The sequence below is a fragment of the Pseudomonas sp. SCB32 genome (assembly GCF_009189165.1).
Classification (GTDB): domain Bacteria; phylum Pseudomonadota; class Gammaproteobacteria; order Pseudomonadales; family Pseudomonadaceae; genus Pseudomonas.
In genome coordinates, this window is the sequence record NZ_CP045118.1 from 560,223 (window position 1) to 1,004,582 (window position 444,360).

General features: G+C 64.7%; 429 protein-coding genes, 7 tRNA genes, 3 rRNA genes, 1 pseudogene and 5 riboswitches (2 of these 445 running past the window's edge). Of the genes and pseudogenes, 218 read left to right on the plus strand and 222 right to left on the minus strand.

Annotated features, from left to right (window positions below):
• From GA645_RS02605 to GA645_RS02735, 28 genes are all read right to left on the minus strand, one after another.
• Window positions 1-242: the start of a Bro-N domain-containing protein gene (locus tag GA645_RS02605; protein WP_152219705.1), read on the minus strand. Its footprint begins 244 nt before the window's first position; the window shows 242 of its 486 coding nt (coding positions 1-242); the start codon lies at window positions 240-242; its stop codon lies off the left edge, out of view.
• 873 nt (window positions 243-1,115) lie between these two features.
• Window positions 1,116-1,880, minus strand: coding sequence for a hypothetical protein (locus tag GA645_RS02610; RefSeq protein WP_152219706.1), 765 nt, complete (start codon window positions 1,878-1,880; stop codon window positions 1,116-1,118).
• 11 nt (window positions 1,881-1,891) lie between these two features.
• Window positions 1,892-4,225 (minus strand): hypothetical protein, encoded by a 2,334-nt coding sequence (locus GA645_RS02615; RefSeq protein ID WP_152219708.1) that lies wholly within the window; start codon window positions 4,223-4,225, stop codon window positions 1,892-1,894.
• 16 nt (window positions 4,226-4,241) lie between these two features.
• The gene (locus GA645_RS02620; protein ID WP_152219709.1) at window positions 4,242-5,195 is read right to left on the minus strand and encodes a hypothetical protein; all 954 of its coding nucleotides are present in this window, start codon (window positions 5,193-5,195) and stop codon (window positions 4,242-4,244) included.
• Window positions 5,183-5,872, minus strand: a complete 690-nt coding sequence (locus tag GA645_RS02625) for a hypothetical protein (RefSeq protein ID WP_152219711.1) — start codon at window positions 5,870-5,872, stop codon at window positions 5,183-5,185. Before GA645_RS02625 ends, GA645_RS02620 begins: the two co-directional genes overlap by 13 nt.
• The gene (locus tag GA645_RS02630; protein ID WP_152219713.1) at window positions 5,869-6,414 is read right to left on the minus strand and encodes a DNA-binding protein; all 546 of its coding nucleotides are present in this window, start codon (window positions 6,412-6,414) and stop codon (window positions 5,869-5,871) included. Before GA645_RS02630 ends, GA645_RS02625 begins: the two co-directional genes overlap by 4 nt.
• Window positions 6,411-7,331 carry a hypothetical protein gene (locus GA645_RS02635; protein WP_152219715.1) on the minus strand — a complete coding sequence of 307 codons (921 nt, stop codon included), beginning with the start codon at window positions 7,329-7,331 and terminating at the stop codon, window positions 6,411-6,413. The genes GA645_RS02630 and GA645_RS02635 overlap by 4 nt, the downstream gene beginning before the upstream one ends.
• Window positions 7,328-8,038, minus strand: coding sequence for a phage tail protein (locus GA645_RS02640; RefSeq protein WP_152219718.1), 711 nt, complete (start codon window positions 8,036-8,038; stop codon window positions 7,328-7,330). The genes GA645_RS02635 and GA645_RS02640 overlap by 4 nt, the downstream gene beginning before the upstream one ends.
• 9 nt (window positions 8,039-8,047) lie before the next feature.
• Entirely contained in the window at window positions 8,048-9,658 is a 1,611-nt protein-coding gene (locus GA645_RS02645; protein WP_152219720.1) for a phage tail protein, read from the minus strand.
• An 8-nt stretch (window positions 9,659-9,666) separates the two neighbouring features.
• Window positions 9,667-10,248: a phage tail protein gene (locus GA645_RS02650; RefSeq protein WP_152219722.1), complete on the minus strand. Its 582-nt coding sequence runs from the start codon at window positions 10,246-10,248 to the stop codon at window positions 9,667-9,669.
• The gene (locus tag GA645_RS02655; RefSeq protein ID WP_152219724.1) at window positions 10,241-11,413 is read right to left on the minus strand and encodes a baseplate J/gp47 family protein; all 1,173 of its coding nucleotides are present in this window, start codon (window positions 11,411-11,413) and stop codon (window positions 10,241-10,243) included. Before GA645_RS02655 ends, GA645_RS02650 begins: the two co-directional genes overlap by 8 nt.
• Window positions 11,410-11,727: a DUF2590 family protein gene (locus tag GA645_RS02660; protein ID WP_152219726.1), complete on the minus strand. Its 318-nt coding sequence runs from the start codon at window positions 11,725-11,727 to the stop codon at window positions 11,410-11,412. The genes GA645_RS02655 and GA645_RS02660 overlap by 4 nt, the downstream gene beginning before the upstream one ends.
• On the minus strand, window positions 11,724-13,628 hold the full coding sequence (locus GA645_RS02665) for a phage tail tape measure protein (RefSeq protein ID WP_152219728.1): 1,905 nt from the start codon (window positions 13,626-13,628) through the stop codon (window positions 11,724-11,726). Before GA645_RS02665 ends, GA645_RS02660 begins: the two co-directional genes overlap by 4 nt.
• A gap of 12 nt (window positions 13,629-13,640) precedes the next feature.
• Window positions 13,641-13,781, minus strand: a complete 141-nt coding sequence (locus GA645_RS28735) for a hypothetical protein (RefSeq protein WP_178119472.1) — start codon at window positions 13,779-13,781, stop codon at window positions 13,641-13,643.
• A gap of 23 nt (window positions 13,782-13,804) precedes the next feature.
• Window positions 13,805-14,092, minus strand: a complete 288-nt coding sequence (locus tag GA645_RS02670; protein ID WP_152219731.1) for a putative phage tail assembly chaperone — start codon at window positions 14,090-14,092, stop codon at window positions 13,805-13,807.
• Entirely contained in the window at window positions 14,089-14,349 is a 261-nt protein-coding gene (locus GA645_RS02675) for a hypothetical protein (protein WP_152219733.1), read from the minus strand. Before GA645_RS02675 ends, GA645_RS02670 begins: the two co-directional genes overlap by 4 nt.
• Window positions 14,349-14,711: a DUF1353 domain-containing protein gene (locus tag GA645_RS02680; RefSeq protein ID WP_152219734.1), complete on the minus strand. Its 363-nt coding sequence runs from the start codon at window positions 14,709-14,711 to the stop codon at window positions 14,349-14,351. The genes GA645_RS02675 and GA645_RS02680 overlap by 1 nt, the downstream gene beginning before the upstream one ends.
• On the minus strand, window positions 14,701-14,916 hold the full coding sequence (locus GA645_RS02685) for a hypothetical protein (protein ID WP_152219736.1): 216 nt from the start codon (window positions 14,914-14,916) through the stop codon (window positions 14,701-14,703). Before GA645_RS02685 ends, GA645_RS02680 begins: the two co-directional genes overlap by 11 nt.
• Complete coding sequence (locus GA645_RS02690) at window positions 14,917-15,309, minus strand: D-Ala-D-Ala carboxypeptidase family metallohydrolase (protein ID WP_152219738.1); 393 nt, start codon at window positions 15,307-15,309, stop codon at window positions 14,917-14,919.
• A complete protein-coding gene (locus GA645_RS02695) occupies window positions 15,306-15,518 on the minus strand; it encodes a TraR/DksA C4-type zinc finger protein (protein WP_152219740.1) in 213 nt (70 codons plus the stop codon). The genes GA645_RS02690 and GA645_RS02695 overlap by 4 nt, the downstream gene beginning before the upstream one ends.
• Window positions 15,518-15,967, minus strand: coding sequence for a phage protein (locus GA645_RS02700; protein ID WP_152219742.1), 450 nt, complete (start codon window positions 15,965-15,967; stop codon window positions 15,518-15,520). Before GA645_RS02700 ends, GA645_RS02695 begins: the two co-directional genes overlap by 1 nt.
• Window positions 15,968-15,971: 4 nt before the next feature.
• A complete protein-coding gene (locus GA645_RS02705; RefSeq protein WP_152219744.1) occupies window positions 15,972-17,087 on the minus strand; it encodes a DUF2586 domain-containing protein in 1,116 nt (371 codons plus the stop codon).
• A gap of 11 nt (window positions 17,088-17,098) precedes the next feature.
• Complete coding sequence (locus GA645_RS02710) at window positions 17,099-17,755, minus strand: phage virion morphogenesis protein (protein ID WP_152219746.1); 657 nt, start codon at window positions 17,753-17,755, stop codon at window positions 17,099-17,101.
• Entirely contained in the window at window positions 17,736-18,191 is a 456-nt protein-coding gene (locus GA645_RS02715; RefSeq protein WP_152219748.1) for a phage tail protein, read from the minus strand. Before GA645_RS02715 ends, GA645_RS02710 begins: the two co-directional genes overlap by 20 nt.
• Window positions 18,188-18,649 (minus strand): head completion/stabilization protein, encoded by a 462-nt coding sequence (locus tag GA645_RS02720; RefSeq protein ID WP_152219750.1) that lies wholly within the window; start codon window positions 18,647-18,649, stop codon window positions 18,188-18,190. The genes GA645_RS02715 and GA645_RS02720 overlap by 4 nt, the downstream gene beginning before the upstream one ends.
• 98 nt (window positions 18,650-18,747) lie before the next feature.
• Window positions 18,748-19,515, minus strand: coding sequence for a phage terminase small subunit (gpM, locus tag GA645_RS02725; protein WP_152219752.1), 768 nt, complete (start codon window positions 19,513-19,515; stop codon window positions 18,748-18,750).
• 2 nt (window positions 19,516-19,517) lie between these two features.
• Window positions 19,518-20,540, minus strand: coding sequence for a phage major capsid protein, P2 family (locus GA645_RS02730; protein ID WP_152219754.1), 1,023 nt, complete (start codon window positions 20,538-20,540; stop codon window positions 19,518-19,520).
• A 1-nt stretch (window position 20,541) separates the two neighbouring features.
• Window positions 20,542-21,474 (minus strand): GPO family capsid scaffolding protein, encoded by a 933-nt coding sequence (locus GA645_RS02735; RefSeq protein WP_152219756.1) that lies wholly within the window; start codon window positions 21,472-21,474, stop codon window positions 20,542-20,544.
• Between the two features lie 159 nt (window positions 21,475-21,633).
• On the opposite strand from GA645_RS02735, the gene GA645_RS02740 reads away from it, so the two are divergent.
• Genes GA645_RS02740 through GA645_RS02750 form a run of 3 tightly spaced genes read left to right on the plus strand, consistent with a single transcriptional unit; the run spans window position 21,634 to window position 24,772 of the window.
• The gene (locus GA645_RS02740) at window positions 21,634-23,706 is read left to right on the plus strand and encodes a terminase large subunit domain-containing protein (RefSeq protein WP_152219758.1); all 2,073 of its coding nucleotides are present in this window, start codon (window positions 21,634-21,636) and stop codon (window positions 23,704-23,706) included.
• Complete coding sequence (locus GA645_RS02745; protein WP_306092914.1) at window positions 23,603-24,463, plus strand: phage portal protein; 861 nt, start codon at window positions 23,603-23,605, stop codon at window positions 24,461-24,463. Before GA645_RS02740 ends, GA645_RS02745 begins: the two co-directional genes overlap by 104 nt.
• A 54-nt stretch (window positions 24,464-24,517) precedes the next feature.
• Window positions 24,518-24,772, plus strand: a complete 255-nt coding sequence (locus tag GA645_RS02750; protein ID WP_152219762.1) for an ogr/Delta-like zinc finger family protein — start codon at window positions 24,518-24,520, stop codon at window positions 24,770-24,772.
• Here the strand turns inward: GA645_RS02750 and GA645_RS02755 are convergent.
• The 11 genes from GA645_RS02755 to GA645_RS02800 all read right to left on the minus strand — a co-directional run bounded on the left by GA645_RS02755 (window position 24,751) and on the right by GA645_RS02800 (window position 30,660).
• Window positions 24,751-24,978 (minus strand): hypothetical protein, encoded by a 228-nt coding sequence (locus GA645_RS02755; RefSeq protein WP_152219764.1) that lies wholly within the window; start codon window positions 24,976-24,978, stop codon window positions 24,751-24,753. The genes GA645_RS02750 and GA645_RS02755 overlap by 22 nt on opposite strands.
• Window positions 24,979-25,469: 491 nt before the next feature.
• Window positions 25,470-25,730: a hypothetical protein gene (locus tag GA645_RS02760; RefSeq protein ID WP_152219766.1), complete on the minus strand. Its 261-nt coding sequence runs from the start codon at window positions 25,728-25,730 to the stop codon at window positions 25,470-25,472.
• Window positions 25,723-25,926: a hypothetical protein gene (locus tag GA645_RS02765; protein ID WP_152219768.1), complete on the minus strand. Its 204-nt coding sequence runs from the start codon at window positions 25,924-25,926 to the stop codon at window positions 25,723-25,725. Before GA645_RS02765 ends, GA645_RS02760 begins: the two co-directional genes overlap by 8 nt.
• The gene (locus GA645_RS28740) at window positions 25,923-26,072 is read right to left on the minus strand and encodes a hypothetical protein (RefSeq protein WP_178119474.1); all 150 of its coding nucleotides are present in this window, start codon (window positions 26,070-26,072) and stop codon (window positions 25,923-25,925) included. The genes GA645_RS02765 and GA645_RS28740 overlap by 4 nt, the downstream gene beginning before the upstream one ends.
• A gap of 14 nt (window positions 26,073-26,086) precedes the next feature.
• On the minus strand, window positions 26,087-26,335 hold the full coding sequence (locus tag GA645_RS02770; protein ID WP_152219771.1) for a hypothetical protein: 249 nt from the start codon (window positions 26,333-26,335) through the stop codon (window positions 26,087-26,089).
• Between the two features lie 75 nt (window positions 26,336-26,410).
• Window positions 26,411-26,605: a carbon storage regulator CsrA gene (csrA, locus tag GA645_RS02775; protein WP_152219773.1), complete on the minus strand. Its 195-nt coding sequence runs from the start codon at window positions 26,603-26,605 to the stop codon at window positions 26,411-26,413.
• Between the two features lie 13 nt (window positions 26,606-26,618).
• On the minus strand, window positions 26,619-26,882 hold the full coding sequence (locus tag GA645_RS02780; protein WP_152219774.1) for a hypothetical protein: 264 nt from the start codon (window positions 26,880-26,882) through the stop codon (window positions 26,619-26,621).
• A complete protein-coding gene (locus GA645_RS02785) occupies window positions 26,876-27,232 on the minus strand; it encodes a hypothetical protein (protein ID WP_152219776.1) in 357 nt (118 codons plus the stop codon). Before GA645_RS02785 ends, GA645_RS02780 begins: the two co-directional genes overlap by 7 nt.
• Before the next feature lie 15 nt (window positions 27,233-27,247).
• Complete coding sequence (locus GA645_RS02790; RefSeq protein WP_152219778.1) at window positions 27,248-27,778, minus strand: hypothetical protein; 531 nt, start codon at window positions 27,776-27,778, stop codon at window positions 27,248-27,250.
• Window positions 27,778-30,432 (minus strand): toprim domain-containing protein, encoded by a 2,655-nt coding sequence (locus GA645_RS02795; RefSeq protein ID WP_152219780.1) that lies wholly within the window; start codon window positions 30,430-30,432, stop codon window positions 27,778-27,780. The genes GA645_RS02790 and GA645_RS02795 overlap by 1 nt, the downstream gene beginning before the upstream one ends.
• Before the next feature lie 9 nt (window positions 30,433-30,441).
• Window positions 30,442-30,660 (minus strand): hypothetical protein, encoded by a 219-nt coding sequence (locus tag GA645_RS02800; protein WP_152219782.1) that lies wholly within the window; start codon window positions 30,658-30,660, stop codon window positions 30,442-30,444.
• 92 nt (window positions 30,661-30,752) lie between these two features.
• On the opposite strand from GA645_RS02800, the gene GA645_RS02805 reads away from it, so the two are divergent.
• From GA645_RS02805 to GA645_RS02820, 4 genes are read left to right on the plus strand one after another with little or no spacing between them, the layout of a single operon-like run.
• The gene (locus GA645_RS02805) at window positions 30,753-30,992 is read left to right on the plus strand and encodes a DNA-binding transcriptional regulator (RefSeq protein WP_152219784.1); all 240 of its coding nucleotides are present in this window, start codon (window positions 30,753-30,755) and stop codon (window positions 30,990-30,992) included.
• Window positions 30,992-31,231, plus strand: a complete 240-nt coding sequence (locus tag GA645_RS02810; protein WP_152227863.1) for a helix-turn-helix domain-containing protein — start codon at window positions 30,992-30,994, stop codon at window positions 31,229-31,231. The genes GA645_RS02805 and GA645_RS02810 overlap by 1 nt, the downstream gene beginning before the upstream one ends.
• A gap of 3 nt (window positions 31,232-31,234) precedes the next feature.
• The gene (locus GA645_RS02815; RefSeq protein WP_152219786.1) at window positions 31,235-32,284 is read left to right on the plus strand and encodes a tyrosine-type recombinase/integrase; all 1,050 of its coding nucleotides are present in this window, start codon (window positions 31,235-31,237) and stop codon (window positions 32,282-32,284) included.
• A complete protein-coding gene (locus GA645_RS02820; RefSeq protein WP_152219788.1) occupies window positions 32,285-32,812 on the plus strand; it encodes a hypothetical protein in 528 nt (175 codons plus the stop codon).
• 109 nt (window positions 32,813-32,921) lie between these two features.
• Here the strand turns inward: GA645_RS02820 and GA645_RS02825 are convergent.
• The 5 genes from GA645_RS02825 to rpsU all read right to left on the minus strand — a co-directional run bounded on the left by GA645_RS02825 (window position 32,922) and on the right by rpsU (window position 41,214).
• Window positions 32,922-32,998 (minus strand) — tRNA-Ile (locus tag GA645_RS02825).
• A gap of 16 nt (window positions 32,999-33,014) precedes the next feature.
• Window positions 33,015-36,749, minus strand: a complete 3,735-nt coding sequence (locus tag GA645_RS02830; protein ID WP_152219790.1) for a bifunctional diguanylate cyclase/phosphodiesterase — start codon at window positions 36,747-36,749, stop codon at window positions 33,015-33,017.
• A gap of 104 nt (window positions 36,750-36,853) precedes the next feature.
• Window positions 36,854-38,710 carry an RNA polymerase sigma factor RpoD gene (rpoD, locus tag GA645_RS02835; RefSeq protein ID WP_152219792.1) on the minus strand — a complete coding sequence of 619 codons (1,857 nt, stop codon included), beginning with the start codon at window positions 38,708-38,710 and terminating at the stop codon, window positions 36,854-36,856.
• Window positions 38,711-38,789: 79 nt separating this feature from the next.
• Window positions 38,790-40,796 carry a DNA primase gene (gene dnaG / locus GA645_RS02840; RefSeq protein WP_152219794.1) on the minus strand — a complete coding sequence of 669 codons (2,007 nt, stop codon included), beginning with the start codon at window positions 40,794-40,796 and terminating at the stop codon, window positions 38,790-38,792.
• A gap of 202 nt (window positions 40,797-40,998) precedes the next feature.
• Window positions 40,999-41,214, minus strand: a complete 216-nt coding sequence (gene rpsU / locus GA645_RS02845) for a 30S ribosomal protein S21 (protein ID WP_003085057.1) — start codon at window positions 41,212-41,214, stop codon at window positions 40,999-41,001.
• Between the two features lie 200 nt (window positions 41,215-41,414).
• Here rpsU and tsaD point away from each other — a divergent pair, with 200 nt between their 5' ends.
• Complete coding sequence (tsaD, locus tag GA645_RS02850) at window positions 41,415-42,440, plus strand: tRNA (adenosine(37)-N6)-threonylcarbamoyltransferase complex transferase subunit TsaD (protein WP_152219796.1); 1,026 nt, start codon at window positions 41,415-41,417, stop codon at window positions 42,438-42,440.
• A 93-nt stretch (window positions 42,441-42,533) separates the two neighbouring features.
• Here the strand turns inward: tsaD and plsY are convergent, their stop codons facing one another.
• Window positions 42,534-43,103 carry a glycerol-3-phosphate 1-O-acyltransferase PlsY gene (gene plsY / locus GA645_RS02855; RefSeq protein ID WP_152219798.1) on the minus strand — a complete coding sequence of 190 codons (570 nt, stop codon included), beginning with the start codon at window positions 43,101-43,103 and terminating at the stop codon, window positions 42,534-42,536.
• Between the two features lie 80 nt (window positions 43,104-43,183).
• On the opposite strand from plsY, the gene folB reads away from it, so the two are divergent.
• Window positions 43,184-43,537, plus strand: coding sequence for a dihydroneopterin aldolase (gene folB, locus GA645_RS02860; RefSeq protein ID WP_015475255.1), 354 nt, complete (start codon window positions 43,184-43,186; stop codon window positions 43,535-43,537).
• Window positions 43,528-44,064 carry a 2-amino-4-hydroxy-6-hydroxymethyldihydropteridine diphosphokinase gene (gene folK, locus GA645_RS02865; RefSeq protein WP_152219800.1) on the plus strand — a complete coding sequence of 179 codons (537 nt, stop codon included), beginning with the start codon at window positions 43,528-43,530 and terminating at the stop codon, window positions 44,062-44,064. The genes folB and folK overlap by 10 nt, the downstream gene beginning before the upstream one ends.
• A 239-nt stretch (window positions 44,065-44,303) precedes the next feature.
• Here the strand turns inward: folK and GA645_RS02870 are convergent, their stop codons facing one another.
• The 12 genes from GA645_RS02870 to GA645_RS02925 form a co-directional block, all read right to left on the minus strand.
• On the minus strand, window positions 44,304-45,533 hold the full coding sequence (locus tag GA645_RS02870) for a multifunctional CCA addition/repair protein (RefSeq protein ID WP_152219802.1): 1,230 nt from the start codon (window positions 45,531-45,533) through the stop codon (window positions 44,304-44,306).
• Window positions 45,534-45,737: 204 nt separating this feature from the next.
• Entirely contained in the window at window positions 45,738-46,247 is a 510-nt protein-coding gene (locus tag GA645_RS02875) for a DUF4136 domain-containing protein (protein ID WP_152227865.1), read from the minus strand.
• A 59-nt stretch (window positions 46,248-46,306) separates the two neighbouring features.
• Window positions 46,307-47,860 (minus strand): SpoVR family protein, encoded by a 1,554-nt coding sequence (locus GA645_RS02880; RefSeq protein ID WP_152219804.1) that lies wholly within the window; start codon window positions 47,858-47,860, stop codon window positions 46,307-46,309.
• Complete coding sequence (locus GA645_RS02885; protein WP_152219806.1) at window positions 47,857-49,128, minus strand: YeaH/YhbH family protein; 1,272 nt, start codon at window positions 49,126-49,128, stop codon at window positions 47,857-47,859. Before GA645_RS02885 ends, GA645_RS02880 begins: the two co-directional genes overlap by 4 nt.
• Window positions 49,129-49,220: 92 nt before the next feature.
• Window positions 49,221-51,143 carry a PrkA family serine protein kinase gene (locus GA645_RS02890; protein ID WP_152219808.1) on the minus strand — a complete coding sequence of 641 codons (1,923 nt, stop codon included), beginning with the start codon at window positions 51,141-51,143 and terminating at the stop codon, window positions 49,221-49,223.
• A 288-nt stretch (window positions 51,144-51,431) separates the two neighbouring features.
• Window positions 51,432-51,761: a thiosulfate sulfurtransferase GlpE gene (glpE, locus tag GA645_RS02895; RefSeq protein ID WP_152219810.1), complete on the minus strand. Its 330-nt coding sequence runs from the start codon at window positions 51,759-51,761 to the stop codon at window positions 51,432-51,434.
• A gap of 43 nt (window positions 51,762-51,804) precedes the next feature.
• Complete coding sequence (locus tag GA645_RS02900) at window positions 51,805-52,629, minus strand: symmetrical bis(5'-nucleosyl)-tetraphosphatase (protein ID WP_152219812.1); 825 nt, start codon at window positions 52,627-52,629, stop codon at window positions 51,805-51,807.
• Window positions 52,629-53,009, minus strand: coding sequence for a Co2+/Mg2+ efflux protein ApaG (gene apaG, locus GA645_RS02905; RefSeq protein ID WP_152219814.1), 381 nt, complete (start codon window positions 53,007-53,009; stop codon window positions 52,629-52,631). The genes GA645_RS02900 and apaG overlap by 1 nt, the downstream gene beginning before the upstream one ends.
• A complete protein-coding gene (gene rsmA, locus GA645_RS02910) occupies window positions 53,006-53,824 on the minus strand; it encodes a 16S rRNA (adenine(1518)-N(6)/adenine(1519)-N(6))-dimethyltransferase RsmA (RefSeq protein WP_152219816.1) in 819 nt (272 codons plus the stop codon). Before rsmA ends, apaG begins: the two co-directional genes overlap by 4 nt.
• Window positions 53,825-53,940: 116 nt before the next feature.
• A complete protein-coding gene (pdxA, locus tag GA645_RS02915) occupies window positions 53,941-54,942 on the minus strand; it encodes a 4-hydroxythreonine-4-phosphate dehydrogenase PdxA (protein ID WP_152219818.1) in 1,002 nt (333 codons plus the stop codon).
• 113 nt (window positions 54,943-55,055) lie between these two features.
• Complete coding sequence (locus GA645_RS02920) at window positions 55,056-56,348, minus strand: peptidylprolyl isomerase (RefSeq protein ID WP_152219820.1); 1,293 nt, start codon at window positions 56,346-56,348, stop codon at window positions 55,056-55,058.
• Window positions 56,329-59,142 (minus strand): LPS-assembly protein LptD, encoded by a 2,814-nt coding sequence (locus tag GA645_RS02925; RefSeq protein ID WP_152219822.1) that lies wholly within the window; start codon window positions 59,140-59,142, stop codon window positions 56,329-56,331. The genes GA645_RS02920 and GA645_RS02925 overlap by 20 nt, the downstream gene beginning before the upstream one ends.
• A gap of 129 nt (window positions 59,143-59,271) precedes the next feature.
• Between GA645_RS02925 and GA645_RS02930 the strand changes: the two genes are divergently transcribed.
• The 3 genes from GA645_RS02930 to GA645_RS02940 are packed head-to-tail and all read left to right on the plus strand — an operon-like array spanning window position 59,272 to window position 61,731.
• Entirely contained in the window at window positions 59,272-60,294 is a 1,023-nt protein-coding gene (locus tag GA645_RS02930; protein ID WP_152219824.1) for an aminoglycoside phosphotransferase family protein, read from the plus strand.
• On the plus strand, window positions 60,291-60,965 hold the full coding sequence (gene murU, locus GA645_RS02935; protein ID WP_152219826.1) for an N-acetylmuramate alpha-1-phosphate uridylyltransferase MurU: 675 nt from the start codon (window positions 60,291-60,293) through the stop codon (window positions 60,963-60,965). Before GA645_RS02930 ends, murU begins: the two co-directional genes overlap by 4 nt.
• A gap of 1 nt (window position 60,966) precedes the next feature.
• On the plus strand, window positions 60,967-61,731 hold the full coding sequence (locus GA645_RS02940; RefSeq protein ID WP_152219828.1) for a DnaJ domain-containing protein: 765 nt from the start codon (window positions 60,967-60,969) through the stop codon (window positions 61,729-61,731).
• Here GA645_RS02940 and GA645_RS02945 read toward each other — a convergent pair.
• Window positions 61,728-62,777, minus strand: a complete 1,050-nt coding sequence (locus GA645_RS02945) for an alpha/beta hydrolase family protein (RefSeq protein WP_152219830.1) — start codon at window positions 62,775-62,777, stop codon at window positions 61,728-61,730. The two genes, GA645_RS02940 and GA645_RS02945, sit on opposite strands and share 4 nt — an antisense overlap.
• A 153-nt stretch (window positions 62,778-62,930) precedes the next feature.
• Between GA645_RS02945 and GA645_RS02950 the strand changes: the two genes are divergently transcribed.
• The 13 genes from GA645_RS02950 to trpC all read left to right on the plus strand — a co-directional run bounded on the left by GA645_RS02950 (window position 62,931) and on the right by trpC (window position 78,118).
• Window positions 62,931-65,375, plus strand: a complete 2,445-nt coding sequence (locus GA645_RS02950; RefSeq protein ID WP_152219832.1) for a PAS domain S-box protein — start codon at window positions 62,931-62,933, stop codon at window positions 65,373-65,375.
• Window positions 65,372-66,001 (plus strand): response regulator transcription factor, encoded by a 630-nt coding sequence (locus GA645_RS02955; RefSeq protein ID WP_152219834.1) that lies wholly within the window; start codon window positions 65,372-65,374, stop codon window positions 65,999-66,001. The genes GA645_RS02950 and GA645_RS02955 overlap by 4 nt, the downstream gene beginning before the upstream one ends.
• 164 nt (window positions 66,002-66,165) lie before the next feature.
• The gene (locus GA645_RS02960) at window positions 66,166-67,203 is read left to right on the plus strand and encodes an ABC transporter substrate-binding protein (RefSeq protein WP_152219836.1); all 1,038 of its coding nucleotides are present in this window, start codon (window positions 66,166-66,168) and stop codon (window positions 67,201-67,203) included.
• Between the two features lie 180 nt (window positions 67,204-67,383).
• Window positions 67,384-68,493 (plus strand): ABC transporter ATP-binding protein, encoded by a 1,110-nt coding sequence (locus GA645_RS02965; protein WP_152219838.1) that lies wholly within the window; start codon window positions 67,384-67,386, stop codon window positions 68,491-68,493.
• Between the two features lie 73 nt (window positions 68,494-68,566).
• Complete coding sequence (locus GA645_RS02970; RefSeq protein WP_152219840.1) at window positions 68,567-69,613, plus strand: ABC transporter substrate-binding protein; 1,047 nt, start codon at window positions 68,567-68,569, stop codon at window positions 69,611-69,613.
• 135 nt (window positions 69,614-69,748) lie between these two features.
• Window positions 69,749-70,999, plus strand: coding sequence for an ABC transporter permease (locus tag GA645_RS02975; protein WP_152219842.1), 1,251 nt, complete (start codon window positions 69,749-69,751; stop codon window positions 70,997-70,999).
• Window positions 71,000-71,012: 13 nt separating this feature from the next.
• Window positions 71,013-71,840, plus strand: a complete 828-nt coding sequence (locus GA645_RS02980) for an ABC transporter permease (RefSeq protein WP_152219844.1) — start codon at window positions 71,013-71,015, stop codon at window positions 71,838-71,840.
• A 177-nt stretch (window positions 71,841-72,017) separates the two neighbouring features.
• Window positions 72,018-72,692 (plus strand): ribulose-phosphate 3-epimerase, encoded by a 675-nt coding sequence (gene rpe / locus GA645_RS02985; RefSeq protein WP_138212992.1) that lies wholly within the window; start codon window positions 72,018-72,020, stop codon window positions 72,690-72,692.
• Window positions 72,692-73,510 (plus strand): phosphoglycolate phosphatase, encoded by an 819-nt coding sequence (locus GA645_RS02990; protein ID WP_152219846.1) that lies wholly within the window; start codon window positions 72,692-72,694, stop codon window positions 73,508-73,510. Before rpe ends, GA645_RS02990 begins: the two co-directional genes overlap by 1 nt.
• A 213-nt stretch (window positions 73,511-73,723) precedes the next feature.
• Window positions 73,724-75,217 (plus strand): anthranilate synthase component I, encoded by a 1,494-nt coding sequence (gene trpE, locus GA645_RS02995; RefSeq protein ID WP_152219848.1) that lies wholly within the window; start codon window positions 73,724-73,726, stop codon window positions 75,215-75,217.
• Window positions 75,218-75,642: 425 nt separating this feature from the next.
• The gene (locus GA645_RS03000; protein ID WP_081520759.1) at window positions 75,643-76,239 is read left to right on the plus strand and encodes an aminodeoxychorismate/anthranilate synthase component II; all 597 of its coding nucleotides are present in this window, start codon (window positions 75,643-75,645) and stop codon (window positions 76,237-76,239) included.
• Window positions 76,236-77,285 (plus strand): anthranilate phosphoribosyltransferase, encoded by a 1,050-nt coding sequence (gene trpD, locus GA645_RS03005; protein ID WP_152219850.1) that lies wholly within the window; start codon window positions 76,236-76,238, stop codon window positions 77,283-77,285. Before GA645_RS03000 ends, trpD begins: the two co-directional genes overlap by 4 nt.
• Window positions 77,282-78,118 carry an indole-3-glycerol phosphate synthase TrpC gene (gene trpC / locus GA645_RS03010; protein WP_152219852.1) on the plus strand — a complete coding sequence of 279 codons (837 nt, stop codon included), beginning with the start codon at window positions 77,282-77,284 and terminating at the stop codon, window positions 78,116-78,118. Before trpD ends, trpC begins: the two co-directional genes overlap by 4 nt.
• Before the next feature lie 59 nt (window positions 78,119-78,177).
• Here trpC and crp read toward each other — a convergent pair whose 3' ends face one another.
• A complete protein-coding gene (gene crp / locus GA645_RS03015; RefSeq protein WP_152219854.1) occupies window positions 78,178-78,825 on the minus strand; it encodes a cAMP-activated global transcriptional regulator CRP in 648 nt (215 codons plus the stop codon).
• 378 nt (window positions 78,826-79,203) lie between these two features.
• Between crp and GA645_RS03020 the strand changes: the two genes are divergently transcribed.
• Together GA645_RS03020 and speD are read left to right on the plus strand one after the other, a co-directional pair.
• Window positions 79,204-79,626: an OsmC family protein gene (locus GA645_RS03020; protein ID WP_152219856.1), complete on the plus strand. Its 423-nt coding sequence runs from the start codon at window positions 79,204-79,206 to the stop codon at window positions 79,624-79,626.
• Window positions 79,627-79,847: 221 nt separating this feature from the next.
• A complete protein-coding gene (gene speD, locus GA645_RS03025; RefSeq protein ID WP_152219858.1) occupies window positions 79,848-80,642 on the plus strand; it encodes an adenosylmethionine decarboxylase in 795 nt (264 codons plus the stop codon).
• Window positions 80,643-80,699: 57 nt separating this feature from the next.
• Here speD and GA645_RS03030 read toward each other — a convergent pair whose 3' ends face one another.
• The 3 genes from GA645_RS03030 to GA645_RS03040 form a co-directional block, all read right to left on the minus strand.
• Window positions 80,700-81,455, minus strand: a complete 756-nt coding sequence (locus GA645_RS03030) for a carbonic anhydrase (RefSeq protein WP_152219860.1) — start codon at window positions 81,453-81,455, stop codon at window positions 80,700-80,702.
• A gap of 144 nt (window positions 81,456-81,599) precedes the next feature.
• The gene (gene coq7, locus GA645_RS03035) at window positions 81,600-82,247 is read right to left on the minus strand and encodes a 2-polyprenyl-3-methyl-6-methoxy-1,4-benzoquinone monooxygenase (protein ID WP_152219862.1); all 648 of its coding nucleotides are present in this window, start codon (window positions 82,245-82,247) and stop codon (window positions 81,600-81,602) included.
• 97 nt (window positions 82,248-82,344) lie between these two features.
• Entirely contained in the window at window positions 82,345-82,683 is a 339-nt protein-coding gene (locus GA645_RS03040) for a histidine triad nucleotide-binding protein (RefSeq protein ID WP_152219864.1), read from the minus strand.
• A gap of 92 nt (window positions 82,684-82,775) precedes the next feature.
• On the opposite strand from GA645_RS03040, the gene GA645_RS03045 reads away from it, so the two are divergent.
• Window positions 82,776-84,257, plus strand: coding sequence for an AAA family ATPase (locus tag GA645_RS03045; RefSeq protein WP_152219866.1), 1,482 nt, complete (start codon window positions 82,776-82,778; stop codon window positions 84,255-84,257).
• Between the two features lie 7 nt (window positions 84,258-84,264).
• Here the strand turns inward: GA645_RS03045 and GA645_RS03050 are convergent, their stop codons facing one another.
• The 4 genes from GA645_RS03050 to hemJ form a co-directional block, all read right to left on the minus strand.
• On the minus strand, window positions 84,265-85,053 hold the full coding sequence (locus GA645_RS03050; RefSeq protein ID WP_152219868.1) for an SDR family oxidoreductase: 789 nt from the start codon (window positions 85,051-85,053) through the stop codon (window positions 84,265-84,267).
• 55 nt (window positions 85,054-85,108) lie between these two features.
• On the minus strand, window positions 85,109-86,203 hold the full coding sequence (locus GA645_RS03055) for a DUF805 domain-containing protein (RefSeq protein WP_152219870.1): 1,095 nt from the start codon (window positions 86,201-86,203) through the stop codon (window positions 85,109-85,111).
• Window positions 86,204-86,309: 106 nt separating this feature from the next.
• Window positions 86,310-87,278 carry a nitronate monooxygenase family protein gene (locus tag GA645_RS03060; protein WP_152219872.1) on the minus strand — a complete coding sequence of 323 codons (969 nt, stop codon included), beginning with the start codon at window positions 87,276-87,278 and terminating at the stop codon, window positions 86,310-86,312.
• An 18-nt stretch (window positions 87,279-87,296) separates the two neighbouring features.
• Window positions 87,297-87,719, minus strand: coding sequence for a protoporphyrinogen oxidase HemJ (hemJ, locus tag GA645_RS03065; RefSeq protein ID WP_178119605.1), 423 nt, complete (start codon window positions 87,717-87,719; stop codon window positions 87,297-87,299).
• Between the two features lie 160 nt (window positions 87,720-87,879).
• On the opposite strand from hemJ, the gene GA645_RS03070 reads away from it, so the two are divergent.
• From GA645_RS03070 to erpA, 3 genes are all read left to right on the plus strand, one after another.
• Window positions 87,880-89,253, plus strand: a complete 1,374-nt coding sequence (locus GA645_RS03070) for a chloride channel protein (RefSeq protein ID WP_372239796.1) — start codon at window positions 87,880-87,882, stop codon at window positions 89,251-89,253.
• 83 nt (window positions 89,254-89,336) lie between these two features.
• Window positions 89,337-90,371 (plus strand): N-acetyl-gamma-glutamyl-phosphate reductase, encoded by a 1,035-nt coding sequence (argC, locus tag GA645_RS03075; protein WP_152219876.1) that lies wholly within the window; start codon window positions 89,337-89,339, stop codon window positions 90,369-90,371.
• A 135-nt stretch (window positions 90,372-90,506) separates the two neighbouring features.
• Window positions 90,507-90,857: an iron-sulfur cluster insertion protein ErpA gene (gene erpA, locus GA645_RS03080; protein ID WP_152219878.1), complete on the plus strand. Its 351-nt coding sequence runs from the start codon at window positions 90,507-90,509 to the stop codon at window positions 90,855-90,857.
• 57 nt (window positions 90,858-90,914) lie between these two features.
• On the opposite strand, the gene GA645_RS03085 is transcribed toward erpA, so the two are convergent.
• Together GA645_RS03085 and GA645_RS03090 are read right to left on the minus strand one after the other, a co-directional pair.
• Complete coding sequence (locus GA645_RS03085; protein ID WP_152219880.1) at window positions 90,915-92,006, minus strand: anhydro-N-acetylmuramic acid kinase; 1,092 nt, start codon at window positions 92,004-92,006, stop codon at window positions 90,915-90,917.
• A 3-nt stretch (window positions 92,007-92,009) separates the two neighbouring features.
• Entirely contained in the window at window positions 92,010-93,455 is a 1,446-nt protein-coding gene (locus tag GA645_RS03090; RefSeq protein ID WP_152219882.1) for a peptidoglycan DD-metalloendopeptidase family protein, read from the minus strand.
• 182 nt (window positions 93,456-93,637) lie between these two features.
• Here GA645_RS03090 and tyrS point away from each other — a divergent pair, with 182 nt between their 5' ends.
• The 56 genes from tyrS (at window position 93,638) to bfr (ending at window position 137,467) form a co-directional block, all read left to right on the plus strand.
• Complete coding sequence (tyrS, locus tag GA645_RS03095; protein ID WP_152219883.1) at window positions 93,638-94,837, plus strand: tyrosine--tRNA ligase; 1,200 nt, start codon at window positions 93,638-93,640, stop codon at window positions 94,835-94,837.
• Window positions 94,838-95,382: 545 nt separating this feature from the next.
• Window positions 95,383-96,919, plus strand: a 16S ribosomal RNA gene (locus GA645_RS03105).
• Window positions 96,920-97,070: 151 nt separating this feature from the next.
• Window positions 97,071-97,147, plus strand: a tRNA-Ile gene (locus GA645_RS03110).
• A 29-nt stretch (window positions 97,148-97,176) separates the two neighbouring features.
• Window positions 97,177-97,252: transfer RNA gene (locus GA645_RS03115), tRNA-Ala, on the plus strand.
• A gap of 232 nt (window positions 97,253-97,484) precedes the next feature.
• A 23S ribosomal RNA gene (locus GA645_RS03120) occupies window positions 97,485-100,376 on the plus strand.
• A 134-nt stretch (window positions 100,377-100,510) separates the two neighbouring features.
• Window positions 100,511-100,626, plus strand: a 5S ribosomal RNA gene (gene rrf / locus GA645_RS03125).
• The 16S, 23S and 5S rRNA genes sit together here with 2 tRNA genes alongside, the layout of an rRNA operon.
• A 134-nt stretch (window positions 100,627-100,760) precedes the next feature.
• Window positions 100,761-101,705, plus strand: a complete 945-nt coding sequence (gene birA / locus GA645_RS03130) for a bifunctional biotin--[acetyl-CoA-carboxylase] ligase/biotin operon repressor BirA (RefSeq protein ID WP_152219885.1) — start codon at window positions 100,761-100,763, stop codon at window positions 101,703-101,705.
• Window positions 101,695-102,444, plus strand: a complete 750-nt coding sequence (locus GA645_RS03135) for a pantothenate kinase (RefSeq protein WP_152219887.1) — start codon at window positions 101,695-101,697, stop codon at window positions 102,442-102,444. Before birA ends, GA645_RS03135 begins: the two co-directional genes overlap by 11 nt.
• Before the next feature lie 9 nt (window positions 102,445-102,453).
• The gene (locus GA645_RS03140) at window positions 102,454-103,131 is read left to right on the plus strand and encodes an SPOR domain-containing protein (RefSeq protein WP_152219889.1); all 678 of its coding nucleotides are present in this window, start codon (window positions 102,454-102,456) and stop codon (window positions 103,129-103,131) included.
• 140 nt (window positions 103,132-103,271) lie between these two features.
• Window positions 103,272-103,356, plus strand: a tRNA-Tyr gene (locus GA645_RS03145).
• A 25-nt stretch (window positions 103,357-103,381) separates the two neighbouring features.
• Window positions 103,382-103,455, plus strand: a tRNA-Gly gene (locus GA645_RS03150).
• Window positions 103,456-103,474: 19 nt separating this feature from the next.
• Window positions 103,475-103,550 (plus strand) — tRNA-Thr (locus GA645_RS03155).
• Between the two features lie 83 nt (window positions 103,551-103,633).
• A complete protein-coding gene (tuf, locus tag GA645_RS03160) occupies window positions 103,634-104,827 on the plus strand; it encodes an elongation factor Tu (protein ID WP_152219891.1) in 1,194 nt (397 codons plus the stop codon).
• A gap of 53 nt (window positions 104,828-104,880) precedes the next feature.
• A tRNA-Trp gene (locus tag GA645_RS03165) sits at window positions 104,881-104,956 on the plus strand.
• A 44-nt stretch (window positions 104,957-105,000) separates the two neighbouring features.
• The gene (gene secE / locus GA645_RS03170) at window positions 105,001-105,369 is read left to right on the plus strand and encodes a preprotein translocase subunit SecE (RefSeq protein ID WP_152219894.1); all 369 of its coding nucleotides are present in this window, start codon (window positions 105,001-105,003) and stop codon (window positions 105,367-105,369) included.
• A gap of 9 nt (window positions 105,370-105,378) precedes the next feature.
• Window positions 105,379-105,912 (plus strand): transcription termination/antitermination protein NusG, encoded by a 534-nt coding sequence (nusG, locus tag GA645_RS03175; protein WP_015475310.1) that lies wholly within the window; start codon window positions 105,379-105,381, stop codon window positions 105,910-105,912.
• A gap of 121 nt (window positions 105,913-106,033) precedes the next feature.
• Window positions 106,034-106,465: a 50S ribosomal protein L11 gene (rplK, locus tag GA645_RS03180; RefSeq protein WP_152219896.1), complete on the plus strand. Its 432-nt coding sequence runs from the start codon at window positions 106,034-106,036 to the stop codon at window positions 106,463-106,465.
• Entirely contained in the window at window positions 106,465-107,160 is a 696-nt protein-coding gene (rplA, locus tag GA645_RS03185; RefSeq protein WP_152219897.1) for a 50S ribosomal protein L1, read from the plus strand. The genes rplK and rplA overlap by 1 nt, the downstream gene beginning before the upstream one ends.
• 202 nt (window positions 107,161-107,362) lie before the next feature.
• The gene (rplJ, locus tag GA645_RS03190; RefSeq protein WP_015475313.1) at window positions 107,363-107,863 is read left to right on the plus strand and encodes a 50S ribosomal protein L10; all 501 of its coding nucleotides are present in this window, start codon (window positions 107,363-107,365) and stop codon (window positions 107,861-107,863) included.
• Window positions 107,864-107,939: 76 nt separating this feature from the next.
• Entirely contained in the window at window positions 107,940-108,308 is a 369-nt protein-coding gene (rplL, locus tag GA645_RS03195; RefSeq protein WP_015475314.1) for a 50S ribosomal protein L7/L12, read from the plus strand.
• Between the two features lie 223 nt (window positions 108,309-108,531).
• Complete coding sequence (rpoB, locus tag GA645_RS03200; RefSeq protein WP_152219899.1) at window positions 108,532-112,605, plus strand: DNA-directed RNA polymerase subunit beta; 4,074 nt, start codon at window positions 108,532-108,534, stop codon at window positions 112,603-112,605.
• A 66-nt stretch (window positions 112,606-112,671) separates the two neighbouring features.
• Complete coding sequence (gene rpoC / locus GA645_RS03205) at window positions 112,672-116,871, plus strand: DNA-directed RNA polymerase subunit beta' (protein WP_152219901.1); 4,200 nt, start codon at window positions 112,672-112,674, stop codon at window positions 116,869-116,871.
• Window positions 116,872-117,025: 154 nt separating this feature from the next.
• Entirely contained in the window at window positions 117,026-117,397 is a 372-nt protein-coding gene (gene rpsL / locus GA645_RS03210) for a 30S ribosomal protein S12 (protein WP_015475317.1), read from the plus strand.
• 84 nt (window positions 117,398-117,481) lie between these two features.
• Window positions 117,482-117,952, plus strand: a complete 471-nt coding sequence (rpsG, locus tag GA645_RS03215) for a 30S ribosomal protein S7 (protein WP_152219902.1) — start codon at window positions 117,482-117,484, stop codon at window positions 117,950-117,952.
• Between the two features lie 30 nt (window positions 117,953-117,982).
• A complete protein-coding gene (gene fusA / locus GA645_RS03220; protein WP_152219905.1) occupies window positions 117,983-120,118 on the plus strand; it encodes an elongation factor G in 2,136 nt (711 codons plus the stop codon).
• 30 nt (window positions 120,119-120,148) lie between these two features.
• Complete coding sequence (gene tuf, locus GA645_RS03225; RefSeq protein WP_152219891.1) at window positions 120,149-121,342, plus strand: elongation factor Tu; 1,194 nt, start codon at window positions 120,149-120,151, stop codon at window positions 121,340-121,342.
• 155 nt (window positions 121,343-121,497) lie between these two features.
• Window positions 121,498-121,809, plus strand: a complete 312-nt coding sequence (rpsJ, locus tag GA645_RS03230; protein WP_003243886.1) for a 30S ribosomal protein S10 — start codon at window positions 121,498-121,500, stop codon at window positions 121,807-121,809.
• Between the two features lie 82 nt (window positions 121,810-121,891).
• On the plus strand, window positions 121,892-122,527 hold the full coding sequence (gene rplC, locus GA645_RS03235) for a 50S ribosomal protein L3 (RefSeq protein ID WP_024767389.1): 636 nt from the start codon (window positions 121,892-121,894) through the stop codon (window positions 122,525-122,527).
• A gap of 14 nt (window positions 122,528-122,541) precedes the next feature.
• Complete coding sequence (gene rplD / locus GA645_RS03240) at window positions 122,542-123,144, plus strand: 50S ribosomal protein L4 (RefSeq protein ID WP_017521904.1); 603 nt, start codon at window positions 122,542-122,544, stop codon at window positions 123,142-123,144.
• The gene (rplW, locus tag GA645_RS03245) at window positions 123,141-123,440 is read left to right on the plus strand and encodes a 50S ribosomal protein L23 (RefSeq protein WP_015475322.1); all 300 of its coding nucleotides are present in this window, start codon (window positions 123,141-123,143) and stop codon (window positions 123,438-123,440) included. Before rplD ends, rplW begins: the two co-directional genes overlap by 4 nt.
• Before the next feature lie 11 nt (window positions 123,441-123,451).
• Entirely contained in the window at window positions 123,452-124,273 is an 822-nt protein-coding gene (rplB, locus tag GA645_RS03250) for a 50S ribosomal protein L2 (RefSeq protein ID WP_024767388.1), read from the plus strand.
• A gap of 16 nt (window positions 124,274-124,289) precedes the next feature.
• Complete coding sequence (gene rpsS / locus GA645_RS03255; RefSeq protein ID WP_015475324.1) at window positions 124,290-124,565, plus strand: 30S ribosomal protein S19; 276 nt, start codon at window positions 124,290-124,292, stop codon at window positions 124,563-124,565.
• Window positions 124,566-124,577: 12 nt separating this feature from the next.
• Window positions 124,578-124,910: a 50S ribosomal protein L22 gene (rplV, locus tag GA645_RS03260; protein ID WP_015475325.1), complete on the plus strand. Its 333-nt coding sequence runs from the start codon at window positions 124,578-124,580 to the stop codon at window positions 124,908-124,910.
• Between the two features lie 13 nt (window positions 124,911-124,923).
• The gene (gene rpsC / locus GA645_RS03265) at window positions 124,924-125,610 is read left to right on the plus strand and encodes a 30S ribosomal protein S3 (protein WP_015475326.1); all 687 of its coding nucleotides are present in this window, start codon (window positions 124,924-124,926) and stop codon (window positions 125,608-125,610) included.
• 11 nt (window positions 125,611-125,621) lie between these two features.
• Window positions 125,622-126,035, plus strand: coding sequence for a 50S ribosomal protein L16 (gene rplP / locus GA645_RS03270; RefSeq protein WP_009617163.1), 414 nt, complete (start codon window positions 125,622-125,624; stop codon window positions 126,033-126,035).
• Window positions 126,035-126,226 (plus strand): 50S ribosomal protein L29, encoded by a 192-nt coding sequence (gene rpmC / locus GA645_RS03275; RefSeq protein ID WP_003093720.1) that lies wholly within the window; start codon window positions 126,035-126,037, stop codon window positions 126,224-126,226. Before rplP ends, rpmC begins: the two co-directional genes overlap by 1 nt.
• Before the next feature lie 2 nt (window positions 126,227-126,228).
• A complete protein-coding gene (rpsQ, locus tag GA645_RS03280) occupies window positions 126,229-126,495 on the plus strand; it encodes a 30S ribosomal protein S17 (RefSeq protein WP_152219907.1) in 267 nt (88 codons plus the stop codon).
• Between the two features lie 16 nt (window positions 126,496-126,511).
• Window positions 126,512-126,880: a 50S ribosomal protein L14 gene (gene rplN, locus GA645_RS03285; protein ID WP_003093714.1), complete on the plus strand. Its 369-nt coding sequence runs from the start codon at window positions 126,512-126,514 to the stop codon at window positions 126,878-126,880.
• A 12-nt stretch (window positions 126,881-126,892) separates the two neighbouring features.
• Window positions 126,893-127,207, plus strand: coding sequence for a 50S ribosomal protein L24 (gene rplX / locus GA645_RS03290; RefSeq protein ID WP_152219909.1), 315 nt, complete (start codon window positions 126,893-126,895; stop codon window positions 127,205-127,207).
• Between the two features lie 19 nt (window positions 127,208-127,226).
• Complete coding sequence (gene rplE, locus GA645_RS03295; RefSeq protein ID WP_043248941.1) at window positions 127,227-127,766, plus strand: 50S ribosomal protein L5; 540 nt, start codon at window positions 127,227-127,229, stop codon at window positions 127,764-127,766.
• 13 nt (window positions 127,767-127,779) lie between these two features.
• Window positions 127,780-128,085: a 30S ribosomal protein S14 gene (gene rpsN / locus GA645_RS03300; RefSeq protein WP_152219911.1), complete on the plus strand. Its 306-nt coding sequence runs from the start codon at window positions 127,780-127,782 to the stop codon at window positions 128,083-128,085.
• A 189-nt stretch (window positions 128,086-128,274) separates the two neighbouring features.
• Complete coding sequence (gene rpsH, locus GA645_RS03305; protein WP_015475331.1) at window positions 128,275-128,667, plus strand: 30S ribosomal protein S8; 393 nt, start codon at window positions 128,275-128,277, stop codon at window positions 128,665-128,667.
• Between the two features lie 11 nt (window positions 128,668-128,678).
• Window positions 128,679-129,212 (plus strand): 50S ribosomal protein L6, encoded by a 534-nt coding sequence (gene rplF / locus GA645_RS03310; RefSeq protein ID WP_152219913.1) that lies wholly within the window; start codon window positions 128,679-128,681, stop codon window positions 129,210-129,212.
• A gap of 10 nt (window positions 129,213-129,222) precedes the next feature.
• Window positions 129,223-129,573, plus strand: coding sequence for a 50S ribosomal protein L18 (gene rplR, locus GA645_RS03315; protein WP_152219916.1), 351 nt, complete (start codon window positions 129,223-129,225; stop codon window positions 129,571-129,573).
• A 3-nt stretch (window positions 129,574-129,576) separates the two neighbouring features.
• Entirely contained in the window at window positions 129,577-130,077 is a 501-nt protein-coding gene (gene rpsE, locus GA645_RS03320; RefSeq protein WP_009617173.1) for a 30S ribosomal protein S5, read from the plus strand.
• A 2-nt stretch (window positions 130,078-130,079) separates the two neighbouring features.
• Window positions 130,080-130,256: a 50S ribosomal protein L30 gene (gene rpmD, locus GA645_RS03325; RefSeq protein ID WP_021219605.1), complete on the plus strand. Its 177-nt coding sequence runs from the start codon at window positions 130,080-130,082 to the stop codon at window positions 130,254-130,256.
• Window positions 130,257-130,259: 3 nt separating this feature from the next.
• Complete coding sequence (rplO, locus tag GA645_RS03330) at window positions 130,260-130,694, plus strand: 50S ribosomal protein L15 (protein ID WP_152219918.1); 435 nt, start codon at window positions 130,260-130,262, stop codon at window positions 130,692-130,694.
• On the plus strand, window positions 130,695-132,026 hold the full coding sequence (gene secY, locus GA645_RS03335; RefSeq protein WP_152219921.1) for a preprotein translocase subunit SecY: 1,332 nt from the start codon (window positions 130,695-130,697) through the stop codon (window positions 132,024-132,026).
• A gap of 24 nt (window positions 132,027-132,050) precedes the next feature.
• Window positions 132,051-132,167: a 50S ribosomal protein L36 gene (rpmJ, locus tag GA645_RS03340; RefSeq protein ID WP_014854209.1), complete on the plus strand. Its 117-nt coding sequence runs from the start codon at window positions 132,051-132,053 to the stop codon at window positions 132,165-132,167.
• A 130-nt stretch (window positions 132,168-132,297) separates the two neighbouring features.
• A complete protein-coding gene (gene rpsM / locus GA645_RS03345; RefSeq protein ID WP_152219922.1) occupies window positions 132,298-132,654 on the plus strand; it encodes a 30S ribosomal protein S13 in 357 nt (118 codons plus the stop codon).
• A gap of 18 nt (window positions 132,655-132,672) precedes the next feature.
• Complete coding sequence (gene rpsK, locus GA645_RS03350) at window positions 132,673-133,062, plus strand: 30S ribosomal protein S11 (protein WP_003093689.1); 390 nt, start codon at window positions 132,673-132,675, stop codon at window positions 133,060-133,062.
• A gap of 16 nt (window positions 133,063-133,078) precedes the next feature.
• Entirely contained in the window at window positions 133,079-133,699 is a 621-nt protein-coding gene (gene rpsD / locus GA645_RS03355; RefSeq protein ID WP_152219924.1) for a 30S ribosomal protein S4, read from the plus strand.
• A 22-nt stretch (window positions 133,700-133,721) separates the two neighbouring features.
• Window positions 133,722-134,723: a DNA-directed RNA polymerase subunit alpha gene (gene rpoA, locus GA645_RS03360; RefSeq protein ID WP_009617182.1), complete on the plus strand. Its 1,002-nt coding sequence runs from the start codon at window positions 133,722-133,724 to the stop codon at window positions 134,721-134,723.
• Between the two features lie 43 nt (window positions 134,724-134,766).
• Entirely contained in the window at window positions 134,767-135,156 is a 390-nt protein-coding gene (gene rplQ, locus GA645_RS03365) for a 50S ribosomal protein L17 (RefSeq protein ID WP_015475338.1), read from the plus strand.
• Window positions 135,157-135,420: 264 nt separating this feature from the next.
• Entirely contained in the window at window positions 135,421-136,869 is a 1,449-nt protein-coding gene (gene katA, locus GA645_RS03370) for a catalase KatA (RefSeq protein WP_152219926.1), read from the plus strand.
• Between the two features lie 133 nt (window positions 136,870-137,002).
• Window positions 137,003-137,467: a bacterioferritin gene (bfr, locus tag GA645_RS03375; RefSeq protein ID WP_152219928.1), complete on the plus strand. Its 465-nt coding sequence runs from the start codon at window positions 137,003-137,005 to the stop codon at window positions 137,465-137,467.
• Window positions 137,468-137,586: 119 nt separating this feature from the next.
• On the opposite strand, the gene uvrA is transcribed toward bfr, so the two are convergent.
• Window positions 137,587-140,421 (minus strand): excinuclease ABC subunit UvrA, encoded by a 2,835-nt coding sequence (uvrA, locus tag GA645_RS03380; RefSeq protein WP_152219930.1) that lies wholly within the window; start codon window positions 140,419-140,421, stop codon window positions 137,587-137,589.
• Window positions 140,422-140,635: 214 nt separating this feature from the next.
• Here uvrA and GA645_RS03385 point away from each other — a divergent pair, with 214 nt between their 5' ends.
• The 3 genes from GA645_RS03385 (at window position 140,636) to GA645_RS03395 (ending at window position 142,906) form a co-directional block, all read left to right on the plus strand.
• Window positions 140,636-142,024 carry an MFS transporter gene (locus GA645_RS03385; RefSeq protein ID WP_152219932.1) on the plus strand — a complete coding sequence of 463 codons (1,389 nt, stop codon included), beginning with the start codon at window positions 140,636-140,638 and terminating at the stop codon, window positions 142,022-142,024.
• 18 nt (window positions 142,025-142,042) lie between these two features.
• Window positions 142,043-142,540: a single-stranded DNA-binding protein gene (gene ssb / locus GA645_RS03390; RefSeq protein ID WP_152219934.1), complete on the plus strand. Its 498-nt coding sequence runs from the start codon at window positions 142,043-142,045 to the stop codon at window positions 142,538-142,540.
• 177 nt (window positions 142,541-142,717) lie between these two features.
• The gene (locus GA645_RS03395; RefSeq protein ID WP_152219936.1) at window positions 142,718-142,906 is read left to right on the plus strand and encodes a hypothetical protein; all 189 of its coding nucleotides are present in this window, start codon (window positions 142,718-142,720) and stop codon (window positions 142,904-142,906) included.
• Window positions 142,907-142,977: 71 nt separating this feature from the next.
• Here the strand turns inward: GA645_RS03395 and cobJ are convergent, their stop codons facing one another.
• Genes cobJ through cobG form a run of 4 tightly spaced genes read right to left on the minus strand, consistent with a single transcriptional unit; the run spans window position 142,978 to window position 147,332 of the window.
• On the minus strand, window positions 142,978-144,627 hold the full coding sequence (cobJ, locus tag GA645_RS03400; protein WP_152219938.1) for a precorrin-3B C(17)-methyltransferase: 1,650 nt from the start codon (window positions 144,625-144,627) through the stop codon (window positions 142,978-142,980).
• Window positions 144,627-145,367 carry a precorrin-2 C(20)-methyltransferase gene (locus GA645_RS03405; RefSeq protein ID WP_152219940.1) on the minus strand — a complete coding sequence of 247 codons (741 nt, stop codon included), beginning with the start codon at window positions 145,365-145,367 and terminating at the stop codon, window positions 144,627-144,629. Before GA645_RS03405 ends, cobJ begins: the two co-directional genes overlap by 1 nt.
• Window positions 145,367-145,993, minus strand: a complete 627-nt coding sequence (locus tag GA645_RS03410) for a precorrin-8X methylmutase (RefSeq protein ID WP_152219942.1) — start codon at window positions 145,991-145,993, stop codon at window positions 145,367-145,369. The genes GA645_RS03405 and GA645_RS03410 overlap by 1 nt, the downstream gene beginning before the upstream one ends.
• Window positions 145,986-147,332 carry a precorrin-3B synthase gene (gene cobG / locus GA645_RS03415; RefSeq protein WP_152219944.1) on the minus strand — a complete coding sequence of 449 codons (1,347 nt, stop codon included), beginning with the start codon at window positions 147,330-147,332 and terminating at the stop codon, window positions 145,986-145,988. The genes GA645_RS03410 and cobG overlap by 8 nt, the downstream gene beginning before the upstream one ends.
• A gap of 86 nt (window positions 147,333-147,418) precedes the next feature.
• A riboswitch (cobalamin riboswitch) is annotated at window positions 147,419-147,663 on the minus strand.
• Between the two features lie 70 nt (window positions 147,664-147,733).
• Between cobG and cbiE the strand changes: the two genes are divergently transcribed.
• The 4 genes from cbiE to GA645_RS03435 all read left to right on the plus strand — a co-directional run bounded on the left by cbiE (window position 147,734) and on the right by GA645_RS03435 (window position 151,463).
• Window positions 147,734-148,945 (plus strand): precorrin-6y C5,15-methyltransferase (decarboxylating) subunit CbiE, encoded by a 1,212-nt coding sequence (gene cbiE / locus GA645_RS03420; protein ID WP_152219946.1) that lies wholly within the window; start codon window positions 147,734-147,736, stop codon window positions 148,943-148,945.
• A 3-nt stretch (window positions 148,946-148,948) separates the two neighbouring features.
• Window positions 148,949-150,046, plus strand: coding sequence for a cobalt-precorrin-5B (C(1))-methyltransferase (locus GA645_RS03425; protein WP_152219948.1), 1,098 nt, complete (start codon window positions 148,949-148,951; stop codon window positions 150,044-150,046).
• A complete protein-coding gene (locus tag GA645_RS03430) occupies window positions 150,043-150,771 on the plus strand; it encodes a cobalt-precorrin-6A reductase (RefSeq protein WP_152219950.1) in 729 nt (242 codons plus the stop codon). The genes GA645_RS03425 and GA645_RS03430 overlap by 4 nt, the downstream gene beginning before the upstream one ends.
• 68 nt (window positions 150,772-150,839) lie before the next feature.
• A complete protein-coding gene (locus tag GA645_RS03435) occupies window positions 150,840-151,463 on the plus strand; it encodes a glutathione S-transferase family protein (protein WP_152219952.1) in 624 nt (207 codons plus the stop codon).
• A 2-nt stretch (window positions 151,464-151,465) separates the two neighbouring features.
• Here GA645_RS03435 and GA645_RS03440 read toward each other — a convergent pair whose 3' ends face one another.
• The 3 genes from GA645_RS03440 to GA645_RS03450 form a co-directional block, all read right to left on the minus strand.
• Window positions 151,466-152,038, minus strand: coding sequence for a hypothetical protein (locus GA645_RS03440; RefSeq protein ID WP_152219953.1), 573 nt, complete (start codon window positions 152,036-152,038; stop codon window positions 151,466-151,468).
• Window positions 152,039-152,117: 79 nt separating this feature from the next.
• Window positions 152,118-152,795, minus strand: coding sequence for a VWA domain-containing protein (locus GA645_RS03445; RefSeq protein WP_256676159.1), 678 nt, complete (start codon window positions 152,793-152,795; stop codon window positions 152,118-152,120).
• Window positions 152,777-153,790: an ATP-binding protein gene (locus GA645_RS03450; RefSeq protein ID WP_152219957.1), complete on the minus strand. Its 1,014-nt coding sequence runs from the start codon at window positions 153,788-153,790 to the stop codon at window positions 152,777-152,779. Before GA645_RS03450 ends, GA645_RS03445 begins: the two co-directional genes overlap by 19 nt.
• Before the next feature lie 155 nt (window positions 153,791-153,945).
• On the opposite strand from GA645_RS03450, the gene GA645_RS28940 reads away from it, so the two are divergent.
• From GA645_RS28940 to GA645_RS03460, 3 genes are all read left to right on the plus strand, one after another.
• Complete coding sequence (locus GA645_RS28940; RefSeq protein ID WP_256676055.1) at window positions 153,946-154,080, plus strand: hypothetical protein; 135 nt, start codon at window positions 153,946-153,948, stop codon at window positions 154,078-154,080.
• 317 nt (window positions 154,081-154,397) lie between these two features.
• The gene (locus tag GA645_RS03455) at window positions 154,398-155,495 is read left to right on the plus strand and encodes a 3-deoxy-7-phosphoheptulonate synthase (RefSeq protein ID WP_256676056.1); all 1,098 of its coding nucleotides are present in this window, start codon (window positions 154,398-154,400) and stop codon (window positions 155,493-155,495) included.
• Between the two features lie 198 nt (window positions 155,496-155,693).
• Entirely contained in the window at window positions 155,694-156,107 is a 414-nt protein-coding gene (locus GA645_RS03460; protein WP_152219959.1) for a hypothetical protein, read from the plus strand.
• Window positions 156,108-156,158: 51 nt separating this feature from the next.
• On the opposite strand, the gene cobN is transcribed toward GA645_RS03460, so the two are convergent.
• Window positions 156,159-159,890, minus strand: coding sequence for a cobaltochelatase subunit CobN (gene cobN / locus GA645_RS03465; protein ID WP_152219961.1), 3,732 nt, complete (start codon window positions 159,888-159,890; stop codon window positions 156,159-156,161).
• Window positions 159,891-159,951: 61 nt separating this feature from the next.
• Complete coding sequence (cobW, locus tag GA645_RS03470) at window positions 159,952-161,004, minus strand: cobalamin biosynthesis protein CobW (RefSeq protein ID WP_152219963.1); 1,053 nt, start codon at window positions 161,002-161,004, stop codon at window positions 159,952-159,954.
• A gap of 232 nt (window positions 161,005-161,236) precedes the next feature.
• Window positions 161,237-161,432: riboswitch (cobalamin riboswitch) on the minus strand.
• Window positions 161,433-161,503: 71 nt separating this feature from the next.
• A riboswitch (cobalamin riboswitch) is annotated at window positions 161,504-161,719 on the plus strand.
• 103 nt (window positions 161,720-161,822) lie between these two features.
• Between cobW and GA645_RS03475 the strand changes: the two genes are divergently transcribed.
• The 4 genes from GA645_RS03475 (at window position 161,823) to cobM (ending at window position 164,073) form a co-directional block, all read left to right on the plus strand.
• The gene (locus GA645_RS03475; protein ID WP_152219965.1) at window positions 161,823-162,011 is read left to right on the plus strand and encodes a CbtB-domain containing protein; all 189 of its coding nucleotides are present in this window, start codon (window positions 161,823-161,825) and stop codon (window positions 162,009-162,011) included.
• A gap of 115 nt (window positions 162,012-162,126) precedes the next feature.
• Entirely contained in the window at window positions 162,127-162,837 is a 711-nt protein-coding gene (locus GA645_RS03480) for a CbtA family protein (protein WP_152219967.1), read from the plus strand.
• Window positions 162,838-162,913: 76 nt separating this feature from the next.
• Window positions 162,914-163,330, plus strand: coding sequence for a cobalamin biosynthesis protein (locus GA645_RS03485; protein ID WP_152219969.1), 417 nt, complete (start codon window positions 162,914-162,916; stop codon window positions 163,328-163,330).
• Window positions 163,327-164,073 carry a precorrin-4 C(11)-methyltransferase gene (gene cobM, locus GA645_RS03490; protein ID WP_152219971.1) on the plus strand — a complete coding sequence of 249 codons (747 nt, stop codon included), beginning with the start codon at window positions 163,327-163,329 and terminating at the stop codon, window positions 164,071-164,073. The genes GA645_RS03485 and cobM overlap by 4 nt, the downstream gene beginning before the upstream one ends.
• A gap of 5 nt (window positions 164,074-164,078) precedes the next feature.
• Here the strand turns inward: cobM and GA645_RS03495 are convergent, their stop codons facing one another.
• The 3 genes from GA645_RS03495 to ccoG form a co-directional block, all read right to left on the minus strand.
• Window positions 164,079-164,510, minus strand: a complete 432-nt coding sequence (locus GA645_RS03495) for a VOC family protein (RefSeq protein ID WP_152219973.1) — start codon at window positions 164,508-164,510, stop codon at window positions 164,079-164,081.
• A 236-nt stretch (window positions 164,511-164,746) separates the two neighbouring features.
• A complete protein-coding gene (gene mapR / locus GA645_RS03500) occupies window positions 164,747-166,156 on the minus strand; it encodes a GntR family transcriptional regulator MpaR (protein ID WP_152227871.1) in 1,410 nt (469 codons plus the stop codon).
• Window positions 166,157-166,242: 86 nt separating this feature from the next.
• Complete coding sequence (gene ccoG / locus GA645_RS03505; RefSeq protein ID WP_152219975.1) at window positions 166,243-167,652, minus strand: cytochrome c oxidase accessory protein CcoG; 1,410 nt, start codon at window positions 167,650-167,652, stop codon at window positions 166,243-166,245.
• A gap of 344 nt (window positions 167,653-167,996) precedes the next feature.
• Here ccoG and GA645_RS03510 point away from each other — a divergent pair, with 344 nt between their 5' ends.
• The 4 genes from GA645_RS03510 (at window position 167,997) to GA645_RS03525 (ending at window position 172,185) form a co-directional block, all read left to right on the plus strand.
• The gene (locus tag GA645_RS03510; RefSeq protein ID WP_152219978.1) at window positions 167,997-169,661 is read left to right on the plus strand and encodes a nitrite/sulfite reductase; all 1,665 of its coding nucleotides are present in this window, start codon (window positions 167,997-167,999) and stop codon (window positions 169,659-169,661) included.
• Complete coding sequence (locus GA645_RS03515; RefSeq protein WP_152219980.1) at window positions 169,658-170,221, plus strand: DUF934 domain-containing protein; 564 nt, start codon at window positions 169,658-169,660, stop codon at window positions 170,219-170,221. The genes GA645_RS03510 and GA645_RS03515 overlap by 4 nt, the downstream gene beginning before the upstream one ends.
• Window positions 170,222-170,360: 139 nt before the next feature.
• Window positions 170,361-171,245 (plus strand): sugar nucleotide-binding protein, encoded by an 885-nt coding sequence (locus tag GA645_RS03520; RefSeq protein ID WP_152219982.1) that lies wholly within the window; start codon window positions 170,361-170,363, stop codon window positions 171,243-171,245.
• Entirely contained in the window at window positions 171,238-172,185 is a 948-nt protein-coding gene (locus tag GA645_RS03525; protein ID WP_152219985.1) for an NAD-dependent epimerase/dehydratase family protein, read from the plus strand. The genes GA645_RS03520 and GA645_RS03525 overlap by 8 nt, the downstream gene beginning before the upstream one ends.
• Here the strand turns inward: GA645_RS03525 and GA645_RS03530 are convergent.
• The 6 genes from GA645_RS03530 to GA645_RS03555 form a co-directional block, all read right to left on the minus strand.
• Complete coding sequence (locus GA645_RS03530; RefSeq protein ID WP_152219987.1) at window positions 172,166-172,522, minus strand: SirB2 family protein; 357 nt, start codon at window positions 172,520-172,522, stop codon at window positions 172,166-172,168. The genes GA645_RS03525 and GA645_RS03530 overlap by 20 nt on opposite strands.
• Window positions 172,523-172,579: 57 nt before the next feature.
• Window positions 172,580-173,299 (minus strand): OmpW family protein, encoded by a 720-nt coding sequence (locus tag GA645_RS03535; RefSeq protein WP_152219989.1) that lies wholly within the window; start codon window positions 173,297-173,299, stop codon window positions 172,580-172,582.
• Window positions 173,300-173,432: 133 nt separating this feature from the next.
• On the minus strand, window positions 173,433-173,951 hold the full coding sequence (locus GA645_RS03540) for a DUF3299 domain-containing protein (RefSeq protein WP_152219991.1): 519 nt from the start codon (window positions 173,949-173,951) through the stop codon (window positions 173,433-173,435).
• 151 nt (window positions 173,952-174,102) lie between these two features.
• Window positions 174,103-175,368: an ABC transporter permease gene (locus GA645_RS03545; RefSeq protein WP_152219993.1), complete on the minus strand. Its 1,266-nt coding sequence runs from the start codon at window positions 175,366-175,368 to the stop codon at window positions 174,103-174,105.
• Between the two features lie 2 nt (window positions 175,369-175,370).
• Window positions 175,371-176,078: an ABC transporter ATP-binding protein gene (locus GA645_RS03550; RefSeq protein WP_152219995.1), complete on the minus strand. Its 708-nt coding sequence runs from the start codon at window positions 176,076-176,078 to the stop codon at window positions 175,371-175,373.
• A gap of 14 nt (window positions 176,079-176,092) precedes the next feature.
• The gene (locus GA645_RS03555; protein ID WP_152219996.1) at window positions 176,093-176,644 is read right to left on the minus strand and encodes a DUF2796 domain-containing protein; all 552 of its coding nucleotides are present in this window, start codon (window positions 176,642-176,644) and stop codon (window positions 176,093-176,095) included.
• A gap of 128 nt (window positions 176,645-176,772) precedes the next feature.
• On the opposite strand from GA645_RS03555, the gene GA645_RS03560 reads away from it, so the two are divergent.
• Window positions 176,773-177,120, plus strand: a complete 348-nt coding sequence (locus GA645_RS03560) for a hypothetical protein (protein ID WP_152219998.1) — start codon at window positions 176,773-176,775, stop codon at window positions 177,118-177,120.
• 86 nt (window positions 177,121-177,206) lie between these two features.
• Here GA645_RS03560 and trxA read toward each other — a convergent pair whose 3' ends face one another.
• The 3 genes from trxA to GA645_RS03575 form a co-directional block, all read right to left on the minus strand.
• The gene (gene trxA / locus GA645_RS03565; protein WP_152220000.1) at window positions 177,207-178,076 is read right to left on the minus strand and encodes a thioredoxin; all 870 of its coding nucleotides are present in this window, start codon (window positions 178,074-178,076) and stop codon (window positions 177,207-177,209) included.
• A gap of 359 nt (window positions 178,077-178,435) precedes the next feature.
• A complete protein-coding gene (locus GA645_RS03570; RefSeq protein ID WP_152220002.1) occupies window positions 178,436-179,092 on the minus strand; it encodes a methyltransferase in 657 nt (218 codons plus the stop codon).
• Complete coding sequence (locus tag GA645_RS03575; protein ID WP_152220004.1) at window positions 179,089-179,544, minus strand: YbaY family lipoprotein; 456 nt, start codon at window positions 179,542-179,544, stop codon at window positions 179,089-179,091. The genes GA645_RS03570 and GA645_RS03575 overlap by 4 nt, the downstream gene beginning before the upstream one ends.
• A gap of 140 nt (window positions 179,545-179,684) precedes the next feature.
• On the opposite strand from GA645_RS03575, the gene nrdR reads away from it, so the two are divergent.
• The 13 genes from nrdR to GA645_RS03640 all read left to right on the plus strand — a co-directional run bounded on the left by nrdR (window position 179,685) and on the right by GA645_RS03640 (window position 189,543).
• Window positions 179,685-180,149, plus strand: a complete 465-nt coding sequence (gene nrdR / locus GA645_RS03580) for a transcriptional regulator NrdR (RefSeq protein WP_152220006.1) — start codon at window positions 179,685-179,687, stop codon at window positions 180,147-180,149.
• On the plus strand, window positions 180,146-181,264 hold the full coding sequence (ribD, locus tag GA645_RS03585) for a bifunctional diaminohydroxyphosphoribosylaminopyrimidine deaminase/5-amino-6-(5-phosphoribosylamino)uracil reductase RibD (protein ID WP_152220008.1): 1,119 nt from the start codon (window positions 180,146-180,148) through the stop codon (window positions 181,262-181,264). The genes nrdR and ribD overlap by 4 nt, the downstream gene beginning before the upstream one ends.
• Before the next feature lie 111 nt (window positions 181,265-181,375).
• Window positions 181,376-181,538: riboswitch (FMN riboswitch) on the plus strand.
• Window positions 181,539-181,695: 157 nt separating this feature from the next.
• The gene (locus GA645_RS03590) at window positions 181,696-182,364 is read left to right on the plus strand and encodes a riboflavin synthase (protein WP_152220010.1); all 669 of its coding nucleotides are present in this window, start codon (window positions 181,696-181,698) and stop codon (window positions 182,362-182,364) included.
• 16 nt (window positions 182,365-182,380) lie between these two features.
• Window positions 182,381-183,478: a bifunctional 3,4-dihydroxy-2-butanone-4-phosphate synthase/GTP cyclohydrolase II gene (gene ribBA / locus GA645_RS03595; protein ID WP_152220011.1), complete on the plus strand. Its 1,098-nt coding sequence runs from the start codon at window positions 182,381-182,383 to the stop codon at window positions 183,476-183,478.
• Between the two features lie 98 nt (window positions 183,479-183,576).
• Complete coding sequence (ribE, locus tag GA645_RS03600; protein ID WP_081517125.1) at window positions 183,577-184,053, plus strand: 6,7-dimethyl-8-ribityllumazine synthase; 477 nt, start codon at window positions 183,577-183,579, stop codon at window positions 184,051-184,053.
• Window positions 184,050-184,532 (plus strand): transcription antitermination factor NusB, encoded by a 483-nt coding sequence (gene nusB / locus GA645_RS03605; protein WP_152220013.1) that lies wholly within the window; start codon window positions 184,050-184,052, stop codon window positions 184,530-184,532. The genes ribE and nusB overlap by 4 nt, the downstream gene beginning before the upstream one ends.
• 147 nt (window positions 184,533-184,679) lie before the next feature.
• Complete coding sequence (gene thiL / locus GA645_RS03610) at window positions 184,680-185,639, plus strand: thiamine-phosphate kinase (protein WP_152220015.1); 960 nt, start codon at window positions 184,680-184,682, stop codon at window positions 185,637-185,639.
• Between the two features lie 2 nt (window positions 185,640-185,641).
• Entirely contained in the window at window positions 185,642-186,157 is a 516-nt protein-coding gene (locus tag GA645_RS03615; RefSeq protein WP_152220017.1) for a phosphatidylglycerophosphatase A, read from the plus strand.
• A 9-nt stretch (window positions 186,158-186,166) separates the two neighbouring features.
• Window positions 186,167-186,910 (plus strand): ABC transporter substrate-binding protein, encoded by a 744-nt coding sequence (locus GA645_RS03620; protein ID WP_152220019.1) that lies wholly within the window; start codon window positions 186,167-186,169, stop codon window positions 186,908-186,910.
• Between the two features lie 5 nt (window positions 186,911-186,915).
• A complete protein-coding gene (locus tag GA645_RS03625; protein ID WP_152220021.1) occupies window positions 186,916-187,563 on the plus strand; it encodes a TIGR02281 family clan AA aspartic protease in 648 nt (215 codons plus the stop codon).
• A 130-nt stretch (window positions 187,564-187,693) separates the two neighbouring features.
• Window positions 187,694-188,323: a GTP cyclohydrolase II gene (gene ribA / locus GA645_RS03630; protein ID WP_152220024.1), complete on the plus strand. Its 630-nt coding sequence runs from the start codon at window positions 187,694-187,696 to the stop codon at window positions 188,321-188,323.
• Complete coding sequence (locus GA645_RS03635) at window positions 188,320-188,736, plus strand: MFS transporter (RefSeq protein ID WP_152220026.1); 417 nt, start codon at window positions 188,320-188,322, stop codon at window positions 188,734-188,736. The genes ribA and GA645_RS03635 overlap by 4 nt, the downstream gene beginning before the upstream one ends.
• Window positions 188,737-189,543, plus strand: coding sequence for a cobalamin-binding protein (locus GA645_RS03640; RefSeq protein ID WP_152220028.1), 807 nt, complete (start codon window positions 188,737-188,739; stop codon window positions 189,541-189,543).
• 70 nt (window positions 189,544-189,613) lie between these two features.
• Here the strand turns inward: GA645_RS03640 and GA645_RS03645 are convergent, their stop codons facing one another.
• Window positions 189,614-190,627: a zinc-binding alcohol dehydrogenase family protein gene (locus GA645_RS03645; RefSeq protein WP_152220030.1), complete on the minus strand. Its 1,014-nt coding sequence runs from the start codon at window positions 190,625-190,627 to the stop codon at window positions 189,614-189,616.
• Window positions 190,628-190,640: 13 nt separating this feature from the next.
• Complete coding sequence (locus GA645_RS03650) at window positions 190,641-190,928, minus strand: putative quinol monooxygenase (protein ID WP_152220032.1); 288 nt, start codon at window positions 190,926-190,928, stop codon at window positions 190,641-190,643.
• Between the two features lie 109 nt (window positions 190,929-191,037).
• Here GA645_RS03650 and GA645_RS03655 point away from each other — a divergent pair, with 109 nt between their 5' ends.
• Window positions 191,038-191,952, plus strand: a complete 915-nt coding sequence (locus tag GA645_RS03655) for a LysR family transcriptional regulator (RefSeq protein WP_152220034.1) — start codon at window positions 191,038-191,040, stop codon at window positions 191,950-191,952.
• Window positions 191,953-191,964: 12 nt separating this feature from the next.
• On the opposite strand, the pseudogene GA645_RS03660 reads toward GA645_RS03655, so the two are convergent.
• Window positions 191,965-193,272: pseudogene (locus GA645_RS03660) on the minus strand (bifunctional DedA family/phosphatase PAP2 family protein); the annotation flags it as partial.
• Window positions 193,269-193,988 carry a DNA-3-methyladenine glycosylase gene (locus GA645_RS03665; RefSeq protein WP_152220038.1) on the minus strand — a complete coding sequence of 240 codons (720 nt, stop codon included), beginning with the start codon at window positions 193,986-193,988 and terminating at the stop codon, window positions 193,269-193,271. The pseudogene GA645_RS03660 and the gene GA645_RS03665, both read right to left, overlap by 4 nt.
• 63 nt (window positions 193,989-194,051) lie before the next feature.
• On the opposite strand from GA645_RS03665, the gene GA645_RS03670 reads away from it, so the two are divergent.
• Entirely contained in the window at window positions 194,052-194,906 is an 855-nt protein-coding gene (locus GA645_RS03670) for a class I SAM-dependent methyltransferase (protein WP_152220040.1), read from the plus strand.
• Window positions 194,907-195,019: 113 nt separating this feature from the next.
• Here the strand turns inward: GA645_RS03670 and GA645_RS03675 are convergent, their stop codons facing one another.
• A complete protein-coding gene (locus GA645_RS03675) occupies window positions 195,020-196,246 on the minus strand; it encodes an alpha/beta fold hydrolase (protein WP_152220042.1) in 1,227 nt (408 codons plus the stop codon).
• Between the two features lie 311 nt (window positions 196,247-196,557).
• Between GA645_RS03675 and GA645_RS03680 the strand changes: the two genes are divergently transcribed.
• The 17 genes from GA645_RS03680 (at window position 196,558) to GA645_RS03755 (ending at window position 214,637) form a co-directional block, all read left to right on the plus strand.
• The gene (locus GA645_RS03680; RefSeq protein WP_152220044.1) at window positions 196,558-197,823 is read left to right on the plus strand and encodes a glutamate-5-semialdehyde dehydrogenase; all 1,266 of its coding nucleotides are present in this window, start codon (window positions 196,558-196,560) and stop codon (window positions 197,821-197,823) included.
• A complete protein-coding gene (nadD, locus tag GA645_RS03685; protein ID WP_152220046.1) occupies window positions 197,823-198,479 on the plus strand; it encodes a nicotinate-nucleotide adenylyltransferase in 657 nt (218 codons plus the stop codon). The genes GA645_RS03680 and nadD overlap by 1 nt, the downstream gene beginning before the upstream one ends.
• Before the next feature lie 21 nt (window positions 198,480-198,500).
• Window positions 198,501-198,854 (plus strand): ribosome silencing factor, encoded by a 354-nt coding sequence (gene rsfS, locus GA645_RS03690; RefSeq protein WP_152220048.1) that lies wholly within the window; start codon window positions 198,501-198,503, stop codon window positions 198,852-198,854.
• Window positions 198,855-198,861: 7 nt separating this feature from the next.
• Window positions 198,862-199,329, plus strand: a complete 468-nt coding sequence (gene rlmH / locus GA645_RS03695; protein WP_152220050.1) for a 23S rRNA (pseudouridine(1915)-N(3))-methyltransferase RlmH — start codon at window positions 198,862-198,864, stop codon at window positions 199,327-199,329.
• A 15-nt stretch (window positions 199,330-199,344) separates the two neighbouring features.
• Window positions 199,345-201,234, plus strand: coding sequence for a penicillin-binding protein 2 (gene mrdA, locus GA645_RS03700; protein WP_152220052.1), 1,890 nt, complete (start codon window positions 199,345-199,347; stop codon window positions 201,232-201,234).
• A gap of 44 nt (window positions 201,235-201,278) precedes the next feature.
• Window positions 201,279-202,382 carry a rod shape-determining protein RodA gene (gene rodA, locus GA645_RS03705; protein WP_152227874.1) on the plus strand — a complete coding sequence of 368 codons (1,104 nt, stop codon included), beginning with the start codon at window positions 201,279-201,281 and terminating at the stop codon, window positions 202,380-202,382.
• Window positions 202,383-202,390: 8 nt separating this feature from the next.
• Entirely contained in the window at window positions 202,391-203,416 is a 1,026-nt protein-coding gene (gene mltB, locus GA645_RS03710) for a lytic murein transglycosylase B (protein WP_152227876.1), read from the plus strand.
• On the plus strand, window positions 203,413-204,438 hold the full coding sequence (locus GA645_RS03715) for a septal ring lytic transglycosylase RlpA family protein (RefSeq protein ID WP_152220054.1): 1,026 nt from the start codon (window positions 203,413-203,415) through the stop codon (window positions 204,436-204,438). Before mltB ends, GA645_RS03715 begins: the two co-directional genes overlap by 4 nt.
• 243 nt (window positions 204,439-204,681) lie before the next feature.
• Complete coding sequence (locus GA645_RS03720; protein ID WP_152220056.1) at window positions 204,682-205,839, plus strand: D-alanyl-D-alanine carboxypeptidase family protein; 1,158 nt, start codon at window positions 204,682-204,684, stop codon at window positions 205,837-205,839.
• A 190-nt stretch (window positions 205,840-206,029) separates the two neighbouring features.
• The gene (locus GA645_RS03725; RefSeq protein WP_152220058.1) at window positions 206,030-206,329 is read left to right on the plus strand and encodes a DUF493 domain-containing protein; all 300 of its coding nucleotides are present in this window, start codon (window positions 206,030-206,032) and stop codon (window positions 206,327-206,329) included.
• Window positions 206,329-206,982 carry a lipoyl(octanoyl) transferase LipB gene (lipB, locus tag GA645_RS03730; protein WP_152220060.1) on the plus strand — a complete coding sequence of 218 codons (654 nt, stop codon included), beginning with the start codon at window positions 206,329-206,331 and terminating at the stop codon, window positions 206,980-206,982. The genes GA645_RS03725 and lipB overlap by 1 nt, the downstream gene beginning before the upstream one ends.
• Window positions 206,979-207,974 (plus strand): lipoyl synthase, encoded by a 996-nt coding sequence (gene lipA, locus GA645_RS03735; protein ID WP_152220062.1) that lies wholly within the window; start codon window positions 206,979-206,981, stop codon window positions 207,972-207,974. Before lipB ends, lipA begins: the two co-directional genes overlap by 4 nt.
• Window positions 207,975-208,328: 354 nt before the next feature.
• On the plus strand, window positions 208,329-208,832 hold the full coding sequence (locus GA645_RS03740; protein ID WP_152220064.1) for a fimbrial protein: 504 nt from the start codon (window positions 208,329-208,331) through the stop codon (window positions 208,830-208,832).
• A 101-nt stretch (window positions 208,833-208,933) separates the two neighbouring features.
• Window positions 208,934-209,683, plus strand: a complete 750-nt coding sequence (locus GA645_RS03745; RefSeq protein ID WP_152220066.1) for a molecular chaperone — start codon at window positions 208,934-208,936, stop codon at window positions 209,681-209,683.
• 131 nt (window positions 209,684-209,814) lie between these two features.
• Entirely contained in the window at window positions 209,815-212,514 is a 2,700-nt protein-coding gene (locus GA645_RS03750) for a fimbria/pilus outer membrane usher protein (protein WP_178119475.1), read from the plus strand.
• Between the two features lie 244 nt (window positions 212,515-212,758).
• Window positions 212,759-213,151: a hypothetical protein gene (locus GA645_RS29235; RefSeq protein ID WP_372239797.1), complete on the plus strand. Its 393-nt coding sequence runs from the start codon at window positions 212,759-212,761 to the stop codon at window positions 213,149-213,151.
• 988 nt (window positions 213,152-214,139) lie between these two features.
• Window positions 214,140-214,637 (plus strand): fimbrial protein, encoded by a 498-nt coding sequence (locus GA645_RS03755; RefSeq protein ID WP_178119476.1) that lies wholly within the window; start codon window positions 214,140-214,142, stop codon window positions 214,635-214,637.
• Between the two features lie 87 nt (window positions 214,638-214,724).
• On the opposite strand, the gene GA645_RS03760 is transcribed toward GA645_RS03755, so the two are convergent.
• On the minus strand, window positions 214,725-215,987 hold the full coding sequence (locus tag GA645_RS03760) for a lytic murein transglycosylase (RefSeq protein ID WP_152220070.1): 1,263 nt from the start codon (window positions 215,985-215,987) through the stop codon (window positions 214,725-214,727).
• A 236-nt stretch (window positions 215,988-216,223) separates the two neighbouring features.
• On the opposite strand from GA645_RS03760, the gene GA645_RS28745 reads away from it, so the two are divergent.
• Window positions 216,224-216,493, plus strand: a complete 270-nt coding sequence (locus tag GA645_RS28745; protein ID WP_178119477.1) for a hypothetical protein — start codon at window positions 216,224-216,226, stop codon at window positions 216,491-216,493.
• 111 nt (window positions 216,494-216,604) lie between these two features.
• Here the strand turns inward: GA645_RS28745 and arfA are convergent, their stop codons facing one another.
• On the minus strand, window positions 216,605-216,757 hold the full coding sequence (gene arfA, locus GA645_RS03770; RefSeq protein WP_152227880.1) for an alternative ribosome rescue factor ArfA: 153 nt from the start codon (window positions 216,755-216,757) through the stop codon (window positions 216,605-216,607).
• Window positions 216,758-216,936: 179 nt separating this feature from the next.
• Between arfA and GA645_RS03775 the strand changes: the two genes are divergently transcribed.
• On the plus strand, window positions 216,937-217,287 hold the full coding sequence (locus tag GA645_RS03775; protein WP_152220072.1) for a YciI family protein: 351 nt from the start codon (window positions 216,937-216,939) through the stop codon (window positions 217,285-217,287).
• On the opposite strand, the gene holA is transcribed toward GA645_RS03775, so the two are convergent.
• The 3 genes from holA to leuS all read right to left on the minus strand — a co-directional run bounded on the left by holA (window position 217,288) and on the right by leuS (window position 221,675).
• Window positions 217,288-218,325 (minus strand): DNA polymerase III subunit delta, encoded by a 1,038-nt coding sequence (holA, locus tag GA645_RS03780; RefSeq protein ID WP_152220074.1) that lies wholly within the window; start codon window positions 218,323-218,325, stop codon window positions 217,288-217,290.
• 37 nt (window positions 218,326-218,362) lie between these two features.
• The gene (lptE, locus tag GA645_RS03785) at window positions 218,363-218,974 is read right to left on the minus strand and encodes an LPS assembly lipoprotein LptE (RefSeq protein WP_152220076.1); all 612 of its coding nucleotides are present in this window, start codon (window positions 218,972-218,974) and stop codon (window positions 218,363-218,365) included.
• A gap of 79 nt (window positions 218,975-219,053) precedes the next feature.
• Complete coding sequence (gene leuS / locus GA645_RS03790) at window positions 219,054-221,675, minus strand: leucine--tRNA ligase (RefSeq protein ID WP_152220078.1); 2,622 nt, start codon at window positions 221,673-221,675, stop codon at window positions 219,054-219,056.
• A gap of 236 nt (window positions 221,676-221,911) precedes the next feature.
• Here leuS and GA645_RS03795 point away from each other — a divergent pair, with 236 nt between their 5' ends.
• Window positions 221,912-222,349, plus strand: coding sequence for a hypothetical protein (locus tag GA645_RS03795; protein WP_152220080.1), 438 nt, complete (start codon window positions 221,912-221,914; stop codon window positions 222,347-222,349).
• 45 nt (window positions 222,350-222,394) lie between these two features.
• Window positions 222,395-223,156, plus strand: coding sequence for a YdcF family protein (locus GA645_RS03800; protein ID WP_152220082.1), 762 nt, complete (start codon window positions 222,395-222,397; stop codon window positions 223,154-223,156).
• A gap of 184 nt (window positions 223,157-223,340) precedes the next feature.
• On the opposite strand, the gene lnt is transcribed toward GA645_RS03800, so the two are convergent.
• The 5 genes from lnt to miaB all read right to left on the minus strand — a co-directional run bounded on the left by lnt (window position 223,341) and on the right by miaB (window position 229,001).
• Window positions 223,341-224,873, minus strand: a complete 1,533-nt coding sequence (lnt, locus tag GA645_RS03805) for an apolipoprotein N-acyltransferase (protein WP_152220083.1) — start codon at window positions 224,871-224,873, stop codon at window positions 223,341-223,343.
• A 369-nt stretch (window positions 224,874-225,242) separates the two neighbouring features.
• Window positions 225,243-226,082 (minus strand): HlyC/CorC family transporter, encoded by an 840-nt coding sequence (locus GA645_RS03810; protein ID WP_152220085.1) that lies wholly within the window; start codon window positions 226,080-226,082, stop codon window positions 225,243-225,245.
• A gap of 20 nt (window positions 226,083-226,102) precedes the next feature.
• Window positions 226,103-226,564 carry an rRNA maturation RNase YbeY gene (ybeY, locus tag GA645_RS03815; protein ID WP_152220088.1) on the minus strand — a complete coding sequence of 154 codons (462 nt, stop codon included), beginning with the start codon at window positions 226,562-226,564 and terminating at the stop codon, window positions 226,103-226,105.
• Complete coding sequence (locus tag GA645_RS03820; RefSeq protein WP_152220090.1) at window positions 226,557-227,558, minus strand: PhoH family protein; 1,002 nt, start codon at window positions 227,556-227,558, stop codon at window positions 226,557-226,559. Before GA645_RS03820 ends, ybeY begins: the two co-directional genes overlap by 8 nt.
• A 105-nt stretch (window positions 227,559-227,663) precedes the next feature.
• The gene (miaB, locus tag GA645_RS03825; protein WP_152220092.1) at window positions 227,664-229,001 is read right to left on the minus strand and encodes a tRNA (N6-isopentenyl adenosine(37)-C2)-methylthiotransferase MiaB; all 1,338 of its coding nucleotides are present in this window, start codon (window positions 228,999-229,001) and stop codon (window positions 227,664-227,666) included.
• Between the two features lie 138 nt (window positions 229,002-229,139).
• Here miaB and GA645_RS03830 point away from each other — a divergent pair, with 138 nt between their 5' ends.
• Window positions 229,140-229,472, plus strand: a complete 333-nt coding sequence (locus GA645_RS03830) for a DUF1820 family protein (RefSeq protein ID WP_024763971.1) — start codon at window positions 229,140-229,142, stop codon at window positions 229,470-229,472.
• A 121-nt stretch (window positions 229,473-229,593) separates the two neighbouring features.
• On the opposite strand, the gene GA645_RS03835 is transcribed toward GA645_RS03830, so the two are convergent.
• The 4 genes from GA645_RS03835 to GA645_RS03850 form a co-directional block, all read right to left on the minus strand.
• A complete protein-coding gene (locus GA645_RS03835; RefSeq protein WP_152220094.1) occupies window positions 229,594-230,139 on the minus strand; it encodes a tetratricopeptide repeat protein in 546 nt (181 codons plus the stop codon).
• 215 nt (window positions 230,140-230,354) lie between these two features.
• Window positions 230,355-231,641 carry a glutamate-1-semialdehyde 2,1-aminomutase gene (gene hemL, locus GA645_RS03840; protein ID WP_152220096.1) on the minus strand — a complete coding sequence of 429 codons (1,287 nt, stop codon included), beginning with the start codon at window positions 231,639-231,641 and terminating at the stop codon, window positions 230,355-230,357.
• A gap of 45 nt (window positions 231,642-231,686) precedes the next feature.
• Window positions 231,687-232,316, minus strand: a complete 630-nt coding sequence (thiE, locus tag GA645_RS03845) for a thiamine phosphate synthase (protein ID WP_152220098.1) — start codon at window positions 232,314-232,316, stop codon at window positions 231,687-231,689.
• A gap of 28 nt (window positions 232,317-232,344) precedes the next feature.
• Window positions 232,345-233,142, minus strand: coding sequence for a hydroxymethylpyrimidine/phosphomethylpyrimidine kinase (locus GA645_RS03850; RefSeq protein ID WP_152220100.1), 798 nt, complete (start codon window positions 233,140-233,142; stop codon window positions 232,345-232,347).
• Window positions 233,143-233,350: 208 nt separating this feature from the next.
• On the opposite strand from GA645_RS03850, the gene GA645_RS03855 reads away from it, so the two are divergent.
• Window positions 233,351-235,741: a hybrid sensor histidine kinase/response regulator gene (locus GA645_RS03855; protein WP_152220102.1), complete on the plus strand. Its 2,391-nt coding sequence runs from the start codon at window positions 233,351-233,353 to the stop codon at window positions 235,739-235,741.
• A 151-nt stretch (window positions 235,742-235,892) separates the two neighbouring features.
• Here GA645_RS03855 and GA645_RS03860 read toward each other — a convergent pair whose 3' ends face one another.
• Window positions 235,893-236,912, minus strand: coding sequence for a branched-chain amino acid aminotransferase (locus GA645_RS03860; protein ID WP_152220104.1), 1,020 nt, complete (start codon window positions 236,910-236,912; stop codon window positions 235,893-235,895).
• A 383-nt stretch (window positions 236,913-237,295) separates the two neighbouring features.
• Here GA645_RS03860 and GA645_RS03865 point away from each other — a divergent pair, with 383 nt between their 5' ends.
• From GA645_RS03865 to GA645_RS03880, 4 genes are all read left to right on the plus strand, one after another.
• Window positions 237,296-237,964, plus strand: a complete 669-nt coding sequence (locus tag GA645_RS03865; RefSeq protein ID WP_152220106.1) for a TetR/AcrR family transcriptional regulator — start codon at window positions 237,296-237,298, stop codon at window positions 237,962-237,964.
• On the plus strand, window positions 237,961-239,610 hold the full coding sequence (locus GA645_RS03870; protein WP_152220108.1) for an acyl-CoA dehydrogenase family protein: 1,650 nt from the start codon (window positions 237,961-237,963) through the stop codon (window positions 239,608-239,610). Before GA645_RS03865 ends, GA645_RS03870 begins: the two co-directional genes overlap by 4 nt.
• Window positions 239,611-239,710: 100 nt before the next feature.
• Window positions 239,711-239,989 carry a type II toxin-antitoxin system Phd/YefM family antitoxin gene (locus GA645_RS03875; protein WP_152220110.1) on the plus strand — a complete coding sequence of 93 codons (279 nt, stop codon included), beginning with the start codon at window positions 239,711-239,713 and terminating at the stop codon, window positions 239,987-239,989.
• Entirely contained in the window at window positions 239,982-240,266 is a 285-nt protein-coding gene (locus GA645_RS03880; RefSeq protein WP_152220112.1) for a type II toxin-antitoxin system RelE/ParE family toxin, read from the plus strand. Before GA645_RS03875 ends, GA645_RS03880 begins: the two co-directional genes overlap by 8 nt.
• A 168-nt stretch (window positions 240,267-240,434) precedes the next feature.
• Here the strand turns inward: GA645_RS03880 and GA645_RS03885 are convergent, their stop codons facing one another.
• Complete coding sequence (locus GA645_RS03885) at window positions 240,435-240,944, minus strand: Bro-N domain-containing protein (RefSeq protein WP_152220114.1); 510 nt, start codon at window positions 240,942-240,944, stop codon at window positions 240,435-240,437.
• A gap of 513 nt (window positions 240,945-241,457) precedes the next feature.
• Between GA645_RS03885 and amn the strand changes: the two genes are divergently transcribed.
• The 3 genes from amn (at window position 241,458) to GA645_RS03900 (ending at window position 244,534) form a co-directional block, all read left to right on the plus strand.
• Complete coding sequence (amn, locus tag GA645_RS03890; RefSeq protein WP_372239776.1) at window positions 241,458-242,942, plus strand: AMP nucleosidase; 1,485 nt, start codon at window positions 241,458-241,460, stop codon at window positions 242,940-242,942.
• Window positions 242,943-243,077: 135 nt separating this feature from the next.
• Window positions 243,078-243,854: a deoxyribose-phosphate aldolase gene (gene deoC, locus GA645_RS03895; protein WP_152220118.1), complete on the plus strand. Its 777-nt coding sequence runs from the start codon at window positions 243,078-243,080 to the stop codon at window positions 243,852-243,854.
• A 116-nt stretch (window positions 243,855-243,970) separates the two neighbouring features.
• A complete protein-coding gene (locus tag GA645_RS03900; protein WP_152220120.1) occupies window positions 243,971-244,534 on the plus strand; it encodes a hypothetical protein in 564 nt (187 codons plus the stop codon).
• 157 nt (window positions 244,535-244,691) lie between these two features.
• On the opposite strand, the gene GA645_RS03905 is transcribed toward GA645_RS03900, so the two are convergent.
• Window positions 244,692-245,738 (minus strand): MBL fold metallo-hydrolase, encoded by a 1,047-nt coding sequence (locus GA645_RS03905; RefSeq protein WP_152220122.1) that lies wholly within the window; start codon window positions 245,736-245,738, stop codon window positions 244,692-244,694.
• A gap of 156 nt (window positions 245,739-245,894) precedes the next feature.
• On the opposite strand from GA645_RS03905, the gene GA645_RS03910 reads away from it, so the two are divergent.
• On the plus strand, window positions 245,895-246,461 hold the full coding sequence (locus tag GA645_RS03910; protein ID WP_152227882.1) for a pseudouridine synthase: 567 nt from the start codon (window positions 245,895-245,897) through the stop codon (window positions 246,459-246,461).
• 27 nt (window positions 246,462-246,488) lie between these two features.
• Here GA645_RS03910 and GA645_RS03915 read toward each other — a convergent pair whose 3' ends face one another.
• The gene (locus tag GA645_RS03915; RefSeq protein WP_015475469.1) at window positions 246,489-246,692 is read right to left on the minus strand and encodes a DUF2788 domain-containing protein; all 204 of its coding nucleotides are present in this window, start codon (window positions 246,690-246,692) and stop codon (window positions 246,489-246,491) included.
• A 679-nt stretch (window positions 246,693-247,371) separates the two neighbouring features.
• Here GA645_RS03915 and GA645_RS03920 point away from each other — a divergent pair.
• A complete protein-coding gene (locus tag GA645_RS03920) occupies window positions 247,372-248,499 on the plus strand; it encodes an IS481 family transposase (protein ID WP_152220124.1) in 1,128 nt (375 codons plus the stop codon).
• Between the two features lie 395 nt (window positions 248,500-248,894).
• Here GA645_RS03920 and GA645_RS03925 read toward each other — a convergent pair whose 3' ends face one another.
• Complete coding sequence (locus GA645_RS03925) at window positions 248,895-249,374, minus strand: Lrp/AsnC family transcriptional regulator (protein WP_152220126.1); 480 nt, start codon at window positions 249,372-249,374, stop codon at window positions 248,895-248,897.
• 440 nt (window positions 249,375-249,814) lie between these two features.
• Here GA645_RS03925 and GA645_RS29240 point away from each other — a divergent pair, with 440 nt between their 5' ends.
• Window positions 249,815-251,041: a DUF6515 family protein gene (locus GA645_RS29240; RefSeq protein ID WP_256676057.1), complete on the plus strand. Its 1,227-nt coding sequence runs from the start codon at window positions 249,815-249,817 to the stop codon at window positions 251,039-251,041.
• Here GA645_RS29240 and GA645_RS03935 read toward each other — a convergent pair.
• From GA645_RS03935 to GA645_RS03945, 3 genes are read right to left on the minus strand one after another with little or no spacing between them, the layout of a single operon-like run.
• Window positions 251,034-251,930 (minus strand): cation diffusion facilitator family transporter, encoded by an 897-nt coding sequence (locus GA645_RS03935; RefSeq protein WP_152220128.1) that lies wholly within the window; start codon window positions 251,928-251,930, stop codon window positions 251,034-251,036. The genes GA645_RS29240 and GA645_RS03935 overlap by 8 nt on opposite strands.
• Window positions 251,927-252,439, minus strand: coding sequence for a DinB family protein (locus tag GA645_RS03940; protein WP_152220131.1), 513 nt, complete (start codon window positions 252,437-252,439; stop codon window positions 251,927-251,929). Before GA645_RS03940 ends, GA645_RS03935 begins: the two co-directional genes overlap by 4 nt.
• A gap of 1 nt (window position 252,440) precedes the next feature.
• Complete coding sequence (locus GA645_RS03945; protein WP_152220142.1) at window positions 252,441-252,857, minus strand: polyribonucleotide nucleotidyltransferase; 417 nt, start codon at window positions 252,855-252,857, stop codon at window positions 252,441-252,443.
• 194 nt (window positions 252,858-253,051) lie between these two features.
• Between GA645_RS03945 and hrpB the strand changes: the two genes are divergently transcribed.
• Window positions 253,052-255,583 carry an ATP-dependent helicase HrpB gene (gene hrpB / locus GA645_RS03950; protein WP_152220144.1) on the plus strand — a complete coding sequence of 844 codons (2,532 nt, stop codon included), beginning with the start codon at window positions 253,052-253,054 and terminating at the stop codon, window positions 255,581-255,583.
• 315 nt (window positions 255,584-255,898) lie between these two features.
• On the opposite strand, the gene GA645_RS03955 is transcribed toward hrpB, so the two are convergent.
• Together GA645_RS03955 and GA645_RS03960 are read right to left on the minus strand one after the other, a co-directional pair.
• A complete protein-coding gene (locus GA645_RS03955; protein ID WP_152220147.1) occupies window positions 255,899-256,663 on the minus strand; it encodes an ABC transporter substrate-binding protein in 765 nt (254 codons plus the stop codon).
• Window positions 256,664-256,767: 104 nt separating this feature from the next.
• Window positions 256,768-257,850: an endonuclease/exonuclease/phosphatase family protein gene (locus GA645_RS03960; protein ID WP_152220150.1), complete on the minus strand. Its 1,083-nt coding sequence runs from the start codon at window positions 257,848-257,850 to the stop codon at window positions 256,768-256,770.
• Between the two features lie 123 nt (window positions 257,851-257,973).
• Here GA645_RS03960 and GA645_RS03965 point away from each other — a divergent pair, with 123 nt between their 5' ends.
• Entirely contained in the window at window positions 257,974-258,213 is a 240-nt protein-coding gene (locus tag GA645_RS03965) for a CDGSH iron-sulfur domain-containing protein (protein WP_152220151.1), read from the plus strand.
• Window positions 258,214-258,422: 209 nt separating this feature from the next.
• The gene (locus GA645_RS03970) at window positions 258,423-259,259 is read left to right on the plus strand and encodes an SDR family oxidoreductase (protein WP_152220153.1); all 837 of its coding nucleotides are present in this window, start codon (window positions 258,423-258,425) and stop codon (window positions 259,257-259,259) included.
• A gap of 156 nt (window positions 259,260-259,415) precedes the next feature.
• Here the strand turns inward: GA645_RS03970 and GA645_RS03975 are convergent, their stop codons facing one another.
• The gene (locus GA645_RS03975; RefSeq protein ID WP_152220155.1) at window positions 259,416-259,856 is read right to left on the minus strand and encodes a VOC family protein; all 441 of its coding nucleotides are present in this window, start codon (window positions 259,854-259,856) and stop codon (window positions 259,416-259,418) included.
• Between the two features lie 88 nt (window positions 259,857-259,944).
• The gene (locus GA645_RS03980) at window positions 259,945-260,613 is read right to left on the minus strand and encodes a YciC family protein (protein ID WP_178119607.1); all 669 of its coding nucleotides are present in this window, start codon (window positions 260,611-260,613) and stop codon (window positions 259,945-259,947) included.
• A 143-nt stretch (window positions 260,614-260,756) separates the two neighbouring features.
• Between GA645_RS03980 and GA645_RS03985 the strand changes: the two genes are divergently transcribed.
• The 9 genes from GA645_RS03985 (at window position 260,757) to GA645_RS04025 (ending at window position 270,445) form a co-directional block, all read left to right on the plus strand.
• Window positions 260,757-261,470, plus strand: a complete 714-nt coding sequence (locus tag GA645_RS03985) for a DUF2076 family protein (RefSeq protein ID WP_152220159.1) — start codon at window positions 260,757-260,759, stop codon at window positions 261,468-261,470.
• Window positions 261,471-261,563: 93 nt separating this feature from the next.
• Window positions 261,564-262,040: an NYN domain-containing protein gene (locus GA645_RS03990; RefSeq protein WP_152220161.1), complete on the plus strand. Its 477-nt coding sequence runs from the start codon at window positions 261,564-261,566 to the stop codon at window positions 262,038-262,040.
• Between the two features lie 49 nt (window positions 262,041-262,089).
• Window positions 262,090-263,472, plus strand: coding sequence for a DEAD/DEAH box helicase (locus GA645_RS03995; protein WP_152220164.1), 1,383 nt, complete (start codon window positions 262,090-262,092; stop codon window positions 263,470-263,472).
• Between the two features lie 167 nt (window positions 263,473-263,639).
• The gene (locus GA645_RS04000; RefSeq protein WP_152220166.1) at window positions 263,640-264,458 is read left to right on the plus strand and encodes a LuxR C-terminal-related transcriptional regulator; all 819 of its coding nucleotides are present in this window, start codon (window positions 263,640-263,642) and stop codon (window positions 264,456-264,458) included.
• 301 nt (window positions 264,459-264,759) lie between these two features.
• Window positions 264,760-265,875 carry an ABC transporter ATP-binding protein gene (locus GA645_RS04005; RefSeq protein ID WP_152220168.1) on the plus strand — a complete coding sequence of 372 codons (1,116 nt, stop codon included), beginning with the start codon at window positions 264,760-264,762 and terminating at the stop codon, window positions 265,873-265,875.
• Between the two features lie 64 nt (window positions 265,876-265,939).
• Window positions 265,940-267,082, plus strand: coding sequence for a PotD/PotF family extracellular solute-binding protein (locus GA645_RS04010; RefSeq protein WP_152220170.1), 1,143 nt, complete (start codon window positions 265,940-265,942; stop codon window positions 267,080-267,082).
• A gap of 130 nt (window positions 267,083-267,212) precedes the next feature.
• Window positions 267,213-268,124 (plus strand): ABC transporter permease, encoded by a 912-nt coding sequence (locus tag GA645_RS04015; RefSeq protein ID WP_152220172.1) that lies wholly within the window; start codon window positions 267,213-267,215, stop codon window positions 268,122-268,124.
• 1 nt (window position 268,125) lies between these two features.
• On the plus strand, window positions 268,126-268,944 hold the full coding sequence (locus tag GA645_RS04020) for an ABC transporter permease (RefSeq protein WP_152220174.1): 819 nt from the start codon (window positions 268,126-268,128) through the stop codon (window positions 268,942-268,944).
• Between the two features lie 25 nt (window positions 268,945-268,969).
• Window positions 268,970-270,445 carry an aldehyde dehydrogenase family protein gene (locus tag GA645_RS04025; RefSeq protein ID WP_152220176.1) on the plus strand — a complete coding sequence of 492 codons (1,476 nt, stop codon included), beginning with the start codon at window positions 268,970-268,972 and terminating at the stop codon, window positions 270,443-270,445.
• Window positions 270,446-270,561: 116 nt separating this feature from the next.
• On the opposite strand, the gene GA645_RS04030 is transcribed toward GA645_RS04025, so the two are convergent.
• The gene (locus GA645_RS04030) at window positions 270,562-271,167 is read right to left on the minus strand and encodes a GNAT family N-acetyltransferase (RefSeq protein ID WP_152220178.1); all 606 of its coding nucleotides are present in this window, start codon (window positions 271,165-271,167) and stop codon (window positions 270,562-270,564) included.
• Between the two features lie 59 nt (window positions 271,168-271,226).
• Entirely contained in the window at window positions 271,227-272,402 is a 1,176-nt protein-coding gene (locus tag GA645_RS04035) for a TIGR03862 family flavoprotein (RefSeq protein WP_256676058.1), read from the minus strand.
• A 419-nt stretch (window positions 272,403-272,821) separates the two neighbouring features.
• Between GA645_RS04035 and GA645_RS04040 the strand changes: the two genes are divergently transcribed.
• Window positions 272,822-273,322, plus strand: a complete 501-nt coding sequence (locus GA645_RS04040; protein WP_152220182.1) for a hypothetical protein — start codon at window positions 272,822-272,824, stop codon at window positions 273,320-273,322.
• On the opposite strand, the gene GA645_RS04045 is transcribed toward GA645_RS04040, so the two are convergent.
• Together GA645_RS04045 and GA645_RS04050 are read right to left on the minus strand one after the other, a co-directional pair.
• Entirely contained in the window at window positions 273,307-274,230 is a 924-nt protein-coding gene (locus GA645_RS04045) for a histone deacetylase (RefSeq protein ID WP_152227886.1), read from the minus strand. The genes GA645_RS04040 and GA645_RS04045 overlap by 16 nt on opposite strands.
• Window positions 274,231-274,319: 89 nt before the next feature.
• Window positions 274,320-275,525 (minus strand): MFS transporter, encoded by a 1,206-nt coding sequence (locus tag GA645_RS04050; RefSeq protein ID WP_152220184.1) that lies wholly within the window; start codon window positions 275,523-275,525, stop codon window positions 274,320-274,322.
• 205 nt (window positions 275,526-275,730) lie between these two features.
• Between GA645_RS04050 and GA645_RS04055 the strand changes: the two genes are divergently transcribed.
• Genes GA645_RS04055 through GA645_RS04070 form a run of 4 tightly spaced genes read left to right on the plus strand, consistent with a single transcriptional unit; the run spans window position 275,731 to window position 279,539 of the window.
• Complete coding sequence (locus GA645_RS04055) at window positions 275,731-276,282, plus strand: GNAT family N-acetyltransferase (RefSeq protein ID WP_152227888.1); 552 nt, start codon at window positions 275,731-275,733, stop codon at window positions 276,280-276,282.
• Window positions 276,279-278,054 (plus strand): nitroreductase family protein, encoded by a 1,776-nt coding sequence (locus GA645_RS04060; RefSeq protein ID WP_152220186.1) that lies wholly within the window; start codon window positions 276,279-276,281, stop codon window positions 278,052-278,054. Before GA645_RS04055 ends, GA645_RS04060 begins: the two co-directional genes overlap by 4 nt.
• A 19-nt stretch (window positions 278,055-278,073) precedes the next feature.
• Window positions 278,074-278,943, plus strand: a complete 870-nt coding sequence (tesB, locus tag GA645_RS04065) for an acyl-CoA thioesterase II (protein ID WP_152220188.1) — start codon at window positions 278,074-278,076, stop codon at window positions 278,941-278,943.
• Entirely contained in the window at window positions 278,940-279,539 is a 600-nt protein-coding gene (locus GA645_RS04070; RefSeq protein WP_152220190.1) for an HAD family hydrolase, read from the plus strand. Before tesB ends, GA645_RS04070 begins: the two co-directional genes overlap by 4 nt.
• Before the next feature lie 282 nt (window positions 279,540-279,821).
• On the opposite strand, the gene GA645_RS04075 is transcribed toward GA645_RS04070, so the two are convergent.
• The 3 genes from GA645_RS04075 to GA645_RS04085 form a co-directional block, all read right to left on the minus strand.
• Window positions 279,822-281,693: a TonB-dependent receptor domain-containing protein gene (locus GA645_RS04075; RefSeq protein WP_152220192.1), complete on the minus strand. Its 1,872-nt coding sequence runs from the start codon at window positions 281,691-281,693 to the stop codon at window positions 279,822-279,824.
• 87 nt (window positions 281,694-281,780) lie between these two features.
• Window positions 281,781-281,980, minus strand: a riboswitch (cobalamin riboswitch).
• A gap of 29 nt (window positions 281,981-282,009) precedes the next feature.
• A complete protein-coding gene (gene dxs / locus GA645_RS04080) occupies window positions 282,010-283,914 on the minus strand; it encodes a 1-deoxy-D-xylulose-5-phosphate synthase (protein WP_152220194.1) in 1,905 nt (634 codons plus the stop codon).
• A 256-nt stretch (window positions 283,915-284,170) separates the two neighbouring features.
• Entirely contained in the window at window positions 284,171-285,520 is a 1,350-nt protein-coding gene (locus GA645_RS04085) for an Ig-like domain-containing protein (RefSeq protein ID WP_152220196.1), read from the minus strand.
• Between the two features lie 401 nt (window positions 285,521-285,921).
• On the opposite strand from GA645_RS04085, the gene GA645_RS04090 reads away from it, so the two are divergent.
• Window positions 285,922-286,926, plus strand: coding sequence for an Ldh family oxidoreductase (locus GA645_RS04090; protein ID WP_152220198.1), 1,005 nt, complete (start codon window positions 285,922-285,924; stop codon window positions 286,924-286,926).
• Between the two features lie 152 nt (window positions 286,927-287,078).
• Here the strand turns inward: GA645_RS04090 and GA645_RS04095 are convergent, their stop codons facing one another.
• From GA645_RS04095 to eat, 25 genes are all read right to left on the minus strand, one after another.
• Window positions 287,079-288,656, minus strand: coding sequence for an aldehyde dehydrogenase (NADP(+)) (locus tag GA645_RS04095; RefSeq protein ID WP_152220200.1), 1,578 nt, complete (start codon window positions 288,654-288,656; stop codon window positions 287,079-287,081).
• Window positions 288,657-288,747: 91 nt separating this feature from the next.
• Window positions 288,748-289,665, minus strand: coding sequence for a dihydrodipicolinate synthase family protein (locus tag GA645_RS04100; protein ID WP_152220202.1), 918 nt, complete (start codon window positions 289,663-289,665; stop codon window positions 288,748-288,750).
• Between the two features lie 115 nt (window positions 289,666-289,780).
• Window positions 289,781-290,812 carry a proline racemase family protein gene (locus GA645_RS04105; RefSeq protein WP_152220204.1) on the minus strand — a complete coding sequence of 344 codons (1,032 nt, stop codon included), beginning with the start codon at window positions 290,810-290,812 and terminating at the stop codon, window positions 289,781-289,783.
• A 25-nt stretch (window positions 290,813-290,837) separates the two neighbouring features.
• Window positions 290,838-291,560 carry an amino acid ABC transporter ATP-binding protein gene (locus GA645_RS04110; protein ID WP_152220206.1) on the minus strand — a complete coding sequence of 241 codons (723 nt, stop codon included), beginning with the start codon at window positions 291,558-291,560 and terminating at the stop codon, window positions 290,838-290,840.
• Complete coding sequence (locus tag GA645_RS04115) at window positions 291,553-292,203, minus strand: amino acid ABC transporter permease (protein WP_152220208.1); 651 nt, start codon at window positions 292,201-292,203, stop codon at window positions 291,553-291,555. The genes GA645_RS04110 and GA645_RS04115 overlap by 8 nt, the downstream gene beginning before the upstream one ends.
• Window positions 292,204-292,215: 12 nt before the next feature.
• Window positions 292,216-292,884, minus strand: a complete 669-nt coding sequence (locus GA645_RS04120) for an amino acid ABC transporter permease (protein WP_152220209.1) — start codon at window positions 292,882-292,884, stop codon at window positions 292,216-292,218.
• Window positions 292,884-294,650: an aconitase X gene (locus tag GA645_RS04125; protein ID WP_256676059.1), complete on the minus strand. Its 1,767-nt coding sequence runs from the start codon at window positions 294,648-294,650 to the stop codon at window positions 292,884-292,886. The genes GA645_RS04120 and GA645_RS04125 overlap by 1 nt, the downstream gene beginning before the upstream one ends.
• 22 nt (window positions 294,651-294,672) lie before the next feature.
• The gene (locus GA645_RS04130) at window positions 294,673-295,485 is read right to left on the minus strand and encodes a transporter substrate-binding domain-containing protein (protein ID WP_152220211.1); all 813 of its coding nucleotides are present in this window, start codon (window positions 295,483-295,485) and stop codon (window positions 294,673-294,675) included.
• 237 nt (window positions 295,486-295,722) lie between these two features.
• On the minus strand, window positions 295,723-296,475 hold the full coding sequence (locus tag GA645_RS04135) for an AraC family transcriptional regulator (protein ID WP_178119478.1): 753 nt from the start codon (window positions 296,473-296,475) through the stop codon (window positions 295,723-295,725).
• A 193-nt stretch (window positions 296,476-296,668) separates the two neighbouring features.
• Complete coding sequence (locus GA645_RS04140) at window positions 296,669-297,916, minus strand: FAD/NAD(P)-binding oxidoreductase (protein WP_152220213.1); 1,248 nt, start codon at window positions 297,914-297,916, stop codon at window positions 296,669-296,671.
• Window positions 297,913-298,149, minus strand: coding sequence for a (2Fe-2S)-binding protein (locus GA645_RS04145; RefSeq protein ID WP_152220215.1), 237 nt, complete (start codon window positions 298,147-298,149; stop codon window positions 297,913-297,915). Before GA645_RS04145 ends, GA645_RS04140 begins: the two co-directional genes overlap by 4 nt.
• Window positions 298,142-299,254 carry an FAD-binding oxidoreductase gene (locus GA645_RS04150; protein WP_152220217.1) on the minus strand — a complete coding sequence of 371 codons (1,113 nt, stop codon included), beginning with the start codon at window positions 299,252-299,254 and terminating at the stop codon, window positions 298,142-298,144. Before GA645_RS04150 ends, GA645_RS04145 begins: the two co-directional genes overlap by 8 nt.
• Entirely contained in the window at window positions 299,251-300,195 is a 945-nt protein-coding gene (locus GA645_RS04155; RefSeq protein WP_152220219.1) for a 4-hydroxyproline epimerase, read from the minus strand. Before GA645_RS04155 ends, GA645_RS04150 begins: the two co-directional genes overlap by 4 nt.
• A gap of 113 nt (window positions 300,196-300,308) precedes the next feature.
• Window positions 300,309-300,977, minus strand: coding sequence for a GntR family transcriptional regulator (locus GA645_RS04160; protein WP_152227894.1), 669 nt, complete (start codon window positions 300,975-300,977; stop codon window positions 300,309-300,311).
• Between the two features lie 136 nt (window positions 300,978-301,113).
• On the minus strand, window positions 301,114-302,001 hold the full coding sequence (ispA, locus tag GA645_RS04165; protein WP_152220221.1) for a (2E,6E)-farnesyl diphosphate synthase: 888 nt from the start codon (window positions 301,999-302,001) through the stop codon (window positions 301,114-301,116).
• On the minus strand, window positions 301,998-302,243 hold the full coding sequence (locus tag GA645_RS04170; protein ID WP_081517239.1) for an exodeoxyribonuclease VII small subunit: 246 nt from the start codon (window positions 302,241-302,243) through the stop codon (window positions 301,998-302,000). The genes ispA and GA645_RS04170 overlap by 4 nt, the downstream gene beginning before the upstream one ends.
• A 219-nt stretch (window positions 302,244-302,462) precedes the next feature.
• On the minus strand, window positions 302,463-303,089 hold the full coding sequence (locus tag GA645_RS04175; protein ID WP_152220223.1) for an START domain-containing protein: 627 nt from the start codon (window positions 303,087-303,089) through the stop codon (window positions 302,463-302,465).
• 297 nt (window positions 303,090-303,386) lie between these two features.
• Window positions 303,387-303,917: an inorganic diphosphatase gene (gene ppa / locus GA645_RS04180; protein ID WP_152220225.1), complete on the minus strand. Its 531-nt coding sequence runs from the start codon at window positions 303,915-303,917 to the stop codon at window positions 303,387-303,389.
• Between the two features lie 80 nt (window positions 303,918-303,997).
• Window positions 303,998-304,816 carry a zinc-dependent peptidase gene (locus tag GA645_RS04185; RefSeq protein ID WP_152220227.1) on the minus strand — a complete coding sequence of 273 codons (819 nt, stop codon included), beginning with the start codon at window positions 304,814-304,816 and terminating at the stop codon, window positions 303,998-304,000.
• A 6-nt stretch (window positions 304,817-304,822) separates the two neighbouring features.
• On the minus strand, window positions 304,823-305,482 hold the full coding sequence (locus tag GA645_RS04190; RefSeq protein ID WP_152220229.1) for a DedA family protein: 660 nt from the start codon (window positions 305,480-305,482) through the stop codon (window positions 304,823-304,825).
• Between the two features lie 198 nt (window positions 305,483-305,680).
• Window positions 305,681-306,559, minus strand: coding sequence for an ABC transporter substrate-binding protein (locus GA645_RS04195; protein WP_152220232.1), 879 nt, complete (start codon window positions 306,557-306,559; stop codon window positions 305,681-305,683).
• 93 nt (window positions 306,560-306,652) lie between these two features.
• Window positions 306,653-307,117, minus strand: coding sequence for an N-acetyltransferase (locus GA645_RS04200; RefSeq protein ID WP_152220234.1), 465 nt, complete (start codon window positions 307,115-307,117; stop codon window positions 306,653-306,655).
• Between the two features lie 300 nt (window positions 307,118-307,417).
• Complete coding sequence (gene eutC / locus GA645_RS04205) at window positions 307,418-308,215, minus strand: ethanolamine ammonia-lyase subunit EutC (RefSeq protein ID WP_152220236.1); 798 nt, start codon at window positions 308,213-308,215, stop codon at window positions 307,418-307,420.
• Window positions 308,216-308,225: 10 nt separating this feature from the next.
• Window positions 308,226-309,620: an ethanolamine ammonia-lyase subunit EutB gene (locus GA645_RS04210; RefSeq protein WP_152220237.1), complete on the minus strand. Its 1,395-nt coding sequence runs from the start codon at window positions 309,618-309,620 to the stop codon at window positions 308,226-308,228.
• Between the two features lie 11 nt (window positions 309,621-309,631).
• Window positions 309,632-310,999, minus strand: a complete 1,368-nt coding sequence (eat, locus tag GA645_RS04215) for an ethanolamine permease (protein ID WP_178119479.1) — start codon at window positions 310,997-310,999, stop codon at window positions 309,632-309,634.
• A gap of 326 nt (window positions 311,000-311,325) precedes the next feature.
• Between eat and GA645_RS04220 the strand changes: the two genes are divergently transcribed.
• Window positions 311,326-312,378, plus strand: coding sequence for an AraC family transcriptional regulator (locus GA645_RS04220; protein WP_152220242.1), 1,053 nt, complete (start codon window positions 311,326-311,328; stop codon window positions 312,376-312,378).
• Window positions 312,379-312,585: 207 nt separating this feature from the next.
• On the opposite strand, the gene GA645_RS04225 is transcribed toward GA645_RS04220, so the two are convergent.
• Window positions 312,586-314,106, minus strand: coding sequence for an aldehyde dehydrogenase family protein (locus GA645_RS04225; protein WP_152220244.1), 1,521 nt, complete (start codon window positions 314,104-314,106; stop codon window positions 312,586-312,588).
• A 320-nt stretch (window positions 314,107-314,426) separates the two neighbouring features.
• Between GA645_RS04225 and GA645_RS04230 the strand changes: the two genes are divergently transcribed.
• The 4 genes from GA645_RS04230 to GA645_RS04245 all read left to right on the plus strand — a co-directional run bounded on the left by GA645_RS04230 (window position 314,427) and on the right by GA645_RS04245 (window position 318,838).
• Window positions 314,427-316,346: a sigma-54-dependent Fis family transcriptional regulator gene (locus GA645_RS04230; protein WP_152220245.1), complete on the plus strand. Its 1,920-nt coding sequence runs from the start codon at window positions 314,427-314,429 to the stop codon at window positions 316,344-316,346.
• Window positions 316,347-316,575: 229 nt separating this feature from the next.
• Window positions 316,576-317,928 carry a UDP-N-acetylmuramate:L-alanyl-gamma-D-glutamyl-meso-diaminopimelate ligase gene (gene mpl, locus GA645_RS04235; RefSeq protein WP_152220248.1) on the plus strand — a complete coding sequence of 451 codons (1,353 nt, stop codon included), beginning with the start codon at window positions 316,576-316,578 and terminating at the stop codon, window positions 317,926-317,928.
• A gap of 3 nt (window positions 317,929-317,931) precedes the next feature.
• Window positions 317,932-318,561: a flavin prenyltransferase UbiX gene (ubiX, locus tag GA645_RS04240; protein ID WP_152220250.1), complete on the plus strand. Its 630-nt coding sequence runs from the start codon at window positions 317,932-317,934 to the stop codon at window positions 318,559-318,561.
• Window positions 318,551-318,838: a YceK/YidQ family lipoprotein gene (locus tag GA645_RS04245; protein WP_178119609.1), complete on the plus strand. Its 288-nt coding sequence runs from the start codon at window positions 318,551-318,553 to the stop codon at window positions 318,836-318,838. Before ubiX ends, GA645_RS04245 begins: the two co-directional genes overlap by 11 nt.
• A 117-nt stretch (window positions 318,839-318,955) precedes the next feature.
• Here the strand turns inward: GA645_RS04245 and GA645_RS04250 are convergent, their stop codons facing one another.
• The 4 genes from GA645_RS04250 to GA645_RS04265 all read right to left on the minus strand — a co-directional run bounded on the left by GA645_RS04250 (window position 318,956) and on the right by GA645_RS04265 (window position 322,190).
• Window positions 318,956-319,597: an oxidoreductase gene (locus tag GA645_RS04250; RefSeq protein WP_152220254.1), complete on the minus strand. Its 642-nt coding sequence runs from the start codon at window positions 319,595-319,597 to the stop codon at window positions 318,956-318,958.
• Between the two features lie 41 nt (window positions 319,598-319,638).
• Window positions 319,639-321,357, minus strand: a complete 1,719-nt coding sequence (locus GA645_RS04255) for a C13 family peptidase (protein ID WP_152220256.1) — start codon at window positions 321,355-321,357, stop codon at window positions 319,639-319,641.
• Between the two features lie 84 nt (window positions 321,358-321,441).
• Complete coding sequence (locus tag GA645_RS29245) at window positions 321,442-321,654, minus strand: TM2 domain-containing protein (RefSeq protein WP_152220258.1); 213 nt, start codon at window positions 321,652-321,654, stop codon at window positions 321,442-321,444.
• Window positions 321,655-321,734: 80 nt separating this feature from the next.
• Window positions 321,735-322,190 (minus strand): MaoC family dehydratase, encoded by a 456-nt coding sequence (locus tag GA645_RS04265; RefSeq protein WP_152220260.1) that lies wholly within the window; start codon window positions 322,188-322,190, stop codon window positions 321,735-321,737.
• A 182-nt stretch (window positions 322,191-322,372) separates the two neighbouring features.
• Between GA645_RS04265 and GA645_RS04270 the strand changes: the two genes are divergently transcribed.
• The 3 genes from GA645_RS04270 to GA645_RS04280 are packed head-to-tail and all read left to right on the plus strand — an operon-like array spanning window position 322,373 to window position 324,057.
• Window positions 322,373-322,735 carry a CidA/LrgA family protein gene (locus tag GA645_RS04270; RefSeq protein ID WP_152220262.1) on the plus strand — a complete coding sequence of 121 codons (363 nt, stop codon included), beginning with the start codon at window positions 322,373-322,375 and terminating at the stop codon, window positions 322,733-322,735.
• Entirely contained in the window at window positions 322,735-323,448 is a 714-nt protein-coding gene (locus GA645_RS04275) for an LrgB family protein (RefSeq protein WP_152220264.1), read from the plus strand. Before GA645_RS04270 ends, GA645_RS04275 begins: the two co-directional genes overlap by 1 nt.
• 18 nt (window positions 323,449-323,466) lie before the next feature.
• Window positions 323,467-324,057 carry an LON peptidase substrate-binding domain-containing protein gene (locus tag GA645_RS04280; RefSeq protein ID WP_152220265.1) on the plus strand — a complete coding sequence of 197 codons (591 nt, stop codon included), beginning with the start codon at window positions 323,467-323,469 and terminating at the stop codon, window positions 324,055-324,057.
• Window positions 324,058-324,111: 54 nt separating this feature from the next.
• On the opposite strand, the gene GA645_RS04285 is transcribed toward GA645_RS04280, so the two are convergent.
• The 21 genes from GA645_RS04285 to tssA form a co-directional block, all read right to left on the minus strand.
• Window positions 324,112-325,032, minus strand: a complete 921-nt coding sequence (locus GA645_RS04285; protein ID WP_178119480.1) for a serine/threonine-protein kinase — start codon at window positions 325,030-325,032, stop codon at window positions 324,112-324,114.
• The gene (gene tagF, locus GA645_RS04290) at window positions 325,022-325,645 is read right to left on the minus strand and encodes a type VI secretion system-associated protein TagF (protein ID WP_152220269.1); all 624 of its coding nucleotides are present in this window, start codon (window positions 325,643-325,645) and stop codon (window positions 325,022-325,024) included. The genes GA645_RS04285 and tagF overlap by 11 nt, the downstream gene beginning before the upstream one ends.
• A complete protein-coding gene (gene tssM / locus GA645_RS04295) occupies window positions 325,642-329,229 on the minus strand; it encodes a type VI secretion system membrane subunit TssM (RefSeq protein ID WP_152220271.1) in 3,588 nt (1,195 codons plus the stop codon). Before tssM ends, tagF begins: the two co-directional genes overlap by 4 nt.
• Window positions 329,226-330,488: a type VI secretion system protein TssL, long form gene (gene tssL / locus GA645_RS04300; protein ID WP_218572349.1), complete on the minus strand. Its 1,263-nt coding sequence runs from the start codon at window positions 330,486-330,488 to the stop codon at window positions 329,226-329,228. The genes tssM and tssL overlap by 4 nt, the downstream gene beginning before the upstream one ends.
• 52 nt (window positions 330,489-330,540) lie before the next feature.
• Window positions 330,541-331,905: a type VI secretion system baseplate subunit TssK gene (gene tssK / locus GA645_RS04305; RefSeq protein ID WP_152220273.1), complete on the minus strand. Its 1,365-nt coding sequence runs from the start codon at window positions 331,903-331,905 to the stop codon at window positions 330,541-330,543.
• Window positions 331,902-332,525 (minus strand): type VI secretion system lipoprotein TssJ, encoded by a 624-nt coding sequence (gene tssJ, locus GA645_RS04310; protein ID WP_152220275.1) that lies wholly within the window; start codon window positions 332,523-332,525, stop codon window positions 331,902-331,904. The genes tssK and tssJ overlap by 4 nt, the downstream gene beginning before the upstream one ends.
• On the minus strand, window positions 332,522-334,411 hold the full coding sequence (gene tagH / locus GA645_RS04315; RefSeq protein WP_152220277.1) for a type VI secretion system-associated FHA domain protein TagH: 1,890 nt from the start codon (window positions 334,409-334,411) through the stop codon (window positions 332,522-332,524). Before tagH ends, tssJ begins: the two co-directional genes overlap by 4 nt.
• Window positions 334,412-334,454: 43 nt before the next feature.
• A complete protein-coding gene (locus tag GA645_RS04320) occupies window positions 334,455-334,844 on the minus strand; it encodes a DUF4150 domain-containing protein (RefSeq protein WP_152220279.1) in 390 nt (129 codons plus the stop codon).
• A gap of 10 nt (window positions 334,845-334,854) precedes the next feature.
• Window positions 334,855-335,484 carry a DUF3540 domain-containing protein gene (locus tag GA645_RS04325; protein WP_178119481.1) on the minus strand — a complete coding sequence of 210 codons (630 nt, stop codon included), beginning with the start codon at window positions 335,482-335,484 and terminating at the stop codon, window positions 334,855-334,857.
• The gene (locus tag GA645_RS04330) at window positions 335,481-336,593 is read right to left on the minus strand and encodes a pentapeptide repeat-containing protein (RefSeq protein WP_152220283.1); all 1,113 of its coding nucleotides are present in this window, start codon (window positions 336,591-336,593) and stop codon (window positions 335,481-335,483) included. Before GA645_RS04330 ends, GA645_RS04325 begins: the two co-directional genes overlap by 4 nt.
• Window positions 336,590-339,202, minus strand: a complete 2,613-nt coding sequence (locus GA645_RS04335; RefSeq protein WP_152220285.1) for a DUF2169 domain-containing protein — start codon at window positions 339,200-339,202, stop codon at window positions 336,590-336,592. Before GA645_RS04335 ends, GA645_RS04330 begins: the two co-directional genes overlap by 4 nt.
• 12 nt (window positions 339,203-339,214) lie before the next feature.
• Window positions 339,215-341,101 (minus strand): type VI secretion system Vgr family protein, encoded by a 1,887-nt coding sequence (locus GA645_RS04340; protein ID WP_152220287.1) that lies wholly within the window; start codon window positions 341,099-341,101, stop codon window positions 339,215-339,217.
• Complete coding sequence (tssH, locus tag GA645_RS04345; RefSeq protein ID WP_152220289.1) at window positions 341,098-343,758, minus strand: type VI secretion system ATPase TssH; 2,661 nt, start codon at window positions 343,756-343,758, stop codon at window positions 341,098-341,100. Before tssH ends, GA645_RS04340 begins: the two co-directional genes overlap by 4 nt.
• On the minus strand, window positions 343,755-344,810 hold the full coding sequence (gene tssG / locus GA645_RS04350) for a type VI secretion system baseplate subunit TssG (RefSeq protein ID WP_152220291.1): 1,056 nt from the start codon (window positions 344,808-344,810) through the stop codon (window positions 343,755-343,757). Before tssG ends, tssH begins: the two co-directional genes overlap by 4 nt.
• The gene (tssF, locus tag GA645_RS04355) at window positions 344,807-346,678 is read right to left on the minus strand and encodes a type VI secretion system baseplate subunit TssF (protein WP_152220293.1); all 1,872 of its coding nucleotides are present in this window, start codon (window positions 346,676-346,678) and stop codon (window positions 344,807-344,809) included. Before tssF ends, tssG begins: the two co-directional genes overlap by 4 nt.
• 1 nt (window position 346,679) lies before the next feature.
• The gene (tssE, locus tag GA645_RS04360; protein WP_152220296.1) at window positions 346,680-347,207 is read right to left on the minus strand and encodes a type VI secretion system baseplate subunit TssE; all 528 of its coding nucleotides are present in this window, start codon (window positions 347,205-347,207) and stop codon (window positions 346,680-346,682) included.
• Entirely contained in the window at window positions 347,204-348,022 is an 819-nt protein-coding gene (locus GA645_RS04365) for a type VI secretion system accessory protein TagJ (RefSeq protein ID WP_178119482.1), read from the minus strand. The genes tssE and GA645_RS04365 overlap by 4 nt, the downstream gene beginning before the upstream one ends.
• Window positions 348,023-348,150: 128 nt before the next feature.
• A complete protein-coding gene (locus tag GA645_RS04370; protein ID WP_152220300.1) occupies window positions 348,151-348,633 on the minus strand; it encodes a type VI secretion system tube protein Hcp in 483 nt (160 codons plus the stop codon).
• A 225-nt stretch (window positions 348,634-348,858) separates the two neighbouring features.
• Window positions 348,859-350,301, minus strand: a complete 1,443-nt coding sequence (gene tssC, locus GA645_RS04375) for a type VI secretion system contractile sheath large subunit (RefSeq protein WP_256676161.1) — start codon at window positions 350,299-350,301, stop codon at window positions 348,859-348,861.
• 84 nt (window positions 350,302-350,385) lie between these two features.
• Complete coding sequence (gene tssB / locus GA645_RS04380; RefSeq protein ID WP_152220304.1) at window positions 350,386-350,907, minus strand: type VI secretion system contractile sheath small subunit; 522 nt, start codon at window positions 350,905-350,907, stop codon at window positions 350,386-350,388.
• A 67-nt stretch (window positions 350,908-350,974) separates the two neighbouring features.
• A complete protein-coding gene (tssA, locus tag GA645_RS04385) occupies window positions 350,975-351,982 on the minus strand; it encodes a type VI secretion system protein TssA (protein ID WP_152220306.1) in 1,008 nt (335 codons plus the stop codon).
• A gap of 590 nt (window positions 351,983-352,572) precedes the next feature.
• On the opposite strand from tssA, the gene GA645_RS04390 reads away from it, so the two are divergent.
• Window positions 352,573-353,559 carry a LysR family transcriptional regulator gene (locus tag GA645_RS04390; RefSeq protein ID WP_152220307.1) on the plus strand — a complete coding sequence of 329 codons (987 nt, stop codon included), beginning with the start codon at window positions 352,573-352,575 and terminating at the stop codon, window positions 353,557-353,559.
• Window positions 353,560-353,682: 123 nt separating this feature from the next.
• On the opposite strand, the gene prpF is transcribed toward GA645_RS04390, so the two are convergent.
• The 5 genes from prpF to GA645_RS04415 form a co-directional block, all read right to left on the minus strand.
• Window positions 353,683-354,870 carry a 2-methylaconitate cis-trans isomerase PrpF gene (gene prpF / locus GA645_RS04395; RefSeq protein ID WP_152220309.1) on the minus strand — a complete coding sequence of 396 codons (1,188 nt, stop codon included), beginning with the start codon at window positions 354,868-354,870 and terminating at the stop codon, window positions 353,683-353,685.
• Window positions 354,871-355,003: 133 nt separating this feature from the next.
• On the minus strand, window positions 355,004-357,613 hold the full coding sequence (gene acnD / locus GA645_RS04400) for a Fe/S-dependent 2-methylisocitrate dehydratase AcnD (RefSeq protein ID WP_152227897.1): 2,610 nt from the start codon (window positions 357,611-357,613) through the stop codon (window positions 355,004-355,006).
• Window positions 357,613-358,773, minus strand: a complete 1,161-nt coding sequence (gene prpC / locus GA645_RS04405) for a 2-methylcitrate synthase (RefSeq protein WP_152220311.1) — start codon at window positions 358,771-358,773, stop codon at window positions 357,613-357,615. Before prpC ends, acnD begins: the two co-directional genes overlap by 1 nt.
• A 193-nt stretch (window positions 358,774-358,966) precedes the next feature.
• Window positions 358,967-359,854 (minus strand): methylisocitrate lyase, encoded by an 888-nt coding sequence (gene prpB, locus GA645_RS04410; RefSeq protein ID WP_152220313.1) that lies wholly within the window; start codon window positions 359,852-359,854, stop codon window positions 358,967-358,969.
• Window positions 359,851-360,573: a GntR family transcriptional regulator gene (locus GA645_RS04415; RefSeq protein WP_152220315.1), complete on the minus strand. Its 723-nt coding sequence runs from the start codon at window positions 360,571-360,573 to the stop codon at window positions 359,851-359,853. Before GA645_RS04415 ends, prpB begins: the two co-directional genes overlap by 4 nt.
• Window positions 360,574-360,803: 230 nt before the next feature.
• Between GA645_RS04415 and GA645_RS04420 the strand changes: the two genes are divergently transcribed.
• On the plus strand, window positions 360,804-361,415 hold the full coding sequence (locus GA645_RS04420; protein WP_152220317.1) for a class I SAM-dependent methyltransferase: 612 nt from the start codon (window positions 360,804-360,806) through the stop codon (window positions 361,413-361,415).
• 4 nt (window positions 361,416-361,419) lie between these two features.
• Here GA645_RS04420 and GA645_RS04425 read toward each other — a convergent pair whose 3' ends face one another.
• A complete protein-coding gene (locus GA645_RS04425) occupies window positions 361,420-361,662 on the minus strand; it encodes a hypothetical protein (protein WP_152220319.1) in 243 nt (80 codons plus the stop codon).
• Window positions 361,663-361,778: 116 nt separating this feature from the next.
• Window positions 361,779-362,672, minus strand: a complete 894-nt coding sequence (locus GA645_RS04430; RefSeq protein WP_152220321.1) for an NAD(P)H-binding protein — start codon at window positions 362,670-362,672, stop codon at window positions 361,779-361,781.
• A 169-nt stretch (window positions 362,673-362,841) separates the two neighbouring features.
• On the opposite strand from GA645_RS04430, the gene GA645_RS04435 reads away from it, so the two are divergent.
• Window positions 362,842-363,810, plus strand: coding sequence for an AraC family transcriptional regulator (locus GA645_RS04435; RefSeq protein WP_152220323.1), 969 nt, complete (start codon window positions 362,842-362,844; stop codon window positions 363,808-363,810).
• 88 nt (window positions 363,811-363,898) lie between these two features.
• On the opposite strand, the gene GA645_RS04440 is transcribed toward GA645_RS04435, so the two are convergent.
• The 9 genes from GA645_RS04440 to ada form a co-directional block, all read right to left on the minus strand.
• The gene (locus GA645_RS04440) at window positions 363,899-364,348 is read right to left on the minus strand and encodes a hypothetical protein (protein WP_152220325.1); all 450 of its coding nucleotides are present in this window, start codon (window positions 364,346-364,348) and stop codon (window positions 363,899-363,901) included.
• 130 nt (window positions 364,349-364,478) lie between these two features.
• Window positions 364,479-365,762 (minus strand): sigma-54 dependent transcriptional regulator, encoded by a 1,284-nt coding sequence (locus GA645_RS04445; protein WP_256676162.1) that lies wholly within the window; start codon window positions 365,760-365,762, stop codon window positions 364,479-364,481.
• A gap of 47 nt (window positions 365,763-365,809) precedes the next feature.
• Window positions 365,810-367,702 (minus strand): ATP-binding protein, encoded by a 1,893-nt coding sequence (locus tag GA645_RS04450; RefSeq protein ID WP_372239798.1) that lies wholly within the window; start codon window positions 367,700-367,702, stop codon window positions 365,810-365,812.
• Window positions 367,703-367,785: 83 nt separating this feature from the next.
• Window positions 367,786-369,459, minus strand: coding sequence for a gamma-glutamyltransferase (gene ggt, locus GA645_RS04455; RefSeq protein WP_152220330.1), 1,674 nt, complete (start codon window positions 369,457-369,459; stop codon window positions 367,786-367,788).
• A gap of 72 nt (window positions 369,460-369,531) precedes the next feature.
• Complete coding sequence (locus tag GA645_RS04460; protein ID WP_152220331.1) at window positions 369,532-370,266, minus strand: amino acid ABC transporter ATP-binding protein; 735 nt, start codon at window positions 370,264-370,266, stop codon at window positions 369,532-369,534.
• The gene (locus tag GA645_RS04465; protein WP_178119483.1) at window positions 370,263-370,931 is read right to left on the minus strand and encodes an amino acid ABC transporter permease; all 669 of its coding nucleotides are present in this window, start codon (window positions 370,929-370,931) and stop codon (window positions 370,263-370,265) included. The genes GA645_RS04460 and GA645_RS04465 overlap by 4 nt, the downstream gene beginning before the upstream one ends.
• Window positions 370,928-371,674 (minus strand): amino acid ABC transporter permease, encoded by a 747-nt coding sequence (locus GA645_RS04470; protein ID WP_152220333.1) that lies wholly within the window; start codon window positions 371,672-371,674, stop codon window positions 370,928-370,930. The genes GA645_RS04465 and GA645_RS04470 overlap by 4 nt, the downstream gene beginning before the upstream one ends.
• Window positions 371,675-371,989: 315 nt before the next feature.
• Window positions 371,990-372,898: a glutamate/aspartate ABC transporter substrate-binding protein gene (locus GA645_RS04475; RefSeq protein WP_152220335.1), complete on the minus strand. Its 909-nt coding sequence runs from the start codon at window positions 372,896-372,898 to the stop codon at window positions 371,990-371,992.
• Between the two features lie 388 nt (window positions 372,899-373,286).
• Window positions 373,287-374,348, minus strand: a complete 1,062-nt coding sequence (ada, locus tag GA645_RS04480; protein ID WP_152220337.1) for a bifunctional DNA-binding transcriptional regulator/O6-methylguanine-DNA methyltransferase Ada — start codon at window positions 374,346-374,348, stop codon at window positions 373,287-373,289.
• A gap of 196 nt (window positions 374,349-374,544) precedes the next feature.
• Between ada and GA645_RS04485 the strand changes: the two genes are divergently transcribed.
• The 5 genes from GA645_RS04485 (at window position 374,545) to GA645_RS04505 (ending at window position 380,898) form a co-directional block, all read left to right on the plus strand.
• Entirely contained in the window at window positions 374,545-376,818 is a 2,274-nt protein-coding gene (locus tag GA645_RS04485) for an ATP-binding protein (RefSeq protein ID WP_256676062.1), read from the plus strand.
• A 65-nt stretch (window positions 376,819-376,883) separates the two neighbouring features.
• Window positions 376,884-378,065: a two-component system response regulator gene (locus GA645_RS04490; RefSeq protein WP_152220341.1), complete on the plus strand. Its 1,182-nt coding sequence runs from the start codon at window positions 376,884-376,886 to the stop codon at window positions 378,063-378,065.
• 73 nt (window positions 378,066-378,138) lie between these two features.
• Complete coding sequence (locus GA645_RS04495) at window positions 378,139-379,035, plus strand: PA4780 family RIO1-like protein kinase (RefSeq protein WP_152220343.1); 897 nt, start codon at window positions 378,139-378,141, stop codon at window positions 379,033-379,035.
• A 5-nt stretch (window positions 379,036-379,040) separates the two neighbouring features.
• On the plus strand, window positions 379,041-379,592 hold the full coding sequence (locus tag GA645_RS04500) for a nucleotidyltransferase family protein (RefSeq protein WP_152227902.1): 552 nt from the start codon (window positions 379,041-379,043) through the stop codon (window positions 379,590-379,592).
• A gap of 415 nt (window positions 379,593-380,007) precedes the next feature.
• Window positions 380,008-380,898 (plus strand): EamA family transporter, encoded by an 891-nt coding sequence (locus GA645_RS04505; protein WP_152220346.1) that lies wholly within the window; start codon window positions 380,008-380,010, stop codon window positions 380,896-380,898.
• A gap of 86 nt (window positions 380,899-380,984) precedes the next feature.
• Here GA645_RS04505 and cueR read toward each other — a convergent pair whose 3' ends face one another.
• The 3 genes from cueR to GA645_RS04520 all read right to left on the minus strand — a co-directional run bounded on the left by cueR (window position 380,985) and on the right by GA645_RS04520 (window position 384,394).
• Window positions 380,985-381,386: a Cu(I)-responsive transcriptional regulator gene (gene cueR / locus GA645_RS04510; protein ID WP_152220348.1), complete on the minus strand. Its 402-nt coding sequence runs from the start codon at window positions 381,384-381,386 to the stop codon at window positions 380,985-380,987.
• 46 nt (window positions 381,387-381,432) lie between these two features.
• Window positions 381,433-383,838 carry a heavy metal translocating P-type ATPase gene (locus GA645_RS04515; protein WP_152220350.1) on the minus strand — a complete coding sequence of 802 codons (2,406 nt, stop codon included), beginning with the start codon at window positions 383,836-383,838 and terminating at the stop codon, window positions 381,433-381,435.
• 97 nt (window positions 383,839-383,935) lie between these two features.
• Window positions 383,936-384,394: a hypothetical protein gene (locus GA645_RS04520; protein WP_152220352.1), complete on the minus strand. Its 459-nt coding sequence runs from the start codon at window positions 384,392-384,394 to the stop codon at window positions 383,936-383,938.
• 154 nt (window positions 384,395-384,548) lie between these two features.
• Between GA645_RS04520 and GA645_RS04525 the strand changes: the two genes are divergently transcribed.
• Window positions 384,549-384,746: a heavy-metal-associated domain-containing protein gene (locus tag GA645_RS04525; protein WP_152220353.1), complete on the plus strand. Its 198-nt coding sequence runs from the start codon at window positions 384,549-384,551 to the stop codon at window positions 384,744-384,746.
• Window positions 384,747-385,031: 285 nt separating this feature from the next.
• On the opposite strand, the gene GA645_RS04530 is transcribed toward GA645_RS04525, so the two are convergent.
• The gene (locus tag GA645_RS04530; RefSeq protein WP_152220355.1) at window positions 385,032-385,664 is read right to left on the minus strand and encodes a TetR family transcriptional regulator; all 633 of its coding nucleotides are present in this window, start codon (window positions 385,662-385,664) and stop codon (window positions 385,032-385,034) included.
• Window positions 385,665-385,819: 155 nt separating this feature from the next.
• Between GA645_RS04530 and GA645_RS04535 the strand changes: the two genes are divergently transcribed.
• The 3 genes from GA645_RS04535 (at window position 385,820) to GA645_RS04545 (ending at window position 391,535) form a co-directional block, all read left to right on the plus strand.
• Complete coding sequence (locus GA645_RS04535) at window positions 385,820-387,004, plus strand: efflux RND transporter periplasmic adaptor subunit (RefSeq protein WP_152220357.1); 1,185 nt, start codon at window positions 385,820-385,822, stop codon at window positions 387,002-387,004.
• A 12-nt stretch (window positions 387,005-387,016) separates the two neighbouring features.
• Window positions 387,017-390,169 carry an efflux RND transporter permease subunit gene (locus GA645_RS04540; protein WP_152220359.1) on the plus strand — a complete coding sequence of 1,051 codons (3,153 nt, stop codon included), beginning with the start codon at window positions 387,017-387,019 and terminating at the stop codon, window positions 390,167-390,169.
• A 190-nt stretch (window positions 390,170-390,359) separates the two neighbouring features.
• The gene (locus tag GA645_RS04545) at window positions 390,360-391,535 is read left to right on the plus strand and encodes a multidrug effflux MFS transporter (RefSeq protein WP_152220361.1); all 1,176 of its coding nucleotides are present in this window, start codon (window positions 390,360-390,362) and stop codon (window positions 391,533-391,535) included.
• Window positions 391,536-391,541: 6 nt separating this feature from the next.
• On the opposite strand, the gene GA645_RS04550 is transcribed toward GA645_RS04545, so the two are convergent.
• Together GA645_RS04550 and GA645_RS04555 are read right to left on the minus strand one after the other, a co-directional pair.
• On the minus strand, window positions 391,542-391,721 hold the full coding sequence (locus tag GA645_RS04550; RefSeq protein ID WP_152220363.1) for a hypothetical protein: 180 nt from the start codon (window positions 391,719-391,721) through the stop codon (window positions 391,542-391,544).
• A 107-nt stretch (window positions 391,722-391,828) separates the two neighbouring features.
• The gene (locus GA645_RS04555) at window positions 391,829-392,710 is read right to left on the minus strand and encodes an AraC family transcriptional regulator (protein ID WP_152220365.1); all 882 of its coding nucleotides are present in this window, start codon (window positions 392,708-392,710) and stop codon (window positions 391,829-391,831) included.
• Between the two features lie 234 nt (window positions 392,711-392,944).
• Here GA645_RS04555 and GA645_RS04560 point away from each other — a divergent pair, with 234 nt between their 5' ends.
• Window positions 392,945-394,840, plus strand: coding sequence for a propionyl-CoA synthetase (locus GA645_RS04560; RefSeq protein ID WP_152227904.1), 1,896 nt, complete (start codon window positions 392,945-392,947; stop codon window positions 394,838-394,840).
• Between the two features lie 127 nt (window positions 394,841-394,967).
• Window positions 394,968-395,417 (plus strand): response regulator, encoded by a 450-nt coding sequence (locus GA645_RS04565; RefSeq protein ID WP_152220367.1) that lies wholly within the window; start codon window positions 394,968-394,970, stop codon window positions 395,415-395,417.
• 138 nt (window positions 395,418-395,555) lie between these two features.
• Here GA645_RS04565 and GA645_RS04570 read toward each other — a convergent pair whose 3' ends face one another.
• Window positions 395,556-396,467 carry a neutral zinc metallopeptidase gene (locus GA645_RS04570; protein ID WP_152220369.1) on the minus strand — a complete coding sequence of 304 codons (912 nt, stop codon included), beginning with the start codon at window positions 396,465-396,467 and terminating at the stop codon, window positions 395,556-395,558.
• Window positions 396,468-396,534: 67 nt separating this feature from the next.
• Window positions 396,535-397,395, minus strand: coding sequence for a PhzF family phenazine biosynthesis protein (locus GA645_RS04575; protein ID WP_152220371.1), 861 nt, complete (start codon window positions 397,393-397,395; stop codon window positions 396,535-396,537).
• Window positions 397,396-397,567: 172 nt separating this feature from the next.
• Between GA645_RS04575 and alaC the strand changes: the two genes are divergently transcribed.
• Window positions 397,568-398,785 (plus strand): alanine transaminase, encoded by a 1,218-nt coding sequence (gene alaC, locus GA645_RS04580; RefSeq protein ID WP_026079334.1) that lies wholly within the window; start codon window positions 397,568-397,570, stop codon window positions 398,783-398,785.
• A 158-nt stretch (window positions 398,786-398,943) separates the two neighbouring features.
• Here the strand turns inward: alaC and GA645_RS04585 are convergent, their stop codons facing one another.
• A complete protein-coding gene (locus GA645_RS04585; protein ID WP_152220373.1) occupies window positions 398,944-399,378 on the minus strand; it encodes a DUF411 domain-containing protein in 435 nt (144 codons plus the stop codon).
• A gap of 201 nt (window positions 399,379-399,579) precedes the next feature.
• On the opposite strand from GA645_RS04585, the gene GA645_RS04590 reads away from it, so the two are divergent.
• Together GA645_RS04590 and GA645_RS04595 are read left to right on the plus strand one after the other, a co-directional pair.
• Window positions 399,580-400,053, plus strand: a complete 474-nt coding sequence (locus GA645_RS04590; protein WP_152220375.1) for a DUF4345 family protein — start codon at window positions 399,580-399,582, stop codon at window positions 400,051-400,053.
• Window positions 400,054-400,183: 130 nt separating this feature from the next.
• Window positions 400,184-400,486 (plus strand): DUF1883 domain-containing protein, encoded by a 303-nt coding sequence (locus GA645_RS04595; RefSeq protein ID WP_152220377.1) that lies wholly within the window; start codon window positions 400,184-400,186, stop codon window positions 400,484-400,486.
• Window positions 400,487-400,489: 3 nt separating this feature from the next.
• Here GA645_RS04595 and GA645_RS04600 read toward each other — a convergent pair whose 3' ends face one another.
• From GA645_RS04600 to GA645_RS04610, 3 genes are all read right to left on the minus strand, one after another.
• Window positions 400,490-400,984 carry a DUF4136 domain-containing protein gene (locus tag GA645_RS04600; RefSeq protein ID WP_152220379.1) on the minus strand — a complete coding sequence of 165 codons (495 nt, stop codon included), beginning with the start codon at window positions 400,982-400,984 and terminating at the stop codon, window positions 400,490-400,492.
• A gap of 82 nt (window positions 400,985-401,066) precedes the next feature.
• Window positions 401,067-402,152, minus strand: coding sequence for a tRNA (uridine(54)-C5)-methyltransferase TrmA (gene trmA / locus GA645_RS04605; protein ID WP_152220381.1), 1,086 nt, complete (start codon window positions 402,150-402,152; stop codon window positions 401,067-401,069).
• Between the two features lie 226 nt (window positions 402,153-402,378).
• Complete coding sequence (locus tag GA645_RS04610) at window positions 402,379-403,674, minus strand: NCS2 family permease (protein ID WP_152220383.1); 1,296 nt, start codon at window positions 403,672-403,674, stop codon at window positions 402,379-402,381.
• A gap of 278 nt (window positions 403,675-403,952) precedes the next feature.
• Between GA645_RS04610 and GA645_RS04615 the strand changes: the two genes are divergently transcribed.
• Entirely contained in the window at window positions 403,953-404,444 is a 492-nt protein-coding gene (locus tag GA645_RS04615; protein ID WP_152220385.1) for a hypothetical protein, read from the plus strand.
• A 293-nt stretch (window positions 404,445-404,737) separates the two neighbouring features.
• Here the strand turns inward: GA645_RS04615 and glyA are convergent, their stop codons facing one another.
• Together glyA and GA645_RS04625 are read right to left on the minus strand one after the other, a co-directional pair.
• Window positions 404,738-405,991 (minus strand): serine hydroxymethyltransferase, encoded by a 1,254-nt coding sequence (gene glyA / locus GA645_RS04620; RefSeq protein ID WP_152220387.1) that lies wholly within the window; start codon window positions 405,989-405,991, stop codon window positions 404,738-404,740.
• 368 nt (window positions 405,992-406,359) lie between these two features.
• Window positions 406,360-410,526: an EAL domain-containing protein gene (locus GA645_RS04625; protein ID WP_152227906.1), complete on the minus strand. Its 4,167-nt coding sequence runs from the start codon at window positions 410,524-410,526 to the stop codon at window positions 406,360-406,362.
• A gap of 393 nt (window positions 410,527-410,919) precedes the next feature.
• Between GA645_RS04625 and ettA the strand changes: the two genes are divergently transcribed.
• On the plus strand, window positions 410,920-412,584 hold the full coding sequence (ettA, locus tag GA645_RS04630; protein ID WP_152220389.1) for an energy-dependent translational throttle protein EttA: 1,665 nt from the start codon (window positions 410,920-410,922) through the stop codon (window positions 412,582-412,584).
• A gap of 67 nt (window positions 412,585-412,651) precedes the next feature.
• Here ettA and GA645_RS04635 read toward each other — a convergent pair whose 3' ends face one another.
• Window positions 412,652-412,948: a hypothetical protein gene (locus GA645_RS04635; RefSeq protein ID WP_256676066.1), complete on the minus strand. Its 297-nt coding sequence runs from the start codon at window positions 412,946-412,948 to the stop codon at window positions 412,652-412,654.
• 215 nt (window positions 412,949-413,163) lie between these two features.
• Between GA645_RS04635 and gdhA the strand changes: the two genes are divergently transcribed.
• Window positions 413,164-414,498, plus strand: a complete 1,335-nt coding sequence (gdhA, locus tag GA645_RS04640) for an NADP-specific glutamate dehydrogenase (RefSeq protein WP_152220391.1) — start codon at window positions 413,164-413,166, stop codon at window positions 414,496-414,498.
• A gap of 255 nt (window positions 414,499-414,753) precedes the next feature.
• Here the strand turns inward: gdhA and GA645_RS04645 are convergent, their stop codons facing one another.
• The 5 genes from GA645_RS04645 to GA645_RS04665 all read right to left on the minus strand — a co-directional run bounded on the left by GA645_RS04645 (window position 414,754) and on the right by GA645_RS04665 (window position 420,106).
• Window positions 414,754-415,779, minus strand: coding sequence for a cytochrome-c peroxidase (locus tag GA645_RS04645; RefSeq protein WP_152220393.1), 1,026 nt, complete (start codon window positions 415,777-415,779; stop codon window positions 414,754-414,756).
• Between the two features lie 298 nt (window positions 415,780-416,077).
• Window positions 416,078-416,263, minus strand: a complete 186-nt coding sequence (locus GA645_RS29250; RefSeq protein WP_372239778.1) for a hypothetical protein — start codon at window positions 416,261-416,263, stop codon at window positions 416,078-416,080.
• A gap of 155 nt (window positions 416,264-416,418) precedes the next feature.
• Complete coding sequence (locus GA645_RS04655; RefSeq protein WP_152220395.1) at window positions 416,419-417,639, minus strand: RtcB family protein; 1,221 nt, start codon at window positions 417,637-417,639, stop codon at window positions 416,419-416,421.
• A 51-nt stretch (window positions 417,640-417,690) separates the two neighbouring features.
• Window positions 417,691-419,556, minus strand: coding sequence for a DUF4105 domain-containing protein (locus tag GA645_RS04660; protein WP_152220396.1), 1,866 nt, complete (start codon window positions 419,554-419,556; stop codon window positions 417,691-417,693).
• A gap of 61 nt (window positions 419,557-419,617) precedes the next feature.
• Complete coding sequence (locus GA645_RS04665) at window positions 419,618-420,106, minus strand: DUF3015 domain-containing protein (protein ID WP_152220398.1); 489 nt, start codon at window positions 420,104-420,106, stop codon at window positions 419,618-419,620.
• 221 nt (window positions 420,107-420,327) lie between these two features.
• On the opposite strand from GA645_RS04665, the gene GA645_RS04670 reads away from it, so the two are divergent.
• The 6 genes from GA645_RS04670 (at window position 420,328) to GA645_RS04695 (ending at window position 425,492) form a co-directional block, all read left to right on the plus strand.
• The gene (locus tag GA645_RS04670; RefSeq protein ID WP_152220400.1) at window positions 420,328-420,651 is read left to right on the plus strand and encodes a TraR/DksA family transcriptional regulator; all 324 of its coding nucleotides are present in this window, start codon (window positions 420,328-420,330) and stop codon (window positions 420,649-420,651) included.
• A 95-nt stretch (window positions 420,652-420,746) separates the two neighbouring features.
• Window positions 420,747-423,224: a Lon protease family protein gene (locus GA645_RS04675; RefSeq protein ID WP_152220402.1), complete on the plus strand. Its 2,478-nt coding sequence runs from the start codon at window positions 420,747-420,749 to the stop codon at window positions 423,222-423,224.
• A 165-nt stretch (window positions 423,225-423,389) separates the two neighbouring features.
• The gene (locus tag GA645_RS04680; RefSeq protein ID WP_152220404.1) at window positions 423,390-423,731 is read left to right on the plus strand and encodes a hypothetical protein; all 342 of its coding nucleotides are present in this window, start codon (window positions 423,390-423,392) and stop codon (window positions 423,729-423,731) included.
• 152 nt (window positions 423,732-423,883) lie between these two features.
• On the plus strand, window positions 423,884-424,378 hold the full coding sequence (locus GA645_RS04685; RefSeq protein ID WP_152220406.1) for a TIGR00645 family protein: 495 nt from the start codon (window positions 423,884-423,886) through the stop codon (window positions 424,376-424,378).
• A gap of 123 nt (window positions 424,379-424,501) precedes the next feature.
• Entirely contained in the window at window positions 424,502-424,798 is a 297-nt protein-coding gene (locus GA645_RS04690) for a DUF6482 family protein (protein ID WP_152220408.1), read from the plus strand.
• Window positions 424,799-424,874: 76 nt separating this feature from the next.
• Window positions 424,875-425,492, plus strand: coding sequence for an FKBP-type peptidyl-prolyl cis-trans isomerase (locus GA645_RS04695; RefSeq protein ID WP_152220410.1), 618 nt, complete (start codon window positions 424,875-424,877; stop codon window positions 425,490-425,492).
• A gap of 130 nt (window positions 425,493-425,622) precedes the next feature.
• Here GA645_RS04695 and GA645_RS04700 read toward each other — a convergent pair whose 3' ends face one another.
• Both GA645_RS04700 and GA645_RS04705 read right to left on the minus strand, forming a co-directional pair.
• A complete protein-coding gene (locus tag GA645_RS04700) occupies window positions 425,623-425,847 on the minus strand; it encodes a hypothetical protein (RefSeq protein WP_152220412.1) in 225 nt (74 codons plus the stop codon).
• 171 nt (window positions 425,848-426,018) lie between these two features.
• Window positions 426,019-426,987 carry a polyprenyl synthetase family protein gene (locus GA645_RS04705; RefSeq protein ID WP_152220414.1) on the minus strand — a complete coding sequence of 323 codons (969 nt, stop codon included), beginning with the start codon at window positions 426,985-426,987 and terminating at the stop codon, window positions 426,019-426,021.
• Window positions 426,988-427,228: 241 nt separating this feature from the next.
• On the opposite strand from GA645_RS04705, the gene rplU reads away from it, so the two are divergent.
• The 5 genes from rplU (at window position 427,229) to GA645_RS04730 (ending at window position 430,993) form a co-directional block, all read left to right on the plus strand.
• A complete protein-coding gene (rplU, locus tag GA645_RS04710) occupies window positions 427,229-427,540 on the plus strand; it encodes a 50S ribosomal protein L21 (protein ID WP_017521623.1) in 312 nt (103 codons plus the stop codon).
• A gap of 24 nt (window positions 427,541-427,564) precedes the next feature.
• Window positions 427,565-427,822, plus strand: a complete 258-nt coding sequence (gene rpmA, locus GA645_RS04715) for a 50S ribosomal protein L27 (protein ID WP_017521622.1) — start codon at window positions 427,565-427,567, stop codon at window positions 427,820-427,822.
• A 159-nt stretch (window positions 427,823-427,981) separates the two neighbouring features.
• Window positions 427,982-429,202: an Obg family GTPase CgtA gene (gene cgtA / locus GA645_RS04720; RefSeq protein ID WP_152220416.1), complete on the plus strand. Its 1,221-nt coding sequence runs from the start codon at window positions 427,982-427,984 to the stop codon at window positions 429,200-429,202.
• Window positions 429,203-429,408: 206 nt separating this feature from the next.
• Window positions 429,409-430,527, plus strand: a complete 1,119-nt coding sequence (gene proB, locus GA645_RS04725; RefSeq protein WP_152220418.1) for a glutamate 5-kinase — start codon at window positions 429,409-429,411, stop codon at window positions 430,525-430,527.
• 10 nt (window positions 430,528-430,537) lie between these two features.
• The gene (locus GA645_RS04730) at window positions 430,538-430,993 is read left to right on the plus strand and encodes a CreA family protein (RefSeq protein ID WP_152220420.1); all 456 of its coding nucleotides are present in this window, start codon (window positions 430,538-430,540) and stop codon (window positions 430,991-430,993) included.
• Between the two features lie 140 nt (window positions 430,994-431,133).
• On the opposite strand, the gene rpsT is transcribed toward GA645_RS04730, so the two are convergent.
• Window positions 431,134-431,403: a 30S ribosomal protein S20 gene (gene rpsT, locus GA645_RS04735; RefSeq protein ID WP_009617555.1), complete on the minus strand. Its 270-nt coding sequence runs from the start codon at window positions 431,401-431,403 to the stop codon at window positions 431,134-431,136.
• Between the two features lie 253 nt (window positions 431,404-431,656).
• Here rpsT and murJ point away from each other — a divergent pair, with 253 nt between their 5' ends.
• The 6 genes from murJ to ispH all read left to right on the plus strand — a co-directional run bounded on the left by murJ (window position 431,657) and on the right by ispH (window position 439,079).
• A complete protein-coding gene (gene murJ / locus GA645_RS04740) occupies window positions 431,657-433,195 on the plus strand; it encodes a murein biosynthesis integral membrane protein MurJ (protein WP_152220422.1) in 1,539 nt (512 codons plus the stop codon).
• 106 nt (window positions 433,196-433,301) lie between these two features.
• Complete coding sequence (gene ribF / locus GA645_RS04745) at window positions 433,302-434,240, plus strand: bifunctional riboflavin kinase/FAD synthetase (RefSeq protein WP_152220424.1); 939 nt, start codon at window positions 433,302-433,304, stop codon at window positions 434,238-434,240.
• 21 nt (window positions 434,241-434,261) lie between these two features.
• The gene (gene ileS / locus GA645_RS04750; RefSeq protein WP_152220426.1) at window positions 434,262-437,096 is read left to right on the plus strand and encodes an isoleucine--tRNA ligase; all 2,835 of its coding nucleotides are present in this window, start codon (window positions 434,262-434,264) and stop codon (window positions 437,094-437,096) included.
• Window positions 437,089-437,592 carry a signal peptidase II gene (gene lspA, locus GA645_RS04755; RefSeq protein WP_152220428.1) on the plus strand — a complete coding sequence of 168 codons (504 nt, stop codon included), beginning with the start codon at window positions 437,089-437,091 and terminating at the stop codon, window positions 437,590-437,592. Before ileS ends, lspA begins: the two co-directional genes overlap by 8 nt.
• Complete coding sequence (gene fkpB, locus GA645_RS04760) at window positions 437,585-438,037, plus strand: FKBP-type peptidyl-prolyl cis-trans isomerase (RefSeq protein WP_152220430.1); 453 nt, start codon at window positions 437,585-437,587, stop codon at window positions 438,035-438,037. Before lspA ends, fkpB begins: the two co-directional genes overlap by 8 nt.
• 97 nt (window positions 438,038-438,134) lie before the next feature.
• Window positions 438,135-439,079, plus strand: coding sequence for a 4-hydroxy-3-methylbut-2-enyl diphosphate reductase (gene ispH, locus GA645_RS04765; protein WP_152220433.1), 945 nt, complete (start codon window positions 438,135-438,137; stop codon window positions 439,077-439,079).
• Window positions 439,080-439,154: 75 nt separating this feature from the next.
• On the opposite strand, the gene GA645_RS04770 is transcribed toward ispH, so the two are convergent.
• The 4 genes in view from GA645_RS04770 to GA645_RS04785 are tightly spaced (at most 35 nt apart) and all read right to left on the minus strand, a layout consistent with a single transcriptional unit that may run on beyond the window.
• The gene (locus GA645_RS04770) at window positions 439,155-439,607 is read right to left on the minus strand and encodes a type IV pilin protein (protein WP_152220434.1); all 453 of its coding nucleotides are present in this window, start codon (window positions 439,605-439,607) and stop codon (window positions 439,155-439,157) included.
• 14 nt (window positions 439,608-439,621) lie between these two features.
• On the minus strand, window positions 439,622-443,539 hold the full coding sequence (locus GA645_RS28955) for a pilus assembly protein (RefSeq protein WP_152220436.1): 3,918 nt from the start codon (window positions 443,537-443,539) through the stop codon (window positions 439,622-439,624).
• Window positions 443,540-443,561: 22 nt separating this feature from the next.
• Complete coding sequence (locus GA645_RS04780) at window positions 443,562-443,993, minus strand: PilX N-terminal domain-containing pilus assembly protein (RefSeq protein ID WP_256676067.1); 432 nt, start codon at window positions 443,991-443,993, stop codon at window positions 443,562-443,564.
• A 35-nt stretch (window positions 443,994-444,028) separates the two neighbouring features.
• Window positions 444,029-444,360 carry the final stretch of a PilW family protein gene (locus GA645_RS04785; protein WP_152220440.1) on the minus strand. 565 nt of this gene lie beyond the right edge of the window, so the window shows 332 of its 897 coding nt (coding positions 566-897); its start codon lies off the right edge, out of view — the gene reads right to left on this strand; the stop codon is at window positions 444,029-444,031.

Consider the following 444,360-nt stretch of genomic DNA (forward strand, 5'->3'; position numbering starts at 1 on the left):
CCGCTCTCGCTGACCAGGTATTCCTTCTCGGCCGCCCCTGCGATCTGTTCGAGGCGCACCTGATCCGGGTCCAGCTTCTGCGTGAAGCGCTTGCCCAGGTGGCTGTTGGTCAACTTCGTCAGGTCGCGCAGGACGAACCACGCCTGCCGCTCGATCAGCAGCCCGCGCAGCCGGCGGTTGTAACGGTGGAAAACGGTAGGAATCAGGCCTTCGTCGGCCGGGAGTGAATCGGAAGTCTTCATGCTGTCTCTCCATGTACATCCAGGAAGCCGCCGCCCGAACAACCGAAGAGGGAGGCGGACCGTGCAAGGGTGGAATGCCGGATGCGAGAACGAACCGGTAGGGCAATAGCCCACCTCACACGGTCCGCCATAGACCGCCAGACAGTGAATGCTACTTGGCAATCGCTCTCTGCATATGGCTTACGTGTCGTTCTCGCTTTCAGGATTCCACTCCTGGCCGCAGCAGGTGCCGCGACAGCCGAAACGCTACGCAGAGGCCTTGTAGGACAGCAACGCCGTTGCGGCGTAGGGCAATTCGCAAGTTGCTGAGATGCCTATTTGGCTCATTTAGTGAGCCGAATAGCGCAATCAATCGGCTCACTGCGCCAGAAACACAAAAGCCGCGCATTCGCGCGGCTTTTGCTGAAAGGGTGGTGGGCCCACACGGACTTGAACCGTGGACCAAAGGATTATGAGCCCGAGATAGATTCCAGTGTCATCTGAGAAAACCCGTCTATTCCAGGGTTTTCCGTGACCATGCCCAGCAATGAGCGTCAATTTCCCTCACGGGTGTGGACGCTGTGTGGACACTCCGAACTGTACCGGCTTTCACCCCCCTTCAATTCCTTTCACACCGTGAAAACCCTGCCCAGCCCCGGCGCCCCGCGTGCCTGCTGGCCCGGCGCCCTGGTTGCACCACCCTCCGGGATTGCACAAAAAAATCACGCAAGGCCCGTCGGCGGGAGGGGGATAAGTCCGTTTTGGCCTCCAGTTTTCTCGCGGCAGCGGATTTTGTGGCGAGCGGCACGGGGTTGTCCTGGTCCTGCTTGGTTGCCTATCTGCAGACGAAAAAAAGCCCGCTGGTAAGCGGGCTTTGTCCGTACAGGCCGTGGATTAGATGACGATTCCCCGGTGGGTGTAGTAGGCCTTGAGCGACTGATAAACCGCGTCCAGTTCTGCGTCACTCAGTTGGCGGCTGTAGAGCGCGGCGAAGTAGATCTCCGCCGTAGTAGATGGAGCATATGGACCAACGGTGGAGCCGATATTGAAGGTTTGACCAAGGTCGAAAGTCCTGTCTACCGGAAGGGTCCGCGAGTCACTGTAGCCGGCCGTCTTGTCGACAAACTTCGCCTGGCGAGTGGGGGTGTGGAAGGACGATGCCATCATCCTGATTGTGTTGGTAGGAACATCGATTTCCAAAGGCTCCACGGCGGGGTTCGTTGCTCCCTCCACGTAGCTAACAATCTGGCCAAGTTTCCCTTTGCCGTCGACGGGGCCCAGCCCCCGGAACCAGGTCGTTGTCCCAAGGGTAGTCGTGCCGGCTGGGGCTCCTTTGCGCTGCGACCCGAAGTTAGAGACGTACATGGCGTCATCCTCGGTGGCTGGCGTTTTGAGGACCAGGACGATCGACATCGAGGGCGTGTGGTCGACTGCGGTTTTCAGGTAGTTCACCAAGTTGGTGAATACGGCACTGTGCGCCTTGACCACGGGAGCACCGACCAGCAGTGCGTCTGGCTTCCCTTTCGCCAGGTTGCGGCGCAGGTTGTCTGCCGAGCCGCCGAAGAAGTTCAGGTACTCCAGCCCGTCCTCCACGGCGGGGATGTAACTCACGGCGCGCTCGGAGAAGTCGGCGCCCTTTACAACGATACGAATGCCCATGGTGTTGCTCCTTAGATCAGGTCGGCGGTGATGCTGAACGCGATGCACCAGTTGTGAAGCGGATAGGGTTTGTCGATCAGGGCGGGAATGTTCGCCCCTGCGTACTGACCGCTGCCGGCGGTGTACACGTAGTTTTCAGAAGCCACGGTGTCGTCGCTGTCGCGCAGGTTGCCGTTGCCGTCGGTGGCCGCTTTGGTGCCGTACTGGACGCGCACGGCGCCGGAGGTGTCCCGCCCGAGGCGAATGCGGACGATGGTTGACGCGGCGAGCTCGACTGCCGAGACCGGAACCACGCCCGAGTCGTCCAGGATGCGGAAACCCTTCTCGGCGTAGCTGGTGGCGGTCAGTTGCACGTAGGGTGTGTCGAAGACCAAAGGCGGGCAGGGCACATGGAAGTCCACCAGGATCTCGCGCCCGCTGACGGTGGCACGGCGCGGCGACAACGGTTTCCACTGCTGGCCCAGGGTGACCACCCGGTGCAGCACCTTGCCCAGCTGCATGCCGACCCAGCGGTAACCGTTGGCATCGAGGTGGCCACCCTTGTCGGTGTAGGGATAGATCGGCGTAGCCAGGAACCAGTTGCGTTCCTCTTTGGCCAGCTCCCACTGGGCCATGCCGATGGCCAGATCGTTGGTGTCCACGGTGTACGACGCGCCGGTCTGGTAGGTGACGACGGCCGGCGGATTGGACTGGCCGGCGACGCCCTGGGCGATATCGGCTTTCCAGATCGCGGCCTGGGCCTTCAGCTTCGCCTTGTAGCCGTCCTTGGTGGCGTCGGAGCCGCCGGCGCCGCCGTAATTGTTTTCGCCTTGCATCCACAGAATGGCCGGGACGCAGTAGGTGACACCCTCGGTGGTGGCGATCTGTTTGACGCCCTGGGCGGCCTGCAGGAGGCGTTTGAACAGCTCGGGGCTGGCCCCTTTGCTCAGCTGCTCGACGCTTCTGCCGGCCACTCCGCAGTTCGACACGACGAACTTCCGTGACGGGTCTGCGCCCAGGCCGTGATACTGCAGGAACTGTTTGCGAGCGAAGTTCATCGCACCGACCTCGGCGCTTTCGCCTTCGTTGGCGGCACCAGGTGCAAGCGCTGCGACGGCGGCGTCATTGAGGATTGAGCCGCCATTCGCCGCCTGGGTGACGGCGACCAGGGGGTTCAGCGCGGCGCCGCCGAGTGGCAGGAACTGGGCGGTGGCGGTTTCGCTCGGGCGTGGACTGCCGCCGAACATGAGGTTGCCGCCCTGGGCCGTCTTGGACAGCGCGGGCCAGCCCTCGAAGCCAGTCGACAGGCTCTGGCCGTACATTAGGAAGTGGTTGTAGGTGCAGACCGGCCGCTGCACCTCGGTGTTGAAGGTGCCGCGAATCGCTGCGGATGCGGCCAGGTTCTCGGCGTCACGGGCCGCCAGCTGCAGGGTGGCCGCCTCGCTTGCCTGCTCGCTGGCGGCGCCAGTGGCCTCCAGCCCGCCGTCGGGGTTCAGCTGCATCCCGACAAAGCCCCATTCATCGACGAACTGCACGTGACTGCCCTGGGCGTCCTGCAGCACGGCGTTGTCCAGCTCGAAGCGGTTCGAGCGGAAAGTAGCGCTCCGGGATTCCTGGGTTTCGGTGGACAGGGCCATCAGCGTGCCGTCGGCGCCGACCTCGAACAGCACATAGCCGTCGTCGTCGGTGACGTGGAAGCCGTCGCGGCTGGACTCGCCAGCCTCCAGGGCCTCAGTGACCAGGCCTTCCGGCCCCAGGTACGCCTCGCGGGTGCCGAAGCCCCCGGCGTTGTCGGCCTCGAAGCGCACATGTCCGGCTTCATCGACAACCGATAGATACGGCTGATTGAGCGAAGCGGCCCGGATCATGCCCAGGACATCCTGGACGGCGGTCGCGCTGGGGTATCGGCCTTTCTCCACCGCTTGGCCGCCCTTGTTCTGGTACAGCACCAGGTAGTCGTTCGCGCCGCCGGCCGGGACGCTGAAGTAATGGCCGTCGCCCGTCGACTCAAGCCCCTCGGCGATGCTGGCTTTCAGCCCCGCCGACAGCTGCGCCACATCGCGCGCCGACTCGGCCCGGCTCGCGGCGGCTTCCACCGAACTGATGGTGTCGGTGACGTCGTTGCACTGCACGGCAATTCGGTAGTCGCGGGCGGCGCTGGTTACGCGCAGGTCATACAGCCCATTGGCGGCGGCGAACTGGATCAAACCGGTGGCATCGGTGGTGAAGGGGTTTGCCAGGGTGACGCCGTTGGCCTTACGCAGGCCGCTGGCCAGGATCTCGGTACCGCGTTCGTACAGGTAGCAGGTGGCATTGCCCAGGGTGTTGCCGGCGGCGTCCTGGGCGAAATAGGTTTTCAGTTCCATGCGGTTTCCTTGGGGATTAAGCGGTGATCGGCTTGAGCTGGCCACCGAGCAGTGCGGCTTGCGCGGCTTTGGCGCTGAACTGCGCGGCGTCGCTCGGGGTCGGCGCCGGGCCGGGAACGTGGGCATGGCTGGCCAGTTGGGTGGCCAGCTGCTCCACCAGGTCGATCAGGCTGCAGAGGATCTGCAGCGCGTTGACGCCCTCGGAGCCCAGCCAGGTGGTGCTGGCCACGCTGCGGCGCACCCCCTGGATCTGCTCGCGCATGTCGCCGCCCACGTTGGCGTTGTGCGTCTGCCCCACCACCAGGTTCAGGTCGCGCCCGGTGGCCTGGTGCAGGTCGTCCATGGCGGCCAGGCTGAGCGAGCCGCCGGAAAGCAGCTTCATCGCGCCCAATGCCTCGACTTTCTTGGTGCCGCCCACCGTCTCGGTGGCGTGGTCATCCACCTCTATGGTGTGAGATTGGTAGTGCTCGGCGTTCGCCAGGGCCTCTACCGTGCGCTCCATGGCCTGATCGCGGATTGCCCCATCCGTCTGGCGCAGCCAGTTGCCGGACGCATCCACGCGCTGCTGGGCGGCCTCGCTGTGCTGCCAGATCTGGTCCCCTTTCGGGATGCGCGGCAGGCTCAAACCGTGCGGGAGGATCTGCTGAATGTAGGGCTTGTGGGGGAGACCGTAGGCAAAGCTGACCACCACGGTGGTGCCCTCTTCGGGGAAGGCGAAAAAGCCCATCTCGTTGCCGCCGACCGGTACCGGCAGCGGCACGCCGGCCAGGATCGGCAGGGCCGGATCTGGCTCGCCGTTCTCGGCCAGCACCTCGATGTCGACCGCCAGGCGCGGGCGGAAGTCATCGCACAGCGCGCCGTCGGCCGGGGCATCGGCGACGCCCACGACGCGGGCAAAGCGGGGCAGGTGGTATCCCCCTGCGATCTCCGGAAATTGCCGCTCTACGGCGCGGCGGATCACGTCTTCCATCGGATGGCCATCTGGTTGTCGGCGAGGGTCACACTGGTGACGCGCTCGCCCTGGTTGATCGTTGCACCAGGACGCAGGCCAGGCAGCGCAGCGATGCGCGCCCCGCGATTGCCCTGGTAGTCGTCGAACAGCTCGACCGGGAGCTGCAGCGGTGGGCGGGTGCCGAAAAAACTGTCTGCCCAGTTGCCCACGAACACCTCGCCGTCGCCCTGCTGCTGCCAGATGCAGTCGGGAATCCCGAAAACCCGGGACAGGCTGTCCATGGCCTGATACCCGGCAGCAAGGCTGTAGAAGAACGGGGCCTTGGCTCTGGCGTAGGGCTGATCCGGCACGCGGAAACGCAGGCCGGTGGCATCGCTGATTGCAGCGAGGACAGTGCGCAAGTCGACGTGACGCAGGTTGAGAGGCAGCGGCGCCGCCAGCACGGCGGACAGTTCGCGGCAGAACAGCACCTGTTCCACTGCGTTGGCGGCGGTGCAGCGCTCGACGTAGCCGAGGAAGTGCCTCTGCAGGGGCTTGTCGTTGTAGCCGACATCGAGCGTCACCAGGCCTTTCACTGGCTCGCTGGCCTGGATGGTGAAGGCGGCGCGGCCTGGGCTGCGCAGCTCCAGGCGGATCTCGTCCTTGACCAGCGGGTAGGCTTTGCCGTCGATGCTCAGCACTTTGTTCAGCTTCACGCGCTGTCCCCCAGCCAGGTGTCCAGGCGCTTCAAGGTCGCTTCGAAGCCAGTCAGTTCCTGAGATTGCGCGCCCGCGCCAGTCCCTCCAGCAGCGCCACCGACTGCTTGTCCTGGTCCGCTCAGCTGGGTGACGGCCGAGGCATTGCGGCGCTTCTCCACGCGCTCGGGGTTCGACAGCTTTTCCGTGAGCGTGAACTGTATGCGCCAGGCGGACAGCTGGTCGTCCTCGCGGGCGCTTACCCCATCCGAGAATTGCACCTGGCGCACGCCGAAGGATGCGGCGGTGTCATTGACCACCCGATACGTCTTGAGCTGGCCGCCCGACCCGGTGGCCTCGGCCAGGCTCATCAGGTTGCGGAGATCGTCCGCGTCGGCGAAGCGAATCAGGCAGGTGATGGTCAGTGTCTTGGCCTTGAAGCCCGTGTGCGCTGACTCGCTGTTGCTGGTCTGCCCCGACAGATCCTTACTTTCGATCCGCAGACTGGCCGCCACCTTCAGCGACTTCCCCCGTACTTGCTGGCCGTCCAGGAGCAGAGTCATAGGCCCACCAGCTCGCGCACGAACGACAGCCCATTCAGGGAACCCACCAACATGACGCCTGCGGACAGTGCCCATTCGTGGCCCGGGGCGGGGATCTGTAGCAACTGGCGGCGCAGCTCGCCGGCATCGCCTGGGCCGAGCAGGCGGGCGCGCATGGTGATGTCCTCGGTACCACCCGCAAGCAGAGCGCGCAGATCGGTCAGCTTCTGCTCGCGCTGCTGCGCCAAGCTCTGTTTGCGTTGAGCGAGTGCAGCCAGGTCGGCCAGGGGCGATGTGTCGGCGTAGCTCTCCAGGGCGGCCAGTTGCGAGGACAAGGCCTGTTTCGATGCCTTGGTGATGGTGCAGCGCTCCAGGGGCAGCGGAGCCCAGCGCAGCACGCTGCCTGCCGCCGGCAGTTCCCACTTTTCGGACTCCAGCTCGGCGAGCTGCTGGGCGCGGCGCTCGGCTCGCTGCAGATCGGAAAGCGGCAGCAGGGCGTTGAAGTTACCGAGCGTCGCTGCGAACTGGTCGTAACGGGTGCCCAGGAACAGCAGTACCAGGGCGAACTGCTCGCCCTGCGGCAGGCCCGCGTCGGTGTTGTCGCGCAGCTTGTCCGCCAGGCGTTGCACCAGGTTGGGGGCAGAAAGGTAGCGCTGCTGGCCGGTGCCACTGCCGATGCCGCTCTGGAACGGTGTCACCACCAGGCAGGCGGGAGCCTCGCCCAGCGAATTGTTCAGCGCGGCACGGCCCGCCGCGACGGCAGGCCCGGCAGCAGCGCCGACTGGGCCGGGGCTGGTGGTGGCCAGATCCTTCAAGGCTTCCAGGCGCGTGCCGGTGCTGCCCTGCTCGGCGGTGGCCAGATCCTTGGCCGCGTCTAGGGAGTTCAGCCACTGTGTGGACTGCTCCGGCCAGCGCATCGTGACAGGTGCCCAGGTCATGCCGGCAAGGCCTCCCAGGTCACCCGCTCGATGGCGGCGAGATCTGCCGCAGCTCGGGCCTCGGCCAAGCGCTCCTTGAGCACCAGGGCCTGCTGCAGGCATTTCAGCTTGAACACTGCGAATTCGTCACCCACCGTGCGCAGCTGGGCGGCAGTGTGCGGGTGAAAGGCCTTTATGCCGTCAACATCGCGGCATGCGTAGGTGCAGTCGACCCCGCGCAGAATCATGCCGGTGAGGTTTACCTGGTCGTCCAGCTGGGTGCTGTACTGATGGGGTTCGCCCAGGGCGCTGGACCAGAAGCCGGCAACGATGGCCGACGAGCAAGCCGTATCGACGGTGGCCACCTGTTCGCCGTAGCGCCGTTCGACCACGGCGGGGATGTCGTCGACCCAGTGGCCGTCCTTCCAGACCTGATGTGGTCCCGGCACCTCCAGGGTGTAGCCGGTCGGTAGGGCGCCCAGACGCTCGATCTTCATCGGCTCGCCGGTCTTTGTGTTGTAGGCGGTGAGGCCCTGGTAGCTATCGATCAGCTGCCAGCTATTGCCCTTCCACAGCGCGGCACGGTACTCGGGGATTTTCGGCGGTGGGGTCTCGACGCAACCGGCGGGAATCAGCCAGACGCCAGCCTCTAGCGGCGACGGATCAGCCACAGCGGTGCCCACGTAGATGCCCAGGCTGTCGGTTTGGTAAACGGTTTTCGGAGTCATGGGGTGGCCTCAGTACTTGATGCAGGCGAGCAGGGCGATGTTGCGCGGGCGTGTCTCGCCGCCGCCGGTGGGATCGACGGTGATGGTGTGCGAGTGGTGGGCTACGGCGTCGACGCCAACCTGGTGGTTGTGGGAACCGCCGGAGCTGGTCAGCTTGTCGTTGTAACCATCCTCCCCGTAGTTCACGAGGTTGCGGGGTTCCTCATAGCCGGACCAGTCGATGGAGTCTGGTGTTACCCGGCCGGTCCTGACGTAGTGCGCGTGCTCGCCCGCGACGGCGGTCCAGGCGTTGTGGGTGTGGGCGCCAGAGCCGTCAGACCTGGCCGTGTGACCGTGGCTCTGAATGGCGCCGTCCTGGAAGGTGCCAAGCCCACGGCCCGCGTCAATGCCGCGCCCGTCGTCCCAGAAACGGGGGAACAGGCCGCGATAGTCGGGCAGGTTGAAAGTGGTGGATCCGTCGCCGGGGCCGTAGGCGGTCCCGATCCGCGCAAACAGAGCAGCGAAGACGGTGCGCGAGACCGCCGCGCCGTTGGCTCTCAGCCAGCCCGCCGGCGGGGTGCCCATCGGGAACATGCCCACCAGGCCAACCTGGGCCGAATCCACCAGCGCCCTCATGGCTTTGAGTGCCTTGGTGGTGGCCAGAACGTCGCTGGAATCGCTGTCCGGGTCGTCGCTCTTGGCGTTGGGCAGGTTGCCCAGGCCGACATCCACTTTTGTGGTGGCCCTGGCGCGCAGCTGCGCGTAATCGCCTACACGGGCGGCGAAGTGCTGCACCAGGGCGCCAGTAATCGGCTGGGAGGCGCGCAGGTCGGCCATGGCCGTGCTGCTGGTGACGTCAGCGATGGGCACCAGGTAGTGGCGCACGCCGTTGGTGTCGGAGTAGTCGACGAGGTTGGCGCCGAACGCGGCCGCCCAGCTCACCACGACGTCACTGGCCTGGCGCACCAGGGCGACGTCGATCCAGACTTTCGACGGCAGTGACGGAATGGTGATCCCGATGGCCTCGGGCAGCACCACGCGCACGCCCTCGATGTAGGCGACCCCCGCTTTCAGCTGATAGGCGCCGAACATGCGTTCAAGCTGCAGGCTGTCAGCGAGGAAGCACGCACGCCCGAATATGTCGCGGTTGCTCAGGCGCTCGCGCTGGTCGATGCCGGCCAGGCGCACGGTGAAGTCGTGCTGCCAGGTGCTCGCGTCCACGCTGATGCCGGTCAGCTGCTGGGCGCCGTTGAACTCCACCAGGAAGTTCCGGGTGATGTTGTTGCCGATCTGCAGCGGCGGGATGTTCTTGCGCTTCTGCTGAACCGGGACGTAGGCCACGGCCAGCAGCACGTTCTCGGCGCTCTCCAGGCCGATCCAGTTGAAATCCCAGTCGCCGATGTCGGAGCCGATCATCAGGCTGTAGATCACCTGGCGCGGGTTCACGTAGCCGGCGCGCGTGACCGCTGCGGTGTGGACGATCTGCGCGGCAGGCGGCTTGCTCGCCGCCCGATCTACGGGGGCGTTCGGGTTCAGCCCGGGGACGTTGGCGAGGACGAAGCGGGCGACCTGCAGGGGTTGCTGGGCGGCCTGCTTCTGCGCGATCAGGCTTTCACCAGCAAGAGTAATGCTTGCAGACATGGGGGCTCCTAGAGACTGGCGACCACGGCTAGTTCGTTGATGGCCACCAGGCGCCCGGCGCGCTCGTCCAGGCTGGCCACCAGCGTCAGCTGGTCGTCGTTGAAGTCGGCCAGGGCGACGTTCATCCCCACTGGCGTGATGGTGGCGAAGTCGTAGCGGCGGCAGGTCCGCCCGTACTGCTGCGTCAGCACGCGCAGCAGTACCGGCGATTGCGTCAGCTGGGAGTCGGTCAGGTGCAGGCGCACCACGTCCCAGTCCACGCTGTCCATGCGCTCCTCGATCTCGACGTAACCGACGCCCAGGCGCTGGAAGATCCGCACCATGCCGGCGGTGCTGCCGGCGTCCACGGCGTTGCTGAAGGCGTGGCGAACGCGCAGGCGGAACAGGCTTTCGGATTCGCCCTGGAAGCGGGTGATGTCGCGCTGCCAAGCCAGCAGCTCCAGGACACTCAGGTGGCAGGTCTCCGCGTCCAGCTGCAGCAGGGGCCAGCGCAGCCAGTTCTCGGCTTTGTCCCACCAGCTCTGCGCCGCACGGCGCAGCTTGGCCAGCTCCGGGCCGGCGAGCCAGAAGGGCAGGCTCAGCTTAAGCAAGGACCACCCCCAGGACTCTCAGGCGCGGGATGGCCAGCTCTGAAATGATGTCGTCGTTGCTGAAGCGCAGCGACTCGATGCCGGGGAACTGCAGGTGCAGTTCTTCGCCCAGGCGGCTGAAGGAAAAGCGCGATTGCGGATAGGTCAGCGTCGGCTGGTAGTCGCTGGCGGTGCTCTCGCGGAATGCCGCGCGGATGAACAGCTCGATGTCGGCTTTCAGCGCGGGGCGTTGCTCGATGCCGACCGACGTGCGGGGCCACACCTGCAGGCTGACGTCGTGCAGCGTCTCCGGCATCTCCATCACCTGCAGGTCGTCGCCGTGGCCGTGGTTGCCCTGGTCGCGGATGTAGCTGTTGATCTGCTCCAGGTAGGTTGCGGCCGGCGCCGAGGCCTCGAACAAGACGAAGGCGTTCGCGGTGCCGGGGCCGCGTGGGGCGTCGTGCTCGAAATACACGCCATCGGGGCGCACGCCCGGAAACGACGTGATCATGGCCCGATACACCGCGTCCGTGTGCCACTGGTTGACGGCGGAATACTGGTTACGCACGCGCAGGCGCAGCTCGTCGTTGCCTTCCTGGTCCGCCCCGGGTTGGGCCAGCCAGTTCTCGGCGTTGACCACCTGGACAATGCCGGCGACCGGTTCCGGGAGAATGGCGTAGTAGCCTGGCGCGAGGTTGTAGCCGCTGCCTGCCTCGGAGGCTTCCACCTCGATCTCCAGCTGGGCGGCGCCATCGGCGAAGGTCGCCGGGGCGAGAGTCAGCACTTCGTAGGTGTTGCCGTTGATCGCTACCGAACGTACGCGGGTGCCGGCGGGCACCTCCAGGGTGCCTGCCGTGGTGCTGCGGGTGAACAGGATGCGCCCACGGGCCTTGGTAGCGGGCTTGCGCTCGACGTTGACCTGCCAGGCCAGCAGATCCAGCCAGGCGTCGCGGGCGGTCTTCACGAAGAAGTTCGGCAGCACGATGTCGGCCAGGAAGTTGATCAGCCACAGCACTGGCTTGGTGATCAGCGCGGTGACGATGCGCCAGAAGGGCGAGTAGGCGCCGGTATTGCTCAGGACGCTGCCCTGGGCCGTTGCCTCACTTTCCCACGCTTGGCGAAGCCCGGCCTCGGTGGTCGGAACCCCCGAGTCGCGCAGGGCCTGGCGAAAGTCGATGTCACTCATAGGACCACCTCAAACTCTCCAAAATCCACGGTCTTGGCGGTCACCAGGTACACGCCAGTGTCTTGCTCGATGATTCGCGCGGTACCCGGTACCAGGCGCTCGTCCGCCTCCAGCAGCAGCTCGATCTGCTGCAGGCAGTCGCGCTGGCGGAAGCGGTCGCGCTCGGCCACGAGGGTCACCAGCAAGCCGCTCTCGCGGATCATGTGGGCGATGTCCTGGGCGATGCTTGCGCGGTCATCCACCAACAGGGGCTGGCGGGACTGATCCAGGGCCAGGTCGTTGCCGACGATCAGCAGATCGATGTACAGGCTCATCCCGCCGCCATCTCCATCCAGTTTTCCAGCTCCAGCGGGCTTGCCGGCTTGCTGGTGTGGATCTCCATCTTCTCGATGTGGGTCTTCTTGCCCTGGTCGGTGTTCTGGATACGGGTCAGGAGGCCGCCCGGCGGCACCGCCGTGGCGGTGCTGGGCGACAGCCTGGGGATGGCGGCGTTGATGGTCTGCTGGGCCTTCTGCGCAGCGCTGGCCCGCTCGGCGGCGGTCATCGCGTCAGTCAGCCCGGGCGGCTCCGGCAGGTCGGCAAAGCTGGTATCGATCGACACCCCGGGAATCTGGTTGAGCAGGGCGATTACCCCTTTCAAGGCCTTGCCCAGCAGCGCGAACGGCGAGATGTTGGTGAACACCCACACCAACGCTTCCCAGGCGCTTGTCGCGCCTGTCGTGGCGCCCAGCAGCTCGCCCAGCCAGCCCACTACGGCCACGCCGACGTCCCACAGCTTCTGCAGCGCGGCCCAGCCCAGTTGCATCAGTGCCCACCAGATCTTGAAGGCCAGCACCACCGGAGTGATGACGGTGAGCAGCACCTGGAACCATGCGGAGTCGCTGAACTTCGCCTTCAACTGGTCCCACCAGATGATCGCGGCGCCCACGGCCACCACCAGGGCGCCGATGGCGAACACCAGGAGCGCGACAGGGCTGACCAGGACGGACAGCACCGACAACATGCCGCCCAAGATGGTCAGGCCGCCGGCGGCCGCCACCAGGGCGAGCACGCCGAGGGTGACGTAGCCCAGCCAGCGACTGATGTTGGGGAACATCACCACCCAGCGCTGGAAGGTCACGCCCACCTCGGTGATCTTGGCAATCAGCGGATTGAGCACCGGCAGCAGCACCTGGCCGAGCACGATGCGCACGTTGTGCAACATGGCGCTGAACTGCTCCCAGGGGTCGACCATGGCCTGAGCCATGGCGGCGGCCTGCTCCATGCCCTTGACCTTGCCCAGGCGGTCCAGGCCGTCCCGGAAGCGGTCGGTGTCCTTCATCAGGGTGACGATCAGGCGCGAGGCTTCGCCGCCGAAACCGGCGGTCAGGGCGTTGAGGTCCGATTGCTTGGACAGGTCGCCGAACTTCGCCTTGAGCTTGTCCAGGATCTGCAGCATCGGCAGCAGCTTCCCCTGGCTGTCGGTGAACTGCATGCCAAGGTTCTTCTCGGCGTTGGCGATGTTCTCGAAGAACGCCTTGTAGAGCCCGCCGGCCTCGCCGCCCTCGATGGTGGTCCCGAGCGTGCCCAGGACCGCCATCTGTTCGGCGAGACCCACGCCGGCAGCGGAGGCGCCGATGCCGGTGGCCTTGAAGGCGTCGTTCAGCTGCTGGCCACTGGTGCGGAAGATCTGCACGGCGAGGGCGCTTTGCCCCGCCAGCTGCTCCACCCACTCGCTCTTGCCCATGGCATCGGCCTGGGCCTTGTTCATGCCGTAGAGCGTGCCGATGTAGGCGGAAATGGTTTCGCTGTCGGTCTTGGTCGCCTTGGCCAGGACGTTGGAAGCGTTGGTGAACAGGGCCAGCTGGTCGCCGGTGAGATCCTTTATCGCGCCCTCGATGGTGTAAGCCGAGCGGACAAAGTCGGTGGCGTTGGCGCCATAGGCCACGCTGAACTCCAAGGACTTGCGCTGCAGGGCGTCCAGGGCGTCCTCAGCCACACCGAGCGAGCGCACCTCGCCCACCGCCGCCATCTGCTCGCGAGCGGGGGCCAGGCTCTCCTGCAGGGCCAGCACACTGCCGACCATGCCGGCGGCGCCGGCGCCGACCTGGGTGAACCCGGTCTTCCCCACCTCGGCGACATCCATCAGCTGTTTGCTGACCTTCGCGGCGGGGGCGGTAACCTGGTCGACCAGGCGCAAGATGAAGTCGAGTTTGCTGGTGGTGGTGTCTGCCATGCCGGTTCTCGGTCAGCCGCTGAAGGCCTTGGCTATGCCGTTGGCGACCGCGATTTCCATGCGGCGCCAGTGCTCGTCTTCCAGCCACTTCGCGGTGCCCAGGTTCTCCACCGTGGGCTCCGCTCCAGGTAGCCAGCGCGTGACCAGGGCCATCAGTTGGCCCAGGCCGTCCTCGGTCAGGCGTTCAGCGTGGCCGAGCGCTTTTTTACGGTGACTTCAACGTCCGGCGCGTACTCCTCGAGGAGCGTGCCGGCGATCTTCATGGTGATCACTGGATTGACCAGGTGCGCCTTGAGGCTGGCCAGTTGCTCCTGGGCGACGGTGTTCACCAGCAGGTTGTGGGACGGGGCCACCTTGTTGTTCGCGGTGACAGCGTTGAAGTACTTCGTCACGTCCTGCGGGGTCAGCTTGAAGGTGAACTCCTGGTCAGCGATTTCCAGGGTGATCTCGGCGCGTTCGCTCATGGGGTGTGGTTCCGTAGGGTGGGTTGGTTGAAAAGGTGTTGCAGGCGCTGCTCCAGCCGGTCCTCCAGCTTTTCCATAGCCTTGTCGATGTGCTCCGCGCGGACGTAGCGCTCGGCGACCTCGATGCGAAACTCCAGATGCTCACGGCGGGCGGCGCTGATCTGTTTGAACAGGTAGACCTGGAAGCCAACGACGCCGGTCAGTACCAGCTCGGTCAGCATCAGCAGGACACTGATAGCCACGGCGGACAGTTCCATCAGCGCCCCCAGTTACCGCGACCACCGACCCGCACGCAGCACCACATCAACCAGGCGAGCAGCTTCGGCGTGCCTTGCTCCAGGAGCGCGTCGTAGAAGATCCGGTCGGCTTCGGCCTTGGTGAATCGGTGGGTCAGGTTGGTGTAGATGTAGTCATGCACCACGGCCGGCGCGCGGGCCGGCGCGTAGTCGCGCGGCACGATGCGCCAGGCGATGCGCGGGACGCTGGCCAGGTCGGTGACGTAGCCGACCGGGACAACGATCAGTCGGCCATCGGCCAGGCGCAGCTGCAGCGGCCGCAGCACGCGCCAGGCGTCCTGCAGAGGCAGCGAACGCAGGTCCAGAGAGCTATCAAAGGGCATCGGCGGCACACTCCACGCGGACGGTGTTGGGCGCGGTGTCGGCGGCGATCTGGGCGCGCAGCAGCACGCGGGCCGGTTCCGGCGCACGGCAGTAGGTGGCCACCAGGGCAGACGCGGCGCGGGCGGCGGTGCTGTCAGTGCCGCAACCGCCAGCGACGGCGGCCACGGCGGCGAGGACCAGGACGGCGACGAGGATGTTGCGCATTCAGTAGCTCCAGAGTGCGGGGCTGGGCAGACGCCCGCCCTTGGGCGCCATGCCCAGGTGGATGAAGCGTCCTACGCCGTTCTGGCTAATGCCGTAGCGGGTGAACTTCAGCGACAAGGCCAGGCGCAGCAGCTCCAAGGCGTCGGCGCCGCGAATGGCGACATCCACGGCCAGGCCGGTGGTGTGCTCGCCCGGTTCGGCCTTGCGCGCCTCCACCGGGTGTTTCGGGCAGCGGTAGGCGCTGCTGATGGCCAGCGGCTTGCCGTACAGGTCGCGCAGCTTCTGCAGCTCGGCCATGAATGCCGGGTCCATCTCACGGCCGTCGCTGGAGCAGCGACCGCACTTGCAGCGCAGTTCGGCAAAGCTGAAGTTCGGCCAGGGGCTGGTGGTCATTGGCGGTACTCGCGTTCGTGCTTGGTCTGGCAGGGGACGCAGCGGGTCACCCCGCCGAGCGCCTGGCGCTCGGTAGGGATCTCGTCGTCGCAGCAAATGCAGTGGGTGTGGCTGGGGACGGCTGGGCGAATGGCAGCGAGGCGGGCCGACAGTGCGCGGTCCAGCTCCAGGGCCTCGCGCTGCTGCGCGCGGTCCATCCAGTCACCCATCAGCGCAGGCCCTCGATCTCGGTGGAATCGAGGTAGGGCACGCCGTTGATGCGGATAAAGTCCGGGCTGGTGACCTCGAACGGCACCTTGTGCACCGACTTCGAGCCGCCCTTCGGATCGATGTCCAGGAGGCTGGAGACGGTCAGCTTGCAGCCGAAGGCCTCCACGCGGAACTCGTCGGTGCCGGCCTTGGCAAAGAACACGATGTCGATGGGGTCCAGCTTGCGGAAGCTGCCGGCGCGGCCGGCGGCCTGGATCAGCACCGAGAATTGGGAGCTGTCCAGCTCCAGTTCGCCCTTGGCCGAGACGTCGCCGTCCACATGGCCATCGGGTACGCCACGGGTCTGAGCCACGGCAGAGTTGTCGGTGATATCCAGGGTGGCTTTCTCGACGTGCGCCTGGAGATCGCCCAGGTTGATGTCGAAGTTCATGCCGCCGATACGGGCCATGGGCTTACTCCTCGTTGTCGCTGGCCAGATCCAGCGCAATGTTTGCGGTCAGGTCTTTCGGGCAGTTGTAGGGGCGGACGACCAGGTAGGCCTCGACCTTGGTGGGGCTCGACCACACCAGGGTGATGTCCCCATCGCGGGGCGGCCGAATGTCGCCGGGGAACTGCTGGCCGGCGAACAGCACGGACCTGGACATATCGCGCAGGGGCTTCATCAGCGCGGACTTGTTCGCGGCCATGCTGTTGGCGCTGTTGTTCAGCCGGCGATCCGCCACACGCTGGATCAGCAGGATGCGGACGCGGCGGGCGGCCTTATCGGTGATGCGCAGGTACTCCAGCACCTGAAAGTCGGAGCCCGGGGCGTCCAGCAGGTTGGCGTCGCCCCAGTACACGCCGGGATAGTCCGGGTAGGTCTGCGGTACCGAGAAACGCGCCTTGTCCAGCTCGGCCAGGATCGAGGACGGCAGGGGGATGCCATCCTTGTCCCTGGGCTCGGCGCCGAGGCCCAGCAGGGGGCCGGTGGCGACCCGCATCGGGCTGTCCGCGATGCTGACGGCAGCGTTGGCCAGGCGCCCGGAGAGCACGCCCAGGTTGTTGCCGTGCAACTGGGGGACGACCAGGACACGTTGTGCGGAAAGGTCGGAGAGGATGGCGCGCTGCTCGGCCAGGTAGGCGGCCCAGTCCTGGGCGGCAACGATGCCGGCACTGGCAGCGATGAACACCACGCGACGCCCGTATTCGTTGTTGATGGCCACAGCTTTGTCGTGCATCGCCGACAGCTCGGCCTTGCTGGTGACAGGCTTGGTGATCACCACCATTTCCACCGACACGCCGTCGCGCTGAGCCTTGTCCAGGGCGGCGGCCCAGTCGTCGGTTGCGCCGATGGGCGCAGCCATGCAGGCCCAGCGGTCGCCACCGTTCTGGCGGGCGGCGGCGACCTGGGTTTTCAGGTCGCTCGCCGCTGAGCCCAGCTCGTTGTCCAGGTCAGACTGGGTATTCAGGGGGATCAGCTTGCCGACGTTCTTGGTCGCCGGGCCGATGAATAGGAAATAGCGCTCGATTTCCGTAACCGGGCCTTGCCCCAGGTTCAGGTTGTTGACGCTGACTTTGCCTTGAGCCATGCGAGGCCTCGCTATCGGGGTGCGTTGAGGGTTTGCTGAAGGACGGTTCGCACGATGTCGCGCACGTCCTGGTGGTCTGCGCCGAGGACGGCGCGGGCCGGCAGCTCGATCTGCCAGCGCTGTTTTTTGGCCACGCCGGTGAGCTTGGCGAGGATCAGCCCGGCCCGGCCGGCGCTGAGGTTGGCCTGAATCCAGGCGAGGGTCGGGCGCTTCCAGCGCTTGCCGTTGCGGACCCGGTAGCCCTCTTTCAGCAGGGCGCGAGCCTGCAGGCGGGTGGCCGGGGCGTCGTAGTCCGGTGCGTTGCCGAGCCGACGCATACGCGCCGCGCTCATCTGCTCGGGGCGGCCCTCCTGGTGGTCAGCGGCGATGCTGCCCATCAGGCGGTTTTTCCAGCCCAGCACGGCCTCATCGGCGGAAAGGCTGACCACCTGCAGGGCCTTGGCCAGGCCGCGCAGCATCTTCCGTTTGCTGCCGTCCTTACGGGCGGTGAAGGGCGTGCCGTCGACGTTGCGCTGTTCGCCCAGGCGCTTACGGTTGCGGGTGCGAATACGCTTGCTGGCGTTGTTCAGCAGGCGGCGCCGCTTCGGCGCCGGCAGCTCCAAGAGCGCGATACGCTCCTTGGCGTCGACCATGCCGCGGACGTCGAAACTAACGGTCGGTCTGGCCATCGGTGACCCTCCCGTCCTCGGCTACCCACAGGTCGAACGGCACGAAGTCCCAGCGCTTGCCGAAGGCCTCGATCTCGCCGTCGTCCGACTCGGCCAGGTGCTGCTGCTCGATGAACTCCAGCTGCAGCTCGACGTCGGCGGTATCCGGGTCCAACTGGTCGATGTCGAAAGTGGGATCTGCCAGGGCGTCGTCCTTGCGGCTGGGATCGTTCGATTCCAGCCAGGAGCCCACCAGGGCCATCAGGCGGGCCGGGTTGTCTGCCAGGCGCTCGATCTGGATCACCGCGCGATAGCGCATATCGCCCAGGTGCATCCCCTGTTCGGTGGGCTTCCAGTACAGAGGCAGCGTGACGTTTTCCGCCCAGCTGTCGATCTGCTCCGGCTGCACCAGGTTGCGGTCGATCAGGAACCGGGTGAGGGCGCGCAGCTTGATCACAGGAGCACCGCCGTAATGCGCCCGCGCCCCTGGATCAGGCGGACGGCCTGCTGGCTGAAAGAGAGGAACTGGGCTTCGGTGTCCGGGCTTTCCTTGGCGAGGTTCGCGGCCTCGGCGCGGCGGTTCACGGTGGCGAACTGCTGCAGCAACTGGGCTTTGGCGCGGCAGTACACGGCACGCTTGTAAACAGCGGCATAGAAACCTCGCTCCGGCAGCAGTTGCGGATCGGCGTTCTCCACGCTGGTGATTCCAGCGGCCTGCCAGGCGGTTTTGCGTTTGGCCAGGTCGCGGTTGACCTCGCCCATGGCGGTGGTGAGGCCTTCGACGAGCAGTTCCTCCAGGTACTCCGCCGGCAGGCGGTAGATAGTCTGAAAATCGGCCACGCCCAGGTCCGGCCAGAAGCCGTCGTTGGGGATAGCGCGATCCACCAGGGTGGTGGGTTTGCCGGAAAAGCTCATCGCTGGGCGCTCGAATAGGGCGGGGTGACTGCCTTTGGTGGTCCGGGCTGCACGCAGCCGTTACACCAGGGCAGGCCCCGCTGGGGGTGGGTAGACGGTTACTCGGTGGCGTTGCCCTGCTGCTCGGCCTGCTGCTTGCGCAGCGCCTTCTCGGCGGCCTCGCGGCGGGTTTTCACGCCGATCTCGGGGTAAAGGGTTTCCGCACGCTGGAAGTGCGCGATGGCCAGCGCCCACTGCTGCTGCTCCATGGCCTGGATGCCCAGGGCCTTGTGGAATCGAGCCGGGATGCGCTCGAACAGCTTCCAGGGCTTCGGCACTTGCCAATCGGGGACGAAGGTGGGGACGTACCAGTCTTGGTCGACATAGAGCAGCAGCTGCGACAGATACGGCTCCGGGCTGCGCCCGGCCTTCTGCTCGGCCTCGGCCCAGTCGATCACCTCATCCGCCACGAACGTGGGGATGTCGCGGGTGAAGCGCTCCGGCAGCGCCTGGCCCTGCTCGATGCAGATCAGCGCGAGGTTCAGCCCCGCCTCGAACTGCACGGTGTCGAACAGCCAGACCAGGACCTGGACCAGGACCGGGTTCTGGTACACCAAGCCGCTGTCGAGGTAGCGCTTCACATAGTCCAGGTACTTGGGCAGCAGCTCGTCGCGCTTCAGCTGCTGGCGGGCTTCGCGGCTGTTGATCGCGCTGATGCGCTCCAGATCCTGGTCCATGGCGGCAACCATCAGCTGCAGGTGCTTCTGGGCGTTGGCCGGGCTGGTCAGGGCGTTGGCGGCGGTGTACGCGGTCGGCGCCGGCGCGGCCGAGCTGGTGGGCGAGCCACCAGCCAGGACGCGGCGCTTGTGGGCAAGGGCCAGGCTCACGGTCAGGCCTCCAGCAGCTCGACGTTTTCGGTCAGCGCGAACTTCTCCAGCTGCTCGATCACGTAACCTTCGTTGCGGCTGTTGTAGTCCTCGACGCGGGAGCGCTTCGGGTTGTCGACGGTCTGCTTACGCCAGCTGGAGCCCTGGATGTAGATCGACAGGTTGTCCCAGCTGGTGACCAGCACGGCGTTCACCGGGAAGTTCGGCACGGAGAAGGACAGGAGACCACCGTAGGTGGCGATCACCTGCATCGACTCGATGCGCTCCTTCTCGGTCGGGGTGTCGCCCTGCTTGGCGTACAGCTTCGCCTTGTCGGCGGCCAGCAGGTCGCTACCGATGATGGCGATCAGGTCGCCGTCCTCGCGCAGGTTCTCGTCGACCATCTGCTTGGTGTCATGCACCAGGGCGTCGAGGTTGGCGTAGTCGCCGCCCACGCCGAGGGTGACCTTACCGGCGACCTTGCCTTCCTTCAGCACCTGCGCCGGGATCTGCTCGCGCGCCTGCTGCAGCCAGCCTTTGTTCACGTCCTGGAGCTTCGGATAGGCCACAGGATCGGAATCCGGAGCAACGTGGGTGCCGTGGAAGCCGATCATGATGCGGTCCTGGGCGATACGCTTTAGAACGGCCGCCGAATAGCGGTCAGCAAAGTCGGGGAACTTCGCCCAGGCGTCGATCTTGGCGTAGGGCAGACCCACGTCGGAGTGGGTGTCTTGCAGCTCGTACTGGGTGTTGTCCAGGCCGGAGGCGTCCTTCGCCTCGCGGTCCTTGTTCTTGGTGTTGGTGCGGCCGGTGACCGGGCCGTTCACGCCGATGAAGACCTTCTCGCCCTTCACTTCGTTGACGAGCACGATGTTGATGCGCTCCAGGAAGTCGGCGCGCGCGGTGATCGCGTCGTTCAGTTCCTGGGTGATGGTGGGCTCTACAGCAAACTGCCGGGTCGAGTCCTGGACGCCGTAGGTTTCGGCGATGTCGACCTGCAGTTGGGCGTAACGTTCGGCGGCGGCGGGGCTCAATGGCTGGGCCATATCAGAACACCTTCTTTTTCTGGGTGGCGGCCGGGCCGGTGGTGCGCGGCAGTTGACGTGCCTGCACGGTGCTCAGCAGTTGGCTGAACTGCTTTTCGATACCCGCCAGGCGGGCGTCGACGCTTTTGTCGGCCTGGCGACGGCGCGCGAACGCGCGATCTTGTTCGGCCTGGTCGACGATGTCCTGCACGGCGGTGTCAACGCTGTCGACCTGGTCCTGGTTCTCGGTGTCGTCGACTTCGGCGGTCGCCGGCTCAATCACGGCCTGGATACCGGCGGCGACGAGCAGTAATTGTTCCAGCAGGGCCTTCAACGCTTTCGCGGTGGCTTCATCCATTGGGGGTGTGCTCTCGGTTGGGGTTTGCGGGGTAGGGGCGGACGGCAGGGCTTCGGTGGCGAAGCGCTTGAAGAAGGCGGTCAGGGCATTGATCAGGCCCGATTCGCCGGGGGCGGCTTCCGGCTCGCGCAGGGCGCCCAGCTCGACAGAAGCAGCGAAGTAGGCGGTCTTGTGGGTCCGCCGGGAGAAGTACAGCTCCTGGGTGCCGAGGCTGGCCGGTTCGTCGGTGACGCCCAGGCCGGTCAGGTAGGCCTTGCCGGAGTTGGCAAAGTTGGGGGTGATCTCGATGCTGCCGAACAGTTTTTCGCCCCGGTCGTTGAGCCACAGCAGCTTGTCGTTGGGCTTGAGCTGGGCTTCCAGCGCAACCTGGTCGTCCTCCAGCTCTGGGTCGTCTGCAGGCTCGACCAGGCGCACGGCAAACACGGTGCCGTGGGAGCCCGGCCAGCGCTCGTGGTCGCACCAGATCACGGCGGTGTAGCGCGACGGCTTGTAGGTCTCGGCGATATCACGCAGTTCCTGGGGCGTGATCTCGCGGCCGTCGGCGGTGGTGCCGCTGGTGGCGACGCGCTTCCAGTAGGAGACGAGGGAGCGGGGCATGGATTGGTGGGCTCGGAGGGCTTCGGAGACCCCACCATAGGGAGCTGTCAGAACCTAAACAAACGCTTTGCTTTTGCTGCGTAACTATCTGATAAAAATAGGAATATTAAGGAATTTATCGGCACGTTCGATGCCGTTTCGCCGCATAGACTGCGGCCCATGCCCTACTCCATCGAAGTCAAAGAAACCGCCAAGCGCCTCTATCTGCGCCGCTGCAAACCGCGCGAGATCCAGGCGCAGCTCGGCCTGCCAAACGTCCGCATCGTCTATTACTGGATCGCCAAAGGCGGCTGGGACGAGATGCTGACGGACGAGGAGCCGCTGGCCGCTGTCAGCCGGCGGATCACCTTGCTCCTGGAGAAGCCCGAGACCCTGAGTAAGGGCGAGCTGGACGAGCTGGACCGCCTGACCACGCTGCGCGAGCGCCTGCAGAAGCAGGCGGCCAAGCCGGCGCCCTGGGCGGAGCCGGATGCAGCCGCGGTGCCGCGCGAGGGCGGCAGGGAAGGGGAGCGCCAAGGCCGCCGTGAGCGGGGTGAAAGAGGGGAACGCGGGGGCGGCAAGCGCAGGGAGAAGAAGCCGAAGAACGACGTCAGCGCGCTGACCGAGCTGGACTTCCTGGAGAAGTTCACCTCGACCATGTACGGCTACCAGCAGGAGCTGCACCAGGCCAAGCAAAATCCCCTGACGTGCCGGATCCGCAACGTCCTGAAATCGCGCCAGGTAGGCCTGACCTACTACTTCGCCGCCGAGGCGTTCATGGATGCGGTATTGACGGGGGATAACCAGATCTTCCTGTCCGCCAGTCGCGCCCAGTCCGAGATCTTCCGCAGCTACATCGTGGCGTTCGCCGCCAACTGGTTCGACCTGGAGCTGACCGGAAATCCCATCGTGCTCAGCAAGGACGGCAAACCGTGGGCCGAGCTGCGCTTCCTGTCGACCAACAGCAGCACCGCCCAGGGCCACCATGGGCACGTCTACATCGACGAATACTTCTGGATTCGGGACTTCGAGAAGCTGAACACCGTGGCCAGTGCGATGGCCACCCACAAAAAGTGGCGGAAGACCTACTTCTCGACACCCAGCGCCGTCACCCACCAGGCCTACCCGTTCTGGACGGGGGAGGAGTTCCGCAACAGCAAGCGCGGCAAGCGGGGCGGTGGCACCTGGCCGAGCGACGCGCAGATCCACGCCGGCGCGCTCTGCCCGGATGGCCAATGGCGCAAGGTGATCACCATCGAGGACGCCATTGCCGGTGGATGCGATCTGTTCGACATCGACCAGCTGCGCCTGGAAAACGATGACGATCGTTTCGACCAGCTCTACATGTGCAAATTCATCGACAGCACACAGAGCGCCTTCGGCCTGGCCGACCTGGAGCGGTGTTATTCCGACCTCGGGCTATGGACCGACTACGACCCGGACGATCCGCGCCCGTTCGGCAATTCGCCGGTGTGGCTCGGCTACGACCCCAGCCGCACGCGCGACGATGCTACCTGTGTGGTGGTGGCGCCGCCGCTGGAGCCCGGCGGGAAGTTCCGCATCCTGGAGAAACACAGCTGGCGGGGGCACTCCTTCACCTACCAGGCCAGCCAGGTAGAGAAGCTGTGCGAGCGCTTCAACGTGCAGCACATCGGGATCGACATCACTGGCGTGGGCTACGGCGTGTTCGACCTGGTGCGCGACTTCTACCCGCGCGCGACCCCGATCCACTACAGCCTGGAAGCCAAGAACACCCTGGTGCTCAAAGCCCAGGACACGATCCAGGGCAGTCGCATCGAGTGGGACGCCGGCTGGACGGAGATCGCCCAGGCCTTCCTGTCGATCAAGCGCGGCACCACCGCCAGCGGCCAGATCACCTACAGCGCATCCCGCACCGAAGCCACCGGCCACGCCGACGTGGCCTGGGCGGTCATGCACGCGCTGGCCCATGAACCCCTCAACACCAACAAGCGGCGCCGCAGCCGCTACGCACTGAGCACCCAGAGCAGCCATGGCCAAACGAAGAAACCAGCAGCAAAAACCGCCACGACAGCAGCCCACGCGGGCGTTCTCGTTCGGCGCCCCCGAGGCGGTGCTGACGCAGAATATCGGGCAATACCTCGGCGTCTTCGCCAGCGACAACGGGCGCATCTACACGCCGCCGGTGTCCCGCGTCGGCTTGGCCAGACTGCTGCGCGCGAACGCGCACCACGGCGCCATCCCCAAGTTCAAGCGCAACCTGCTGCTGCGTGACTTCCTGCCGTCTGCCGGCTGCAGCACGCAGATGATGGGGCGCGCAGGCCTGGACTACATGGTGTTCGGGGAGGCGTACTTCTACCGGCGAGAAAACGCCTTCGGCCAGGTCCTGGAGCTGGAGCACCTGCCGGCGATCAACATGCGGGTGAAGGTCGACGGCGGCTACGTGATGTTGTTGCCAGACGGGAAAGAGCTCGAATTCGAGGCCGGCGAGATCGAGCACGTCATGGACTACGACGTGGAGCAGAACATCTACGGAGTGCCCGACTACCTGGGCGGCCTGCAGGCGCTGCTGCTCAACGAGGCCGCCACGCTGTTCCGGCGCCGCTACTACGCCAACGGCGCCCACGCGGGCTACATCTTCTACACCAACGACCCGGACCTGACCGAGGAGGACGAGGAGGAGCTGCGCGCGCAGATCAGCGCGAGCAAGGGCGTGGGCAACTTCCGGTCGATGTTCGTGAATATCCCGGGCGGCAGCGAGAAGGCGATTCAGATCATCCCGGTCGGGGACTTCCAGGCCAAGGACGAGCTGGAAAAGGTGAAGAACATCACCCGCAACGACATCATCGCGGCGTGGCGAATGAACCCGGCGCTGGCCGGCATCATTCCGGAGAATGTCGGGGGCTTCGGTGACATCGAGAAGATCGACAGGGTGTACACGGACAACGAAATGCGCCCGATCTACCAGCTGTTCCTGCAGGTCAACGAAGCGCTACGCGAGGACCGGCGTATAGGATTCCGGGAGGCATAGAGCCACTACATGTTGTGGCACAATAGTTCCTATTGTGGAACTACGGGGGTGGGGATGCGGATCTACTGCAAGGAGTGTGGGGGCAAGGCCCGGATTGGCTCCAGGGACGAGGTGACGCTGGAGTTCGTCCGGCTGTATTGCGGTTGTCTCGATCCACGGTGTGGCCACACCTTCGTCATGAACCTGACTTACTCACATGCGCTTCGTCCTGCGGCGGGGGACGTCGATCAGTTGCTGTTCGACCGTCTCCGCCAGTTGCCCCTGGCGAAACAGCGGCAACTGTTCGATCAGCTTGGCGCGCTGCCCTGATCGATGGCGGTGTAGGCCTGGTTCGCCGCGTCGTCCAGGTCCGACAGTTTGCTGGAAATTCCGCTGAAAATACTCCAGGCACCCGCCCGCGCCTGCTCGCATAGAGCGGTATTCGAGGTCATTGCAGAACCCATGAATATCACCTGGCACTGTATGTCCTGCATACCGTCTCTAATCTCCGTGAGTTTCCTTTTGACGTTTTCCATCTCTCGCTCCTAGCGCTTAGAATTTTTGGCGGGGCGAACTTTACTCATCGGAAAATTGTTGCGTCAAGACCCGTTCGGAGGTTTCTAGGAAGTTTCTTAAACCCAAGGTTAGGGGTTGGGAAGTTCGGTTCCTAATCTCGGTTGTCAATACACGGTAAAATGTCTGTATACCGCGCACTTGCTGGCTTTGACAATTTGTCACATAAACTAATCCCGAATTCCAAGGCTCAATTTTCAGGAAATTGTAGTTTCATGTGCATGAATCTATAAAAACGTGCACACGTTTTTTGGGGTTCATGCAGTTAAATGGATAAAGGAACAATTGTGCTTATGTACTTATGTACGTAATAGGGTCGGAATTGCGGGGGTATAATTAAGCGTTAATTGACGCAATGACACTTTGACGCAGCAATTTGCACGGTATTGTTCTATTGCATCGTTGCTAGAAAAACACCGGCAAAGAAAAAGGGCGCCGTAGCGCCCTTGGTTTCCTATCCCCAGCCTTCCCGGTCATCGAGGCAGGAGAACCTCACTACACCGAACCGTCGACACCCTCCCGGGTCTTGCATCCCCACCAAGAACTCACCTGGTGGCAGCGGCACCTGGACCACTCCGAAGCTGGTGTACAGGTCCAGGATCTGGGTGGCCTCGATCAGCTCGAAGGCGGAGCCGACGCCAAGTCGCTGGCGGATCTGTTGCAGCCTTTCCGGGCTGGCCTTCATCTGCAGAGCGGACAGCACTGGGTCACTCATCAGACGTCTCCGGTAGAGAGAAGGTCTGGCCGCTGGTGTCGCTGTCCTCCAACTGCAGCAGGTCAGGGTTGCGACCGAGTTTCTCAGCCACGCGCTCGGCTGCACGGCGGGCGCTTTCCGCGCAGCTGGCGGTGACATTCAGCCCCTTGGCGCGTGCTACATAGGTTCCGGTGGTGAAGCGGGTGATGATGATCATGCTTGCACCTCATCGAGCTGTTTCAAACAGCCCCAGCAGATCGGATGCAGGCCGTCCGGCTCGCTCTTGTCTGCGCTGTAAAACCCTAGATCGGCTGGCAGCCACCAGTCGCATCGGGGGCATTTTTTCTCGGTTACGTCACTCATCTCGACGGGCTCCATCAGATCAAAGAGGGGGAACGGTGTTGGCTCGACTTGGCCAACTGCGCGGCGATCACCTGGGCATCCTGGTCGCTCAGCTCGCCCAGACGGCGCGCCATATCGGTGACCGTTTCCAGGCGTGCCCGGGCTTCCGGCGTCTTCATGACCAGGAAGCCGACCAAGGCCCCGCCAATCAGGGCTGTAACCAGCAGGTGGCGGGGTGGTGTGGTAGCCTTTGTGGTACCGCTGTTCAGGTGTTGAGCATTCATCGTGTGGCTCCTGTGTGGTGGCCGGTGCCGAGGAGCTGCAACTCCTCGGCACCTTTCATTTCCGGCTAGGCCGGGTCAGTCCTGCAGGGCAGGTGTGAGCGACGCCGTAGTGCTACGAATGCGCTCGTAGACTTCCTGGCGGTGAACATCGACAGAGCCCGGCGCGGTGACGCCAATGCGCACCTGGTTGCCCTTGATGCCCAGTACGGTGACCTCGATGTCGTCACCGATGCGGATGGTTTCGCCGATACGGCGGGTCAGAATCAGCATGTGGTTACTCCTTTCAGGGGTGGGGCTGTTCAGTGGAAAGAGGGGTGGCGGTGAACACAGGGCGCCAGTCGCGGCGCACCTCGAACACCCCCAAGTCGCGGCCGTCCACCACGGTCAGGTGGATCAGGGTCTTCTCGGTTGGGGTCTCGCTGGGGTGGTGGCGCCAGTAATCGCTGGCCACCAGCTCGGCCAAGCTCTCGGCGGGCAGGTTGTCGACATAGCTGGTCGGCAGTGGCATCTCGCCCGGGGCGCCGTTGGCGGTGTAGGCGATCAGCATTCCTGCATTACCTCCGGCGCCCACATCTCCATCAGTTGCTGCCAGATCGCGCTGCCGTTCTGGACACGCTCATGCACTTCCAGCTCCGGGCTGTAGTCCATCATCAGAACCTTCAGGCAGTCCTCGAACAGCACCAGGTCCAGGCCTCTCAGGTCGGTCAGGTCGAAGGGGAAGTCCTCTCCGTTGTACAGGCCGAGCAGGAAGCGACCGACAGCACGGCCTTGTCCGGAGGGACGCAGGGCGATCGGGACCAGTCGATTCAGGGCCTGTACGCCGGCGGTGACCAGCGCGGGGCGTTGTTTCTGGTGTTCCATGGCGTGGGTCATTGCTGCGCTCAGGGTGTTACTCATGGGGTTGCTCCTCTCTCAGTTGCTCAGGGCGTTGTCGTAGTTGGCCAGCAGGCCGACCAGCACCTGGAACACCTCGGTGTCCAGGTGCGAGGCGGCCAGGTGGTCGAGAGGCGCGGAAAGAGAAAACCCCGCGTATGCCCATCGGGAGTCCGGAACATCCGGAACTAGCGCCCCTGCGCATTGTTGGAGGCCTTGAATTACGGGGCCTCCAGCCGCTTGGAATTGTTCCTGTGCTACTGGTAACAAGCGGAACGGATTTTCCAGATGAGTCGCTGCGGCCCACGTGGCACTAGGGCTGCAGCGTTTTACGAATAGTCCTGAATTCCGGAACATCTCTGGAACCTGTGTTCCTGAAATTGTCCCGGCTTGTTTCTGTTTGTTCCCCAGTTGGTGGAACGGTTTTCTGTATGTAAGTTGTTGGTTTGTCTTGAGTTTTTCTTCCTTGTTCTTAATGTTCCGAATGTTCTGGATGGACTGAGGGGATACGCACAAAACACAGCTACTGCTGTCAGGCCTGCCCAGGCCCACTTTCATCCCGTTGCTCATCACTCCTTCCCCCGCTTGGCGAACACCCAGCAGTTGAGGGGGCGCTTCTCCAGCTTGGAGCGCACCTTGCGCACTTCGATAAAGCGGTGGGTGGTGCTCAGCGGCAGTACGCGGCGGAGGGTGACGGCGGGGAGTACCTCCATCCCTGCGTGGCGGCAGGCCTGCTGGAAGTGCTCCAGGTTGATGGCGATCAGGTCGCGATCATTGCTGTGGTTCAGGCGCTCGCGGATTTCTTCACGGGTTTCGCCCTTCTCGGTGATCGTCACCACGTCCTCGTTCAGGAAGTGGTAGATCTGCCAGAACTGCGCTGCGCTTTTGTTCTCCGCCCCAATGCACTGCTGCCGCTCCAGGGCGCAGCCTTCCAGGTGCTTGGCCAGGGATTCCAGGGCGTTGTCAGTCCAGGCCGGGAACAGCGCCTGGGTGGCCTTGGCTGCGGCCATCACCTGGGCGTGGCATTGCACGATCCGGCTGTGCTCAACGCCTTGGATGGCCTGGAAGCGCTGCTCGTAGTGGGCGAAAGCGGCGAAGTAGCGTTCCAGCCAACCTCGCTCGTCGCACAGCGCGGCGCGCAGGAAGCCGGCCACGTCCTCCACCTCCATCCCGCGTAGTCGTTGGGCCAGTGGCTTGAGTGCCGGGCTGTGGTGGGCGCGGGTCATGTGCAGGTAGACGATGCGGGTGATGATCGCCTCATGCCCTTCCACTTTGGAGTTCTGCGAGATGCAGATGGACCCGCGGAACAGCAGTGCCTCGGTGTCGGCATTGGTGCTCTTGACGCCGGTCACGCGCAGCTTGGCGTTGTAGTCGAACAACGCCTTGATTTCCTCCCAGTTGTACTGAACCACCACCTCGCGGCCCATGGCGTCAGTGGTGGTCTTGTCTGACTCCAGCAGCACCACCGGCAGGTTGCTGACGGCAGCCATGGCGCGCAGCAGACCGATGGCCGAGGCGCCGCTACCGCTGGGCTTGATGCCTTCCTCATTGCGCCGACCGACCAGCATCCAGAGGAAGCGCAGCAGGGTGGATTTGCCCGCGCCGGCATCGCCGGTTAACTCCAGGAATGGCCAAGATGCCTGTGCCGCCCGGATCTGCTGGGCGAACAGCGAGCCAGTCCACCAGGCCAGTGCCGCCAGGCCGTTGAGGCCGAACACCGCCATGAAGTCAGCGAACCACTCCGGATCGAAGTCACCACCCCGCACTACGGCCATGCTGCGTACAGAGGTTTTCAGACCATCGCCACTCACCTCCAGATAGCCATGCTCGTTGTTCATGATTTCTTGTCCTTTGTGATAGCCGAAGCTGGGGTAGCAGTAGGCGGCGGTGTCGTCGTCGAAGCCGATGTAAGGCAAGGTGCGCACGGTGCGGGCGTCGCGTTGCCACTCTTTGCGGAGCATGGCCAGCACCTTCTCGCCCCCTTCGAAGGTGCCGAAGGGGGTTTTCTCGATCAGGGCCTTGGCGAAGTTGCGCGGGTCGTTCACCGAACTGGGCGGCAACGCTTCGCGGCAGCTGCGGCGGGCGTTGGGAAAATCGAAGCTGAAGAAGAAGCGCTGTTCGCCAGTGACCGCATCGCGCTCGATGTACTCGAAGCGCGGCACGCAGTTGGCTACCTCGGTGATGGTGGTGTGCTTGGCGAACTCGGGCTGGTGGCCCTCGATGTCGTCGCCTTCGATGTCTTTCTGCAGCTCGGTGAGGTTCACCCGCGCCGAATACAGGCAGCTGCCGAACTCCACCAGGAAGAAGCCGGTGCGCTTCTTCAGGTACAGCAGGTAGGCCTTTTTCATCGGCGTAGTGGCGCAGAACAGGCGGCCCTGGTAGCAGGCTTCCTGCAAATAGGCATCATCCAACTGCCCGTCGCGGTACACGTCGTCCCAGTCACGGTCAGGGTCGCCGAGCGCTACCCAGCCGATTTCCTTCATCTTGCGGAGCTGCGCCAGGTACTTGGGCACTACGGAGCGCCCAGCCTTGTCGTTGTCCAGGGCGATGCACCAGGTGATCAGCTTTTCTTTGTGGGCCTCGATGATTTGCCAGGGGAAGTTGTTGCAGCTGATGGCGGCGATAGCCTTGTAGCCAGCCAGGGTCAGGGCAATGGCGTGGAAGATCCCTTCCACCACGTAGACCCGGCAGCCTTTGTCGAAGGTGAGGCCTGGCGGCACCCAGCCTTGCCCCTTGTAGCTCATGCCGTATTTGATGCCGGCCTTCGCGCCGTCGTTGCGTTCAACGGCTCGGGCGTCGATCAGGCGCTCCCAGTAGCCGTCGCAGAGTTGGAAACGGACGGTGTCACCCCAGCTCTCGTCGGCAAGCTTGCGACGCTCCTGGGTATACCAGCCCGGCATCTTGCTAGTGTCGAAGCCACGGTTACGCTGCAGGTAGGCGTCAGCAGTGGCGGTCGGGTTGGCCTCGGTCCGGGGGAAGCGCTCGCTAAGGTTTTCGAACAGGTAGCTGTAGCGCTCGCGGGTTTTCTCGGTATAGCGGCACTCGTTCTGCCGGTTACACGCCAGGACATACGGCTGTTTGCAGCCGATGTACAGGGTGCGGTGGCCGCAGTTGGGGCAGAGCCCCTTCTGTAGGTACTTCTCGCCGATGTCCTTGAAGTCCAGCTGGTGGTCGTTCTCCAGGGCCTGGATCACGTCTAGCCGGTAGATGTCCTCGAAGTTCATTCGGCCCCCTTAATCCTGGGCAGCCTGACGAACGCGCTCCGCCTGCTCGGCGGCCTCCATGGCGATATGCACCATGTTGATCAGCACACTGGTTTTCGTGCCTTCAGCTTTGGGGCGGATGATGTAGTGGCCTTGCTCGATCTCCCGGCGAATGGAGCGGTCGGAGAGTCCGGAGCGGCGCGAAAACTCCTGAACTGTTACGTAGGGCGTGTCGATGACAATCTGCATTCTGCTAACCTCTCTAGTGATATTGCCAAGCAAAGTGTCTATATAGACACCAAGGTTAGGTGTCTATATGAACCCCTGTCAAGAGAGGAAAGATGGATTTTGCGGACAAGCTGAAAGCCATTCGCAGCCGTGAAGGGCTTACCCAAAAGGAATTTGGTGATCTCGCTGGCATCAGTATCAACTCGATGAAGAAGTACGAGTCGTCTGCCTTCGAGATGGGATACGGCGCACTCACGAAAGTGCTTCAACACCCTCGATTCATGAAGTACGCACTCTGGTTGATGACGGACACCGTTGCGCCTGAATGCGGCCAGGTCAGCCCGGTGCAATGATGCTGCTTGCGGACCGATTGAAGGCCGTAAGGACCAGGGAAAAGGTCACCCAGGCGGTTCTGTGCGAGGAGGTGGGGCTTTCGATTAGCACCCTCAAAAAGTATGAGTCGAACCTGCGCATTGAGATCAGCCTGGTGTCGCTCCAGAAGATCGTCGCGCACCCTCGCTATCGGAAATACGCACTGTGGCTCCTGACTGGGGATGTCAGTGCTCTTTCTGAACAGGTCAGCCCTCTGTAACCCATGTCAATCAAGAAACTGGAGACTGGCGAGTGGCTGGTGGACTGTCGTCCTGAAGGGCGTGCAGGCCCGCGAATCCGGCGCCGAGTGAAGTCGAAGAACGAGGCGATGCACCTGGAACGCCGCATCATGGGCGACGGTTCCAATGGGACGTTCGAGAAGGCCCCTAAGCTGGATGAGCGGCGCCTGAGCGAGCTGGTCGACCTCTGGTACAAGCTCCATGGTCAGAACCTGAAAACTGGCGAGCAGCGCCTGGCGTTGCTCCAGGCGATGGCTGAGCGGATGGGCGACCCCAAGGCCCACAAATTCACCGCCAACCACTTTGCCACCTACCGGGCCGAGAGAGCCGAGGGCAAGCACACCAGGTCGAAGCCGGGGCGTGGATTCAGCAAGGCAGAGGGCAAGGCAAAGCCGATCAGCGCGAACATGCTGAACCATGAACTGGCCTACCTACGGGCGGTCTTCAACGAGCTGGAGCGGCTGGGCGAGTGGGTAGGTGATAACCCGTTGGCCAGGGTGCGGGCGTTGAAGTTTGATGAGGCTGAGATGGCCTACCTGGAGACGGACCAGATAACCCCGCTGCTTGATGGCTTGGCGGCAGAGGTGTCATCTGATGCGGCCCTGATTGCCGAAGTCTGTCTTTCAACGGGAGCCCGTTGGGGCGAGGCGGAGAAGCTGCTGCCACGTCAGGTGCGAAACCTGCTCATTCACTACAGCAAGACGAAGTCCAGTAAGAACCGTTCGGTCCCTATCACCGAGGATCTGCAAAAGCGATTGCAGGCGGCCCTGCCGTTCCGACCGAGCTACAACATCTTCCGCAAGGTGGTGGAGCTCCTTGGCCTGGAGCTTCCCGAAGGGCAATTGACGCATGTCCTGCGTCACACCTTCGCCGCCCACTACATGCGCAACGGCGGCGACATCCTGACGTTGCAGCGTGTCCTCGGTCACGCAACTCTGGCGATGACGCAGAAGTATGCCCACTTCAGCCCAGGCCACCTGGCCGATGTGGTGAGGCTGAATCCAATAGCTTGGCCTTCCGTGGGGGAGAGTTAAATGGTTGATGGGACGGATTGGACGACTGTTCTGGTTGCACTGGCATCCGGGGCAACCGGGGCGGCGGGTACCTTTGGAATGCACTGGTTGCAGGGTGGGAACGAGCGGAAGTCCGTGCGGGCGTCGATCCTGGCTGAAATCAGGGCACTGATTGAGCTGGTGGAAAAACGTCAGTACGTACCGGCGCTAATCGAGGAGTGCCAGAACCTTAGCCTGCGGGTTAGCACCTGCACTCCCTTTTCCCTTGGTGAAGTGCAACCGATGGTCTACCAGGTGACGGTGCCTGAGAACTACAACCTGATATTCCGCGAGAATTCGTCCAAGTTGGGCTGCTTAGAACCTCAAGATGCAGCTGATGTTGTCAGGTTCTATCAGTTGATACAGAGCGTAATCGTCGACATAGGTCCTGGGGGATTCCTCTATGAGGGTGCCCGAGATCCAAACCAGGTTTACGCGACGATCAGCATATTCGAGAACGCTTTGGCTATCGGATCTGCTCTGCTGGAAAGGTCAGATGCGCGGCGCTAGTGGACACTTTGTGGACGCTGGCGAAAAGTGAAAGACTGAAGTTGATCGGATTTCATCAGGGCAAAAACACGAAAGCCGCGCAGTGCGCGGCTTTCGTGTTTCTGAAGGGTGGTGGGCCCACACGGACTTGAACCGTGGACCAAAGGATTATGAGTCCTCTGCTCTAACCAACTGAGCTATAGGCCCCCAGAAGGCCGGCGGATTATACCGATGCGTTTTCCGTAGCGCCAACCGAGTTCAACGGAGTGAGGAATCGGTTGGCAAAGGCGTCGGCTGGCAGCGGGGGGCTCAGGGCGTAGCCCTGGATCTGGTCGCAGCCTTCGGCTTCGAGGAAGTGTTCCTGGGCCTGGTGTTCCACGCCTTCGGCGATCACGGTGAGGTTCATGCTGCGGCCCAGGGCGATGATGGCGCGGGCGATGGCAGCGTCGTGCGGGTCGTCGGGCAGGCCGTGGACGAAGGATTGGTCGATCTTGAGAATGTCCAGCGGTAGCTGCTTGAGGTAACTCAGGGACGAGTAGCCGGTGCCGAAGTCGTCGATGGCCAGTTGTACGCCGAGGTTCTTCAGGCTGTGCAGGATGGTCAGGGCTTCCTCGGTCTGGTGCATGAGGAAGCTTTCGGTGATTTCCAGCTGCAGGCGCGAGGGCTGCAGGTGGTAGCGGGCGAGCAGGTCGCGGATGCGTTCGACGAGGTGGGGCTGGCGCAGTTGCGCGCCGGCGAGGTTGACCGAGAGCGGGCCGAAGGCGGCGTGGCTGTCCTGCCAGCGACTCATCTGTCGGCAGGCTTCGCGCAGGACCCAGTCGCCCAGCGGCAGGATCAGGCCGTTCTCCTCGGCCAGCGGGATGAAGCGGTCCGGGGCGATCGCGCCAAATTGTGGATGCTTCCAGCGGATCAGGGCTTCGGCGCCGACCAGCAGGCCGCTGCCCAATGCGAGCTTGGGTTGGTAGTAGAGCTGCAGCTGGTCGGTTTCCAGTGCGCGGCGCAGTTCGTGCTCCAGGGCCATGCGTTCGGTGGCCTGGAAGGTGAGTTCGCGGGTGTAGAACTCGACGCGGTTGCGACCCTGGGCCTTGGCGCGGTACATGGCGGCGTCGGCGTTCTTGACCAGGGTGGCGACGTCGCTGCCGTCGCCGGGGTAGAGGCAGATGCCGATGCTGGCGCTGACGAAGAATTCCTGTTCGCCGGCGATGAACGCGGCTTCGAAGCAGTGCAGCAGCTTCTTCGCGACGTGTTCGGCGTCCACCGCCTGGTGCAGGCCGGGCAGCAGGATGATGAATTCGTCGCCGCCCTGGCGCGCCACGGTGTCGATGTCGCGCAACTGGTCGCGCAGGCGATGGGCAATGGATTGCAGCAGCAGGTCGCCGACCGGGTGACCGAGACTGTCGTTGATGTGCTTGAAGCGGTCGAGGTCGAGGAAGAGTACGGCGCCCTGGTGGTGGTCTTCCTGGGCTTCCCTGAGCGCGGTGGTCAAGCGGCTTTCGAAGAGCAGGCGGTTGGGCAGGCCGGTGAGCGGGTCGTGGTGGGCCTGGTAGTCGAGCTTGGCCTGGGCGTACTTGAGTGTGGAGATGTCGGCGAACACGCCGACGTAGTGCGAGATTTCGCCGTCGGTGTTGCGCACGGCGCTGATGGTCAGCCACTCCGGGTAGAGCTCATGGTTCTTGCGGCGGTTCCAGATTTCGCCTTGCCAGTGGCCGTCGGCGTTGAGCTGGTGCCAGAGGGCGATATAGAAACTGCTGTCGTGCTGCCCGGAGGCGAGCAGGCGCGGCGAGTGGCCGAGTGCTTCCGCTTCGCTGTAGCCGGTGATTTCGCTGAAGGCGCGGTTGACCGCGATGATGCGCTGGCTGGCGTCGGTGATCATCACGCCTTCGGCGGTGCTTTCGAACACGGTGGCGGCCAGTTGCAGCTTTTCCTGCATCTGCTGGCGCTCGGTGATGTCGCGGGCGATGGTCAGCAGGCAGTCATCGCTGCCGATGGTAATGCGGTGGGCGGACAGTTCGCACAGGCGCAGGCTGCCGTCGCGGGTGCGGATCTGCACGGCGAAGTCCTGAACGCCGGACTCCCGATCAACGAACATGAGCAGTTGCTCGCGGTCGGCGGGGTTGGCCCAGAGGCCGAGGCTCAGGGTGGAGCTCTGGGCCACTTCGGCGCGGTCGTAGCCGGTGATGCGGGTGAAGCCTTCGTTGACCTCCACCAGCCGTCCGTCGCCGACGCGGGTGATGAGCATGCCGTCGGGGGATGCGTGGAAGGCCTTGGCGAATTTTTCCTCGGAGACGCGCAGTTGCTCTTGGGTCTGCTTGACCTGGGTGATGTTGCGCACCACCACGACCAGCGCGGGGGTGTCGTCGAGAACGATGTGCTGGGCGGAGAGCAGGCCGGTGAAACGGCTGCCATCCCGGCGATTGAGGGGGATCTCGATGTTGTCGAGGTTCTGCCCCTGCAGGCGGGCGAGCATTGTCGGCCCCAGGTCGGGCGAGCCCCAGATGCCCAGTTCAGTGGCGGTCTTGCCCAGTACCTCGCTGGCCGCAAGGCCGATCTGCTGTTCGAAGGTGCTGTTCACGGCCAGCAGCGTTCCGTCGACGCGGCGGGCGAGGACGATGATGTCCGGGCAGTGGTGGAACACCGAGGCGAATTTCTGCTCGGACAGGCGCAGCGCCTGTTCGGTCTGCTTGGCTTCGGTGATGTCGATCATCAGGCCGCGCAGGATCATGTCGTCGCCGTGCTGGATCAGGGTCACGATGTCGCGAATCCACATCACGCGGCCATCGGCGGCGAGCATGCGGTAGTCGAAGCTGTGGTTGCGCCCCGCCTGGCTCTCGCTCATGCAGTAGCTGACGGCCTGCTCGGCGTCGTCCGGATACAGGGTGCGTTGCCAGAAGCCGGGCTCCAGCCAGTCCTTGATCGGGTAGCCGAGCAGGCGCTGGGCGTGGGGGGACACGTAGGTGAAGCGGTTCTCCGAGAGGCGCATTTCCCAGGCGATGGCCGTCAGGCTCTCGACCAGGCCGCGGTAGTGCTGCTCGCTGTCGCGCAGCGCCAGTTCGAGCTTTTCCCGCCTTTGCATCTCCCCGCGCAGGCGGCGGTTCATGGTGATCAGCACCAGGACGGTGAAGGTGACCAGCAGGAAGACGGGGAGGCCGATGGCGAGCATTTCGCGCCAGACCGGCCGCGTGTCGAACAGGCCGCCCACCCAGGGCTCCTGCAAGGCTTCGATGTCTTCGGGTGTGAGCTCGGCGATGGCCTTGTCGATTATACCGGCGAGGATCGCCTGGCTTTTCGGAACCGCCATCGCCAATTGGTAGCGGTAGGGGGTTTCGCCACTGATCTGTACGCCTTCGAGCTTGAGCTGCCGCAGATTCCAGACGCTGGAGGCGAGGTCGCCGACGAAGGCATCGACCTGCCCCGTGGCCAGTGCCTGCAGGCCTGCGGCGATGCTGGGCAGTGGTTGCAGGCTGAGGTCGGGGTGGTTGGAGGCCAGCAGTTCAAAGGGGGCGTAATGGGCGACCACGCCGACCTTGAGGCCGTAGAGGTCTTTCAGGTTGCGAGGTGCCGGCCCGTCCTTGCGCGCGAGGATGATGATCGGGAAGTCGAGGTAGGGGCGGGTGAAGGTGAGGTATTCCAGGCGCTCTGGCGTGGCCATGATGCCGGGGAGGACGTTGATCTTCTCCTCGCGGGTCAGTTGCAGGAGTTCGCCCCAGTTGGCCGGCTCCACCGGCTCCAGCTGCACGTTCAGGCGCTGGCTGAGGAGATTGGCGTAGCTGGCGGCCAGACCCTGGTAGTGGCCGTCGCTATCGCGGAACTCGAAGGGCGGCCAGGAGGTGTCGACGCCCAGGCGCAGACTCGGGTGTTCGTGCAGCCAGCGCTGTTCTTCGGGCGTGAGGCTCAGGGCGAGCGCCTGTCCTGCCCAGAATGCGAGGCACCACAGTAGAACTGCCTGCAGACGCGGCATGAAGGGCCTCACTCCTGGGGGACTACGCCGAAGTGTAGACGTGGCACTTTGCCCAGTGGAAGGCCCCAAAGAAAAACCCCCGGTTTTCGGCCGGGGGTTCTTCATCACTCGTCGAGGAAGGAGCGCAGGTGCTCGCTTCGCGACGGGTGGCGCAGCTTGCGCAGCGCCTTGGCTTCGATCTGGCGGATACGCTCACGGGTTACATCGAACTGCTTGCCGACCTCCTCGAGGGTGTGGTCGGTATTCATGTCGATGCCGAAGCGCATGCGCAGGACCTTGGCTTCGCGAGCGGTGAGGCCGGCGAGGACTTCGCGGGTGGCTTCCTTGAGGCTCTCGCTGGTCGCCACTTCGATCGGCGACTGCATGGTGGAGTCCTCGATGAAGTCGCCCAGGTGCGAATCTTCGTCGTCACCGATCGGCGTTTCCATGGAGATCGGCTCTTTGGCGATCTTCAGGACCTTGCGGATCTTGTCTTCCGGCATGTCCATGCGCTCGCCCAGCTCTTCCGGGGTCGGTTCACGGCCCATCTCCTGCAGCATCTGGCGGGAGATACGGTTGAGCTTGTTGATGGTCTCGATCATGTGCACCGGAATACGGATGGTGCGGGCCTGGTCGGCGATCGAGCGGGTGATCGCCTGGCGAATCCACCAGGTGGCGTAGGTCGAGAACTTGTAGCCGCGACGGTATTCGAACTTGTCCACCGCCTTCATCAGGCCGATGTTGCCTTCCTGGATCAGGTCGAGGAACTGCAGGCCGCGGTTGGTGTACTTCTTGGCGATGGAAATCACCAGACGCAGGTTCGCCTCGACCATCTCCTTCTTCGCGCGACGGGCTTTCGCCTCGCCGATGGACATGGCGCGGTTGACGTCCTTGATCTCGGCAACGGTCAGCTGCGAGCTGGTTTCCAGGTCGACCAGCTTCTGCTGGTTGCGCAGGATGTCATCCTTCAGGCGCTCGATGGCCTCGGCGTACTTGGGCTTGCCCTTGAGTACGGCGTCGACCCAGGCGGTGTCGGTTTCATGGCCGGGGAACTGGCGCAGGAAGTCGGCACGCGGCATGCGGGCATCACGCACGCACAGCTGCATGATGGCGCGTTCCTGACGGCGGACGCTGTCCAGCGAATCGCGAACCTTGGCAACCAGGACGTCGAACTGCTTGGGCACCAGCTTGATCGGCATGAACAGTTCGGCCAGGGCGAGCAGTTCCTCGCTGGCCTGCTTGCTGCCGCGGCCGTGCTTCTTCAGGGCCTTCTTGGCCTTGTCCAGCTGCTCGGAAACGGCGCCGAAACGACGGGCGGCTTCTTCCGGGTCCGGACCGCCATCGCCTTCGTCGTCGTCGGAGCTTTCGCCGTCGCTTTCTTCATCTTCTTCGTCGTCCTTGGCCTTGGCATCGGCGCTGTCGTCCTTCAGGTCGACCGGCACGACTTCCTCAGCCGGCAGGCTGCCGTCATCGGGGTCGATGTAGCCGCTCAGGACATCGGACAGGCGGCCGCCTTCGGCAACCACACGACTGTATTCTTCGAGGATGCCGTCCACCGCGCCCGGGAACTGGGCGATGGCGCTCATCACTTCGCGGATGCCTTCCTCGATGCGTTTGGCGATTTCGATCTCGCCTTCGCGGGTCAGCAGTTCCACGGTACCCATTTCACGCATGTACATGCGCACAGGGTCGGTGGTGCGGCCGACGTCGCTCTCCACCGCAGCCAGGGCGGCAGCGGCTTCTTCGGCGGCGGCTTCGTCGGTATCGGTCTCCGCCAGCAACAGGGCATCCGCATCCGGGGCTGTCTCGAATACGTTGATCCCCATGTCGTTGATCATGCGGATGATGTCTTCCACCTGTTCCGGATCGGAAATATCCTCCGGCAGGTGGTCGTTGACCTCTGCGTAAGTCAGGTAGCCCTGCTCACGACCACGGGTGATCAACTCTTTGAGACGAGATTGCTGTTGCGCTTTTCCGGACATAACACCCTATCCACTGAAGGTCTTGGCGGGCTGAAATTAAGCCGAGGATTATACCAGATTCGAGGCTTCAGGCGCCAGTTCAGCTCTGGGCGCCTGGTGACGAGGGGGAGCTGATGTGCTCTCGCAGCAAGGCTTTCTCATCGTCGGTCAGTTCACTGGGGCTCTTCTGCAACACGCTACGCAGACGTGCTTCGCGGCTGCTGTGCAGTTGATTGTGTGCAAGTGTAGTAATGGTGTCGAAGAACTGCTTTTCAAGATTGTCCTGGCCGATCAACCATTCCTTTTCCGCCAGGACCTGTAGCAGGCGTCCTTGCGGGGTTCCGTGCCAGCGCGCGATCAGGTGCATCGAGCGTTGGCTGGGGTTCTTCTGCAGCGCTTCGACCAGGGCCGCGAGCAGCTGCGAGTATGTCTGGCCTTCGTTGGCGAAGTGGCTGGCATCCTCGACCTTCTGTGCCAGCTGCGGGTGGTGCAGCAGGGTGCGCAGGGCGGTCAGGGTCGGCGATTCGACGCTGATCTCGGTGCGCGGCTGGCGCGGCGTGAAGTCGCCTTTGCGGCCCTTGCCGTCCCATTTGCGATCGCCCTTCCAGGGTTTCTTGCCCGGCTTGCCACCGCCATTGCCGGCGGAGAAGTCCTTTGGCGCTTCGAAATAGCTCGAGGCATCCTGATAGTGACTGTCGCCGTGCTCGGCGAACTGGCCCATGTCGTAGTCGGCGTATTCGTGTGCGTGCGACTCCGGGCCGTGCGAAGGCGCGGCAGCGGAGTGACCTGCATGACCGGAGCGTGGCGCGCTGATCTGGTTGAGCGCGTCGCCGGAAAGGCCGGTGATCTGGCCCAGCCGCTGGCGCATCAGCAGGCGCAGGGTGTTGCCGGGGATCTTCTCCAGCAGCGGTCCGGCCAGAGTCGCCAGGTGCGCCTTGCCTTCCAGTGTGCTGGGGTCGGCTTCCTCGGTCAGCTGCTGGAAGAAGTAGTCGGCCAGCGGCTGCGCCTGGTGGGCGAGGCGGGCGCGGAAGGCGTCCGGGCCTTCGGCGCGCACCAGGCTGTCCGGGTCTTCGCCTTCGGGCAGGAACAGGAAGCGCACCTTGCGCCCGTCCTGCAGGTTGCTCAGCGCGGATTCCAGTGCGCGCCACGCGGCGTTGCGCCCCGCCTGGTCGCCGTCGAAGCAGAACAGGATGTTCGGCACGATGCGGAACAGGCGCTTGATGTGTTCTTCGCTGGTGGCCGTACCCAGGGTTGCCACCGCGTTGCGGATGCCCTGTTGCGCGAGGGCGATGACGTCCATGTAGCCTTCGACCACCATGATCTCGTCGAGGTCCCGGTTGTTCTTCCGTGCTTCGAACAGGCCGTAGAGCTCCTGCCCCTTATGGAAGACCGGGGTTTCCGGCGAGTTCAGGTATTTCGGCTTGTCGTCGCCCAGTACCCGGCCGCCGAACGCGATCACCCGGCCGCGGCTGTCGCGGATGGGGAAGATCACTCGGTCGCGGAAGCGGTCGTAGCGTTTGCCGCTGTCGGGGTTTTCCACCAAGAGGCCTGCGTCGAGCATGGCCTTGAGCTGCAGGTTGTCGCCGCCCAGGTTCTTCAGCAGGTTGTCCCAGCCCGGCGGGGCGAAGCCCAGGCCGAAGTCACGGGCGATCTCGCCGGTCAGGCCGCGGCCCTTGAGGTATTCCACTGCGGCCTTGCGCGCCGGGTGGTTCTTGAGCGCCTGGCGGTAGAAATCGGCGGCGGCGGTGAGCAGCGGGTAGAGCGGCGAGTCGACCGGTTGTCGTGGCTTGTTGCCGCGCCGGCCTTCCTCGCGGGGTACGTCCATGCCGGCCCGCTTGGCCAGGTCCTCGACCGCCTGGACGAAGTCCAGCTGGTCGTGGTCCATGATGAAGCCAAGCGCGTTGCCGCCGGCGCCGCAGCCGAAGCAGTAGTAGAACTGCTTGTCGGGGCTGACGGTGAAGGAGGGTGTCTTCTCCTTGTGGAACGGGCAGCAGGCGCTGTAGTTCTTGCCGGTCTTCTTCAGCTGAATGCGCGAACTCACCACATCGAGAATGTCGGTGCGGTTGAGCAGGTCATCGATGAAGGATTGTGGAATCAGGCCGGCCATAGACTCATCGGGACGCAGGGTGGACCCAAGCATAACGCCCGGCGGCGAAACCGCGAGCGAAGCTTGAATCTAAGTATGGGGCTTGAAAAGCAAAAAACTCCGAAGTCCGCGAACGCGAATCGGAGTAGTTGTGCCCTGTTTCAGGCACACGCCCGGCGACTGGGCCGGGCGATGCGGAAAGCGTGCGACGTAGCGCTGTAACTCAGTACAGGCGCTCGCGGCGGCGCTGCTCGCGCTGCACTTTCTTGGCGTGACGCTTAACAGCGGCAGCGGCCTTGCGCTTGCGCTCGGCGGTCGGCTTTTCGTAGAACTCGCGGCTACGGACTTCGGCCAGTACGCCTGCTTTTTCGCAGGAGCGCTTGAAACGACGCAGAGCTACGTCGAAGGGTTCGTTCTCTTTAACTTTGACGGCGGGCATCCAGGTCGTACCTTCAATGATTACCGGAGGATTTATCGCGCTCCTGACGGTTGTTCGGAGTCGGCGGTTTTCAAGGGTTGCGGATATTAAACCTTCGAGCGGAGGAATGCAAAGCCTCCGATCGAAAAGCGCTGGTCCGAAGCCAGGCCGCCGATTATGATGCGCGGCTTCAAATTTGCCCAGAGTAAAGGCTCGAACCCATGCTAGTGCTGGGGTTGGAAACCTCCTGCGACGAAACCGGCGTCGCACTTTACGACAGCGAAAAGGGCCTTTTGGCCGACGCGCTGTTCAGCCAGATCGACCTGCACCGCGTGTACGGCGGCGTGGTCCCTGAGCTGGCCTCCCGTGACCACGTCAAGCGCATGCTGCCGCTGATCCGCCAGGTGCTGGACGAGTCCGGCTGCACGGCCGAGAACATTGACGCCATCGCCTACACCGCCGGCCCCGGCCTGGTGGGCGCGCTGCTGGTCGGCGCGTCCTGCGCCCAGGCCATGGCGTTCGCCTGGGGCATACCGGCCGTCGGCGTGCACCATATGGAAGGTCACTTGCTGGCGCCGATGCTGGAAGAGCAGCCGCCGAAGTTTCCGTTCGTCGCCTTGTTGGTCTCCGGTGGTCATACCCAGCTGGTGCGGGTGGATGGTATCGGCCGTTACCAGGTGCTCGGTGAGTCCGTGGACGACGCTGCTGGCGAAGCCTTCGACAAGACCGCCAAACTGCTCGGCCTGGCCTATCCCGGTGGCCCGGAGATCGCACGCCTGGCCGAGAGCGGCACCGCTGGTCGCTTTGTCTTCCCTCGGCCGATGACCGACCGGCCCGGCCTGGATTTCAGCTTCAGCGGCCTCAAGACCTTCGCCCTGAATACCTGGCAGCGTTGCGTCGCAGAAGGTGATGACAGCGAGCAGACTCGCTGCGATATCTCCCTGGCATTCCAGACCGCCGTGGTGGAAACCCTGACCATCAAGTGCCGCCGCGCGCTCAAGCAGACGCACCTGAAGAGCCTGGTGATCGCCGGTGGTGTGAGTGCCAACCAGGCGCTGCGCCAGCATCTGGAAAAGATGCTCGGTGAGATGAAGGGCCAGGTGTTCTACGCACGTCCGCGCTTCTGCACCGATAACGGCGCGATGATCGCCTATGCTGGCTGCCAGCGGTTGTTGGCCGGGCAGAAGGACGGGCCTTCGATTGGCGTGCAGGCACGTTGGCCAATGGAGTCGCTGCCGGCGGTCTGAATAATGACGCTGCAAACGACGCGGCCCATGCTCTGAGCGGCATGGGCCGTTTTTTCGCTTGCAGCGCGGTTTGCCGGACAGGAAGCTGGTGGATCAGAAGTGACGTTCGCGTCCTGCGATGAGATCGCGCAGGTTGCTGCGATGACGCCAGACGATCAGGCCGGTGAGCACGGTCATCGGCAGCAGCGCGGAAGGCTCCTGCCAGGCCAGCAGCGGCAGGGTCAGCGGCGTGGCGACCAGGGACGCGAGCGAGCTGGTGCGTGAGAGCTTGAAGGTGACCAGCCAGGCCACCGCGGCGAGCAGTGCGGCGGGCGGGTAAAGCGCCAGCAGCATGCCGGCGGCAGTGGCAACGCCTTTGCCGCCCCGGAAGTTGAAGTACAGCGGATAGAGGTGACCGATCACCGCCGCAAGGCCGACCCAGGCCTGCTCCATGTCGTTCAGGCCGATCAGGCGGGCGACGAGGACGGGAATCAACCCCTTGGCGAGATCGCCGAGCAGGGTGAGGATGGCGATCTTCTTGCCGGCGAGGCGCAGCATGTTGGTGGCGCCGGGATTGCCCGAGCCGCTGGCGCGCGGGTCGGCGGTGCCGAACAGGCGACTGAGAAGTACCGCGAAGGACAGTGATCCGAGCAGGTAGGCGAGGATCGCCAAGAACCAGAACATGGTTTCCACCGGAGACGAGGTCGTTTCCGATTCTAACGGGGCGCCGGCCGATTGTCGTGTCGCCTTGGAGCATGCAGTCAGTGGACAGAGTTTTCATCGAGGGGCTGGAAGTGGACACCGTGATCGGCGTCTACGACTGGGAACGGGGTATCCGGCAGTGCCTGCGCCTGGACCTGACGCTGGGTTGGGACAACCGCCCGGCAGCGGCCGACGACGATATCGCCAAGGCCCTGGACTACGCCGTGCTCTCCGAGCGTGTCATGGCGTTTGCCCGTGACGCGCATTTCCAACTGGTGGAAACCTTCGCCGAACGCCTGGCCGAGTTGCTGATGGCCGAGTTCGGCATCCAGTGGCTGCGCCTGAAAGTCACCAAGCCCGGTGCCGTCGCGGCGGCCATCGGCGTGGGTGTGGAGATCGAACGCGGATGCCGCTGACAACGGTCTACCTGGGACTGGGCAGCAATTTCGAGCGCGAGCGCCATCTGCTCGCTGGGCTCGAGGCGCTGGACGGCTTCCTCCAGGATATCCACTGCTCGCCGGTGTTCGAGAGCGAGCCGGTAGGCATTCGCAGCGGTCCCTTCTACAACTTCGTGATCGTCGCGCGCACCGATCTGCCGCTGGCGGAACTGAGCCTGCGGTTGAAGCACATCGAGGCGGACAACGGCCGCTATGCGCCGGAGCGCAAGGGGCTGCCGCTGGATATCGATGTCCTGCTGTATGGCGACCTGCACGGCGAGTTCGACGGCCTGACGCTGCCGCGCGCCGAAGTACTGAAGAACGCCTTCGTGCTCTGGCCGCTGTCGCTGTTGGCGCCGCAACTGAAACATCCGGGCGTGCAGCGCAGCTTTGCCGAGCTGTGGGCCGAGGCGCAGATCGACCAGCAGCTCTGGCCGGTGCCGTTCCAGTGGCGTGGTGTGGAGCTGACGCCGGTGACGCTGCTCGAGGCGCATCCGGCGGCTTGACGCCAGTTCGAGTCTCTCCCGGGCACCGAACCGTAGGGAGCGGACTTCGTCCGCGATGCTATTCGGCGCGATGCGAACCTATCGCGGACAGAGTCCGCTCCTACGCAAATCCTGACTTTGGCGCATCGGCGTATAACCGCGAACGGTTATACGCCCTAAGGGCTCGTCATCCCCTGTAGGAGCGCCCCATGGGCGCGATCGCGGGCATGGCCGGCTCCTACGATTGGGCGGAGGTGCTGTCAGGCGGCGTGGCTTTCCTTGTAGGCCTTGAGGGCTGTCAGGCGCTCGCGCTTGAGCGCTTCGCCCAGTTCGGCGCCCTTGTATCCCTTCTCCAGCAGTGGCTGCACCGCGACCGCGCGTGCCGCTTGCGCAGCCCCGCGCAGGTACTCCGCCTGCGGGTATTCGCGATTTTCCAGCCCATGGCGGCCACGGGCGTCCATCTCGCTGGCGGCGAGAAACTCCTCGAAGCGCTGCGGCCGGCGGTAGACGTCGAAGGACTGCAACAGCTCCAGGATGGTGCTTGGTCGTAGCTCCAGCGCGCGGTGGCTGTGGGTGTGGTACTCGCCCGCCAACCGCGCCAGCTCCTGGCATTCACGCGGAACCTTGAAGCGTGCATTGATCGTGTCGATCAGCGGCAGGCCGAGATGTTCGTGGGCGTGGTGCCTGGGCCACTCTTGCTCGGGGGTTTCGCCCTTGCCCACGTCATGCACCAGGCAGGCCCAGCGCACGCTCAGCGGCTGCTCGTACCTGGCGCATTCGCGCAGCACGGCCAGCACATGTTCGCCGGTATCCACTTCCGGGTGATGTTGTGGCGGTTGCGGCACGCCGAACAGCGCGTCGACTTCCGGCATCAGCACGGCCAGGGCGCCACACTCGCGTAGGACCTGGATGAATACGTCCGGGCGCGGCTCCATCAGGGCGCGGGAAATTTCCTTCCAGCTGCGTTCGGCGGTCAGCGCTTCCAGCTCGCCGGATTCGGACAGCTCGCGCATCAATTCCAGGGTTTCCGGTGCCACGGAAAAACCTAGCGGCGCATAGCGGGCGGCGAAACGGGCGACGCGCAGCACGCGCAGTGGGTCTTCGGCGAAGGCAGGGGAGACGTGGCGCAGCAGTCGCGCCTGGAGGTCCTGCTGGCCGCCGTAGGGGTCGAATACGGCGCCCTGTTCGTCCTCGGCCATGGCGTTGATGGTCAGGTCGCGGCGGATCAGGTCTTCTTCCAGGGTGACGTCGGGGCTGGCGTAGAAGGTGAAGCCGCCGTAGCCGCGTCCGCTCTTGCGTTCGGTGCGGGCCAGGGCGTACTCCTCGCCGGTTTTCGGGTGGAGGAATACCGGGAAGTCGGCGCCAACCGGGCGGTAGCCCTGGGTGAGCATTTCGTCGGCGCTGGCGCCGACCACGACCCAGTCGGTGTCGCTGAAGGGCTGGCCGAGCAGGCGGTCGCGCACGGCGCCGCCCACCTTGTAGATCTGCATGAAGCTGTCTCCTGTTCTGGGGGATAGCTTCGGGGTTTGGCGCGGGTGGGGCAAGCGGTGTGGTGGCGGTTCGCGAGCAAGCTCGCTCCTACCGCATTCTGGGTCCCCGCGTTCGCGGGGATGACGCAGAGGAGCGCGAATCCCTCTCCCGTCACTCCCGCGAACGCGGGAGCCCAAAAGACAGCTGCTCCTACGGGCGCAATATCACTGAGTGGCTGCGGGAACCTGTTTCAGCAGAGCGTCGATGGCGTCCTGCAGCAGCGTGGCGCTGGCATGGGCCGGGCTCAGGCCGGTGCTGACGGTGCCCTCCCAGAGTGTCTGCTCCTGCGCATCGGTCAGCCGCAGGCGCAAGGTGCCGGTCTCGTCGCGGAGGCGGTGGATGGCGAGGTAGGGGCCGAGCGGGTCGGGCGGCGGCACGTCGACCTTGAACTCCAGCGGCGCATCCTGCAGCGCCAGCCAGTAGTAGACGCGGATCTGCGGCGTGGCGCTTTCCCGGTAGCCGCGCTCGATCAGGCCCTGGCGCACCTGGGCGTTGATCAGTGGGTAGCGGTTACGGTACGGCAGGCTGTCGACGGCGTTCTCCGGTGGCATCAGCTGAAAGTCGTGCAGGCTGGACAGCCGCGTATCGGCCGGATGGGAAACCTGGGCGCGCGGCACCTGGTTGGTGCAGGTGGCGACGGCGAGGCAGAGCAGCAGGATGGCGAACAGGCGCATGGCGATCTCCACGGGGAGTCTCGCCATGCTGGAAGGGGCCGGATGCACCGGTCAACCGATCAAATGGGTGGGATGATCAGGTCAAGCCGCGGGTATCCCTCCTCGCCGTCGCGTTCACCCTTTGGGGGCATGTGGAAGGTGTTGACCAGATTGTCGCCCTGCAGGGTTTCCAGGTGGATGTCGAAGCCCCACAGGCGGTGCAGGTGCTTGAGTACGTCATCGGTGGAGTCGCCCAGCGGTTTGCGGTCGTGCTGCTGGTGGCGCAGGGTCAGCGAGCGGTCGCCCCGGCGGTCGACGTCCCAGATCTGGATATTCGGCTCGCGGTTGCCGAGGTTGTACTGCGCGGCCAGGGTTTCGCGGATCTTGCGGTAGCCGTCGTCGTCGTGGATGGCGTCGACCAGCAGGTCGTCCTTCTGGTCGTCGTCGAGGATGCTGAACAGCTTGAACTCGCGAATCACCTTGGGCGAGAGGAACTGCAGGACGAAGCTCTCGTCCTTGAAACTCTTCATGGCGAATTTCAGGGTGGCCAGCCAGTCGCTCCCGGCGTAGTCCGGGAACCAGCGCTTGTCTTCCTCGGTGGGGTTTTCGCAGATACGGCGGATGTCGCGGTACATGGCGAAGCCCAGGGCGTAGGGGTTGATGCCGCTGTAGTAGGGGCTGTCGAAGCCGGGCTGGTAGACCACGCTGGTGTGGTACTGCAGGAACTCCATCATGAAGCCGTCGCTGACCAGGCCTTCGTCGTACAGGTCGTTGATCAGGGTGTAGTGCCAGAAGGTCGCCCAGCCTTCGTTCATCACCTGGGTCTGGCGCTGCGGGTAGAAGTACTGCGCGACCTTGCGCACGATGCGCACTACTTCACGCTGCCAGGGTTCCAGCAGCGGGGCGTTCTTCTCGATGAAGTAGAGGATGTTCTCCTGCGGCTCGCTGGGATAGCGGGCCAGCCCCTGCTCCTTGTCCTTGCCGGTGGCCTTGGGAATGGTTCGCCAGAGATCATTCACCTGGCGCTGGATCTGTTCCTCGCGCTCCTTCTGGCGCTGCCGCTCTTCCTCGGCGGAGATCGGGTAGGGTCGCTTGTAGCGGTCCACGCCGTAGTTCATGAGGGCGTGGCAGGAGTCCAGCAGGTCTTCCACGGCGTCGATGCCGTAACGCTCCTCGCACTTGTTGATGTAGGACTTGGCGAACACCAGGTAGTCGATGATCGAGGTGGCGTCGGTCCAGGTGCGGAACAGGTAGTTGCCCTTGAAGAAGCTGTTGTGCCCGTAGCAGGCGTGAGCGATCACCAGCGCCTGCATGCACTGGGTGTTCTCTTCCATCAGGTAGGCGATGCACGGATCGGAGTTGATCACGATCTCATAGGCGAGGCCCATCTGGCCGCGCTTGTAGTTCTTTTCCGTGCTGAGGAAGTGCTTCCCATAGGACCAGTGGTTGTAACCGATGGGCATGCCGACGGAGGCGTAGGCGTCCATCATCTGCTCGGCGGTGATCACCTCGATCTGGTTGGGGTAGGTGTCCAGCGCGTAGCGCTCGGCGAGCCGACTGATCTCGCGGTCGTACTGCTGGATCAGCTCGAAGGTCCACTCCGAGCCGGTAGCGATCGGCTGGCGCTTGCTCATGCGACGAGCCTCCTCTGGAACAGCTCGCGGAACACCGGATAGATGTCCGAGGCGGAGACGATCTGCTGCTGGGCGAAGCTGTCTTCGAAGCTGTCGCGGATCTTCTCGTACTCGAACCACAGCGCCTGGTGCTCGCGCGGGGTGATCTCGACGTAGGTGTAGTACTGCACGAACGGCATGATCTGTTTCATCAGGATATCGCGGCAGACCGGAGAATCATCGTTCCAGTTGTCGCCATCCGAGGCTTGGGCGGCGTAGATGTTCCACTCGTTGGTGGGGTAACGCTCGGCCATCACCTCCTGCATCAGCTTCAGGGCGCTGGAGACGATGGTGCCGCCGGTTTCGCGGGAATAGAAGAACTCTTCCTCGTCCACTTCGCGGGCGCTGGTGTGGTGGCGGATGAACACCACTTCGATCTTCTCGTAGTTCCGCTTGAGGAACAGGTAGAGCAGGATGAAGAAGCGCTTGGCGATGTCCTTGGTGGCCTGGGTCATGGAGCCGGAGACGTCCATCAGGCAGAACATCACGGCCTTGGAGGTAGGGTTGGGCTGCTTGATCAGCAGGTTGTACTTGAGGTCGAAGGTGTCGAGGAACGGCACGCGGTCGATGCGCGCGCGCATCTTGGCGATTTCCAGTTCCAGCGCCTGGATGTCCCCCAGGTTGTCCGGCTCCTCGCGTTTCAGACGGTCCAGTTCGGCCAGCGCCGCGCGCAGTTTGCTGCGGGTCGAGCCGGACAGCGCGATGCGCCGCGCGTGGGCCGAGCGCAGGGTGCGGACGATGTTGATGCGGGACGGATTGCCTTCGTTGCTGATGCCGGCGCGCACGGTCTTGAAGGTGTCGCTGCCGGTAAGGTGGCGCTTGACCAGGTTGGGCAGCTCCAGGTCCTCGAACATGAAGTCGAGGAACTCCTCCTGGGTGATCTGGAAGACGAAATCGTCCATCCCGTCGCCCTGGTTGCTGGCCTTGCCGCCGCCGCGTCCACCGCCGCCGCCCTGAGGGCGTGGAATGTGCTCTCCGGAGGTGAACTCCTTGTTGCCGGGGTGGACGACCGTCTGCCGGCCGCCACGGCCATGGTGCAGCACCGGCTCGTCGATATCGCGGCCGGGAATACTGATCTGCTCGCCATGTTCCATATCGGTGATGGAACGACGGCTGACCGCCTCTTCCACCGCCTTCTTGATGTGCTCACGGTAACGCCGCAAGAAGCGCTGGCGATTCACCGTGCTCTTGTTCTTGCCGTTCAGACGCCGGTCGATGACGTAGCTCATGAATGCTCCTCAGGGTCTGATGCGCAGCGGCGCTACCGCCACGGACCCGACGGCAACCGGCGCGGCGGAATTACCGCCGCGCCGATGGCAGACTACTGCGACTTGCGAACGCGCAGATACCATTCCGACAGCAGGCGCACCTGCTTCTCGGTGTAACCGCGCTCGACCATGCGTTTGACGAAGTCGTTGTGCTTCTGCTGATCCTCCTTGCTCGCCTTGGCATTGAAACTGATGACGGGCAGCAGGTCCTCGGTGTTGGAGAACATCTTCTTCTCGATCACCACGCGCAGCTTCTCGTACGACAGCCAGCTGGGGTTCTTGCCGTTGTTGCCGGCACGGGCGCGCAGCACGAAGTTGACGATTTCGTTGCGGAAGTCCTTCGGGTTGCTGATGCCGGCGGGTTTCTCGATCTTCTCCAGTTCCTCGTTGAGGGCGGCGCGGTTGAGGATCTCCCCGGTTTCCGGGTCGCGGTATTCCTGGTCCTGGATCCAGAAGTCGGCGTACAGCACGTAGCGGTCGAAGATGTTCTGGCCGTACTCGCTGTAGGACTCCAGGTACGCGGTCTGGATTTCCTTGCCAATGAATTCGACGTAGCGCGGCGCCAGGTATTCCTTCAGGAAGCGCAGGTAGCGCTCGCGGGTTTCCGGCGGGAACTGTTCCTGTTCGATCTGCTGTTCCAGCACGTAGAGCAGGTGCACCGGGTTGGCCGCGATTTCATGCGGGTCGAAGTTGAAGACTTTCGACAGGATCTTGAAGGCGAAGCGGGTGGAAAGCCCGGCCATGCCCTCGTCGACCCCGGCGGTGTCGCGGTATTCCTGGATGGACTTGGCCTTGGGATCGGTGTCCTTCAGGTTCTCGCCGTCGTAGACGCGCATCTTCGAATAGATGTTGGAGTTTTCCGGCTCCTTCAGGCGCGACAGTACGGAGAACTGCGAGAGCATCTTCAGGGTGTCCGGCGCGCAGTGGGCGTGCGCCAGCGAGCTGTTGATCAGCAGCTTGTCGTAGATCTTGATCTCGTCGGAGACGCGCAGGCAGTACGGCACCTTGACGATGTAGATCCGGTCGATGAAGGCCTCGTTGTTCTTGTTGTTGCGGAAGCTGTGCCACTCGGATTCGTTTGAGTGGGCCAGGATGATGCCGCTATAGGGCAGGGAACCTAGGCCTTCGGTGCTGTTGTAGTTGCCTTCCTGGGTGGCGGTGAGCAAGGGGTGCAGGACCTTGATCGGTGCCTTGAACATCTCGACGAATTCCATCAGGCCCTGGTTGGCCCGGCACAGCGCTCCCGAGTAGCTGTAGGCGTCGGCGTCGTTCTGCGGGAACTCTTCCAGCTTGCGGATATCCACCTTGCCGACCAGCGCGGAGATGTCCTGGTTGTTCTCATCCCCGGGCTCGGTCTTGGCTATGGCGATCTGGTTGAGGATCGACGGGTGCAGCTTGACCACGCGGAACTGGCTGATGTCGCCGCCGAATTCATTCAGGCGCTTGGTCGCCCAGGGCGACATCACCGAGCGCAGGTAGCGCCGGGGAATGCCATAGTCCTCTTCGAGGATGGCGCCGTCTTCATCGGGGTTGAACAGCCCCAAGGGCGATTCGAACACCGGCGAGCCCTTGATGGCGTAGAAGGGCACGTGCTCCATCAGCTGCTTGAGCTTTTCGGCCAGGGACGACTTGCCACCGCCCACTGGGCCGAGGAGGTAAAGGATCTGCTTCTTCTCTTCCAGGCCCTGGGCCGCGTGACGGAAGAAGGCGACGATCTGGTCGATGCACTCTTCCATGCCATGGAAGTCGGCAAAGGCCGGGTAGCGGCGGATCACCTTGTTGGAGAAGATCCGCGACAGGCGCGAATCGACGGAGGTGTCCAGTAGCTCGGGCTCACCGATGGCCATCAGTATCCGTTCGGCAGCGGTGGCGTAGGCGGTCTTGTCCTGCTTGCAGAGATCCAGGTACTCCTGCAGGGAGTATTCCTCTTGGCGGGTCGCTTCGAAGCGTTCCTGGAAGTGACTGAAAATGCTCATGACGTCTCCTCGCTCGATGCATGGAGCCGGCGCGGGATCGGTCGTGTGCGGGTGCGGTCGGGCCGCCAGTGATGCCGGCGAGAATCCCCCAGAACTCCAACGGAACCTGGCCACTGCCCTGATCCGCCCCAAATGGTCACTGCCGATTACCCGGAAGCCGGTGTGCCGGCTCTCCCTGTTTTGGATGGCCTGAGGGAAAGGATAGTTCGTTCTCAGACCTGTAAAGGGCGAAAGCGCGAGAAGTTACAGATTTTTTGGGGGGTTATTCCGCCCCTTTCGTAAGGGCTTTCAGTCGGAGCCGCCCGCGCTGGTATCCGCGGGATAGACGCTGCGCCACAGTTCGAAGCCGCCGTCGAGGCTGTACACCTCGGAGAAGCCCTGCTGGACGAAATAGGCGGCCGCGCTCTGGCTGGAGTTGCCGTGGTAGCAGACCACGACCAACGGTGCGTCCATGTCCGCTTCGCGGATGAAATCGGCCACCGAGTAGTTGTCGATGTGCCGCGAGCCAGTGATATGGCCCATGGCGTAGCTCTGCGGGTCGCGGATATCGACGACCTGGGCGCCACCTTCGCGCAGTTGTTGGGCCAGGTCGGGGGCGATGCGCTTGAAGTCGCTCATGTGGGGTACCTCGCAAGACGCGGGGCGCTCGGCCCCGCTGGAATCAGGGGTGTTCCTTGGCGCAGTCGCAGTGGATGCGCTCGAAGGTATCGACGTTCAGCAGGGTCATGCTGCCGCCCCAGACGCATCCGGTGTCCAGGGCGAACAGGCCGGGCACATCGCACTGGCCTTCCAGTGCCGCCCAGTGGCCGAAGATGACCTTGCGTCCGGCGGCCTTGCGTTCGGCGTAGCTGAACCAGGGGGCGTAGCCGGGCGGGGCGGTGTCCAGGCCCTCCTTGGATTTCAGGTCGAGCTTGCCTTCCGGGGTGCAGAAACGCATGCGCGTGAAGTAGTTGGTGATCACCCGCAGGCGCTCGATGCCATGCAGCTTCTTGTCCCACTTGGCCGGTTCGTTGCCGTACATGCCGTCGAGGAACAGCGGCAGTTGCTCGTCGTCGCGCAGCACGGCTTCCACTTCGGCAGCGCGCTGCAGGGACTTCTCGATGGACCACTGCGGCGGAATGCCGGCGTGCACCAGGGTGATGTCACGCTCGGCATCGTGGTAGACCAGCTGCTGCTGGCGCAGCCATTCGATCAGCTCGGCGCTGTCCGGCGCTTCGATGATCTCGCGCAGGGTGTCGTTCTTCTTCAGGCGCTCGGTGTTGTAGGCCACGGCTACCAGGTGCAGGTCATGGTTGCCCAGCACGCAGACCAGCGACTGGCGGATGGCGTAGAGGTAGCGCAGGGTTTCCAGCGATGCCGGGCCACGGTTGACCAGGTCGCCGACCAGCCAGAGCTTGTCTTTCGCGGGGTCGAACCGTACCTGATCGAGCAGGCACTTGAGGGGTTCCAGGCAGCCTTGCAGGTCGCCAACGGCATACGTGGCCATCAGTGCAGGGCTCCCGGCACGGCAAGGCGGAACACCGGGATCTCGGCGTCGAAGTGATGGCCGTCGTCGGCGATCATCTGGTAACTGCCGTGCATGCTGCCCACTTGCGTGGCCAGTACGGTGCCGCTGGTGTAGGTGTGGCTGGCGCCCGGTTCGATCAGCGGCTTTTCGCCGACCACGCCGGCGCCGCGCACTTCCTGCACGTGACCGTTGCCGTCGGTGATGACCCAATGGCGGGTCAGCAGCTTGGCGGCCTGCTCGCCCTGGTTGTGGATGGTCACGGTGTAGGCGAATACGTAGCGCTGCTGCTCCGGCTGGGACTGCTCGGGCAGATGGCGGGTGGTGACGCTGACGGTGACGTTGTAGCGCGGGTCGCTCATGCGGAAGTGTCCTGCGCAGGCTGGTCGCTAAGACGATTGGCCAGGCGCACGAAGTCGGCCACGTCCAGCTGCTCGGGGCGCAGGGTCGGGTCGACGCCGGCGGCCTCGATCTCTTCCACGCTCATCAGCGCGCGCAGCGTGTTGCGCAAGGTCTTGCGGCGCTGGTTGAAGGCTTCGCGGACGATGCGTTCGAGCAGGCGATGGTCCTTGGCTGGGTGTGGCAGTTCGGTATAGGGAACCAGGCGCACGATCGCCGATTCGACTTTCGGCGGCGGGTTGAATGCGCCGGGGCCGACGGTGAAGAGATAATCCACGCGGCAGAAGTACTGCACCATGATCGACAGACGGCCCCAGTCGCCGTTGCCCGGCTCGGCGGCCAAGCGCTCCACCACTTCCTTCTGCAGCATGAAATGCATGTCCTGGATGAGCGAGGCATGATCCAGGAGGTGGAAGATCAGCGGGGTGGAAATGTTGTAGGGCAGGTTGCCGACCACGCGCAGCTTGTCCTCGGGGGAGGCGACCAGCGTGGAAAAGTCGAACTTCATGGCGTCGCCTTGGTGCAGGCTGAAGTTGGGTTTGAGGCCAAAGCGCCATTTCAGTTGCGGGATCAGGTCCAGGTCCAGCTCGATCACGTCGAGCTTGGCGCCGCTGTCCACCAGGCCTTCGGTCAGGGCGCCCTGGCCCGGGCCGATTTCCAGCAGGTGCTGGCCTTCCTTGGCGGCGATGGCACGCAGGATCTTGTGAATCACCCCGGCGTCATGCAGGAAGTTCTGGCCAAAGCGTTTGCGGGCGCGGTGTTGGAAAAGTTCGGACATCGAGGGCTCCGGAGGAGCAGCTGGGAGCGCAAGGCTGCGAGCTGGGGACGAAAAACCGTCAGTTTACCAGCCCCGCGCGGCCAGCACGAAACGCTGGCCGAACGGAGCAACGGGATTCAGCGGCGCGCGGCGCCGGCTTCGGCCATCTGGTAGGCGGTTTCCAGGGCAACCTGCAGGCTGCCGCTGTCGATCCGGCCGGTGCCGGCCAGGTCCAGGGCGGTGCCGTGGTCCACCGATGTGCGGATGATCGGCAGGCCCAGGGTGACGTTGACCGCCGCGCCGAAACCCTTGTACTTGAGCACCGGCAGGCCCTGGTCGTGGTACATGGCGAGCACCGCGTCGCAGTGGTCCAGGTGCTTGGGGGTGAACAGGGTGTCGGCCGGCAGCGGGCCGATCAGCTGCATACCCTCGGTGCGCAGGCGCTCAAGCGTTGGCTCGATGACGTCGATTTCCTCGTGGCCGAGGTGGCCGCCTTCACCAGCGTGGGGGTTAAGGCCGCAGACCAGGATGCGCGGGTTGGCCAGGCCGAACTTGTCGCGCAGGTCGGCGTGGAGGATGCGGGTGACGCGCTCCAGGCGCTCCGGGGTGATGGCGTCGGCGATCTGCCGCAGCGGCAGGTGGGTGGTCACCAGGGCAACGCGCAGGCCTCGGGTTGCCAGCATCATGACGACCTGGGCGGTGGAGGTCAGGTCGGCGAGGAATTCGGTGTGGCCGGAGAAGGCGATACCCGCCTCGTTGATCACGCCCTTGTGCACCGGCGCGGTGATCATCCCGGCGAAGTGTCCATCGAGGCAGCCCTGGCCGGCACGGGTCAGGGTTTCCAGTACATAGGCGGCGTTGGCCTTGTCCAGCTTGCCCGGCTCGACCGGCGCGGCCAGCGGGGTATCCCAGACATACAGGGTACCGGCGGCGGCAGGTGCGCTCGGCCACTGGCCGGGGCCGACTTCCTGCAGGGTGATGTCCAGCCCCAGCAGGGTGGCGCGCTCCGCCAGCAGCTCGCGGCTGGCGACGGCGACCAGCGGGTGCGGCTGCGCCTCGCGGGCCAGCAGCAGGCAGAGGTCAGGGCCGATACCGGCAGGCTCGCCGGGGGTCAGGGCAAACAGCGGGGAAGTGCTCATCAGGCGATCTCGAATCAGGACGTTGGCGCGGATGCGCCTACTCTACGACGAAGCTTCATGCAGGCAAAAAGAAACCCGGCCATGGCCGGGTTTCTTTTGAGCGACTCGCGCGCTTACTGCTTGATCTCGACGTAGGCTTCGTCGCGGATCTGCCGCAGCCAGGCCTGCAGTTCTTCGTCGTACTTGCGTGCGCGAAGGGTCTGGGCAGCCTGCTGTTCGCGGAACTTGTCGCTGCTGTCGGTGGCGCGACGGCCGAGGACTTCCAGCACGTGCCAGCCGAACGGCGAGCGGAACGGCTTGGTGACCTGATTCTGCTGCGCGTTGTTCATCACTTCGCGGAACTCCGGCACCAGCGATTCCGGGTCGACCCAGTTGAGGTCGCCGCCATTGAGCTTGGAACCCGGGTCTTCGGAGTATTTCTTCGCCAGCTCGCTGAAGCTCTCGCCAGCCTGGATGCGCTCGTAGAGCTTCTCGGCCAGACGATGGGTTTCTTCGTCGCTGCGGATTTCGCTGGGCTTGAGCAGGATGTGACGGACATGAACCTCGTCACGCAGCATCTTGCTGCCGCCACGCTTCTCTTCCAGCTTGAGGATGATGTAGCCGCCCGGAGTGCGAACCGGCTCGGTCACGTCGCCCACGGAGAGGCTGCCGATCATGCTGTCGAACGGGGAGGGCAGCTGGGCGGCCTTGCGCCAGCCGATCTCGCCGCCTTCGAGGGCGTTGTCGCCAGCCGAGCGGGACACCGCAAGCTGGTTGAAGTCCGCGCCCTGCTTGAGCTGCTGGTACATCTCCTGGGCCTGGCGGCCGGCGGCCTGCACGGTTTCCGGCGAGGCGCCATCGGGCACCGGGATCAGGATGTTGGCCAGTCGGTACTCTTCGGAGAGCTGGATCTTACCCATGTCGGAGGCGAGGAAGTTCTGTACTTCCTGCTCGCTGACCTGGATGCGCTCGGCGACGCGGCGCTGGCGCACGCGGCTGATGACCATCTCGCGGCGCACCTGCTCGCGGGCGTCGTCGTAGGACAGACCGTCGTGGGCGAGGGCGGCGCGGAACTGATCCAGGCTCATGTTGTTGCGCTGGGCAATGGTGCCCATGGCCTGGTTCAGCTCCTCATCGGTGATGCGGATGCCGGAGCGGTCGCCGATCTGCAGCTGGATGTTCTCGATGATCAGGCGCTCGAGCACCTGCTGGGTCAGAACATGTTCCGGCGGCAGCGGCGCGCCGCGCTTCTGGATGGTTGCACGAACTTCGCGCAGGCGCTGGTCAAGCTGGCTCTGCATCACCACGTCGTTGTCGACGATGGCGACTACACGGTCCAGCGGGACCACTTCGGCATGCACGATGGAACTTGCCAACAGCGCGCCCAGCATCAGCGGGCGCAGGGCCTTACATAGCATTGTCTTCACGTTGACGATAACCCTGGATACCTTGGTCGAGGAAGCCTTCCACCTGGTTGCCAACCACGCCGCCAAGGCCTTTCAAGATGATTTGCAGGAACACACCGCGGTCGGCTGTAGACGTCGAAGAAATAACGTTCTCGTCGTCGTAGTTGACCCAGTAGCGATTGACCAGACGCAGCTTCCAGCAGCAACTGTCGTACTCGAAGCCACTGAGGGCTTCCAGTGTGCGGCTCTGGCTGTAGTCGAACTGCCAGCGACCGATGGCGGCCCATTGCGGCAGTACCGGCCAGATGAACGAGAAGTCATGCTGGTTGATCTTGTACTGGTCGCTGTTGTACTGGAACTGCCCGGTGTTGGGGTTGTAGCTCTTGGTGTCCGCACGATAGCGGTAACCCGCGTTCAGCACCTTGCGTGGATCGGCTTCGGGCTGGTAGTGGAACATCAAGTTACCGTTGTCGGTATGGTGCGTGTTCGGGTTCCAGTTGTAGTCCGAGCTGGCGTACCAGTCATGGTTGAAGCGGTAGATGCCGGTCAGCGCGTACGGCGAGCGCCAGGTGTCGGCGTCGGCGTTATTGACCGGGGTATTCGGGTTGGCTGCGTTGTAATTAGTGATATAGGTATCGGTCAGGCCGGGCAGCTGTACGCGGCGATCGCTGAAGTAGTAGATCTGGCCGGCAGCGATATAGGCGCGCTCGAAACCGTTGTCCTCGATGAAGCGCGAGCCCAGGCCGAGGGACAACTGGTTGGCGTCGCCGATGCGGTCCTTGCCGGTGAAGCGGTTCTCACGCCACAGCGAGTCGTAGCTGAAGGTGAACTCGCCCGTGTCGAAGGTCGGCAGGTTGTCCTGGTTCTTGTACGGCACGTACAGGTACATCGCGCGCGGTTCCAGGGTCTGGCGGAACTTGGTGCCGCCGAAGCTGGTGTCGCGGTCGAAGTACAGGCCGCTGTCCAGCTTGGCCAGCGTCAGCGCGCGATCCGGGCTGCTCTCGTAGGTGACGTCGCCGTAGTTTATCTGGGGGTTGGCGAGCTGAGCCTTGCCGGTGCCATCAAGATCCAGGTCGTACTTGGTATACAAGCCCTTGACCGTCGGGGTCATGTAGCCCCAGCTGCGGTTCATCGGCAGGCTGATACCCGGCTCCGCATGGAAGCGATCACCGGTGGCACGGGCCAGGCCCTGGATGGAGTTGTCCTGACGTGGATACTGGACCGGGTTTTCCGGGTCCAGGATGTAATAGCCTTCATCCAGGCTGCGATCGAAACGAACCAGTTCAGTACCGTAGGTGAAGTTCGCTCCGCCCGGATTGAACGGCAGCTTGCCGTCCAGGGTGAGTTGCGGCAGGCGGTTGTACGGCGTTACGTCGGTCACGGTCGCCAGCTGGTAGGCCTGGGCATTCAGGCGCGCGGTGTAGCTGTCGCCGCGATAGGTCAGCGAGCCCTGCTGGTTCACGTAGGTCGGCGAACCAAGACCCAGGTTGGTGTCCAGGTCCTGGAAGTAGTACGGGTCGCTGATGCGGGTGTAGTCCACCTGCGCCAGCACGCGCGAATCCAAGCCGCTGACGTTCTTCCAGCCGTACAGCCAACGGGTGTCGGTGTAGTGCGGGAAGTCCTGCTTGTCGGTGTCCTTGTCGTTCAGGTAGGCCGCGTTGAACTGGCCTTCGCTGCTGTGGGTCAGGTAGCGGGCCTCGCCTTCCATCAGCAGGCCGCGCTTGGCCATGTACCGCGGGTACAACGTGGCGTCGTAGTTCGGCGCCAGGTTGAAGTAGTACGGCGTGGTCAGGGTGAAGCCGGTATTGGTGGTGGTGCCGAACGACGGTGCCAGGAAGCCGGATTGGCGGCGGTTGTCGATCGGGAAATAGATGTACGGGGTGTAGAACACTGGAATGTCCTTCACCCGCAGGGTCGCGTTGGTCGCGGTGCCGAAGCCGGTAGCCGGGTCCAGCTTGATGTTGTTGCCCTTGAGGACCCAGGCGTTGCTGCTGGGTTCGCAGCGGGTGTAGGTGCCATCCTTGAGGCGGATGATCGCGTCTTCCTGGCGCTTGGCGTACAGCGCGCTGCCGCGCACCTGGGCCTTGTGCATGACGTATTCGGCGTTGTCGATCTTCGCTGCGCCGTTGTCCAGCTGCAGGTCGGCATGGTCGCCGACGATCAGCGCGCCGTTGTCGCGCAGCTTGACGTTGCCGACCAGCTCGCCACGGTTCTCGGACTGGTGCAGGTTGGCTTCGTCAGCCTCCACCTGCATGCTGCCCTGGCGCAGGACCACGTTACCCGCGAGGGTGGCGATCTGCTTTTCCTGCTCGTAGCGCGACACCTTGGCCGAAACGTAGGTCGGCGCCTCGTCGTTCGGCGTCTTGTCGTTCATGCCCGGCCGCACTGGCTCGACGTATTCGCCGCCACAGTACGGACCCATCTCCGCCAGCTGGGCGGCGGTCAGCTTGTCGCGTGGAACCCAGTCGAGGTGGCTGTAGTCGCTGCTGCGCGACTTCAGGCCGCGGCCGCCGGACTGGGTGACCAGTTGCTTGGGTTCTTCGGCGCTGGTAACGGAGCTGCTGCCGGACGTCTCGCCCTTGGTGGCAGCGGCGGCGCTGCCGCCAGCGCTCACCGCAGTGGCGCTGTGCTGCGGACGCGGAACGCTGGTGGCGCTCTCCTGCGGTGCGCAGTTCCAGGAGCCGGAGGCCGAAGGTTGGCAGGCGAACTGCTCACCGGGTGCCGCGGTCACAGAGGCGAGCGGCTGAATAGCCAGCAGGCCACCGGTCACCAGTAAGGGGAATTTTCTACGGAACACGGGGAAATTCACTGCCATCTTGTTAATCCGGGCTTCCTGCGAGCCATCGGCCCGCTCAGGACCGCGAGCCACTCGATGGGCTCAAAAAGATGCTGGATAATAAAGCATGACCCGCGCAACGGCTAGGGCCGTGGAGAACCCCAGAAGATGTCACAGGATGCCCGTTACCAGCAGATGACCCGCTGGTTGGACTTGAGTTTGCCCGCTGTGTTCAATGCCGAAGGTTGGGGCCCAGTGCCCGAAGCGAGCCTGACGCCGGCCAGCAGCGATGCCAGTTTCCGCCGCTATTTCCGCTGGCAGGGCGATGGCCGCAGCCTGATCGTGATGGATGCGCCGCCGCCCCAGGAAGATTGCCGCCCCTTCGTCAAGGTGGCCGGTCTGCTGGCCGAGGCCGGCGTGCACGTGCCGAGGATCCTGGCCCAGGATGTCGAGCAAGGCTTCCTGCTGCTCAGCGATCTCGGTCGCCAGACCTACCTCGACGTGCTCAACCCGCAAAATGCCGAGGAGCTGTTCGAACCGGCGCTCGATGCCCTGGTGGCCTTCCAGCAGGTGGACGTTGCCGAACGCCTGCCGGCCTATGACGAAGCCCTGCTGCGCCGCGAGCTGCAGCTGTTCCCCGACTGGTACCTGCAACGCCACCTGGGCGTAACGCTGGAGGGTGAGCAACTGGCCGCCTGGCAGCGCACCTGCGACCTGCTGGTGCGTAGCGCGCTGGAGCAGCCACGCGTGCTGGTGCACCGTGACTACATGCCGCGCAACCTGATGCTCAGCGAGCCGAATCCGGGGGTACTGGATTTCCAGGACGCCGTCTTCGGCCCGGTCACCTATGACGTGACCTGCCTCTACAAGGACGCCTTCCTCAGCTGGCCGGAGCCACGCGTGCATGACGGCCTGTCGCGCTATTGGCGCAAGGCGCAGGCCGCCGGCATTCCGCTGCCGGAGCGCTTCGAGGACTTCCTGCGTGCCAGCGACCTGATGGGGGCGCAGCGCCACCTCAAGGTGATCGGCATCTTTGCCCGCATCTGCCACCGCGACGGCAAGCCGCGCTACCTGGGCGACGTGCCGCGCTTCTTCCGTTATCTGGAGAGCGTCATCGCCCGTCGTCCCGAGCTGGCCGACCTCGCCGCGCTACTGGCGAGCCTGCCCAAAGACGAGACGCATCCCGCATGAAGGCCATGATCCTCGCCGCGGGCAAGGGCGAACGCCTGCGCCCGTTGACACTGCACACCCCCAAGCCGCTGGTGCGCGCTGGCGGCGTGCCACTGATCGAGTATCAGCTGCAGGCGTTGCGCCGGGCCGGTTTCGATCAATTGGTGATCAATCACGCTTGGCTCGGCCAGCAGATCGAGGATTACCTGGGCGATGGCGCGCAGTTCGACGTGAACATCCGCTATTCGCCAGAAGGTGAGCCACTGGAAACCGGCGGCGGCATCTTCAAGGCGCTGCCGCTGCTGGGGGATGACGCCTTCGTCATCGCCAACGGCGACATCTGGACCGACTTCGATTACGCGGGCCTGCACGGCGCGCTGGCCGAAGGCGACCTGGCGCACCTGGTGTTGGTGGATAATCCCGACCATCACACGCGCGGCGATTTCTGCCTGCGCGAGGGCCGGGTGAGCGATTACCGCGTAGGCGAGCCGAGCCTGACCTACAGCGGCATCGCCGTCCTGCATCCCGCGCTGTTCGACGGCTGCGAACCCGGTGCCTTCAAGCTGGCGCCGCTGTTGCGCCAGGCGATGGAGGCCGGCCGCGTGAGTGGCGTGCGGCATGCTGGCCGCTGGGTCGATGTCGGCACCCATGAGCGTCTGGCCGACGTCGAACGCCAGTTGGCGGAGGGCTGAGGTGTTCTGGCCGGGCACATTGCTGGGCCTGATCGCTGGCTGGGCACTGGCGAGTATCCCCGGGGCCCTGCTCGGCGGGCTGCTCGGCCAGGTGCTCGATCGTCGCCTGAAGGTACGTTCCTGGCGCGGGTTGCTGGAGCAGTTGCGCGGAGGCCCACAGGTTGGCGACCGCGAGCTGCTGTTCCTCCTGCTCGGCCGCCTGGCCAAGAGCCGGGGCCGCGTGCATGACGCGCACATCCAACAGGCGCGGGCGGAAATGCTGCGCCTGCAACTGGATGACAGTGCGCGCCGCCAGGCCATCGAGGCCTTCGGGCGTGGCAAGAGCGGTGGCGAGTTGCTGGAAATCGGCCTGCGTCAGCGACGCGGCCATGAAGCGACCGCTGAAGGCTTGCTGCTGGCCTGCTGGCGCATGGCCTGGGCGGCGGGTGCGCCGGGGTCCGCGGAGAAGCATCTGATTCTGCAATGGGGCGACTGGCTCGGGCTCCCGCGTGCCCGCATCCAGGCCCTGGCCGCAGGCACGGAGCGACCGAAGCCGCCGGTGACGCCGCGCGAATCCTATACCCACGCATTGCGCGTGCTGGGGGTGACCATGGACAGCGAGCCGGAGGCGATCAAGCGCGCTTACCGCAAGCTGATCAGCCAGAACCACCCGGACAAGCTCGAGGGCCTGGGCGCCAGCCCCGAGCGCATCGTCGCCGCCACCGAGAAGACCCGCGAGATCCAGGCCGCCTACCTGCTGGTGCGGCAGCGGCGCGGCTTCCGTTAATCGGGTTGCCCGACCGGCTCCAGGTGCATCGACAACCAGCCGCGAATCCGGCGGTAGAGCTGTTCCTGCTCGGTGGTTAGGTCGGCGGGCAGGGCGTTCATCCCGATCTGGATGTAGTTCGGCGACTTCTGCCGCTTGCTGGCCTGCAGGCGCCGTTGCGCGGAGTCGCGGTCGACGGCTTTGCCCTTGTAGTAGAAGTCCCCGGTGGCGAGGCTGAGCAGGGGCACCGTGTCTTCCAGCGACGGCTGGAAGTCGCGGGGCATCTCGGGCGCCACCAGCAGCAGGTTCTTGATGTCGGCAGGCGTGCGTTCGCCCAGGTAACGGGTGGCCCAGTAGGCGCCGGTGCCGTGCCCCAGCAGGACGATGGTCCTGGGTTTGCGCTGCTCGGCCAGGTCGACCGCCGCCTGGATGCGCGCCAGCACCCGTTCGGCGTGCGCCTTGCGCAGCGCCGCCGGATCGGTGGGGGTCGGCGTGGCGTCTGTCGGGTTGGTCTGGGCCGGTTCGGCGCTGCCGGCTTCGCCGGTGCTTTCCGGAGTGGGCGTCGCATTGCCCGCGCTGCCGGTCACTGGCGGTTTGCTGGCGCTGTCGGCGGCGGAGGCATCGGTGTCGGCGCTGGCCTTGTCCGCCGACTCGGCAGGGCGGGTTACCGGGGCGGTGCTTTGCGGGTCGGGCAGGGTCACGCTGAGGCTCTGCCAGCCGGCGTCGGGCAGCTTGCGCCGCAGCGGGCCTATGGCGACGGGCCAGTCGGCGCTTTCGCCATCGCCGGGAATCAGGATCACCACGCCTTCGGCTTCTGCGGTATTGGCCGGCAGCCAGAGGGCGAGGAAGCTCTCGTCACCCGCTTGCAGCATCTGCCGTTCATGTTCCGGCAACTGCCGCTCCAGGCCGCTGGCATCGTCCTGGCTGCGTTCGCTGACCTGCGGCCGCACCACCGGCGCGGCCGCTGGCTTTTCCCGGGCGGCGGGTTTGGCCTCTCCGGCCCAGGCCGGCGACAGGCCGAGCGACAGGCAAAGGGCGAGCAGAGTAGGGCGAGGCAGGTGCGGCATCGGCGATATCCATGTCCAGGGCTGGCGCGAGTGCGGCCAGCCTAGCGGCTGTTATTGGGTTTGTCAGGCGCAGGCCATGCCGGGTTCCACCGGGGTTGCTGTAAGGTATGGCGGCTGTTTGGTGGCGCGATCGAATCCTGGGGTGTTGTCGGCATGAGTCGTCTGTTCTGGAAAGCCTGTCTGCTCTGGCTGTGCTGCCTGCCGTTGCTGGCCCTGGCGGAATCCCCGGCTGCGCCCCTGGCGCTGGACGAGGCGCAGCGCGCCTGGCTTGCCGGGCACCCGCAGCTGCGCGTCGGCGCGCTGCTGGAGGCGCCCTATGTGCAGCAGGACCGTCGCCTGCAGCAGCTATCCGGCGCCAACGTCGAGCTGCTGGAGTGGCTGGCCAAATCCATGGGCGTAACCCTGCAGTGGCGCACCTACCCGGATCAGGCCGCCCTGGAACGAGCGGTGCGCGCCGGGGAGATCGACCTGGCGCCCGGCATCAGTCAGACGCCGGCCTCGTTGCGCGACTGGCTGTTCTCCGATCCCTACCTGCGCGTGCCGCGTCTGGTGGTGGGCGATCGACTCAGCGGCACCTCGGTGGAGCTGGATTCGCTCGACCTGGGCGAGTCCGTTGCTGTGCGCGGTCCGGGGCCGGTGGTCGGTTACCTGCGCGGCACCTACTCGAGCCTGATGCTGCAGGTGGTCGACAGTGACCGCGAAGCGCTGCGCAAGGTGCTTGGTCGCGAAGCCAACTATGCGGTCATCGACGAGGCGCAGCTGGCACGCCTTACCCGCGAGACCGAGTTCACCGGCCTTTCCGTGGTGGCCGACATCGGCTATCCGCAACTGCTGCGCGTCGCGACCCGCCGCGACCTGCCGGAGCTGGCGTCGATCATCGATGCGGCCCTGCGCACGGTGCCGGCCAAGGACCTGGACCAGCTCCACGAACGCTGGTTGCAACCGACCTATCCGCGCCTGGGCTCCTCGCCCGGCTTCTGGCAGAACCTCTGCATCCTGCTCGGCCTGCTGCTGGCCTGCGCCGTCACGGCGCTGCTGTTGCAGCGCCGCCAGCAGCGGGTGCTGGAGGCGCGCCTGCTCGCTGCGCGGAGTGATATCGAGTTGCGTCAGGCGGCCGAGCAGGCGCTGCGTCTGACCCAGTTCGCCATCGACAGCAGCACCGTGGGCATTCTCTGGGTCAACTGGGACAGCCATGTGCGCTACGCCAACCGCGCCGCCGAGGAAATGCTCGGTTATCTGCCGGGCGCCGTGGTCGATCGCCCGTTGGCGGACCTGGAACCGACGCTGGACATGGACCGCTGGCTCAACCTCTGGCGCCGCGCACGCAATGCCGACGAGGCGCCGCTCAGCTTCGAGACCCAATGCCTGCGCGCCGACGGCCAGTGGCTGCCGGCGGATGTCTCGCTGAGCTTCCTGCGCTTCGGCGATTCCGAATACCTGCTGGTGTTCCTCAACGACGTCACTGAGCGCCGCCGCGCCCGCGCCGCGCTGGAGGAAAGCGAGGCGCGCCTGCAGGGCATCGCCGCCAACGTCCCGGGGCTGGTGTTCCGCCTGGAGCCCAACGCGCCGGACGATGACTCCGATTTCGCCTACATCAGCTTCATTACGGGTGGCAGCGAGACCTCGCTCGGTTACTCGCCCGGCTACCTGCGCGAGAGCGGCCTGGGGATCATGGGGCTGGTGGTGCCGTCCGAGCGCGAGAGTTATCTCGCCAGCCAGCTGCAGGCCGTGGCAAGCGGCAGCAACTGGCACTGGCAGGGGCGCATCCTCACCCGCAGCCATGAGCCGCGCTGGGTGGACATCAAGGCCACGGTGCGGCCCCTGGACGATGGCCGCCTGGCCTGGGACGGCGTGGTCTGGGACATCACCGAGAACAAGCAGATCGAGCTCGAACTGGGCGAGTCCCGCGCGCAGCTGCGCGAGTTGTCCGCGCACCTGGAAAGCGTGCGGGAGGAGGAGAAGGCACGGATCGCCCGCGAAGTGCACGATGAACTGGGCCAGGTACTCACCGTGCTCAAGCTGGAAACCTCGATGTGCGAGCTGGCCTATGGCGAGCTGGACGGCGGCCTGCGCGAGCGCCTGGATAACATGAAGCGCCTGATCGCCCAGCTGTTCCAGCTGGTGCGCGATGTGGCCACGGCGCTACGTCCGCCAATCCTCGACGCCGGCATCGGCTCGGCGGTGGAATGGCAGGCGCGACGCTTCGAGGCGCGCACGCATATCCCCTGTCTGGTGCAGGTGCCGGAGAATCCGCCGGAGCTGTCGGATGCCAAGGCCATCGGCCTGTTCCGCATCCTCCAGGAGGCGCTGACCAATGTCATGCGCCATGCCCAGGCGCATACTGTGGAGCTGCAATTGAGTGTCGAGGGCGAGGCGCTGTGCCTGCGTGTCGCTGACGATGGCGTGGGCTTCGATCCGGGCGCCACGCGCCAGGGCGTATCCTTCGGTCTGGTGGGAATGCGCGAGCGGGTGCTGATGTTCGGCGGCACGCTGCAGATCGACAGCCAGCCGGGCGAGGGCACCACGTTGTGGATCCGGGTGCCCCTGGACAGTGACAACCCTGATGACAATGACAACGAACGGGAGGAGTGGCGGTGATTCGAGTGCTGGTGGCGGAAGACCATACGATCGTGCGCGAGGGCATCAAGCAGTTGATCGGCATGGCCAAGGACCTGCAGGTGGTGGGTGAAGCCACCAACGGTGAACAGCTGCTCGAAACCCTGCGCCAGACCCCCTGTGAAGTGGTCCTGCTGGACATCTCCATGCCCGGCGTCAACGGCCTGGAAGCCATCCCGCGGATCCGCGCGCTGAACAATCCGCCGGCGATCCTGATGCTGTCGATGCACGACGAAGTGCAGATGGTCGCCCGCGCGCTGAAAGCCGGCGCCGCCGGTTATGCCACCAAGGACAGCGACCCGGCGCTGCTGCTCACGGCGATCCGCAAGATCGCCAGCGGTGGCCGCTACATCGATCCGGACCTGGCCGACCGCATGGTCTTCGAGGTCGGCCTGACCGATTCGCGGCCGCCCCACGCGCTGCTCTCCGAGCGTGAGTTCTCGGTGTTCGAGCGCCTGGTGCACGGTGAAGGCGTCAACGAGATCGCCCAGCAACTGGCGGTCAGCAGCAAGACCATCAGCACCCACAAGGCGCGGCTGATGCAGAAGCTCAACGCCAACTCGGTGGCGGACCTGGTGCGCTACGCCATGGAGCACAAGCTCCTCTGAACGGGCCTGTGCCGTCGTTTGATCTGTGACAGTTGGCTCGCTGAATTTTCCCCTCACTCTGTGCGACGTGTCCGATTTCTGTAAGAAGCCGTCTATCTAGCGGACGTGAGGCAGGGAATGATTGCCCGCTTCATGCGGTACGTCGTGAGAATAAGGAGAAGACGATGTTGCGAGCGGTAAGGGGAGGGCTGCTGTTCGGCCTGCTGGGAAGCGTCGCGCTGCCGGCGCTGGCGGACTATGTCACGGTGATTTCCTTTGGCGGCGCCAACAAGGAAGCCCAGGAGGCGGCCTTCTACAAACCCTTCAAGACGGCGACCGATACGGCGGTCGTGCACGGCTCCTACAACGGCGACCTGGCCAAGCTCAAGCGCATGGTGGAGATCAGCCATGTGTCCTGGGATGTGGTGGAAGTCGAGGCCCCCGAACTCGCCCGTGGCTGCGAGGAAGGGCTGTTCATGAAGCTCGACGCCAAGACGGTCGGCAATGCCGCCGACTTCGTCCCCGGCGCGGTGCAGCCCTGCGGCGTCGGCATCTTCGTCTGGACCACCCTGCTGGCCTACAACCAGAACAAGGTCCAGGGCACGCCCAGCAGCTGGGCGGACTTCTGGGACGTGAAGAAGTATCCCGGCAAGCGCGGCCTGCGCTGGGGCGCCAAGTACAGCCTGGAATTCGCCCTGATGGCCGACGGCGTCGCGCCCAAGGACGTCTACAAGGTGCTCGCCACTGGCGAGGGCGTCGACCGCGCCTTCCGCAAGCTCGATGAGCTCAAGCCGAACATCAACTGGTGGAAGTCCGGCCAGGACCCGGTGCGCGATCTCGCCGACGGCACCGTGGTGATGAGCTCCGCCTATAACGGCCGGATCGCCGCCGCGCAGAAGGATCAGAAAGGCTTCCGCATGGTCTGGGCCGGCGGCATCTACGACTTCGACTTCTGGGCGCTGCCCTCGGGCGTGTTCAAGAAGGAGCTGGCCGAGCAGTTCGTCCACTTCGCCAGCCAGCCGCCGCAGCAGAAGGCCTTCGCCGAGAACATTTCCTACGGCCCGACCAACCGCAAGGCGGTGGAACTGCTGGCGCCGGACGTCGCCGCCAACCTGCCCACCGCGCCGCAGAACATCGCCAATGCCGTGGGCATGAACGTGGCGTTCTGGGCCGAGCACGGCGATGCGCTGGAGAAGCGCTTCCAGGCCTGGGCCAAGCGCTGACGAAGCGGTTGCCGGCCCAGCTCTGGCCGGCAACGCATATCCCCATGCTTTGTAGGGATCGCCCTACAAAGCATCCTCTCTAAGCCTTATAGCAATCTCTCATACCGCCCGATTTGCGCGCAGGTCCAGCTTCTCTAGGCTTGAGATCAACGGCATTTACAAAAAAACAAAGGTGCGGTTATGGCCGAGAATCAGGCAAACGATGTACTGGTCAGCTTCCGTGGCGTTCAGAAGAGCTACGACGGCGAATCCCTCATCGTGAAGGACCTCAATCTGGACATTCGCAAAGGCGAATTCCTGACACTGCTGGGGCCTTCCGGTTCCGGCAAGACCACCAGCCTGATGATGCTGGCCGGTTTCGAAACTCCTACCGCCGGTGAAATCCAGCTCGCCGGCCGCGCCATCAACAACGTCCCCCCGCACAAGCGCGACATCGGCATGGTGTTCCAGAACTATGCCCTGTTCCCGCACATGACCGTGGCCGAGAACCTGGCGTTCCCGCTGTCCGTGCGCGGCATGAGCAAGACCGATGTCAGCGAGCGCGTGAAGCGCGCCCTGTCCATGGTCCAGCTCGACAGCTTCGCCGGTCGTTATCCCGCCCAGCTCTCCGGTGGCCAGCAGCAGCGTGTGGCCCTGGCCCGCGCGCTGGTCTTCGAGCCGCAACTGGTGCTGATGGACGAACCCCTGGGTGCGCTCGACAAGCAACTGCGCGAGCACATGCAGATGGAGATCAAGCACATCCACCAGCGCCTGGGCGTGACCGTGGTCTACGTGACCCACGACCAGGGCGAAGCCCTGACCATGTCCGACCGCGTGGCCGTGTTCCACCAGGGCGAGATCCAGCAGATCGCTCCGCCGGCTGAGCTCTATGAGCACCCGCGCAACTCCTTCGTCGCCAACTTCATCGGCGAGAACAACCGTATCGCCGGCCAGCTGCAGGCGCGCAACGGCGACCGCTGCACCGTGGGCCTGGCCCGTGGCGAGAAGGTCGAGGCGCTGGCGGTCAACGTCGGCAATGTCGGTGACACCGTCAGCCTGTCGATCCGCCCCGAGCGCGTGCGCCTGAACGGTCACAGCGAAAACTGCGTGAACCGTTTCTCCGGCCGCGTCGCCGAGTTCATCTACCTGGGCGACCACGTGCGCATCCGCCTGGAGGTTTGCGGCCGTACCGATTTCTTCGTCAAGCAGCCGATCGCCGAGCTCGATCCCGCGCTGGGTGTTGGCGACGTAGTACCGCTGGGTTGGGCCGTCGAGCACGTCCGCGCGCTCGATCCGCTGTCGGCGGCGTGACACCAAGGCCTGGCCACTCCCGGGCCTGATGCATCCAAGAAAAACAAACCTGCACACTGTGGAGAGAACAATAATGTCGAAGTCCCTGAAAGCAGCGGGCTTGAAGCTCGCAGCGCTGAGCATCGGCCTGGCCTGCGCGGCCCAGTCGATGGCAGCCGACCTGACGGTGGTGTCCTTCGGCGGTGCCAACAAGAACGCCCAGGTGAAAGCGTTCTACGGCCCCTACGAAAAGAGCACCGGCGACAAGATCGTCGCTGGCGAGTACAACGGCGAGATGGCCAAGGTGAAGGCCATGGTCGACACCAACAGCGTCTCCTGGGACCTGGTGGAAGTGGAATCGCCGGAACTGGCCCGTGGCTGTGACGAAGGCCTGTTCGAAACCATCGACCCGGCCATCCTCGGCAAGGCCGACGACTATGTACCGGGCGCCGTGAGCAACTGCGGCGTCGGCTTCTTCGTGTGGTCCACCGTCCTGGCTTATAACGCCGACAAACTGAAGACCGCCCCGACCAGCTGGGCCGATTTCTGGGACACCAAGAAATTCCCGGGCAAGCGCGGCCTGCGCAAGGGCGCCAAGTACACCCTGGAATTCGCCCTGATGGCCGACGGCGTCGCGCCCAAGGACGTCTACAAGGTCCTGGCCACCAAAGAAGGCCAGGACCGCGCCTTCAAGAAACTCGACGAGATCAAACCGAGCATCCAGTGGTGGGAAGCCGGCGCCCAGCCGCCGCAGTACCTCGCCTCCGGCGACGTGGTCATGAGCTCCGCCTACAACGGCCGCATCGCCGCCGTGCAGAAGGAGAGCAACCTGAAGATCGTCTGGAACGGTGGCATCTACGACTTCGACGCCTGGGCGATCCCGAAAGGCGCCAAGAAGGTCGACGAGAGCCTCAAGTTCATCGCCTTCTCGGTCAAACCCGAACAGCAGAAGATCTACGCCGAGAACATCGCCTATGGTCCGGTGAACAAGAACACCGTGCCGCTGTTGGGCAAGGAGCTGCTGCACAACATGCCGACCACCCCGGAAAACATGCAGGGCCAGGTGGGCATGGACGTGACCTTCTGGGCTGACTACGGCGAGCAGCTGGAGCAGCGCTTCAACGCCTGGGCTGCTAAGTAAGCTAAGCAAGTAGCAGTGCCAAACCGCCGCGGCCGCCCGAGCCGCGGCGGACCGGAACCGCCGCCCCCTCGCGGCGGCTCCTCCTGACACCACACCTTGGCCGCTCCCGGGCGGCCTGTTTTACCGGAGTTCGCTATGGCCACCGCAGTGTCCTTGAACGAGGTCGCCGGCACCACCACCCTCAAGCAGCGCCTGGCGCGTGCGGAGCGGATGAACCGTCTGAAGTCCCAGGCACTGATCCTGCCGCTGCTGGTCTTCCTCCTGCTGACCTTCCTGGTGCCCATCGCGGCGCTGCTCTACAAGAGCGTGAACAACCCCGAGGTCGTCGGCGCGATGCCGTTGACCGTCAACGCCATTTCCGAGTGGGACGGCAAGTCGCTGCCTTCGGATGCGGTGTACAAGGCGCTGAGCGAAGACCTGCTCGCCGCGCGCAAGAACCAGACTCTCGGTGACCTCTCCAAACGCCTGAACATGGAGCTGGCCGGCTACCGCAGCCTGCTGTCCAAGACCGCCCGCGCACTGCCGTTCAAGGAGCAGCCGGCGTCGTACAAGGACGCGATGGAAGGCCTCGACGAGCGCTGGGGCGATCCGGCCTACTGGCAGGCGATCCGCCGTAACGCCAGCCACGTCACCCCCTACTACCTGCTGGCGGCCCTCGATCACCGCATCGATGACCTGGGCGAAATCGCCCGTGCCACGCCCGACCAGTCGATCTATCTGGACATCTTCGCCCGTACCTTCTGGATGGGCGCGGTGATCACCGTGATCTGCCTGCTGCTGGCCTATCCGCTGGCCTACCTGCTGGCGATCCTGCCGACCCGCAAGTCCAACCTGCTGATGATCCTGGTGCTGCTGCCGTTCTGGACCTCGATCCTGGTGCGCGTCGCCGCGTGGATCGTGCTGCTCCAGTCGGGCGGCCTGATCAACGGCGCACTGCTGAAGATGGGCCTGATCGACCAGCCCCTGCAGCTGGTGTTCAACCGCACCGGCGTGTACATCTCCATGGTGCACATCATGCTGCCGTTCATGATCCTGCCGATCTACAGCGTGATGAAGGGCATTTCGCCGAGCTACATGCGTGCCGCCATCTCCCTGGGCTGCCACCCGTTCTCCAGCTTCTGGAAGGTCTACTTCCCGCAGACCGTGGCCGGTGTCGGCGCCGGTTGCCTGCTGGTGTTCATTCTGTCGATCGGCTACTACATCACCCCGGCCCTGCTGGGCAGCCCGAACGACCAGATGGTCAGCTACTTCGTCGCCTTCTACACCAACACCACCATCAACTGGGGCATGGCCACGGCCCTGGGCGGCCTGCTGCTGTTCGCCACCCTGGTGCTCTACGTGATCTACGGCTGGCTGGTGGGCGCAAGCCGCCTGCGTCTGGGCTGAGGAGAATAAGAAGATGCTGAGTCCTTACATGTCCCCGGTCGAGCGCGTGTGGTTCTACACCCTGCGCACTCTCTGCGGCCTGGTGCTGCTGTTCCTGGTGTTGCCGGTCCTGGTGATCGTGCCGCTGTCGTTCAACTCCGGCACTTTCCTGGTCTACCCGCTGCAGGGCTTCTCCCTGCGCTGGTACGCCGACTTCTTCGGCTCCGCCGAGTGGATGCGCTCGCTGACCAACAGCATGATCGTCGCTCCGGCGGCCACCGTGCTGGCCATGGTCTTCGGCACCCTGGCGTCCATCGGCCTGACCCGCGGTGACTTCCGCGGCAAGGCGCTGATCATGAGTCTGGTGATCTCGCCGATGGTGGTGCCGGTGGTGATCATCGGTGTGGCCAGCTACCTGTTCTTCGCGCCGCTGGGCCTGGGCAACAGCTACATTTCGCTGATCATCGTCCACTCGGTACTCGGCGTGCCCTTCGTCATCATCACCGTGTCGGCGACCCTGCAGGGCTTCAACTACAACCTGGTGCGAGCTGCCGCCAGTCTGGGTGCGCCGCCGGTGTTGACCTTCTTCAAGGTCACCCTGCCGCTGATCGCACCCGGGGTGATCTCCGGTGCGCTGTTCGCCTTCGCCACCTCCTTCGACGAAGTGGTGGTGACCCTGTTCCTCGCCGGTCCCGAGCAAGCGACCCTGCCGCGCCAGATGTTCAGCGGTATCCGTGAGAACCTCAGCCCGACCATCGCCGCCGCGGCGACCCTGCTGATCGGCTTCTCCGTCCTGCTCCTGCTGACCCTCGAGTGGCTGCGCGGCCGCAGCGAGAAGATGCGTACCGCACCGACTTCCTGATCCACAGTATTTCGCGGACGGTTCCGTCGCCATGCTCACCCACGGCGGCGGGATCGATCCGCGATTTTTTTTCCGCTCCTCCCGCACTTCCGGTATCGGCCATCGGTCCAATCCCCTTCGAGCCGCCCGAGCGGCTACAATGCGCGCCATCCGTGATTTTGCCCACAGAGGTGCGCCATGCAACCCTACGCCATCGCTCCGTCGATCCTCTCCGCCGACTTCGCCCGCCTGGGTGAGGATGTGGACAAGGTGCTCGCTGCCGGCGCCGACATCGTTCACTTCGACGTGATGGACAACCACTATGTGCCGAACCTCACGATCGGCCCGATGGTCTGCACGGCCCTGCGCAAGTACGGCGTCACCGCTCCCATCGACGTGCACCTGATGGTCTCCCCGGTGGACCGCATCATCGGCGACTTCATCGAGGCCGGCGCCACCTACATCACCTTCCACCCGGAAGCCTCGCAGCACATCGACCGCTCCCTGCAACTGATCAAGGACGGCGGTTGCAAGGCCGGCCTGGTGTTCAACCCGGCCACCTCGCTGGACGCGCTCAAGTATGTGATGGACAAGATCGACATGGTCCTGCTGATGAGCGTGAACCCCGGCTTTGGCGGGCAGAAATTCATCCCCGGAACCCTCGACAAGCTGCGCGAGGCCCGTGCATTGATCGACGCCTCCGGCCGCGACATCCGTCTGGAGATCGATGGCGGGGTGAACGTGAAGAACATCCGCGAGATCGCCGCTGCGGGCGCCGACACCTTCGTCGCCGGCTCGGCGATCTTCAACGCACCGGACTACGCCGAGGTCATCCGCGCCATGCACGCTGAGCTGGCGCAGGCGCGCAAGTGATGAGCGCTGCGCAACTGCCGTTCGCCGGGCTGCCGCGTCTGGTGATGTTCGACCTGGACGGCACCCTGGTGGATTCGGTTCCCGATCTCGCCGCCGCGGTGGACACGATGTTGCTGGCGCTCGGGCGTCAGCCGGCCGGCCTGGACGCGGTGCGCCACTGGGTCGGCAACGGTGCCCGCGTGCTGGTGCGCCGTGCCCTGGCCAATGATATCGAACACGATGGAGTCAGCGAGGAAGACACCGAGCGCGCTCTCGAACTGTTCATGGACGCCTACGCCGACAGCCACGCGCTGACCGTGGTCTATCCCGGCGTGATCGAGACCCTGAAGTGGCTGAAGAAGCGCGGCGTCGAGCTGGCGCTGATCACCAACAAGCCCGAGCGCTTCGTCGGCCCGCTGCTGGACGAGATGAAGCTAGGCAAGTTCTTCCGCTGGATCATCGGTGGCGACACCCTGCCACAGCAGAAGCCCGACCCGGCCGCGCTGCTGTTCGTGATGAAGATGGCCGGTGTGTCGGCAGAACAGGCACTGTTCGTCGGTGACTCGCGCAACGACATCCTCGCGGCCAAGGCCGCCGGCGTGCGCAGCGTGGGCCTGAGCTACGGCTACAACCACGGCCGCCCCATCGCCGAGGAAACCCCGACGCTGGTGCTCGACGACCTGCGCCATCTGCTGCCTTGCTTCGACTCGGGCAAAGCGATAGTGTTGCCCGACTCCGCTTCAACTCCCGCTCAGCGAGACAGCACCGTGGAAACGGCTCCCCACACACTCTGGATGAAAGTCATCAAGGCCCTGGCCCGCTGGCGCTGGCGCGCCTGACATCCTTTGGCCGGTACGCCCGGCGTGTGTGCACCCAAGTCCGTTACCCCCTCAGAGCCCGTTTACTATCTGCTGCGCGTCGGCGGCACTGCGTTGAAATCGCTTTCGAGATGCTCATTTACTGCGTGTAAACTCCGCTCTCTCAAGCGATTTCGCCTTGTTCCGCTCTAGCTCGCGAGATCCTAAACAGGCTCTTATTCCACGAGGCTGATCATGACCCGCGAAGAATTCCAGCGCCTGGCCGCCGAAGGCTACAACCGCATTCCGCTGACCTGCGAAACCCTTGCCGACTTCGACACCCCGCTGTCGATCTACCTGAAGCTGGCCGACGGCCCCAACACCTACCTGCTCGAATCCGTGCAGGGCGGCGAGAAGTGGGGGCGCTACTCCATCATCGGCCTGCCCAGCCGCACCGTGCTGCGGGTGTACGGCCACCAGGCGAGCATCAAGGTCGATGGCGTCGAGACCGAGAGCTTCGAATGTGCCGATCCGCTGGCCTTCGTCGAGGAGTTCAAGGAGCGCTACCGCGTGCCGACCATCGCTGGCCTGCCGCGCTTCAATGGCGGCCTGGTCGGTTACTTCGGCTATGACTGCGTGCGCTACGTCGAGCAGCGCCTGGCGCAGTGCCCGAACCCCGATCCGCTGAATAACCCGGACATCCTGCTGATGGTCTCCGACGCGGTGGTCGTGTTCGACAACCTCGCCGGCAAGATGCACGCCATCGTCCTCGCCGACCCGGCGCAGGCCGACGCCTACGACCAGGGCCTGGACCAGCTGGAAGAACTGCTGGAGCGCCTGCGCCAGCCGATCACCCCGCGCCGCGGCCTGGACTTCAGCGCTGTGAACGCGCCGGAGCCTCAGTTCCGCGCCAGCTTCACCCGCGAGGACTATGAGCGCGCCGTCGGCACCATCAAGGAATACATCCTCGCTGGCGACTGCATGCAGGTCGTACCGTCGCAGCGCATGTCCATCGACTTCGAAGCCGCACCGATCGACCTGTACCGCGCGCTGCGCTGCTTCAACCCGACGCCCTACATGTACTTCTTCAACTTCGGCGACTTCCACGTCGTCGGCAGTTCGCCGGAAGTGCTGGTACGCGTCGAGGACGGCGAAGTCACCGTGCGCCCCATCGCCGGCACCCGCCCGCGTGGTGCGACCGAGGAAGCCGACCGCGCGCTGGAAGAAGACCTGCTGTCCGACGCCAAGGAAATCGCCGAGCACCTGATGCTCATCGACCTGGGTCGCAATGACGTCGGCCGCGTATCGCAGACCGGCAGCGTGAAGGTCACCGAGCAGATGGTGATCGAGCGCTACTCCAACGTGATGCACATCGTCTCCAACGTGAACGGCCAGCTGAAGGACGGCATGAGCGCGATGGACGCGCTGCGCGCCATCCTGCCGGCCGGCACCCTGTCCGGCGCGCCGAAGATCCGTGCCATGGAAATCATCGACGAGCTGGAACCGGTCAAGCGTGGTGTCTACGGCGGCGCCGTGGGCTACCTGGCCTGGAACGGCAACATGGACACCGCCATCGCCATCCGCACTGCGGTGATCAAGAACGGCGAACTCCACGTGCAGGCTGGCGGCGGCATCGTCGCCGACTCGGTGCCGGCGGCGGAGTGGGAAGAAACCATCAACAAGCGCCGCGCGATGTTCCGCGCGGTGGCGCTGGCCGAACACACCGCCAAGGTGCATGGCCGCGACTGAGTTTCCGGCTCGATGAAAAGCCCCGCTTTGGCGGGGCTTTTTTATTGGCTCTTCGTAGGAGCGAGCTTGCTCGCTCCTACCAGTAAAGAGTCCGCACAGAGGCCGTCTGTACCACCGAATCGTCGGCAGGGGCGCCGTGCGTATTGCGTTGGCGCCCGGCCTTGGGCTACTGTTTCGGCCATCGCTAGGCGAGACCGCAACCGTGATCCACCGCAGCCGCATCATCACCTCCCTCCTCAAGGCATTCGCCCGTTGGCGCTGGCGCGCCTGATTCCTTCTTTCCCGGCATAGCGCCGGTCTCTTCTTACGCGTTCATTTCTTCCATCCGCTGGCATAATTGCCAGATTCGCGCAGCCTGCGAGGCCGCAACGGGTGTCGACGATGGCGCGATCCGAAAGCAGTGCAATCATGAGGTTCGAGCAGACATGCTGCTGATGATCGATAACTACGATTCCTTTACCTACAACCTGGTGCAGTACTTCGCCGAGTTGAAGGCCGACATCCACGTCATTCGCAATGACGAACTGAGCGTCGACGAGATCGCCGCGCTCAATCCCGAACGCATCGTCCTCTCCCCCGGCCCGTGCACGCCGAACGAGGCGGGTGTTTCCCTGGAAGTCATCGAGCGCTTCGCCGGCAAGCTGCCGCTGCTGGGAGTGTGCCTGGGCCACCAGTCCATCGGCCAGGCCTTCGGCGGTGACGTGGTACGCGCCCGCCAGGTCATGCACGGCAAGGTCAGCCCGGTGTTCCACAAGGACCAGGGCGTCTTCGCCGGCCTGAACAACCCGCTGACCCAGACCCGCTACCACTCCCTGGTGGTCAAGCGCGAGACGCTGCCCGACTGCCTGGAGATCACCGCCTGGACGGCGCTGGAAGACGGCTCGGTCGACGAGATCATGGGCCTGCGCCACAAGACGCTGAACGTCGAGGGCGTGCAGTTCCACCCCGAGTCGATCCTTTCCGAGCAGGGCCACGAGATGCTGGCCAACTTCCTCAAGCAGACCGGCGGAGTGCGCGCATGAACATCAAGGAAGCCCTCAGCCGCGTGGTCAACCAGCTGGACCTGACCACCGAGGAAATGCAGGACGTCATGCGCGAGATCATGACCGGGCAGTGCACCGACGCACAGATCGGCGCCTTCCTCATGGGCATGCGCATGAAGAGCGAGACCATCGACGAGATCGTCGGCGCCGTGGCGGTGATGCGCGAGCTGGCCGACCAGGTCGAGCTGGACAGCCTCAAGCACGTGGTCGACGTGGTCGGCACCGGTGGCGATGGCGCCAACATCTTCAACGTGTCCTCGGCGGCGGCCTTCGTGGTTGCCGCTGCTGGTGGCAAGGTCGCCAAACACGGTAACCGTGCGGTCTCCGGCAAGAGCGGCAGCGCCGACCTGCTGGAAGCCGCCGGCATCTACCTGGACCTCAAGCCGATCCAGGTGAAGCGCTGCATCGAGACCGTGGGCGTGGGCTTCATGTTCGCCCAGGTCCATCACAAGGCCATGAAGCACGCCGCCGCACCGCGCCGCGAGCTGGGCCTGCGTACCCTGTTCAACATGCTCGGCCCGCTGACCAACCCGGCTGGCGTGAAGCACCAGGTGGTCGGCGTGTTCAGCCAGGCGCTGTGCCGCCCGCTGGCCGAGGTGCTCAAGCGCCTGGGCAGCGAGCACATCCTGGTGGTGCATTCGCGCGATGGCCTGGACGAGTTCAGCCTGGCCGCGCCGACCCATGTTGCCGAACTGAAAGACGGTGTGGTAACCGAATACGAAGTGCAGCCGGAAGACTTCGGCATCAAGAGCCAGAGCCTGATCGGCCTGACCGTGGACAGCCCACAGCAGTCGCTGGAGCTGATCCGCGATGCCCTTGGCCGGCGCAAGACCGAAGCCGGGCAGAAGGCCGCCGAGTTGATCGTGCTCAACGCCGGCGCCGCGCTCTATGCGGCTGACCTCGCCACCAGCCTGCACGAAGGCATGCAATTGGCCCACGACGCCCTGCACACGGGGCTGGCGCGGGAGAAGATGGAAGAGTTGGCGGCCTTCACCGCCGTTTACCGAGAGGAGAACGCACAGTGAGTGTGCCGACGGTTCTGCAGAAGATCCTGGCCCGCAAGGCCGAAGAAGTCGCCGAACGCCGTACCCGCGTAAGCATCGCCGAGCTGGAGCAGCTGGCGCGTGCCGCCGATGCACCGCGTGGATTCGCCAAGGCCCTGCTCGATCGCGCCAAGCGTCGCGAGCCGGCGGTGATCGCCGAGGTGAAGAAGGCTTCGCCGAGCAAGGGCATCCTGCGTGAGAACTTCGACCCCGCCGACATCGCCCGCAGCTACGAAGAAGGCGGCGCCGCCTGCCTGTCCGTGCTCACCGACATCGACTTCTTCCTCGGTAGCGATGCCTACCTGAAGGCGGCCCGCTCCGCCTGCAAGCTGCCGGTGATCCGCAAGGATTTCCTGATCGACCCGTACCAGGTGGTGGAAGCCCGCGCCATCGGCGCCGACTGCATCCTGCTGATCGTCTCGGCGCTGGATGACGTGCGCATGGCCGAGCTCGCCTCGGTGGCCAAGGACGTTGGTCTGGACGTGCTGGTGGAAGTGCACGACGCCCCGGAACTGGAGCGTGCGCTGAAGACCCTCGACACTCCGCTGGTGGGCATCAACAACCGCAATCTGCACACCTTCGAGGTGAGCCTGGAAACCACCCTCGACCTGCTGCCGGAAATCCCGCGCGACCGCATGGTGATCACCGAGAGCGGCATCCTCAACCGCGCTGACGTCGAGCTGATGGAAGTCAGCGATGTATTCGGCTTCCTGGTGGGCGAGGCCTTCATGCGCGCCGAGGAGCCGGGCACCGAGCTCAAGCGCCTGTTTTTCCCCGAGCAGAGCAAGGTCAAGCTGGGCGTCGATCCGGACTGAGCCTTTCTGTGGACACAAAAAAGCCGGCGATTGCCGGCTTTTATGCATCCACGGGAATCTCAGCGCGTGCCGAAGACCACCATGGTCTTGCCCCTCACATGCACCAGACCCTGTTCTTCCAGGCTCTTGAGCACGCGACCGACCATCTCGCGGGAGCAGCCGACGATGCGACCGATTTCCTGGCGGGTGATCTTGATCTGCATGCCGTCCGGGTGGGTCATGGCGTCCGGCTGTTGGCACAGGTCCAGCAGGGTGCGGGCGACACGGCCGGTCACGTCAAGGAAGGCCAGGTCGCCGACCTTGCGGGTGGTCTTGCGCAAGCGATCGGCCATCTGGCTGCCGAGGGTGAAGAGGATCTCCGGGTCCTGCTGGCTCAACTCGCGGAACTTGGCGTAGCTGATTTCGGCAACTTCGCACTCGGTCTTGGCGCGGATCCAGGCGCTGCGCTCCTGGCCTGTGCTGCCTTCCTTCTCGAAGAGCCCCATCTCTCCGAAGAAATCGCCGGTGTTGAGATAACCGATGATCATCTCGCGGCCATCGTCGTCCTCGATCAGAACGGTTACCGAGCCCTTGATGATGAAGAACAGGCTCTCGCAGCGGTCGCCAGCGTAGATGATGGTGCTCTTGGCAGTGAAGCGGCGGCGGTGACAGTGCGCAAGCAACTTGTCGAGGTTCTTGATTTTGGGTGTGAGGGTAATAGCTACCATGCCCGAGTCCCGGAAAGTAAAAAGAGTGGCCTTTGCACAACAGGCGTCTAATGATTTTTTATTCAGTACGAATGGCGCCGCATATCCCTGGCTGGATCCCCCTCGATCCCCAGAGCGGCAAGATTGCCCCTTGGTGCAATAACTTGCCTGTACGTAATCGGGCAAGAGATTAACAGACGACGTGTTACCAACAATGGGAAAACCGGAACATTCGTCGGGACAATTTCCGAGAGTGTGCCAGTAAAATGGCGTCAGCTTAAGTAATAAATGACTGTGGTCCTTGCCGAATTGCGACACAGCTAACAGCCGGCGGCTCCCCTGGGCGGTGGAAAGGGCTGTGATAAGCTGACGCCCCTTTTTTCGGCGGAGTTCTTCTCAATGAAAGCGCGAATCCAGTGGGCTGGCGAAGCGATGTTTCTCGGTGAGTCCGGCAGCGGCCACGTCGTGGTGATGGACGGCCCGCCAGATGCCGGTGGCCGTAACCTGGGCGTGCGTCCGATGGAGATGCTCCTGCTCGGCCTGGGCGGCTGCACCAACTTCGACGTGGTCAGCATCCTGAAGAAGGGCCGCCAGCCGGTGGAAAGCTGTGAAGCCTTCCTCGAAGCCGAGCGCGCCAGCGAAGATCCGAAGGTGTTCACCAAGATCCACGTACACTTCGTGGTCAAGGGCCGCGGTCTGAAGGAAGCGCAGGTCAAGCGCGCGGTCGAGCTGTCCGCCGAGAAGTACTGCTCCGCCTCGATCATGCTGGGCCGCGCCGGCGTCGAGATCACCCACGACTACGAGATCGTCGAACTGGGCTGACAGCGAGCTTCATCCTTTCATCATCAAGGGTGCGTAAACTGTGGCAGAGGTCGCTTGACCTCTGCATAATGCGCCACCTTTTTTCCGGGCCCCCGCCCGAAACCAAGCAACCACAATCGCCATCGCGAAGAGGTGTAAACCGTCCTACGCAGGTGCCGCCGTACGCATCTGACGGGCATGCTCAACCACGCGGCAGAGCCGTATTGAAGAGAGTTCCCACGGTGAAAAGCAAACTCAAGCTCCACGGGTTCAACAACCTGACGAAGACCTTGAGCTTCAACATCTATGACATCTGCTATGCCGAGACGCCTGAAGACCAGCAGGCCTACGTGCAGTACATCGACGAAGAGTACGATGCCGAACGTCTCACGCAGATCCTCACCGATGTTGTCGACATCATTGGCGCAAACATCCTGAACATCGCCCGTCAGGACTACGACCCGCAAGGCGCCAGCGTAACCATCCTGATCTCCGAGCAGCCGGTCACCCCGACCGACAGCCAGATCGAGGAGTCCCCGGGGCCGCTACCGGAAACCATCCTGGCGCACCTCGACAAGAGCCATATCACCGTGCACACCTATCCGGAGATCCATCCGGTGGAAGGCATCGCGACCTTCCGTGTGGACATCGATGTGTCCACCTGTGGTGTGATCTCGCCGCTGAAGGCGCTCAACTACCTGATCCACCAGTTCGACTCGGACATCGTCACCGTGGATTACCGCGTGCGCGGCTTCACCCGTGACGTGGAAGGCAAGAAGCACTTCATCGACCACGAGATCAACTCGATCCAGAACTATCTCTCCGACGACACGTACCAGGCCTACCAGATGACCGACGTGAACGTGTACCAGGAGAACATGTTCCACACCAAGATGCTGCTCAAGGAGTTCGACCTGGACAATTACCTGTTCGGCGATGCGACCCGCAGCCTGTCGCCCGAGCAGCGCCAGCAGGTGGAAGAGCGTGTGCGTCACGAGATGCTGGAGATCTTCTACGGCCGCAACATGGCCCGCTGATTCCCGACGTACGATGAAAAAGGGCGCCTGTGGGCGCCCTTTTTCATGGCGCGGATATCAGTCCTTGTCCACCTCGCGGCCGGTGGCTGTTTGTGTCGGACGATGATTGTCCGGGAACAGATGCTTGAAGGCATCGATCTGAGCCCTGGACAGCTCTATCGGCTGCTCGACCAGCACCCACTGCACGCCCTCGGTGCACGGCGGAGTGGTCAGCGAGCCGTTATAGAAGAGGTGATGGCTGGCGCTGGGCACCAGCCTGGCCAAGTTGGGTGCGGACTTGGCGGGCAGTTCGGTTTCCTTGCCTTCTTCCTTCGGCAGCTTCTTCAACAGGCTCGCCAACTCCGGGTTCGCCCGGCCTTCCTTGATCATCAGGCCGAGCACCAGCACGTGCCCATCCTTGTCCTGGTTCACCAGGTGCATTTCCATCGGATACGCCTGGTGATTGAACTGATGCTCGCTGGGAGTATGGAAATGGAACTGGAGTAGCCGGTACTCATCGCCCTTGAACGTCAGCGAGTCACCGTCGGCTACTGCGGCCTGGACTGTATGGCCGTTGTTGATCAGCTTCAGCGGCTGCTTGCCATAGTGCAGCTTCAGGTCCGTGCCGCTGATCTTGTGCATCCGCGCTTGCGATGTCTCGATGTCGATCGGCGATTGCTGTGTGCCGCTGGCGCACAGCGCGCTGCCCAGTTCGCCCCAATGCGCCGGCCCCTGGTCACCGCTGTACGACCAGTGGGCGTCGGCGGCGTGGGCGGTGGCAAGCGTCAGGCAAAGCGGGGTGAGCAGGAAGGAAAGGCGAGTGATGAGGCGCATGGAAACTCCGGTTCGGGAAAAGGCCGGAGCAGCATCCATGGGGTACGAGCGGCGCGGAAGGTGGGGGAAACGGCTTAGGAAAACTTCCCGTGCGCAAAGGAAAAGGCCGTCCGAGTGGTGGCGGAGCGCCGCCCGGAGGAACACTCAGATCCGGTAGGTGGACTTGGTCATCACCTTCGACAGCAGGGTCATGCCGAACTTCACCGGTGCCGGGAAGCGCAGGCCGCCGGCTTCGATAGCGCTGGTGGCGTGGTGCTGCTCATCGGACCGCATCTGTTCGAGGATGGCGCGGGACTTCTGGTCCTCGGCGGGAATCTCGGTCAGGTGCTCGTCGAGGTGCTTGCACACCTGGTCCTCGGTGGCGGCGACGAAACCGAGGCTGACGCGGTCGCTGATCAGGCCGGCGGCGGCGCCGACGCTGAACGACAGGCCGTAGAACAGCGGATTGAGCAGGCTCGGCCGGCTGCCCAGCTCGCGAATGCGTTGCTCGCACCATGCCAGGTGGTCGACTTCCTCGTCGGCGGCGGCTTCCATAGCCTTGCGCACTTTCGGCAGCTTGGCGGTCAGCGCCTGGCCCTGGTACAGCGCCTGGGCGCAGACCTCGCCGGTATGGTTGATGCGCATCAGGCCGGCGACATGACGGGCGTCGGTTTCACTCAGCTCGGCGTCGGGCTGGACGATGGCGGGTGACGGGCGTCCCGGGTGGCCACTGAACGGCAGCAGGGTGCGCAAGGCCGCATCGGCCTGCAGCAGGAAGCGGTCGGCGGGGGAGTAGTGACGGTCGGCGGACATGGCGCACCTGTCGGAAAGAACATTCGTCCGCCAGTTTACCGGATGGCGGATGACAGGTCTTGCCGTGGTGCGCGCAAAGAGTCCTGGTGGCCGGCTGTCAGCCCGGCGGCCAGTGCATCTGGCGCTGGCCGAGCACGTGCATGTGGATGTGATGCACGGTCTGCCCTCCCAGGTCGTTGCAATTCATCACCACGCGGAAGCCTTCGTCGCAAGCCAGTTCCTTCGCCAGGCGCTGAGCGGTGAAGAGGATATGGCCGGCCAGCGGCTTGTCGGCTTCCTGCAGGTCGTTGAGGGTGGCGATGTGCCTCTTGGGGACCACCAGGAAGTGCACCGGCGCCTGCGGGCCGATGTCGTGGAAGGCGATCACCTGGTCATCTTCATAAAGCTTGCGCGCGGGAATCTCCCCGGCGACGATCTTGCAGAACAAACAGTCCACGGACGTTCCTCCGATCTGGTTGGGTGGAACAGGAGTTTAGCGGCCGTGATCCGCACCGCCCAGGCCTGGGGCGGCATTCGCAAGGAGACAGCGTGCAGAACGATATCCATGACCTGGGCCTGGTGCTCGATTCCAGGGTCAAGCTGATCGTGATCGAATCCTGGGACGAGCCCCGGGTACTGGAAACCCTGACCGGTCTTGCGGTGCGCCGCGGGCTCGACCTGCGGCTCTGGTCGGCGACCGAGGGTCTTCAGCGCCTGGGTTTTGGTGGCGAGCCTCAGGGCGAGGGCGACAGTCGCGAGGCGGAAACCGCGCTGAAGTTGATCAAGGCCGACCCGCAGCCGACGCTCTACGTGCTCTGCGACCTGCATCCCTACCTCACTGACAATCCTCGAGTGGTTCGCCTGCTCAAGGAAGTCGCGATGGCCGAGGGAACGTTCAAGCCCACGGTGATTCTGGTGTCCTACGCGCTGAAACTGCCGGCGGAAGTCCAGCGTTTTGCCGCGCGCTTCGCGCTGTCGCTGCCTTCCGAAGACGAGTTGGTCGGTATTGTCCGCGAGGAAGCCACGCGTTGGAGCGAACGCAACAGCGGAGCACGGGTGCGCACGGACAATCGCACGCTGCGCCAGGTGGTGAAGAACCTGCGTGGCCTGACCCATGGTGAGGCTCGCTCGCTGGCGCGTGGCGTGATCTGCAACGATGGTGCGATCACCCAGGAAGACCTGCCGGAGCTCAACCGCACCAAGTTCGAGCTGCTCAACCTGGACGGCGTGCTCAGCTTCGAGCATGACACCGCACGCTTCGCCGAGGTCGGCGGGCTGGCGAACCTCAAGCGTTGGCTCGGCGAACGACAGGGTGCCTTCTCCGACGGCAAGGACAAGGATCTGCCCAAGGGTGTGCTGCTGGTCGGTGTGCAGGGCGGCGGCAAGAGCCTGGCGGCCAAGGCGGTTGCCGGTCTCTGGGGACTGCCGTTGCTGCGCCTGGACTTCGGCAGCCTGTACAACAAGTATTTCGGCGAGACCGAACGCAATCTGCGTGAGGCGCTGCGCCTGGCCGACAGCATGGCGCCTTGCGTGCTCTGGGCGGACGAGATCGAGAAGGGCGTGGCCACTGGCGACCAGGATAATGGGGTCAGCCAGCGTGTGCTCGGCACCCTGCTGACCTGGATGGCCGAGCGCAAGGCTCCGGTGTTCATGGTCGCCACCGCCAATGCCATCGATCGCCTGCCGCCGGAGCTGGTGCGCAAGGGCCGCTTCGATGAGCTGTTCTTCGTCGATCTGCCGGATCGCGAGGTGCGCATGGACATCTTCCGCATCCATCTGGCGCGCCGCGAGCTGGACGTCACGCAGTTCGAGCTGGGCGCGCTGGCCGATACCGCCGGGGGCTTTTCCGGCGCGGAGATCGAGCAGGCCGTGGTCGGCGCCTTCTACGCCGCCCAGGCGCGCCACAAGTCGGTGGATCAGCCGTTGCTGCTGGAGGAGATCCGGCGGACGGCGCCGCTGTCGGTGGTGATGGCCGAGGAGCTGGCCGAGCTGCGCAAATGGGCCGACGGCCGCACGGTGCGGGCCGACTGACTGTGGCTCAGCTGGCCAATGCCATGCGGTTGAGGCGACCGGCCAGCTTGCGCATGATCCAGCGCGGCAGCAGCCGTACGCCATAGGCGTACAGGCGATTGCGCCAGCCGGGAATGATGATGGCGGGTGCACGCCGCAGGGCATTCACCGTGAGGAAGGCGACCTGCTCGGGCGACATGATCCGCTTGTCGTTGCCGACCTTGCCCAGGCGCATGTCGGCATTGCGGTAGAAGGCGGTGCGGGTGGGGCCCGGGCAGAGCACCGAGACCTTGATGCCGCGCTTTTTCAGCTCTTCACGCAGGCCTTCGGAGAAGTGCAGTACGAAGGCCTTGCTCGCGTAGTAGCTGCTCATCCAGGGGCCCGGCAGCAAGCCGGCCATGGAGGCAACGTTGAGAATCCGCCCGCCGCCGCTGCGCTCCATCATGGCGCCGATACCGTGGCACAGGCGCACCAGGGCGAGGACGTTGAGCTCCAGCAGTTCCTGCTCCGTGGACCAGTCGTGGTCCATGAAGGCGCCGGAGGTGCCGATGCCGGCGTTGTTCACCAGCAGCTCGATCTGTCGCCCGCTTTGTTCCAGCTCATGCAGCAGACCGGATATCTGCAGCGGCTCGGAGAGATCGCAGACACGGAACAGTACCTCGACGCCGAAGCGTTGCGACAGCTCGCAGGCAATGCTGTCCAGTGCATCGCGCTGGCGGGCGACCAGGATCAGCGCCTGGCCGCGCCGGGCGAGGGCTTCGGCCAACGCCAGGCCGATGCCGCTGGAGGCGCCGGTAATGAGGGCAAAACGAGGCATTCAAAGGTCTCTGTGACGGGGTGGCGTTCGACCACGCCCGCCACGGGTTGTTGCATTACTGATCGGTGCTGCCGCTGTCGTCGGAGTCGGCGCCTTCGGTGTCGCCGCTGTTGAACTCGTCCGATGGCGCGGCCGGGGCTGTGGCAGCCGGCGCAGCCTGCTGGTACTGGGCTGCGTTGGCGCGCTCGACGTACTGCTGGTAACTGGGAATCGCGATGGCGGCAAGGATACCGACTACCACTGGAACGATCACCATGCTCCAGGCCAGAGCCACCGCGCCGCGGCTGTTGGGCGGCGGCGGCGGGCCGTAACGGTTGGCGCCGTCGTTGCCAGGAATCAGCATCATCAGCAGGGGGAACACGCTGTTAACCACCGGGACGATGTTGAGCAGCATCAGCCATCCCGACCAGCCGAGATCGTGCAGGCGCTGGATGCCCATCATGACGCCGACGATTGCATAGGCGACGAACACGACAGCCGCCAGCAGCATGCCCAGCGTCTGGGAGATCGCGAAGGCACCGGCCACCAGCAGGAAGATCGGAATGGCGACCAGGAACAGCGCCATGCTCCAGGCCAGGTAGCGCACCCGGCCGATGCGGCCTTCGCTGGTGAAGGGCTTGAGCTCGCCGAATTCCGGCAGCTCGTCACCCACACGGGCCTGTGGCGGCGCATAGGGGGAAGCTGTCGATGCGCCGGCGCTGGGTGCAGCCACGCTGGCGGCCATGTCGGTCTGTCGGGCGAGGTATTTCTCGATGATGATGCCGCACGCGCTGCAGTCACTGGCCTTGGGTTGCACCTGCCCGCACTTGGGGCAGGTCATCTGCTCGTCGCGGAGCGCTTCGACCGGGGCGCGGCTGGCGAGCGTCGCTTCGCTGGGGTGGTCGTCGGTTTCGACCAGGCTCAGACCGACGGCCTGTTCTTCTGCTTCCTTGCGAGCGTTGGCGCCCGCGCCATGCAGGGCGCGGAGGTATTTATCGGCCTCGTCGTCCGAGAGGTCGCGCTTGAGCACCACCGGCTTGCCGCTGAACAGCGCGTCAATCTTCGACGTGTCGCTCTTGAACAGGCGGGCGAGGTTCTCCTTGGCGGTCTCCAGCGGCGTCTGCGGCATCAGCGCGCCGTCGAATACGATCTTGAAGCGGGCTTGGTCCATTGGGGCATCCTTGTCAGCTGGCTGTGGTGAGATCGATACAGCGTAATCGCGCCTCTTGAGGCCAACAAGCGGCCTCGGCGCACATATCGGCAAGTGGTGGCGCGGGTCAGACCAGCAGTTGGCCCGGCAGCGAGGTGCTGCGGGTCAGGGCCTGGCGGTACTCGTTGTCGAGCCGCGCGATGAGTTCCTCCACCGACGGCAGGTCATGGATGTTGCCGACCCCCTGGCCGGCGGACCAGACAGTCTTCCAGGCCTTGGCCTCGTCGCTCACCGGTTTGAGCTTCTCACCATAGTTGATGTCGGCCTTGTCGGTCAGGCGCTTCAGGTCGAAGCCGGCGGCCTCCAGGCTCTGGCGCATGAAGCTGGCCGGTACGCCAGACACCGCGGGCGTGTGGATGATGTCGGCGGCGCGCGCTTCGAGCAGCATCCGCTTGTACTCGGTGGAGGCGTTGCTCTCGCGCGTGGCGATGAAGCGAGTGCCGAGGTAGGCGAGGTCGGCGCCAAGCACCTGGGCGGCCAGAATCTCGTGGCCATGGTTGATACAGCCGGCCAGCAGCAGGGTCTTGTCGAAGAACTGGCGGATCTCGGCGATCAGTGCGAAGGGACTCCAGGTGCCGGCATGGCCGCCGGCGCCGGCAGCGACCGCGATCAGGCCGTCCACTCCCGCTTCTGCGGCCTTCTCGGCGTGGCGGCGGGTGGTGACGTCATGGAATACCAGCCCGCCATAGCTGTGCACTGCGTCCACGACTTCGCGCACGGCGCCCAGGCTGGTGATGACGATGGGGACGCGATGCTCCACGCAAAGTGCCAGGTCCGCCTGCAGACGCGGGTTGCTGTGGTGGACGATGAGGTTCACCGCATAGGGCGCTGCCTTGGGATCGCCGGCAAGGCCTGCCTCGATTTCCTCCAGCCAGGCCTTGAACCCACTGCTTTCGCGCTGGTTCAGCGCCGGGAAGCTGCCGACGATGCCGCCCTTGCAGCAGGCCAGTACCAGTTGCGGGGTGGACACCAGGAACATCGGTGCCGCCACCAGGGGAACGCGCAGGCGGCGGTCGAGCAGGGCGGGCAGGGACATGACAGTCTCCTTGTCGGGTCAGAAGGGCTTGATCACCACCAGAATGACGATGGCGAGCAGGAACAGTACCGGTACTTCGTTGAACCAACGGTAGAACACATGGCTGCGACCGTTCTCGCCACGGGCGAAGCGCTTGAGCATGGCGCCGCAGGCGTGGTGGTAGCCGATCAGCAACACCACCAGGGTGAGCTTGGCGTGCAACCAGCCCTGGCTCAGCCAGGCCGGGTTGAGGTAGAGCATCCAGGCGCCGAGGACGATGGTCAGGATCATCGATGGGCCCATGATGCCGCGATACAGCTTGCGCTCCATCACGCAGAAACGCTCGCGGCTGGCGGCGTCCTCGCTCATGGCGTGGTAAACGAACAGTCGCGGCAGGTAGAAGAGGCCGGCGAACCAGCAGACCACTGCAATGATGTGAAAGGCTTTGAGCCACAGGTACAGCATCGGAACGTCCTCGAATCAGCGATGAGGCGATAGTAGTGGCGCGGTTCAATGGCGTCATCCCTGGTTCTATTACACTGAGGGCGTCCTTGCCTTTCCCGTGCGTGGCGCATTGCCGCGCATGCCGCATGGCATCCGGAAGATGCCTGGCCTGCTGCTCATGTCCGAACCGACGCCGCCCGAGAGCTCCGTCACGCCCACCTCTGCCGCTCCGCCTCGCACGGCACGACGCCGACCGCTGGCTCGGCATCCCCTCCTGCGTCAGTGGCGCCGCAGCCTGGCCTTCTGGGTCGGCGCCCTGCTGATCGGTCTGGTGGCGCTGGCTTTCGCTCACCTGGCGGACCTGGCCAGCGCGACATTCCGCGCGGTGGTTGCGCACAGTCAGTGGTGGCCCTGGCTGATCTGTCCGGTCGGCTTCGCAGGACTGGTGTGGCTGACCCAGGGGGCGCTGAAGAACACCCGCGGCAGCGGTATTCCCCAGGTGATAGTTGCCCTGGAGCAGCGCAGCAGCCGCGCCCGCAATGCCTTGCTGTCGCTGCGGATCGCCGTGGGCAAGCTGCTCATGACCTTGCTGGCGCTGCTGGTGGGCGCCTCGGCAGGGCGCGAGGGGCCGACCGTGCACATTGGCGCGGCGCTGATGTATTCCTTCGGCCGCCGACTGGGGCTGTATGGCAAGCGTACGGTCACGGGGCTGATCATCGCCGGCGGTGCGGCGGGAATCGCGGCGGCCTTCAATACGCCACTGGGTGGCGTGGTATTCGCCATCGAAGAGATGAGCCGTACCTTCGAGCAGCGCTTCAGCGGGCTGGTGCTCACCGCGGTGCTGCTGGGCGGCATGGTGACCCTCGGCCTGATGGGCAGCTACAGCTACTTCGGGCGGCTTTCCGAAAGCATGCCACTGGGGCCGGCCTGGATCGCAGTGGCGGCCTGCGGTCTGCTCGGAGGACTGCTCGGCGGCCTCTACTGCCGGCTGGTCCTGCCGACCCGGCATGGCCCGTTGAGCTTCATCAGTCGCTGGCGCGGGCGCTGGCCGATTCGCTTCGCTGCTGTCTGCGGCCTGCTGCTGGCGCTGCTCGGCCTGCTCTCGGGGCAGCATGTGTTCGGCACCGGCTATGCGGAGACCCGCTCGATCCTGGAAGGCCAGCCGGTGGTGGGGCATGACTTCCTGCTGTGGAAGTTCATCGCCAACGTGATCTCCTTTATCGCCGGGATTCCCGGCGGCCTGTTCTCGCCATCGCTCACCGTCGGCGCCAGCCTGGCGCCCTGGCTGACGCCGCTGATCCCAGGCGCGAGCCTTTCTGCGGTGGGATTGCTGGGAATGTCCGCCTACCTCGCCGGTGTAACGCGTACCCCGCTGACTGCGACGGTGATCACCGTCGAGATGTCCCACAGCCCGGACATGATGATCCCCATCCTCGCCGCCACGCTGCTGGCGAGTGGCGTTTCGGCGCGCCTGAACCCGCTGCCCATCTACCACGCGCTGGCTCGGCAGATGCAGGAAACCCTGACGCCGACCAAAGGGTCCCAAACCTAGGCATATTCGCTCTGTTCAGTCCGGGCAGCGGCTCATATCATGGTCGCCCCTGAATTTGGCCCCATAGGTGGAGTGACAGGCAGATGATCAAGGTCGGTATCGTAGGCGGTACGGGTTATACGGGCGTGGAACTGCTGCGCCTGCTGGCACAGCATCCCCAGGCGCGCGTCGAGGTGATTACCTCGCGTTCCGAGGAGGGCGTGAAAGTCGCCGATATGTACCCGAACCTGCGAGGCCACTATGACGGCCTGGCCTTCAGCGTGCCGGACGTGAAGCGTCTGGGCGACTGCGACGTGGTGTTCTTCGCCACCCCGCACGGCGTAGCCCACGCCCTGGCAGGCGAACTGCTGGCGACCGGCACCCGGGTGATCGACCTGTCCGCCGACTTCCGCCTGCAGGATGCCGAGGAATGGGCCAAGTGGTACGGCCAGCCCCATGGCGCGCCGGAATTGCTGCCCGAAGCCGTCTACGGCCTGCCGGAAGTCAATCGCGAGGCCATCAAGTCCGCGCGCCTGATCGCCGTGCCCGGCTGCTACCCGACCGCCACTCAGCTCGGCTTCATCCCGCTGCTGGAAAACGGCCTGGCCGACACCAGCCAGCTGATTGCCGACTGCAAGTCCGGCGTCAGTGGTGCCGGTCGTGGCGCCAAGGTCGGCTCGCTGTTCTGCGAGGCTGGTGAGAGCATGATGGCCTACTCGGTCAAGGGACACCGTCACCTGCCGGAGATCAGCCAGGGCCTGCGCCGCGCCGCGAAAGGCGATGTCGGCCTGACCTTCGTGCCACACCTGACCCCGATGATCCGTGGCATTCACGCAACCCTGTATGCGCGCGTGGCCGACCGTGGCGTCGATCTGCAGAAGCTCTATGAAGAGCGCTATGCAAGCGAGCCGTTCGTCGACGTGATGCCGGCCGGTAGCCATCCGGAAACCCGCAGCGTGCGTGGCGCCAACGTTTGCCGCATCGCCGTGCACCGTCCGCAGGGTGGCGACCTGGTAGTCATCCTGTCGGTCATCGACAACCTGGTGAAGGGCGCATCCGGCCAGGCGATCCAGAACATGAACATCCTGTTCGGTCTGGACGAGCACATGGGTCTGTCCAACGTAGCGTTGCTGCCGTAAGGACAGACTGCCCCGGGATGCGGCCAATTGATCTGGACCAATGGATGAGTCGGATTAGTTGACCGTTTTTCTGGGGTAAGCGGATAATAGCCCGCAATGTTGTAACGTACGGCTCCGGCCGGGAGAGTTGTCACCATGACCATCGAAACCTTCACCCCCACTCCGCTGGTGTTTTCCCTCGGCGCTGCGACCAAGGTGAAGAACCTGATCGACGAAGAAGGCAATCCGCGTCTGAAATTGCGGGTGTTCGTCACGGGCGGTGGCTGCTCGGGCTTCCAGTACGGATTCACCTTCGATGAAGACACCGCGGACGACGACACCATCGTCGAGCGCGACGGGGTCAGTCTCGTGGTCGATCCGATGAGCTTCCAGTACCTTGCCGGTGCGGAAGTGGACTATCAGGAAGGCCTCGAAGGTTCGCGGTTCGTCATCAAGAACCCGAACGCAGCGACTACCTGTGGTTGCGGCCAGTCCTTCTCGATCTGACGCCGTAGTTATGAAAACGCCGCGCAATTGCGCGGCGTTTTTGTTTGTGCAACGTGCTCAGGCAGGGTAGAGCGCGCCGAGGATACGTAGTCCCTGGGCAGCGGTGACCTCCGGGCAATTGCCCGGCAGGCGCTCCAGGAATCGATGGGCCAGCCAGGCAAAGGCCATGGCTTCCATCCATTCCGGCGGCACGCCGCGATCGAGACTGCTGATGACGCTGGCGCCGGGCATATGTACGGCGAGGCGCTGCATCAACGTGGTATTGAAGGCTCCGCCACCACAGACCACGACTTCCTGGCAGCCGGGCTGCGCGTCCAGCACTGAAGCCGCGATGCTGTGGGTGGTGAGCTCCAGCAGGGTTGCCTGCACGTCTTCGGCCTTTACCGGGCCGTGCTTGGCCAGAATCGAGGTCAGCCAGTTCAGGTTGAAGCGCTCGCGGCCAGTGCTCTTCGGCCCCTTGGCGGCAAAGAAGTCGTTCGCCAGCATCTCCTGCAGAAAGGTCGAGTCGATACTGCCGCTGGCTGCCCATGCGCCGTCGCGGTCATAGGCTTCGCCGCGCTGCTCCTGAATCCAGGCATCCAGCAACACATTGCCAGGACCACAGTCGAATCCGCGAACAGGCTTGCCGGGGCTCAATAGCGACACATTGCTGAATCCGCCGATATTGAGGATCGCGCATTCGCGGCTATCCCGGCCGAACAGCGCCTGGTGGAAGGCCGGAACCAGCGGCGCGCCCTGGCCGCCAGCGGCGACGTCGCGGCGTCGGAAGTCGGCTATTACATCGATGCCGGTCAGTTCGGCGAGCAGCGCTGGATTACCGATCTGTACGGTGAAGCCCAGGTGTGGCTCATGGCGGATGGTCTGGCCGTGGCTGCCGATGGCGCGAATCTCACTGGCGTCCAGATTTTCGCGGGCCAGGAGTTCGTTGATGCCTTGGGCCGCCAGGCGCACCCAGCTGTTTTCCGCAAGGGCGGAGCGGGCGACTTCGTCAGGACCGGAGGAGCAGAGTGCCAGGAGGTCGGCGCGAAGCGTCGCTGGCATCGGAAGATAGTGGGAGGCGAGCAGGGTAGTCTGCTCGCCTTGCTCGATCAGGGCGATGTCCAGTCCGTCGAGACTGGTGCCGGACATCACCCCCAGATAGAGCGGCATGACTCAGCGCTTGTTCAGGGCCAGGAAGGTTGCCTTCTCCTGGTCCATGCGAGCCATCAGAGGCTGGGTCTGTGCCATGAAACGCTTGCGCTCGGGGCCATTGAGCGGGTCGGCCATCGGCAGCTTGGCGCTCAGCGGGTCGACATGCTGGCCGTTGACCTGGAACTCGTAATGCAGGTGCGGGCCGGTGGCCAGGCCGGTCATGCCGACGTAGCCGATGATCTGCCCCTGCTTCACGGCGACGCCGGAGCGGATGCCCTTGGCGAAGCGGCTCATGTGGCCGTAGACGGTGCGGTAGCTCTGGCCGTGCTGGATGACTACGGCATTGCCGTAGCCACCTTTGCGCCCGGCTTCGAGGATCTTGCCGTCACCGGTGGCCTTGATCGGTGTGCCGATGGGCGCCGCGTAGTCCACACCCTTGTGTGCACGAATCTTGTTCAGGATGGGATGGAAACGCCCCATCGAGAAGCGCGAACTGATGCGGGCGAAGTCCACCGGGGTGCGGATGAACGCTTTGCGCATGCTGGTGCCGTCAGCACGGAAGTAGCTGGTGTTGCCCTGCTTGGTGGTGTAGCGGACTGCCGTGTATTCCTTGCCGCGGTTGATGAAGCGGGCTGCCAGGATACCGCCGGTGCTGACCTGCTTGCCGTTCACCTGCTGGGATTCGTAGATCACATCGAACTGGTCGCCTTCGCGAAGATCGAGGGCGAAGTCGACGTCATAGCCGAAGATCTTCGACAGCGACATGATCAGGTCGTGGGACAGGCCCGCGCTCTTGCCGGCGGCGAACAGCGAGCTGTCGATCCGGCCGTGGGCGTAGTTGGCGTGGACCGACGGCTTGACCAGGTCGCGCTTGAAGTCATAGCCCTTGGCGGACTTGCTCAGGCTGATGGTCTCCATGTCATTGCGCTTGACCTTGAGGCCCTGCAGGCCGCCCTTGGCGTCAATGAGGAAATCCACGTCCTGGCCGACATCGAGACGAGTGAACTGCTTGGCGTCCTTGTTGGCGGCAAGCATGTCGTGCACGGCGTTCGCCGGCAGGCCGGCCTTCGCGAACACGTTGGAAAGAGTGTCGCCCTTGCCCACTGTCACGCTCTTCCACGCAGGTTCTGCGGATGCGGAGGGGGAGGGGTGTTTGCTCGAGTCGGCGAGATCGTTCTTCTTGTCCGCGTCTTTTCCGGCGCTGTTCTGGTTATCGGACGAATCTTCTATCTGTGCAAAGGGCGAAGAGCCGTCGTCTTCCGTGACCGGATTGGGTCGCAGATCGTCTTTTTCCTGAATGATGCGGTCGGTACCGCTCTCCAGCTCCAGATTGAGCGTGGTCTTCTTCGCCTCGACCTCGGCCGAGGGGAACACCAGCAGAGCCAGGCTGAGGAGCGCTGCTACACCGCTTGCGGCCAGCAGATGGCTCTTCGGGTAGTACGGCGCTTTCTGATCGGATTGCGTCATGGCGTGAGTGGTGTTTTTGGAATGTGAAATAACTGCCTAAAATATAACCAAATTCCTTCAGAGGCAACCCTGCTGACGGGCTTCTGACGTCCTGACCTCTGGCGCCGGGCAAAACTTGTTTTTAGTGTCTGTTCTTGTATCGTTGGTTCCCTTTCGAAAATCGCAACGTACAGGAAACTGCAATGAAGTCGGTCCAAGAGCAGCTGGCGCTGATCAAGCGCGGAGCGGACGAAATTCTCGTGGAGGCCGAGCTGGTCGCCAAGCTCGAGCGCGGCCAGCCCCTGCGTATCAAGGCCGGCTTCGACCCGACCGCCCCCGACCTGCATCTCGGTCACACCGTTCTTATTAATAAGCTGCGCCAGTTCCAGGATCTGGGGCATCAGGTGATCTTCCTGATCGGCGACTTCACTGGGATGATCGGTGACCCCAGCGGGAAAAGTGTTACCCGTCCTCCCCTTACTCGCGAGCAGGTTCTCGAGAACGCCGAGACCTACAAGACCCAGGTTTTCAAGATCCTTGATCCTGCGAAGACCGAAGTAGCCTTCAATTCCACCTGGATGGACCAGCTTTCTCCGGCTGACTTCATTCGTCTGGCTTCCCAGTACACCGTTGCCCGCATGCTGGAACGCGATGATTTCAGCAAGCGCTATGCCAGCAATCAGTCCATCGCGATTCACGAGTTCCTCTATCCGCTGGTTCAGGGTTACGACTCGGTCGCCCTGCGTGCAGACGTCGAGCTCGGCGGCACTGACCAGAAGTTCAACCTGCTGATGGGACGTGAGCTTCAGCGCGCCTATGACCAAGAGCCGCAGTGCATCCTGACCATGCCGCTGCTCGAAGGTCTGGACGGCGTGAAGAAAATGTCCAAGTCCCTGGGTAACTACATCGGTATCCAGGAGGCGCCGGGCGTCATGTTCAGCAAGCTGGTCTCCATCCCGGACACTCTGATGTGGCGTTACTTCGAGCTGCTCAGCTTCCGCTCCATGGAAGAGATCGAGGGCTTCAAGATGGACGTCGATGCTGGTGCCAACCCGCGCGACATCAAGATCAAGCTGGCCGAAGAGATCGTCGCCCGCTTCCATGGCGAAGAGGCGGCTGCCTCCGCGCACAAGTCCGCAGGCAATCGCCTGAAAGAGGGTGAGCTGCCGGAAGACCTGCCAGAGGTGGAAGTGGCGGCTGCGGAAGATCTGCCCATTGGTGCTGTCCTTAATAAAGCGGGCCTGGTGAAGAACTCTGCTGTTGCTCGCGATCTGCTGTCTTCCAGCGGTGTACGTGTGGATGGTGAGGTTGTGGATCGCAGCTTCGTCTTCAAGCTGGGGGCAACCCACGTCCTGCAGGCTGGCAAGAAGGCTTTCGCTCGCGTCTCCCTGGTCGCCGAGTAAAGAAAGTTAAAAGAAGCCGTTGACGGGGATTTTTAAGTCCCTATAATGCGCACCACTCCCAGCGACGAAGCGCTGAAAGAACTTGAAAATCAAGTACTTACAGAGATTTTGAGTTGAGGGTGGTGATCGGGCAGGTGATTCACTTGCCGCTTTCCATTGGCTGCTCCGGCAGCGAGCTGAAAGGAAGATCGCCGAGGTGCTTGACAGTGAGTTTGATCGCTGTAGAATGCGCCTCCCGCTGGCGAGAAGGCTTCCTTCTCCGAGGCGCAAGCGATTGAGTAGAAAAGAAATTTTCGAAAAATAAAGCTTGACGGAAGATGAGGTTAGCGTAGAATGCGCGCCTCGGTTGAGACGAAAGCCTTAACCAACTGCTCTTTAACAAGTCGAATCAAGCAATTCGTGTGGGTGCTTGTGATGTAAGACTGATGATCGACTGATTATCAGCAGCGCAAGTAACACTCGTGAATTCGAGAGTTTTAGCTCTTTAAATAGAGCATGCGATTGCTGAGCCAAGTTTAGGGTTTTCTCAAAACCCAAGCAGTATTGAACTGAAGAGTTTGATCATGGCTCAGATTGAACGCTGGCGGCAGGCCTAACACATGCAAGTCGAGCGGATGATGGGAGCTTGCTCCCGGATTCAGCGGCGGACGGGTGAGTAATGCCTAGGAATCTGCCTGGTAGTGGGGGACAACGTTTCGAAAGGAACGCTAATACCGCATACGTCCTACGGGAGAAAGCAGGGGACCTTCGGGCCTTGCGCTATCAGATGAGCCTAGGTCGGATTAGCTAGTTGGTGGGGTAAAGGCCTACCAAGGCGACGATCCGTAACTGGTCTGAGAGGATGATCAGTCACACTGGAACTGAGACACGGTCCAGACTCCTACGGGAGGCAGCAGTGGGGAATATTGGACAATGGGCGAAAGCCTGATCCAGCCATGCCGCGTGTGTGAAGAAGGTCTTCGGATTGTAAAGCACTTTAAGTTGGGAGGAAGGGCAGTAAGTTAATACCTTGCTGTTTTGACGTTACCAACAGAATAAGCACCGGCTAACTTCGTGCCAGCAGCCGCGGTAATACGAAGGGTGCAAGCGTTAATCGGAATTACTGGGCGTAAAGCGCGCGTAGGTGGTTTGGTAAGATGGATGTGAAATCCCCGGGCTCAACCTGGGAACTGCATCCATAACTGCCTGACTAGAGTACGGTAGAGGGTGGTGGAATTTCCTGTGTAGCGGTGAAATGCGTAGATATAGGAAGGAACACCAGTGGCGAAGGCGACCACCTGGACTGATACTGACACTGAGGTGCGAAAGCGTGGGGAGCAAACAGGATTAGATACCCTGGTAGTCCACGCCGTAAACGATGTCGACTAGCCGTTGGGATCCTTGAGATCTTAGTGGCGCAGCTAACGCGATAAGTCGACCGCCTGGGGAGTACGGCCGCAAGGTTAAAACTCAAATGAATTGACGGGGGCCCGCACAAGCGGTGGAGCATGTGGTTTAATTCGAAGCAACGCGAAGAACCTTACCTGGCCTTGACATGTCCGGAATCTTGCAGAGATGCGAGAGTGCCTTCGGGAATCGGAACACAGGTGCTGCATGGCTGTCGTCAGCTCGTGTCGTGAGATGTTGGGTTAAGTCCCGTAACGAGCGCAACCCTTGTCCTTAGTTACCAGCACGTTATGGTGGGCACTCTAAGGAGACTGCCGGTGACAAACCGGAGGAAGGTGGGGATGACGTCAAGTCATCATGGCCCTTACGGCCAGGGCTACACACGTGCTACAATGGTCGGTACAGAGGGTTGCCAAGCCGCGAGGTGGAGCTAATCCCATAAAACCGATCGTAGTCCGGATCGCAGTCTGCAACTCGACTGCGTGAAGTCGGAATCGCTAGTAATCGTGAATCAGAATGTCACGGTGAATACGTTCCCGGGCCTTGTACACACCGCCCGTCACACCATGGGAGTGGGTTGCTCCAGAAGTAGCTAGTCTAACCGCAAGGGGGACGGTTACCACGGAGTGATTCATGACTGGGGTGAAGTCGTAACAAGGTAGCCGTAGGGGAACCTGCGGCTGGATCACCTCCTTAATCGAAGATCGCAGCTTCTTCATAAGCTCCCACACGAATTGCTTGATTCACTGGTTAGACGATAGGTTTGCTGCTCGGTTGGTTTGAGCGCGCCCCCGGCTCTTGGATAGAGAGCGGGTGAGGTCGACAAGCTGGCAAAGCCCGAACGATTGGGTCTGTAGCTCAGTTGGTTAGAGCGCACCCCTGATAAGGGTGAGGTCGGCAGTTCGAATCTGCCCAGACCCACCAATTGTTGTGGTGTGCTGCTGATCCGATACGGGGCCATAGCTCAGCTGGGAGAGCGCCTGCTTTGCACGCAGGAGGTCAGGAGTTCGATCCTCCTTGGCTCCACCATTAAAAATCGTCGAAAGCTCAGACATGAATGTTCAGGATGAACGAACATTGATGTCTGGTCTTTGTGCCAGAACTGTTCTTTAAAAATTTGGGTATGTGATAGAAGTAGACTGAATAATCTCTTTCACTGGTGATTATTCAAGTCAAGGTAAAATTTGCGAGTTCAAGCGCGAATTTTCGGCGAATGTCGTCTTCACGTTCGAGACAATAACCAGATTGCTTGGGGTTATATGGTCAAGTGAAGAAGCGCATACGGTGGATGCCTTGGCAGTCAGAGGCGATGAAAGACGTGGTAGCCTGCGATAAGCTTCGGGGAGTCGGCAAACAGACTTTGATCCGGAGATCTCTGAATGGGGAAACCCACCCGAGATAACTCGGGTATCTTGTACTGAATACATAGGTGCAAGAGGCGAACCAGGGGAACTGAAACATCTAAGTACCCTGAGGAAAAGAAATCAACCGAGATTCCCTTAGTAGTGGCGAGCGAACGGGGACTAGCCCTTAAGCTTCTTTGAATCTAACAGAACGCTCTGGAAAGTGCGGCCATAGTGGGTGATAGCCCCGTATGTGAAAGGTTCTTTGAAGTGAAATCGAGTAGGACGGAGCACGAGAAACTTTGTCTGAATATGGGGGGACCATCCTCCAAGGCTAAATACTACTGACTGACCGATAGTGAACCAGTACCGTGAGGGAAAGGCGAAAAGAACCCCGGAGAGGGGAGTGAAATAGAACCTGAAACCGTATGCGTACAAGCAGTGGGAGCCTACTTTGTTAGGTGACTGCGTACCTTTTGTATAATGGGTCAGCGACTTATATTCAGTGGCGAGCTTAACCGTATAGGGAAGGCGTAGCGAAAGCGAGTCTTAATAGGGCGTTTTAGTCGCTGGGTATAGACCCGAAACCGGGCGATCTATCCATGAGCAGGTTGAAGGTTAGGTAACACTGACTGGAGGACCGAACCCACTCCCGTTGAAAAGGTAGGGGATGACTTGTGGATCGGAGTGAAAGGCTAATCAAGCTCGGAGATAGCTGGTTCTCCTCGAAAGCTATTTAGGTAGCGCCTCACGTATCACTCCAGGGGGTAGAGCACTGTTTCGGCTAGGGGGTCATCCCGACTTACCAAACCGATGCAAACTCCGAATACCTGGAAGTGTCAGCGTGGGAGACACACGGCGGGTGCTAACGTCCGTCGTGAAAAGGGAAACAACCCAGACCGTCAGCTAAGGTCCCAAAGTTATGGTTAAGTGGTAAACGATGTGGGAAGGCTTAGACAGCTAGGAGGTTGGCTTAGAAGCAGCCACCCTTTAAAGAAAGCGTAATAGCTCACTAGTCGAGTCGGCCTGCGCGGAAGATGTAACGGGGCTCAAACCATACACCGAAGCTACGGGTGCATCGCAAGATGCGCGGTAGAGGAGCGTTCTGTAAGCCTGTGAAGGTGAGTTGAGAAGCTTGCTGGAGGTATCAGAAGTGCGAATGCTGACATGAGTAACGACAATGGGAGTGAAAAACTCCCACGCCGAAAGACCAAGGGTTCCTGCGCAACGTTAATCGACGCAGGGTTAGTCGGTCCCTAAGGCGAGGCTGAAGAGCGTAGTCGATGGGAAACAGGTTAATATTCCTGTACTTCTAGTTACTGCGATGGAGGGACGGAGAAGGCTAGGCCAGCTTGGCGTTGGTTGTCCAAGTTTAAGGTGGTAGGCCGAACACTTAGGCAAATCCGGGTGTTCAAGGCCGAGAGCTGATGACGAGTCGTCTTTTAGACGATGAAGTGGTTGATGCCATGCTTCCAGGAAAAGCTTCTAAGCTTCAGGTAACTAGGAACCGTACCCCAAACCGACACAGGTGGTTGGGTAGAGAATACCAAGGCGCTTGAGAGAACTCGGGTGAAGGAACTAGGCAAAATGGCACCGTAACTTCGGGAGAAGGTGCGCCGATGAGGGTGAAGCATTTACTGCGTAAGCCCATGTCGGTCGAAGATACCAGGCCGCTGCGACTGTTTATTAAAAACACAGCACTCTGCAAACACGAAAGTGGACGTATAGGGTGTGACGCCTGCCCGGTGCCGGAAGGTTAATTGATGGGGTTAGCGAAAGCGAAGCTCTTGATCGAAGCCCCGGTAAACGGCGGCCGTAACTATAACGGTCCTAAGGTAGCGAAATTCCTTGTCGGGTAAGTTCCGACCTGCACGAATGGCGTAACGATGGCGGCGCTGTCTCCACCCGAGACTCAGTGAAATTGAAATCGCTGTGAAGATGCAGTGTATCCGCGGCTAGACGGAAAGACCCCGTGAACCTTTACTGTAGCTTTGCACTGGACTTTGAGCCTGCTTGTGTAGGATAGGTGGGAGGCTTTGAAGCGTGGACGCCAGTCTGCGTGGAGCCAACCTTGAAATACCACCCTGGCATGCTTGAGGTTCTAACTCTGGTCCGTTATCCGGATCGAGGACAGTGTATGGTGGGCAGTTTGACTGGGGCGGTCTCCTCCTAAAGAGTAACGGAGGAGTACGAAGGTGCGCTCAGACCGGTCGGAAATCGGTCGTAGAGTATAAAGGCAAAAGCGCGCTTGACTGCGAGACAGACACGTCGAGCAGGTACGAAAGTAGGTCTTAGTGATCCGGTGGTTCTGTATGGAAGGGCCATCGCTCAACGGATAAAAGGTACTCCGGGGATAACAGGCTGATACCGCCCAAGAGTTCATATCGACGGCGGTGTTTGGCACCTCGATGTCGGCTCATCACATCCTGGGGCTGAAGCCGGTCCCAAGGGTATGGCTGTTCGCCATTTAAAGTGGTACGCGAGCTGGGTTTAGAACGTCGTGAGACAGTTCGGTCCCTATCTGCCGTGGACGTTTGAGATTTGAGAGGGGCTGCTCCTAGTACGAGAGGACCGGAGTGGACGAACCTCTGGTGTTCCGGTTGTCACGCCAGTGGCATTGCCGGGTAGCTATGTTCGGAATAGATAACCGCTGAAAGCATCTAAGCGGGAAACTAGCCTCAAGATGAGATCTCACTGGGAACTTGATTCCCCTAAAGGGCCGTCGAAGACTACGACGTTGATAGGTCGGGTGTGTAAGCGCTGTGAGGCGTTGAGCTAACCGATACTAATTGCCCGTGAGGCTTGACCATATAACACCCAAACAATTTGTGTGTTGTACGGTGAAGACGTAACGAACCGAAAGTTCGTGTGAACCGCAAATTACCTGTCACATACCCGAATTCGGATGAGCGTGAGCGCAAGCCACGAGCGTCCTAAAGAATTGCTTGACGACCATAGAGCGTTGGAACCACCTGATCCCATCCCGAACTCAGCAGTGAAACGACGCATCGCCGATGGTAGTGTGGGGTTTCCCCATGTGAGAGTAGGTCATCGTCAAGCTCCTATCCCAAGACCCCTGGTCAGCATCGCTGGCCGGGGGTTTCGCTTTTGCGCGCGGGAAAGCCGGTGCTTTGCTGCATAGGCAAGGCCGGCATGCCTCTATATGATGCGTGCCTGAATATTGCGGGGGTGATATGCAGACCTTGCTTACATTGCTGAGCGATGGCCGCTTCCATTCGGGAGAGGAGCTCGGTGCTCTGCTTGGCGTGAGCCGGAGTGCCGTCTGGAAACGCCTCGAAGGTTTCGAGCGCGACTACGGGATGGTCGTGCAGAGAGTGCGCGGCCGTGGCTATCGCCTGGAAGAGCCGCTGAGCATCATTGCGCCCCGGCCGGATTCCGGCCCCTGGCCGTTGGATGTGCTCTTTTCCATCGACTCCACCAATGCGGAAGTGCTGCGGAGACTATCCGCCGGCGCAGTTGCGCCGTTCGCCATCCTGGCCGAGCGACAGACCGCTGGCCGCGGCCGGCGCGGGCGTCAGTGGGAAAGTCCGTTCGGCGCCAACCTTTATTACACCCTGGGTATTGCCGTCCGCGGCGGCGCGAAAGAGCTCGAAGGGCTGAGCCTTGTCGTGGGGCTCGCTGTTGCGCGGGCGATTCGTGCCTTGGGTGTGGTCGATGTTGGGCTCAAGTGGCCCAACGACATCCTGGTCGCTGGCAAGAAGATCGCTGGCATATTGCTGGAGCTCACCGGAGATCCGGCAGATATCTGCAGCGTGGCCATTGGTATCGGCATCAATGTGAACATGCGCAAGGCTGAGGCTATCGATCAGCCCTGGACGTCGCTGCGCGAAGCGCTGGGCGTGCTGGTTGATCGCAACGCGTTGCTCGCGGCGCTGGAGTCGGAGCTTGCCCAGGTGCTTTCCCGTCATCGCGAGCATGGCTTCACCGCCAGCCTCGCGGAGTGGGAGTCTCTTCATTTATGGCAGGGGAAGCAGGTCACGCTATCCACTGCCGCCAATAATATCGTTGGGCGCGCGTTGGGCATCGATGAGCGAGGCGCTTTGCGCCTTCTGGTCGATGGGCAGGAGCAGCGTTACAGCGGAGGCGAGCTGAGCCTGAGGTTGTCTGATGATTCTTGAGTTGGATTGCGGTAATAGCCTGATCAAGTGGCGTGTGGTCAGAAAACATGACCTGGTGACTGTCGCAGGGGGCGTTGCCGACTCCGATCCGGCGCTGCTCGCGCAACTGCAGACGAACGGCGCCCTTGATATTCGTTATTGCCGCATGGTGAGTGTGCGCAGTGAGCAGGAAACCGATGCGCTGCGCAGTGCTCTCGAAAGTGCGTTTCCCGTCTCCGTGCAGATTGCCGCACCGGCAATGGAGCTCAGTGGTGTGGTCAACGGCTACCGCGAGTACCAGCGTCTCGGCATGGATCGCTGGCTCGCGCTGGTGGCTGGGCACTGTCTGGCGGGGCGCGGTTGTCTGGTGATCGATCTGGGTACCGCGGTGACGTCCGATCTGGTGGACGCTTCCGGGCGTCATATGGGTGGTTACATTGCCCCTGGCATGCCCCTGATGCGCAGCCAGTTGCGGACCCATACGCGCCGTATTCGCTATGACGATGAGGCGGCTCACGAGGCTTTGCAGAATCTGCTGCCGGGCCAGGAAACCTCAGAGGCGGTCGAGCGGGGCTGTGTCCTGATGCTGCGCGGCTTCGTTCGCGAGCAGTGCACATTGGCCAATCGCCTGTTGGGTGAAGAGTGTGCGGTATACCTCACTGGGGGCGACGCGGAGTTGGTGAAGGATGAAATTCCGCGCGCTGTGGTTCTGCCGGATCTTGTGTTTCTTGGCCTGGCGCTCGCCTGTCCGATTGAGTGAGTCTGATCGATGCGTTGGTTCTTCCTGTTCCTGCTGGCCCTGAACGTCTTCTACTACGTCTGGCATCAGCAGCAGACGCCGCTCCGTCCAAAGGAAGTGGCGCCTCTCAGTCTATTCCATAGTGAGCAGAAGAATATCCGCCTGCTAAGTGAGTCGAGTGAGGCCCCTCAGCGCCGTCAGGCCGAAGAAAAACCGGCAGCCCCGACGGCGGTCTGCCTGTTCCTGGGAAGCTTTCCGGCCGAGGAGCGTGCCCGGCTGCTGACGCAGCGCTTGATCAGCCTGGATGTGCAGGCTTCGGTGCAGACGGTGGACGCGGCCGCCGGCATGGATTACTGGGTGTACCTGCCGCCCCTGGCTTCGCGGCAGGCATCGCTCTGGCAGCTGCGCGAGCTGCAGGCGCGCAAGATCGACAGCTACATCATTACCGAGGGCGATCTCACAGATGGCATCTCCCTGGGGATCTTCCAGCGCAAGGATTCCGCGGACAGCATCGTGGAGCGCCTGAAGGCGGCGGGCTATGAGGCGCTGATCCGTGAATTGGCTCGCTCGCAGCACGATTACTGGGTGCAGGTCACCCCGGAAAGCAGCCGTCTGGTGGACGATTCTCTGGTGCGCCAGCTTGCTTCGGATTTCCCCGAACTGCAAAAACAAACAATGCCGTGCAAAAGCGTTGCAAGCCCTCAATAGTTTGAATAGAATGGCGCCCGCTTCACAGGGGTGACCTGAAAAGGGAAATCACTGGAGCCGTTGTCGAAGAGCTAAGCTCAAGTTTTTTAAAGAAAAACAGTTGACAACGCGGTGGCAGGCTGTAGAATGCCGCCTCACTCGGAGGGGTTCCCGAGCGGCCAAAGGGATCAGACTGTAAATCTGACGTCTCAGACTTCGAAGGTTCGAATCCTTCCCCCTCCACCAGTTTCAAGCGTGAGCCTCAAGCTCCGCGGGTATAGTTCAGTGGTAGAACCTCAGCCTTCCAAGCTGATGATGCGGGTTCGATTCCCGCTACCCGCTCCAAGTTTGGTGCTTATGTCTTGCTCATGTAGCTCAGCTGGTAGAGCACACCCTTGGTAAGGGTGAGGTCAGCGGTTCAAATCCGCTCATGAGCTCCATCTCGCAAAGGCAGATATGAAAATATCTGCCTTTGTTTTAATGGTGACGTGACTTTCTCAATTCCTTACGGGAGGCGGTCAAGATGGCTAAAGAAAAGTTTGAGCGTAACAAGCCGCACGTAAACGTCGGCACCATCGGTCACGTTGACCACGGTAAAACCACTCTGACCGCTGCTCTGACCAAGGTCTGCTCCGAGACCTGGGGCGGCTCCGCTCGCGCTTTCGACCAGATCGACAACGCGCCGGAAGAGAAGGCTCGTGGTATCACCATCAACACCTCTCACGTTGAATACGACTCGCCCGTTCGCCACTACGCGCACGTAGACTGCCCGGGCCACGCCGACTACGTGAAGAACATGATCACCGGTGCTGCGCAGATGGACGGCGCGATCCTGGTTTGCTCCGCTGCTGACGGCCCCATGCCGCAGACTCGTGAGCACATCCTGCTGTCCCGTCAGGTAGGCGTTCCTTACATTGTCGTGTTCCTGAACAAGGCCGACATGGTTGACGACGCTGAGCTGCTGGAACTGGTCGAGATGGAAGTTCGCGACCTGCTGAACACCTACGACTTCCCGGGCGATGACACCCCGATCGTCGTTGGTTCCGCTCTGATGGCTCTGAACGGCCAGGACGACAACGAGATGGGCGTTTCCGCCGTGCGCAAGCTGGTAGAGACCCTGGACTCCTACATCCCCGAGCCGGTTCGTGCAATCGACCAGCCGTTCCTGATGCCGATCGAAGACGTATTCTCGATCTCCGGTCGTGGCACCGTGGTAACTGGCCGTGTTGAGCGTGGCATCGTCAAGGTTCAGGAAGAAGTGGAAATCGTCGGCATCAAGGCGACCACCAAGACTACCTGCACCGGCGTTGAAATGTTCCGCAAGCTGCTCGACGAAGGCCGTGCTGGTGAGAACGTCGGCGTTCTGCTGCGTGGCACCAAGCGTGAAGACGTAGAGCGTGGCCAGGTTCTGGCCAAGCCGGGCACCATCAAGCCGCACACCAAGTTCGAGTGCGAAGTGTACGTGCTGTCCAAGGAAGAAGGTGGTCGTCACACCCCGTTCTTCAAGGGCTACCGTCCGCAGTTCTACTTCCGTACCACCGACGTAACCGGCAACTGCGAACTGCCGGAAGGCGTTGAGATGGTAATGCCGGGCGACAACGTGAAAATGGTTGTTACCCTGATCGCTCCGATCGCCATGGAAGATGGCCTGCGCTTCGCGATCCGCGAAGGCGGCCGTACCGTTGGTGCCGGCGTGGTTGCCAAGATCATCGAATAATCGATTGATCTTTTCCCCTCGGGCCGGCATAATGGTCGGCCTGACTTTGTTCTAGGCCAGTAGCTCAATTGGCAGAGCGGCGGTCTCCAAAACCGCAGGTTGGGGGTTCGATTCCCTCCTGGCCTGCCAGATTCCTCAGGATCTGGCACTTCTTTAAACGGGATTCCTAGCAGATGAATGCGAAGGTAGAAGCCAAAGAGCCGCGTCTTGATCTCTTGAAGTGGCTTGTGGTTGCGGTGCTGGTTGTGGTGGCGGTGGTTGCCAACCAGTATTACTCGGCGCAACCGATCTTCTATCGCGTTCTCGGTATTCTCGTTATGGCGGCTGCTGCAGGCTTCCTCGCGCTGCAGACCGTCAAGGGGCGTGCATTCTTTACTCTGGCTAAAGAAGCTCGCGCCGAGATTCGCAAGGTTGTATGGCCGTCTCGTCAAGAGACAACTCAAACCACGCTGATCGTAGTGGCAGTAGTGCTGGTAATGGCGCTGGTGCTCTGGGGGCTCGACTCCCTGCTGGGTTGGCTAGTTTCCATGATCGTAGGTTAAGGGTGTTCCGTGGCTAAGCGTTGGTACGTTGTGCATGCCTACTCGGGTTACGAGAAGCATGTCATGCGCTCGCTGATCGAGCGGGTCAAACTGGCCGGCATGGAAGACGGGTTTGGTGAGATTCTCGTCCCCACCGAAGAAGTCGTGGAGATGCGGAACGGTCAGAAGCGCAAGAGTGAGCGCAAGTTCTTCCCTGGCTATGTCCTGGTGCAGATGGAAATGAACGAGGGTACTTGGCACCTGGTCAAGGACACTCCTCGTGTCATGGGTTTCATTGGTGGTACTGCCGATAAGCCGGCGCCGATCACCGACAAGGAAGCTGACGCCATTCTGCGTCGCGTCGCCGATAGCGGTGACAAGCCGAAGCCGAAGACCCTGTTCGAGCCGGGCGAGACCGTTCGTGTGATCGATGGTCCGTTCGCTGACTTCAACGGTGTCGTCGAAGAAGTTAACTACGAAAAGAGCCGCATCCAGGTCGCTGTGCTCATTTTCGGTCGCTCTACCCCGGTAGAGTTGGAGTTCAGCCAGGTAGAGAAAGTCTAACTGGCACAATGAATCCCACACCCCGCAGCCCTAGGCTGCGGGGTTTTGTCGTCATTCGGGATAAAACGCGAAAGCAACCGGGAAGCCCGACAGGGCGCTTGACCCGCATTTGGAGTAGCAAATGGCTAAGAAAATCACGGCTTACATCAAGCTGCAAGTTAAGGCCGGCCAGGCCAACCCGTCGCCGCCCGTCGGCCCGGCTCTGGGTCAGCACGGCGTGAACATCATGGAATTCTGCAAGGCGTTCAACGCCAAGACCCAGGGCCAAGAGCCGGGTCTGCCGACTCCTGTGATCATCACCGTTTACAGCGACCGTAGCTTCACCTTCGAAACCAAGAGCACCCCCGCTGCCGTCCTGCTGAAAAAAGCAGCCGGCATCTCCAGCGGCTCCGCTCGTCCGAACTCGCAGAAAGTGGGCACCGTTACCCGTGCTCAGCTGGAAGAGATCGCCAAGGCCAAGCAGGCTGACCTGACCGCTGCTGACCTGGACGCTGCCGTACGTACCATCGCTGGCTCCGCGCGCAGCATGGGCCTGAACGTGGAGGGTGTGTAATGGCTAAGCTGACCAAGCGTCAAAAGGCTATCGCCGAGAAGGTTGAAGCTGGCAAGCAATACGGCTTCGAAGATGCCGCCAAACTGCTGGCCGAACTGTCGACCATCAAGTTCAAGGAATCCGTAGACATCGCCATCAATCTGGGCGTTGATCCGCGTAAATCCGACCAGGTCGTACGTGGCGCCACCGTTCTGCCGAACGGCACCGGCAAATCCGTACGCGTTGCCGTCTTCACCCAGGGTCCTGGTGTTGAAGCTGCCCTGGCTGCTGGTGCAGACAAAGTCGGCATGGACGAACTGGCTGCCGAAATGAAAGCCGGCGACCTGAACTACGACGTCGTCATCGCCTCCCCGGACGCGATGCGTGTTGTTGGCCAGCTGGGCCAGGTTCTCGGCCCGCGCGGTCTGATGCCGAACCCGAAAGTCGGCACCGTGACCCCGGACGTCGCTACCGCTGTCAAGAACGCCAAGGCCGGTCAGGTACGTTTCCGTACCGACAAGAACGGCATCATCCACGCCTCCGTTGGCAAGATCGACTTCGAGCCGATCAAGCTGAAGCAGAACGTGGAAGCGCTGCTGAGCGATCTGAAGCGCCTGAAGCCGTCCTCCTCGAAGGGCGTGTACGTTCAGCGCGTTACCCTGAGCACCACCATGGGCCCGGGTCTGCAGATCGATCAGGCTTCGCTGGAAGGCTGATGAACTAAGTCGGACAGTGGGTTCGCCCACTGTTCGCAGGTATTGGGGTCCCTGCCTGGCGGGGGCTATCCAAGACCGTAGGCGGCGCAAGCCTTAAACCTCAAGCCTACGCAGATGGTGCTCCCGATTCGTTAACCGAATCAGACACCAAAACGCCGTCCGGCTCCGGCTGGACGAATCGGTAACATCCAGGAGTAAACCCGTGGCAATTAAACTCGAAGACAAGAAGGCCATCGTCGCTGAAGTCAACGAGGCTGCCAAAGCCGGTCTGTCCGCTGTCGTGGTTGATGCACGCGGCGTGACTGTCGGCGCAATGACCGGACTCCGTAAAGAGGCCCGCGCAGCTGGTGTGTACGTGAAAGTCGTACGTAACACCCTGCTCAAGCGCGCCGTTGAAGGCACTCAGTTTGAAGTGCTCAACGACGTGTTCAAGGGCCCGACCCTGATTGCTTTCTCCAACGAACATCCGGGCGCTGCCGCTCGTATCTTCAAGGAGTTTGCCAAGGGTCAGGACAAGTTCGAGATCAAGGCGGCCGCGTTCGAGGGTCAGTTCCTCGCAGCCAATCAGATCGACGTGCTGGCGACCCTGCCGACCTACAACGAAGCTGTTGCACAGCTGATGAGCGTGATCCAAGGCGCTACCAGCAAGCTGGCTCGTACTCTGGCGGCAATTCGCGATCAGAAAGAAGCTACCGCAGCCTAAGGCTCGGCATCTCCTTTCAACCTTTTTTGTTTAATTCGATGGCCTTAGGCCGTCACCCAATACAGGAATTAGAGTCATGGCTCTGACCAACGAAGACATCATCTCCGCCGTATCCGAAATGTCCGTCATGCAGATCGTTGAACTGATCAAGGCGATGGAAGAGAAGTTCGGCGTTACCGCTGCTGCCGCTGTTGCTGCTGGCCCGGCTGTTGCCGCTGCCGCTGCTGAAGAGCAGACCGAGTTCACCATCGTCCTGGCCGAAGCTGGCGACAAGAAAGTGAACGTGATCAAGGTCGTTCGTGAACTGACCGGCCTGGGCCTGAAAGAAGCCAAGGCTGTCGTTGACGGCGCCCCGGGCGTGGTCAAGGAAGGCGCTTCGAAAGAAGAAGCCGAAGCTGCCAAGAAAGCCCTGGAAGAAGCAGGCGCCAAGGTCGAGCTCAAGTAAGTTCGGACCTTGCGTCTACAGCCCGAGCGTTAAGCGACAGGCTGATGGCTGGTGGCAATTGCCACCGGCCTTTTTCCGTTATGGGTGGGGTGCCCTAGGTGCCCCTCCATAACGCGAAAATCCCGCCCGAGTGGCGGCGCAAACCAAGGGTTTGCACGATTTTTTGGGCTGCTCCCTGCGAGGGAGAGGCCAAACAAGCAGGTGACCAAGCTGGGGAACGCTGATGGCTTACTCATACACTGAGAAAAAACGTATCCGCAAGGACTTTAGCAAGTTGCCGGACGTCATGGATGTGCCGTATTTGCTGGCCATCCAGCTGGATTCCTATCGCGAATTCCTGCAGGCCGGCGCAAGCAAGGACCAGGTTCGAGACATCGGCCTGCACGCGGCCTTCAAGTCCGTTTTCCCGATTATCAGCTATTCCGGCAATGCTGCCCTGGAATACGTCGGCTACCGTCTGGGTGAGCCGGCATTTGACGTCAAGGAATGCGTGCTGCGCGGTGTGACGTTCGCCGTCCCGCTGCGTGTGAAAGTGCGCCTGATCATTTTCGACAAAGAATCGTCGAACAAAGCGATCAAGGACATCAAGGAACAGGAAGTCTACATGGGGGAAATCCCCCTGATGACCGAGAACGGTACCTTCATCATCAACGGTACCGAGCGTGTCATCGTTTCCCAGCTGCACCGTTCCCCGGGCGTGTTCTTCGACCACGACCGTGGCAAGACTCACAGCTCCGGCAAGCTGCTGTACTCCGCTCGTATCATTCCTTACCGCGGTTCCTGGCTGGACTTCGAGTTCGATCCGAAGGACTGCGTGTTCGTTCGTATCGACCGTCGCCGCAAGCTGCCGGCGTCCGTTCTGCTGCGCGCGCTGAACTACAGCACCGAGGAAATCCTCAACGCGTTCTATGACACCAACGTCTACCAGATCAAGGGCGAAACCCTGAACCTGGAACTGGTGCCGTCGCGTCTGCGTGGCGAGATCGCCAGCTTCGACATCAAGGATGCTGCCGGCAAGGTCATCGTTGAAGCGGGTCGTCGTATCACCGCACGCCACATCAACCAGCTCGAGAAGGCTGGCATCACCCAGCTGGAAGTGCCGTTCGACTACCTGATTGGCCGTACCGTGGCCAAGGCCGTCGTGCATCCGGCTACCGGTGAGATCATCGCCGAGTGCAACACCGAGCTGACCGTCGACGCCCTGGCCAAGATCGCCAAGGCCCAGGTCGTGCGTCTGGAAACCCTGTACACCAACGACATCGACTGCGGTCCGTTCATCTCCGACACGCTGAAGATCGACTCCACCAGCAACCAACTGGAAGCGCTGGTCGAGATCTATCGCATGATGCGTCCTGGCGAGCCGCCGACCAAGGAAGCTGCAGAGACCCTGTTCGGCAACCTGTTCTTCAGCGCCGAGCGTTACGACCTGTCCGCCGTTGGCCGCATGAAGTTCAACCGCCGCATCGGTCGTACCGAGATCGAAGGCGCTGGCGTCCTGAGCAAGGAAGACATCGTCGAGGTCCTCAAGACCCTGGTTGCCATCCGTAACGGTAAAGGCATCGTCGACGACATCGACCACCTGGGTAACCGTCGTGTCCGTTGCGTCGGCGAGATGGCCGAGAACCAGTTCCGTGTTGGCCTGGTGCGAGTAGAGCGCGCGGTCAAGGAACGTCTGTCGATGGCCGAAAGCGAAGGCCTGATGCCGCAGGACCTGATCAACGCCAAGCCGGTGGCTGCCGCGATCAAGGAGTTCTTCGGTTCCAGCCAGCTGTCGCAGTTCATGGACCAGAACAACCCGCTCTCCGAGATCACCCACAAGCGCCGCGTCTCCGCACTCGGCCCAGGTGGTCTGACCCGTGAGCGCGCGGGCTTCGAGGTTCGTGACGTACACCCGACCCACTACGGCCGCGTGTGCCCGATCGAAACCCCTGAAGGTCCGAACATCGGTCTGATCAACTCCCTGGCCACCTACGCCCGCACCAACAAGTACGGCTTCCTGGAAAGCCCGTATCGCGTGGTGAAGGAAGGTCTGGTCAGCGACGACATCGTCTTCCTGTCCGCGATCGAAGAGGCCGATCACGTGATCGCCCAGGCCTCGGCGACCCTGAACGAAAAGGGTCAGCTGATCGACGAGCTGGTAGCCGTACGTCACCTGAACGAATTCACCGTGAAGGCGCCGGAAGACGTCACCCTCATGGACGTATCGCCGAAGCAGGTCGTTTCCGTCGCTGCCTCGCTGATTCCGTTCCTCGAGCACGACGACGCCAACCGTGCACTCATGGGTTCGAACATGCAGCGTCAGGCTGTACCGACCCTGCGCGCCGACAAGCCGTTGGTAGGTACCGGCATGGAGCGCAACGTCGCCCGTGACTCCGGCGTTTGCGTGGTTGCTCGCCGTGGCGGCGTAATCGACTCCGTCGATGCCAGTCGTATCGTGGTGCGTGTGAACGATGACGAAGTCGAGACTGGCGAAGCCGGCGTCGACATCTACAACCTGACCAAGTACACCCGTTCCAACCAGAACACCTGCATCAACCAGCGTCCGCTGGTGCAGAAGGGTGACCAGGTATCGCGCAGCGACATCCTGGCCGACGGCCCGTCCACCGACATGGGTGAACTGGCTCTGGGTCAGAACATGCGCGTAGCGTTCATGCCCTGGAACGGCTTCAACTTCGAAGACTCCATCTGCCTGTCCGAGCGCGTGGTCCAGGAAGATCGTTTCACCACGATCCACATCCAGGAGCTGACCTGCGTTGCCCGTGACACCAAGCTCGGCCCAGAAGAAATCACCGCTGACATCCCGAACGTGGGTGAGGCTGCGCTGAACAAGCTGGATGAAGCTGGCATCGTCTACGTCGGCGCCGAAGTACAGGCCGGCGACATCCTGGTCGGTAAGGTCACCCCGAAAGGCGAGACCCAGCTGACTCCGGAAGAGAAGCTGCTGCGCGCGATCTTCGGTGAGAAGGCGTCCGACGTGAAGGACACCTCCCTGCGCGTGCCGACCGGCACCAAGGGCACCGTCATCGACGTACAGGTCTTCACCCGCGATGGCGTAGAGCGCGACAGCCGTGCCCTGTCCATCGAAAAGATGCAGCTGGACGAGATCCGCAAGGACCTGAACGAAGAGTTCCGCATCGTCGAAGGCGCGACCTTCGAGCGTCTGCGTTCCGCTCTGGTCGGTGCCAAGGCCGACGGCGGTCCTGCCCTGAAGAAAGGCGCAGAGATCACCGACGAGTACCTGGACGGCCTCGAGCGCGGCCAGTGGTTCAAGCTGCGCATGGCGGAAGATGCTCTGAACGAGCAGCTGGAGAAGGCCCAGGCCTACATCAGCGACCGCCGTCAGATGCTGGACGACAAGTTCGAAGACAAGAAGCGCAAGCTGCAGCAGGGCGACGACCTGGCTCCGGGCGTACTGAAGATCGTCAAGGTCTACCTCGCTATCAAGCGCCGCATCCAGCCGGGCGACAAGATGGCGGGCCGCCACGGTAACAAGGGTGTGGTCTCGGTGATCATGCCGGTCGAAGACATGCCGCATGACGTGCATGGCACTCCGGTCGACATCGTTCTGAACCCGCTGGGCGTACCGTCGCGTATGAACGTCGGTCAGATCCTCGAAACCCACCTGGGCCTCGCGGCCAAGGGCCTGGGCGAGAAGATCAATCGCATGCTCGAAGAGCAGCGCAAGATCGCCGAACTGCGTGCCTTCCTGAACGAGATCTACAACGAGATCGGCGGCCGCCAGGAGAGCCTGGACGAGCTGAACGATAACGAGATCATCGCTCTGGCCAACAACCTCAAGGGCGGCGTGCCCATGGCGACCCCGGTATTCGACGGTGCCAAGGAACGCGAGATCAAGGCCATGCTGAAGCTGGCCGATCTGCCGGAGAGCGGTCAGATGCGTCTGTATGACGGCCGCACCGGCAACCAGTTCGAGCGTACGACCACCGTTGGTTACATGTACATGCTCAAGCTGAACCACCTGGTCGATGACAAGATGCACGCACGTTCCACCGGCTCCTACAGCCTGGTTACCCAGCAGCCGCTGGGTGGTAAGGCGCAGTTCGGTGGCCAGCGTTTCGGGGAGATGGAGGTCTGGGCACTGGAAGCCTACGGCGCCGCCTACACCCTGCAGGAAATGCTGACCGTGAAGTCGGACGACGTGAACGGCCGTACCAAGATGTACAAGAACATCGTGGACGGGGATCACCGCATGGAGGCCGGCATGCCCGAGTCCTTCAACGTGCTGATCAAAGAGATCCGCTCGCTCGGCATCGATATCGAACTGGAAACCGAATAACACGTGACGTCAGAACGGTGCGGCTGGTCAAGGCCAGTCGCACCGGGTCCGTGAGGAGGAAAGGCCTTGAAAGACTTGCTCAATCTGTTGAAAAACCAGGGTCAAATCGAGGAGTTCGATGCCATCCGTATTGGTCTGGCCTCGCCCGAGATGATTCGTTCCTGGTCCTTCGGCGAAGTTAAGAAGCCGGAGACCATCAACTACCGTACCTTCAAGCCGGAGCGCGATGGCCTGTTCTGCGCCAAGATCTTCGGCCCGGTGAAGGACTACGAGTGCCTGTGCGGTAAGTACAAGCGCCTCAAACACCGTGGTGTGATCTGCGAGAAGTGCGGCGTCGAAGTCGCGCTGGCCAAGGTGCGCCGTGAGCGCATGGGCCACATTGAACTGGCCTCGCCGGTCGCCCACATCTGGTTCCTGAAGTCCCTGCCGTCCCGTATCGGCCTGCTGCTGGACATGACCCTGCGTGACATCGAACGCGTGCTCTATTTCGAGAGCTACGTGGTGATCGATCCGGGCATGACCACCCTGGAGAAGGGCCAGCTGCTGAACGACGAGCAGTACTTCGAAGCCCTCGAAGAGTTCGGTGACGACTTCGACGCCCGCATGGGTGCGGAAGCCGTTCGCGAACTGCTCAACGCTATCGATCTGGAGCACGAGATTGGCCGCCTGCGCGAAGAGATTCCGCAGACCAACTCGGAAACCAAGATCAAGAAGCTGTCCAAGCGCCTGAAGCTGATGGAAGCCTTCCAGGGCTCCGGCAACCATCCCGAGTGGATGGTGCTGACCGTCCTGCCGGTGCTGCCCCCGGACCTGCGTCCGCTGGTTCCGCTGGATGGCGGCCGCTTTGCGACCTCGGATCTGAACGATCTGTATCGCCGCGTGATCAACCGTAACAACCGTCTGAAGCGCCTGCTCGACCTGGCTGCTCCGGACATCATCGTGCGCAACGAAAAGCGCATGCTGCAGGAAGCCGTCGACGCCCTGCTGGACAACGGCCGTCGCGGCCGTGCCATCACCGGCTCGAACAAGCGCCCGCTGAAGTCCCTGGCCGACATGATCAAGGGCAAGCAGGGTCGCTTCCGTCAGAACCTGCTCGGCAAGCGCGTGGACTACTCCGGCCGTTCGGTAATTACCGTAGGTCCGACCCTGCGTCTGCACCAGTGCGGTCTGCCGAAGAAAATGGCCCTGGAGCTGTTCAAGCCGTTCATCTTCGGCAAGCTGGAAGGTCGTGGCATGGCCACTACCATCAAGGCCGCCAAGAAGATGGTCGAGCGCGAGCTGCCGGAAGTGTGGGACGTTCTCGCCGAGGTGATCCGCGAGCATCCCGTACTGCTGAACCGTGCGCCGACCCTGCACCGTCTGGGCATCCAGGCGTTCGAACCGGTACTGATCGAAGGTAAAGCCATCCAGCTGCACCCGCTGGTCTGCGCCGCGTACAACGCCGACTTCGACGGTGACCAGATGGCCGTGCACGTTCCGCTGACCCTCGAGGCTCAGCTGGAAGCACGCGCGCTGATGATGTCCACCAACAACATTCTGTCGCCCGCCAACGGCGAGCCGATCATCGTTCCGTCGCAGGACGTGGTAATGGGTCTGTATTACATGACCCGTGAAGCGATCAACGCGAAGGGCGAGGGCATGGCTTTCGCAGACCTGCAGGAAGTTGACCGCGCGTACCGCAGCGGCCAGGTGTCCCTGCACGCCCGCGTGAAAGTGCGCATCAACGAGAAGATCAAGAACGAAGACGGCAGCCTGACCGCCAACACCCGTATCGTCGACTCCACCGTCGGCCGTGCGCTGCTGTTCCAGGTTGTCCCGGCCGGCCTGCCCTTCGACGTGGTCAACCAGTCGATGAAGAAGAAGGCGATCTCCAAGCTGATCAACCACTGCTATCGCGTGGTCGGTCTGAAGGACACCGTCATCTTCGCTGACCAGCTGATGTACACCGGCTTCGCCTACTCGACCATCTCCGGTGTGTCGATCGGCGTGAACGACTTCGTCATCCCGGACGAAAAGGCCCGCATCATCGATGCCGCCACCGAGGAAGTGAAGGAGATCGAGAGCCAGTACGCCTCCGGCCTGGTAACCCAGGGCGAGAAGTACAACAAGGTGATCGACCTCTGGTCCAAGGCCAACGACGAAGTGTCCAAGGCGATGATGGCCAACCTCTCGAAAGAGAAGGTGACCGATCGCGAAGGCAAGCAGGTCGACCAGGAGTCCTTCAACTCCATGTACATGATGGCGGACTCCGGTGCGCGGGGTTCCGCGGCCCAGATCCGTCAGCTGGCCGGTATGCGTGGCCTGATGGCCAAGCCGGACGGCTCCATCATCGAGACCCCGATCACCGCGAACTTCCGTGAAGGCCTGAACGTACTCCAGTACTTCATCTCCACTCACGGTGCTCGTAAAGGTCTGGCGGATACCGCACTGAAGACCGCGAACTCCGGTTACCTGACCCGTCGTCTCGTCGACGTGGCCCAGGACCTGGTAGTGACCGAGATCGACTGCGGTACTGATCGTGGCCTGGTCATGTCCCCGCACATCGAAGGCGGCGACGTGGTTGAGCCGCTGGGTGAGCGTGTGCTCGGCCGTGTGATCGCTCGCGACGTGTTCAAGCCGGGCAGCGACGACGTGATCGTCGAAGCCGGCACCCTGATCGACGAGAAGTGGGTCGATTTCCTCGAGCAGATGAGCGTCGACGAAGTCGTTGTGCGTTCGCCGATCACCTGCGAAACCCGTCACGGCATCTGCGCCATGTGCTACGGCCGCGATCTGGCCCGTGGTCACCGCGTGAACATCGGTGAGGCCGTCGGCGTTATCGCTGCCCAGTCGATCGGTGAGCCGGGTACCCAGCTGACCATGCGTACCTTCCACATCGGTGGTGCGGCCAGCCGTACTTCCGCCGTGGACAACGTACAGGTCAAGAACGGCGGCACCATCCGCCTGCACAACCTGAAGCACGTAGAGCGTGCCGACGGCGCCCTGGTAGCGGTTTCCCGTTCCGGTGAGCTGGCGGTAGCCGACGACTTCGGTCGTGAGCGCGAGCGCTACAAGCTGCCATACGGTGCAGTGATTTCCGTGAAGGAAGGTGACAAGGTCGATCCGGGCGCCATCGTCGCCAAGTGGGACCCGCACACCCACCCGATCGTCACCGAGATGGACGGCACCGTGGCCTTCGTGGGCATGGAAGAGGGCATCACCATCAAGCGCCAGACCGACGAACTGACCGGTCTGACTAACATTGAAGTGATGGATCCGAAGGATCGTCCGGCTGCCGGCAAGGACATTCGTCCGGCCGTGAAGCTGATCGACGCCGCAGGCAAGGATCTGCTGCTGCCGGGTACCGACGTACCGGCCCAGTACTTCCTGCCGGCGAACGCCCTGGTCAACCTCAACGATGGCGCGAAAGTGCGCATCGGTGACGTTATCGCGCGTATCCCGCAGGAAACCTCGAAGACCCGCGACATTACCGGTGGTCTGCCGCGCGTTGCCGACCTGTTCGAAGCTCGTCGTCCGAAAGAGCCTTCGATCCTGGCGGAAATCAGCGGCACCATCTCCTTCGGCAAGGAAACCAAGGGCAAGCGCCGCCTGGTCATCACTCCCACCGACGGTAGCGATCCGTACGAGGAGCTGATTCCGAAGTGGCGTCACCTGAACGTGTTCGAAGGTGAACAAGTGAGCCGTGGTGAAGTGATCTCCGACGGTCCGAGCAACCCGCACGACATTCTGCGTCTGCTGGGTGTGAGCTCGCTGGCCAAGTACATCGTCAACGAGATCCAGGACGTTTACCGTCTGCAGGGCGTTAAGATCAACGACAAGCACATCGAGACCATCCTGCGCCAGATGCTGCGCAAGGTCGAAGTGGCCGAGTCGGGCGATTCGTCCTTCATCAAGGGCGACCAGGTCGAACTGGTCCACGTGCTGGAAGAGAACGAAGTACTGGGTACCCAGGACAAGTTCCCGGCCAAGTACGAGCGCGTGCTGCTGGGTATCACCAAGGCCTCGCTGTCCACCGAGTCGTTCATCTCGGCGGCATCCTTCCAGGAGACCACTCGCGTCCTCACCGAGGCGGCGGTCACCGGCAAGCGCGACTTCCTGCGCGGCCTGAAGGAAAACGTGGTCGTGGGTCGTCTGATTCCGGCAGGTACTGGCCTGGCTTACCACAGCGAGCGCAAGCGTCAGCGCGAGCTCGGCAAACCGCAGCGCGTGAGCGCGAGCGAGGCCGAAGCAGCACTGGCCGAAGCGCTCAATCTGAGCGGTAACTAAGCCTCAAACAAAGCCCCGGTTGTCTTGACAACCGGGGCTTTGTCTTGACTGTGTTCCGGAAGCTCTTTAGTATCTTGTACCCCGAAAATTGGCAGGGCGCATGCTCTGCCCATTTTCGTTTTTAAGTGTCGTAAGACAATCAGTGGAGCTATAGATGGCAACTATCAACCAGCTGGTGCGCAAGCCGCGCAAGCGCCTGGTAGACAAGAGCGGCGTTCCTGCCCTGCAGAACTGCCCTCAGCGTCGCGGCGTATGCACCCGCGTATACACCACCACCCCGAAGAAGCCGAACTCCGCACTGCGTAAAGTGTGTCGTGTTCGTCTGACCAACGGTTTCGAGGTTTCCTCGTACATCGGCGGTGAAGGTCACAACCTGCAAGAGCACAGCGTAGTGCTGATCCGTGGCGGTCGTGTAAAAGACCTTCCGGGTGTGCGTTACCACACCGTGCGCGGTTCGCTGGATACCTCCGGCGTTAAAGACCGTAAGCAGGGTCGTTCCAAGTACGGCGCCAAGCGTCCGAAGTAATTTTGTTTTCCTATTTGCTGAGTCGATAAGAGTAAGGTCGGGCCGAGTCCCGAGCTAACCTGAAGACCGTTTGAGGGCTTATCAATGCCAAGACGTCGTGTAGCGGCCAAACGTGAGATCCTGGCCGATCCTAAATACGGAAGCCAGATTCTGGCCAAGTTCATGAACCACGTGATGGAGAGCGGCAAGAAAGCCGTCGCCGAGCGTATCGTTTACGGTGCTCTGGACAAGGTCAAAGAGCGCGGTAAAGCCGACCCCCTGGAACTCTTCGAAAAAGCACTCGACGCCATCGCTCCGCTGGTCGAAGTGAAGTCCCGCCGTGTTGGCGGTGCTACCTACCAGGTTCCGGTCGAAGTGCGCCCGTCCCGTCGTAATGCGCTGGCCATGCGTTGGCTGGTGGACTACGCCCGCAAGCGTGGCGAGAAGTCCATGGCTCTGCGCCTCGCTGGCGAACTGATGGACGCCGCTGAAGGTAAAGGCGCCGCCGTCAAGAAGCGTGAAGACGTGCACCGTATGGCTGAAGCCAACAAAGCGTTCTCGCACTACCGCTTCTAATTACGGCAACAACACTTCTGCGAGGGCTTTATGGCTCGTAATACAGCAATCAACCGCTACCGGAACATTGGTATCTGTGCCCACGTTGACGCGGGCAAGACCACTACCACCGAGCGGATCCTGTTCTACACAGGCCTTAGCCACAAGATGGGTGAGGTGCATGACGGCGCTGCCACTACCGACTGGATGGTGCAGGAGCAGGAGCGTGGTATCACCATCACCTCCGCTGCGATCACCACCTTCTGGGAAGGTTCGCGCGGCCAGTACGACAAGTACCGCGTAAACGTCATCGACACCCCCGGCCACGTAGACTTCACCATTGAAGTTGAGCGCTCCCTGCGCGTACTGGACGGCGCCGTCGTTGTGTTCTGCGGCACCTCCGGCGTAGAGCCGCAGTCCGAAACCGTATGGCGTCAGGCCAACAAGTACGGCGTTCCGCGCATCGTTTACGTGAACAAGATGGACCGCGCCGGCGCCGACTTCCTGCGCGTCGTCGGTCAGATCAAGAACCGCCTGGGTCACACCCCGGTTCCGGTTCAGCTGGCCATCGGTGCAGAAGATGACTTCCAGGGTCAGGTTGACCTGCTGAAGATGAAGGCCATCTACTGGAACGAAGACGACAAGGGCACCTCCTACCGCGAGGAAGAAATTCCTGCGGATATGGTTGAGCTGGCCAGCGAGTGGCGCAGCAACATGGTTGAGGCGGCTGCCGAAGCCAACGAAGAGCTGATGAACAAGTACCTGGAAGAGGGCGAGCTGTCGATCGAAGAGATCAAGGCTGGCCTGCGTCTGCGTACCATCGCCTGCGAAATCGTACCGGCTGTCTGCGGCTCCTCGTTCAAGAACAAGGGCGTGCCCCTGGTTCTCGACGCTGTAATCGACTTCCTGCCTGCTCCGACCGAGATCCCTGCTATTCAGGGTATCCACCCGGATCACATTGACGACGGCGACGACGCTCCGAAAGACGATCGTCCGGCTGACGACAATGCTCCGTTCTCTGCTCTGGCATTCAAGATCGCCACTGACCCGTTCGTCGGTACTCTGACCTTCGTTCGCGTCTACTCGGGCGTTCTGGAGTCTGGTAACTCGGTTATCAACTCCGTGAAAGGCAAGAAAGAGCGCGTTGGTCGTATGGTGCAGATGCACGCTAACCAGCGTGACGAGATCAAAGAAGTACGCGCTGGCGACATCGCTGCTCTGATCGGCATGAAGGACGTCACCACTGGTGACACCCTGTGCGACATCGAGAAGCCGATCATCCTCGAGCGTATGGACTTCCCGGAGCCGGTAATCTCGGTAGCTGTTGAACCGAAGACCAAGGCTGACCAGGAGAAGATGGGCATTGCCCTCGGCAAGCTGGCTCAGGAAGACCCGTCGTTCCGCGTCAAGACCGACGAAGAAACCGGCCAGACCATCATCTCCGGTATGGGTGAGCTGCACTTGGACATCCTCGTCGACCGCATGAAGCGCGAGTTCGGCGTCGAGGCCAACATCGGCAAGCCGCAGGTTTCCTACCGCGAAACCATCTCCAAGGACAACGTAGAGATCGAAGGCAAGTTCGTTCGCCAGTCCGGCGGCCGCGGCCAGTTCGGTCACTGCTGGATCCGCTTCTCGACTCCGGATGTGGACGAGAAGGGCAACATCACCGAAGGTCTCGTCTTCGTCAACGAAGTCGTGGGCGGTGTGGTACCGAAGGAATACATCCCGGCGATCCAGAAGGGTATCGAAGAGCAGATGAAGAACGGCGTCGTTGCCGGCTATCCGCTCATCGGCCTGAAGGCTACCGTGTTCGATGGTTCCTACCACGACGTCGACTCCAACGAGATGGCGTTCAAGATCGCTGCTTCCATGGCGACCAAGCAACTGGCCCAGAAGGGCGGTGGTAAGGTGCTTGAGCCGATCATGAAGGTAGAGGTGGTGACTCCTGAGGACTACATGGGCGACGTGATGGGTGACCTGAACCGTCGTCGTGGTCTGATTCAGGGGATGGAGGACTCGGTTTCCGGTAAGGTGATTCGTGCCGAGGTTCCGCTGGGCGAAATGTTCGGTTACGCAACCGACGTGCGTTCCATGTCCCAGGGTCGCGCAAGCTACTCCATGGAATTCTCCAAGTACGCCGAAGCTCCGTCGAACATCGTCGAAGCTCTCGTTAAAAAACAAGCTTGATTCAGCCCTTTAAGTACGAGGTTTACTGTCGTGGCTAAGGAAAAATTCGAACGTAACAAACCGCACGTCAACGTTGGCACCATCGGTCACGTTGACCACGGTAAAACTACTCTGACCGCTGCTCTGACCAAGGTCTGCTCCGAGACCTGGGGCGGCTCCGCTCGCGCTTTCGACCAGATCGACAACGCGCCGGAAGAGAAGGCTCGTGGTATCACCATCAACACCTCTCACGTTGAATACGACTCGCCCGTTCGCCACTACGCGCACGTAGACTGCCCGGGCCACGCCGACTACGTGAAGAACATGATCACCGGTGCTGCGCAGATGGACGGCGCGATCCTGGTTTGCTCCGCTGCTGACGGCCCCATGCCGCAGACCCGTGAGCACATCCTGCTGTCCCGTCAGGTAGGCGTTCCTTACATTGTCGTGTTCCTGAACAAGGCCGACATGGTTGACGACGCTGAGCTGCTGGAACTGGTCGAGATGGAAGTTCGCGACCTGCTGAACACCTACGACTTCCCGGGCGATGACACCCCGATCGTCGTTGGTTCCGCTCTGATGGCTCTGAACGGCCAGGACGACAACGAGATGGGCGTTTCCGCCGTGCGCAAGCTGGTAGAGACCCTGGACTCCTACATCCCCGAGCCGGTTCGTGCAATCGACCAGCCGTTCCTGATGCCGATCGAAGACGTATTCTCGATCTCCGGTCGTGGCACCGTGGTAACTGGCCGTGTTGAGCGTGGCATCGTCAAGGTTCAGGAAGAAGTGGAAATCGTCGGCATCAAGGCGACCACCAAGACTACCTGCACCGGCGTTGAAATGTTCCGCAAGCTGCTCGACGAAGGCCGTGCTGGTGAGAACGTCGGCGTTCTGCTGCGTGGCACCAAGCGTGAAGACGTAGAGCGTGGCCAGGTTCTGGCCAAGCCGGGCACCATCAAGCCGCACACCAAGTTCGAGTGCGAAGTGTACGTGCTGTCCAAGGAAGAAGGTGGTCGTCACACCCCGTTCTTCAAGGGCTACCGTCCGCAGTTCTACTTCCGTACCACCGACGTAACCGGCAACTGCGAACTGCCGGAAGGCGTTGAGATGGTAATGCCGGGCGACAACGTGAAAATGGTTGTTACCCTGATCGCTCCGATCGCCATGGAAGATGGCCTGCGCTTCGCGATTCGCGAAGGCGGCCGTACCGTTGGTGCCGGCGTGGTTGCCAAGATCATCGAGTAATCGCTGATCCGCTCCAGGAAAAGGGACCCTTCGGGGTCCCTTTTTCGTTGAGTTGGTTAAATATTGACACCCCTCAGGCGCATCCGTACAATTGCGCCTCCTTTTAACGGGCGGAGTCCGTCCGTTGGGAATGGCAACTTGGAGTCTGAGGTCAAATGCAAAATCAACAAATCCGTATTCGGTTGAAGGCTTTTGATCACCGCCTGATCGACCAATCTACCCAGGAAATCGTGGAAACCGCGAAACGTACTGGGGCTCAGGTGCGTGGTCCGATTCCTCTGCCGACCCGCAAGGAACGTTACACCGTGCTGATTTCCCCGCACGTCAACAAGGACGCTCGTGACCAGTACGAAATTCGTACCCACAAGCGTGTTCTCGACATCGTTCAGCCGACCGACAAAACCGTCGACGCGCTGATGAAGCTCGACCTTGCTGCTGGCGTCGAAGTACAGATCAGCCTCGGCTAATGCCTTCGGCATTGGTCGTGTAACGCTCTGAAATGGGCGGCCATAGCGGGTGAAAGCCCCGTACACTAAAGAGGTTCTAAAGATGACAATTGGTGTTGTCGGTCGTAAGTGCGGCATGACCCGCATCTTCACCGAAGATGGTGTCTCTATTCCGGTCACGGTCATTGAGGTCGAGCCGAATCGCGTCACCCAGTTCAAAAACGAAGAAAGCGATGGCTATCGCGCTGTGCAGGTAACTGCTGGCGAGCGTCGTGCTTCTCGCGTGACCAAGGCGCAAGCCGGTCACTTTGCCAAGGCGAATGTCGCCGCCGGTCGCGGCGTGTGGGAATTCCGTCTGGGCGAAGAGGAGTTCAAGGCAGGCGATTCCATCTCTGTCGATCTGTTCCAGGCAGGCCAGCTGGTAGACGTTACCGGCGAGTCCAAGGGTAAAGGCTTTGCCGGTACCATCAAGCGCTGGAACTTCCGTGGTCAAGATAACACCCACGGTAACTCCGTTTCCCACCGCGTCCCGGGTTCCATCGGCCAGTGCCAGACTCCTGGTCGAGTGTTCAAGGGCAAGAAAATGTCGGGCCACATGGGTGCTGAGCGCGTAACCGTTCAATCCCTTGAGGTCGTGCGTGTCGATGCAGAGCGCAATCTGCTGCTGGTCAAAGGTGCCGTTCCCGGCGCTACCGGTGGTGATGTGCTGGTGCGTCCGGCAGCCAAGGCTCGCGGTTAAGAGAGGAAGCTGAGATGCAACTGAATGTAAATGGCGCTCAGGCGATCGAAGTTTCCGAGCGCACTTTTGGTAGCGAATTCAACGAGACCCTGGTTCACCAGGCAGTCGTAGCCTACATGGCTGGCGGCCGTCAGGGCACCAAGGCTCAGAAAACTCGTTCCGAAGTCTCCGGTGGTGGCAAGAAGCCGTGGCGTCAGAAGGGCACTGGTCGTGCTCGTGCTGGCACCATTCGTAGCCCCATCTGGCGTGGCGGCGGCGCGACCTTCGCGGCCAAGCCCCAGGATCACTCCCAGAAGCTCAACAAGAAGATGTACCGCGCCGCTCTGCGCTCCATCCTCTCTGAGCTGGTTCGTCTGGATCGTCTGGTTGTCGTTGCCGACTTCGCTGTCGACGCACCGAAGACCAAAGGTCTGGTCAGCAAGCTGGAAGGCCTGGGCCTGAAAGATGTACTGATCGTCACCGAAGGCGTCGATGAGAACCTGTACCTGGCAGCTCGTAACCTGGCCCACGTCGATGTGCGTGACGTCCAGGCTTCCGATCCGGTCAGCCTCATCGCCTACGACAAGGTGCTGGTCACCGTGTCCGCCGTGAAGAAGTTCGAGGAGCTGCTGGCATGAACCAGGAACGCGTATTCAAAGTGCTGCTGGGCCCGCATATCTCCGAGAAGGCCACTGGCCTGGCGGACGGCAACAGCCAATTCGTTTTCAAGGTTGCCACTGATGCAACCAAGCTGGAAATCAAGAAGGCCGTAGAAAGCCTGTTCGGCGTGAAAGTGCGTCGCGTCACCACCCTGAACGTTCAGGGCAAGACCAAGCGTACCGTTCGCGGCCTGGGCAAGCGTAACGACTGGAAAAAAGCGTACATCGCTCTCCAGCCGGGCCAGGATCTCGATTTCGCAGCTGGCGCTGAGTAAAGGGGTGCATCATGGCAATCGTTAAATGCAAACCGACTTCCGCTGGTCGTCGTTTCGTCGTCAAGGTAGTGAACCAGGACCTGCACAAGGGTGCTCCGTTCGCTCCCCTGCTCGAGAAGAAGTCCAAGTCGGGCGGCCGTAACAACAACGGTCGTATCACCACCCGTCATATCGGTGGTGGCCACAAGCAGCACTATCGTCTGGTCGACTTCCGCCGCAACAAGGATGGCATCCCTGCCATCGTTGAGCGTGTTGAATACGATCCGAACCGTACTGCTCACATCGCTCTGCTGAAATACGCGGACGGCGAGCGTCGTTACATCATCGCCCCCAAAGGCGTGGTGGCTGGCGATCAACTGATCTCCGGTATCGGCGCTCCGATCAAGGCCGGCAACAACATGCCGCTGCGCAACATCCCGGTTGGTAGCACCATCCACGGTATCGAACTGAAGCCTGGCAAAGGCGCTCAGATCGCTCGCTCCGCTGGCGCTTCGGCTCAGCTGGTTGCCCGTGAAGGTGCGTACGTAACCGTACGTCTGCGTTCCGGTGAAATGCGCAAAGTCCTGGCTGACTGCCGTGCGACCCTGGGCGAAGTCTCGAACTCCGAGCACAGCCTGCGTTCGCTGGGTAAAGCCGGTGCCAAGCGCTGGCGTGGCGTTCGCCCGACCGTTCGTGGTGTTGCCATGAACCCGGTCGACCACCCGCATGGTGGTGGTGAAGGTCGTACCTCTGCTGGTCGTCATCCGGTATCGCCGTGGGGTCTTCAGACCAAGGGTAAGAAGACTCGCGCGAACAAGCGTACCGACAACATGATCGTCCGTCGCCGCAAGTAAATAGAGGGATACGACAGTGCCACGTTCTCTGAAAAAAGGTCCTTTTATCGATCTTCACCTGCTGAAGAAGATCGAAGTGGCGGTGGAAAAGAACGACCGCAAGCCGATCAAGACCTGGTCGCGCCGTTCTATGATCCTGCCGCACATGGTTGGTCTGACCATCGCTGTCCACAACGGCCGTCAACACGTGCCGGTTCTGGTCAACGAAGACATGGTCGGTCACAAACTCGGCGAGTTCGCTGCTACCCGCACTTATCGTGGGCACGCTGCGGACAAGAAAGCCAAGCGTTAAGGGGTAAGGAAGATGGAAGTAGCCGCTAAGCTCTCGGGCGCTCGTATCTCCGCCCAGAAAGCCCGCTTGGTCGCCGACCAGATCCGCGGGAAGAAGGTGGGCGATGCGCTCAACCTCCTGGCTTTCAGCAACAAGAAAGCCGCCGAGATCATGAAGAAAGTGCTGGAGTCGGCCGTTGCCAACGCCGAGCACAACGAAGGTGCCGATGTAGACGATCTCAAAGTCTCCACCGTCTTCGTCAACGAAGGTCGTTCGCTCAAGCGCATCATGCCGCGTGCCAAAGGCCGTGCTGATCGCATCGTCAAGCGGTCTTGCCATATCACTGTCAAGGTTGCGGACAAGTAACGGAGTCGATCAGATGGGTCAGAAAGTACATCCCAATGGCATCCGCCTGGGTATCGTCAAGGAGCACACCTCCGTTTGGTACGCAGATAAGCGCACTTACGCCGATTATCTGTTCGCCGACCTGAAGGTACGTGAGTATCTCCAAGACAAACTAAAAAGCGCGTCCGTAAGCCGTATCGACATCCATCGTCCGGCTCAGACTGCACGTATCACCATCCACACCGCTCGTCCCGGCATCGTGATCGGCAAGAAAGGTGAAGATGTTGAGAAGCTGCGTCAGGACCTGACCAAGCAAATGGGTGTGCCGGTGCACATCAACATCGAAGAGATCCGCAAGCCGGAACTCGACGGTATGCTGGTTGCGCAAAGCGTAGCTCAGCAGCTGGAGCGTCGCGTTATGTTCCGTCGCGCCATGAAGCGCGCTGTACAGAACGCCATGCGCATTGGTGCCAAAGGCATCAAGATCCAGGTAAGCGGTCGTCTGGGCGGTGCTGAAATCGCTCGTACCGAGTGGTATCGCGAAGGTCGTGTGCCCCTGCACACCCTGCGTGCCGACATCGACTACGCAACCTACGAAGCGCACACCACCTACGGTGTGATCGGTGTGAAGGTTTGGATCTTCAAAGGCGAGGTCATTGGTGGCCGCCAGGAAGAGCTGAAGCCTGTAGCGCCCGCTCCTCGTAAAAAAGCTGCTAAGTAAGGAGTACGCAAATGCTGCAACCTAAGCGTACGAAGTTCCGCAAGCAAATGACCGGTCACAACCGTGGCCTGGCTCATCGCGGTTCCAAAGTCAGCTTCGGCGAGTTCGCCCTCAAGGCAACCAGCCGTGGCCGTCTCACCGCGCGCCAGATTGAGTCCGCACGTCGTGCGCTGACCCGTCACGTTAAACGTGGCGGCAAGATCTGGATTCGCGTATTCCCCGACAAGCCTGTTACCAAGAAGCCCCTGGAAGTACGTATGGGTAAAGGTAAGGGCGGCGTCGAGTACTGGGTAGCCCAGATTCAACCGGGCAAGGTCCTGTACGAGATCGAGGGTGTATCCGAAGAGCTGGCGCGTGAGGCATTCGCCCTGGCCGCTGCAAAGCTGCCGCTCGCCACCTCCTTTGTTAAGCGGACGGTGATGTGATGAAAGCGAATGAACTTCGTGAAAAATCCGTTGAGCAGCTGAACGAGCAACTGCTCGGCCTGCTGCGCGACCAGTTCAATCTGCGCATGCAGAAAGCAACTGGCCAGTTGGGGCAGTCTCACCTGCTCTCGCAAGTGAAGCGCGACATCGCTCGCGTTAAAACTGTGCTCAACCAGCAAGCAGGTAAGTAATCATGGCTGAAGCTCAGAACACCGTCCGTACGCTGACCGGCCGCGTCGTCAGCGACAAGATGGACAAGACCGTCACCGTACTGATCGAGCGCCGCGTTAAGCACCCGATCTACGGCAAATACGTGAAGCGTTCGACCAAACTGCACGCACACGACGAAACCAATCAGTGCCGCGTTGGTGACCTGGTCACCATCCGCGAGACCCGTCCGCTGGCCAAGACCAAGGCCTGGACCCTGGTTGATATCGTCGAGCGCGCGGTTGAAGTCTAAGGGTCGGAGATAGAAGATGATTCAGACTCAATCCATGCTCGATGTCGCTGATAACAGCGGCGCGCGTCGCGTAATGTGCATCAAGGTTCTCGGCGGTTCCCACCGCCGTTACGCCGGCATTGGCGACATCATCAAGGTCACCGTCAAGGAAGCGATTCCGCGTGGCAAGGTGAAGAAGGGCCAGGTAATGACTGCCGTGGTCGTTCGCACCAAGCACGGCGTACGTCGTACCGACGGTTCCATCATTCGCTTCGACGGCAACGCCGCCGTCCTGCTGAACAACAAGCAGGAGCCGATCGGCACCCGTATCTTCGGGCCGGTGACTCGTGAACTTCGTACTGAGAAGTTCATGAAGATCGTCTCCCTTGCCCCTGAAGTGCTGTAAGGAGTAGCCGTCATGCAAAAAATTCGTCGTGACGACGAAGTCATCGTCATTGCCGGCAAGGACAAGGGCAAGCGTGGCAAAGTGACCAAGGTTCTGGCTGACGACCGTCTGGTCGTTGGCGGTGTGAACCTGGTCAAGCGCCACACCAAGCCCAACCCCATGCTCAACCAGCAAGGCGGGATCGTCGAGAAGGAGGCGCCTCTGCACGTCTCCAACGTCGCCATCTTCAACGCTGAAACCAACAAGGCTGACCGCGTTGGCTTCAAGGTCGAAGACGGTAAGAAGATTCGTGTCTTCAAGTCGACCCAGAAACCGGTTCAGGCTTGAGGGAGCTAGGTAGATCACCATGGCACGATTGAAAGAAATTTATCGGAAGGAAATCGCTCCCAAGCTGAAGCAAGAGCTGCAGCTGGCGAACGTGATGGAAGTTCCGCGCGTTACCAAAATCACCCTGAACATGGGTCTTGGCGAAGCTGTTGGTGACAAGAAAGTCATCGAGAGCGCCGTTGCCGATCTGGAAAAGATCGCGGGTCAAAAGCCGGTCGTGACTTACGCTCGTAAGTCGATCGCTGGCTTCAAGATCCGTGAAGGCTGGCCGATTGGCGTGAAAGTCACCCTGCGTGGCGATCGCATGTACGAGTTCCTGGACCGTCTGCTGTCGATCTCCCTGCCTCGCGTACGTGACTTCCGCGGTCTGAATGCCAAGTCCTTCGACGGTCGCGGCAACTACAGCATGGGTGTCAAAGAGCAGATCATCTTCCCGGAAATCGATTACGACAAGATCGATGCCCTCCGTGGTATGGATATCACTCTGACCACCACCGCTCGTTCGGATGATGAAGGTCGTGCCCTGCTGCGCGCCTTCAACTTCCCGTTCCGCAACTGATTGGAGTAGGACCATGGCTAAAGAGAGCATGAAGAACCGTGAGCTGAAGCGTCAGCAAACGGTAGCCAAGTACGCCAAAAAGCGTGCCGAGCTGAAAGCGATCATCGCTAATCCGAACTCCTCCGCGGAAGAGCGTTGGAATGCCCAGGTCGCCCTGCAGAAGCAGCCTCGTGACGCGAGCGCCAGCCGCCTGCGTAACCGCTGCCGTCTGACCGGTCGTCCGCACGGCTTCTACCGCAAGTTCGGTCTGAGCCGTAACAAGCTGCGCGAAGCTGCAATGCGCGGTGACGTACCGGGTCTGGTGAAAGCCAGCTGGTAAGTCGTTAGCGGAGCCGGCAACGGCTCCGTTGATCGCTTAACGAATCAAGCCCCCTTGTGGGGCTTGATTCGTTTTTGAGCGATCTCTAGAATACCCGGCTCCCCCGAGCCCGGGTTTAAGTTCGTCCGGCGTTTTGAGGGCGAGTTATGAAGTTGAAGGCTTATCTTTTGTATCAGGAGCATTAAGCCCATGAGTATGCAGGACCCGTTAGCAGACATGCTAACTCGCATCCGTAATGCCCAGATGGCTGAGAAGACCGTCGTGAGCATGCCGTCTTCCAAGCTGAAAGCGGCAGTCGCCAAAGTCCTCAAGGACGAAGGTTACATTGCGGATTTCCAAGTCACCGCCGAGGCCAAGCCTCTGCTGTCGATCGAGCTGAAGTACTTCGAAGGCAAGCCTGTCATCGAAGAAGTGAAGCGAATCAGCCGTCCTGGCCTGCGCCAGTACAAATCCGTAGACCAGCTGCCGAAAGTTCGCGGCGGCCTGGGTGTTTCGATCGTCTCCACCAACAAAGGTGTGATGACTGATCGTGCTGCCCGTGCCGCTGGCGTCGGTGGCGAAGTGCTCTGCACTGTGTTCTAAGGGGAATCAGCATGTCTCGCGTTGCTAAGAACCCCGTCGTTCTGCCCGCCGGCGTTGAAATCAAGCTGGCTGGTCAGGAACTTTCGATCAAGGGTGCCAAAGGCGCTCTCGAGCTGAAAGTACATCCGTCCGTCGAAGTCATTCAGGACAACGGTGAGCTGCGTTTCGCCGCGCGTAACGGCGACCAGCAGACCCGTGCCATGGCCGGTACCACCCGCGCTCTGGTCAACAACATGGTAATCGGCGTCAGCCAGGGCTTCGAGCGCAAGCTCCAGCTGGTCGGCGTTGGTTACAAGGCGCAGGCCAAAGGCCAAGTGCTGTCCCTGGCTCTCGGCTTCTCCCACCCGGTTGATTACGAACTGCCTGCCGGCATCGTAGCGGAAACCCCCAGCCAGACCGACATCCTGATCAAGGGTATCGACAAGCAGCTGGTCGGCCAGGTCGCCGCGGAAATCCGCGACTTCCGTCCGCCGGAGCCGTACAAAGGCAAGGGCGTGCGTTACGCCGACGAAGTCGTCCTTCGTAAAGAAGCCAAGAAGAAGTAGGGCATAGCAAATGAGCGTCAAGAAAGAAACCCGTCTGCGCCGCGCTCGCAAGGCTCGCCTGAAGATGCGCGAACTGGAAGCCGTACGCCTCTGCGTGTACCGCTCCGCCCAGCACATCTACGCCCAGGTCATTGCGGCCGATGGCGGCAAGGTCCTGGCCAGCGCCTCGACCCTGGACAAGGAACTGCGCGAAGGTGCCACCGGCAACATCGACGCAGCCAAGAAAGTTGGTCAACTGGTCGCCGAACGCGCCAAGGCTGCCGGCGTCACTCAGGTGGCGTTCGACCGTTCTGGCTTCAAGTACCACGGCCGTATCAAGGCCCTGGCTGATGCCGCTCGCGAAGGCGGTCTGGAGTTCTAAGTTATGGCAAACAACGATCAAAAGCGCGACGAAGGCTACATCGAGAAGCTGGTTCAAGTGAACCGCGTCGCCAAAACCGTTAAAGGTGGCCGTATCTTCGCCTTCACCGCGCTGACCGTGGTTGGCGATGGCAAAGGCCGCGTGGGCTTCGGTCGTGGCAAGGCGCGTGAAGTGCCGGCTGCCATCCAGAAGGCCATGGAAGCTGCTCGCCGCAACATGATCCAGGTTGATCTGAACGGCACCACCCTGCAGTACCCGACCAAGTCCGCCCATGGCGCCTCCAAGGTGTACATGCAGCCGGCTTCCGAAGGTACCGGTATCATCGCCGGCGGCGCCATGCGCGCTGTCCTGGAAGTGGCCGGTGTGCAGAACGTTCTGGCGAAGTGCTACGGCTCCACCAACCCGGTGAACGTGGTCTACGCAACCTTCAAGGGCCTGAAGAACATGCAGTCCCCTGAGTCGGTAGCGGCCAAGCGTGGCAAGAGCGTCGAGGAGATTCTCTAACCATGGCAACTGTCAAAGTTACCCTGATCAAGAGCGTGAGCGGCCGTCTGGCCAATCACAAGGCTTGCGTCAAAGGCCTCGGCCTGCGTCGCATTGGTCACACCGTAGAAGTTCAGGACACTCCTGAAAACCGCGGCATGATCAACAAGGCCTACTACCTGCTGCGTGTGGAGGGTTAATCCATGCAACTGAACGATCTGCGTTCCGCGCCGGGTGCCCGTCGCGAAAAGCACCGTCCGGGCCGTGGCATCGGTAGCGGTCTGGGCAAGACCGGTGGCCGTGGTCACAAAGGTCAAACCTCCCGCTCCGGTGGCTCCATCGCTCCGGGCTTCGAGGGTGGTCAGCAACCGCTGCACCGTCGTCTGCCGAAGTTCGGCTTCAACTCGCTGAAGGCCCTGGATCGCGCAGAAGTGCGTACCTCCGAGCTGGCCAAGGTCGAGGGTGATGTCGTAACCGTGCAGGCCCTGAAGGATGCCAACGTGATTAACCAGAACGTACAGCGTGTGAAAGTCATGCTGTCGGGCGAAGTTACTCGCGCAGTCACCCTGAAAGGCATCGGCGCCACCAAGGGCGCTCGTGCGGCTATCGAAGCAGCTGGCGGCAAAATCGAGGACTAAATGGCTAAGCAAGGTGCTCTCTCTGCGCTGAGCAACGGTGGTGGTTTGTCCGAGCTCTGGGCACGTCTGCGTTTCCTGTTCCTGGCGATCATCGTCTATCGGATCGGCGCGCATATCCCAGTCCCGGGCATCAACCCCGATCGCTTGGCGGCACTGTTCCGGCAGAACGAGGGGACCATTCTTAGCCTCTTCAACATGTTTTCCGGCGGCGCGCTGGAGCGCATGAGTATCTTTGCACTGGGGATCATGCCGTACATCTCGGCATCGATCATCATGCAGCTCATGACCGCTATCAGCCCCCAGCTGGAGCAGTTGAAGAAAGAGGGTGAGTCTGGGCGTCGCAAGATCAGCCAGTACACCCGCTACGCAACTCTCGCTCTGGCACTCGTCCAGGCCATCGGCATGTCCGTTGGTCTGGGCAGCCAGGGTGTGGCTTTCTCCAACGACTTCGGCTTCTACTTCGTGTCGGTCACCACCTTCGTGGCGGGTGCACTGTTCATGATGTGGCTGGGTGAGCAGATCACCGAGCGGGGTGTCGGCAACGGCATCTCCATGTTGATCTTCTCCGGTATCGTCGCAGGCCTGCCCCGAGCAATCGGCCAGTCCTTCGAATCCGCGCGTCAAGGTGACATCAACATCTTCGCCCTGATCGCCATCGGCCTGCTGGCCGTGGCCATCATTGCGTTCGTTGTATTCATCGAGCGTGGTCAGCGTCGTATCGCCGTGCATTACGCCAAGCGCCAACAAGGCCGCAAGGTGTTTGCCGCCCAGACCAGCCATCTGCCGCTGAAAGTGAACATGGCGGGTGTAATCCCCGCGATTTTCGCCAGCAGCATTCTGCTGTTCCCGGCATCCCTGGGTGCCTGGTTCGGTCAGTCGGAGGGCCTGGGTTGGCTGCAGGACATCGCGCAAGCGATCGCTCCGGGACAGCCGCTGAACATTCTGCTGTTTAGTGCAGGGATCGTCTTCTTCTGCTTCTTCTACACAGCGCTGATGTTCAACCCGAAGGACGTGGCGGAAAACCTCAAGAAGTCCGGTGCATTTATTCCGGGTATTCGTCCGGGCGAACAGTCGGCTCGCTACATCGATGGCGTGTTGACCCGTTTGACCATGTTCGGTGCCCTGTACATGACGGCTGTGTGCCTGCTGCCCCAGTTCCTGGTCGTAGCTGCCCACGTACCGTTCTACCTTGGCGGGACCTCGTTGCTGATCGTGGTCGTGGTTGTGATGGACTTTATGGCTCAAGTACAATCGCACCTCGTTTCGCACCAGTACGAATCCCTCATGAAGAAAGCCAACCTGAAGGGCTATGGCAGCGGCCTGCTGCGCTGACCCGTAAGGTTCGAGGAGTCACTGATGAAAGTTCGTGCATCGGTTAAGAAGCTGTGCCGTAACTGCAAGATCGTCCGTCGCGAAGGCGTCGTTCGTGTGATCTGCAGCGCGGAGCCGCGTCACAAGCAGCGCCAAGGCTGAGTGTGAACCACGCGTTATAACCCGGCAGCTAGTGTGCTGCCGGGTTGATTATTTGTTTTTACAGCGCTAATATCCGCGCCCTTTCTTGGCTCCCTGGGCGCCGGGTAGCTGTCAATTGGAGTTTTTCTGAATGGCCCGTATTGCAGGCGTAAACATTCCGGATAACAAGCACACTGTTATCTCGCTGACCTACATCTATGGTGTCGGTCGCACTACCGCACAGAGCATCTGTGCAGCCACCGGCATCAGCCCGGCTGCAAAGATCAAGGAACTGAGCGAAGAGCAGATTGATTCGCTGCGTACCGAGGTGGCCAAGCTGACCACCGAAGGTGACCTGCGTCGCGAAATCAACATGAACATCAAGCGTCTGATGGACCTCGGTTGCTACCGAGGTCTGCGTCATCGTCGCGGTCTGCCGGTTCGCGGTCAGCGTACCAAGACCAACGCGCGTACCCGTAAGGGCCCGCGTAAGCCGATCCGCAAGTAATCGCTTAGGAATTTAGTCATGGCAAAACCTGCTGCTCGTCCTCGTAAGAAAGTCAAAAAGACGGTGGTCGACGGGATCGCGCATATCCACGCGTCCTTCAACAACACCATCGTTACCATCACCGACCGTCAGGGCAACGCTCTGTCCTGGGCCACTTCCGGTGGTTCGGGCTTCCGCGGCTCGCGTAAGAGCACCCCGTTCGCTGCCCAGGTAGCGGCCGAGCGTGCCGGCCAGGCTGCTCTGGAATACGGTCTGAAGAACCTCGACGTCAACGTCAAGGGCCCGGGCCCGGGCCGCGAGTCGGCTGTTCGTGCGCTGAATGCCTGCGGTTACAAGATCGCCAGCATCACCGACGTAACCCCGATCCCGCACAACGGCTGCCGTCCGCCGAAAAAGCGTCGCGTGTAATAGGAGACAGTGAGAAATGGCTCGTTACATTGGTCCCAAGTGCAAACTGTCCCGCCGCGAAGGCACTGATCTGTTCCTGAAGAGCGGCGTCCGCGCCCTCGACTCGAAGTGCAAAGCAGAAAACGTTCCTGGCCAGCACGGCCAGCGTCGTGGTCGCCTGTCCGACTACGGTCTGCAGCTGCGCGAGAAGCAGAAAGTGCGCCGCATCTACGGCGTTCTGGAACGTCAATTCCGTGGCTACTATCAGGAAGCGTCCCGCCGCAAGGGCTCCACGGGTGAAAACCTGCTGCAGCTGCTTGAGTGCCGTCTGGACAACGTCGTCTACCGTATGGGCTTCGGTTCCACTCGCTCCGAATCCCGTCAGCTGGTGTCCCACAAGACCATCAGCGTCAACGGTCAGACCGTAAACGTACCGTCCTACCAGGTCAAAGCTGGTGACGTGGTTGCTGTTCGCGAGAAATCGAAGAACCAGCTGCGTATCGCCCAAGCTCTGGACCTGTGCGCCCAGCGCGGTCGCGTTGAGTGGGTCGAAGTGGATAGCGACAAGAAGTCCGGCACCTTCAAAAGTGTTCCGGCTCGTGCCGACCTGTCCGCCGACATCAACGAAAACCTGATTGTCGAGCTCTACTCCAAGTAAGGGCTAGAAAATAGGTGCATCCATGCAGAGTTCGGTAAATGAGTTCCTGACCCCCCGCCACATCGATGTGCAGGTGGTCAGCCAAACCCGTGCCAAGATCACCCTCGAGCCCCTCGAGCGTGGTTTCGGCCATACCCTGGGCAACGCGCTGCGTCGCATCCTGTTGTCCTCCATGCCCGGCTGTGCAGTAGTCGAGGCCGAGATCGACGGCGTACTCCATGAGTACTCCGCCATCGAAGGTGTGCAGGAAGATGTCATCGAGATCCTGCTCAACCTGAAAGGCCTGGCCATCAAGCTGCACGGCCGTGACGAAGTGACGCTGACCCTGGCGAAAAAGGGCTCGGGTGTGGTGACCGCTGCCGATATTCAGCTGGATCATGATGTCGAGATCGTCAACGGTGACCATGTTATCGCCCACCTGGCCGATAACGGCGCGCTGAACATGAAGCTGAAAGTCGCTCGTGGCCGTGGCTACGAGCCGGCTGATGCCCGCTCGAGCGATGAAGACGAAAGCCGTAGCATTGGCCGTCTTCAGCTCGACGCCTCGTTCAGCCCCGTACGTCGTGTTGCCTACGTGGTCGAGAACGCCCGTGTCGAACAGCGTACCAACCTGGACAAGCTGGTCCTCGATCTGGAAACCAACGGCACCCTGGACCCTGAAGAGGCTATCCGTCGCGCCGCTACCATCCTGCAACAGCAGCTGGCAGCGTTCGTGGACCTCAAAGGCGACAGCGAACCCGTCGTTGAAGAGCAGGAAGACGAGATCGATCCGATCCTGCTGCGTCCGGTCGATGACCTGGAGCTGACCGTCCGTTCGGCCAACTGCCTGAAGGCAGAGAACATCTACTACATCGGTGATCTGATTCAGCGCACCGAAGTGGAGCTGCTCAAAACGCCGAACCTGGGCAAGAAGTCCCTGACCGAAATCAAGGACGTTCTGGCCTCTCGCGGTCTGTCCCTCGGTATGCGCCTCGACAACTGGCCGCCGGCAAGTCTCAAGAAAGACGACAAGGCTACTGCCTGATCGTCGTAGCTACCGAACGTAAAGTTTGGAAAGGAATTGAACCATGCGCCATCGTAAAAGTGGTCGTCACCTGAGCCGCACCAGCGCGCACCGCAAGGCTATGTTCCAGAACATGGCTGTGTCGCTCTTCGAACATGAACTGATCAAAACCACCCTGCCCAAGGCCAAGGAACTGCGTCGCGTTGCCGAGCCGCTGATCACCCTGGCTAAAGTGGATAGCGTTGCCAACCGTCGTCTCGCTTTCGACCGTACCCGTTCGAAAGAAGCCGTAGGCAAGCTGTTCAACGAACTGGGCAAGCGCTACGCCAACCGTCCGGGCGGCTACCTGCGCATCCTGAAGTGCGGCTTCCGCGCTGGCGACAATGCCCCCATGGCATACGTCGAGCTGATTGACCGCGCTGTTGGCGGCCAAGCAGTAGAAGCTGCAGAGTAAGGTTCACGCCTTATAAGAAACCGGGCCCTGTGCCCGGTTTTTTATTGCCTATTGAAAAGTTTTTCTCTATCGATCATCTCAAATCAATAAATTGGATGATCAACCCTCTCCTCGCCGATCCTTGACTACGCCGACTTCCGCGAGCCTGAGCTGGATCAACAGCCGGTAGTCGTGGAGGCGCTTAATTGTCCGATCGGGATGTCGGGCCGCGCTCACCCCATTGGTGAGCACCGGATGCCGAACCCGCCGTTTAGGAGAGTAACGATGAGCGACAAGACCCGCCTGACGACCGCTGCCGGAGCGCCGGTCGCCGATAACCAGAACGTCCAGACCGCCGGCCCGCGGGGCCCGATGCTGCTGCAGGATGTCTGGTTCCTGGAGAAACTGGCGCACTTCGACCGCGAAGTGATCCCTGAGCGCCGCATGCACGCCAAGGGCTCCGCCGCCTACGGCACCTTCACCGTCACCCACGACATCACGCGCTACAGCCGCGCGAAGCTGTTCTCCCAGGTCGGCAAGCAGACCCCGCTGTTTCTGCGCTTCTCCACTGTTGCCGGCGAGCGTGGTGCGGCAGACGCCGAGCGCGATATCCGTGGCTTCGCCCTGAAGTTCTACACTGAGGAAGGCAACTGGGACCTGGTGGGCAACAACACGCCAGTCTTCTACTTCCGCGACCCGATGAAATTCCCCGACCTGAACCATGTGGTGAAGCGCGATCCGCGCACCAACCTGCGCAACGCCACCCTGAAGTGGGATTTCTTCTCGCACCTGCCCGAAGCGCTGCACCAGCTGACCATCGACTTCAGCGACCGCGGCCTGCCGCGCAGCTACCGTCACGTCCATGGCTTCGGCAGCCACACCTTCAGCTTCATCAACTCCAGCAACGAGCGCTTCTGGGTCAAGTTCCACTTCAAGAGCCAACAGGGCATCGAGAACCTGAGCAACGAGGAGGCGGCGAAACTGGTCGGCACCGACCGCGAAAGCTCGCAGCGCGACCTGTACGACGCCATTGAACGCGGCGATTTCCCGCGCTGGACGATGTATGTGCAGGTGATGCCGGAGAAGGAAGCGTCGACCTACCGCTACAACCCGTTCGACCTTACCAAGGTCTGGCCTCACGGTGATTATCCGTTGATCGAGGTTGGTTATTTCGAGCTCAACCGGAACCCGGCGAACTACTTTGCCGAAGTCGAGCAGTCCGCGTTCTCCCCCGCGAACATCGTCCCCAGCATCGGTTTCTCGCCAGACAGGATGCTCCAGGGCCGCCTGTTCTCCTACGGCGACGCGCACCGCTACCGCCTGGGCGTGAACCACCACCAGATCCCGGTAAACGCCGCGCGCAACAATCCGCGCATCTACCACCGCGACGGCGCCATGCGGGTGGACGGCAACAATGGCGACATGCCGGTCACCTACGAGCCGAACAGCTTCAACCAGTGGCAGGAGCAGCCGGACTATTCCGAGCCTCCATTGACCCTGGAGGGCGCTGCCGACCACTGGAACCACCGGGTGGACGACGACTACTACAGTCAACCGGCCGCGCTGTTCCGTCTTTTCGACGCACCCCAACGGCAACGTTTGTACGAGAACATCGCCGCTGATATGGCGGGCGTGCCGGAAGCCATCCAGCGTCGTCAGCTCGCGCAGTTCTTCAAGATCGATCCGGCCTACGGAGAAGGTGTCACGAAGGCACTGGGCCTGAAGCTGGACTAAGCTCAAGCGTCAGAACACGCCGCCCTCTCCGGAGGGCGGCTTTGTTTCAGGCCAAATGCGGGCTTGACCCCGGTCATGCCCAGCCGGACCATAGCGCCGTTTAATTTGCTGTCACGTTCCAGGGAGAAGGCTGATGCAAGGCCACGCCGAGGTTATCGACTATCTGAACACGCTACTGACCGGTGAGCTGGCCGCTCGCGATCAGTACTTCATCCATTCGCGCATGTACGAGGACTGGGGCTTCACCAAGCTCTACGAGCGCCTCAACCACGAAATGGAAGAAGAGACCCAGCACGCCGATGCCCTGCTGCGCCGCATCCTGCTGCTCGAAGGCACCCCGCGCATGCGTCCGGATGACATCCACCCGGGCAAGACCGTGCCTTCGATGCTCGAAGCCGACCTCAAGCTGGAGCGCCAGGTGCGCGCCGCCCTGGCCAAGGGCATCGCGCTGTGCGAGAAGCACAAGGACTTCGTCACCCGCGACATCCTCCGCGTGCAGTTGACCGATACCGAGGAAGACCACGCCTACTGGCTGGAGCAGCAGCTGGGCCTGATCCAGAAGATGGGCCTGGAGAATTATCTGCAGTCGCAGATCTGATCTGCACCTTGTAGGTGCGCGCCATGCGCGCAAATCGTGGGCATGGCCCACTCCTACAAGAGCACAAAGAAAAGCCCCTGCGCCGATTGGCAGCAGGGGCTTTTTCATGCCGGTACAGATCAGGCCCGATCGCGCTCCAGCAGCGGCTTGAGGAAGTGCCCGGTGTGGGACACTTCCAACTCCGCGACCTGCTCCGGCGTTCCGGTGGCGATGATCTGGCCGCCCTTGGAGCCGCCCTCGGGGCCGAGGTCGACCAACCAGTCGGCCGTCTTGATCACGTCCAGGTTGTGCTCGATGACCACCACGGTGTTGCCGTGGTCGCGCAGGCGGTGCAGCACGTCGAGCAGTTGCTGGATGTCCGCGAAGTGCAGGCCGGTGGTCGGCTCATCGAGGATGTACAGGGTCTTGCCGGTATCGCGCTTGGACAGCTCGCGGGACAGCTTCACTCGCTGTGCCTCACCACCGGACAACGTGGTCGCGCTCTGGCCCAGCTTGATGTACGACAGGCCGACATCCATCAGCGTCTGCAGCTTGCGGGCGATGGCCGGCACGGCGTCGAAGAACGCGCGGGCGTCCTCGATGGTCATGTCCAGCACCTCGGTGATGCTCTTGCCCTTGTAGCGGACTTCCAGGGTTTCGCGGTTGTAGCGCTTGCCCTTGCAGACGTCGCAGGGGACGTAGATGTCCGGCAGGAAGTGCATCTCCACCTTGATCACGCCGTCGCCCTGGCAGGCCTCGCAGCGGCCACCCTTCACGTTGAACGAGAAGCGCCCAGGGCCATAGCCGCGCGAACGGGCTTCCGGCACGCCGGCGAACAGCTCGCGGATGGGCGTGAACAGCCCGGTGTAGGTCGCCGGGTTGGAACGCGGGGTGCGGCCGATCGGGCTCTGGTCGATGTCCACCACCTTGTCCAGGTGCTGCAAGCCGTCGAACGAGTCGTGGGGGGCGACTTCCAGCGTGGTTGCGCCGTTGAGCGCGGTGGCGGTGATTGGAAACAGGGTGTTGTTGATCAGCGTCGACTTGCCCGAGCCGGAGACGCCGGTGATGCAGGTGAACAGGCCGACCGGGATTTCCAGGTTGACGTTCTGCAGGTTGTTGCCGCGCGCGCCCTTGAGCTTGAGCAACTGCTTCTTGTTGCGCGGAGTGCGCTCGGCGGGCACGAGGATCTTGGTGCGGCCGGACAGGTAGGCGCCGGTGACCGAGCCCGGGTGGTCCATGACCTGCTGCGGCGTGCCCTCGGCGACGATCTGCCCGCCGTGCACGCCGGCACCGGGGCCGATGTCCACGACGTAGTCGGCGAGGCGGATGGCGTCCTCGTCGTGTTCGACCACGATCACCGTGTTGCCCAGGTTGCGCAGGTGGGTGAGGGTGCCCAGCAGGCGCTCGTTGTCGCGCTGGTGCAGGCCGATGGACGGCTCGTCGAGGATGTACATCACGCCTACGAGGCCCGCGCCGATCTGGCTGGCCAGTCGGATGCGCTGGGCCTCGCCGCCGGACAGGGTATCGGCGCTGCGGTCCAGGGTCAGGTAGTCGAGGCCGACGTTGACCAGGAACTGCAGGCGCTCGCGGATCTCCTTGAGGATTTTGGAGGCGATCTCGCCGCGACGGCCGGTCAGGGTCAGGCCCTCGGCGTACTCACAAGCGGTGCCCACCGGCATCGAGGTGATCGCCGGCAGGGTCTTGTCGCCCACCCATACATGGCGCGCCTCGCGGCGCAGGCGGGTGCCGTGGCAGTCCGGGCAGGGCTGGGTGCTGAGGAACTTGGCCAGCTCCTCGCGCACGGTGGCCGACTCGGTCTCGCGGTAGCGACGTTCCAGGTTCGGAAGGATGCCCTCGAACGGGTGCGCGCGCTTGACGATGTCGCCACGGTCGTTGAGGTACCGGAACTCGACGTTCTCGCGGCCCGAACCGTTGAGGATGAACTTCTGGTGCTCCGCATCGAGGTCCTGGAAGGGCTCCTCCAGGCTGAAGCCGAAGTGCCCGGCCAGCGAGCCGAGCATCTGGAAGTAATAGACGTTTCGCCGGTCCCAGCCGCGGATCGCGCCCTCGGCCAGGGTCAGCTCACCATTGACCACACGACGTGCGTCGAAGAACTGCTTTACGCCCAGGCCGTCGCAGGTCGGGCAGGCGCCGGCCGGGTTGTTGAAGGAAAACAGCTTGGGTTCCAGCTCGCTGATGGAGTGCCCGCAGATCGGGCAGGCGAAGCGGGCGGAGAAGATCATCTCTTCGCCTTCTTCATCGTCCATCGGAGCCACGAGCGCGATGCCATCGGCCAGGTTGATCGCCGTCTCGAAGGACTCGGCCAGGCGCTGCTGCAGGTCGCCACGGACCTTGAAGCGGTCAACCACCACGTCGATGGAGTGCTTGAGCTTCTTGTCCAGCTTGGGCAGCTCGTCCAGCTCGTAAAGCTTGCCGTCGACGCGGGCGCGGACGAAACCCTGGGCGCGCATCTCCTCGAACACCGCCAGGTGCTCGCCCTTGCGCTCGCGGATCACCGGGGCCAGCAGCATCAGCTTGCGGCCTTCGGGCAGCGCCAGCACCTGGTCGACCATCTGGCTGACGGTCTGCGCCTCCAGCGGGATGTCGTGGTCCGGGCAGCGGGGAATACCCACGCGCGCATAGAGAAGGCGCAGGTAATCGTAGATCTCGGTGATGGTGCCCACGGTGGAGCGCGGGTTGTGCGAGGTGGACTTCTGCTCGATGGAAATCGCCGGCGACAGACCCTCGATGGTGTCGACGTCAGGCTTTTCCATCATCGAGAGGAACTGCCGGGCGTAGGCCGACAGGGATTCCACATAGCGGCGCTGACCCTCGGCATAGAGCGTGTCGAAGGCCAGGGAAGACTTGCCGGAACCGGACAGGCCGGTAATCACGATCAGCTTGTCGCGCGGCAGGGTCAGGTCGATGTTCTTCAGGTTGTGGGTACGTGCCCCACGGATGAGGATCTTGTCCACAGCGGCCTCGCATGGCGGGCGAAAACCGCTGAGTATACGGCCGGCCATCCGTGCGCGGCAAAGTTGCGCGAGTGTGCTGGCGGGCCGCAGGACTGGTAGAATGCCCGGCTATTTTTCGGCGTTGGCGACAGCCGGCCCTTCGCGGAATGGAAGGGCACGCCGTCACGGGGGCCTTTCAGCGCGTTTCCCAAATCCGTCTTCCCACGAGGGGCTTATGCACGATTCCCACACTGAGCGCATGAGTGGCACCGAAACCCGCGCGGCCGCAGGCCTGTCCCTGGTCTTCGCGTTCCGCATGCTCGGCATGTTCATGGTCCTGCCGGTCCTGGCGACCTACGGCCAGGACCTCGCCGGCGCGACCCCGGCCCTGATCGGCCTGGCCATCGGCGCCTATGGCCTGACCCAGGCCATCCTGCAGATTCCCCTGGGCACCTTGTCCGACCGTATCGGCCGCCGGCCGATCATCGTCGTCGGCCTGCTGGTGTTCGCCGCTGGCGCCGCGCTGGCGGCCAACGCCGACTCCATCTGGGGCATCATCGCCGGCCGCGTGCTGCAGGGCGCCGGGGCGATCTCCGCCGCCGTGATGGCGATGCTCTCCGACCTCACCCGCGAGCAGCATCGCACCAAGGCCATGGCGATGATCGGCATGAGCATCGGCGTATCCTTCGCCGTGGCCATGGTCGCAGGCCCCGTGCTGACCCACTGGTTCGGCCTGCACGGCCTGTTCTGGTTCACCGCCGGCATGGCGCTGGTGGGCATGCTGATCATCCTGTTCGTCGTGCCGACGCCGGATCACCGCATGCAGCACCGCGAATCCAGCGTGGCCAAGCAGTCGCTGATCCCGACCCTGAAGAACGGCGAGCTGCTGCGCCTGGACGCCGGCATACTGGTCCTGCACGCCATCCTCATGGCCAGCTTCGTGGCCCTGCCGCTGGCGCTGGTGGAGCGCGCCGGGTTGCCCAAGGAACAGCACTGGTGGGTGTATCTGACCGCATTGCTGGTCGGCTTCTTCGGCATGGTACCGTTCATCATCTACGCCGAGAAAAAGCGTCAGATGAAGCGCGTTCTGAGTGGCGCGGTGGCGACCCTGATGCTCTGTGAGCTGTACTTCTGGGCGTTCGGTGACAGCCTCAACGAACTGGTGTTCGGCATCATCGTCTACTTCACCGCGTTCAACCTGCTGGAGGCCTCGCTGCCTTCGCTGGTGAGCAAGGTTTCGCCCGCCGGCGGCAAGGGCACTGCGATGGGCGTGTACTCCACCAGCCAGTTCCTCGGTGCCGCGGTGGGCGGCATCATGGGGGGCTGGATGTTCCAGCACGGTGGCCTGAACGGGGTATTCATCGGCTGCGCCGTCCTCGCTGCCATCTGGCTGGCGATTGCTGTTACCATGCGTGAACCGCCGTATGTAACGAGCATTCGCCTGCCTCTGTCCGATGAGGCGCTGCGCGATGCCTCGTTGGCCGAGCGTTTCAAGGCATTGCCCGGTGTGAGCGATGTGATGGTGGTCATCGAAGAGGCCGCCGCTTATGTCAAAGTAGATTCCCAACAAGTGGATCGCACGTCCCTCGAGCGCCTCGCCGGTGCCGAGCCGGCGACGTGCTGAAGCCTTTAGGAGAGCGTCATGGCCCGTGGGGTTAACAAAGTCATTCTGGTGGGTAACGTCGGTGGCGATCCGGAAACCCGTTACATGCCCAACGGCAACGCGGTGACCAACGTCACCCTGGCCACCAGCGAGAGCTGGAAGGACAAGCAGACCGGCCAGCAGCAGGAGCGTACCGAGTGGCACCGCGTGGTGTTCTTCGGTCGCCTGGCGGAAATCGTCGCCGAGTACGTGCGCAAGGGCTCGCAGATCTACGTCGAAGGCAGCCTGCGTACCCGCAAGTGGCAGGGCCAGGACGGTCAGGACAAGTACACCACCGAAATCGTGGTCGACATCAACGGCAACATGCAGCTGCTCGGCGGCCGTCCGGGTGCCGGTGGTGACGACGCTCCGCGCGCCCCGCGCGAGCCGCAACAGCGTCCGCAGCAGGCGCCGCGTCCGGCCCCGCAGCAGCAGTCCCAGCCCGCGCCGCAGCCGGCTCCGGACTACGACAGCTTCGACGACGATATTCCGTTCTAAACCGAACGGTTCGTCTCCCCAAGAGCGCAGCCTTCGAGCTGCGCTTTTGCGTTTCTGGGACGGCCGTTTTGGCGAATGCTCGTAACAGTCTTTCTCGATAGTCGCTATTTAATTAGCTAGCTAATTAAATGATTCTGGCCTTGCCTTGATGTGCGGCAAAACCGGAGAAGAAAAGACATGAGCATTACAGTGACCGAGCGTGACGACGACCATAAATCCCGCGAGTTTCGCGCCCTGGGCGGGCGTTGCTGGGATGTGTACCAGGAAGGCCAGCTGGTCGGCATCTTCCACACCGAGCGCGAGGCGCTTGCCTACCGCGTTGCCCTGGAACTGGAGACGCGCCACCGCCACGCGGCAGAGTTCTGATGGACGTTGTACGCCTGTCGGAGCCCCCGGCAGGCGTACAACCGCGAACGGTTGTACGCCCTATGGCGGTTTCAGCGATACCAGCGCGGCGTGTACACCCAGTCGCCACCACCTGCGCGGGAGAAGCGTCGGGTCAGCGACGAGCCGACGATCACCAGGGTGCGCATGTCGACCATCTCCGGCACCAGCTCACCAAGGGTGACGACGCGCAGCGCCTCGGCCGGGCGGCCGATGTCGCGGCCGAGCACCACCAGGGTTTCCGCTGTGCGATGGCGGCGGATGATCTCCAGTGCTCGGCCCAGTTGCCAGGGACGAGCCTTGGAAATGGGGTTGTAGAAGGCCATGGCCAGGTCGGCGGCGCCGGCATGATCCAGGCGCTTCTCGATCACGTCCCAGGGCTTGAGGTTGTCGGACAGGGAGATCAGACAGAAATCGTGCCCCAGCGGAGCGCCGGCCTTGGCGGCGGCGGCCAGCGCGGCGGACACGCCGGGCAGTACCTCCAGCTCCACGCCGTGCCAGTCTGCTTCGCTGCTCTCGTGCAGCGCTTCCATTACCGCGGCGGCCATGGCGAAGACGCCGGGGTCGCCGGAGGAAATCACCACCACGCGCCGGCCGCTGGCGGCCAGTTCGAAGGCATGGCGGGCACGCTGCATCTCTTCGCGATTGTCGGTGCAGTGGCGCACCTGATCATCGCGCAGCGGCTCGGCCATCTTCACGTAGGTCTCGTAGCCGAGCAGGTCCTGCGCCTCGTCCAGCGCGCGGCGCACGGCAGGGATCATGTAGTCGCTGGCGCCAGGGCCTAGGCCGATCACGCTGAGCCGTCCGCGTGGCTGGCCGATGCGCTCGGCTTCGGCGGGCGTTGTGGTGCGGTGCAGGTGGAAGGAGTCGTCGTGCAGCACCTCAGGCGGCAGCTCCTCGTCGCCGCGCATGAACCGCAGCGGCACGCCCAGTTCACAGGCCGCATTGGCCAGCGTCGGATCGGCCATGCGGCAGCGCGGCGCCACCAGTGCGGCCAGCGATGCTTCCGCCAGCCCGGCCTGTGCCAGGCCCTGGCGGATGCGCTCGGGTAGCTGAGAATTGCCCCGTGTGACGTGGGCTAGGACGATGCGCGGATGGATGCGCAGCTCGTTCTGCGCGATGCCCTCGGCGCGAGCGTCGATGCGCAGGGTGTGCGCGGCGTCTTCGGCCAGTGGCAGGTCCAACTCGTCCAGCCAGGGCGCGTCGCCTTCGATGCGCAGGGTGTCGCCGCCCAGCAGGTCGGAGATGAAGCGCTTGCCTTGTTCGATGTCGGCCAGTGCGTAGCCTTGCGGCGGATCGAGCAGGCAGGCGCCGAAGCGCAGCTCGCCGCTGGTGGTGATGGCCGGCGCCACTTCCAGTGCGGCGGCGATCTCGCGGGCCATGCGGTTCACCCCGCCCAGTCCGCCGAGCAGTGGCACCACCGCACTGCCGTCTTCCGCCACGGCCAGCACTGGTGGCTCAGCACCTTTCTCGGCGAGCAGCGGGGCGAGGGTGCGGATGACGATGCCGGCGGCGCACAGGGCGATGATCGGCGTGTCGTCACGGTAAAGCTGGCGCAGGGTATCGCCGAAGTTCGCGTAGGACTCATCGGCGCCTTCGACGCGGTCCTTCAGGCCCAGCACCCGCGCTTGTGGATAAACGCCCCGCAGGCGTCGCGCGGTGGCCAGTGCGCCCTGGCCGAGAATGACGATGGCGGCGCGCATCAGCCGTTCCACCGCTGGCCGGGGATGACGATCATCGAGAAGTAGGGCGAGGCCATCGGATCGACCTCATCCAGTGCGACGATGCGTTGCTCGCGCATGGTCGCGCGCTCGACGTAGTGGGCGCCGCCGTCGCGGCCCAGTTCGCGCAGCACGCGGCGGACCTTCTCGAAGTTACGGCCGAGCTTCATCACCACCGCCGCATCGGCGTCGGCGAGGCGGTTTTTCAGCTCGTCCTCGGGAAGCACGCCGGAAAGCACCGACAGGCTCTGGTTGCGGTACACCAGCGGCACGCCGAGCACCGCCGCGCTGCCGAGCATCGAGCAGACGCCGGGTACGACTTCGGTGTCATACCGCTCCGAAAGACGGTCATGCAGGTACATGTAGGAGCCGTAGAAGAACGGATCGCCCTCGCAGATCACCGCCACGTCGCGGCCGGCGTCCAGGTGCGCGGCCACCTGCTCGGCAGCGGTGTCGTAGAAGTCGCTGATCACGCCTTCGTAGGTCAGCGGCGGCTCCAGTTTCTCGGTGGTCACCGGGTAGACCAGCGGCAGGCGCTGCTGTGACTCCAGCAGGTGCTCCTCGATGATGGCGAAGGCGTTGCCGCCCTGGCCGGCGTGGTGCTTGGCCTTGGCCACGAAGTAGCCGATCACCGGGGACGCGCGCAGCAGGCGCAGGGCCTTGAGGGTCAGCAGTTCCGGGTCACCTGGGCCGACGCCCAGGCCGATGAGGCGGCCGGTCATCACTCCACCTCCGTGGCCAGGGCGTTCACCGCCGCGGCGGCCATCGCGCTGCCGCCACGGCGGCCTCGCACGATCACGTAGGGCACGCTACGGCTGTCGGCGGCGAGGGCGTCCTTGGATTCCATTGCACCGACGAAGCCCACCGGGAAGCCGAGGATCAGTGCCGGTTTCGGCGCGCCGGCGTCGAGCATTTCCAGCAGGTAGAAGAGGGCGGTCGGCGCGTTGCCGATCACCACCACGGCGCCTTCGAGGTGCTCGCGCCAGTGCTCCAGGGCCACCGCTGAGCGGGTGTTGCCGAGCTCGCGGGCGAGCGCCGGAACATCCGGATCGTTGAGGGTGCAGATCACCTCGTTGTGTGCCGGCAGGCGCGCGCGGGTGATGCCCTCGGCGACCATCCGCGCATCGCAGAGAATCGGCGCGCCCGCGGCCAACGCCGCGCGGCCGATGGCACCGGCGCCGGCGGAGAAGCGCAGGTCCTGCACCACGTCGACCATGCCGCAGGCGTGGATTACGCGCACGGCCAGTTTCTCCAGGTCGGCCGGGATGCCGGTGAGGTCGGCTTCGGCGCGGATGGTGGCGAAGGATTGGCGATAGATCGCCTGGCCGTCGCGAATGTAATCAAGCATCGATAGAGGCTCCAGGTGCGGCCAGCAGGTCGCCGGCGGCATCGAGGGAAAGGTTGCGCGCCAGCGGCTGGCCGAAGCCGGCCACGCCATCGGCGCGACGGAACAGGTCATAGCGGCCGTCGGCGACGGCCAACAGGGTGTAGGGCACTACGTGGGCGGCGGCGCAGGAGCGCGGGCAGCCGCACAAATGCACGCCGTCCGGCGGCGTGTGGTGCAGTCGCTCGGCCAGGCGCAGGGCATCGGCCTTGGTGTCGGCCAGCCCGCGTGCGCAACCGCTGGAGCCGCTGCAGGCGACGATGCGCGACAGCGGCTGGGCGGGATCGATCAGCAGCCCGAGGTTGCCAAGGGTTGCGAGCACTATGGCGGCGTCGACCTGCGCCACGTCCGGCAGGATCAGACTCTGCCAGGGTGTCAGACGCAGCTGGCCGCCGCTGAAGCGCTCCGCCAGTTCGGCAAGGCCGAACAGGGTGCTGCTGTCGAGGCGTCCGAGGACGAATCCTGCACCGACCATGACGCGCTCTGGCTGACGCTGAGGACATATCCCGAGATGGCCGAAAGCTGCCGGCGCAGGACGCCTCCAGTTATCCACAGTCGGGCCGAGTTGCAGCGCGAAGGGCAGGCGTTGCTGCAGGTGCTCCAGCAGCACCTCGTCGCCGAGCATCTCGCGCAGATGACGCATGCGTGTCTGGCCGTCGCCGGCGAGATCGAGGAACAGGTGCAGCAGGGCTTCAACCAGCAAGGGCAACCGCTCGGTGGTCACGGCGGCAAGGGCGGGGCGATCGGTCTCCTGCTGCGGCGGGCAGCCGGCCAGGCCGAAGGCGAACAGCGGTGCTTTGTCGTCGGACATGGCCGACAGCCAGATATCGTTGGGGTGCTCCAGCATTGCCATGGCCTCACCGCCGTCCAGATGCACACCGAACTTGGCCGACAGACCATGGAAACGCGGGGTGCGCTCCAGCAGGTCGAGCAGCTGGCGCGCCAGTGGTGCGGCATCGAATGCCGTAGCGGCATCCAGGCCGATAGCCGGGCTGACCAGCAGGTTGCGCACGTCGTCCGCCGCCAGCTCGCGAGGGCCCAGGCCAGCGGCCAGCAGCTCGCGGCTCAACGCATTTTCGGCGCCGGCATGTACGCCGCGGATCTGCAGGTTGGCGCGGTTGGTCGCTTCCAGAACACTATCAGCATGGCGCTCAGCGGCCAGGGCGATGGCGCGTGCGGCGCGGGCATCGAGTTGCCCGCAGGGCAGCTTGATGCGGCAGATGCCGCCATCGCGGGAGGCCACGATGCGCAGCAGGCCGGGGCAGGCCGAAGCTCGGACGGGCAGGGCAGATGAGTCGTGCACTCAGGTCACCAGGGCTGGGTCGCGGTGACCTGCGAATCCCCCAAAGGGGACTTCACGACACCGATACACCCCGCTCGATGTCTGCACGCGCGACTGGTCTCGTCGGCAGGTCTCCTGGCTGGCAGGTCCTCATCCAGCGCGGCCTTCCCGGTTTCCCAGTGGCCGGATCGACGGCAGCGGGCACTTGCCTGCCAGGCGATCGAGTTGCGCGGACTCGCTGCTTACAGTTGCGGGGGCAGCCACGGTTTTTCCGTGTTCCCTCTTCGGCTCCCGGATGCGTCGCCTTCAAGCAGCGAAGCGTCCTACGAGCACCGACGATGCGGGTATTATGCCTGCTTTGCCCGAGGGCGGAACAAGCCTGCCCGTCGGATCGATCGTCGCACCCCTTCAGAGGAATTCCCATGACGCCTTGGCTGACCATTGTCGGCATCGGCGAGGACGGTTATGCCGGCCTCGGCAAGGCCGCGCGCCGCGCCCTGCTTGCCGCCAGCGAGGTGATCGGCGCGCCGCGCCAGTTGGAACTGCTGCCGCACTGCCTGCGCGCCAACCGCCAGGCCTGGCCCAGCCCGTTCAGCCTGGAGCCGGTGTTGCGCCGGCGAGGCGAGCCGACTTGCGTGCTGGCCAGCGGCGACCCGATGCTGTTCGGTGTCGGGGCGAGCCTTGCCCGTCAGATTCCACCCGAGGAAATGCAGGTACTCTCCGCACCGTCCTCTGCCTCGCTGGCGGCCGCACGGATGGGCTGGGCACTGCAGGACTGCGTGCTGCTGTCATTGGTGGCGCGTCCCCTGGCGGCGCTCAACGCGCAGATCCACGATGGCGCGAAGCTGCTGATCCTCAGCAATGACGGCGACAGCCCCGCCGCCATCGCTGCGCTGATTTGCGAACGCGGCTTCGGCCCGAGCCGGATCAGTGTGCTGGAGCATCTGGGTGGCGAGTCCGAGCGGCGCATCGACGGGCTGGCCAGCGACTGGTCCCCGGGCGAGGCCGCCACACTGAACCTGGTGGCGCTGGAGTGCGTGGCGGGCGCCGACGCCTTGCGCCTGCCGCTGACCACCGGCCTGCCGGATGACGCCTTCCGCCACGACGGGCAACTGACCAAGCGCGATGTGCGCGCTGTGACCCTGGCACGGCTGGCGCCCCGGCCGGGTGAACTGCTGTGGGATGTCGGCGCCGGGTGCGGCTCCATCGGTATCGAATGGATGCGCGCCCACCCTACCTGCCGTGCCCTGGCCATCGAAGCGAATGACGGACGTCAGGCGCATATTCGTTTCAACCGCGACGCCCTCGGTGTACCGGCCCTGCAACTGGTCTGCGGCGCGGTGCCGGAAGCCTTGCAGGGGCTGGCGCGCCCCGACGCCATCTTCATCGGCGGCGGTGTGACCGTGCCCGGTGTCCTCGAGCACTGCTGGGATCAGCTCAAACCCGGCGGCCGGCTGGTGGCCAATGCCGTTACGCTGCAGAGCGAGGCGATGCTGGTGAGCTGGCGCGAACGTATCGGCGGCGAACTGACCCGTCTTTCCGTGGCCCAGGCCCAGCCGCTGGGTGGCTTCGATACCTGGCGCGCGGCGTTGCCGATTACCCTGTTGGAAGTCTGGAAACCGCTGGCCGACTGAACCATGCGTGACGAAACCCCCGAAGAGCCCCGTCCGCTGCGCAGCGGCTACACCACCGGCAGCTGCGCCACCGCCACCAGCCTTGCGGCGGCGCGTCTGCTGCTGACCGGCGAGGCCTGCGACGCGGCGCAGATCGCCTTGCCCAGGGCGCGCATCGCCACCCTGCGCCTGGAGTTCTGCCGGCTGACCGCCGATGGGGCGGAAGCGGGCACGCTGAAGGATGCCGGCGACGACCCGGACGTGACCCATGGGGCGCTGGTCTTCGCCCGTGTCGTCCTGAGCGCCGAACCAGGTGTGCGCTTCCATGCCGGTGAAGGTGTCGGCACCGTGACCAAGCCCGGTCTGGTGCTCGCGGTGGGCGAGCCGGCGATCAACCCGGTGCCTCGCCAGATGATGCAGGACAACCTCGCCACGCTGGCCGCCGAGTGCGGCTATGGCGGCGGCTTCGAGGTCACGATCAACGTCGAGGGCGGCGCCGAGTTGGCGCTGAAGACCATGAATCCGCGCCTGGGGATTCTCGGCGGACTGTCGATTCTCGGCACCACCGGCATCGTCCGGCCGTTCTCCTGTTCGGCCTACATCGCGTCTATCCAGCAGGGCATCGATGTTGCCCGCGCCAATGGTTTCAGTCATCTCGCCGCTTGCACCGGCAACGCCAGCGAGGACGCCATGCGCCGTCGCTACGGCTTCGACGACACCGCGCTGATCGAGATGGGCGACTTCGTCGGCGCGGCCCTCAAGCACCTGCGCAAGGCGCCGGTGGAGCGCTTCAGCGTCTGCGGCGGCTTCGGCAAGATCAGCAAGCTCGCCGCCGGCCACATGGACCTGCACAGCCGCCATTCCAGCATCGACCTGCCGCAACTGGCCGAATGGGCCGCGGAGATCGGCGCGTCGGCGGACCTGCAACAGCGCATGCGCGAAGCCAACACCAGCCAGCAGGCCCTGGCGCTGTGCCGCGCCGAAGGCATCCCCTTGGGCGACGCCATTTGCGCCCGCGCGCTGGCCGTCGCCCGGCGCATCGTGCCGACCGAGGTGCGGTTGGAAGTCTTTGCCATCGACCGCCAGGGCAACCTGGTGGGCGAGGCGCTGGAGGATCGATGACACGCGTCCTGCTGCTGGGAGGCATTGGCGAGGCACTGGCCCTCGCGCGGCGCCTCGGTCCGCAGCATCTCTACAGTCTTGCCGGACTGGGCAAGGTGCCGGATGACCTGGCCTGTGAAGTGCGCGTCGGCGGCTATGGCGGCGCGGAAGGTCTGGCCGCTTTCATCCGGGAGCAGGGCTTCGACCTGCTGCTCGATGCCACGCACCCCTATGCCGCGCAGATCAGCCACAACGCTGCCCGCGCTGCGCAGCTGGCCGGCGTGCCCTGCTGGGCGCTGCGTCGCCCGGGCTGGCAGGCGGGCGCAGCAGACGACTGGCGCGAGGTGGCCGACTGGCCGGCGCTGAGCGTTGCTCTGGAACAGTTCCGACGCCCCCTGTTCACCCTCGGTCGAGAACCGCTGGAGCATCTCGACGAGATTCCCGCACATCAGCACTGGACCGTGCGCTGCCTGCAAAGCCTGCCGGGTAATGCGCGCGCCGAGGTCCTGGGCGCACGTGGGCCCTTCACCCTCGACGGCGAGCGCGAGCTGTTCGCCCGACTGGACACCGACGTGCTGGTCAGCAAGAACAGCGGCAGCCAGGCTACCGAGCCCAAGCTGCAGGTCGCCCGCGAGCTCGGCGTGCCGGTGCTGATCCTGGCGCGGCCGCCATTGCCGGAGGTGACGCGGGCATTCGAAAGCGCCGAGGCGTTGTGGATGGCCCTGGAGCCACTGCTAAGCGACTGATGGTGCACGATGCTTTCTCCATCGTGCAGTCGGCCCTATGCTGGGCCGGTCATCACAGGGAGTGAGCCATGCTGCGAATCCTCGGACGCGCCTCTTCGATCAACGTGCGCAAGGTGCTCTGGACCTGCGCCGAATTGAACCTGCCGTACGAGCGGGAAGACTGGGGTACGGGCTTCCGTTCCACTGCTTCGGCGGAGTTCATCGCACTCAACCCCAACGCCATGGTGCCGGTCCTCGTCGATGGCGACTTCGTGCTCTGGGAGTCCAACGCCATCTGCGGCTATCTGGCCGGCCAATACCCACGCAACGATCTGATGCCGACTGCTTCGCGCGAGCGAGCGCGGGTGGAGCAGTGGATGGGTTGGCAGGCCACCGAGCTGAACAACGCCTGGCGCTATGCGTTCACGGCCAGGGTGCGCAATAGCCCGAGCCACACTGACGAGTCTGCAATCGCCCTGAGCGAGGCACAGTGGAACCACTGCATGTCGATCCTCGACCAGCAGTTGCAGAACACAGGCGCCTACGTTGCCGGCGAGTGCTTCACACTTGCCGACATCGTCATTGGCCTGTCGGTGAACCGCTGGTACCTGACGCCGATGCAGCGTCCCGATCTACCCGCTGTCACGGCCTACTACGAGCGGCTGAGCGAGCGGTCGGGATTCCTGTTGCATGGGCGTAATGGGGAGCCCTGAACTCAACTCTCCGGCCAGTCGCTCGTCACGGGGAAGTTGTCCTTACCACTCCACAGGAGAATCACCGACTCATTGGACAGGTTGGTTGCCGTGGTGGTGAGCAGGCCATGCTGTGTAGCCCAGACCACCAGGTTATTGCCCGAAGGGTCGAGGCCGAAGTGGTAGAGTCGATTTCCGTCCAGCTGCGTGGCGTTCTGCAGCTTCTGGCTCATGTAGTCCTGCAGTGGCGTGAAGGAGCTGGCCGGAAACTCGAAGCGAACGTGGCGCAGGCGCTCTTCCTTGAAGAAGAACACCACCAGGCTGGCAGGGACATCGTCGAAGGCAGAACGGATCGGCGCCAGGCAGAGATAATCGTCATCGCTGATCCGCTCGTTGCGTTGCAGGTCGCCGTAGCACTTGAGGCGATAGCCCTGCGCCTCGTAGCGCCGCTTGACCTCGCTCAGCGAGAGGTCGGTGAGCTGGTCCGGCGATTCCTCGAACTCCGGCCCCCTGGCCTCATTGGTGCGATAGCGGTCATAGCCGAAATAGCCTAGTGCGGCGATCAGGACGATCAGCAGAAGAGTGCGAGCTTGCATGAAGTTCGTTCCTTGAACTCTGGGTGGATTTTTATCGACGCACTCTAGCCACATTGTGCCGTTCGGCAAACGGGCCGGATCAGGGCAGTTCGCAAATTCGACAATATTCCGCCTGCAGTTCTTCCGCCAGCTTCCGCGCCCGCCCCAGCTTCACTGCGCCTCCCTCGATGTCTACCAGCACGCCTGGACAGGGCAGGGGCAGCAGCGCAGGCCAGTCGCGCAGGCGGCCGTCGGTGATGACCAGCAGTCGCTGATGCTCACCCGGCTTCTGCCGTTGGCGTTTTTCCAGCCAGTCGCGCGCTTGCTGCAGTGCCTCGATCAGCGGCGTGCCGCCGCCCGCGCCGAGTTGTTCCAGCCAGTCCTGCAACTGCGTCGAGGCCTTCTGCCCCTGCCACAGCCAACGCGGTTGCGCGCCGGTAGCGTGCAGCACGGCGAGGCGCGCGCGTTGGCGATAGGCCTGTTCGAAGGTATCGGCAAGCAGTCCCTTCGCCTGGGCGAGGGCGCCGTGACGGCGGGTGCTGGCGGAGGCGTCGACTATCACCAGCCAGAGCTCGCCGGGTTTGCGGCTGCGGGCGCGCAGTAGCAGGTCCGCGCGGCGTTGCGGGCGGCCGTTGCGCAGGGTGGCGGGCCAGTCGATGCGGCCGTGCGCACCCTGTTGGCGGGCGCCGTTGTGGCCGCTGGCGAGCAGGCCGGGTCGGGGGTTGGCATCCGCGCCGGGGGCCGGGCGCGGGCGGATGCTCAGGGCTTTTTTGGCCAGCCCGTCAGTTGCCGGCGTTCGCCCATGGCGACGCTCTGGGCGGGTAGCTCGCCCCACTGGCCTTCGCCATTGGAGGCGCCGGACTGTTGCGGCGACTGGCTGGATGTCTGCGGCGGTTGCGGCTGCGCATTCTGTTGCGGCGGCGCATGGCGCCGGCGATGGGTCAGGGCGAAGTGCTCCACCGCGTCGATGTCCTGCGCTTCGATGGCGCTGGCGCCACGCCAGGCGGCATGGGCGCGGGCCGCGCGCAGCCAGACCAGGTCGGCGCGCAGGCCGTCGACGCCGGCGGCATGGCAGCGCTCGGCAATTTCATTCAGCGCCGTGTCATCCAGCGGAATCGCTGCGAGTCGCTGGCGTGCCTCGGCGCAGCGCTGCTGCAGGGCCAGTTGCGCGCCTTGCCACTGATCGAGGAAGGCCTGCGGATCGGCATCGAAGGCCAGCCGGCGGCGGACGATCTCGGCGCGCTCGGTCGGCGCCGGGGTGCCTTCCAGTTGCACCTTGAGGCCGAAGCGATCCAGCAGTTGCGGGCGCAATTCGCCTTCCTCGGGGTTCATCGTGCCGATCAGTACGAAGCGCGCCGGATGGCTGTGGGACAGGCCGTCGCGCTCGATCAGGTTGACCCCGCTGGCGGCCACGTCGAGCAGCAGGTCGACGAGGTGGTCGGGCAGCAGGTTCACTTCATCCACATAGAGCACGCCGCCGTGGGCGTGGGCCAGCACGCCGGGGGAGAACTGCGCGCGGCCCTCGCCCAGTGCGGCGTCCAGGTCGAGCGTGCCGACGATGCGTTCCTCGCTGGCGCCCAGCGGCAGGGTGACGAAGCGTCCGCCGTCCAGCAGGTCGGCCACGCCGCGCGCCAGGGTGGACTTGGCCATGCCGCGTGGTCCTTCGATCAGCACGCCGCCAATGGCGGGGTCGATGGCCGCCAGGCACAGGGCCAGCTTCAGCTCATCGGCGCCGACGACGGCGGCCAGTGGGAAATGGGGAAGGGCGCTCATGGGGATTTCCTGCGGATTTCGTCTGTGCATGGTAGCGAACCGGGTGCAGGACATGCGACCTGCATCCATCGCGTCTCTTATCGGAGCCATAGAGCCAAGTCATTGATCGGCGCGCCGCGATGCAGTAAGTTGGGCCCCATTCCACGGAGAACATCATGCCGTCCAGCCTGTCCATCCAGTCCCTCGCCCGCCACGGTGCCATCGGCTCCGTGGCTGCTCGCGCGCAGGTTCTGGCCGCTGCTGCCGGCTATTTCTTCTATGGGTATTGGTTTAGCCAAAGGCGCGCCTGATACCCCACAGGCGCCCTAGCAAGCAGGGTCGCCAACCAGACAGATTCACGAAACCCCGGTCGGCAACCCGACCGGGGTTTTTGTTTTTCCGGCCCACAAGGCCAACCCATTGCTGACGAATTGAATTGGGCCGACCTATCACAGGCTCACACGAGGATCGAAACATGACCGCCTACACCACCTATTACCGTTATTACCGCAACTCCGACTGGCGATTTAGCAGCGCGCTGCGTGCCACCCAACGAGCCTTGCCACGAACACTTAGATAGAGCGCCGAGCGCGGAAAGACCACCGCGCCGGCCAAGGATGCCAGTCAGATGAATGCTTCCACCTCCACCCTGATCCGCAACGATATCCAGCAGTCCGCCGAAGTCCTGGACCTGCCGCTGCCCTCCGCTCGCCGCCGCGAACAACCGCTGCCGAGCCCCGCCGAACTGCGCCAGCGCCTGCCGCTGTCCGCCGCCATGGCCCACCGCGTCCGCGAAGGTCGTGACGCCATCCGCGCCGTACTCGACGGCCGCGACCCGCGCCTGCTGGTGGTGATCGGCCCGTGCTCGCTGCACGACCCTGTCTCCGCCCTCGAATACGCCGACCGCCTCGCCGAACTCGCTCCGCAGGTGAGCGACCAGCTGCTGCTGGTGATGCGCGCATACGTCGAGAAACCGCGCACCACCATTGGTTGGAAAGGCCTGGTCTACGACCCGCAGTTGGATGGCACTGGCGACATGGCCGGCGGCCTCGAACTGTCGCGCCGGCTGATGCTGGGCATGCTCGAACGGGGCCTGCCGGTCGCCACCGAACTGCTGCAACCGCTGGTGGCCGGCTACTTCGACGACCTGCTGGGTTGGGCCGCCATCGGCGCGCGCACCAGCGAATCCCAGGTGCACCGCGAGATGGTCAGCGGTCTCGACCTGCCGGTGGGCTTCAAGAACGGCACCGACGGCAGCATCGGCATCGCCACCGACGCCATGCGCTCGGCGGCGCACCCGCACCAGCACTTCGGCATCGATGCGCTGGGGCGGCCGTCGCTGGTGCAGACCCAGGGCAATCCGGACACTCATCTGGTCCTGCGCGGCGGCCATGCCGGCCCGAACTTCGATGCGGCCAGCGTGCAGCAGATTCGCCAGGGGCTGGAGAAGCTCGGCCTCGACCCGAGCATCATGGTGGATTGCAGCCATGCCAACAGCGGCAAGGACCCGCTGCGCCAGCCGGCGGTGCTGGACAGCGTGCTCGACCAGCGCCTGGCCGGCGATGCTTCGCTGCGCGGCGTGATGCTGGAAAGTCACCTCTTCGATGGCTGCCAGCCGCTGTCCGGCGAGCTGCGCTACGGCGTGTCGATCACCGATGGCTGCCTGGGCTGGAGCGGCACCGAGGCGTTGCTGTTGAACGCGGCGGAGCGCCTGCGCCGCGGTTGATTGCGATGTGGCGGCGTGCATCCGCGAACGGTTGTACGCCCTACGCTCGAAGGTTCTTCGTAGGAGCGAGCTTGCTCGCGAACCAGCCTCCGCAGCGGGGCAATGTTCGCGAGCAAGCTCGCTCCTACAGGCGTTCTGTCTGAACGTAATGGCGCAACACCCGTTCGCGGATAAGATCCGCTCCTACAACTCACATGGATGCTGAGCGTGATGGAAGAGTGCAGAGCGGGAGTTCGAACGGTATTCGCCGGCTACGCAGTGATATGCCTGGCACTGCCACTGACAATTGTGGCGTTGCTTCTGGTAGATAAACCGCTGGTCTGCGCATCTGTATCGGGCTTGGGCGTTCCGCTGTTGGTGGTTGCGTTGCGTTGCCTGATACGCCGGGCTGACGCTCTGGGTAGCGTCCTGTCCAAGCGACTGTGCCGAAGCCTGCTGTTGCTCTGTGTGTGCGTCGCGATTGGTCTCTGGGGCATGGCTGGTTTTGCATATGCGTTGCCGTCTTTGCTGGCAGCCTTCATGTTCCTGTTCAGAGAGGAATGGATGCGGCGCCTGGCTTCAGGCCTGGGGCATATCCCTGTAGAAGCGGACTCCGGCCGCGATGCCGTGTAACGGCATCAATCGCGGATGAATCCGCACCTATGATCGCGGGGGGAAGACGCTTCACTGCTCCTCGCTGTCCACCAGCAGATTCTCCAGCACCTCCCGATACTCTCCCGCCTCCTCCCACAACCCGCGCTGCTGCGCTTCCACCAGGCGTTCGGCGATGTCGCGCAGGGCTTCGGGGTTGTGCTGGCGGATGAACTCGCGGGTGTCGTCGTCCAGCAGGTAGGCGTCGGCCAGCAGGCGGTACTGGTGGTCGTCCACCAGTTCGCTGGTGGCGTCGAAGGCGAACAGGTAGTCCACCGTCGCGGCCAGTTCGAAGGCGCCCTTGTAGCCGTGGCGCTTCATGCCGGCGATCCATTTCGGGTTCACCGCGCGGGCGCGCACCACGCGGCCGAGTTCTTCCTTCAGGGTGCGGATGCGCGGGTTGTCCGGCTGGCTGTGGTCGCCGTGGTAGCTGGAGAGCGACTGGCCCTGGATAACCTCGGCGGCGGCCAGCATGCCGCCCTGGAACTGGTAGTAGTCGTTGGAATCGAGGATGTCGTGCTCGCGGTTGTCCTGGTTGTGCAGCACCGCCTGCAGGCCGGACAGGCGCTGGGCGAAGCGTTCGCGCGCCGGCGTGCCGTCGTCGCTGGCGCCGTAGGCGTAGCCGCCCCAGTTCAGGTACGCCTCGGCGAGGTCGGCCCGGCTGTCCCACTGGCGCGATTCGATCACGCCCTGCACGCCGGCGCCGTAGGCGCCGGGCTGGGCACCGAAGATGCGCCAGCCGGCCTGGCGGCGGGCCTCGTCGCTTTCCAGACCCTCGCTCAGCAGGCGTGCCTGATCGGCACGCACACGGGCGGCCAGCGGGTTCTGATCGTCCGGTTCATCCAGCGCGGCGACGGCCTGCACGGCCGCGTCGAACAGGCGGATCAGGTTGGCGAAGGCGTCGCGGAAGAAGCCGGAAACCCGCAGCGTGACGTCCACTCGCGGACGGTCGAGCAGGGTGACCGGCAGGATCTCGAAGTCTTCCACGCGCTGGCTGCCGGCCTGCCATACCGGGCGTACGCCGAGCAGCGCGAGTGCCTGGGCGATGTCGTCGCCGCCGGTGCGCATGGTCGCCGTGCCCCACACCGACAGGCCGAGCTGGCGCAGGTGGTCGCCGTGGTCCTGCAGGTGGCGTTCGAGCAGGCGGCTGGCGGACTGGAAGCCGAGGCGGAACGCGGTGGGTGTGGGCAGGTTGCGCACGTCCACGGTGAAGAAATTGCGCCCAGTGGGTAGCACGTCGACCCGCCCGCGACTGGGCGCGCCGCTGGGGCCGGGCGGAACGAAGCGGCCGTCGAGGCCGGCGAGCAGGTGGCCGATTTCGCTGGCGCCGCAAGCATCCAGGGTCGGTGCGATCTGCTGGTGAAGTTGCGTGAGGACTGCCGCGCTGGCGCTTCCGGGCGCGCTGGCGGAGCCGTCGATCAGTCGCAGGGCGAGCAGCTCCAGGCGCTCGCGGGTGTCGCCATTGCTGCGCCAGGGCTCATCGCCTACGGCGAGAAGCACTGCGGGGCGCGGGCCTTCCCAGGGGTCGGCAAAGGCCTCGTCCAGCGGGTCGCGACCCAGTTGCAGGTCCTCGCTGATCGCGCGCAGCAGGCTGGCGTTGCCACCGCGTCCATCGCCGCGCGGGATGCGCACCAGCGACAGCAGCGTATCGCGGCGCAGCTCGCCCACGGGGGATTCGCCAAATACATGCAGCCCATCGCGAATCTGCGATTCCTTCAGGTCGCAGAGGTAGGCGTCCAGCTGCGGCAGCCAGCTTTCCGGATCGTCGCTCAGCTGCAAGCCCAGCTCGCGGTCCAGCGAGGTTTCGCGCACCAGTGCGAGGATGTCGCCACGCAGTTCGCTGGCGCGGCGCGGGTCGAGCAGGGAGGCGTCGTAGTACTCGTCGGCCAGGCGTTCGAGGTCGCGCAGCGGGCCGTAGTTTTCCGCACGGGTCAGCGGCGGCATCAGGTGGTCGATGATCACCGCCTGGGCGCGGCGCTTGGCCTGGGCGCCCTCGCCGGGATCGTTGACGATGAACGGGTAGAGATTCGGCAGCGCGCCGAGGATCGCGTCCGGCCAGCATTCCTCGGAAAGCCCCACGCCCTTGCCCGGCAGCCATTCGAGGTTGCCGTGCTTGCCGACGTGGATCACTGCGTCGGCGCCGAACACCTCGCGCAGCCAGAAGTAGAAGGCGAGGTAGCCGTGGGGTGGCACCAACGACGGGTCGTGGTAGATCGCCGCGGCGTCGAGCTGGTAGCCGCGCGCCGGCTGGATTCCGACGAAGCCGAGGCCCAAGCGCAGGCCGGCGATCATAATCCGCCCGCTGCGGAACATCGGGTCCTGCTGCGGCGCGCCCCAGCGTTCGCGCACGGCTTGCTGGTTGGCTTCGGGCAGGCGCGCGAAACAGGCAAGGTAGTCGTCCAGCGCCAGGCTCTGCGCGCAGGGGCGCAGGTCAAGGCTATCGAGGTCGTTGCTGACGCCGCCGAGCAGTTGCTGTATCAGCGCGGTGCCGGAATCGGGCAGGCCGGCGACAGGATAACCCTGGGTCTCCAGCGCGCGCAGGATGTTCAGCGCGGCGGCCGGCGTGTCGAGGCCGACCCCATTGCCGATGCGCCCGTCACGGGTCGGGTAGTTCGCCAGGATCAGCGCCACGCGCTTGTCGGCATTGGCCTTGCGCGCCAGCAGCATCCAGCGCCGCGCCAGCTCGGCGACGAAGTCCATGCCCGGCAGATGCGGCAGGTAGCAGACCACGTCGCTCTGGCTGCGCTCGCTGCGCCAGGCCAGGCCCTTGAAGCTGATCGGCCGGGTGATGATGCGGCCATCCAGCTCCGGCAGCGCGATGTGCATGGCCAGGTCGCGCGGGCCGAGGCCCTGCGGGTTGGCGCGCCAGAGGTCATGATTGTCCAGCGAACAGATAGCTTGCAGCACCGGCACGTCGCGCTTGAATGGCCGGTCTTGCGGCGCTTCCGGATTCGACTGGGCGAAGCCGGTGGCGTTGATGATCAGCTCGGCGTCGGCGCTATCGAGCAGGGCTTCCACCGCGTCCAGGCAGGCGATTTCCTTGAGGCTGGCCACAGCGATGGGCAGCGGGTTGATGCCATGGGCACGCAGGCGTTCGCAGAAGGTGTCGATGAAGCCGGTGTTCGCCGCTTGCAGGTGCGTGCGGTAGAACAGCAGCGCGGCGACGGGGCACTCGGGGGCCCAGTCGGCCTGCCAGCGAGCGAGGTCGCAGCTGCCGAGCTGGGGGTGATAGAGCGCCACTCGGGGCAGTGTCCGAGGTTCGCTCCAGGCGTAGTCGCGTTGCAGATGGCGGTTGGCAAGACAGGCGAAGAACTGCCGGGCGTTGTCCATGCCACCCTGACGCAGGTACTGCCAGAGGCGCTCGGTATCCTGCGGCGGGACGCTGCAGAGGGCGGTGAGTTCGGGGTCGGGCTTGTCGTCGCCAGGCACCGCGATCAGCGTGGCGCCACGCTCGGCCAGCGCCGCCAGCTGCTCCATGCCGTAGCGCCAGTAACCGACGCCGCCGTGCACCGAGATCAGGATGACCTTGGCGTGCTGCAGCACCTCGTCGACGTAGAGGTCTACCGAGGCGTGGTTCTGCAGCTGCATGGGGTTGGCCAGGCGCAGGCTCGGGTAATTCTCCGGCAGCTCGCGGGCGGCCTCGGCGAGCAGCGCCAGGTGCGAATCGCCGCTGCAGAGGATCACCAGCTCGGCGGGTGTCTGGGCCAGGTGGGCGATGCCGTCGTCGGGGACGAAGCCGCCGGGTTGGGTGCGCAGCAGGTGCATGGGCGTGCTCGGTAGATTGCTCTTGTAGGAGCGAGCAAGCTCGCTCCTACGAAAAGCTGTGTTACGCCAGGGCGGTACGCAGCTCGTTGGCGATGGTGGCCTGGTCCAGTTCCTGGCCGATTACCACCAGGCGGGTACCGCGGGTTTCGTCGCTGCGCCAGGCCCGGTCGAAGTGTTTGTCGAAGCGCTTGCCGACGCCCTGTACCAGCAGGCGCATGGGCTTGCCGGGGATGGCGACGAAGCCCTTGATGCGCAGCACGGCGTGGCGCTCGACCAGCGCGTTCAGCGCATCGAGCAGGGCGCGCTCTTCCACCTCCGGCAGGTCGACGTGGAAGGAGTCGAACTCGTCATGGTCGTGCTCTTCATGACCTTCGTGGTCGTGATGAGTCGGGCGGCTGTCGATGTGCAGCTCGGCCTCGGCGTTCAGGCCCAGCAGCACCGAGAGCGGCAGCTGGCCGGAATTGGCTTCGACGATTTTCACCGCCGGCGGCAGCTCCTCGGCGACTTCGGCGCGCACTCGGGCCAGTGCCTCGGCATCCAGCAGGTCGGCCTTGTTCAGTACTACCAGGTCGGCGCTGGCCAGCTGGTCTTCGAAGAGTTCGTGCAGCGGCGATTCGTGGTCCAGGTTCGGGTCCTGCTTGCGCTGCTCGTCCACCTGCTCGGGATGGGCGGCGAAGGTGCCGGCGGCCACGGCCGGGCTGTCGACCACGGTGATCACCGCATCCACCGTGCAGGCGTTGCGGATTTCCGGCCACTGGAAGGCCTGCACCAGCGGCTTGGGCAGGGCCAGGCCGGAGGTCTCGATGAGGATCTGGTCGAGGTCGCCACGGCGCGCCACCAGCTCGCGCATTACCGGGAAGAATTCTTCCTGCACGGTGCAGCACAGGCAGCCGTTGGCCAGTTCGAAGACGCGGCCGACCGCTTCTTCTTCGCTGCAACCGATGGAGCACTGCTTGAGGATTTCGCCGTCGATGCCCAACTCACCGAACTCGTTGACGATCACCGCGATGCGGCGGCCTTCGGCGTTGTCGAGCATATGGCGGAGCAGGGTGGTCTTTCCGGCGCCGAGGAAGCCGGTGACGATGGTGACGGGGAGTTTGGCCAGGGTTTTCATGCGCGCCTCGCAAGCGAAAGTTTGAAGGCGGATGAAGGGCGCGCGCGCGGGTTCGCCGCGCAACGAAGGTCGCCACCGGATCACCCCGCCCGGTTGTCTGTTGATAACCAACCGGTTCCGGATCTCGCGAGCTAGAGCAGAACAAGGCAAAAATCGGGGCGGGAGCGGAGTTTACGTCAGTAAATGAGCATCCCGAGCCGGTTTTTAACGCAGTTATGCCGACGCGCAGCAGATCGAAAACCAGTCACGAGGCAGGTCTCCTGGCTCACAGCCCTTGATTGTCCTTTCGCCTTCCCGCCGTCGTCGGCAGTGGCTCGTGAAAGGACAGGCTGTTCACAGTTGCGGGGGCAGCCGTGGCGCATCCGAAGATTTCCACGTTCCCTCTTAGCTCCGGCCAGCGCCGGAGAACCTCGAAGGGCAGAAGGCTACGCAGCGATGGCGAGGCGGTCAATCGCCGGGGATCGGTTGCCGCGCGGTTGACGCTCGCGGGGCTTCGTGGTCAGCTAGCGCGGTTTCAGGTGTCTCGCGCCGTCGTGTGCGAGGTGAAACGGGAAGCCGGTGCGTCCGCAAGGACCAGTCCGGCGCTGCCCCCGCAACGGTAAGCGATTGAAGGGTCATCGGTAGCCACTGTGCTCGCGCATGGGAAGGCTGACCCGCCCGGCCGCATCGGCCGACATCGCAAGCCCGGAGACCGGCCTGGAATCCTTCGTTTTGGCAAACCCGCGGTGGGCGGGCGCAGGCCGTGGCGCAGCCGATTCCGGCGCGTTCGAATGCGTTCAACCTCTGCGTTCTCTACTCAAGTTTCAGAGGGAACGTTCATGTCCAGCAGCATCCTGGCGCAACAGGCGTCGAGCACTTCCATCCCCCTTTCCAAGCGCATCAGCCTGGCCGTCGGCGCCAGCCTGCTCGGTGCGCTGCTGGTGTACTTCGCCGGTTTCTCGCACCTGGAGGCGGTGCACAACGCCGCGCATGACACTCGCCATAGCGCGGGCTTCCCCTGCCATTGATGTGTACCGGCTGCGTGTAGACGCGGCTGAGTCGAGGCGTCCCTGACTGCTCGTTCGAAGCGGTCACGGGAATGCTTTGCCTGCCACACGCGGCCCGGGAAATCGGAGAACTGCAATGATCAAACGTATCGCCCAGACCGCCGGTTTCGCCGGCCTGATCGCGGCGTTGGTGCTGACCCTGGTCCAGCTGTTGTGGGTGTCCCCGCTGATTCTCAAGGCGGAAACCTACGAGAAAGCCGAGCCGGCCGCCACGCTGGTCGAGGAGCACAGCCACGAACACGCCGATGGCGCCGCCGCCGGCCATCACCACGACCAAGAAGCCTGGGAGCCGGAAGACGGCTGGCAGCGCATCCTCTCCACCACCGGCGGCAACCTGGTGGTCGCAGTGGGCTTCGCGCTGATGCTGGCCGGCCTGTTCACCCTGCGTGAGCCGGGCAAGACGTCCGAAGGCTTGCTCTGGGGGCTGGCCGGTTTTGCCGTGTTCACCCTGGCGCCGTCGCTCGGCCTACCGCCGGAAGTCCCCGGTACTGCCGCGGCGGATCTGGCCCTGCGGCAGACCTGGTGGATCGGCACGGCCGCCTCCACTGCAGCAGGCCTTGCGCTGCTGGTGTTCAGCCGCAACTGGCTGCTGCGCGGTGTGGGCCTGGCGCTGCTGGTGGTGCCGCATGTGATAGGCGCACCACAACCTGAAGTGCATTCCAGCCTCGCGCCGGAGAGCCTCGCCCACGAGTTCATCGTTGCCTCGCTGGTCACCAACGCGGTGTTCTGGGCGGCCCTGGGCCTGGTCGCTGCCTGGTTGTTCCGTCGCTTCGCGCCATCGGCCTGATTCATCGCTATGCTCGACCCCGCAGCCGGCCCAGCCGCCTGCGGGGTTTTTATTTTCATCTTCAAGGAGAGCGACCATGACGCTGGTTGCCGGCCTAGGTTGCCGCCGGGGCTGCCCGCTCGATGAACTGCGTGCCTTGCTGCGCGATACGCTGGCCGAAGCCGGGCTCTACGAGTCGAGCCTCACCGCGCTGGCCAGTGCCACGCTCAAAGCCGACGAAGAAGGGCTGGCGGCCCTGGCCGCCGCGCTCGATCTGCCGCTGGCGCTGTTCACGCCACAGCAACTGGCGGCCTGTGAGAAGCGCCTCGACCAGCCCTCGGAGACGGTACGCACGGCCATCGGCAGCGCCAGCGTCGCCGAAGCCGCCGCGTTATTGCAGGCCGAAGCCCAGGGCGGCGCGCCGGCGCGTCTGCTGGTGGGCAAGCGCCGCAGCGAGCACGCCACCTGCGCGTTGGCCTTCATCCCCGTCGAATCCGAACAGGAGCAGCCATGACGGTCTTTTTCATCGGCGCCGGCCCCGGCGATCCCGAACTCATCACGGTCAAGGGCCAGCGGCTGATCCGCTCCTGCCCGGTGATCCTCTACGCCGGCTCGCTGGTGCCGCCGGCGGTGCTGGAAGGACACAGCGCCGAGCGCGTCGTGAATACCGCCGAGCTGCACCTGGACGAGATCGTCGCGCTGCTGGCGCAGGCCCACGCCGAGGGCAAGGACGTGGCGCGCGTGCACTCGGGCGATCCGTCACTGTATGGCGCCATCGGCGAGCAGATTCGTCATCTGCGCGAGCGCGGCATTCCCTACGAGATCATTCCCGGCGTCACCGCCACTTCGGCCTGCGCGGCGATTCTCGGCTGCGAGCTGACCCTGCCGGATATCTCGCAGACGCTGATCCTCACCCGCTATGCGAGCAAGACGCGGATGCCCGAGGGCGAATCCCTTGCCGAACTGGCGCAGCACCGAGCGACCCTGGCGATCCACCTGGGTGTCGGTCAGTTGGAGTCCATCGTCGCGGAGTTGCTACCGCACTACGGAGCGGACTGTCCCATCGCGGTGATCCATCGCGCCAGCTGGCCGGATCAGGACCAGGTTACCGGCACCCTTGGCGACATCCTGCCCAAGGCGCAGGCGAAGGGCTTCCGGCGTACCGCGCTGATCCTGGTGGGCAAGGTGCTGGGGGCGGAGGGCTTTGCCGATTCGTCGCTGTACAGCGTGGGGCATGCGCATCTGTATCGCCCGTAGGGCGGTTACCCGGCCGACAGTGGCCGCGTGCCGAGGCTCTGGGCGAAGCGCAGCAGGTAGCCGTCCGGGTCCTGCACGAGGAAGTTGCGCTCCCCGTACAACTGCTCGCTCTGCCGATACCAGCGCTCCTCCACGGGCTTGCGCAGTGGGAGCCCCGCCTCGTTCAGCGAGCTCACCAGCGACTGTGTGTCGGGGCAGCGGATGGAGAAATTGACCCCACGCCCCAGCGGGTGGTCCAGCGGGCGCACGCTCCACGGCGAGTCGGAGTGCCAGTCCTGTTCCAGCATGAGCTGGCTGTCGCCAAAGGAAAGAAAGGCGAAGCCGTCCTCGGGGCGCTGGTACTCGATGGCGAAGCCGAGCACCTCGCAGTAGAAGTGCAGGCTTCGCGGCAGGTCCGAGACGATCAGCTCCGGCACCAGGGCATTCATCTTCAGCATGATGGTGTTCTCACGCCCGCCACTCATCCGAGCGCGGCAGCGTTCCGCGTCGCAGGTACCAACGCACGCCCCAGTGCACGCCTAGCGCCGCAATTACCGTGAGCAGGATCTTCAAGCCTTCCGCATCCATGGCTGCTTCCCTCGTCCAGTTTCCGCCTGACAGGGTATTCCTGCGACAAACCACCGCACAGGTACAGATCGTTGCCGAATGTGCGGAGCAGTCCCGGCGTCTTGCCCTACAACGAGTGAATGATCCGTCCGAGGGTTTCCATGGCCTGTTCGCTGCTCGCTGTCCACGGATGGCCATAGTTCAACCGCAGGCAGTGGCCGAAGCGCCGGGTGGCCGAGAAGATCGGCCCCGGTGCCAGGCTGATGCCCTGGGCCAGGGCGAGCTGGAACAGCTTGAGCGCGTCGATGTGCTCGGGCAGTTCCAGCCACAGGAAGTAGCCGCCGCTGGGCCGGGTGACGCGGGTGGCGGCGGGGAAGTGCCGGGCCACGGCGGCGAGCATCGCGTGCTGCTGGCTTTCCAGCGCGTGACGCAGCTTGCGCAGGTGGCGGTCGTAGCCGCCATGCTGCAGGTAATCGGCGATGGCCGCCTGGGCCGGCACCGAGGCCGACAGGCTGGTCATCAGCTTGAGCCGCTCGATCTGCTCGGCGTAGCGCCCGCCGGCCACCCAGCCGACCCGGTAGCCCGGCGCCAGGCTCTTGGAGAAGGAGCTGCAGTGCATCACCAGCCCTTCGCTGTCGTAGGCCTTCACCGGCTTGGGCGCCTGGGCGGCGAAGTACAGCTCGGCGTAGACGTCGTCCTCGATCAGCGGCACCTGGTGCTGGGCCAGCAAGGCGGCGAGGGCGCGCTTCTTGTCCTCGGCCATGCTGGCGCCCATCGGGTTCTGGAAGTTGCTCATGAACCAGCAGGCCTTGATCGGCAGGCGTGCCAGGCTATCGGCGAGCACGTCCAGGTCGATGCCCTCGCGCGGGTGCACGGGGATTTCCACCGCTTTCAGTTTCAGGCGCTCGAGCACCTGCAGGCTGGCATAGAACGCCGGCGCCTCGATGGCCACCAGATCGCCCGGCTGGGTGACCACCTGCAGGCACAGGTTCAGCGCTTCCAGCGCGCCGTTGGTGACTACCAGCTCCTCCACCGGCAGCGGCATGCCGCCGACCATGTAGCGCAGGGCGATCTGCCGGCGCAGGGCGTGGCTGCCGGGCGCGAGGTCGGAGACCGTGGCGCGCGGGTCCATGTCGCGCACGGCGTGGGCCATGGAGCGTGCCAGGCGCGGCAGGGGGAAGAGTTCCGGTGCCGGGAAGGCGGAGCCGAAAGGTACGGTGTCCGGGTCCTTGATGGAGCTGAGCACCGAGAACACCAGTTCGCTGACGTCCACCTCGGTGGTCTGCGCGTCGTGACGGGCGATTTCCGGCTCGGCCAGCGCGCGCTGCACGTGCTCGCGGACGAAGTAGCCGGAGCGCGCGCGGGCGACGATCAGCCCGCGATCCTCCAGCAGGTAATAGGCTTGGAATACGGTGGAAGCGCTGACTCCGTAGGTGCGGCTGGCGTGCCGCACCGAGGGAACCTTCTGTCCGGGGGCGAGCACGCCGCTGCGGATCAGGCCGGCGATCTCGTCGGCGAATTTCTCGTAGCGCTTCATCTTGTCCTGCACGGCGGCCTGTGGGGCGGAAGAGTCCGCCCACTCTAGGCGCTGCGCCGAGGTCACGCCAAGCTCGCGTGCCATGCTCAGCGCCTCGGTGAGACGAAGGTGCTGGCGGCGTCGATCGCTTCACTGCCATCGCTGATCCTGAAATGCAGCGGTACTGACCCCCCCGCGCTGCGCTGCGCCAGACTGGCCACCGAGACGGCGAAATCGCGGATCTCGCCCGCTTGCAACGTCAGTTCCGGTACGCCCTGCAGGCGGTATCCGGTGCCGTCGGCGAGGCGCAGTTGATAGTGCTGGGGCTGCTGGGTCTTGTTGATCAGTTTGAGGTTGTAGATGTTCTCGATCTCGCCGGCGGCGTTCTCGCGGAACAGACCGCGGTCGCGGGCCACGTCGAGGTTGATCAGCGGCCGCGCTTCCAGCGCCCAGACGAAGGCGCCGATCATCGCCAGCAGCACCGCCGCGTAGCCGATCAGGCGCGGCCGCAGCAGATGGGTCGTGCCGCCTTCCAGCGCGCGCTCGGAGGTGTAGCGCACCAGGCCCCTGTCGTAGCCCATCTTGTCCATCACCGAGTCACAGGCGTCGACGCAGGCGGCGCAGCCGATGCAGGCGATCTGCAGGCCGTCGCGGATGTCGATGCCGGTGGGGCAGACCTGCACGCACTGGAAGCAGTCGATGCAGTCGCCCAGGCCCTGGGCCTTGGGATCGGCGTCCTTCTTGCGCGCGCCACGGGATTCACCGCGCGCCGCGTCGTAGGAAATGATCAGGGTGTCCTTGTCGAACATCACACTCTGGAAGCGCGAGTACGGGCACATGTGGATGCACACCTGCTCGCGCAGCCAGCCGGCGTTGGCGTAGGTGGCGGCGGCGAAGAAGGCAACCCAGAAGGCGCTTTCCAGATCCAGCCTGAAGGTCAGCAGGTCCATCACCAGCGGCCGCACCGGGGTGAAGTAGCCGATGAAGGTGATCGCCGTGAGCAGGCTGATCAGCAGCCAGAGGCCATGCTTGGCGCCCTTGCGCAGAATCTTCTCGGCGCTGGCCGGAGCTTTGTCGAGTTTCATGCGCTGGTTGCGGTCGCCCTCGGTGACCTGCTCGGCCCACATGAAGATCCAGGTCCACACGCTCTGCGGGCAGGTGTAGCCGCACCAGACGCGGCCGGCGAACACCGTGATGAAGAACAGGCCGAAGGCGGCGATGATCAGGATTGCCGAGAGCAGGATGAAGTCCTGCGGCCAGAAGGTCGCGCCAAAGATGTAGAACTTGCGCTCGGGCAGGTCCCAGAGTACCGCCTGGCGGCCGTTCCAGGTCAGCCACAGGGTGCCGAAGAACAGCAGGAAGAGCAGGGCGCCGCCCAGGCGGCGCAGGTCGCGGAAGCGGCCGGCGAAGCGCTTGGTGTAGACCGTCGGCGTGACCGCCGAGAGCGGCTTGGGTGGCGGGGTAAAACGTTGCGGGGCGGCGATCTCGACGATCTTCGCGGGGATTCTTTCGCTCATTGTCGTGGCCTATCAGGCAGAAGAGGCGCCGCGACTGTACGAACCGCTCTGTATTCGAAACAGATTCAGGTCTGCCGGAAAAAACCATATCAGATGGCGAAAACTGCTCCGTCCCGCGTCGCCACGGGGCTGGCGCGGTGGGCGACAATCTGGCTGCTCGGGCCAGTTGCGGCAACCGGTCGCAGGCCCGCCAGGGCAGCGTCACGGGGAATCTGATCTGGTTTTTCCCGCGCGATCTGCCGCTGTTTTGCACAGCAGGCGCCGGCCATAGTGCGGTCATCCGTGAAGCGGTGCGCCCGACGACAGAAGCAGGCGGCCGCGCAATGTCCGAAGGTGGCCTGGCGATGTATCGATACGATGATTACGACCGCGCGCTGGTGCGCGAACGGGTGGCGCAGTTCCGTGACCAGGTGCAGCGGCGCCTGAGCGATGAGCTGAGCGAGGAGGAGTTCCTGCCGCTGCGCCTGCAGAACGGCCTGTACCTGCAGAAGCACGCCTACATGCTGCGGGTGGCAATTCCCTACGGAACCCTTTCCAGCGAGCAGATGCGTACCCTGGCCTGGATCGCCCGCGAGCATGACCGTGGCTACGGCCACTTCACCACGCGGCAGAACATCCAGTTCAACTGGGTGGAGCTGGCGCAAGTGCCGGACATCCTCGAGCGCCTGGCCGATGTCGAGATGCACGCCATCCAGACCTCCGGCAACTGCGTGCGCAACATCACCACAGAGGCCTTCGCCGGTGTCGCTGCCGACGAATTCCTCGACCCGCGCCCACTGGCGGAAATCCTCCGCCAGTGGTCGACGGTGAACCCCGAATTCCTCTTCCTGCCGCGCAAGTTCAAGATCGCCATCTGCGCCGCCGAGGAAGACCGCGCGGCGGTGATGATGCACGACATCGGCCTGTACCTGCGCCGCGCCGAGAACGGTGAGCTGCGCCTGAAGGTGCTGGTGGGCGGCGGCCTGGGCCGCACGCCAATGCTCGGTCAGGTGATCCGCGACGAGCTGCCCTGGCAGCACCTGCTGTCCTACGTTGAAGCCATTCTGCGCGTGTACAACCGCCATGGCCGGCGCGACAACAAGTACAAGGCGCGGATCAAGATCCTGGTGAAGGCGTTGGGCATCGAGGCCTTCTCCCGCGAAGTGGAGGAGGAGTGGCAGCATTTGCGCGATGGCGAGGCGCAGCTGACGCTGGACGAGTACCAACGTGTGGCTGCCGCCTTCGAACCGCCGGTCTACGAACCTTCCGATGAACTAGCCTACGGCTCTGCACTGGCCGTCGACGCGGAGTTCGCCCGCTGGGTCTCGCGCAACGTGCGTGCGCATCGTGTACCGGGCTACGCCAGCGTGGTGCTCTCCACCAAGCCGGGGGCCGAGGCGCCGCCGGGGGATGTCACCGCCTCGCAGATGGAACGTGTCGCCGACTGGGCCGAATGCTTCGGCTTCGGTGAAATCCGCGTCGCTCATGAGCAGAACCTGGTGCTGCCGGATGTGCGCAAGGCCGATCTCCACAGGCTCTGGCGCGAGGCCTGCGAGGCCGGGCTCGGTACCCCGAATCAAGGGCTGCTCACCGACATCATCGCCTGCCCCGGCGGTGATTACTGTGCCCTGGCCAATGCCAAGTCGATTCCCATTGCCCAGGGCATCCAGCAGCGCTTCGAGGACCTGGACTACCTGCACGACCTGGGCGAGCTCAGCCTCAATATCTCCGGCTGCATGAACGCCTGCGGCCACCACCACATCGGCAACATCGGCATCCTCGGCGTCGATAAGAACGGCAGCGAGTGGTACCAGATCACCCTCGGCGGTGCGCAAGGAACGAAGAGCACGCTGGGCAAGGTGATCGGCCCGTCGTTCAGCGCGGCTGAGGTGCCGGATGTGATCGAGACAGTGGTGCGCACCTATGTAGAGCAGCGTGGCGTCGGCGAGCGCTTCGTCGAAACGGTGGAGCGTATCGGCCTGGAGCCGTTCAAGGCGCGGGTCTACCGACAGGCGGAGGTGCCGGCATGAAGAATCTGATTCGCCTGCGGGATGGCGTGGCGCAGGTGGCGCCGGACGATGCGTGGGAGTTGCTGCGCGAAGTACCGGAGGAGTTGCCGCGCGGAAACCTGATCCTGCCGCTGGCGGCCTGGTTGAACGCCACTCCCTGTAGGAGCGAGCTTGCTCGCGAACGGAGTTTTCCAGGTACGCCAGAGCTGGACGGTTCGCGAGCAAGCTCGCTCCTACAAGAACAGGGCGTGTGGCTCGGGCCGGATGATGATCCGCAACGGTTGGTCGTCCGGCTGGATGAACTGTCGCTGATCGCCATCGACTTCCCCAGCTTCCGCGACGGCCGTGGCTACAGCCTGGCCTACCTGCTGCGCAGTCGCCTGGGCTGGCGCGGCGAATTGCGCGCGGTGGGTGACGTACTGCGCGACCAGTTGGCGCACATGCGCCAGTGCGGTTTCGACGCCTTCGCCGTGCGCGAGGACAAGTCGGTGGAGGACGCGCTCAAGGGCCTGGCGGGCCTGAGCGTGCTCTACGGCCGCTCGGTCATCGAGCCGCGTCCGCTGTTCCGTCGCCGCTCCTAGGGGCGCCGGCCACGGGCGGTCGAGCCTGCAGCGGGTCGGCCGCGCTTGACGCTGTGCCGGGGCACAGGAAAAATGCGGTCATCATCCTCCGGTACCATGCGTGCCGGCGGTAACCCACGGATTCGAGTGACCCCAGACTATGCGCATGCGCCTGATGCTGTTGGGCGGCGGTAATGCCCTTGGACAGGCGCTGATCCGCCTTGGCGCCGAGGAAGACATCGGCTTCCTCGCCCCCCGGCCGCCCGAAGGGGGTTGGGACGCTTCCAGCCTCACCGTCCTGCTGGATGAAACCCGCCCCGACGCGGTGATCAATCTCGCGTACTACTTCGACTGGTTCCAGGCCGAGAGCGTCAGCGATGCCCGCCTGGCCAGCCAGGAGCGCGCGGTGGAGCGCCTTTCCGAGCTCTGCCAGCACCACGAAATCCTGCTGATCCAGCCATCCAGCTACCGCGTGTTCGACGGCGCTCGCGCCACCGCCTACAGCGAGAAGGACGAGCCGCTGCCGCTGGGCCCGCGTGGCCAGGCACTGTGGCGCATGGAGCAGTGTGTCCGGGCGACCTGCCCGCGCCATGTACTGCTGCGCTTCGGCTGGCTGATCGACGATAGCCTCGAAGGCTCGCTCGGCCGCTTCCTCGAACGCGCAGAGAAAGAGCAGGTGCTGTTCCTCGCCGACGACCGCCGTGGCAACCCGACGCCGGTGGACGATGCCGCGCGGGTAATCCTCTCGGTGCTCAAGCAGCTCGACTGCCAGGCACCACTCTGGGGCACTTATCACTATGGCGGCCTGGAGGCCACCACCACCCTGTCCCTGGGCCAGGTGGTGCTGGGCGAGGCCCGTGCCTTCCACACCCTGGCCGTACAGGAACCGAGCCCGCAGGCCCATGCCGCGCGCCCGGACGCCAGCGACGAGCCGCAACACGCGGTACTCGCCTGCAAGAAGATCCTCCATACCTTCGGCATCAAGCCGCGCGCCTGGCGCGCCGGTCTGCCGGCACTGCTGGACCGTTACTATCGCCATGTCTGAACGCCTATCCCCTTCCGCGAAGCCGATCCTCATCACCGGCGGCGCGGGATTCATCGGCTCCCACCTGGCGGACGCGCTGCTGGCGCGGGGCTTCGCCGTGCGGGTGCTGGACGACCTGTCCACCGGCAAGCGCGAGAACCTCGATGAGCGTGTCGAACTGGTGGTTGGCAATGTCGCCGACGAGGCGCAACTGCGCAGCGCGTTGAGCGGCTGCCAGGCGGTGGCGCACCTGGCGGCCGTAGCGTCGGTGCAGGCTTCGGTGGACGACCCGGTGGCGACCCACCGCAGCAATTTCATCGGCACCCTGAATCTCTGCGAGGCCATGCGCCTGGAAGGCATCCAGCGCGTGCTGTTCGCCTCCAGTGCAGCGGTCTACGGGCAGAACGGCGAAGGCGCCGCCATCGACGAGAACACCGCCAAGGCGCCGCTGACGCCCTACGCCTCGGACAAGCTGGCCAGCGAGTACTACCTGGACTTCTACCGTCGCGAGCATGCGCTGGAGCCGGCGATCTTCCGCTTCTTCAATGTCTATGGACCGCGTCAGGACCCATCCTCGCCTTACTCGGGGGTGATCAGCATCTTCGCCCAGCGCGCCGAGCAGGGCCTGCCGATCACCGTGTTCGGCGATGGCGAGCAGACTCGCGATTTCATCTACGTCGGCGATCTGGTCAAGCTGCTGGTGCAGGCGTTGCTGGCGCAGGACGTGGCCGCGTCGGCGATCAACGTCGGGTTGGATCAATCCACCAGCCTGAACCAGCTGCTGACCGAGATCGGCAAGCTCACCGGCGGGCTACCGGCGGTCACCTATCAGCCGCCGCGCCCTGGCGACATCCGCCATTCCCGCGCTGACAACCGTCGCCTGCTGGAGCGTTTCAGCCTGGACGCGCCTACGCCGCTGGCGGACGGGCTGGCCCAGCTGATCACCACCAGGGTTTGTTGATCGCCAGCAGGAAGATGCCGGACAGGGAGGCCAGTGCCAGTACGCTGAGCACGGCCTTTCGTGGCCTCGAAATACTGCGCAGGGCGAACGCCGCCAGCACGATGTAAAGCACCAGCAGACCGATCTTGGCTTGCAGCCAGACCGGCAACGGCCAGGGCATCGCCAGGTGCACCAGGCCCAGGGCGCTGAGCAGCAACAGGGTATCGACCAGATGCGGCAGCCCACGCTGCCAGCCTGAAGGGCGCCTGCCCCACCAGCTCAGGCCCAGGCGCAGGACGAAGAGCACGGTAGTGATGATCGCAAGGCTGACGTGCAGTGCTTTGAGTTCGAGGTACATACCGGTTTCCTGAAGATGAAAAAGGCGCCCTTGGGCGCCTTTTTCACGATTGCTCCGTCAGAAACGGTAGCCGAAACCGACCATGTATACCCAGGGGTCGATGTCGACATTGACCTTGGTCTTCTGCACGCCCAGTGCGGTCGGACCGTCGACGCTGGCCTTGGTGTCGATGTCCATGTACCAGACCGCGGCGTTGACGAAGGCGTGCTCGTTGAGCATGTAGTCCATGCCCAGCTCGGCGGCCAGGCCCCAGGAGTCCTGCAGCTCCAGGTTGCTGAAGCCCTGGTCCTTGCGGCTGCTGGTTAGGTCTTCCTGGAAGAAGGTGGTGTAGTTCACGCCCAGGCCGCCGTAGGGCTGGAAGGCGGAGTTGGTACCCCCCATGGGGTAGTACTGCAGCAGTACGGTCGGCGGCAGCTGCTTGACGTCGGCCAGCTTGCCATCCAGGCCGGACAGGCCGGTGGCGGCGTTCAGGCCCTTGACGTCGACCTGGTGCTTGAACGGAGTGGCGGCGACCAGCTCGACACCGATCTTGTCGGTGACGAGGTAGGCGAAGGTCAGGCCCAGTTGGGTGTCGCTGTTGACGGTAGCCTTGGTGCCGCTGACCTTGGCGCCGTCGAGCTTGATGTCGGAACTGCTATCGTCCGGGGCCACGGTGGCGATACCGCCGCGAACGAGGAAGTCGCCCGCCTTGTGCCCGCGGATAGTTTCGGCCTGGGCCACGACGGGGGCTGCGACGGCGAGTGCAAGAAGCGAGGTGGTGAGCCAGGACTTGCGCATGATGAGCTCCATATCTCTTTGGTATAAGTGTTGGTGCCCATCATAGTAGACAGTGCTAAACGCGCACTTTTGATTTGGCTCAATAAAGCCCCCAAGCTTCGTAGTATCTCGGGGTGCGGCTAAGCGTCGCGTCTTATTGGCCGGTGTACTCGTAGGGTTCGATGCTGCTCGCCTGCATCTGGTAGCCCGCTTCGGCCAGGTCGCTCTCCACGGCCTTCACGCTGAGCTTGCCGATGATCCAGAACGGCTGGTACAGCTCGTCCACCTTGACCCCCTTGCCGCCGCGCACATAGACGATCTGGTTGGAAGGTGGCGGCGGCACGTGGATGCAGGCGCCGTAGTAGGGCACCAGCAGGAAGTCGCGGACGGTCTGGCCATCCTCGTCCACTTCCAGCGGCACGATGTAGCCCGGCATCTTCACTTCCTGCCCGTCCAGCGCCTGTACCACCGGGGCGTTGGGCGTCTGCTGCTTCACCGCCGGAGCGCTCTCTGAGTTCAGCACGTCGGAGAGCTTCGACAGATCATGCAGTGGCACCGGTGGCGGGGGCGGCGGTGCGCCCTCGGGGATCAGCTCGGGCCAGGTCAGCTCACGGGGCGCGGCCCAGACGGCGGCGCTGGTCAGCATCAGCAGCAGGAAAAGCAGGCGGCGCATCGGGAATCCTCAGAGTCTGTTCATGAGCGAGCGAGCTGGCGCAGAACAAGGCGGAAATGGGGCAGGGAGCGGGGTTTACACGTTGTAAATGAGCATCCCTGACCCATTTCAACGCAGTTATGCCGACGCGCAGCCGCTCATGGGCTGGCTCTCAGAGGCGGATCGACAGCCCATCGGCCAGGGACTGCCGATAGGCGCGCCACGCCGGCACACAGCCGATCAGCAGCGCGGCGAGGAGTATGCCGCCGAGCAGCGACCATTCATAGGCGCTGGGCAGGGCCAGCGGCAGGAAGATGCCGTAGTTGGACTGGACAAAACCCTGGCTGCCGGCGATGCCGGCGTACAGCAGCCCGGTGCCCAGCGCCACGCCTGCCAGCGCCAGGGCGAAGGCCTCGGCCACTAGCAGGCCGAAAATGTGCCAGGGCCGTGCGCCCACCGAGCGCAGGATGGCCATCTCGCGGCGGCGCTCGTTGAGGCTGGTGAGAATGGCCGTGAGCATGCCGATCAGGCCGGTCAGCACCACGAACAGCGAGACCACGAACAGCGCCTTTTCCGCCGTGCCCATCAGCCCCCACAGTTCCTGCAACGCAACGCCCGGGAGGATCGCCATCAGCGGCTCGCCGTCGTACTCGTTGATCTGCCGCTGCAGGGTGAAGGTCGCCACCTTGCTCTTGAGTCCGAGCAGGAAGGCGGTGATGGCCTTGGGTTGCAGGTCCATCTCTCGCGCCTGGTCGGCGGTCACCTTGCCGGCGCCGCGCGCCGGAACGCCATTCTTCCAGTCGACGTGCAGCGCCTCCATGCCTTGCAGGGAAATATGCAGGGTGCGATCCACCGGCGTACCGGTGCGCTTGAGGATGCCGACCACGGTGAAGGGCTTGTCGTCGTGCTGCACCAGGCTGATGGTGCTGACCCCGTGGGCGAGGACGATCTTGTCACCGAGCTTGTAGTGCAGCGCTTCGGCGACTTCGGCGCCGAGCACGACGTCGAACAGGTCCTGGCCGAAGGGTCTGCCCTGGGCCAGCTCCAGCGTCTGTCCGCGACCGAAGCGGTAGTGCTCGAAGTAGCCGGTATCAGTACCCATGACGCGGTAGCCGCGGTGCGAGTCGCCCAGGGAAATCGGGATCGCCCATTTCACCAGTGGGCTGTGGCTGACCGTCTCAAAGCTTTCCCAACGGATGTTGTTGGTGGCGTTGCCGATGCGGAACACCGAGTAGAGCAGCAGGTTCACCGAGCCGGAGCGTGCGCCGACGATCAGGTCGGTGCCGGAAATGGTGCTGGCGAAACTCGCCTTGGCCTCGGTGCGTACGCGCTCCACCGCCAGCAGCAGGCAGGCGGAGAGGGCGATGGCGAAGATGGTCAGCAGGGCGGTGAAGCGACGGTTGGACAGGCTGGCGAGCGCCAGGCGCAACAGGTACATGCTCAGATTCCCGGAGCGCGGGCGGCGCGGTTGAGTTCGGCGAGGGAAACGCTGCGGTCGAACAGCGGCGCGAGGCTCTGGTCGTGGCTGACGAACAGCAGGCTGGCGCCGGCCTCGCGGCATTCGGCGAACAGCAGCTGGAGGAAGGCTTCGCGGGCGTCGGCATCCAGCGCCGAGGTTGGTTCGTCGGCGATCACCAGCTCCGGCTGGCCGATCAGCGCGCGAGCGGCGGCGACGCGCTGCTGCTGGCCGATGGACAGGCTATCGGCACGGCGTTCGATCAGCGCCGTATCGCCCAGGCCCAGGTGCCCCAGCAACGCCTCGGCGGCTTGCGCCACGCTGCCGTGGCGTGCCTTGGCACGCTCCGCGCGGCTACGCGAGAAATGGCAGGGCAGCTCGACGTTCTCCCGCACCGAGAGGAAGGGCAGCAGGTTGAATTGCTGGAAGATGTAGCCGGTGTGATCGACCCGGAAGTGGTCGCGGCGCGCCGATTTCATCTGCGCGATGTCCTCGCCCAGCAGGCTCACGCTGCCGCGCTGCGGACGCTGCACGCCACCGAGCAGGCCGAGCAGGGTGGTCTTGCCGCTGCCGGACGGCCCCTTGAGGAACAGGGTTTCGCCGCGGGCCAGTTGGAATGCGGGGATGTCCAGCAGCTCCGCCTGGCCGGGCCAGGCGAAGCCGAGGTTGTCGAGTGCGAGCAGTGCGGTCATGTCGGGCGTCGGAGTCAGAGCGTCAGGGTCGGGTTGCCGGTGGTCAATTCTGCACCTTGCTGGCCGTTCGGGCCGATCAGTTGTACCTGAATTTTCTGGGTAGCCGGGAAGCGCTTGAACAGCGGCGCGAAATTCAGGTTGGCGAGGGCCTCGGGTTTGGCGCAGGTCAGCTGGTAGTGCGCGTGGATATCCGCGTGCTGATGGCCCTCATGCTCGTCATGGTCACCGTCATCCGTGGCGGCGTCGCCGAACAGCGGACTCATCAGTTCCACCGACTGCACGCTGCACTGTGCCGAGGCCGGTGCGCCGAGCAGCTGCAGCGGCTGCTTGAGCTGCGCCTGGGCGGCGGCGACGGTGGCCTTGTCGGCATCGCTGGTGGCGAGGTGCTCGAAGCCCACGAGGTTCATGGCCGGGCTGTCCAGTTCCAGTTCCAGGGTCTTGCCGTCGAGGGCGACGTTGAGCTGGGCGACGCCGTGCTCGTGCTTGCCGAGGCTGCCGTGTTCATGTTCGTCGTGGGCTTGTACTGCGAGGGGCAACAGGGCGACAGCGAGGAGCAAGGGGCGCATGGGAGACTCCGACGGTTGAATGATTTTGTTACGTTATAACAGGTTAAATATTAACGCCAGCTTAGCGTGCGTTTGGCGCGACGACGATGCCGTGGGAGCATGCGCGAAAGGCCACGAGGAGAAGGGCGATGCTGAGAATCAAGGGCACCATCGGCGACTGGCCGGTAGACCTGACCGTGGAGATGGATGACGCCGACTGGGCGCGGCTGGCGCAGAGCCTGCCAGCGGTGGCCGTTGCGCCCGCGGCACCGGCGCCAGCGGCAAGTGCTCCGGCCGATCAGTTGTGGCTGGCCGCGCAGGATCTGCTACGCCGAAGTGGCAGCACGGAAGGTCCGCAATTGCTGGGGGAGCTGGAGACGCTGGCGGGTAGCGCGGGGGCGGCGAAGGGCTTGCTGGTGCGCCTGCGCCATAGCCCCAAGGTGAAGATCGAGGTGCGCGAGGGCGTGCAGGTGTTCAACTGGGTCGAAGCGGAGTAACCGAGCTCCCTGTAGGAGCGCCCCATGGGCGCGATCGCGGGCATGGCCCGCTCCTACAAGAAGGGCGCCTTGCGGCGCCCTGATCATCAATACAGCACATTCGCCAGCTTGCGGCGGTAGGTGATCACCAGCGGATGGTCCTTGCCCAGCAGGTCGAACACCTGGACCAGCGTCTTGCGCGGCAGGTCTTCGCCGTAGCTGCGGTTGCGCACGAACAGCTTGAGCAGGCCGTCCATCGCCGCCTCGTACTGCTGGCGGGCCAGTTGCTGGACGGCCAGTTGGTAGGTGGCCTCGTCATCGTTGGCGTCGGCTGCCAGGCGGGTCTTCAGCGCGGCGGCGTCCGGCAGGTCGGCGGCCTGGCGCAGGAAGGTCAGCTGGGCCTTGGCGGCGGCCAGTGCCTGCTTGTGCTCATCGCTTTTCACCGCATCGAGGACGGTCTCGGCTTCACCCAGCTCGCCGCGCTCGGCGAGGCAGCGGGCGTAGAGGATCAGCGCGGCCGCGTGGGTGTTGTCCTCGCCCAGCAGGGCCTTGAGCTGGGCCTCGGCCTCGGCGAAGCGGCCTTCGTTGAAGGCGACTTGTGCGGCCTCCATCGGGTCAGCGGCGGCTGGAGCCGGGGGCTGTACATGCTGTTCGAGCATCTGGCGGATCGCCGATTCCGGCTGTGCGCCGGCGAAGCCGTCAACCGGCTGGCCATCCTTGAACAGCACCACGGTGGGCAGGCTGCGGATGCCGAAACGCATCACGATGTCCTGCTCGATGTCGCAGTTGACCTTGGCCAGCAGCAACTCGCCCTGGTAGGACTCGGTGATCTGCGCCAGCAGCGGCATCAGTGCCTTGCATGGGGCACACCAGTCGGCCCAGAAGTCCACCAGGACCGGCTTGATGAAGGAGTTCTCGATGACGACCTGATCGAAGTTGGCGATGTTGGCGTCGAAGATGTAGGGCGTATCGCTCATGGGGGATCTCGGGCGAGTGGGGCGATGAAAGGTGGTTGGCTATCACTATAAGTGGGGGCGCCGGTGAACGGAAACAACCCACACGCTGGCGCCGGCATTCCCCTGTAGGAGAGGCGGGGCGCCTAGCCCATGCCGCGATCCGCCGGCATGGCCGGCGCCCGAATGTTTGAGCACGCCAAGGGGGGGCATCTATCACGATGGAGCCCGCCGCGACAGGCTTCGCGGACAAGGTCCGCTCCTACAGGCAGGTTCGGCGCGAGGCGATCGCGGGCATGGCCCGCTCCTACACTGGTGCAGCGGTCACGTATTGAACGTAGGAGCGGACTCCGTCCGTGATCGTTTGACCCGCCACGCCGGCGTTACCCGCGTTTCGCGTGGTAGAGGCTGACGTGGCGAAACTCGGCGGGCTCGGCCAGGTCCGGCCAGGTGCAGCCGTCGAGAACGCCTAAGCGCTGGTACAGCGGATGGCTGAAGTCGCGCACCCGCGAGTCGGCCACCAGGGCTTCGCGGCCACGGCCGAGGAATTCGTCCAGCAGCGGCAGGTTGGCGCGGTCGTAGAGCACGTCGGCGACGATGATCAGGTCGAAGCGGTCGGCTTCCTTGAAGAAATCGTCCGAATAGCTCAGCTCTACGCCGTTCAGTTCGGCATTGGCGCGGCAGGCCAGCAGCGCCAGCGGGTCGAGGTCACAGGCCACCACTTCGGCGGCGCCGGCTTTCGCCGCGGCGATGGCGGCGATGCCGGAGCCCGCGCCGAAATCCAGCACGCGTTTGCCGCGCACCCATTCCGGTTTTTCGCCAAGCCAGTGCGCCAGCACCAGACCGCTGGCCCAGCAGAAGCACCAGTAAGGCGGGTCTTCGAGGATGCGCCGGGTCTCGTCCGGGCTGAATTCGCGGTCCATGTTCTGCGCGTCGATCAGCCAGAGGTCGATGTCGGTGCCGGGCAAGCGCTCGGCCACCAGGCGAGCGTCGCCCAGCAGTTCGCCCAGGGCGTGCTGCAGCGGCAGCGGTGCCATCACGGTGCGCGTTCCAGGCGCAGCTCGCCGAGGGCGCGGGTTTCCGGCTGGGTAATGCGCACCGGCGGCAGGCGCCAGGCCAACTGGCCGGACTGCGAGACACGGGCGTGCAGTTCGACGCGGGTGTTGGCCGGGAAGGATTGCGGATCGAACACCAGGCGGAACGGCAGGGCCTGGCCGGTGGCGATCAGATTCTCGCTGGAGAGCAACTGCTGTGGGCGATCGCGCTGATCGATCACCAGCAGGGCCAGCTCCACCTCGCCGCCGGCGGGCAGGTAGCCCTGGCTGCTGCTGAGCTGGCCGGTCAATGCCCGCATGTTGGCCGGCACAGGGGAATCGGCCGCTGCGGTGCGGGCAGGCGCGGATTGCGGTGCCTGCGGCACAGGCGCCGGTTTGTCGCTGGAGCAGGCAGCGAGCAGGGCGATAAGGGACAGGCAGACAAGACGGGCGGACATGGGCGGACTCCATCGCGGCACAGTTCCAGGCGGGCGCCTGTATAGCCTAATGCGTTCGGTTTGTCTCGGGCGAGCCCAGGGTTTCATCGGCGAAGCGATGCGCTACCATGAGCCTTTCCCTCATTCGTACAAGACCCGCCATGCATTGTCCCTTCTGCGGCGCCCACGACACCAAAGTCATCGATTCGCGTCTGGTCGCCGAGGGCGATCAGGTCCGTCGTCGCCGCGAATGCCTGAACTGCGGCGAGCGCTTCACCACCTTCGAGACCGCCGAGTTGGTCATGCCGCGCCTGATCAAGCAGGACGGCAGTCGCCAGCCGTTCGACGAGGACAAGTTGCGTGCCGGCATGCAGCGTGCGCTGGAGAAGCGCCCGGTGGGCATCGAGCGCCTGGAAGAGGCTATGGCGCACATCAAGCACAAGCTGCGCGCCACCGGCGAGCGCGAGGTGAAGTCGCGGGTGCTGGGGGAACTGGTGATGGCCGAGCTGCAGAAGCTCGACGAGGTCGCCTACATTCGATTCGCGTCCGTCTACCGCCGTTTCCAGGATCTCAACGAGTTCCGCGAGGAGATCGAGCGCCTGGCCCGCGAGCCGTCGAAAGAATGAGTGCCCTCGACGAATCCGGCGCCCTGGATGAGGCCTGGATGGCGCGGGCCATCGAGCTGGCGCGCAAGGGCTGGTACTCCACCCATCCCAATCCCCGGGTTGGCTGCGTCATCGTGCGCGACGGCGAAGTGGTCGGCGAGGGCTGGCACGTGCGCGCCGGCGAGCCGCACGCCGAGGTCCACGCGCTGCGCCAGGCCGGTGACAAGGCCCGCGGCGCAACCGCCTACGTCACCCTCGAGCCCTGCAGCCACTTCGGCCGCACGCCGCCGTGCGCCGATGCACTGGTGAAGGCCGGCGTGGCGCGGGTGGTGGCGGCCATGCGGGACCCCAATCCGCAGGTGGCCGGCAGCGGCATGCAGCGCATCGCCGAGGCGGGCATCGAAGTGCGCTCCGGCGTGCTGGAGAGCGAAGCCCGCGCGCTCAACCAGGGCTTTCTCAAACGCATGGAAACCGGCCTGCCGTTCGTCCGCGTGAAGCTGGCGATGAGCCTGGACGGCCGCACCGCGATGTCCAGCGGCGAGAGCCAGTGGATCACCGGTCCCGCGGCGCGCCGGGCCGTGCAGCGGCTGCGCGCGCAGTCGAGCGTCGTCCTCTCCGGCGCCGATACCGTGCTGATGGACGATGCCCGACTAACCGTCCGTCCCGCCGAGCTCGGGCTGGATGCCGAGCAGACCGAACTGGCGACGCGCCGCCCGCCGCTGCGCGTACTGATCGATGGGCGCCTGCGCGTGCCACTGAGCGCCGCCTTCTTCCAGGCGGGGCCGGCGCTGGTGGTCAGCACGCGGCAAGCCCCGGCTTACGCCGAGGCTGGTCACGAATTGCTGGTTTTGGTCGGGAATGACGGTCAGGTCGATCTGCCCGCGCTGATGGCCGAACTGGGCCGCCGTGGCGTCAACGAGGTGCTGGTGGAAGCCGGGCCGCGCCTGGCCGGTGCCTTCGCCCGCCAGGAGTTGGTCGACGAATACTGCATCTTCATGGCGCCCAAGCTGCTCGGCTCCTCGGCGCGTCCGCTGCTGGAGCTGCCGCTGGAGCGCATGGCGGAGTCTCGCGAGCTGAAGATCAGCGATATTCGCGCGGTGGGCGACGACTGGCTGGTCACCGCCCGGCCTCGCTGAAGGCGGCCTTCGCTGCCCGGTGAATCTGGATAGCGAATAAACAGAACCTTCCGACTTGTGCCTGCCTGTGGTAAAACGCCACACGCGGTTGACGTTGTAAACGACCGCGATTGACGTTCTCAGGGCGGGGTGCAAGTCCCCACCGGCGGTAATGGCGCGCAATACGTCTAGCCCGCGAGCGCTTGCCCGGACCGGTTCGCCGGATGGACAAGGTCAGCAGACCCGGTGTGATTCCGGGGCCGACGGTAACAGTCCGGATGAAGAGAGAACGGGATGAGCCATCGGGGCGCGCCTGCGCACGCCCGCGAAATCCCTTCGATCCGATACGCCCTGTTTTCTAACCAAAAACAGGAGTTCGCCACCATGCAACATCTTTCCCAGTTGGCTTTGCGGGCCTGCCGGCCAGCCGCCTTCGCCGTGTGGGAGGCCCCATGTTCACCGGCATAATCGAATCCATCGGCAGCATTGCCGCCATCACTCCCAAGGGTGGTGACGTCCGCCTGTACGTGAAGACCGGCAAGCTCGACCTCGCCGACGTCAAGCTCGGCGACAGCATCGCGGTCAACGGCATCTGCCTGACTGCAGTCGACCTGCCTGGCGACGGCTTCTGGGCCGACGTCAGCCGCGAGACCCTGGCGCGCACCGCTTTCGCGCAGCTCAAGATCGGCAGCCGGGTAAACCTGGAAAAGGCCCTGACCCCGACCACCCGCCTGGGCGGCCACCTGGTCAGCGGCCACGTCGACGGTGTCGGCGAAATCGTCAAGCGCGAGGAAAACGCCCGCGCCATCCAGTTCACCGTGCGTGCGCCGCGCGAGCTGGCCAAGTACATCGCGCTCAAGGGCTCGATCACCGTGGACGGCACCAGCCTGACGGTGAACGCTGTCAACGGCGCCGAGTTCGAGCTGACCATCGTCCCGCACACCGTGCAGGAGACGATCATGGCCGACTACCGCGGTGGTCGCCTGGTCAACCTCGAAGTCGACCTGCTGGCGCGCTACCTGGAGCGTCTGCTGCTCGGCGACAAGGCGGCGGACCCCGCCGCCGGCGCTGGTGGCATCAGCGAAGCATTCCTGGCCGAAAACGGCTTCATGAAACACTGATAAGGCTCTTCCCCGTATGGCACTCAACAGCATTGAAGAACTGCTCGACGACATGCGTCAGGGCAAGATGGTCATCCTCATGGATGACGAGGACCGCGAGAACGAAGGCGACCTGATCATCGCCTCCGAGTGCGTCCGCACCGAAGACATCAACTTCATGGCGCGCTTCGCCCGCGGCCTGATCTGCATGCCGATGACCCGCGAGCGCTGCGAGCGCCTCGGCCTGCCGCTGATGGTGCAGCGCAACGGTTCCGGCTTCGGCACCAAGTTCACCGTTTCCATCGAGGCCGCCGAAGGCGTCACCACCGGCATCTCCGCCGCTGACCGCGCCCGCACCGTGCAGGCCGCCGCGGCCAAGAACGCCGTTGCCGCCGATATCGTCAGCCCCGGCCACATCTTCCCGCTGATGTCCCAGCCCGGCGGCGTGCTGGCCCGCGCCGGCCACACCGAAGCGGCCTGCGACCTGTCGCGCATGGCCGGCTTCGAGCCGTCCGGCGTGATCTGCGAGATCATGAACGATGACGGCACCATGGCTCGTCGTCCGGAACTGGAAGAGTTCGCCAAGCAGCACAACATCAAGATCGGCACCATCGCCGACCTGATCCACTACCGCCTGATCCACGAGCGCACCGTCGAGCGCCTCGCCGAGCAGCCGCTGGATACTGAACTGGGCCAGTTCAAGCTGATCACCTACCGCGACTCCGTGGAAGGCGACGTGCACCTGGCGCTGACCCTGGGCAACGTCTGCCCGGAAGAGCCGACCCTGGTGCGCGTGCACAACCCCGATCCGCTGCGCGACCTGCTGATGGTCAACCAGGCGGGCCGCTGGAGCCTGCGCGCGGCCATGGCCAAGGTGGCCGAGGCCGGTACCGGCGTGGTCCTGCTGCTGGGCCACCAGGTCGGCGGCGAAGACCTGCTGGCGCACGTCCGCGAGATCACCAACACCCACGCGCCGGTGCAGAAGCCGACTACCACCTACAGTACCGTAGGTGCCGGTTCGCAGATCCTGCGCGACCTGGGTGTACGCAAGATGCGCCTGATGTCGGCGCCGATGCGCTTCAACGCGATATCCGGTTTCGACCTGGAAGTTGTAGAATACCTGCCCGCTGAATGAACCCTGCCGCCGTGCCCTGACACGGCGGTACCGTTCTTCTACCCTATTTGCGGAGCGTCATGCGGACGCTCCTGCTCTTTAACAGACGAGACCTGCCCATGACCCTGAAGACCATCGAAGGTACCTTCATCGCCCCCAAAGGCCGCTTCGCCCTGGTGGTTGGCCGCTTCAACAGCTTCGTGGTGGAAAGCCTGGTGGAAGGCGCCATCGACGCGCTGGTTCGCCACGGCGTCGCCCAGAGCGAAATCACCGTGATCCGCGCTCCGGGCGCCTTCGAAATCCCGCTGGTGGCGCAGAAAGTCGCCCAGCGCGGTGAGTTCGACGCCATCATCGCCCTCGGCGCGGTGATCCGTGGCGGCACCCCGCACTTCGAATACGTAGCTGGCGAGTGCACCAAGGGCCTGGCGCAGGTTTCCCTGCAGTTCGGCGTGCCGGTCGCCTTCGGCGTGCTGACTGTCGACTCCATCGAACAAGCTATCGAGCGCTCCGGCACCAAGGCCGGCAACAAGGGCGCCGAAGCTGCCCTGTCCGCCCTGGAAATGGTGAGCCTGCTGTCGCAGCTGGAGGCCAAGTGAGCACCCAGGACGGCAACAACACCCCGGCCAAGCCCGCCAAGCCGAACAAGATCGCCATGCGTCGCAAGGCCCGCAGCCTCGCGGTGCAGGCCCTGTACTCCTGGCAGATGGCTGGCCAGCCGCTCAACGAAATCGAAGCGTCCTTCCGGACCGAAAACGATTTCAGCGATGTCGACGGTGCCTACTTCCACGAGATCCTGCACGGCGTACCGCGCCTGAAGACCGATCTGGACGAGGAGTTCACTCCTTGCCTGGACCGCGCGCTGGAAGAGGTCGACCCGGTGGAGCTGGCCATCCTGCGCCTGGCTACCTACGAGCTGCGCAATCGCCTGGACGTGCCGTACAAGGTCGTCATCAACGAAGGTATCGAGCTGGCCAAGACCTTCGGCGCCACCGATGGACACAAGTTCGTCAACGGCGTGCTGGACAAGCTCGCTCCGCGTCTGCGCGCAGCGGAACTGCGTGGCGCCAAGCGCTGAGAACCTGTCCATGCTCTTACTGCGAGACCGTGATCGGAACTCTTGCGCTGCTCGGAATCCTCATTTGTGGCTCATAAACTCCGGTTCCTGCGCTGCTCTTTGTTCCGCTGACGGCCTCTCGCTACAGATCCTGAACAGGTTCTGAGCATGGGTGAGTTCGAGCTGATCCGTCGCTACTTCGCCACGGCCGCCTGTGCGGCCGGCGGCGAGGCAGTGGCCCTGGGGATCGGCGATGACTGCGCGCTCCTCGCGCCCCGCGCCGGCGAACAGCTGGCGATCTCCACCGATACCCTGGTCGCCGGCGTGCATTTTCCCGCCGTCTGCGACTCCTTCCTGCTCGGCCAGCGCGCCCTGGCGGTTTCCGCCAGTGACCTGGCGGCAATGGGGGCCTCACCCATCGGCTTCACCCTTGCCCTGACCCTGCCCGAGGCCGACCCGGCCTGGCTGGAAGGGTTCGCCCGCGGACTGAATCAGAAGGCGCAGGAATGCGCGCTGGCGCTGATCGGCGGCGATACCACCCGTGGCCCGCTGTCCATGACCATCACCGTATTCGGCGCGGTGCCTGCCGGGCAGGCGATTACCCGTGCCGGAGCGCGGCCGGGCGATCTGCTTTGTGTCGGCGGTGCGCTGGGCGAGGCGGGCGGCGCATTGCCGCTGGTGCTGGGCGAGTTGCAGGCCGAGCCGGCCATCGCCGAGCCGCTGCTGGCGCGCTACTGGTCGCCGCAGCCGCAATTGGCCTTCGGCCAGGCGCTGCGCGGCAAGGCCAGTGCGGCACTGGATATTTCCGACGGGCTGCTCGCCGACTGTGGGCACATCGCCCGCGCTTCCGGCGTGGCGCTGGTCATAGAGGCCGAGCGTCTGCCCCCGAGCGCACCGCTGGAAGCCCTGTTGGGCACCGAGCGCGCGCAACAACTGAAACTCGGCGCGGGGGATGATTACATACTGGCGTTCACGCTGCCGCCCGAGCACCTGGCCGCACTGTCCGCGAACTGGCCACAACTCTGTGTGGTCGGCAGGGCGGAAGCCGGCTCCGGTGTCCGCGTGCTGGACGGACAGGGCACCGATATCACGCCGCGCCAGGGCGGCTACCTGCATTTCATGGAGTGACCGTGACAGAACACCCCAACCAGGCCCCGGCCCAACCCGTGCCCCATTCGGTATGGCACAACCCCTGGCATTTCCTGGCCTTCGGCTTCGGTTCCGGTACCCTGCCCAAGGCGCCCGGCACCTGGGGTTCGCTGGTTGCGCTACCCTTCATACCACTGTGGCAGATGCTCCCTGACTGGGGGTACTGGCTGATGCTGGGCATCACCATGCTGTTCGGCTTCTGGCTGTGCGGCAAGGTTGCCGACGATCTGCGCGTGCACGATCACGAAGGGATCGTCTGGGATGAAATGGTCGGCATGTGGATCACCCTCTGGCTGGTGCCGGAAGGCTGGTGGTGGCTGCTGGTCGGTTTCGTGGTGTTCCGCATCGTCGATATCACCAAACCGTGGCCGATCAGCTGGATCGACCGCAACGTCCACGGTGGCGTGGGCATCATGCTCGACGACGTGCTGGCCGGGGTATTCGCCTGGCTGATCATGCAGGGCCTGACATGGGGTTGGGCCCATTGGCTGATCTGAGGAAGATCGATGCGCCGACTGCTGTGCCTGCTCTGCGTGCTGTGGTGGCTGCCGGCGCGGGCTGATGCCCCACCTGCTGAAATCCATGTCGTCAGCGAGGCGTGGGTCAATTACACCCAGGCTGATGGCCGTGGGCTGGCGTGGGACCTCTTGCGCGCATTGTACGAGCCGGAGGGCGTGCGCCTGGTCCCGCGCAGCGAGCCCTATGTGCGCTCGGTCGGCCTGGTGCAGCGCGGCGAGGCGGATGCCTGGGTCGGCTCCTATCGCGATGAAATCAGCAATGTGATCTACCCGCGCTGGCCCTATGACGTCGACCCCATCGGCGCCTTGGGACGCAAGGACTCACCAGTGCCGAAACTGGCCGACCTGGAGGGCTTCCGCCTGGCCTGGATGCGCGGCTACGCCTTCGACCGCTACCTGGAACACCTGCGGCAGCGCAACGAACTGCAGCGCCGTAGCTCTGCACTGCCGATGCTCGACAGCCGACGGATCGACTATTTCATCGACGCCCGCCCGGAACTCGAGGAAATGCTCCAGGGCGATGGCGTGGACGCCAGCGTCTACCGGATCACCGATATTGCCTCGATTCCTCTGTATCTTGGCTTTGCCAACAACGAACGTGGCCGCGCGCTGGCGCGTCTGTTCGATGCGCGTATGCAGGTGCTCTATCGCAGTGGTGAGCTGGAGCGCCTGTTCGACCGCTGGCATTGGCCCTATGCCCCCCTGAAGCCGCTGCTACCACCCAAGGAGTGATCGTGATGCCGCGTCTGTTCCTGCTGTTCTGCCTGACTCTCTGCTCCGCACTGGCACTGGCTGCGCCCCAGGTGCGGGTGGTGGGGCTGTTCCCGGGGGCTGCGGTGCTCAGCATCGACGGCCAGCGCAAATTGCTCAAGGTCGGCCAGACCGGTCCGGAAGGCGTTCAGCTGGTCAGTGCCGACTCCCACAAGGCGGTGCTGCGCGTCGGTGGCGTGGAGCAGACCTTCGAACTGGAGCGCGAGTACAACGGCGCGGGCTATTCGGCCCCGGCTGCGCGCACCGAGATCAGCATCGCTCGCGGCAACGGTGGCCATTACTGGGTTTCCGGGACCATCAACAACCAGAGCGCGCAGTTCCTGGTGGACACCGGAGCCACCTCGATTGCGATGAATGAAGGGCAGGCACGCCGTCTAGGTATCGACTATCGCGCCGTGGGCACGCCGATGATGGCTTCCACCGCCAGCGGCACGGCCAAGGGTTGGCGAACTACGCTCAACAGCGTGAAACTCGGCGGTGTCGAGGTTCTGGGTGTGGAAGCGGTGGTGCTGGAAGGCGAGTTCCCCACTGAAATCCTGCTGGGCATGAGCTACCTCAACCGAGTGGGCTGGCGTGAAGACCAGGGCATCATGTACATCCAGGCCAAGCATTGAGGCGGAGCGGCACAGCCCTTCCATCGATGGCGTCGATGCTTATCTTGCAGAATTCGCAATGACGGTGCGGCTGGCGCTGCTGCTACAATGCCGGTCCTCCGTCCTTAGATAAATCTTTCAGGAGTTTCCGGTGTCTGTCGTTTTCGTCGCCGCCTCCAAGCTGCCCACCCCCTTCGGCGAATTCACCATGCATGGCTTCCTCGACGAGGAGACCGGCAAGGAACACGTCGCCCTGACCATGGGCAAGCTCGACGACGGCCTGCCGGCGCTGGGGCGTCTGCATTCCGAGTGCCTGACCGGCGATGCGCTGTTCAGCCTGCGCTGTGACTGTGGTTTCCAGCTCGAAGGCGCACTCGCTGCCATCGCCAAGGAAGGGCGCGGTGTGCTGCTGTACCTGCGCCAGGAAGGCCGTGGCATTGGCCTGGTGAACAAGATTCGCGCCTACGCCCTGCAGGATGAAGGCGCGGATACCGTTGAAGCAAACCTGGCCCTGGGTTTCGGCGCTGACCAGCGTGACTACGCCATGTGCCTGCCGATGCTCAAGCACCTGGGCGTCTGCTCCCTGAAGCTGATGACCAACAACCCGCGCAAGGTGAAGGCGCTGGAAGGCTACGGGCTGACCGTCGCCGAGCGCGTGCCGCTGCAGAAGGGGCTGAACCCGCACAACAAGCGCTACCTGCAGACCAAGGCAGGCAAGCTTGGCCACATGCTGGGCAACATGCACCAGGGCGAAGCCGAGGCCGAGGTTTCCGCTTCGTGAACCGCGCCGTTGCCCGGCGCCGGCTGAATCTGATCTGGTGGCTGTTGCTGGCGCTAGCGCTGGCGCCGCAGCACCTGATGCTGGCCCTGGTGGGCGATGCCCCATGGTCGGACTCGCTGGCCACGCCGGTCTTCGTTGCCGGCCTGATCTCGATGTTCCTGACCCTGCCGCTGTTCCGTGGCTACAAGCGCGCGCTGGTCGCCGCGCAGAATGCCCGTGACTCGGCGAACGATGCCGCTGCCTGGCAGGCGCTCGGCGCCGCGCAACGCCGTGGCGTGCTGGTCGGCAGTTTGCCGGCCTGGATCGGTGCCCTGGCGGTGCTGGTCGACCTGAGCGGCGTGGCTGTCCTGCTGCTGGGGCTGGCCAGCCTGGTCATCCTCTGGCTGTATCGTATCCCCCGCCAGCTCCTCTGAATGCGCCAAATCCTCTGCCTGCTTACCCTGCTGCTGGCATTGCCGCTGGCGGCGGGGGAGCGGGTGGTCAGCCTGGCGCCGTCCCTCACCGACATGGTGCTCGAACTCGGCGCGGCCGACCGGCTGGTCGGTGTGCTCGATGGTGGTCCGCGTCCGCCCGAGCAGGAGGGCCTGGCCTCGGTGGGGCGCTACGGGCAGGTGAACCTGGAACAGGTGCTCGCCCTGCGCCCCGACCTGCTACTGGTCTGGCCGGGCGCGGTGCCGGAAGCGCAGTTGACCCGTCTGAAGTCCTTTGGCATTCCCCTCTACATCGCCGATCCCCATCGCCTGGAAGATGTCGCGCGGCAACTGCGCGAGCTGGGCGAGCGCCTGGGCCGGAGAGAGCAGGGGCAAGCCCTGGCGCGGCAGTTCGAGGCGCGCTTGCAGGCGCTGCGCAGCCAGTACCACCGCGAACGGCCGTTGAAGGTGTTCTATCAGGTCTGGAATCGCCCGCTCTACACCCTGGGCGGCAACCAGATCATCAGTGACGCCCTGGGCGTCTGCGGGGGCCGCAATCTGTTCGCCGACCTCAGCCTGCCGGCACCCCAGGTCAGCCAGGAGGCCGTGCTGGCCCGCGATCCGGAAGTGATCCTGGGCGGCAGTCATGCCGAACTGCAGGCCTGGACGCAGATGCCGCAACTGACCGCCACCCGTCTGGGCCAGCTCTGGCCGATCCCCGACAAGAACCTGGAGCGGCCGAGCTACGCGATGCTCGATGCCACCGAGAAGCTCTGTCGGTTGCTGGCAGGAGCCAAGGTGGCGGACTGATCCGGTAGTCGCCTGTAGGAGCGGGCCATGCCCGCGATAGTGCCCATGGGGCGCTCCTACAGGGATAGCGTCAGAACCCTTCCAGCACGATCTTGCCCTTGGCCGTGTTGCTCTCCAGCAACGCATGGGCGCGGCGCAGGTTGGCCGCGTCGATCCTGCCGAAATGCTCGCCCAGGGTGGTCTTCAGCACACCACTGTCGATCAGCCCGGCCACGCGTTCCAGCAGCCTGTGCTGCTCGATCATGTCGGCGGTCTGGAACATCGAGCGGGTGTACATGAACTCCCAGTGCAGCGACAGGCTCTTCTGCTTGAGCAGGCGCACGTCGAGGTTCTCCGGGTCGTCGATCAGCGCCAGGCGGCCCTGCGGGCGCAGGCTGGCAACGATCTCGGCCAGGTGCTCTCCGGTCTGGTTCAGGCTGGCCACATGGGTGACCTCGCCAATGCCGATGCGCTTGAGTTCCTCGCTCAGCGGCTTGCGATGGTCGATCACATGGTGCGCGCCGAGATGGCGTACCCATTCCTGGGTTTCCGGGCGCGAAGCAGTGCCGATCACCGTCATGCCGGTGAGCTGGCGCGCCAGTTGGGTAAGGATCGAGCCGACGCCGCCAGCGGCGCCGACGATCAGCAGGCTCTGCCCGGTGCTGGCGCTGCCCTGGGCCACCTGCAGGCGGTCGAACAGCAGTTCCCAGGCGGTGACGGTGGTCAGCGGCAGGGCCGCGGCGTTGGCGAAGTCCAGGCTCGCCGGCATCGGGCCGACGATGCGCTCATCCACCAACTGCAGTTCGGCGTTGCTGCCGGAGCGGGTCAGGTCGCCGGCGTACCAGACTTTGTCGCCCGGCTTGAACAGGCTGACCTCGCTGCCTACCGCGCGGACCACGCCGGCGGCGTCCCAGCCGAGCACCTTGTACTGGCCTTCGGCCGGTTGGGCGCGCTGGCGAACCTTGGTGTCCACCGGGTTGACGGAGATGGCGCAAACGTCCACCAGCAGGTCGCGCGGGCCGGGCGTGGGCTCGGGCAACTGGATGTCGAGCAGGGAATTGACGTCGCTGCTGGGCAGGCTGTGGGTGTAGCCGATGGCTTTCATGGGGCAGTCCTTCTCAGTCGATGCGGTTCATCAGGCGGATATCGAGTTCCGCCAGGTCAGGTTCGACGGCCTTCACGAAGGCCTGGAAGTGCGGGCTGGCCTCGTGTTCGGCCAGCGCGTCCTCATCCCGCCACTGCTCGATCATGTAGATCAGGTCGGCGTCCTTGATATCGCGATGCAGGTCGTACTGCAGGCAACCGGCTTCGGCGCGCGACGGTGCGAGCATGCCGTGCAGGCGCTGCTGCAGGCTGTCGGCGCGGCCGGGCTTGGCGCGAATAAGGGCGATCAGGGTCAGGCTCATCGGGGTTATCCAGGTAAGGGGCGGGCGGGAAAGGTGAGGACATGCTGCTCTCTTTCGGCGGGAAGAAAAACCGCGTAAGTAGAGAGGGTCTTTCAAAGGAATTTTGAAAATGCTGCGTTTCGACGACCTGCAGATATTCGTCCGCACCGCCGAGCGCGGTAGCCTCTCCGCCGCCGCCCGCGAGCTGGAGCTCTCTCCAGCGGTGGCCAGCGCCGCGCTGAAACGCCTGGAAAGCGAGCTGGACGTGCGCCTGTTCGCGCGCTCTACCCGCAGCCTGCGCCTCACCGCCGAAGGCGAGCTGTACCTGGCCCATGCCCGCGCCGCGCTGCAGAGCCTGGACGATGGCCGCCAGCTGCTGGCTGGCGGCAAGAGCGAGATCGCCGGCAACTTCCAGGTTTCCGCGCCATCGGACTTCGGCCGCAACGTGCTGCTGCCTTGGCTCGACGAGTTCCAGGCGCTGCACCCACGGATGAACCTGCGCCTGTTGATCAGCGACCGCCTGGCCGACCTCTATCGCCAGCCGTTGGACGTCGCTTTCCGCCTGGGCATGCCGGGTGACTCGAACCTGGTGGCCTTGCCGCTGGCCCCGGACAACCGCCGGGTGCTCTGCGCCGCGCCGGCGTACTTCGCCCGCCACGGCAAGCCGCAGCACCCGGACGAGCTACAGCGGCACAACTGCCTGCTCTACATGCTCGGAGGCCGTGCCCATGAGCGCTGGCGCTTCAGCGACAGCCGCCGGCAGCATGAAGTGACGGTGCGTGGCGACCGGCTCTGCGACGACGCCGAGGTGGTGCGGCGCTGGGCTGTGGCGGGGCAGGGGCTGGTGTACAAGTCATGGCTGGACGTGGCGGCCGACGTGCGCGCCGGCCGCCTGGAGGTGGCGCTGGGGGATTACCTGGGGGAAGCCACGCCGATGAACCTATTCTGCACCCACCGCGCTCAGCTCAGCCGGGCGGTGACCCAGCTGTGCGAGTTCGTCCAGCTGCGCTGCGCCGAGCTGATGCGCGATCGGCCGTGGGCTTAGGTCCGCCCGCGGCTGGTAGCGATCGACGGCGGCGCCCAGGCCCCAGGCGCTGGCAATCGCCAGCCACGCCAGAGTGGTAGGCAGCAGGTACCGCCAGATGCGAGGTGCCAGGGCCGGCAGTTCCAACTGACGCTGGCTCAGCCACAGCGCGGCGGCGCACACGGAGGCGCCGAGCAGGGCGCCGGCGATGATGTCGCTGGGCCAGTGGGCGCCCAGGTAGACCCGCGAGAGGGCGATGAAGGCTGCCGGCATGGCCGCCAGCAGCATCCAGGTCAGGCGCACGCGCGGGGCTTTGTCGCGGCTGGCCAGTACGCCGAGCACCAGGAAGAAGGCAAAGGACGCCGAGGCATGGCCGCTGGGCATGCTGAAGGACGAGAGCGGATCGGCGATCACCTCGGGGCGGGCACGGCTGAAGAGGTGCTTGATTGTCGTGTTCAGCAATGCCGTGCCGACCAGGGTGCTGGCGGCGAAGAAGGCGTGGCGCCATTGGCGCAGCGCGATGAGGAGCAGGGCGAGCAGGGCGCCGGCGATGAGCTGGGTGTGGAAGTCGCCGACCTTGGTGACCGCCACCATCACTTCGTTCAACCAGCCCTGGCGGTGCTGCTGTACCAGCATCATCAGGCCCTGGTCGAGGGCGCTCAGGTGCGGCCAGCCGATCAGCAGGGCAATCAGCAGGACGAAGCAGCCGCTGGCCGCGATCAGCGCGGCGTTGCGAGCCTGGCGCAGTTCGGCGTGGATGATCAGCGCGAATACCGCTGCCAGGCATGCCGCGACGACCCCGGCTTGCACCCAGAAACCTTCCGGCAAGGGCAGGTTCATGGCCGCGCCGGTCGCCCAGCCGGGTACCAGATAGGCGATGGACCAGCCGGCGGCGGCGACGACCGAGACCGCGAGGAAGCGGCCGAAGGGCATATCGAGCATACCGGCGATCATCGGCAGGAACGGCCGCAGCGCGCCGATGAAGCGGCCGACCAGCAGGCTGGCGATACCATAGCGGGCGAAGAAGCCTTCGGCGCCGGCCAGCCATTCCGGGTGATGGCGCAGCACCGGCAGGCGGCGGATGTCCTGGTGGAAGTGGCGGCCGATCCAGTAGGACGACACATCGCCCAGCAGGCCGCCGAAGAACGCCAGCGCCAGGGTTTCACCCAGGCCGAGGATGCCGCTGCCGGCCAGCACGGCGATGGCGAAGAGCATCACCACGCCGGGCAGGATGATGCCGATGATGGCGGCGCATTCGAGGAAGGCGACCAGGAACAGGACCCCGGCAAGCCATTGTGGGTGGGTGGCCATCCAGGTGTTGAAGGCGGCGAGGTCGATCATCGCAGTGGGGCGTCCTGAGTTCCGAGCAGGTGATAGTCGTGGCCTTCCACCTGTCCCCGGCGCAGCGGGTTGCGGGTGCAGAAGGGAGCGAAGGCGGCATCGACGAAACGGTAGTGCAGGTGTTCGTCGCGGCCGTGGGGTATGCCCAGGCGCGCGGCCTGGATGACTTGCGCGGGGCGCTCGCCGAGGTCGTCGACGAACAGCCGCTGCGGGTCGAAGCGCTGGGCGTCCCAGTCGGGGACTTTCAGGCCCATGGCGCGGCAGAGCAGGGTCTGGCCGGCGCAGAGCTTGCCGATCGGGCGTTCGCTGCCGTCGGCGGCCGGGTTGAACTGGCGCATGCGGGTCAGCGCGGCGTCGCCGGAGACGCGGTCCATCCAGGGATGTCCGGACTTGATCAGCACGGCGTTGCCGGCGCCGCCGGCGCTGAAGTTCAGCGAGTCGCCGCCGCGCGCGTAGTACATATAGATGTGTCCGCCGTCGAGGAACAGTGCCTTGCGCTTCTCGGTGTAGCCCAGCGAGGCATGGCTGCCTTTCTCGGCCAGGTAGTAGGCCTCGGTCTCGATGATCCGGGTGGACAGCCAGAGGTCGCCGACCCGGTGGCGGATCACCTTGCCCAGCAGTTCGCGGGCGACGGTCAGTGCGTCCCGGTTGAAGAAGGTGTCCGGCAGGGGATTGGCGTCGGGCCAGGGCAAACTTAGGTTGGGTTCGTCGGGCATCGGATTGTCGGGCCAGGAGGGCCGGTCTTAGGCTGGGGCATCATAACAACAAGATTCTTAAGCATGGCTGAACACGTCCGGGCCGACAGCGCCCACATCACTCCCAGCGCGCACTACACCGGCTACGTGTGGTATCGCCACCAACTGGCGGAGCCGGCCTTCGCCACGGCCTTCGGCCGCTGGGTGCATGGTTGCGTGGCGCCGATCAACTGGGGTGCGCGCATCGGTTTCGGCCTGAATATCGAAGACTTCCTGTTACAACGTCATCTGCTGATCGACGCCCGGCTGACCCAGGCCATCGAGCAGCGCGGCGTCACCCAGGTGGTGGAGATCGCCTGCGGGCTGTCGCCCCGTGGCCGGCGTTTCCGCCAGCGTTATCCACAGCTCACCTATCTCGAAGCCGACCTGCCGCCCATGGCCGCGCGCAAGTCGGCATTGCTCGAGGAGCAGGGCTGGCTGGACGGCAAGCACCGCGTGCGGCCTGTGGATATCCTCGCCGAGACTGGCGAGCAGAGCCTCGGTGCCTTGCTCGCAGGGCTCGACCCGGGCCGCCCCGTGGCGGTGATCACCGAGGGGCTGGTGAACTACTTTCCGCGCCCGGTGATCGAGGGCTTCTGGCGTCGGCTGGCGGAAGCCCTGCGGGTGTTTCCGGAGGCGACCTATCTGACCGAGCTCTATCCCGATCTACGTGAGCATCCGCGCTACCGGCAGATTCGTTGGGGAGTCGGATTGATTGGCCGGCTGACGCGGGGCGGCTATCCGCTGCATTACCGCAGTGCCGGGGAGATCGATGAGGCGTTTCGCGGTTGCGGATTCGGGCGGGTGGCGGTGCTCGATCCGCAGGTGGATGGCGCCGGTCTCGGCTTGTCGAAGGGGCGGATGCCGAGTCTGGTGCGGGTGATCGAAGCGCGGGTTTAGGTCCTGATCGGGGCTCGCGAACAGAGCCAATGCACGATTTCGGTGCTAGTGGGCTCCCTCTCCCTTCGGGGAGAGGGAGCAGCCGGAGGGACGGAGCTTCGACGCTCGCGCCATCAGGCCGCACACGCCCCCTGCTGCATCGGCACGACCATCGCCGCCAGCGCCGCGCTGGCCTGCGGATCGCCGTGGGCAAAAATGAAGGCCAGGCCATCGACCGTGCGCCGCAGCGGCAGGATATCCAGCTCCGGCAATCCAGCGGCGGCGAGCTTCCAGCCCCGCGTAGGACGATCGGCCGGCAGATCAACGCGAATCAGCCCGCCGAAATAACCCAGCTCCGCCACCTCGCAGCGCCATTCGCCACCCTCGCTATTGCGCAGCACGCCACGTGGATCGGGCGGCGCCAGGCGCGGCTCGAAGCGGCGCTCCAGGTGCAGCAACTGCTGGCGCTGGAAGCGCGTGCTGCCAGCGGCACCGCGGGGCAGGGCGTTGCCGAGCAGGAAGGGGTTGTACAGCCGGGCGCAGGCATCGCGGCGCTCGAATTGGGCCAGGTGGTCGGCGTTGTGGATCAGGGCGAACCGCGCGTCCGTACAGGCGTGGGCGAACTCGGCGTGCTCCCACGGCTGGGTGAAGTGGTCGTACTCGCCGGCCAGCACCAGGGTCGGGCACTGCGGGTGGCGGTCAAAACCGCCGAAGGCCAGCAGGCGCCGGCTGTTCTGCCGGTAACGCTCGATTTCCGCGGGAGTCAGGCGCTGCAACTGGCGTAGCAGGGCCTTGCGGAATACCGGCGAGACGCCGGTGTCGGCCAGCCGCAGCGGGTTGATCAGGCCGGTCAGCACGCCGTGGGCGAAGGGCGCCTGTTCGCCCAGTTCCAGGCGCGCCAGGGCCTCCTCCAGTAGCGCGCGGGCGCCGGGGCGGCCGAAGGCGGTGATGCCCGCCAGCAGCAGTCGGGCGCAGCGCCGGGGATGGCGGGCGGCGAACAGCGCCGCCAGCGCCGAGCCGTAGGACAGGCCGATGGGCATCAGCGGCGGCAGTTGCAGGGTTTCGGCGAAGGCGGCGATCAGGTCGGCCAGGTCTTCCAGGCTCAGCTGCGGTGCCAGTTGCAGGTTGCCGCCCTGGCTGGGCAGGTCGAGCAGGATCACCGGGTGGCCGGCGAGCAGTTCGGACACTTCGCTGGCGAAGGAGCGGAAGCTCTGGAACGCGCCGCCCAGCAGGAGCACGGGCGGGCGTGTGTCGTCTTCCCGCGAGGAGAAGGCCTGATAATGCAGTTGCCAACCGTCCAGAGCGAGCACCGCCGGGGTGGCGGTCAGCGCCTGGGCGCTGTAATCGGTGCGATAGCGCATGGCAGTTCTCCGGCGGTGGGCCGCCTCTTGTTGTTCTTCCCTGGCGCCGTGTGATGGAGGCACGGGGCATTTCGCCATGCTCGAAAAGTAAACAGTGGAAACGAATTTGTTTACCCAACCTTCGGGGGGCGATGCGGGAGGAGAGCTGCCTGGGTGTCACTGTTTCGCCGCCAGGCGCCTGGTGGCGCGCAGGGCTGGCGTTACCCGGACGGGCGCGAAACGCCCTGTTTACCGGCCGGCTGCTGTGGCTGGCCGGTAAGGGCGTGGTCCCGCTATAATCGCGCATTTCCCTCTCGCAGACGCGTTAGATCATGACCGAGTCCGTTCTCGACTATATGAGCCGCCTGGGCCGCGCCGCCCGTGAAGCGTCGCGCGTCGTCGCGCGCGCCACGACCGCGCAGAAGAACCAGGCCCTGCTCGCCGCTGCCGATGCCCTGGACGCCGCCCGCGCCCAGCTGACCGACGCCAACGAACAGGATCTGGCCAACGGCCGCGCCAATGGCCTGGAGCCAGCCATGCTCGACCGCCTGGCCCTGACCCCGGCGCGCATCGACGACATGATCGAAGGCCTGCGTCAGGTTGCCTCGCTGCCGGACCCCATCGGTGAGATCCGCGACATGCGCTACGTGCCGTCCGGCATCCAGATCGGCAAGATGCGCGTGCCCCTGGGCGTGGTCGGGATCATCTATGAGTCGCGTCCGAACGTGACCATCGACGCCGCCAGCCTGTGCCTGAAGTCGGGCAACGCGACCATCCTGCGCGGTGGCTCCGAGGCCATCCACTCCAACCAGGCCATCGCCGCCTGCATCCAGCAGGGCCTGGCCGCTGCCGGCCTGCCGGCGAGTGCCGTGCAGGTGGTGGAAACCACCGATCGCGCCGCTGTCGGTGCGCTGATCACCATGCCCGAGTTCGTCGACGTGATCGTCCCGCGCGGCGGCAAGAGCCTGATCGAGCGCATCAGCCGTGACGCCAAGGTCCCGGTGATCAAGCACCTGGACGGCATCTGCCACGTTTATATCGACGTCGCCGCCGACCTGGACAAGGCGATCCGCGTCGCCGACAACGCCAAGACCCAGCGCTACGCGCCGTGCAACACCATGGAAACGCTGCTGGTGCATTCCGGCATCGCCGACCGTGTGCTGCCGCCGCTGGCCGCTATCTACCGCGACAAGGGGGTGGAGCTGCGTGGCGACGCCGCCACCCGCGCGCTGCTGGGTGCCGACGTGCTGGAAGCCACCGAGGAAGACTGGCGCACCGAGTACAACGCGCCGATCCTGTCGATCCGCATCGTCGACAGCCTGGCCGCGGCCATCGAGCACATCAACACCTACGGCTCGCAGCACACCGACGCGATCATCACCGAGAACTTCACCGATGCCCGCCGCTTCCTTACCGAAGTGGACTCGGCCTCGGTCATGGTGAACGCTTCGACCCGCTTCGCCGACGGCTTCGAGTACGGCCTGGGCGCGGAGATCGGCATTTCCACCGACAAGCTGCACGCCCGTGGTCCGGTCGGCCTGGAAGGCCTGACCAGCGAGAAGTACGTGGTGTTCGGCGACGGGCACGTGCGCACCTGATGAAGAAGGCGCGTCCCCGGCGGATCGGCCTGTTCGGCGGCACCTTCGATCCGGTGCACATTGGCCACCTGCGTAGCGCGGTGGAGATGGTCGAACAGTTCGCATTCGACGAATTGCGCCTGATGCCCAACGCCCGTCCGCCGCACCGTGGCACCCCGCAGGTGTCCGCTGCGCAGCGGCTGGCGATGGTCGAGTTGGCGGTGGCCGGTGTGGCCCCGCTGGTGGTCGATGACCGCGAGCTCAAGCGTGACAAACCCTCCTACACCATCGACACCCTGGAGTCGCTGCGTGGGGAGCTGGATGAGCGGGACCAGTTGTTCCTGCTGGTCGGCTGGGACGCTTTCTGCGGCCTGCCGACCTGGCATCGCTGGGAAGAGTTGCTGGAGCACTGCCATGTCGTCGTGCTGCAGCGCCCCGATGCCGACAGCGAGCCGCCGGAAGACCTGCGCGACCTGCTGGCGGCGCGCAGTGTTGCCGATCCGAAGGCGATGACCGGCCCGGCCGGGCAGATCACCTTCGTCTGGCAGACGCCGCTGGCGGTTTCCGCCACCCAGATTCGCCAACTCCTGTCGCAGGGGCGCTCAGCGCGCTTCCTGGTGCCGGATGCGGTGTTGAACTATATCGAGGCACACGCCCTGTACCAGGCGCCTCACTGATCAAGTTACAGAGAGTCATACATGCAAACCGAACAACTGATCGAGCTGGCTATCGCCGCTCTGGAAGATCTCAAGGCGCAGGACATCGTCGTCATCGACGTGCGCGAGAAAACCAGCATCACCGACGCCATGGTTATCGCCACCGGCGCCTCCAGCCGTCAGGTCAAGTCCCTGGCCGACAACGTGCTGGAGAAGGTCAAGGAACAGGGCGTGAAGCCCATCGGCAGCGAAGGCCAGGAAGGCGGCGAGTGGGTCCTGATCGACCTCGCCAACGTCGTGGTCCACGTCATGCAGCCGGCCACCCGCCAGTTCTACGATCTGGAGCGACTGTGGCAGGGCGCCGAGCAGAGCCGCGCACACCACAGCGCCGAGTAAGTCCGCCGTGCGTCTGCGTCTGATCGCGGTCGGCTCGCGCATGCCGCGCTGGGTGGAAGAGGGCTGGGCCGAGTACGTCAAGCGCCTGCCCTCGGAGCTGTCCCTGGAACTGGTGGAAATCCCGCTCAACACGCGTGGCAAGAATGCCGACGTGGCGCGGCTGATCCGCCAGGAAGGCGAGGCCATGCTGGCCAAGGTTCAGCCCGGGGAACGCATCGTCACCCTCGAAGTCGAAGGCAAGCCCTGGAGTACCCCCCAGCTGGCGCAGGAGCTCGACCGCTGGCGCCTGGACGCGCGTACCGTCAACCTCATGGTCGGCGGGCCGGAAGGCCTGGCGCCAGAGGTTTGCGCGCGCAGCGAACAGCGCTGGTCGCTGTCGCCGCTGACCCTGCCGCACCCGCTGGTGCGGATCCTGGTCGGCGAACAGATCTACCGCGCCTGGACCGTGCTGTCCGGGCACCCCTACCACAAGTAGTCGTAGCCGTTTTCGATGCCGCAGCCGATACAGCTCAAGGACCACGAGAAGGACGCCCGTCTGGTCCGCGCCCGCGTCATCGTCGGCGGGGTGGCGATCTTCCTGCTCGCCCTGGTGCTGGTGGCGCGCATGTATCACCTGCAGGTGACGCAGTACGACTACCACTCGACGTTGTCGGAGAACAACCGCGTCCACGTGCAGCCGATTCCGCCCAATCGCGGGCTGATCTTCGACCGCAACGGCGTGATAATCGCCGACAACCGCCCCAGTTTCAGTCTGACCATCACCCGCGAGCGTACCGAGAACCTGCAGGACACGCTCAAGGCGCTGGTGGATATCCTCGGCCTCACCGAGGAAGACAAAGCCATCTTCGAGAAGCGCATGAAGCAGGGGCGCCGGCCGTTCGAGCCGGTGCCGATCATGTTCGAGCTGTCCGAGGAGCAGATCGCCCGCATCGCGGTGAACCAGTACCGCCTGCCTGGCGTCGACGTGACTGCGCAGTTCGTCCGTCATTACCCGCTGGGCGAGCATTTCGCCCACTCGGTCGGCTACGTCGGGCGGATCAACGAGGCGGAGCTCAAGAGGCTCGACCCGGTGGCCTATTCCGGCACCCACCACATCGGCAAGACCGGCGTGGAGAAGTTCTACGAGAACGAACTGCACGGCACCGTGGGCTATGAGGAAGTCGAGACCAACGCCCGTGGCCGCGTGCTGCGCGTGCTCAAACGCACCGAGCCGGTGTCCGGACGTGACATCGTCCTGAGCATCGACAGCAAGCTGCAAGCCAAGGCCGAGGAGGCCCTGGCCGGCCGTCGTGGTGCCATCGTGGCGATCCAGCCGTCGACCGGTGATGTGCTGGCGATGGTCAGCCAGCCGAGCTACGACCCCAACCTGTTCGTCACCGGCATCAGCTTCAAGGACTACTCCGCTCTGCGTGATTCCGAGGACCGACCGCTGTACAACCGCGTCCTGCGCGGCCTGTATCCACCGGGCTCGACGGTGAAGCCGGCGGTAGCCATCGCCGGCCTCGATTCCGGCGTGGTGACCCCCGCCACCCGGGTGTTCGACCCCGGTTACTACCAGTTGCCGAACTACGACCACAAGTACCGCAACTGGAACCGCACGGGTGACGGCTGGGTGAACCTGGAGACCGCGATCATGCGGTCCAACGACACCTACTTCTACGACCTTGCGCACAAGCTCGGCATCGACCGCCTGCACGACTACATGAGCGAATTCGGCTTCGGCCAGCGGGTGGCCCTGGACATGTACGGCGAGGCCGAAGGCCTGATGCCCTCGCGCCAGTGGAAGCGCACCCTGCGCAAGCAGGCCTGGTTCCCCGGGGAAACGCTGATCCTGGGTATCGGCCAGGGCTACATGCAGGCCACGCCGCTGCAGCTGGCGCAGATGACGTCGCTGATCGCCAACAGGGGCAAGTGGATTCGTCCGCACCTGGCCAAGACCATCGATGGCCAGCCGCCAGTGGACCCCGAGCCGATGCCGAATATCCTGCTCAAGGACCCGAACAACTGGAGCCTGGTCGACAATGGCATGCAGCAGGTGGTCCACGGTGCCCGCGGCACCGCGCACAAAGTTGGCGCCACCGCCGTCTATCGCATTGCCGGCAAGTCCGGTACCGCGCAGGTCGTGGCGATCCGGCAGGGTGAGAAGTACGACCGCTCCAAGCTGCTCGAACGCCATCGCGACCACGCCCTGTTCGTCGGTTTCGCCCCGGCGGACAACCCGCAGATCGCCGTGGCGGTGATGGTGGAGAACGGTGAGTCCGGCTCCGGTGTCGCCGCGCCCGTGCTCAAGCAGGTCATGGATGCCTGGCTGCTCGACGAAAACGGCAAGCTCAAGCCCGAATACGCGCCCCAGGCCACGGCGGAGACAGCCAAGCCATGACCAAGAACGGCAATTTCGACCGCACCCTTTCCAACGAAGACGTGATGAAACGGCGCTCCAGCCTGCTGCAGCGCCTGCACATCGACGGCCTGTTGCTCCTGCTGCTGGTGACCCTGGTGTCCGTCGGCCTGTTCGTCCTCTATTCGGCCAGCGGCAAGAGCTGGGACCTGCTGATCAAGCAGGCGTCCTCCTTTGGCCTGGGCCTGGGGGCGATGTTCGTCCTGGCGCAGATCGAGCCGCGCTTCCTCGCCCGCTGGGTGCCGCTGGGCTACCTGATCGGCGTGGCGCTGCTGGTCGTGGTGGACGTGATGGGCCACAACGCCATGGGCGCGACGCGCTGGATCAACATCCCCGGGGTGATCCGCTTCCAGCCGGCGGAGTTCATGAAGCTGCTGATGCCCATGACCATCGCCTGGTACCTGTCCAAGCGCGCCCTGCCGCCGGGCTTCAAGCACAGCGTGGTGGGTCTGGCGCTGATCGTGGTGCCCTTCGTGCTGATCCTCAAGCAGCCGGACCTGGGCACCGCCATGCTGGTGCTGGCGTCCGGCGCCTTCGTGCTGTTCGTCGGCGGGCTGCGCTGGCGCTGGATCATCATGGCGGTATCGGCGGCGGTGCCAGTGGCGGTGGCCATGTGGTACTTCGTCATGCACGATTACCAGAAGCAGCGCGTACTGACCTTCCTCGACCCGGAGAGCGATCCGCTGGGCACTGGCTGGAACATCATCCAGTCAAAAGCGGCCATCGGTTCGGGAGGCGTATTCGGCAAGGGCTGGCTGCTGGGGACGCAGTCCCATCTGGATTTTTTGCCCGAAAGCCACACGGACTTTATCATTGCCGTGCTCGGCGAAGAGTTCGGCCTGGTCGGGGTGTGCCTCCTGCTGGTGCTGTACCTGCTGGTGATCTACCGGGGGTTGTGGATCACCGCTCAGGCGCAGACGCTGTTCGGAAAACTGCTCGCCGGCAGTATCACTATGACCTTCTTCGTGTATGTGTTCGTCAACATTGGTATGGTCAGCGGGTTATTGCCAGTGGTGGGGGTTCCGCTGCCCTTCATTAGTTATGGCGGAACTTCACTGGTGACCCTGATGTCAGGGTTCGGGGTTTTGATGTCGATCCATACCCATCGCAAGTGGATCGCCCAGGTTTGATGACAAGAGTGAAGAAAGGGATGCAAGTATTGCGCGCCTGGGCTGCCAGGGGAGTGCATTGGGTCGGACTCGCGGGGGCGATCGGCATGTCCGGTGCCGCTCAGGCTGCGGGCGACTACGATGGCTCGCCCCAAGTGGCCGAGTTCGTCAGCGAAATGACCCGTGAGTACGGCTTCGCCGGTGAACAGCTCATGGCGTTGTTCCATGACGTGGAGCGCAAGCAATCGATCCTCGACGCCATCTCCCGTCCCGCCGAGCGGGTCAAGACCTGGAAGGAATACCGCCCGATCTTCGTCACCGACGCCCGCATCAACCGTGGCGTGGACTTCTGGAACCAGAATGCCGAGGCCCTGGCCCGCGCCGAGAAGGAATACGGCGTGCCGGCCCAGTACATCGTCGCGATCATCGGCGTCGAGACCTTCTTCGGCCGCAACACCGGTAACTTCAAGGTGATGGACGCGCTGTCCACCCTGGGCTTCGACTACCCGCCGCGCGCCGACTTCTTCCGCAAGGAACTCAAGCAGTTCCTGCTGCTGGCCCGCGAACAGCAGGTCGACCCGCTCAGCCTGACCGGCTCCTACGCCGGCGCCATGGGCCTGCCGCAGTTCATGCCGAGCAGCTTCCGCGCCTACGCCGTGGACTTCGACGGTGACGGCCACATCAATATCTGGAGCGACCCGACCGACGCCATCGGCAGCGTCGCCAACTACTTCAAGCAGCACGGCTGGCACACCGGTGAACCGGTGGTGTCGCAGGCCGAGCTGGGCACCTCCACCGCCGAGGATGCCATCACCCAGGGCCTTGAGCCGCAGATGAACCTTGCTCAGCTACGCTCTCAGGGCTGGCGCACCCATGACGTACTGCGCGACGACCTGATGGTCACCGCCATGCGCCTGGAAGGCGATCAGGGGCCCGAGTACTGGGTCGGCCTGCCGAACTTCTATGTGATCACCCGTTACAACCGCAGCGCCATGTACGCCATGGCGGTCCATCAGCTGGCCGGCGAGATCGCCCGGGCGCGAGGTGTCCATTGATCAAGCGAGTCGCACGTCCCGGCCTCTGGTCGCTGGCTGCCTGCGTTGGCCTGAGCAGCGTATTCCTCGCCAGCTGTACCGGTAACCGCGCGCCGCAGCAGCCAGCGGCGAGCGCCGGCATTTCCGGTCCCTACGACTACAACCGGCCGCATCGCGACGGCGCGCCCTGGTGGGACGTCGACGTCTCGCGCATCCCCGACGCCGTGCCGATGCGCCATAACGGGCCGCTGAAGAACAACCCCTACACCGTGCTGGGCAAGACCTACTACCCGATGAACGATGCGCGTACCTACAACGTTGTGGGCACCGCGTCCTGGTACGGCACCAAGTTCCACGGCCAGGCCACCGCCAACGGCGAACAGTACGACCTGTACGGCATGACCGCCGCGCACAAGACCCTGCCGCTTCCCAGCTACGTTCGCGTCACCAACCTGGACAACGGCAAGAGCGTGATCGTCCGGGTCAACGACCGTGGTCCGTTCTATTCCGACCGGGTGATCGACCTGTCCTTCGCCGCGGCGAAGAAGCTCGGTTACGCCGAGACCGGCACCGCGCGAGTCAAGGTCGAGGGCATCGACCCGGACCGCTGGTGGGCTTCCCAGGGCAAGACGCAGCCGATGATCATGGCGCTGCCGAAGATGGCTGCGCAGCAGCCCGCTGCCGCGCAACCCCAGGCCGTGGCCATGGCGCAACCGATCGAGACCTATACGCCGCCGCCCGCACAGCACGCAGAGCCCGTGGCGCCGGTCCAGATCGACTCAAAAAAAAACGCTTCATTACCAGCCGATGGCCTGTATCTCCAGGTGGGTGCCTTCGCCAACCCGGACGCTGCGGAGCTTCTCAAGGAGAAGGTCGGCAGCCTGACGGGGGCGAAATCCTTTATCAGCTCGGTCGTGGTCAACCAGCAGACCTTGTACCGAGTGCGCCTGGGACCGATCAACACGCAGGATGAAGCTAGCCGGATGCAGGACAGCATCCGCGTGGCCAACCTTGGCCAGCCCAAGCTCGTGCACCTGGACTGAGTTTCCACGGCACGAGCCGCAGTGGTCCGTAGAGACCGCGGCATGAGTTTCCCCGCAGAGGGGCTGTTTCTGGCCTGCGAGCTAGAGCGGAGCAAGGCGGAAACGGTAGAGGAAGCGGCGTTTACAACTGTAAATGAGCATTCCGAGACCGTTTCCAACGCAGCTCAGCCAACGCGCAGCAAGCCAGAAACAGGCCCGGGAAGGGATTGTTTGTTTGACCATTAGTAAACCCCAGAGAAACGGATGAACATCTTCAACATTGCCAAACGCCTGTCATTGCTTGTGCTGCTCAGCGCCCCCGTGGCCAGCTGGGCCGCTGAAGTCGTTCCCGCCGCGCCGCAACTGGCGGCCAAGGCCTGGGTCCTGATGGACGGCGCCAGCGGCCAGATCCTCGTCGAGAACGCTGCTGACGAGCGCCTGCCCCCGGCCAGCCTGACCAAGCTGATGACCGCCTACATCGCCACCAAGGAAATCGAAGGCGGCCGCATCGGTGAAAACGACCAGGTCACCGTCAGCGAGCACGCCTGGCGCACCGGTGGTTCGCGCATGTTCATCAAGGTCGGCTCCCAGGTATCGGTAAGCGACCTGCTGCACGGCATCATCATCCAGTCGGGCAACGACGCCTCCGTCGCCCTGGCCGAGCACATCGCCGGCAGCGAAGACGCCTTCGCCGACATGATGAACACCACCGCGCAGAAGCTGGGCATGAGCAACTCCCACTTCATGGACGCCACCGGCCTGCCCAACCCGGAGCACTACTCCTCCGCCAAGGACATGGCCCTGCTGGCCCGCGCCATCATCTACGGCGAGCCGACCCACTACGCCATCTACGCGCAGAAAGAGTTCCTCTGGAACAACATCAAGCAGCCCAACCGCAACCTGCTGCTGTGGCGCGACAAGACCGTCGACGGCCTGAAGACCGGCCACACCGACGAAGCCGGCTACTGCCTGGTGGCCTCCGCCGTGCGTGACGGCCAGCGCATGATCGCCGTGGTGTTCGGCACCAACAGCGAGCAGGCTCGCGCCGCCGAGACCCAGAAGCTGCTGACCTACGGCTTCCGCTTCTTCGAATCGCAGACCTTCTACAAGAAGGGCGCCGAGCTGACCAAAGCCATGGTCTGGAAAGGCTCCGAGCATGAAGTCAAAGCGGGCCTCTCCGAAGACCTGACCATGACCGTGCCGCGCGGCCAGCTCAAGCAGCTGCAGGCCAACATGGTCGTCGAGCCGAGCCTGATGGCCCCGATCCAGCAGGGCCAGGTGATCGGCAAGGTCGAGGTCAAACTGGGTGACAAGGTCGTCCGTACTTCCGACCTGGTCGCGCTGAACGCCGTCGAGGAAGGTGGCTTCTTCCGTCGCATGTGGGACAGCCTGCGCCTGTTCTTCTACGGCCTGTTCAACTGACCGCTTGTCCCGGCCTTGTACTTTTGTATACAAAGCCGGGATTGATCCTCACGCGCAGTCGCAAACTCGGGTAAAATGCCCGCCTGCGACTGCGCGGCCCCCCCGTGGCCCGGCAGCCGTCGTCCGATCCACCCGGAGCGTCCTCATCCAGGGCGCTCATGCGGAGGCGGGCCACCCGCCCGCGATTGCCATGACTGATACCCCCGATACTGTCGACACGACCGAACAGCCCGCGCCGAAGATCGAGTTCCCCTGCGAACGCTATCCGATCAAGGTCATCGGCGACGCCGGCGAAGGCTTCTCCGATCTGGTCGTCGAAATCATCCAGCGCCACGCGCCCGACCTCGACGTCACCACCCTGGTCACCCGTGACAGCCGCAACGGCCGCTTCCTGTCCGTGCAGGTGCTGATCACCGCCACCGGCGTCGACCAACTGCAGAACATCCATAAAGACCTGCGCGCCACCGGCCGCGTCCACATGGTGCTCTGATGGGCGAAACGCTGGGCTTTCGTGAGCTGGGAATCCTTCCTTACGAGCCGACCTGGCACGCCATGCAGCGCTTCACCGCCGAGCGTGGCATCGAAACCCCGGACGAAGTCTGGCTGCTGGAGCACGAACGCGTGTTCACCCAGGGCCAGGCTGGCAAGGCCGAGCACGTCCTGTTCCCCGGCGACATCCCGGTGGTCCAGGTCGACCGCGGCGGCCAGGTGACCTACCACGGCCCCGGCCAGCTGGTGGCCTACCTGCTGCTTGACGTGCGTCGCTCCGGCATCGGCGTGCGCGATCTGGTCTCGCGCATCGAACAGAGCCTCATCGGCCTGCTGGACAGTTATGGCGTGCAAGCTGTGTCCAAACCCGATGCTCCAGGCGTCTATGTCGACGGCGCGAAGATCGCATCCCTCGGCCTGCGCATCCGCAACGGCCGCTCCTTCCATGGCCTGGCCCTCAACGTGGACATGGACCTGGAACCCTTTCGACGCATCAATCCCTGCGGTTACGCAGGCATGGCCATGACCCAGCTGAGCCAGCTGGCGGGCCCCATCGCATTGGCCGATGTGCGCGAGCGCCTGCGTGGCGAACTCGTCGAACGCCTTGGCTACGCGGCACAGAAGACCCTAACGGGCGGGATCCAACCTAGATGAGCACTGTTGTGGATAACCCAGGTCAGGCTGCCTCGGCCGCCAAGCCGGGCAAGGTGGAAGTCGGCGTCAAGCTGCGCGGCGCGGAAAAGGTCGCGCGCATTCCGGTGAAGATCATTCCCACCGAGGAACTGCCGAAGAAGCCCGACTGGATTCGCGTGCGCATCCCGGTTTCCCCCGAGGTCGACCGCATCAAGCAACTGCTGCGCAAGCACAAGCTGCACAGCGTCTGCGAGGAAGCCTCCTGCCCGAACCTGGGCGAATGCTTCTCTGGCGGCACCGCCACCTTCATGATCATGGGCGACATCTGCACCCGTCGCTGCCCCTTCTGCGACGTCGGCCACGGCCGGCCGAAGCCGCTGGACGTCGACGAGCCGAAGAACCTCGCCATCGCCATCGCCGACCTGCGCCTGAAGTACGTGGTGATCACCTCGGTGGACCGCGACGACCTGCGTGACGGTGGCGCCCAGCACTTCGCCGACTGCCTGCGCGAGATCCGCCAGCTGTCCCCTGGCGTGCAGCTGGAAACCCTGGTCCCGGACTACCGTGGCCGTATGGACATCGCCCTGGACATCACCGCCCAGGAGCCGCCGGATGTGTTCAACCACAACCTGGAAACCGTCCCGCGCCTGTACAAGTCGTCGCGTCCGGGCTCGGACTTCGAGTGGTCGTTGGACCTTCTGCAGAAGTTCAAGCAAAGGGTTCCGCACGTACCGACCAAGTCCGGCCTGATGCTCGGCCTGGGCGAGACCGACGAGGAAGTCATCGAAGTCATGCAGCGCATGCGCGAGCACGACATCGACATGCTCACCCTCGGCCAGTACCTGCAGCCCTCGCGCAACCACCTGCCGGTGCAGCGCTTCGTCCACCCGGACACCTTCGCCTGGTTCGCCGAGGAAGGCGCGAAGATGGGCTTCAGGAACGTCGCCTCCGGTCCGCTGGTGCGTTCGTCCTATCACGCCGACCAGCAGGCGCACGGCACGAAGATCGGCTGATCCTGCCGGTCCGGCCTATAGGCCGGCCGCACGATTGCCCGACGAAAAAGGCCGCATCTCGCAAGAGGTGCGGCCTTTTTGCATTCCCCGAATTCGCCTGATTCCAGGGCTTTGGAGTCCTGATGCTTGCTGTCTTGAGACTCCTGGCATGTAGGAATTCTTCCCTTCCAATCGGAGTTTTCCCCAGCACATTAACGCCTCAGCCGACAGATTTGGCTTCTTTGTATCAGCAGAATTCCTAAGGTCGCTCGCCATCTCCCAGGGCAGCGCTAGATGCCACGGGGAACCTTGATGTGGCTTCAAACCGTTAGGAGCAAATCCCCAGCGCCCTAATCACACTGCTGAGTGATCCATATGAAAAAGCTGCTCGTCGCCGCAATCCTTTCCTCCGCTTCCGTTGGCGCATTCGCCTACGACGCCCAGGTCAACTTCAACGGTGAAGTACTGGACCAGACCTGCCAGGTGAATGGCACCACCCAGCCTGCCGTACTCGACGTCAACCTGCCGAAGGTCAACAAGAGCTCCCTTGCCGGTGCCGAGAGCTGGGCTGGCAACACCCCGTTCACCTTCAACCTGACCAACTGCCCGGTCAGCGCCACCAAGGCCAAGTGGGAAATCACCGGCCAGGTCGACAGCGCCGGCACCCTGACCAACACCGTCGCCGGCACCAACGCCACCATTCGCCTGATCGACCCGGCCAACAACTACATCAACATCAACACCGATGCAGGCTACAGCTTCACCCCGGCCGCTGACGGTAGCGCCACCCTGAAGTACATGGCCCAGTACTACTCCAAGGCCGGCTCCGCCACTGCAGGCCAGCTGAAGACCGTTGGCTACTGGACCCTGACCTACTAATCGGGGCGCGCCACCTCTGGCGCGTGTGGTTTGTTGCTGTACCCGGAGGGGGAGGGTTGCCACCTCACTCTTCCTCTCCGTTTTTCAAAGGTAATCGTGCTATGGCAAGTCTGAATTCAAAATCCCTGTGGTTCGCCGGCTGCTTGAGTGTGGCCATGCTCTGCTCGGGCTTGGCCCAGGCCGGCATCGTGATCCAAGGCTCTCGGGTGGTTTACCCCGCGAAAGAGCGTGAAGTGACCGTCAAGATGACCAATATTGGCGAGCAGCCTTCCCTGGTACAGGCCTGGGTCGACAAGGGCAATGAAAAGCTGACTGCCGACAAGGCCGATGGCCCTTTCCTGATCACCCCGCCCATCACCCGCGTCGAAGGCAAGAAGGGCCAGTCCCTGCGCCTGGTCTACACCGGAGATGACGCCGCTTCGAAGAAACAGGAAACCGTATTCTGGCTGAACGTCCTTGACGTTCCGCCCATGCCCAAGGATCAGGACGCCAACTTCCTCCAGGTGGCCGTGCGTTCGCGCCTGAAGATTTTCTACCGTCCCGAGGGGTTGCCCGGTAATCCGAACCAGGCGGCGGAAGGCCTGGGCTGGTCGGTCGTGCAGGCCGGCAACGGCTATGCGCTACGTGTCCGCAACAACGCTGCCTTCCATGTCTCCCTGGCCACTGTCCAGTTGGTCACCGGTAACAAGACATTCAGCGTCGGCAAGGACGACGTGAAGATGGTTGCTCCCGGTGCCAGTGTGGACCTCCCCGTGCCTGGGCTCGCTGGCCAGCCGGGTGCCGGCGCCAAGATCGACTATCAGTGGGTGACCGACTATGGCGCGCTGAGCCAGCGTGAGACTCCCCTCTAACGCCACTGCCTGAACCCGGCCGGAGTTGATCCGGTGGGGCGCATTCAACCGACCGTTTCCTGTCTGTGTGGATACCTGCACAACGTGGACTTGTTCGTCTGGAGAAAAGACGGACCCCTGGAGAAAAGATCATGGACATCGAGCAAGGCACCTTTTCCCTGCAGTTCAAGCGCTCGCCGTTGGCCACCGCGGTGGCATCCCGCGGGGCTCTGCCGGTGGTCATGGGCTGTGGTCTGATGGTCGGTGCCTTGCTGATGGCCGGCGGAGGTCTTGCCTTGGCTGACGAACCGGCTGGCAACGATCCGTCCTCCAGCCCGCAGACCTTCGCCGCATTCAACCCGAGCTTCTTCAATAACGGCGGCACCAGCCCCAGCGTCGATGTTTCCCGGTTCGAGAATGGCGCACCGGTAGAGCCGGGTGAATATCGCCTGGATGTCTACGTCAACGACGCCTGGATTGGCCGCATGCCGATCCGAGCAGTCTCCACGGGCAGCGGCAAGGACTCGACGTCGCGTTATTGCGTCAAAGCTTCGCAGTTCGGCGAACTAGGGGTTGATGTCACCAAGCTTCCGCCGGAAAAACAGCAGCAGATCACCGGCGACTGTGTTGACTTCTCCGCCGTGGTGCCCGATGGCAAGATCGACGTCGACCTCTCTGAACTGACCGCCCATGTTTCCATTCCGCAGCTCTATGTCGGTCGCCAGGTGCGCGGCTACGTGGACCCGTCGCAGTGGGATGGCGGCGTAACCGCCGGCTTCCTGAACTACGACACCAACCTGTACCGCACCGACAGTAATGGCAGCAATTCCACCCAGAAATACGTGGGCCTCAACGCCGGTATGAACCTGGCCGAGTGGCGCCTGCGTTACAACGGCACCTATAACCACAGCAAGAGCGATGGCAGCCCGGCACAGAGTGGCTACCAATCCCTCAGCACCTATGCCCAGCACGACGTCACCAGCCTGAAGTCCCAGTTCACCGCGGGCCAGTACTACACCCCCAGCGACCTGTTCGATTCCGTGCCCTTCACCGGTGTCCAACTGGCCAGTGACGACCGCATGCTGCCGGACTCCCAGCGCGGCTTCGCCCCGGACATCCGCGGCGTGGCGGATACCAACGCACGGGTACGGGTGAAGCAGGGCGAAAACGTCATCTACGAAACCACCGTGGCGCCTGGCCCGTTCGAAATCAACGACCTCTTCAACACCGGTTACGCCGGCGACCTGACGGTGGAAATCACCGAGGCCGATGGCCGGGTGAAGTCCTTCCTGGTGCCTTACGCCTCCATCAGCCAACTGGTGCGTCCGGGCGTATCCCGCTACAGCGCAACGGCGGGCCAGTATCATGACGACACCCTCGACCGTGAGCCCAATTTTGCCCAGGGCACTTACCAATACGGTCTCAACAATACCGTGACCGCCTACACCGGCGGCATCGTCGCCAACTCCTATCAGGCTGCCCAGGGCGGTCTCGCCTTCAGTACCCCGCTGGGTGCGCTGGCCGCGGATGTGACCCAATCCCATGCCACCAACCTGCCGACTGAGCGCTATGGCATCAAGCCCGACATGAGCGGGCAAAGCTACCGCGTAACCTACAGCAAGATGCTGGAGGCTACCTCCACCAACATGACCATCGCTGCCTACCGCTTCAACAGCGAGAACTTCCTGAGCTTGCAGGACTACGCTCAGGTCTGGGGGCGCCTGAGTGAGAAGTACGACTTCGACCGCCAGCGCAACCGCTACCAGCTCACCCTCAACCAGCCAGTGGGGGAGCGCAGCTCCTTTTACTTCAGCGGCTCCAAACAGGACTACTGGAATCGCAGCAACCAGGACACCAGCTTCCAGGCCGGCTACAGCACCGGCTTCAACTGGGGCACGGTCAACCTGAGCGCCGCGCGGACCAGCAACGGCTACACCGACGGCAATGGCAACAGCACCAGCGGCGACTACCAGAATACCTACATGGTCAGCGTTAACGTGCCCATCGGCGTGGACAGCGGCAATCCACTGTCGCTGACCACCAACGTCAACGTCTCCGACGACAAGAACAACACCGTCCAGAGCACCCTTAGCGGTACCGCGGGTGAGGAGCGTCAAGTCAGTTACGCCATATTCGGTTCGCGTAACAAGAGCGACGGCGACAAGACCTACAACAGTGGCGCCAACCTGACCTACAACTCGCCCCATGCCATCTACAACGCCAACGTGAGCGGCGGTGATGGCTACAAGCAGGCGGGCTTCGGCGCCCGAGGCTCGATCGTCGCCCACCCGGGCGGTATCAACTTCAGCCAGAACCAGGGCGAGACTCTGGCCATCCTCGAAGCCAAGGGTGCCGAGGGTGCGTCGATCAACTCCAACGTCGGCGCCAAGGTGGCCGGCAACGGCTATGCGGTGGTCGGTGGCTTGACGCCGTATCGACAGAACGACATCGAGATCGACCCCAAGGGCACTTCCAAGGATGTCGAACTGCAGGTGACTTCCCAGAGTGTCGCGCCTCGCTATGGCTCGATTGTGATGCTCAAGTACCCGACCACCACTGGCGCTCCGGTGCTGATGACCGTGAAGCGAGATGACGGCGAAGTGATTCCGCTGGGGGCCGAGGTGCTGGATGCCAAGGGCAACAGCCTGTCCATGGTGGGGCAGGGCGGTCGCATCTTCCTGCGTGGTCTGGCTTCCACGGGTGAACTGCAGGTCAAATGGGGAGAAGGATCAGGCCAACGGTGCCAGATCAATTACCAATTGCCTACCGAGGAAGACAAAAGAGCTTCGTTCTTGAAAACGGAGTCGACGTGTCGCGCAGTATTGGACAAGCCTGCAATTGCACAAAGATGAAATATAGCTAAAGGGATGTTGTGAAAGTCTTTCTGAATAGTCGCATTCTTAAGGTTTTTTATAATTTTAAGGATAACGCACGTCGAGCGAGTAGGCTGTGCAACGGCGGGAAGAGTCCCATCGTTCGGCTTCTTGCAACTTTCCTGTTTTTGGGGGCGATGGATTCTGCGAGCGCTGCCTGCACTATCGGCGCCCCAACTAACCAAGCGTCGAACGTGGCGTGGCACTGAACGGGAGTATTGCAGTGCCGGCTAATACCACCAGCGGGACGGTATTGGAAAGTTTTACCAGTAGCGGTGAAGTGAGCGGGAGTTATAACTGTACGGGCAGTAGCGGCACAGCATATCTTCAAATTGCCAGTTCGCCGTATCCCCTGACGTCAAACGGAATTTATTCTACAAGTGTTCCTGGTATTGGGGTTCGCGTGGTTCGGGCTACGAGTGGAGCCACCCTTCCGATTTCCGCCCAGTATTCGAATGCCTTTGGAGTTATTCCGGCTCCATTTATTCGGTATGAATTTGTCAAGATTGGTCCAATTGTAAGTGGTACAATTTCGAGCGCTGGTCTCCCGAATGCTTGGTATATATTTGATAATTCTTCAAATATTTTTTTCGTACGGTATTGTCGGGGAGTGTAAGATTTGTCGTTCCTGGGTGCGCTATATCAATACCCAATGTTGAGCTTGGCAAGCATCTGGTTAGCGAGTTCAAAGGGATAAATACCTATAGCGCTAACCCTGCCACTGTTAATGTGTCGCTTACCAATTGTCCGCAAATTATTCCGATTCGTTATCAAATTGACCAGTTAACAGGCTATGCGAATCAATCTCAATCGGCTGTCAATGTTACCGGGGGACTTCGGGGATAGGGGGTCAGTTACTGAACGCAACAGGAACGGCCGCTTCTCCCATGGCGACTCAGCAATTGATCGGAACCGGCCAGCTCAATTACACACTGAATTTAAAGGCCCGTTACTACCAGACGGCAGCCATTGTAGGGGCCGGTAAGGCAAACGCTATTATGGGGTTGATCCTGCTGTACCAATAGAAAGGATGTAGTGCGTCTGTTACTTAAGATATCGGGGGAAGTGGAATAGGGGACGGGTTTATTTTCTGTGCCGTGGGGAAACATAGGGCGGGCGCCACCGGCGCCCGTTTCGTATTTCTTCAATGCATCACGTAAATATGAGCAATTGCAGCATTGGATATCCATCCGCCGGTAATTCGATGGACTTCTGTTGGGCGTGAATGGCCTGCCTCGCAGTGGTGCCGATGATGCCGTTTGCCGTACCGGGCGAAAGCCGCGCGTGCGGAGGAGCTGTTTCAGCTCGATGCTCTCGGCGCAGGCACAGGGACGTCTTCCGCTGACGAACGTTCGAGCCGTTGTCGGAAGCTGCTGCTCGCTAGTAGGTGGGCCTGATTGTCTATGGGTGAAACATAGCGCTGGGCATGAAAAGGACTACAAGCAATTCCAGCCAATTCCCTTGAATCAGGGTGCCGCCTGATAGTTGCGAATAACCGAGCGCCTTAATTTCTTCTCTGCTCGCACCCATCCTTTAGCGGTGCCGAGTCCCGGAAGGAAAAGCCTTCCGGCGTCGAACTCAGAGGATTCAAAGGAATGCCCAAGATGAAAAAACTGCTGACAGCAGGACTGCTGTCTTCCCTGGCTACCAGCGCCTTCGCCTATGACGCTGAAGTAGACATTAACGGCGAGGTGGTCACTGAAAGTTGCACCATCAACAACTCTTCGGTAGCCCCGACGGTCATCAACGTGGACATGCCTAAGATCAACATCAGTGCGTTGCCCTCGGCAGGCAGTTGGGCGATGAACACCCCGTTTACCGTGGCGCTGACCAATTGCCCGGACCCGGTCAAAGTTTCCTGGGAGAAGTCCAGCACGGTAGACGCTGAAAGCGGTGCCCTGGTCAACACCATTGCCGGGACCAACGCCCAGATTCGTGTGCTGGACGGCAATGCCCAGCCGATCAACCTGAACTCGGACGCGGGGCAGGTCGTGACGGGCGGCAGCGCCAACCTGCGCTATTTCGGTCAGTACTACGCCAAGACGGCACCGGTCACGCCGGGCAAGATCTCGACTTACGGGTACATCACCCTGACGTATTGAGGGGGACGGGTTGATCGGCACCTGCCGTGGGTAGGTTGGTCGAGGCCAGGCGGCGCCTTCGGGCGCCGCTTTCGTTTTTGCGCGGTGTCATTGCGTGGCGCGCAGTTGCTTGAGCAGGGCCTGGGTCGGATAACCGTCCGCGGGCTCGCCGAGGGATTGCTGGTAGGCACGGACGGCCTTGCGCGTGTTGGCACCGATGATACCGTCCGCGGTGCCGAGGGACTGGCCACGGGCAGTGAGTCGTTGCTGTAGCTCGATGCGCTCCGAACGGCTGAGCGGCGTATCCTCCACGGGCCAATTCCCCACCAGCTGTCCGTCACCCTTGAAACCGTCTGCCAGCAGGCCCACGGCCAGGGCGTAGGAGGTGGAGTTGTTGTACTTGAGAATGGCGCGGAAGTTGTCCGTCACCAGGAAGGCCGGGCCGCGGTAGCCGGCTGGCAGCAGCAGCGATGCGCTGGTCTGCGGGTTGTCCGGCAGGTTCCCGGTTGCTGTCTGCACGCCCAGGCGTTGCCATTCGCTGATGGGTTTGCGGATATCCATGTCCGCCAGGGCATAGTCGAAGCCCTGTGGCAGTCGCACTTCGAAGCCCCAGCCTTGCCCGAGCTGCCAGCCGGACGTGCTCAGGTAATTCGCCGTAGACGCCAGGGCATCGGTGGACGAGCCCCAGATGTCGCGCCGACCGTCGCCGTCGAAGTCCACCGCGTGGCGGTTGTAGGTAGTGGGGATGAACTGGGTCTGGCCCATGGCGCCGGCCCAGGAGCCAACCATGTTGCTCGCCGGCACATCGCCGTGCTGGATGATCTGCAGGGCGGCGATCAGCTGGTCGCGGCCGAAGTCCGGGCGGCGACCCTCGTAGGCCAGGGTGGCCAGCGAGCGGATCACGTTCTTGCTGCCCATCTGCTGGCCGAAGTTGCTCTCCATGCCCCAGATGGCGACCACGGCTTCGCGGTCGACACCGTAGGTGCCGTCGATGCGTTGCAGCGCCTCGGCGTTCTGTAGCAGTTGGCCCTGGCCATTGCGCACCCGTGCTGGGGATACGGCACTTTCCAGGTACTGCCAGACCGGCCGGGTGAACTCGGGCTGGCTGCGGTCGGCGGTTATCACCGATTCGTCCGGCTCTACGCCTTCGAACGCGGTGTCGAAGGTCTGAGGGCTGATGCCGGCGGCCAGCGCCTGGACGCGGAAAGTGTCGCGCCACTGGCTGAAGCTCTGCACAGGTTGTGCGTGTTCGGCTGCGGCGCCCTTGGGCGGCGGCTCCGTGCAGGAGGTCAGCAGACCGAACGAGACCAGCGACAGTGCGGCGACGAGCAGGCAGCGTTGGCCGACAACAGATGGAACGGGCTTGCGCATTGCTCTCCTCGAGTACGTGCAGGGGAGCGGCCACCATAGCATGGCCACTGTGACGCGTCTGCGGCGGGCAGAAGCGGGGATTGTAGGCTTCGATGACAGCGCGAGGCGAAAATTCCAAATGCCGAGGTGGTATCCGTCGGACTGCGGGTATGGATTCCACGGGCACGGCGTGCCCAGCTGTTGTAGGAGCGCCCCATGGGCGCAAATCGCGGGCATGGCCCGCTCCTACAGGGGACGTGCGACTGCTGCGGCTTCGCGCCGGTTTCCTGGTCGACCTGGGGTGCGCTCTGGCTCAGCTCCTTGAGCATCTCATCGTAGGCGGCGCAGTCGTCCGGACGCTCTTCACTGGAGCGGGACTTCTTCATTTCGGCGAGTTTTTCGTTGAGCTTCTGTGCCCGCTGGGGATCGCGGCGAGTGACTTCGGTGACCTTGGCGGCGACCTGCTTGCCCTTGGCCTCGGCTTCCTGGTCGGAGCAGACGGCGTGGGCGTGAAGGCTGAAGGCTGAAGGGCAGGATAAGGATGGCGGCGATGAGCGGGGCCTTCATTACAGGACTTCCAGGGGCGTGGCTGTCCGGTTGAAAGCGGGATGGCGGGGTGGTTCAGCTTTTCCGACGTTTCAGGCCGCCAGAAGCGAAGAAGCCTCCCAATTGTGGGAGGCTTCGCGGCGGTAGCTGCCTTTGCCTTTGAGGGGTGTTTCCTGGCGGCTGCGGAGCAGTGGTTGCGCCACCAGAGATTTGGCCTTGTTCGGCCGTTTGGATTTTTTCGCCATCATGATGTCCTCATTGATACCGGCCCCGTGCCGGCGCGCGCATCTTCTGCCTATTGGGTACGCCTGTCCAATGCCTTTGGTCAGTCGGTGGATGGGCCAAGGCCAGCGGGAGGTTTTCAGGGCTACTCTGGCTGCGGTGAGCTTTTTTGACGCCACGGACAAGAACGAGGACAAGGGCGATGAAGTTTCTCTGCATGATCTACTTCGACGAGCGCAAGGCGGCCGAACGGCCGGAGGCCGAGCTGCGCGGCATCGTCGACGAGTGCATGACCTATAGCGAACAACTGCGGCGCAGCGGCAACTACATCGCCGCCCATGCTCTGCTGCCCACGGCTACCGGCAATACCCTGCGTGGTCAGGGCGACCGGCTGGCGATCACCGACGGCCCCTTCGCGGAGACCAAGGAGCAGCTCGGCGGCTTCTACCTGATCGAGGCCAAGGACATGGAAGAAGCCCAGCGCATCGCCGCGAAGATTCCGCCGGGACGCCTGGGCTGCGTGGAGGTGCGGCAGGTGCGCGAGTGGGAGTGATCAGGCCGACGGCAGGCTGATGCGTTGCCCTGCGACCAGCAGGGCGAGGCGGGCGAGGCTGCTCCAGGGATCGCCTGGCGCCTGTCCCTTGATCTGCGCGTCGATCAACTGGGCGTCCTGCAGCATCTGGTTCCAGCGGCTGCCGGTGTGGCGTTGCAGGGCGCGGGTCATCAGCGGGCGGCGCTTGTCCCAGATGGGCGGGCGGGCCTGGCTGAAGGCCTTGTCCAGCGGTACACCCTGGCCGAACTGTTGCGCCAGGGCTGCCAGCACGCGGATTTCCCGGGCCAGGGCCCAGAGAATCACCGGCGGCTCCACGCCCTCGCCGCGCAGACCTTCGAGCATGCGCAGGCAGTGGGCTGCCTCACCGCCGAGGGCGGCGTCGATCAGGCCGAACACGTCGAAGCGTGCGCTGTCGGCCACCGCCGCCTGCACGGTGGCGGCGTCAATCTGCTGACCGTCGGCGAGCAGCTTGAGCTTTTCGATTTCCTGGGCGGCAGCCAGCAGGTTGCCTTCCACCCGTGCGGCGATCAGGTCCACCGCTTCCTGGCTGGCGGCGAGGCCGGCCTGGGACAGGCGCTGGCGAATCCACTGTGGCAGCTGGTGTGCGTCGATCGGCCAGATCTGGATGAACTGGGCGCCGTCGCCGTCGATCAGGGCCTTGGCCCACTTGGTCTTCTGCGTGCTGCCGTCGAGCTTGGGCAGGCTGACCAAAAGGACGGTGTCCTCCGGCGGGCGTTGCAGGTATTCCAGCAGGATGGCTGCGCCCTTGTCACCGGGTTTGCCGGAGGGCAGGCGCAGCTCGATCAGGCGTTTCTCGGCGAACAGCGAGAGGCTGGCGCCGGCTTCGAGCAGCTGGCCCCAGTCGAAGTTGGCTTCGGCGTTGAATACCTGGCGTTCGCCGAAATCGCGCTGGCGGCAGGCCACGCGAATGGCGTCGCAGGCTTCCTGGCAGAGCAGCGGTTCGTCGCCGCTGATCACGTAGACGGGGGCCAGGTTGCCCTGAAGGTGTTTGGCGAGTTGTCCGGGATTGAGCTTCATGATGAAGAAGGGGCCGGTGGTTGCCGGCCCCTGTCTGTCACTGTTTCTGGAATTCGATCGGCGACTGCTGCGGCTGTGCCTTGGCGGCCTCGTCCGCGGCCTTCATAGCGTCAGCTTCGGCCTTGGCCTTGGCTTCCGCCTTGCGCTGCAGATCATCCAGTTGGGCTGGGGTGATGAGCTGCAGGCGCATGGCCATTTGCTGGACCAGGTCACGGCGCATTTCTTCGCGGATCTGCGCGGCTTCCTGGTCGGAGCCGACCAGGTTGTTCTCGTCCTGTACGTAGACCTTGCGTACCTGGACCTGGCCGCTCAGCAGCAGCAGGTCATTGGTGCCGCGGATTTCATAGTCCAGGGTGTTGGTCAGCTGGTTTTCCGCGCTGCGTGCCGAGCTGGTGTAGCTGACGGTACGGGTGCTCACGTCCTCGCGGGCGAGGATGACGTGGTAGGGCGCGCGGGAGACGACTTTCACGCCGCTGCCTTCGAGTACCTGTTGGAGATCCTTGACCGTTTCGCCGTAGGCGTTGCGGGCGGTCAGGTCGACTTCCTTGAGCGCAAAGGTCGTATCGCCCAGGCCGCGCAGTTGGAAACCGCAGGCGGTCAGCACGCTGGCCAGGCCGATCAGCGCGAGGCTGGTCAGGATACGTTTCATCAAGCTTCCCTCACTCCTGTTGATCCGGTATGCCCGTGGCGAAGGTGCCACGGGCGAATAGGTCTTTTCCAGCGTTGCTTTAGTTGGCGACGATATTGACCAGCTTGCCCGGAACCACGATCACCTTGCGGATGGTCAGGCCGTCGGTGAAGCGCAGTACGTTCTCGTTGGCGCGTGCCAGGGCTTCCACCTCTTCGCGGCTGGCGCTGGCCGCCACTTCGATGTGGCCGCGCAGCTTGCCGTTGACTTGTACCACCAATTGCAGGCTGTCCTGAACCAGGGCGGCTTCGTCGACCTGCGGCCAGCTGGCGTCGATCACCGCGCCGTCCTTACCCAGCTCCTGCCAGACCACGTGGCAGATGTGCGGGGTGATCGGGGCGAGCAGCAGGGCGACGCTTTCCAGGCCTTCCTGCAGCAGGGCGCGGTCGGCGGCGGATTCGGTCGGGGCTTTCTCCAGCACGTTCATCAGGGTCATCACGGCGGCGATGGCGGTGTTGAACTTGTGGTGCTGGCCCACGTCCTGGCTGGCCTGGCGGATGGCCAGGTGGATGGAGCGGTGGATGGCCTTCTGTGCATCGTCCAGGGCCGACTTGTCCACGGCGCCGGCAGGGCCTGCGTTGACGTGGGACTGGGCCAGGCGCCAGACGCGGCGCAGGAAGCGGCTCGCGCCTTCGACGCCGGAGTCGGACCACTCCAGGCTCATGTCCGGCGGCGAGGCGAACATCATGAACAGGCGGCAGGTGTCGGCGCCGTAGGCGTCGATCATGGCCTGCGGGTCCACGCCGTTGTTCTTGGACTTGGACATCTTCTCGGTGCCGCCGATTTCCACCGGCTGGCCGTCGGTCTTCAGGCGCGCGCCGATGACCTTGGCCTTGGCATCCCGCTCGACTTCGACGTCGGCCGGGTTGAACCAGTCCTTGCTGCCGTTCGGGTTGGTGCGGTAGTAGGTCTCGGCGACCACCATGCCTTGGGTCAGCAGGTTCTTGAATGGCTCGTCGGAGTCGATCAGGCCTTCGTCGCGCATCAGCTTGTGGAAGAAGCGCGCGTAGAGCAGGTGGAGAATGGCGTGCTCGATGCCGCCGATGTACTGATCGACCGGCAGCCAGTAGTTGGCGGCCTTCTTGTCCAGCATGCCGTCTTCGAACTGCGGGCAGGCGTAGCGGGCGAAGTACCAGGACGACTCGACGAAGGTGTCCATGGTGTCGGTTTCACGCTTGGCCGGCTGGCCGCACTTCGGGCAGCTGCACGAGTAGAATTCGGGCAGCTTGGCCAGGGGCGAACCGGCGCCGTCCGGCACCACGTCCTCGGGCAGGACCACCGGCAGTTGGTCGGCCGGGACCGGCACATCGCCGCAGGCGTCACAGTGGATGATCGGGATCGGGCAGCCCCAGTAGCGCTGGCGGCTGATGCCCCAGTCGCGCAGGCGGAACTGGGTGCGTGCCTGGCCCAGGCCCTTGGCGGCGAGGTCGGCGCCAATGGCGTCGAACGCGGCCTGGTAGCCGAGGTTGTCGTATTTGCCGGAGTTGACGGTGACAACGCTCTCGTCCTTCAGGCCGTACCACTCTTTCCAGACGGTCGGCTCGAAGTCGTTGTCGGCGCCTACCTGGGCGATCACCTGCTGGATCGGCAGGGCGTACTTGTTGGCGAACTCGAAGTCACGCTCATCGTGGCCCGGAACCGCCATCACGGCGCCTTCGCCGTAGGTCATCAGCACGTAGTTGGCGATCCACACCGGCAGCTTCTCGCCGGTCAGCGGATGCTCGACGAACAGGGAAGTGGCGACGCCTTTCTTCTCCTGGGTGGCGATGTCGGCTTCGGCGACGCCACCGCGCTTGCACTCGTCGATGAACGCCTGCAGCGACGGATCGCGCTGGGCGGCCAGGGTAGCCAGATGGTGTTCGGCCGCTACGGCGACGTAGGTGGCGCCCATCAGGGTGTCAGGACGGGTGGTGAAGACCTTCATCTGGCCGGCTTCGCCGATGGAAGCCTGGTCATAGGGGAAGGCGATCTCCATGCCGCGCGACTTGCCGATCCAGTTGCGCTGCATGGTCTTGACCTGTTCCGGCCAGCCGGGCAGGTGGTCGAGGCTTTCCAGCAGCTCTTCGGCGTAGGCAGTGATCTTGAAGTAGTACATCGGGATTTCGCGCTTCTCGATCAGCGCGCCCGAACGCCAGCCACGGCCGTCGATGACCTGCTCATTGGCCAGTACGGTCTGGTCAACCGGGTCCCAGTTCACGGTGCCGTTCTTGCGGTAGATCACGCCCTTCTCGAACAGGCGGGTGAACAGCCACTGTTCCCAGCGGTAGTAGTCCGGCTTGCAGGTGGTGACTTCGCGGGACCAGTCGATCGCCAGGCCCAGGCTGTTCAGCTGGGACTTCATGTAGGCGATGTTGTCGTAGGTCCAGGCCGCCGGTGCGACGTTGTTCTTCATCGCGGCGTTTTCCGCTGGCATGCCGAACGCGTCCCAGCCCATCGGCTGCAGGACGTTCTTGCCCTGCATGCGATGGTAGCGGCTGATCACGTCGCCGATGGTGTAGTTGCGCACGTGCCCCATGTGCAGCTTGCCGCTCGGATACGGGAACATCGACAGGCAGTAGAACTTCTCCTTGTTGGCGACTTCGTCGACGCGGAAGGAGTTGTGTTCGTTCCAGAAGTTCTGGGCCTGGGATTCGATCTCGAGAGGCTGATATTGCTCGTGCATGGCGCGATTTGAACCTGTACGGAAAAGAAGTATGCGGCCGGGGGAGGTCGAGTGGCCCTCCGCTCAACCGACCCCTGAGAAGACACGGGTCGGGCGGCTACAGAAAGCCTCGTAGCATACATGACCCCTCCCCGAGCCGGTAGCCCGCGCCGTTTGTCGCACGCTCGGTGTGGCGCGGGGTGGGCCGCTAAGCTTTGCCTGAAGGCGGGAGGTTTCCGCCTGTCTTGAGGTGACTGATGGCTGAGTTGCATCGCGCAAGTGCTTCGGGTTCCGGTCTGTATGAACGGTTGTTGCAACGACTGGCGCTGGCTCTGGATGAGGCCGATACCGCCGAGCGATTACGAGACGAATGCCCGGTCGAGCTGGAATTACGGGGTTTGAGCAGTGCGGAAATGGAGTTGATCCGGGCCTATCTCGATCAGGATGTGAACTGGCTGCGCGGCTGGCATGCCGCTGCAGAGGAGCTGGCGCTGCTGGAGCAGGGCCCCGCGAGGGCGTCGCGGCCGCCGCGCCACGTCACGCCGCCCAGTCGCCCACGCTTGATAGGGCGCCCGCATCCGCAACAGTTGCAGTGCGCGCTGTGCGGCTCGCCGGTGGCCTGGAGTCGCAGTCTGGGTGTGCTGCCCTGCACGTCCTGTGGTTCCCAGTTGTTCCGCAATGCGAAGGCGCGCTGATAGCACGGTGATCCGTTAGGCTTGGCACTCGACAAGGAGTCGCCGATGCCGCTTCGTTACATCCTCAAACAGATTCTGATGCCGCCAGGGCTGCTGCTTCTGCTGCTGCTCCTGGCGTTTGTCCTGCGCCGACGTTTTCCCCGATTCTCGATCCTGTGCTTTTTCACCGGTTTCCTTGGCCTGTTGGTGATGAGCCTGCCAGTGGCCGTGGAGTGGGGCGCGCGCCAGCTGGAACCGCAGGCGCCGCTGAAACAGGCGGCCTGGGCGGGGCTTGCCCAGCGCGCCGATGCCATCGTCGTGCTGGGCGCTGGCCGAGTGCGCGGCGACCGCGCCTGGGACGAGGACCAGCCCGGCCTGATGGCGCGCGAACGGCTGCGCTACGCCGCCCGCCTGGCCAAGGCCAGCGGCTTGCCGGTGCTGACCTCCGGCGGCCTGCACTACGGCACGCCGCCTTCGGAGGCTTACATCATGGCGCGCAGCCTGAACGATGATTACGGCGTCGAGGTGCGCTGGCAGGAAGGCGCGAGCCGTACGACTTGGGAGAACGCCCAGCTCAGCGCGTCGATTCTTCATGCGGCCGGTATCCGGCGTGTGGTCCTGGTGACCCAGGCGGTGCACATGCCGCGTGCAGTGTGGAGCTTCGAGCAGGCGGGATTCGAGGTGGTGCCGGCACCGGTCGGCTACATCGGCGTGGACAATGCCCGGCCGTTGGGCGGTTGGCTGCCGGAAGGGCGGGCCATCTGGCAGAGCGAGCAGTTGTTCAATGAGGCGATCGGACTGGTGGGGTACCGGTTGTTCTATCGATAGGCTGGGCTCGCGAACCGCCTGCGCTCCCCAAAAGCCGGGTTTCCGGCACTCGTAGGAGCGGACTCCGTCCGCGATCAATTTCGCGCGCGTGGCTATCGCCGACGAAGTCCGCTCCTACGTGGTGCCCAGTTACGTGGCGCCCAGTAATGAAAAAGGGCCTCGTCCGAGGCCCTTTTTCGTCCAATCAGCGGAACAATCGACGCTCTTCCGGATGCGTCCGTCGGCGTACCAGCGCCCACCCCAGCAGCGCCGCCCCGACGATCACCAGCGGCCAGATGCGCCACTTCAGGTAGGGCGTCAGGCCCTGCATCGGCACCACTTCGCCGTGCAGTACGCCTTGCTGGAACTGCGGGATCTGCACGGCCAGCTTGCCGAACGGGTCGATCAGCGCGGTGACGCCGTTGTTGGTGCCGCGCACCATCCAGCGGCCGGCTTCCAGTGCCCGCATCTGCGCCATCTGCAGGTGCTGCAGCGGGCCGATGGAGGTGCCGAACCAGGTGTCGTTGCTGATGGTCAGCAGCAGCTGGCTCTGCGCCGCCAGTTCGGCGGCGAATTCCGGGTAGACCACTTCGTAGCAGATGTAGGATGCCACGCTGTAGCCCTTGGCCTTGAGCAGCGGCTGATCGGCCGGGCCACGGGCGAAGTCGGACATCGGCAGGTCGAAGAAGGCGATCAGGCCGCGCAGCAGGTCCTGCAGGGGCACGTACTCGCCGAAGGGCACCAGCTTCTGCTTGAGGTAGTCGCCGCTGCCGTCGCCAACCACGGTGATGCCGTTGTAATAGCGCACGCCGTCGGCGGTCTTCTGGCGCACCGGAACCCCGGTGATCAGCGCCGCCTTCTTGGCGGTGGCGACCTCATTCATCATCGCCAGGAAGCCAGTGGCCTGGTCCTTGAGCATGGGCACCGCGGTCTCCGGCCAGACGATCAGGTCGAAGCCATTCTGTTCGGCGGTCAGGTCGCGGTACAACTCCAGCTGGTGGGTGATGGCCTTCGGGTCCCATTTCATTTCCTGGGCGATGTTGCCCTGCAGCGCGGCGACCTTCAGCGCCGCGCCGGCCGGCGTGGTCCAGGCGTGGCCCTTGTAGGCGATACCGACGGCCCAGGGCGCGATCAGCAGGATCAGGCCGGCGACCAGGCGCGCGGGGCGCTGGGTCAGGGCTGGGATGTTGATTATCAGCGCGCCGGTGAGGGCGATGCTGAACGACACCAGCCAGACGCCGCCGATGGGTGCGAGCCCCGCCAGCGGGCCCTCCAGTTGGCTGTAGCCGGCGTAGAGCCAGGGGAATCCGGTGAGGAACCAGCTGCGGAACAGCTCCAGCACCACCCACAGCGCGGCAAAGGCCAGCGCATCGCTGACTGGGGCGTTGTTGCGGCGGAACAGGCGTGCCCAGGCCCAGGCGGGCAGGGCGAAGAAGAAGGCCACGCCGGCGCTGAAGCCGATCACCAGGAAGGCGGCCAGTGGCCCTGAGGCGCCGCCGAAGTCGTGGATGCTGAAGTAGATCCAGCTGGTGCCGGCGATGAAGGCGCCGAAGCCGTACCACCAGCCGCGCCACAGCGCGGAACCTGCGGTGGTGCCGCGCAGACCGAGGTAGAACAGGGCGAGTGACAGCAGCGCCAGCGGCCAGTAGCCGAACGGAGCCAGGGCCAGCGGGGTGAGCGCGCCGGCGGCCAGGGCGAGCAGATGGCCTGGCAGGCCGGGGCGGGTGATCCAGCGCATCGGAAATCCTTGTTGCGGTTAAGCGATGCGCAAGAGTAATGGAGAGACGAACGGTAGGCTATGGGGGGGGGCAGCCAAAAGCCATGAGCTGACTGCGGCGGGATGTTGCGGGAGGAGGGGGTGTCTGTAGGGATTGGCCGGGGAAGATCGCGCGTCCCTGTAGGAGCGGACTTTGTCCGCGATCGCGGGCATGGCCCGCTCCTGCAGGTATTTCGGAGGCTCGGCCTCGGCGCGTAGGGCGCATAACGCTCGATGTTATACGCCGTTTGGCCTTGGTTTCCCTGCACTTCGAACTTGGTCGTGGCGCTGGCGATGGGGCGAGGTGTATCGGCGTACAGCCGCGAACGGTTGTACGCCCTACCGTGTCGCTCAGTCCTGCAGCGGGGTCAGGCGCAGCAGGTGCAGCCGGCGGCTGTCCGCGTTGAGCACGCGGAAGCGGAAGCCGCCCAGTTCAGTGGTCTCGTTGCGCTTGGGCAGGTGGCCGAAGGCGCTCATCACCACGCCGCCAACGGTGTCGAATTCATCGTCGGAGAACTCCGCGCCGAAGAAGTCGTTGAAGGCTTCCACCGGGGTCAGCGCCTTGACGATGAAGTCGCCGCTGGGTAGTGGCTTGATGTAGCTGTCTTCCTCGACGTCGTGCTCGTCCTCGATGTCGCCGACGATCTGCTCCAGCACGTCCTCGATGGTCACCAGTCCCGCCACGCCGCCGTACTCGTCGATGACGATGGCCATGTGGTTGCGGTTGGCGCGGAACTCGCGCAGCAGCACATTCAGGCGCTTGGACTCGGGCACGAAGGTGGCCGGGCGCAGCAGGTCCTTGATGTTGAAGGTGTGGTTCTGGTCATGGAGAATCAGCGGCAGCAGGTCCTTGGCCAGCAGGACGCCCATGATGTCGTCCAGGCTCTCGCCGATCACCGGGTAGCGCGAGTGCGCCGCCTCGATGATGGCGGGAAGGAAGTCGGCGGGCTTGTGCGTCGACTTGATGGAGATCATCTGCGAGCGCGGGATCATGATGTCGCGGACCTGGAGGTCCGCCACCTGGATCGCGCCTTCGACGATGGACAACGCCTCGCTGTCGAGCAGCTTGTTGTCGTGGGCTTCGCGCAGGAGCTCAAGCAGCTCCTGGCGGTTTCTCGGCTCATGGGCAAAAGCCTGGGTGATCTTGTCCAACCACGACTTGTGCCCATTGCTCGATCGGTCTTCGCTCATCTTTCCTTGCTCGGTGGCGTTTATTCTTCGTCGGCCGCGTACGGGTCCGGATGACCCAGTTCGGCCAGCAACTCCCGCTCCAGGCCTTCCATTTCCTCGGCCTCGGCATCTTCGATGTGATCGTAGCCGAGCAGGTGCAGGCAACCATGGATGACGAGGTGGGCCCAGTGGGCCTCGGCGGACTTGCCCTGTTCGGCGGCCTCGCGCTGCACCACGGGGGCGCAGATCACCAAGTCGCCGAGCAGCGGGATGTCCAGCAGCTCGTCGGGAACGTCGGCGGGGAAGGATAGTACGTTGGTGGCGTAGTCCTTGTGTCGCCAGGTGCGGTTCAGTTCGCGGCCTTCGCCTTCATCCACCAGGCGGATGGTCAGTTCGGAATCGTTCTGGCGCTGGCGCAGGGCCAGTTCGCACCAGCGGCGGAAGTCGGCTTCGCTCGGCAGGCCGGGCGCTTCGGAAGCGACCTGCAGGTCCAGTTCAAGCATGCTTGCCGCCTTGGCCTTCGATGCCGGTCAGGCGATTCTCGTAGGCGTCGTAGGCATCGACGATGCGCTGCACCAGCGGGTGGCGCACCACGTCCTTGGACTTGAAGTGGGTGAAGCTGATGCCCGGCACGTCGCGCAGGACTTCCATCACGTGCTTGAGGCCCGAGCGGGTGCCGCGCGGCAGGTCGACCTGGGTGACGTCGCCGGTGATCACCGCGGTGGAGCCGAAGCCGATACGGGTGAGGAACATCTTCATCTGTTCCATCGTCGTGTTCTGGCTTTCGTCGAGGATGATGAAACTGTTGTTCAGCGTACGGCCGCGCATGTAGGCCAGTGGCGCGACTTCGATCACCTGGCGCTCGATCAGCTTGGCCACGGTCTCGAAGCCGAGCATCTCGTACAGCGCGTCATAGAGCGGGCGCAGGTACGGGTCGATCTTCTGCGACAGGTCGCCGGGCAGGAAGCCGAGCTTCTCGCCGGCCTCGACCGCCGGGCGCACCAGCAGGATGCGGCGGATCTGCTCGCGCTCCAGGGCATCCACGGCGCAGGCCACTGCGAGGTAGGTCTTGCCGGTACCGGCCGGACCGATGCCGAAGTTGATGTCGTGATCGAGGATGGCCTTCACGTAGCGCTGCTGGTTGGCGCCGCGCGGGCGGATGTGCGCCTTGCGCGTCTTGAGCGTCACCAGGGGCGCTTCGGGCGCATTGGCCAGCTCTTCCAGACCGGATTCCTGCAGGAACAGGTGGACCATGTTCGGGGTCAGTTCGGTGCCGTTCTGGGCCTCGCGGTAGAGGCGCTGCAGAAGGTGCTCGGCCGCTTGGGTGCGGTCCGGCTCGCCGACCAGTTCGAACTGGTTGCCACGGTTGCGGATCTCGATGTCGAGGCGCTTCTCGATCTGATGCAGATGCTCGTCGAACTGCCCGCACAGGTTGGCGAAGCTGCGGGCCTCGAAGGGTTCGAGCATGAAACGATGGATATCCAGAGGGGCGTTCAAGGTGTTGTCTAAGTCGCCGTGTTGCGAAGGGGAATGGTCGAAGAATAACTCCAGGCGACCGAGTACGAAAGTTCGGACGCCATCGAGATATTCAACGGTTGATGATCAGTGATGTGCTTCCACGAGGGTGGCGCGCAGGGAATTGGGCAGCGCCTCGTAGATTTCCACGTCGACGAACTGGCCGATCAGGCGCGGGTTGTCGCTGCGGAAATTCACCACGCGGTTGTTCTCGGTACGGCCTTGCAGCTGGCCGGGGTCGCGCTTGGCGTAGTCGGTGACGAGGATGCGCTGGATGGTTCCGACCATCCGTCGGCTGATCTCGAAGCCTTGCTGGTTGAGGCGGCTGTTGAGGATCAGCAGGCGCTGCTTCTTCACTTCGTCCGGCGTGTCGTCGGCCAGGTCGGCGGCCGGGGTGCCCGGGCGCGGGCTGTAGATGAAGGAGAAGGAGAAGTCGAAGCCAACGTCCTCCACCAGCTTCATGGTCTGCTCGAAGTCCTGCTCGGTCTCGCCGGGGAAGCCGATGATGAAGTCCGAACTGATGCAGATGTCCGGCACCGCCGCCTTCAGCTTGCGGATGCGCGACTTGTATTCCAGCGCGGTGTGGTTGCGTTTCATCGCCGCGAGAATGCGGTCGGAACCAGCCTGCACCGGCAGGTGGACGAACTTCACGAGCTGCGGCACTTCGGCGTGGGCGGCGATCAGCGCGTCGGAGAATTCCAGCGGGTGCGAGGTGGTGTAGCGGATGCGCTCGATGCCATCGACCTCGGCGACCACGCGGATCAGCTCGGCGAAGTCGGCGATGCGGCCGTCGTGGGTCTGGCCACGGTAGCCATTGACGTTCTGCCCCAGCAGGGTGACTTCCTTCACGCCGTTCTCGGCCAGGTGGATCACCTCGGCCAGCACGTCGTCGAACGGGCGGCTGACTTCCTCGCCGCGGGTGTAGGGCACCACGCAGAAGGTGCAGTACTTGCTGCAGCCTTCCATCACCGAGACGAAGGCGGTGGGGCCATTGACCTGCGGCTCGGGCAGGCGGTCGAACTTCTCGATTTCCGGGAAGGACACATCCACCTGCGGTTTGCGGGTGGTGCGGGCGGCATCGATCATCTCCGGCAGGCGGTGCAGGGTCTGCGGACCGAAGACCACGTCGACGTACGGTGCGCGCTCGCGGATCGCCGCGCCTTCCTGGCTGGCCACGCAACCGCCGACGCCGATCACCAGGTTCGGGTTCTGCTGCTTGAGTGTGCGCCAGGCGCCCAGCTCGGAGAACACCTTTTCCTGGGCCTTCTCGCGGATCGAGCAGGTATTGAGCAGGATGACGTCGGCTTCTTCTGCCTTCTCGGTGATTTCCAGGGCCTGGTGTTCACCCAGCAGATCGGCCATGCGCGAGCTGTCGTACTCGTTCATCTGGCAACCGTGGGTCTGGATGAATAGCTTCTTGGCCATGGAATCGTTCTTGAGCTGGTTAAAAAATGACCGCGTATTATATGCCTCGGCGCGGGTGTCTGCCACCGCTGGCTGAGCGGGGAGGGCGCGACTGTGCTATGCTGCGTGCCCATTTTGCAAAGCTGTCATCCTTCGTTCATGAGCAAGCGCGAGAACCCGATCTACAAGGTGGTCTTCCTCAACCAGGGCCAGGTGTACGAGATGTACGCCAAGCAGATCTATCAAAGCGATCTGTGGGGCTTCCTGGAGATCGAGGAGTTCGTCTTCGGCGAGCGCACCCAGGTGGTGGTGGACCCCAGCGAGGAGAAGCTCAAGGCGCAGTTCGACGGCGTCATCCGCAGCTTCGTGCCGCTGCATTCGATCATCCGCATCGATGAAGTAGAGCGCCTGGGCACCGCGAAGATCAGCGACGCCAAGATCACCGGCAACGTGATGCCGTTCCCCATGCCGATGCCGGGCAAGGACAGCTGACGCTCAGCTTTTCGCTTTTCGTAGGAGCGAGCTTGCTCGCGAACCGCCCAGCACCGATGTCGCCCGGAACCCTGTTCGCGAGCAAGCTCGCTCCTACAGCGTTTGGGGGCCTTGGCGTGTTTCAGGGCAGCGGCGAGAACGGCGAGTTGCCGGCGGTCTGCAGTTCGATCAGGTAGTTGCGGAAGATCTGCCCGAGCACCTTGGTGGCGATGTCCAGTTCGTCCTTGTTCATCTGCTCGGCTACCAGGTCGGCGCTGTCCATCGCGTCTTCGGCGCCGTTCACCGCAGCCATCTTCAGCACGATGTAGGCCTGCACGTTGTTGGCCTTCACCCCTTCGCCACGGAAGAACATGGTGCCCAGGCGCAGCTGGGCATTGGCGTGGCCTTGCAGCGAGGCTTTCTCGAACCAGTGCAATGCGGCCTGGAAGTCGCGCGGAGCGAGGTCGCCGGTGTAGTAGAACTCGCCCAACTCGTATTGCGCTTGCGCATCACCGCCGTTGGCAGCTTGCTGGCAGCTGGCCAGTGCCTGCTGCAACTGTTCAGGGACGGTATTGAGGACGCAGCGGCCGGTCGCCGGAATCAGCAGCGAGTTACCGCCCGCCTGGGTCAGCAGGGGGAAGGCGAGCAACAGGCAACCCAGTAGCAGGGTACGACCGGAGCGGTACATGGGGAGAAACGGCCTCCAGAATCGGGGCGGGAAAAACCCGGCCAGCGAATTGCGCCGGCTTTCACATTATGAAATAAGGCGGCGCCTCCTTACAAAGTCTTTACCTTCTTTTCTGTTTTTTCTGCCGAAGCGGCATGGAAGGCGGGGAGGAGTGTAACGCGGAGATAACGGCGGGGGGAGCGGAAGGCGCCCCAGCGGGCGCCTTCGCAAGGGACTTACTTGAGTGCGGCGAAAGCGCGCTCGGCAGCGTCCAGGGTCAGCTTCAGCTCGGTTTCGCCGTGGGCGATGGAGGTGAAACCGGCCTCGAAGGCGCTCGGTGCCAGGTATACGCCGGCATTCAGCATCAGGTGGAAGAAGCGCTTGAAACGCTCCGCGTCGCTGGTCATCACGTCATCGAAGGTGACGATGTCGTCGGCGCCGGTGAAGTACAGGCCGAACATCGCGGCACCCGCCTGGGTGGTCACGAAGGGGATGCCAGCGGCGTCGGCGCGCTCCTGCAGGCCTTGCAGCATGCGGGTGGTGTAGGTGGTCAGTTCGTCGTGGAAGCCCGAACGGCTGATCAGGCGCAGGGTGGTCAGGCCGGCGGCCATGGCCAGCGGGTTACCCGACAGGGTGCCGGCCTGGTAGACCGGGCCGAGCGGGGAAATCTGCTCCATGATCTCGCGCTTGCCGCCGAAGGCGCCCACCGGCATGCCGCCGCCGATGATCTTGCCGAAGGTCGACAGGTCCGGGGTGATGCCGTAGTGCGCCTGGGCGCCGCCCAGGGCGACGCGGAAGCCGGTCATCACTTCGTCGAAGATCAGTACCACGCCGTGCTGGTCGCACAGGCTGCGCAGGCCTTCGAGGAAGCCCGGCGCCGGCGGTACGCAGTTCATGTTGCCGGCGACCGGTTCGACGATGATGCACGCCACTTCCTTGCCGACTTCGCTCAGGGTCTTCTCTACCGCGGCGATGTCGTTGAACGGCAGGGTCAGGGTGTGCTTGGCGAAGGCCGCCGGCACGCCCGGGGAGTTCGGCACGCCGAAGGTCAGGGCGCCGGAGCCGGCTTTTACCAGCAGGCTGTCGGAGTGGCCGTGGTAGCAGCCTTCGAACTTGATGATGCTGTCGCGGCCGGTATAGCCACGGGCCAGGCGAATGGCGCTCATGGTGGCTTCGGTGCCGGAGCTGACCATGCGGACCATGTCCATGGACGGAACCAGGGAGCAGACCAGGTCGGCCATTTCCACTTCCAGCGCAGTCGGTGCGCCGTAGGACAGGCCGTGGTCGAGCTGCTTGCGTACCGCGTCGAGCACGTCCGGGTGGCTGTGGCCGAGGATCATCGGGCCCCAGGAACCGACGTAGTCGACGTAGCGCTTGTCATCCTCGTCCACCACGTAGGCGCCTTCCGCGTGCTTGAAGAATAGCGGGGTGCCGCCGACGCTCTTGAACGCGCGCACCGGCGAGTTCACGCCACCGGGGATGTGTTTCTGGGCATTGGCGAAAAGCGTTTCGGAACGGGACATGGTGTACCTCGCGAAGCTGTCGGGTGCCGAGCGCGCGCGTGGCGCTCAGCGGGTTTCGAAGAGTTGGCTGAAGGCGCGGGCGCGCTGCTCGACCTCGGCCGAGGAGTCGGCGGCGAACAGCGCGTGGATCACGGCAATCATGTCGGCGCCGTGGGCGATCAGCTCCGGCGCGTTGTCCAGGGTCACGCCGCCGATGGCCACCAGCGGCACGTTGAAACGGGTCTTGGCCTGCTCCAGCAGTTCGACGCTGGCGGCCGGGGCGCCCGGCTTGGTCTGGGAATTGAAGAAGCGGCCGAAGGCGACGTAACTGGCGCCTTCGGTGATGGCCTGTTCGGCCAGTTCGAGGCTGGCGTGGCAGGTGCCGCCGATCACGGCGTCGCGGCCGAGCAGGGCGCGGGCGGCGGCCAGCGAGCCGTCGGTCTGCCCCAGGTGCACGCTGACGCCCAGGCGCGCGGCCAGTTCGGCGTCATCATTGATCAGCAGCGTGGCGCCGTAACGCGCGCAGAGTTCGCGCAGCGCTTCGGCTTCGCGCAGGCGGTGCGAGGCGTCGGTGGACTTGTCGCGGTACTGCAGCAGGCGCGCGCCGCCCTTCAGGGCGGCCTCGACGTAGGGCAGCAGGCGGCCGCCGTCGAGCAGCTGGCTGTCGGTGATGGCGTAGAGTCCGCGCAGTTTCATCGGTGCCTCGATCATTGGAACGGTTGAATCAGTTGCAGTAGTCCAGCGGCAGGCGGCGCGGTACGTACTGGCCGTGGCCAGGCGCTTCCGCATCGCGCAGGGTGCGCCAGGTGTAGTCGAGGGCGCTGCGCACCGCGCTCACCAGTTCCTCGCCCAGGGCCAGGCGGCCGGCGAGGGTGCTTGCCAGGGTGCAGCCCGAGCCGTGGTAGCTGCCCGGCAAGCGCTGGCAGGTAAAGGTGTGGCGCTGGCCGTCGCGGGTGTACAGGCGGTTGTGCACTTCCGATTCGTCGCCATGGCCGCCGGTGATCAGCAGGTGCTGAATGAACGGCAGAAGCTTTTCCGCGCACTCATCCGCCGTGCCTTCGGGCAGTTCGGCGAGGATGCGTGCCTCGGGCAGGTTCGGCGTGGCAATGGCGGCGATCGGCAGCAGCCGCTCGCGCATGGCGTAGCCGACGTCGTCCTTGCCCAGCGAACCACCGCCGCCGGCGCGCAGCACCGGGTCGCAGACCAGCGGTACGCCCGGCAGGGACTGCATGATCTCGACTACGGTGTCGACCATCTGCACCGAGCCGAGCATGCCCAGCTTGACCGCGGCCACCGGCATGTCGGCGATCACGGCGTTGGCCTGGGCCAGCACCCACTCGCGGTCGAGCACGCGGAAGTCGGAAACGTTGACGGTATCCTGAACGGTCAGTGCGGTGACGGTCGGCGCCGCGTGGCAGCCTTGTGCAATCAGGGCTTCGATATCGGCCTGCAGGCCGGCACCGCCACTGGGGTCGTGGCCGGACAGGCAGAGCACTACGGGACGGGAGGTTGGCGTTTTCATGACGCGGGAGCTTATCACCAAAATGTGGCCTTGAGCTGACCGAACGGTCCGATCCGCATCGCCCGGCCGAAGCCTGGCTGTATGGTCGAATGCCACGTGGCACAAGGCCTGTGCTAGAGTTCGCCGATTCCAACACAACGCCTCCACGGCGCGCCAAAGCGGGAGATGGGGCTCCCAGGTGCGGCAGTCGGCGGCACTGCGGGGCACCATGCGGCATTGGCTGATCTTCCTGATCCTTCTCATCCTCTCGCCGCTGGCGAGCGCTATCAGCTTCGACGAGCATGTCGGGCAATTGCCGCTGGGCCGGGCAATGGATGTCTTCGAAGACGTGCGCGGCACCGCTGATATCTCGGAGATCAGCTCTCCGGCGCTGGCCGCCAGCTTCCGTCGGCACGAGCGCGATGTGCTCAACGCCGGCTACTCGCGATCGGTTTTCTGGCTGCGCCTGGACCTCGACTACCAGCCCAAGGCTTCCCATGATCCGGCCAGCTGGCTGCTGGAACTGGCCTACCCGCCGCTGGACAAGCTCGACCTCTACCTGCCCGACGGCAAGGGCGGCTACCGGCTGGCCCAGCGCACCGGCGATACCCTGCCGTTCTCCAGTCGGCCGATCCGCCAGAACAACTACCTGTTCGATCTCAAGCTGGAGCCCGGCGAGCCGTTGCGGGTGTACCTGCGCCTGGAGAGCCAGGGTTCGATCCAGGCGCCGCTGACGCTCTGGTCACCCAAGGCCTATCTGGAAGAACAGCCGGGGCGTATCTACGTGCTGGGCATCATCTACGGCGTGCTGCTGGTGATGATGATCTACAACCTGTTCATCTTCCTCAGCGTCCGCGATACCAGCTACCTCTATTACATCCTCTATATCGCCTCGTTCGGCTTCTACCAGATCTCGGTCAACGGTGCCGGCATCGAGTACTTCTGGCCCAACAACCCCTGGTGGGCCAACGCCTCCACACCCTTCCTGATCGGTTCGGCCGGCCTGTTCGGCTGCCAGTTCGCCCGCAGCTTCCTGCATACCCGCGAGCACAGCCTGTGGATCGACCGCATCCTGCGCGTGCTGATGGGCGTCGGCGCGCTTGTAATGGTGCTGGCGCTGACCGTCAGCTACGCCATCGCCCTGCGCCTGGCCACCTACCTGGCGCTGGCCTTCACTGTGGTGATCTTCAGCGCCGGCATCCTCGCCTGGCTACGCGGCATGCGCGTGGCGCGCTACTTCATCTTCGCCTGGACCGCCTTCCTGCTCGGTGGCGTGGTCAACACACTGATGGTGCTGGGCCTGCTGCCCAACGTCTTCCTTACCATGTACGCCAGCCAGATCGGTTCGGCGCTGGAGGTGGGCCTGCTGTCCCTGGCCCTGGCTGACCGCATCAACGCCATGAAGGAAGAGCGCACCCGCATCCTCCAGGAAACCAGCCGCAAGCTGGAACAGCTGAACCTCGAACTGGCCAGCAGCAACCGCCTGAAGGACGAGTTCCTCGCCACTGTCACCCACGAGCTGCGCACGCCGATGAGCGGGGTGATCGGTTCGCTGGAGCTGATGCAGACGGTGCCGATGGACGTCGAACTGGCCCAGTACCACAAGACCGCGAACGGCTCGGCGCGGGACATGATGCGCATGGTCAACGACATCCTCGCGCTGCTCGAACTGCAGGCCGGCAAGCTCTATCCGCGTCGCGAACCGTTCAGCCTGCGCGGCCTGTGCGACGGCCTGCGCGCCCAGTACGCGCCGCGTGCCGAAGAGCGTGGCCTGCGCTTCGTCCTGCAACTGGATGAGAGCCTGCCCGACACCCTCGAAGGCGATGCCGGCAAGCTGGCCCAGGCGCTGGGCTACTTGATCGATAACGCCATCAAGTTCACCCACCACGGCGGTGTCAGCCTGCGCGTCAGCGGTGCGCCCAGCACCGAAGGGTTGGCGCTGCGCCTGGAAATCCAGGACAGCGGAATAGGTTTCGCCACGCCGTCGGACGGCGCGCTCTACCAGCGCTTCTATCAGCTCGACGGCTCGCTGACCCGCGAATACGGTGGGCTCGGCATCGGCCTTGCGCTGTGCCGCAAGCTGGTCTCGCTGCTGGGCGGTGAGCTGTCGCACGAATCCGCACCCGGGCAGGGCAGCTGCTTCAGCCTGACCCTGCAGGTCGGCCAGCCGGTGCAGAGCATCGCGCCGCCGCCGCGCCGTGCGGGTGGCCAGGCGCTGCGCAGCCCGGACCAGTGCACCGTGCTGGTGGTGGAGGACAACGCCATCAACCAGCTGGTGATCCGCGGCATGCTGTTAAAGCTCGGCTATCGCGTGCGTACCGCTGACAACGGTGCCGAGGCCATCGACCTGCTGCGCCGCGAAGACGTTGATGCGGTGCTGCTCGACTGCCAGATGCCGGTGATGGACGGCTTCGCCACCTGCCGAGCCTTGCGCACCCTGCCGCGCTGTGGCGACCTGCCGGTGCTGGCAATCACCGCCCACAGCCACAGCGGCGACCGCGAGCGCTGCCTGGCCGCCGGGATGAGCGACTACCTGCCCAAGCCGGTCAAATTCGAGGAATTGCAGACGTTGCTGCACGACTGGCTGCTGTGCCAGCCGGCGCTGCCGAGTCCGGCCTAACGAAAAGGGAGGCGTCCCCTGTAGGGGCGGGCCATGCCCGCGATCGCGCGCATGGCGCGCTCCTAGAGGATCAAGTCCGTTATCCGGCCCAAAGAAAAACGCCGTGATACCATCAGGCATCGCGGCGTTCTTCGTTAACGAGCAGTCAGGCTCAGACCTTGACGACCCAGCCTTCCGGGCCTTCGACGTCGCCAGTCTGGATGCCGGTCAGCTCTTCATAGAGGCGACGGGTCACCGGGCCGACTTCATCGCGGCTGTAGAACACGTGCAGCTTGTCCTGGTACTGGATGCCGCCGATCGGAGTGATCACCGCGGCGGTACCGCAGGCGCCGGCTTCCTTGAAGCGCGCCAGATCGTTGATCTCGACGTCGCCCTCGATCACCTTCAGGCCCAGGCGCTGGGCGGCCAGCTCCATCAGCGACAGACGGGTGATGCCCGGCAGCACGGAGGCGGAACGCGGAGTGATGAACTCGTTGTCGTGGGTGATGGCGAAGAAGTTGGCCGAACCCACTTCCTCGATGCGGCTGTGGGTGGCCGGGTCGAGGTAGATGCAGTCGGCGAAGCCGGCTTTCTTGGCCTGGGAGCCTGGCAGCAGGCTGGCGGCGTAGTTGCCACCGACCTTGGCGGCGCCGGTGCCCTGGGGCGCGGCGCGGTCGTAGGTGGAGATCATGAAGTCATGGGGCTTCATGCCGCCTTTGAAGTAGGCGCCAACCGGGATGCAGAACACCGAGAAGATGAACTCCGGAGCCGGGCGCACGCCGATGTTGTCGCCAACGCCGATCACGAACGGACGCAGGTACAGGGCGCCGCCGGAGCCGTACGGGGGAATGAAGCGCTCGTTGGCGCGGACGACCTGCTTGCAGGCGTCGATGAACTGCTCTTCGGACACCTGCGGCATCAGCACGCGGGCGCAGCTGCGCGCCATGCGCATGGCGTTCTGGTTCGGGCGGAACAGGTTGATCGAGCCGTCCTTGCAGCGGTAGGCCTTCAGGCCTTCGAAGCACTGCTGGCCGTAGTGCAGCGCCGTGGACCCCTCGCTGATGTGCAGGGTGTTGTCCTCGGTCAGCTTGCCGTCGTCCCACAGACCATCGCGCCAGTGGGAGATGTAGCGGAAGTCGGTCTTGATGTAATCGAATCCGAGCGAGCCCCAATCGATGTCTTTTTGTTCCATGGTTGCCTCATTCAATGGGATTACCGGCGGCTTTCGTTTGCCTGGAACGGCAGGCGAGCATCCGGACAGATGATTTCGGGACCCTGGCGGCGGGCGCGGCCTGAATCGACCAGGATTCGGCTGCGCGGCGGGAACGGCGTTCTCCGCTTGATGGTCACCACCAGGACTCCACCAGGACTTGCCATGATACCGGCGATAATCGCGGCTGTGGGCACTCGCAGGCGAATATCCCTGCCATCAGTCGCATCGGGAACCGAGCGACACCCCCGAATGGACGTTGCACAGTCTTGCCCTGATAGCCCCTGCCGCTGGCGCTTTTGCCCCTTTGGCCAGGCAATGAAGCATGGTTCACTGCTTGAAAGTCCTGAATCTGGATTCAGAGCATGGCCTACCGTGTCACCGAAGCGCGCCTGCGCCGAGACGTCGAGGAACGCGAGCGGATACTTTCCCTGGCGCTGGCCCGCGTGGCCGACGGTGGTTTCGCCGCGCTGACCATGCAGAACCTGGCCGACGACGCCGGAATCGCCACCGGCAGCCTGTACCGGCACTTTCGTGGCAAGGGCGAACTGGCCGCCGAAGTCTTCGCCCGTGCCAGCCAGCACGAAGTCGATGCCCTTGCCGAGGTGCTGCATGCGCCCGGCAGCGCCACCGAGCGCCTGACGCGCGGCCTGCGCCAGTTTGCCGCGCGCGCCTGGGGCAGTCGCCAACTGGCCTTCGCCCTGATCGCCGAACCGGTCGACCCTGAAGTCGACGAGCAGCGCCTGGTTTACCGCGAAGCCTACGCGGCGCTGTTCGTGCAACTGCTGGAGCAGGGCATCGCCCGTGGTGAATTCCCGGTCCAGCCCGTCCATCTGGTCGCCGCCTGCCTGGTTGGCGCCATCGCCGAAGCCCTGGTCGGGCCGCTCTCGCCGCCGGCGCGCGCCGCGCGGGATGCCGGCCAGCCTGGTGCGTCGCTGGCGGATGTCAGCGATGCCCTCGTCCATTTCTGCCTGCGCGCCGTCGGTGCGTCTCTTTCCGCCATGCCAATGCTTGCCAAGGAGGATCAGCCATGAGCCTGCACCAGTACGCCGAGACCCACGAAGTGACCAACCAGGTGCCGCCGTTGGACGGTGCCAACCTCTATCGCATCGACCTGCCACTGCAGGAGTGGGTGCGCCGCCACGAGGGCGGCTGGGCTGAGCAGAAGCTCGACGCCTATGGCGCGCTGGCCGGCGGTCCGCTGATGGCGGCGGGCTTCCTGGCCAACGAGAACAAGCCGGTATTCAAGTCCCACGACCGCTACGGCCACCGCATTGACCTGGTGGAGTTCCACCCGGCCTACCATGAGCTGATGCGCGCCTCGATCGAAGCCGGCATCCCGTCCATGCCCTGGACCGACCCTCGCGCCGGCGCCCAGGTGGCCCGTGCCGGCCTGAGCTACCTGCACAGCCAGGCCGAAGCCGGCACCGGCTGCCCACTGACCATGACCTTCGCCAGTGTGCCCGCCCTGCGCCTGCAGCCGGACATCGCCGAGAAGTGGCTGCCGAAAATCCTCTCCACCCAGTACGACCCGCGCAACCTGCCCATCGAGCAGAAGACCGGCGCCACCATCGGCATGGCCATGACCGAGAAGCAGGGCGGCACCGACGTGCGCGCCAACACCACCCGCGCCTACCCGGTGGGCATCCCCGGGCCCGGCCAGGCTTATGAACTGGTTGGCCACAAGTGGTTCTGCTCTGCGCCCATGTGCGACGCCTTCCTCACCCTGGCTTACACCGACAAGGGCCTGACCTGCTTCCTGCTGCCGCGCCACCGTCCGGACGGCAGTCGCAACGAGTTCTACATCCAGCGCCTGAAGAACAAGCTGGGCAACTGGTCCAACGCCTCCAGCGAAGTGGAATACCGCGGCGCGCTTGCCTGGATGATCGGCGAGGAGGGGCGAGGGGTTCCGACCATCATCGAAATGGTCGCCATGACCCGCTTCGACTGCATGATCGGCTCCAGCTCGCTGATGCGTCAGGCACTGACCCAGGCTGCGCACCACTGCGCCTACCGTCAGGTCGGCGGCCGCGTGCTGGCCGAGCAGCCGCTGATGCAGAACGTGCTGGCCGACCTCGCCCTGGAAAGCGAAGCCGCACTGGCCCTGACGATGCGCATGGGCCGCGCCCTGGACCGCCTGCACGACGAGCAGGAAGACAAGTTCGCCCGCCTGGTCACCGCCGTGGGCAAGTACTGGATCTGCAAGCGCGCCCCCGCGATGATCAACGAGGCCGCTGAATGCCTGGGCGGCGCCGGCTACGTCGAGGACACCATACTCCCGCGCTTGTACCGCGAAGCACCGGTCAACTCCACCTGGGAAGGCTCGGGCAACGTGCAGTGCCTGGACGTGCTGCGCGCACTGTCCAAGGAGCCCGGCGTGCTCGACGCGCTGTTTGCCGAACTGGGCGACGGCCACGGCGATGCTCGACTGGCTTCCTTTATCGGCAATCTCAAGGCGTCCTTCGCCGACACCCACGACATCCAGTACCGCGCCCGTCAGCTCACTGAAAACGTGGCGGTCGCGCTGCAGGCCAAGCTGTTGCTGGAAGCGGGTAACGCGACGGTTTCCGACGCCTTTATCGCCAGCCGGCTGGCTGACGGTGGCCGCGTCTACGGCACCCTACCGCGCGGGGTGGATGTGGAGGCGCTGGTGACGCGCTCGACACCGCATCTGGCGTGAGGAAAAATCCCCGCACAGGCGGGGGTGGCTCCTACAGCCGTATCAGTTGCGTCAGCTCTCCAAATTGACCAGAATAAAGACCTGTTTGGAGACTGATTTTATGCAAAATATTCTCGCCAATGTTGCCGTCAGCGTCTCGGAGCTGAAGAAGAACCCGTCCGCCGTACTCAGTGGCGCGGACGGGGAGGCCGTGGCCGTGCTCAACCATAACCGGGTGATGGGCTACATGGTCCCAGCCGAGCGCTACGAGGCCATGCTCGACTACATCGAAGATCTGGAGTTGGCCAAGCTCGCTCGCGAGCGCATCGAGGCTGGCGTACCCGCCATTAAGGCGAGAATCGAAGGCGACGACATCGTATTCGAGGATGCGGATGCCTGAGTTCCGCCTGGAGTTCGAGACTTCAGCTCAGCGCGAGTGGAAGAAGCTCGATCAGGACATTCGCCGTCAGTTCACTCGCAAGCTGGCTGAGCGACTGGTTCATCCCCGTGTGCAGGCCGACAAGCTGCATGGCATGAAGGACTGTTACAAGATCAAGCTCAGTTCGGCGGGCTATCGGCTTGTTTATCGGGTCGAGGATGATCGGGTGGTGGTGCTTGTCCTGGCTATCGGCAAGCGCGAGCGCTCCGCGGTGTATGACGCTGCGAAGAAGCGTTGAGCACCTTTACCGCTCGCGTGCTATCCACGCTGTGATTGTGGCGAACTTTCCCTGTGCACATGGGGATGATTTTCTGCCGGACTTGAAACCAGCTCCGTAGGGCGAATAGCGCGTCAGCGTTATCCGCCGTGGAGGCTCCGGCGGATAACCTGTTCCAGGTTATGCGCCCTACGGGAGCGTCAGACGCCAGCGCAAGGAGCGCCACCAGCCGGTGAGTGAGCGCGTGTCAGGTTTGGGTTGCAGGAGCTGCGGCACGTCGCTGTAGCGGACCCAGAGCTGGTCATTCCATTCCAGCAGGGCGATGTCGCGGCTTTCCCAACGCAGCAGGGAGCGGCGCGGGTGTTGGGCGGGGAGGGTGGGGCCGCGCAGGGCGGGGATGACTTCGTCGGTGATCCACTGGCGCAGGCTGCGGTTTTCCGGGTGGCGGTAGCGGGTGAGGAGGGCAAAGAAACCGGCTTCGCTGACCAGCCAGGTGTCTTCCTCGCCGCTGTGGGTTTGCAGCCGCACCTGTCGCCGAAGGTCGGCATCGAGACGGTGTTGGATGAAGTGTTCCGCCGGGCAGCCCATCAGGCCTCCCAGGTCGCGGGCGGCAAACCAGGGCTGGTCTTCCAGCATCAAGGCGCGGAGGGAACGTTGGTGACGCGTGAAAACAGTGGGTATATGAACTTCATTGTCCATCAGCAGTACTCCAAAAATGATTGGGAGCAGCTGCACCCCATCGCCGTCAATCGAAGGGAGGCAAACCGCGCGGGGTTGACGGACCGGCCCACTGATACCGGCAGACCTCGATGTTCAGAAGGTCTCCCTGCGCGATTTGCCATTGAGCGTCGCGATCGTTTATCGCGGGCACAAGCAACCTGCAAAAGCGTTCGTCGCTTTCGCGTACGTCCAAAAACGCAATCGCACCAGATGGGCTCGGGCCGTCAAACCCGGCTGCGGGATTGACCGCAGCGCTGGTCAATCTACTGATGGCACCTGGGCAAACAAGGCACCGTCGGCAGGTTGGGACGACCCGTCACGCGATATACGAAAACGGAACAGGCAGCGGTTCACTGGCGCTGTCATCCGCACGTGCAGGCGCGGATTCTGTCATAAGGTTTGTTCAACCTTTCCGCTCATCCTGCCGGTATGGAATCTGTCATCCCTTTCTGTGACGGAAGCAGGCAAGATGGGTTTGATCGTTCAGACAGGATGCCCACCATGACGCTTTCGACTGGCGACGAATGCTTCGTCGCCCAGACCGCCGAAGAGGCCGTCGATCAACTGGCCGTGCTCCACGAGCGAGCCACCGGCGCCCTGAACCAGGCGCTCAAGCGCTACCTGAAGGAGCGCACGGTGCCTGACGCCGAGCAGCGCAGCCTGTTCCGCTACCCGGAATTACGGGTGGTCTACCTGTGCCAGGGCGAGGTGCCGTCCACCACCCGCGCCTACGCCAAGGTCCAGGTGCCGGGCACCTACGCGGTGACCATCACCCAGCCCAAGGCCTTCCGCAAATACCTGCTGGAGCAGCTGCGCCCGCTGATGGATGACTTCACCGTGCGGGTGGAGGTCGGTGTCAGCGACCAGAACATTCCCTACCCCTACGTGGTGGAGCAGGGCGACGAGCTGGGCGGCTCGGGCGTGACCGCTGCCGAACTGGCGCGAGTCTTCCCCAGTACCGACCTGTCCGCCACCTCCGATGGCATCGCCGACGGCCTCTATGAATGGGAAAACGCCGACCCGATGCCGCTGTCGCTGTTCCATGCCGCGCGCACCGACTTCTCCCTGCGCCGCCTGGTGCACTACACCGGCAGCGACTGGCGCCATGTGCAGCCGTGGATCCTGCTGACCAACTACCACCGCTACGTCGACCAGTTCATCCACCTGGGCATTGAGCGCCTGCGCGATGACCCGCGCTTCGTGCGCATGGTCCTGCCGGGCAACGTGATCATCGAGCGCGGCATGGACGAGGGCGAGGCCAATGCCATCGTTGCCAGCGTCGAGTGGCACCGTTTCCAGATGCCGGCCTACCACCTGATCGCCGAGGACGGCGACGGCGTGACCCTGGTGAACATCGGCGTCGGCCCGTCCAACGCGAAGAACATCACCGACCACCTGGCCGTGCTGCGTCCGCATTGCTGGCTGATGGTCGGCCACTGTGGCGGCCTGCGGCAGTCGCAGACCATCGGCGACTACGTGCTGGCCCACGCCTACATGCGTCGCGATGGCATCCTCGACCGCGTGCTGCCGCCGCACATTCCGATCCCGGCGCTGGCGGAGGTACAGGTGGCGCTGCAGGAGGCCGCAGCTCTGGTGACTGGCGAACGCGGCGAGCAGCTCAAACGTCGCCTGCGTACCGGCACCGTGCTGACCTACGACGACCGCAACTGGGAGCTGCACTGGGCCCAGGAACGCCCGCTGATCAACCTGGCGCGGGCCATTGCGGTGGACATGGAGAGCGGCACCATCGCCGCCCAGGGTTACCGCTTGCGGGTGCCCTACGGCACGTTGCTGTGCGTCTCGGACAAGCCGCTGCACAGCGAGATCAAGCTGCCCGGCGCGGCCACGGCGTTCTACCAGCGTGCGGTGACCCAGCACCTGTCGATCGGCATCGCCGCCGTCGACTTGCTGCGCACCCAGCTCAACTCGCTGCACTCGCGCAAGCTGCGCAGCTTCGACGAGCCGCCATTCCGCTGATCCACGACAAGGCGCGGGGCGACCGCCAGGGCGATGGTGGTCGCCCTACGGGCCTTGATGGCTTTCAGCGCGGTGCTGGTGATGTGCTCCCCGCTCAGGCGGGGATGAACCGAAAGCCGATGGAGAGTGCTGCCGATGACCGATCCTCGCATGACTCCGGCGGGCCGCGTGCTCGCTCTGCTGGACCTGACCTCGCTGAACGATGGCGATGACCTGCAGACTACCGTCGACCTCTGCCGTCGGGCCTTGACGCCCTATGGAGAGGCGGCGGCGGTGTGCGTATGGCCGAAGCTGGTGCATGTCGCCCGGCGCACCCTGAATACCCTGGGTGGACGCGACGTGAAGGTCGCCAGTGTGTGCAACTTCCCCGCCGGCAGCGCACCGCTGGCCGACGTAGTGGATGAGGTGCGCAAGACACTGGCCGAAGGCGCCGACGAAATCGATCTGGTCTACCCGTGGCGCCGGCTCAAGGCGGGTGGCCCGTCCGGCGCGGTGGAACTGATCCGCGCCTGCAAGACGCTGTGCGGCCCCTATCACCGGCTCAAGGTCATCCTCGAAACCGGCGAACTGGCCGACCCCGAGTTGATCCGGACCGCCTGCCGCGAGGCAATCGCGGGCGGTGCCGATTTCCTCAAGACCAGCACCGGCAAGGCGACGGTGAACGCCACGCCCGAAGCCGTGCGGGTGATGCTGGAAACCATCGCGGAGGAAGGTGGCAAAGTCGGCCTGAAAGTCTCCGGTGGCCTGCGCACGCTGGCCGATGCACAGGTCTATATGAAGCTGGCGGAGGAGCGCTTTGGCGCTGGCTGGATCAAGCCGGAACATGTGCGCTTCGGTGCTTCTGCGCTGCTCGACGATCTGCTGCGCGAGTTGGGCGGCGAAGCGGAGCCTGTCTCCACCCGCAACTATTGATTGCCATCCGTTGACGACGACCGGGGCGAACCTGGAATGTTCGCCCCGCGCGCTGCGGGGAACCGCGGCGCGTCCCTCCGGTCGGACCTTCGCCGACCTTTTCCGCTGGTGATCCCATGTCGTTCCGCGCCCCTTCGCACCTCACCAATCCCTTGCGCCGTTTCGCCCGCCGACTGGTGGAGGCTGGAACCCCGGAAGTCGCCGCGCCGCTGCCGTTGCCGGAGAGTCTCGCCGGCGAGCCCTGGTTCTCGGTGGGCAAAGCGGTAGAAGGCCTTGGCGGCGAGCGGGTCGACGGCTGGTGCCTGGAAGAGTGGCCGGGCCTGGCCCTGCGCGCGCGCTTCAGCGCCTGCTGGCGCGACCCTCAGGGGCGGCTGTGGAATGTGCTGCCGGGCGGCGGTGCAATCGCTTTCCTGCCCGATCCGAAGCGGCGTTACGAAGGCGTGCCGCTGCCCGAGCAGTTCCACGCCCTGGAGCGCGACGAGCTGCTGGAGGACTACCTCTGGCTGTGCCGCGAGCTGGCGCGCAACCCGCTCGACGATGAGCAGCGGGAAGTCCGCGAGGGCATGCGCCAGCGCCTGGAGAGCTGGCTGGAGCTCGGTGGTCGGGGCGACAAGCCGTGCCCGTGCAACAGCGGCAAGCGCTATCGCGGCTGCTGCAGCAAGCGGGTGCGGGAGAACTGATTGCCGCTCCGTTTCATATCGGAACGGGTTTGCCGGGTGAAGTTGCGGAGCGGCCCGAAACCGATCGCGGACAGAGTCCGCCCCTACGCTAGTGGGTCAGCGCTGGCTTTCCCTAGTAGGAGCGGGCCATGCCCGCGATCGCGCGCATGGCGCGCTCCTACAGGGAACTGTCCGGCATCGGCGGAACGAGCCACTGTTCTCCCGGCTTCGGCGCTCGGAAGCGCTCCGGTGCCACGCCACGTTGCTGTAGCGCTGCCGCCAGGTCGCTGACCGGCGTGAACTGCCCTTCGTCGCTCAGGCGGAAAGTGCCGAAATGGATCGCCATGCTGCACTGCGAGTCGAGCTGCTGGTGCGCCTGTACGGCGTCGTCCGGGTTCATGTGGTGGTGGCGCATGAACCAGCGCGGTTCGTAGGCGCCAATCGGGAGGGCGGCGAAGCGCATCGGGCCGAAGCGCTGGTGCATCAGCTTGAACTCCTCACCCAGGCCGGTATCGCCAGGGAACAGCACCGAGCCGTCCGGTGACTCCAGCACGAAGCCCAGCCACAGGGTGCGGTTGGTGTCGCGCCGCGAGCGGGCCGACCAATGTTGCGCCGGTACGCCGGTGAGCAGCATGCCCTCGGGCATCGGCAGGCTTTGCCACCAGTCCAGCTCCGCGATATCGGTGAAGCCGCAGGCGCGGATCAGTTCGCCGTTGCCCAGGCCGGTCACCGCCTTGGCTTCCGGGAAGCGCCGTGCCAGTTCGCGCAGGCTGCCGATGTCCAGGTGGTCGTAATGGTTGTGGCTGACCAGGATCAGGTTGATCGGCGGCAGCTCGTCCAACGCCAGCCCTGGCGGGTGATGGCGGCGCGGACCGATGAAGCTGAACGGGCTGGTGCGTTGGCACCACAACGGGTCGGTGAGGATGTTCAGCCCGCGATGCTGGATCAGCAGGGTGGCGTGGTTGATGTAGGTGACGCGCAGCTCCTCGCCGAAGACTTGGGCGGCTATCTGCGGGCGCGTTGATGGGCCCGGCTGGTCGACCCAGGGCGTTTGCCGGCCGCGTTCACGCTGCCACTTGAGGAAGGCGCGCATGCCGTTGTGCGGTTGGCGGTCGATATTATGGAAGCGTTGACCGTCGAAGTTCGCGGTTTGCGCGCCACGGTAGCGGGCGCCGAGGCGGCCGCTGAGGTTGCGCAGGGTGATCAGCCAGATGGGGTGGCTCATGGGTGTGCTCTTGCATGCTCTTGCAGGGAGGGCTCGGCACAACCTAGCATGCCGGGCATTCGCTTCACCCCATCTCCGGTTACCAGTCTTTTCGCCATGTCCCGTCCGCCTCGTCCCGCATCCCGTCGTCCCTCTCCCCGTCCTGCGCCGCGCCGCGTGGCCAAGGCGCCGCCAGCACAGCCACGGCTGATCCTGCTGAACAAGCCGTTCGACGTGCTGACTCAATTCAACGATAGCGAGGGCCGGGCGACCCTGAAGGATTTCGTCGAGGTGTCGGGCGTCTATCCCGCCGGACGGCTGGATCGTGACAGCGAAGGCCTGTTGCTGCTGACCAACGACGGCCGCCTGCAGGCGCGCATCGCCGATCCCAAGCACAAGCTGCCGAAGACCTATTGGGTGCAGGTGGAGGGAGAGCCGAGCGACGAGCAGCTCGAACAGCTGCGCAAGGGCGTGCAGCTCAATGACGGCCCGACCTTGCCGGCCGAGGCGCGACGTCTGGAAGAGCCGCAGCTGTGGGAGCGCAATCCGCCGGTGCGTTTCCGCAAGTCGGTGCCGACCGCCTGGCTGGAACTGGTGATCCGCGAGGGGCGCAACCGCCAGGTGCGGCGGATGACGGCGGCCGTCGGCCTGCCGACCCTGCGCCTGGTGCGCGTGCGAATCGGGCCGTGGAGCCTGGACGGTTTGCAGCCGGGACAGTGGCGGGACGTCAGCCCCGACCTCTGATGGCCGGGGCGGGCGCGGGAGAGGGCGTCAGAAGCCGCCTTCGAGCCCCGCGACGACGACGGACTTGATCAGGAAGCCGAGTACACCCAGGCCCAGGGCGAAGAACAGCACCATGGTGCCCATGCGGCCGGCTTTGGACTTCTTCGCCAGATCCCAGACGATGAAGGCCATGAACAGGATCAGGCCGGTGACCAGGCCATACATCATCCAGTCTTCGAAACTTTCGTTCATTGCTGCTCCTGCCCGGTGCGGAGGTAGTCCGAGGGACGCCGGGGCTGAGGGTGGTGGTGGAGAAGGCGCGCATTATACGCATCTGGCTGATTACTGATCAGTCGTGTGCAGAAATTGATCAGTTGCTGCCGTGGCGGGGGCGAATGGCCGGTGAAGTTCGCGCTGCGGGGCGGTTGGCGGGGAAATTTCCGGTAATAGATGCGTCTTGCGGATGGAGTGGTGCGCTGCTGTGTCGCAGGTGGCGGCCCTGCCGGCAACCCCCGTGGTACCAAATAGGGGACGGAGTCCGGCCCTATGCGGGCGCAAGGTAGTGGCATTTCCCTGCAGCAGTCGATTCATCCGGGATGGATTTCGCGGACAACGTCCGCTCCTACGGGAGCACATCATGCTCTGGCTTTGCTCTGCAGGACTTCCAGCGAAATATCCGCGCACACCGGACCGCCCCTTTCAGGAGGCCGAGTGGAATCGGAGTTTCAGGGGCTGAGCGGCATGGATGCCGCGGCGGGCCCCTGAAACTCCGATGGAGCGAGGGGAGTCCCGCGAAGCGGGACCCGGATGTAGGGGCAAGCCTTCTTGGTTACTTCTTCGGCGTTTGGTGTACGGACCGGAGACATAGCTGACAGGTGTACGGGGACATGGTTGACACTTTCTGGCGAGCCAGCCTTGCCGGGAAACCATCATGCCCTGGGACACGAGAGACGCTATGAGCCTGAAAGAGGAATTCATTGCCCTGGCCTTGCATCCCGATAGCAATCGAAGGGAGCTGTGCCGACGTTTCAACATCAGTCCGCAGACGGCCTACAAGTGGCTGAGGCGCTATGAGGAGCAAGGCCCTCCAGGATTGCAGGAGCAATCTCGGCGTCCGTGCGGCAGCCCGCGCCAAACCCCGGAAGCGTTGGAGAAGGAAGTACTTGCCCTTCGCTTGGCGCATCCAGCCTGGGGTGGACGCAAGATCAGCCATGCCTTGACGCGTCGTATCGCCCCCAGCACCGTGACGAACATCCTGCATCGCAACGGGCTGATTGTGCCGCCGGAAATTGAAGCGAAAAAACCGTGGCAGCGCTTCGAACACGAAGCCCCCAACGATCTTTGGCAGATGGACTTCAAGGGGTATTTCCCCACCCAGAAGGGACAGTGCCATCCACTGACGCTGATCGACGATCATTCCCGTTTCAACCTGGCGATCCAGGCGTGCGCCAATGAACGACGGGAAACCGTTCAGGAGCGGCTGACCGAGGTATTTCGGCGCTATGGGCTACCGGCCCGGATCAACACTGACAACGGATCGCCCTGGGGCTCACCGCGTAATCCCGGCGAGCTTTCAGCGCTAGGCGTTTGGCTCGTCAGTTTGGGCATCCGGCTGAGCTTCAGCCGCCCTTATCATCCCCAAACTAACGGCAAGAATGAGCGTTTCCATCGAGCACTCAAACTGGAAGTTCTGAAGGGCCGGCATTTCCATGATCTCGCCGAGGCTCAAGTAGCCTTTGATCGCTGGCGAGAGATCTATAACCACCAGCGACCTCATGAAACGCTGGGGTACCGGGTTCCAATGGAACGTTATCGAGCCAGTCCCTGGCCGTACCCGGAGCAGCCCGTGGAGTTCGAGTACGGACTGGACGATGTGCTGGCTAAGGTCTACCACAGCCGCTTTCGCTTCCGAAAACGCTACTTCCGCATCGCCAAGGGACTCGCTGGGCAGCACATCGCGATACGTCCACGCCAGGACAGTGAACTTCTGTTCGATGTGTATTTCTGCTATCAGCTACTACGAACCATCGACCTGAACAGCCCCGATTACGGGCCATAATGTGTCAACCATGTCCCCGCACATGTGTCCACCATGTCTCCAGTCCGTACAGGCGTTTGGAAAAGTGACTCGCCCGAGGGGGCGAAACAGAATCTCTCAGCACACGCCGAAGCGGCGCAGAAATGCCCGACCAAAAGCACTGCGGAGAAAGTCCTCTACACATTGTCTTTTGGATCCCCGCGTTCGCGGGGAAGACGATTGCGGAGGGCGGTGCATGACATCGTCACTCCCGCGAACGCGGGAGCCCAAAAGACAGTTGCTCCTACAAAGGAACACACCTTTCGTACGAGCGGACTTTGTCAGCGAATGATGTCAGCGCCTACACCGGAATAATGGCCGTGTGCGGTTCGCGAGCAATGACTGGGCGTCTCCCTTGCTCCTACAAAAGGCAACGATCAAACCCGCAAGTGATCCAACGGCAGCTCGGTGCTCGCCAGCACATTACGCAGCACGAAACTCGAGCGCACGCTGGTGACGCCCTCGATGCGGGTCAAGGTGCCGAGCAGGAAGTGCTGGTAGCGCTCCATGTCCGGCACCATCACCTTGAGCTGGTAGTCCGCGTCCATCCCGGTCACCAGGCTGCACTCCAGGACTTCCGGGCATTTGCCGATGATCTGCTGGAAGTGCTCGAAGCGCTCCGGCGTGTGGCGGTCCATGCCGATCAGGACGAAGGCGGTGAGGCTCAGGCCGAGTTTCTTGCTGTCGAGCAGGGCGACCTGGCGGACGATGTAGCCGTCGTCTTCCAGCTGTTTGACCCGCCGCGAGCAGGGGGAGGGCGACAGGCCGATGCGTTCGGCCAGCTCCTGGTTGGAGATGCGCGCGTCACGCTGCAGTTCGGCGAGAATGCGCAGGTCGTAGCGGTCCAGCTTGTCCATGAAAGCCTCGTGTTTCTATTGAATTGCGCTTATGGCGTAATTTTTAGGAATTTGTTGCTCGTGTGGTGCCTATATGAGCAATCTTAGCAATCATTTCCTCGCTCTGTCGCCGTAGTATTTCTTCCAGATTCACAGCCCGGACATCACGTCCCCCTGCGATCCGCCCAATCAGGCGTTTCGCGGCCCGCCGACCCAACAGGATCGCGCCGGCCACCGGGCTACGCACTGCCCAGAAGGCGGAGCGAGGTGAGCCGGCGCCAACAGCGACGAGCAGGACGAGATTCCCGAAGGGAGGCTGACGAGCCTCCCTTTTTTCTTGCCCGCGATTTCTCTGCCATCTTTACCCTGACTTTACTCAGTGCCTTGCAATACGGGGCCTGCGCCGTGGTCTATGGCAATGTCACATCACTGTTTTCGGCCCAGGCCGAAGTGAGGCGTTCATGAAGTCGGGCATCTGGCCGTTCGCCGGGGTTACGCTGCTTTCCCTGGCCATCGCTGCCCAGGCACTGGCAGCCGAGCCACAGGACCAGTCCGGTCAGTCCCAGGGGCGACCCGCCGCCAGCCAGGGCAATAATGGCGGCGGACGGACGCCGATGTCCCACGAGGGGCCGAGCCGCCCCATGGGCAATTGGCAGCAGCGCCCGGCTGAAAATTCGGGCGGACAATGGCAAGGCCATCCGCAAGGGAACGGCAATGGCCAGTGGCAGGGCCACCCGCAAGGGAACGGCAATGGCCAGTGGCAGGGCCACCCGCAAGGGAACGGCAATGGCCAGTGGCAAGGCCACCCTCAGGGCAATGGCAACGGCCAATGGCAAGTCCATCCGCAAGTGAACGGCAATGGTCAGTGGCAGGGCCATCCACCCGCCAGCAATGGCGGGCAATGGCAGGGGAACCCCAGGGGTGACCATGACTGGCATGGCAATTCACCGGGCAACAACGGTGGGCAGTGGTCGGGCCGTCCGCCCGCCGCCAATGCCAATCCGGGAATTCCCCCGCCCAGCGGTAACGACCAGTGGCACGGCCGCCCAATCGGCGCCGGCACCACTCAATGGCAAGGCGAGCATTCCGACCGGCCGGGCTGGCAAGGGGGCTCGCGTCCGCCTCCCGGTGGCTGGCAGGGGCGCCCGCCGCCGTCCCATGGCAACTGGGGGCCGCATCCCTCCTACTGGCGTCCGGGCTATGTGGTGAACAGCGTACCGGCCGGGCACTATCGGGTGCCTTATCGCGGGGCGGATTACTTCTTCGACGACGGCTACTGGTATCGCCCGTATGGCTCGCGCTACGTGGTGGTGACGCCGCCCTATGGCGTGCGCGTGCGCTACCTGCCGTCCTACGCCGAACAGGTGTGGATCGGCAGCATCGGCTACTTCCTGGTGGCGGGGACCTACTACCTGTGGCAGGCCGATTCGCAGGAGTACGAGGTGGTGGCGCCGCCGATGGAGCAGCCGCTGGTGGCGCAGTCAGCCTACGACGTGATCGCGTACCCGATGTATGGACAGGGGCCGGACCAGCAGAACCGCGACCGCTATGAATGCCATCAGTGGGCTGCCAACCAGAGCGGCTTCGACCCGGCCGCGGCGACGTACGCACCGCCGGCCTATGTCGCCGACAACTACCGCCGCGCCCTCGGCGCGTGCCTGAGCGGGCGCGGCTACAGCGTCAACTGATGGTCTCTTTGCCCACCACTTCCTGCGGATCGGCGTGCACCAGCACCTCGGCCCGCGGGAACTCCTTGTGGATCGCCAGCACCGCCTCGTCGCACAGCAGGTGCGCCTTGGACAGGGTCAGCTCGCCGGGCAGTTCCAGGTGCAGCTGGACGAACCAGTGAGTACCGGAAATCCGCGTGCGCAGGTCGTGGGCGCCGAGCACGCCGGGCACTTCGCGCACCAGTTCGAGCATGCGCGTGCTGACGTCCGGGGGCAGTTCCTCGTCCATCAGCACGGCGATGGATTCGCGGGCGATCTGGAAGGAGCTCCAGAGGATGTACAGGGCGATGCCCAGGCCGAAGATCGCATCCATCTGCTGCCAGCCGAACTGCGCCAGCACCAGGGCCACCAGGATGCTGCTGTTGAGCAGCAGGTCCGAGCGGTAATGCAGCGAGTCGGCGCGGATGGCGTTGGAGCCGGTGATCCTCACCACGTACCCCTGCACGGCCAGCAGCGCGGCGGTGAGGACCAGGGACAGGATCATGACCGCGATGCCCCAGCCGGCAGCCTCCACCGGCGCCGGGTGTTGCAGGCGGTCGATGGCCTGGGCGCCGACCAGCACCGCACTCACCGCGATGAACAGCGCCTGGGCCAGGCCCGAGAGGGATTCGGCCTTGCCGTGGCCGTAGCGGTGGTCGTCGTCCGCCGGGCGGATGGCGTAGTGCACCGCCAGCAGGTTGAGGAATGAGGCGGCGCCGTCGAGCAGCGAGTCGGTCAGGCCGGCGAGCAGGCTGACCGAGCCGCTGAGCCACCAGACGATGGCTTTGGCTATTACAAGGGTGATGGCCACGCCGAGCGACGAGAAGGTCGCCAGGCGCAGCAGGTGGGTATTGCTGGCGTGGGTGATCATGTGTCCATGCGGTTGGGCAGGAAATAGATGTAATCGAGCAGCGGCGCCTTCTGGCCGATGGCGGTCAGCGCCGCGCTCATCTGGCCGCGGTGGTGGGTGCCGTGATTGACCACATGCTGGACGATGTTGGCCAGGCTCTGGCGATGCTCCTGGCCGGCCATGTTGCGGTAGGCCAGCGCACTGCCGAGGGTGGCGTCGGTCTGCTTGTCGAGCCACAGCCGCCAGGCGTCGACGCCTTCCTTGAGGAAGGCGGTGAGGCCCGCGCGGTCGGGCGCCGCCTCAGCGTCCAGGCGTTCGAACTGCCAGGGCTCTCGCTGCACACGGGCGAACCAGATGCGGTCGACCACCGCGAGGTGGTTGAGGGTACCGTGCAGGCTGTCGAAGAACAGCCCGCGCGGTGCGCGATAGGCCGCCTCATCCAGAGGCGCGACGGCCTCCAGGATGCGGTCGTAGGCCCACTGGTGGTACGCCAGGAGTTGCTGAAGGTGTGAAGCGAGAGCGCCGTGCATATCAAGCCTCCGGGTGCATTCCCAGGCTGGCGAGTTGTTGGAGGCTGCCGCTGCGCTGGATCAGACGCGGGTCGTCCAGCGGCAGGCTGCGGCCGGTTTCGTGCTCGATGATCGCCTTGAGTTTAGCCTTGTCGACGGTGCCGTCTTCACTCACTGCATCCTTGAGCTTATCCGGCGCGACCGAGTACTTGGCATCGGGCAGGTAGATGGCGCCGGTAGCGAAGTCTACGCCGAAGGCGATCAGGCCCGGGATGATGTAGAACAACAGACCGATGGCGTCGAAGACCGCGATGGCCGGGTCGATTCGGCCGTCGATCTGGCCGCGGCGATCGGGGTAGAAGATAGTGCCGCAGGCCGTCAGTTGACTGAACAGGGTGGCGCAAAGAACCGCGCAGGACACACGGGTAGCGAGACGCATGGAGAACCTCCGGGAGGATGATGCCGGTAACTATATCAACGAGCTCGCTGCCGTTGCTGGCAGATTCGCACTATGTGGCGAGCTCGCTGCTTCTAAGACTCCTGAGTAGACCTTGCGGTTCGCCCGGTATAATCGCCGCGCCCCCGCGTCCGCCGGGTTACCGCAGCATGAAGTTTGGAATTTACGGAGCCGGCATGAACGCCCTTCCCATCGACAGTGTCCTCCCCGAGCTGCGCCAGGCCCTGGCCGCGCGCCACGAGGTGGTACTGGAAGCGCCGCCCGGCGCGGGCAAGACCACCCGCGTGCCGCTGGCGGTGCTCGATGAGCCCTGGCTGGCCGGGCAATCGATCCTGATGCTGGAGCCGCGTCGCCTGGCCGCCCGCGCTGCCGCCGAGCGCCTGGCCGCCGAGCTGGGCGAGAAGGTCGGCGAAACCGTCGGCTACCGCATTCGCCTGGACAGCAAGGTCGGCCCGAAGACGCGCATCGAAGTGGTCACCGAAGGCATCCTCGCCCGCCGCCTGCAGGACGACCCGGCTCTGGACGGCGTGGGGCTGGTGATCTTCGACGAATTCCACGAGCGCAGCCTGGACGCCGACCTCGCCCTGGCGCTGACCCTTAACGGCCGCGCGCTGTTGCGTGACGAGCCGGCGCTGAAGGTGCTGGTGATGTCCGCGACCCTCGAAGGCGAACGCCTCTCCGCGCTGCTCGACGACGCGCCTGTGGTGCGCAGCGAGGGTCGTATGTTCCCGGTGGATATCCGCTGGGGCCGTCCCTGGCAGGCCGGCGAATTCATCGAGCCGCGCGTGGTGCAGACGGTGCAGCAGGCGCTGGCCGACGAGGGCGGCAGCCTGCTGGTGTTCCTGCCCGGGCAGGCGGAGATTCGCCGCGTCGCCGAGCAACTGGGCGAAGCCTTGGCCGGCCGCCCGGAAGTCCTAATCTGCCCCCTGCACGGTGAACTCGACCTCGACGCCCAGCGCGCCGCCATCGAGCCCGCGCCAGCGGGCAAGCGCAAAGTGGTGCTGGCGACCAACATCGCCGAAACCAGCCTGACCATCGACGGCGTACGCGTGGTGGTGGATGCGGGGCTGGCGCGGGTGCCGCGCTTCGATCCGGGCAGCGGCATGACCCGCCTGGACACCCAGCGCATCTCCCGCGCTTCCGCCACCCAGCGCGCCGGCCGTGCCGGACGCCTGGAGCCGGGCGCCTGCTACCGGTTGTGGTCGGAGGCGCAGCATGACCAGCTGCCGGCCTATGGCACGGCGGAAATCCTTCAGGCCGACCTTGCCGGTCTCGCTTTGCAACTGGCGCGCTGGGGCGTTGCCCCGCAGGAGCTGGCCTGGCTCGACCTGCCGCCCGCCGCCGCATATGCCCAGGCCCTCGACCTGCTGGAGCGCCTGGGCGCGCTGGCCTCTCGCACCGGCGGCGGCAACCTGACGCCCCACGGCCAGGCGATGGCCGAGCTGCCGGCGCATCCACGCATCGCCCATCTGCTGTTGCGCGGACATGCCCTCGGCCTGGGGCCGCTGGCTTGCGACCTCGCCGCGCTACTGGGCGAACGCGACATCCTGCGCGGCAACGACGCCGACCTGCACCATCGCATCGCCCTGCTGGCGGGGGAGCAGAGTGCGCCGCGCGCCAGTCGTGGCGCGGTGCAACGGGTCCGGCAGCTGGCGCGGCAGTTCAAGGGCTACCTACGTGGGCCGGCCCGTGAACCGGTGAGCGATCCGGATCATTCCCGCTGGCTCGGCGGGTTGCTTGCCTTCGCCTACCCGGACCGCATCGCCCGCCAGCGTCGCGTCGGTGGCGGCGAATATCGATTGGCCAACGGCCGTGCCGCACTGTTCGGCGAGCCGGATGCCCTGATGAAGGAGCCCTGGCTGGTGATTGCCGACCTCGGCAGCCGCCAGGGGCAGCGCGAGGAACGCATCTACCTGGCGGCGGCGCTGGAGCCGGCGTTGTTCGAGTCGATCCTGGCTGAGCAGGTCAGCGTCCACGACGAGCTGGACTGGGACGAGCGCGAAGGCGTGCTGCGCGCCGAGCGTCAGCGCAAGGTCGGCGAGCTGGTGCTGGCCACCGAGGCCTTGCCGTCACTCGACGAAGAGGCCCGCAGCCGCGCATTGCTTGGCCTGGTGCGGCGCAAGGGCCTGGAGCTGCTGCCGTGGACGCCGGAGCTGCGCCAGTGGCAGGCGCGGGTCGCGCTGTTGCGTCGACTGGACCTGGAGGGCAAGGGCGAGAGCGAGTGGCCGGACGTCAGCGACGCGGCGTTGCTCGGCTCGCTGGAAGACTGGTTGCTGCCGTACCTGGGCAAAGTCTCGCGGTTGGCGCACTTCGCCAACCTGGAGCTGTCCGGGATTCTCCACGGCGTTCTGCCATGGCCGCTGCCGCAGCGCCTCGACGAGCTGGCGCCGCGCACCCTGCAGGTGCCGTCCGGGTCGAACATCCGCCTGGACTACACCGAGTTCCCGCCGGTGCTCGCGGTGCGTTTGCAGGAACTGTTCGGCCTGGCCGACACGCCGCGCATCGCTGGCGGGCGGCTGGCGGTGAAGCTGCACCTGTTGTCGCCGGCGCAGCGGCCGGTGCAGGTGACCCAGGACCTGGCCAACTTCTGGCGCAGTACCTATGCCGAGGTGAAGAAGGACCTGAAGGGGCGATATCCGAAGCATTACTGGCCGGATGACCCGCTGATCGCCGAGCCGACGGCGCGGGCCAAACCGCGCAAGGTGTGAGATTGGTGACCCGCAGGGGTATCTGTTTTCGGTGCGCTTGTAGGATGGCGTAGAGCGAAGCGAAACCCATCGAGCATGGACACCGGATTACAGGACAGCACGGGTTTCGCTTCGCTCTACCCATCCTACGTGCTGCATCTTTGCCGTCCTTTCCCTGGGGCAGCTGGTGCAAAGGTTTCAGCCTGACCCGAGCAGCACTTCCCTCACTTTTTCAGGGGAGGGCCGTGCAGGAGCGGAGTCATCCGCGATGCTCTTCGCGGCCTCGGATTTCATCGCGGACGGAGTCCGCTCCTATGCAATGCCCGCCTTCCCAGTTCAGGGCAGCTCCATCTCATATCCCGCCGCCTTCAGCTCGTCGTAGGCGTGGTCCAGCTGCGTTCGCAGTTGTTCGGCGTTGGGCGCGCGGCGGGAGATGATCAGTTTGGTCGGCACGCTGTACAGCCGGTCGAAGGCCAGCGGCGGCAACTGCAGTTCGCGGCGGGCCTGTTCCACCGGCGCCTGGTAGTCGATCAGGTAGTCGCCACGCTGGCGGTCGAGCATCTGCAGCGCCGCAGCGTGGGTGCTGGTGCGGTGCAGCTCCAGTTTCAGGTGGGAGTCGTCCAGCAGGTCGTTGATCGGCTTCCAGTAGCTGTAGCCGCTGATCAGGATGATCCGGCTGCCGGCCAGGCCCTGTGGCAGCTGTGGTGCGGAGCGCGACGGCAGACGGTAGAGGTTGAGCTCGACGTGGCCGAGGGTGCGCTCGCATTCCAGGGTGCTGTCGACCAGTTCGGGCTTGCCGGTAGCGCCGGCCCACAGCTGTACGCTGCCGTCCTGGAGGCCGAGGTACAGGCGCGCACTGGGCAGCGAACGGAAGCGGGCACGGTAGCCGGCCTTGAGCAGGATGCGCCGGACCATCTCGGCGCCACTGCCGTGGGTGCTGCCATCGGGGGCGGTGTAGGTGTAGGGCGGGAATTCGTAGTAGCCGACATCCAGCACCGGCAGCGGATGCGGCAGACGGTCGGCCAGGCTGGGGATGTCACGGGCGCTGGCGTGTAGGCAGAACAGTATGGCGATCAGCCAGGCGATACGGCGAAAGAGCATGGCTACCTGCGGTGAGTCTTGTCGTTATTGTGCGCGGCTGGCGCAGCATGCGTTGGCGCTGGCGTGCTTGTCCAGCGCCGGCCGGCGAGGGCGTGCGGCGCTGCTCAGTGCGGCAGCAGGAAGCGCCCGTTGAGCGGCAGGTGGTTGGAGATGCGCAGGGTGTCGTTGTGCCGCACGCTGGCGTCGAGGCGGCTCAGGCGGGAGCTGTAGAACAGGTAGTCGAGGGTGCGGTCGGGGTTGTGTACGCGCGGGTCGTTGGGGAAGTGGGTGTACCACTGTGACTGCTCGGTGCCGCTGGATTCCTGCACCGCCGGGATCACCGGGAAGCGCGCCGCCAGCAGGTTCAGTTCGCTGTTGGCGCGGTAGGGCGCGCGCAACACCTCGGGCAGGTAGGGGTACTGGCCCAGCGGCAGCAGGCCGAGGTCACCGCCCAGCAGCCAGGGCTGGCCAGCGCTCTGCAGCGCGTCGAGATGGCGCCCGAGGGCGTCGATCTGCCGTTGCGGGGTGTCGTCGCCGTTGGGGCGCTCCAGGCGCGTGTTGATCACGCTCAGCTGGCCGCCACCGCGGATCGGCAGCTGGCTCTGCAGCATGGCCGGCTGCGGGGCGAACAGGCGCAGCAGCGGGATCGCTGAGCGCTGCGGTAGCGCGATGCGCTCACCGCCACTGATCTGGAAGCGGCTGAAGGTCACCAGCTTGCGCCCGGCGCTGCCGAACACATGGGGGTTGGGATCGAAGCGCGCCTTCCAGTCGAAGGCGGCGGTGGAGCAGGGATAGAGGTCGGTCAGGCGGTCACCGATCAGCGCCTGCTGGTCCTGCTTGCCGGTGGCCGCCGCGCCGTCGTCGACTTCCTGCAGCAGGACGATGTCCGGCGCTTCGTCACGGATCACCCGCACCACTTCGTCGAGGCTGTAGGCGATATCTTCGACACTGGGCTTGTCGTCCGGGCCGATGGTGTCGGGCAGGTCGTTCCAGAAGATGTAGCGCTTGCCGGCCAGGTACTGGACGTTCCAGGTCATCACCTTCAGCGTCTGCCCCGGTTGCAGCTGCGGCGCCGGTGCGCGGCACTGAGCGGCCACCGCTTCACGTTCGGCGGGACGCCAGGCCAGCAGCCAGGCGCCGGCGGTCGCGGCGAGCAGCAGGACGATGAGCAGCAGGAACAGGGCGCGGCGTGGCAACGAGAGGTTCATTCAGCTTAGGGGCTATCCTTGATGTGCGAGAGGATAGTGTCTGTGACCGCGCATTTCACCTGCGCGTTTCCTCCGCGAGGCATTCTGCTCCTTGAGGCGCGGCAGCGCCGGGAGGTTCGCCCGATGACCGAGGCACTGATCGCCCAGCGCGGCCCCTTTGCGGTGGAGGTCCACGCCGGCGAGGACTATTTCTGGTGTCGCTGCGGCCGCAGCGCCAGCCAGCCCTTCTGTGACGGTTCGCACAAGGGCTCCGGCCTGCTGCCGCTGAAGTACCACGCCGCGCGCGACGAGCTGCTGTTCTTCTGTGGCTGCAAGCACACCCACACGCCGCCTTGCTGCGACGGGACCCACGCATCCCTGTGAGAGCCTGTTCAATGTCTCGCCGAACGCAGCTCAGGCAAACGACCAGCGGGAGTAACAGCCGAAGGCTGGCCCGAAGGGCGAGCGGAGCGAGTCAGGCAAAAACAGGCGAGAAAGCGCAGTTTACGAGTTGTAAATGAGCATTTTGAGCCTGTTTTCAACGCCGCATGGGCAAGTGCAGGCAGACATTGAGCAGGCTCAGAGGAGGCCGCATGCCGCGCAAACTCTTCACCCGCCAGGCCTATCGGCACAAGGTGGTGCTGGTCACCGGCGGCTGCTCGGGGATCGGCCGCGCCCTGGCGCTGCGCTTCGCCCAGGCCGGTTCGCACCTGGTGATCCTCGACCTCGACCAGGCGGCGCTGGACAGCCTGGTCCAGCACCTGCGCGAGCACCACAACGTCGAGGCGCTCGGCCTGCGCTGCGACATCGCCGACGCCGAGGCGGTGCGTCGCTGCGTGGCGTTGGCCATCGAACGCTTCGGCGGCATCGACGTGCTGGTGAACAATGCAGGCATCACTCACCGCAGCCTGTTCGCCGACACCGACCTTGCGGTGTTCCAGCGGGTCATGGCGGTGAACTTCTACGGCGCGCTGCACTGCACCCAGGCGGCGCTGCCCAGCCTGCTGGCGCGGCGTGGGCAGATCGTCGTGCTCAGCTCGCTGACCGGTTTCGCGCCGTTGCTCTACCGCAGCGCCTATAACGCCAGCAAGCATGCCCTGCACGGGCTGTTCGACACGCTGCGGATGGAGCTCGACGGCACGGGGGTGGCGATCACCCTGGCCTGCCCGGGATTTACCGCCACCGACCTGCGCAAGAACGCGCTGGTGGGGGATGGTTCGGTGATCCGCCAGCCTGCGCTGGCCCTGGGCGCCGACGTGGCGTCGCCGCGCGATGTGGCCGAAGCGATCTACCAGGGCGCACTGCGCCGCAAGCGGCTGCTGGTGCTGTCCAACGTCAATTGGCGCGCGCGCATCCTGGCGCGCTTCTTCCCGCGACTGTTCGAGAAGCTGCTGGTGCCGAAGATGTCGGGGCTCAAGCCGGGGCATTGAGTCGCCTCGGGACTACCCCTGTAGGAGCGGGCCACGCCCGCGAAAGCGCCGTAAGGCGGCTGAAGAGCATCGCGGGCATGGCCCGCTCCTACGGGTAGATCAACCCGCTCCGTAGGATGGCGTTGTACCGGGGTGCATCGGCCGGGCGAGCGGGAGTCAGTGCGAGTGCGAATCGTGGGCGCTACCCGCCAGGTCCATATCCCAGAACGACGCCTCGATCTTGTGCCCATCCAGGTCGCGGACGAAGCAGCCGTAGTAGGGATCGCCGTAGAGCGGACGTGGACCAGGCGCACCGTCATCGGTGGCGCCGGCGGCCAGCGCGGCCCGGTAGAAGGCGTCCACCGCTTCGCGGGTGTTGGCGATGAAGCCGAAATGGGTGCCGTTGCCCACGCTGGCGGGGCGGCCGTCGATCGGAGTCTGCACCCAGAATTCCGGGAATTCGCGTCCGTAGGCCACCGCGCCGGGATGCTCCATGATCGTCCGGCAGCCCAGGGCGGGCAGCACCGCGTCGTAGAAAGCTTTGGCGCGGGCGTAGTCGTTGGTGCCGATGGAAATGTGCGAAAGGCAGCTGGGTGGATAGCTCGGTTGGTCGCTCACGGGAGTCTCCGGTCAAGGGCGGGAGACTCCAGCGTAGATGGCGACCGGCTGCTTCGCCGTGGGATGTGTTGCCGATTGCTGCGGGGCCTCAGGCCTCGCGTCCCTCGTTTTCCTCGCTGCCGGGGCCGAGGATGTAGATGCGGTAGGCCGCCACCGTCACCAGCAACTGGAAGAAGCCACTGATGGAGTGCAGCAGCACGCCGGTGCCGGGCGAGTCCTGGGCGACCTGGCTGATCCAGCCCTCGGCCATCCAGACCGGTGCGAGGATCACCAGGGTGGTGGTGAGCAGCAGGAAGAAGTGCCCGCTGGTCAGGCGGAAGCTCTCGCGCATGGCGTCGATGGGCGAATTGCCGCGCTGCACCAGGATGAACTCGGAAAAGGTCATCTTGACCATGAAGAACAGGCCCGGCAGCACATAGAGCGCAAGGCCCACCAGGATCAGCAGCGAGCTCAGCGCCGAGAGCAGGGCGAAGGCCGGCCACAGCCGCAACGCCGCGTTCCACAGCTCGCGCACTCCGCGCTCGCGCCCTTCGCCCCGGTCGATGAGGAACAGGATCAGGCTGGCGGTGTAGATCGGATAGAACACCAGCCCGGCGGCCATGCCCCAGGGCGCGAAGTTCTGCGAGTCGACGGCGACGTCGATCTGCTGCTGGACCAGCGTTTCCACAATGATCCACGGCAGGCACAGCGGTAGCAGCGTGCCGATGTGACGGGTGAAGAAGAACCAGGTGTCGCGCAGGACTGAGATTGGATTCATCGGCATGGGAGACGGATCGACGGGCCTCGACTCTAACTTAAGCAAACCTTCAGTTGAAGGTAGGACATTTCAGTCCCCGGAACTTGTTTTTTGCCGTCCCGATCCAATCTTCCGTAAAACACCCCGCTCACTCGAGGCCCGCCATGAATTCCGAAGAGCAATCCCTGATCGATGGTCTGTTCGTCCGCCTGCGTGACGCCGAGGCACAGACCGCGCCGCGCGACGCCCAGGCCGAGGCGCAGATCAACCGGCACCTGGTGCAGCAGCCGGCGGCGCCCTACTACATGGCCCAGGCGATGCTGATCCAGGAAGCGGCGATCAAACGCCTGGACCAACGCGTCAAGGAGCTGGAGGCCCAGCAGGCCAAGGCTCAGGAGCAGCGTCCCAACAGCGGCGGCTTCCTCGCCGGCCTGTTTGGCGGCGGCCAGAGCCAGGAGCCGCGCCCCGCCCAGACGCAGGAGCGCCCCGATGGCTGGGGCCAGACGCGTTTCTCCCAGCCTGGCGGTAGCGCTGGCTATGCGAGCAACCCGAATGACTTTCGTCCGGCGGCTGCCCCGGCAGCGGCGCAGGCCGCGCCCCAGGGCGGCGGTTTCATGCGCGGCGCATTGCAGACCGCGGCCGGTGTTGCGGGCGGGGTGATGGTGGCAGACCTGCTGACCAGCATGTTCCACCACAACCAGCCGCAGGAAATCGTCGAGGTGATCCAGGAGCAGGTGCCGGTGCAGCCGGAGCCTTCGAATTTCGGTGATTCCCTCTCCGGTGGTGACCGTTACGCCGACAACGGCTTCAGCAACGCCAGCTACGACGATAGTGGCGACTCCAGCTTCTTCGACGACGACGGCGACATGTTCAGCTGACCCGACTCGAGGTCCGTCCCGCCCACCGGGACTGGCGGGGGCCGCGCGCTGTGTCGATAATGCGCCCCCGCCGCAAGAGTCCCGGAGCTTTCGTTGAAGACCATCGCACTGTTCGCCGACGTGCAGAACCTCTACTACACCGTGCGTCAGGCCTACGGCTGCCACTTCAACTACGCGGCCCTGTGGGCGGAGCTGAGCCGCCAGGGCACCATCGTCCAGGCCTATGCCTACGCCATCGACCGGGGCGACGCGCGTCAGCAGCAGTTCCAGCAGATCCTGCGCAACTTAGGCTTCACCGTGCGGCTCAAACCCTACATCCAGCGCAGCGATGGCTCGGCCAAGGGCGACTGGGACGTGGGCATCACCATCGATATCCTCGACGCCGCGCCCAAGGTGGACGAAATCGTCCTGGCCTCCGGTGACGGCGACTTCGACCTGTTGCTCGAACGCGTCCGTGCCGGCGGCACCGACGCCACCGCCTACGGCGTGCCCGGCCTGACCGCCCAGGCGCTGATCCGCGCCGCCAGCCGCTACGTGCCTATCGACGGCCCGTTGCTGCTGCGCCACTGAGCCCAGCGGCTACAATGCCGCCCATTCCCGACTTCTCTGCGAGCGCTCCATGACCTTCGCCTCCCTCGGCCTGATCGATCCCTTCCTGCGCGCCCTCGACGGGCTCGGCTACCAGACCCCGACGCCGGTCCAGGCCCAGGCCATCCCCGCGGTCCTCAAGGGCCGTGACCTGCTCGCCGCCGCGCAGACCGGCACCGGCAAGACCGCCGGTTTCGCCCTGCCGTTGTTGCAGAAATTGCTGCAGGAAGGCCCGCAGGTCGCCGCCAACTCGATCCGCGCGCTGGTGCTGGTGCCGACCCGCGAACTGGCCGAGCAGGTGCACGAGAGCTTCCGCGCCTATGGCCAGCACGTACCGCTGCGCACGGCGGTGGCGTACGGCGGGGTGAGCATCAACCCGCAGATGATGAAGCTGCGCAAGGGCGTCGACGTACTGGTGGCGACCCCCGGCCGGCTGCTCGACCTGTACCGGCAGAACGCCCTGAAATTCACCCAGCTGCAGGCCCTGGTGCTGGACGAGGCCGACCGCATGCTCGACCTGGGCTTCGCCCGCGAGCTGGACGAAGTCTTCGCCGCGCTGCCCAGGCGCCGGCAGACCCTGCTGTTCTCCGCGACCTTCTCCGACGCCATCCGCCAGATGGCGCGTAACCTTTTGCGCGACCCGCTGACCATCGACGTGGCGCCGCGCAACACGGCGGCGAAGACGGTGAAGCAGCACCTGGTCACCGTGGACAAGAAGCGCAAGGCGGAGCTGTTCCTGCACCTGCTGCGCGAACAGGGCTGGAGCCAGGCGCTGGTGTTCGCCAAGACCCGCAAGGGTGTCGACGAACTGCTCGGCCTGCTGCAGGAAGAGGGCATCCGCGCCGACTCGATCCACGGCGACAAGCCGCAGCCGGCGCGCCTGCGCGCCCTGGCCCGGTTCAAGGCCGGCGAGGTGGACTTCCTCATCGCCACCGACGTGGCCGCCCGCGGCCTGGATATCGAGGAGATGCCGCTGGTGGTCAACTTCGACCTGCCCATCGTCCCCGAAGACTACGTGCACCGTATCGGCCGTACCGGCCGCGCCGGCGCCAGCGGGCAGGCGATCTCGCTGGTCTGCGCCGACGAAGTGCAGCAGCTGGCGGCCATCGAGACGCTGATCGGCCAGACTCTGAAGCGCCATGAGGAAGACGGCTTCGAGCCGGACCACCGGGTGCCGGTCACCACGCCGGGCGGTCAGGTGCTGAAGAAGCCGAAGAAGCCCAAGCAACCCAAGGTGCCGGAGGGCAAGCCAGGCAAGGTCCACCTCGGCGCACTGCTGGAGGACAAGCCGCAAGTCAAGGCGGTGCGCAAGGCGCCGGGCTTTGGCCTGGGGGGCAAGGCAGGCGGCGGCAAGCCGGCCGGTGGCAAGTCATCTTCCGGTAAGCCGCCTGCCGGCAAGGGCCGCCGTCCCTGAGCCGCTAAGGCGCGCGTTGGCCGCGCCTGCTCTATCGCGGTGCGAAGCCAAGGGTTGAATCCGGGAATTCCGGAGCGTTCAGGTGCGTGGCGCAAAACCTGCATTTCCGTGTGCAATCCCCAACGCCTATAGTGTGCGCATCGCGCACACAACAAGAACGACACCCCATGCGCCACAAGGAACTCAAAGCCTGGACCGGCGGAGTCGCCCATCTGCTCCCGCTGGCCGCCGGCCGCCCGCGTCTGCTCGGCCTCAGCCAGTGGCTGCAGCAGGTCTGCACGGTGGATAACTTCGTGCTCTTCGTCTACGAAGGCAATCACCGCCCACTGGACCTGTTCGACACCTTCCCGGCCGACGTCCGCCACGTCTATGTCGAGGATTACCAGGTCGGCCCCTACCTGCTCGATCCCTTCTACCTCGCCTGCACCCGCAACCAGGCGCCGGGCCTCTGGCGCCTGCGCCAGTTTGCGCCGGACCACTTCTACCTCGGCGAGTACTACCAGACCTACTACCAGCAGACCGGCCTGACCGAGGAGATCGCCTTCTTCGTCGACCTCGCCGATGGCGCCACGGCGGTGCTGTCGCTGATGCGCAAGACCGTAAGCCCCGCCTACAGCCGCGACGAGATGCAGATGCTTGAGTGCGCACGGCCGGTGGTGGAACAGGTGGTGCGCGAGGCCTGGGAACTGCGCCGCGCACAACCGCGCCCGGAGCAGGACCTCGACTACCAGATCCGCGAGGCGTTCGACCAGTTCGGTGCGCAGGTGCTCACCGCCCGCGAGCAGGAGATCGTCCAGCTGCTGCTGCGCGGCCACTCCAGCGCCTCGGTGGCGGAGCAGCTGGACATCAGCCCCGGCACGGTGAAGATCCACCGCAAGAACATCTACGCCAAGCTCGGCATCGGCAGCCAGTCGGAGCTGCTGGGCCTGTTCATCCGCGAATTGGGTGGGCGGGATGCGGCGGGTGGGATGCTGGCGGTGGGCTGAGCGGCGGCTCTTCGTAGGAGCGAGGGGGCGCCCAGCCCTTGCTCGCGAACCGACCTGGCTCGGTGTCCTGGAATGTTCGCGAGCAAGCTCGCGCCTACAGATACAGACAGCTCCGGGTGCCCTTTGTAGGAGCGGGCCATGCCCGCGATCGCGGGCATGGCGCGCTCCTACAGGGAAGCCCATTCCGCGATTGCGTGCCGAGAGAACCAATCACGCCATCTATCCCCCGAGGGATATATACACCCCGAAAGCCCCATTGATAGCGTGACTGCCAACAAGAACAAGGTTGGAGTGCGCGGTGATGGAGAGCGGTCAGGATTTCGATATCGAATTCCGTAACGTGGTCAAGCGCTACGGCAGCGTGCCGGCGGTCAACGGCCTGAGCTTCAAGGTGAAGCGCGGCGCCTTCCATTCCTTCCTCGGCAGTTCAGGCTGCGGCAAGACCACCACCCTGCGGATGATCGCCGGCTTCGAGCAGCCCAGCGAAGGCGAAGTGCTGCTGGCCGGCCAGGCGGTGGCCGGGGTGCCGGCGCACCAGCGGCCGGTGAACATGGTGTTCCAGCATTACGCACTGTTCCCGCACCTGACGGTGGCCGAGAACATCGCCTATGGCCTGCGCTATCGCACGCCGCGCCCGGACCGCGCGCAGCAGCGCCGGATGGCCGACGAGGCGCTGGAGATGGTGCGCCTTTCCGGCTTCGGTGCGCGCAAGCCGCACGAGCTTTCCGGCGGTCAGCAGCAGCGCGTGGCGCTCGCCCGCGCACTGGTGAACAAGCCCACCGTGCTGCTGCTCGACGAGCCGCTGGCCGCGCTCGACCGCAAGCTGCGCAAGGAGATGCAATCGGAACTGCTGCGCCTGCAGCGCGAGGTCGGCATCACCTTCGTGCTGGTCACCCATGACCAGGAAGAGGCGCTGTCGATGAGCGACAGCATCAGCATCATGAAAGATGGCCTGATCATCCAGACCGCTACGCCCGAAGCGCTCTACGAAACCCCGGCGAGCCGCTACGTGGCCGACTTCATCGGCGAGTCGAACCTGTTCTCCGGCACCGTGCGGCGCTTCGAGGGCGAGCGCGTGGTGTTGGGCACCTCGGCGGGCCTGGAGCTGAGCAGCCCGGCGACGCCCACCGGCCCGCTGCTTTCGCCCCAGGCCGAGGGCTGTATCGCGGTGCGTCCGGAGCTGATCGGCATCGCCGCCGCCGACTCGGAACTGCAGCGCGAGGTGCGCCTGAAAGGCCGCGTCGAGGACCGCATCTATCTGGGCAATCTCACCGAATACCGCGTACGTACCGACGCCTTCGGCATCGTCTGCGTGCGTGTGCCGCGCCTGGCCGGCGGCGCGGGTGAAGGCTTCGAACACGGCGCGCCGGTGCAGGTCGGCTGGAACCAGGCCAGCGGCCTGGCCATGGCCCTCTGAGCCTGGCGAATCCCGATGATCCAACCCTAACGACAGACAATCAGCAGACAGGCGGGGAGTGACGATGGACAAGAAGAACTTCATCAAGACGATGCGCAGCTGGGAAAACGGCTCCATCACGCGTCGCGAGTTTCTCGGCAAGACCGGCCTCGGGCTGGCGATGGCCGTGGTGGCTGCCAACACCCCCGGCCTGTTGACTGGCAAGGCTTATGCGGGAGAGAACACTTCCATCGGCGACCGCCTGGCCCTGGCCACCTGGCCGAACTACCACAGCCCGGAGAATTTCGAGGCCTTCGCCAAAACCACCGGCGCCCGGGTGCAGATGAACGTGTTCGGCTCCAACGAGGAGATGCTCGCCAAGCTGCAGGCTGGCGGCAGCGGCTGGGATGTCTTCGTGCCGACCAACTACACCATCAGCACCTACGTGCAGCTCGGGCTGATCGAGCCGCTGGACCTCTCGCGCATCCCCAACTTCGACCCGAAGGCCTTCCAGGAGCGCTTCATGGCCCAGGGCACGGTGGATGGCAAGGTCTACGCGGTGCCGAAGAACTGGGGCACCACCGGGATCATCTACGACGCAAGCCACATCAAGGGCAATCCGGATTCCTGGAAGCAGTTCTGGGACCTGACGCTGACCAGCGCCTCGGGGCGCACCATCGTCCACGACTACCAGCTCACCGCCATCGGCAACGCGCTCAAGTACTACGGCTACAGCTTCAACTCGCTGGACCCGAAGGAGCTGGCCGAAGCCGAGAAGCTGTTGATCCAGTCCAAGCCGCACCTGTTCGCCATCAACTCCGACATCCAGCCCTCGCTGCGCAATGGCGACGCCTGGATGGCCATGGCCTGGACCGGCGACGCCTCCCAGCTGCACCGCGACAACCCGGAAATGACCTTCGTGCTGGGCAAGGAGGGCGGCGAAATCTGGAGCGACTTCTTCGCCATTCCCAAAGGCGCCGAGCACAAGGACGCCGCCTATGCGTTCATCAACTACCTGCTCGACCCGCAGCACAACAAGCTGGAAGTGCTCGCCCACGGCTACCCGAGCGGGGACAAGCGCGTCGATGCGCTGCTGTCCAAGGCGATGCTCGACGACCCGATCATGTACCCGGCGGCCGAGCGGCTTTCACCGCTGGAGTTCGGCGCCGCGGCGACCCTTACCAGCCCGGCGCGTGCCGAACTGATGGCGCGGTTCAAGGCGGCGTAAGCCGGCACTGGGTTCCCGCGTTCGCGGGAATGACGATGAAGGCGCGTGTCCTGACGTCACCCCCGCGAATGCGGGGGCCCAGTGACTGATGCCGCTCACAGGCGACAACCCCATGCCTAGGGATTCGAACATGAACATCGCTGTCAGCGCTCCGTTGCCGCAGACCCGGGCGACGCCCTCGGTCTCGCGTGCGCAAAGCCTCGGCCGGCGCGTCACGCTGCTGCTGCTTTTGCCCTCCACCCTGTGGTTCCTGCTTCTGCTCATGATGCCGCTGGTGATCATCCTGGTCTTCAGCTTCGGCGAGCGCAGCGCCGTGGGCGGCTACGGCGGCGGGCTGACGCTGGAGAACTACCTGAACCTCGGCTCCCGCGCCCAGGCCTTCTGGAACACCCTGACCCTGGCGCCGCTGGGCACCCTGGCGTGCCTGCTGGCGGCCTATCCGCTGGCCTACTTCCTGGCGGTGAAGGTGCGGCGCAACAAGTCGCTGCTGCTGACCCTGGTCATCGTGCCGTTCTGGACCAGCTTCCTGATCCGCACCTACGCCTGGATCTTCCTGCTCAGCGGCCGTGGCATCCCGGCGCTGCTGGAGACCTTCGGCATCGCCGACGTGCGCCTGATCAACACGCCTTACGCGGTGCTGATCGGCATCGTCTACGGCTATCTGCCGCTGATGGTGTTCCCCATCTACGTGGCCCTGGAGAAACTCGACAAACGCCTGCTTGAAGCCTCCGGCGACCTCGGCGCCAGTGCCTTCGAAACCTTCCGCCGGATCACCCTGCCGCTCTCCGCGCCGGGGGTGATCACCGGGGTGATGCTGGTGTTCATCCTGCTCATGGGCGAGTTCCTGATTCCGGCGATCCTCGGCGGCGGCAAGGTGTTCTTCGTCGGCAACGCCCTGGTCGACCTGTTCCTGCAATCGCGCAACTGGCCCTTCGGCAGTGCGGTGGCGATGACCCTGGTGGCGATGATGCTGGCGATCATCGGCCTGTACCTGAAACTCGTGGCCCGCTTCGGCGGCTCGCGCAACGACGGGGTGCTCTGACATGTGGCTGCGCAGTTACTCCACCTCGGTCTACCTGTTCCTCTACGCGCCTATCGCGCTGATCATGCTCTTCGCCTTCAATGCCGGGCGCAGCGGGCTGAGCTTCCAGTGCTGCTCGGTGCAGTGGTTCGGCCGCGCCTTCGGCAACCCGTTCATCATGGAAGCCCTGGGCAACAGCGCGCTGATCGCCCTTTGCTCGGCGCTGATCGCCACGCTGTTCGGCACCCTCGCGGTGTTCGGCCTGCAGCGGGTCGGCAAGCGGGTACGGCTGCTGTTCGACGCGCTGACCTACTGCGCGATCATCGTGCCGGGCATCGTCATTGGTATCGCCACGCTGATCGCCTTCATCACCCTGTTCGACATCCTCAACCCACTGCTGGCGCTGCTGGATATCGGCCTGCCGAAACTCAACATGGGCTTCGGCACGGTCATGGCGGCGCATTCGCTGTTCACCATGGCACTGGTGATGGTGATCGTCCGCACCCGCGTCGAGGCAATGGACCAGTCGCTGCTGGAGGCTTCCGCCGATCTCTATGCGCCGCCACTGGATACCTTCTGGCGCGTGATGCTGCCGCAGATCGCCCCGGCCATCCTCGCCGGCTTCCTGTTGGCGTTCACCTTCAGCTTCGACGATTTCATCATCGCCTTCTTCGTCGCCGGCTCTGAAACCACGCTGCCGATCTACATCTTCTCGTCGATCCGCCGGGGTATCACGCCGGAGATCAACGCCATCTCCACGGTGATCATCTGCGCCTCGCTGGCGCTGCTGTTCACCTCCCGCTACCTGCAGAACCGCCGCACCGGCGTACAGGCCGCCTGAAGGCCGACTTCAAGGAGACTCGAGGATGCGTGACCAGCTCTACATCAACGGGCAGTGGGTCAGGCCGGACCTGGGCGGCCACTTCACCAGCTTCGACCCGGCCACCGGCCAGCCCCTGCGGGAAGTGCCGGCGGCCACCGAAGAAGACGTCGACCATGCCGTGCGCGCGGCGCACACGGCGTTCAATCGTGGCTGGGGCCAGACCCGTGGCGCCGAGCGTGCCGAGTGGCTGGAGGCGTTGGCCGCCGAACTCGAGCGCAATCAGGATGCCCTGGCCGAGCTGGAGGTGCGCGACAACGGCAAGCCGCTGCCCGAGGCGCAATGGGACGTGGCCGACGCCATCGGTTGCTTCCGCTACTACGCGGAGCTGGCGCGGCAACTGGACGAGCGCCAGGACCAGGTCCTGGCGCTGCCCGACGAGCGCTTCCGCTGCCGCATCCGCCAGGAACCAGTGGGCGTGGCGGGGCAGATCATCCCCTGGAACTACCCGCTGCTGATGGCTTCGTGGAAGGTCGCGCCGGCCCTGGCAGCGGGCGCGACCTGCGTGCTCAAGCCGTCCGAGCTGACCCCGCTGAGCGCGCTGGAGCTGGCCGCCGCGGCGGATGCCGTGGGGCTGCCGGCGGGTGTGCTGAACGTGCTGCCCGGCCTGGGCGCGGAGGCCGGTGGGCCGCTCAGCCAGCACCCGGGCGTGGACAAGCTGGCCTTCACCGGCAGCGTTCCGACCGGCTCGCGGATCATGTCGGCGGCGGCTCAGGACATCAAGAACGTCAGCCTGGAGCTGGGCGGCAAATCGGCCTTCATTGTCTTCGACGACAGCGATGTCGAAGCGGCGGTGGAATGGATCCTGTTCGGCATCTTCTGGAACCAGGGCCAGGTATGCAGCGCCACCTCGCGCCTGCTGGTACAGGAGGGCATCGCCCCGCGCCTGATCGAGCGGCTGGTGGAGGCGACCCGCGCCATCACCATCGGCAACGGCCTGGAGCCGGGCGTGCTGCTCGGCCCGCTGGTCAGCCAGGGGCAGCACGAGAAGGTGCTGGGTTTCGTCGAGAAGGGCCGCGCGGGCGGCGCCCGGTTGCTTACCGGCGGAAGGCGTCCGGCGGGGCTGGAGGAGGGCTGGTTCATTGAACCGGCGATCTTCGACGAGCCGGCCGAGGACGCGCTGATCTGGCGCGAGGAAATATTCGGCCCGGTGCTCTGCGTGAAGCGCTTCAAGACTGAGGCTGAGGCCCTGCGCCTGGCCAACGACAGCCGCTTCGGCCTGGCCGGCGCGGTGATGTCGGGCGACCCGCAGCGCGCCGCGCGGGTGGCCGACGGGCTGCGCGCGGGGATCGTCTGGGTCAACTGCTCGCAACCGACTTTCACCCAGGCGCCCTGGGGCGGCATGAAGCAGAGCGGCATCGGCCGCGAGCTGGGCGTGTGGGGGCTGGAGAATTACCTGGAGGTGAAGCAGGTGACCGAGTACATCTCGGACCAGCCGTGGGGGTGGTACCTGAAGGACTGACGGCTCCCTCTGAAAAACTTCGCGGGCATGACCCGCTCCTACAAGAGCTTGCCGAAGCCCCCTGTAGGAGCGGGTCATGCCCGCGAACGGTTGTACACCCTATGTCCGGGTTCGGCTCATAGCGGTCGCTGCATGTAGCGACTGCCGGCCACGCCCGGCAGGGTCGAGGCGCGCTCCACCTGCACGCTGAAGCCCAGCCGCTCGTAGAGCGCCTGGGCCTTGGGGTTGGCCGTGGAGACATCCAGCGCCGCCATGGGCAGGCCGGCGCTGCGGCCGATCTGCAGGAAGTGCTCGATCAACTGGCTGCCCAGCCCCTCGCCACGCCGCGCCGAGGTGACGCCCAGGTGCGCCAGGTAGAGAGTGCGCCGGGGCGGCGGGCAGATGATCCGTTCCAGTTGCAGGCCGCGAACGATCACCCTCGGTGAGCCGAGCCGGAAGTAGCCGAGGATCTGCCGGGTGGCCGCGAGCATGTAGCCGAGGTTCACCTCGCCGCCGAACACCGTCCCCGCCGCCACCACTTCACCATCCCGTTCGCCGACCCAGTGCTGGCGCCAGCCGAACTGGCCGCCGCCCTGGAGAAAGGCGTAGCGCAGGAAGTCCTGGGCGCTGTTGCGGCCAGGGCGGGCGAAGGCGTAGTCGAAGGCGTCGGGACCGGAGCTGTAGATCAGCGGGACGGCGGCGTCGATATCATCGGGGCGGGCGCGGCGGAAGGTCAGTGACATGCAGGCGACTCCTGGCTGGGAGCCTGAAATCTAGCACTGTCGTTCCATTTGCGCAGTGCTCAGTTGTTCCTCTGCAACCAGTGCAGGGCACCGAGCCCGGCGGCGCGGCCGCTGGCGAAGCAGGCGGTGAGCAGGTAGCCGCCGGTGGGCGCTTCCCAGTCGAGCATTTCGCCCGCGCAGAACACGCCGGGCAGCGCCTTGAGCATCAGGGCGTCGTCCAGCGCCTCGAAGGTCACGCCGCCGGCGCTGCTGATAGCTTCGTCGAGTGGGCGGGTACGCACCACTGTCAGCGGCAGGGCCTTGATCAGCGTGGCCAGGCGCTGTGGGTCGGCGTAGTCGGCGGCTGTGGACAACTCCCGCAAGAGCCCGGCACGCACGCCGTCCAGGCCAAGGCGGCCGCGCAGGTGGTTGGCCATGGACTTGGAGCCGCGCGGCTGCGCCACGGCCTTCGCCACCTGTTCCAGGCTGCGGTTGGGCAGCAGGTCGAGGTGCACCGTAGCGCTGCCGTGCTGCTCGATGCGTCCGCGGATCGCGGCGGATAGCGCATAGACCAGGCTGCCCTCGATGCCGCCGGCGGTGACCACGAACTCGCCCTGGCGAGGTTCGCCATCTGCCACGGACATGGCCACCGGCTTGACCGGCGCGCCAGCGAACTTGTCGCGGAAGAACTCGCTCCAGCCCTGTACTTCGAAGCCACAGTTGGCCGGGCGCAGCGGCGAGATACCCACAGAGCGCTCGGCCAGCAGTGGCACCCAGGCGCCGTCGGAGCCCAGGCGTTGCCAGCTGCCGCCGCCGAGGGCGAGCACGACGACGTCGGCGGTGATGCTGCGCGCGCCCTCCGGGCTGTCGATCAGCAGGGCGCCTTCGGCATCCCAGCCCAGCCAGCGGTGGCGGGTGTGGATAACCACACCAGCGTCGCGCAGGCGTTTGAGCCAGGCGCGCAGCAGCGGTGCGGCCTTCATGTCGGTAGGGAAGACGCGGCCGGAGGTGCCGACGAAGGTGTCGATGCCCAGGCCGTGAATCCACTGGCACAGCGCCTGGTTGTCGAAGGCGTCGATCAGTGGCGCCAGGGTTTGCGCGCGTTGCCCATAGCGCGACAGGAACGGCTCGCGCGCCTCCGAATGGGTGATGTTCATGCCACCCACGCCAGCCAGCAGGAATTTGCGCCCGACCGAGGGCATGGCGTCGAACAACTCGACCTTCACCCCGGCGCTGGCCAGGACTTCAGCGGCCATGAGGCCGGCGGGGCCTCCGCCGAGGACGGCAGCGGTACGGGAAGTGGGGGCAGGGGTGTGGGTCATGCGGTGGCCAGGCGGGGAGAGGCGATCGGGGCGCAATTCTAGCGCAGCGGCCTCGTCCGCCGGCTGAACATTTTCCAGCCAGCACCGCCGAACGCCGTACACATCGGCGCTGCACGCGCTTTCCCGCAGCTTATCCACAGGCTGCTCCACAGTTGCCGTGGACAACCGCTCGCGTGCGAAGGCGGTCATGAGGGGGAGGGGCGTTCATGGGAGCGGCTCGTGATGCTGTTCCCTGGTTCTCACGCGGAGGCGATTGCGATAATTCCTACAAGGGATCGGGAGAGCGCCTAATTCTGGCGCTTTTGTGAATCCGTCAGCATGCCGGCCTGTTGCATTAACGGTCCTGTCTGGCGATGAAAGTGCGTGATTACCTCCGTTCCCATGAAGCCCACCTGTGGGGTGAAGGCAACGATACCCGAGTGCGGGTCAACGGCGTCGATATCGTCATTCGACGGCTGCCCAGCGATGAGATCCGCGACCTGCTGAACGAAGCTGTGGCGCACATGCTGGTGCGCCTGGAAAAGAACATTCGGCAGTCGAAGCTGAAGTTCGAGCAGAAGCTGCTCGAACGTATCTCGCTGCAGGTGGCGCTGCATAACCTCTACGTGTTCACCAACTGGAGCCGCTTCCTGCCGCGCTATCTGGAGTACGCCGGCCCGCTGCGGGCCCAGGAGCTGCTCAAGCACCATGTGCCGGAGCAGGTACTGGCCGTCTGCGAAAAGGTCTATGGCGCGGATGCCCGGCAACGGGCCGGGGTCCTGCTGGGGTATTCCGAGCACGAGCTGGCGCGCTGGGAGCAGCAACGCCTGCCCTCGCGCATGGACACCAACAACTCGCGCTATCGGCTGAGCTGAAGCTCCACCGCTACCCGGCTGGCGCTGTGGTGCAGGATGCCATGGCGCCGTGCCAGGGCCTGGCGGTCCTTGTCGTAGCCGCCGCCGATCACGCCCACTACCGGGATATCGCTGGCGAGGCAGCGGCGGATGACGTGCTCGTCACGGGCCGCCAGTCCCGCGTCGGTGAGTTGCAGGTAGCCCAGGGCGTCATCCTTGTGAACGTCGACGCCGGCGTCGTAGAGGACGATGTCCGGCTGGTACAGCGGCAGCAGGTAATCCAGAGCCTCTTCGACCACCTTCAGGTACTGGGCATCGCCCAGGTGCAGCGGCAGGGGAATGTCCCAGTCGCTCTGCGCCTTGCGTGCAGGGAAGTTCTTCTCGCAGTGCAGTGAGACGGTCACCGCGTCCGGGACGTTCTCCAGGATGCGCGCGGTGCCGTCGCCCTGGTGCACGTCGCAGTCGAAGATCAGCACGCGGTTGGCTTTGCCGCTTTCCAGCAGGTACAGGCTGATCACCGCCAGGTCGTTGAAGATGCAGAAGCCCGAGGCGTGGTCGTAATGTGCGTGGTGCGTGCCGCCCGCCAGGTGGCAGGCCAGGCCGTGTTGCAATGCGAGCTCCGCGCTGAGCACCGATCCGCCCACCGCCCGCACGGTGCGTCGGGCCAGCGCCTCGCTCCAGGGCAGGCCGAGGCGGCGCAGTTCTTCGCGGCTCATCTCGCCGCTGCAGTAGCGTTCGATGTAGGCACGGTCGTGGGCCAGGGCGAGGACGTCCACCGGGCAAAGCTCCGGGCGCAGCAGCTCGGCGTCACGGGTCAGTCCGCTGTCCACCAGGTGATCGCGCAGCAGGCGGAACTTCTCCATGGGGAAGCGGTGATTGTCCGGGAAGGGCGGACTGTAGTCGTCGTGGTAGACCAGGGGCAGCGGCATGGCGTCGGTGGGGCGGGGGATATGTGTCACAGGGTACGTCGCCAAGAGGCGCAGACGAAAGGGCCGGCAATGCGCCGGCCCTTTTGCATTCAACCTTCGCTGGAGAACGCGGCGTTGCGTTCGGCGCTGCGGCTGGTGGCGACCGCGATGGACCACAGCACGAAGCCGCCGATGGCCAGCAGGCTGCCGACCCAGCCCGGCGAGGTCCAGCCGTAGCCGGCCGCCAGGGCCAGGCCACCGAGGTACGGGCCCAGCGCATTGGCGAAGTTGAACGCCGAGTGGTTCAGCGCCGCGGCCAGGCCCTGGGCGTCTTCGGCGACGTCCATCAGGCGGGTCTGCAGCACGGTGCCCAGGGCGCCGCCGAAGCCGACGAAGAACACGCAGATGCCGATGCTCCAGATGTTCCCCGCGGTGAACGGGAAGATCGCCAGCACCACCGCGCTCCACACCAGCAGGCCACCGGCGGTGGGCATCACGGCACGGTCGGCGAGCACGGGGATGAACAGGTTGCCCAGGGTCATGCCGACGCCGAACACCGCCATCACCAGTGGCACGATGCTGGGGGAAACCTGGGTGACCGCGCCGAGGATGTCGGCCAGGTAGGTGTACACCGCGAACAGTCCGCCGAAGCCGATGGCGCCGATGCCCAGGGTCATCCAGACCTGGCCGCGCTTGAGTGCGCCCAGCTCGCGCAGCGGGCTGGAGTCGGGCTCGGCGGGCGAAAAGGGCGCGAACAGGCGCACGCAGATCATGGTGGCCACGCCCAGCGCGGCTACCAGGGCGAAGCTCCAGCGCCAGCCCACGGCCTGGCTCAGCCAGTTGGCCACCGGCACGCCGATGATGGTGGCGACGGTGAGGCCGAGGAACATCCGCCCGACCGCCACGGTGCGCCGGTGCGGCGGCACCACGGAGGCTGCGACCAGCGCGGCGATGCCGAAGTAGGCGCCGTGGGGCAGGCCGCTGATGAAGCGGAACAGCAGCATCCAGTGGTAGGTCGGCGCCAGGGCGCTGAGGCCGTTGCCGACGGCGAACAGGGCCATCAGCAGCACCAGCAGGGTACGCCGCGGCAGGCGCGCGCCGAGCACCGCCAGCAATGGCGCACCCACCACCACGCCCAGGGCGTAGGCGCTGATCACATGGCCGGCGGTCGGGGCATCGATGCCCAGGGCGGGGGCGAAGTAGGGCAGCAGGCTCATGGTGGCGAATTCGGTGGTGCCGATGGCGAAGCCGCCGACGGCAAGCGCGAAAAGCACCAGGGCCGTACTGCGGTGCAGTCCGGTGGTGGAGGTCGTCATGGGTTTTCCTTGGTCTTTTTCGAGGTGCGCCGTGCGGCGCGGCTGTCTGCTCAGGGCACGCTCAAGGCAGTGACCGACAGCGAGGGTGCGACAAAAATACCAGAAGCGGACGGCACTGTGCTGAAACGATTGCGCTGGCCGGACGGGCTGCGTCCGCCAGTCTGCGGGTATCATGGTGGTCCTGATGAAAGCCGAAGGCCCGTCGATGGAAATCCCCAGTCTGACCACCGAGCGCCTGCTGCTGCGGCCCTGGCGCACCGCCGATCTGCCGGCATTCGCCGCGCTGAACGCCGACGCCGAGGTGATGCGCTATTTCCCCGCCTGCATGAGCCGCGAGGACAGCGATCTGCTGGCCGCGCGCATCCTGCTGCACTTCGACGAGCACGGCTTCGGCCAGTGGATCGTCGAACGCCGCGAGGACGGTGCCTTCATCGGCGTGCTCGGCCTGCAGAAGGTGTCCTTCGAGGCGAGCTTCACCCCGGCGGTGGAAATCGGCTGGCGCTTCAATGCTGCCTATTGGCGCCGGGGGTACGCGCTGGAAGCGGCGCGCGCGGTGCTGGCGTTCGCCTTCGACTCGCTGAAGCTGGCGGAGGTGGTGGCCTTCACCGTGCCGGCCAACCTGCCGTCCCAGGGATTGATGCAGCGCCTGGGCATGCGCCGGGACGAGGCCGGTGACTTCGAACACCCACGTCTGCCGGAAGGCCACGCATTGCGCCAGCACGTGCTGTACCGGATCAACCGGGAGGCGCGGGCATGACTCCCGCCGACGGTGTGCGCGCCTACCATGCGTTGAGCTGCCACCGCCCGGAGTGCTTCGCTCCCGGTCCCGGCCAGCTCGACTGGGCGACCCAACCGGCGCCATTCCGCCGCTATGCCGGCGCTCGTCTCGTCGAGTTGCTGCATCGGCCGCAGGAAGAGTCGCCGGGTTACGACGAGGTGTTCGTCGGGCCCATCGGCCAGCCGACGCCGCTAAGTCTGCACAGTGTTTCGCAGCTGCTCTACGACAGCCTGGCGCTGTCTGCCTGGAAAGAGGCAGGTGGCAACCGCTGGGCGCTGCGGGTCAATCCGTCGAGCGGTAACCTGCATCCCACCGAGGCCTATCTGCTGCTGCCGGCCGGGGCTGTGGATAACGCGGCGCTGTTGGCGCACTACAGCGCTGACGAGCATGGGCTGGAGGTGTGCGCCGAGCTGGCCGTACCGCTGGCAGATCAGCTGAATGACGTGTTGCCCACTGGCGGTTTCCTGCTGGCGCTGGCCAGCATTCCCTGGCGCGAGGCGTGGAAGTACGGCGAGCGTGCCTACCGTTACTGCAATCACGACCTCGGCCATGCGCTGGCCTGCCTGGGCATTGCTGCGGCCATTCAGGGGTGGGAAGTGCGTCTGCTGCGCGGTGTTGCCGAGGCGCGGCTGGATGCCGTGTTCGGCCTCGACCGCGAGGGTTTCAACGAGCGCGAATGCGTGGACGTGCTGCTCTGGATCGGTCCGCCGCAGGCTGCCGAATTCCCGCTGCCGGATACGCTGCTCAAGGGGCTCGCGGAACTGCCGCTGAGTGGCGCGCCCAATCGTTTGTCGCGGGATTATCGCCACTGGCCGGAGCTGGAGCGGGTGCATGGGCTCTGTCGTGCCCCAGTGCTGCCTGCCGCGGCTAGCTGGGCTCCCGCGTTCGCGGGAGTGACGAGGGGGGAGAGTCCTCATCTTCGTGAAGTCGAAAGCTCCACTTCAGCGCCCGTTTCGGGCGAGGGGCCAGACCGTCATTCCCGCGATCGCGGGACCGCGGCTTCATCGCGGAACAGCGCTGGCCCGAAGGGGGATAATCCGGAAAACAGCAGAACTCCGGAACAGCCGGCCAACCCCGGCCTGCCACTGCGCCCGATCCTCCACCGCCGGCGTAGCGCGCAGTCCATGGATGGCCGCAGCGGCATCCACGCCGAACTGCTCTACGCCTGGTTGCGCCGCCTGATGCCGGAACAGTCGCCCGTGCCATTCGCCTGCACCGGCGAGCCGGCGCGCATCGACCTGCTGCTGTTCGTCCACCGCGTCCAGGACCTGGCGCCGGGGCTCTACTGGCTGGGGCGCAGCGGTCGGCAACCGGGAGGATTGCGCGATGACTTCCAGTGGCAGCCGGTCATCGAGTCGGGGCTGCCGCTGTACCGCCTGCTGCAAGGCGATGCGCGCGGCCTGTCGGCCTTCCTCTCCTGCGGGCAGGACATCGCCAGCGACGGCTGCGTGGCCTTCGCCATGCTGGCCGACCTCGATGCCGCGCTCACCAAAGGCGCCTGGACCTATCCGCGCCTGTACTGGGAATGCGGGCAGATCGGCCAGTTGCTGTACCTGGAGGCCGAGGCGGCGGGGATTTCGGGCACCGGCATCGGCTGCTACTTCGACCCGATGGTGGAGGAATTGCTCGGCGACGGACCGGACCGCCCGGTCAGCCTCTATCATTTCACCATCGGCCGCGCGGTATGGGACACTCGCCTGACCAGTCTCCCCGCCTACCCGGCGCCGCGTCGTCACCCATTCGAGCTGTAGAGTCTTTCGAGGAAAGCGCATGACCCAGATCCTGGACAACCTGGTGGCTCTGTTGAGCCTGGAACCCATCGAGGAGAACCTGTTTCGCGGTACGAGCCAGGACCTCGGGTTCCGCCAGCTGTATGGCGGGCAGGTACTCGGCCAGGCGCTGTCGGCGGCCAGCCAGACGGTGGACCCGGCGCGTCACGTGCATTCGATGCACGGCTACTTCCTGCGTCCGGGGGATGCCAGCAAGCCGGTCGTTTATCAGGTCGATCGTGTGCGCGACGGCGGCACCTTCAGCACGCGCCGCGTCACCGCGATCCAGAAGGGCCAGCCGATCTTCGCCCTGAGCACCTCGTTCCAGACCGACGAGGGCGGCTTCGAGCACCAGATCGCCATGCCCGACGTGGTCGGCCCGGAAAACCTGCCCACGGACACCGAGCTCAAGCGGCGCAGCGCCGAGCAGTTCCCCGAGCTGATCCGCGACAAGCTGCTGTACCCCAAGCCCATCGAGATCCGCCCGGTCACCCAGAACGACCCCTACGATCCGCTGGTCGGCGAGCCGATCAAGTACCTCTGGCTGCGCGCCGACGGCAAGCTGCCGGACGTGCCGGCGCTGCACAAGTACATCCTCGCCTACGCCTCGGACTTCGGTTTCCTCACCACCTCGCTGCTGCCCCACGGTCGCTCGGTGTGGCAGAAGGACATGCAGGTCGCCACCATCGACCATTCCGTGTGGTTCCATCGCGACCTGCGCGCGGACGAGTGGCTGCTCTACGCCATCGACAGTCCCTGGGCCGGCAATGGCCGTGGCTTCGTGCGTGGCAGCGTGTTCAACCGTGACGGCCAGTTGGTGGCTTCGGCGACCCAGGAAGGCCTGATCCGCCACCGCGAGGACTGGTCGTGAAACTCGACGAAATCCGCCACTGGGTGTTCGACATGGACGGCACCCTGACCCTGGCGGTGCACGACTTCCCGGCGATCAAACGGGCCCTGGGCATTCCCCTGGAGCACGACATCCTTTCCCACCTGGCGGCACTGCCGGAGGACGAGGCGGCCGCCAAGCACGCCTGGTTGCTGGAGCACGAGCGCGAGCTGGCCGTGGCGTCGACCGCCGCGCCCGGCGCGGTGGCGCTGGTGCGCGCGCTGCACGGCGCGGGCTATCGACTCGGCATCCTGACCCGCAATGCCCATGAGCTGGCGCTGATTACCCTGGACGCCATCGGTGTTGGCGACTGCTTCCTCACCGAGGACGTCCTCGGCCGTGGCGAGGCTGATCCCAAGCCCAGCCCGGACGGCCTGCTGCGTCTGGCGGCGCGCTGGGACGTGGCGCCGCAGCGGATGCTGATGGTCGGTGACTACCGCTTCGACCTCGACTGCGCCCGCGCGGCTGGCGCACACAGTGCGCTGGTCAACCTGGCCGACAACCCCTGGCCGGAGCTGACCGACTGGCACGCGCAGGATTGCGCGGAGCTGGGGCGGATGGCCGGGCTTCTGGTTTAGGTCCGCTGCCGGGCGGGTTCGCGAGCAAGCTCGCTCCTACAGGATCTGGCTCGCGCTGATCGATCGGGTCACGCCGGGCTGCTCGTCGTAGGACCGAGGGGGCGCCTAGCCCATGGGCGCGAATCGCGGTCATAGCCCGCTCCTACGGTGTTCGGGAGCGTCGAACCGTAGGATGGGTGGAGCCCTGGCGATACCCATGCGGTCGATACAGGGGCTGATGGGTATCGCTTCGCTCCACGCCATCCTACAAAAGCACAGAAGCGCTGGGGTCTTCGGAAGGCCTTACAGCTCCGGCGTCCAGGTCACCGCCAGCAGTGCGGTGCGGCCTGGTTCGCGGTACGGGTGTGCTTCGCCCATGTAGTCCGTCGGACTGGTCGGGCGCAGGTAGTCGCCCAGGGCGTAGTCGCGGTCCAGCGCGTTATCGAGCTTCAGGTCGAAGCGCAGTTCGTCGCTGGCCAGCCAACTGGTGCGCAGGTCGAGCACGCCGTAGCCGCCGAGTTCGCGGGTGTTGGCCGCGTCGTCGTAGCGCTGGCTGACCGCGCGCCAGGAGCCGCCGACGCCGTAGGCGCCGAACTGCCGGTCGAGGTCCAGGCTCAGGGTGCGACGGGCGCGGGTCGGCAGGGTGTGGCCGGTGTCGCGGTCACGCGGGTCGATCAGGCTCAGGCCCAGGTTGGCCTGCCAGCCCAGCACCTTGCGGGCGACGCTGGCCTCGAAGCCGTCGATGCGCGCCTTGGCGATGTTCTCCGGCTGGTTGCTGGTGCTGTCCCAGGCGATCAGGTTGTCGACCTCGGTGCGGTACAGCGAGGTCTCCAGGTGGGTCCCGGAGAAGTCGCCACGCCATTGCAGCTCATAGGTCTTCGAGGTCTCGGCCTTGAGGTTGGGGTTGCCGGCGCCGGGGTAGTAGAGGTCGCTGAAGGTCGGCGCGCGGAAGCCTTCGCCGTAGCTGGCGATCCAGCTCTGGTTGTCGCCCACCGGCAGGCTGAAGGCGGCGTTCCAGCTGTTCTGGGTGCCGTAGACCTGGTTGTCGTCGTGGCGCAGGCCCAGTTCGGTGCCGAAGGATTCGCCCTTGAAGCTGTGCTGGACGAAGAAGGCGTGGTTCTCGCGCCGGTCCTGGTCGGGCGCGGAGCTGCCTTCCACCCGGTCTTCGTACCAGTCGGTGCCGAGGGCGAGCTGGTTGGCGGCGTCCAGTTGCAGGCGGTTGATCCAGCCCGCCGAGTAGCGGGTGGTTTCCAGGGTGCCGTTGTTCCAGCTGTCGGCGGCGCCCAGAGCCTTGTTGCGGTCGAAGCTGCGGCCCAGTTCCAGGCGGCTGTTCCAGATGTCATTGAGCTGGCCGTCGAGGAAGCCGCTGTAGCTGCTGACGCGGAATTCGTCGCGGGGCGAGCCCGGGTCGAAGTTGTAGGCGTCGTCGTACTCGTTCTTGCCGCGCTGGTCGTTGAGGTTCAGGCCGGCCTTCCAGTCCTCGTTGAAACGGTGGTCGAGGTTCAGGTGCACGGCCTTGTTGCGCTGGGCATCGTGGTCGCTGTCGGCGCCGACCTTGTCGGTGGTGCGGTCCCAGCCGGCGCTCTCGTCGAGGCTACCACCCAGGCTGTAGGTGGTGCGCTCGTCGCCGCCGGACAGGTTCATGCTGCGCTCGACAGTGCCGTAGCTGCCGGCCGCCAGGCGCACTTCCGGGTGCAGTCCGGCTTCGCCGCGGCGGGTGAAGATCTGGATCACGCCGCCGATGGCGTCGGCGCCGTACAGCGAGGAACGCGGGCCACGGGTCACTTCCACGCGCTCGATATTGTCGATGCTCAGGTAGTCCAGGCGGGCGATGCCGGTGCTGGCCGAGGCGATGCGCTGGCCGTCGACCAGCACCAGGGTCTGCGCGGTGCTGGTGCCGCGCACGGAGTAGGAGATCACGCCGCCGGAGCTGCCGATCTGTACACCGGGCACGCGCTTGAGCAGCTCGGGCACGCTGCGCACCTGCAGGCGCTCGATGTCCTGGCGGGTGAACACGCTGTTGGCGGAGGTGGCCTGGGCGCGCGGCTGGACCTGGCGACCGGAGGTGATCACCAGCGCGGGCATGGCGTAGATGTCACCGCTCGGAACGCTGGCATCGGCGAAGGCCAGGCCGGGCAGGAGGCCGGTGGCCAGGGCGAGTCGGGTCAGTTTCATGGAACGTCCTCAAAAGCGGTCGGATGACTTTCGAGGAGGGCGTGGCAAGGGCGGCAGGCCGCACTTGACGGTGCGGCCCTCCGCAACACCAGTCGGGGCGTACGAGGGCGGTCTCCGGGCTGCCGACGCTCACGTCTGCGGCCTTCCCATGCGGATGCACAGTGGCGGTTCACAGCGCGGCAGGCCAGGGCCTGCGGTCGGTTACCGTTGCGGGGGCAGCGCAGGTCTTTCACCTGCTTCCCGTTACCTCGAACGAAAACGGGCGCACCTTAGTGGGTGCGCCCGTCGCTGGCAATACTCCGGGAGAGGCATGCGCTCAGCGGTTGCCGAGCGCCTCCAGGCGAGCGCCCACCGAGCGTTCGATGCCGGCAGCGTCAAGACCGCACTCGGCGAGCATCTGCGCCGGCTTGGCGTGCTCCACGTAGTAGTCCGGCAGGCCCAGGTGCAGGACCGGCTGCAGGATGTTCTCGCGGGCGAGGAATTCGCTGACGGCGGCGCCGGCGCCACCCATCACCGAGTTTTCCTCGAGGGTCACCAGCAGTTCGTGGCTGGCCGCCAGCTGGCGCACCAGTTCCTCGTCCAGCGGCTTGACGAAGCGCATGTCGGCGACGGTCGCGTCGAACTGCTCCGCCACTTTCAGTGCCTCGGCCAGCTGCACGCCGAACACCAGGAAGGCGACCTTGCCGGCCTTGCCTTCGCGGCGCACCACGCCTTTGCCGATTTCCACCGGCTCCAGCGCCTGTTCGATGGGCGCGTTGGGGCCGGTGCCGCGCGGGTAGCGCACCGCCGCCGGGCCTTCGAAGTGATGGCCGGTGGTGAGCAGCTTGCGCAGTTCATTCTCGTCGCTGGGGGTCATCACCAGCATGCCAGGGATGCAGCGCAGGTAGGAGAGGTCGAAGCTGCCGGCGTGGGTCGGGCCGTCTTCGCCGACGAGACCTGCCCGGTCGATGGCGAACAGAACGTCGAGGTTCTGCACCGCGACGTCGTGGATCAGTTGGTCGTAGCCGCGCTGCAGGAAGGTGGAGTAGATCGCCACCACCGGCTTTGCGCCGTCGCAGGCCATGCCGGCCGCCAGGGTCACGGCGTGCTGCTCGGCGATGGCGACGTCGAAGTAGCGGTCCGGGAACTTGTCGGCGAAGGCCACCAGGTCCGAACCTTCCTTCATCGCCGGGGTAATGCCGACCAGGCGCGGGTCCTGCGCTGCCATGTCGCACAGCCACTGGCCGAACACGCTGGAGTACTTGGGCCCGGAGGGCTTCTTCGGTTCCGCCGGGGCCTTGATCGGCTCCAGCTTGGTGATGGCGTGGTAGCCGATCGGGTCGACCTCGGCCGGGCCGAAGCCCTTGCCCTTCTTGGTGACCACGTGGAGGAACTGCGGGCCGTCCAGGTCACGCATGTTGCGCAGGGTGGCGATCAGGGTCGGCAGGTCGTGGCCGTCGATGGGGCCGACGTAGTTCCAGCCCAGCTCCTCGAACAGGGTGCCGGGGACCAGCATGCCCTTGGCATGTTCCTCGACCTTGCGCGCGATCTCCCAGGCGCCGGGCAGGCGCGAGAGGATCTTCTTGCTGCCCTCGCGCATGCTCGAATAGGTGCGGCTGGAGATGATCTTGGCCAGGTAGTTGGACAGGCCGCCGACGTTCTTGGAGATCGACATGTCGTTGTCGTTGAGGACTACCAGCATGTTGGCCTTCACGTCCGACGCGTGGTTGAGCGCCTCGAAGGCCATGCCTGCGGTCAACGCGCCATCGCCGATCACCGCCACCGACTTGCGGCCCGAACCCTGCATGCGCGCGGCGATGGCCATGCCCAGGGCGGCGCTGATGGAGGTGCTGGAGTGGCCGACGCCGAAGGTGTCGTACTCGCTCTCCGAGCGACGCGGGAAGGCGGCCAGGCCGTCCTTCTGGCGCAGCGTGCCCATGCGCTCGCGGCGACCGGTGAGGATCTTGTGCGGGTAGGCCTGGTGGCCGACGTCCCACACCAGACGGTCGTCCGGGGTGTCGAAGACGTAGTGCAAGGCGACCGTCAGCTCGATCACGCCGAGCCCGGCGCCAAAGTGGCCGCCGGTCTGGCCGACGCTGTACAGCAGGTACTGGCGCAGTTCGTCAGCGAGGGTCAGCAGCTCCGTCTCGCCCAGCCGACGCAGTTCGACCGGCGTGCTGGCGCGGTCGAGCAGGGGCGTGGCGGGGCGCTCGCGGGGAATCTCGTGGAACGTCGTGGGCATCAGGCTGATCGTTATGAGAAGGCAAAAGATGCGGGAGTTTACCTGATGCTCTGGATTGGCCCAAGCAACGTGGGGCCAATCCTTCGGACGACCGGATAGTCGGGATTTGGCGCGGGTGTCGGGCGCTACGCGGACGCGGCCTGGACGGACGCTGCCGTGTTGCGGGGTGAAAGCGGTCTGGCGGGAGAAGGAGAGGTACTTGCGGCGGAAAGCCGCACAGCGGACCTCGCGAGGAGGCCCGCCGTACAACAGGGGGTTACACCACGACGTGCTGGACGGTCAGCTCGTCGAGTTTCACCGGGTGGAAGTCGGCCGGAGCGTAGTACGAGACAGACGATACCGACGCGTTGGCGTTGGTGGCGAAGCCATTACCTGCCAGCGGCAGCTCATGGGTAGCGATTTCCAACACATTGCTCAGCGACGGCAGCGATGCCTTGCCGGCGGAGGCGCTCTGGACGCTGGAGCTGTCGTCGTGAGAGGACGCGCTCAGGCCACTCAGATCCAGTTCCATGCCATGGCTGGGCAGGAAAGAGCCTTTCGAGGTGCTGACGTCGTCGGTCCAGGCGCGGTCGATGGTCAGGCGGAACGCGGCACTGCTCTCCTGGCCCTGGCTGATGTGGAAGTCATAGGCGCCGTCCTTGAGCGGGGCGTAGGGGGTGAATTCCCAGGTGCCGTTCTGCTGGACGAGGGCCTTGCCCACCTCGAAGCTGCCGCCAGCGACAGGCTTGCCGTCGGCACCGATCATTTCGGCGACGATGCTGACCAGCGTGTTGGGGGTGGCGGTGCCGTGGAAGACCGGACGGATGTCGTCGGTGGTGGCGCCGCTGGCCAGCTCGCCCGTGACCGGACCGGCATGGTCGGTGGCGGCGAAGGTCATGGCCTTGGAGGTCGGCTGCTCCGGTTGCTCTGGCTGTTGAGGCTGTTCCGGTTGAGTCGGTTGCTCAGGAACAGGCTGTTCAGGCTGTTGCGGCTGGTCGGTCGGCTCGGTGCCGTCGGTCCAGGCGCGATCGATGGTCAGGCGGAACGCGGCACTGCTCTCCTGGCCCTGGCTGATGTGGAAGTCATAGGCGCCGTCCTTGAGCGGGGCATAGGGGGTGAATTCCCAGGTGCCGTTCTGCTGGACGAGGGCCTTGCCCACCTCGAAGCTGCCGCCGGCGACAGGCTTGCCGTCGGCACCGATCATTTCGGCGACGATGCTGACCAGCGTGTTGGGGGTGGCGGTGCCGTGGAAGACCGGGCGGATGTCGTCGGTGGTGGCACCGCTGGCCAGCTCGCCCGTGACCGGACCGGCATGGTCGGTGGCGGCGAAGGTCATGGCCGGCGCGGTAGTCGCTTTCAGCAGACCATTGCCGAGCAAGCCTCTGGACGCATAGCTCGACTGCGGTGTGGTGCTCAGGGGCGATGCATACGAAGTCGACAGTTCGCCGGTGGAAACGGTGCTGCTCACAGTGGTCATGGTCCCGATGGAGTAGTTGCTGCCATACAGGTTGGTGACTTCGACCGGCATGCTGGGGACGACGTAGGCGGGGTATACCTCGACTTGACCGTCATTCAGCAGATCCGGCGCGGAGGAAATATTGCGGTTGTTTCCTATAGCTTTATTCATGGATTGAAATTTCTCTATTGGTGTTTTTCGTTAACAAATCAGCGGGTTGCCAGGTTTGTTGGATTCTTGACGCCGGTGCTCTATGAGTGCGCCTTTATTGCACTGCAGCACTGGGGGGGCGGACGCATCGGGCGCGCTGCGTTACGCGCAGAGCCAGCAATGGTGGGGCCTTCGGTCAAGACCGCCAGGGGTGTCCGGCGGACGGGCACAATCGCCGAATCCTCTGATTCGGACTACGTAGGCCCTACGCTTTGATTTGTGCGAAAAATCTGATCTGCAGGCTGTGCCGTTTTCGTCTTCCGGCACGGTGATAAAGGACAAGCTGTGCAAGGTTCAGCCCTTCACAGTGAAGGGCAATTCGGAAACCTTCTGATGATTCCACGAGACCCAAGGAGAAGCCTGTGGCCCGACTGAGCCTGGAAGAACTACGTAACCTGTCTGAGGCGATACTGCGCCATCATGGATTCACCGAACCCCATGTGCAGGGCGTGACTGACACCGTGATGGCCGGCGAGCGCGATGGTTGTTCGTCCCATGGCGTCTGGCGGCTGCTGGGCTGCATCCACACGGCTCGTGCCGGCAAGGTCTCGCTCGATGCCGTGCCGACGCTGTCGGAGCCCGCGCCGGCGCTGGTGCGCGTCGATGCCAAGGGTGGTTTCTCGCAGTGCGCCTTCGATCTTGGCCTGCCTACGCTGGTGGAGAAGGCGCGCAGCCAGGGCATCGCCGCGATGGCGATCAACCGTTGCGTGCACTTCTCGGCGCTGTGGGTAGAGATCGAGCGGATCACTGCCCACGGCCTGGTGGCGCTGGCAGTCACGCCCGCCCAGGCTTACGTGGCGCCGGCGGGTGGCACGCGGCCGCTGTTCGGCACCAATCCCATCGCTTTTGGCTGGCCCCGTGGGGACAGCGATCCGTACGTCTTCGACTTCGCCACCACGGTCGTGGCGCGTGGGGAAATCCAGCTGCACGAGCGCGAGGGCAAGGCGATTCCGCTGGGGTGGGGTATCGATGCCGAGGGCAACCCCAGTACCGATCCCAGTGCGGTGCTCGCGGGCGCCATGCTGACCTTCGGCGGGCACAAGGGGTCGGCGCTGGCGACCATGGTGGAACTGATCGCCGGGCCCTTGATCGGCGACCTGACCAGCGCCGAATCCTCGGTCTTCGACGCCGGGACGAAGTCCTCGCCTTACCACGGCGAACTGCTGATCGCCATCGACCCCACGCGCTTCCTTGGTGCCGATGCGGCGCAGCACCTGGCGCGGGCGGAGACGCTGTTCGAATCCATCGTCGACATGGGCGCGCGCCTGCCATCGCAACGGCGCTTCGCCGCGCGCAAGCGCAGCCTGGCGGAGGGTGTGGAGATCAGCGATTCGTTGTATGCCGATTTGCGTGGGTTGCTGGAATAACGCGGGGCGCATTCTCTGTAGGAGCGAGCAAGCTCGCTCCTACGAAAAGCCCACGTGCGCGATCCGGCGCAAGTAAAAAATCCCCGGCGCAAGGCCGGGGCTGAGCATCGGCGCGGGACTGGCCGACAGTTCACTCCCGCACCGACGAACCCTCAGCGGGACAGCGGCTCCCGCGTCGTCTCGCCATCCACCAGCCGGGCGATGCCCAGCGGATTGGCGTCCTTCAGCGCATCGGGCAGCAGCGCGTCGGGGTAGTTCTGGTAGCACGCCGGGCGCAGGAAGCGGTCGATGGCCAGGCTGCCCACCGAAGTGCCGCGCGCGTCGGACGTGGCCGGGTAGGGGCCGCCGTGGACCATCGCGTCGCAGACTTCCACGCCGGTCGGGTAGCCGTTGAGCAGCAGGCGGCCGGCCTTGCGTTCCAGCAGTGGTACCAGCGCGGTGAACTGCGCGAGGTCGGCAGGCTCGGCGATCAGGGTCGCGGTGAGCTGGCCGTGCAGGGCCGCCAGGGCGCTGTGCAGTTCGGTCGCGTCGGCGACTTCCACCAGCACGGTGGTCGGGCCGAAGACTTCCTCCTGCAGCAACTCGTCGCCCTCCAGCAGCAAGCGGGCATCCGCCTGGAACAGTTGCGGTCGCGCCTGTCGGCCTTCCTGCGCCTGCCCGGCGAGATGACGCACGCCGGGGTGGGCGTGCAGGCGGGCGAGGCCCTGTTCATAGCTCTTCAGGGTGCCGGCGTTGAGCATGGTCTGCGCCGGGCGCTGGCCGAGTTCGGCGATCAGCTGGGCGGTGAACAGGCTGAAGGCCGGCGAGGCGATGCCGATGACCAGGCCGGGGTTGGTGCAGAACTGGCCGCAGCCGAGCACCACCGAGTCCGCTAGCTCGCGGGCCACTTGCTCGCCGCGCGTCTGCAGGGCGGCCGGCAGGACCAGCACCGGGTTGATGCTGCTCATTTCGGCAAATACCGGGATTGGCTGCGGGCGGGCGGCGGCCAGGTCGCAGAGCGCGCGACCGCCTTTCAACGAACCGGTGAAGCCGACGGCCTGGATCGCCGGGTGCTTCACCAGCGCTTCGCCGACGCCACCGCCGTAGATCATGTTGAACACCCCGGCCGGCATCCCGGTGGTTTCGGCCGCGCGAAGAATCGCTTCGGCCACCCGCTCGGCGGTGGCCATATGGCCGCTGTGGGCTTTCACCACCACCGGGCAGCCGGCCGCCAGCGCGGCGGCGGTATCGCCGCCGGCGGTGGAGAAGGCCAGGGGGAAGTTGCTGGCGCCGAACACCGCCACCGGGCCGACGCCGGTGCGGTACTGGCGCAGGTCCGGGCGTGGCAGCGGCTGGCGCTGGGGCTGCGCGCGGTCGATGCGGGCGCCGAGGAAGTCGCCACGGCGCAGTACCTTGGCGAACAGGCGCATCTGGTTCGCGGTGCGGCCGCGTTCACCCTGGATGCGCGCGGCGGGCAGGGCGGTTTCGCGGCAGACGGTGGCGACGAAGTCGTCCCCCAGCGCTTCCAGTTCATTGGCGATTGCGTCGAGGAATGCGGCGCGGCGTTCGGCGGGCAGTCGGCTGTAAATCGGGAAGGCGGCTTCGGCGGCGAGGGCGGCGGCGTCCACCTCATCCGGGGTGGCCTGGAGGAATTCGCGGGGCAGGGCTTCTCCGGTGCTGGCGTCGAGGCTCTGCAGGCGGATGCTGCCGGTGCCGACGCGCTGGCCGGCGATGAAGTTCTGGGCGGTCATGGTCGGGCTCTCTGGTGGAAAGAGGGAGGCGAGGAGCACGAGCCCCTCACCCCAGCCCTCTCCCTTAGGGAGAGGGGGAGGCAATCGCCGCTCAGAGTCCCACGTCAGGCAGCTTTGGCCGGGTGGCCAGGGCCTTGGCCATGATCCGCTCGACGTGCTCGCGGTCGGCCCCTTGCAGCGCCAGGCGCGGCGGGCGGGTGAGGGCAGTGCCGCGGCCGGCGATCTCTTCGCAGAGCTTGATGCACTGCACCAGGTCCGGACGGGCGTCGAGGTGGAGGATCGGCATCAGCCATTCGTAGATCGGCATGGCTTCTTCGAAGCGGCCGGCCTTGCACAGGCGGAAGATGGTCTCGCCTTCCTGCGGGAAGACGTTGGACATGCCGGAGATCCAGCCCTCGGCGCCCACCGCGATGCTCTCCAGCACCACGTCGTCGAGGCCGGCGAAGAGGATGAAGCGGTCGCCCACTTCATTGCGCACGTCGATGAAGCGGCGGGTGTCGCCGGAGCTGTCCTTGAAGCAGACGATGTTCTCGCAGTCGGCCAGGGAGATGAGGATGTCCGGGGTGACGTCGTTCTTGTAGATCGGCGGGTTGTTGTAGACCATCACCGGCAGGTCGGTGCTGGTGGCCACGCTGCGGAAGTGCGCGGCGGTCTCGTGGGGCTTGGAGGAGTAGACCAGCGCAGGCATGACCATGAGGCCGTCGACGCCGACCTTCTGCACCGCCTTGGCTACCTGGGAGGCGCCATGGCTGGTGAACTCGGCGATGCCGCAGATCACCGGCACGCGGCCGCCGGAGGCGTCCTTGGCGACCTCGGTGACGGCCATCTTCTCCTCGATGGTCAGCGAGGTGTTCTCACCCACGCTGCCGCATACCACCAGCCCGGATACACCATCGCGCACCAGGTTGGAAATCACCTTGTGGGTGGCTTCCAGGTTGACCGAGAAATCGTCGTTGAACTGGGTGGTTACCGCGGGGAATACACCGCTCCAATTGACCTTCTTGCTCATGTTGCCTCCAATTGTATTTCGTATACGAAATGACCGGGGGATTTCCGCTGCATTTCGTGGTTCGACCCGCTGCGCGAGCCTGTTGGGTGCCGCTACGCGGCGAAATGGGTTGGAATCAGTAGCCGTTGGGCCAGGTATCGGAGAGCCGGTAGCCTTCGGGCCACGGATCGTCCGGGTCGAGCAGGTGCTGGTGGGTGCCGGTGATCCAGGCACGCCCGGCAATGCGCGGGTGGATGGCGGGCTTGCCGCCGACGTCGGTGAGGCCGTCGATGCGGCAGTGGAACTGCGAACCGATGATCGAGTGGCCGACGAAGCGTTCGCCGTCCTTCAGCTGACCCTTGGCATGCAGCACCGCCATGCGCGCCGAGCAGCCGGTGCCGCAGGGCGAGCGGTCGATCTTGCCGGGGCGGATGACCACCGCGTTGCGGCCGTGCAGCACGCCGTCGATGCGCTCCACCGGGGCGGCCAGCTGGCAGAAGGAGATGTGCGCCCAGTCGTGGTTTTCCGGGTGCTTGAAGCCCAACTGCTGGTTCGCCGCATGGGTGATCTTCAGTCCGGTGGCGACCAGGTCGGCGGCTTCCGAGGCATGCAGGGTGAAGCCCAGGGCATGGGCGTCGGCGATGACGAAACTGTCGCCGCCGTAGGCGGTATCGACTTGCAGCGAGCCGATGCCTTCCACCTCGATCCAGGCGTCGAGTTTGTCGGCGAAGGAGGGCAGGTTGCGCACTTCCACGCGCTGCACCTTGCCGTCCTTGCAGTCGGCCACGGCTTCGATCAGACCGCCGGGAGCTTCCAGGGTCAGGCGGGTCTGCGGTTCCTGCATCGGCAGGATGCCGCTGTCGAGCAGCACTGTGCTCACGCACAGCGAGTTGGAGCCGGACATCGGCGGGGTGTCCGCCGGCTCCATGATGATCCAGGCCATCTGCGCGCGCGGGTCCTTCGCCGGGACCAGCAGGTTCACGTGGCGGAACACGCCGCCGCGCGGCTCGTTGAGGACGAAGTTGCGCAACGTGTCGTCGCTGGCGATCCAGCGCGACTGCGCCCACACCGTGTCGCCCGGCGGCGGGGCGACTCCGCCAACGATGACGTCGCCGACTTCGCCTTCGGCGTGGCAGCTGACCACGTGGATGATCTTGCTCGAACGCATGTCTGTCTCCTGTTCCGTGGCGCCGTTACAGCACCGATCTCAAGAAGTCAGCCGTCTCCGGCTGCTGCGGATTGCCGATCACCTGGTCCGGCGCGCCGATCTCGTGGACCAGCCCGTTGCGGAAGAACGCCACGCGGTCGGATACATCGCGGGCGAAGCGGATCTCGTGGGTCACCAGCACCATGGTCATGCCTTCCTCGGCGAGCAGGCGCATGGTGTCGAGCACCTCGCCCACCAGTTGCGGGTCGAGCGCCGAGGTGGCTTCGTCGAACAGCATGTAGTCCGGCGACATGGCCAGCGCGCGGGCAATCGCCATGCGCTGCTGCTGGCCGCCGGAGAGCTTGTTGGGGAATACATTGAGCTTGTCGCCCAGGCCCACGTGCTTGAGCTGCTTCACCGCCATCGCCTCGGCTTCGTCCTTGCTCTGGCCGAGCACCTTGCGCGGGGCCAGCATCACGTTCTCCAGCACGGTGAGGTGGGGGAAGGCATTCCATTGCTGGAAGACGATGCCGATCTTCTGCCGCAGCTTGTTCAGGTCGGTGCCCTTGGCATGCACTTCGGTGCCGTCGACGCGGATGCTGCCCTTCTGGATCGGCTCCAGGCCGTTGATGCACATCAGCAGGGTGGACTTGCCCGAACCCGAGCCGCCGATGATCGAGACCACTTCACCCTTCTTCACGCTCAGGCTCACGCCCTTGACCACTTCGAGGTCGCCGTAGGCTTTGTGCACGTTGTTGATTTCAATCATTTTCCTGCCACCTTCTTTCCAGACGGGTGCCGAGGCGCGCCACCACCCAGCTCATGAGGTAATAGATGACCCCGGCGATGCACAGCACCAGCAAGGGTTCCTGAATGCGCGTGACGATGGTCTGCGACGCGCGCAGCAGCTCGACGATGCCGATCCACATGACCAGCGCGGTGTCCTTCATCACCCCCAGCACCAGGTTCAGCCAGCCGGGGAAGGCCACGCGGGTGGCCAGCGGCAGCACGATGTAGCGCAGGTCCTGCCAGTAGGAGAGACCCAGGGAGCGACTGGCGCGGCGCAGGCTGGGCTGCACGGCGAGGATGCCGCTGCGGACGATCTCGGTGCAGAACGCCGCCGCGTAGATGCCCAGCACCAGGCAGCCGACGGAGAAGGCGCTCCAGTTCAAGCCGATGATGCTTTTCAGCGAGTTGAACAGCACGAACTGGATCAGCAGCGGCACGCTGCGGAACAGGTCGAGGAACCAGCCCAGCGGCAGGCTGGCGCGTGGCAGGGTGGCGCGCAGCCAACCCAGCAGTACGCCGGCCAGGGTGCCGAGGAGCATCGCGGCGACGGTCAGCTTGACGGTGACCCAGGCCCCCTGGAGGAGGAACTGCAGGTCGTTGGCGGTGAAGCTCGTTTCGAACATGCCTTGCCTCCCTTAGTAGCGGAACAGTCGCCAGCCCAGCAGGCGGGCGGCCGCCACGATGACTTTGGCGATCAGGTAATAGAGCACCGCGGCCAGGGCGAAGTACTCGAAGGTGCGGAAGGTGCGCACGTTGAAGTCCTGGGTCACGCCGGTGAGGTCGTTGTTCAGCCCCACCACCACGCCCAGGGAGGTCATCAGCACCGCCCAGACCATCTGGTTGGTGAGCGGGTAGAAGACGATGCGCAGCAGCTGCGGAACGATGATCATCCGGTACGCCTGGAAGGCGCTCATGCCCAGCGAGCGCGCGGCGCGCATCTGGGTATCCGGCACGGCCTTGAGCCCGCCGCGGAAGTTCTCCGCGAGGTATCCGGCGTTGTTGAAGGTGATCCCCGCCAGCAGTGCTACCCAGGAGCTGACATGCAGGCCGAAGGAGCCCAGGCCGAAGTACAGGATGTAGATCTGGAACAGCGACGGGGTGTTGCGCGCAATCGATACCCAGGTGTCGGCGAAGCCGCGCGGGACCGGGTGCGTCATCTGCCGCATGACGGTCAGCAGCAGGGCGATGAGCACCCCCAGGAACATCGACAGGGCGGCGGTTTCCAGCGTCACCCAGGCGCCGCCGAGCATGTCCGGCAGCGCCTTGAACGCGGAGCGCCAGTGGAAGCTGTAGTTGCTGAACATCAGCCTGCCTCCCCACCCAGCCAGGCCGGCACGCCGCCGTCAGCGCGGGCGCTGCAGGCCGCCTCGACGCACGCGGCCAGGCTGCCGAAATGAACCTGGCGGCCAGCGAGGCCAGGGCCGTAGTGGGCGTACTTCGCCGAGTTGGTTATCAGCGTGGTGCAGTGCGGCGGGATGATCGGCTCGCCGAGCATGCACCAGCAGGTGTCGTTGACCAGCAGCGCACCGAAGTCCTGCAGAACCTGCACGTGGCCCGCCGCGCGCGCCTGCTCCTGAACGGCACGACCGAGGGTGATGACCAGCGCGACGTCCGGATGCTTGCGCCGCCCGGCCAGCAGCCTTGCGAGGCTGGCGCATTCGCTGGCGGAGAAGTGCGGGTTGCCCAGGGACACCAGTTGCACGGTCGGCTCGCTGGCGCGGTCCAGCTCGCGCCAGGTGGCGACCAGGTCCGCCGGGGTGACGCGCAGCTGCTGGCGTGGAGCCTGGCCGCCGAGTGCGGTGGCAAGGTCCGGCGCCTCCGGGGTGACGCCGGCGACATGGAACATCGGCGCCGCCGAGGTGGTGGCGAAGGCCGCGCCGAAGGCTTTCAGCGCGTCGCTGTCCGGGGCCAGCGGTTGCAGGCCGTCGACCACCGGGATACGACTGCCGCACAGCGAGCCGATGTAATAGCCCAGCAGCGGGTAGATCGACTCGTCGTGCGTCGCCGGCAGCTCGACATCCACCCGCAGCGTGGCCAGCCGGCCTTCGTCGCGGTGGCTGCCGACGTTCGGCGCGCGGCCGGTGAGGGCGATACAGATGTCGAGGTAATCCGGGTACTTCAGGGTACGCGCGCCAAGCACGCTGTTGGCGTACACCACGGCGTTGGATTCGGCCCAGACCACCTGGTCGCCAAGACCGGGCGCGGTGTCCAGCAGGTAGGGTGCGCAGGTGTAGCTGAGCTGCGCGCCCATTGCCATGTAGGCATCGCCCACCGCGCTGGCGGGCTCGCCGAAGTCTTTGTCGACCCCCAGCTCGCGCCAGCGGCGGTGGTCCACGGAAATCGAATTGAGGGTGGTCGGCACGCGAACCCTGGCACCCCATTCCACCAGCTGGCGAGCGAAACGCAGGCTCGCGGGGCCGGTGTAGATGCAGCCGTCGATGTGCGCCTGGGTCACGTCCAGCAGGTCCTTGGCGCCCTGCAGCGCGGCCATGCGCAGGAGGATCTGCATGGCGGCCTGGGCGGCCTTGCCATGCGCGCCGTCGAGCAGCGCGCGGTCGTCGGCGTCCAGCGCCAGGCCCGCGGGCAGCGGCCCGGAATCGCTGGCCATCACGCCCCGCCAGCCATCGGCGGGGCGCTGTGGATGAAGCGTTACCCGACCGTCTTCGATGCGCGCCCAGACGCCGCCGGCAAGCCGCTCGAACCCCTCGCGCCCCAGGCACAGCACCGGGATCGCGCGGCCGAACAGCACCTGCGCCACCAGTACGCCGAGGGTGAGGATTTCGTCCGGCTCGGCCAGCAGCAGGGCCGCTGGCGCGTGGCCGTTGAGCAGCATTTCCAGCATCACGCTGCTGCCGGTGCAGGAGCCGCGTCCGCTGGGGATCGCCAGCACCCGGCCGGGCAGCAGGCCGCCGCTGAGCGGGTGGTGGCGGTCGATGACCTCGCCGGTGTAGGGATCGACGCCCCCCCACAGGCTCAGCCCCGTCCCCGCGTACAACAGCGCCCCTTCGGCGCTGCCGCCCATCAGGACGCGGCCGGTGAGGGCCACGTCCGCAACGTCTGATGTGTGCATCGAAGACATCATCGGTCCGCCGTCAGTAGTACACGTGAGGAACGGTGAGCTCGACCGGGGTGCCGCCGACCCACTTTTCGTACAGCTCGGCGTAGCGACCGGTGCGGACCTGCTGGTTGACGAACAGGTTGAGGTAGTGGATCAGGCCGTATTCGTTGCGCGCCGCCGCCAGCGACACGTAGTCGATGACGTAGGGTGCGTTGCCCGCCACTTTCAGGCCCTTGTACTTGCCGGACTTCAGGGTGGAGGCGGCGACAGTGTTGGTGACCACGGTGGCGTCGATGTGGCCCTGGGCGACGGCGAGGATGGTGTCGTTCTGGGTCTGGTAGGCGCGGAAGCTGCCGTTGCCCCACTTCTTCACATCCTTCTCCAGGGCGATGGCTTCGTAGGTGCCGCTGGTGTTGCCCACCGGGCGGCCCTTGATGTCGTCATAGCTCTTGATGCCGGTGTCTTCGCGGGTCAGCACCACCATCTGGAAGGCGAAGTAGGGCACGGTCATGGCCACGGTCTTGGCGCGCTCCAGGGTGTCGGAAGTGGAGGCGACGATGACGTCGGCGCGGCCGGAGACCAGCGCGGGAATACGGTCGGGGAAGGGCGTCTCGACGACTTCGGGGGTAACGCCGAGGACTTTCGCCAGGTCGTTGCAATAGTCGACGTCGAAGCCCACCGGGTTGTTCTGCGCATCGCGCGAGCCCATGGGCGGGAAGTCCAGTGTCACTGCGCAGCGCAGCTTGCCGGATTCGATGATGTCGTCGAGCTTGTCGGCCTGGGCCTGGGTGACGAGGAAGGTACTGGCAACAGCGGTGAGGGCTACAGCGATTCGACTGAATTTCATGGGGGCCTCTCTGGGTCTGTGTTGGGCAGTGATTTTGTATTAGGGATTTCGTATACGATATTTTCTAGAGCAAGGCATGTGCCAGAAATCGTCCGGGTGTAAGTCATGGGACGCAGGCCCCGCCGTTGAGGGGGCGGAGCGTTCAGATGCAGGAGAGGTAGCTGAAGGATGGTTCTGAAGGCTGTTACCGAATGAAGCAGGCGAGTGTTTCGCTGCCCCAAATGGAAGCACTGCGAGTCAGCGCAGTGTGGTCTGCGACTCGCGGTACTGGGTCGGCGACAGCCCGGTGAGGGCGCGGAACTGGCGGCTGAAGGCGCTGTGGTCGGTGTAGCCGCAACGCAGGGCGATCTCGGTGATCGGCAGGTCTTCCGCGAGCAGGCGGGTGGCTGCGCCGAGGCGGGCCTTGTGGATCATCTGCCGGGGCGTGAGCTGGAAGATACGCTTGCAGTGGCGCTCCAGCTGGGCAACGGACAGCCCGGCCAGCTCGGTGAGCTCGCCGAGGTTGATCGGCTTGTCGAAGTGCTCGCGGATATAGGCATCCACCGCCGCCAGGCGCTGGTACGCCGGGTGGGTCGACTGCGCCGCCTGCAGGTCGCTGGAGATGCCAGCCATGCCGATCACGTTACCGTTCGCATCACGCAGCGCCAGCTTGTGGGTCAGGCACCAGCCGGGCTGGCGTGCGGGGTAGAGGTGCAGTTCCAGCTGGTCGCTGAGCTGCCCGCCGGTTTCCAGCACGCGGCGGTCCTGCTCGGTATAGACCGGGCCGAAGCGCGAGGGGAAGACCTCATCGGCGGTGCGTCCGAGCAGTTCGCTGGCGTCCTTCACGCCGCAACGCCGCGCCAGGGTCTGGTTGACCAGCACGTAGCGGGCGCCGGTGTCCTTGATGAAGAACACCACGCCGGGCATGGCATCGAGCAGCGGGGTTATCTGCCGCAGGGTTTGCAGCAGGCTGTCCAGGTCGCGGGCGTCCTGGGGAATCAGGTCGTGCATCGGGAAGCGGCTTGGCTGTCGGAACACGGCTGAAGATACGGGACGAAAAGGTTGGGGGGAAGCCACTCGCGTATCTGACGGTGCGCGGGTGGAGTAGGGCGCATAACGCCTTTGGCGTCATCCGCCGTCCCCCGTGCATGGCGGAAGAGACGGCTGATAAAGCGTGCTGCTTTATGCGCCCTACGGGCAGCGGTCAGTCTTCAGCGAGTTGCAGCAAAGTATCGACCCGCGCCGGGCTGAATGGCGGGCGCGGCGCCGGCGGCTGCCAGCCGAACAGCTGCTTGGCGGCGGCGCCGCACACGCGGCCCTGGCAGGCGCCCATGCCGCAGCGGCTGGCGAGCTTGGCGGTGGTCCAGTCCGGCTTTCCGGCGAGGGCCGAGTAGGGGACGTCTTCGCAGCGGCACACCAGGGTGTCCGGCTCGGCCAGCTGGTTCAGGCGCGGATCGAGGGCGAAGTCGCGCCGCAGTGCATCGGCGAAGCGTTGCCAGCGCTGGCGCTGCGGCCACAGGGCGCGGGCGCTCTCGTGTTCGCCCAGCGCCGCGAGGCCGGCGATGCGGCCTTCCACCAGCGCCAGTTCGGAGCCGCCGAAGCCTGTGCATTCGCCCGCCGCGTAGATACCCGCGCGGCTGCACGCCTGCCAGGCATCGATGCGGATTGCGCTGTTCTCGATGGCGCAACCCAGCGCCTGGCCGAGCTGCACGTTGGGGATCAGGCCGAAGCCGCAGGCCAGCCGGTCGCACTCGATTTCCACCTGCTTGCCGCCCTGGTTCAGGCGTACGCCTTCCAGATGATCCGTGCCCAGCGCGGCAACCACATGACTGTCGGCGCGGTAGCTTCGGTCGTATAGGCCGAAGGACTGCAGCAGCTTGTTCGGCCAGCGTGGCAGCTTCATCGCGAAGCGTGCCAGCGCGGGCCAGGAAGCCTGCTCGGCGATGCTCACGACGCGTGCGCCATTGGCGCGGGCGGTGGCGGCGCTGGCGAGCAGCAGCGGGCCGCTGCCGGCGATTACCACGCGCTGTCCGTTCACTGGCACTCCGCCCTTGATCAGCGCCTGCAAACCGCCCGCGCCGGTTACGCCCGGCAGCGTCCAGCCGGGGAAGGGCAGCAGCAGTTCACGGGCGCCGGTGCAGAGGATCAGCTTGCGGTAGTCCAGTCGCCAGCCGCGTTCGAAATCTTCCAGCAGCAGGCCGCGCTCGCCCGCCAGCGCGACCACGCGGGTGCCGCTGTGCAGCTTGATGTTGGCGCAGGCGGCGACGCGCTCGCGCAGCTCCGTGGCCGCGCGCGGCAGATGTGCGTTCGGACCGTCGCGCCAGATCTGTCCGCCTGGCAGCGGGTTGTCGTCGAGGATGACGATGCTGGCGCCGCTCGGCGCGGCGGCCAGCGCGGCGGATAAGCCGGCCGGACCGGCGCCGACGATGACGATATCGGCAGCCACGCTCATGGGCGGGTCTCCACCTGCATGCCGTCGCGGCAAAGGGTCTGGCAGGCCAGGCGGCGTTGGCCGTCGATGTTCACCCGGCATTCCTGGCAGATGCCCATGCCGCAAAGTGGCGCACGGCGCTGGCCGCTGACCGAGGTGCGGGTGGTGCCGTCGCCGCCCAGGACGAGCGCGGCGGCCACCGTGGTACCGGCGGTGACGCGCAGGGGCCGGCCGTCGAGGAACAGATCAGGCATGGGCGGTGACTCCGAGGAAGCGGCGCGGGGAATAGGGTTCGGCGGCCAGCGGCAGCGGCTCGTCGCACAGCAGGGCGGCCAGCAGGTCGGCAGTGCCGGGCGCGGTGGTCACGCCCAGGCCTTCGTGGCCGACCGCCAGCCATAGGCCGGGGCGTTGCGGGTGTTCGCCCACCAGCGGCAAGCCGTCGGGGCTGGCCGCGCGGAAACCGGCCCAGCTGCGGATCACATTGAGGTTGGCCAGGCCCGGCATGTAGTCCACGGCGCGGCGCAGCATCTTTGCCAGCATCCAGCCTTCCACCTGCGGATCGGTGGTGCCGAACTGCCGCGAGGCGCCGATGAACAGCTGCCCGGTGGGGCGCGGCTGGATGTTGCAGGCCACCGAGGGGCCGCTGGCGTTGTGCGCGCTGGTCACGTAGCCCAGCTCCACCAGCGTGCGGCTGACCTTGCCGGGGTAGCGGTCGGTGATCAGCAGGTGGCCCTTCTTCGGCTCGATGGGCAGGCCGGGGCACAGCTCGCCGGCCTGGATGCCGTTGGCCAGCACCACGGCCTTGGCGCTCAGCCATTGGCCGTTGTCGAGGCGCACGCGGGGCTCGTCGATTTCCACCACCTTGGCCTGCCGCTGGCGGATCGGTTTCAGCGCCGACTCAAGCAGCCATGCCGCGGCGCGCGGCGCATAGAGAATGCCGTCGCCGGTGATCTCCAGCCCGCCGCGCAGGTCGCTGCGCAGCTCGGGTTCTTCGCGCAGCAACTCGGCGCTGTTCAGCAGTTTTGCGGCGACGCCGTGCTCGCGCAGCACGGCGAACTTGCGCTCGGCTTCGGCCATCTCTTCGTCATTGGCCGCCAGCCACAGCGTGCCGTTGCTGCGGTAGGCGCACTCGGCGGGCATGTCGCGGCCCCACTCGCGCCAGCGATGCAAGGAGTAGTCGCTCAGCGCCAGTTCGGCGGCATTGTCGTCCAGCACCAGCAGGTGGCCCATGCCGACGGCGGTGGCGCCGGGCAGGCGCGCGTCCAGTACCAGCACGTCCAGCCCGCGGCGGGCCAGGGCGTGGGCGCAGGCGGCGCCGACGATGCCGGCGCCGATGACGATGATGTCCGCATCGCTCACGAGCGGATGCCCCAGGCGAACGGGTCGTCCTCTTCCAGCAGCAGGGTAGCCTCGGCGCTGATGTTGGCGCGGCCACGGATGGTCGGGATGATGCGCCCTTCGGATGGTTCGCCGGTCCACTCGAAGCGACCTTCGAACTGGCTGCCGATCACGCTGGCCTGGCGCCAGGGCTGGCCGGCCTGCAGCTTGCCGTCTGCGGCCAGGCACGCCAGCTTGGCGCTGGTGCCGGTGCCGCAGGGCGAGCGGTCGTAGGCCTTGCCGGGGCAGAGCACATAGTTGCGGCTGTCCGCTTCGGGATCGTCGGCGAACAGCTCGATATGGTCGATCAGTCCGCCGTCTTCGCCACGGATGCCCTGGTCTTCCAGCGCCTTCTGTACGGCGACGGTGTAGGCGGTAAGGGCTTCGAGGTTGTCGCCGGCCACGCGCAGGCCATGATCGGAAATCAGGAAGAACCAGTTGCCCCCCCAGGCGATGTCGCCGTGTACCAGACCATGGCCGGGCACTTCCACCGGTACCTGCTTGCGGTAACGGTAGGCGGGCACGTTGCGCACGCTCACCGAGCGGTCGTCGTGCAGGGTCGCTTCGACGGTGCCGACCGGCGTCTCGATCTTGTGCGTGCCGGGGCCGATGCGCCCCAGGTGCGCCAGCGAGACCACCAGGCCGATGGTGCCGTGGCCGCACATGCCCAGGTAGCCGGTGTTGTTGAAGAAGATCACCCCGGCACAGGCGCTCGGGTCCACCGGCTCGCAGAGCAACGCGCCGACCAGCACGTCGCTGCCGCGCGGCTCCAATACCGCTGCGGCGCGCCAGGCGTCGTGCTCCTCGGCCAGCCGCGTGCGGCGCTCGGCCATGCTGCCCTTGCCCAGATCGGGAAAGCCGTCGAGCACCAGGCGCGTGGGTTCGCCGCCGGTGTGGGAATCGAGAACCTGGATGCGTTTCATGCTGCCCCCTGGGGTGTCTTGTTGTAGACGCTAGGGTGGCGCGGCGGGGAGGGTGGGCGCTTGAGGATTTTCCCCCGTGCCGATGATGAAATCGGCACAGGGGCGATGAGCGATCAGCTCGGCGAAGGACGGTTCGGCAGATGCTCGTAGAGGGTCCGGCAGACGCCGTTGATGTGCTCTTCCAGCAGGCGCGCGGCCAACTCGCCGTCGCCCGCACGGCAGGCGTTGAGGATGTCATGGTGCTCGTGATCCGCGCGCTCCTTGCCGGCCGACAGGCTCATCTGCATGCGCAGGTAGCGCTCCAGCTTGTCGTGGATCGAGCGGATCAGGCCAAGCAGGTACGGCCGCTGCGCCGGCTCGTAGAGGCAGGCGTGCAGCTCCCAGTTCAGCTCGGCCCAGCGGCCCACGTCATCCTCGCCGATGAAGTCGGCACAGATGCGTTCGGCGCGCGCGAAGGTCTCCTCGGTCATGTTCGGCACCGCCAGGCGGATCGCCTGGGCTTCCAGGACCACCCGCACCTCGAACATCTGCGCCAGTTCCGGCTCGGAAATCTTGGTCACCAGCGCGCCCTTGTTGCGCTGGAACTCCACCAGGCCCTCGGCCTCCAGGCGCTTGAGCGCCTCGCGCACGGGGATCTTGCTGACGTTGAACACCCGGGCGATGTCGTCCTGGCGGATCGGCTCGTTTTCCGCCAGCTGGCCGGAAATGATCGCCTCGCGCAGATGCTTGGCAATGATCTCCGAGGCGGAAGGGGCGATGCCCAGATTGGGCGCGTTGCGCAGGGGTAGCGGCACGATGCGATCCGGTCAGGTGGGTGTTGTCGGATATGGTATACGAAACGGCCATGGCACTGGGAGGGCCCGGTGATCGGACGCTTCACACCAACGGACACGCAAGGCGCGTGCCCGGTAACCGGGATCAGTTGCGGCGGTCGACGATATAGCGGGCCAGTGCGCGCAGCGGCTCGGCGGAGTCGCCGAAACCTTCCAGGGCGGCCACTGCCTGGTCGCGCAGGGTCAGGGCGTAGGCCTTGGCGGCATCGAGACCGAGCAGCGCAGGGTAGGTGGGCTTGTCGTGGGCCTGGTCCTTGCCCTGGGTCTTGCCGAGGGTGGTGGTATCGCTTTCCACGTCGAGGATGTCGTCCTGCACCTGGAAGGCCAGGCCGATGGCCTTGGCATAGCGGCGCAGCGCTTCGAGGTCTGCGGCGCCGGCGCGGCCGCTGGCCAGGGCGCCAAGCTGCACGCTGGCCTCGATCAGTGCGCCGGTCTTGTGCCGGTGCATGGTTTCCAGCGCGGCCTGGTCGATCTTGCGGCCGACCGATTCGAGGTCGATCGCCTGACCACCGACCATCCCGGCGGAACCGGCGGCGCGGGCCAGGATCAGCAGCATGTCCAGGCGGGTATGGGCGTCCTGCGGATTGAGCTGGGCGTTACCGATCACCTCAAAGGCCAGCGTCTGCAGGCCATCGCCAGCGAGAATCGCGCAGGCTTCGTCGAAGGCGATATGGGTGGTCGGCTGGCCGCGACGCAGGTCGTCATCGTCCATCGCCGGCAGGTCGTCGTGCACCAGCGAATAGGCGTGGATCAGCTCCACCGCGCAGGCTGCACCGTCGGCGCGTTCCAGCTCGCCACCCAGCGCTTCGCAGGCGGCGTAGGCCAGCAGAGGGCGCACGCGCTTGCCGCCGTTGACCACGCTGTAGCGCATGGCGGCATAGAGGCGGGTGAGTTCTTCACGAGGGGCGATGAACAGGGTTTCCAGTGCAGCATCGACACGCGCCTGGCAGCGCGCCTGGTAGGCGGCGATCATGCGTCGTCGCCTTCCGGATCGAAGGGCGCTTCGCTCAACTCGCCGTCACGCTCCAGCAGGATCTGCACTTTCTGCTCCGCCTGGGTCAGCGCCGCCTGGCAGTCGCGGGTCAGGCGGATGCCCTGCTCGAAGGCGCCCAGCGAGTCCTCCAGCGACAGCTCGCCGCTTTCCAGGCGCTCCACCAGCGTTTGCAGCTCGGCGAGGGACTGTTCGAAGTCAAGGGAAGCTTTCTTGCGGGCCATGCGGACATCTCGGCGGGGGGATTCAGAACCCGGCGACACTAGCAGAGACGGGACTTGCGGGCAAATCCGAGGGGTAGTGGTAGTCGCCAGAATGGCTGCTGCGATGACTGAACAAGGACGCCTCCGGGAGCGAGCGAACGGCCCTTGTCGCGCAGAGGTTCGCCCCTGATGTCCTGGTGATTTCGATGGACGAAACGCCAGCGGGAAAGTGAGAGGTTTCTAGTATTCACTGTCCCTGATGCCCTGGTGCTCCGCTACCACCTTCAGCATCCGTAACGACTCGAACGGTGCATCCACTACGAACTGGTTCGCCAGCCACGATGGCACGCTGCCGCCGGGATCGCCGCGCATTTCGTAGGTGACTTCGGTGAGCTTCGGGCCCTTGGGGACCATCTGCCAGGTGCCGGAGAGTATCGGCACGCGGATGCGTCCCTTCACCGGCGGGATGTAGTCCGGGGCGGCCTGCAGGCGTCGGATCATGCCGCCGTCCGGGGTCTCCTCCGTGCTCACCTTCAGCACCAGGTCGCGCGGTTCTGCGGGCCAGGGGAGTTTGGTGTCCAGATAGACCCAGATGGCTTCGTCGCTGTACTTGAGCAGGCGCATCTGGGCGCAGGCATAGAGCCATGCGCAGGACACGCGCAGGTTCTCCTGCAGGTGCCCGAGGGTGGCGACGTCGGCTTTCACCAGTGCCACGCCACGGAAGCTCTTGTAGTGCGAGTCCGGCACATCGCTGAGGTAGACGCGGATGCCGTTTTCTTCCTTCGCCAGTTGCCAGTTCTCCGCCTGGGCCCGGGCGATGACCGGGATGGCGAGTAGCAGGGCGATGAGTAGCGAGAGGCGTTTCATGGTGGCGTTCCCAGGGGAATAGCCCGATCTTAGGCGCTCTGGATGTCACTGGCGCAATGGCCGGCGAGCGGTCGTGGGGACTTTCGCGGGCATTAAAAAAGCCGGCTTGTGGCCGGCTTTCAGGGGGTGGTCCAACCTTACTTCTGGTAAGGCAGACCGCCTTGATTCTGTGGCAACGCAGTGAGCTGCGTGCGGGGGCGCAGATGGTAGCAAAGTCGGGACGAAAAGCCTAATCCCAGTCATGAAAAAGCCCCGCCTGGGCGGGGCTTTTCACGGCGCGGATAATCCGCGCGACCATCACTTGGCCTGGTAGGCGGCGACGGCTTTGTTGATGTAGTCGTGGGCTTGCGCGGCATCGCCCCAGCCCTCGACCTTCACCCACTTGCCCTTTTCGAGATCCTTGTAGTTCTCGAAGAAGTGCTTGATCTGCTCCAGCAGCAGGGCCGGCAGGTCGGTGTATTCCTTCACGTCCTTGTACAGGACGGTCAGCTTGTCGTGCGGTACGGCGATCAGCTTGGCGTCGCCGCCGGCTTCGTCGCTCATGTTCAGCACGCCAACGGGACGGGCGCGAATCACCGAGCCCGGAGCAACCGGGTAGGGGGTCACGACCAGCACGTCCAGGGGGTCACCGTCGTCAGCCAGGGTGTTCGGGATGAAGCCGTAGTTGGCCGGGTAGAACATCGGGGTGGCCATGAAACGGTCGACGAACAGGCAGTCGGTGTCCTTGTCGATTTCATACTTGATCGGCGCGTGGTTGGCCGGGATCTCGATGGCGACGTAAATGTCGTTCGGCAGGTCTTTGCCAGCCGGGATGCTGCTGTAGCTCATGGACGACTCCAGATAGTGGTCGGGCCGAAAAAGTGCGGCGGATTATAGGCAGATTGCCGTGGCCAAGCCACAGACATCACCTAGTGCGCCTGAGTTTCCTGATATTCGGGGTGTTCGCGCTGAAGCTGCTTGAGACGCGAGAGCGGATCTTGCCGGTAGAACAGCGAAAGCTGTTCATAGACGTTGGGATAGGCCGCGTGCAGCAGGTCGGGGGCGGTGAAGAAGTATTCGCTGGTGACGGCGAAGAACTCCGCCGGATTTTCCGCGGCGTAGGGGTCGATGGCGGTGTGCGCGTGCGGGTTGCGGTCCAGATGGCGGTTCATGTCGTCGTAGGCGCTCTGCATGGCGGAGGCCCAGTCGGTGACGCGCATGTCGCGGTGCAGCGGTGGCAGGCCGTTGGCGTCGCCATTGAGCATGTCCAGCTTGTGCGCCAGTTCGTGGATCACCAGGTTGTAGGCGTCCCAGCCGCCGCCGTTTTCCACGCCGGGCCAGGCGAGGATCACCGGGCCTTGCAGGGAGGTCTCGCCGGCGCGCTCATCGTCGAATTCGTGGATGACGCCCGCCGGGTCCCGGTGTTTCTGCGGGCTGACGAAGTCGTCGGGGTAGAGCACCAGTTCGTGGAAGCCCTGGTACCAGTTCAGCTCCGGCAGGTGCAGCAGGGGCAGTTGCGCCTGGACGGCGAGCAGCAGGCGGCGGTAGTCGTCGAGTTCTACGCCGGGCAGGGCGGAAAGGTGTTTGTCGCGCAGGAACAGCTGCGCCCGCTCGCCGAGCAGGCGCAATTCGTCATCGTTCAGGCCATCGAGGATCGGCAGGTGCTGGCGTACCTCCCGCCACAGCTGCGCATCGAGCGGATGGCGGGCGAGGAAGCGCCGGCGGCGCCAGGCGCTGAACGACCACATGGGCGATCAGTGCTCGCCGGGCTGGGTCTTGGCCGAAGGACGCAGTTTGTGGCGGATGAAGCCGATCACCATGGGGAGCAGCGAGAAGGCGATGATGCCGATGATCATCAGCGAGAGGTTCTGCTTGATGAACGGCACGTTGCCGAAGAAGTAGCCCAGGGTGACCAGACCACCGACCCAGGCCACGCTGCCCACCACGCTGAAGGACAGGAAGCGCAGGTAAGGCATGTAGGCCATGCCGGCGACGAAGGGCGCGAAGGTGCGCACGATGGGCAGGAAGCGCGCCAGGGTCACGGTCTTGCCACCGTGACGCTCGTAGAAGGCGTGGGTCTGGTCCAGGTAGTCGCGGCGGAAGATCTTGGAGTTCGGGTTGCTGAACAGGCGCTTGCCCAGGGTTCGGCCGATCACGTAGTTGGTGCTGTCGCCGGTGATGGCCGCGATCAGCAGCAGGCCGCCGAGCATCCACGGGTCCATGCCGCCGGTAGCGCAGATGGCGCCAGCGATGAAGAGCAGGGAATCGCCCGGCAGGAAGGGTGTCACCACCAGGCCGGTCTCGCAGAAGATCACCAGGAAGAGGATGGCGTAGATCCAAGTGCCATAGTTGGCCACCGCCAGCGACAGGTAGGTGTCGAGGTGGAGAATCATGTCGATCGGGTTGAATTCCATGAGAAGCCTGTTTTGACAGCGGGGTGAACGACCGGGGGGCGCATTATAGAGACGGTCGCGGGCCTGGGGCGCGTTTCATCGCGTCCTGCGACGAACGTCTACTCAGGATATTACAGGTCGAAAGTGAAAATTCGGTTGGGGTGCTGGCGGAAATGCCCTGTGACAAATGTGCCGGAGCCCTGTGCTAGGGGCCGGGCGTCAGCGCAGGCTTGCCTGCCAGCTGAGCCGTACCGGCATCGTTGACGGGCCGAGGTGTTGCGCGGGAGCGGCTTGCGGGGCGGCCCCCGGCAATTGCTCGGCGACGGGGTGCTCCGCCACGTTGCGGGTGCGCATGGCGGTTTCCAGGTGCGCCTCGGCGATCAACTGCTGCAGTCGCCCGCTGCGTTGCAGGGTACGCAGGCCGCGGTCGAGGCTGGCGGCCAGCGCTTGGCCCTCGGGGCGCGTCCTGGGGACCAGGACGTAGAGTGGCTTGATGTCCAGCGGCGGCTCGACGAACAGCAGTTGATCACGCAGCGCCGGGGCATTCTGGGCGAGCAGCTGATAGCCGGTATAGCGGTCCGTCACCGCCAGGTCGATACGCCCGCGCAGGAGCTTTTCCAGGTTCTGCCAATCGTTGCTGACCACTTCCTTCTTGAGGTAGTCGGCGGCGTCGAAGGCGCTCTGGTTGACGTAGCCGCGCACCACGCCGATGCGATAGGGGCGCAGGCCGTCGAGATTGCCGGGGATGATCGGCAGCTCGTGGTCGCGGCGGCGGAAGAAGCCGAGCTGGGAGTCCAGCAATGGCATCGAGGTGTAGAAGTCGCGGCTGCGGTCGGCCGAGAGGTAGGCCGGCATCAGGGCGTCGAAACGGCCTTCGCGGGTTTCGTTGAGCGCGCGCTGCCAGGGCAGGAACACCAGCTCGGCCTTGTCGCCATTGAGCGCCAGGGCTTCGTCGAGGATGCGGCTGGCCAGACCGTGACCGGGGAGGTCAGGGCCGACGTAGGGCGCCCAGTCCAGCGTGGCGATGCGCAGGGTCTGCGCCTGGCTGGCGGTGCACAGGAGCATGAGGATGAGGCTGACGAGCAGGGGACGACGCATGGATACCCTCAGCCGGCGGGCCCGGCGAGTCGATGGCCGGTCATCACTCTAGTGCGCCCGGCCCGCTGAATCCAGCGGGCCCCGGGGCCGCCGTCAGGTCAGGTCGTCGCTGATCGGCAGGATGTAGTTCTTGAACTCGCTGTCTTCGTGGAAGCCGATGGACTCGTAGACCTTCTGCGCGACTTCGTTGTTGACGCTGGTGGAGACGCGCATGCGGACGGCCTGGGTATCGCGGGCCATCTGCCGTGCGGTCTGCAGCAGGTGGTCGGCTACCAGTTGGCGGCGCGCTTCCTCGGCGACGTAGATGTCGTTGAGGATCCACACGCGCTTGAGAGACAGCGAGGAGTAGCTCGGATAGAGCTGGCAGAAGCCCAGCAGTTTGTCGTCGCTGTCGTCCGCGAGGGCCAGGTAGATCACCGATTCTTTGCGGCGCAGGCGCTTTTCCAGGAATTTCCGCGAGGATTCGGGGTAGGGCAGCTTGCCGTAGAACTCGCGGTATTTGACGAACAGCGGAGCGAGCAGATCGAGGTGGTCGAGCGTGGCTTGCACGATACGCATGGGCGGGCCTCGGCGTGGTGTGGTTGGGCTGGTATGGCAATGCAGGGGCTATGCCAGCGGATAGCCAGTGTGTCCGATGCTGCACCAGAAATTGTTGAAAGCGCAATCCAAGCAAGCGTTTGATCTGGAATGTTTGGCAGACGGGGCTTCAGAGAGCGTAGGAGCGGACTTCGTCCGCGATAGGTCAGCATCGCGCCGGAGGCCGTCGCGGACAGAGTCCGCTCCTACGGGGCGTCTTGTGGCGCGCGGAAATGTAGGAGCGGGCCATGCCCGCGATTTGCGCCCATCGGGCGCCCGGTCTCAGGTCAGCAGGAAGTTCGCCCCAGGCCCGCCGCCTTCCAGCGTCGGCAGTTCCGCCTCGTCCTTCAGGTTCACCCCCGACAGCTGTCGGCGGCAGGCTTCGCGCATCAGGTAGAGCAGGCGGTGGGTGGCCAGGCCGTAGCTCAAGCCTTCCAGCCGGACGTTGGAGATGCAGTTGCGGTAGGCGTCGTTCAGACCGGCCTTCGGCGCCCAGGTGAAGTACAGGCCTAGGCTGTCCGGCGAACTGAGGCCGGGGCGTTCGCCGATGAGGATCACCACCATCTTCGCCCGCAGCAGTTCGGCCACTTCATCGGCCACGGCGACGCGCCCCTGTTGCACGAGAGCAACCGGCGACAGGCTCCAGCCTTCGTTGCGCGCCTGTTCCTCCATGCGTTCGAGGAAGGGCAGGCTGTGGCGTTGCACGGCCAGCGAGGAGAGGCCGTCGGCGATCACCACCGCCAGGTCGTAACCCTGTGGATGGCGGTCGGCGTGGCGACGCAGGATTTCCACCGATTCTTCGTTCAGGCGCCGGCCCAGGTCGGGTCGCTGCAGGTAGGTGTCGCGATCGGCGGCGGCGCTGTGCAGCAGCAGGGTTTCGCGACCGCGCTCGGCCAGTTGCGTGGCCAGCCCGTCGCGGTCGAAGGGCAGGTGCACGGCGTCGCGGGCCTGGGCGTGGGCGAACTGGAAGTCCAGCTGCGCGCCGGTCGGCAGGCTGGTGCCGGCGCGGCCCAGGGCGATGCGTGCCGATGTCAGGCGACGCAATTCCTGCCAGGGATTGGGGGTGAAGCTATCGCTCATCAGACGCTCCTCAGGACAGTTGGGCGAGCGCGTGGCGGAAGGCGCCGGGAAGCTGGCTGGCCATGTGTACGTGGCCGTCCTGCTGACGGAGGATCTCCATGCGCTCCAGCCACGCCTCGAATTCCGGCGCGGGCCTCAGGCCCAGCGTCTGCCGCGCATAGAGCGCGTCGTGGAAGGAGGTGGTCTGGTAGTTGAGCATCACGTCGTCGGAGCCGGGGATGCCCATGATGAAGTTGATGCCGGCCACGCCGAGCAGGGTCAGGAGCATGTCCATGTCATCCTGGTCGGCTTCGGCATGGTTGGTGTAGCAGATGTCGCAGCCCATGGGCACGCCGAGCAGCTTGGCGCAGAAGTGGTCTTCCAGGCCGGCGCGGATGATCTGCTTGCCGTTGTACAGGTACTCCGGACCGATGAAGCCGACCACGGTGTTCACCAGGAACGGCTTGAAGTGCCGTGCCACCGCGTAGGCACGGGTCTCGCAGGTCTGCTGGTCGACGCCGTGGTGGGCGTTGGCCGACAGTGCGCTGCCCTGGCCGGTCTCGAAGTACATCAGGTTGTCGCCCAGGGTGCCGCGCTTCTGCGACAGCCCGGCCTCGTAGCCTTCCTTCAGGATCGACAGGCTCACGCCGAAGCTGGCGTTGGCCGCTTCGGTGCCGGCGATGGACTGGAACACCAGGTCCAGCGGCGCTCCGCGGTTGATCGCCTCGATGGAGCTGGTGACGTGGGTGAGCACGCAGGACTGGGTGGGAATCTCGTAGCGCTGGATGATGGCGTCGAGCATCTCCAGCAGGGTGCAGATCGACTGCAGGCTGTCGGTGGCCGGGTTGATGCCGAGCATGGCGTCGCCGTTGCCGTAGAGCAGGCCGTCGAGCACGCTGGCGGCGATGCCGGCCGGGTCGTCCGTCGGGTGGTTGGGTTGCAGCCGCGTGGACATGCGCCCACGCAGGCCCATGGTGTTGCGGAAGCGGGTGATCACGCGGATTTTCTGCGCCACCAGCACCAGGTCCTGCACGCGCATGATCTTCGATACCGCTGCCGCCATCTCCGGCGTCAGCCCTGGCGCCAGGGCGCGCAGGCTGTGCTCGTCGGCCGCGTCGCCGAGCAGCCAGTCGCGCAGGCCGCCCACCGTGAGGTGGCTGACCGGCGCGAAGGCCTGGCGGTCGTGGGTGTCGATGATCAGCCGGGTGACTTCGTCGCTTTCGTAGGGGACCAGCGCTTCGTCGAGGAAGCGCTTGAGCGGGATGTCGGCCAGCGCCATCTGCGCGGCGACGCGCTCGGCGTCGCTGCCGGCGGCGACCCCGGCGAGGCGGTCGCCGGAGCGCGCCGGGCTGGCCTTGGCCATCACCTCGCGCAGGCTGTCGAAGCGCCAGGTCTGGCCACCGACACTGTGGACGAATCCGGACATGGCGACTCCTCTCAGCCTTGGCTTGCGAACGAAGCGTTGGCGCCACGGTTGGCGCTGATCACGATGCTGCAGCAGGACATGCCGCCGATCATCAGCACCAGGAACACCGAAGCGATGACGCCGTTGAACCAGAGCATAGCGGCCAGGCAGACCAGGGCCAGCGCCAAGGCGATGGCGGGTACCACCGGGTAGCCCGGGGCAAGGAAGCTGCGTTCCAGATGCGGCTCACTGCGACGCAGCTTGAACAGGCTGAACATGCTCATGATGTACATCACGATAGCGCCAAACACGCTCATGGTGATCATCGCGGCGGTCAGCGTCATGCCCTGCAGGCTGACCAGTCCGTCGCTGAAGATCGCCGCGATGCCCACGGCGCCGCCGGCGAGGATGGCGCGGTGTGGGGTCTGGAAGCGCGACAGCTTGGCCAGGCCGCGCGGCAGGAAGCCTGCGCGAGCAAGCGCGAAGAACTGCCGCGAGTAGCCCAGGATGATGCCGTGGAAGCTGGCTACCAGGCCGAACAGGCCGATCCATACCAGCATGTGCATCCAGGTGGAGTTGTTGCCGACCACGGCCTTCATTGCCTGCGGCAGCGGGTCGTTGATGTTCGACAGTGCGCGCCAGTCGCCCACGCCGCCGGCGAAGATCATCACGGCGATGGCCAGTATCACCAGGGTAAGGATGCCGGCGATGTAGGCGCGCGGGATGGTGCGTTTCGGGTCCTTGGCTTCCTCGGCGGCCATGGCCGCACCCTCGATGGCGAGGAAGAACCAGATGGCGAAGGGGATCGCGGCGAAGATGCCGGCCATCGCCGGGGCGCCGAATACATCCGAGCCGGCCCAGCCATTGAGTACGAAGTTGCTGAAGCTGAAGCCCGGAGCCACCACGCCCATGAACACCAGCAGTTCGGCCACGGCCAGCACGGTCACCACCAGTTCGAAGGTGGCGGCGATGCTCACGCCGAGGATGTTCAGGGTCATGAAGATCACGTAGGCGCCAGTGGCCGCCCACTTGGGATCGAGCCCGGGGAACTGCACGTTGAGGTAGGCGCCGATGGCCATGGCGATGGCCGGCGGGGCGAAGACGAATTCGATCAGGGTGGCGATGCCGGCGATCATCCCGCCGGTCTTGCCGAAGGCCCGCAGGCTGTAGGCGAATGGGCCGCCAGCGTGGGGAATGGCGGTGGTGAGTTCGGTGTAACTGAAGATGAAACAGGTGTACATGACCGCCACCAGCAGGGTGGTCACCAGGAAGCCCAGGGTGCCGGCGGCGGCCCAGCCGTAGCTCCAGCCGAAGTACTCACCGGAGATCACCAGGCCTACGGCGAGCCCCCAGAGATGCAAGGTTCCAAGCGTCGGTTTTAGTTGTGATGCGCTCATCATGATTCCTCTGCCGCAAGGGGCGTGGACGGATACCTGAGGCTCGATGGTAGTGGCGCAAAGCCCCGCGAGACTTGACCGCTGGAACCGGCTTTCGCGGTGCAGGGTCAAGTTGCTGTTACCCATCGCCCCACGCGGGGTGCAGCGCCCGATCATGGTGCTGAAAACGTGCCAGGTGCTCCATGCTGTGGCAGCTGCAGAGCAGGCGCTGCGCTGTGTTCGACGCCGTGTGCGATGGGTGCGAGGCACGGGATTTGCTTTGTAAATCGGTCCCCGTTTTTCCGGGGGTGAAGTGCCTTGAGTGTTTCATAACAAGATCGGTAACCGTCATGAGCCAGCCCCTGTTCTCCCATCCCGGCCTGAGCGTGCCACTGGCCAACAACATCGGTGTGCTGTCCGCTGCCGCCAGCGGCCTGGGCCGCTTCATCGGCGACCAGGGCGGCGACATCGATCGGGTCTTCGGTCGTGCCGGCATCGATCCTGAGCGCCTGCTGCATCCCACCCTGAGCCTGGCACTCACCAACTATTGCCAGGTCCTCGAAGAGGCGGCGCGACAGTCCGGCTGCGACAACTTCGGGCTGCGCTATGGCGCGCAGTTCCGGCCCCGCGAGCTGGGCCTCCTGGGCTACGTCGGGCTCTGCTCGGAGACGCTGGAAGACGCGCTGAAGAACTTCGCCGCGGCCTTTCCCTATCACCAGCACGACACCCTGATCCGCCTGGTGGATTGCGGCGAGTGCTACCGCTTCGATTACCAGGTGCGCCATGGCGCCATCCTCGAGCGCCGCCAGGACGCCGAGCTGACCCTGGGCATGGCATTGAACCTGATGCGCCATGCCCTCGGTCCAGAGTGGGCGCCGCGTGCGGTGAGCTTCGAGCATGCCCGCCCGGAAGGCTGGCAGGAGCATGGCCGGGTGTTCGATGCGCCGGTGCTGTTCCAGCGTGGTTGCAACGCGATGCTGATCCCCAAACGCGACCTCTATGGCCGGCAGATGCCCGAGCGCGATGCCAACCTGTTGTTCCTGGTGCAGGACGTGATCCGCCGCCTGGGGGAGCAGGGCGGGGCGCCGAATCTGGTCGAGGACGCCGGCACGCAGATTCGGCTGGCCCTGGGCGAAGGTGAGCCGTCACTGGAGATCATCGCCGAGCAGCTCGAACTCACCACGGCTGGTCTGCAGCGTCGCCTGCGCGAGGCGGGGCTGAGCTTCAGCCAACTGGTGGAAAACACCCGCCGCGAACTGGCGCTGCACTACCTGCGCCAGCGCCAACGGCCGATCTCCGAGCTGGCGCCATTGCTCGGCTATTCCGAGACCAGCGCCTTCTCCCGCGCTTTCCGTCGCTGGTTCGGGGTCAGCCCCCGGCAGTGGCGCAGCGACGCGAGTTGACCGTCCGCGATCCGATCCCTCGTAGGATGGCGTAGAGCGCAGCGAAACCCATCGATCCCGTGCGCTGGCAGCATGGGTATCGCTACGCTCCACCCATCCTACGAAAGCCACACCTCGACACTTTCTCGCAGGCAAAAAAAAGCGCGGCCCGCAGGCCGCGCGAAGAAGAGATCGATAAAGCCGCCCGGCTTTCGCCGGGCGGGTGAATCAGAAGAAGCCCAGCGGGTTGATGTCGTAGCTCACCAGCAGGTTCTTGGTCTGCTGGTAGTGGTCGAGCATCATCTTGTGGGTCTCGCGGCCCACGCCGGATTTCTTGTAGCCACCGAAGGCGGCGTGCGCCGGGTACAGGTGGTAGCAGTTGGTCCACACGCGGCCAGCCTTGATGCCACGGCCCATGCGGTAGGCACGGTTGATGTCGCGGGTCCACAGGCCGGCGCCCAGGCCGTACTCGGTGTCGTTGGCGATCGCCAGCGCTTCGGCTTCATCCTTGAAGGTGGTCACGCCCACCACCGGCCCGAAGATTTCCTCCTGGAACACGCGCATCTTGTTGTTGCCCTTGAGCAGGGTCGGCTGGATGTAATAGCCGGTGGACAGGTTGCCATCGAGCTTCTCCACCGAGCCGCCGACCAGCACCTGGGCACCTTCCTGCTGGGCGATGTCGAGGTAGGAGAGGATCTTCTCGTACTGCTGCTGGGAAGCCTGGGCGCCGACCATGGTGTCGGTGTCCAGCGGGTCGCCGCGCTTGATCGCCTTGACCTTCTTCATCACCACTTCCATGAACTGCGGGTAGATCGACTCCTGCACCAGTGCGCGGGACGGGCAGGTGCATACCTCGCCCTGGTTGAAGAAGGCCAGCACCAGGCCCTCGGCGGCCTTCTCGATGAAGGTCGGCTCGGCCTGCATGATGTCTTCGAAGTAGATGTTCGGGCTCTTGCCGCCCAGCTCCACGGTCGACGGAATGATGTTCTCGGCGGCGCATTTCAGGATGTGCGAACCCACCGGAGTCGAGCCGGTGAAGGCGATCTTGGCGATGCGCTTGCTGGTAGCCAGCGCCTCGCCGGCTTCGCGACCGAAGCCCTGTACGACGTTGAGCACGCCCTTGGGCAGCAGGTCTCCGATCAGCTCCATCAGCACGCAGATACCCAGCGGGGTCTGCTCGGCCGGCTTGAGCACCACGCAGTTGCCGGCGGCCAGGGCCGGGGCGAGTTTCCACGCGGCCATCAGCAGCGGGAAGTTCCACGGGATGATCTGCCCGACCACGCCCAGCGGCTCGTGGATGTGATAGGCCACGGTGCTGTCGTTGATTTCGGCGGCGGAGCCTTCCTGGGCGCGGATGCAACCGGCGAAGTAGCGGAAGTGGTCGGCGGCCAGCGGGATATCGGCGTTGAGGGTTTCGCGGATCGGCTTGCCGTTGTCCCAGGTCTCGGTGATGGCCAGCAGTTCCAGGTTCTGTTCGATGCGGTCGGCGATCTTCAGCAGGATGTTCGAGCGGTCCTGCACCGAGGTGCGGCCCCAGGCGTCGGCGGCGGCGTGGGCGGCATCCAGCGCCTTGTCGATGTCTTCGGCGGTGGAGCGGGGGAATTCGGCGATGGCCTGGCCGTTCACCGGCGAGGTGTTGGTGAAGTACTGACCCTTCACCGGCGGGACGAACTCGCCGCCGATGTAGTTGCCGTAGCGCGCCTTGAAGGAAACCTTGGCGCCTTCGGTACCGGGGTGGGCATAACGCATGGTCGAATCTCCTGGGTCTTGTGCTTGTTGGGGAGGACGTTGATCAAGCGTAGAGCAAGGGCCGGGCCATGCCAGCGCAAGCCGCGCCGTGCAAGGCTTCGGGGCTTTCGCCCGGTCAGCCTGGAAAGCCCGCTGTGACGCGCCTGGGACAGTGCGTCGTGACACTTTGTCCCGTATTCGTGACAGTCGTGACCTGACGGTCGGCCAGGCGTTGCATTGCCCGCATGCCTGGGGGATGCTGTCCCAGGTTCGTGGCTGATTCATGACAGCGACGGACCTTCGGGGCTGCCTCCCCGTCCCCATTGCGGAGAACAACAAGAATGCGCGCCAACGATATGAGCCGCCACGCCCGCCAGGTCATGACCGTCGCCGAGGGCAGGGTTCGTGCCGGCGATCCCGGCGCCGATCCGTCGATCGCCCGCTCCTGGCTGCGCTGCCTGGAGCAGTACCACCTGGACCCTTCGCAGACCATGGCGCCCACGGTGCTGGAACATGCCCGCATGCTGGAGCGCCGCGAGCGCCTGCAGCAGGTGCTGGAAATCGCCAGCGGTGAGATGAGCAGCCTGCACCAGCAACTCTCGGGCGCCGGCCATGCGGTTCTCCTCACCGATTCGCGCGGCGTCATTCTCAACTGCGTCAGCGAGGCCGCCGAGCGGCGCACCTTCGAGCAGGCCGGGCTGTGGCTCGGCGCCGACTGGAGCGAGGCGAGCGAAGGCACCAACGGCATCGGCACCTGCCTGGTCGAACGCCAGGCATTGACCATCCACCAGGACGAACACTTCCGCAGCCGTCACACCGGTCTGACCTGTTCGGCCAGCCCGGTGTTCGATCCGCAGGGCGAACTGCTGGCGGTGCTCGATGTGTCCTCCGCGCGCCATGAGGTATCGCGGCAAAGCCAGTTCCACACCATGGCGCTGGTCAACCTGTCGGCCAAGGCCATCGAGAGTTGCTACTTCCTGCGGCATTTCGAGGACCAGTGGCTGCTGCGTTTCCACCTGCAGCCGGACGGCCTCGGCCTGTTCAGCGAAGGCATGCTCGCCTTCGACGGCAACGGCCGCATTCAGGCGGCCAACCAGAGCGCCATCAACCTGCTCGGCAGCCATCGCGAGAGCCTGCTCGGGCGCTCGCTGGAACAGTTCTTCGACTGCCGGCTGGACGATCTCTTCAGCCGCGCCGATCCGCAGCCCAATGCCAGCTGGCCGTTGCGCACCCATTCCGGCCGCGCGCTGTTCGCCCTGCTGCGCGGGCTGCGCCCCGTGCCGGCCGCGCCCGTGTTGCCGCGTGGGCCCTTGGCGAAAGGGCTGTGCATCGACGACCCGCAATTGGCCCATGATTTCCGCCGGGCGCTGAAGGTCTACGCCCACGACGTGCCGCTGCTGCTGCAGGGCGAGACCGGCACCGGCAAGGAGGCCTTCGCCCGCGCCGTGCACCAGGGGGGCGAACGCGCCAGCAAGACCTTCGTTGCGCTGAACTGCGCGGCGATCCCCGAATCCCTGATCGAAAGCGAGCTGTTCGGCTACCGTGGCGGCAGCTTCACCGGTGCGCGCAAGGAAGGCATGCGCGGCAAGCTGCAACAGGCCGACGGCGGCACCCTGTTCCTCGATGAGATCGGCGACATGCCGCTGGCCTTGCAGACGCGCCTGTTGCGCGTGCTGGAAGAACGCCAGGTGGTGCCCATCGGCGGCGAGCCGCAGGACGTGGACATCCGCCTGATCAGCGCCAGTCACCGTGATCTCGAAGCGCTGGTGGCCGCCGGACAATTCCGCGAAGACCTCTATTACCGCCTCAACGGCCTGGTGGTGGCATTGCCGCCGCTGCGTGAGCGCGAGGACCGTGGCGCACTGCTCGACCATCTATTGGTCGAGGAGAGCAAGGGCCGCAGCGTGCGGCTGGACGAGGACGTCCGTCGCCATCTGCTCGACTTCCCCTGGCCGGGCAACGTGCGGCAGTTGCGCAACGTGCTGCGTACGCTGTGTGCGCTGTGCGAAGGTGGCCGCATCCAGATGGCCGACCTGCCGCCGGACCTGCGCCGTGTGGCGGCTCCCGCTGCCGTCGCGCCGGTTGTGGCGAGCGAGGAGGGTAGCGACGCACTGGGCAATGCCGAGCGCCTTGCCTTGCTGGAGGTACTCGAGGCGCATCACTGGCATGTCAGCCGAGTGGCGCAAGAGCTGGGCATCAGCCGCAACACCTTGTATCGCAAGCTCAACCGCCACGGCTTGAGCCGGAGAATCTTCTCGTAGGATGGTGTAGAGCGCAGCGATACCCATCACTGCTGCACGCCGAAACTGCATGGGTATCGCTGTGCTCCACCCATCCTACGGTCTGCTACCGTGACGACATTCCCCGGCCACCGGGAACCGCCTTCCCACCTCGTCGTCTGATGCCCCGGCGGCGGGCCGCGCGGGGGCGCGCTGTGCTACTCTGCCGCCCATTCGAAGCGCCTTGAAAGGCTTGATTGCAGGAGTCTGCATGCATATCCACATCCTCGGCATCTGCGGCACCTTCATGGGGTCGCTGGCCGTCCTGGCCAAGGAGCTTGGCCACCGCGTGACCGGTTCCGACGCCAATGTCTACCCGCCCATGAGCACCCAGCTGGAAGCCCAGGGCATCGAACTGATGCAGGGCTACGACCCGGCGCACCTGGAACCGGCACCGGACCTGGTGGTGGTCGGCAACGCCCTGTCGCGTGGCAACCCGGCAGTGGAATACGTGCTGAACAAGGGCCTTCCCTACGTCTCCGGCCCGCAGTGGCTGGCCGACCACGTGCTGCAGGGCCGCTGGGTCCTGGCCGCCGCCGGTACCCACGGCAAGACCACCACCAGCAGCATGTTGGCCTGGGTGCTGGAACATGCCGGCATGAGCCCAGGCTTCCTCATCGGCGGTGTGCCGCAGAACTTCGGCGTGTCCGCGCGCCTGGGCGGCACCCCGTTCTTCGTGGTCGAGGCCGATGAGTACGACAGCGCCTTCTTCGACAAGCGCTCGAAGTTCGTCCACTACCACCCGCGCACGGCGATCCTGAACAACCTGGAATTCGACCACGCGGACATCTTCCCCGACCTCGCCGCCATCGAGCGGCAGTTCCACCATCTGGTGCGGACCATCCCCGGAGAAGGCCTGATCATCCATCCCACGTCCGAAACCGCGCTCAAGCGCGTGATCGACATGGGCTGCTGGACCCCGGTGCAGACCACCGGCGAAGGCGGCCAGTGGCAGGCGCGCCTGCTCAGCGAAGACGGCTCGCATTTCGAGGTGCTGTTCGACGGCCAGGTGCAGGGCACCGTGGACTGGGAACTGACCGGCCAGCACAACGTCGCCAATGCCCTGGCCTGCCTCGCGGCGGCCCGCCATGTGGGCGTGGTGCCGGAGCTGGGTTGCTCCGCGCTGTCAGCCTTCAAGAGCGTCAAGCGGCGCATGGAGAAGGTCGCCGAAGTCAACGGCGTGACCCTCTACGACGACTTCGCCCACCACCCGACCGCCATCGCCACCACCCTCGATGGCCTGCGCAAGCGCGTGGGGGATGCCAAGGTGATCGCCGTGGTCGAGCCGCGCTCCAACTCCATGAAGCTCGGCGCCCACCGCGACGGCCTGCCGGAGTCCGTGGTGCAGGCCGACAACGTGTTCTGGTACGCCCCGCCGAACCTCGGCTGGGATCTGGCCGCCACCGTCGCCAGCTCCACCGTGCCGACCCAGGTGTGCGATTCGCTGGAAGCCATCATCACCGGCGTGAAAGCCATCGCCACGCCGGGCACCCAGGTGGTGATCATGAGCAACGGTGGCTTTGGCGGCCTGCACGGCAAGCTGGCCAAGGCGCTGGAGGGCTGATCCATGGCCGGAGCCGAACGCGTCACCCTCGCCATGACCGGCGCCTCGGGCGCCCAGTACGGCCTGCGTCTGCTCGACTGCCTGGTGCAGGAAGATCGCGAGGTGCATTTCCTCATCTCCAAGGCTGCGCAACTGGTGATGGCTACCGAGACGGACGTGACCCTGCCGAGCAAGCCGCAGGCGATGCAGGCTTTCTTGAGCGAATACACCGGCGCTGCCCCTGGGCAGATTCGCGTGTACGGCAAGGAAGACTGGATGGCCCCAGTGGCCTCCGGCTCCGGCGCGCCCAGCGCGATGGTGGTGGTGCCCTGTTCGACGGGGACGCTCTCGGCCATCGCCACCGGCGCCTGCAACAACCTGATCGAGCGCGCCGCCGACGTGGCGCTGAAGGAGCGCCGCCAGCTGATCCTGGTCCCGCGCGAGGCGCCGTTCTCCAGCATTCACCTGGAGAACATGCTCAAGCTGTCGAACATGGGCGCGGTGATCCTGCCGGCCTCTCCGGGCTTCTATCACCAGCCGCAGACGGTGGACGACCTGATCGATTTCGTCGTCGCGCGCATCCTCAACCAACTGGGTATCCCCCAGGACATGCTGCCGCGCTGGGGCGAACATCATCTTGTCAGTGACGAATAAATTCCTCGCCGCCTTGTTGCTGCTGCAGCTGGGCGGCTGCGCCACCGTGAAGACCCTCAACGACAGCCGGCCCGGCGACCCGCTGATCTATGCCGGCACCCGGCTGGACTGGTATTCGCTCAATGGCGGCTGCTGCCCGAAGGATCACTTCGGCACCGAGGCACCGGCCTACCCCGGCCTCGACCTGCCCGGCAGCGCGCTGCTGGATACCTTGCTGCTGCCGCTCTCGATTGCCGCTGAGCTGGGAATTGGCCTGCAGGTGTGGGGCGGCAACTAGCTCTGGCTTCTCTGTAGGAGCGAGCTTATTCGCGAACATTCCCTCCGACGGCTCAAGGGCTCGGCCGATTCGCGAGCAAGCTCGCTCCTGCGAAGAGCCGTCCCCTGCGGTTGAAGGTTATTTGCCCAGCCGGCGCAGCTCGTCCGATTCGACGATGCGGGTGCCCTTGCCGGTTTCCAGCGCCAGGCGCCACAGCGCGCGGGCCAGGGCGCAGGCTTCGATGCCGTGCAGCTTGCCCGGCAGGATGCGCGCGAAGGGCGCGGCGAGCAGTTCGGCCAGGCGGACTTCCTCGCGCTGGCCCAGCAGCAGCGACGGCCGGGCGATGGTCAGCTGCGACCAGCCTTGCTGGCGCAGGGCGTCTTCCAGTTCGCCCTTGATCCGGCTGTAGAAGATCGACGATTTGCTGTCGGCGCCCAGCGCGCTGATCACCACATAGTGCCGTGCGCCCAGCTCCAGGCCGCGAGCGCCGAGCTCCAATGGCAGGTCGAAATCGATGGCGCGGAAGGCCTCTTCCGAGCCGGCTTCCTTGATGGTGGTGCCCAGGCAGCAGAACACGGTGTCCACCGGCCGGGTCAGGTCAGGGATCAGTTCGGCCAGCGGGCCGATGGGGTTTTCCAGGCGTGGGTGTTCGGCCAGTTTCCGGCGGGTCGGGGCGAGCACGCGCTTGACGGTGGGCTCATTGAGCATGCGGTCGAGCAGGTGCTCGCCCGTGAGACCGGTCGCTCCGGCAAGCAGGATATTCGTCGGTGTTGAGTACATCTGTGTTTCTCCCTGACACACTGACAAGCTTAGTTGCCGGCCTATTTTTTTGCTTGTGCGGCGGCGCCCTTGGTTTCGACTGCCGCATGGCGCTGCTGCGCACGCAGGGCCTTCCAATGGTTTAGAACCGCCGTTGGCGCCCAAAGTTGCGGCTCCGACGGTTCGAACTGTTCCTCCTTCTCGCGCTGGGCGACCGTGTCGCTGGCGAGGGCGAAGGCTTCCTTGAGATCGTCTGTCTGTTGGAAGGCCTTGGCGAACAACGCGTCACCGAAGTAGGTGAAGTCGGCCTCTTCGGAGCAGCCGAAGGATACCCGATCACTGCGAGCGGCAGTCATGATCAGGGTCTTGTCGTCCTTGAGCACGGGAATGAATCCACCGCTATAGCAGGCCGAGATGACCAGGATCTTGTAGCGGTCCTTCAGCGGCGCGAGCAGCGTAGCCAGTTCGGTGGCCGGCAGGTCGTTGAGCTTGAGGCCGGGCATGTCCAGCACCAGCTGGTGGTCGTGGGAGCCGTGGCTGCTCAGGTAGATGAAGATCAGGTCTTGTGGCCCGCTACGTTCGGCCAGCGTGCGCAAGGTGCGGGCCAGGCTTTCGCGGGTGGCCATCGGCCGGTCGGTAAGATGGTCGCGGTGGTTCACCAGCGTCACCACGCCCTGGGCGCCGAAGCGCGTGGCCAGCAGGTTGGCGACGTAGTCGGCCTCGCGCAGGAACACGCTCTGCTTGCCATCGCCGCCTACGCTCAGGCCATAGAGCGTGATGGCCGGCGTGGATGGCGGAATGGCCGCCAACGCCTTTTCCAGCAACGGGCCCTGCTCCAGCAGGCCGATTTCCAGCGCGTTCGGCAGCAGCTTGCCGTGCTCGTCGCGTATGCGCTTGCCGCCGCTCCAGCTGCCGCGCTGAACGCTGCCGTCGCTGCGGGTGAGGGTGCCGTCGCCTGCGTATTCACCACGGGCGAAGCCACCGCTGTAGACCTGGCCGTCGGCCTGGCTGAGGGTGCCCTTGCCGTCGAAGCGCCACTGGCGGAACTCGCCCTGGTAGCGGCTGCCATCGTTGCCGAGGAATTCGCCGGTGCCGTCCAGCGAGCCCTCCTTGAAGTTGCCCAGCCAGACGTCGCCGGAGATGTTCTGGAAGCGCCCCTTGCCGTCGAACTGGTCATTGCGGAACTCGCCACTGTAGTGGTCGCCGGCATCGTCGCGGAAGGTGCCCTTGCCGTTGAGCGTGCCGTTCTTGAACTGCCCGGTGTACTGGTTGCCGAGGCTGTCCACGCGCGCGCCTTCACCATTGGCTTCGCCGCCCGCGAACCAGCCCTGATGGCGGGTGCCGTCGGGCAGTTCGAGGGTGCCCGTGCCGTCGTAGCGGCCTTTGCGGAAGCCGCCGCTGTAACTGGTCTGGCCCTGGGTCAGACGCCCTTCGCCATCGAACTCGCCCTTGCTGAACTGACCGTCGTAGGTGCTGCCGTCGGCGAACTGCAGGTGCCCGCGGCCATCGAACAAGCCCTCGCGAAAGGCGCCGACGTAGGTCGAGCCATCACCGCCGTGCCATTTGCCCTGGCCGTTCTTCAGGCCTTTGTCGAACTCGCCCTCGTACCAGGCGCCGTTGGGATAATCCAGGCGACCTTTGCCCTGTAACTGGCCGTTCACCAATTCGCCACGATAGCGCGCGCCATCGGGCAGGCGGCCGTCGGGCGGGGTCAGCGGCTCGCCTTGGCCGCAGGCAGCAAGGAGCAGGGCGAGGCCGAGAGGCAGGAGGTGGCGTGGCATGGAAATCTCGAATTGCGGTGGGACGCGATTTCAGTGTGGACGTAAAAAAGCCCGCGGGCGCGGGCTTTTTTCAGTGGAGCCGGTTCAGGTCCACTGGGTGAGCTTGTTGCCTTCCTTGTCCTTGAAAGCGCCGACGATGATCATGATGAAATCGACCAGCGTCCAGATGCCCAGGCCGCCCAGGGTGAGGATCTGCAGGATGCCGGTGCCGATCTTGCCCACGTAGAAACGATGGGCGCCGAAGGTGCCGAGGAAGAAGCACAGAAGGAAGGCGGGGAGAATGCGTTTTTCGGTCATGGGACTGTCCTTGTGGGTTGCCGGAGGCCGCTGAAACCCGCGGCCGCCGACAGTCTAATCCATAACCGTCAGGGAATGTTTCAGACGAAGCACAGGCTCAGGGATTCGGCGATGTAGGCGGGTTTGGCCTGGCCTTCGATCTCCAGGGTGCAGCGCGCCTTGATCAGCCACTGCCCGGGGTTCTTCTCGGTGATATCGCTGATGGTTATCTGCAGGCGTACGCGGGAGTTGACCGGCACCGGCTGGATGAATCGAACGCTGTCGAGGCCGTAGTTGACCACCATCTTCGGGTTTTCCGGCAGTACCAGCAGCCCTTCGCAGAGTTTCGGGATCAGCGACAGGGAGAGGAAACCGTGGGCGATGGTGCCGCCGAACGGGGTCTTCTTGGCCTTTTCCGGGTCGACGTGGATGAACTGGTGGTCCTCGGTGCACTCGGCGAACTGGTTGATGCGCTCCTGATCGATGGTGATCCATTGCGAGTGGCCCAGGTCCTTGCCGATGTAGTCCTTCAGTGCGCTTACAGGTACGAATGCCATGTTTCCTCCGGGGAATGCTTTTTTTCTTCTAGTGCGTCCAGCAGGTCTTGAAGCAGCCCGTAGATCAGCATGGGCACCGGGGATGGTCAAGCACACTTGGCGATTCATGCTTTGGGCGAATGCCGTGCCATAGCATCGCCCGGCTGGGCATAATGGCGCCTCCTTGCGCTGGAGATGTCCCCATGCTGTTACGCGGCCTGACCTGGCTGGTGCTGTTCCAATTGCTCGGCACGGGTCTGAATGCTCTCATCCTGCACATGATTCCCGGCCCCATCATTGGGCTGGTGCTGCTGTTCGCTTTCCTGGTGTGGAACGGCGAGGTGAGCAAGCCGGTGAATGAGGCGGCCGCCTCGCTGCTGCGCTACCTGCCGCTGCTGCTGGTGCCGGCGGCAGTCGGGGTGATGGCCTATGCGAAGCAGATTGCCGAGGACTTCTGGGCCATCGCCGGGGCTCTGTCGCTGTCGCTGCTGGTGTCCTTCGTGTTCGCCGGCTGGCTGATGCAGAAACTCATCGACCGCCAGCGCAAGCAGAAGGAGAGTGCCTGATGTTCGACTGGCAAGGCGCGGTGTCCTCCGTCATTCACCATCCGTTGTTCTGCGTCGGCGTCACCCTGGGGGCCTACCAGTTGGCGCTGGCCGCCTACGAGCGCACGCGCTGGGTGTTCCTGCAGCCGGTGCTGGTGTCGATGCTGATCGTCATCGCGGTGCTGCTGGCCTGTGGCATCGACTACGCGGAATACAGCAACAGCGCCAAGGTGCTGACCATCCTCCTCGGCCCCGCCACCGTGGCGCTGGCGGTGCCGCTGTTCCTCAACCTGAAACGCATCCGCCAGCTGTTCTGGCCGACGCTGATCACCCTGGTGGTGGCCGGCCTGTTCGCCACCGGACTGGGCATTGGCCTGGGCTGGCTGTTCGGCGTCGACCACGAACTGCTGATGAGCCTGGCGCCCAAGTCGGTGACCTCGCCCATTGCCATGCTGGTGGCCAGCCAGATCGGCGGCGTGGCGGCACTGGCGGCGGTGTTCGTGCTGATCACCGGCGTGCTCGGCGCCATTCTCGGCCCGGAACTGCTGCGCCGCGTGGGTGTACATCATCCGGCCGCGCAGGGCATGGCGCTGGGCATGACCGCCCACGCCGTGGGTACTTCCCGCGCCCTGCAGGAGGGCGAGGAGTGCGGCGCCTTCGCTGCCCTGGCCATGAGCCTGATGGGCGTCGCCACTGCAGTGCTGCTACCGTTGGCGGTAGCGCTGATCGCCTGACGAGAGATTGGAGTGTCCATGAGTTTCCCGCTGTTCCCGCTCAACACCGTGCTGTTCCCACGCTGCCGTCTCGACCTGCAGATATTCGAGGCGCGCTACCTGGATATGATCGGCCGCTGCATGAAGCAGGGCGCTGGTTTCGGTGTGGTGGCCATCGTCGAGGGTGAGGAGGTCGGTGATGCGCCGGAGCGCTACAGCCTGGTCGGCTGCGAGGCGCTGATCCGCGACTGGCAGCAACGCCCGAACGGCTTGTTGGGCATCCGTGTCGAGGGTGGCCGGCGCTTCCGTGTGCTCTCCGCCAATGTGCAGCCGGACCAGCTGACCGTGGCGGAGGTGGAGTGGCTGGACGAGCAGCCCGACCAGCCGCTGACGAAGGAGCACGACGACCTCGCCGCGCTGCTCGAAGCGCTGTCGATGCACCCGATGGTCTCCGCGCTGGAGATGGGCGGGGAGGTCAACGGCCAGCAGGAACTGGCCTGCCAGCTCGCCTATTTGCTGCCGTTCGAGCGTGACCAGAAACAGGTGCTGTTAGAGATGGACGACCCGTCCGTGCGCCTCGCGCGAATCCAGGTGCTGCTGGAGCAGCTGCAGGGTGATTTCGTCGCCTGACTGCAGCCGTCCTGGTTGCCTCCGCGCCCGCTGCAGGGCCGGAGATGCGGATGCCTACGCATACGGCCGTTCGCTCGACGTCGGATTCCAATAGCGCCAGCCTTGCCGCTGTAAACCCAGCTCGGCGGCGAATTCCGCCACGCTCTGCGGACGGTCTTCAGCGCGCAGGCTCAATGCCCAGTCAATGGCAGCCAGCGTAGGCCGTGGGTAGCCGGCCAGACCCAGGGAACCCAGCGGGCGGCAGGTATCCACGACCGTGCGGGCCAGGGCGGACGGTGGCGGCTGGCCGACGATCAGCAGATGCAGCACCGCCGCAAGCGAGTAGAGGTCGCTCCAGAAGCCCTGGGGCTGCTCCTGGGTGTAGTGCAGTTCCAGCGGCGAATAGCTGGGCTTGAGCGGGCGGAATCTGCTGGGATGGTCATTCGACGCCAGGCCGGCGGCGCCGGGGTCGAGCAGCACGGGCTGGCCCTGCGCGTCGAGGATGATGTTGTCCGGAGCAATATCACCGTGCAGGTGCCCGATCTCATGGAGCTGCTCTAGCGCTCCCAGCAGGCTTCCCAGCAGATTCTCCAGCCAGGCCGGGGAGAGCGCCGGCGATGGCGTCGTGACCAGGCGTTGCAGTGTCGGCCCCGGATACCAGGGCATGCTGTAGTAGGCCGTGCCGTTCTCCCGCCAGCAGCGCCCGGCCTGCGGCAGCCCGGGATGGCACAGGCTGGCGAGCAGCCGGGCTTCATGGACAAAGGCGTCCAGGCCTGCCTGGAAGCGTTCCGCTAAATTCTTCTGGCGTACCTGGATGGAGCCGCAGGCGGTCCGCAGGGCGATCGAGCCGGGCAGGTATTCCTTGATAGCCACAGCGGAAGCAGGGAAGGCCGCCTGCGCCAGATAGACGATGCCGAAACCTCCCTGACCGACGCTGCGGACGACCTCGAACTCGCCCAGTCGATGGCCGGCGCGTAGCGCCAGTTCAGCATCCATCGCTGCAGGGGCCGTCGAACAGATGGTGGAACAGCAGGGAGTTGAGAGCGCCATGGTGCACGTGCCGGCGCTTCGGACCACTGGCCGCGGGGTGGGTCCACCAGTAGCTGGTCATCGCTTCGCCGGGCAGGTACTGCGCCAGTTCCGGCCAGGCGTGTGAGTCGAAGGCGCCTGGCGGAGGCGATGGGCTGCTCAGGGCCTGGTCCAGCTGTTCCGGGGAGGCTCCGTGCCGGATGCCATCGAGGATGCTGTAGCCATCCCGCGCCAGGTCCTGGAAGGCCGCTTCCAGGGCGCTGGCATCGAAGGCCAGAGCATTGTCCACGGGGAGCAGCAGGCACAGCGGATAACAGCGACCGACCCGGTCGCAACTGGGAGCGATACAGCCCATCTGCAGTCCGGGCCGATCCCAGGAGCCGGGAATCATGAAGTTCCACACCGGCGCTCGCACGTAGCGTTGCTGCCAACCGGGATGACGCTCGTTCTGGTCCTGCAGGCTGCGTTGCAGCCAGTTGGCCCACCAGCGGATCACCTCGGCGCTCAGGCGGCGCGAGACGAAGTCGCCGGTGCCCGGCAGTTTGCCGTACCAGCCGGGCGGTTGACGGATATCGCTCATGGCTTGATGCCGCCGCCCGGACAGTTGAAGTTGCGCAGCGCCGAGAGCCGGAACGGGGAGTAGAGACTGTCGGTTCGTACTTCCAGCGCGACGGCGTGGCCTTCGAGGTTGTAGTGCAGGGTGAACAGGTCCGGGGAGCTCCCCGCCTCCATGCGTGCCTTGTCGAACAGTCGGTGCCAGGCCCACAGCCCCTGTCCGGCCAGGCTGGCGCTGCGCCCATCACGGGTGTCGATGCTCAGGCGGACCTGGTCGGTGCCCTGGGGTGCCGGCCAGCTGACGGCCAGCGGAACCTGCGGGCCATGCATGTATTCCAGGCTCTGTCCGCCGGCATTGAGGCTCAGGCGGGCGATTTCCGGGTCCATGCTGACCACCCGTACGCGCAGGTCCATCGACGGTGCATTGCCCTTGGCGAAGAACACCGAGCGCAGCAGGCTGGCGCGTTCGAACGAACGCAGGTCGCCGGTCGGCCCGGAGAAGCCCGGATTGAAACTCCAGGGGTTGGTCGCCTGGTTGACCTTGTCTGCCAGGTTCTGCTGGAAGAAGGTGTCGAACAGGCCGTTGGGGGCGAACAGCCGTGCAAAGTCACCGACGGCGACTTCCTGCTGCGCCTTGGCGCTGAACGGATAGCGGCCCAGCACGGCGCGCCGGCAGAAGCTGCCGATCGAGCCGCTGATGTCCTGTTGCAGCTTGTTGCGCTCGACCGTCCGGGTTTGCGTCCGGGTGATTTCGGTCAGCGCGCCGAGCATTTCTCGTACGCCCAATGGCGCGCGCCCTGCGCTGGCGTCCACCTTGGCGAGGATGTCCGAGGGGGGCGGCGGGTTACCACTGCGCAGCGCCGACTCCGTGGCTGTCAGGTAGACGTAGAGCTCGTTGAGTAACTGACGGAGGTTATCCAGTGGTCCGCCTTGCCCGGAGGCGGCCTCGTCGGTCATCCGACGCAGGGATGCGAAATGGTCGTCGACGATGCGCTCCGGAGCCTCCGGCTTGACGCTGGGTTTGGGCCGGTTGCTCTCGTCCAGGCGCCCGACCAGCCTTTGCAGGTGCTCACGGGTGCTGTTGAGCTTGTTGCCGGCTCTGTCCGCGAAGTCCTGCACCGCCTTGTTCATCGGCCGCAGCAACGTGGTTTCGCGTGCGGCGGCGCGGATCAGGCGCTCCAGTGGCGAGTCCAGCGCCGACAGGGTGCGGGATACCTGGGCCGCCTGGGCCAGCGAGGTGATCGGCACCAGAGTGAGGTCGTTCAGGTAGTTGTCCCAAACCTGGACATATTCGTTGAGGTAGAGTGCCTGCAGTTGCCGCAGCAGGTTGGCCTGATAATCCGGCAGCAGTTCTTCGGGGCGCAGCGCAAGGTTCAGTACCCAGGTGTCGTCGTTCTGCAATTGCCCCTGCAGCCGGATGGCGTTGGGCATGAAGAGATCGTGATAACCCGTGTAGGTGAACAGTGTCGGAATCCCTTCGGTGAGCGGCAGGCCGCTCTGGCGGCGCAGTGACTGGCTGGCATCGGGGCCGGCCGCCGAGATGACGCTGAAAGCATTGGCCGGTTCGTCCAGCAGCAACTGATAGCGGATGCGCTGGTAGGCGCGTTGCACCAGCGGCAGGCGACCCAGCTGCAGGCGGGTCTGTTCCACCAGGCTGGTGTCCATCGGGTAGGGCGAGCGCACCGGGCCGGGTTCCAGCAGCTGCTTGAGGTGCTGTTCGAGCTGTTCCCCCTCGGCTTCGGTGAAGCCATCGGGCAGCTCGTGCCGGAGGTTGATGTAGAGCCAGTCACGCAGGTAGGCGCCGTCGTAGTGCTGCTCGTCGTAGAGCATCAGGTAGGCCTTGAGTGCCTCGTAGGTGTAGTGGTCGTTCGGCGTCTCCTGGCGCAGGCGCTGCTGAATGTAGGACGCCACCTGGGGTAGCAGCATGTCGCGAAGTCCATGCCGGTAGAGCAGGTCGCTGCTTTGCTCGACGGTCCAGCCCTGGTACAGGCCAAGACGGAGGCGCCAGGGTGGGCTGGTGACCTCGAAATGGCTGCTGTCGGGCAGCTCGCGCAGGCGATCGAGCCAGGGCAGAACCTGCAGGATGTCGCCAGCGTGGCTTTGGATGGTTTGCCCGTGCAGGCCCAGGGCGGGTACCTTCTCGCTCACCTCGTCCAGGTAGGCCCGGTTCAGCCCGTAGGCACGCCACAGGATCCAGCCCCCAGCCACCAGCAGCAGGGCGAGCGCGACATGGCCCGCGCCGCGCAGCACTCGGCGGCGACGCTCCCAGAGCAGGTTGCGCCCAGCCAGGGCGACTTCGCGGAAGACCACTTCCTGCATCAGGCGCTTCAAGAAGAAACCCTGGGCGCCATTCTGGTTCAGGGAAGGCTGGGAGGATTCGGGCAGGCCCAGGTTGCGCTTGATGGCCCCCATCACTCGGTCGAAGACCGTGCCTTCCTGGGTCGCACTGGTGAAATAGAGGCCGCGCAGCAGGACCGGGAATTCGAATTTCGAGGTACTGAAGACCTCCAGCAGGAACTGTCGCAACGGCTCCTCGAGGGCGGCAAATTCCTGGGGTAGCAGGTACGCCTGGGCGCTTTCTTCCAGCGGGCGACTTTCACCCAGGCGGTCCGGCAGGTATTGGCGCAGTCGTTGATAGAGCAGGCCGTACTCCGCGGCAAACTCCCCGGCGAGCTCTGGTGAGCCGCGTTGCTCTTCCTTGAGTGGCAGGGTGAAGCCCCAGACCTGCTCGCGCTCCGGTCGGTCGAGCGCGGCAAAATACTGGTTGAAGCCGGCCAGCAGGTCGAGCTTTGTCACCAGGACATAGACCGGAAAGGTGATGCCCAGTTGCCGGTTCAGCTCCTGCAGGCGCTTGCGAAGTTCGTGGGCGAGCCGTGCCTGCTCCTGTGCGCTGCTGCCCAGCAGGTCGGCGACCGAGATGGTGAGCATGACGCCATTGACCGGTTGCCGTGGCCGGTACTTCTTCAGCAGGCCGAGGAAGCTGTTCCACTCGGCGCTGTCAACGGGCTGGTCGCTGTCCTGGGTGCTGTAGCGTCCCGCGGTATCGATCAGCACGGCATCGTTGGTGAACCACCAGTCGCATTGCCGGGTACCGCCCACCCCCTCGACGGCGGCCTTGCCGATGCTGCCGGCCAGGGGAAACTTCAGGCCGGAGTTCAGCAGCGCCGTGGTCTTGCCCGAGCCGGGAGCGCCCACCACGATGTACCAGGGCAACTGGTAGAGGTACTGACGCGACAGGCGTCGCAACGACCAGCGCCGTTCGTCCTTGTCGAAGCGCGCCTGCTTGAGCGTTGCGATGGCCACGTCGAAGCGTTCCGCCAGTGCTTGTTGCTGGGCATCGGCCAGGTCGTTGCCCTGGCTGCGCGAGCGCAGGTGCTCGAGCAACTGGCTGTTGGTGTAGGCCATGCGCAGGCGGCGCCAGCCAACCCGCAGGAAGAATAGGCCCAGCAGCAGGGCGATCAGGACGATCCTCGCGCTCTCGTTGTACAGCGGCCGATGACGACCGATGGCGATTTCCGGACCTACCAGCCAGATGAGCGCCGCAAGGGCGAGAAGTCCTAGAAGAACCCACAGAGCCGGGCTCCGTAACCAACGCAACCACTGGCTCATTGCCCTTTCTCCTGCAGCATGTCCGTCTTGAACAGCACGATCTCGACTCGTCGATTGAGCGCACGCCCTTCGGCGGTCTCGTTGGAGGTGAGGGGATGGTCCTCACCCATGCCCCGGGAGCTGACGCGATCCTTGTCCAGGTTCTCGCGCAGCAGGTCGCGCACGGCCAAGGCGCGAGCCTCGGAGAGTTCGAGGTTGGAGGTGAACTGGAAGCGGATCGGCTGGTTGTCGGTGTAGCCAAGCACCTCCACCCGGCCCTTGCGGCTTTGCAGTGCTTGGCCGATGCGCTTGATGACCGACAGGTAGGAGGATTTGACCTGGCTCGCGCCCGAGGCAAAGACGCCGTTTCCGCGGATCACGATCACGCTGCGGTCGTCTTCCTCGCGTACGGAGAGCAGGTGCTCGGCGATTTCCGGCGCGAGGAGGTCGGCCAGCGTCCTCGTGGTGGGGGTACTGATTTCCAGCTTGGCCAGTTGCACGCCACCGATGGCCAGCGCCAGGCGGTCCCCCGGACCCTGCAGGGCAACCAGCAGGCCGGTGTAGAGAATTCCCAAGAGCAACACCAGCAGCGAGGTGTAGACCCAGAAGGGAATCGGGGGGCGCAGGCTGCCAGCATGCTCGACACTGCTTTGCCAATGGGGCGACAGCGCCTGGTCACTGACGGTCTGCCGGCCCTGCAGGATGGCGAGCAGCCGCTGCCTGAGCGTCTCCAGGGAGCTTTGCCCGTACTCCATGATGCGGTACTGGCCTTCGAAGCCCAGGCACAGGCAATAGTACTGCAGTTCCAGCAGGTTCCTGTGTTGCTGCGGATCGCTGGCCAGGCGTGAAAGCAACTGGAAGAACTTCTCGCCGCCCCAGGCCTCGTTGTGGAAGGTCACCAGCAGGCTGCGGGAGCCCCAGGTGCCGCTGCCCCAGGTCGTCAGCGCGGCCGCCTCGTCGAGCACCGTGCAGAGGCAGTAGCGCGCGGCGATGATTTCCTCGGTTCGGATATTCTGCGCCTGGGCCTGGCGTTCGAAGCGCCGGATTTCCTCGACCAGTTGCCGGTGCAGGGCGTCCGGATCCAGATGCTGGGTCAGCAGGCGGATCTGCGGTGCGAGGTTCAGCAGCGGGTTGGCGGCCGCCAGCAACGGATTGCCGGCCGCACCGAGGTCGGCTTCGGCTCGCTGCACCGCGTGCTGGCCCTGCCAGGCGCCCGCAGTCGGGGTGGCTCCCGGCGCATTGGATTCGCCGAAGGGGTTGCGCGAGGGGTTCAATGACATGGGAACCCACTCTCACCGGTGGTCATGCTATGCAATGGATATCTCCCGGAGTTCAGCCGCGCACGGCCCAGAGCTCGACTTCGAGGCCGGGGAACTCCCCGGCGAGGTGCATGGCCAGCACGCCGGTCTTCTGCAGCTGTTGCCACATCTCGCCGCGTTTCTCCATTTCGAAGTACAGGTAGCCTGCGTTGTAGGGTATCTGCCGAGGCGCCACGGGCAACGGGCGAACGCCGATGCCCGGCAACTGCAGCTGCACCAGGTCGCGGATGCGCTCCACCGTGCCCAGCTTGACCTGTGCGGGGAAGCGCGTACGAATCGCCTCGCCGGGAAGCTCGGCGTGCACGGCGAGAATGAAGCCGGCCTCGCGAAGCAGATCGGGACTGGGAATGCTGCCCACCCTCACGCCATGTCCTCGGTCCTGCAGTGCAATGGATATCGCCCCCTGTTCCAGTACCGTGGAGAGCGCCTGGCGCAGCTCCGCCATCAGCGGCTCGAAGCTGTGCTGCAGGTCGTCGTGCACGTAGCGCGGCCATTGCTGCGGCTGGCGGTTGGCCGAGGTGAAGGTGGCCAGGTCAAAGGCCAGCCTGAGCCAGTCATGGAACAGGTCGAAGGGGTGGCGCTGCCGATCCTGCTGCGCCACCCAGGTACTGGCGAGCGAGCGATTGGTCAGCTCCAGAAGCATGAAGTCGGCGACCTCGCCGACACCGCCGCGGCCCGGTTGCGAGAGGCGCTGCGCCAGGGCATGTGAACGTTGCTGGAGCAGGCTGTGAACTTCCTTGACCAGGCCGGCAAGGGTGCTCTGCGCCAGGCAGGCAAGCAGGGGCGGAATGTAGTGCTCATCCAAGCGCAGGCGTTGATCGCTGCCGCGCTCGATGACCCGTACCACGCCGATGGCCTGGTAGGTCTCACCGAGCTCCTCGCGCAGCGCCAGGCGATAGCGCGGTCGCGCCAGTTGCACGGGCGACGGTTCCAGCGCCACGGCGTTGGCGTCGCTCAGCTCAGCTTCGGCGACGCCGTAGCGGGCGGGTGAGCCTTCGACTTCTGTGAACAGCACTTCCTCGCTGCCGGGCCGACGCAGGGGCAGTGCCAGCACCACGTCGGCGTTTTTCGATGTGAGCGGGAAATCCAGTGGCGCCGGCGCTTCGGCGGGCGAGTCGAAGCAGAAGGGGGTGCCATCGGGCATGCTGCCTACTGCGCGGCGTATTCCGATCTTGCCCAGCTCCAGCAGTTGCGGGTCCAGGTCCAGCTCGAGGAAGCCCCAGTAAGCGCCACCCAGTCCCCGGCAGCGATGCTCCAGGTAATGCTCGATATAGCGTTGCCATTGTTGGAAATGCTGTGGGCGCAGGTACATGCCCTCGGTCCAGAGCGGGCTCAGCGTATGCGCCTGGACGCTGGGTATCACCGTGGGGGTGCTCATGGGGTGGTCCTCGATGGGGCTGGCGTGGTGGGCTGGATGTGCAGGCCGTCCTGGCGGATCGCTATGGTTAGCTGCAACCCCGGCAGGGGGGCTTGTGCGGGTGGGATCTCGTCGAGTTCGGGGGGGACGGGCAGTTCCGGGGTCAGCTGCTCGGCCGTCTGAGCGGTCTGCGCGAACGCTGATGCCTGCAGCGGAACCAGGAGTCTCCAGGTGCGTCCTTCGAGTTGCTGGTAGCCGGCGACCACGCCGATCAGGGCGGGTTCCGACGTGCTGGTGTAGCTGCGCCGCTCCGTGGCGCCAGGCCAGATCATCAGCTGGTCACCGCGCAGGAAGTCGGCGCCCAGCCGGGCATGGGCGTTGTCGCGCAGGTCGAAGTAGTCGGACATCTCGAAGTTGCCCGCGCTGCGCAGCTCAAAGACGTTGAGCAGCACCGGCATTGCGCGGCCGCTACCGTCGCGATTGATATCCTCGTCCACCTTGAAGGTGATGTGGTAGGTGACGCTGCCGGGTGGTTCGACGGCGGCGGGAGTATCTTTGCCCAATGGCCACCAGGAACAGCCGGACAGGCTGAAAAGCGCTAGCAGTAGGCTATGGCGCAGGGGCGGGCTGATCCGGTTCATGCCTGAGTCTCCTTATGGCGCTCGGCCGATTCAGCCGAGCAGCGCTTGATCTCGTCCTCGTAGGCGCGCTGGAAGGAATCGCCGAAGAGGCGATGGAAGTCATTGCTCTGCGCCAGCCCCAGCAGGCGCTGGAAGCGCTCGCGGTAGTGCTGCCAGCGACGCGAGTCGACCCGGCTGGGGAGCAGTCTGTCGAGCCAGTCGCGGGGGGCATGCTCGGTTTCGCTCAGCCGTGGATCGAATTCGCGGAGCAACTCGAACAGCGCGCTTCGTGTCCCGGCCAGGACGCCCAACTGATGGTGCTGCAGGTCCTCCAAGGCATCCCGGATGGCCTGCTCCGGGGGCAAAAATCCCGGCAGGTGCTGGCCGAACATCTGGATCAGCACCGCCTCTCCCGACGGCAGGATCTTGAACGGGTTGTTGGCCGAGTCCATGACCCGGGTGAGTTCCGCGCGCACTTCCCGTTTGAGCAGCGTGCGGGAGGACAGCAGGCGCACCGTGCCGTCGGTGAACAGCTTGAAAAGGTTGCCCAGCTGCGCCATGCGCAGGTCCAATGGCAGAACGGCGGGGAGCACCTGGCCGATGCCCGCTGCCTTCATGAAGCCGGCCATGGCGTCGCCTTCGGCTTGTTCCTTCCTCTGCCTGCGGGAGCTTGCCGCGCAAGCCGAATCGCGCCGGGGGAGGCTGTGCTCAGGTGCCTCCTCCACGGCCACCGGCGTTGACTTGTGCTCGGAGCTGGGAGGAAGGTTCGGTGCGAGCGCCGCCGGGGACTCATCCTGAGCCAGGGTTGGCGTTGCGAGAGCTGGCAGGAGCGTCAGCATGGCCGACTCCGTGGCGTCGGCCATGACTGGCGCAATGGCCTGCGCAAAGCCATCGGTTGCCAGGGGAGAGGGCTGCGGGGCTTGGGAAGCCAGGGGCGAAGCGCCGAGCGCCGCTAGCTCTGCGGCGAACTCCGTGAGGCCCGTGCCAGGTAGTGTGCCATCGAGAAGCAGAGTGGGTTCTTCGGCCGGCATGGGCGCAAGCGCTTCGACTGGCATCGGCAGGGACGGGGCATTCTCGCCCCAGCGCAGTGCCGTACGGCCGATCTCGACCTTGTCGGCAATCTCGTGCCGATCTGGCGCTTCGATGATTGCGGCCTGATGCAGGACGGTTGTCTGAGCGTCGGGCAGCAGCGCCGGGCCCAGGTTTTTCAGCAGGTCCGGATGATGGACCGGGGCCGAGAAGAGCGTGAGCGGATCCATCGACGGCCCCGTCAGGGAGGAATTCGGGACCAGTTCGGCCGGGGAACCCGGCGGCTGGCGCGCGAACAGCGAGGCGCCGGCATCAGGCAGTTGGCCGAAGAAGGACGGCGCCACCCAGGCCCGCTGCGTCGTCACCACTGCGGAGTCTTCCAGGTGGAGCAAGGGGGGCGGCCGCGGAGTGGTGGAGGTCGACAGGGGCGTATCGCCGAGCAGATCGGCGAACGGATTTTCCTGGCTGGCGGGGGCACCAGACCCCGAGTGCGTCGTCGCCTGGGGCGGGGAGGCGGCAGGCGGGGTGTGCTGAGGGGAAAGGGGCGACTCGGGAGTCTGCATGCTGTGACTTGCCTCGCTGCGCAGTAGAAAGGCGCCGATCCGCAGGAGCTCTCCCTCCCGCAGTCGACATTCCTGATTGAGTTCCAGGGGATGGGGGCCGACCGCGATGGCCAGCGCCGAGCCGGCATTGCGGACATGCCAGCCATCCTGGCGGTGGCTGAGCACGGCCTGTAATCGCGAGATGCGGCCCTCGGGGTCGTTCAGTTTCAGGTGACAGCCAGCGCTGCTGCCGATGATGCCGCCGGGTGCGCGGAAGCTGGCCGACACCCCCTGGTCGACCGGCTGGCCGGACTGTTCGATGACGGTCAGCTTCATGGCGTTGGATCCGGCGGCAGCGCTCGGCAGTGAGTCCTGTTGCTCATCCGGCCAGCACCAGCACCTTTCCCTGGCTCGGGGCGACGCGCGAGCCGATGGCGTTGGTGGTGTTCTGCTGGGTCATGCTGGTCATGCGGGTGACCGGCATGCCATGCAGGATTACGGTGAAGGCGCCGGTGATATGGCGTGAGGGAGCCATCACGGTTCCGGATGCCACGCCGCCGGCGACACCCGGATTGTCGCCATTGGTCTGCGGCACCACGGTGCCCATGTTGTGGGCCGGCCCGCCGATGAGCAGGACGTTGGGAACGTTGGGGATGGCGGTGCTGCCGGCAGCGACATTGACGTAGGAAACCGGTACCGGCACTGGCGGCGTGAGGCAGACGTCGGGGTTGGCGATGTCGATGCCACCGACCTGGGAGTTCGCGAACATGCAAGGCACCTCAGCCGATGTGGATCTGGCGGGCGTCCAGCTTGCTCAGCTGGTCGGCGCTGACGAGAGTGTTCTTGCCGTGCAGACGCAGGGTCTGGCCGGCTTCGCAATCCAGTTCGGCGGTTCGGATGCAGTCGAGCTGTTCGCTGATGCGATAGCTCTGCTTGCTGACCTGCACCCATTTGTCGGTGAGCAGTTCGATCACGCGGCCCACCAGTTTGCCGACCCCGACGAAACCGCGGGCCTCTGCGCAGCTGTAGTTCAGCCGGGCGGCCTGGCAGTCCAGATCGGCTGTCTCCACGCGCAGGGCCTGCGGTGCCAGTTCGAGTGCCGCGCCGGCGATGCGGAGTTCGGCGTCGCTATCGATATCCAGGCCATGGGGCAGGTGGCAGGCCGGTCGTTCGTCGCCTCGGCGTTCGAGAATGGCGAGGATGAAGGCCGAGCCCTGGGTATGGGCGAGCAGCACGCGATCGCCGACGACAGGCGTGATCAGGCAGCTGAAGGCCTGCATGCAGAGCTGGCGGTGTGGCCCCTGGGCGACTAGGAAGCTTCGCTCGCCGAGCGCCGTGACGACCTCGCCCAGGGTGTCGTCCCGGGGATGTGCGGAGGGGGTTTTCAGAAGGACAAGGGGTGCATTCATGGGGTTTCTCCCGAACCATAGGGGTTCTGCTGCAATGCCTGGCGGAATGCCTGGCCCTGTTGCTTGCGCGCGGCCGACCAGTTTTCGGCGGCGGCCAGTTCCGGATCCTCGAGCAGCACGCCGGTCTGGCTGTCCCAACGCACGTCGTCGGTCCGAGCTCCGTGGAAGCGGGACTGTTGGAAAGCCGCGTCGTGGAAATCGGCTTCCGTCAGGTGCGCCCGGGAGAAATCCGCGTAACGCAGGCTGCATTGCGCGAAGCGCGCCCGGGGGGCGTCGGCGTGCTGGAAAATGGCTTGGTCGAGGACGCTGCCGCTGAAGTCGACGGCAACGAGTTTTGCCGACACCCAGAGCGCGCTGGTGAAGTCCGCTCGCCGACATGAGGCGGATTCCAGGTCGGCCCGCAGGAAAATCGCCTGGGTCGCCTGGACCTCGTTCAGCAGGGAGTCCTGCAGGTTGGCGGCGGTGAAGTTGCACTGGACGAGCCGGCTGGCGCTGAAATCGACGCCCTGCAGCCGGCAATCGACGAACTGGCAGCCCTCCAGGTCCTGATGGCGCAGCGTCAGCCCACTCAGGTCACAGGCGAGGAACACGCTTGCGTGCAGCCGTGCCCGTGCCAGGCGCAGACTCCGCAGGTCCAGTTCCTGGAACACGACCCGCTGAATCTGTGCATCGGAGAAGTCAGCCAGGCCCAGTTGTGCGCCGAACAAGGTCTGGTCCAGCCGGGCTTCGACAAAGCTGGCATGCTCCAACGAGCCCTCGTTGAAGCGGCATTCGCGCAGGCATGCCTTGTCGAAACGGCAGTGCTCCAGACGACTGTTGTGGAATATCGCGCCATCCAAGTGGCAGTCGGTCAGGTTCGCGCCAGTGAGCGAGCAGTCGATGAAGCGCGCGCGGGACAGGTTGGCTGCGTCCAGATGGGCGTTGTCCAGCTGGCAACGGAGAAACACGCAGTCGGCCAGCTCGGCGCCGGGCAGACAGGCATCGCTGAAGCAGATGTTCTCGAAGACCAGTCCCGCCCAGCGTGCCCCCTCGAATCGCAGGCCGTTGCAGTTCAGGTCGCGCAGGTCCCCGTTGTGCTCCAGGCGGCGATGGAACTCGGCGATGCTCATGCTTCACCTGCCATGGCCTGGGGGGCGAGGGGGTATCTGTTGGCTCTTTCCAGGTAGCTGCCGTCGAGCCGGGTATCGTAATCGAACCGGGCTTCGCCGAGGTCGGCGCGGAACAGGTTGCAACCCGATAGGTTCGCTCCTTGCAGCGCCGCGCCTTGCAGCACGGCGGTCATCAGGCTGGCATCGCGCAGGCTGGCCTGTCGAAGGTCGCTGCGAATCAGCAAGGTGCCGTCCAGCTCAGCCTGTTCCAGGCGGCTGTTTCGCAGGTCGGTATCGCTCAGGTCTACCTGGTGCAGCTGGCTGAAGGTGAAGTCAGCGTTCCGGAGTCGAGCGCCGCGCAGGCACACTTCGGACATCTCGCAGGCCGAGAAGTCGGCGCCGGAGAGGTCGCAGGCGCCAAGGAAGGATGATTTCTGCAGATGCGCGGCCTGGAAGCTGAGCCCCTGGCCGGCGTCGGTTTCGATCAGCGTCAGCGCGCGGATCCGGGCCCGGCTGAAGTCGAGGTCGCGCAACGTGCAGCGATGGAAGGTGAGGTTGCTGATCTGCGCCAGATGCAGGCACAGGCTCGTGGCTGTCGTTTCTTCCAGCAGCAGGTTGCGCAGCTGGGCGCAGCTGAGGTTGAGGTTGAGCAGCTTCGCGCCCCTGGCTTGCAGATCGCAAAGCTGCGCCTCGCTCAGGTCGCAGTCACTCAGTTCGGAATGTTCCAGGCAACTTCGGCTCAGGTTGACGCGGCGCAGGATGGCGCCGCTGGCGCGGGCGTGGCCCAGGTTGGCATCGGACAAGTCGCAGCCTTCCAGGTTGGCGTTGTCCAATCTGACGCGGCTGAGCAGGGCACCCTTTAGGCTGGCGCCGGAGAGGTCGCAGCCGCTGAGATCGGCCGAATCCAGGTCGGCACCGTCGAGGTTGGCGCGGCTCAGGTCCATGCCGGCGAGATTGGCTCCGGCCAGGAGCAGCGAACCGAGCTCGAGCCCCTGGCTCAGGCGCTCGTGAATCTGTTCGCGGCGCTGCCGGGAGCCGACTTCGTCGAGGGCTGGCTGGGCATCGAGCAAATGGCCGCCGCGGCTCAGCGCGCTGGACAACTGGGGGGCGGTTCGTTCGAGCAGCTGCTGCAGCTCCGCATGCTGCTGGGGCGGCAGCAGGCGCCGCGCCGGTTCGCTGTGCAGCTGCTGGCTGAGTGTTTCGAGCACTTGCCGGAGATTGCGTGGCGTGGGTGGGGTGCTGTGGTGGTCGTTCGACAGCTTCGCCTCGAGTTGCACCTCCTGCCTGCGCGCGTCCTGTACCTGCTCGTGAAGCCTGGCCTCGGCTTCCCGGGCGTGTCGGCTGCGCTCCTCGACGTAGGCTGGCAACTGTGCCGGATCCGGCGGGACGGCGCTCTCCAGCTCTAGAGTGGCGGGCATGGCAATCGCCGGTGCGACCTTGGCCGAGAGGTCGTGCAATTGCGTGGCCAGTTCGTCGCGCTGTGCGGCGGCGCGTTGACCCATGCGCTGTAGCATGGCGTTCGGCGCGGCGGTCCCCCCGGGCTGCGTCTCCAGTCCCGGCCCGATCAGCGAGGCGGGAAGCAGGTCGTGATCGTTCAGCGCATGCAGGGCACCATGCCTGGGGGCCAGACGCTGCTCCAGCACATGACTGAAGTGTTCACGCGAACGAGGTGCGTCGGGATCATCGACTGCCAGCAACAGGTGATCGATGTCGTTGCCATCGAAGGTCGTGCAACGGGTGCTGCCATGGAAGACCAGGATGACGCGTTCGCAGTCGGGCAGGAACCACAGCGTGGTCAGGCGCAGCGGGACTTCTTCCAGGGCGCCCGGCTCACTATCCTTGCGTTGCAGGAAGCCGCGGGCTTGCAGCTTCGGCAGATTGCCGCTGAGGAGTGCATGCTTGGGGTGCAGGTGCTGCAACTCGAACGGGGCTCCTGCGGGGATCTCTTCGCAGCCGTCAAACCACTGATCCGGCTGCGACAGGTTGAAGTAACGCCAGTCGAGGTTGCGTGAGAAACCCGGGAAATCTTCCTCGAGCCAACGCTGGTCACAATCCCCGGCGAGAGCCGAGCGCTGCGTCCAGGTCGGCTGGAGCATCCCCAGACTGACCGGCAGGCCGGTTTGCTCCGGCGAGCGCAGGTGCTGCCCGAACGGTTCCAGGTTCGGTAGTCGCTGAATGGGCGAGTCTTCCAGGTGACCCTTGCCCAGCGGGTTCTCGGCAAACCCCTGGCCGCCGTAGGTCGAGCTCCAGTCAATCGGTATTTGATCGAATGACTCCGCGCGCGTGGGGATGGCACCGTTCCACGAACGCTCGCCGGTCACCCGCAGGCGCTTCTCGAGCCCCGCGACCTTGACTCGCACTTCGCAGGTCGAGGCGTCGGGCGGGCAATAGCGCCCGTAGGTGTTGCCGCTGACCAGAAATTCGGGAATCACCTTGGGGATTCCCACGTCCGGTGTCATGGCTCCGTGCAGATGCTCAGGGACCAGGCGCCATAGTTCCATTTCCGTGAGCAGGTGTGGCCGGCCGCGCAAGGGCAGCAGGGCGAGTGCGGCGATGCCCAGTTGGTATTGCTGGTTCCACCGGTAGACACGGTGCTGCAGGCTGAGCCTCAGGGGTTTGATGAGTTTCATGGGGCTGCCTCGTCAGCTCGTTACCGAATAACCGACATGGGCGATGGAGATGCCGGTGTTACTGATGGAGGAGCCGGTGGTACTTATGGCAGAGCCGGTGGTGTTGATGGCCGATCCTGTAGTGCCGACGGCGTTGCCGGTGTTGCTGACCGCAGAGTCGACGAACTGGACGAGCGATACGATTTTTTGCACCACGCTCAGGGTGGCGGAAACCGCCGAGCCTGTTGCGCTGACAGACGAGCCCACGACGCTGGTACTGCTGTGGACCGTACTGGTGGAATCTTTGATCGCTTCGGTATAGGTCGGCGTCTGCTTGTTGATGGACTGCAGGGCCCGGGTGTTGAGGTTGCCCTGGATGTGGTGGTTCTCGTCGTTCTCGACCGAGACGTCGAAGTTGCGCTCGGCGTGCAGCTTGATCTGCTCGGCACCGCGCTTGTCATCGAAGCGCAGCATGTTCGCGTTCTCCACCGAGCCATGCTCGAAGGAGCGGGTAACGATGCCGCTCTGTGTGCGGGATGCGGGTAGGCTGAAGGGTGGCATCTGGTCGGCGTTGTAGACGCGACCAATGATCAGCGGGCGATCGGGCATGCCGTTGATGAAATCCACTACCACTTCCTGGCCGATGCGCGGAATCTGCAATCCGCCGAAGTTGGAGCCGGCCCAGTTGCTGGATACGCGAACCCAGCAGGAACTGTTCTCGTTGTTCTGGCCGTAGCGGTCCCAGTGGAATTGCACCTTCACCCGGCCGTACTGGTCGGTCCAGATTTCCTCACCCTGCGGGCCGACCACGACGGCGGTCTGCGGTCCATGGGTGAACGGGAAAGGCGTCACACGCGGCGCCCGGTAGGGTAGTGCGACCGGCTGTACGGTCAGATGCGTGTCATAGCGGGCGGAATCGCTGCCGGTGGCGTAGCCCCCTTCGAGGAAGTCGTAGGTGGCGCTCACCACCAGGTAGGCGCGGTTTTCCGCGCTGCGCGGGTGGCCGCTCAGGCTGAAGCTGTAGCCGGGTCGGATGCCTGGCAGCTGGCTCTGCGCCTGGGTGCGCTCACGCAGGGCCTGGGCCTCTTCGAGGCGGATCCGCGAGTAATTCTCGGCGTGAACCTGGTCGACGAAGCCGCCCATCCAGTCGTACATCTCGAACTGGTCGTTGGCGTGGCGCTGGAGCGTGGCGCGCAGCTGGCGCATATCGGCCTTGGGCTTGGCGAAATCGTAATCGCCGACCATGTAGCTGCCGGGGCGGACTTCCTCGCCGGACTGCCAGTTGCTCACCCCGACTTCGCCGCCGTTGACCAGGCGATCCGGCGGCAGGTAGGCCAGCACGTCGTGGTCGGGCAGGTTGGCGTGAGCGCTGATGTCATCGGCCAGGACCAGAGTCTCGCCCGCCTCTCCATGCTCGAAGTAGAAGTAGATGCCCTCCTGCTCCATCAGCCGGCTGACGAAGTTGAAGTCGGTCTCCTGGTACTGGACGCAGTATTCCCATTGCCGATAGCTCGACTTCAGGCGTTTCTCCACGGGGTAGTCGTAATCGCCCAGGACCTCATCGAGGATTTCCACGACGTTCTTCTTCTGGAAGATCTTGCAGTCCGACGTGCAGGTCAGGAACCACAGCCAGGGCCGCACGGTGAGCCGATAGACATAGTCGCGGGAGGTATTGCTCTGGCGACCGAGCATCTCCATCCGCGTGACTTGGCCGCCGAGCTGGCGCGAACCGCCCTTGGCCAGGAGGATATTCAGGCTCAGTTGCGTGCCCAGGGTCTGTTTGCTCTCCAGGCTGTAATTGGTGCTCAGTACCTGCACTTCGAACTCGTAGAGCGACGACAGCGACTCCCTGCCGCGAAGCGAAAGAAAGCGCACATCCGAGTCGCTGAACGTGCCTTGCAGCGTGACGATACGATTCATGCCAATTCCTCTGGTTGCATGACGATGGAATCCACGGCGCGAGCCTGTGGCCGGGTTTCATGATCGAGCTGGAAGCGTCCGTCCCGTGCGGTGAGCCGGACGAAGCCGTGTTCCCGCAATGGGCCTGCGGTGAGCACCAGCTGGCTGAGCTCAGGGAGTACTTCATGGCTGAGGATCGATTCGATCATCCGTCCACCGGCCTCCAGGCGAGTACAGCGCTGGGCGATGAGCTCCACGCTGCAGTCGTCGCAGCGCAGCTCCAGTCCGTGCTGTTGTTGCAGGCGTTGGCCGATCCGTAGCAGTTGCAGGCGAATGATCCGGCCCAGTGCCGAACCATCGAGTGGCAGGTACGGCACCACCACCAGGCGGCCGAGCAGCTCGGCGGCGAACACCTGGCGCAGGTCGGGGTAGATCGCGTTGGCCAGCACCTCCGCCGCGGGTGTCAGCTCGGGATCGTCGCAGAGACTGGCGATGCGCTCGCTGCCCAGATTGGTGGTGAGCAAGATGACGGTGCTCTTGAAGTCGATGTAGCGGCCTTCGCCATCCTCCATCCAGCCCTTGTCGAAAACCTGCAGGAACAGCTCGTGGACATCGCTGTGGGCCTTCTCGATCTCGTCGAGCAGCACCACGCTGTAGGGGCGTCGTCGGACCGCCTCGGTCAGCACGCCACCCTCGCCGTAGCCGACATAGCCGGGTGGGGAGCCCTTGAGCGTGGACACCGTGTGGGCTTCCTGGAATTCGCTCATGTTTAGGGTGACGAGGTTCTGTTCGCCGCCGTAGAGGGCTTGCGCCAGGGCCAGCGCGGTTTCCGTCTTGCCGACCCCTGAAGGGCCGCAGAGCAGGAAGACCCCGACCGGCTTGTTGGGGTCGTCCAGACGTGCCCTGGCCGTACGGATTCGCCGGCTTATGGTCTCCAGCGCCGCCTGCTGGCCGATGATGCGCCGGCTCAGTGTCTCGGGCAGGGCGAGGATAGCCGCGGCTTCGTCCTGGACCATGTTGCCCAGCGGAATGCCGGTCCAGTCGGCGATGACCGTCGCCACGGTGTGGATGTCCACCTGCGAGCGCAACAGGGTCGGTTCGGGCTGGAACTCCTTTGCCTGCAACTGGCCCAGTTCGGCCTGCAGTCCGGTGCGTTCGGTCAACGGCAGGTCCACCTCGTCGAGCTGCCGGCGCATCGCCAGGATGCGCTCGACCCGTCCTCGTTCCAGCGCACAACGTTGCTCCAGCTCGCCGACCTGCTGGCGAATCGTCGTCATGCGCTCCTGGATGAGTGTCGGACGCCGGGCGTCACCCATGCAGATCCGTGATTCGCGTTCGGCGATCTGTTGCTCCATCTCCAGCAGCTCCAGCTGCCGCAGGCAGTGCTCCAGCTCCGCCGGATCGCTCGCCAGGCTCATGGCGATGCGGGCACAGGCGGTGTCGAGCAGGCTGACCGCCTTGTCGGGCAGTTGCCGGGCGGGTATGTAGCGATGGGAAAGCCGCACCGCAGCCTGCAGGGCGGCATCCTCGATGAGGACGCCATGGTGCTGCTCCAGGGCTGGCACCAGGCTGCGCAGCATTTCGATCGCGCTGTCCTCGGCGGGCTCGGCCACCTGGATGGTCTGGAAGCGTCGCGACAGTGCCGGGTCCTTCTCGATGTATTTCTTGTACTCGCTCCAGGTCGTGGCACCGATGGTGCGCAGGCGTCCGCGGGCCAGCGCCGGTTTGAGCATGTTGGCCGCGTCGCCGGTGCCGGCGGTGCCGCCGGCGCCGACCAGCGTGTGGACTTCGTCGATGAACAGGATGATCGGGGTGGAGTTGTTCTCCACCTCGTCTATCACCTGTTTCAGGCGCTGCTCGAATTCGCCCTTCACGCCGGCGCCGGCCTGCAGCAGTACGGGATCGAGCACGTGCAGGCGAACGCCTTGGAGTTTCTCTGGTACATCGCCCCGCGCCAGGCGCAGCGCCAGCTCCTCGACAATGGCGGTCTTGCCCACTCCGGCCTCGCCGGTCAGCAGTGGGTTGTTCTGGCGACGGCGCATGAGGATGTCGATCATCTGCCGCACCTCGTCGTCGCGTCCGTAGACCGGGTCCAGTTCTCCCCGTCGGGCGCGCTCGGTGAGGTCGATGGCGAAGCGTTGCAGGGCACCGCCGCTTTCGTCGGAGGTTTTTGGCGCTGGTGCCCCATCGCTCGGCGAATGCTCAGGCGAGCTGGCGAGGATGCTTGCCTGCGACTGGATCAGGACGTCCGGAAGGACCCGGGAAAACTGCGAGGAAATGCCCAGCAGCACCGAGCGCAGGCCGCTCTGGCGCAGGCAGGCCAGCAGCAGGTGGGCACTGCGAACGCGCGACGCTTCGAACAGCAGGCTGCAGTAGACCCAGCTGCGCTCGACGGCCAGATCGATCATTTCGGCGAAGTCGGAGACCGAGCTGGCGCCGCGCGGCAGGGTGTCCAGGGCTCGTTGCAGATCCTGGCGCAGCTGCGTTTCGTCGATCTCGAAGTGGGCGATGACGCAACGCAGATCGCTGGCGGGCTCCTCCAGCAGCTGCTGCAGCCAGTGCGACAACTCAACGTAGGGGTTGCCGCGCAGCTTGCAGAAGGCGGTGGCCCCCTCCAGCGCTCGGTACAGCAGCGGGTTCAGGCGGCCAAACAGGGATATACGACTGATGTCGCTCATCGGTTTCTCTCCAGATGAGGGGGGCTGGACTCCTGGTTGCGCCAATAGCGCTCAGGGTCGTAGAGCAGATCCTCGGCATGACCGTCTTCGCGGCCGCAGCCAAGCCAGGTGCCGTAGCCGATCTGGGAATGACTGCCCAGGCGGGCGCCTGGGATGGTGTCGCGCTGCAGCAGCAGACGTACGTCCCAGGCGTATTCGAGTCCGATGTACTGGCGTACCCAGTCGCGTAGCCTGAGGCTGGCGGGGGTGCCGGGAAGGAAGTCGCGAAGGCGTGACCAGGGCATGGGCCCCAAGACGAGGCGAAATCGGCTCTGTGCATCGCTCGTGCTGCGTCCTAGCAGTTCGCCGCCGCCCAGCTGGCTGGCGTGTCTGCCGATCCGGACCTGGGCGGATGGGGCCTGTTCGACGCGGGCCGATATGTGCTCCTGCACCCTGACCCCAACTGCGAAGTAGCTCTGGAGGATCCGCTCCAGCCCTTCCGGGTTACGGGTCTGCCGTACCAGGTGCCCGGCCATGGCGAGCTTGGCGTGGTGGGCCAGGGCATCGCGCTGCCGTGTAGTTCTGCCACCAAGCTGGAGCAGGCAGGCGAGGTAGTGAACGTAGCCCTGCTGATCGCGGTCGAGACTGACCGCCGCCTCAGCCTGCGCCCAGGATCGATAGAACAACAGCGTCAGGCGGTGATGGAACAGGTCGGCGAAGGCGCAGAGCGTCGCGTCGCCGTGGTGATGCTTGCGCTCGCGGGCATATTCGGTGAGATGCAACGGCAAGGGGCCATTGGGCCCGAACAGGCCGAAGCCGAGAATCGATAGGTGAGGCCGGCCATTGGCGATCCGGGCCTGGAATATCTCGCTCGAGGCGAATGCCAGGCTGGGTTCCTGGCCGATGCGCAAGGGCTCTTCGCGTGGGCGGCTGGCGCTGCCCAGTGGTGGGTGGTCGCCCTGGGCGTCGATGCGGCGCAGCAGCTGGAACAGGTCGAAGGCCTCGGGCGCTTCCTGCAGCTTCTGTTGGAGCTGGGAGCTGCATTGCGCGCGGCTGTCCGTCGGGAGGTTCATGCCACCGGTCTCCTGCCGATTCGCGGCTGCCAGGCGGCAATGGAGCCGCGTTGCAGGCTGTTCAGGCTGAGCTCGATGAAGCTGTTGATGCTCACATGGCGGGCTATGAACTGTTCGAGCACGGCGCAGAAGACAAAAGGACTGGCGCCGGAGAAGGCTGCTTCATCCACCGTCAGTTCCACCTGAATGCCTCGTCCGTAGACGATCGGGCCGGCCTGCGGTAGGCGCCGGTAGATGGGCGACAGGGTACTGCTGCGCAGGCCGTGGATCTGCCGGGCGATGAGCGGGTCGCCGAGCTCGCCGTAGATAGACAGCAGTTCGCGCAGCGCCGCCGCGCCCTGCTCGGCATCGCAGTCGGTGAGGTGCAGGTAGTTCTGGCTGAGGTGGTCGATCAGGCGCCAGGCCGAGGCATCTTCCGCCAGCGCGGGGTAGGGGCGGGAAGGCCCCAGCAGCAGGCGCGTACTCTTGACCGGCGCGGAGATCTTCAGCGAGAAATCGCTGTCACCACCGCGGGCCATCAACAGGGGCAGATCGCGATTACTGCACAGGGTGTCGACACTCAGTTGCAGCAGGTCTTCGGCAAACGGGGCATGGCGCTGGTCCACCAGCGACAGGAAGATTTCGCTGCCGTGGTAGTGAGTGCGCTTGCCATGCCGCTGCGCCGTGCCGGACACCCGGCGCGGTTCGCGACGCTGGGTGAAGTAGGCGCCGAAGTTGCCCGTGCTGTCGTTGTCGTGGGAACAGAACAGCGGGCGGAAGTCCTGTGGTGGATTGCCGGCGCCGCGATGCCCCTGCACTTGTTCGATGCTGTAGACCTCGTAGTCCAGTTGCCGGGTGCGGTCCAGCACCACATGGAACTCATGGCTGCCGGGAGTGATCTGGGTGCGGTCGGCGCGCTTGGGGAACAGGTTGATGGCCGGCGTGCAGAACAGCTTGAAGCGGTCGGCGTCGATGACCGCCTCGAGCTGCGGGGCCTGTCGGTCCAGCAGGAGGAAGAGGTCCAGCACATCGCCGGTGATTCGCGGCAGCACCTGGTCCAGCCCGCCGATGCTGAAGAAATGGAAACGGGCGGGCAGGGCGAAGTACTCGTGCAGCAGGCGATGCCCCTGGAAGGCCCGCGGGCCGTAAGGCAGCAAGGCCTGCTCGGGGGCGAAGCCCTCGTGACGCAGTGCCGTGTCGGGGAGCCGCTGGGGCTGTTGCGTCGGGTACCGCGGATCCGCGCAGACCACGCCGGCCTGTCCGGCCAGCAGCAGTTCCAGGATGCGCGTGGCTTGCACGAGGTCGCCGCTGACGAAGAACGTCAAGCGTTCCAGCGGCAGGTTGGCAAACCTGGCTCCGGCGCAGGTCTGCAGGCGTATCCGCAGTGCGGCCTGGACCGGCCGCTGCGACGGCAGGTCGAGGGATAGCGACTCGGGTGCGCCGGCGCAGAGCTCGGCCTCCTGGATGCGCAACGGCCACAGGGTGCAATCGTGCCCTGTGCGGAACTCGCAAGCTGTCTGCTCGCCGCGGATCAGCGGCGAGCGCAGCGCGGTGCCGGCCGGCAGCTGGAAGCCGGAGAGCAGGCTGCCTTCGGTGGCGTTGGGTTCGAACTGGACCACCGCCATCGCGGGCAGCGGCGCCATGTAGTTGGGGCAGACCGCATCCAGCAGTTGCTGGGTGAAGCGTGGAAACTGCGCCTGCAGCTTCAGTTGCACGCGAGCCGAAAGGAAGCTGAAGCCTTCGAGCAGGCGCTCGACATAGGGGTCGGTGACCTCGTTTTCCTGGAGCCCCAGTCGCCCCGCCGCCTTGGGGTATGCCCGGGCGAATTCCGCGCCCAGTTCGCGCAGGTAGTTGAGCTCACGGTTGTAGATATCCAGCAACTCGTCCATCTCACGCTCCTTCGGACAGCAGATTGACCTGCCCGCTTTCCAGGTCGATTTCGCTGCGCAGAAGGAACTCCAGCGGGTAGGGTACCGACCAGAGCAGGCCATGAATCCGTAGCGCCAGCAGGTTGTAGTGGGCCAGCGTGTCCGCGGCGGGAATGCAGCGCACTTCGAGGCTGTCAGGAATGATTCGCGGCTCGAACGCGACGATCACCTGATGAATCTCCTGCTCGATGCTGTGCCATTCGATCTCCGACATGCGCCGCCCGGCGAGCGGCCGGATGCCGTAGCCGAGTACGCAATGGTGGTCGATCGCCGAGCGCCGGGCTTCGGATGCTGTGGTGACGTTGCTGGTGTTGAACAGCCAGCGCAGGTCGCGCAATACCGCGTCGCGGTACAGGCGCTCGCTCGTCAGGAACTGGCCTGCCGGCTCGCGGAGCTGGTCCGGCGCCTCGTCCGTCAGCCGATCCAACAACGCCGGACGCAGCCGTTCGCGCGGTTGCTGGGCGTGCCCGAGCTCGCGCGGGCTCTTCATGCTGCGCCCCCCTGCAGGCGCACGGCGCGTACGTCGAGCAATGCGTACTCATCCTGGTCGGTGATCCACATGCGTTGCCCGACCCCGGCGAACAGCTGGAGCGACTTGTCGCCCAGCGCCCGCCAGCAGGTTTCCTGGCCCAGCAGCAGCGAGCTAGACAGGGAGGCGTAATCACCGACGTAGCGCACGGGCATCGTCGTGCGCTGACGCTCGCCGCTGGTCAGCGTCAGGACGGCGCGGGCCCACAGGCGATCAACACCGTTTTGCGGTGCGGCAATCTCGATTTCGCGAACGCGGGTCAGCGGCATCCAGCCGTAACCCTGCGGTCCGATCAGTTCCAACATGGGCCCGAGCCGGCCATCGCCGTCGGCGATCCATTGGAACTCGTGCGTATGGATGTCCTGAGCGCCTTCCCGGACAACGTCGATTTCGCCTCTCAGGGCAGGCGCATTGGCGAGATTGCTCGCCAGGCGCTCGGGAGCGTCGAGTTGGGCACAGTCTTCTGCCAAGTGTGTTGCCCAGTCCTCGATGGCAAGGGCCGCCATGCTCACCGGGGCCTCACCGCGCCAGCAGCGATCACGTTGCAGCTCGGCGTCGATGATGAATTGATAGCTGCGGATCATCGGCAGCAGGGAAGCGTCGTTGCTCAGGGCCTGCTGCAACTGTCGCTTTGCGTCGTCCCAACGCCCTCGCATCGACAATACCTGGAACAGGCGAAAGCGCTCGGTGGCCGAGGTGGGCTCAGCACGGACGCGCTCCTGCTGCTTGTCCTGCAAGTTGTCCAGGTCTTCGATGCTGGCGAATCGGGAGTACATGGAAGGGCTCTCCGGAATTGAATACATGGATCGATAAAGGCTGAAAGCCCCCAACTTCACGGACAGCCAGGAAACTTTCCGTCGTTATCGAGGTGCCGACGAAGTTAGCGGCGATCAGCCTGGCCTGGTTAGGCCTCGCGGTTTTCCTTGATATTCCAGGCGAGCAGGTTTTCTGCCCCTTTTCCGCCCTGGTCAGTTTGCTCCCAATATTGCTGTTTGATCTTTCCGGCCTGGAACGAGTAATTGACCAGCAGGGAGTCGGAATCGTTATCGGCGGTATAGCGGACCGACGTTACCAGCACTTCTTCCAGCGTGAACTTCGAATACTCCATCTGCGCGCCGCCGGCCTTGCAGACAGAAATCTCGACTTTGCCGATGTGCTTGCCGCTGGCGCAGTACTTCATGATCGCCGGAGCCGCCTTGTCGATTCGGGCCACGACATTCAGGTCGTTGAAACTTACCTTGCCTATACCTCCACCGCCGCCACTGGTCATGTTACCCGGTTGCGAGGCGCCCCAATCCAGGGAAATCAGATCGCTCCATTCCTTGTGATGGGAATCTTTGGACTCGCCGATGGCACCATCGACTTTCAGATACATATCTATAGCCATGATTAACTCCTGTAACGGTCAATAGGACACTTGCTTGTACAGACCGGTCGCTGTTTCCAAGCGCGATGTTGGGAACGTTCGCATGACCAGCTGCTTGAACTCGCTGGATATGCTGTTCATATCCAGCGAAACCTTTATTGGCTTGTTCGGGGTGATATCACCCCCCCAGGGAATATCCAGGATTTGCAACTCAACTCAGAATGCGTTTGGATAGTTGCCGGTCTATCAACCTTCGTCTTGTTTCAGCGATGGCAGTTTTGAAACCAGGCGCAGGGAGACGGTCAGTCCCTCCAACTGATAATGCGGCCGCAGGAAGAACTTCGCCGTGTAGTAACCGGGGTTATCCTCGATTTCTTCAACCTGCACTTCCGCCGCTGCCAGGGGCTTCTTCGCCTTGGTTTCCTGGGAAGAGTTGAGTGGATCGCCGTCGACGTAACTCATGATCCAGCTGTTGAGCCAGTTTTCCATGTCGTCGCGCTCGCGGAAGGAGCCGATCTTGTCGCGCACGATGCACTTCAGGTAGTGAGCGAACCGGCAGCAAGCGAACATGTAAGGCAGCCGGGCGGCGAGATTGGCGTTGGCGGTGGCATCGGCGTTGAAGTAGGCGCTCGGCTGCTGCAGGGACTGTGCGCCGATGAAGGCGGCAAAGTCCGAGTTCTTGCGATGCACCAGCGGCATCAGGCCGTTCTTCGCCAGTTCCGCTTCCCGGCGGTCGCTGATGGCTATCTCAGTTGGACACTTCAGATCGACCCCGCCATCGTCGGTCGGGAATGTATGGCAGAACAGGTTTTCCACCGCCCCGCCGGACTCCACGCCGCGAATCGAAGTGCACCAGCCGAAGTTCTTGAACGAGCGGTTGATGTTCACCGCCATGGCATAGGCTGAGTTGCACCAGGTGTAACGGTCATGGGCGCTGCTGGCGGTGTCTTCCTCGAAATCGAAGTCGTCCACCGGGCTGGTCGCCGCACCGTAGGGCAGTCGGGCCAGGAAGCGCGGCATCGCCAACCCCAGGTAGCGGGCATCCTCGGACTCACGCAGGCTGCGCCAGGCGGCATATTCGGTGTTCTGGAATATCTTGGTCAGGTCTCGGGGGTTGGCCAGTTCCTGCCAGGACTCCATCTGCATGACCGACGGCGAGACGGCCGCTATGAAGGGGGCGTGGGCAGCGGCCGAGATCTTCGCCATCTCGCGCAGGGTTTCCACATCCTGAGGGCTGTGGTCGAAGTAGTAGTCGCCGAGCAGGCAGCCGAAGGGTTCACCACCGAATTGGCCGTATTCTTCCTCGTAGATCTTCTTGAAGATGGCGCTCTGGTCGAAGCCCACGCCCTTGTGGCGCTTGAGTTCCCGGTTCAGTTCCTTCTTCGACAGGGGCATGAAGCGAATCTTCAGCATCTCGTCGGTTTCGGTGTTGTTCACCAGATAGTGTAGGCCGCGCCAGGCACTTTCCAGCTCTTGGAATTGCGCATGGTGGATGATCCGGTTGATCTGCTCGGACAGCTTGCGGTCGATCTCGGCGATGATCGCCTGGATCGAGCGGTAGGAGTCGCCGGAAATGGCGACCGCATTTTCCAGTGCCTGTTCGGCAAGCGTCTTGACCGCATGCTCGACGGCCTCGCGGGCCTGATCGGTCTTGGGTTTGAATTCCTTGTGCAGCAGCGACGAGAACATGTCCCGGTCGAGTGTCCGCTGTTCAACGTTGGTCGATTGAATCGTGTTGGCCACGCTCATCTTGGTTCTCCGCTAGGCAAGGCTTCAGTCCGCGTCCGCAACCGGTTTGCTCGCGGCCACCAGGGACTTGAGCAGCGCCGGGTTATCCAAGGCCTGGGCCAGCAGGTCCTCCACGCCGCTCTTGCCATCCATGTAGGAGAGCAGGTTGGAAAGCTCCGTACGCGCCTGCAGCAGCCGGTTGAGTGGCTCGACTCTGCGTGCGATGGAGCCTGGCTCGAAGTCGTCGATGCTCTGGAAGGTGATATCGATGTTCAGCTGGCTGCCGTCGCTGTTCAGGGTGTTGTCCACCTGGAAGGCAGCCCTTGGCTTGAGCGACTTCATGCGTTCGTCGAAGTTGTCGACGTCAATTTCCATGAAGCGCCGCTCGGTCAGTGCACCAGGCGATTCCACCGGCTTGCCCAGCAGGTCCGCCATGACGCCCATGACGAACGGCAACTGGATTTTCTTTTCGGAGCCGTAGATCTCCACGTCGTATTCGATCTGTACGCGTGGGGCGCGGTTTCGGGCCACGAATTTCTGGCCGCTGTGTGGATGGAATCTACTCATGATCACCTCTGCTGGTTCGATCTTCCCGGCACCCGTCGTGAATAGGTGCGCCGGGTTTCAGGTCTGCTTAGGGGGCGTCGGTCGTTGCACTGGTGCCGAGAATGTGCCGGAAGGGCTGGCCGCTTTCGGGCACCATGTCCTGGATGATTTCCATGAAGGTCATCGGCATCAGTCGTTGCGCACGACGGATCAACAACGCTGCCGGGTGGCCCGGCTCGTAGCGCTCGAGGTAGAGGCAGACGTTGTCCATCATCTGCACGGCCTGCTCGCGCCTTTGGGGGACTGACTTGGCCGCATGCATTGGGGGCGGGGCGCTGGCGGGCAGAGCGGATTCGACCGGCGCCGTGGGGACGAGCGGCTCCGCATCGGCCTCGGAGAGCGCGCGGACCACGAGCCGGAAGGGCCGGGCGAAGGTGGAGTAGTCCGGCATCCAACTGGAGCCCAGTCGGCGCTCGATCAATTGCTTCAGGGCGGCCAGCGTGGTATCGATGATTCTTACGGCTTTCAGTTCGGCACTTTCTCTGCCGTTCAACAGCAACTGCAATCGTTCATCGCTCGAACTGCCAGGAGTGCCCGGCTCGGTATCGAGGTGGCTCTCCAGGTCGCGCAGGCTGAAGCTTCCGAAACTTCCTTGGAGAACAAGGGCGTTGCGCAGGGTGCGACCGATACCCGCAGTGTCCATCAGGGCCGCGATGGCATTGATGCGCAGCATCGGGTCCTCTTCACCCTCGACCTGTATGCGCGGGTAAATATCGTCCCAGTAGCGCTCGAGCCACTGCAAGGCGACTTCCAGCACTTCGCCGTATCCCGGCAGGCCTTCCAGTTCGCTGCGGGCGCGGGCCAGGTAGGCGAGCACGCGCAGATCCTTGGTCCTGTTCAGCAATTCGCCCGCCCGATGGGCCACGTCGCTCCAGTTGGGCTGCTGGGCAGGAATGATGGTGCTGCCGAACTGCTGTTCTTCACGCTCCGCCGCAGTCACCAGAAGCTCGATGTATTCGGCGTCATATTCAAGTTCGGCGCCACAGGCAGAACTGTCGTTTATGGGCTGCAGGAGATTTAGAAGGAAGTCGGACATGAAGGAATTCCGTTGAAGGTTGTTCCTGTTTAATGGTATGGCGGAAGTGGAGGCAGAGCGGCCTTATACTTCGGGTAAGTTGTTCTGGTTTTCGGAATTTTCTTATCGGTTCATGAAGGTTAAATGCTGCTGATAGAAATTTCGGCTAATCGGGTGATTGCCATGAAATTGTTTGGTATTACCTAAAGAAGTTAGTTGTATTTCAGGGTTGTCCCGGAGTCTCTTGGTCATGGTCCCTGACGGGAGTTGTATCTCCGGTGCGCAGCGCAGTTCTACCGGTCTCGCCGGGGTTTTTAGCAAAGGGTGTTAGCATGTCGAGGTATTAGTCAGTCCTATTGATTAGGGTAAGTTGCGAGAGGTTTGTGCTCCAGCTTGAGCTTCTGAACTAATTCTTGGTGAATTCCGGAAATTACACCCTCTACATAAAAGGCTGCTGTAGGTTTGCTCTCCAACGGAATGTCCGCTTGCCTCCGCCTGCCAGATTTGGTCCCGGCAGATAGTTGGTCCCGCTCAGGCTTTTGGCTTGCTTCGATCTTATATTCATGAAGTTGAGTTGATAACCGGGTCAGGTATCAAAGGAGAATTTCACGTTGAGCATGAATCCAATAATGATGTTTCTGGAAGAAATGGTGATATTCGTCAGGGTCGTCGAGAGTGGAAGTTTCTCGGAGGCCGCACGGCAGTTGGGAATATCACCTTCGGCGGCCAGCAGGGGCGTGTCCAAGCTGGAGAAGGGGCTGTCGGTGCAGCTGCTCCAGCGCACCACGCGCAAGCTGCGCCTGAGCGAGTTCGGCGAGGAGGTCTACCATTGCTGCCGAAGCATGGTGGCTTCGGCGAAGGCTGTAATGGAGATGGGGGCCAAGTTCGCCACAGAGCCGGAGGGAGTCGTACGCATAGGGGCTCCCAAGGCGATTGGCCGCTACGTCCTCCATCCGTTTATCCCCGAGTTTCTCCAGCACTATCCCAAGGTCGATGTCCAATTGCTGCTCGGGGATGGCCACCATGATCTGATTGACGGGAATCTCGACCTGTTGGTGCGCGTGACCGATCACCCGCCTCCCGGCCTGGTGGGGCGCCGTCTCTTCCCCATCCGAACGGTTCTCTGCGCATCGCCCGATTACTTGGTGGAGCATGACGTACCGTTGCACCCGCAAGAGCTGGAGCGACACTTCTGCATTGGCGAGGGAGGGACGACCTCAGGCGGGCCATGGCAATTCAGAAAGGGGGCGGACAGGGTCAGGGTCCAGGCAGTCAACCGCTATTCCATCAACCACTCCGAGGGGCGGTTGGATGCCGCGATGAGCCACATAGGGGTTACCTGCCTGCCCCAGTTCGTCGCAAGGGAGGAGCTTGAGCGCAGTCGGATCGTGCAATTGCTGCCCGAATGGGAGTTCACGGGGGCGGGAGGGCAGGGCAGCGCCTGGTTGCTCTACCAGTCGACCCATTTTCTGCCGTTGAAGGTTCGTGCCGTGGTCGATCACCTGGTGGACCGTGTGCGCCAGCTTTCATGGCTCCACGATGATGGCGCAAGCGCGGGAGAAGCCGGGTCGGGATCACGGCCGGAACGTATTAACTGATGCATCCGTGAACGACGAAGGCCGGGGGACGGCCTTCGTCAGGCAATCATTGAGCAGGCGGCAGCGGAGCTGTTCGTTCGAACTTCCGCCTATGGCGTTCCTTAGTTCACGGCGTCAGTTGTCTCAGAACGAGTCGTCCGGCACACGAACCCAGCCTTCCATGAGGATGCGCGAACTGCGGCTCATGATGGCCTTGGTCACGGTCCATTCACCGTTCACCTGCTTGGCCTCGGCGCCCACGCGCAGGGTGCCGGAGGGGTGGCCGAAGCGCACGGCGCTGCGCTCGCCACCGCCGGCGGCGAGGTTCACCAGGGTGCCGGGAATGGCGGCAGCGGTGCCTATGGCCACGGCGGCGGTGCCCATCATGGCGTGGTGCAGCTTGCCCATGGACAGCGCGCGCACCAGCAGGTCGACGTCGCCGGCCTTCACCTGCTTGCCGCTGGAGGACAGGTAGTCCTTGGGCGGGGAGACGAAGGCGATCTTCGGCGTGTGCTGGCGGGTCGCGGCTTCTTCCGGGGTCTTGATCAGGCCCATGCGCAGGGCGCCGGCGATGCGGAATTTCTCGAAGCGCGCCAGTTGCTCGGGGTCGCCATTGATGGCTTCGCGCAGCTCGGCGCCGGTGTAGCCGATGTCCTGGGCGTTGACGAAGATGGTCGGGATGCCGGCGGTGATCATGGTCGCCTTGAAGGTGCCGATGCCGGGGACTTCCAGGTCGTCCACCAGGTTGCCGGTGGGGAACATGGCGCCGCCGTCTTCACCGTCGTCGGACGGGTCGAGGAACTCCAGCACGATCTCGGCGGCGGGGAAGGTCACGCCGTCCAGCTCGAATTCGCCGGTTTCCTGCACCTGGCCGTTGGTGACCGGCACGTGGGCGATGATGGTCTTCTGGATGTTGGCCTGCCAGATGCGTACTACGCAGGTGCCGTTGTCCGGGATGCGCGAGGGGTCGACCAGGCCGGCGTGGATGGCGAAGGAGCCGGCGGCAGTGGAGAGGTTGCCGCAGTTGCCGCTCCAGTCGACGAAGGCCTTGTCGATGGAAATCTGCCCGTAGAGGTAGTCGACGTCGTGGTTCGGCTGGGTGCTTTTCGACAGGATCACGCACTTGCTGGTGCTAGAGGTCGCGCCGCCCATGCCATCGATGTGCGCGCTGTACGGATCGGGGCTGCCGATCACGCGCATGAACAGCTTGTCACGGGCCGCGCCGGGCACCTGGCAGCGCTCGGGCAGGTCCTGCAGGCGGAAGAACACGCCCTTGCTGGTGCCGCCACGGATGTAGGTGGCGGGGATCTTCACTTGGGGTACGTGGGGCATGGGAGATTCCTGGCAGTTCAATGTAGGAGCGGGCCATGCCCGCGATGATCCCAGTGCGGAAATCGATCGCGGGCATGGCCCGCTCCTACGGAGTTTGTTCCGGCACGCCGCGGGGCGTGTCGGAGCCTTCACATCACGCCACGGACGACTCGAGGAAGTCCTTGGCGAAGCGCTGCAGCACGCCGCCGGCGTTGTACACCTTCACTTCGGCGGCGGTGTCCAGGCGGCAGGTAACCGGGACTTCGACGACTTCACCGCTCTGGCGATGGATGACCAGGGTCAGGTCGCAGCGCGGTGAGACATCGCCCTTGATGTCGTAGGTCTCGGTGCCGTCCAGGCCCAGGGTCAGGCGGGTGGTGCCCGGCTTGAACTCCACCGGCAGCACGCCCATGCCCACCAGGTTGGTGCGGTGGATGCGCTCGAAGCCTTCGGCCACGATCACTTCCACGCCCGCCAGGCGAACGCCCTTGGCCGCCCAGTCGCGGGACGAGCCCTGGCCGTAGTCGGCGCCGGCCACGATGATCAGGTTCTGCTTGCGGTTCATGTAGGTTTCGATGGCTTCCCACATGCGCATCACCTTGCCTTCTGGCTCGACGCGAGCCAGCGAACCTTTCTTCACCTCACCGTTCACCACGGCCATTTCGTTGACCAGCTGCGGGTTGGCGAAGGTGGCGCGCTGGGCGGTCAGGTGGTCGCCGCGGTGGGTGGCGTAGGAGTTGAAGTCCTCCTCCGGCAGGCCCATTTTCGCCAGGTACTCACCGGCGGCCGAGTCCGCCAGGATGGCGTTGGACGGCGACAGGTGATCGGTGGTGATGTTGTCCGGCAGGATCGCCAGCGGACGCATGCCCTTGAGCGTGCGCTCACCCGCGAGTGCGCCCTCCCAGTACGGCGGACGGCGGATGTAGGTGGACATCGGGCGCCAGTCGTACAGCGGGCTTTCCGCTTCCTGCACGCTGCCCAGGTCGAACATCGGGATGTAGACCTGCTTGAACTGCTCGGGCTTGACGCTGGAAGCGACGATGGCGTCGATCTCTTCGTCGGACGGCCAGAGGTCCTTCAGGGTGACGGGGTTGCCGTTCTTGTCGGTGCCCAGCGGGTCCTGCTCGATGTCGAAGCGCACGGTGCCGGCGATGGCGTAGGCGACCACCAGCGGCGGCGAGGCGAGGAAGGCCTGCTTGGCGTAGGGGTGGATGCGGCCGTCGAAGTTGCGGTTGCCCGAGAGCACGGCGGTGGCGTACAGGTCGCGGTCGATGATCTCTTTCTGGATCACCGGGTCCAGCGCGCCGGACATGCCGTTACAGGTGGTGCAGGCATAGGCGACGATGCCGAAGCCGAGCTTCTCCAGCTCCGGCAGCAGGCCGGCTTCTTCCAGGTACAGCTTGGCGACCTTCGAACCCGGTGCGAAGGAGGTCTTCACCCACGGCTTGCGGATCATGCCCAGCGCGTTGGCCTTCTTCGCCACCAGGCCGGCGGCGATGACGTTGCGCGGGTTGGAGGTGTTGGTGCAGCTGGTGATGGCGGCGATGATCACCGCGCCGTCGGGCATCAGGCCCTGGGCTTCTTCACCTTTCCCGGCTTGCAGCTTGGCTTCGTCGGCGATGCCGCGCTCGGCCAGCGCCGAGGTCGGCAGGCGGCGGTGCGGGTTGGACGGGCCGGCCATGTTGCGCACCACGGTGCCCAGGTCGAACTCCAGCACGCGCTCGTACTCGGCGGTCTCCAGAGCGCTGCTCCACAGACCGAGGGTCTGGGCGTAGTTCTCCACCAGCGCCACCTGCTCGGGCTCGCGGCCGGTGAGCTTGAGGTAGTCGATGGTCTGGCCGTCGATGTAGAACATCGAGGCGGTGGCGCCGTATTCCGGGCACATGTTGGAGATGGTCGCGCGGTCGCCGATGGTCAGGCTGTCCGCACCTTCGCCGAAGAACTCGACATAGGCGCCGACCACGCGTTCCTTGCGCAGGAACTCGGTGATCGCCAGGACGATGTCGGTGGCGGTGATGCCCGGCTTGCGCTTGCCGGTGAGCTTGACGCCGACGATGTCGGGCAGGCGCATCATCGACGGGTGGCCCAGCATCACGGTCTCGGCTTCGAGGCCGCCGACGCCGATGGCGATCACGCCCAGGGCATCCACGTGCGGAGTGTGGGAGTCGGTGCCGACGCAGGTGTCGGGGAAGGCCACGCCACTGCGCGCCTGGATCACCGGGCTCATTTTCTCCAGGTTGATCTGGTGCATGATGCCGTTGCCGGCCGGGATCACATCGACGTTCTTGAACGCGGTCTTGGTCCAGTCGATGAAGTGGAAGCGATCCTCGTTGCGGCGGTCTTCGATGGCGCGGTTCTTCTCGAACGCATCCGGGTCGAAGCCCGCGGCTTCCACGGCCAGCGAGTGGTCGACGATCAGCTGGGTCGGCACCACCGGGTTGACCTTGGACGGGTCGCCACCCTGTTCGGCGATGGCGTCACGCAGGCCGGCCAGGTCGACCAGCGCGGTCTGGCCGAGGATGTCATGGCAGACCACGCGCGCCGGGTACCAGGGGAAGTCCAGGTCGCGCTTGCGGTAGACCAGCTGCTCCAGGGAGGCGGTCAGGTCCTGCGGGTCGCAGCGGCGTACCAGCTGTTCGGCCAGCACGCGGGAGGTGTAGGGCAGTTTGTCCCAGGCGCCGGCCTGGATCGCGTCGACGGCCTCGCGGGCGTCGAAGTAGTCCAGTGCGGTGCCGGGCAGGCGTTTGCGGAATTGAGTGTTCATCATTTGCGGTCCTTGAGCGGCACGAACTGCAGATCTTCCGGGCCAACGTAGTTGGCACTCGGGCGGATGATCTTGCCGTCGATGCGCTGCTCGATGACGTGGGCGGACCAGCCGGCGGTGCGGGCGATCACGAACAGCGGGGTGAACATGGCGGTCGGCACGCCCATCATGTGGTAGCTGACGGCGCTGAACCAGTCGAGGTTGGGGAACATCTTCTTGATTTCCCACATCACGCTTTCCAGGCGCTCGGCGATGTCATACATCTTGGTGTTGGACTGCTCGTTCGACAGCTGGTGAGCGACTTCCTTGATCACTTTGTTGCGCGGGTCGGACACGGTGTAGACCGGATGGCCGAAGCCGATCACCACTTCCTTGCGCTCGACGCGGGCACGGATGTCGGCCTCGGCTTCGTTCGGGTTGTCGTAGCGCTTCTGGATCTCGAAGGCCACTTCGTTGGCGCCGCCGTGTTTCGGGCCGCGCAGCGCGCCGATGGCGCCAGCGATGCAGGAGTACATGTCCGAGCCGGTGCCGGCGATCACGCGAGAGGTGAAGGTCGAGGCGTTGAACTCGTGCTCGGCGTACAGGTTGAGCGAGGTGTGCATGGCGCGCACCCAGGACTCGCGCGGCTTCTGGCCGTGCAGCAGGTGCAGGAAGTGGCCGCCGATGGACTCATCGTCGGTCTCGACTTCGATGCGCTTGCCGTTGTGGCTGAAGTGGTACCAGTAGAGCAGGGCGGAGCCCAGGGAGGCCATCAGCTTGTCGGCGATGTCGCGGGCGCCCGGATGGTTGTGGTCATCCTTCTCCGGCGACAGGCAGCCGAGCACGGACACGGCGGTGCGCATCACGTCCATCGGGTGGGCCGACGGCGGCAGGGTTTCCAGGGCGGCTTTCACGCCGGCCGGCAGGCCGCGCAGGGCTTTCAGCTTGGCCTTGTAGCCGGCCAGTTCGGCGGCGTTGGGCAGCTTGCCGTGGACCAGCAGGTGGGCGATTTCCTCGAAGTCGCAGCGGTTGGCGAAGTCCAGGACGTCATAGCCACGGTAGTGCAGGTCGTTGCCGGTGCGGCCGACGGTGCACAGGGCGGTGTTGCCAGCGGCGGTGCCACTCAGGGCCACGGACTTCTTCGGCTTGAAGCCGGTGGTGGTTTCTGCGGTAGCGCTCATCGCGTGTCTCCTCATCAAATCCGGTTGCTTGTTCTTGTCCCCCGGCTTGGGCCGGGGTCTCGGTTCGAATCTGGTTGGCGGATAACGCCTGTGGCGTTATGCGCCCTACGTTTGCCTGTTTCGTCATCCCCGCGAACGGGGGGACCCGGAAACAGTGGCGAATCCGGCATGTAGCCCGATTCGCCGATTCATCTCACTTCTTGCCAGCAGCGAACAGCGCGTCGAGCTTCTGCTCGAAAGCGTGGTAACCGATGCGGTCGTACAGCTCGGCACGGGTCTGCATCAGCTCGATCACGTTCTGCTGGTGACCTTCCTGGCGGATCGCGGTGTACACGGCTTCGGCTGCCTTGTTGGCGGCGCGGAAGGCCGACAGCGGGTACAGCTGGATGGCCACGCCGACCGAGGCCAGCTCATCGCGGGTGAACAGCGGGGTGGCGCCGAACTCGGTGATGTTGGCCAGGATCGGCACGTTCAGCGCGTCGACGAAGCGCTTGTAGGTCGGCAGGTCGTAGGCGGCTTCGGCAAAGATCGCATCGGCGCCGGCCTCGACGTAGCGCTGGCAGCGCTCGATGGCGGCGTCCACGCCTTCGGCCTGGATGGCGTCGGTACGGGCGATCAGGAAGAAGTTCGGGTCGGTCTTGGCGTCGGCGGCGGCTTTCACGCGGTCAGCCATTTCCTCGACAGAGACGATTTCCTTGCCCGGACGGTGACCGCAGCGCTTGGCGCCGACCTGGTCTTCGATGTGGGCGGCGGCGGCACCGGCCTTGATCAGGCTCTTCACGGTGCGCTCGATATTGAAGGCGCTGGGGCCGAAGCCGGTATCGATGTCCACCAGCAGCGGCAGGTCGCAGACGTCGGTGATGCGGCGCACGTCGGTGAGCACGTCATCCAGGGTGTTGATGCCCAGGTCCGGCAGGCCGAGGGAGCCCGCGGCCACGCCGCCACCGGAGAGGTAGATGGCCTTGAAGCCGGCGCGCTTGGCCAGCAGCGCGTGGTTGGCGTTGATCGCGCCGATCACCTGCAGCGGCTTTTCTACGGCAAGGGCGTCACGGAAACGTTGGCCGGCGGTCTTGTAGCTCATTGTTCACCTCGTTCGTTGGCTGTCTTGGCTTGGGCGTCCAGGTAGTGACGCTCCACATTGCGTTTCGAGGCGCCGATGTGACGGCGCATCAGCAACTCGGCCAGTTCGCCGTCACGATCGGCGATGGCATCGAGAATCCGGTGGTGCTCGGCGAAGGCCTGGCGCGGCCGGTTGGGCGTCGCCGAGAACTGCAGGCGGTACATGCGAACCAGCTGGTACAGCTCGCCGCAGAGCATGCGAGTGAGGGTGCGGTTGCCGCTGCCCTGGATGATCCGGTAGTGGAAGTCGTAATCGCCTTCCTGCTGGTAGTAGCCACGGCCGGCCTGGAAGGCCTCGTCGCGCTCGTGGGTGTCGAGCACCCGGCGCAGCTCGTCGATCTCGGCCTGGCTCATGCGCTCGGCGGCCAGGCGGCAGGCCATGCCTTCGAGGGACTCGCGGATCTCGTAGAGCTCCAGCAGTTCCTCGTGGCTCAGCGACACCACCCGCGCGCCAACGTGGGGCACGCGCACCAGCAGCTTCTGGCCTTCCAGGCGGTGGATCGCCTCGCGCAGCGGGCCCCGGCTGATGCCGTAGGTGCGCGCCAGTTCCGGCTCGGAAATCTTGCTGCCGGGGGCGATCTCGCCCTTGACGATGGCGGACTGGATCTTGCGGAACACGTGTTCCGATAGAGTCTCGCTGTCGTCGGGAACCGGGCTTGGCAGAGTCAGGCTATCGTTCATGGTGTCGACAATCTTCTTGATGTGCGGCGAAAGCTACCCCTCGAAGAGGTCTCGGTCAATCAAGATTTGATGAAGTGTCGACAATCGTCTAACAAACCCTTGGGATTATGCCCAAGCGAGGCGGTCAGTCGGCGGCGCTGTCCGCGAGAATGGCGCAAATCCCCTCGTCAGGCTGTGAGCCGGCGCCGCTCAGGCCCGCTACGATCGGGGGAAAAACGGAGATCGCGCGTATGCAACTCTACGACCGTTATGTCCTGCCCCGGCTGATCGATTTCGCCTGCGGCCTGGGTGATGTGATGAAGCAGCGCTCGCTGCTGGTGCCGCGCGCCCATGGTCGGGTGCTGGAGATCGGCATGGGCACCGGGCTGAACCTGTCGTTCTACGATCCGGCGAAAGTGTCGACAATCGTCGGGGTCGATCCGGCGGCGCAGATGCAGAAGCTCGCCCGCGAGCGCGTCGCGCGCATCGGCATCCCGGTGGAGATGGTGGCGCTGGAGCTGGGCGAGATCCGCGCCGACTCCGGCAGCTTCGACAGCATCGTCTGCACCTTCACCCTGTGCAGCATTCCCGATGCGGTGGCGGCGCTGAAGGAAATGCGCCGCGTGCTCAAGCCCGGCGGCGAGTTCCTCTTCTGCGAGCACGGCCTGGCGCCGGACGCCAGCGTGCGCGCCTGGCAGCACCGGCTGACCCCGGTATGGAAGCCGCTGGCCGGCGGCTGTCACCTCGACCGCGACATGCCGTCGCTGATCCAGGCCGGCGGCTTCATGCTGCGCGAGCTGGTCCAGGACTACCTGCCGGGGCCTCGGCCGATGACCTATGTCTACCGCGGCATGGCCGACTGAGGGCTCAGGCGGCGCGGTGCAGCGGGGTGACGCTGAGGATGTGCGAGCTGGCGAGGAACAAGTCCTGCACGGCGCCACTGGGCGCCTCGCCGTTCTGGCAGTCATCCAGGCGCACCATGGCGGGTGCATGGCCTTCGTACAGGGCGAGGAAGTCTTCCCGGCTGATGCGGCCGTGAAGGATGCGTTGCGGGCGGTAGGGAGACCAGGTCTCCACTTCGACCCAGAGGCTGTCGGGATCGGTATGCATGGCGGGTGTTCCAGTGGGGAAAATAGGGTGCCTACTCTAGACACCCGCCCCGCGCATAATTCATCGGAGACATCTGATTAATTTGTAGGAAATTATTTTCACGCCGGGCATCTGTCCTACGGCAACGCTGCAAAAGCCGCCGCCCAATCCTTGGCGAAAGCCTCGAACGGAGTCGTCGTGGTGTTGGTCGGCGAACGCTCTTCCCGTGCGCGTACCCGCCCGCTGTTGATCGCTTCGGCCAACTCCGCGTAGCAGCCCGCCACGCTGGCGGAGAAGCCCACCTGTTGCAGGCCCTCGGCCAGCTCCTCCGGCGATACCTGGATGTAAGGCAGCTGCGGCTTGCCGATGGCGGCGCCGAGCAGGCGGGTCGCTTCGGCGTAGCTGAGGTCACGTTGGCCGAGCACCTCGCGGGTCCCCACGCCCTGCCAGTCGCGAGCGAGCAGGGCACGGCTGGCAGCGTCGGCCACGTCGGCGGTGGCGACCATCGGCACCGGTACGTCCGGCGCCACCGCGTCGCTGTAGCAGTCGTAGGCGCGGACGACTTCCAGCGCGCCATACAGGTTCTCGAACAGCGCGCCGGAGCGCAGCATCAATACGTTCACCTCCGGCGGCAGCGTGAGTAGGCGCTGTTCCTGGTCATGCATGCTGACGATCGGCCCACTGCCGGACGGTACGTCCGCCCCGACGCTGCTGAGGAACACCACCCGGCGTACGCCGCTGCGGCGGATGGCTTGCAGGATGGCCTCGCCCTGGGCGGCCTGCTGCTGGCGGTAGTCCTCGGTGTCCGGGCCGTAGGCGAGCAGGGTGTAGATTGCCTCGGCGCCCTGGAAGGCCTCGGCGAGGAAGTCGGCGTCGTCCGGCTCGCCGACGGCGATCTGCGCGCCGGCGGCGGCCAGCGGGGCGAGACGCTCGGCGCTGCGCCCGAGGGCGCGGACCGGCACGCTGGCGTTAAGCAGGGTCTGGCAGATTCTCGAACCGGTACGACCGGTGGCGCCCATTACGGTGATCATGGCGATGTCCTCGTGGTGGGCCTGTCCCGTGGCGCCCGCCGTGGGTTCGTTGGCCTGGGCTTAGTCTCCCGCTGATGCGCTGGACGGTTAATGCCTGGGAGTCGCCACTTCATGCTCATTCGTCCAGATGTGCTGGACGATCCCCGGGTCGCGGGCCAGTCTCGACTCCATGAACCAACCTGAAACCCTTCCCGCCGCCACCGACCCCTGGGCATCCGTCGATCCCCTGGGCGAGGCCCTGCATTTCCTGCGCATGAGCGGCACCTTCTATTGCCGCTCGGAGTTCACCGCGCCCTGGGGCCTGGACCTGCCGGCCATGCCGCAGTGCCTGATGTTCCATGTGCTGACCCTGGGCGAATGCTGGTTGGAAGCCGAGGGTGCCGAGCCGTGCCGGCTGGCGCCCGGCGACCTGGTGCTGGTGCCCCATGGCGAGGGGCACCGGCTGGTCAGCGCGCCGGGCGAGCCGGCGGCGGGGCTGTTCGACCTGCCACGCGCGTACGCCAGCGACCGCTACGAGGTGCTGCGCCAGGGCGGTGGCGGCGAGCCGACGGCGATGATCTGCGGCGCGGTGCGCTTCGACCATCCCGCTGCGCTGCAACTGGTGCGCCTGCTGCCGCGCGTGCTGGAGGCGCGGATCAGCGATCCCGGCCAGCGCGACTGGCTGTTCAGCACGCTACGGCTGATGGAGTACGAGTCGCGAGCGATGCGGCCGGGCGGGGAGACGGTGATTACCCGGCTGGCGGATATCCTGGTGATCCAGGCCATCCGCGCCTGGATCGAGCAGGACCCGGCGGCGCAGACCGGTTGGCTTGGCGCATTGCAGGATCGCCAGCTGGGCCGCGCGCTCAGCCTGATCCACCGCGAGCCGGCGCGGGACTGGAGCCTGGCTGCGCTGGCCGGGGCGGCGGCGATGTCGCGCTCGGCCTTCGCCGCGCGCTTTGCCGAGAAGGTCGGCATGCCGGCCATGCACTATGTCACCCGCTGGCGCATGCACGTGGCGTTGAGCTGGTTGCAGGAGCGCGAGATTGCTGTCGCCGAGCTGGCCGAGCGCCTTGGCTACCAGTCCGAGGCGGCGTTCAGCCGGGCGTTCAAGCGTTGCATCGGGGTGTCGCCGGGGAGCGTGCGACGCAGCCTGTAGGAGCGGGCCATGCGCGCGATCGCGGGCACGGCCCGCTCCTACAGGGGAGTTCCGGCTGCAGGGCATGGCCCACCCCCGCAGGGATGGATCAGAGCTGGATATCGTCGCGGATCAGCACGCAGGTGCAGCCATCGTTGTCTTCGCTCCAGTCGTGGAGGAAGTACATCTGGATCTTGCCGGCGTCCATCACCGCCAGGAAGTCGCCGATTTCGGGAACGAAGTAGCCCGGCGAACCCGGCTCGGCTTCGGACTCGATGCGCGCGTTGAAGAACAGCGTCGGGTCGGCGTCGTCGAAGAAGTCTTCGCGCTCGGCGGCGTCCCACTCGACGGGGGCTTCAAAGGGGCCGAGGAAGAGGACCTTGGCGCCCCCCATGTCCAGCTCTTCGGCATCCGGGTCATTGTCGTCCGGGCGGTAGACGTCGGCGTCCAGCGCCTCGGCGCTGGCGAGAATGGCGCGGCGCGCGGCCATGCGCTGCTGCGGGTCGACGCCGGCATCGGCGCAGAGCTGGTTCCAGAGGGTTTCGGCTTGGGTGGACATGGTGGCTCCCGCTCGTGCGGCCGGTGGAAAGGGCGATAGTGTCGGGGAGGCGGCAGCGCAGATCAATGGGCGGGCGGTGGCTCCTACAGGTCGTCAGCCACACAGGCGATCCCGGAGAACCCCGGGCGGCTTACTCGCCCTTGAGGCCGTACTTCTTCACCTTGTCGAACAGCGTGGTCTTGGCCATGCCCAGGGCCGCCGCAGCCTGGCTCAGATTGCCGGCGTGGCGTTCCAGGGCGGTGGTCAGCAGGCTCTTCTCGAAGGCTTCCACGGCCTCGGCGAAACGCGGCTCGCCAGCGTCCGCGCCGAGGTTGCCGCCGGCCAGCACCGGCAGGCCGAGGGCGAAGCGTTCGGCGACGTTGCGCAGCTCGCGCACGTTGCCCGGCCAGTCGTGGGCCATCAGGGTGGCGGCGGTTGCGTTGTCGATGGTGGGTGCCGGGCGGTCGAAGCGCAGCGAGGACTGCTGCAGGAAGTGCTCGAAGAGCATCAGGATGTCTTCGCGGCGCTCGCGCAGCGGCGGCAGGTTCAGGGTGATGACGTTGAGTCGGTAGTAGAGGTCGCTGCGGAAGCTGCCGTCGCGGCCCATGGCGGCGAGGTCGGACTTGGTCGCGGCGATCACCCGGCAGTCCACCCGGATCAGTTCGTTGGAGCCCAGGCGTTCCAGCTGCTGTTCCTGCAGCACGCGCAGCAGCTTGATCTGCAGGTTCAGCGGCATGCTCTCGATCTCGTCGAGGAACAGGCTGCCCCCATTGGCGTGCTCGATCTTGCCGATCCGGCGCTTGCCGGCGCCGGTGAAGGCGTGGGCCTCGTGACCGAAAATCTCGCTGTCGATCAGGCTTTCCGGCAGGCCGCCGCAGTTGAGGGCGACGAAGGGCTTGGGCTGGCGCCGGCTGTAGTCGTGCAGGCAGCGGGCGACCAGTTCCTTGCCGGTGCCGGTCTCGCCTTCGATGAGCACGTTGGCGGAGGTGTCGGCGACGTTGGCGATCAGCTCGCGCAAAGCCTGCATGGCCGGTGAGCGGCCGATCAGCCGGCTTTCCAGGGCCTGCTTGCCGGCGAGCTGGCGGCGCAGCTGGCTGACTTCGCGGGTCAGCGCGCGCTGGGCCAGCGCGCGGCGCGCAGTGTCCACCAGCTTCTCGGGGGAGAAGGGCTTCTCCATGAAGTCATAAGCGCCGTCGTGCATGGCCTTCACTGCCATGGCGATGTCGCCGTGGCCGGTGATCAGCACCACCGGCAGGCTGGGGTCCAGCGCCTTGAGCTTGTCCAGCAGTTGCAGGCCACCCATGCCGGGCATGCGGATGTCGCTGACGACGATGCCGGGGAAGTCTGCGCCGACCCGCTGCAAGGCTTCCTCGGCGCTGCCCACGCCGTCGCTGTCGATGTCTTCCAGGGCCAGCGCCTGCTGGCAGCCGAGCAGGACGTGCGGGTCGTCCTCGACGACCAGTACGCGCAGGGATTCTTCGCTCATGTAGGGGTCTCCAGGGCAGGCAGCAGCGGCAGGTAGAGCTCGAAGGCGGTGCCGCCGGCCTCCGGGTAGGCCACGCCCAGGCTGCCGCCGGCGGCGGTGGCGAGGCTGGCCGATAAGGTCAGGCCCAGGCCCAGGCCGAGTTCGCCGGGCTTGGTGGTGAAAAAGGGTTCGAACAGGTGCTGGCGCTGGTCCTGCGGGATGCCGGGGCCATTGTCGCGCACCACCAGGCGATAGCGGTCGTTGCCGTCGATGCGGCCTTCCAGCCAGAGCTGGCGGTCGGCCTGCGGGCTCATGGCGTCCAGCGCGTTGGCGATAAGGTTGACCAGGATCTGTTCCAGGCGGGTCTGGTCGATGGCCAGGCGCGCGTCGGGGAAGTCGCGGTGCAGGCTCACCGGGACTTCCTTGAGGCGCACCTGCAGAACCATCATCGCCGCGTCCACTGCCTTGCCCAGGCCGGCCTGGCCGTGGTCGTCGGCGCGCCGGGCGAAGGCGCGCAGGCTGGCGGTGATGCGGCCCATGCGGTCGACCATCTCGTTGATGGCTTCCAGGTTGCTGCTGGCGACATCCAGCTTGCCGCGCGCGAGGAAGCGCACGGTGTTGCCCGAGAGGGTACGCAGCGCCGCCAGCGGCTGGTTGAGTTCGTGGGCGATGCTGGTGGACATCTGCCCGATCACCGCCAGCTTGCCGGCCTGCACCAGGCGGTCCTGGGCTTTTCGCAGGGTGTCCTCGGCCTGGCGGCGTTCACGGATCTGTTCGCGCAGGTGCTGGTTGCTGGCGCGCAGGTCGCTGGTGCGTTCGGTGATGCGCCGCTCCAGGGCGTTGTTGGCCTGCTCCAGCGCTTCACGGGCGGCGAGGCGGGTGGCGATGACCTTGCGCCGCTCGTTCCAGGCGATCAGCAGGAAGGCCAGCAGGGCGAAGCCCAGGGCGGCGAGCATGCCGTGGATCATGGCTTCGCGGCGCACGTCGTGCAGCGGGCTGAGCAGGGTGAAGTTCCACGAGGTGTCGTTGAGACGGCGGGTCTGCATCAGGTAGCTGACGGGGTTGTGGCCGTCGGCTTCGGGTGACTGCGGCGGGAAGCTGATTTCTTCCACGCCGTCGCCCAGCGAACGGCGTGCAAGCGGCTGCCATTCGTTGAGCGCCCACCAGTAGTACTGCAGGCTGCGCGCCATGCGCTCCTTGTCGTCGGCGCTGAGCGGGCGCACGGCTTTCAGGCGCAGGGCCGGATCGCTGGAGAGGATGATGATGCCGTTCTCATCGCTGACGAAGGCTTGCAGGCGGGCTTTCTGCCAACGCTCTTCGAGCGCATCCATCTTCACCTTGACCACCGCAACGCCAATGATCTGGTCGCCGCTGACCAGGCCGTGGGCCAGGTAGTAGCCGGGCTCGCCGGTGGTGCTGTCCATGCCGTAGAAGCGCCCCGGCCGGCCGGCCATGGCGTCCTGGAAGTAGGCGCGGAACGACTGGTCCTCGCCCTGGTAGCTGTCCACGTTCTGCCAGTTGCTGGTGGCCAGTACCCGGCCGGAGGTGTCCAGCAGGTAGATGGCGCGGCTGCCGGCGCGGCGGTTCAGGCCTTCGAGGTAGGCGTTGACCAGGTTGCGGTTGTAGGGGGTGGGGTCGAGCAGCAGGCGGGTGACGTTCTTTTCCAGCTCCAGCACGCTGGGTAGGTAGGAGTAGCGGCTCATCTCGCTTTCCACGCCACGGGCGTGCAGCTCCAGCTGGCGTTCGCCGCTGCCGATCAGGGCGCGGGTGCCGGCGCCGTCGCTGATCAGGTAGCCGCCGTAGCCGAAGCCCAGCGTGAGCAGGAGCAGCAGGAGAGGCAAGAGGAGGTTGCGCAGCAGGCCAGGTTTCACGGTGAGCGGCGGTGGCAATGGGCTGGGAGGGCATTGCAGCACAGTCGTCCGGGCCGAGCCAGCCCAGCGCCGGGGTGCGGCGATGGACTGGCTCGGATACCACATGGTGCGCTCTCGCAGGCTTAGGGTTTGACGACCATGCCGATGCCGCGGCCGCGCGGATCGGAGGCGGTTTCCAGAGCCTTGCCGTCGACGCGGATGGCCTGGATGTCACCCATGTTCCAGCCCTGGTCTTCCAGCTTGTAACCCATGGCCTTCAGCTCGTCGGCGACCTTGCCGGTGAGCGGGGCGTAGGCGTCGAAGTAGATGGTGTCCTTGGGCAGCAGCTGATGGTGCACGCGCTGCGCGGCCACGGCCTTCTCCAGGGGCAGGTGGTAGTCGTAGACGTTGTTCAGCACCTGGAAGATCGAGGTGAAGATCCGCGAGCCGCCGGGGGTACCCAGCACCAGGCTGACCTTGCCGTCGCGGGTGACGATGCTCGGGCTCATGGAGGAGAGCATGCGCTTGCCCGGTTCGATGGCGTTGGCATCGCTGCCGACCACGCCGAAGGCGTTGGCCACGCCCGGCTTGGCGCTGAAGTCATCCATTTCGTCGTTGAGCAGGAAGCCAGCGCCCTTGACCACCACGCCGCTGCCGAAGTCCCAGTTCAGGGTGTAGGTGTTGCTGACGGCGTTGCCGTCCTTGTCGACGATGGAGAAGTGCGTGGTCTGGTGCGGCTCCAGGCCCGGACGGACCTTCTCGGTGGGCGAGATGGCGTTCGGGTTGACCTCGGTGGCGCGCTTGGCGATATATGCCGGGTCGGTCAGCTGGGCTACCGGCACCTTGGAGAAGTCCGGGTCGCCCAGGTAGTCGGCGCGGTCGGCGAACACCCGCTTCTCGATCTCGGCGAGCAGATGGATGTACTTGGCAGAGTTCAGCTCCACACCCTTGAAGTCGGCGGCGCGCTGTTCCTTGATGCCGATCAGCTGGGCCAGGGCGATGCCGCCGGAGCTCGGCAGCGGCGCGGTGTAGAGGGTGTTGCCCTGCCAGTCGATGCGCATCGGCTCGCGCCACTTGGTCTCGTAGGTGCTCAGGTCTTCGGCGGTGATCAGGCCGCCGTCGTGCTTCATCTGCGCGACCAGCAGCTTGGCGGTCTCGCCCTTGTAGAAGTCGTCCGGGCCCTTGTCGGCGATGCGCTCCAGGGTCTTGGCCAGCTCGGGCTGCTTGAAGGTCTGCCCCGGCTTCATGGTGCCGAAGTAGTCGCCGAAGTTGGTCTTGCCGTTGAACAGCGCGATGGCGTCCTGGCGGTACTGGTACTGCTGGTCGGCGACCTTGAAGCCGGTCTTGGCGTAGCCGATGGCCGGGGTCAGCAGCTCGCTCCACTTCAGCTTGCCGAAGCGCTTGTGGGCTTCCCACAGGCCCATCACCGTGCCCGGCACGCCGGCGGCCTTGGTGCCCACCAGGCTGAGGTTCTCGATCACCTCGCCCTTGTCGTTCAGGTACATGGTCTTGGTCGCGGCCTTGGGCGCGATCTCGCGGTAGTCGAGGAAGTACGGCTTGCCGTCGACATACAGGGTCATGAAGCCACCGCCGCCGATGTTGCCGGCTTCGGGGTAGGTGACCGCGAGGGTGAAGGCGGTGGCGACCGCGGCGTCGACGGCGTTGCCGCCCTTCTTCAGGATCTCGGCGGCGACCCTGGCGCCGTACTGGTCAGGCGCGGCCACCGCGCCACCGTCGAGGGTGGCGGCGAAGACCGAGGAACTGGCGGCGAGGATGGCGACGCCCAGGGGGAGTTTCGTGAAGTCGAACAAGCGCATGGACTCTTCCTTATTTATTGTTGTGCTTGCGGTGAGGAGGAGCGCCTCGGCGAACCGAAGCGCGCCGGGGTATCAGTGCTGAAGAATCTTGGCGAGGAACTGCTGGGTGCGTTCGGCGCGGCCCTTGAGGTCACCGAAGAACTCTTCCTTCGGGCAGTCTTCGACGATCTGCCCGCGGTCCATGAAGATCACCCGGTCGGCGACCTTGCGCGCGAAGCCCATCTCGTGGGTCACGCACATCATGGTCATGCCTTCCTGGGCGAGCTGGACCATCACGTCGAGTACCTCGTTGACCATCTCCGGGTCGAGCGCCGAGGTCGGTTCGTCGAACAGCATCACGATCGGGTCCATGGCCAGCGCGCGGGCGATGGCGACGCGCTGCTGCTGGCCGCCGGAGAGCTGGCCGGGGTGCTTGTGCGCATGGGCCTTGAGGCCGACGCGGTCGAGCAGCTTCATGCCCTTGTCCATCGCCTCTTCCTTGCTCCGGCCCAGGACCTTGCGCTGGGCGATGGTCAGGTTCTCGGTGATGGACAGGTGCGGAAACAGCTCGAAGTGCTGGAACACCATGCCCACGCGGGAGCGCAGCTTCGGCAGGTCGGTTTTCGGGTTGGCGATGGAGGTGCCGTCGACGGTGATGTCGCCCTTCTGGAAAGGCTCCAGCGCGTTGACGCACTTGATCAGGGTCGACTTGCCCGAGCCGGACGGGCCGCAGACCACCACCACTTCACCCTTGGACACCTTGGTGTTGCAGTCGGTGAGCACCTGGAAGTCGCCATACCACTTGCTGACGTTGTCGATGGAGATCATACGGTTAACCTTTTCTGCAGGCGCTTCACGCCGAGGGAAGCGGCGAAGCTGATGACGAAGTAGACGAGACCGGCGAAGATCAGGAACTCATGGGGCTGGCCGATGATGTCGCCACGGGAGCGGGCGGCGTTGAGGAAGTCCATCAGGCCGACGCTGTAGACCAGCGAGGTGTCCTGGAACAGGATGATGCTCTGCTGCAGCAGCAGCGGGGTCATCTTGCGGAACGCCTGGGGCAGGATGATCAGGCGCATGGCCTGGCTGTAGGTCATGCCCAGCGCGTAGGACGCGCCAATCTGGCCCTTCGGGATGGCCTGGATGCCGGCGCGGACGATCTCGCAGTAGTAGGCCGCCTCGAACATCATGAAGGCCACCAGGCACGAGGTGAACGCGCCCACCGGGGTGTCCTGGCCGGTGATCCAGCGCAGGATGAAAGGCACCGCGAAGTAGAACCAGGTGATCACCAGCAGCAGCGGGATCGAGCGGAAGTAGTTCACGTAGAAGCCGGCGATGTTCGACAGCAGCTTGCTGTTGGACAGGCGCATCAGTGCGAGGAGGGTGCCCAGCACCACGCCGCCCAGGATGCCCAGCGCCATCAGCTGCAGGGTGCTGAGCATGCCGTCCCAGAGGCCGGGGAGGGCGGGGACGATCTGACTGAAGTCCATCATTTACCTCCCACGGAAATCAGGCCCGGCACCGCGACCTTCTTCTCGACGAAGCGCATGCCGAGCATCAGGCTCATGTTCAGGGTGAAGTAGATCAGCGTGGCCAGGGTGAAGGCCTCGAACAGGTTGGCGCTGAATTCGGCGGTCTGCTTGGTCTGCGCGAGCAGCTCCATGAGGCCGATCAGGGAGGCCACCGAGGAGTTCTTGAAGACGTTGAGGAACTCGGAGGTGAGCGGCGGAATGATGATGCGGAAGGCCTGCGGCAGCAGCACGTAGCGGTAGATCGCCGGCAGGCGGAAGCCCATGGCGCTGGCGGCGGCGAGCTGGCCCTTGGGCAGCGCCTGGATGCCGGTGCGCACCTGCTCGCAGACCCGCGCGGCGGTGAACAGGCCCAGGCACACGACGACGCTGATGAAGGCCGAGGTTTCCGGGGCGATGCCCAGCTTGAACCAGTCCTGGATCGGCTGCGGCAGGTAGTCCGGCACGAAGAAGTACCAGAGGAACAGCTGCACCAGCAGCGGCACGTTGCGGAACAGCTCCACGTAGGCGGTGGCGATGCCGGACAGCCAGCGGTTGGGCAGGGTGCGCATCACGCCCAGCAGCGCGCCGAGCGCCAGGGCGATGAACCAGGCAGCGAGCGAGACGGCGATGGTCCAGCCAAGGCCGGTGATGTACCAGTCCAGGTAGCGCTCGTCGCCGATCCCGGTGGACTTGAAGAACACGCCCCAGTCCCAGTTGTAATCCATGACGGGTTTCCCCTCAGAGTTGTTCACGCTCCGCTGCGCGTCGGCAGAACTGCGTTGGAGACAGGCTCGGGATGCTCATTAACAGCTGTTAACTCCGCTCCCTCGCCTGTCTCCGCCTTGTTCTGCTCTAGCTCGCGGAGCATGAGCAGGTATTTGTTTTACGGCACGAAGCCGGAAGCGGGCGTGCAAAGGCCCACCACCCGCGGGTAGCGGATGTTCCGGCATCGTCATCAGGAGTAATGGGCCGGGAGCGCAAGGCTTGCGCTCCCGATCCCCCGCGCAGCGCCACCTTGTGGGTGGCGCTGCGCGCGACCGTTACATCTGCTCGGCAGACTTGTCGGTCGGAGTGGCGATCAGCTTCTTGAGCTCATCACTCATCGGGAAGTTGAGGTTCAGGTCCTTCGGCGGGATCGGCTTCATGAACCACTGGTCGTAGATCTTGTTCACCTCGCCCGAGGCGAAGGTGTCGGCGATGGCCTTGTCGACCACCTGCTTGAACGCTGCGTCGCCCTTGCGAACCATGCACGCGTAGATCTCGTAGGACTGCGGCTTGCCGACCACGTGCCAGTCGGCCGGGTTCTTGGCCTTGGCCATTTCGCCGTAGAGCAGCGCGTCGTCCATCATGAAGGCCACGGCGCGGCCGGATTCGAGCATCAGGAAGGACTCGCCGTGGTCCTTGGCCGAGATGATGTTCATGCCCATCTTCTTCTCGGCGTTCATCTGCTTGAGCAGACGCTCGGAGGTGGTGCCGGCGGTGGTCACCACGTTCTTGCCGTTCAGGTCGGCGAAGTCGTTGATGCCCGAGCTGGTCTTGGTCAGCAGGCGGGTGCCCACTTCGAAGATGCCGACGGAGAAGTCGACCTGCTTCTGGCGCTCCAGGTTGTTGGTGGTGGAGCCGCACTCGATGTCCACGGTGCCGTTCTGCACCAGCGGGATACGGGTCTGGGAGGTGACCAGGTTGTAGCGCACCTTCAGGTCGGGGAGGTTCAGCTCTTTCTTCAGGGCTTCGACGACCTTCAGCTGCAGGTCGTGGGAGTAGCCCACCGGCTGACGCGGATCAGTGGCGAGGTAGGAGAAGGGAATGGAGGCGTCACGGTGGCCGAGGACGACGGTGCCGGAGTCCTTGATCTTCTTCAGGGTGCCGGTGAGCTCTTCAGCGACGACGGGAGTGGCGAGCAGGGCCGCGACAATGGCGGCACCCAACGCACGGGGTGCGAAACGCATGGAATCTACCTCGACTGGTTGTGTTTGTTATTCAGTCCTGCGACTGGCGAGGGGTAGCCATGCCGCATGCTTGGGATGGACAGGAGCAGGCTCTGTGCCAACTTCTGGATTTGTTTTTAAGTTATTGAATATAAAAGATATTTTTATGTGTTGCCGAGCATCTCGCCGCTTGGGGTGTTCGGCAATCCGGATATTCGATGAATTTGCGTTCGGAAATCCGAACGACAGGGCGCCAGGCGTCACTTGGCGGGCTCTCTGTCCGGGATGGAAGACAGCGCACACGGCCGGGCGTTCCAATCGAGGAGGACCGTCGCGGGGGATGGCCCGTGGGGGAGGATGACAGCACCCGCGCCGCCGGGCGAGGCGGCGGTTTCAGGCGTGGCCGGTCTCAGTCGTTGTCGCTGACCCGGCCGGCGGCGCGCTCCTCGCGGCGCAGCAGCTCGCGCTTGCGCGGCAGCCCCCAGCGGTAGCCGCCTTCGCCCGCGCTGCCGACCACCCGGTGGCAGGGCACCAGCAGGCCGACGCTGTTGCTGGCACAGGCGCGGGCGATGGCCCGTGGATGGCTGCCCAGCTGTTCGGCCAACTCGCCGTAGCGGCGAGTCTCGCCGCTGGGGATGCGCGTGAGGGCGCGCCAGACGCGCAGCTGGAAGGCGCTGCCGTGCAGGTCCAGCGGCAGGTGGGCGGCCTGTTCGGGCTCCGCCAGCTGCGCCAGTACCTGCTTCAACCAGCCGCCCAGGCCCGCGTCGTCGCGCATCCGCTCGGCGGCGCCGAAGCGTTCGGCCAGTTGCCGCTCCAGCTCCCCGGCGTCATCGGCGAACAGCAGGGCGCAGACGCCCTTGTCGGTGGCCGCCAGCAGCATCTGGCCCAATGGGCAGGGTGCGATGACGTAGCGCAGGCGTTCGCCGGCGCCCTTCTGCCGGCGCTGCGCCGGGGTCAGCGGAGTGGCGCTTTCGTAGAGGGCGCGGGTGCCGGAGTAACCCGCTTCCAGGGCCGCATCCAGCACCGAACGCGCCTGCGGCAGCGCGGCGGCGAGGCGCTGTTCGCGCCGTGACTCGGCCCAGGCGCGTGGGGTCAGGCCGGTGCGGGCCTTGAAGGCGCGGGCCAGGTGCGAGGCGGAGAGGCCGATGCGGCCGGCCAGCTCGTCCAGGGTCAGCGGTTTCTCCGCGCGGTCGAGCAGTTCGCAGGCAGCGGCAACCAGCGCATCCAGTTGCTCGCGGGGGCTCGGGCCGTTCGGCGAGCAACGTTTGCACGGGCGGAATCCGGCCGCCTCGGCGGCGGCGGGGCCTTCGTAAAAGGCCACATTGCTGCGCGAGGGCCGGCGGGCCGGGCAATTGGGGCGGCAGTAGACACCGGTAGAGCGCACGCTGAAGACGAAGCGGCCCTCGAAGCGCGCATCGCGCTCGCAGACGGCCTGCCAGCAGCGCTCGGGGTTCAGTTCGATGCTCATCATGGCGTGTCTCCAGGGAATTCGGCGTTGGGCAAATTGTCTGTCCCGCGCCGCGTGCGGGCAATCCGCATCGCGTTTTCAAACTGCGGGCTACGCTTGCCGGTGTCCGCCTTCAGAGAGCGTTGCCTTGCTTCGATTCTGCTTCTGCTGCCTGTTGCTCGTCACGCTGTATGCCCCGGCGCATGCGGCGAGCCTTGCATTGAACGATCAGGAACGTGCGTTCGTCAGTGCCCACGAACCGATCCGCGTCGGGCTGTTCCGCGCTGGCTGGCCGCCGTTCGAGGTGATCGACGAGTTCGACCAGTTCCACGGCATCAGCGCCGACTACCTGCAGCTGATTTCCGAACGCCTGGGGATGAAGATCCGGCCGGTGATCTACAACACCTGGGATGACGTGCTGGCCGCCGTGCACGCCGGCGAGGTGGACCTTGTGCCGTCGGTGGCGATGACCGAGGAGCGCAAGCGCTTCCTGAGCTTCAGCCAGCCGTACCTGCTGACCAGCAGCCTGATTTTCGCCCGTCGCGACAGTACCATCCGCACGCTCGATGATCTGTCCGGGCGGCGGGTGGCGGTGGAGCAGGGCTATGCCGTGCAGGAACTGCTGGAGAAGGCCGTGCCCGGCGTCGTCTTCGTGGTCAGCGACGATTCGCCCGGCGCCCTGAAGGCGGTTTCCACCGGCAAGGCCGATGCCTATGTGGGCAACCTGATCACGTCGACCTACCTGGTCGAGCAGCTGAATCTGACCAACCTGGAAGTCCGTGGCGACAGCGGCCTGGGCAACAGCCAGGTGCGCTTCGCCGTGCGCAAGGAACTGGAGCCGCTGGTGCCGTTGCTCGACCGCGCCTTGGGCAGCATTTCCCGCAGCGAACAGGAGGAGATCCAGGCCCGCTGGCTGCCGTCGCTGGATGTGTTCGACTGGATGCACCTGCTGCAGATCGCCTGGCCCTGGGTGGTCGGGGTGCTCGCGCTGCTGGCCTTCGTCCTGGTGTGGAACCGGCGGTTGTCGATCCAGGTCACCGAGCGCGCCCGCGCCGAAGCCGAGGAGCGCCGCCAGCGCAGCACGCTGCTGGCGCTGATCAACGCGATTCCCGACCCGATCTGGTTCAAGGACACCCAGGGCCGTTACCTGGGGGTCAACCAGGCGTTCGCCGACTGCCTGGGGCGACGTCCGGACGAGATCATCGGGCGCAGCGACCGCCAGTTGTTCAGTCGCAACGCCGTTGCCAACCGGCACGACCGCGACCACCAGGCGCTGACGGGCAGCGAGCCCTTCGCCAGCGAGGGCTGGGTGGTCTATCCGGACGGCCGACAGGTGCTGTTCGATACCTTGCGCAGTGCCTTCCAGGATGACAACGGGCACCTGCTGGGGCTGGTCGGCGTGAGCCGCGACGTCACCGCGCGCAAGTCCACCGAGGTCGCGCTGGCCCAGGCCCGTGACCTCGCCGAGGAAGCCGCGCAGCTCAAGAGCGACTTTCTCGCCAACATGAGCCACGAAATCCGCACGCCGCTGAACATCATCATCGGGCTTGCGCACCTGCTGCAGGAAACCACCCTGGATGAGCAGCAGCTGGATTACCTGGGCAAGATCCAGGGCTCGGGTCAGTACCTGCTGGAGCTGATCAGCGACATCCTCGACCTGTCGCGGGTGGAAGCCGGCAAGCTGGAGTTCGAGCACATCGATTTCGACCTTGAACGCATGCTCGGCGAGCTGTTCGACCTGCTCAGCATCCGCGCGGCGAACAAGGGGCTGGCGGTGCGCTGCGAGATCGACGCGCGGGTGCCGGCCAAGGTGGTGGGAGACTCGCTGCGCCTGCGGCAGATCCTGATGAACTACGCCAACAACGCGCTGAAGTTCACCGAGCGCGGCGAAGTGGTGCTGGTCGTCGATCTGGAGCAGGAGGACGAGGACAACCTGCAGCTGTACTTCGGCCTGCGCGATACCGGTATCGGTATTTCCCCGGCGCAGCAGGCTCGCCTGTTCGAGTCGTTCCGCCAGGCTGACAGCTCGATCACCCGGCGCTATGGTGGTTCGGGGCTGGGGCTGGCGATCTGCAAGCGGCTGGCGGAGGCGATGGGCGGCAGCGTCGGCGTGGAGAGCGAGGCGGGGCAGGGCAGCCTGTTCTGGTGCCGCCTGCCCATGGGGCGGGTGGACGATGCTCAGGAGGTGAACCTCGACAGCATCAGCCATGCCTTGCCCCCGCCGGAGACGTTACCGGCGGCGGAAAAGGCCGAGCCGGTGCCGATCCCCGCTGGCGACGGGGTGGAGGTCGAGCGCGTCTGCCGGCGCCTGGCGCAGCTGCTGGCCGCCGACGATCCGCGCGCCGGGCGTTTGCTGGGCGAGCGTGCAAGCCTGCTGCGCAGCGTCTTCAATGAGGGATACGAAGGCATCGCGACGAACATCAAGCGCTTCGAGTTCGAGCGTGCCCTGGAGAACCTGGTGAATCTGGCCAGGGATCGCGACATCAGGATCTGAACGCCGGCGCGGATGAAAGGTCCGATCTGGCGCCGCGTGGCAGTCTGATCAATAAGGGGAACGCAATGGATAGCATGCTCGACCGGCCGGAGCAGGAACTGATCCTGGTGGTGGATGACCAGCCGGACAATCTGATGTTGATGAGCGAACTGCTCATGGACCGCTATCAGGTGCGTGTCGCCCCCAGTGGCGCCAAGGCATTGCGCCTGGTGCAGAGCGATCCCCGGCCGGACCTGGTGCTGCTCGACATCATGATGCCGGAGATGGACGGCTACGAAGTCTGCCGGCAGCTCAAGGCCGATCCGGCGACCCGCGACATCCCGGTGATCTTCCTCACCGGCATGGTCAATGCTTCGGACGAGCAGAAGGGCCTCGACCTGGGAGCGGTGGACTACATCACCAAGCCGATCAGCCCGCCGGTGACCCTGGCGCGCATCCGTGCCCACCTCAACCTCAAGGCCAACGCCGACTTCCTGCGCGACAAGAGCGAATACCTGGAGCTGGAAGTGCGTCGCCGCGCCCGCGAGCTGCAAGCCATCCAGGACGCCACGCTGGAGGCCATGGCGACCCTGTGCGATCTGCGCGACAACGCGCACAGCCAGCATCTGGTGCGCATCGAGCATTACATGCGCCTGCTCGGCAGCACCCTCGCGCTGCGCAACGAGTTTTCCAACGAGCTCTCGGTGGAGAACATCGAGCTGCTGTCGCGCTCGGCGCAGTTGCACGATATCGGCAAGGTCGCGGTGCCGGACCGCATCCTCCACCACCCCGGTCAGCTCGACGAGGCTGACCAGGCGATCATGCAAAGCCATACCACGGTCGGCCACGACGCACTGGCGGCGGCCGAACGCAAGCTCGGCTATCCGGCGGACTTCCTGCGCTACGCCAAGGAGATCGCCCACAGCCATCACGAGCGCTGGGATGGCGGCGGTTATCCGGAAGGGCTGGCCGGCGAGCGCATCCCGATGGCCGCGCGGATGCTGATGCTGATCGATTGCTACGACGAAATGACCAGTCGCCACGCCTACCGCACCTCGCTGGGGCCGGATGAAGCGGCGGCACGGATCAAGGCCGGCTCCGGCAGCCAGTTCGACCCGCGCATGGTGGAAGCCTTCAGCGAGGCCGCCGAAGGCTTCGCCAGCATCGCCCTGCGCTATGCCGACAGCGACGAGGCCCTTGGCCTGGAGCTGTTGCGGCTGGAGGATGCGGTGATAGAAAACATCGAACTGACGCCGCCCGCCCCCTGATCGCGCTGGGCGGCCGACAGGGATTGACGTATAAGGTGCGCAGCGCCCGCAGAGAGGTATGCCAGGAAGCCCGATGAAGACCCCGAAACGCATTGAGCCGCTGATCGAAGATGGCCTGATCGACGAAGTGTTGCGACCGCTGATGAGTGGCAAGGAAGCAGCGGTCTATGTGGTGCGCTGCGGCGACGAGCTGCGCTGCGCCAAGGTCTACAAGGAAGCCAACAAGCGCAGCTTCCGCCAGGCCGCCGAGTACCAGGAAGGGCGCAAGGTGCGCAACAGCCGCCAGGCACGCGCCATGGCCAAGGGCAGCAAGTACGGCCGCAAGGAACAGGAGGAAGCCTGGCAGAACGCTGAGGTTGCCGCGCTGTTCCGTCTGGCCAATGCCGGCGTGCGGGTGCCCAAGCCTTACGATTTCCTCGACGGCGTGCTGTTGATGGAAATGATCGCCGACGAGGATGGCGACGCCGCACCGCGCCTGAACGACGTGGTGATGGAGCCGGAGCTGGCCCGCGAATTCCACGCCTTCCTGATTCGACAGATCGTGATGATGCTCTGCGCCGGCCTGGTGCACGGCGACCTGTCCGAATTCAACGTGCTGGTGGGGCCGGACGGCCCGGTGATCATCGACCTGCCCCAGGCGGTGGACGCCGCTGGCAACAACCACGCCTTCCGCATGCTGGAGCGTGACGTGGGCAACATGGCGGCGTACTTCGGGCGCTTCGCCCCGGAACTCCAGTACACCCACTACGCCAAGGAAATGTGGGCGCTTTATGAAGAAGGGCAGCTGCTGCCGGACACCCCGCTGACCGGCCATTTCGACGACCCCGAGGACGAGGCGGACGTCGATTCGGTGCTGCGCGAAATCGCCGACGCCCTGCGCGAACAGGCGCGCCGCGAAGCCGGCCGTGCCGCCCAGGACGCGCCGCAGACCCGCGATGAACCGCCGCCCCCGCCGTGGGAGCAGGCTTGACCGCGCTGCGCGGAGAGTCCGATCTCCTAGCCCTGATCGCCGCACAGCCTGGTCGCATGCGGCTGCTGCACGCCGTGCGCGATCACGGTCCGGCCGACGCCTGGATCGGCGCCGGCTTCGTGCGCAACGCCGTGTGGGATAGGTTGCACGACTATGTCGATGCAACGCCGTTGGCCGATGTGGACGTACTGTATTTCGCTGAAAACTGCCTGGGCGCCAAAGTGGACGAAGCCTGGGAGCGGCGCTTGCAGGAGGCTTGTCCCGGTGTGCCCTGGTCGGTGCGCAACCAGGCGCGCATGCATTTGCGCAATGGCGATCGACCTTATCGGGATTGCGCCAATGCCCTGCGCCACTGGCCGGAGGTCTGCACGGCGGTGGCGGTGCGTTTGCGCGGCGACGCGCTGGATCTGCTGGCTCCGTTGGGTGTCGACGATCTGCTGGAATTGCGCGTTCGGCCAACCGAACGCTTTCATTCCAAGCCGGATATCTACCGCGAACGACTGGCCGCCAAGAACTGGCTGGCGCGCTGGCCCAATCTGCAGATCGACCCCCTGTAGGAGCGGCGGGGGCGCCTAGCTCTTGTCCGCGAAGCATTCAGCGCGTGCCGATATTCGCGGAGACGCTCCGCTCCTACAGGAGTCGTGCACCAGGACTGGAGTTGCCGCAATTCGTAGGATGGGTGGAGCGCAGCGATACCCATGCTGTCGGTGCACGGTGTTGATGGGTTTCGCTTCGCTCTACGCCATCCTACAAGGGCACAAAAGACTGTTGCTCCTACGAGATCAAAAGCCCTGACGCTCACCTCGCGACGTTATACGCCGTTTGACTCCGGCTTCAGGGCGCTCCGAGCCCAGCCCTGTCGTCGTGTCGGCACGAGGTACAACGGCGGCACAACTGTACGGCACCAACTGTATCCATACAGCGGCGGGCCAGGCTGGTAGCGTTACCCTATCCCACCCCGAGCTTCCCGCCATGCCGCTGCGCCATATCCTGCTCGCCCTGCTGGTCACCCTGATCTGGGGTGTCAACTTCGTCGTGATCAAGGTCGGCCTGCACGATTTCCCGCCACTGCTGTTCTGCGCCCTGCGTTTCGCCCTGGCCGCATTGCCGCTGATCTTCCTGCGTGGCCCGCTGCCGGCGCCATTCTGGCGCATCGTGCAGATCGGCCTGCTGCTGGGCGTGGTGAAGTTCGGGCTGCTTTTTGTCGGCATGCACATCGGCATGCCGGCCGGGCTGTCGTCGCTGGTGTTGCAGAGTCAGGTGTTCTTCACCGTGTTGATCGCCGCCGCGCTGCTGGGCGAAAGACCCACGCCGCGTGCCTTGCTGGGACTGGCGCTGGCCGCTGGCGGACTGCTGCTGATCGGCCTGGAGCGCCCGCTGGGCGACAGCCTGCTGGCTTTCCTGCTGGTGATCGCCGCCGCCCTGGCCTGGGCCTTCTCCAACATCGCCACCAAACGCTCCGGCGCCAGCGACATGCTGCGCCTGATCAGCTGGGTCAGCCTGATCCCGCCGCTGCCCTTGCTGGTGCTGTCGTGGATATTCGAAGGTCCCGAAGCGATTGAGCACGCCGTGCTGAACATCAACCGGACCGGTGTCGGTGCGCTGCTCTACATCGCCTTCCTCGCCACCACCGTTGGCTTCGGCCTGTGGAGCTTCCTGCTGCGCCGCTACCCGGCCAGCCAGGTCACGCCGTTCGCACTGGCGGTGCCGGTGTCCGGGCTGCTGTCGGGCTGGCTGTTCCTCGGCGAAGCGCTGACCCGCCAGGACTGGATGGCCTGTGTTCTGGTGTTCGTCGGCCTGGCCGTGACTGTGCTGCCAGCTTCGATCTGGCGCCGTCGAGCCGTTGCCAGCGCACAAGGCTGATCCCAAAACTGTGGGAGCGAGCTTGCTCGCGAACGGCCCTGCAGCGGGTTTGATTCGCGAGCAAGCTCGCTCCTAAGAAAGGCATCTCAGTGACAGCAATTCCCCGACTCCAGATCCTTGAGGATCGGGCAGTCCGGCCTGTGGTCGCCCTGGCAGTGGTCGCTCAGTTCCTGCAGGGTGTCGCGCAGGCTGCTGAGTTCGGCGATCTTGCGGTTGAGCTCCTCGATGTGCCGGGCGGCCAGGGCCTTCACGTCCGCGCTGGCGCGCTGGCGGTCCTGCCAGAGGGCGAGCAGCTGGCCGACTTCCTCCAGGGAAAAGCCGAAGTCCCGCGAGCGGCGGATGAACGCCAGGCTGTGCAGGTCCTGCTCGCTGTAGTGCCGATAGCCGCTGGCGCTGCGGCCAGCGGGGGCGAGCAGACCGATGGATTCGTAGTAGCGGATCATCTTCGCGGTCAGGCCGCTCTTCTTCGCCGCTTCGCCGATGTTCATGCCGATTCCTCTTGAGCGAACGCCCCGCTTGCGCGGGGCGTGAGTCTTACTGGTGGTCCTGGGGTTTCCAGCGTTTGAGCAGCAGGGCGTTGCTCACCACGCTGACGCTCGAGGCGGCCATCGCCGCGCCAGCGACCATGGGGTTGAGCAGGCCGAAGGCGGCCAGCGGGATACCCACCAGGTTATAGATGAAGGCCCAGAACAGGTTCTGGCGGATCTTCGCGTAGGTGCGCCGGGAGATGTCCAGCGCTGCCGGAACCAGCCGTGGGTCGCCGCGCATCAGGGTGATGCCGGCGGCGTGCATGGCCACGTCGGTGCCACCGCCCATGGCGATGCCCACGTCAGCGGCGGCCAGCGCCGGGGCGTCGTTGATGCCGTCGCCGACCATGGCCACCACCTTGCCGTTCTTGCGCAGGGCGCCGACCACCTCGGCCTTGTCGCCGGGCAGCACTTCGGCGTGCACGTCGTCCAGGCCCAGCGCGTCTGCCACGACTTTGGCGCTGCCGCGGTTGTCGCCAGTAATCAGGTGGCTGGCGATGTCGCGCTGGCGCAGAGCGTCGATGGCGGGTTTCGCGCCGTCCTTGAGGCTGTCGCCGAAGGCGAACAGGGCCACTACGCGCGCCTGCGGCTCGCGCTCGATCAGCCAGGACAGGGTGCGCCCCTCGGCTTCCCAGCGTTGTGCAGAGTCCGCTAGTTCGCCGGGCGGCAGTTGCAGTTCGTCCAGCAGGCGACGGTTACCCAGGGCCAGCAGGCGGCCATCCACGCGGCCCTGGATGCCGCGTCCGGCCAGGGCCTGGGTGGCCTCGGCGGCGGTCGGGGCCAGCCCGCGCTCGGCGCAGGCGTCGAGCACGGCCTTGGCCAGCGGGTGTTCGCTGCCGCGCTGCAGGGCGCCCGCCAGGGCGAGGGCCTGTGCCTCGTCGCTGGCGGCGAGGTTGGTAATGCGCGGCTGGCCCGAAGTGAGGGTGCCGGTCTTGTCGAAGGCCACGGCGTCGACCCCGTGGGCGACTTCCAGCGCTTCGGCGTCCTTGATCAAGATGCCGTGTTTCGCCGCCACGCCGGTGCCAGCCATGATTGCTGTAGGCGTGGCCAGGCCCAGGGCGCACGGACAGGCGATCACCAGCACGGCCACGGCGTTGATCAGCGCGTGTTCCCAGCCAGCGCCGGCGAGCAGCCAGCCGATCAGGGTGACCAGCGCGATGCCGATCACCACCGGGACGAACACGTTGCTGACCTTGTCCACCAGCTTCTGGATCGGTGCCTTGGCGGCCTGGGCGTCTTCCACCAGGCGGATGATCCGGGCCAGCACGGTTTCGCCGCCCAGCGCGGTGGTCTTCACCCGCAGCACGCCTTCGCCGTTGATGGCGCCGCCGGTGACCGCATCGCCCACAGCCTTGGCGACCGGCACGCTCTCGCCGGTGATCAGCGCTTCGTCGGCATGGCTTTGGCCATCGAGCACTTCGCCGTCCACCGGGAAGCGTTCGCCGGGGCGCACCAGCACTTCGTCGCCCAGGTGCAATTCGGCGATGGCGACCTCTTCTTCTTCCACGCCGTCACGGACGCGGGTGGCGCGTTCCGGGCGCAAGGCTTCCAGCGCCCGGATGGCGGCGGCGGTCTGGCGTTTGGCGCGGCTTTCCAGGTACTTGCCGAGCAGGATCAGGGTGATCACCACGGCGCTGGCTTCGAAGTAGAGATGCGGCATCTGTCCCGGCCCTGCGGCGTACCAGAGGTACAGGCTCAGGCCGTAGCCGGCGCTAGTGCCGAGGGCGACCAGCAGGTCCATGTTGCCGCTGCCGGCACGCACGGCCTTCCAGGCGGAGACGTAGAAGCGCGCGCCGATGAGGAACTGCACCGGGGTGGCGAGCAGGAATTGCACCCAGGCCGGGAGCATCCAGTGCAGGCCCAGCCAGTCGCCGATCATCGGCAGTACCAGCGGCAGCGACAAGGCGATGGACGCGGCCAGCCACCAGCGTTCGCGGGCCAGGCGTGCGACCTGCGGGTCGACGCTGGGTTGGTCGGATTCGAGCGGGCGGGCCTTGTAGCCGGCCTTGTCGACGGCGGCGATCAGGTCGGCGGTTTCCACCGCGCCGAGCAGGTCGAGGTGGGCGCGTTCGCTGGCGAGGTTCACGCTCACCCCACGCACGCCGGGCACCTTGCGCAGGGCGCGTTCGACGCGGCCTACGCAGCTGGCGCAGGTCATGCCGTCGATGGCCAGTTCCAGGCTGTGCGCCGGCACTGCATAGCCGGCCTGTTCGACGGCCGCCATCAGGGCGGGCAGGGTGTCGCCGCCGGACGGTCCGGCCAACCGGACGCGGGCCTGTTCGTTGGCGAGGTTGACGCTGGCGTCCTGCACGCCGGGTACCTTGCGCAGGGCACGCTCAACACGGCCGGCGCAGCTGGCGCAGGTCATCCCGGAGACCGGGAGATCGAGTTCGATGGAGGTTGCACTGTTCATGGGGCTCTCCCTGAAGTTCCCCCACAGGATCAACCTTGACACAAGGGTAAGGTCAACCCTTTCTCCGCGGCTCCTTGCCACAGGTCAACTCGCCCGTTCAACTGCCGTTGGAAACCTGCATCAGATACAGGCCGCTCTCGCTGTTGGCGATGCGGAACTTGCGCACTTCACCAGCGCGCAGCGTCACCGACTGCGCGCGCAGTGGCTCGATGCCGCCATGGCAGAGCCCGGAGTTGGCGGTTTGAAGGCGCAAGGAGATCTGGCCCGGCGGGAGGTTGAGGGCGATCTCGCCTTCGGGTTGCAGGCGCGAGACTTTCTGATCCTGTACATAGAGATCGATGTCGCAGCCGGTACCGGTGTCCAGCCGTTCGCGGCTGACGATGAGTACGGCGTAGGCTACCGGCTGGGCGTCGGGCAGCGGCCAGGGGCTGGGTGTGGCGGGCGGAGGTGCCGGTTGCGCGGGGGGCACCGGCGCGGGGGGCGTCTCGGGCATGCCGTCGGCTTGCGCCAGGGCGCAGATCAGCAGGCCGAGGACCAGCGAAAGGGAACGGCGCATGGGGCGTTCTCCGGGAGGTGATCGTCTGCGCAGCTTGGCTGAGAGCCTGTCGCAGGACAAGCATGTGGCAACAATTCGCGAGAGGGCTTGACCTTGCCATGAGGGGAAGGTCGAGACTGCATCCAACGACTCATCACACGACAGGAGATTTCCCATGCATACCTTCCAGGTAAAAGGCATGAGCTGCGGTCACTGCGTACGCTCCATTACCCAGGCGGTGCAGGCGCTGGATGCGGCCGCGGACGTTCAGGTCGACCTGGGCCAGGGTGAAGTGCGCGTCGCCAGCCGTCTGGACGACTCGGCGATTCTCGCGGCGATCCGTGAGGAAGGTTACGAAGCTGAAGTCGCCTGAGAGCCTGTTTACGATCTGCTGCGCGTCGGTATAACTGCGTTAAAAACAGGCTCGGAAGCCGCTTGCGGTTAACGCACTTCAGTGCGGCCCCGGAGGGGTGAGCGAAGCGAGTACTGCTTATTTACCCTCCGCTTCCTCGCCTGTTTGATTCGCTGGCGCTCACCCTGCGGGCCAGCCTGCGGCTGTTACTCCCGTTGGTCGTTGCGCCTTGTTCTACCCTGGCTCGCGAGATCGCAAATAGGCTCTGAGTCCTCACTCCCTCCGGGCCGGTTCCTCGCCGGCCCCTCAGGCCAGGGGCGCGCTCCAGTCGCGCACCAGCCCCCGGAACAGTGCATCGAACAGGAAGCGGGTTTCCCGCTCCGCATCGAACAGCGCCGGGTCGCGCAGCCAGTCGCTGAGCAGACCGAAAATCATCGCATGCACCGCGCGCGAAGCGATCTGTGGCGTCACGCCCGGCATCAGCCGGCTGCGGCAGCTTTCGCGGGTAAACAACTGCTCGCACAACTCAATGAACTGACGGACGAAGTGGTTGTGCCGTTCCTCGGCGTCGCGCAGTTCGTCGGTGAATTCGCAGCGCTGCAGCAGGATGGTGAGGATGCGCCGGCGTTGCGGGTGGCGCGCCAGGTTTTCGATGACTTCCACGCTCAGTTCGAACAGTGACTGGATCGGATCGTGCCCGTCGCAGCCGGAGAGACGCTGTGCCAGTTGTTCGGGCGGCAGGCGTACCTGGTTGAGCAGATCGTTGAATAGATGCGCCTTGTTCTGGAAGTGCCAATACACCGCGCCACGGGTCACGCCCGCGCTTCGGGCGATCTCTTCGAGGCTCGTATTGGAGACGCCTTTGGCCAGAAAAAGCTGCTCGGCCGAGTCGAGAATCGTCTGCCGTGTCTTTTCCGAATCTTCTTTAGTTCTTCTCATGGCGCAAGCTGGTATACAGGCTAGGATCACTACTTAGTTGGCAGTTTACTGATTTTAAAGTACGAACAGTCCCTTGCTGGCACTGGCGCAAGTGAACTCCTCTCAGTCAATATTCCTACCGTTAAGCAATTTCTGTCATTCCATGGAGAGGTTACATGCAGTTTGTCCGCCGTCTGCCCGTTGCGCTTGCTGTATTTGGCTTGCCTGCCTTGTTTGCCACGGTGCTGCAGGCTGAGGACAAACCTGCCACTACTGCTCCGCCGCCTCCGCCGGTGACCATTGAAGTCGCCAAGACCTCGGTGGTTCCCGTCACGCTGGAGTACGCCGCCCGCACCGCAGGTTACCGTGAGGTGGAAGTGCGTGCGCAGGTCAGCGGTATCCTGCAGCGCCGCACCTACGAAGAAGGCCGTCCGGTCAAGGAAGGGCAGGTGCTGTTCCGCATCGACCCGCGTCCTTATCAGGCTGCTCTGGGTCAGGCCCAGGGCGCATTGGCACAGGCCCAGGCGCGCTACCGCCAGACTGACCGGGACCTGATCCGTATCCGCGAGCTGCAGAAGAAAGGCTTCGCCAGCGAAAGCGAGCTGGACCGCTACATCTCCAACTTCGAACAGGCCAAGGCCGACGTCGAGGCCGCCCGTGCCAACGTGCAGGCCAAGCAGATCGACTTGAACTACACCACGGTGACCGCGCCGATTTCCGGCATGGCGAGTAAGGAAGTGCGTTCCGAAGGCAGCCTGGTGGCCGCTGCGGACCCCGGGTCCAGCCTGCTCACCAAGCTCACCCAGCTGGACCCGGTGTACGTCAACTTCGCGTACCCCGATACCGAGGCGGCGCGCCTGCGCGATGGCGTGCAGAGCGGCCGGCTGAGCCTGCCGGCGGACGGCAAGCTGAGTGCCGAGCTGCACTTCGGCGACGGTAGCCAGTACCCCATCGATGGCGTGGTGGACTTCACCGACAGCTTCGTCAACACCGGCACCGGCACCGTGAATGCCCGCGCCGTGGTGCCCAACCCGAAGAACCAGTTGATTCCCGGCCAGTTCGTTCGTGTGCTGGTCAAAGGCATCACCCGCAAGAACGCGGTCACCCTGCCTGAGCGTGCGCTGGCCCAGGGCCCGCGCGGCACCTTTGTCTATGTCGTGGACAAGGACGGCCTCGCTCGCGTGCGGCAGGTCACCACCTCGCAGACAGTGAATGGTCGCTGGATCATCGAAGCGGGGGTGGATGCCGGGGACAAGGTCATCGTGGACGGCCTGATCAAGGTGCGCCCTGATCAGCCGGTCAAGCCGGTAGAAGGTGGCGCGCAGCAGCCTGCGTCCAATACTGCCCAGTCCCAGTCCTAAGGAGCGCCCATCGTGATTTCGCGCTTCTTCATCGATCGTCCGATCTTTGCCATGGTGATCTCCATCATGTTCCTGCTGGGCGGGATGGCGGCCATGCACGCCTTGCCGATTGCCCAGTACCCGGAGATCCTCCCGCCGCAGGTGTCGGTGACCACCAACTATCCGGGCGCCAGTTCGCAGGTGATCGCGGAAACCGTCGCCGCGCCGCTGGAACAGGAAATCAACGGCGTCGAAGGCATGATCTACCAGCTGTCCACCTCGGACAGCAGCGGTGCCATGACCCTCACCGTGTACTTCAAGGTCGGTACCGATCCCGACCAGGCCACCATCAACGTCAACAACAAGGTGCAGGCAGCGCTGGCCAAGCTGCCCCAGGAAGTGCGCCGGCAGGGCGTGAAGGTGCAGAAGAAGTCTTCGGACATCCTGCAGCTGGTGATCCTGTACTCGCCGGACAACTCGGTCAGCCCGGTGCAGATCAGTAACTACGCGCTGATCAACGTCATCGACGAGCTCAAGCGTCTGCCCGGCGTGGGCGACGTCACCCAGTTCGGCGCCAAGGACTACTCCATGCGCATCTGGCTGCGCCCGGACAAGCTGGCGCAGTACAACCTCACGCCGACCGATGTGGTCAACGCCATTCAGGAGCAGAACTCGCAGTTCGCCGCCGGCAACTTCGGCAAGGAGCCGCTGAACACCCCGCAGGACTTCACCTATACGGTAAGTACCCAGGGCCGCTTCTCCGATCCGAAACAGTTCGAGAACATCATCCTGCGTACCGACAGCACTGGCGCCAGTCTGCTGCTCAAGGACGTCGCCCGGGTCGAACTGGGGGCTCAGGACTACTCGATGATGACCACCCTGAATGGCCAGCAGAACGCGGCCTTCGGTGTGTACCTGCAGCCCGGCGCCAACGCCCTGGATACCGCCGAGGCCGTGCGCAGCACCATGGACCGGCTGTCCAAGCGCTTCCCGCAGGGCATCGTCTACACCATCCCCTACGACACCACGGTGTTCGTGAAGGTGTCCATCGAGGAGGTGATTCACACCTTCTTCGAGGCCCTGGTGCTGGTGATGCTGGTGGTCTACCTGTTCCTGCAGAACATTCGCGCCACCCTGATCCCGGTGCTGGCGATCCCGGTATCGCTGGTCGGCACCTTCGCTGGCATGTACCTGCTGGGCTTCTCCATCAACCTGTTGACCCTGTTCGGCCTGGTGCTGGCCATCGGCATCGTGGTCGACGACGCCATCGTGGTGTTGGAGAACGTCGAACGGGTAATGCGAACGGAGAAGCTCGGACCACGGGAGGCAGCGATCAAGGCGATGGAGGAGGTGACGGGGCCGATCGTCGCCATCGTCCTCGTGCTCTGCGCGGTGTTCGTGCCGGTTGGCTTCCTCGGCGGTCTCGCCGGGCAGATGTACCAGCAGTTCGCGATCACCATTGCGGTGTCGGTGGTGATCTCCGGCATCGTCGCACTGACTTTGTCACCGGCGCTCTGCGCACTGATCCTCAAGCCCGAGCACAAGGAACCGGCAGCGCCTTTCCGCTGGTTCAACCGCATGTTCGACAAGGCCACCGAAGGCTACGGCGCGGGCGTGCAGTTCTTCCTCAAGCGCGCGTCCGTCGGCCTGCTGCTGGTCGGCGGGATGATCGCGCTGATGGTGGTGCTGTTCGGCCGGGTGCCCGGCTCGCTGGTGCCTGACGAGGACCAGGGTTATGTGCTCAACGCCTACATCCTGCCGCCAGCTTCCTCGCTCAAGCGCACCGAGGAGCTGACCAACGCGGTCTCCGATCAGTTGCAGAAGCATCCGGCGGTCAAGGACGTGGTGACCTTCTCTGGCCTGAACATCCTGACCAACACCAACGTCACCAGCGCTGGTGTGTCCTTCGTGACCTTGAAGGACTGGAATGAGCGCAAGGAAGCGGCGCTGGATGCGCGCAACCTGACGCGTACCTTCATGGGCATGGGCGCCCGTGAACAGGGCGGCGTGACCCTGTCGTTCAACCCGCCGCCGATCACTGGCATGTCCACCACCGGCGGCTTCGAGGCCTACATCCAGGACCGCAGCGGCGGCACTCCCGAGCAGCTGCAGGCAATCGTGCAGAAGTTCATGGCAGCGGCTGCCAAGCGTCCTGAACTGGCCGGCGTGACCACCACCTTCAACGCCGACGTGCCGCAGTACTACATCGACCTGGACCGTACCAAGGCACGTGCCTTTGGCGTGGCGATCAACGATGTGTTCACCGCCATGCAGTCGACCTTCGGCGCCTACTACGTCAACGACTTCAGCCTGTTCGGTCGTACCTGGAAGGTGAACCTGCAGTCCGAGTCGGACTTCCGCCGCAAGCCGGAGGACCTCAAGCAGGTCTTCGTGCGCTCCGCCACTGGCGAGCTGATTCCGCTCGCGACGCTGGTGCAGGTCAAGCGCATCCTTGGCCCGGATACCTTCTCGCGCTTCAACGTGTTCCCCGCGGCCAAGCTGCTCGGCGGCCCGGCTCCGGGCTACAGCTCCGGCCAGGCGTTGGCGGCGATGCAGCAGGTGGCTGACCAGACCCTCGGCCAGGACTACATGCTGACCTGGATCGGTTCGGCCTACCAGGAGCTGGAGGCGCAGGGTTCGGGCAGCCAGGCATTCATCTTCGGCCTGATCCTGGTGTTCCTCATCCTGGCGGCGCAGTACGAGCGCTGGTCGTTGCCGCTGGCGGTGGTCACCGCGGTGCCCTTCGCGGTATTCGGCGCCATCCTCGCCATCTGGCTGCGCGGCATCGACAACGACGTGTACTTCCAGGTGGGTCTGGTGACGCTGATCGGTCTTGCGGCGAAGAACGCGATCCTGATCATCGAGTTCGCCGTGCTCTGCCGTGAAGAGCAGGGCATGGGGCCGGTGGAGGCAGCGCTGGAAGCGGCCAAGCTGCGCTTCCGCCCGATCGTCATGACCTCGCTGGCGTTCATCCTGGGTTGCGTGCCGTTGGCGATCAGCACCGGCGCGGGCTCGGCCAGCCGTCACTCGATCGGTACCGGGGTAATCGGCGGCATGCTCGCCGCGACCCTGCTGGCGACCTTCCTCATCCCGATGTTCTACATGCTGGTGGAGTCGGCCTCCGACAAGCTGTCCAGCCGCAAGAACAAGGGCAAGCCCGCCGAGGGCGAGGTCCACAAGGCCTGAAGCCGGGGCGGACCGGCAATATGCCGGTCCGCCCTACCATCTTTTCGGGAAATTGATTAGCGAGCTTGCTAATTTTCCGGCCGTTGTCAAAATGCCAGGCATCGTCGCGCAGCGCTTTCGCGGCAGAACCTTACACCCCGTCCGCCCTGGCGCCTGAGCCGCCACCGCCGGTGTGTGCCCAGGTGACCTCATGAATCTCCGTATCCTGCTGATCCTTGGCGCCTTGAGTGCCTTCGGGCCGATGGCCATCGACTTCTATCTGCCCAGCTTCCCGGCGCTGGCGCATGCCTTCGACACCGATGTCGAGCATATCCAGCTGAGCCTGTCGGCGTACTTCGCCGGCCTCGCCATCGGCCAGTTGCTCTACGGCCCGCTGGCCGATCGCGTCGGTCGGCGTATTCCGCTGCTGCTGGGGGTGAGCATCTTCACCCTGGCCTCGCTGGCCTGTGCCTTCGTGCCGAACCTGGAGTGGCTGATCGGCGCGCGTTTCGTCCAGGCGCTGGGTGGTTGCGCGGGCATGGTGATTTCGCGGGCGGTGGTGCGTGACCTGTGCGATCCGATCGCCGCCGCCAAGGCCTTCTCGCAGCTGATGCTGGTGATGGGGCTGGCGCCGATCCTCGCGCCGTTGTGCGGCGGCTTGCTGCTGGACGTGGCTGGCTGGCAGTCGATCTTCTTCTGCCTGACGCTGTTCAGTGCGCTGGCCGGCGCGGCAATTGCCCTGTGGCTGCCGGAGACCATCCCGGCCGGTCCGCGGGCACCCTTGCGCGGGGCTGGGCGGCAATACCTGGCGCTGTTCGCCGACCGCTCCTTCCTCACCTATGCGCTGACCGGTGGCGTCGCCGTGGCCGGAATGTTCTCCTACATCGCCGGTTCACCGTTCGTGTTCATCCAGCTCTATGGCGTACCGCCCGAACACTACGGCTGGATCTTCGGCAGCAACGCCGCCGGCTTCATCCTGATGGCGCAGGCGAATGCGCGGCTGCTGCGCTATCGCGGGCCGGGCTTCTGGTTGCGCAGGGCGGTGTGGGTGTACTTCGCCTGCGGCGCGACGCTGCTGGCGATCACCCTGGCTAAACCGGCGCACCTGTGGCCGCTGCTGATCCCGCTGTTCGGCGCCATCGCTTGCCTGGGCTTCCTGCTGCCCAACGCATCGGCCTGCGCCATGGCCAGCCAGGGGCGCCACGCCGGGAGCGCGTCAGCCCTGATGGGTAGCCTGCAATTCACGGTGGCGGCGTGCGCTTCGGCACTGGTCGGTGCGCTGCACGACGGTTCGGCGTTGCCGATGGCCCTGGTGATTACCGCCTGCGGTCTGGCGGCGGCGCTGCTCGGCTGGTCCAGCGGACAGATCAGCGAACGCGCCGCCTGAGCGGCCTCAGCCTACGGCGCGGCGGCGCAACTCGGGCAAGTGGTGCGGCGCCCGCAAGCGGGCTTCCAGGGTATCGACGAAGGTGCGAGCTTCCCGCTCGCTGCGGAAGCCGACGGCCTGTTGATCCAGGCAGACTTCCCAGGGCTGATTCTTGTTGGTGGCGGACGGGCGAACGAGGATGTGCATGACGGGGGCACCCCTGAACGGTCTCTGAAGGGATTCTCAGTGTAGTCCCGTCACCGAACGGTAAAAGATGCGACGCAATGTCGCCGACGGCCGGCCCGGTCGCCCCCTCATGCACCACCGCGCCCCTGGCTCAGGCGCCTGCGGTAGGCACTGGGCGAAATCCCCATGACCTTGCTGAAAAGTCTTGAAAAGTAATAGCTGTCGTCATAGCCCACGGCCTGGCTGACCTGGGCGACACCGCAGGCGCTGCTGTCCAGCAACTGGCAGGCGTATTCGATTTTCAGGTGCAGGAAGTGCTGGATTGGCGTGCGCCCGGTGAGCGCCCGGTAGCGGCTGACGAAGTGGAACTTGGAGAGGTTGCAGAACGCCGCCAGCTGCGGCAGGTCCAGGCGCTGGTGCAGGTTGTCGCGCATGTAGGCGTGCAGGCCGTCCAGGTCCAGCCCTGCATCGCGCACCGGGCGCAGCAACGGCAACTGGCAGAGCAGGGCGCGCAGGCGGCTGGCGGCGAGCAGGAAGGGCTGGAAGCGATAGCCGCTCAGGCGCGCCTCCAGCAGTTGGGAGAAGCCGCTGACCAGGGCGTGCTGCAGGCCCCAGTGGCGTACTGGCGAGTCCCCGTAGCCGGCGGCCTGGCGCAGCCAGTCGGCGCCATCGCCACGCAGATGTACCCAATGGATTGTCCAGGGATTGGCGGGGGCGGCGTGGTAGGCGTGGGCCACGCCCGGCGGCAGCCAGATCAGGTCGCCGCAGCCGACCGCCTGGGACTGCCCGGGGACGAGGAGTTCACCCTGGCCTTCGCTGCAGTAGATCAGCAGGTGGTCGTCGTGCTGCTCGCGGCTCATCTGATGCTCGCGGGCGCGGCGGTAATGACCCAGGGAACTGGGATAGAGGTCGCGGCTGAGCGGGTGCGTGGCGAGCTTCTGCAGCAGCGTCGGCGGCAGCACCAGGCGCAGGCTGTCGGCGGGAAGGGGCCAGTCCGAGGTTCTCGACATACGGGTATCTCGCTCAGCAATTTAATCCAGCAAGTGCACAATTTAGTCGATCACTGGCGTTGTGTGCCGGTGATAGCTTTGCCCTTGTGTGGAACGTTCTGCTGTCGTTTGCGCAATAAAAGCCGGCTACCGCCTGTGAATGGCCGGCGTACGACCAAAGGTTGATGGTGGGGGAGCGAACCCCGGCCATACTCGTTGTTCGACCTCGATAACAACAAATAAGAGGCTCAGATGATGAACTACCGGCAGTGCTACGACCGCTCCATCGCGGAGCCGTCCGCTTTCTGGGCCGAGCAGGCCCGCCGCGTGGCCTGGTACCGCGCTCCGCAGGACATCCTGCAATCCCTGCCTGATGGCAGCCACCGTTGGTTCGCCGATGGCCGCCTGAACTCCAGCTACCTCGCGCTGGATCGCCAGATCGAGCTCGGCCGCGGCGAGCAGACCGCGCTGATCTACGACTCTCCTGTCACCAATACCCAGCAGCGCTTCAGCTACCTCGAGCTGCGCGACGAAGTCGCGCGCCTGGCCGGCGCCCTGCGCGCGCTGGGCGTGGAGCGGGGTGACGGGGTGATCATCTACATGCCGATGGTGCCGCAGGCGGCGATGGCGATGCTCGCCTGCGCGCGCATCGGCGCCGTGCACTCGGTGGTGTTCGGTGGCTTCGCGCCCTACGAGCTGGCGCTGCGCATCGACGACGCCAAGCCCAAGCTGGTCCTCACCGCGTCCTGCGGGCTGGAGTTCGACCGGGTCATCGAATACAAGCCGCTGGTGGACAAGGCCCTGGAACTGGCGCTGCACCAGCCGGCTCATGTGCTGGTGCTGCAGCGCCCGCAGGCGATGGCCGAGCTGCATGCCGGGCGCGACCTCGACTGGCGCGAGACCCTGGCCCACGCCCAGCCGGCGGACCCGGTGGAGCTGGCCAGCGGCGACCCGCTGTACATCATGTACACCTCCGGCACTACCGGGAAACCCAAGGGCATCGTGCGTGACAACGGTGGCCATGCGGTGGCGCTGCACTATGCACTGCCGACCATCTTCGGTCTGCAGCCGGGCGATATCTGGTGGGGCGTGTCCGATGTCGGCTGGGTGGTCGGCCACTCGCTGATTGTCTACGGCCCGCTGATGAACGGCTGCACCACGGTGTTCTACGAAGGCAAGCCGGTGCGCACCCCGGATGCCGGCAGCTACTGGCGGGTGATCGAGGAGCACAAGGTCAACAGCCTGTTCTGCGCGCCCACGGCGATCCGCGCGATCCGCAAGGAAGACCCCCACGGTGAACTGCTCAAGCATTACGACCTGGGCTCACTGCGCCATCTGTTCCTCGCTGGCGAAAAACTCGACAGCAGCACCCAGCACTGGCTGGAGGAACTCACCGGCAAGCCGGTGCACGACCACTGGTGGCAGACCGAGACCGGCTGGCCGGTGACCGCTCCCTGCACCGGCCTGGACGGTCACGACCTGCGCGCCGGTTCCACCAACCGTGCGGTGCCCGGCTATCACGTGCAGGTGGTGGACGACGAAGGTCAGGTGCTGGGCCCGAACGAGCAGGGCTCCATCGTCATCGCCCTGCCGCTGCCTCCGGGCTGCGCGCAGACCCTGTGGAATGATCATCCGCGTTACCTGCAGGCCTACCTGAAGACCTATCCCGGCTACTACCACACCGGCGACGGCGGCTATGTGGACGAGGAGGGGTTCGTCTACATCATGGGGCGCACCGACGACGTGATTAACGTCTCCGGCCACCGGCTCTCGACTGGTGAGATGGAGGAACTGCTGTCGCTGCATGAGGCCGTGGCCGAGTGCGCGGTGATTGCCGTGGCAGACGAACTCAAGGGGCATGTGCCGCTGGGGCTGGTGGTGCTCAAGGACGACGCGAGGATCGCCGAGGATGCCTTGCAGCGCGAACTGGTGGCGCTGGTGCGCGAGCGCATCGGCGCGCTGGCCTGCTTCCAGCGCGCGGTGGTGGTCAAGCGCCTGCCCAAGACCCGCTCCGGCAAGATCCTTCGCGCCGTGCTGCGCAAGATCGCCGACGGCGAGGAGTACGCGCCACCGTCCACCATCGACGACCCGAGCATCCTTGGCGAGATCGCCGAGCGCCTGGGCAGGGCCGGGCTGGCCAAGGCGAGCTGATTCCCACGTGCCGGTCCTGCCGGCGTCTTCCAGGGCCGCATCCGTGCGGCCTTTTTTATTCGGCGTGGGTAATGGCTAACTGCTTCTATACTCGTGCAGATATGCCTCTGCGGGTGGTATTGCGGCTATGGTCAACCCGGACATTCTCGACGAGGAAGAACTGGCGGCGCTGCGGGAAGTCAACGCGCCGACTCCGCGCAGTTCCGTGGTACTGCTCGTCGATGAAGATCCTGAGGTGTTGGCGGAGTTGCGCGATCTGATCGAGGCTGCCGACATCCATTGCCTCACCGCCCAGAGCGCCGCCGAAGCGCTGCGCCGTATCCGCCGGGACGAGTCGGACATCGACCTGCTGATCACCGACTTGCCGATGGAGCGCAAGGGTTCGGGGCTGGCACTGATCCGCGAACTCAACGCCATCGGCACCTTCCTGCCGATCCTCGTACTCTCCGGGCAGGCCGACACCCTCGACCTGATCGAGGCAATGGGGCTGAACGTAGTGGAGATCATGCTCAAGCCGGTGGAGCCGGAGTACTTCCTGCTCGCGCTGAGTCGTTGTTTGCAGGATCGAGGAGCGTAGGGTGCATAACGTTCGACTTTGTACGCCGTTTGACCTTGCTGTCCGGACGCTCAGAACTCGGCCCTGGAGCCGACCGACGGAATGTGGTGTATCGGCGTACAACCGCGAACGGTTGTACGCCCTACGCGTAATGCGGTGTTAGAGCGTCTGCGCCTTGAACGTATCGCACTTGCCCGGTGAGCCACTCTCGAAGCCGAGCTTGAACCAGCGCACGCGCTGCGCCGAGGTGCCGTGGGTGAAGGAGTCGGGCATCACGGTGCCGCGCGCCTGGCGCTGCAGGCGGTCGTCGCCGATGGCGTTGGCGGCATTCAGCGCTTCTTCCACGTCGCCCGGCTCCAGCCAGTTCAGGCGCTGCTGGGCGTGGTTGGCCCAGACGCCGGCGAAGCAGTCGGCCTGCAGTTCCTGGCGAACCGACAGGCCGTCGGCGCCTTCCATGCGTGCGCCGCGCTGGCGGGCGGCCTGGATCTTGGCGGAGATGCCCAGCAGGTTCTGCACATGGTGGCCGACTTCGTGGGCGATCACGTACGCCTGGGCGAAGTCGCCGGCGGCGGAGAATTTCTGCTCCATCTCGCGGAAGAAGCCGAGGTCCAGGTAGACCCTGTGGTCGCCCGGGCAATAGAAGGGGCCGACCGCCGAGGAGGCGAAGCCGCAGGCCGAGTTCACCCCGCCGTTGAACAGGATCAGCTTGGGTTGCTCGTAGCGGGCGTTGCTGCGGGCGAAGATCTCGCCCCAGGTGTCCTCGGTGTCGCCGAGGATGGCGCGGACGAACTCCACCTGCGGATCATTGGGGTTGGCCGGCTTGCCCTGTACCGGGCGGCTCGGTGCCTGCTGCGAGACATCCATCTGGCCCAGCAGCGAGCCGAGGATCTGCATCGGGTCCTGGCCCATCAGCAGGCCGACTACAACGACAATGGCCACACCGCCCAGGCTCAGGCCGCGTCCGCCGATGCGCATGCCGCCACCACCGCCCGTGTCACTGCCTGCTCCATCATCAGAGCCATCCCGTTCGTCCACTACGTTGTCGCTGCGTCGTCCTTTGCGCCAGAGCATGGCGGCTTCTCCATGGTGCAAGTGGGTTCAGTGTTGTATCGCGCGGCGTTGGCCGCCAGCCCGGTCGTCAGGCGAAGCGGTGCAGCAGCTCGGCGCGGGCGAGCAGCTGGACGTCGCCGCCGACGCGGACGTCATCGTCCTGGCCGACCTGCACGTCGAGCCGGCTCGGACGGCCGACGAAGCGACCCTGGGACAGTTGGAACAGCTCGCCGCGTCGCGCCTTGCCCAGCTCCACCAGGTAGGCCGCGACAGGGCCGGCGGCGCTGCCGGTGGCGACGTCCTCGATGATCCCGGCGCCGTCCCAGGTACGGCCTTCGCGATTATCCACATCCAGCACGAAAACGAAGGCGGCGTGGAGCTTTGCCAGCTCCGCCGTCAGATCCGTGCGCTGGCGCACGCGGCCCAAGGCATCGCTGCGCACTGGCAGCAGCAGATAGGGCAGGCCGGTGCTGACCACGGCGGCGGGGTAGTCGGCGAGGTCGGCGGCAGTCAGCGAGAATGCCTCGGCGAACCAGCGGCGCGCGTCGTCATCCAGCACGCTGCCGAAGTCGGCGGCGCCCTGGTTCATCTCGGCGTGGAAGCCCGCACCGCGACGGCGGGTGAAAACCTTCACTTCCTTGGCCGGCAGCTCCAGCCTCCAGTGTTCCTCTTCGCCGCGTTGGTGCAGGTGGTGCAGCAGCGCGGCGGCGCCCAGCACCGGATGGCCGGCGAAGGGCAGCTCCTCGTCGACGGTGAAGATGCGCGCCGAGTAGGTGTCCAGCGAGGCGGACGGGAACAGGAAGATCGACTCGAACTGGCGCAGCTCCTGGGTCAACGCCAGCAGGGTCTGTTCAGGGATGCCGCGGGCATCGGGGAACACCGCCAGGCCGTTGCCGGTGAGCGGTTGGTCGGCGAAGACGTCGAGCTGCCAGTAGTATTGCGCGGACATGGGCCTCCAGATGCCGCCCTTGAGCGGCGCAAAGAAAAACTCGACAGCCAGCCTAGCGAGCTATATGTTCGCCGACAAGAAAGCGCAGGTCACAGCGCCGCGCTTTCCAGGCCACCGCAGTGGCCGGCGTCGCTCGGACGGTTCCGGGCGCCTACGTTAATCAGAGGACACCATGACTGAACCCCGTTCAGCTCGTCGCTTTGCGCGCATCGATCGCCTGCCCCCCTACGTCTTCAACATCACCGCCGAGCTGAAGATGGCCGCCCGCCGCCGTGGCGAGGACATCATCGACCTGTCCATGGGCAACCCGGACGGGGCCACGCCGCCGCACATCGTCGAGAAACTCTGCCAGGTCGCCCAGCGCGAAGACACCCACGGCTACTCCACTTCCCGTGGCATTCCGCGTCTGCGCCGCGCCATCTCGCACTGGTACCGCGATCGCTACGAGGTTGAGATCGACCCGGAGTCCGAGGCCATCGTCACCATCGGCTCCAAGGAAGGCCTGGCGCACCTGATGCTCGCCACCCTGGACCACGGCGACACCATCCTGGTGCCCAACCCCAGCTACCCGATCCACATCTACGGCGCGGTGATCGCCGGCGCCCAGGTGCGCTCGGTGCCGCTGGTGCCGGGGATCGACTTCTTCAACGAGCTGGAGCGGGCGATCCGCGAATCGATTCCGAAGCCGAAGATGATGATCCTCGGCTTCCCCTCCAACCCCACTGCGCAGTGCGTGGAGCTGGACTTCTTCGAGCGCGTGGTCGATCTGGCCAAGCGCTACGACGTGCTGGTGGTGCACGACCTGGCCTACGCGGACATCACCTTCGACGGCTGGAAGGCCCCGTCGATCATGCAGGTGCCCGGCGCCAAGGACATCGCGGTGGAGTTCTTCACCCTGTCCAAGAGCTACAACATGGCCGGCTGGCGTATCGGCTTCATGGTTGGCAACCCGGAGCTGGTCTCGGCCCTGGCGCGGATCAAGAGCTACCACGACTACGGCACCTTCACTCCGCTGCAGGTGGCGGCCATCGCCGCACTGGAAGGCGACCAGCAGTGCGTGCGCGACATCGCCGAGCAGTACCAGAAGCGCCGCGACGTGCTGGTGAAAGGCCTGCACGAAGCAGGCTGGATGGTGGAGAACCCCAAGGCCTCCATGTACATCTGGGCGAAGATTCCCGAGCCCTATGCACACATGGGTTCCCTGGAGTTCGCCAAGAAGCTGCTCAAGGACGCCAAGGTCTCGGTGTCGCCGGGCATCGGCTTCGGCGACTACGGTGACGACCACGTGCGCTTCGCCCTGATCGAGAACCGCGATCGCCTGCGCCAGGCCGTGCGCGGGATCAAGGCGATGTTCCGCGCCGACGGGCTGTTGCCGGCCAAGGCGGAGTAACGCCATTACGCGAAAAGGGCGGCCCATCGGCCGCCCTTTTCGTTTTGCAGTCCCTCACCCCATCGCGCTCGCGGAGCATTGTCACGCGGAAACCCGGAGATAGCCCCGCGCGCCGGCGAACCCGCACTCAGGGGTGAGGGAAAGCCTTGGCCGTGGTGTCAGTGCGCGGGGTAGTCCGCCAGCACTTCACGCTGCCCGGTCCTGGTCAGGCCCACCACCTGGTAGGCGTCATGCCGATCACCCATTTCCATGCCGGGCGAGCCCACCGGCATGCCGGGGACGGCGGCACCGGCCAGATCGGCGCGTTCGCGCAGCTTCAGGACATCGGCGGCCGGCACATGGCCTTCGACGAACTTGCCGTCGATCACACCCGTGTGACATGAGCCCATGCTGTAAGGCACGCCAAGTTTGGTCTTCACTGCACTCATGTCCGCTTCGACGTGGTCGTTGACGGTGAAGCCGTTGCTTTCCAGGTGCTTGATCCAGTCCTTGCAGCAACTGCAGTTGGCATCGCGGTGAACGTCGATGGTCAGCGGTTCAGCGGCCTGGGCGGCGCCGGCGACAAGGGCGGTGAGCAGTAGCAGGGTACGCATGGTGGAAACCTCGAAGACCAGAAGCGCCCGAGAATACTCCCGGCGGCTGGGCCACCCCATCGGCCAGCTGTATCCATATATGACGAAAGGCGCGAACTTGCCGCGTCTTCCGGGGTCTCTAGCTGATCGGTGATGCGTCCGCGGCACTGGGTCGCAGCGGTGGGCGCGTTGGAAATGGCTACTCGGCCAAGGAGAAAGAGCATGCTCTTCGCCCGTCTCGTCCTGCTGGTCCAGGCTTTGGTGTGGGGTGGCCTGGGGCTGCTCTACTGGATTCGTCCCTACGAAATGGCCAACCTCAGCGGCATGCTGCTGATGGAGCCGTCCTCGGTGAGCGATGCCCGGGTGTTCTACGGCGGCCACCAGTTCGCCCTCGCCCTGTTCCTGGTGTTCGCCCTGCGCCGCCGCCTGCTGGTGCGGCCGGCACTGATCCTGGTAATCCTGGTGCAGCTGACCCTGACCCTGTCGCGCCTGCTGATCGCCTGGACCGAAGGCGGCATGGAGATGGACGCGCAGCTCGCTGGAGTGGTCTATCGCGGGGTGATCTCGGCGCTGGCGATCTTCGCGCTCTATTGGCTGGAGCGGCAATCGCGCAACCGGCCTGCCGCCACTCCTGGTGCCCCGACCAAGGAACCTGACGAGCCCGAGGAGCATCGGGCGGATTTCGAGGGGCTCTGAACAGCGCAAAAGCCCCGGTCGAACGTCAGCGGCCGGATGAGCGGGGCGGCGCAACGCACCCGGAATGCCGGGTTACCGCGCGTGTCGTGCTATCGTATTGATTTTGCGGTAGAAGCAGGGCGGGACCAGCATGAAGTTCGTACATCAACGTGAACACCTGAACGAAGGCGATCTGGTGGTCATCGAGTGCTCCATGACCTGCAACATCCGCCTGATGACTGACGCCAACTTCCGCAGCTTCAAGAACGGTGGCCGTCACGCCTACCACGGCGGCGCCTTCGACCGCTTCCCGGCGAAGATCAAGGTGCCCAGCACCGGCTACTGGAACGTCACCATCGACACCGTGACCCGCCGCGCCATCAGCGTCACGCGCAAGGCCGACTTCAAGTACAGCATCAAGTTCGTCCGCAAGTCGCCGTCCAACTACAGCTGATACTCAGCGTCCGGCGTGCGCGGGGAAGTCCTTCAGCAGCCGGGCGATGCCAGTGTCGAACGCCTGCTGGGTCAGGGACGGATCGTGCAGCTGGCGGGCCCCCTGGACCTGCAACAGCACCTCGCCTGAGGCTTCGTCGAGAATCCGCAGGGCCAGTCGGGCCTCTGCGGAGTCGGTGATCTGTGTCTGCGTGATCACGCCTGCGGAAGTTGCCACCGGCCGCTGGACAATCCCTGCCTGGTTGTCCAGCCCGAACAGGTAGATCACCCGCATGTCCCCCGAGCTTTCCTGGTAGCGATAACCCTTGGCCTCCAGCGCCCGGCGTACGCCGAGGTCGAAGCGGTCTTCGAGGTCTTCGCGTTGCCCCGGCGCGCGCGCGGCCTGGATGAAGAAGGTGCTCTGGTGGCCATCGGCGTTCGGCGAGACGCTGACGGTGGCGGGGTCGCTGGCGCAGCCGGCCAGCAGGAGAAGCAGCAGGGGCAGGATCAGGCGGGGCATGGGCGGTACTCTGGTTATTGTGCCCCTAGCCTAGCCCTTTGAGCGCAAGACGCCGCCCAACTCTTGGTTGGGCGTTGCCTGTTCAGCGGCGGGTCAACAGCACACCGGCTTCCATGTGGTGGGTGTAGGGGAACTGGTCGAACAGAGCGCAGCGGCTGACCTGGTGGGTGTCGTGCAGCTGGGCGATGTTCTGCGCCAGGGTCTCCGGGTTGCAGGAGATGTACAGGATGCTGTCGAAGCGGCGGGTCAGTTCGCAGGTTTCCGGGTCCATGCCGGCGCGTGGCGGGTCGACGAACACGCTGCCGAATTCGTAGGACTTCAGGTCCACGTCGGTCAGGCGGCGGAACGGGCGCACGTCGTTGAGGGCCTGGGTCAGCTCCTCGGCGGACAGGCGTACCAGAGTCACATTGTCCACGGCGTTGTCGGCCAGATTCGCCAGGGCGGCGTTCACCGAAGTCTTGCTGATCTCGGTGGCCAGCACCTTGCGCACGCGGGTGGCCAGCGGCAGGGTGAAATTGCCGTTGCCGCAGTACAGCTCCAGCAGGTCGTCGTCGCGCTGGCCGAGGGCGTCGAACGCCCAGTTGAGCATCTTCTGGCAGACCTCGCCGTTGGGCTGGGTGAAGGCGCCCTCCGGCTGGCGGTAGCGGAAGGTGCGGCCGGCGACGGTCAGCTCTTCGTTCACATAGTCACGTCCCACCACCAGACGCTTGCCACGGGAGCGGCCGACGATGCTCACGCCCAGTTCGGCGGCCAGCTTCTCAGCGGCGGCTTGCCAGGCGGCGTCCACCGGGCGGTGGTAGCAGAGGGTGATCAGCGCGTCGCCCGCCAGGGTGGTGAGGAACTCCACCTGGAACAGCTTGTGGCCCAGGGTCGGCTCGGCCCAGGCGGCCTTCAGGCGCGGCATCAGCTCGTTGATGCGCTTGCTGGCGATGGGGAACTCTTCGATCAGGATCGGCGTGTGCTTGTCGCCCTGCTCGAACATCGCGTAGTGGCGTGCCTCGCCCTCGCGCCACAGGCGGAACTCGGCGCGCAGGCGGTAATGCTCACGAGGCGAGTCGAACACCTCCGGCTCCGGCGCGGCGAAGGGCGCCAGCAGCTCGCGCAGGCGGGCGGCCTTGTCGGCCAGTTGGCTGTCGTATTGGGAGGGATCGAAACGCGGACTGCTCATGGGGCGGGTAACTCGTATGTATCGGCGGCGGGCGATGGGATCGGGCCCATGCTACAGGATTGTCGCTGGACTCCCGCATTCGCGGGAGAGACGGTAGGGCCCGATGCTCGGGCCCAGCGCCACCGCTGCGAATGCGGTTTCTGCGTCATCCCCGCGAGCGCGGGACGCGGCTCCATCGCGAACAGCGCTTGCGCTGGCCCGAAGGGGGATCACCCAGAAACAGCTATCAGGCGTTGTACCAGCCCAGCTTGATGACAAACAGCACGGACAGGATCACCAGCGCCGGGTTCAGCTCGCGGAAGCGGCCGGACAGCAGCTTGCAGGCGGTCCAGGTGATGAATCCGAAGGCGATGCCGTTGGCGATGGAGAAGGTCAGCGGCATGGCCAGCGCGGTGACCACGACCGGGGCGGAAACGGTCAGGTCGTCCCAGTCGATTTCGGCCAGGCCCGAGGCCATCAGCACGGCGACGAAGAACAGCGCCGGCGCGGTGGCGAATGCCGGGACGTTGCCCGCCAGCGGGGCGAAGAACAGCGCCAGCAGGAACAGGATGGCGACCACGATGGCGGTCAGGCCGGTACGGCCGCCGGCGGAAACGCCCGCGGCGGACTCGATGTAGCTGGTGGTGGTGGAGGTGCCCAGCAGCGAGCCGAACATGGCGGCGGTGCTGTCGGCGATCAGGGCGCGGCCCATCTTCGGCATGTGCCCGTCCTTGCCCATCAGGCCGGCGCGCTTGGCCACGCCGATCAGGGTGCCGGAGTTGTCGAACAGGTCGACGAAGAGGAAGGCGAAGATCACGCTGGTCAGGCCGATATCCAGGGCGCCCTTGATGTCCAGCTGCAGGAAGGTCGGCGCCAGCGACGGCGGCATCGACACCACGCCGCCGAACTGGGTGACGCCCAGGGCGATGGCGATGAAGGTCACCACCAGGATGCCGATCATCACTGCGCCGGTCACGCGGCGGGCTTCCAGGGCGACGATCAGGATGAAGCCGAGGATCGCTAGCAGCGGCTCGGGCTTGGCCAGGTCACCCATGCCCACCAGGGTGGCGGCGTTGGCGACGACGATGCCCGATTCCTTCAGCGCGATCAGTGCGAGGAACAGGCCGATGCCCGCGGCAATCGCCGAGCGCAGTGCCAGTGGGATGCTGTTGATGATCCACTCGCGGATGCGGAAGATCGAAATGATGAAGAACATGCACGCGGAGAGGAACACCGCACCGAGCGCCACCTGCCAGGTGTGGCCCATGTGCAGGACCACGGTGTAGGTGAAGAAGGCGTTCAGGCCCATGCCGGGCGCCAGGGCGATCGGGTAGTTGGCGATCAGGCCCATGATGGCCGAGCCGATGGCTGCGGCCAGGCAGGTGGCGACGAACACCGCGCCCTTGTCCATGCCCGTCTCGCCGAGGATGCTCGGGTTGACGAAGAGGATGTAGGCCATGGTCAGGAAGGTGGTGATACCCGCCAGGATCTCGGTGCGCACATTGGTGTTGTGCGCGTTGAGTTGGAACAGCTTTTCCAGCATGTTTGGCTCCCCGTGACGCTGTCCGCGTCGTTGTCGTTCTGGCCGGGAAAAGCAAAGCGCATGCCCGTCCGGGGCATGCAGCTTTCTTGTGTCCGGCAAAAAGGCGCGCATGATACCAGCTCGTCCTGCGCCGGAGAATTTCTGACCGGACCGCCAGCATCCGTTCGTCATCCAGCATAGTCGCGGGTGCCGACCAAGGGAGTGCAACTTGTTCCACCAGGGTGGTCTGAGTCTCTATGATCCTGGCCTGACCGGCCCTTCTGCCTGATTCGCAATCGATGAAACGCTCGATACCGCTCCTCTTCGCCGCTCTGCTGGCCGCCTGCGCCGGTGCTCCGCCGAGCGCCCCGCAGCACAGCTTCGACGTCCATACCCTGGCCGAACGCCCCTCGGCCGGCACCCGCACCTTGGCTGACCCACAGGGCAAGGCGGTGCTGGTGGTGACCCAGCCGGTCCTGACCCAGCGCGACGTGCAGCAGGCCGAACTGGCCAGCGTCGCCGACGGCAAGCCGGCGGTGCGCGTGCTGTTCACGCCGGAGGCCAGTCAACGCCTGGCCAAACTGACCCGGGAAGAGCAGGGCAAGGCCCTGGCGGTGGTGATCGATGGGCAATTGAGGCTGTTGCCGAAGGTCGACCGTCCGGTGACCGATGGCCGCGTGCTGCTCCAGGGCTTCGCCAGCCGGGCCGAAGCGGAAACGCTGGTACGCCGGCTGAACGAACTTCGAGATACGCCGGTGCAACCGGAGCAGGGGGCGGGTGGGCAGCCGTAGCTTCTTTATGGAGGTGCCTGAGGCGCGGGGTTTGTCGTAGGGCGAATAACCTGGAACAGGTCATCCGCCGATGGCCCGATGGCGGATAACGCTGGCGCGTTATGCACCCTACGAAGCGATATTCAGCGCGGAACGCTTTTCGAGGGGCCGAGGAGAGCGCTCAGTCCTTGCTCGCAAATGCTCCCGCTGCGGGGTTTGTTCGCGAGCAAGCTCGCTCCTACAGGTTTGGACCGCCTTTCGCACCAATGAAAAAGCCCGGCATCTGCCGGGCTTTTTCGTTTCGCGGTTCGGGCTTAGGCGCCGTATACCGGGAACTTGGCGCAGATGGCCTTGACCTTCTCGCGCACGCCGTCCACCACGGACTCGTCGCCCATGTTGGTCAGGATGTCGCAGATCCAGCCGGCCAGTTCGCGGCACTCGGCTTCCTTGAAGCCGCGGGTGGTCACGGCGGGGGTGCCGATGCGCAGGCCGGAGGTGACGAACGGGGAACGCGGGTCGTTCGGCACGCTGTTCTTATTCACGGTGATGAAGGCGCGGCCCAGGGCGGCGTCGGCGTCCTTACCGGTGATGTCCTGCTTGATCAGGGACAGCAGGAACAGGTGGTTCTGGGTACCGCCGGAAACCACGTCGAAGCCGCGCTCGATGAACACGCTGGCCATGGTCTGGGCGTTCTTCAGGACCTGCTGCTGGTAGGCCTTGAACTCGGGCTGCAGGGCTTCCTTGAAGCACACGGCCTTGGCGGCGATCACGTGCTCCAGCGGGCCACCCTGGGCGCCCGGGAAGACAGCGGAGTTCAGCTTCTTCTCGATCTCTTCGTTCTTGCGAGCGAGGATCAGGCCGCCGCGCGGGCCGCGCAGGGTCTTGTGGGTGGTGGTGGTGACCACGTCGGCGAACGGAACCGGGTTCGGGTAGACGCCAGCGGCGACCAGACCGGCCACGTGGGCCATGTCGACGAACAGGTAGGCACCGACCTTGTCGGCGATGGCGCGGAAGCGGGCGAAGTCCAGCACCTGGGAGTAGGCCGAGAAGCCGGCGACGATCATCTTCGGCTTGTGCTCGACAGCCAGGCGCTCGACTTCGTCGTAGTCGATCAGGCCGGCGTCGGTGATGCCGTACTGCACAGCGTGGTACAGCTTGCCGGAGGAGGAAACGCTGGCGCCGTGGGTCAGGTGACCGCCATGGGCCAGGCTCATGCCCAGGATGGTGTCACCGGCCGACAGCAGGGCCAGGTAGACGGCGGAGTTGGCCTGGGAGCCGGCATGCGGCTGGACGTTGGCGTAGTCGGCGCCGAACAGCTCCTTGGCGCGGTCGATGGCCAGCTGCTCGACGATGTCGACGTACTCGCAACCACCGTAGTAGCGCTTGCCCGGGTAGCCTTCGGCGTACTTGTTGGTCAGCACCGAACCCTGGGCTTCCATCACCGCCGGGCTGGTGTAGTTCTCGGAGGCGATGAGCTCGATGTGCTCTTCCTGGCGCTGGGCTTCTTGCTCCATCGCGGCGAAGAGTTCGGCATCGTAGCGGGCGAGGGTCAAATCACGGCTGAACATGGCGGTCCTCTTAAGGATCGGGTGCTGGGAAAGGCGCGCATTCTAACCCAAGGCGCCGGTGCTGGCACATGAAAGGCGGTCATGTGGCTGACAAGCGGGGTTCAAGGCATGGCGGTACGCGGAATTGAGAGCGGTTTGGCACCGATGGTGGGCCGGGCGTAGGGGCAACTGTCTTTTGGGCTCCCGCGCTCGCGGGAGTGACGGTGTCATGCATCGCCCTCTGCACACGTCATCCCCACGAACGCGGGGACCCAGAAAACTATGTAGCGGACTTCGTCCGCGATCGATTTCCGGCGGCTCCCAGCCGGCCGGTGGCACATCGCGGACGGAGTCCGCTCCTACGCAAAGCCGGACGCCGTGCCGTGCGATCAGCCCAGTAGGAACAACGCGTTGCTGGCGAACAGCGCGGCGAACTGCTCGGGCGGAACCGGGCGGCCGAAGAGGAAGCCCTGCACCTCGTCGCAACCGTGTTCGCGCAGGAACTCCAGTTGCTCGTGGCTCTCCACGCCCTCAGCGATCACCATCAGGTTCAGGCTGTGGGCCATGGCGATGATGGCGCGGGCGATCTGCGCATCCTGCTCGCCGTGGGGCAGGCCGTCGACAAAGCTGCGGTCGATCTTCAGCACGTCGATGGGGAATTGCTTCAGGTAGTTGAGCGAGGAATAGCCGGTGCCGAAGTCGTCCACCGCGATGGCCAGGCCCAGGCGCTTCAGCCCACGGAGAATCTGCATGGCCTGGGACACGTCGCTCATCAGGATGCTCTCGGTCAGCTCCAGTTCCAGGCAGGCCGGCGGAATGCCGGTGTCCCTGAGAATGCCGGCGATACGCTCGCCCAACTGGCCGTCGGCGAACTGCCGGGCCGAGAGGTTCACCGAGATCTTCGGCACCCGCACCTTGTCGCGGTGCCAGGCCTTGAGTTGCAGGCAGGCCTGCTCCAGCAGCCAGTCGCCGACCTGGGCCACCAGGCCGAGCTCTTCCAGCACCGGGACGAACTCCGTCGGCGGGATCAGTCCGCGCTTGGGATGCTGCCAGCGAAGTAGCGCCTCGGCGCCGGTCAGGCGGCGGCCATCGCCGGTGAACTGCGGCTGGTAATGGAGGATGAACTCTTCCTGCTCGATGGCGCGGCGCAGGTCGCTTTCCAGCTCCAGGCGCTCCAGGGCGCGGGCGTTCATCTCGGCCTGGTAGAACTGGAAGTTGTTCTTGCCCATCTCCTTGGCGTGGTACATCGCCGTATCGGCGTTTTTCATCAGTTGGCTGAGCTCGGCGCCGTCCTGCGGCGAGAGCGCCACGCCGATGCTGGCGGTGACGAAGAATTCGCGGCCTTCGAGGGTGAAGGGGCGGGCGAGGCTGGCGAGGATCTGCTCGGCCACCTGGATCGCCTCCCGCAGTGCCCGCTCCCGGTTTCCCTGACCGGGCAGCAGCAGGGTGAATTCGTCACCCCCCATGCGCGCCACGGTGTCGTCGTCGCTGACGCAATGGCTCAGGCGCTCGGCCACTTCCTTGAGCATGCGATCGCCTGCGGCGTGCCCGAGGGAGTCGTTGATCGGCTTGAAGCGATCGAGGTCGAGGAACATCAGCACCACCCACTGCTGGTGCCGCTCGGCTTGCAGCAGCGCGGTGTGCAGGCGGTCCTGGAACAGCGTGCGGTTGGGCAGGTGGGTCAGGGCGTCGTAGTAGGCCAGGCGGTGGATGCGCCGCTCGCTGGCCTTGCGCTCGCTGATGTCGCTGAAGAAACACACGAAGCTGACCAGGTCGCCTTCCTCGTCGTGCACCGCGGTGATGCCGACCCAGGACGGATACAGCTCGCCATTCTTGCGCTTCTGCAGGATCTCGCCTTCCCAGCTGCCGCTCTTGCGCAGGCTGTCCAGCACGTGCTTGAGCTGGTTGGCTTCCTGGCGGTCGGCGGTGAGCATGCGCGGCAGCTGGTCCAGCACTTCCTCGCCCTGATAGCCGGTGAGGCGGGTGAAGGAGTCGTTGACCTGCACGATGTAGCCAACCGGGTCGGTGACGATGATCGCCGCGGTGGAGTGCTCGAATACCGTGGCCGCCATGCGCATCTCGCGCTCGGCGCGGCGCTGCTGGCTGATGTCCCGGGCGACGCCGAGCAGGCCCTCGAAACCGCCGTGGTCGTCCCACATCAGGGCGATGCGCAGCTCCACCGGAATCTTGTGACCGTCGGCGTGTATGCAGTCGAGGGTGAACAGCTGTGGCGCCGTGCTCTCGCGCAGTTCGGCAAGGCGCGTGGGCTCGCCGATGGCATCGTGCAGCCGCTCCAGCAGGGTGAAGAGGCGTTCCAGCTGTCCCGGGTTGGCGGCCACCTGCTGGAAGCCGTTGTGCAGCACCCAGTCCGCGCTGTAGCCAAACACCTGCTGGATCGACGGGCTGACGTAGTTGAGCTTGACCTGGGCGTCGGTGGAGACGATCACGTCGCTGATGCTCTCGGCCAGCATCCGGTAGCGGCGGCCGCTTTCGCGCAGAGAGTTGTGCGCCTCGACGGTGGCGGTGATGTCCTTGGCCACGCCGATCAGCCGGGCCACGCGGCCGGCGGCGTCACGGGTGAAGGCCTGTTCGCGGATGTCGAACCAGTGCCAGCTGCCATCGCGGTGGCGCCAGCGCAGCTGGCTGTCGAGTAGCAGGCCATCGCCCACCACCTGCTGCAGATTGCGCACGCGCCAGTAGTACTCGACGTCGTCCGGGTGCAGCACCTTTTCCCAGAAGCGCTCGCCCATCGCGCGCAGTTCGTCGGCGCTGTAGCCGAGCTGGTAGCCGAGGTTGTGGTTGCTGAAGATCACCCGGCGCGCGGCGATGTCGTGGATGTACAGGGTATCGGGCACCGCGCGCACCGCGTCGGACCAGAACTTCTCGCGCTCGACCAGCGACAGCTCGACCTGCTTGCGCGAGGTGATGTCGGAGAGGCTGAGGGTGACCGCGTGGAAATCCTGGATCATCTCCGGCACGCGCAGTTGCAGCCAGAGATGACGTTGTTCGCCCTGGCGCGTCTGGATGCAGGCTTCCAGCTCGATCAAGCCGTGGCCGGCAAGCACCGCACTGAGCACCTTGCTGCGTACGCCGTCCGGCCGCATGCCGGCGCTGCCGAGCAGAATCTGCCACGCCTGCTCGGTGGTGGTGACACCCATCAGGCGCTTGGCGACGTTGTTGATCTCGGTGATGCGCACCTGGCGCAGCAGCCCGGGCAGGCGCTCGGGTTGCGAGGCGATCCAGTCCTGCAGGTCGTTCTGCCGGCGCAGGTTGAGGTCCACCAGGCTCTGCCGCAGTGCCGACAGGTCGAGGACGCAGAGGGCCACGCCAACGCCATCGAAGATGTCCTGGTAGCGGCGGCGCGTCTCTTCGAGGATGTGCAGCGCCTGCTGCTCCTCGGTGACGTCGCGCAATACCCAGACCTGGCCGCCCTGTGGCAGGTTGCCGCGCAGGACCCAGGGCAGCTCGGAAGCGAGGGGGTTGTCGTCCAGCGGGCGGCGGCTGACCGCGAACAGGCGTGCCTGCCCTGTGTGGTTGACCCGGACCAGCTCGGTGCTGCCGCTGTCCGGGAGGGTGGTGTCGCCGTTGAGTTGCGCGCCCAGCCCCGGCAGGAGTTCCAGCAGGTGATGGTCGGCGGCCTGGTCGGCCTGGATGCCGAACAGCTGTTCTGCCTGCGGGTTGAGGTAGGCCAGGCGGCCGTCGGCGCGGGTCACCAATACGCGCTCGTCGATGGCGCCCAGGGCCTGGGCGGCCTGGCGCAGGCGCTGCTGGGAGTCGGCGGTCAGTGCGCGCAGGTTCTGCTGCTCGCGTTGCAGGCGCAGCAGGGCGGCGCCGGTGACGCCGGCGAGTAACAGCAGCAGCGCCAGCTCCCCGACCAGGCGCGGGAGCAGAGCGGTGCGCACGCGCTGCGCATCGAACAGCGGGTGCAGTTGCCAGTCGGTGTTCTGGATCGGCAGCCCAGTGAGGCTCTGCGCCTGTTCCAGCGGCGAGGCGGCGGTGAGCGGGCCGGGCCGGGAACCGCTGGAGCGGCCGAGGACCTTTTGCCGTACCTGGTCCTCGAGAATCCACGGCGGTGCATCCGGGCGGATCTGTGCGACCCAGCTGCGGCGAGCCTGCCGCTCGTCGAGGCGGATGACGCTGTCACCTTCGCCGGACACGGTGGCGCCCAGCCAGATGTAGAACACGCCGCCGTTGTCTTCGCTGAAGGCGTAGTGATAGGTCTGGCGGCCGGCGCGCTGGCGCATGGCGGCGATGAAGGCCGCGTCCTTGAAACCGATCGCCGAGTCGCGCAGCGGCAGGCCGTTGCCGTCCAGGCGCACCAGGCTATGGAAGGAGGGATAGATGCGGCGCAGTCCATTGATCAGGGCGGGTTCGCCGTCGATGTCGCCGCGATCGTCGCGCTGCCGGAGCAGGGCCTGCGCGCCAAGCGCCTTGAGCTCCAGGGTCAGGGAGATGCGCTGGGCCAGCTGCTCGCCGTGCAGCACCACCCGTTCGCGCTCGAAGCGCTCCTGGCTGCGGAACTCCTGGTGCAGCTGCCAGGCCAGCAGGCCGAGCATCAGCAACACCAGCAGCAACAAGGCTGTCCGGGTCGCCACGCGGCCAGGCCTGGCCAGGGAGTCCGGGGATGAACGGGGTGTTGTAGACAAGGACCTGTTACCTGGGGGGCGATACGGCGGAATTCGGCATGATTAGGATGCCCGGAAGTGCGGCTATGTGCCAGTACGGCCGACGAGCGTCGTTTGCCCTTCCCAGCCCATTCCGGTAGCTTTGCCGCACGCGCGCGGGTGAAACGACCGCGCCACGATTCGCGCGAAGGCTCTGAACCGGCCCTTCGCGCCCGCCGGTGGGATCGCTCCACCGTACCCGGCCAGCAGCGCCGGCGATCCGGAACCTGCCGCAGTCCGTTCCGGCCCATTCCGATCACTATTCATCCCAGAAGTCAGGTATCCATGGCTCAATACGTCTACACCATGCATCGGGTCGGCAAAGTCGTACCGCCCAAGCGTGAAATCCTCAAGGACATCTCCCTGTCGTTCTTCCCCGGCGCCAAGATCGGCGTGCTCGGCCTGAACGGTGCGGGTAAATCCACCCTGCTGCGCATCATGGCTGGCGTCGACACCGAGATCGAAGGTGAAGCCCGCCCGATGCCCGGCATCAACGTCGGTTACCTGCCGCAGGAGCCCAAGCTCGACCCGCAGGCCACCGTACGTGACATCGTCGAAGAAGCCGTAGGCCAGATCAAGCAGGCCCAGGCCCGCCTGGACGAAGTCTATGCCGCCTACGCCGAGCCGGACGCCGACTTCGACGCCCTGGCCGCCGAGCAGGCCAAGCTGGAAGCCATCCTCCAGGCTTCCGACGGTCACAACCTGGAGCGCCAGCTGGAAGTCGCCGCCGACGCCCTGCGCCTGCCGCCGTGGGATGCGAAGATCGAGCACCTCTCCGGTGGTGAGAAGCGCCGCGTGGCCCTGTGCCGCCTGCTGCTGTCCGCCCCCGACATGCTGCTGCTGGACGAACCGACCAACCACCTGGACGCCGACTCCGTCGCCTGGCTGGAACACTTCCTCCACGACTTCCCGGGCACCGTGGTAGCGATCACCCACGACCGCTACTTCCTCGACAACGTCGCCGGCTGGATTCTGGAACTGGACCGTGGCCACGGCATCCCGTTCGAAGGCAACTACTCCGGCTGGCTGGAATCCAAGGCCAACCGCCTGGCCCAGGAAGCCAAGCAGGAAGCCTCCCACGCCAAGGCCATGAAGGCTGAACTGGAGTGGGTACGCCAGGGCGCCAAGGGCCGTCAGGCCAAGTCCAAGGCCCGTCTGCAACGCTTCGAGGAACTGCAATCGCAGGAGTTCCAGAAGCGCAGCGAGACCAACGAGATCTACATCCCGGCAGGTCCGCGCCTGGGCGACAAGGTCATCGAGCTGCATAACGTCTGCAAGGGCTACGGCGACCGCGAACTGATCGACAACCTGTCGCTGAGCATTCCCAAGGGCGCCATCGTCGGCGTGATCGGCGGCAACGGTGCGGGTAAATCCACCCTGTTCCGCATGCTGACCGGCAAGGAACAACCAGACTCGGGCACCATCGAGATCGGCGAAACCGTGCAGATCGCCAGCGTCGACCAGAGCCGCGAAATCCTCGAAGGCAACAAGACCGTGTGGGAACAGGTGTCCGACGGCTTCGAGCAGATCAAGATCGGCAACTACGAAGTCCCGTCGCGCAGCTACGTCGGCCGCTTCAACTTCAAGGGCGGCGACCAGCAGAAGTTCGTCAAGGACCTCTCCGGTGGTGAGCGCGGCCGCCTGCACCTGGCCCTGACCCTGAAGCAGGGCGGCAACGTGCTGCTGCTCGACGAACCGTCCAACGACCTCGACGTGGAAACCCTGCGTGCGCTGGAAGAAGCGCTGCTGGACTTCCCCGGCGCCGCCATCGTGATTTCCCACGATCGCTGGTTCCTGGACCGCATCGCCACCCACATCCTCTCCTACGAGGACGACGGCAAGGTGGTCTTCTTCGAAGGCAACTACACCGAGTTCGAAGCCGATCGTAAAAAACGCCTGGGCGACGCTGCCTCGCAGCCGCACCGCGTGCGCTACAAGAAGCTGGCGTAAGCCGCTTCCCAAAGAAAACGGGGCCTTCGGGCCCCGTTTTCGTTTCCAGGCTTTTTACCGGCCGGGCTCAGCGGCTGCGCTTGAGATCGTCCAGGGCGCGGCGCTGTTCTTCCAGCTGGCGCTGCAGCGTGTCGATCTGTCGCGCCTGGTCCTGCAACGTGCGTTGCTGCTCTTCCAGCTGGCGTGACATGCGCTGCAGGTCGTCGGTGCTGAACGTCGATTTGTGGATCACTTCGCTGTCGAATGTATCCGCCACGACCAGTGCACCGGATTCGGTGAAATTGCCCAGTTTCATGGCCGCGAGGGCGGTCGGAGCGAGGCAGCAAGCCAGAGCGACGAGGAGTGCAGCAGAACGTGTGGACATCGGGATCATCCTGATCGGCTGATTTTGATTGTTTCGATTGTCTATTGATTTTGTATACAAAAATCTGTTTTTCTGCCGATTCGGCAGTCTGTGAATTTATATTTTTGCACCACAAAGATTCATAAAAGCGTCACGCTGCACTATCTCAGTGCGGCGTGGATTGTTAGAGTCTGCCGGCAAAAAGCATCAAATAACCAGAAAAGTACCGGTGAGATATGACGCAATCCGTTGACTCGTTCCTCGAGCGCCTCAAGCGGCGCGACCCCGATCAGCCCGAGTTCCACCAGGCGGTGGAAGAAGTGCTGCGCTCCCTCTGGCCCTTCCTCGAAGCCAACCCGCACTACCTGCAGGCCGGCATCGTCGAACGCATTGTCGAACCCGAACGCGCGATCCTGTTCCGAGTGCCCTGGGTGGATGACGCCGGTCGCGTGCGAGTCAACCGTGGTTTCCGCGTGCAGATGAGCAGCGCCATCGGCCCGTACAAGGGCGGCCTGCGCTTCCATCCTTCGGTGAACCTGGGCGTGCTGAAGTTCCTCGCCTTCGAGCAGGTCTTCAAGAACTCCCTGACCTCCCTGCCCATGGGCGGCGGCAAGGGCGGCTCGGACTTCGACCCGAAGGGCAAGAGCGATGCCGAAGTCATGCGCTTCTGCCAGTCGTTCATGAGCGAGCTGTTCCGCCATGTCGGTGCAGACCTCGACGTGCCGGCCGGTGACATCGGCGTGGGTGCCCGCGAGATCGGCTACCTTTTCGGCCAGTACAAGCGCCTGTCCAACGAGTTCACCTCGGTGCTCACCGGCAAGGGCATGGCCTACGGCGGCAGCCTGATCCGCCCGGAAGCCACCGGCTATGGCTGCGTGTACTTCGCCCAGGAAATGCTCAAGGCCCGCGAGAGCGGCTTCGACGGCCAGCGCGTGGCCATCTCCGGCTCCGGCAACGTGGCCCAGTACGCCGCGCAGAAGGTCATGGAACTGGGCGGCAAGGTGATCTCGCTGTCCGACTCCGAAGGCACCCTGTTCTTCGAGGCCGGGATGATCCTGGAACAGTGGGAAGCGGTGATGGAGTTGAAGAACGTCCGTCGCGGCCGTCTCAGCGAGATGACCGGCCCGGGCCTGCGCTTCCTCGCCGGCCAGCGTCCGTGGTCGCTCGCCTGCGACATCGCGCTGCCCTGTGCGACCCAGAACGAACTGGATGCCAACGATGCGCGCACCCTGCTGGCCAACGGCTGCGTCTGCGTCGCCGAAGGCGCCAACATGCCGTCGACCCTGGAGGCTGTGGATATCTTCATCGAGGCCGGCATCCTCTACGCACCGGGCAAGGCTTCCAACGCCGGTGGCGTGGCCACCAGCGGCCTGGAAATGAGCCAGAACGCCATGCGCCTGCTGTGGACCGCCGGCGAGGTGGATCAACGGCTGCACAGCATCATGCAGAACATCCACCATGCCTGCGTCTCCTACGGCGAAGAGAATGGCCGAATCAACTACGTGAAGGGCGCCAACATCGCCGGCTTCGTCAAGGTTGCCGACGCCATGCTGGCGCAGGGCGTGGTCTGATCTCGCCTGCAGCATGAAAAACGGGCCCGATGGGCCCGTTTTTCATTCCGGCCGCTGCCGCTGCTTTTTTAGGAGTAACTGTCTTTGGGCTCCCGCGTTCGCGGCAGTGACGTTTCATGCACCACCACTCTGTACACGTCTTCCCCGCGAACGCGGGGACCCAGAAAACAACGTAGGAGCGGACTTGTCCGCGATGGCCCGAGCGAACGAACATCGCAGACGGAGTCCGCTCCTGCGAGTGCAGTCCGGCGTGGCTCAATCCACCGGTCGCGGCGTGGTCGCCGTGCTCGGCGGCAGCAGCGGGTATTCCACCTTAGGCTGCTTTCCGCTGAGGGTCTTGAGGAAGGCGACGATATCCCCGACTTCCTCGGCGCTGAGCTGCTTGCCCAGCTGCGCGGTGCCCATGATTGCCACGGCTTCCTCCAGATTCCAGACCTGTCCGCTGTGGAAGTACGGTGCGGTGAGGGCGACATTGCGCAATGGCGCCGCGCGGAACACGTACTCGTCGCTCCTGGTCTTGGTCACCTCGAAGCGCCCCTTGTCGCCGCTGGGCAGGACCTTGCCATCGGGCTTTTTCACCAGGCCGAACGGGAAGTAGGCCTGGCCACCCAGGTTCACGCCGTTGTGGCAGCTGACGCAGCCTGAGCTCATGAAGGTCTGCAGGCCTTTCTTCTCCCTGGCATCGAGCGCACTGTCGTCGCCCTTCAGGTACAGGTCGAAGCGTGAGTCGGGGGTGATCAGGGTTGACTCGAATGCCTGCAGGGCCCGCGCCATGTTGTCGAAACTGACTGGCTGCTGCTCGCCGGGGAAGGCCTTGCCGAACGCCGTGACGTACTCGGGCATGCTTCTCAGTGTGGCTTCGACGTTCTTCGGCGTGTTGTGCATTTCCACCGGATTCTGCACCGGCCCCTTGGCTTGCTCCTCCAGGTCCTTGGCGCGGCCATCCCAGAATTGCGCGACGTTGAAGACCGCGTTGAACACCGTGGGCGAGTTGCGGGCGCCTTTCTGCCAGGCGTGGCCGCTGGAGGTCGGCACGTTGTCGGCGCCACCGGTGCCGATGTTGTGGCAGGTGTTGCAGCTGATCACTTGGCTGGCGGACAGGCGTGGCTCGAAGAACAGCTGCCGACCCAGTTCGACCTGATCGGGGGCAAGCGTCTCGCTGGGTTGCGCGGGGATCGGTTTGAAGATGCCGTTGGCGTTGTCGAGCAGGGTGTCGGCATAGGCGGCCGAGGTACTGGCGGCCAGCATCAGAGTGCCCAGGATCCGTTTCAGTGGTGGCATGGAGAGTTCTCCTTTCTCAGGCTGTTGGTCATTCGCTCTGAGTCCTAGGAGAGGCCAGCCGGTGTGCGGCGGGTTTGACTGGCGTCAAGTAGGCGGGAGTGTCTACCTCGAACTGTTGCGGCAGTCTCAGTTTCCGTGCAGGGCGCGAGACAGCACAGGGTCTTTCTCCTGCTCCCAGTCGCGGTCACGATCACCATTACGCTGCGCCTCATAACGCTGGCGCTCCTGGCTGACGCACTGGCCCCTGGTATTGCTGAAAAGCATCGCCCCAGCCCAGGACCTACTGCTGGTCTACCAGTTAGCGCGGCCGGTTCTTGCGGAGCTCGCCGATGATCGCCCCCTCCGCCTGGCGGCCACTGCCGCAGCGGTCGTCGAAGCCGTCGGCATAGGCGGGCCGATAGCCTTGGTCGATCAGCGTCGTGTGGGTGGTCTCGCAGCCGGCGAGCGGCGGCAGAAGCAGGATGAGTATGGCGCGGGGCGCCATAGGGGCTCCGTGTGCCGAAGGGCGGGCGCACACGCCGGATAGAGGGGCCGGCCATCGACAGTGTGGCGTGATGGCAATCCAGGCGGCAGGGGGTGAGGAGAGCGTCAGGGCAGCGTGATCGCAATGTACTGCCGGGCGTTCCGGATGATCGTGCGTTACCCCTTCACGCACACCACCTGACGCAGGGTATGCAGCACTTCCACCAGTTCGCGCTGGGCGTCCATCACCGCGTCGATGTCCTTGTAAGCCATCGGGATCTCGTCGATCACGTCCTTGTCCTTGCGGCACTCGACGTGGGCGGTGGCGCGCACCTGGTCTTCAACGGTGAACAGCTTCTTGGCCTTGGTCCGGCTCATGGTCCGGCCGGCACCGTGACTGCACGAGCAGAACGCTTCCTCGTTACCGAGGCCGCGGACGATGAAGCTCTTGGCGCCCATCGACCCCGGAATGATGCCGAGCTGGCCCTTCTGCGCGGACACCGCGCCTTTACGCGTCACCAGAACCTCTTCGCCGAAGTGACGTTCCTTCTGCACGTAGTTGTGGTGGCAGTTCACCGCTTCCAGGCTGGCCTCGAACGGCTTGCGGATGACCTGCCGCGCCGCTGCGATCACCGCGCGCATCATCAGCTCGCGGTTCTGCCGGGCGAAGTCCTGGGCCCAGCCCACGGCTTCCACGTAGTCGTCGAAGTGCTGGCTGCCTTCCTCGAGGTAGGCCAGGTCACGGTCCGGCAGGTTGGCGATGTGCTGGCGCATATCGGCCTGGGCCAGCTCGATGAACAGGTTGCCGATGGCGTTACCCACGCCGCGCGACCCACTGTGCAGCATGAACCAGACGCGGTCTGCCTCGTCGAGGCAGACTTCGATGAAGTGGTTGCCGGTCCCGAGCGTTCCCAGGTGATGGCGGTTGTTGGTCTTCTCAAGCTTCGGGTACTTGTCGGTGATCGCTCTGAAGCGGCCGGCCAGCGCCTTCCAGGCGTCATCGGCGTGATCCGGCACATGCTCCCAGGCGCCCTGGTCGCGGCGGCCGAAGGTCTTGCCGTGGGGCACGGCTCTCTCGATGGCGGTGCGCAGGCCGTGCAGGTTGTCCGGCAGGTCGGCCGCCATCAACGAGGTGCGTGCGGCGATCATCCCGCAGCCAATGTCCACACCTACGGCGGCGGGGATGATCGCACCCTTGGTGGGGATCACGCTGCCAATGGTCGAGCCCTTGCCCAGGTGCACGTCCGGCATCACGGCAAGGTGCTTGAAGATGAAGGGCATCTTCGCGGTGTTCATCAACTGCTGGCGAGCGTCGTCCTCCACCGGCACTCCAGTGGTCCACAGCTTGATCGGTTTGCCTTTGGCAACTTCCAGCAGTTGGTAAGTCTTGCTGCTCATGGGGGTTCCGGCGTTCACGCGACGACCTATTGTGCGCCGGAACCTCCCGCCTCAGTAGTGGTACCAGCGCAGCTCCAGCATCACTTCGTTGACCGGGGTGGCCAGCTGGCTGAACTCGCGCTGGGCCGACAGGCGCAGGCCAAGGTTGCGGCCCAGATCCACCTGCTGGCCGAAGCTCAGGTTGCGGCGGACTTCGCCGGTGTGGAAGTAGTCGCCCTTCGCCTCGAGGGTCAGGTTGCCCAGCGGATTGCTCCACAGCACGCCGGTGTCGAAGCCCAGCGCTGGGGCGATGGTCGGGGCGAAGTCCGGGTTGTTCTCGATCCGCGCGGTGCCCAGGGCATAGGCCTGCAGGTCATCGGTCAGTTTCCAGCTGCCGCCGGCGCCGCCATTGAGATGGCCGACGAGGGTGTCGTGATCCTCGTCGCTGTGTTTGCCGAGCACGCGCTCCCAGCCGCCGGATACCTGCCAGGAGAGCGGCAGCAGCAACTCGTTGCGCGGCGTCATCGAGCGGATGGTGACCAGGTCCAGTTGCTGCAACTGCCAGCGATTGCCCTCGTATTGGCGCAGCTTCAGCTGGCCGAGCTCGATCTGCGCGCCGAGGGGGAAGCCATACTGGTTGTCGGCGAGGTCGTGGTAGGCCAGGCGCAGGCCGTACTGGGCAAAGGCTTCGCCATCGCGGCTGCCGGCGCCGAGCTGCCAGGTGCGCGACTCATGGCCGTCCTCCGGCTGGCCGGGGCGCTCCACCGTCAGGACCGGAGGCGGATTCTGGTTGATGGCCCTGAGCAGGTTGTAGCTGCGCGATGCCGTGGCGTCATCACGCTCGTGGCCGGTGGCGCGGTAGCGCACCAGGCGGAACGCGGTGTCCTGCACCAGTGCCTGGCGGTCGACGGGCAGGGCCTTGAATTCGGGGCTGTCGAGCAGTCGGTCGTCGTCCGCCATGCTGCGTGCCAGGAGCTTTTCGTCGTGGCTCAGTGGCGCGCCGCGGGCGAGCAGTTCGCGCTCGCGAGAGGGGCGGTAGTCGATGCGGTCGATCATCTCGGCGTTCTTCACCGCGCGAACGGTGTCGGTGGGGATGGCGGTGAGCGGGAACTGGTCGGTGAGTTCGGTGCCCGGGCGGGCGATCTCCAGCAGCTCCAGCAGACGGAACGAACAGTTCTCGTCGAAGAAGTAGTACTTGAAGCGGACCTGCTTGAGCTCCCAGACGTGCTCGACCATCCGCCCGGTTTCCTCGGGCGTGAGGTTCAGCCGGTACTCCCAGAGGTCGCGGTTCTCCAGTCGGCTGTACTCGGAGAGCTTCTCGCGGTACGGCACCAGGGCGAACAGGCCGGGGTAGCCGCCCATCAGGCCTTTCCAGGCGTAGAGGATGCTGTTGTCCATGCCCTCGATGTAGGCGCCGAAGTTCAGCGCATAGCTCAGCAGAGCGGTGTGGTCGGCGTCGACGTCGGCCTGGTCGATGCGCAGCAGGGTGTGGCCGAACATCGAGGACGGGCTGTTCAGGTACGCCGCCGGGAACACCAGCACCGCGCTGTGCGGATTGATGTCGGTGTACCAGGTCTTGTACTCCTGGCAGGTCACTTGCGGCAGGTCGTCGAGTTGCAGCTGCTGGCGCAGCCAGCGGGTGCGCGCCGGGTAGACGCACTGGGCGTGCTTGTCGCCGAGTTCGGCGGGCGCGTAGAGCGCTTTCACGGTGGCGGCCAGTTCGGCGTCCGGGTGCTGCTCACCGTCGGTGGCGAGGAAGAACTTCGGGTCGTCGACGAAGCTGCGCCAGCCGTCCAGCCGGGCGTGCTCGTAGTGACCCAGCGCGAGCCAGTAGGGTTCGCTGGCCAGGGCCTGCAGGCGTTGCGGATCGATCTGCGGCGCGGCGAACAGTGGGGTGCAGGCGCACAGCGCCATCCAGGGCAACAGGCGTTTGGGCATGGAGGGAACTACTGGGAGAGGAGGAGTGAGCCCACCGTGGCGGTGGGCTCGCGCGCGGCCGTCAGGCCTGTTCGGCGTACTTGGCCAGCTGGGCATCCTGCTTCAGGACAGCCTGGGTGTTGGCGTACACGTCTTCCGCGGTGACGTTGGACTTGTCGAAGATCTGGGCGAAGTGCTGGTGGGTCACTTCGGCGAAGTGGGCGCGATCCTGCGGCGCCACACCCAGAACCACGGCGTAGGTGGTCAGGGCTTCGCCGTTGCCCTTGGCCATGTCTTCAGACAGCTCGTCCATCATGCCGCTGAGTACGATCATCGGCTTGCCGCCGTAGGTCAGCGCACCATTGGTGTGGCAGCCGTTGGTGCCAGTGGTCATGCCGAAGGTGTTGTTGCCGCTGGTGCCGTTGGTGGTAGCGGCCAGAACGTGGGTAGCGGTGCCGCGCTGGCCCTTGAAGAGCATGTTGCCCCAGCCGCAGCCGTCGCTGCCGGGAGCGTCGGCCAGAGCACTGAGGGAGGCGGTGGCGAGGAGGGTACCGATCAGAATCCTTTTCATCGTTTTTTCTCTCTTTCTTAAGTACGGGCAGGTGTCGCTGACAGCAAACAGCGCCGATTGAAGCTTTTAGGAATGAAACGAGGGTGTCAAGGAAACCGGTGCACAGCTGTGCGGCGCATCCGGGCTTCCGCCCGCCTGCCGGCAGGTTATTGATCGGCATCAGCGGCGGTTGTCTTGGAACGGGCCACACTTGAAGGAGTTCCCCTTGCAAGGAGGTCGTCATGGCCGATTTCGATCCGCGCCCCAGCCTGGATCAACTGGCGCAGGAGTATTCCCGGCGGGCCGAGGCGATCCGTCGCGATCTCGGCCGGACCCATTCGCCGGATTTCGCCGAGCAGGCCCAGCAGCGGCAGAACGACGACGTCCTGCGCGCGCTGCTGGCGGAAGCGGAGGCGGGCATGCGGCTGGTCGGCTTGGCGCGCCTGCGCCTGGCGGACGGCACCTATGGTTTCTGCGCGCGCTGTGGAGAACCGATCGAAGCGCGCCGGCTGCAGGCGCTGCCGGCGGCGGAGCACTGCCTGCGCTGCGCCGATGAAGTGGGCTGAACTGTCACCATTACTGCCTTGCCAGTGGCGCGCGGGCGGCGCGAGAATGCGGTCAAATCTCCGCGGCCTTGCGCCGCACGAAGCAAGGACTTCCGATGCCCGATTCCGTTGCTGCAGGCCTGCGCCTGGCGCCCGATGAACTGACCCGTCCCTTCTTCCCCGAACAATTCCCCTTCACCACCACCGACGAACTGGAGCCCTTCCTCGGCGTACTCGGCCAGGAGCGTGCGGTGGAGGCCTTGCAGTTCGGCGTGGCGATGCCGCGTCCGGGGTACAACGTGTTCGTCATGGGCGAACCGGGCACCGGTCGCTTCTCGTTCGTGCAGCGCTACCTGAAGGCCGAAGGCAAGCGTCTGCCCACGCCGGCGGACTGGGTCTACGTCAATAATTTCGACGAGTCCCGCGAGCCGCGCGCCATCGAGCTGCCGCCGGGCAGCGCGGCGGACTTCGGCGCCGATCTCGATCACCTGATCGAAAACCTGCTCTCGACCTTCCCCTCGGTGTTCGAGAGTCCGGCTTATCAGCAGAAGAAGAGCGCCATCGACCGCGCCTTCAACCAGCGCTACGACAAGGCCCTGGACACCGTCGAGCGCCTGGCGCTGGAGAAGGACGTCGCGCTGTACCGCGACAGCGCCAACATCGCCTTCACCCCGATGAGCGAGGGCAAGGCGCTGGACGAGGCGGAATTCGCCCAGCTCCCCGAGGCCGAGCGCGAGCGCTTCCACGCCGACATCGCCACGCTGGAAGAGCACCTCAACGAGGAGCTGGCCAGCCTGCCGCAATGGAAGCGCGAGTCCAGCAATCAGCTGCGCCATCTCAACGAGGAAACCATCACCCTGGCGCTGCAGCCGCTGCTGGCGCCGCTGGTGGAGAAGTACAACAACAACTCCGGCGTCAGCGCCTATCTGCAGGCCATGCAGCTGAACCTGCTGAAGACCGTGGTCGACCAGCTGGTGGACGCCGAGCGCACCGACCCACAGCGCAAGCAGAGCCTGGAAGAGCAGTACGCGCCCAATCAGGTGATCGGCCACCACTCCACCAGTGGCGCGCCGGTGATCTTCGAGTCGCATCCGACCTACGACAACCTGTTCGGCCGCATCGAGTACGCCTCCGACCAGGGCGCGCTGTACACCAGCTACCGGCAGCTGCGTTCGGGCGCACTGCACCGAGCCAATGGCGGCTTCCTGGTGCTGGAGGCTGAGAAGCTGCTCAGCGAGCCATTCGTCTGGGATGCGCTCAAGCGCGCGCTGCATTCGCGCCAGCTGAAGATGGAATCGCCGCTGGCCGAACTGGGCCGCCTGGCGGCCATGAGCCTGACGCCGCAGGTGATCCCGCTGAACATCAAGGTGATCATCATCGGTTCGCGGCAGATCTATTACACGCTGCAGGACCTGGACCCGGACTTCCAGGAGATGTTCCGCGTCCTGGTGGATTTCGACGAGGACATCCCGCTGGGCGAGGACAGCCTCGAACAGTTCGCCCAATTGCTGAAGACCCGCACCTCGGAAGAGGGTCTGGCGCCGCTGACCAGTGCCGCCGTCGCTCGCCTGGCGACCTACAGCGCGCGCCTGGCCGAGCACCAGGGACGCCTGTCCGCGCGTATCAGCGACCTGTTCCAGTTGGTCAGCGAAGCGGACTTCATCCGTCAGCTGGCGAACGAGGAGGTGACTGACCTCGGCCATATCGAACGCGCCCTGAAGGCCAAGGAGACTCGCACCGGTCGAGTGTCAGGACGCATCCTCGACGACATGCTGGCCGGCATCATCCTGATCGACACCGAAGGTGCCGCCGTCGGCAAATGCAACGGCCTGACGGTGCTGGAAGTCGGTGATTCGGCGTTCGGCGTGCCGGCGCGGATTTCCGCCACCGTCTACCCCGGCGGCAGCGGTATCGTCGATATCGAGCGCGAAGTGAGCCTCGGCCAGCCGATCCACTCCAAGGGCGTGATGATCCTCACCGGCTACCTGGGCAGCCGCTATGCACAGGAGTTCCCGCTGGAGATTTCCGCGAGCATCGCTCTGGAGCAGTCCTACGGCTATGTCGACGGCGACAGTGCCTCGCTCGGCGAGGTCTGCACGCTGATCTCCGCGTTGTCGCGCACGCCGCTGCGCCAATGCTTCGCCATCACCGGCTCGATCAACCAGTTCGGCGAGGTGCAGGCGGTCGGCGGGGTCAACGAGAAAATCGAAGGCTTCTTCCGTCTCTGCGAGGCCCGCGGCCTGACCGGCGAGCAGGGGGTGATCATCCCGCGCTCCAACGTCAGCACCCTGATGCTGGATGAGCGTGTGCTGCAGGCGGTGCGCAACGGTCAGTTCCATATCTACGCGGTCCGCCAGGCCGACGAGGCGTTGAGCCTGCTGGTCGGCCAACCGGCCGGTGCGCCGGACGCCAAGGGCAACTTCCCGAAAGACAGCGTGAATGCCCGTGTCGTTGAGCGTCTGAAGGAAATCTCCGAGCTGGGCATGGAGGAGGACGAGAAGGAAAAGCCGGTCAAGGAAACCGTGGCGAAGGCCAAGGCGGCGAAGGCTCCGGTGGAGAAGGAGCGGGCGCGCAAGAAGAAGGACGCCGACTGAGCAGAACCTGATCAGCCGCCTCCGCACCGCGCGGGGCGGCGCTTCGGTGCTGCTGCCCCCACGCAGTTCACATGCTTATCCACAGCCGGCGTGGATAAATCGGCGCTTTCGTCGGTCGGAACCTGGGTGTAGTCTCGGACTCAGGACCACCGCGAGGGTGCCGCCATGCCGCGTAACCTCTGCCTTATCCGCCCTTGTCTGGGGCTGACCACGCGCATCGAATGCGCGATCAGGCCGCTGGCCGGAGAGAATGGACTCTGGACCTTGTTGTGTGCGGCCGGCATGGCCGGTGCGCAACCCACCGCCATCAAAGCGCAGGGCCCGTTCTTCGGCCCCTTCGTCGCTGAAGGCGTGCTCGGTGCGATTTCCGACTGCCTGGCCCAGCAGGGCTATGTCGAGGCGTCCGACCCGCCGATCTGGCAACTGCACCTGCAGGCCGAGCTACGCCGCCTGAATGGTGAGCGCTGCCGCCATCTCGGGAATTATCAGTTCCGTCCGGAATCCTGATGCGGATTTCTGCATAGGCAACGGATGCTCGTCGCGCCTGGCTTTTGTCTGCCGATTCGCGGCGGTCGACATATTTGCCCACAGAAATGCGCGGCAGCTCGGAAAGTGCCTTCGCTATACTTCCAATCTTTTCGAATAATCCCGCGAGATCCATGGAACGTTTCGTCGAAAACTCCCTGTACGCCGCCCGCTGGCTGCTGGCGCCGATCTATATCGGCCTGTCGCTGGCGCTGCTGGCCCTGACCATCAAGTTCTTCCAGGAAATCTTCCACATCCTGCCGAGCATCTTCACGATCGCCGAGGCGGACCTGATCCTGGTGTTGTTGTCGCTCATCGACATGGCGCTGGTTGGCGGCCTGCTGGTGATGGTGATGTTCTCCGGCTACGAGAACTTCGTCTCCCAGTTGGACATCGACGAGAGCAAGGAGAAGCTCAGCTGGCTGGGCAAGATGGACGCCAGTTCGCTGAAGAACAAGGTGGCCGCCTCCATCGTGGCGATTTCCTCGATCCATCTGCTGCGCATTTTCATGGACGCCAGGAACATCGAAGACAACAAGCTGATGTGGTACGTGATTATCCACCTCACCTTCGTCCTGTCCGCGTTCGCCATGGGATACCTGGACAAGGCTACGCGCCACGACCACTGATCCCGATTGGTGCTTCCCAAGCCGCCAGGCCGTTGCAAAACGGACGGGCGGCTGCATTTGCGGCTTGCGGTGACGGACAGCTGTACAAGACTTTTGCATGAAGCCACGTGCAGGAGGTGCCCCGTGAACCTGCAGGAATTGACCAATCGCTCCCTCGCCGGGGATATCGACGAGATCAACCTGGTGTCGCTGGAAGGCGATATCTATGTGCTGGAGGCGCGGATGGGCAGCCGGTACTACCCGGTCCAGGACTTGCTGGGTCATGTGCTCAGCGTGCGCTCCGTCGCCCATGCCCGCGAGTTGCTGCATGCCTTGCCGGCAGTCCCGTTCCGTCTGGTGCATGCAGTGGTGCATGACGAAATGGTCGGCATGCAGGACGAGCGCGATATCGGTGATGGGGTGCTCATCCCGCTGCACTAGGCCTGCGGCGGTGGGGGAGGCGGTGCATCTGTGCTAGGCTGGCGGCCCTTTTTTGAACCCCCAGCGGAGCGCCGCCATGAGCGAACTCAACCTTTCCACCGACGAAGCCCGCGTCAGCTACGGCATCGGCCGTCAGCTCGGCGACCAGCTGCGTTCGAACCCGGTTCCGGGCATGACCCTCGACGCCATCGTGGCAGGCCTGTCCGACGCCTATGCAGGCTCCGAGAGCCGCGTGCCGGCCGACGCCCTGTCCGCCAGCTTCCAGGTGATCCGCGAGCGCATGCAGGCTGAAGCCCAGGCCAAAGCCGAGGCCGCCGCCGCTGTTGGCCGCGAGTACCTGGTGGACAACGCCAAGCGCGAAGGCGTGACTGCCCTGCCGTCCGGCCTGCAGTACGAAGTGCTGGTGGCGGGCGAAGGCGCCAAGCCCTCCCGCGAAGACACCGTGCGTACCCACTACCACGGCACCCTGGTCGACGGCACTGTGTTCGACAGCTCCTACGAGCGCGGCCAGCCCGCCGAATTCCCGGTGGGCGGCGTGATTGCCGGCTGGACCGAGGCCCTGCAGCTGATGAACGCCGGCAGCAAGTGGCGCCTGCACGTGCCGAGCGAGCTGGCCTATGGCGGCCAGGCGGTCGGCAGCATCCCGCCACACAGTGTGCTGGTGTTCGACGTCGAGCTGCTGGATATCCTCTGATATCCGAAGGTTCGCTGCGCAGTGCCGTCCCTGGCGACTGCGCAGGAGAAGGGGCGCTCCGGCGCCCCTTTGTGCATCCGCTTCCCGGGCAGCGGAGCACCGGCGGCGCGTCCGGCGCCGCCCAGTGGCTTCAGCGCAGTGCGCGGGCGTAGCAGAACAGGAACAGGTTGCGCACCAGCTCCTTGAGCACTCCCGGCTCGCTGGTGGACAGCTCCGACAGCTCCAGTCCGCCCTGTTCGCGCAGCTCGTCCAGGGCCTCTTCTTCAAGTACCGCACAGACTTCCCCGGTGTCCCGGTGCAGGATGCGCAGATAAGGATGCGGGCGATCCAGCCAGGCGTCGATCAAGTAGGTCATGGCAGTTCCTCCGTGCAAAATGTCTATTGAGAATAATTCTTATTATCTCAATAGCAAGTCTTTATCGCGGATTTTCTTGCGCAGGGGATGAACTGTTGCTTCCGGTCAACGGACGAGCATTAAAAAGCCCGCCGCAGCGAACCGGGGCGGGCTTCTTCGAGTGGTGCTGGATCAGTGCGTGCGGGCGACGGCGAACTCGGCCAGTTCGGCCAGCGCGGTGCGGTATTCGTTGTCCGGCAGCGCCTTCAGGCAATCGATGGCGCGAGCGGCGTACTCACGGGCCAGGTTGGCGGTGTAGTCCAGGGCGCCTGCGGCTTCCACCGCGGCGCGGATGCCTTCCAGGTCCTGGCTGCCGCCCTGCTGGATAGCCTTGCGCACCAGGCTGGCCTGTTCCGGCGTGCCTTCGCGCATGGTGAAGATCAGCGGCAGGGTGGGCTTGCCTTCGGCGAGGTCATCGCCGACGTTCTTGCCCAGGGTGGTGGCGTCGCCGCGGTAGTCGAGCAGGTCGTCCACCAGCTGGAAGGCGATGCCCAGGGCGTCGCCGAACAGGCGCAGCGCCTCGGATTGTTCTGCCGGAGCCTCGGCCAGCGCGGCGGCGCTGTGGGTGGAGGCCTCGAAGAGCATCGCGGTCTTGCCGCGGATGACTTCCATGTAGGTTTCTTCGGTGGTGCTGGCGTCGCGGACCTTGGACAGCTGCAGCACTTCGCCTTCGGCGATCACCCGGGTGGCCTGGGAGATGATACGCATCACCGGCATGGAGCCCAGTTCGACCATCATTTCGAAGGAGCGCGCATAAAGGAAGTCGCCCACCAGAACGCTCGGCGCGTTGCCCCACTGGGCGTTGGCGGTGGCGCGGCCCCGGCGCAGGCCGGAGGCGTCGACCACGTCGTCGTGCAGCAGGGTGGAGGTGTGCAGGAATTCGATGGTAGCGGCCAGCAGCTTCAGGTCATCGTCCGAATAGCCCAGGGCCTTGCCGGAGAGGAGCACCAGCAGCGGGCGCAAGCGCTTGCCACCGGCGGAGATGATGTAGTCGCCGATCTTTTCCACCAGGGGAACGCGGGAAGTGAGTTGGCGACGGATGATTCCGTCGACGGCGGTGAAGTCGTCCGCCACCACGCGATAGAAAGCCTGGGGTTGCATCAAAGACAGCGCTCCTCGTAGATTGCGCGGCATGCTAGGTGCCGGGGGTAGGGCTGTCAAGGCAAGCCCCCGGAAGGCTTGATCAGGGACATGGGTTTGCGTACAATCGCGGCCCCGAACTTCCCTGGCATATCCTGCCTTACGCAATTGCACGGGCGTCCTATCCGGCCCCATGCAGCCATGCCGACCGATTCCTCTTTTTATAAAGCGTCGGGTGAGCAGGTCTAACGGAGACATCCAGATGTACGCAGTAATTGTTACTGGTGGCAAGCAATACAAAGTCACCGAAGGCGAATTCCTCAAGGTCGAGAAACTCGACGTTGCCACCGGCGAAGCGATCAACCTGGATCGCGTTCTGCTGGTTGCCAATGGCGATGACGTCAAGATCGGCCTGCCGGTGGTAGAAGGCGCGAAAGTGACCGCTGAAGTGGTTTCCCACGGTCGTCACGACAAAGTGCGCATCATCAAGTTCCGCCGCCGTAAGCACCACATGAAGCGTCAGGGCCACCGCCAGTGGTTCACTGAAATCAAAATCACCGGCATCCAGGCCTAATTCCTTTTTTAGGAGAAATGACTCATGGCACACAAAAAAGCTGGCGGTAGTACCCGCAACGGCCGCGATTCCGAAAGTAAACGCCTTGGCGTGAAGCTGTTCGGCAGCCAGGCTGTTAAAGCAGGCAACATCATCGTGCGTCAGCGCGGCACCCAGTTCCACGCTGGCTACGGCGTTGGCATGGGCAAGGATCACACCCTGTTCGCTAAAGTCGACGGCGTGATCAAGTTCGAAGTGAAAGGCGCCTTTGGCCGTCGCTACGTAAGCGTCGTCGCTGCCTAAGCGAGCCCTCACTGAAAAAGCCCTGTCTCGCGACGGGGCTTTTTTGTTTCTGGCGTTTCCAGGCGAGGTGCTGCCGGTTCGGGCGTTTGCGCGGACTTGGCTGTATCCTATGCTCCTTTTCTTATTTTCAACCCGCAGGTGCTGCGGGAGGCGTTCGCAATGAAATTCGTCGACGAAGTATCCATCCACGTGAAAGCCGGTGACGGCGGCAACGGCCTCATGAGCTTCCGCCGCGAGAAGTTCATCGAGAAAGGCGGTCCCAACGGCGGTGACGGTGGCGACGGCGGCTCGGTGTTCCTCGAGGCCGACGAGAACCTGAATACCCTGGTGGACTACCGCTACACCCGTCGTTTCGACGCCCAGCGTGGTGAGAACGGCGGCAGCAAGGACTGCACCGGCGCCAAGGGTGACGATCTCGTCCTGCCGGTGCCGGTCGGTACCACCATCATCGATGCCGGTACCCAGGAAATCATTGGTGACCTGACCACTGCCGGTCAGCGCATCATGGTCGCTCAGGGCGGCTGGCACGGTCTGGGCAACACCCGCTTCAAGTCCAGCACCAACCGTGCGCCGCGCCAGACCACTCCGGGCAAGCCCGGTGAAGCGCGCGACCTCAAGCTGGAGCTGAAAGTGCTGGCGGACGTCGGTCTGCTCGGTCTGCCGAACGCTGGCAAGAGCACCTTCATTCGTGCGGTGTCCGCCGCCAAGCCGAAGGTTGCCGACTATCCCTTCACCACCCTGGTGCCGAACCTGGGTGTAGTCAGCGTCGGTCGCTTCAAGAGCTTCGTGGTTGCCGACATTCCCGGTCTGATCGAGGGTGCCGCCGAAGGCGCTGGCCTGGGTATCCGCTTCCTCAAGCACCTGGCGCGTACTCGCTTGCTGCTGCACATCGTCGACATGGCGCCGCTGGACGAGAGCGATCCCGCCGATGCTGCGGAAACCATCGTCAACGAGCTGGAGAAATTCAGCCCGGCGCTGACCGAGCGTGATCGCTGGCTGGTGCTGAACAAGATGGACCAGATCCTCGAGCCCGAGGAGCAGGAGCGTCGCAAGCAGGCCGTGGTCGAGCGCCTGGGCTGGGAAGGTCCGGTCTACGTGATCTCCGCTCTGGAGCGCGAAGGCACCGAGGCCCTGAGCCAGGACATCATGAAGTACCTCGACGAGCGCACTCTGCGTATCGAGGAGGAGCCGGCCTACGGCGAAGCCCTGGCGGCCCTGGATCAGCGCATCGAAGACGAGGCTCGTGCCCGTCTGCAGGCTCTGGACGATGCCCGTGCACTGCGTCGCGCCGGCCTGAAGAATGCCGATGATCTGGATGGCGATGATTTCGATGATGACGAAGACGACGGCGACGGGCCGGAAATCTTCTACGTGCCTTGATCGGAGTGGCGCCCGCTGCTCTCCGAATAAAACGTGTGAAGCCTGGCTTCTAGGGCCTGTTCAAGGTCTCGCCGAGCGCAACTCAGGCAAGGCAAAAGCAGGCGAGAAAGCGCAGTTTACGAGTGGTAAATGAGCATTTTGAGCCTGCTTTTAACGCAGCATGAGTAAGCGCAGGCAGACATTGGACAGGTTCTAGGGTTGTGGGTATGCGTGAGAAGGTGACTGGCGCCAAGCGCTGGGTAGTCAAGATTGGCAGTGCGTTGCTGACCGCCGATGGTCGCGGTCTGGATCGCGATGCCATGGCGGTATGGGTCGAGCAGATGGTCGCGCTGCATTGCGCGGGCGTGGAGCTGGTACTGGTGTCTTCGGGTGCCGTTGCCGCGGGCATGAGCCGCCTGGGTTGGGTTTCCCGACCTAGCGACATGCACGAGCTGCAGGCTGCCGCCGCAGTGGGGCAGATGGGCCTGGTGCAGGCCTGGGAGTCCAGCTTTGGCGTGCACAGTCTGCAGACTGCCCAGGTGCTGTTGACCCATGATGACCTCTCGGACCGCAAGCGTTACCTGAACGGGCGCAATACCCTGCGCACGCTGGTTGATCTCGGTGTGATCCCGGTGATCAACGAGAACGACACCGTTGTCACCGACGAGATCCGCTTCGGTGACAACGACACCCTGGCGGCGCTGGTGGCCAACCTGGTCGAGGCCGACCTGCTGGTGATCCTTACCGACCGTGACGGCATGTTCGATGCCGATCCACGCAACAATCCCGATGCCCAGCTGATTTTCGAGGCCCGTGCCGATGATACGGCCCTGGACGCAGTGGCTGGTGGTACCGGCGGTGCGCTGGGGCGTGGCGGCATGCAGACCAAGCTGCGCGCGGCGCGACTGGCGGCGCGCTCCGGCGCGCACACAGTGATCGTTGGTGGGCGTATCGAGCGCGTGCTGGACCGTCTGCGTGCGGGCGAGCGCCTGGGCACACTGTTGACTCCGGAGCAGAGCCGCAAGGCGGCGCGCAAGCAATGGCTGGCCGGTCATCTGCAGATGCGCGGCACCCTGGTGCTGGACGACGGTGCGGTAAAGGCGGTGGCTCAGGATCACAAGAGCTTGCTGCCGGTCGGCGTGAAGGCCGTGCAGGGCAGTTTCCGTCGCGGTGAAATGGTCGTCTGCGTGGATCAGCAGGGGCGCGAAATCGCTCGCGGGCTGGCCAACTACAGTGCCCTTGAGGCGCAGAAGATCATTGGTCAGCCGACCGATGCCATCGAAAGCCTGCTCGGCTATGTGGATGGTCCGGAGTTGGTCCATCGCGACAACCTGGTGCTCGTCTGAGGGGGTGTTCATGCGCAAGGGATTGATGGCGGCGCTGATGCTGCTGCCGATGCTGGCGAGCGCCGAGGAGATTGGCGAGGTTTCCACGGTCTTCAAGTGGGTCGGTCCGAACGACAAGATTGTCGTCGAGGCGTTTGACGATCCGAAGGTGGAAGGCGTCAGCTGCTATCTGTCCCGTGCCAAGACCGGTGGTGTGAAGGGTGGGCTGGGGTTGGCGGAGGATCGCGCCGAGGCGTCGATCTCCTGTCGCCAGGTCGGGCCAATTCGCTTCGTCGGTGGGCTCAAGGATGGCGAGGTGGTGTTTCAGCAGCGTACCTCGCTGGTGTTCAAAACCATGCAGGTGGTGCGCTTCTTTGACAAGAAACGCAACGCGCTGGTCTATCTGGTCTACAGCGACCGGGTGATCGAAGGCAGTCCGCAGAATGCGGTGACGGCGATTCCGATCATGCCGTGGCCGACGAAGTAAGCGAGAAGGTTGTGAGAGGGGTGGGTGACCGCCCTTTCTTTTTGCCTGGAGAAAGCGGGTGCTGTGGATAGCTCCCGCAAATGCTGAATCGCAGGCAATAAAAAACCGGCCCTGGGGCCGGTTTTTCAAGAACGGAACGCTTACGCGGTGGCCAGGGCCTTCACGTGGGCGTTCAGGCGGCTCTTGTGACGAGCGGCCTTGTTCTTGTGGATGATGCCTTTGTCAGCCATACGGTCGATAACCGGTACAGCAGCAACCAGAGCGGCCTGGGCCTTCGGCAGGTCCTTGGCGTCGACTGCTTTGACTACGTTCTTGATATAGGTACGAACCATGGAACGCAGGCTGGCGTTGTGGCTGCGACGCTTCTCAGCCTGTTTGGCGCGTTTTTTGGCGGAAGGTGTGTTGGCCACCGTCGAGCTCCTCGAAAAAAACTTGGGATGTTGCGAATAAATTAAGGCCGCGAATAATGCCGTTGCATCAGGACCTTGTCAAGGGTATGGGCAGCCTCCGACGAGTGGCGCGATGGGGACGCGCTGTCCGCCGGATGGGGTGATTTATTCGCCCCGCGGCCCTACACTGCTGCGCTTCGCCTGGCGGCTGAGCAATCGCTCTGGGCCAGTGCCGCGCCCGGCAGGGGCGGCCATTCTATCAGTTTCGGACGCTATGAACCTACTCAAGTCGCTGGCCGCGGTCAGCTCGATGACCATGATCTCGCGGGTGCTCGGCTTCGTGCGCGATACCATCGTCGCGCGCATGTTCGGCGCCGGCATGGCCACCGACGCATTCTTCGTTGCCTTCAAGCTGCCCAACCTGCTGCGCCGCATCTTCGCCGAGGGGGCATTTTCCCAGGCCTTCGTACCGATCCTGGCCGAGTACAAGACCCAGCAAGGAGAGGAGGCGACCCGCACCTTCATCGCCTATGTGTCGGGCCTGTTGACGCTGATCCTGGCGCTGGTTACCGCGCTGGGTATCCTCGCCGCGCCCTGGGTGATCTGGGTGACGGCCCCGGGTTTCGTTGATTCGCCGGAGAAATTCCAGCTCACCAGCAGTCTGCTGCGGGTGACCTTCCCTTATATCCTGTTGATCTCGCTGGCCTCGCTGGCGGGGGCGATCCTCAACACCTGGAACCGCTTCTCGGTGCCGGCCTTCGTGCCGACCCTGCTGAACGTCAGCATGATTCTCTTCGCGCTGTTCCTCACGCCGTACTTCGACCCGCCGATCATGGCGCTGGGCTGGGCAGTGCTGGCCGGCGGCCTGGCGCAGCTGCTCTACCAGCTGCCGCACCTGAAGAAGATCGGCATGCTGGTACTTCCGCGCGTCAACCTGCGCGACTCGGGCGTCTGGCGCGTGCTCAAGCAGATGGGGCCGGCGATCCTCGGGGTGTCCGTCAGCCAGATTTCGCTGATCATCAACACCATCTTCGCGTCCTTCCTGGTGGCGGGTTCGGTGTCCTGGATGTACTACGCCGATCGCCTGATGGAGCTGCCGTCGGGTGTGCTGGGTGTGGCGCTGGGTACCATCCTGCTGCCGTCGTTGGCCAAGACCTACGCCAATGATGATCGCCACGAGTATTCGCGGCTGATGGACTGGGGGCTGCGCCTGTGCTTCCTGCTGGTGCTGCCCTGTTCCCTGGCGCTGGCGGTGATCGCCGAGCCGCTGACCGTCGCGCTGTTCCAGTACGGCAAGTTCAGCGCCCATGACGCACTGATGACCCAGCGCGCGCTGATCGCTTACGCCGTCGGCCTGCTCGGTATCATCCTGGTGAAGGTGCTGGCGCCGGGCTTCTATGCGCGGCAGAACATCAAGACGCCGGTGAAGATCGCGCTGTTCACCCTGGTTTCCACCCAGCTGATGAACCTGGTGTTCATCGGCCCGCTCAAGCATGCCGGGCTGGCCCTGGCGATCAGCCTGGCGGCCTGCTTGAATGCCGGCCTGCTGTACTGGCAGCTGCGCAAGCACCAGTTGTTCGACCCGCAGCCGGGCTGGGGCAAGTTCATCGCCAAATTGGTGGTATCTGTACTGGTGATGTGTGCCGTCCTGATCGGCATGATGTATGTCATGCCGGCCTGGGACGAGGGCGGTATGCCGATTCGCCTGGTGCGCCTGGGCGTGCTGGTGGTGGCCGGTGTGGTCGCCTATTTCGGTATGCTGGCGATCCTGGGCTTCCGCTTGCGGGACTTCTCCCGCCGCGCGGTGCTGTAACCTTCGCCGGGCAAAGCATTGCATCCGTTTGCGGCGACGGCATTTTGCCTGTCGCATGGCGGCGGGTGCGGGTATAATCGACCACTTTCTGAGCAATACGCGCGCTATGCAGCTGCTTCGAGGCCTTCACAACCTGCGGCCCCTGTCCGGGGGCTGTGTCGCCACCATCGGTAATTTCGACGGCGTCCATCTCGGCCACCAGGCGATCCTGGGGCGTCTGCGCGAGCGTTCGCTGGAGCTGGGCGTGCCCAGCTGCGTGGTGATCTTCGAGCCGCAGCCGCGCGAGTACTTCGCGCCGGATGCCGCGCCGGTGCGTCTCACCCGTCTGCGCGAGAAACTCGAGCTGCTGCGCCAGTATGGCGTCGATTTCGTCCTCTGCCTGGCCTTCAACCGCCGTCTGCGCGAATTGTCGGCCGCCGAGTTCGTCCGCCAGGTATTGGTGGAAGGCCTGCAGGTCCGCCGTCTGGAAGTGGGTGATGATTTCCGCTTCGGCTGCGACCGTTCCGGCGACTTCGCCTTCCTGGTCAACGCCAGCGCGGAGCAGGGTTTCACCGTCGAAGCCGCGACCACCGTGGAGGTCGACGGTATGCGCGTGAGCAGCTCGCGCATCCGCAAGGACCTGGCCGACGGCGACCTGCCAAGGGTCGAGCGCCTGCTGGGGCGTCCGTATCGCCTGAGCGGCCGCGTGCTGCACGGGCAGAAGCTGGGCCGTACGCTGGGTTCGCCCACCGCGAACATCCAGCTCAAGCGTCGCAAGGCGCCGCTCAATGGGGTTTACCTGGTCAGCACGATGGTGGCTGGCCAGCGCTGTAACGGGGTTGCCAACATCGGCACCCGGCCTTCTGTGAATGGCGACGGCCGGCCCCACCTGGAAGTGCATCTGCTGGATTTCGCTGGCGACCTTTACGGCCAGCATCTGGACATCACTTTCCACCAGAAGCTGCGTGATGAGCAGCGTTTTGCCTCGCTGGAGGCACTCAAGGCGGCCATCCTCGCCGACATCGCCGCCGCCCGGGCCTATTGGCTGGGCCAACCGCTTGATTGAAGATCCTGAACAGGCCCTGAGATGACCGATTACAAAGCCACTCTGAACCTTCCCGAAACCGACTTCCCGATGAAAGCCGGCCTGCCGCAGCGCGAGCCGCAGACCCTGAAGCTCTGGAACGACATTGGCCTGTACCAGAAGCTGCGGAAGATTGGCGAAGGTCGCCCGAAATTCATCCTGCACGATGGCCCGCCCTACGCCAACGGCAGCATTCACATCGGTCACGCGGTCAACAAGATCCTCAAGGACATCATCGTCCGCTCCAAGACCCTGGCCGGCTACGACGCCCCCTACGTGCCGGGCTGGGACTGCCACGGCCTGCCGATCGAGCACAAGGTCGAGACCACCCACGGCAAGAACCTGCCGGCGGACAAGACCCGCGAACTGTGCCGCGAATACGCCGCCGAGCAGATCGAAGGGCAGAAGGCCGACTTCATCCGCCTGGGCGTGCTGGGCGAGTGGGACAACCCGTACAAGACCATGGCGTTCGCCAACGAGGCCGGCGAGATCCGGGCCCTGGCGGAAATGGTCAAGCAGGGCTTCGTGTTCAAGGGCCTGAAGCCGGTGAACTGGTGCTTCGACTGTGGCTCGGCGCTGGCCGAGGCGGAAGTCGAGTACGCCGACAAGAAGTCCGACGCCATCGACGTCGCCTTCCCGGTGGAAGACGCTGACAAGCTGGCCGCCGCCTTCGGCCTGGCCAGCCTGCCCAAGCCCGCCGCCATCGTCATCTGGACCACCACTCCGTGGACCATCCCGGCCAACCAGGCGCTGAACGTCCACCCTGAATTCACCTACGCGCTGGTCGACACCGGCTCGCGCCTGCTGGTGCTGGCCGAGGAACTGGTCGAGTCCTGCCTTGCGCGTTACGGCCTGGAAGGCCAGGTCATCGCCACCGCCCAGGGCGAGTCGCTGGACCTGATCCGCTTCCGCCACCCGTTCTACGAGCGCTTCTCGCCGGTCTACCTGGCCGAGTACGTCGAGCTGGGCGCCGGCACTGGCGTGGTTCACTCCGCCCCGGCCTACGGCGAGGACGACTTCCGTACCTGCAAGCAGTACGGCATGAGCAATGACGACATCCTCAGCCCCGTGCAGAGCAATGGCGTCTACGTGGCCGACCTGCCGTTCTTCGGCGGCCAGTTCATCTGGAAGGCCAACCCGGCGATCGTCGCCAAGCTCGATGAAGTCGGCGCGCTGCTCAAACACACCAGTATCAGCCACAGCTACATGCATTGCTGGCGCCACAAGACCCCGCTGATCTACCGCGCCACCGCGCAGTGGTTCGTCGGCATGGACAAGCAGCCCGAAGCCGGCGCCACCCTGCGTGAGCGCGCGCTGCAAGCCATCACCGAAACCGATTTCGTGCCCAACTGGGGCCAGGCGCGCCTGCACGGCATGATCGCCGGCCGTCCGGACTGGTGCATCTCGCGTCAGCGCAACTGGGGCGTGCCGATCCCGTTCTTCCTGCACAAGGCCACCGGCGAGCTGCACCCGCGCACCGTCGAGCTGATGGAAGCGGTAGCCCTGCGTGTCGAGAACGCGGGCATCGAAGCCTGGTTCAAGCTCGACGCCGCCGAACTGCTGGGCGATGAAGCCGCGCAGTACGACAAGATCAACGACACCCTGGACGTCTGGTTCGACTCCGGCACCACCCACTGGCACGTGCTGCGCGGCTCCCACGCCGAGCTGGGCCATGCCAGCGGTCCGGCCGCCGACCTCTACCTGGAAGGCTCCGACCAGCACCGCGGCTGGTTCCACTCGTCGTTGCTGACCGGCTGCGCCATCGACGGCCACGCGCCGTACCGCCAGCTGCTCACCCACGGCTTCACCGTGGACGAGTCGGGCCGCAAGATGTCCAAGTCGCTGGGCAACGTGATCGCCCCGCAGCAGGTTACCGACAGCCTGGGCGCCGACATCCTGCGCTTGTGGGTTTCCGCCACCGACTACTCGGGCGAGATGGCGGTCTCCCAGACCATCCTGCAGCGCAGCGCCGATGCCTATCGCCGCATCCGTAACACCGCGCGCTTCCTGCTCTCCAACCTGTCCGGCTTCGACCCGGCCAAGGACCTGCTGCCCAACGACCAGCTGCTGGCCCTGGACCGCTGGGCCATCGACCGCGCCCTGCTGCTGCAGCGCGAGCTGGAAGAGGCCTACCGCGACTACCGCTTCTGGAACGTCTACTCCAAGGTGCACAACTTCTGCGTGCAGGAGCTGGGCGGCTTCTACCTGGACATCATCAAGGACCGCCAGTACACCACCCAGGAAAACAGCGTCGCCCGCCGTTCCTGCCAGACCGCGCTGTTCCACATCGCCGAGGCCCTGGTGCGCTGGATCGCGCCGATCCTGGCGTTCACTGCCGAGGAAATCTGGAGCTTCCTGCCGGGCGAGCGCGCCGAGTCGGTGATGCTGACTACCTGGTACGAGGGCCTGTCTGAACTGCCGGCCGACGCCGAGCTGGACCGCGCCTACTGGGACGAAGTCATGGCCGCCAAGGCTGCCGTGAACAAGGAGCTGGAGAACCAGCGCAGCGCCAAGACCATCGGTGGCAACCTGCAGGCCGAGATCACCCTCTACGCCGAAGACTCCCTGGCCAAGCGCCTGGAGAAGCTGGGCAACGAGCTGCGCTTCGTGCTGATCACCTCCGCCGCCACTGTCGCACCGCTGGCCGATGCGCCGGCTGACGCGGTAGACAGCGAGCTGCCGGGCCTGAAACTGAAGGTGGCCAAGTCCGCCCACGCGAAGTGCGGCCGTTGCTGGCACTTCCGCGCAGACGTCGGCAGCCATGCTGCGCACCCGGAACTGTGCAGTCGCTGCGTCGAGAACATCGATGGCGCCGGCGAGGTTCGTCACTATGCCTGATCGTTTCGGCCGTCTTCCCTGGCTGTGGATCACCGTGCTGGTGTTCGTGCTGGACCAGGTCAGCAAGGCCTTCTTCCAGGCCGAGCTGAGCATGTACCAGCAGATCGTGGTCATCCCCGATCTGTTCAGCTGGACCCTGGCCTACAACACTGGCGCGGCCTTCAGCTTCCTGGCTGACGGCTCCGGCTGGCAGCGCTGGCTGTTCGCCCTGATCGCCATCGTGGTGAGTGCCGTGCTGGTGGTCTGGCTCAAGCGCCTGAAGCGTGGCGAGACCTGGCTGGCCATCGCCCTGACCCTGGTGCTGGGTGGTGCGCTGGGCAACCTGTACGACCGCATCGTGCTTGGCCATGTGGTCGACTTCGTGCTCGTGCACTGGCAGAACCGCTGGTATTTCCCGGCGTTCAACCTGGCCGACAGCGCCATCACCGTCGGTGCCATCATGCTGGCGCTGGACATGTTCAAATCGAAGAATTCCGGAGAGACCGCCCATGGCTGAGACTTCTGAAACCATTCAGCGCATCGGTGCGGATACCCAGGTCACCCTGCATTTCGCCCTGAAGCTGGAAGACGGCAACGTCGTCGACAGTACCTTCGACAAGCAGCCGGCCACCTTCAAGGTCGGCGACGGCAACCTGCTGCCGGGCTTCGAGCAGGCTCTGTTCGGCCTCAAGGCAGGTGACAAACGCACCCTGACCATCGAGCCGGAGCATGCATTCGGCCAGCCGAATCCGGCCAACGTTCAGGTGATGTCGCGCGACCAGTTCCAGGACATGGAGCTGGCCGAGGGCCTGCTGGTGATCTTCAACGACGCCGCCAAGACCGAGCTGCCGGGCATCGTCAAAGACTTCGATGAACAGCACGTCACCATCGACTTCAACCATCCGCTGGCCGGTAAAACGCTCGCGTTCGAAGTCGATATCATCGATGTACAACCGGCTTGATTGAGCGGACGGCCCGCGACTGGCGGGCTGTTTCTCTCCAGGTGAAGAATCCCTGCCGGCCCCTCGTGGGCCGGCTTGCATAGCGCCCGAGGCCACCATGCAAATCAAACTCGCCAATCCCCGCGGCTTCTGCGCCGGCGTCGACCGGGCGATCGAGATCGTCAACCGCGCCCTCGATGTGTTCGGCCCGCCGATCTATGTGCGCCATGAAGTGGTGCACAACAAGTTCGTGGTGGAGAACCTGCGCAATCGCGGAGCGGTCTTCGTCGAGGAACTCGACCAGGTGCCGGACGACACCATCGTCATCTTCAGCGCCCACGGTGTTTCCCAGGCCGTGCGCAAGGAGGCCGAGAGCCGTGGCCTGAAGGTCTTCGATGCGACCTGCCCGCTGGTGACCAAGGTGCATCTGGAAGTCGTGCGTTACAGCCGCGACGGCCACGAGTGCATCCTGATCGGTCATGAAGGCCATCCGGAAGTGGAAGGCACCATGGGCCAGTACGATGCGTCCAATGGCGGCGACATCTATCTGGTGGAAGACGAGGCCGATGTGGCCGCGCTGGAGGTTCGCAACCCCGAAGCACTGCACTTCGTGACCCAGACCACCCTGTCCATGGATGATACCTCCAAGGTGATCGACGCCTTGCGCGCCAAGTTCCCGGACATCCAGGGGCCGCGCAAGAACGATATCTGTTACGCCACCCAGAACCGCCAGGACGCGGTGAAAGAATTGGCCGACCAGTGCGATGTAGTGCTTGTAGTCGGCAGCCCGAACAGCTCCAACTCCAACCGCCTGCGCGAGCTGGCCGAACGCATGGGCACTCCGGGCTATCTGATCGATGGCGCCGAGGACCTGAAGAAGGAGTGGTTCGATGGCGTGCAGCGCATCGGCATCACTGCTGGTGCGTCGGCGCCGGAAGTGCTGGTGCGCGGTGTAATCCAGCAGCTTCGCGACTGGGGCGCCGAGCCCGAGGTGGAGCTGGATGGCCGGGAGGAGAACATCACCTTCTCGATGCCCAAGGAGCTGCGGGTCAAGGCGGTCTGAACAGGGCCGGAGATAGAAGCCCGGAGACAAAAAAGCCCGATCCTGTGATCGGGCTTTTTCATGGGCGGCTATCTGTCAGCGGCGCCAGCACTGGCTCAGGGTGGCGCCACTGCCTTGGCCTTTCACGCCAGCATTGCTCAATGTCAGGGTTCCGCAGCTGTCGCCGGCCATCGCGCCCTTGGGGGCTGCGCTCAGTACGTAGGTAGTCGCCGTCGGGCTTCCGGTGAATGCCAGGGTGTAGTACTTGGAGCTGGAATCCTTGGGCGACTCAGTGAAGGGCAGGGCGACGGCGGCGTCCGCGCTGGTGGTGTAGCGGCCGTTGGCGGTGTAGTAGCGCTCCATGAACTGCGATAGCTCCATGAGCGACGCCTGCGCATCGGCACGCCTGGCCTTCCTCACATACTCCTGATACGACGGATAGGCCACGGCGGAGATGATGGCGATGATCGCCACCACCACCATCAGCTCGATCAGCGTAAAACCGCGGTTGCGCTGCCGGCTGGCGGCCTTGGGTAAAACTGGGGACATCACTGCTTTCTCCATTATCGATTCACTTCGCGCCAGGACAGCCTTCCTGAGGTTCGATTCCCGGGCGGAACGGGAGCGCATTGCGGCTCTCCGCCCTTGGAACCGACGTAGCAGATCAGATCGTCGCCATCTTCCTTGCTGAAGAAGCTCGGGGTCTTGATCACGCCGTCGGTCGAGTCGCTGATGCCTGAGTAGGGGATCTTGTTGCCCGCGCTGTCGACGTAGAAGTCCTGATCGCTGATCACGCCATCACCGTTGGCGTCGAAGTAGTTGTACGGCAGGCGGCCATTGCCCAGGGCATCCAGCGCCATGATCCAGCTGACACCGCCGCCAGTGCAGGGGTCGTCGGAGGGGGTCAGCGAGGTGAAGGTGATGCCGCCGCCACGCAGTATTGGGCGGGAGACTACGCGCTCGCCCGTCAGGGTATTGCTGCCGCCCTGGGCCTGTTTCCACAGCAGGTCCAGGTACCAGCCTTTCGTCGCCGTGGTCATGGCGTTATTGCTCACGACGCGTAGCCGGTTGTCGCCGATGGTTTGCTGGCCGAGGATTTTCTGCTCCAGCAGATCATCGCGGGTAACTGTTGTGCCGGCATCGATGACACCGTAGAACGACTCGATGCGCTGGTTCTGCTGCAGGTCGGTATCGATCGTCTGATAGAAGCTGCCGGTGCCGAACAGCACCATGGGTTTGCCGTCGGTATTCAAGGCGGCGGCCAGCGGCGCGGTGATCGGTTGCACCCGGTTGGAGCTGTCCCGTGCCTGGAACAGCGCTCCACCGTTCAGCGAGCTGGGCGCGCCCCAGTTGCTCGGGTCGGTTCCGGTGATATCCAGCCGCCAGAGGTTGCCCACGGTATCGCCGACATAGATGCGATCGGCAACCCGGTCATTATTGATATCGATAGCCAGCGGATCGGCCAGGCCACCGGTGGTGGTGATGGTGAATTGCTTGATCACCGAGCCGTCGGCGGCATCCAGAATCCACACCTTGCCGCTGCTGACCGCGTTGTTGACGAAGCCGCTGGTGACGACAACGCCGAACTTGCCGTTGGCAAGGGCGACGATGGCGGGGCGCTGCATGGGGTTGCCCATTTCCGGCGCAGTGAACTCCCACAGGACCTTGCCGCTGGTCATGTTGCTCGGGGCGGTGACATCCAGGGCGAACACGCTCTTGCCGCCTGCGCCGGTGGTGCCCACGACAATGGTCTTCCAGCTCGAGCCGATGTAGGCGTCGGAGAAGGCGGGAGAGCCGTCCACATAGTAGCGATGGCTGTATTCGGGCTGAGTGAGCTGATAGAGGCTGTCGGCAATGGTGCGTGGAACATAGGCGAAGAGTTCAGCTCCCCCGTTGCTCAGTGTGCCGTCGAAACCGTGGAGCATGCCGTCGTTCGCGCCGAGGACCACCAGTGGCTTCTTGCTCTTGTAGCTGCTGCTGGCGCGATAGGTGAGGTAGGCCGGGCCGGCGTTGCCCCATTGGCTGCCGGTCAGCAGGTTGTAGCCGAAGTCCTGGTTGGCGACATATTGCGGGTCGGAGTTGACGATGTCGCCCAGCCGGCTGCTGCGCTCTCGGTAGGGATTGGTCGGATTGCTGGTGCTGACTTCGCGGCTCCGGTCACCACGCAGGAAGGCCAGGCGGTTCTGCGCTTCTGCTTCGCTGACGGAGGTCGTGGCGTCAGCGGTGCGCCTGAGTGCCACTTTGGTGTCGGCGTCCAGGGTGCTCCAGGTAAAGTCTACGCCGCTGGTGGTAGTGAAATAGGTATTTCCTGCCTGACCTGCAAGCGTATTGGCCGTGAAAATCTTGCGCGCCGAAAGGTCGGTCAGAGCATCCAGCCTGGCGGCCGCACTCCAGTTGGGTGTGGTCGCGACCACGCCGTTGCCGTTGACGCTTTTGGCTTGAAGGTCACCGCTCCAGTGTTCGCTGTTGTACTGCGACTGGTAGATTGCGCTGCCAGTGTCCAACTGTGTGGAGTTGGTCGCCAGCGAGGTGGTCGAGCTGCGCACTTCCTGGACGATGTTGGCGAAGGCGGTCTTCAGGCTGGTGACCATCTTTTCTGCGTCGCTGGCGACGAAGAAGTTGTCCGGACGCTTGTCGCCGGTGGACAGCGTTTCTCCGTTGGTCCACCAGAGATCGTCGGTCAGGCTGGCGGTCGAACTGTAGGGATCGAAATTGGTGGGAACCTTGAAGCCGCCGTATTTGGCGGCGAGCCAGTACTGGTTGGAGGCCCGTCCAGCCAGATTCTGGTTTTCCTGAACGTCGGCCCAGTAGGTGGAGACCGTCTGCTTGCCGCCGATGTCGCTACGCATATCCTTGGTGTGCGAGTCATAGGCCAGGCCCGCAATATAGGCCGAGTTGTTGCGGCCGGTAAAAGAGCTGCTCGATGCCTTGAGATCGACACCTTCCAGGCTGGCGACCTTGTTGGTTGCCTGGACTACATCCACTGTCGTGTCGGTTGAGACCTCCTGCGGCTTGGTGGGCTCACTGGTGGCGTTGGTATTGCCGGGCAGGTTCTTGTCGTTGTGGGTGTTCACGTCGCCAATGCCAAGGATGACGTTCTTCTGGCAGGCGTAGGTAATGGGGTCCGTCCACTGGGTGACCACCGGGAAACCATCGAATGTGTTGTAGTTGTCCGAGGTTACATTGCTGTATGCGGATACATTGCCCTGGTTCTTGTAGTAGCGAATCGCCGTGTAATAGAGCTCACTGACCGGATCGAGGCTTTTGTGGGCCTTGTCGGTCATCGAGCCGAACTTATTGATGTAGTTGATCACGCCGCTCTGGGCGATACCGCTACCGGTGCTGGTGGCGTCGGCAGGGTTCGGATTGCTGGCGAAGATGCCTGTGCTGGGGTCCCATTCGGTTTGGGAGTTGTTGGTGCCGCCATCGCCGAGGGTTGGCCCGATGTACTTCTGGTTGGCGCGCAGGATGCCGCCGTCGCGATTGACGCTCGAGTCATTCAGATAGCTGAAGGCGCTGTAGCGCAGCGTGTTGGAATACTGCTGCAGCAGCCCCTCGGGCTTGTAGTTGCTTGCGTAGCGCTTGCAGTTGCTTTCCAGCATGCTGCTGTCGCAGACCTTTACCTGGACGCGCAGTCGATAGACGTTCTTGGTCTGCTTGCTGCTGGTATAGGTCGATTTGAGCCTGTTGCTGGTCCACTGATCGCTGTTGTTTTCGTCATAGTCCACCCACTGCGCAACGATCTCTCCTTTGCCGCTCGAGGAGGAATCGCTGCCGCCAATGGCTGTATTCACGGACGAGAACATCATGTCGTAGTAAAGGCCTTGCAGGCGGATATAGACGGCGCCCCAGTCGCTGCCCAGCGGAGTTGCGCCGGCGATTTCGCTCTTGGGCAGCATGCCCTGGCCGCTGGTCATGCGGTTGCCGGCACTGCTCTGGCCATCATGCCGGGCCTTCTGCAGTACGGTCAGGTTGGTAGTGTCCTGGATCCGGTTGCCGCCAGTCAGTGCGCTGCGGAATGGGTCGATGGTCGGCGTTCCCACCCAATTCAGGAAGTTTCCGCTCCACTCCTTCTTGGCAGAGCTCACGTTGCACTTGTAGGAGGCTGCGTTGCCTACAGGGTAGAAATAAGTGTCGATGACCTTCTGCGCATCGGTATTGTTCAGCGCAGTGCTCTTGCTGTAGTTGTACAACTGCTTGGAGCTGTCGTAGCGATACTGGTAGCACTTACCCGGATCGAAGTAGCCGGTGTATTTCTTCGCTGAGCTGTAAGCGCCGAGGTTGGCGATCGACAGGATGGTTGGCCATTCCACCGAGGGCACCAGTGCCAGGCTGCCCGGTACGTTGGAGCTGCCCAGCAGCATGGGGGTCTGGGACACCGCAGCCTGGACGTCTACCGCCTGGGTGAAGAGGATGCTGAAGCTGAGGAACGACGAGCACCAGACGCCCAGCTTCCCGGGGGTTGCAAGTTTCTTGAGCATGTAGGAATTCCCGAAAGGCAAGTCAGCGCTTGATGTACATCGACTTCAGTTGATAGGTGGTGGCGGCATTGCCATCGGAGCCCTGCACGGCGCCAAACCCATGCGCCTCGACTCTCACTACGGCTACGGTGATGGGCGCGCCGGCTTCCAGAGACGACCCCGCCTTCACGATGGTGACGCCCGGCAGGGTGGTCAGCCGGTACTGGGGAGTGGTCAACCCCGAGATGTCGCTGGCGTTGTCCCATGAGCTGCTGGACACATAGTCCTGCCAGTGGGTTACCGACTGGGCCTTGACGGCGGCCTCGCCCTGTCGCATCGCGGCTTCGGCGGATTGCAGCGCGTGGCTTTCATCGCGCAGGTTGCCGGCCATGCGCTCCTGCATCGTAGTGCTGCGCATACTGCTGATGCCGATGATGGTAAGGAGCAGGAGCATGATCAGTGCTACGAGCAGCACTGCGCCTCGTTGCGCCCGGGGAGTCCTGTTGATGTTCATGGCAGGCGATTCCTGAGGCCGATGGTCGAGGTGAAGATGCGTGTTATGGGGTTGGCGCTATCAGTGCTGACGGCTGTAAGGGTGACCTGTGCCGAAACCACCTTGGACCAGTCCGAGATGCTCGAGGCGTCCACGTAGTCTCCGGAAATGGCGCCATTCACATTGCCGACGGCGTACTTGATCTGCAGATCCTGAATACCTTCGGCCACCTCCTCGGCGGTCGAGCCGCTGTTGTAGCGAATGCGGTAGAGGGAGGGATTGCCCGCTGAGTTGTTGTTGATGAAGTAGAGGGTGCTTTCGAACTTGAGGATGTCCGATGTAGTCGGGT

Excerpts from the sequence above, each read along its gene's own strand:
- GA645_RS04570 (WP_152220369.1), bottom strand. The coding sequence starts at position 396,467 with ATGCTCTGGCGCAAAGGACGACGCAGCGACAACGTAGTGGACGAACGG.
- GA645_RS03905 (WP_152220122.1), bottom strand. The coding sequence starts at position 245,738 with ATGAGCCACCCCATCTGGCTGATCACCCTGCGCAACCTCAGCGGCCGC.
- GA645_RS02690 (WP_152219738.1), bottom strand. The coding sequence starts at position 15,309 with ATGACCACCAGCCCCTGGCCGAACTTCAGCTTTGCCGAACTGCGCTGC.
- thiL (WP_152220015.1), top strand. The coding sequence starts at position 184,680 with ATGGGTGAGTTCGAGCTGATCCGTCGCTACTTCGCCACGGCCGCCTGT.
- GA645_RS04520 (WP_152220352.1), bottom strand. The coding sequence starts at position 384,394 with ATGCGCCGTTCCCTTTCGCTGGTCCTCGGCCTGCTGATCTGCGCCCTG.
- GA645_RS02950 (WP_152219832.1), top strand. The coding sequence starts at position 62,931 with ATGAGTCGTCTGTTCTGGAAAGCCTGTCTGCTCTGGCTGTGCTGCCTG.
- ribF (WP_152220424.1), top strand. The coding sequence starts at position 433,302 with ATGCAGCTGCTTCGAGGCCTTCACAACCTGCGGCCCCTGTCCGGGGGC.
- GA645_RS03395 (WP_152219936.1), top strand. The coding sequence starts at position 142,718 with ATGAGCATTACAGTGACCGAGCGTGACGACGACCATAAATCCCGCGAG.
- GA645_RS02890 (WP_152219808.1), bottom strand. The coding sequence starts at position 51,143 with ATGAGCATTTTCAGTCACTTCCAGGAACGCTTCGAAGCGACCCGCCAA.
- fusA (WP_152219905.1), top strand. The coding sequence starts at position 117,983 with ATGGCTCGTAATACAGCAATCAACCGCTACCGGAACATTGGTATCTGT.
- GA645_RS04050 (WP_152220184.1), bottom strand. The coding sequence starts at position 275,525 with ATGACGACCTCCACCACCGGACTGCACCGCAGTACGGCCCTGGTGCTT.
- tssH (WP_152220289.1), bottom strand. The coding sequence starts at position 343,758 with ATGAGCGACATCAGTCGTATATCCCTGTTTGGCCGCCTGAACCCGCTG.
- tagF (WP_152220269.1), bottom strand. The coding sequence starts at position 325,645 with ATGAGCGATATCCGTCAACCGCCCGGCTGGTACGGCAAACTGCCGGGC.
- GA645_RS04020 (WP_152220174.1), top strand. The coding sequence starts at position 268,126 with ATGTGGCTGCGCAGTTACTCCACCTCGGTCTACCTGTTCCTCTACGCG.
- rplR (WP_152219916.1), top strand. The coding sequence starts at position 129,223 with ATGAGCGTCAAGAAAGAAACCCGTCTGCGCCGCGCTCGCAAGGCTCGC.
- GA645_RS03135 (WP_152219887.1), top strand. The coding sequence starts at position 101,695 with ATGATTCTTGAGTTGGATTGCGGTAATAGCCTGATCAAGTGGCGTGTG.
- tssK (WP_152220273.1), bottom strand. The coding sequence starts at position 331,905 with ATGAGCACCCCCACGGTGATACCCAGCGTCCAGGCGCATACGCTGAGC.
- GA645_RS04100 (WP_152220202.1), bottom strand. The coding sequence starts at position 289,665 with ATGAGCAAGAAGGTCAATTGGAGCGGTGTATTCCCCGCGGTAACCACC.
- GA645_RS04115 (WP_152220208.1), bottom strand. The coding sequence starts at position 292,203 with ATGTTCGAAACGAGCTTCACCGCCAACGACCTGCAGTTCCTCCTCCAG.
- GA645_RS04175 (WP_152220223.1), bottom strand. The coding sequence starts at position 303,089 with ATGAAACGCCTCTCGCTACTCATCGCCCTGCTACTCGCCATCCCGGTC.
- GA645_RS04595 (WP_152220377.1), top strand. The coding sequence starts at position 400,184 with ATGAAGTTCGTACATCAACGTGAACACCTGAACGAAGGCGATCTGGTG.
- GA645_RS02655 (WP_152219724.1), bottom strand. The coding sequence starts at position 11,413 with ATGAGTGACATCGACTTTCGCCAGGCCCTGCGCGACTCGGGGGTTCCG.
- GA645_RS03450 (WP_152219957.1), bottom strand. The coding sequence starts at position 153,790 with ATGAGCGCCCTTCCCCATTTCCCACTGGCCGCCGTCGTCGGCGCCGAT.
- rpsN (WP_152219911.1), top strand. The coding sequence starts at position 127,780 with ATGGCTAAAGAGAGCATGAAGAACCGTGAGCTGAAGCGTCAGCAAACG.
- tesB (WP_152220188.1), top strand. The coding sequence starts at position 278,074 with ATGACCCAGATCCTGGACAACCTGGTGGCTCTGTTGAGCCTGGAACCC.
- rplX (WP_152219909.1), top strand. The coding sequence starts at position 126,893 with ATGCAAAAAATTCGTCGTGACGACGAAGTCATCGTCATTGCCGGCAAG.
- GA645_RS03020 (WP_152219856.1), top strand. The coding sequence starts at position 79,204 with ATGAAAGCGCGAATCCAGTGGGCTGGCGAAGCGATGTTTCTCGGTGAG.
- GA645_RS04000 (WP_152220166.1), top strand. The coding sequence starts at position 263,640 with ATGCGCCACAAGGAACTCAAAGCCTGGACCGGCGGAGTCGCCCATCTG.
- tssJ (WP_152220275.1), bottom strand. The coding sequence starts at position 332,525 with ATGAACCGGATCAGCCCGCCCCTGCGCCATAGCCTACTGCTAGCGCTT.
- GA645_RS04285 (WP_178119480.1), bottom strand. The coding sequence starts at position 325,032 with ATGGATGCTGAACTGGCGCTACGCGCCGGCCATCGACTGGGCGAGTTC.
- GA645_RS03865 (WP_152220106.1), top strand. The coding sequence starts at position 237,296 with ATGGCCTACCGTGTCACCGAAGCGCGCCTGCGCCGAGACGTCGAGGAA.
- GA645_RS02730 (WP_152219754.1), bottom strand. The coding sequence starts at position 20,540 with ATGGCCCAGCCATTGAGCCCCGCCGCCGCCGAACGTTACGCCCAACTG.
- GA645_RS28940 (WP_256676055.1), top strand. The coding sequence starts at position 153,946 with ATGCCGTCCAGCCTGTCCATCCAGTCCCTCGCCCGCCACGGTGCCATC.
- GA645_RS02635 (WP_152219715.1), bottom strand. The coding sequence starts at position 7,331 with ATGACCTGGGCACCTGTCACGATGCGCTGGCCGGAGCAGTCCACACAG.
- GA645_RS04670 (WP_152220400.1), top strand. The coding sequence starts at position 420,328 with ATGGCCGATTTCGATCCGCGCCCCAGCCTGGATCAACTGGCGCAGGAG.
- GA645_RS04210 (WP_152220237.1), bottom strand. The coding sequence starts at position 309,620 with ATGTCCGGATTCGTCCACAGTGTCGGTGGCCAGACCTGGCGCTTCGAC.
- GA645_RS02645 (WP_152219720.1), bottom strand. The coding sequence starts at position 9,658 with ATGTCTGCAAGCATTACTCTTGCTGGTGAAAGCCTGATCGCGCAGAAG.
- rplQ (WP_015475338.1), top strand. The coding sequence starts at position 134,767 with ATGCGCCATCGTAAAAGTGGTCGTCACCTGAGCCGCACCAGCGCGCAC.
- GA645_RS04225 (WP_152220244.1), bottom strand. The coding sequence starts at position 314,106 with ATGCGTTATGCCCACCCCGGTACCGAAGGCGCCAAGGTTTCCTTCAAG.
- GA645_RS02700 (WP_152219742.1), bottom strand. The coding sequence starts at position 15,967 with ATGGCCCGTATCGGCGGCATGAACTTCGACATCAACCTGGGCGATCTC.
- rpsJ (WP_003243886.1), top strand. The coding sequence starts at position 121,498 with ATGCAAAATCAACAAATCCGTATTCGGTTGAAGGCTTTTGATCACCGC.
- GA645_RS02930 (WP_152219824.1), top strand. The coding sequence starts at position 59,272 with ATGTCACAGGATGCCCGTTACCAGCAGATGACCCGCTGGTTGGACTTG.
- GA645_RS04770 (WP_152220434.1), bottom strand. The coding sequence starts at position 439,607 with ATGTCCCCAGTTTTACCCAAGGCCGCCAGCCGGCAGCGCAACCGCGGT.
- GA645_RS03995 (WP_152220164.1), top strand. The coding sequence starts at position 262,090 with ATGACCTTCGCCTCCCTCGGCCTGATCGATCCCTTCCTGCGCGCCCTC.
- GA645_RS03055 (WP_152219870.1), bottom strand. The coding sequence starts at position 86,203 with ATGGACCAAGCCCGCTTCAAGATCGTATTCGACGGCGCGCTGATGCCG.
- GA645_RS04535 (WP_152220357.1), top strand. The coding sequence starts at position 385,820 with ATGCAGTTTGTCCGCCGTCTGCCCGTTGCGCTTGCTGTATTTGGCTTG.
- GA645_RS04190 (WP_152220229.1), bottom strand. The coding sequence starts at position 305,482 with ATGGAATTCAACCCGATCGACATGATTCTCCACCTCGACACCTACCTG.
- cgtA (WP_152220416.1), top strand. The coding sequence starts at position 427,982 with ATGAAATTCGTCGACGAAGTATCCATCCACGTGAAAGCCGGTGACGGC.
- cobN (WP_152219961.1), bottom strand. The coding sequence starts at position 159,890 with ATGCACCTGCTGCGCACCCAACCCGGCGGCTTCGTCCCCGACGACGGC.
- GA645_RS03880 (WP_152220112.1), top strand. The coding sequence starts at position 239,982 with ATGCCTGAGTTCCGCCTGGAGTTCGAGACTTCAGCTCAGCGCGAGTGG.
- GA645_RS04655 (WP_152220395.1), bottom strand. The coding sequence starts at position 417,639 with ATGAGCAGCAAGACTTACCAACTGCTGGAAGTTGCCAAAGGCAAACCG.
- ssb (WP_152219934.1), top strand. The coding sequence starts at position 142,043 with ATGGCCCGTGGGGTTAACAAAGTCATTCTGGTGGGTAACGTCGGTGGC.
- GA645_RS03925 (WP_152220126.1), bottom strand. The coding sequence starts at position 249,374 with ATGGACAAGCTGGACCGCTACGACCTGCGCATTCTCGCCGAACTGCAG.
- cobJ (WP_152219938.1), bottom strand. The coding sequence starts at position 144,627 with ATGCGCGCCGCCATCGTCATTCTCGGCCAGGGCGCACTGGCCACCGCG.
- rpsQ (WP_152219907.1), top strand. The coding sequence starts at position 126,229 with ATGGCTGAAGCTCAGAACACCGTCCGTACGCTGACCGGCCGCGTCGTC.
- ada (WP_152220337.1), bottom strand. The coding sequence starts at position 374,348 with ATGATGAGCATCGAACTGAACCCCGAGCGCTGCTGGCAGGCCGTCTGC.
- GA645_RS03425 (WP_152219948.1), top strand. The coding sequence starts at position 148,949 with ATGCGTGACGAAACCCCCGAAGAGCCCCGTCCGCTGCGCAGCGGCTAC.
- GA645_RS04130 (WP_152220211.1), bottom strand. The coding sequence starts at position 295,485 with ATGAAATTCAGTCGAATCGCTGTAGCCCTCACCGCTGTTGCCAGTACC.
- thiE (WP_152220098.1), bottom strand. The coding sequence starts at position 232,316 with ATGAAACTGCGCGGACTCTACGCCATCACCGACAGCCAGCTGCTCGAC.
- GA645_RS03430 (WP_152219950.1), top strand. The coding sequence starts at position 150,043 with ATGACACGCGTCCTGCTGCTGGGAGGCATTGGCGAGGCACTGGCCCTC.
- GA645_RS02615 (WP_152219708.1), bottom strand. The coding sequence starts at position 4,225 with ATGGAACTGAAAACCTATTTCGCCCAGGACGCCGCCGGCAACACCCTG.
- rpsH (WP_015475331.1), top strand. The coding sequence starts at position 128,275 with ATGAGTATGCAGGACCCGTTAGCAGACATGCTAACTCGCATCCGTAAT.
- GA645_RS03655 (WP_152220034.1), top strand. The coding sequence starts at position 191,038 with ATGCTGCGTTTCGACGACCTGCAGATATTCGTCCGCACCGCCGAGCGC.
- tssC (WP_256676161.1), bottom strand. The coding sequence starts at position 350,301 with ATGTTCTCGTCGCTGCTGCACAAGGAATTCAAACCCAAGACCGATCAG.
- GA645_RS04550 (WP_152220363.1), bottom strand. The coding sequence starts at position 391,721 with ATGCACATCCTCGTTCGCCCGTCCGCCACCAACAAGAATCAGCCCTGG.
- GA645_RS02675 (WP_152219733.1), bottom strand. The coding sequence starts at position 14,349 with ATGGAACTGTCCGCCGTGGCTATCAGTGTCCTGCTGATGCTGACCGAG.
- proB (WP_152220418.1), top strand. The coding sequence starts at position 429,409 with ATGCGTGAGAAGGTGACTGGCGCCAAGCGCTGGGTAGTCAAGATTGGC.
- GA645_RS02710 (WP_152219746.1), bottom strand. The coding sequence starts at position 17,755 with ATGGCCAGACCGACCGTTAGTTTCGACGTCCGCGGCATGGTCGACGCC.
- hemL (WP_152220096.1), bottom strand. The coding sequence starts at position 231,641 with ATGTCCCGTTCCGAAACGCTTTTCGCCAATGCCCAGAAACACATCCCC.
- tyrS (WP_152219883.1), top strand. The coding sequence starts at position 93,638 with ATGAAGTCGGTCCAAGAGCAGCTGGCGCTGATCAAGCGCGGAGCGGAC.
- GA645_RS02750 (WP_152219762.1), top strand. The coding sequence starts at position 24,518 with ATGCGGATCTACTGCAAGGAGTGTGGGGGCAAGGCCCGGATTGGCTCC.
- secE (WP_152219894.1), top strand. The coding sequence starts at position 105,001 with ATGAATGCGAAGGTAGAAGCCAAAGAGCCGCGTCTTGATCTCTTGAAG.
- GA645_RS04060 (WP_152220186.1), top strand. The coding sequence starts at position 276,279 with ATGACTCCCGCCGACGGTGTGCGCGCCTACCATGCGTTGAGCTGCCAC.
- murJ (WP_152220422.1), top strand. The coding sequence starts at position 431,657 with ATGAACCTACTCAAGTCGCTGGCCGCGGTCAGCTCGATGACCATGATC.
- GA645_RS04425 (WP_152220319.1), bottom strand. The coding sequence starts at position 361,662 with ATGCATACCGATCCCGACAGCCTCTGGGTCGAAGTGGAGACCTGGTCT.
- tuf (WP_152219891.1), top strand. The coding sequence starts at position 103,634 with ATGGCTAAAGAAAAGTTTGAGCGTAACAAGCCGCACGTAAACGTCGGC.
- GA645_RS03875 (WP_152220110.1), top strand. The coding sequence starts at position 239,711 with ATGCAAAATATTCTCGCCAATGTTGCCGTCAGCGTCTCGGAGCTGAAG.
- GA645_RS04665 (WP_152220398.1), bottom strand. The coding sequence starts at position 420,106 with ATGAAAAGGATTCTGATCGGTACCCTCCTCGCCACCGCCTCCCTCAGT.
- rplC (WP_024767389.1), top strand. The coding sequence starts at position 121,892 with ATGACAATTGGTGTTGTCGGTCGTAAGTGCGGCATGACCCGCATCTTC.
- nadD (WP_152220046.1), top strand. The coding sequence starts at position 197,823 with ATGAAGAAGGCGCGTCCCCGGCGGATCGGCCTGTTCGGCGGCACCTTC.
- GA645_RS04105 (WP_152220204.1), bottom strand. The coding sequence starts at position 290,812 with ATGCGTTCGAGCAAGATCATCCACGTGGTCAGCTGCCACGCCGAAGGC.
- GA645_RS04490 (WP_152220341.1), top strand. The coding sequence starts at position 376,884 with ATGGATAGCATGCTCGACCGGCCGGAGCAGGAACTGATCCTGGTGGTG.
- GA645_RS03030 (WP_152219860.1), bottom strand. The coding sequence starts at position 81,455 with ATGCGCCTCATCACTCGCCTTTCCTTCCTGCTCACCCCGCTTTGCCTG.
- GA645_RS02610 (WP_152219706.1), bottom strand. The coding sequence starts at position 1,880 with ATGGGCATTCGTATCGTTGTAAAGGGCGCCGACTTCTCCGAGCGCGCC.
- rplW (WP_015475322.1), top strand. The coding sequence starts at position 123,141 with ATGAACCAGGAACGCGTATTCAAAGTGCTGCTGGGCCCGCATATCTCC.
- lptE (WP_152220076.1), bottom strand. The coding sequence starts at position 218,974 with ATGAAACGTATCCTGACCAGCCTCGCGCTGATCGGCCTGGCCAGCGTG.
- GA645_RS04335 (WP_152220285.1), bottom strand. The coding sequence starts at position 339,202 with ATGAAACTCATCAAACCCCTGAGGCTCAGCCTGCAGCACCGTGTCTAC.
- GA645_RS04040 (WP_152220182.1), top strand. The coding sequence starts at position 272,822 with ATGAAAGTGCGTGATTACCTCCGTTCCCATGAAGCCCACCTGTGGGGT.
- GA645_RS03855 (WP_152220102.1), top strand. The coding sequence starts at position 233,351 with ATGCGGCATTGGCTGATCTTCCTGATCCTTCTCATCCTCTCGCCGCTG.
- GA645_RS03970 (WP_152220153.1), top strand. The coding sequence starts at position 258,423 with ATGCCGCGCAAACTCTTCACCCGCCAGGCCTATCGGCACAAGGTGGTG.
- GA645_RS04155 (WP_152220219.1), bottom strand. The coding sequence starts at position 300,195 with ATGAAACGCATCCAGGTTCTCGATTCCCACACCGGCGGCGAACCCACG.
- GA645_RS04145 (WP_152220215.1), bottom strand. The coding sequence starts at position 298,149 with ATGCCTGATCTGTTCCTCGACGGCCGGCCCCTGCGCGTCACCGCCGGT.
- cbiE (WP_152219946.1), top strand. The coding sequence starts at position 147,734 with ATGACGCCTTGGCTGACCATTGTCGGCATCGGCGAGGACGGTTATGCC.
- GA645_RS03740 (WP_152220064.1), top strand. The coding sequence starts at position 208,329 with ATGAAAAAGCTGCTCGTCGCCGCAATCCTTTCCTCCGCTTCCGTTGGC.
- GA645_RS03090 (WP_152219882.1), bottom strand. The coding sequence starts at position 93,455 with ATGACGCAATCCGATCAGAAAGCGCCGTACTACCCGAAGAGCCATCTG.
- rplD (WP_017521904.1), top strand. The coding sequence starts at position 122,542 with ATGCAACTGAATGTAAATGGCGCTCAGGCGATCGAAGTTTCCGAGCGC.
- trpD (WP_152219850.1), top strand. The coding sequence starts at position 76,236 with ATGAACATCAAGGAAGCCCTCAGCCGCGTGGTCAACCAGCTGGACCTG.
- GA645_RS03960 (WP_152220150.1), bottom strand. The coding sequence starts at position 257,850 with ATGAACCTCTCGTTGCCACGCCGCGCCCTGTTCCTGCTGCTCATCGTC.
- arfA (WP_152227880.1), bottom strand. The coding sequence starts at position 216,757 with ATGGCGAAAAAATCCAAACGGCCGAACAAGGCCAAATCTCTGGTGGCG.
- GA645_RS04015 (WP_152220172.1), top strand. The coding sequence starts at position 267,213 with ATGAACATCGCTGTCAGCGCTCCGTTGCCGCAGACCCGGGCGACGCCC.
- GA645_RS28735 (WP_178119472.1), bottom strand. The coding sequence starts at position 13,781 with ATGGCCCTGGTCACGCGCTGGCTACCTGGAGCGGAGCCCACGGTGGAG.
- ribD (WP_152220008.1), top strand. The coding sequence starts at position 180,146 with ATGAGTGCCCTCGACGAATCCGGCGCCCTGGATGAGGCCTGGATGGCG.
- GA645_RS02900 (WP_152219812.1), bottom strand. The coding sequence starts at position 52,629 with ATGGCCACGTATGCCGTTGGCGACCTGCAAGGCTGCCTGGAACCCCTC.
- GA645_RS04170 (WP_081517239.1), bottom strand. The coding sequence starts at position 302,243 with ATGGCCCGCAAGAAAGCTTCCCTTGACTTCGAACAGTCCCTCGCCGAG.
- GA645_RS03545 (WP_152219993.1), bottom strand. The coding sequence starts at position 175,368 with ATGTACCTGTTGCGCCTGGCGCTCGCCAGCCTGTCCAACCGTCGCTTC.
- GA645_RS03455 (WP_256676056.1), top strand. The coding sequence starts at position 154,398 with ATGAATGCTTCCACCTCCACCCTGATCCGCAACGATATCCAGCAGTCC.
- GA645_RS03835 (WP_152220094.1), bottom strand. The coding sequence starts at position 230,139 with ATGTACCGCTCCGGTCGTACCCTGCTACTGGGTTGCCTGTTGCTCGCC.
- prpC (WP_152220311.1), bottom strand. The coding sequence starts at position 358,773 with ATGAGCGCTACCGCAGAAACCACCACCGGCTTCAAGCCGAAGAAGTCC.
- GA645_RS03050 (WP_152219868.1), bottom strand. The coding sequence starts at position 85,053 with ATGCCTCGTTTTGCCCTCATTACCGGCGCCTCCAGCGGCATCGGCCTG.
- GA645_RS02990 (WP_152219846.1), top strand. The coding sequence starts at position 72,692 with ATGAGCGCTGCGCAACTGCCGTTCGCCGGGCTGCCGCGTCTGGTGATG.
- rpoA (WP_009617182.1), top strand. The coding sequence starts at position 133,722 with ATGCAGAGTTCGGTAAATGAGTTCCTGACCCCCCGCCACATCGATGTG.
- GA645_RS04055 (WP_152227888.1), top strand. The coding sequence starts at position 275,731 with ATGGAAATCCCCAGTCTGACCACCGAGCGCCTGCTGCTGCGGCCCTGG.
- mapR (WP_152227871.1), bottom strand. The coding sequence starts at position 166,156 with ATGAAGCGCTACGAGAAATTCGCCGACGAGATCGCCGGCCTGATCCGC.
- GA645_RS04340 (WP_152220287.1), bottom strand. The coding sequence starts at position 341,101 with ATGAATCGTATCGTCACGCTGCAAGGCACGTTCAGCGACTCGGATGTG.
- GA645_RS04085 (WP_152220196.1), bottom strand. The coding sequence starts at position 285,520 with ATGAATAAAGCTATAGGAAACAACCGCAATATTTCCTCCGCGCCGGAT.
- GA645_RS02735 (WP_152219756.1), bottom strand. The coding sequence starts at position 21,474 with ATGCCCCGCTCCCTCGTCTCCTACTGGAAGCGCGTCGCCACCAGCGGC.
- GA645_RS03885 (WP_152220114.1), bottom strand. The coding sequence starts at position 240,944 with ATGGACAATGAAGTTCATATACCCACTGTTTTCACGCGTCACCAACGT.
- GA645_RS04250 (WP_152220254.1), bottom strand. The coding sequence starts at position 319,597 with ATGTACTCAACACCGACGAATATCCTGCTTGCCGGAGCGACCGGTCTC.
- tagH (WP_152220277.1), bottom strand. The coding sequence starts at position 334,411 with ATGAAGCTGACCGTCATCGAACAGTCCGGCCAGCCGGTCGACCAGGGG.
- GA645_RS04125 (WP_256676059.1), bottom strand. The coding sequence starts at position 294,650 with ATGCACACATCAGACGTTGCGGACGTGGCCCTCACCGGCCGCGTCCTG.
- GA645_RS03830 (WP_024763971.1), top strand. The coding sequence starts at position 229,140 with ATGAGCAAGCGCGAGAACCCGATCTACAAGGTGGTCTTCCTCAACCAG.
- glpE (WP_152219810.1), bottom strand. The coding sequence starts at position 51,761 with ATGAGCGACTTCAAGCGCATCGCCCCCGACCTGGCCCAACAACTGCGC.
- GA645_RS03555 (WP_152219996.1), bottom strand. The coding sequence starts at position 176,644 with ATGCGCCCCTTGCTCCTCGCTGTCGCCCTGTTGCCCCTCGCAGTACAA.
- GA645_RS03085 (WP_152219880.1), bottom strand. The coding sequence starts at position 92,006 with ATGCCGCTCTATCTGGGGGTGATGTCCGGCACCAGTCTCGACGGACTG.
- lspA (WP_152220428.1), top strand. The coding sequence starts at position 437,089 with ATGCCTGATCGTTTCGGCCGTCTTCCCTGGCTGTGGATCACCGTGCTG.
- GA645_RS04545 (WP_152220361.1), top strand. The coding sequence starts at position 390,360 with ATGAATCTCCGTATCCTGCTGATCCTTGGCGCCTTGAGTGCCTTCGGG.
- GA645_RS03955 (WP_152220147.1), bottom strand. The coding sequence starts at position 256,663 with ATGCTCTTTCGCCGTATCGCCTGGCTGATCGCCATACTGTTCTGCCTA.
- trpE (WP_152219848.1), top strand. The coding sequence starts at position 73,724 with ATGACCCGCGAAGAATTCCAGCGCCTGGCCGCCGAAGGCTACAACCGC.
- murU (WP_152219826.1), top strand. The coding sequence starts at position 60,291 with ATGAAGGCCATGATCCTCGCCGCGGGCAAGGGCGAACGCCTGCGCCCG.
- rpoB (WP_152219899.1), top strand. The coding sequence starts at position 108,532 with ATGGCTTACTCATACACTGAGAAAAAACGTATCCGCAAGGACTTTAGC.
- tssE (WP_152220296.1), bottom strand. The coding sequence starts at position 347,207 with ATGAAGAGCCCGCGCGAGCTCGGGCACGCCCAGCAACCGCGCGAACGG.
- GA645_RS02970 (WP_152219840.1), top strand. The coding sequence starts at position 68,567 with ATGTCGAAGTCCCTGAAAGCAGCGGGCTTGAAGCTCGCAGCGCTGAGC.
- GA645_RS04600 (WP_152220379.1), bottom strand. The coding sequence starts at position 400,984 with ATGCCCCGCCTGATCCTGCCCCTGCTGCTTCTCCTGCTGGCCGGCTGC.
- rplE (WP_043248941.1), top strand. The coding sequence starts at position 127,227 with ATGGCACGATTGAAAGAAATTTATCGGAAGGAAATCGCTCCCAAGCTG.
- rplA (WP_152219897.1), top strand. The coding sequence starts at position 106,465 with ATGGCTAAGCTGACCAAGCGTCAAAAGGCTATCGCCGAGAAGGTTGAA.
- GA645_RS04230 (WP_152220245.1), top strand. The coding sequence starts at position 314,427 with ATGCGCGCCAACGATATGAGCCGCCACGCCCGCCAGGTCATGACCGTC.
- folK (WP_152219800.1), top strand. The coding sequence starts at position 43,528 with ATGCCGCTGACAACGGTCTACCTGGGACTGGGCAGCAATTTCGAGCGC.
- GA645_RS03850 (WP_152220100.1), bottom strand. The coding sequence starts at position 233,142 with ATGAAAACGCCAACCTCCCGTCCCGTAGTGCTCTGCCTGTCCGGCCAC.
- ileS (WP_152220426.1), top strand. The coding sequence starts at position 434,262 with ATGACCGATTACAAAGCCACTCTGAACCTTCCCGAAACCGACTTCCCG.
- rodA (WP_152227874.1), top strand. The coding sequence starts at position 201,279 with ATGAAACGGCGCTCCAGCCTGCTGCAGCGCCTGCACATCGACGGCCTG.
- GA645_RS04615 (WP_152220385.1), top strand. The coding sequence starts at position 403,953 with ATGAAACGCTCGATACCGCTCCTCTTCGCCGCTCTGCTGGCCGCCTGC.
- GA645_RS04635 (WP_256676066.1), bottom strand. The coding sequence starts at position 412,948 with ATGTCCACACGTTCTGCTGCACTCCTCGTCGCTCTGGCTTGCTGCCTC.
- tssL (WP_218572349.1), bottom strand. The coding sequence starts at position 330,488 with ATGTCATTGAACCCCTCGCGCAACCCCTTCGGCGAATCCAATGCGCCG.
- GA645_RS28955 (WP_152220436.1), bottom strand. The coding sequence starts at position 443,539 with ATGCTCAAGAAACTTGCAACCCCCGGGAAGCTGGGCGTCTGGTGCTCG.
- rpmJ (WP_014854209.1), top strand. The coding sequence starts at position 132,051 with ATGAAAGTTCGTGCATCGGTTAAGAAGCTGTGCCGTAACTGCAAGATC.
- rsmA (WP_152219816.1), bottom strand. The coding sequence starts at position 53,824 with ATGTCCGAACTTTTCCAACACCGCGCCCGCAAACGCTTTGGCCAGAAC.
- pdxA (WP_152219818.1), bottom strand. The coding sequence starts at position 54,942 with ATGAGCACTTCCCCGCTGTTTGCCCTGACCCCCGGCGAGCCTGCCGGT.
- rplV (WP_015475325.1), top strand. The coding sequence starts at position 124,578 with ATGGAAGTAGCCGCTAAGCTCTCGGGCGCTCGTATCTCCGCCCAGAAA.
- rplN (WP_003093714.1), top strand. The coding sequence starts at position 126,512 with ATGATTCAGACTCAATCCATGCTCGATGTCGCTGATAACAGCGGCGCG.
- GA645_RS02680 (WP_152219734.1), bottom strand. The coding sequence starts at position 14,711 with ATGCCCTTTGATAGCTCTCTGGACCTGCGTTCGCTGCCTCTGCAGGAC.
- GA645_RS02790 (WP_152219778.1), bottom strand. The coding sequence starts at position 27,778 with ATGAGCAACGGGATGAAAGTGGGCCTGGGCAGGCCTGACAGCAGTAGC.
- tssG (WP_152220291.1), bottom strand. The coding sequence starts at position 344,810 with ATGAACCTCCCGACGGACAGCCGCGCGCAATGCAGCTCCCAGCTCCAA.
- GA645_RS03870 (WP_152220108.1), top strand. The coding sequence starts at position 237,961 with ATGAGCCTGCACCAGTACGCCGAGACCCACGAAGTGACCAACCAGGTG.
- GA645_RS02620 (WP_152219709.1), bottom strand. The coding sequence starts at position 5,195 with ATGGAAGACGTGATCCGCCGCGCCGTAGAGCGGCAATTTCCGGAGATC.
- GA645_RS04005 (WP_152220168.1), top strand. The coding sequence starts at position 264,760 with ATGGAGAGCGGTCAGGATTTCGATATCGAATTCCGTAACGTGGTCAAG.
- rplL (WP_015475314.1), top strand. The coding sequence starts at position 107,940 with ATGGCTCTGACCAACGAAGACATCATCTCCGCCGTATCCGAAATGTCC.
- GA645_RS04110 (WP_152220206.1), bottom strand. The coding sequence starts at position 291,560 with ATGATTGAAATCAACAACGTGCACAAAGCCTACGGCGACCTCGAAGTG.
- GA645_RS03760 (WP_152220070.1), bottom strand. The coding sequence starts at position 215,987 with ATGCGCAAGCCCGTTCCATCTGTTGTCGGCCAACGCTGCCTGCTCGTC.
- GA645_RS02885 (WP_152219806.1), bottom strand. The coding sequence starts at position 49,128 with ATGAGCTACGTCATCGACCGGCGTCTGAACGGCAAGAACAAGAGCACG.
- dxs (WP_152220194.1), bottom strand. The coding sequence starts at position 283,914 with ATGCCCACGACGTTCCACGAGATTCCCCGCGAGCGCCCCGCCACGCCC.
- GA645_RS04010 (WP_152220170.1), top strand. The coding sequence starts at position 265,940 with ATGGACAAGAAGAACTTCATCAAGACGATGCGCAGCTGGGAAAACGGC.
- GA645_RS03645 (WP_152220030.1), bottom strand. The coding sequence starts at position 190,627 with ATGAAAGCCATCGGCTACACCCACAGCCTGCCCAGCAGCGACGTCAAT.
- GA645_RS03720 (WP_152220056.1), top strand. The coding sequence starts at position 204,682 with ATGAACATCTTCAACATTGCCAAACGCCTGTCATTGCTTGTGCTGCTC.
- GA645_RS04075 (WP_152220192.1), bottom strand. The coding sequence starts at position 281,693 with ATGAAACTGACCCGACTCGCCCTGGCCACCGGCCTCCTGCCCGGCCTG.
- GA645_RS03540 (WP_152219991.1), bottom strand. The coding sequence starts at position 173,951 with ATGCGCCGCCTGCTTTTCCTGCTGCTGATGCTGACCAGCGCCGCCGTC.
- GA645_RS02815 (WP_152219786.1), top strand. The coding sequence starts at position 31,235 with ATGTCAATCAAGAAACTGGAGACTGGCGAGTGGCTGGTGGACTGTCGT.
- tssB (WP_152220304.1), bottom strand. The coding sequence starts at position 350,907 with ATGAGTAGATTCCATCCACACAGCGGCCAGAAATTCGTGGCCCGAAAC.
- rsfS (WP_152220048.1), top strand. The coding sequence starts at position 198,501 with ATGCAAACCGAACAACTGATCGAGCTGGCTATCGCCGCTCTGGAAGAT.
- GA645_RS04530 (WP_152220355.1), bottom strand. The coding sequence starts at position 385,664 with ATGAGAAGAACTAAAGAAGATTCGGAAAAGACACGGCAGACGATTCTC.
- GA645_RS03140 (WP_152219889.1), top strand. The coding sequence starts at position 102,454 with ATGCGTTGGTTCTTCCTGTTCCTGCTGGCCCTGAACGTCTTCTACTAC.
- cobW (WP_152219963.1), bottom strand. The coding sequence starts at position 161,004 with ATGAAAACCCTGGCCAAACTCCCCGTCACCATCGTCACCGGCTTCCTC.
- rpsE (WP_009617173.1), top strand. The coding sequence starts at position 129,577 with ATGGCAAACAACGATCAAAAGCGCGACGAAGGCTACATCGAGAAGCTG.
- GA645_RS02705 (WP_152219744.1), bottom strand. The coding sequence starts at position 17,087 with ATGGCTCAAGGCAAAGTCAGCGTCAACAACCTGAACCTGGGGCAAGGC.
- GA645_RS04025 (WP_152220176.1), top strand. The coding sequence starts at position 268,970 with ATGCGTGACCAGCTCTACATCAACGGGCAGTGGGTCAGGCCGGACCTG.
- GA645_RS02765 (WP_152219768.1), bottom strand. The coding sequence starts at position 25,926 with ATGATCATCATCACCCGCTTCACCACCGGAACCTATGTAGCACGCGCC.
- GA645_RS02810 (WP_152227863.1), top strand. The coding sequence starts at position 30,992 with ATGCTGCTTGCGGACCGATTGAAGGCCGTAAGGACCAGGGAAAAGGTC.
- prpB (WP_152220313.1), bottom strand. The coding sequence starts at position 359,854 with ATGAGCTACAAGACCGCCGGCCAACGTTTCCGTGACGCCCTTGCCGTA.
- GA645_RS04045 (WP_152227886.1), bottom strand. The coding sequence starts at position 274,230 with ATGCCGCTGCCCCTGGTCTACCACGACGACTACAGTCCGCCCTTCCCG.
- GA645_RS04370 (WP_152220300.1), bottom strand. The coding sequence starts at position 348,633 with ATGGCTATAGATATGTATCTGAAAGTCGATGGTGCCATCGGCGAGTCC.
- GA645_RS04685 (WP_152220406.1), top strand. The coding sequence starts at position 423,884 with ATGGAACGTTTCGTCGAAAACTCCCTGTACGCCGCCCGCTGGCTGCTG.
- GA645_RS03915 (WP_015475469.1), bottom strand. The coding sequence starts at position 246,692 with ATGAACGAAAGTTTCGAAGACTGGATGATGTATGGCCTGGTCACCGGC.
- GA645_RS03860 (WP_152220104.1), bottom strand. The coding sequence starts at position 236,912 with ATGGAACAAAAAGACATCGATTGGGGCTCGCTCGGATTCGATTACATC.
- GA645_RS02945 (WP_152219830.1), bottom strand. The coding sequence starts at position 62,777 with ATGCCGCACCTGCCTCGCCCTACTCTGCTCGCCCTTTGCCTGTCGCTC.
- GA645_RS02670 (WP_152219731.1), bottom strand. The coding sequence starts at position 14,092 with ATGAGCGAACGCGCCGAGATCACCCTGGAAATCGCTGACCAGGAGTTC.
- GA645_RS04365 (WP_178119482.1), bottom strand. The coding sequence starts at position 348,022 with ATGTACTCCCGATTCGCCAGCATCGAAGACCTGGACAACTTGCAGGAC.
- GA645_RS04460 (WP_152220331.1), bottom strand. The coding sequence starts at position 370,266 with ATGATCTCCATCGACAACGTCAGCAAGTGGTATGGCGACTTCCAGGTG.
- GA645_RS03405 (WP_152219940.1), bottom strand. The coding sequence starts at position 145,367 with ATGACCGGCCGCCTCATCGGCCTGGGCGTCGGCCCAGGTGACCCGGAA.
- GA645_RS04645 (WP_152220393.1), bottom strand. The coding sequence starts at position 415,779 with ATGCCACCACTGAAACGGATCCTGGGCACTCTGATGCTGGCCGCCAGT.
- GA645_RS04325 (WP_178119481.1), bottom strand. The coding sequence starts at position 335,484 with ATGAATGCACCCCTTGTCCTTCTGAAAACCCCCTCCGCACATCCCCGG.
- GA645_RS03620 (WP_152220019.1), top strand. The coding sequence starts at position 186,167 with ATGCGCCGACTGCTGTGCCTGCTCTGCGTGCTGTGGTGGCTGCCGGCG.
- GA645_RS02830 (WP_152219790.1), bottom strand. The coding sequence starts at position 36,749 with ATGCCGCGTCTGCAGGCAGTTCTACTGTGGTGCCTCGCATTCTGGGCA.
- GA645_RS04255 (WP_152220256.1), bottom strand. The coding sequence starts at position 321,357 with ATGCCACGCCACCTCCTGCCTCTCGGCCTCGCCCTGCTCCTTGCTGCC.
- fkpB (WP_152220430.1), top strand. The coding sequence starts at position 437,585 with ATGGCTGAGACTTCTGAAACCATTCAGCGCATCGGTGCGGATACCCAG.
- prpF (WP_152220309.1), bottom strand. The coding sequence starts at position 354,870 with ATGCCCCACGTACCCCAAGTGAAGATCCCCGCCACCTACATCCGTGGC.
- GA645_RS02805 (WP_152219784.1), top strand. The coding sequence starts at position 30,753 with ATGGATTTTGCGGACAAGCTGAAAGCCATTCGCAGCCGTGAAGGGCTT.
- GA645_RS02740 (WP_152219758.1), top strand. The coding sequence starts at position 21,634 with ATGCCCTACTCCATCGAAGTCAAAGAAACCGCCAAGCGCCTCTATCTG.
- GA645_RS03410 (WP_152219942.1), bottom strand. The coding sequence starts at position 145,993 with ATGCTTGATTACATTCGCGACGGCCAGGCGATCTATCGCCAATCCTTC.
- GA645_RS03725 (WP_152220058.1), top strand. The coding sequence starts at position 206,030 with ATGACTGATACCCCCGATACTGTCGACACGACCGAACAGCCCGCGCCG.
- GA645_RS04680 (WP_152220404.1), top strand. The coding sequence starts at position 423,390 with ATGCCGCGTAACCTCTGCCTTATCCGCCCTTGTCTGGGGCTGACCACG.
- GA645_RS03535 (WP_152219989.1), bottom strand. The coding sequence starts at position 173,299 with ATGCGCAAGTCCTGGCTCACCACCTCGCTTCTTGCACTCGCCGTCGCA.
- GA645_RS03480 (WP_152219967.1), top strand. The coding sequence starts at position 162,127 with ATGATCAAACGTATCGCCCAGACCGCCGGTTTCGCCGGCCTGATCGCG.
- rpmA (WP_017521622.1), top strand. The coding sequence starts at position 427,565 with ATGGCACACAAAAAAGCTGGCGGTAGTACCCGCAACGGCCGCGATTCC.
- GA645_RS04560 (WP_152227904.1), top strand. The coding sequence starts at position 392,945 with ATGAACTACCGGCAGTGCTACGACCGCTCCATCGCGGAGCCGTCCGCT.
- nrdR (WP_152220006.1), top strand. The coding sequence starts at position 179,685 with ATGCATTGTCCCTTCTGCGGCGCCCACGACACCAAAGTCATCGATTCG.
- GA645_RS04525 (WP_152220353.1), top strand. The coding sequence starts at position 384,549 with ATGCATACCTTCCAGGTAAAAGGCATGAGCTGCGGTCACTGCGTACGC.
- tssF (WP_152220293.1), bottom strand. The coding sequence starts at position 346,678 with ATGGACGAGTTGCTGGATATCTACAACCGTGAGCTCAACTACCTGCGC.
- GA645_RS02780 (WP_152219774.1), bottom strand. The coding sequence starts at position 26,882 with ATGCTGATCGCCTACACCGCCAACGGCGCCCCGGGCGAGATGCCACTG.
- GA645_RS04415 (WP_152220315.1), bottom strand. The coding sequence starts at position 360,573 with ATGAACGATAGCCTGACTCTGCCAAGCCCGGTTCCCGACGACAGCGAG.
- GA645_RS03525 (WP_152219985.1), top strand. The coding sequence starts at position 171,238 with ATGTCTGAACGCCTATCCCCTTCCGCGAAGCCGATCCTCATCACCGGC.
- bfr (WP_152219928.1), top strand. The coding sequence starts at position 137,003 with ATGCAAGGCCACGCCGAGGTTATCGACTATCTGAACACGCTACTGACC.
- rpe (WP_138212992.1), top strand. The coding sequence starts at position 72,018 with ATGCAACCCTACGCCATCGCTCCGTCGATCCTCTCCGCCGACTTCGCC.
- GA645_RS29245 (WP_152220258.1), bottom strand. The coding sequence starts at position 321,654 with ATGACCGAAAAACGCATTCTCCCCGCCTTCCTTCTGTGCTTCTTCCTC.
- apaG (WP_152219814.1), bottom strand. The coding sequence starts at position 53,009 with ATGAGCGACCCGCGCTACAACGTCACCGTCAGCGTCACCACCCGCCAT.
- erpA (WP_152219878.1), top strand. The coding sequence starts at position 90,507 with ATGACCATCGAAACCTTCACCCCCACTCCGCTGGTGTTTTCCCTCGGC.
- GA645_RS04265 (WP_152220260.1), bottom strand. The coding sequence starts at position 322,190 with ATGGCATTCGTACCTGTAAGCGCACTGAAGGACTACATCGGCAAGGAC.
- GA645_RS03575 (WP_152220004.1), bottom strand. The coding sequence starts at position 179,544 with ATGTCCGCCCGTCTTGTCTGCCTGTCCCTTATCGCCCTGCTCGCTGCC.
- GA645_RS03670 (WP_152220040.1), top strand. The coding sequence starts at position 194,052 with ATGGCTGAACACGTCCGGGCCGACAGCGCCCACATCACTCCCAGCGCG.
- rpsC (WP_015475326.1), top strand. The coding sequence starts at position 124,924 with ATGGGTCAGAAAGTACATCCCAATGGCATCCGCCTGGGTATCGTCAAG.
- GA645_RS03650 (WP_152220032.1), bottom strand. The coding sequence starts at position 190,928 with ATGAGCCTGACCCTGATCGCCCTTATTCGCGCCAAGCCCGGCCGCGCC.
- GA645_RS02685 (WP_152219736.1), bottom strand. The coding sequence starts at position 14,916 with ATGCGCAACATCCTCGTCGCCGTCCTGGTCCTCGCCGCCGTGGCCGCC.
- acnD (WP_152227897.1), bottom strand. The coding sequence starts at position 357,613 with ATGAACACTCAATTCCGCAAACGCCTGCCCGGCACCGCACTGGACTAC.
- GA645_RS04730 (WP_152220420.1), top strand. The coding sequence starts at position 430,538 with ATGCGCAAGGGATTGATGGCGGCGCTGATGCTGCTGCCGATGCTGGCG.
- GA645_RS04475 (WP_152220335.1), bottom strand. The coding sequence starts at position 372,898 with ATGCGTTTCGCACCCCGTGCGTTGGGTGCCGCCATTGTCGCGGCCCTG.
- GA645_RS04135 (WP_178119478.1), bottom strand. The coding sequence starts at position 296,475 with ATGCACGACCTGATTCCCCAGGACGCCCGCGACCTGGACAGCCTGCTG.
- rpmC (WP_003093720.1), top strand. The coding sequence starts at position 126,035 with ATGAAAGCGAATGAACTTCGTGAAAAATCCGTTGAGCAGCTGAACGAG.
- trxA (WP_152220000.1), bottom strand. The coding sequence starts at position 178,076 with ATGAGCGATACGCCCTACATCTTCGACGCCAACATCGCCAACTTCGAT.
- GA645_RS03625 (WP_152220021.1), top strand. The coding sequence starts at position 186,916 with ATGCCGCGTCTGTTCCTGCTGTTCTGCCTGACTCTCTGCTCCGCACTG.
- GA645_RS02820 (WP_152219788.1), top strand. The coding sequence starts at position 32,285 with ATGGTTGATGGGACGGATTGGACGACTGTTCTGGTTGCACTGGCATCC.
- katA (WP_152219926.1), top strand. The coding sequence starts at position 135,421 with ATGAGCGACAAGACCCGCCTGACGACCGCTGCCGGAGCGCCGGTCGCC.
- GA645_RS29240 (WP_256676057.1), top strand. The coding sequence starts at position 249,815 with ATGAAGTCGGGCATCTGGCCGTTCGCCGGGGTTACGCTGCTTTCCCTG.
- GA645_RS03745 (WP_152220066.1), top strand. The coding sequence starts at position 208,934 with ATGGCAAGTCTGAATTCAAAATCCCTGTGGTTCGCCGGCTGCTTGAGT.
- GA645_RS03985 (WP_152220159.1), top strand. The coding sequence starts at position 260,757 with ATGAATTCCGAAGAGCAATCCCTGATCGATGGTCTGTTCGTCCGCCTG.
- GA645_RS02720 (WP_152219750.1), bottom strand. The coding sequence starts at position 18,649 with ATGAGCTTTTCCGGCAAACCCACCACCCTGGTGGATCGCGCTATCCCC.
- GA645_RS04440 (WP_152220325.1), bottom strand. The coding sequence starts at position 364,348 with ATGTCCACCCAAGCCGAAACCCTCTGGAACCAGCTCTGCGCCGATGCC.
- GA645_RS03515 (WP_152219980.1), top strand. The coding sequence starts at position 169,658 with ATGAAGAATCTGATTCGCCTGCGGGATGGCGTGGCGCAGGTGGCGCCG.
- GA645_RS04495 (WP_152220343.1), top strand. The coding sequence starts at position 378,139 with ATGAAGACCCCGAAACGCATTGAGCCGCTGATCGAAGATGGCCTGATC.
- GA645_RS04565 (WP_152220367.1), top strand. The coding sequence starts at position 394,968 with ATGGTCAACCCGGACATTCTCGACGAGGAAGAACTGGCGGCGCTGCGG.
- mrdA (WP_152220052.1), top strand. The coding sequence starts at position 199,345 with ATGCCGCAGCCGATACAGCTCAAGGACCACGAGAAGGACGCCCGTCTG.
- amn (WP_372239776.1), top strand. The coding sequence starts at position 241,458 with ATGCCCACCATGACGCTTTCGACTGGCGACGAATGCTTCGTCGCCCAG.
- GA645_RS04030 (WP_152220178.1), bottom strand. The coding sequence starts at position 271,167 with ATGTCACTGACCTTCCGCCGCGCCCGCCCCGATGATATCGACGCCGCC.
- alaC (WP_026079334.1), top strand. The coding sequence starts at position 397,568 with ATGACTGAACCCCGTTCAGCTCGTCGCTTTGCGCGCATCGATCGCCTG.
- ribE (WP_081517125.1), top strand. The coding sequence starts at position 183,577 with ATGACCCTGAAGACCATCGAAGGTACCTTCATCGCCCCCAAAGGCCGC.
- GA645_RS02660 (WP_152219726.1), bottom strand. The coding sequence starts at position 11,727 with ATGAGCCTGTACATCGATCTGCTGATCGTCGGCAACGACCTGGCCCTG.
- GA645_RS04470 (WP_152220333.1), bottom strand. The coding sequence starts at position 371,674 with ATGGATTACAACTGGGACTGGGGCGTGTTCTTCAAGTCCACCGGGATC.
- rpsU (WP_003085057.1), bottom strand. The coding sequence starts at position 41,214 with ATGCCCGCCGTCAAAGTTAAAGAGAACGAACCCTTCGACGTAGCTCTG.
- GA645_RS03460 (WP_152219959.1), top strand. The coding sequence starts at position 155,694 with ATGCTGAGCGTGATGGAAGAGTGCAGAGCGGGAGTTCGAACGGTATTC.
- ccoG (WP_152219975.1), bottom strand. The coding sequence starts at position 167,652 with ATGAGCGAAAGAATCCCCGCGAAGATCGTCGAGATCGCCGCCCCGCAA.
- rpsD (WP_152219924.1), top strand. The coding sequence starts at position 133,079 with ATGGCTCGTTACATTGGTCCCAAGTGCAAACTGTCCCGCCGCGAAGGC.
- rpoD (WP_152219792.1), bottom strand. The coding sequence starts at position 38,710 with ATGTCCGGAAAAGCGCAACAGCAATCTCGTCTCAAAGAGTTGATCACC.
- GA645_RS02960 (WP_152219836.1), top strand. The coding sequence starts at position 66,166 with ATGTTGCGAGCGGTAAGGGGAGGGCTGCTGTTCGGCCTGCTGGGAAGC.
- GA645_RS03755 (WP_178119476.1), top strand. The coding sequence starts at position 214,140 with ATGAAAAAACTGCTGACAGCAGGACTGCTGTCTTCCCTGGCTACCAGC.
- lipB (WP_152220060.1), top strand. The coding sequence starts at position 206,329 with ATGGGCGAAACGCTGGGCTTTCGTGAGCTGGGAATCCTTCCTTACGAG.
- plsY (WP_152219798.1), bottom strand. The coding sequence starts at position 43,103 with ATGTTCTGGTTCTTGGCGATCCTCGCCTACCTGCTCGGATCACTGTCC.
- tssA (WP_152220306.1), bottom strand. The coding sequence starts at position 351,982 with ATGTCCGACTTCCTTCTAAATCTCCTGCAGCCCATAAACGACAGTTCT.
- ispA (WP_152220221.1), bottom strand. The coding sequence starts at position 302,001 with ATGATCGCCGCCTACCAGGCGCGCTGCCAGGCGCGTGTCGATGCTGCA.
- GA645_RS04280 (WP_152220265.1), top strand. The coding sequence starts at position 323,467 with ATGAGTTTCCCGCTGTTCCCGCTCAACACCGTGCTGTTCCCACGCTGC.
- GA645_RS04185 (WP_152220227.1), bottom strand. The coding sequence starts at position 304,816 with ATGTGGTCGTTCAGCGCCTGGCGCCGCCGGCGCTTCCTCGCCCGCCAT.
- hrpB (WP_152220144.1), top strand. The coding sequence starts at position 253,052 with ATGAACGCCCTTCCCATCGACAGTGTCCTCCCCGAGCTGCGCCAGGCC.
- GA645_RS04195 (WP_152220232.1), bottom strand. The coding sequence starts at position 306,559 with ATGCGTCGTCCCCTGCTCGTCAGCCTCATCCTCATGCTCCTGTGCACC.
- GA645_RS04420 (WP_152220317.1), top strand. The coding sequence starts at position 360,804 with ATGCAACTCTACGACCGTTATGTCCTGCCCCGGCTGATCGATTTCGCC.
- GA645_RS28740 (WP_178119474.1), bottom strand. The coding sequence starts at position 26,072 with ATGAGTGACGTAACCGAGAAAAAATGCCCCCGATGCGACTGGTGGCTG.
- GA645_RS03965 (WP_152220151.1), top strand. The coding sequence starts at position 257,974 with ATGACCGAGGCACTGATCGCCCAGCGCGGCCCCTTTGCGGTGGAGGTC.
- rplP (WP_009617163.1), top strand. The coding sequence starts at position 125,622 with ATGCTGCAACCTAAGCGTACGAAGTTCCGCAAGCAAATGACCGGTCAC.
- GA645_RS02870 (WP_152219802.1), bottom strand. The coding sequence starts at position 45,533 with ATGCAGATCTACAAGGTGGGCGGCGCCGTGCGCGACCGCCTGCTCGGC.
- GA645_RS04575 (WP_152220371.1), bottom strand. The coding sequence starts at position 397,395 with ATGTCCGCGCAATACTACTGGCAGCTCGACGTCTTCGCCGACCAACCG.
- GA645_RS04705 (WP_152220414.1), bottom strand. The coding sequence starts at position 426,987 with ATGCAACCCCAGGCTTTCTATCGCGTGGTGGCGGACGACTTCACCGCC.
- deoC (WP_152220118.1), top strand. The coding sequence starts at position 243,078 with ATGACCGATCCTCGCATGACTCCGGCGGGCCGCGTGCTCGCTCTGCTG.
- GA645_RS02785 (WP_152219776.1), bottom strand. The coding sequence starts at position 27,232 with ATGAGTAACACCCTGAGCGCAGCAATGACCCACGCCATGGAACACCAG.
- GA645_RS04700 (WP_152220412.1), bottom strand. The coding sequence starts at position 425,847 with ATGACCTACTTGATCGACGCCTGGCTGGATCGCCCGCATCCTTATCTG.
- GA645_RS04095 (WP_152220200.1), bottom strand. The coding sequence starts at position 288,656 with ATGACCGCCCAGAACTTCATCGCCGGCCAGCGCGTCGGCACCGGCAGC.
- GA645_RS04270 (WP_152220262.1), top strand. The coding sequence starts at position 322,373 with ATGCTGTTACGCGGCCTGACCTGGCTGGTGCTGTTCCAATTGCTCGGC.
- cueR (WP_152220348.1), bottom strand. The coding sequence starts at position 381,386 with ATGAACATCGGCGAAGCGGCGAAGAAGAGCGGCCTGACCGCGAAGATG.
- GA645_RS04120 (WP_152220209.1), bottom strand. The coding sequence starts at position 292,884 with ATGTTCAGCAACTACAGCTTCCACTGGCGCTCCGCGTTCAAGGCGCTG.
- GA645_RS02925 (WP_152219822.1), bottom strand. The coding sequence starts at position 59,142 with ATGGCAGTGAATTTCCCCGTGTTCCGTAGAAAATTCCCCTTACTGGTG.
- GA645_RS04465 (WP_178119483.1), bottom strand. The coding sequence starts at position 370,931 with ATGATGGACTTCAGTCAGATCGTCCCCGCCCTCCCCGGCCTCTGGGAC.
- GA645_RS03440 (WP_152219953.1), bottom strand. The coding sequence starts at position 152,038 with ATGCAAGCTCGCACTCTTCTGCTGATCGTCCTGATCGCCGCACTAGGC.
- GA645_RS29250 (WP_372239778.1), bottom strand. The coding sequence starts at position 416,263 with ATGGCGCCCCGCGCCATACTCATCCTGCTTCTGCCGCCGCTCGCCGGC.
- GA645_RS03640 (WP_152220028.1), top strand. The coding sequence starts at position 188,737 with ATGCGCCAAATCCTCTGCCTGCTTACCCTGCTGCTGGCATTGCCGCTG.
- GA645_RS03980 (WP_178119607.1), bottom strand. The coding sequence starts at position 260,613 with ATGAATCCAATCTCAGTCCTGCGCGACACCTGGTTCTTCTTCACCCGT.
- ribBA (WP_152220011.1), top strand. The coding sequence starts at position 182,381 with ATGGCACTCAACAGCATTGAAGAACTGCTCGACGACATGCGTCAGGGC.
- dnaG (WP_152219794.1), bottom strand. The coding sequence starts at position 40,796 with ATGGCCGGCCTGATTCCACAATCCTTCATCGATGACCTGCTCAACCGC.
- GA645_RS03560 (WP_152219998.1), top strand. The coding sequence starts at position 176,773 with ATGCTGAGAATCAAGGGCACCATCGGCGACTGGCCGGTAGACCTGACC.
- GA645_RS03675 (WP_152220042.1), bottom strand. The coding sequence starts at position 196,246 with ATGCGCTATCGCACCGATTACAGCGCCCAGGCGCTGACCGCCACCCCG.
- rplO (WP_152219918.1), top strand. The coding sequence starts at position 130,260 with ATGCAACTGAACGATCTGCGTTCCGCGCCGGGTGCCCGTCGCGAAAAG.
- crp (WP_152219854.1), bottom strand. The coding sequence starts at position 78,825 with ATGGTAGCTATTACCCTCACACCCAAAATCAAGAACCTCGACAAGTTG.
- tssM (WP_152220271.1), bottom strand. The coding sequence starts at position 329,229 with ATGAGCCAGTGGTTGCGTTGGTTACGGAGCCCGGCTCTGTGGGTTCTT.
- rplF (WP_152219913.1), top strand. The coding sequence starts at position 128,679 with ATGTCTCGCGTTGCTAAGAACCCCGTCGTTCTGCCCGCCGGCGTTGAA.
- GA645_RS04660 (WP_152220396.1), bottom strand. The coding sequence starts at position 419,556 with ATGCCCAAACGCCTGTTGCCCTGGATGGCGCTGTGCGCCTGCACCCCA.
- ggt (WP_152220330.1), bottom strand. The coding sequence starts at position 369,459 with ATGCGCTTGTTCGACTTCACGAAACTCCCCCTGGGCGTCGCCATCCTC.
- GA645_RS04320 (WP_152220279.1), bottom strand. The coding sequence starts at position 334,844 with ATGTTCGCGAACTCCCAGGTCGGTGGCATCGACATCGCCAACCCCGAC.
- GA645_RS03060 (WP_152219872.1), bottom strand. The coding sequence starts at position 87,278 with ATGTCCCTGCCCGCCCTGCTCGACCGCCGCCTGCGCGTTCCCCTGGTG.
- ppa (WP_152220225.1), bottom strand. The coding sequence starts at position 303,917 with ATGAGCTACAGCAGCATCCCGGCTGGCAAAGACCTGCCGAACGACATT.
- GA645_RS03000 (WP_081520759.1), top strand. The coding sequence starts at position 75,643 with ATGCTGCTGATGATCGATAACTACGATTCCTTTACCTACAACCTGGTG.
- GA645_RS02630 (WP_152219713.1), bottom strand. The coding sequence starts at position 6,414 with ATGACTCTGCTCCTGGACGGCCAGCAAGTACGGGGGAAGTCGCTGAAG.
- GA645_RS04610 (WP_152220383.1), bottom strand. The coding sequence starts at position 403,674 with ATGCTGGAAAAGCTGTTCCAACTCAACGCGCACAACACCAATGTGCGC.
- GA645_RS03070 (WP_372239796.1), top strand. The coding sequence starts at position 87,880 with ATGTCCGAACCGACGCCGCCCGAGAGCTCCGTCACGCCCACCTCTGCC.
- GA645_RS02975 (WP_152219842.1), top strand. The coding sequence starts at position 69,749 with ATGGCCACCGCAGTGTCCTTGAACGAGGTCGCCGGCACCACCACCCTC.
- GA645_RS02880 (WP_152219804.1), bottom strand. The coding sequence starts at position 47,860 with ATGAGCAAGCGCCAGCCGATCGCTACCGGCTCGGAGTGGACCTTCGAG.
- GA645_RS04275 (WP_152220264.1), top strand. The coding sequence starts at position 322,735 with ATGTTCGACTGGCAAGGCGCGGTGTCCTCCGTCATTCACCATCCGTTG.
- GA645_RS03900 (WP_152220120.1), top strand. The coding sequence starts at position 243,971 with ATGTCGTTCCGCGCCCCTTCGCACCTCACCAATCCCTTGCGCCGTTTC.
- rplB (WP_024767388.1), top strand. The coding sequence starts at position 123,452 with ATGGCAATCGTTAAATGCAAACCGACTTCCGCTGGTCGTCGTTTCGTC.
- glyA (WP_152220387.1), bottom strand. The coding sequence starts at position 405,991 with ATGTTCAGCCGTGATTTGACCCTCGCCCGCTACGATGCCGAACTCTTC.
- rpsL (WP_015475317.1), top strand. The coding sequence starts at position 117,026 with ATGGCAACTATCAACCAGCTGGTGCGCAAGCCGCGCAAGCGCCTGGTA.
- GA645_RS04585 (WP_152220373.1), bottom strand. The coding sequence starts at position 399,378 with ATGCGTACCCTGCTACTGCTCACCGCCCTTGTCGCCGGCGCCGCCCAG.
- GA645_RS03550 (WP_152219995.1), bottom strand. The coding sequence starts at position 176,078 with ATGACCGCACTGCTCGCACTCGACAACCTCGGCTTCGCCTGGCCCGGC.
- GA645_RS03495 (WP_152219973.1), bottom strand. The coding sequence starts at position 164,510 with ATGCTGAAGATGAATGCCCTGGTGCCGGAGCTGATCGTCTCGGACCTG.
- GA645_RS02875 (WP_152227865.1), bottom strand. The coding sequence starts at position 46,247 with ATGCGCCTGTTCGCCATCCTGCTGCTCTGCCTCGCCGTCGCCACCTGC.
- miaB (WP_152220092.1), bottom strand. The coding sequence starts at position 229,001 with ATGGCCAAGAAGCTATTCATCCAGACCCACGGTTGCCAGATGAACGAG.
- GA645_RS03750 (WP_178119475.1), top strand. The coding sequence starts at position 209,815 with ATGGACATCGAGCAAGGCACCTTTTCCCTGCAGTTCAAGCGCTCGCCG.
- GA645_RS03920 (WP_152220124.1), top strand. The coding sequence starts at position 247,372 with ATGCCCTGGGACACGAGAGACGCTATGAGCCTGAAAGAGGAATTCATT.
- cobM (WP_152219971.1), top strand. The coding sequence starts at position 163,327 with ATGACGGTCTTTTTCATCGGCGCCGGCCCCGGCGATCCCGAACTCATC.
- GA645_RS03530 (WP_152219987.1), bottom strand. The coding sequence starts at position 172,522 with ATGTACCTCGAACTCAAAGCACTGCACGTCAGCCTTGCGATCATCACT.
- GA645_RS03945 (WP_152220142.1), bottom strand. The coding sequence starts at position 252,857 with ATGCGTCTCGCTACCCGTGTGTCCTGCGCGGTTCTTTGCGCCACCCTG.
- csrA (WP_152219773.1), bottom strand. The coding sequence starts at position 26,605 with ATGCTGATTCTGACCCGCCGTATCGGCGAAACCATCCGCATCGGTGAC.
- GA645_RS02755 (WP_152219764.1), bottom strand. The coding sequence starts at position 24,978 with ATGGAAAACGTCAAAAGGAAACTCACGGAGATTAGAGACGGTATGCAG.
- gdhA (WP_152220391.1), top strand. The coding sequence starts at position 413,164 with ATGACGCAATCCGTTGACTCGTTCCTCGAGCGCCTCAAGCGGCGCGAC.
- GA645_RS02665 (WP_152219728.1), bottom strand. The coding sequence starts at position 13,628 with ATGGCAGACACCACCACCAGCAAACTCGACTTCATCTTGCGCCTGGTC.
- GA645_RS03810 (WP_152220085.1), bottom strand. The coding sequence starts at position 226,082 with ATGAGCGAAGACCGATCGAGCAATGGGCACAAGTCGTGGTTGGACAAG.
- GA645_RS03385 (WP_152219932.1), top strand. The coding sequence starts at position 140,636 with ATGCACGATTCCCACACTGAGCGCATGAGTGGCACCGAAACCCGCGCG.
- coq7 (WP_152219862.1), bottom strand. The coding sequence starts at position 82,247 with ATGTCCGCCGACCGTCACTACTCCCCCGCCGACCGCTTCCTGCTGCAG.
- GA645_RS04695 (WP_152220410.1), top strand. The coding sequence starts at position 424,875 with ATGAGCGAACTCAACCTTTCCACCGACGAAGCCCGCGTCAGCTACGGC.
- GA645_RS03520 (WP_152219982.1), top strand. The coding sequence starts at position 170,361 with ATGCGCATGCGCCTGATGCTGTTGGGCGGCGGTAATGCCCTTGGACAG.
- GA645_RS04430 (WP_152220321.1), bottom strand. The coding sequence starts at position 362,672 with ATGATCACCGTAATGGGCGCCACCGGTCGTACCGGTTCGAGAATCTGC.
- rpsK (WP_003093689.1), top strand. The coding sequence starts at position 132,673 with ATGGCAAAACCTGCTGCTCGTCCTCGTAAGAAAGTCAAAAAGACGGTG.
- GA645_RS03940 (WP_152220131.1), bottom strand. The coding sequence starts at position 252,439 with ATGCACGGCGCTCTCGCTTCACACCTTCAGCAACTCCTGGCGTACCAC.
- GA645_RS02965 (WP_152219838.1), top strand. The coding sequence starts at position 67,384 with ATGGCCGAGAATCAGGCAAACGATGTACTGGTCAGCTTCCGTGGCGTT.
- GA645_RS03800 (WP_152220082.1), top strand. The coding sequence starts at position 222,395 with ATGCCGCTTCGTTACATCCTCAAACAGATTCTGATGCCGCCAGGGCTG.
- holA (WP_152220074.1), bottom strand. The coding sequence starts at position 218,325 with ATGAAGCTCAATCCCGGACAACTCGCCAAACACCTTCAGGGCAACCTG.
- argC (WP_152219876.1), top strand. The coding sequence starts at position 89,337 with ATGATCAAGGTCGGTATCGTAGGCGGTACGGGTTATACGGGCGTGGAA.
- ispH (WP_152220433.1), top strand. The coding sequence starts at position 438,135 with ATGCAAATCAAACTCGCCAATCCCCGCGGCTTCTGCGCCGGCGTCGAC.
- GA645_RS04590 (WP_152220375.1), top strand. The coding sequence starts at position 399,580 with ATGCTCTTCGCCCGTCTCGTCCTGCTGGTCCAGGCTTTGGTGTGGGGT.
- GA645_RS04330 (WP_152220283.1), bottom strand. The coding sequence starts at position 336,593 with ATGAGCATCGCCGAGTTCCATCGCCGCCTGGAGCACAACGGGGACCTG.
- GA645_RS02695 (WP_152219740.1), bottom strand. The coding sequence starts at position 15,518 with ATGGGTGACTGGATGGACCGCGCGCAGCAGCGCGAGGCCCTGGAGCTG.
- GA645_RS03590 (WP_152220010.1), top strand. The coding sequence starts at position 181,696 with ATGTTCACCGGCATAATCGAATCCATCGGCAGCATTGCCGCCATCACT.
- GA645_RS03935 (WP_152220128.1), bottom strand. The coding sequence starts at position 251,930 with ATGATCACCCACGCCAGCAATACCCACCTGCTGCGCCTGGCGACCTTC.
- GA645_RS03775 (WP_152220072.1), top strand. The coding sequence starts at position 216,937 with ATGAAGTTTCTCTGCATGATCTACTTCGACGAGCGCAAGGCGGCCGAA.
- eutC (WP_152220236.1), bottom strand. The coding sequence starts at position 308,215 with ATGAGCGATAGCTTCACCCCCAATCCCTGGCAGGAATTGCGTCGCCTG.
- ubiX (WP_152220250.1), top strand. The coding sequence starts at position 317,932 with ATGGCCGGAGCCGAACGCGTCACCCTCGCCATGACCGGCGCCTCGGGC.
- GA645_RS04675 (WP_152220402.1), top strand. The coding sequence starts at position 420,747 with ATGCCCGATTCCGTTGCTGCAGGCCTGCGCCTGGCGCCCGATGAACTG.
- birA (WP_152219885.1), top strand. The coding sequence starts at position 100,761 with ATGCAGACCTTGCTTACATTGCTGAGCGATGGCCGCTTCCATTCGGGA.
- GA645_RS02770 (WP_152219771.1), bottom strand. The coding sequence starts at position 26,335 with ATGAATGCTCAACACCTGAACAGCGGTACCACAAAGGCTACCACACCA.
- GA645_RS04625 (WP_152227906.1), bottom strand. The coding sequence starts at position 410,526 with ATGCTCGGCCTGCTGGCCTGGCAGCTGCACCAGGAGTTCCGCAGCCAG.
- tsaD (WP_152219796.1), top strand. The coding sequence starts at position 41,415 with ATGCTAGTGCTGGGGTTGGAAACCTCCTGCGACGAAACCGGCGTCGCA.
- GA645_RS04140 (WP_152220213.1), bottom strand. The coding sequence starts at position 297,916 with ATGAGCGTGGCTGCCGATATCGTCATCGTCGGCGCCGGTCCGGCCGGC.
- mpl (WP_152220248.1), top strand. The coding sequence starts at position 316,576 with ATGCATATCCACATCCTCGGCATCTGCGGCACCTTCATGGGGTCGCTG.
- leuS (WP_152220078.1), bottom strand. The coding sequence starts at position 221,675 with ATGCACGAGCAATATCAGCCTCTCGAGATCGAATCCCAGGCCCAGAAC.
- GA645_RS02760 (WP_152219766.1), bottom strand. The coding sequence starts at position 25,730 with ATGAGTGACCCAGTGCTGTCCGCTCTGCAGATGAAGGCCAGCCCGGAA.
- GA645_RS04515 (WP_152220350.1), bottom strand. The coding sequence starts at position 383,838 with ATGAACAGTGCAACCTCCATCGAACTCGATCTCCCGGTCTCCGGGATG.
- GA645_RS02980 (WP_152219844.1), top strand. The coding sequence starts at position 71,013 with ATGCTGAGTCCTTACATGTCCCCGGTCGAGCGCGTGTGGTTCTACACC.
- rplK (WP_152219896.1), top strand. The coding sequence starts at position 106,034 with ATGGCTAAGAAAATCACGGCTTACATCAAGCTGCAAGTTAAGGCCGGC.
- ettA (WP_152220389.1), top strand. The coding sequence starts at position 410,920 with ATGGCTCAATACGTCTACACCATGCATCGGGTCGGCAAAGTCGTACCG.
- eat (WP_178119479.1), bottom strand. The coding sequence starts at position 310,999 with ATGATGAGCGCATCACAACTAAAACCGACGCTTGGAACCTTGCATCTC.
- ybeY (WP_152220088.1), bottom strand. The coding sequence starts at position 226,564 with ATGCTTGAACTGGACCTGCAGGTCGCTTCCGAAGCGCCCGGCCTGCCG.
- rpsG (WP_152219902.1), top strand. The coding sequence starts at position 117,482 with ATGCCAAGACGTCGTGTAGCGGCCAAACGTGAGATCCTGGCCGATCCT.
- rpmD (WP_021219605.1), top strand. The coding sequence starts at position 130,080 with ATGGCAACTGTCAAAGTTACCCTGATCAAGAGCGTGAGCGGCCGTCTG.
- GA645_RS02640 (WP_152219718.1), bottom strand. The coding sequence starts at position 8,038 with ATGACTCCGAAAACCGTTTACCAAACCGACAGCCTGGGCATCTACGTG.
- GA645_RS04505 (WP_152220346.1), top strand. The coding sequence starts at position 380,008 with ATGCCGCTGCGCCATATCCTGCTCGCCCTGCTGGTCACCCTGATCTGG.
- GA645_RS03680 (WP_152220044.1), top strand. The coding sequence starts at position 196,558 with ATGACCGAGTCCGTTCTCGACTATATGAGCCGCCTGGGCCGCGCCGCC.
- rpsM (WP_152219922.1), top strand. The coding sequence starts at position 132,298 with ATGGCCCGTATTGCAGGCGTAAACATTCCGGATAACAAGCACACTGTT.
- GA645_RS03475 (WP_152219965.1), top strand. The coding sequence starts at position 161,823 with ATGTCCAGCAGCATCCTGGCGCAACAGGCGTCGAGCACTTCCATCCCC.
- GA645_RS03510 (WP_152219978.1), top strand. The coding sequence starts at position 167,997 with ATGTATCGATACGATGATTACGACCGCGCGCTGGTGCGCGAACGGGTG.
- GA645_RS03485 (WP_152219969.1), top strand. The coding sequence starts at position 162,914 with ATGACGCTGGTTGCCGGCCTAGGTTGCCGCCGGGGCTGCCCGCTCGAT.
- GA645_RS04555 (WP_152220365.1), bottom strand. The coding sequence starts at position 392,710 with ATGTCGAGAACCTCGGACTGGCCCCTTCCCGCCGACAGCCTGCGCCTG.
- trmA (WP_152220381.1), bottom strand. The coding sequence starts at position 402,152 with ATGAGCAGTCCGCGTTTCGATCCCTCCCAATACGACAGCCAACTGGCC.
- GA645_RS04220 (WP_152220242.1), top strand. The coding sequence starts at position 311,326 with ATGAGCCAGCCCCTGTTCTCCCATCCCGGCCTGAGCGTGCCACTGGCC.
- lnt (WP_152220083.1), bottom strand. The coding sequence starts at position 224,873 with ATGCGCTGGATCACCCGCCCCGGCCTGCCAGGCCATCTGCTCGCCCTG.
- GA645_RS04200 (WP_152220234.1), bottom strand. The coding sequence starts at position 307,117 with ATGCGTATCGTGCAAGCCACGCTCGACCACCTCGATCTGCTCGCTCCG.
- lipA (WP_152220062.1), top strand. The coding sequence starts at position 206,979 with ATGAGCACTGTTGTGGATAACCCAGGTCAGGCTGCCTCGGCCGCCAAG.
- GA645_RS04035 (WP_256676058.1), bottom strand. The coding sequence starts at position 272,402 with ATGGCCGCTGAAGTCCTGGCCAGCGCCGGGGTGAAGGTCGAGTTGTTC.
- GA645_RS04435 (WP_152220323.1), top strand. The coding sequence starts at position 362,842 with ATGAACCAACCTGAAACCCTTCCCGCCGCCACCGACCCCTGGGCATCC.
- rplU (WP_017521623.1), top strand. The coding sequence starts at position 427,229 with ATGTACGCAGTAATTGTTACTGGTGGCAAGCAATACAAAGTCACCGAA.
- GA645_RS02795 (WP_152219780.1), bottom strand. The coding sequence starts at position 30,432 with ATGAACTTCGAGGACATCTACCGGCTAGACGTGATCCAGGCCCTGGAG.
- GA645_RS02800 (WP_152219782.1), bottom strand. The coding sequence starts at position 30,660 with ATGCAGATTGTCATCGACACGCCCTACGTAACAGTTCAGGAGTTTTCG.
- GA645_RS03665 (WP_152220038.1), bottom strand. The coding sequence starts at position 193,988 with ATGCCCGACGAACCCAACCTAAGTTTGCCCTGGCCCGACGCCAATCCC.
- secY (WP_152219921.1), top strand. The coding sequence starts at position 130,695 with ATGGCTAAGCAAGGTGCTCTCTCTGCGCTGAGCAACGGTGGTGGTTTG.
- GA645_RS03435 (WP_152219952.1), top strand. The coding sequence starts at position 150,840 with ATGCTGCGAATCCTCGGACGCGCCTCTTCGATCAACGTGCGCAAGGTG.
- GA645_RS03795 (WP_152220080.1), top strand. The coding sequence starts at position 221,912 with ATGGCTGAGTTGCATCGCGCAAGTGCTTCGGGTTCCGGTCTGTATGAA.